This window comes from Myxococcus sp. CA033, assembly GCF_013336625.1.
In the GTDB taxonomy this organism is placed as follows: domain Bacteria; phylum Myxococcota; class Myxococcia; order Myxococcales; family Myxococcaceae; genus Myxococcus; species Myxococcus llanfairpwllgwyngyllgogerychwyrndrobwllllantysiliogogogochensis.
In genome coordinates, this window is sequence record NZ_JABUMU010000002.1 from 1 (window position 1) to 461,373 (window position 461,373).

The 461,373-nt window shown below is 69.3% G+C and carries 351 protein-coding genes, 1 tRNA gene, 1 pseudogene and 2 riboswitches (1 of these 355 only partly in view); of the genes and pseudogenes, 163 read left to right on the top strand and 190 right to left on the bottom strand.

Annotated elements, in window-relative coordinates; translation table 11 throughout:
• Positions 1-380: 380 nt before the first annotated feature.
• The 10 genes and pseudogenes from HUA78_RS06030 to HUA78_RS06075 all read right to left on the bottom strand — a co-directional run bounded on the left by HUA78_RS06030 (position 381) and on the right by HUA78_RS06075 (position 11,070).
• A complete protein-coding gene (locus HUA78_RS06030) occupies positions 381-1,256 on the bottom strand; it encodes an ATP-binding protein (RefSeq protein ID WP_174467044.1) in 876 nt (291 codons plus the stop codon).
• Positions 1,256-1,732, bottom strand: coding sequence for a hypothetical protein (locus HUA78_RS47660; protein WP_174467045.1), 477 nt, complete (start codon positions 1,730-1,732; stop codon positions 1,256-1,258). Before HUA78_RS47660 ends, HUA78_RS06030 begins: the two co-directional genes overlap by 1 nt.
• A complete protein-coding gene (locus HUA78_RS06040) occupies positions 1,729-2,760 on the bottom strand; it encodes a CBASS oligonucleotide cyclase (RefSeq protein WP_174467046.1) in 1,032 nt (343 codons plus the stop codon). Before HUA78_RS06040 ends, HUA78_RS47660 begins: the two co-directional genes overlap by 4 nt.
• A gap of 10 nt (positions 2,761-2,770) precedes the next feature.
• Positions 2,771-4,762: an SAVED domain-containing protein gene (locus HUA78_RS06045; RefSeq protein ID WP_174467047.1), complete on the bottom strand. Its 1,992-nt coding sequence runs from the start codon at positions 4,760-4,762 to the stop codon at positions 2,771-2,773.
• A gap of 115 nt (positions 4,763-4,877) precedes the next feature.
• Complete coding sequence (locus HUA78_RS06050) at positions 4,878-6,278, bottom strand: hypothetical protein (protein WP_174467048.1); 1,401 nt, start codon at positions 6,276-6,278, stop codon at positions 4,878-4,880.
• A 98-nt stretch (positions 6,279-6,376) separates the two neighbouring features.
• The gene (locus HUA78_RS06055) at positions 6,377-6,985 is read right to left on the bottom strand and encodes a hypothetical protein (protein ID WP_174467049.1); all 609 of its coding nucleotides are present in this window, start codon (positions 6,983-6,985) and stop codon (positions 6,377-6,379) included.
• A 94-nt stretch (positions 6,986-7,079) separates the two neighbouring features.
• On the bottom strand, positions 7,080-9,728 hold the full coding sequence (locus HUA78_RS06060) for a CHAT domain-containing protein (protein WP_174467037.1): 2,649 nt from the start codon (positions 9,726-9,728) through the stop codon (positions 7,080-7,082).
• Positions 9,729-9,908: 180 nt separating this feature from the next.
• Positions 9,909-10,001: pseudogene (locus HUA78_RS47665) on the bottom strand (zf-HC2 domain-containing protein); the annotation flags it as partial.
• Complete coding sequence (locus tag HUA78_RS06070; protein WP_174475863.1) at positions 10,001-10,528, bottom strand: RNA polymerase sigma factor; 528 nt, start codon at positions 10,526-10,528, stop codon at positions 10,001-10,003. The gene HUA78_RS06070 and the pseudogene HUA78_RS47665, both read right to left, overlap by 1 nt.
• 465 nt (positions 10,529-10,993) lie before the next feature.
• A tRNA-Pro gene (locus HUA78_RS06075) sits at positions 10,994-11,070 on the bottom strand.
• 266 nt (positions 11,071-11,336) lie between these two features.
• On the opposite strand from HUA78_RS06075, the gene HUA78_RS06080 reads away from it, so the two are divergent.
• Positions 11,337-11,717, top strand: coding sequence for a two-component system response regulator (locus HUA78_RS06080; protein WP_141646077.1), 381 nt, complete (start codon positions 11,337-11,339; stop codon positions 11,715-11,717).
• Between the two features lie 7 nt (positions 11,718-11,724).
• Here the strand turns inward: HUA78_RS06080 and rpe are convergent, their stop codons facing one another.
• Entirely contained in the window at positions 11,725-12,381 is a 657-nt protein-coding gene (gene rpe, locus HUA78_RS06085; RefSeq protein ID WP_141646078.1) for a ribulose-phosphate 3-epimerase, read from the bottom strand.
• Between the two features lie 170 nt (positions 12,382-12,551).
• Between rpe and HUA78_RS06090 the strand changes: the two genes are divergently transcribed.
• Positions 12,552-14,075 (top strand): GAF and HD-GYP domain-containing protein, encoded by a 1,524-nt coding sequence (locus tag HUA78_RS06090; protein WP_371745513.1) that lies wholly within the window; start codon positions 12,552-12,554, stop codon positions 14,073-14,075.
• A 96-nt stretch (positions 14,076-14,171) separates the two neighbouring features.
• Here HUA78_RS06090 and pyk read toward each other — a convergent pair whose 3' ends face one another.
• The 4 genes from pyk to HUA78_RS06110 all read right to left on the bottom strand — a co-directional run bounded on the left by pyk (position 14,172) and on the right by HUA78_RS06110 (position 18,483).
• Positions 14,172-15,602 carry a pyruvate kinase gene (gene pyk / locus HUA78_RS06095; protein ID WP_141646079.1) on the bottom strand — a complete coding sequence of 477 codons (1,431 nt, stop codon included), beginning with the start codon at positions 15,600-15,602 and terminating at the stop codon, positions 14,172-14,174.
• A gap of 101 nt (positions 15,603-15,703) precedes the next feature.
• Positions 15,704-16,576, bottom strand: coding sequence for a hypothetical protein (locus HUA78_RS06100; RefSeq protein WP_141646080.1), 873 nt, complete (start codon positions 16,574-16,576; stop codon positions 15,704-15,706).
• 153 nt (positions 16,577-16,729) lie between these two features.
• Positions 16,730-18,187 carry an NFACT RNA binding domain-containing protein gene (locus HUA78_RS06105; protein ID WP_174457969.1) on the bottom strand — a complete coding sequence of 486 codons (1,458 nt, stop codon included), beginning with the start codon at positions 18,185-18,187 and terminating at the stop codon, positions 16,730-16,732.
• 98 nt (positions 18,188-18,285) lie between these two features.
• Positions 18,286-18,483: an excinuclease ABC subunit A gene (locus HUA78_RS06110; RefSeq protein ID WP_141646082.1), complete on the bottom strand. Its 198-nt coding sequence runs from the start codon at positions 18,481-18,483 to the stop codon at positions 18,286-18,288.
• Between the two features lie 363 nt (positions 18,484-18,846).
• Between HUA78_RS06110 and HUA78_RS06115 the strand changes: the two genes are divergently transcribed.
• Positions 18,847-20,142: a glycoside hydrolase family 1 protein gene (locus HUA78_RS06115; protein WP_141646083.1), complete on the top strand. Its 1,296-nt coding sequence runs from the start codon at positions 18,847-18,849 to the stop codon at positions 20,140-20,142.
• Between the two features lie 46 nt (positions 20,143-20,188).
• Here the strand turns inward: HUA78_RS06115 and dusB are convergent, their stop codons facing one another.
• On the bottom strand, positions 20,189-21,205 hold the full coding sequence (gene dusB / locus HUA78_RS06120; protein WP_174457967.1) for a tRNA dihydrouridine synthase DusB: 1,017 nt from the start codon (positions 21,203-21,205) through the stop codon (positions 20,189-20,191).
• Between the two features lie 96 nt (positions 21,206-21,301).
• Here dusB and HUA78_RS06125 point away from each other — a divergent pair, with 96 nt between their 5' ends.
• The 6 genes from HUA78_RS06125 (at position 21,302) to HUA78_RS06150 (ending at position 28,222) form a co-directional block, all read left to right on the top strand.
• Complete coding sequence (locus HUA78_RS06125) at positions 21,302-22,744, top strand: site-2 protease family protein (protein WP_174475864.1); 1,443 nt, start codon at positions 21,302-21,304, stop codon at positions 22,742-22,744.
• 84 nt (positions 22,745-22,828) lie between these two features.
• Positions 22,829-23,857, top strand: coding sequence for an acyl-CoA desaturase (locus tag HUA78_RS06130; protein ID WP_141646086.1), 1,029 nt, complete (start codon positions 22,829-22,831; stop codon positions 23,855-23,857).
• Positions 23,858-23,979: 122 nt separating this feature from the next.
• Positions 23,980-24,546 (top strand): RNA polymerase sigma factor, encoded by a 567-nt coding sequence (locus HUA78_RS06135; RefSeq protein ID WP_371745514.1) that lies wholly within the window; start codon positions 23,980-23,982, stop codon positions 24,544-24,546.
• Positions 24,543-25,361, top strand: a complete 819-nt coding sequence (locus HUA78_RS06140; RefSeq protein WP_174475865.1) for a DUF1109 domain-containing protein — start codon at positions 24,543-24,545, stop codon at positions 25,359-25,361. The genes HUA78_RS06135 and HUA78_RS06140 overlap by 4 nt, the downstream gene beginning before the upstream one ends.
• 128 nt (positions 25,362-25,489) lie before the next feature.
• The gene (locus HUA78_RS06145; RefSeq protein WP_254623592.1) at positions 25,490-27,595 is read left to right on the top strand and encodes a chloride channel protein; all 2,106 of its coding nucleotides are present in this window, start codon (positions 25,490-25,492) and stop codon (positions 27,593-27,595) included.
• A 102-nt stretch (positions 27,596-27,697) separates the two neighbouring features.
• Positions 27,698-28,222: a GNAT family N-acetyltransferase gene (locus tag HUA78_RS06150; RefSeq protein ID WP_141646089.1), complete on the top strand. Its 525-nt coding sequence runs from the start codon at positions 27,698-27,700 to the stop codon at positions 28,220-28,222.
• 11 nt (positions 28,223-28,233) lie between these two features.
• Here HUA78_RS06150 and HUA78_RS06155 read toward each other — a convergent pair whose 3' ends face one another.
• Both HUA78_RS06155 and HUA78_RS06160 read right to left on the bottom strand, forming a co-directional pair.
• On the bottom strand, positions 28,234-28,776 hold the full coding sequence (locus HUA78_RS06155) for a peroxiredoxin (RefSeq protein ID WP_174475866.1): 543 nt from the start codon (positions 28,774-28,776) through the stop codon (positions 28,234-28,236).
• Between the two features lie 48 nt (positions 28,777-28,824).
• Entirely contained in the window at positions 28,825-30,108 is a 1,284-nt protein-coding gene (locus HUA78_RS06160) for an amidohydrolase family protein (RefSeq protein WP_174457989.1), read from the bottom strand.
• Positions 30,109-30,626: 518 nt separating this feature from the next.
• Here HUA78_RS06160 and HUA78_RS06165 point away from each other — a divergent pair.
• Genes HUA78_RS06165 through HUA78_RS06175 form a run of 3 tightly spaced genes read left to right on the top strand, consistent with a single transcriptional unit; the run spans position 30,627 to position 34,605 of the window.
• Positions 30,627-32,816, top strand: coding sequence for a protein kinase (locus tag HUA78_RS06165; protein ID WP_254623619.1), 2,190 nt, complete (start codon positions 30,627-30,629; stop codon positions 32,814-32,816).
• A gap of 10 nt (positions 32,817-32,826) precedes the next feature.
• Complete coding sequence (locus HUA78_RS06170; RefSeq protein WP_174475867.1) at positions 32,827-33,837, top strand: PHB depolymerase family esterase; 1,011 nt, start codon at positions 32,827-32,829, stop codon at positions 33,835-33,837.
• 18 nt (positions 33,838-33,855) lie between these two features.
• Positions 33,856-34,605, top strand: a complete 750-nt coding sequence (locus tag HUA78_RS06175; protein WP_141646094.1) for a carbohydrate deacetylase — start codon at positions 33,856-33,858, stop codon at positions 34,603-34,605.
• Between the two features lie 21 nt (positions 34,606-34,626).
• Here the strand turns inward: HUA78_RS06175 and HUA78_RS06180 are convergent, their stop codons facing one another.
• The gene (locus tag HUA78_RS06180) at positions 34,627-36,549 is read right to left on the bottom strand and encodes a hybrid sensor histidine kinase/response regulator (protein ID WP_174475868.1); all 1,923 of its coding nucleotides are present in this window, start codon (positions 36,547-36,549) and stop codon (positions 34,627-34,629) included.
• 196 nt (positions 36,550-36,745) lie between these two features.
• Between HUA78_RS06180 and queF the strand changes: the two genes are divergently transcribed.
• On the top strand, positions 36,746-37,102 hold the full coding sequence (gene queF, locus HUA78_RS06185; protein ID WP_141646096.1) for a preQ(1) synthase: 357 nt from the start codon (positions 36,746-36,748) through the stop codon (positions 37,100-37,102).
• A 43-nt stretch (positions 37,103-37,145) separates the two neighbouring features.
• On the opposite strand, the gene HUA78_RS06190 is transcribed toward queF, so the two are convergent.
• Positions 37,146-37,340, bottom strand: a complete 195-nt coding sequence (locus HUA78_RS06190) for a hypothetical protein (RefSeq protein WP_141646097.1) — start codon at positions 37,338-37,340, stop codon at positions 37,146-37,148.
• Positions 37,341-37,358: 18 nt separating this feature from the next.
• Positions 37,359-38,369, bottom strand: a complete 1,011-nt coding sequence (locus tag HUA78_RS06195; protein ID WP_246137526.1) for a serine/threonine-protein kinase — start codon at positions 38,367-38,369, stop codon at positions 37,359-37,361.
• A 187-nt stretch (positions 38,370-38,556) separates the two neighbouring features.
• Between HUA78_RS06195 and HUA78_RS06200 the strand changes: the two genes are divergently transcribed.
• The 4 genes from HUA78_RS06200 (at position 38,557) to HUA78_RS06215 (ending at position 43,001) form a co-directional block, all read left to right on the top strand.
• Positions 38,557-38,766 carry a hypothetical protein gene (locus HUA78_RS06200; protein WP_141649499.1) on the top strand — a complete coding sequence of 70 codons (210 nt, stop codon included), beginning with the start codon at positions 38,557-38,559 and terminating at the stop codon, positions 38,764-38,766.
• Between the two features lie 81 nt (positions 38,767-38,847).
• Positions 38,848-39,984, top strand: a complete 1,137-nt coding sequence (locus HUA78_RS06205) for a phosphatidylserine/phosphatidylglycerophosphate/cardiolipin synthase family protein (protein ID WP_141649498.1) — start codon at positions 38,848-38,850, stop codon at positions 39,982-39,984.
• Between the two features lie 113 nt (positions 39,985-40,097).
• On the top strand, positions 40,098-41,624 hold the full coding sequence (locus HUA78_RS06210) for a Ppx/GppA phosphatase family protein (RefSeq protein WP_174461097.1): 1,527 nt from the start codon (positions 40,098-40,100) through the stop codon (positions 41,622-41,624).
• A gap of 156 nt (positions 41,625-41,780) precedes the next feature.
• Positions 41,781-43,001, top strand: coding sequence for a zinc-dependent alcohol dehydrogenase (locus HUA78_RS06215; protein ID WP_174475869.1), 1,221 nt, complete (start codon positions 41,781-41,783; stop codon positions 42,999-43,001).
• A 4-nt stretch (positions 43,002-43,005) separates the two neighbouring features.
• Here HUA78_RS06215 and HUA78_RS06220 read toward each other — a convergent pair whose 3' ends face one another.
• Both HUA78_RS06220 and HUA78_RS06225 read right to left on the bottom strand, forming a co-directional pair.
• Complete coding sequence (locus HUA78_RS06220) at positions 43,006-44,031, bottom strand: S-adenosylmethionine:tRNA ribosyltransferase-isomerase (protein WP_174457955.1); 1,026 nt, start codon at positions 44,029-44,031, stop codon at positions 43,006-43,008.
• On the bottom strand, positions 44,028-44,756 hold the full coding sequence (locus HUA78_RS06225; RefSeq protein ID WP_174475870.1) for an SDR family oxidoreductase: 729 nt from the start codon (positions 44,754-44,756) through the stop codon (positions 44,028-44,030). Before HUA78_RS06225 ends, HUA78_RS06220 begins: the two co-directional genes overlap by 4 nt.
• A gap of 91 nt (positions 44,757-44,847) precedes the next feature.
• Here HUA78_RS06225 and HUA78_RS06230 point away from each other — a divergent pair, with 91 nt between their 5' ends.
• Positions 44,848-45,405, top strand: coding sequence for a helix-turn-helix domain-containing protein (locus tag HUA78_RS06230; protein ID WP_141649036.1), 558 nt, complete (start codon positions 44,848-44,850; stop codon positions 45,403-45,405).
• A 7-nt stretch (positions 45,406-45,412) separates the two neighbouring features.
• On the opposite strand, the gene HUA78_RS06235 is transcribed toward HUA78_RS06230, so the two are convergent.
• Positions 45,413-46,015: a 2OG-Fe(II) oxygenase gene (locus HUA78_RS06235; protein ID WP_174457953.1), complete on the bottom strand. Its 603-nt coding sequence runs from the start codon at positions 46,013-46,015 to the stop codon at positions 45,413-45,415.
• An 84-nt stretch (positions 46,016-46,099) separates the two neighbouring features.
• Between HUA78_RS06235 and HUA78_RS06240 the strand changes: the two genes are divergently transcribed.
• Positions 46,100-46,714: a DUF4230 domain-containing protein gene (locus HUA78_RS06240; RefSeq protein ID WP_174475871.1), complete on the top strand. Its 615-nt coding sequence runs from the start codon at positions 46,100-46,102 to the stop codon at positions 46,712-46,714.
• A gap of 17 nt (positions 46,715-46,731) precedes the next feature.
• Here the strand turns inward: HUA78_RS06240 and HUA78_RS06245 are convergent, their stop codons facing one another.
• The 4 genes from HUA78_RS06245 to HUA78_RS06260 all read right to left on the bottom strand — a co-directional run bounded on the left by HUA78_RS06245 (position 46,732) and on the right by HUA78_RS06260 (position 51,410).
• Positions 46,732-47,013, bottom strand: coding sequence for a hypothetical protein (locus tag HUA78_RS06245; protein WP_141649034.1), 282 nt, complete (start codon positions 47,011-47,013; stop codon positions 46,732-46,734).
• Between the two features lie 35 nt (positions 47,014-47,048).
• Complete coding sequence (locus tag HUA78_RS06250) at positions 47,049-47,336, bottom strand: hypothetical protein (RefSeq protein ID WP_217442379.1); 288 nt, start codon at positions 47,334-47,336, stop codon at positions 47,049-47,051.
• A 200-nt stretch (positions 47,337-47,536) separates the two neighbouring features.
• Complete coding sequence (locus tag HUA78_RS06255; protein ID WP_371745515.1) at positions 47,537-48,811, bottom strand: tetratricopeptide repeat protein; 1,275 nt, start codon at positions 48,809-48,811, stop codon at positions 47,537-47,539.
• A 478-nt stretch (positions 48,812-49,289) separates the two neighbouring features.
• Positions 49,290-51,410 carry a hybrid sensor histidine kinase/response regulator gene (locus tag HUA78_RS06260; protein ID WP_254614156.1) on the bottom strand — a complete coding sequence of 707 codons (2,121 nt, stop codon included), beginning with the start codon at positions 51,408-51,410 and terminating at the stop codon, positions 49,290-49,292.
• A 175-nt stretch (positions 51,411-51,585) separates the two neighbouring features.
• On the opposite strand from HUA78_RS06260, the gene HUA78_RS06265 reads away from it, so the two are divergent.
• Together HUA78_RS06265 and HUA78_RS06270 are read left to right on the top strand one after the other, a co-directional pair.
• Positions 51,586-52,362 carry a DUF2270 domain-containing protein gene (locus tag HUA78_RS06265; RefSeq protein ID WP_141648885.1) on the top strand — a complete coding sequence of 259 codons (777 nt, stop codon included), beginning with the start codon at positions 51,586-51,588 and terminating at the stop codon, positions 52,360-52,362.
• Between the two features lie 135 nt (positions 52,363-52,497).
• On the top strand, positions 52,498-53,502 hold the full coding sequence (locus HUA78_RS06270; protein WP_141648884.1) for an isocitrate dehydrogenase (NAD(+)): 1,005 nt from the start codon (positions 52,498-52,500) through the stop codon (positions 53,500-53,502).
• Between the two features lie 75 nt (positions 53,503-53,577).
• Here HUA78_RS06270 and HUA78_RS06275 read toward each other — a convergent pair whose 3' ends face one another.
• From HUA78_RS06275 to HUA78_RS06285, 3 genes are read right to left on the bottom strand one after another with little or no spacing between them, the layout of a single operon-like run.
• Positions 53,578-53,964, bottom strand: a complete 387-nt coding sequence (locus tag HUA78_RS06275; protein ID WP_174461092.1) for a translation initiation factor — start codon at positions 53,962-53,964, stop codon at positions 53,578-53,580.
• Between the two features lie 21 nt (positions 53,965-53,985).
• Positions 53,986-55,350 (bottom strand): thioredoxin domain-containing protein, encoded by a 1,365-nt coding sequence (locus tag HUA78_RS06280; RefSeq protein ID WP_174457949.1) that lies wholly within the window; start codon positions 55,348-55,350, stop codon positions 53,986-53,988.
• Positions 55,347-55,673 carry a cupin domain-containing protein gene (locus tag HUA78_RS06285; protein WP_174457948.1) on the bottom strand — a complete coding sequence of 109 codons (327 nt, stop codon included), beginning with the start codon at positions 55,671-55,673 and terminating at the stop codon, positions 55,347-55,349. The genes HUA78_RS06280 and HUA78_RS06285 overlap by 4 nt, the downstream gene beginning before the upstream one ends.
• 38 nt (positions 55,674-55,711) lie before the next feature.
• Between HUA78_RS06285 and HUA78_RS06290 the strand changes: the two genes are divergently transcribed.
• The 4 genes from HUA78_RS06290 to HUA78_RS06305 all read left to right on the top strand — a co-directional run bounded on the left by HUA78_RS06290 (position 55,712) and on the right by HUA78_RS06305 (position 59,328).
• A complete protein-coding gene (locus HUA78_RS06290) occupies positions 55,712-56,770 on the top strand; it encodes a folate-binding protein YgfZ (RefSeq protein WP_174475873.1) in 1,059 nt (352 codons plus the stop codon).
• Between the two features lie 133 nt (positions 56,771-56,903).
• Positions 56,904-58,397 (top strand): fused MFS/spermidine synthase, encoded by a 1,494-nt coding sequence (locus HUA78_RS06295; RefSeq protein ID WP_174457946.1) that lies wholly within the window; start codon positions 56,904-56,906, stop codon positions 58,395-58,397.
• Positions 58,394-58,852 (top strand): hypothetical protein, encoded by a 459-nt coding sequence (locus tag HUA78_RS06300; protein WP_174461089.1) that lies wholly within the window; start codon positions 58,394-58,396, stop codon positions 58,850-58,852. Before HUA78_RS06295 ends, HUA78_RS06300 begins: the two co-directional genes overlap by 4 nt.
• Positions 58,849-59,328, top strand: a complete 480-nt coding sequence (locus HUA78_RS06305) for a hypothetical protein (RefSeq protein WP_141648345.1) — start codon at positions 58,849-58,851, stop codon at positions 59,326-59,328. Before HUA78_RS06300 ends, HUA78_RS06305 begins: the two co-directional genes overlap by 4 nt.
• Here the strand turns inward: HUA78_RS06305 and chrA are convergent.
• The gene (gene chrA, locus HUA78_RS06310; protein ID WP_174457987.1) at positions 59,315-60,520 is read right to left on the bottom strand and encodes a chromate efflux transporter; all 1,206 of its coding nucleotides are present in this window, start codon (positions 60,518-60,520) and stop codon (positions 59,315-59,317) included. The two genes, HUA78_RS06305 and chrA, sit on opposite strands and share 14 nt — an antisense overlap.
• A gap of 110 nt (positions 60,521-60,630) precedes the next feature.
• Between chrA and HUA78_RS06315 the strand changes: the two genes are divergently transcribed.
• A complete protein-coding gene (locus HUA78_RS06315; RefSeq protein ID WP_174467300.1) occupies positions 60,631-61,056 on the top strand; it encodes an OsmC family protein in 426 nt (141 codons plus the stop codon).
• Positions 61,057-61,121: 65 nt separating this feature from the next.
• Here the strand turns inward: HUA78_RS06315 and maiA are convergent, their stop codons facing one another.
• The 3 genes from maiA to HUA78_RS06330 all read right to left on the bottom strand — a co-directional run bounded on the left by maiA (position 61,122) and on the right by HUA78_RS06330 (position 63,495).
• Complete coding sequence (gene maiA, locus HUA78_RS06320; RefSeq protein ID WP_141648343.1) at positions 61,122-61,781, bottom strand: maleylacetoacetate isomerase; 660 nt, start codon at positions 61,779-61,781, stop codon at positions 61,122-61,124.
• A complete protein-coding gene (locus HUA78_RS06325) occupies positions 61,778-62,758 on the bottom strand; it encodes a fumarylacetoacetate hydrolase family protein (protein ID WP_141648342.1) in 981 nt (326 codons plus the stop codon). Before HUA78_RS06325 ends, maiA begins: the two co-directional genes overlap by 4 nt.
• A gap of 152 nt (positions 62,759-62,910) precedes the next feature.
• Positions 62,911-63,495, bottom strand: a complete 585-nt coding sequence (locus HUA78_RS06330) for a hypothetical protein (protein WP_141648341.1) — start codon at positions 63,493-63,495, stop codon at positions 62,911-62,913.
• Positions 63,496-63,863: 368 nt separating this feature from the next.
• Between HUA78_RS06330 and HUA78_RS06335 the strand changes: the two genes are divergently transcribed.
• Positions 63,864-68,849, top strand: coding sequence for an ATP-binding protein (locus tag HUA78_RS06335; protein WP_174475874.1), 4,986 nt, complete (start codon positions 63,864-63,866; stop codon positions 68,847-68,849).
• A gap of 21 nt (positions 68,850-68,870) precedes the next feature.
• Here the strand turns inward: HUA78_RS06335 and HUA78_RS06340 are convergent, their stop codons facing one another.
• On the bottom strand, positions 68,871-69,899 hold the full coding sequence (locus HUA78_RS06340) for a class I SAM-dependent methyltransferase (protein WP_174475875.1): 1,029 nt from the start codon (positions 69,897-69,899) through the stop codon (positions 68,871-68,873).
• 204 nt (positions 69,900-70,103) lie between these two features.
• On the opposite strand from HUA78_RS06340, the gene HUA78_RS06345 reads away from it, so the two are divergent.
• Both HUA78_RS06345 and HUA78_RS06350 read left to right on the top strand, forming a co-directional pair.
• Positions 70,104-72,002, top strand: coding sequence for a S9 family peptidase (locus HUA78_RS06345; protein WP_174475876.1), 1,899 nt, complete (start codon positions 70,104-70,106; stop codon positions 72,000-72,002).
• A 126-nt stretch (positions 72,003-72,128) separates the two neighbouring features.
• Complete coding sequence (locus tag HUA78_RS06350; RefSeq protein WP_174461083.1) at positions 72,129-74,090, top strand: alpha/beta fold hydrolase; 1,962 nt, start codon at positions 72,129-72,131, stop codon at positions 74,088-74,090.
• Here HUA78_RS06350 and HUA78_RS06355 read toward each other — a convergent pair.
• On the bottom strand, positions 74,024-75,061 hold the full coding sequence (locus HUA78_RS06355; RefSeq protein ID WP_174457938.1) for a serine/threonine-protein kinase: 1,038 nt from the start codon (positions 75,059-75,061) through the stop codon (positions 74,024-74,026). The genes HUA78_RS06350 and HUA78_RS06355 overlap by 67 nt on opposite strands.
• A gap of 282 nt (positions 75,062-75,343) precedes the next feature.
• Here HUA78_RS06355 and HUA78_RS06360 point away from each other — a divergent pair, with 282 nt between their 5' ends.
• The 3 genes from HUA78_RS06360 (at position 75,344) to serA (ending at position 78,925) form a co-directional block, all read left to right on the top strand.
• Positions 75,344-75,721, top strand: coding sequence for an STAS/SEC14 domain-containing protein (locus HUA78_RS06360; RefSeq protein WP_174475877.1), 378 nt, complete (start codon positions 75,344-75,346; stop codon positions 75,719-75,721).
• A gap of 104 nt (positions 75,722-75,825) precedes the next feature.
• Positions 75,826-77,478: a serine protease gene (locus HUA78_RS06365; protein WP_174457937.1), complete on the top strand. Its 1,653-nt coding sequence runs from the start codon at positions 75,826-75,828 to the stop codon at positions 77,476-77,478.
• A gap of 193 nt (positions 77,479-77,671) precedes the next feature.
• Positions 77,672-78,925: a phosphoglycerate dehydrogenase gene (gene serA / locus HUA78_RS06370; RefSeq protein WP_174461082.1), complete on the top strand. Its 1,254-nt coding sequence runs from the start codon at positions 77,672-77,674 to the stop codon at positions 78,923-78,925.
• Between the two features lie 24 nt (positions 78,926-78,949).
• Here the strand turns inward: serA and HUA78_RS06375 are convergent, their stop codons facing one another.
• Complete coding sequence (locus tag HUA78_RS06375) at positions 78,950-80,356, bottom strand: FAD-binding oxidoreductase (RefSeq protein ID WP_141646997.1); 1,407 nt, start codon at positions 80,354-80,356, stop codon at positions 78,950-78,952.
• Positions 80,357-80,541: 185 nt separating this feature from the next.
• On the opposite strand from HUA78_RS06375, the gene HUA78_RS06380 reads away from it, so the two are divergent.
• The 3 genes from HUA78_RS06380 (at position 80,542) to HUA78_RS06390 (ending at position 83,625) form a co-directional block, all read left to right on the top strand.
• Complete coding sequence (locus HUA78_RS06380) at positions 80,542-80,925, top strand: hypothetical protein (protein ID WP_174457936.1); 384 nt, start codon at positions 80,542-80,544, stop codon at positions 80,923-80,925.
• 25 nt (positions 80,926-80,950) lie between these two features.
• On the top strand, positions 80,951-82,765 hold the full coding sequence (locus tag HUA78_RS06385; RefSeq protein WP_174475878.1) for a hypothetical protein: 1,815 nt from the start codon (positions 80,951-80,953) through the stop codon (positions 82,763-82,765).
• A gap of 323 nt (positions 82,766-83,088) precedes the next feature.
• Positions 83,089-83,625, top strand: coding sequence for a dihydrofolate reductase family protein (locus HUA78_RS06390; RefSeq protein ID WP_174475879.1), 537 nt, complete (start codon positions 83,089-83,091; stop codon positions 83,623-83,625).
• A 36-nt stretch (positions 83,626-83,661) separates the two neighbouring features.
• Here the strand turns inward: HUA78_RS06390 and HUA78_RS06395 are convergent, their stop codons facing one another.
• A complete protein-coding gene (locus HUA78_RS06395) occupies positions 83,662-84,987 on the bottom strand; it encodes a hypothetical protein (RefSeq protein ID WP_174475880.1) in 1,326 nt (441 codons plus the stop codon).
• Positions 84,984-86,348 (bottom strand): hypothetical protein, encoded by a 1,365-nt coding sequence (locus HUA78_RS06400; RefSeq protein WP_217442380.1) that lies wholly within the window; start codon positions 86,346-86,348, stop codon positions 84,984-84,986. Before HUA78_RS06400 ends, HUA78_RS06395 begins: the two co-directional genes overlap by 4 nt.
• A 163-nt stretch (positions 86,349-86,511) precedes the next feature.
• Between HUA78_RS06400 and HUA78_RS06405 the strand changes: the two genes are divergently transcribed.
• Entirely contained in the window at positions 86,512-87,333 is an 822-nt protein-coding gene (locus HUA78_RS06405; RefSeq protein WP_174457931.1) for a hypothetical protein, read from the top strand.
• A gap of 12 nt (positions 87,334-87,345) precedes the next feature.
• Here the strand turns inward: HUA78_RS06405 and HUA78_RS06410 are convergent, their stop codons facing one another.
• Genes HUA78_RS06410 through HUA78_RS06465 form a run of 12 tightly spaced genes read right to left on the bottom strand, consistent with a single transcriptional unit; the run spans position 87,346 to position 98,747 of the window.
• Positions 87,346-87,822, bottom strand: a complete 477-nt coding sequence (locus tag HUA78_RS06410; protein WP_141647004.1) for a hypothetical protein — start codon at positions 87,820-87,822, stop codon at positions 87,346-87,348.
• 9 nt (positions 87,823-87,831) lie between these two features.
• The gene (locus tag HUA78_RS06415) at positions 87,832-88,947 is read right to left on the bottom strand and encodes a hypothetical protein (RefSeq protein WP_174475882.1); all 1,116 of its coding nucleotides are present in this window, start codon (positions 88,945-88,947) and stop codon (positions 87,832-87,834) included.
• The gene (locus tag HUA78_RS06420) at positions 88,947-89,462 is read right to left on the bottom strand and encodes a phage tail protein (protein ID WP_174457928.1); all 516 of its coding nucleotides are present in this window, start codon (positions 89,460-89,462) and stop codon (positions 88,947-88,949) included. Before HUA78_RS06420 ends, HUA78_RS06415 begins: the two co-directional genes overlap by 1 nt.
• The gene (locus tag HUA78_RS06425) at positions 89,449-92,040 is read right to left on the bottom strand and encodes a putative baseplate assembly protein (RefSeq protein WP_174475883.1); all 2,592 of its coding nucleotides are present in this window, start codon (positions 92,038-92,040) and stop codon (positions 89,449-89,451) included. Before HUA78_RS06425 ends, HUA78_RS06420 begins: the two co-directional genes overlap by 14 nt.
• Entirely contained in the window at positions 92,037-92,465 is a 429-nt protein-coding gene (locus tag HUA78_RS06430) for a GPW/gp25 family protein (protein WP_141649480.1), read from the bottom strand. The genes HUA78_RS06425 and HUA78_RS06430 overlap by 4 nt, the downstream gene beginning before the upstream one ends.
• The gene (locus tag HUA78_RS06435) at positions 92,462-92,803 is read right to left on the bottom strand and encodes a hypothetical protein (protein ID WP_141649479.1); all 342 of its coding nucleotides are present in this window, start codon (positions 92,801-92,803) and stop codon (positions 92,462-92,464) included. Before HUA78_RS06435 ends, HUA78_RS06430 begins: the two co-directional genes overlap by 4 nt.
• Positions 92,804-94,321, bottom strand: a complete 1,518-nt coding sequence (locus HUA78_RS47445) for a phage baseplate assembly protein V (protein ID WP_174475884.1) — start codon at positions 94,319-94,321, stop codon at positions 92,804-92,806.
• Entirely contained in the window at positions 94,318-95,067 is a 750-nt protein-coding gene (locus tag HUA78_RS06445; RefSeq protein WP_174467776.1) for a LysM peptidoglycan-binding domain-containing protein, read from the bottom strand. The genes HUA78_RS47445 and HUA78_RS06445 overlap by 4 nt, the downstream gene beginning before the upstream one ends.
• Positions 95,067-96,410: a hypothetical protein gene (locus HUA78_RS06450; protein ID WP_174475885.1), complete on the bottom strand. Its 1,344-nt coding sequence runs from the start codon at positions 96,408-96,410 to the stop codon at positions 95,067-95,069. Before HUA78_RS06450 ends, HUA78_RS06445 begins: the two co-directional genes overlap by 1 nt.
• Entirely contained in the window at positions 96,403-96,891 is a 489-nt protein-coding gene (locus HUA78_RS06455) for a phage tail protein (protein WP_141645052.1), read from the bottom strand. Before HUA78_RS06455 ends, HUA78_RS06450 begins: the two co-directional genes overlap by 8 nt.
• A complete protein-coding gene (locus HUA78_RS06460) occupies positions 96,884-98,062 on the bottom strand; it encodes a phage tail sheath family protein (RefSeq protein ID WP_141645051.1) in 1,179 nt (392 codons plus the stop codon). The genes HUA78_RS06455 and HUA78_RS06460 overlap by 8 nt, the downstream gene beginning before the upstream one ends.
• A gap of 1 nt (position 98,063) precedes the next feature.
• Entirely contained in the window at positions 98,064-98,747 is a 684-nt protein-coding gene (locus HUA78_RS06465; protein ID WP_141645050.1) for a carboxypeptidase-like regulatory domain-containing protein, read from the bottom strand.
• A gap of 333 nt (positions 98,748-99,080) precedes the next feature.
• Between HUA78_RS06465 and HUA78_RS06470 the strand changes: the two genes are divergently transcribed.
• The gene (locus HUA78_RS06470; RefSeq protein WP_174475886.1) at positions 99,081-101,339 is read left to right on the top strand and encodes a CocE/NonD family hydrolase; all 2,259 of its coding nucleotides are present in this window, start codon (positions 99,081-99,083) and stop codon (positions 101,337-101,339) included.
• Positions 101,340-101,373: 34 nt separating this feature from the next.
• On the opposite strand, the gene HUA78_RS06475 is transcribed toward HUA78_RS06470, so the two are convergent.
• From HUA78_RS06475 to HUA78_RS06485, 3 genes are all read right to left on the bottom strand, one after another.
• On the bottom strand, positions 101,374-102,837 hold the full coding sequence (locus tag HUA78_RS06475; RefSeq protein ID WP_174475887.1) for a hypothetical protein: 1,464 nt from the start codon (positions 102,835-102,837) through the stop codon (positions 101,374-101,376).
• Positions 102,838-103,026: 189 nt separating this feature from the next.
• The gene (locus tag HUA78_RS06480) at positions 103,027-105,699 is read right to left on the bottom strand and encodes an N-acetylmuramoyl-L-alanine amidase (RefSeq protein WP_174475888.1); all 2,673 of its coding nucleotides are present in this window, start codon (positions 105,697-105,699) and stop codon (positions 103,027-103,029) included.
• Between the two features lie 36 nt (positions 105,700-105,735).
• On the bottom strand, positions 105,736-106,617 hold the full coding sequence (locus HUA78_RS06485) for an OmpA family protein (RefSeq protein WP_174461071.1): 882 nt from the start codon (positions 106,615-106,617) through the stop codon (positions 105,736-105,738).
• A gap of 282 nt (positions 106,618-106,899) precedes the next feature.
• Here HUA78_RS06485 and HUA78_RS06490 point away from each other — a divergent pair, with 282 nt between their 5' ends.
• Both HUA78_RS06490 and HUA78_RS06495 read left to right on the top strand, forming a co-directional pair.
• Positions 106,900-107,529: a hypothetical protein gene (locus HUA78_RS06490; RefSeq protein ID WP_174461070.1), complete on the top strand. Its 630-nt coding sequence runs from the start codon at positions 106,900-106,902 to the stop codon at positions 107,527-107,529.
• Between the two features lie 15 nt (positions 107,530-107,544).
• A complete protein-coding gene (locus tag HUA78_RS06495) occupies positions 107,545-108,090 on the top strand; it encodes a hypothetical protein (RefSeq protein WP_141645039.1) in 546 nt (181 codons plus the stop codon).
• A gap of 7 nt (positions 108,091-108,097) precedes the next feature.
• Here the strand turns inward: HUA78_RS06495 and HUA78_RS06500 are convergent, their stop codons facing one another.
• Entirely contained in the window at positions 108,098-108,637 is a 540-nt protein-coding gene (locus HUA78_RS06500; protein ID WP_141645038.1) for a hypothetical protein, read from the bottom strand.
• Between the two features lie 97 nt (positions 108,638-108,734).
• On the opposite strand from HUA78_RS06500, the gene HUA78_RS06505 reads away from it, so the two are divergent.
• From HUA78_RS06505 to HUA78_RS06520, 4 genes are all read left to right on the top strand, one after another.
• The gene (locus HUA78_RS06505; RefSeq protein WP_174461069.1) at positions 108,735-109,460 is read left to right on the top strand and encodes a TetR/AcrR family transcriptional regulator; all 726 of its coding nucleotides are present in this window, start codon (positions 108,735-108,737) and stop codon (positions 109,458-109,460) included.
• A gap of 9 nt (positions 109,461-109,469) precedes the next feature.
• The gene (locus tag HUA78_RS06510; RefSeq protein ID WP_174467977.1) at positions 109,470-110,378 is read left to right on the top strand and encodes a transglycosylase SLT domain-containing protein; all 909 of its coding nucleotides are present in this window, start codon (positions 109,470-109,472) and stop codon (positions 110,376-110,378) included.
• Between the two features lie 151 nt (positions 110,379-110,529).
• A complete protein-coding gene (locus HUA78_RS06515) occupies positions 110,530-110,757 on the top strand; it encodes a hypothetical protein (protein WP_174467976.1) in 228 nt (75 codons plus the stop codon).
• Between the two features lie 117 nt (positions 110,758-110,874).
• On the top strand, positions 110,875-112,566 hold the full coding sequence (locus tag HUA78_RS06520) for a von Willebrand factor type A domain-containing protein (protein WP_254623593.1): 1,692 nt from the start codon (positions 110,875-110,877) through the stop codon (positions 112,564-112,566).
• Here HUA78_RS06520 and HUA78_RS06525 read toward each other — a convergent pair.
• Positions 112,560-113,303 carry a glucosamine-6-phosphate deaminase gene (locus tag HUA78_RS06525; protein WP_174467975.1) on the bottom strand — a complete coding sequence of 248 codons (744 nt, stop codon included), beginning with the start codon at positions 113,301-113,303 and terminating at the stop codon, positions 112,560-112,562. The genes HUA78_RS06520 and HUA78_RS06525 overlap by 7 nt on opposite strands.
• Positions 113,304-113,510: 207 nt before the next feature.
• Between HUA78_RS06525 and HUA78_RS06530 the strand changes: the two genes are divergently transcribed.
• The 3 genes from HUA78_RS06530 (at position 113,511) to HUA78_RS06540 (ending at position 117,787) form a co-directional block, all read left to right on the top strand.
• Positions 113,511-114,938 carry an amidase gene (locus tag HUA78_RS06530; RefSeq protein ID WP_174467974.1) on the top strand — a complete coding sequence of 476 codons (1,428 nt, stop codon included), beginning with the start codon at positions 113,511-113,513 and terminating at the stop codon, positions 114,936-114,938.
• A 78-nt stretch (positions 114,939-115,016) separates the two neighbouring features.
• Positions 115,017-116,054, top strand: a complete 1,038-nt coding sequence (locus tag HUA78_RS06535; RefSeq protein ID WP_141645032.1) for a 6-phosphofructokinase — start codon at positions 115,017-115,019, stop codon at positions 116,052-116,054.
• A 101-nt stretch (positions 116,055-116,155) separates the two neighbouring features.
• The gene (locus HUA78_RS06540) at positions 116,156-117,787 is read left to right on the top strand and encodes a long-chain fatty acid--CoA ligase (RefSeq protein WP_174475889.1); all 1,632 of its coding nucleotides are present in this window, start codon (positions 116,156-116,158) and stop codon (positions 117,785-117,787) included.
• Positions 117,788-117,840: 53 nt separating this feature from the next.
• Here HUA78_RS06540 and HUA78_RS06545 read toward each other — a convergent pair whose 3' ends face one another.
• From HUA78_RS06545 to HUA78_RS06560, 4 genes are all read right to left on the bottom strand, one after another.
• Entirely contained in the window at positions 117,841-118,299 is a 459-nt protein-coding gene (locus HUA78_RS06545) for a hypothetical protein (protein WP_174461063.1), read from the bottom strand.
• The gene (locus HUA78_RS06550) at positions 118,296-118,598 is read right to left on the bottom strand and encodes a hypothetical protein (protein WP_174461062.1); all 303 of its coding nucleotides are present in this window, start codon (positions 118,596-118,598) and stop codon (positions 118,296-118,298) included. The genes HUA78_RS06545 and HUA78_RS06550 overlap by 4 nt, the downstream gene beginning before the upstream one ends.
• Before the next feature lie 260 nt (positions 118,599-118,858).
• Positions 118,859-120,886, bottom strand: a complete 2,028-nt coding sequence (locus tag HUA78_RS06555; protein ID WP_174475890.1) for a hypothetical protein — start codon at positions 120,884-120,886, stop codon at positions 118,859-118,861.
• Positions 120,887-121,158: 272 nt separating this feature from the next.
• A complete protein-coding gene (locus HUA78_RS06560) occupies positions 121,159-121,512 on the bottom strand; it encodes a hypothetical protein (RefSeq protein WP_174461060.1) in 354 nt (117 codons plus the stop codon).
• 311 nt (positions 121,513-121,823) lie between these two features.
• On the opposite strand from HUA78_RS06560, the gene HUA78_RS06565 reads away from it, so the two are divergent.
• Positions 121,824-122,360, top strand: coding sequence for an FHA domain-containing protein (locus HUA78_RS06565; protein ID WP_174457910.1), 537 nt, complete (start codon positions 121,824-121,826; stop codon positions 122,358-122,360).
• Positions 122,361-122,543: 183 nt separating this feature from the next.
• A complete protein-coding gene (locus HUA78_RS06570) occupies positions 122,544-123,755 on the top strand; it encodes a metallophosphoesterase (RefSeq protein ID WP_174461059.1) in 1,212 nt (403 codons plus the stop codon).
• A gap of 8 nt (positions 123,756-123,763) precedes the next feature.
• On the opposite strand, the gene HUA78_RS06575 is transcribed toward HUA78_RS06570, so the two are convergent.
• From HUA78_RS06575 to HUA78_RS06585, 3 genes are read right to left on the bottom strand one after another with little or no spacing between them, the layout of a single operon-like run.
• Positions 123,764-124,390 carry a class II aldolase/adducin family protein gene (locus tag HUA78_RS06575; protein WP_174476183.1) on the bottom strand — a complete coding sequence of 209 codons (627 nt, stop codon included), beginning with the start codon at positions 124,388-124,390 and terminating at the stop codon, positions 123,764-123,766.
• 32 nt (positions 124,391-124,422) lie between these two features.
• The gene (gene mtnA / locus HUA78_RS06580; protein ID WP_174475891.1) at positions 124,423-125,529 is read right to left on the bottom strand and encodes an S-methyl-5-thioribose-1-phosphate isomerase; all 1,107 of its coding nucleotides are present in this window, start codon (positions 125,527-125,529) and stop codon (positions 124,423-124,425) included.
• On the bottom strand, positions 125,526-126,410 hold the full coding sequence (locus HUA78_RS06585; RefSeq protein WP_174475892.1) for an S-methyl-5'-thioadenosine phosphorylase: 885 nt from the start codon (positions 126,408-126,410) through the stop codon (positions 125,526-125,528). The genes mtnA and HUA78_RS06585 overlap by 4 nt, the downstream gene beginning before the upstream one ends.
• Before the next feature lie 112 nt (positions 126,411-126,522).
• Here HUA78_RS06585 and HUA78_RS06590 point away from each other — a divergent pair, with 112 nt between their 5' ends.
• The 4 genes from HUA78_RS06590 to HUA78_RS06605 all read left to right on the top strand — a co-directional run bounded on the left by HUA78_RS06590 (position 126,523) and on the right by HUA78_RS06605 (position 128,518).
• Positions 126,523-126,894 (top strand): helix-turn-helix transcriptional regulator, encoded by a 372-nt coding sequence (locus HUA78_RS06590; RefSeq protein WP_141642978.1) that lies wholly within the window; start codon positions 126,523-126,525, stop codon positions 126,892-126,894.
• Positions 126,891-127,373, top strand: coding sequence for an SRPBCC family protein (locus HUA78_RS06595; protein ID WP_174465117.1), 483 nt, complete (start codon positions 126,891-126,893; stop codon positions 127,371-127,373). The genes HUA78_RS06590 and HUA78_RS06595 overlap by 4 nt, the downstream gene beginning before the upstream one ends.
• Positions 127,366-127,899, top strand: coding sequence for an SRPBCC family protein (locus tag HUA78_RS06600; protein ID WP_174475893.1), 534 nt, complete (start codon positions 127,366-127,368; stop codon positions 127,897-127,899). The genes HUA78_RS06595 and HUA78_RS06600 overlap by 8 nt, the downstream gene beginning before the upstream one ends.
• Positions 127,900-128,077: 178 nt before the next feature.
• A complete protein-coding gene (locus HUA78_RS06605; protein ID WP_217439553.1) occupies positions 128,078-128,518 on the top strand; it encodes a CBS domain-containing protein in 441 nt (146 codons plus the stop codon).
• Between the two features lie 46 nt (positions 128,519-128,564).
• Here the strand turns inward: HUA78_RS06605 and HUA78_RS06610 are convergent, their stop codons facing one another.
• The 5 genes from HUA78_RS06610 to HUA78_RS06630 form a co-directional block, all read right to left on the bottom strand.
• Complete coding sequence (locus tag HUA78_RS06610; RefSeq protein ID WP_174475894.1) at positions 128,565-129,374, bottom strand: alpha/beta hydrolase; 810 nt, start codon at positions 129,372-129,374, stop codon at positions 128,565-128,567.
• Positions 129,375-129,407: 33 nt separating this feature from the next.
• A complete protein-coding gene (locus HUA78_RS06615) occupies positions 129,408-130,637 on the bottom strand; it encodes a DUF1501 domain-containing protein (RefSeq protein ID WP_174475895.1) in 1,230 nt (409 codons plus the stop codon).
• Between the two features lie 180 nt (positions 130,638-130,817).
• Positions 130,818-131,477 carry a site-2 protease family protein gene (locus HUA78_RS06620; RefSeq protein ID WP_141642973.1) on the bottom strand — a complete coding sequence of 220 codons (660 nt, stop codon included), beginning with the start codon at positions 131,475-131,477 and terminating at the stop codon, positions 130,818-130,820.
• 127 nt (positions 131,478-131,604) lie between these two features.
• Positions 131,605-133,275, bottom strand: a complete 1,671-nt coding sequence (locus HUA78_RS47670; RefSeq protein ID WP_174475896.1) for an RCC1 domain-containing protein — start codon at positions 133,273-133,275, stop codon at positions 131,605-131,607.
• A gap of 214 nt (positions 133,276-133,489) precedes the next feature.
• Positions 133,490-135,121, bottom strand: coding sequence for a DUF1800 domain-containing protein (locus tag HUA78_RS06630; RefSeq protein ID WP_174475897.1), 1,632 nt, complete (start codon positions 135,119-135,121; stop codon positions 133,490-133,492).
• A gap of 244 nt (positions 135,122-135,365) precedes the next feature.
• On the opposite strand from HUA78_RS06630, the gene HUA78_RS06635 reads away from it, so the two are divergent.
• Together HUA78_RS06635 and HUA78_RS06640 are read left to right on the top strand one after the other, a co-directional pair.
• Positions 135,366-137,228 (top strand): protein-arginine deiminase family protein, encoded by a 1,863-nt coding sequence (locus tag HUA78_RS06635; RefSeq protein ID WP_174475898.1) that lies wholly within the window; start codon positions 135,366-135,368, stop codon positions 137,226-137,228.
• A complete protein-coding gene (locus HUA78_RS06640) occupies positions 137,225-138,142 on the top strand; it encodes a hypothetical protein (RefSeq protein WP_174475899.1) in 918 nt (305 codons plus the stop codon). Before HUA78_RS06635 ends, HUA78_RS06640 begins: the two co-directional genes overlap by 4 nt.
• Positions 138,143-138,145: 3 nt before the next feature.
• Here HUA78_RS06640 and HUA78_RS06645 read toward each other — a convergent pair whose 3' ends face one another.
• The 7 genes from HUA78_RS06645 to HUA78_RS06675 form a co-directional block, all read right to left on the bottom strand.
• Positions 138,146-138,850 (bottom strand): response regulator transcription factor, encoded by a 705-nt coding sequence (locus HUA78_RS06645; RefSeq protein WP_141642968.1) that lies wholly within the window; start codon positions 138,848-138,850, stop codon positions 138,146-138,148.
• Positions 138,847-140,670: a HAMP domain-containing sensor histidine kinase gene (locus HUA78_RS06650; RefSeq protein WP_174457899.1), complete on the bottom strand. Its 1,824-nt coding sequence runs from the start codon at positions 140,668-140,670 to the stop codon at positions 138,847-138,849. Before HUA78_RS06650 ends, HUA78_RS06645 begins: the two co-directional genes overlap by 4 nt.
• Positions 140,671-140,678: 8 nt before the next feature.
• Positions 140,679-142,097 carry a von Willebrand factor type A domain-containing protein gene (locus HUA78_RS06655; RefSeq protein ID WP_174475900.1) on the bottom strand — a complete coding sequence of 473 codons (1,419 nt, stop codon included), beginning with the start codon at positions 142,095-142,097 and terminating at the stop codon, positions 140,679-140,681.
• A gap of 118 nt (positions 142,098-142,215) precedes the next feature.
• Positions 142,216-142,905, bottom strand: coding sequence for a D-alanyl-D-alanine dipeptidase (gene ddpX, locus HUA78_RS06660; RefSeq protein WP_174476184.1), 690 nt, complete (start codon positions 142,903-142,905; stop codon positions 142,216-142,218).
• 2 nt (positions 142,906-142,907) lie between these two features.
• Positions 142,908-143,600 (bottom strand): 7-cyano-7-deazaguanine synthase QueC, encoded by a 693-nt coding sequence (gene queC, locus HUA78_RS06665; protein WP_141642965.1) that lies wholly within the window; start codon positions 143,598-143,600, stop codon positions 142,908-142,910.
• Positions 143,600-144,199, bottom strand: coding sequence for a hypothetical protein (locus HUA78_RS06670; protein ID WP_174457897.1), 600 nt, complete (start codon positions 144,197-144,199; stop codon positions 143,600-143,602). Before HUA78_RS06670 ends, queC begins: the two co-directional genes overlap by 1 nt.
• Before the next feature lie 20 nt (positions 144,200-144,219).
• Positions 144,220-153,768, bottom strand: coding sequence for a flagellar hook-length control protein FliK (locus tag HUA78_RS06675; RefSeq protein WP_174475901.1), 9,549 nt, complete (start codon positions 153,766-153,768; stop codon positions 144,220-144,222).
• 152 nt (positions 153,769-153,920) lie between these two features.
• Between HUA78_RS06675 and HUA78_RS06680 the strand changes: the two genes are divergently transcribed.
• Positions 153,921-156,509, top strand: a complete 2,589-nt coding sequence (locus tag HUA78_RS06680; RefSeq protein WP_174457895.1) for a protein kinase — start codon at positions 153,921-153,923, stop codon at positions 156,507-156,509.
• A gap of 40 nt (positions 156,510-156,549) precedes the next feature.
• Here HUA78_RS06680 and HUA78_RS06685 read toward each other — a convergent pair whose 3' ends face one another.
• The 3 genes from HUA78_RS06685 to HUA78_RS06695 form a co-directional block, all read right to left on the bottom strand.
• Entirely contained in the window at positions 156,550-156,858 is a 309-nt protein-coding gene (locus HUA78_RS06685; RefSeq protein WP_246137197.1) for a hypothetical protein, read from the bottom strand.
• A 184-nt stretch (positions 156,859-157,042) separates the two neighbouring features.
• Positions 157,043-157,996: an NlpC/P60 family protein gene (locus tag HUA78_RS06690; protein WP_217442382.1), complete on the bottom strand. Its 954-nt coding sequence runs from the start codon at positions 157,994-157,996 to the stop codon at positions 157,043-157,045.
• Positions 157,997-158,069: 73 nt separating this feature from the next.
• Complete coding sequence (locus HUA78_RS06695; RefSeq protein WP_217442383.1) at positions 158,070-164,219, bottom strand: hypothetical protein; 6,150 nt, start codon at positions 164,217-164,219, stop codon at positions 158,070-158,072.
• 203 nt (positions 164,220-164,422) lie between these two features.
• Here HUA78_RS06695 and HUA78_RS06700 point away from each other — a divergent pair, with 203 nt between their 5' ends.
• Together HUA78_RS06700 and nth are read left to right on the top strand one after the other, a co-directional pair.
• Complete coding sequence (locus HUA78_RS06700) at positions 164,423-164,929, top strand: GNAT family N-acetyltransferase (protein WP_141642960.1); 507 nt, start codon at positions 164,423-164,425, stop codon at positions 164,927-164,929.
• A gap of 189 nt (positions 164,930-165,118) precedes the next feature.
• A complete protein-coding gene (gene nth / locus HUA78_RS06705) occupies positions 165,119-165,808 on the top strand; it encodes an endonuclease III (RefSeq protein ID WP_371745516.1) in 690 nt (229 codons plus the stop codon).
• A gap of 3 nt (positions 165,809-165,811) precedes the next feature.
• Here the strand turns inward: nth and HUA78_RS06710 are convergent, their stop codons facing one another.
• Positions 165,812-167,092, bottom strand: coding sequence for a phosphatidylserine/phosphatidylglycerophosphate/cardiolipin synthase family protein (locus tag HUA78_RS06710; protein ID WP_174475904.1), 1,281 nt, complete (start codon positions 167,090-167,092; stop codon positions 165,812-165,814).
• Between the two features lie 143 nt (positions 167,093-167,235).
• Between HUA78_RS06710 and HUA78_RS06715 the strand changes: the two genes are divergently transcribed.
• On the top strand, positions 167,236-169,575 hold the full coding sequence (locus HUA78_RS06715) for an acyl-CoA dehydrogenase (RefSeq protein WP_141642957.1): 2,340 nt from the start codon (positions 167,236-167,238) through the stop codon (positions 169,573-169,575).
• Positions 169,576-169,643: 68 nt separating this feature from the next.
• On the top strand, positions 169,644-170,159 hold the full coding sequence (locus tag HUA78_RS06720; protein ID WP_174457891.1) for an ester cyclase: 516 nt from the start codon (positions 169,644-169,646) through the stop codon (positions 170,157-170,159).
• 7 nt (positions 170,160-170,166) lie between these two features.
• Here HUA78_RS06720 and HUA78_RS06725 read toward each other — a convergent pair whose 3' ends face one another.
• Positions 170,167-170,793, bottom strand: coding sequence for a hypothetical protein (locus HUA78_RS06725; RefSeq protein ID WP_174457890.1), 627 nt, complete (start codon positions 170,791-170,793; stop codon positions 170,167-170,169).
• A gap of 151 nt (positions 170,794-170,944) precedes the next feature.
• Positions 170,945-171,700 carry a hypothetical protein gene (locus HUA78_RS06730; protein ID WP_174457889.1) on the bottom strand — a complete coding sequence of 252 codons (756 nt, stop codon included), beginning with the start codon at positions 171,698-171,700 and terminating at the stop codon, positions 170,945-170,947.
• Between the two features lie 162 nt (positions 171,701-171,862).
• Between HUA78_RS06730 and HUA78_RS06735 the strand changes: the two genes are divergently transcribed.
• Both HUA78_RS06735 and HUA78_RS06740 read left to right on the top strand, forming a co-directional pair.
• Entirely contained in the window at positions 171,863-172,321 is a 459-nt protein-coding gene (locus tag HUA78_RS06735; RefSeq protein ID WP_141642953.1) for a DUF3293 domain-containing protein, read from the top strand.
• A gap of 132 nt (positions 172,322-172,453) precedes the next feature.
• Entirely contained in the window at positions 172,454-174,391 is a 1,938-nt protein-coding gene (locus tag HUA78_RS06740; protein WP_174475905.1) for a bifunctional UDP-sugar hydrolase/5'-nucleotidase, read from the top strand.
• An 18-nt stretch (positions 174,392-174,409) separates the two neighbouring features.
• On the opposite strand, the gene HUA78_RS06745 is transcribed toward HUA78_RS06740, so the two are convergent.
• The 6 genes from HUA78_RS06745 to HUA78_RS06770 form a co-directional block, all read right to left on the bottom strand.
• Positions 174,410-174,832, bottom strand: a complete 423-nt coding sequence (locus tag HUA78_RS06745) for a hypothetical protein (RefSeq protein ID WP_174465135.1) — start codon at positions 174,830-174,832, stop codon at positions 174,410-174,412.
• Between the two features lie 195 nt (positions 174,833-175,027).
• Positions 175,028-175,636 (bottom strand): ATP-dependent Clp endopeptidase proteolytic subunit ClpP, encoded by a 609-nt coding sequence (gene clpP / locus HUA78_RS06750; RefSeq protein WP_141642951.1) that lies wholly within the window; start codon positions 175,634-175,636, stop codon positions 175,028-175,030.
• 142 nt (positions 175,637-175,778) lie between these two features.
• The gene (gene fumC / locus HUA78_RS06755) at positions 175,779-177,173 is read right to left on the bottom strand and encodes a class II fumarate hydratase (RefSeq protein ID WP_174461035.1); all 1,395 of its coding nucleotides are present in this window, start codon (positions 177,171-177,173) and stop codon (positions 175,779-175,781) included.
• Between the two features lie 105 nt (positions 177,174-177,278).
• On the bottom strand, positions 177,279-177,623 hold the full coding sequence (locus HUA78_RS47450; RefSeq protein WP_174475906.1) for an antibiotic biosynthesis monooxygenase: 345 nt from the start codon (positions 177,621-177,623) through the stop codon (positions 177,279-177,281).
• The gene (locus tag HUA78_RS06765; RefSeq protein WP_174475907.1) at positions 177,620-178,810 is read right to left on the bottom strand and encodes a cytochrome P450; all 1,191 of its coding nucleotides are present in this window, start codon (positions 178,808-178,810) and stop codon (positions 177,620-177,622) included. Before HUA78_RS06765 ends, HUA78_RS47450 begins: the two co-directional genes overlap by 4 nt.
• Positions 178,811-179,058: 248 nt before the next feature.
• Positions 179,059-179,409, bottom strand: coding sequence for a PspC domain-containing protein (locus tag HUA78_RS06770; RefSeq protein WP_246137195.1), 351 nt, complete (start codon positions 179,407-179,409; stop codon positions 179,059-179,061).
• 273 nt (positions 179,410-179,682) lie between these two features.
• Here HUA78_RS06770 and aceB point away from each other — a divergent pair, with 273 nt between their 5' ends.
• The 3 genes from aceB (at position 179,683) to HUA78_RS06785 (ending at position 183,274) form a co-directional block, all read left to right on the top strand.
• A complete protein-coding gene (gene aceB / locus HUA78_RS06775; protein ID WP_141647271.1) occupies positions 179,683-181,308 on the top strand; it encodes a malate synthase A in 1,626 nt (541 codons plus the stop codon).
• 49 nt (positions 181,309-181,357) lie between these two features.
• The gene (aceA, locus tag HUA78_RS06780) at positions 181,358-182,644 is read left to right on the top strand and encodes an isocitrate lyase (RefSeq protein ID WP_174457883.1); all 1,287 of its coding nucleotides are present in this window, start codon (positions 181,358-181,360) and stop codon (positions 182,642-182,644) included.
• Positions 182,645-182,845: 201 nt separating this feature from the next.
• On the top strand, positions 182,846-183,274 hold the full coding sequence (locus HUA78_RS06785) for a hypothetical protein (RefSeq protein ID WP_141647273.1): 429 nt from the start codon (positions 182,846-182,848) through the stop codon (positions 183,272-183,274).
• Between the two features lie 3 nt (positions 183,275-183,277).
• Here HUA78_RS06785 and HUA78_RS06790 read toward each other — a convergent pair whose 3' ends face one another.
• From HUA78_RS06790 to HUA78_RS06810, 5 genes are all read right to left on the bottom strand, one after another.
• On the bottom strand, positions 183,278-183,529 hold the full coding sequence (locus HUA78_RS06790) for a hypothetical protein (RefSeq protein WP_141647274.1): 252 nt from the start codon (positions 183,527-183,529) through the stop codon (positions 183,278-183,280).
• A gap of 100 nt (positions 183,530-183,629) precedes the next feature.
• Complete coding sequence (locus HUA78_RS06795) at positions 183,630-183,968, bottom strand: hypothetical protein (RefSeq protein ID WP_141647275.1); 339 nt, start codon at positions 183,966-183,968, stop codon at positions 183,630-183,632.
• A gap of 63 nt (positions 183,969-184,031) precedes the next feature.
• Positions 184,032-185,315 (bottom strand): TIGR04013 family B12-binding domain/radical SAM domain-containing protein, encoded by a 1,284-nt coding sequence (locus HUA78_RS06800; protein ID WP_174475908.1) that lies wholly within the window; start codon positions 185,313-185,315, stop codon positions 184,032-184,034.
• Between the two features lie 59 nt (positions 185,316-185,374).
• Positions 185,375-186,970 (bottom strand): serine hydrolase domain-containing protein, encoded by a 1,596-nt coding sequence (locus tag HUA78_RS06805; RefSeq protein ID WP_371745517.1) that lies wholly within the window; start codon positions 186,968-186,970, stop codon positions 185,375-185,377.
• Between the two features lie 162 nt (positions 186,971-187,132).
• Positions 187,133-188,656, bottom strand: a complete 1,524-nt coding sequence (locus HUA78_RS06810; RefSeq protein WP_174475910.1) for a pyridoxal-dependent decarboxylase — start codon at positions 188,654-188,656, stop codon at positions 187,133-187,135.
• A 152-nt stretch (positions 188,657-188,808) separates the two neighbouring features.
• Here HUA78_RS06810 and HUA78_RS06815 point away from each other — a divergent pair, with 152 nt between their 5' ends.
• Entirely contained in the window at positions 188,809-190,242 is a 1,434-nt protein-coding gene (locus HUA78_RS06815) for a hypothetical protein (protein WP_254623595.1), read from the top strand.
• A gap of 11 nt (positions 190,243-190,253) precedes the next feature.
• Here HUA78_RS06815 and HUA78_RS06820 read toward each other — a convergent pair whose 3' ends face one another.
• On the bottom strand, positions 190,254-191,165 hold the full coding sequence (locus tag HUA78_RS06820) for a LysR family transcriptional regulator (RefSeq protein ID WP_174457878.1): 912 nt from the start codon (positions 191,163-191,165) through the stop codon (positions 190,254-190,256).
• A gap of 67 nt (positions 191,166-191,232) precedes the next feature.
• Here HUA78_RS06820 and HUA78_RS06825 point away from each other — a divergent pair, with 67 nt between their 5' ends.
• Positions 191,233-192,177, top strand: coding sequence for a haloalkane dehalogenase (locus tag HUA78_RS06825; RefSeq protein WP_174461026.1), 945 nt, complete (start codon positions 191,233-191,235; stop codon positions 192,175-192,177).
• Positions 192,178-192,243: 66 nt separating this feature from the next.
• On the opposite strand, the gene HUA78_RS06830 is transcribed toward HUA78_RS06825, so the two are convergent.
• From HUA78_RS06830 to HUA78_RS06840, 3 genes are all read right to left on the bottom strand, one after another.
• A complete protein-coding gene (locus tag HUA78_RS06830; protein WP_174475911.1) occupies positions 192,244-193,473 on the bottom strand; it encodes a hypothetical protein in 1,230 nt (409 codons plus the stop codon).
• Positions 193,474-193,552: 79 nt separating this feature from the next.
• On the bottom strand, positions 193,553-194,317 hold the full coding sequence (locus HUA78_RS06835) for an SMI1/KNR4 family protein (RefSeq protein ID WP_174475912.1): 765 nt from the start codon (positions 194,315-194,317) through the stop codon (positions 193,553-193,555).
• 49 nt (positions 194,318-194,366) lie between these two features.
• Positions 194,367-194,831, bottom strand: a complete 465-nt coding sequence (locus tag HUA78_RS06840; RefSeq protein WP_174457873.1) for a MarR family winged helix-turn-helix transcriptional regulator — start codon at positions 194,829-194,831, stop codon at positions 194,367-194,369.
• Positions 194,832-194,958: 127 nt separating this feature from the next.
• Here HUA78_RS06840 and HUA78_RS06845 point away from each other — a divergent pair, with 127 nt between their 5' ends.
• Positions 194,959-195,714, top strand: coding sequence for a hypothetical protein (locus tag HUA78_RS06845; RefSeq protein ID WP_174475913.1), 756 nt, complete (start codon positions 194,959-194,961; stop codon positions 195,712-195,714).
• A gap of 78 nt (positions 195,715-195,792) precedes the next feature.
• Here the strand turns inward: HUA78_RS06845 and HUA78_RS06850 are convergent, their stop codons facing one another.
• Positions 195,793-196,815: a polysaccharide lyase gene (locus tag HUA78_RS06850; protein ID WP_254623596.1), complete on the bottom strand. Its 1,023-nt coding sequence runs from the start codon at positions 196,813-196,815 to the stop codon at positions 195,793-195,795.
• Positions 196,816-197,171: 356 nt separating this feature from the next.
• Between HUA78_RS06850 and HUA78_RS06855 the strand changes: the two genes are divergently transcribed.
• Positions 197,172-198,197: an arginine N-succinyltransferase gene (locus tag HUA78_RS06855; protein WP_141647287.1), complete on the top strand. Its 1,026-nt coding sequence runs from the start codon at positions 197,172-197,174 to the stop codon at positions 198,195-198,197.
• A 12-nt stretch (positions 198,198-198,209) separates the two neighbouring features.
• Here HUA78_RS06855 and HUA78_RS06860 read toward each other — a convergent pair whose 3' ends face one another.
• Entirely contained in the window at positions 198,210-199,235 is a 1,026-nt protein-coding gene (locus HUA78_RS06860; protein WP_174475914.1) for a lasso peptide biosynthesis protein, read from the bottom strand.
• A 65-nt stretch (positions 199,236-199,300) separates the two neighbouring features.
• On the opposite strand from HUA78_RS06860, the gene HUA78_RS06865 reads away from it, so the two are divergent.
• Positions 199,301-202,444, top strand: coding sequence for an ABC transporter substrate-binding protein (locus tag HUA78_RS06865; RefSeq protein ID WP_174475915.1), 3,144 nt, complete (start codon positions 199,301-199,303; stop codon positions 202,442-202,444).
• A 1-nt stretch (position 202,445) separates the two neighbouring features.
• On the opposite strand, the gene HUA78_RS06870 is transcribed toward HUA78_RS06865, so the two are convergent.
• Together HUA78_RS06870 and HUA78_RS06875 are read right to left on the bottom strand one after the other, a co-directional pair.
• Positions 202,446-204,605 carry a hypothetical protein gene (locus HUA78_RS06870; protein WP_174475916.1) on the bottom strand — a complete coding sequence of 720 codons (2,160 nt, stop codon included), beginning with the start codon at positions 204,603-204,605 and terminating at the stop codon, positions 202,446-202,448.
• 68 nt (positions 204,606-204,673) lie between these two features.
• Entirely contained in the window at positions 204,674-205,294 is a 621-nt protein-coding gene (locus tag HUA78_RS06875; RefSeq protein ID WP_141640569.1) for a DedA family protein, read from the bottom strand.
• 140 nt (positions 205,295-205,434) lie between these two features.
• Between HUA78_RS06875 and HUA78_RS06880 the strand changes: the two genes are divergently transcribed.
• A complete protein-coding gene (locus HUA78_RS06880) occupies positions 205,435-205,752 on the top strand; it encodes a hypothetical protein (protein ID WP_174466192.1) in 318 nt (105 codons plus the stop codon).
• Here HUA78_RS06880 and HUA78_RS06885 read toward each other — a convergent pair.
• The gene (locus tag HUA78_RS06885) at positions 205,741-206,910 is read right to left on the bottom strand and encodes a DUF6183 family protein (RefSeq protein WP_174466191.1); all 1,170 of its coding nucleotides are present in this window, start codon (positions 206,908-206,910) and stop codon (positions 205,741-205,743) included. The two genes, HUA78_RS06880 and HUA78_RS06885, sit on opposite strands and share 12 nt — an antisense overlap.
• A 258-nt stretch (positions 206,911-207,168) precedes the next feature.
• On the opposite strand from HUA78_RS06885, the gene HUA78_RS06890 reads away from it, so the two are divergent.
• The 13 genes from HUA78_RS06890 (at position 207,169) to HUA78_RS06950 (ending at position 230,244) form a co-directional block, all read left to right on the top strand.
• Positions 207,169-208,764: a putative metal-binding motif-containing protein gene (locus HUA78_RS06890; protein WP_174475917.1), complete on the top strand. Its 1,596-nt coding sequence runs from the start codon at positions 207,169-207,171 to the stop codon at positions 208,762-208,764.
• 31 nt (positions 208,765-208,795) lie between these two features.
• Complete coding sequence (locus HUA78_RS06895) at positions 208,796-215,785, top strand: RHS repeat-associated core domain-containing protein (RefSeq protein ID WP_174475918.1); 6,990 nt, start codon at positions 208,796-208,798, stop codon at positions 215,783-215,785.
• A 7-nt stretch (positions 215,786-215,792) separates the two neighbouring features.
• Positions 215,793-215,984, top strand: a complete 192-nt coding sequence (locus HUA78_RS06900; protein WP_174461015.1) for a hypothetical protein — start codon at positions 215,793-215,795, stop codon at positions 215,982-215,984.
• Positions 215,985-216,291: 307 nt separating this feature from the next.
• On the top strand, positions 216,292-217,023 hold the full coding sequence (locus HUA78_RS06905; protein WP_174466189.1) for a class I SAM-dependent methyltransferase: 732 nt from the start codon (positions 216,292-216,294) through the stop codon (positions 217,021-217,023).
• A 174-nt stretch (positions 217,024-217,197) separates the two neighbouring features.
• Positions 217,198-217,632: an SMI1/KNR4 family protein gene (locus tag HUA78_RS06910; protein WP_174475919.1), complete on the top strand. Its 435-nt coding sequence runs from the start codon at positions 217,198-217,200 to the stop codon at positions 217,630-217,632.
• Positions 217,633-217,684: 52 nt separating this feature from the next.
• On the top strand, positions 217,685-218,116 hold the full coding sequence (locus tag HUA78_RS06915) for a hypothetical protein (protein WP_174466187.1): 432 nt from the start codon (positions 217,685-217,687) through the stop codon (positions 218,114-218,116).
• Positions 218,117-218,148: 32 nt separating this feature from the next.
• Positions 218,149-218,340 carry a hypothetical protein gene (locus tag HUA78_RS06920; RefSeq protein ID WP_174475920.1) on the top strand — a complete coding sequence of 64 codons (192 nt, stop codon included), beginning with the start codon at positions 218,149-218,151 and terminating at the stop codon, positions 218,338-218,340.
• 295 nt (positions 218,341-218,635) lie between these two features.
• A complete protein-coding gene (locus tag HUA78_RS06925; protein WP_174466186.1) occupies positions 218,636-219,172 on the top strand; it encodes a hypothetical protein in 537 nt (178 codons plus the stop codon).
• Positions 219,173-219,231: 59 nt separating this feature from the next.
• A complete protein-coding gene (locus HUA78_RS06930) occupies positions 219,232-219,672 on the top strand; it encodes a hypothetical protein (protein WP_174466185.1) in 441 nt (146 codons plus the stop codon).
• Between the two features lie 522 nt (positions 219,673-220,194).
• Positions 220,195-221,793: a putative metal-binding motif-containing protein gene (locus HUA78_RS06935; RefSeq protein ID WP_174466184.1), complete on the top strand. Its 1,599-nt coding sequence runs from the start codon at positions 220,195-220,197 to the stop codon at positions 221,791-221,793.
• Between the two features lie 189 nt (positions 221,794-221,982).
• Complete coding sequence (locus HUA78_RS06940) at positions 221,983-228,882, top strand: RHS repeat-associated core domain-containing protein (RefSeq protein WP_174466183.1); 6,900 nt, start codon at positions 221,983-221,985, stop codon at positions 228,880-228,882.
• Positions 228,879-229,166, top strand: coding sequence for a hypothetical protein (locus HUA78_RS06945; protein WP_174466182.1), 288 nt, complete (start codon positions 228,879-228,881; stop codon positions 229,164-229,166). The genes HUA78_RS06940 and HUA78_RS06945 overlap by 4 nt, the downstream gene beginning before the upstream one ends.
• A 787-nt stretch (positions 229,167-229,953) precedes the next feature.
• Entirely contained in the window at positions 229,954-230,244 is a 291-nt protein-coding gene (locus tag HUA78_RS06950) for a hypothetical protein (protein WP_174466181.1), read from the top strand.
• Between the two features lie 35 nt (positions 230,245-230,279).
• Here HUA78_RS06950 and mscL read toward each other — a convergent pair whose 3' ends face one another.
• The 5 genes from mscL to HUA78_RS06975 form a co-directional block, all read right to left on the bottom strand.
• Entirely contained in the window at positions 230,280-230,687 is a 408-nt protein-coding gene (gene mscL, locus HUA78_RS06955) for a large conductance mechanosensitive channel protein MscL (protein ID WP_174461007.1), read from the bottom strand.
• 127 nt (positions 230,688-230,814) lie between these two features.
• Entirely contained in the window at positions 230,815-231,891 is a 1,077-nt protein-coding gene (locus HUA78_RS06960; protein ID WP_174475921.1) for a radical SAM protein, read from the bottom strand.
• Positions 231,888-232,127, bottom strand: coding sequence for an anti-sigma factor (locus tag HUA78_RS06965; protein WP_141640579.1), 240 nt, complete (start codon positions 232,125-232,127; stop codon positions 231,888-231,890). The genes HUA78_RS06960 and HUA78_RS06965 overlap by 4 nt, the downstream gene beginning before the upstream one ends.
• Before the next feature lie 69 nt (positions 232,128-232,196).
• Positions 232,197-232,811 (bottom strand): RNA polymerase sigma factor, encoded by a 615-nt coding sequence (locus HUA78_RS06970; protein WP_174475922.1) that lies wholly within the window; start codon positions 232,809-232,811, stop codon positions 232,197-232,199.
• 35 nt (positions 232,812-232,846) lie between these two features.
• Entirely contained in the window at positions 232,847-233,434 is a 588-nt protein-coding gene (locus tag HUA78_RS06975; RefSeq protein WP_174454320.1) for a DNA-3-methyladenine glycosylase, read from the bottom strand.
• 139 nt (positions 233,435-233,573) lie between these two features.
• Here HUA78_RS06975 and HUA78_RS06980 point away from each other — a divergent pair, with 139 nt between their 5' ends.
• Positions 233,574-235,124: a 4-alpha-glucanotransferase gene (locus HUA78_RS06980; RefSeq protein WP_174475923.1), complete on the top strand. Its 1,551-nt coding sequence runs from the start codon at positions 233,574-233,576 to the stop codon at positions 235,122-235,124.
• A 62-nt stretch (positions 235,125-235,186) separates the two neighbouring features.
• On the opposite strand, the gene HUA78_RS06985 is transcribed toward HUA78_RS06980, so the two are convergent.
• A complete protein-coding gene (locus tag HUA78_RS06985; RefSeq protein ID WP_141640550.1) occupies positions 235,187-235,495 on the bottom strand; it encodes a hypothetical protein in 309 nt (102 codons plus the stop codon).
• Positions 235,496-235,658: 163 nt separating this feature from the next.
• Between HUA78_RS06985 and HUA78_RS06990 the strand changes: the two genes are divergently transcribed.
• Positions 235,659-237,788, top strand: coding sequence for an outer membrane protein assembly factor (locus HUA78_RS06990; RefSeq protein WP_371745543.1), 2,130 nt, complete (start codon positions 235,659-235,661; stop codon positions 237,786-237,788).
• Positions 237,785-242,479, top strand: a complete 4,695-nt coding sequence (locus HUA78_RS06995) for a translocation/assembly module TamB domain-containing protein (protein ID WP_174475925.1) — start codon at positions 237,785-237,787, stop codon at positions 242,477-242,479. Before HUA78_RS06990 ends, HUA78_RS06995 begins: the two co-directional genes overlap by 4 nt.
• Positions 242,480-242,489: 10 nt before the next feature.
• On the opposite strand, the gene HUA78_RS07000 is transcribed toward HUA78_RS06995, so the two are convergent.
• Positions 242,490-243,548 carry a hypothetical protein gene (locus HUA78_RS07000; RefSeq protein ID WP_174454317.1) on the bottom strand — a complete coding sequence of 353 codons (1,059 nt, stop codon included), beginning with the start codon at positions 243,546-243,548 and terminating at the stop codon, positions 242,490-242,492.
• A 246-nt stretch (positions 243,549-243,794) separates the two neighbouring features.
• Between HUA78_RS07000 and HUA78_RS07005 the strand changes: the two genes are divergently transcribed.
• Complete coding sequence (locus HUA78_RS07005; RefSeq protein ID WP_174454316.1) at positions 243,795-245,123, top strand: hypothetical protein; 1,329 nt, start codon at positions 243,795-243,797, stop codon at positions 245,121-245,123.
• Between the two features lie 60 nt (positions 245,124-245,183).
• Here the strand turns inward: HUA78_RS07005 and HUA78_RS07010 are convergent, their stop codons facing one another.
• Complete coding sequence (locus HUA78_RS07010) at positions 245,184-246,875, bottom strand: hypothetical protein (RefSeq protein WP_174475926.1); 1,692 nt, start codon at positions 246,873-246,875, stop codon at positions 245,184-245,186.
• A 200-nt stretch (positions 246,876-247,075) separates the two neighbouring features.
• Between HUA78_RS07010 and HUA78_RS07015 the strand changes: the two genes are divergently transcribed.
• Complete coding sequence (locus HUA78_RS07015) at positions 247,076-248,380, top strand: calcium-binding protein (protein WP_254623598.1); 1,305 nt, start codon at positions 247,076-247,078, stop codon at positions 248,378-248,380.
• 7 nt (positions 248,381-248,387) lie between these two features.
• On the opposite strand, the gene HUA78_RS07020 is transcribed toward HUA78_RS07015, so the two are convergent.
• From HUA78_RS07020 to HUA78_RS07065, 10 genes are all read right to left on the bottom strand, one after another.
• Positions 248,388-251,141: a VWA domain-containing protein gene (locus HUA78_RS07020; RefSeq protein WP_174475927.1), complete on the bottom strand. Its 2,754-nt coding sequence runs from the start codon at positions 251,139-251,141 to the stop codon at positions 248,388-248,390.
• Entirely contained in the window at positions 251,138-252,871 is a 1,734-nt protein-coding gene (locus HUA78_RS07025; RefSeq protein ID WP_174461001.1) for a BatA and WFA domain-containing protein, read from the bottom strand. The genes HUA78_RS07020 and HUA78_RS07025 overlap by 4 nt, the downstream gene beginning before the upstream one ends.
• A gap of 132 nt (positions 252,872-253,003) precedes the next feature.
• Complete coding sequence (locus tag HUA78_RS07030; protein ID WP_174475928.1) at positions 253,004-253,864, bottom strand: DUF58 domain-containing protein; 861 nt, start codon at positions 253,862-253,864, stop codon at positions 253,004-253,006.
• On the bottom strand, positions 253,861-255,393 hold the full coding sequence (locus HUA78_RS07035; RefSeq protein ID WP_371745518.1) for an ABC transporter permease: 1,533 nt from the start codon (positions 255,391-255,393) through the stop codon (positions 253,861-253,863). Before HUA78_RS07035 ends, HUA78_RS07030 begins: the two co-directional genes overlap by 4 nt.
• Positions 255,390-256,373, bottom strand: a complete 984-nt coding sequence (locus tag HUA78_RS07040) for an ABC transporter ATP-binding protein (RefSeq protein ID WP_174475929.1) — start codon at positions 256,371-256,373, stop codon at positions 255,390-255,392. The genes HUA78_RS07035 and HUA78_RS07040 overlap by 4 nt, the downstream gene beginning before the upstream one ends.
• Complete coding sequence (locus HUA78_RS07045) at positions 256,370-258,130, bottom strand: hypothetical protein (RefSeq protein WP_174475930.1); 1,761 nt, start codon at positions 258,128-258,130, stop codon at positions 256,370-256,372. Before HUA78_RS07045 ends, HUA78_RS07040 begins: the two co-directional genes overlap by 4 nt.
• Positions 258,123-259,121, bottom strand: a complete 999-nt coding sequence (locus HUA78_RS07050) for an AAA family ATPase (protein WP_174460998.1) — start codon at positions 259,119-259,121, stop codon at positions 258,123-258,125. Before HUA78_RS07050 ends, HUA78_RS07045 begins: the two co-directional genes overlap by 8 nt.
• 19 nt (positions 259,122-259,140) lie before the next feature.
• Complete coding sequence (locus HUA78_RS07055; protein WP_174475931.1) at positions 259,141-260,745, bottom strand: hypothetical protein; 1,605 nt, start codon at positions 260,743-260,745, stop codon at positions 259,141-259,143.
• A gap of 106 nt (positions 260,746-260,851) precedes the next feature.
• Positions 260,852-261,688, bottom strand: coding sequence for a hypothetical protein (locus HUA78_RS07060; RefSeq protein ID WP_174475932.1), 837 nt, complete (start codon positions 261,686-261,688; stop codon positions 260,852-260,854).
• A 287-nt stretch (positions 261,689-261,975) separates the two neighbouring features.
• Positions 261,976-263,223 (bottom strand): hypothetical protein, encoded by a 1,248-nt coding sequence (locus HUA78_RS07065; RefSeq protein ID WP_174475933.1) that lies wholly within the window; start codon positions 263,221-263,223, stop codon positions 261,976-261,978.
• A 261-nt stretch (positions 263,224-263,484) separates the two neighbouring features.
• On the opposite strand from HUA78_RS07065, the gene HUA78_RS07070 reads away from it, so the two are divergent.
• The 7 genes from HUA78_RS07070 (at position 263,485) to HUA78_RS07100 (ending at position 269,739) form a co-directional block, all read left to right on the top strand.
• Positions 263,485-265,452 carry an alpha-amylase family glycosyl hydrolase gene (locus HUA78_RS07070; RefSeq protein ID WP_174475934.1) on the top strand — a complete coding sequence of 656 codons (1,968 nt, stop codon included), beginning with the start codon at positions 263,485-263,487 and terminating at the stop codon, positions 265,450-265,452.
• A 12-nt stretch (positions 265,453-265,464) separates the two neighbouring features.
• On the top strand, positions 265,465-266,292 hold the full coding sequence (locus tag HUA78_RS07075) for an AraC family transcriptional regulator (protein WP_174475935.1): 828 nt from the start codon (positions 265,465-265,467) through the stop codon (positions 266,290-266,292).
• A gap of 52 nt (positions 266,293-266,344) precedes the next feature.
• Positions 266,345-266,827, top strand: a complete 483-nt coding sequence (locus tag HUA78_RS07080; protein WP_141640535.1) for a DoxX family protein — start codon at positions 266,345-266,347, stop codon at positions 266,825-266,827.
• A gap of 11 nt (positions 266,828-266,838) precedes the next feature.
• Positions 266,839-267,834 (top strand): aldo/keto reductase family protein, encoded by a 996-nt coding sequence (locus HUA78_RS07085; RefSeq protein ID WP_174475936.1) that lies wholly within the window; start codon positions 266,839-266,841, stop codon positions 267,832-267,834.
• A gap of 159 nt (positions 267,835-267,993) precedes the next feature.
• Positions 267,994-268,218 (top strand): hypothetical protein, encoded by a 225-nt coding sequence (locus HUA78_RS07090; RefSeq protein WP_174460992.1) that lies wholly within the window; start codon positions 267,994-267,996, stop codon positions 268,216-268,218.
• A gap of 112 nt (positions 268,219-268,330) precedes the next feature.
• Positions 268,331-268,621, top strand: a complete 291-nt coding sequence (locus HUA78_RS07095; RefSeq protein ID WP_141640532.1) for a hypothetical protein — start codon at positions 268,331-268,333, stop codon at positions 268,619-268,621.
• A gap of 125 nt (positions 268,622-268,746) precedes the next feature.
• Positions 268,747-269,739 (top strand): hypothetical protein, encoded by a 993-nt coding sequence (locus tag HUA78_RS07100; RefSeq protein ID WP_174454300.1) that lies wholly within the window; start codon positions 268,747-268,749, stop codon positions 269,737-269,739.
• Positions 269,740-269,745: 6 nt separating this feature from the next.
• On the opposite strand, the gene HUA78_RS07105 is transcribed toward HUA78_RS07100, so the two are convergent.
• Entirely contained in the window at positions 269,746-270,321 is a 576-nt protein-coding gene (locus tag HUA78_RS07105) for an NIF family HAD-type phosphatase (protein WP_174460990.1), read from the bottom strand.
• A 203-nt stretch (positions 270,322-270,524) separates the two neighbouring features.
• Here HUA78_RS07105 and HUA78_RS07110 point away from each other — a divergent pair, with 203 nt between their 5' ends.
• The 4 genes from HUA78_RS07110 (at position 270,525) to HUA78_RS07125 (ending at position 273,923) form a co-directional block, all read left to right on the top strand.
• Entirely contained in the window at positions 270,525-271,754 is a 1,230-nt protein-coding gene (locus HUA78_RS07110) for a PQQ-dependent sugar dehydrogenase (RefSeq protein ID WP_174475937.1), read from the top strand.
• Between the two features lie 201 nt (positions 271,755-271,955).
• Complete coding sequence (locus HUA78_RS07115; protein ID WP_141640529.1) at positions 271,956-272,666, top strand: MotA/TolQ/ExbB proton channel family protein; 711 nt, start codon at positions 271,956-271,958, stop codon at positions 272,664-272,666.
• A gap of 3 nt (positions 272,667-272,669) precedes the next feature.
• Entirely contained in the window at positions 272,670-273,104 is a 435-nt protein-coding gene (locus tag HUA78_RS07120; RefSeq protein WP_141640528.1) for a biopolymer transporter ExbD, read from the top strand.
• A gap of 15 nt (positions 273,105-273,119) precedes the next feature.
• Positions 273,120-273,923: an energy transducer TonB gene (locus HUA78_RS07125; protein WP_174460988.1), complete on the top strand. Its 804-nt coding sequence runs from the start codon at positions 273,120-273,122 to the stop codon at positions 273,921-273,923.
• A gap of 51 nt (positions 273,924-273,974) precedes the next feature.
• On the opposite strand, the gene HUA78_RS07130 is transcribed toward HUA78_RS07125, so the two are convergent.
• Positions 273,975-274,463, bottom strand: a complete 489-nt coding sequence (locus HUA78_RS07130; protein ID WP_174454297.1) for a MarR family winged helix-turn-helix transcriptional regulator — start codon at positions 274,461-274,463, stop codon at positions 273,975-273,977.
• Positions 274,464-274,774: 311 nt separating this feature from the next.
• On the opposite strand from HUA78_RS07130, the gene HUA78_RS07135 reads away from it, so the two are divergent.
• From HUA78_RS07135 to HUA78_RS07145, 3 genes are all read left to right on the top strand, one after another.
• Positions 274,775-276,199 (top strand): TolC family protein, encoded by a 1,425-nt coding sequence (locus HUA78_RS07135; protein ID WP_174460987.1) that lies wholly within the window; start codon positions 274,775-274,777, stop codon positions 276,197-276,199.
• Positions 276,200-276,342: 143 nt separating this feature from the next.
• Entirely contained in the window at positions 276,343-276,555 is a 213-nt protein-coding gene (locus tag HUA78_RS07140) for a hypothetical protein (protein WP_141640524.1), read from the top strand.
• A gap of 269 nt (positions 276,556-276,824) precedes the next feature.
• The gene (locus tag HUA78_RS07145) at positions 276,825-279,308 is read left to right on the top strand and encodes an FG-GAP-like repeat-containing protein (protein WP_174475938.1); all 2,484 of its coding nucleotides are present in this window, start codon (positions 276,825-276,827) and stop codon (positions 279,306-279,308) included.
• 77 nt (positions 279,309-279,385) lie between these two features.
• Here HUA78_RS07145 and HUA78_RS07150 read toward each other — a convergent pair whose 3' ends face one another.
• The 5 genes from HUA78_RS07150 to HUA78_RS07170 all read right to left on the bottom strand — a co-directional run bounded on the left by HUA78_RS07150 (position 279,386) and on the right by HUA78_RS07170 (position 283,129).
• Entirely contained in the window at positions 279,386-280,021 is a 636-nt protein-coding gene (locus HUA78_RS07150; protein ID WP_141640522.1) for an isoprenylcysteine carboxylmethyltransferase family protein, read from the bottom strand.
• A 91-nt stretch (positions 280,022-280,112) separates the two neighbouring features.
• Positions 280,113-280,682, bottom strand: coding sequence for an RNA polymerase sigma factor (locus HUA78_RS07155; protein ID WP_174454294.1), 570 nt, complete (start codon positions 280,680-280,682; stop codon positions 280,113-280,115).
• Between the two features lie 7 nt (positions 280,683-280,689).
• Positions 280,690-281,751 carry a Rieske 2Fe-2S domain-containing protein gene (locus tag HUA78_RS07160; RefSeq protein ID WP_174454293.1) on the bottom strand — a complete coding sequence of 354 codons (1,062 nt, stop codon included), beginning with the start codon at positions 281,749-281,751 and terminating at the stop codon, positions 280,690-280,692.
• 23 nt (positions 281,752-281,774) lie between these two features.
• The gene (locus HUA78_RS07165; RefSeq protein WP_174475939.1) at positions 281,775-282,419 is read right to left on the bottom strand and encodes an HAD family hydrolase; all 645 of its coding nucleotides are present in this window, start codon (positions 282,417-282,419) and stop codon (positions 281,775-281,777) included.
• Positions 282,420-282,562: 143 nt separating this feature from the next.
• Positions 282,563-283,129: a hypothetical protein gene (locus tag HUA78_RS07170; protein ID WP_174475940.1), complete on the bottom strand. Its 567-nt coding sequence runs from the start codon at positions 283,127-283,129 to the stop codon at positions 282,563-282,565.
• 284 nt (positions 283,130-283,413) lie between these two features.
• On the opposite strand from HUA78_RS07170, the gene HUA78_RS07175 reads away from it, so the two are divergent.
• Together HUA78_RS07175 and HUA78_RS07180 are read left to right on the top strand one after the other, a co-directional pair.
• Entirely contained in the window at positions 283,414-284,607 is a 1,194-nt protein-coding gene (locus HUA78_RS07175) for an LLM class flavin-dependent oxidoreductase (protein WP_174460983.1), read from the top strand.
• A 95-nt stretch (positions 284,608-284,702) separates the two neighbouring features.
• Positions 284,703-286,088 (top strand): nitrous oxide reductase family maturation protein NosD, encoded by a 1,386-nt coding sequence (locus HUA78_RS07180; RefSeq protein WP_174475941.1) that lies wholly within the window; start codon positions 284,703-284,705, stop codon positions 286,086-286,088.
• Positions 286,089-286,142: 54 nt separating this feature from the next.
• Here HUA78_RS07180 and HUA78_RS07185 read toward each other — a convergent pair whose 3' ends face one another.
• From HUA78_RS07185 to HUA78_RS07195, 3 genes are all read right to left on the bottom strand, one after another.
• On the bottom strand, positions 286,143-286,898 hold the full coding sequence (locus HUA78_RS07185) for a hypothetical protein (protein WP_174460981.1): 756 nt from the start codon (positions 286,896-286,898) through the stop codon (positions 286,143-286,145).
• Between the two features lie 27 nt (positions 286,899-286,925).
• Positions 286,926-290,123 carry a TonB-dependent receptor gene (locus HUA78_RS07190; protein ID WP_174454288.1) on the bottom strand — a complete coding sequence of 1,066 codons (3,198 nt, stop codon included), beginning with the start codon at positions 290,121-290,123 and terminating at the stop codon, positions 286,926-286,928.
• A 102-nt stretch (positions 290,124-290,225) separates the two neighbouring features.
• On the bottom strand, positions 290,226-290,828 hold the full coding sequence (locus HUA78_RS07195) for a TetR/AcrR family transcriptional regulator (protein WP_174454287.1): 603 nt from the start codon (positions 290,826-290,828) through the stop codon (positions 290,226-290,228).
• 195 nt (positions 290,829-291,023) lie between these two features.
• On the opposite strand from HUA78_RS07195, the gene HUA78_RS07200 reads away from it, so the two are divergent.
• Both HUA78_RS07200 and HUA78_RS07205 read left to right on the top strand, forming a co-directional pair.
• The gene (locus HUA78_RS07200) at positions 291,024-292,115 is read left to right on the top strand and encodes a Gfo/Idh/MocA family protein (RefSeq protein ID WP_174454286.1); all 1,092 of its coding nucleotides are present in this window, start codon (positions 291,024-291,026) and stop codon (positions 292,113-292,115) included.
• Positions 292,116-292,232: 117 nt separating this feature from the next.
• Positions 292,233-293,219, top strand: a complete 987-nt coding sequence (locus HUA78_RS07205) for a DUF547 domain-containing protein (protein WP_174475942.1) — start codon at positions 292,233-292,235, stop codon at positions 293,217-293,219.
• 6 nt (positions 293,220-293,225) lie between these two features.
• On the opposite strand, the gene HUA78_RS07210 is transcribed toward HUA78_RS07205, so the two are convergent.
• Positions 293,226-296,081, bottom strand: coding sequence for an HAD-IC family P-type ATPase (locus tag HUA78_RS07210; RefSeq protein WP_174475943.1), 2,856 nt, complete (start codon positions 296,079-296,081; stop codon positions 293,226-293,228).
• A 207-nt stretch (positions 296,082-296,288) separates the two neighbouring features.
• On the opposite strand from HUA78_RS07210, the gene HUA78_RS07215 reads away from it, so the two are divergent.
• The 3 genes from HUA78_RS07215 to HUA78_RS07225 are packed head-to-tail and all read left to right on the top strand — an operon-like array spanning position 296,289 to position 299,046.
• Positions 296,289-297,455 carry a HEAT repeat domain-containing protein gene (locus HUA78_RS07215; protein ID WP_174454283.1) on the top strand — a complete coding sequence of 389 codons (1,167 nt, stop codon included), beginning with the start codon at positions 296,289-296,291 and terminating at the stop codon, positions 297,453-297,455.
• Complete coding sequence (locus tag HUA78_RS07220) at positions 297,455-298,441, top strand: hypothetical protein (RefSeq protein WP_174475944.1); 987 nt, start codon at positions 297,455-297,457, stop codon at positions 298,439-298,441. Before HUA78_RS07215 ends, HUA78_RS07220 begins: the two co-directional genes overlap by 1 nt.
• 56 nt (positions 298,442-298,497) lie before the next feature.
• Positions 298,498-299,046, top strand: coding sequence for a peptidase M23 (locus HUA78_RS07225; RefSeq protein WP_141640507.1), 549 nt, complete (start codon positions 298,498-298,500; stop codon positions 299,044-299,046).
• Between the two features lie 65 nt (positions 299,047-299,111).
• Here the strand turns inward: HUA78_RS07225 and HUA78_RS07230 are convergent, their stop codons facing one another.
• Entirely contained in the window at positions 299,112-299,918 is an 807-nt protein-coding gene (locus HUA78_RS07230) for a helix-turn-helix domain-containing protein (protein WP_254623600.1), read from the bottom strand.
• 132 nt (positions 299,919-300,050) lie between these two features.
• On the opposite strand from HUA78_RS07230, the gene HUA78_RS07235 reads away from it, so the two are divergent.
• Positions 300,051-300,455 carry a hypothetical protein gene (locus HUA78_RS07235; protein ID WP_141640502.1) on the top strand — a complete coding sequence of 135 codons (405 nt, stop codon included), beginning with the start codon at positions 300,051-300,053 and terminating at the stop codon, positions 300,453-300,455.
• A 46-nt stretch (positions 300,456-300,501) separates the two neighbouring features.
• Here HUA78_RS07235 and tpx read toward each other — a convergent pair whose 3' ends face one another.
• The 6 genes from tpx to HUA78_RS07265 all read right to left on the bottom strand — a co-directional run bounded on the left by tpx (position 300,502) and on the right by HUA78_RS07265 (position 307,359).
• Positions 300,502-301,020 (bottom strand): thiol peroxidase, encoded by a 519-nt coding sequence (gene tpx / locus HUA78_RS07240; protein ID WP_141640501.1) that lies wholly within the window; start codon positions 301,018-301,020, stop codon positions 300,502-300,504.
• A gap of 18 nt (positions 301,021-301,038) precedes the next feature.
• Entirely contained in the window at positions 301,039-301,971 is a 933-nt protein-coding gene (locus tag HUA78_RS07245) for an ROK family protein (RefSeq protein WP_141640500.1), read from the bottom strand.
• A 14-nt stretch (positions 301,972-301,985) separates the two neighbouring features.
• On the bottom strand, positions 301,986-302,537 hold the full coding sequence (locus tag HUA78_RS07250; RefSeq protein WP_174454280.1) for an NADPH-dependent FMN reductase: 552 nt from the start codon (positions 302,535-302,537) through the stop codon (positions 301,986-301,988).
• A gap of 2 nt (positions 302,538-302,539) precedes the next feature.
• Complete coding sequence (locus tag HUA78_RS07255) at positions 302,540-303,910, bottom strand: phosphomannomutase/phosphoglucomutase (protein WP_141640499.1); 1,371 nt, start codon at positions 303,908-303,910, stop codon at positions 302,540-302,542.
• A gap of 240 nt (positions 303,911-304,150) precedes the next feature.
• Entirely contained in the window at positions 304,151-306,094 is a 1,944-nt protein-coding gene (locus tag HUA78_RS07260; protein ID WP_174475945.1) for a protein kinase, read from the bottom strand.
• 200 nt (positions 306,095-306,294) lie between these two features.
• A complete protein-coding gene (locus HUA78_RS07265; protein WP_141640497.1) occupies positions 306,295-307,359 on the bottom strand; it encodes a mannose-1-phosphate guanylyltransferase in 1,065 nt (354 codons plus the stop codon).
• A gap of 124 nt (positions 307,360-307,483) precedes the next feature.
• Between HUA78_RS07265 and HUA78_RS07270 the strand changes: the two genes are divergently transcribed.
• Both HUA78_RS07270 and HUA78_RS07275 read left to right on the top strand, forming a co-directional pair.
• Positions 307,484-310,363 (top strand): GDSL-type esterase/lipase family protein, encoded by a 2,880-nt coding sequence (locus HUA78_RS07270; protein WP_174475946.1) that lies wholly within the window; start codon positions 307,484-307,486, stop codon positions 310,361-310,363.
• 1 nt (position 310,364) lies between these two features.
• Positions 310,365-311,783: an MBOAT family protein gene (locus HUA78_RS07275; RefSeq protein WP_174475947.1), complete on the top strand. Its 1,419-nt coding sequence runs from the start codon at positions 310,365-310,367 to the stop codon at positions 311,781-311,783.
• On the opposite strand, the gene HUA78_RS07280 is transcribed toward HUA78_RS07275, so the two are convergent.
• Together HUA78_RS07280 and HUA78_RS07285 are read right to left on the bottom strand one after the other, a co-directional pair.
• Positions 311,774-312,397, bottom strand: coding sequence for a CoA pyrophosphatase (locus HUA78_RS07280; protein ID WP_141640494.1), 624 nt, complete (start codon positions 312,395-312,397; stop codon positions 311,774-311,776). The genes HUA78_RS07275 and HUA78_RS07280 overlap by 10 nt on opposite strands.
• 13 nt (positions 312,398-312,410) lie before the next feature.
• Complete coding sequence (locus HUA78_RS07285; protein WP_174475948.1) at positions 312,411-313,304, bottom strand: undecaprenyl-diphosphate phosphatase; 894 nt, start codon at positions 313,302-313,304, stop codon at positions 312,411-312,413.
• A 124-nt stretch (positions 313,305-313,428) separates the two neighbouring features.
• On the opposite strand from HUA78_RS07285, the gene HUA78_RS07290 reads away from it, so the two are divergent.
• Together HUA78_RS07290 and HUA78_RS07295 are read left to right on the top strand one after the other, a co-directional pair.
• Complete coding sequence (locus tag HUA78_RS07290) at positions 313,429-313,899, top strand: YchJ family protein (RefSeq protein ID WP_174475949.1); 471 nt, start codon at positions 313,429-313,431, stop codon at positions 313,897-313,899.
• A gap of 28 nt (positions 313,900-313,927) precedes the next feature.
• A complete protein-coding gene (locus HUA78_RS07295) occupies positions 313,928-315,523 on the top strand; it encodes a TIGR02996 domain-containing protein (protein WP_174475950.1) in 1,596 nt (531 codons plus the stop codon).
• A 65-nt stretch (positions 315,524-315,588) separates the two neighbouring features.
• Here the strand turns inward: HUA78_RS07295 and HUA78_RS07300 are convergent, their stop codons facing one another.
• Both HUA78_RS07300 and HUA78_RS07305 read right to left on the bottom strand, forming a co-directional pair.
• Entirely contained in the window at positions 315,589-316,227 is a 639-nt protein-coding gene (locus HUA78_RS07300) for a hypothetical protein (protein ID WP_141640490.1), read from the bottom strand.
• 42 nt (positions 316,228-316,269) lie between these two features.
• Positions 316,270-319,017, bottom strand: a complete 2,748-nt coding sequence (locus HUA78_RS07305) for a CHAT domain-containing protein (protein WP_174475951.1) — start codon at positions 319,015-319,017, stop codon at positions 316,270-316,272.
• Between the two features lie 441 nt (positions 319,018-319,458).
• Between HUA78_RS07305 and HUA78_RS07310 the strand changes: the two genes are divergently transcribed.
• Complete coding sequence (locus HUA78_RS07310; RefSeq protein WP_174475952.1) at positions 319,459-320,277, top strand: class D beta-lactamase; 819 nt, start codon at positions 319,459-319,461, stop codon at positions 320,275-320,277.
• Between the two features lie 84 nt (positions 320,278-320,361).
• On the opposite strand, the gene metK is transcribed toward HUA78_RS07310, so the two are convergent.
• On the bottom strand, positions 320,362-321,543 hold the full coding sequence (gene metK / locus HUA78_RS07315) for a methionine adenosyltransferase (protein WP_141640487.1): 1,182 nt from the start codon (positions 321,541-321,543) through the stop codon (positions 320,362-320,364).
• A 228-nt stretch (positions 321,544-321,771) separates the two neighbouring features.
• On the opposite strand from metK, the gene HUA78_RS07320 reads away from it, so the two are divergent.
• From HUA78_RS07320 to HUA78_RS07340, 5 genes are all read left to right on the top strand, one after another.
• Positions 321,772-322,347, top strand: coding sequence for an ABC transporter substrate-binding protein (locus HUA78_RS07320; RefSeq protein ID WP_174454270.1), 576 nt, complete (start codon positions 321,772-321,774; stop codon positions 322,345-322,347).
• Positions 322,348-322,453: 106 nt separating this feature from the next.
• Positions 322,454-324,604: a site-specific recombinase gene (locus tag HUA78_RS07325; RefSeq protein ID WP_174454269.1), complete on the top strand. Its 2,151-nt coding sequence runs from the start codon at positions 322,454-322,456 to the stop codon at positions 324,602-324,604.
• 126 nt (positions 324,605-324,730) lie between these two features.
• Positions 324,731-327,403, top strand: coding sequence for an RND family transporter (locus tag HUA78_RS07330; protein ID WP_174475953.1), 2,673 nt, complete (start codon positions 324,731-324,733; stop codon positions 327,401-327,403).
• Between the two features lie 75 nt (positions 327,404-327,478).
• On the top strand, positions 327,479-328,078 hold the full coding sequence (locus tag HUA78_RS07335) for an MXAN_6521/LA_1396 family lipoprotein (protein WP_141647093.1): 600 nt from the start codon (positions 327,479-327,481) through the stop codon (positions 328,076-328,078).
• A gap of 11 nt (positions 328,079-328,089) precedes the next feature.
• Positions 328,090-328,596, top strand: coding sequence for an MgtC/SapB family protein (locus HUA78_RS07340; protein WP_174454267.1), 507 nt, complete (start codon positions 328,090-328,092; stop codon positions 328,594-328,596).
• A 7-nt stretch (positions 328,597-328,603) separates the two neighbouring features.
• Here HUA78_RS07340 and HUA78_RS07345 read toward each other — a convergent pair whose 3' ends face one another.
• From HUA78_RS07345 to HUA78_RS07375, 7 genes are read right to left on the bottom strand one after another with little or no spacing between them, the layout of a single operon-like run.
• Positions 328,604-329,020 (bottom strand): hypothetical protein, encoded by a 417-nt coding sequence (locus HUA78_RS07345; protein ID WP_254623661.1) that lies wholly within the window; start codon positions 329,018-329,020, stop codon positions 328,604-328,606.
• A gap of 37 nt (positions 329,021-329,057) precedes the next feature.
• The gene (gene ptsP / locus HUA78_RS07350) at positions 329,058-330,872 is read right to left on the bottom strand and encodes a phosphoenolpyruvate--protein phosphotransferase (RefSeq protein ID WP_141647095.1); all 1,815 of its coding nucleotides are present in this window, start codon (positions 330,870-330,872) and stop codon (positions 329,058-329,060) included.
• 46 nt (positions 330,873-330,918) lie between these two features.
• Complete coding sequence (locus HUA78_RS07355) at positions 330,919-331,197, bottom strand: HPr family phosphocarrier protein (RefSeq protein ID WP_141647096.1); 279 nt, start codon at positions 331,195-331,197, stop codon at positions 330,919-330,921.
• A gap of 20 nt (positions 331,198-331,217) precedes the next feature.
• Positions 331,218-331,985: a PTS system mannose/fructose/sorbose family transporter subunit IID gene (locus HUA78_RS07360; protein WP_141647097.1), complete on the bottom strand. Its 768-nt coding sequence runs from the start codon at positions 331,983-331,985 to the stop codon at positions 331,218-331,220.
• Positions 331,982-332,698 carry a PTS sugar transporter subunit IIC gene (locus HUA78_RS07365; protein WP_174454265.1) on the bottom strand — a complete coding sequence of 239 codons (717 nt, stop codon included), beginning with the start codon at positions 332,696-332,698 and terminating at the stop codon, positions 331,982-331,984. Before HUA78_RS07365 ends, HUA78_RS07360 begins: the two co-directional genes overlap by 4 nt.
• A gap of 4 nt (positions 332,699-332,702) precedes the next feature.
• Positions 332,703-333,188, bottom strand: a complete 486-nt coding sequence (locus tag HUA78_RS07370) for a PTS sugar transporter subunit IIB (protein ID WP_141647099.1) — start codon at positions 333,186-333,188, stop codon at positions 332,703-332,705.
• A 33-nt stretch (positions 333,189-333,221) separates the two neighbouring features.
• Complete coding sequence (locus HUA78_RS07375; RefSeq protein ID WP_141647100.1) at positions 333,222-333,644, bottom strand: PTS sugar transporter subunit IIA; 423 nt, start codon at positions 333,642-333,644, stop codon at positions 333,222-333,224.
• A gap of 417 nt (positions 333,645-334,061) precedes the next feature.
• On the opposite strand from HUA78_RS07375, the gene HUA78_RS07380 reads away from it, so the two are divergent.
• The 3 genes from HUA78_RS07380 to HUA78_RS07390 all read left to right on the top strand — a co-directional run bounded on the left by HUA78_RS07380 (position 334,062) and on the right by HUA78_RS07390 (position 336,833).
• Positions 334,062-334,559, top strand: coding sequence for a peroxiredoxin (locus HUA78_RS07380; RefSeq protein ID WP_141647101.1), 498 nt, complete (start codon positions 334,062-334,064; stop codon positions 334,557-334,559).
• Positions 334,560-335,074: 515 nt separating this feature from the next.
• On the top strand, positions 335,075-336,145 hold the full coding sequence (locus tag HUA78_RS07385) for a M35 family metallo-endopeptidase (protein ID WP_371745519.1): 1,071 nt from the start codon (positions 335,075-335,077) through the stop codon (positions 336,143-336,145).
• A gap of 121 nt (positions 336,146-336,266) precedes the next feature.
• The gene (locus tag HUA78_RS07390; RefSeq protein WP_141647103.1) at positions 336,267-336,833 is read left to right on the top strand and encodes a protease; all 567 of its coding nucleotides are present in this window, start codon (positions 336,267-336,269) and stop codon (positions 336,831-336,833) included.
• A 38-nt stretch (positions 336,834-336,871) separates the two neighbouring features.
• Here HUA78_RS07390 and HUA78_RS07395 read toward each other — a convergent pair whose 3' ends face one another.
• From HUA78_RS07395 to HUA78_RS07405, 3 genes are all read right to left on the bottom strand, one after another.
• On the bottom strand, positions 336,872-337,960 hold the full coding sequence (locus HUA78_RS07395) for a 6-phosphofructokinase (RefSeq protein ID WP_141647104.1): 1,089 nt from the start codon (positions 337,958-337,960) through the stop codon (positions 336,872-336,874).
• An 89-nt stretch (positions 337,961-338,049) separates the two neighbouring features.
• A complete protein-coding gene (locus HUA78_RS07400) occupies positions 338,050-338,970 on the bottom strand; it encodes an NAD+ kinase (protein WP_141647105.1) in 921 nt (306 codons plus the stop codon).
• Positions 338,971-338,995: 25 nt separating this feature from the next.
• On the bottom strand, positions 338,996-340,006 hold the full coding sequence (locus HUA78_RS07405) for an SPFH domain-containing protein (RefSeq protein ID WP_174454262.1): 1,011 nt from the start codon (positions 340,004-340,006) through the stop codon (positions 338,996-338,998).
• A gap of 497 nt (positions 340,007-340,503) precedes the next feature.
• Between HUA78_RS07405 and HUA78_RS07410 the strand changes: the two genes are divergently transcribed.
• The 5 genes from HUA78_RS07410 (at position 340,504) to HUA78_RS07430 (ending at position 346,722) form a co-directional block, all read left to right on the top strand.
• Positions 340,504-341,211: a metallophosphoesterase family protein gene (locus HUA78_RS07410; protein ID WP_174454261.1), complete on the top strand. Its 708-nt coding sequence runs from the start codon at positions 340,504-340,506 to the stop codon at positions 341,209-341,211.
• A 93-nt stretch (positions 341,212-341,304) separates the two neighbouring features.
• The gene (locus HUA78_RS07415; protein ID WP_174460961.1) at positions 341,305-342,099 is read left to right on the top strand and encodes an imm11 family protein; all 795 of its coding nucleotides are present in this window, start codon (positions 341,305-341,307) and stop codon (positions 342,097-342,099) included.
• 208 nt (positions 342,100-342,307) lie between these two features.
• Complete coding sequence (locus HUA78_RS07420; RefSeq protein WP_174454259.1) at positions 342,308-343,450, top strand: serine/threonine-protein kinase; 1,143 nt, start codon at positions 342,308-342,310, stop codon at positions 343,448-343,450.
• A gap of 57 nt (positions 343,451-343,507) precedes the next feature.
• Positions 343,508-344,560, top strand: coding sequence for a PEGA domain-containing protein (locus HUA78_RS07425; RefSeq protein ID WP_174454258.1), 1,053 nt, complete (start codon positions 343,508-343,510; stop codon positions 344,558-344,560).
• Between the two features lie 89 nt (positions 344,561-344,649).
• Positions 344,650-346,722, top strand: coding sequence for a TonB-dependent siderophore receptor (locus HUA78_RS07430; protein WP_174475954.1), 2,073 nt, complete (start codon positions 344,650-344,652; stop codon positions 346,720-346,722).
• Between the two features lie 232 nt (positions 346,723-346,954).
• Here HUA78_RS07430 and HUA78_RS07435 read toward each other — a convergent pair whose 3' ends face one another.
• From HUA78_RS07435 to HUA78_RS07445, 3 genes are all read right to left on the bottom strand, one after another.
• Entirely contained in the window at positions 346,955-351,850 is a 4,896-nt protein-coding gene (locus tag HUA78_RS07435; protein WP_174475955.1) for a hypothetical protein, read from the bottom strand.
• A gap of 48 nt (positions 351,851-351,898) precedes the next feature.
• Complete coding sequence (locus tag HUA78_RS07440; RefSeq protein ID WP_217442384.1) at positions 351,899-352,873, bottom strand: peptidoglycan-binding protein; 975 nt, start codon at positions 352,871-352,873, stop codon at positions 351,899-351,901.
• Positions 352,874-352,945: 72 nt separating this feature from the next.
• The gene (locus HUA78_RS07445) at positions 352,946-353,386 is read right to left on the bottom strand and encodes a hypothetical protein (protein WP_371745521.1); all 441 of its coding nucleotides are present in this window, start codon (positions 353,384-353,386) and stop codon (positions 352,946-352,948) included.
• A gap of 366 nt (positions 353,387-353,752) precedes the next feature.
• Between HUA78_RS07445 and HUA78_RS07450 the strand changes: the two genes are divergently transcribed.
• The 5 genes from HUA78_RS07450 (at position 353,753) to HUA78_RS07470 (ending at position 361,054) form a co-directional block, all read left to right on the top strand.
• The gene (locus HUA78_RS07450) at positions 353,753-354,124 is read left to right on the top strand and encodes a hypothetical protein (protein WP_141649270.1); all 372 of its coding nucleotides are present in this window, start codon (positions 353,753-353,755) and stop codon (positions 354,122-354,124) included.
• Complete coding sequence (locus HUA78_RS07455) at positions 354,121-359,307, top strand: hypothetical protein (RefSeq protein WP_174475956.1); 5,187 nt, start codon at positions 354,121-354,123, stop codon at positions 359,305-359,307. The genes HUA78_RS07450 and HUA78_RS07455 overlap by 4 nt, the downstream gene beginning before the upstream one ends.
• Positions 359,304-360,032 (top strand): hypothetical protein, encoded by a 729-nt coding sequence (locus HUA78_RS07460; protein WP_141644436.1) that lies wholly within the window; start codon positions 359,304-359,306, stop codon positions 360,030-360,032. The genes HUA78_RS07455 and HUA78_RS07460 overlap by 4 nt, the downstream gene beginning before the upstream one ends.
• 86 nt (positions 360,033-360,118) lie before the next feature.
• On the top strand, positions 360,119-360,280 hold the full coding sequence (locus tag HUA78_RS07465) for a hypothetical protein (protein ID WP_174475957.1): 162 nt from the start codon (positions 360,119-360,121) through the stop codon (positions 360,278-360,280).
• A 36-nt stretch (positions 360,281-360,316) separates the two neighbouring features.
• Positions 360,317-361,054 carry a hypothetical protein gene (locus HUA78_RS07470; RefSeq protein WP_174475958.1) on the top strand — a complete coding sequence of 246 codons (738 nt, stop codon included), beginning with the start codon at positions 360,317-360,319 and terminating at the stop codon, positions 361,052-361,054.
• Positions 361,055-361,072: 18 nt separating this feature from the next.
• Here HUA78_RS07470 and HUA78_RS07475 read toward each other — a convergent pair whose 3' ends face one another.
• A complete protein-coding gene (locus HUA78_RS07475; RefSeq protein WP_174475959.1) occupies positions 361,073-361,726 on the bottom strand; it encodes an intradiol ring-cleavage dioxygenase in 654 nt (217 codons plus the stop codon).
• A gap of 753 nt (positions 361,727-362,479) precedes the next feature.
• Here HUA78_RS07475 and HUA78_RS07480 point away from each other — a divergent pair.
• The 12 genes from HUA78_RS07480 to HUA78_RS07535 all read left to right on the top strand — a co-directional run bounded on the left by HUA78_RS07480 (position 362,480) and on the right by HUA78_RS07535 (position 377,559).
• The gene (locus HUA78_RS07480) at positions 362,480-363,232 is read left to right on the top strand and encodes a hypothetical protein (protein ID WP_174475960.1); all 753 of its coding nucleotides are present in this window, start codon (positions 362,480-362,482) and stop codon (positions 363,230-363,232) included.
• Positions 363,233-363,277: 45 nt separating this feature from the next.
• Complete coding sequence (locus HUA78_RS07485) at positions 363,278-364,504, top strand: ROK family transcriptional regulator (protein WP_174460953.1); 1,227 nt, start codon at positions 363,278-363,280, stop codon at positions 364,502-364,504.
• Positions 364,501-365,346 (top strand): family 16 glycosylhydrolase, encoded by an 846-nt coding sequence (locus HUA78_RS07490; RefSeq protein WP_174454249.1) that lies wholly within the window; start codon positions 364,501-364,503, stop codon positions 365,344-365,346. Before HUA78_RS07485 ends, HUA78_RS07490 begins: the two co-directional genes overlap by 4 nt.
• A complete protein-coding gene (locus HUA78_RS07495; protein ID WP_174475961.1) occupies positions 365,343-366,998 on the top strand; it encodes an ABC transporter substrate-binding protein in 1,656 nt (551 codons plus the stop codon). The genes HUA78_RS07490 and HUA78_RS07495 overlap by 4 nt, the downstream gene beginning before the upstream one ends.
• A gap of 2 nt (positions 366,999-367,000) precedes the next feature.
• Complete coding sequence (locus HUA78_RS07500) at positions 367,001-367,981, top strand: ABC transporter permease (protein WP_141644429.1); 981 nt, start codon at positions 367,001-367,003, stop codon at positions 367,979-367,981.
• Positions 367,974-369,743 carry a dipeptide/oligopeptide/nickel ABC transporter permease/ATP-binding protein gene (locus HUA78_RS07505; RefSeq protein WP_174475962.1) on the top strand — a complete coding sequence of 590 codons (1,770 nt, stop codon included), beginning with the start codon at positions 367,974-367,976 and terminating at the stop codon, positions 369,741-369,743. Before HUA78_RS07500 ends, HUA78_RS07505 begins: the two co-directional genes overlap by 8 nt.
• Positions 369,740-370,735, top strand: a complete 996-nt coding sequence (locus HUA78_RS07510) for an ABC transporter ATP-binding protein (RefSeq protein WP_141644427.1) — start codon at positions 369,740-369,742, stop codon at positions 370,733-370,735. Before HUA78_RS07505 ends, HUA78_RS07510 begins: the two co-directional genes overlap by 4 nt.
• Positions 370,716-372,086 (top strand): GH1 family beta-glucosidase, encoded by a 1,371-nt coding sequence (locus HUA78_RS07515; protein WP_174475963.1) that lies wholly within the window; start codon positions 370,716-370,718, stop codon positions 372,084-372,086. Before HUA78_RS07510 ends, HUA78_RS07515 begins: the two co-directional genes overlap by 20 nt.
• Complete coding sequence (locus HUA78_RS07520) at positions 372,083-375,418, top strand: glycoside hydrolase family 2 TIM barrel-domain containing protein (RefSeq protein ID WP_174475964.1); 3,336 nt, start codon at positions 372,083-372,085, stop codon at positions 375,416-375,418. The genes HUA78_RS07515 and HUA78_RS07520 overlap by 4 nt, the downstream gene beginning before the upstream one ends.
• Positions 375,419-375,428: 10 nt before the next feature.
• Positions 375,429-375,983, top strand: a complete 555-nt coding sequence (locus HUA78_RS07525) for a hypothetical protein (RefSeq protein ID WP_174475965.1) — start codon at positions 375,429-375,431, stop codon at positions 375,981-375,983.
• Positions 375,980-376,627 (top strand): hypothetical protein, encoded by a 648-nt coding sequence (locus tag HUA78_RS07530; protein ID WP_174466001.1) that lies wholly within the window; start codon positions 375,980-375,982, stop codon positions 376,625-376,627. The genes HUA78_RS07525 and HUA78_RS07530 overlap by 4 nt, the downstream gene beginning before the upstream one ends.
• A gap of 422 nt (positions 376,628-377,049) precedes the next feature.
• Positions 377,050-377,559: a hypothetical protein gene (locus HUA78_RS07535; protein WP_174475966.1), complete on the top strand. Its 510-nt coding sequence runs from the start codon at positions 377,050-377,052 to the stop codon at positions 377,557-377,559.
• 45 nt (positions 377,560-377,604) lie between these two features.
• Here HUA78_RS07535 and HUA78_RS07540 read toward each other — a convergent pair whose 3' ends face one another.
• The 6 genes from HUA78_RS07540 to hprK form a co-directional block, all read right to left on the bottom strand.
• Entirely contained in the window at positions 377,605-378,312 is a 708-nt protein-coding gene (locus HUA78_RS07540) for a QsdR family transcriptional regulator (protein WP_174475967.1), read from the bottom strand.
• Positions 378,309-379,154, bottom strand: a complete 846-nt coding sequence (locus tag HUA78_RS07545) for an SDR family oxidoreductase (protein WP_141644418.1) — start codon at positions 379,152-379,154, stop codon at positions 378,309-378,311. The genes HUA78_RS07540 and HUA78_RS07545 overlap by 4 nt, the downstream gene beginning before the upstream one ends.
• A gap of 34 nt (positions 379,155-379,188) precedes the next feature.
• Positions 379,189-380,712, bottom strand: coding sequence for an NAD(P)/FAD-dependent oxidoreductase (locus HUA78_RS07550; protein ID WP_174475968.1), 1,524 nt, complete (start codon positions 380,710-380,712; stop codon positions 379,189-379,191).
• A gap of 150 nt (positions 380,713-380,862) precedes the next feature.
• Positions 380,863-381,417, bottom strand: coding sequence for a manganese efflux pump MntP family protein (locus HUA78_RS07555; protein WP_174475969.1), 555 nt, complete (start codon positions 381,415-381,417; stop codon positions 380,863-380,865).
• A gap of 3 nt (positions 381,418-381,420) precedes the next feature.
• The gene (gene rapZ / locus HUA78_RS07560) at positions 381,421-382,284 is read right to left on the bottom strand and encodes an RNase adapter RapZ (protein WP_141644415.1); all 864 of its coding nucleotides are present in this window, start codon (positions 382,282-382,284) and stop codon (positions 381,421-381,423) included.
• Positions 382,281-383,246 (bottom strand): HPr(Ser) kinase/phosphatase, encoded by a 966-nt coding sequence (gene hprK, locus HUA78_RS07565; protein WP_141644414.1) that lies wholly within the window; start codon positions 383,244-383,246, stop codon positions 382,281-382,283. Before hprK ends, rapZ begins: the two co-directional genes overlap by 4 nt.
• Positions 383,247-383,438: 192 nt before the next feature.
• Here hprK and HUA78_RS07570 point away from each other — a divergent pair, with 192 nt between their 5' ends.
• Together HUA78_RS07570 and HUA78_RS07575 are read left to right on the top strand one after the other, a co-directional pair.
• Positions 383,439-383,783 (top strand): histidine triad nucleotide-binding protein, encoded by a 345-nt coding sequence (locus HUA78_RS07570; RefSeq protein WP_174454237.1) that lies wholly within the window; start codon positions 383,439-383,441, stop codon positions 383,781-383,783.
• A 95-nt stretch (positions 383,784-383,878) separates the two neighbouring features.
• Positions 383,879-384,649: a YoaK family protein gene (locus HUA78_RS07575; protein ID WP_174475970.1), complete on the top strand. Its 771-nt coding sequence runs from the start codon at positions 383,879-383,881 to the stop codon at positions 384,647-384,649.
• Between the two features lies 1 nt (position 384,650).
• Here HUA78_RS07575 and HUA78_RS07580 read toward each other — a convergent pair whose 3' ends face one another.
• The 16 genes from HUA78_RS07580 to HUA78_RS07655 form a co-directional block, all read right to left on the bottom strand.
• Positions 384,651-387,080 carry a spermidine synthase gene (locus tag HUA78_RS07580; protein ID WP_174475971.1) on the bottom strand — a complete coding sequence of 810 codons (2,430 nt, stop codon included), beginning with the start codon at positions 387,078-387,080 and terminating at the stop codon, positions 384,651-384,653.
• 19 nt (positions 387,081-387,099) lie between these two features.
• Complete coding sequence (locus tag HUA78_RS07585; RefSeq protein WP_174454235.1) at positions 387,100-388,791, bottom strand: carbon starvation protein A; 1,692 nt, start codon at positions 388,789-388,791, stop codon at positions 387,100-387,102.
• Positions 388,792-388,866: 75 nt separating this feature from the next.
• Positions 388,867-392,154, bottom strand: a complete 3,288-nt coding sequence (locus HUA78_RS47455) for a serine/threonine-protein kinase (protein WP_174475972.1) — start codon at positions 392,152-392,154, stop codon at positions 388,867-388,869.
• An 83-nt stretch (positions 392,155-392,237) separates the two neighbouring features.
• The gene (locus tag HUA78_RS07595) at positions 392,238-393,920 is read right to left on the bottom strand and encodes an FHA domain-containing protein (RefSeq protein ID WP_174454233.1); all 1,683 of its coding nucleotides are present in this window, start codon (positions 393,918-393,920) and stop codon (positions 392,238-392,240) included.
• Between the two features lie 161 nt (positions 393,921-394,081).
• Positions 394,082-394,573, bottom strand: a complete 492-nt coding sequence (locus HUA78_RS07600; protein ID WP_174454232.1) for a ubiquinol-cytochrome c reductase iron-sulfur subunit — start codon at positions 394,571-394,573, stop codon at positions 394,082-394,084.
• Positions 394,570-395,304 carry a cell surface protein gene (locus HUA78_RS07605; protein ID WP_371745522.1) on the bottom strand — a complete coding sequence of 245 codons (735 nt, stop codon included), beginning with the start codon at positions 395,302-395,304 and terminating at the stop codon, positions 394,570-394,572. Before HUA78_RS07605 ends, HUA78_RS07600 begins: the two co-directional genes overlap by 4 nt.
• Positions 395,301-396,749 (bottom strand): hypothetical protein, encoded by a 1,449-nt coding sequence (locus HUA78_RS07610; RefSeq protein WP_174475973.1) that lies wholly within the window; start codon positions 396,747-396,749, stop codon positions 395,301-395,303. The genes HUA78_RS07605 and HUA78_RS07610 overlap by 4 nt, the downstream gene beginning before the upstream one ends.
• A gap of 147 nt (positions 396,750-396,896) precedes the next feature.
• Positions 396,897-397,111, bottom strand: a riboswitch (cobalamin riboswitch).
• A gap of 20 nt (positions 397,112-397,131) precedes the next feature.
• Positions 397,132-398,745, bottom strand: coding sequence for an MXAN_6577-like cysteine-rich protein (locus tag HUA78_RS07615; RefSeq protein ID WP_174475974.1), 1,614 nt, complete (start codon positions 398,743-398,745; stop codon positions 397,132-397,134).
• Positions 398,720-400,735 carry a TonB-dependent siderophore receptor gene (locus HUA78_RS07620; protein ID WP_174454229.1) on the bottom strand — a complete coding sequence of 672 codons (2,016 nt, stop codon included), beginning with the start codon at positions 400,733-400,735 and terminating at the stop codon, positions 398,720-398,722. The genes HUA78_RS07615 and HUA78_RS07620 overlap by 26 nt, the downstream gene beginning before the upstream one ends.
• 58 nt (positions 400,736-400,793) lie before the next feature.
• Positions 400,794-401,041, bottom strand: a riboswitch (cobalamin riboswitch).
• A gap of 6 nt (positions 401,042-401,047) precedes the next feature.
• Entirely contained in the window at positions 401,048-401,572 is a 525-nt protein-coding gene (locus HUA78_RS07625; protein WP_141648015.1) for an FHA domain-containing protein, read from the bottom strand.
• 157 nt (positions 401,573-401,729) lie between these two features.
• Positions 401,730-403,001 (bottom strand): hypothetical protein, encoded by a 1,272-nt coding sequence (locus HUA78_RS07630; protein ID WP_174475975.1) that lies wholly within the window; start codon positions 402,999-403,001, stop codon positions 401,730-401,732.
• Complete coding sequence (locus HUA78_RS46240; RefSeq protein WP_254623601.1) at positions 402,998-403,990, bottom strand: tol-pal system YbgF family protein; 993 nt, start codon at positions 403,988-403,990, stop codon at positions 402,998-403,000. Before HUA78_RS46240 ends, HUA78_RS07630 begins: the two co-directional genes overlap by 4 nt.
• Positions 403,987-404,583, bottom strand: coding sequence for an RNA polymerase sigma factor (locus HUA78_RS07640; protein ID WP_174475976.1), 597 nt, complete (start codon positions 404,581-404,583; stop codon positions 403,987-403,989). The genes HUA78_RS46240 and HUA78_RS07640 overlap by 4 nt, the downstream gene beginning before the upstream one ends.
• Positions 404,584-404,627: 44 nt before the next feature.
• Positions 404,628-405,734, bottom strand: a complete 1,107-nt coding sequence (locus tag HUA78_RS07645; RefSeq protein ID WP_174475977.1) for a hypothetical protein — start codon at positions 405,732-405,734, stop codon at positions 404,628-404,630.
• 178 nt (positions 405,735-405,912) lie between these two features.
• A complete protein-coding gene (locus tag HUA78_RS07650; protein ID WP_174475978.1) occupies positions 405,913-407,172 on the bottom strand; it encodes a dipeptidase in 1,260 nt (419 codons plus the stop codon).
• Between the two features lie 85 nt (positions 407,173-407,257).
• The gene (locus HUA78_RS07655) at positions 407,258-408,154 is read right to left on the bottom strand and encodes an MBL fold metallo-hydrolase (protein WP_174460931.1); all 897 of its coding nucleotides are present in this window, start codon (positions 408,152-408,154) and stop codon (positions 407,258-407,260) included.
• Between the two features lie 394 nt (positions 408,155-408,548).
• On the opposite strand from HUA78_RS07655, the gene HUA78_RS07660 reads away from it, so the two are divergent.
• From HUA78_RS07660 to HUA78_RS07695, 8 genes are all read left to right on the top strand, one after another.
• On the top strand, positions 408,549-408,797 hold the full coding sequence (locus tag HUA78_RS07660) for a hypothetical protein (protein WP_163863983.1): 249 nt from the start codon (positions 408,549-408,551) through the stop codon (positions 408,795-408,797).
• Positions 408,794-409,147: a helix-hairpin-helix domain-containing protein gene (locus tag HUA78_RS07665; protein WP_141649416.1), complete on the top strand. Its 354-nt coding sequence runs from the start codon at positions 408,794-408,796 to the stop codon at positions 409,145-409,147. Before HUA78_RS07660 ends, HUA78_RS07665 begins: the two co-directional genes overlap by 4 nt.
• Positions 409,148-409,307: 160 nt before the next feature.
• A complete protein-coding gene (locus HUA78_RS07670; RefSeq protein ID WP_141649415.1) occupies positions 409,308-411,020 on the top strand; it encodes a dipeptidase in 1,713 nt (570 codons plus the stop codon).
• Positions 411,021-411,332: 312 nt separating this feature from the next.
• The gene (locus HUA78_RS07675; protein WP_141649414.1) at positions 411,333-411,875 is read left to right on the top strand and encodes a MarR family winged helix-turn-helix transcriptional regulator; all 543 of its coding nucleotides are present in this window, start codon (positions 411,333-411,335) and stop codon (positions 411,873-411,875) included.
• A gap of 560 nt (positions 411,876-412,435) precedes the next feature.
• Positions 412,436-415,579 carry a DUF4175 family protein gene (locus tag HUA78_RS07680; RefSeq protein ID WP_174475979.1) on the top strand — a complete coding sequence of 1,048 codons (3,144 nt, stop codon included), beginning with the start codon at positions 412,436-412,438 and terminating at the stop codon, positions 415,577-415,579.
• 11 nt (positions 415,580-415,590) lie between these two features.
• Positions 415,591-417,345 (top strand): peptidase MA family metallohydrolase, encoded by a 1,755-nt coding sequence (locus HUA78_RS07685; RefSeq protein WP_174468655.1) that lies wholly within the window; start codon positions 415,591-415,593, stop codon positions 417,343-417,345.
• Positions 417,346-417,500: 155 nt separating this feature from the next.
• Entirely contained in the window at positions 417,501-417,944 is a 444-nt protein-coding gene (locus HUA78_RS07690; RefSeq protein WP_174475980.1) for a DUF1622 domain-containing protein, read from the top strand.
• 51 nt (positions 417,945-417,995) lie between these two features.
• Positions 417,996-418,274, top strand: coding sequence for a hypothetical protein (locus HUA78_RS07695; protein WP_174475981.1), 279 nt, complete (start codon positions 417,996-417,998; stop codon positions 418,272-418,274).
• A gap of 53 nt (positions 418,275-418,327) precedes the next feature.
• Here the strand turns inward: HUA78_RS07695 and HUA78_RS07700 are convergent, their stop codons facing one another.
• A complete protein-coding gene (locus HUA78_RS07700) occupies positions 418,328-420,361 on the bottom strand; it encodes a S9 family peptidase (RefSeq protein ID WP_141649157.1) in 2,034 nt (677 codons plus the stop codon).
• Between the two features lie 157 nt (positions 420,362-420,518).
• Between HUA78_RS07700 and HUA78_RS07705 the strand changes: the two genes are divergently transcribed.
• Positions 420,519-421,139 (top strand): DsbA family protein, encoded by a 621-nt coding sequence (locus HUA78_RS07705; RefSeq protein ID WP_174475982.1) that lies wholly within the window; start codon positions 420,519-420,521, stop codon positions 421,137-421,139.
• A 67-nt stretch (positions 421,140-421,206) separates the two neighbouring features.
• Here HUA78_RS07705 and fliB read toward each other — a convergent pair whose 3' ends face one another.
• Genes fliB through HUA78_RS07720 form a run of 3 tightly spaced genes read right to left on the bottom strand, consistent with a single transcriptional unit; the run spans position 421,207 to position 426,088 of the window.
• Entirely contained in the window at positions 421,207-422,481 is a 1,275-nt protein-coding gene (gene fliB, locus HUA78_RS07710) for a flagellin lysine-N-methylase (RefSeq protein WP_174475983.1), read from the bottom strand.
• A gap of 13 nt (positions 422,482-422,494) precedes the next feature.
• Positions 422,495-422,707 (bottom strand): ClpX C4-type zinc finger protein, encoded by a 213-nt coding sequence (locus HUA78_RS07715; RefSeq protein ID WP_174454219.1) that lies wholly within the window; start codon positions 422,705-422,707, stop codon positions 422,495-422,497.
• 33 nt (positions 422,708-422,740) lie between these two features.
• On the bottom strand, positions 422,741-426,088 hold the full coding sequence (locus HUA78_RS07720; RefSeq protein ID WP_174475984.1) for a TIGR02266 family protein: 3,348 nt from the start codon (positions 426,086-426,088) through the stop codon (positions 422,741-422,743).
• Positions 426,089-426,230: 142 nt separating this feature from the next.
• Between HUA78_RS07720 and HUA78_RS07725 the strand changes: the two genes are divergently transcribed.
• On the top strand, positions 426,231-427,397 hold the full coding sequence (locus tag HUA78_RS07725) for a hypothetical protein (protein WP_174460925.1): 1,167 nt from the start codon (positions 426,231-426,233) through the stop codon (positions 427,395-427,397).
• Here HUA78_RS07725 and HUA78_RS07730 read toward each other — a convergent pair.
• Positions 427,366-427,887 (bottom strand): RNA polymerase sigma factor, encoded by a 522-nt coding sequence (locus tag HUA78_RS07730; RefSeq protein WP_174454216.1) that lies wholly within the window; start codon positions 427,885-427,887, stop codon positions 427,366-427,368. The genes HUA78_RS07725 and HUA78_RS07730 overlap by 32 nt on opposite strands.
• A 391-nt stretch (positions 427,888-428,278) precedes the next feature.
• Here HUA78_RS07730 and HUA78_RS07735 point away from each other — a divergent pair, with 391 nt between their 5' ends.
• The 3 genes from HUA78_RS07735 to HUA78_RS07745 all read left to right on the top strand — a co-directional run bounded on the left by HUA78_RS07735 (position 428,279) and on the right by HUA78_RS07745 (position 434,652).
• On the top strand, positions 428,279-432,448 hold the full coding sequence (locus HUA78_RS07735) for a MopE-related protein (protein ID WP_174475985.1): 4,170 nt from the start codon (positions 428,279-428,281) through the stop codon (positions 432,446-432,448).
• Positions 432,449-432,717: 269 nt separating this feature from the next.
• Complete coding sequence (locus tag HUA78_RS07740; protein ID WP_174468117.1) at positions 432,718-433,071, top strand: hypothetical protein; 354 nt, start codon at positions 432,718-432,720, stop codon at positions 433,069-433,071.
• A gap of 165 nt (positions 433,072-433,236) precedes the next feature.
• Complete coding sequence (locus HUA78_RS07745) at positions 433,237-434,652, top strand: fibro-slime domain-containing protein (protein WP_174454213.1); 1,416 nt, start codon at positions 433,237-433,239, stop codon at positions 434,650-434,652.
• A 93-nt stretch (positions 434,653-434,745) separates the two neighbouring features.
• Here HUA78_RS07745 and HUA78_RS07750 read toward each other — a convergent pair whose 3' ends face one another.
• The 3 genes from HUA78_RS07750 to HUA78_RS47215 form a co-directional block, all read right to left on the bottom strand.
• Positions 434,746-435,300, bottom strand: a complete 555-nt coding sequence (locus HUA78_RS07750) for a hypothetical protein (protein ID WP_174454212.1) — start codon at positions 435,298-435,300, stop codon at positions 434,746-434,748.
• 123 nt (positions 435,301-435,423) lie between these two features.
• A complete protein-coding gene (locus tag HUA78_RS07755; protein ID WP_174454211.1) occupies positions 435,424-436,878 on the bottom strand; it encodes a metallophosphoesterase in 1,455 nt (484 codons plus the stop codon).
• Positions 436,879-437,166: 288 nt separating this feature from the next.
• Entirely contained in the window at positions 437,167-438,540 is a 1,374-nt protein-coding gene (locus HUA78_RS47215) for a hypothetical protein (protein ID WP_174475986.1), read from the bottom strand.
• A 279-nt stretch (positions 438,541-438,819) separates the two neighbouring features.
• On the opposite strand from HUA78_RS47215, the gene HUA78_RS07765 reads away from it, so the two are divergent.
• The 3 genes from HUA78_RS07765 to HUA78_RS07775 are packed head-to-tail and all read left to right on the top strand — an operon-like array spanning position 438,820 to position 442,832.
• Positions 438,820-439,848: a MoxR family ATPase gene (locus HUA78_RS07765; protein ID WP_141641671.1), complete on the top strand. Its 1,029-nt coding sequence runs from the start codon at positions 438,820-438,822 to the stop codon at positions 439,846-439,848.
• A gap of 6 nt (positions 439,849-439,854) precedes the next feature.
• Entirely contained in the window at positions 439,855-440,733 is an 879-nt protein-coding gene (locus tag HUA78_RS07770) for a DUF58 domain-containing protein (RefSeq protein WP_174475987.1), read from the top strand.
• A complete protein-coding gene (locus HUA78_RS07775; RefSeq protein ID WP_174454209.1) occupies positions 440,730-442,832 on the top strand; it encodes a BatA domain-containing protein in 2,103 nt (700 codons plus the stop codon). Before HUA78_RS07770 ends, HUA78_RS07775 begins: the two co-directional genes overlap by 4 nt.
• A 250-nt stretch (positions 442,833-443,082) precedes the next feature.
• Here HUA78_RS07775 and HUA78_RS07780 read toward each other — a convergent pair whose 3' ends face one another.
• The 3 genes in view from HUA78_RS07780 to HUA78_RS07790 are tightly spaced (each overlapping or abutting the next) and all read right to left on the bottom strand, a layout consistent with a single transcriptional unit that may run on beyond the window.
• Positions 443,083-447,630, bottom strand: coding sequence for a non-ribosomal peptide synthetase (locus tag HUA78_RS07780; protein ID WP_174475988.1), 4,548 nt, complete (start codon positions 447,628-447,630; stop codon positions 443,083-443,085).
• The gene (locus HUA78_RS07785) at positions 447,627-454,091 is read right to left on the bottom strand and encodes a type I polyketide synthase (protein ID WP_174475989.1); all 6,465 of its coding nucleotides are present in this window, start codon (positions 454,089-454,091) and stop codon (positions 447,627-447,629) included. The genes HUA78_RS07780 and HUA78_RS07785 overlap by 4 nt, the downstream gene beginning before the upstream one ends.
• Positions 454,088-461,373, bottom strand: partial view of a type I polyketide synthase gene (locus tag HUA78_RS07790; protein WP_174475990.1) — the end only. It continues 8,257 nt past the right edge of the window; the window shows 7,286 of its 15,543 coding nt (coding positions 8,258-15,543); its start codon lies off the right edge, out of view; its stop codon occupies positions 454,088-454,090. Before HUA78_RS07790 ends, HUA78_RS07785 begins: the two co-directional genes overlap by 4 nt.

Consider the following 461,373-nt stretch of genomic DNA (forward strand, 5'->3'; position numbering starts at 1 on the left):
CACCATCCGCTTCACCATCTGCGCCTTGAATGCGTCTGTGTACGGCACTTCAACCGCCTGCACTCGCCCCCTTCGGGTGGTCAGCTCGGCATCTCAGCCGAGGCGACTTCTTCCCTGACACAGGGGGGTATATCCAATACTGGAAGGCGACGAGTGAGGCGTCGTGCCTGGCCGCGAACTCCCTCTGCTTCAGCCCACTCGCCTCGAACTCTTCCACCAACTGCTTCCACTCATTCGGATTGGGTCGTCGCATGCCGGAGTGAACCGGGTAGTAATGCGCAGGCCGAGGGCCAAATCACGAAGCTCAAGCTCATCAAGCGTCAGATGTATGGCCGTGCCAATTTCGACCTACCGCGTCGTCGTGGGCTGCGATACAAGGGTCATCCCTCCATCAACGGCGATGGCTCAACTATTTCCAGCGCCGCCAGCAGAGACTCAGTGCCGAATGGCGTGTCTCTCCGCAAGGAATCCAGGAGCGCCGTGCGTGCCACACGTTGCGTCAGGTCCGAGTACGAGAACAGCACTGGCCGCTCACTCCGGCTCACAAGCAACTCCACGTCCTGGGCTTTGTAGTGACTTCCCTCGAGCATCCGTTCAAAAAGGTGCCGGCGCTCGACAGGGCCTGGACGCGTGAACTCCAGCGTCAACGTTGCACGCCGCAGAAGCGCAGGGTCCATCGCCCGCGCACGATTGGTAATCATCAGCACCGCCATTCGGGTCTTTTCGCGAACAAGAAGATCGATTTGCTTGATGAGAACGTTGAGCCCTGCTCTGTCCTCATGATGGGCCTGACGCTCCGAGCGACTCAGACCGAGATCATCCGCCTCATCAATGATGAGCAATCCCGCGCCCTTCCCCACCTTGGCCCGGGCTTGGGTGAATGCGTCCGTCACTCTGGCTGATAGCTCTCCCACCATTCCAGTGCCTCGGATATTGGAAGGCGTTTCAAGAACCAGCACCTTCTCCTTGAGCTCATGCGCCAGCGGCGTTCCGATCGTCGTCGCCAGCGCTGTCTTCCCGCAGCCAACTTCCCCTGCCAACAGCACGAGCGGAGAGGCGGAGCGAAACGTCTCCACGAGAAGCAATCCTTTGGGATGATGACGGTGGACCCAGGTCTCCAGCCGATTGTGGGCCATTACGAGGACCAGCCCATCAATCAGTCTCTGCTTGTGTGCATCGAGACCAACCAACGCATCGAAATGCTGCTTCGCCATGCGGTCGGGATGTGTTGCCTCTAGGAGTTGCAACTCCGCCATCACCATTCTCCTATCCGGCTGCGAATGAGTCCGTAGCCATCCTTCGAATACGCACGATCTCGAACAGCATCCCCGCCCACACTGGCCCCTGGACCCCAGCCTCGCCTTCGCATTTCCTCACGCACGTGGCCCTGAACGGCATCCCGGTAATCGACATAGATGCTGCACGTCGTGCCTGCGGGCTGCATGTGGAGCTTTTGCCCACCTGATGGGGAGGACCCCAGAAGCGAGCCGTCATCGCTCACCTCATACCTGAATGCTCCCTCGGTTCCATTGGGACGAGTGAACTGAAGCTCAAATGCAGAAATAGCCTGTTGTGTCAGTAAGTAGGTCAAGTCGCCGTACCACTTCTGTGCCCTCTCCTGCGAAACAAAACCTCTCAGCACGCATCCAACAAAGTCATCCAAGACAAGATTCATGACTTCCCGAACTCGAGCCTCCGTGAAGGTTCCTGTCCCAGTGCGGGTGGAGGTCATTCCTCCGCCTCGCAATGATGGAGGAAGGGGTTTCCGAAGAGTTCGACCAGGGATTCCAGGCTTGCCACGTCATCCCCTCGGAGATCTGCGGCAATGACGCGATGGAGCGTGTCGCAAGCCTCCTCCAACCAGTCTCCCAATTCGTCGACCTCCGCCGTGCCCCATTGGGAGATGACGTTGTTTCCGGGATTGACGGGGTCCAGCGCCTCCCACACCACCATCTGGTCTGCGGCGGGGATGGAGACAAAGTCCTTGAAAGCGATTCGTTCTCGCTTCTGGACGGTAGCGGCGAGCAGGCTGAACCACTGCGCCAGGGTCTCCGCGTATGTCTCCTTGACCTGGACACGGTCATACGCGTGAGCACACATCAGGTCGAGGACGATGGAGGGAACGTCCTCAATAATGCGGGCATTCATCTGTCGAAACTCCCGCCACCACTTGACGAGCCGCACACACTCGTTGAACTTGACCCGGCCCTTCAGCAAGTTGCTCTCGCCGGTGCGTCGGGTGACGAACTCGATGTGCTTCTGAACGGAAGTCCGTCGCTGCTCTCCGTTCGCCCGCAGGAGGAGCTGCGACTCGTCGTTGCCGGGCACAGCAAGCATGGGAACAAGGTCGTAGCGGAGCTTCGTCCCCACGAAGTCGAGTTGAATGGAACTCCGCGTCTTTTTCCGCCGGGTCAAAGGATAGGTGGATTCAGCGTAGCGGTAGAACCGGTTGAGCAACTCGTCTATCCGCTTGCCGTCCTCGTCCTGAGGGGAGACCACGAATGGCAGGTCTACGTCCTGGCCCTCAACTTCGGAGTCGCCCTGGAGGTGCCGTCTCAGTCCGGTCTTCTTTTCGAACGATCCGGCGTTCGGCATCGAGCACACAGTCAGGCCATCCGTGTCTGCCTGCCCCCGGATGCGTAAGCGGATCTCAGCAGCTTGCGCGCGGATGGTATCCATCTTGGCGTCGTCCGTGCGGATCCAGTCGACGAAGGCACTCATCCGCCCGTGAAGCACACTTCGGGTGCTCAACTGAGTCATGGGGCATCTCCTATGAATGAGGGGTCTTGAAGATGTGGATGAAGGGCTTCTTGTTATGGACAGCATCATCCAGACCAAGCCGCCACTCATAGCCAGGCTTCGGTGCAGCCTTGGCGTTGAAGTTATAGACGTAGCAGCGCGGAAACACCGTTGCGGAGAGCACCTGCCCGAGAAGGAATGCAATGCTGACAGGAATAGCGGCGAAGACGTGAATGGATTCGATGCCGCCGAGTTCCGCCATGCACTGGTTGAGTTTTGACCGTAGCGTCTGCCTGTAGGCCTGCGCCTGCTCCTCACGCTGCACGATTCCGAAAGAGGGGCTGGCCACTTTGAAGTGGAGATCCGCCCGGACGTCACGAGCCGGAAGCACCGTCTCGCAGTCCGCGGCTTTGACCTCCGAGGAGATGGACACGCGAAGCTGGAGGGCACTTCCCGTGCCCTGAACGGGTCCTTCCATCTCCAGGGGGGCATAGGAGCCACCCGGCGTTTCGTCCCAGGTGAAACGCTTTTTCTCTCGGTCATACTCAATGACGTGGACGTGCTGCGTGGCTCGGGCGAGGTAGCCCGCGAGCACCGCAAACGGGACCAGCGGGAAGCCGTAGTAGAGTAACTCGACGCCGGGCCTGGAGAAGGTGCGCAGGAGTTCGCTCCCGGGCTTGGTCAGACGTCTCACCTGTTCGCTCAAGTTCGAGCGTCGGTTCTTTCCAAGAGCCTGCGTTTGATCGACGGAGACCTCTTCCAAGCGCCGGTTTTCGAGCAGCCTTGGCGCGTCAATGTGGCCCGGAGTTTTACGGACCTGGGAAAGTGCCTGGTGGCAGACGAGAACAAGATCTGAGCGAGGAACGGAATCGCTCGGGAGCTCCGGCGGAGCGAAAGGACGAAGCCCGGCCTCATCCTCCTCACGCCCGTAAAACTGAAGTGCTGCCCAATCCCTGGCTCCGGGCTCAAGCATCAGCTTGCGTCGAGCGGAGGAAAGGGCCTTCCGTAGGTTGCCGCTGCCGAAGAGCAGCTCCGCATAGAGCTGCTTCACCAGTGTGACGGAGCCCTTGCACGAGAAGGGAAGACGCGAAGCAATGACCGCGGGAACGCCTACGCGGTGGAACACCCGCGCGACACTCCCGAGGATGTGGGCTGGGATGCCCGCGTCCCCGCTCTGACACGCGCAGAGCGTTACGAGACGCAGTGAGGTCACGCGTCCAGGCAGCAGTCTTCGCAGGTCTGTGGGGTCGAGCCGGTCTGGCTCTTCGTAGGGGTCCTCCGGGCTGAGAAGGAGTCCGTACGCGTTCTCACGCGTCAGCCCCCCATGGCAGAGCAGGTGCAGCACCGTTACGGGACGTTCGGTATCAGCCAGTGCGTTTGCTAGCGTTCCTCGGTTCGCGCTCCGGAGCACATCTCGGAGGGGATCGAACTCAAGCCCCCCCTTCTGGCAGGCATCCTGGATCGCTTCGAGGTGCTCCTGGAAAGGAACGCCTCCTCCAGCGGCGGAGCAGGCAAAAAGGAGCCTCCCGTTCAGTGGAGGAGTTCCTGACAGAGGCTTTGGCAACCATTCGCAACGAACCAAGCAGTCAGGAAGCTCCGCAAGCTGATTTCCGGAAGCACTGAGCTTCAGCAACTCCCAAGGCAGATAGTAGAGTTCCGGAGCATCCGTACGTATCGTGAGGTCGATTGGCCGACCTTCCCGCTGTGCTTCTTCGATGGCAGCCTCATAGCGAGGCCACCTAGTCTGTTCCAGGAACTCAAACAGGCGATCACCAAACAACTCAAGCACTTCAGACGAAGGGTGGGACTTCTCTAGTTCGTCAAGAGCCTTGATAATCTTTGGGTCATCCCAAGGGAACGAGGCAAGGCTACGCTCACCGCGCGTATGCCGAACTTCATACTCCAAGCGATTTCTTGAGAACGCCTTGACCGTGCGCTTGAATTCAAGACTGACGCTGAGCGGTTTCTTATCCATATCAAGGAAGGAGAACGAAAGTGGGTCAGTGCTTGAAAGAAGATGCATTGCGAGGTGCTGGTTAGGGTCTGCTCAGAAATTACCTGTCCGCTTTTCGCGCCCGGAGGCCGATTTTCCGAGGGCGGGAACGCCTCTCATGGCTAGGTAAATTGCGAGCGGGCCCTTACCTCACTGCGAGGCCAGGCAGGCGCACCGCCGGATCTCCCAGCAACACGTAGTTGGCCAGATCCTGGCATAGCAACCACAGGCCAGCCTTTACCTTCGGGTCGACGGAAGAATCGCGTCCCGCAGCGCGCTCCCGCTCGTCCTGCTTGAAGAGCGCCGTCAACTCAACGAGGGACTCGCTGAAGAACCGAAGCAATGTATGAAGGGCATTACCCACGCGCCGTCCCTGAATCAGCGTCCGAAGGACGCCGAGAAAGCGCGAGTGAGCGAGGTTGCCCTCGTCACTGAACGTAGAGGTCCATGCGAGGTCCACATGGCCAATGACGGCCAACGGGCCAGAGGGATTGGTCAACACAGCCTGGGGTAACGCCGCCGTGAAAGGTTGGGTTCCTGCTCGTGGCAACCCTTCGGCCAGGATGCGCGCAGCATCCATGTCGACATCTCGAAGCTGTTGGAGCCAGGGCTCGTAGCTACTCCGCCCCGGAGTCCCCGCGCCGTAGCAGGCGAGATAGAACCAAATGCCACCCGGAAGGAATGGGCGTGAGACCAGATCCGCTCCCGTAAGCAGGCTCTTGTCGGGGAGCACGAAGGCCCCCTGAAGTTCTCGCTGCTGCTCGGGAGACTTCCAGCCTGAGCCCAATCCATGGCTCAAGGAGAGCATCACGCGCGGCACAGGTTCGGCCACACAGTTCAGCCATTGTACGGTGGAAGCCCCTTTCTCGTCGATAATCTCAAGGAGTTCTGCATCCGGAAAGTCCTTCGGCTGCCGATCCCGAAGGGCCTCGAAGCTCGGCCCCATCAAGACATCATGTGCGATGCCTGTTGCCCGTGTGCCATCCCGTGCGGTGTAGAGGAGCACACGGGGGCGCACCGGGCGCTGGGCATCGGAAGCCTCCCACTTCAACACCTTGGCGCAGTAAGCCTCGTACCCCTCCCCTGTAGGGAAGGCGAGCCGCCCCACAAAGGCGTCTGTCGATAGCACCTGCTGCAGATCGAGCGAGAGCCCATCCATGTCGCCGAGTAGCAGCAGGTACCGAGGACGGTCCGACTCATCCACCGCCTCCTTCCTGAACTCGCGCCGCTTCCAGCGCGCCGCAGTGGCGGCATCCATTCCCACCGGTGCACGGTAAGAATGGACCGAAGCCCCCTGCTGCCTCTCGCGCCACCGCACCAGTGGAGAGATGTGCACCAACAGCCTGTCCCCTTCGGGCCCCAGAGGTGCCACCACCCCCCAGCGCTGCTTCGGAAGGAAGTCGGAGTCACCGCCGGCATCCCAAAGCGATTCCGGAAGCTCCCGAAGTTTGGGGAAAGGAAGATCTGGAAACTTCTCCAGAGTCAGCCCTCGTGGAAGTAAGGGCTGGTGGTCATCAGCACGAGCGAGAAGCAGTTCGAGCGACACGGTGTACCCCTTGGGTTCAAGAAGCAGATGCTCCGCCGAGGGCCAGCGCGACGCCAGGCGCTGGACTTCCTGGGCAGCAGTCGTGAGTGCGCGGACGGCTACGGCTTCGGGAATGTGGGGTGGAGCTCCACTCGGGCCTGGTCCTTCACCATCCTGGTGACGAACACAGCGAGATGCTCTCGCACGGAGCCTCGAAGATTGAAGAGCACCTGACTCGAGGAGGCCAACGCCCCCACCGCAAGGAACTCGGCGGGCTCGTACGCCGGCATAAGGAGGACACGCCGTGAGGAGGCCTCACTTTTGGGCCAGGACGGTCCGGCGAACGAGTCCGCAGTAGGAGTCGTCGGGTCAGGAACCAATCCTCGAACGAGCGGCCCAGGTGGCTCCTCGGACTCCTGGCCCTCAATCGGGGGACCGGAGGTGTAGCGCCTGAGGATGCTCGCCGGAACCGGGGCCTGGACGTAGAGTTCGACCCCCGCATCGCTCTGATTCATGCGCGTGATGAAGTCAGCCAGATCTTCCTTGACCCTGCCTCGTGCCACGAAATGCACTCGCTTTGAAGGCTCAAGGACCCCAAAGGCCAGGAATTCAGAGGGCGGAGTGATGGGCATCAGGAAGGCGCAGCGCCCCGATGCACTGAGTCCGGCCCAGAAGTCGATATCGCTGTTGAACTCAAGGTGATGGAGGGTGAGCTGCGGCTTGCTCAAGACGGGCTCCTTGTGGCGGGTGAGCATTCTGGATGCACCTGCCTTTAAAGATGCCCTTCGGTTTGATTGTTCCCTCGCTCCCGAAGTCCGTGGCTCATTCGAACAGCAGTACGCTCGCAAGCCACTCCTGTTTTGCATCCTTCCCCAGCCACTGGGCGCGGACGTCGCGCAGCGCGACTGCGGGCGGAACTCCCATGCGCATGCGGTCCCGCACCTGGTTGAAGAAGACATTTGCCTCATGGCCGGGGATCCGCGCGGTCGCTGCTAGCACTCCGCGCGCCCCTGCATGAATGAATGCTGCCGGCAAACTAAGAGGCTCGTGCAGCGCATACGATGTGTGCGCGGCATGACATGAAGACAGGACGACGAACGGGGCCCCTCTTAGGCGAGTTTCACGCACCTGAGGAACCGTCAGCTCACGTGCGCCCCGCTCAGGCGACAAAAGAAGATACGACGCGTCCGCACGCTCGTAGATGAAGCCGTGCGTCACGAGGTCTATCTCCGTCGCATCCCGCATCGCGGAGCGCACCCTAGAAGGTGTCGCGTCTGCGCCCGAACGCATGATGTGCTGCTCATCAGGACCGAACGAAGGAACCCAGTGAGGCAGGGGCAGCACGTCCGCACCAGGGGGAACTTCCACGTCCGAGACGATAAGGTGGACGGAAGGCCCCGTCCGAGGGACGCGCGGCGTTGAGGTACGCGTGAGGTAACTCCAGGCCATTGACAGCGGAAGTAGCCCTGCTCGGCCATGAAGCGGAGGCCTAGCGAAGACCTCAACGCGTTCACAAGGCCGGAGTGCCGCCAGGAGTTCCTCTGGCACGAGCCCATCCAATCGCTCTGGGAGAGGCTCTCGCCGTGTTTCGTCATGCGAACTAAGTAGTTTCCCGTCCTCACCCCGAACGATGAGGAGCGTCCTTTCTGAGTCCGCGGTGGCCACAAGGAGGCACCGGCCTGGCAGTTGCAGGCCACGCTCCTGCGAGAAAAGTTCCAGGGCCTCCTTGAAGCTGCCGCGTCGGCCTGTCTCGAAAATGAGAGAGGTGAAGCTATAGGCTCGCGCTCGGCTTGCAGCGAGGTCTTCCTCCAATCCCGGGGCAGCAGCTTCCTGAATGGAGCGCCACAGCAACTCGCGTCCCCTCGCCAGGTCCCGTTCAATGAAGAACCGCCCAAGCGTATGCGTGCCCACGGCGCGTTCGCCCGGACTCCTCCTCACTGAGGGATTCGTCAGAGCCTTCAATAGGTGGGCATCATCGCCAGGGGCCCCCTTCACCCGCGCGATCTCCGAGAGCGTGAAGGCACCGCTGGGAGAGAGTGGGAGCCCTGAAGCAAGCGCCGCATCAATCTCCTGCCGGGCCTCATCCACCCGAAGGCCTTGGAAGGCGATGGACGCGAGGTTCTCATGGACACGCCTCACGGCGTCCGGCCTCCGCTCATTCCGCTCCAGGAATTCTTCAAGGTATGCCCGAGAGAGGGAAGTATCCTTCACAAGCCGTGCGATCTGCCCCAGATTCCACAGCAGATCCTGTTCCAGTTGCCATTCGTTAGTCGCGCGCGCTTCGCGCCAAGCCTTCTCGGCATGTTGGCGCGCGTCCTGGAATTCATGGAGCTTGATGAGAAGCGTGGACACCTCACTCTCGATAGAGAGACAGCGATATTCCAAGCCGGGTCTCTCGCAGAGCGGAAGCACCTCGCGCAACGTACCCACCGCATGTGCAAGGCGCCCTGCCCTCTTGTCCATCGCCGCACGCTCCTGGGCCGCTAGGAGTTGGAACCAGGGGTCCTTCATAGCGTTGGCCTTCGCTTGGAAGAGCTCCAAGTGACCAGCGACGGTATCGGTGCGTAGGAGCGCCCCCAAGAGGAGATCATCCTCTTGCGAGGAGAGGATTTGCATCATCCAGTGCTCCTTCTTCAAGGCCGAGGGACGCTCGAGCACCAGGGCCGCATAGCCCCGCGCCAGCGGCCCCCGCTGCGTGAAGTCCGCAGCAGCAACACGCTGGACGTACGCCTCAAGCACATGGGACAGGGTGCGCTCGTCTAACTTCCGGGCCAGCGGGAGCAAGGTCAGCACAGCCTCGGACGTGGGTGCGGCCCGCACCGCGTCATAGAAAAAGAGCCGAGCGATGGGTGTATCGCTGAAATCCTCGGGGAGAGTGACATCCGCGTTCGCGATCAGCGCGGTTCCCGCCTTGAAGACGGCTGTCCATCGATTGCGGTGCGTGAAGACGTCACGCTGAAGTCCCTCGGCTCGCTGCGTGGCCTCATCCGCCCAACCTGGCTCCTTCAAGGACGCCACCTGCGTAAAGGTCCTGGCTGCGGCAAGTGGGAGGCGGAGATCACGCAGTGCGAGCCCGCGGTTCCACAGAGCCTCCGCGTGTCGAGGAGCAGCCGCGAGCGCTGCATCCGCGCGCTGAAGTGCGTCCTCCGGCTTACCCAGTCGCAGCAGAGCCATCGCCCGCCGGCTCTCGGTGTCGGGGGTCTGGGGGAATTCGCGTAGTAGGGTTAGGGCCAGTTCCGCCCCGTTGCGGTCGCCCTGCATGAGAGCGCTTGCGACGGGGTCCTTTCCATCCGTCAGCACGGACACACCCATCGACTCAGGGGCCAGCTGTCCAGCCTCCGTAGCCCCCGCCATTGCAGGCACCAGGGGCTTGTAGGTCTCTGCCCCTGAACCGCTCAGGCGCGCTTCCGTCGCGCGGTAACGGACCTCACTCGCCGGGACGTACCGTCCGGAGAGGAAATGGCGAACCATGCCAAGTCCTAACAACAAAGTGGCAAAGCATGCTGCAGCCAGCATCAAGGTGCGCCGCTGAATCCAGGAGACCGTGGAGAGATGTCTCCGGGCAGAGTTCCGAGTCCTTCCATTCACGGTGTGGCGTTGTTCCAAGAATTGCAGCTGAAGAAGTGCCTCCACCTCTGTCTGGCAACGCGTACAGTCCGCAAGGTGGATACGGAAGTCCTGGGCTTGCGTGGGCGAGAGTTCCCCATCCACAAACGCCTCCACGTTGTTGCATGGAGTAGCCATCAGGGAACACCCGGTGTGAGGAAGGTTTGGAGATACTCGCGCAGCTTCGTGCGCGCATCGTGTAGACGCTTCTTGACGGTGCCGACGGGGATTCCGAGAAGGGTCGCGATCTCCTCGTACTTCCTCCCTGCTGCACGCAGGTCATGGGTCTCTCGTATCTTCGGACTCAGCGAATCAAGCGCCTCGGAGAACTGCTCGGAGGTGATGGCCTCATACGCAGGAGGAGGCTCGACCTCCAGAGCCTCGGCACTCAGGGCAGGATCTCGCGCCCCGTTCATTCGAGTTCGCAACCTCCGGCACTGTCCGAAGAACAAGTTGGCGAGAGTCCTGACCAGCCAAGCTTCGCCACTTGGCGCGGAGGGCAGGTTCTCCTTCCTACCGAACTCCTGAATGAACCGAAGGATGACCTCCTGAACCAGATCCTCGGCGTCGGTTTCGTCACCGCACAAGTTCATCGCCTGGGCCATCAGGCGGGCCTGGCGTTGCATGGCAAACGCCCCTGCCTGCTGTTGTTTCTCCTGACGCATGGCCCCCTGTGACTCCGAACGCCCCACTTGCCCGGGCTCCTGGAGCGTGTTTCGCCATGGGCGATCCGAACAGTTGGGGGAGTTCTTCGCAACCAGCCTGATGGCGGTGGGTAGGTGCATGGGAGCCGAAGGTCAAGAAGGCAGCGCGATTCGCAGCCCACCTAGGACGCCATGCCCAAAATTTGTTCCCTAAGAACTTTCACGCCGAGTCACCCGAGAGGGACCTACAGACAGGCGGCGCAGAAGAACAAGAGCCGCTCACCGGGAATGCCCGTTTCCAGGCGGCAACGGTACTGCCGGGCGTCCGCGCTGAGATTCGGAGCTCGCGGTCCACGAGCCCTGGGTGTGCCCCCTCTCTCACGGATTCCGCTGATTCCGCTCCCCAGCCGCGACTACCGGGCGAGCCGCAGAAAAAACGAAGGGCGCGGACCCGAGGATTTCTCCAAGGATTCCGCGCCCTTTTAATGGTCGGGGAGACAGGATTTGAACCTGCGACCCCTTGGTCCCGAACCAAGTGCTCTACCAGGCTGAGCCACTCCCCGATACGTCCGTCCGCCGGTGGTCTTCCTCGGGACCGGCGAAAAGTGCGGGCGGTAATACCCGTGCCCCTTGGCTGAGTCAACGTCCTCGGATCACCTTTTCGTTCCCCGCCCCCTCGCCTGCCCCCTCCACGAGTCCCTGAAGACCCTCACTCGCCCCTTCTCCCACCCTCCCCCCTTTTAAACTCCCCGACATTCCGGTACTTCCGGATATATTCACGGATTCTCCGGGCCGAAAAAGGCAGTGGGCCGTGCAGCTCGAATCGAAAATGCCCCCCGTCGTCCTCATCTCCGATGATGAACCGCTCATCGTGTCGGCCCTCGCCCGGGAGGCGAAGCGGTCCGGCTTGACGTGCATCTCGGACACGACGTCAGAGCGCGTCCTGGAGCTGGCCCGCCTCCACCGCCCCGCCGTCATCATCCTGGACATCAACCAGCACCAGGACGGCAGGGACTTGCTCGCCCAGCTCAAGCAGGACCCGTCCACCCGCGACTGCAAGGTCATCATCCTCAGCGGCGTCGAGGACCAGTTCACCCGCCACGTCTGCTTCGAACTCGGCGCGGACGACTACGAGGTGAAGCCCTTCGACCCCACCTTCATGACCCGCGTCGCCCGGCTCGCCAGCACCGTCGCTCGCACCCGCGCCTGAAGCCCGCCTACGAGCGCAGTGAACGAATGGCCGCCGCCCGGTCCTTCGCCCCGAAGACGTAGCTGCCCGCCACCAGCACCGTCGCCCCCGCCGCGACGACGCGCTTCGCCGTGTCGGCGTTGATGCCCCCGTCCACCTCGATGTCCGTGTCCAAGCCACGCGCGTCGAACATCGCTCGCAGCCGGCGCACCTTGTCCACCGTCGCCTCGATGAAGCCCTGCCCGCCAAAACCCGGGTTCACGCTCATCAGCAACACCATGTCCACGTCCCCCAGCACCTCTTCAATCGCCGACAGCGGCGTGCTCGGGTTCAACACCACCGACGCCTTCGCCCCCGCCTGACGAATCTGTTGCAGGGTGCGGTGCAGATGAGGGCTCGCCTCCACGTGCACCGTCAGCACGTCCGCCCCCGCCTTCACGAAGGCCTCCACGTACTTCTCCGGCTCCACAATCATCAGGTGCACGTCCAGCGGCTTCGTGGCCGCTCGCTTGATGGCCTCCACCACCACCGGCCCAATCGTGATGTTCGGCACGAACCGGCCATCCATCACATCGACGTGAATCAGGTCCGCTCCCGCGGCTTCGATGTCGCGGACCTCCTCGGCCAGGCGACCAAAGTCAGAGGACAGGAGCGAGGGGGCAATGCGCACAGGGCGACGGCTCATGGGGGCGCTACATACCCGCTTCCCACTCCCTCCGGCACGGGCTGAATTCCCGGACGTCCACTCGAAAGCAGGAAACCGAGCAGGTCGGGCCTGAAGGCAGTCACCTGGCTGGGCATGTTACAACCTCGACGTCCTGCACGGCCGCAGGCCACGTCGCCCGGAGCCGCTCGGTGCTCTCACGCTCTCCCGCCGTTCCGCAGCCACTCCCCGACCTCAATCGACGACTGGCGAAGCTCACGTCCATCCTGGACGTCGCCAAGGCCATGAGCGCCGAGAGGGATTTGGACCTGCTGCTCCCGCTCATCCTCTTCGAGGCCACCAAGGTGGTGGAGGCGGACCGCTGCTCGCTCTTCATCCTGGACCGCGAGCGCAATGAGCTGTGGAGCAAGGTCGCCCAGGGCTCGAAGAGCGAAATCCGGCTCCCCGTGGGCAGCGGCATCGCCGGACAGGTGGCCCACACCGGCGCCATCATCAACATCCCAGACGCCTACGCCGACACCCGCTTCAACCGCTCGTTCGACGTCTCCAGCGGCTACCAGACGAAGACCATCCTCTGCGTCCCCATGCGCGACGCCAACGGCGAAGTCACCGGCGTCATCCAGGCCCTCAACAGGCTCGATGGCCAGGGCTTCAACTCCGAGGACGAGGAGCTGCTGCTCGCCCTGGGCGCCCAGGCCGCCGGCGCGATTGAGAACGCCCTGCTCCACGAGGAGATCAACCGCCTCTTCGAGGGCTTCGTCTCCGCCTCCGTCGTCGCCATCGAAGCGCGGGACCCCACGACGGCCGGTCATTCAGGTCGCGTCGCCGACCTCACCGTGACCCTGGCCCAGGCCCTGGAGCACCTGTCCACCGGCCCCTATGCCCGGACGCACTTCTCCTCCACGGAGATTCAGGAGATTCGCTACGCCTCGCTGCTCCATGACTTCGGCAAGGTGGGCGTGCGGGAGAACGTGCTCGTCAAGGCGGAGAAGCTCTACCCGCATGAGCTCGAGGGACTTCGCGCCCGCTTCCAGCTCGCGCGCAAGGACCTCCAGCTCCAGAGCTACCGCCGCCGCTTCGAGGCCGTGAAGCACCGCGGCGACAAGCACCTGGCGGAAATCGAGGCCGAGGAGACCGAGCGACTCGGCACCGAGCTGAAGCACCTGCACGAGGTGTTCGACTTCGTCCTCACCTGCAACCGTCCCACGGTGCTCGCCCAGGGCGGGTTCGAGCGCCTGAACGAGCTGGGACACCTCCAGTTCGAGGACGCCGACGGCAAGACCCAGCCGCTGCTGCTGCCTCGCGAAATCCAATCGCTCTCCATCACCCGGGGCACCCTCTCCTCCGAGGAGCGCCGCGAAATCGAGAGCCACGTCGAGCACACCTACCGCTTCCTCACCCAGATTCCGTGGACGCGCGCCCTGCGCCGCGTGCCCGAAATCGCCTACGCGCACCACGAGAAGCTCGACGGCACCGGCTACCCACGCGCCATCCCCGAGCGCACCATCCCCGTCCAGTCGCGGATGATGTCCATCTCCGACATCTACGACGCGCTCACCGCCAGCGACCGTCCCTACAAGAAGGCCGTGCCCCATACCCTCGCGCTCGACATCCTCAAGCGCGAGGCCGACAACGGGCAGTTGGACAAGGAGCTGTTCCACATCTTCGTGGACGCGGAGATTCCCCGCCGCGCGCTGCCCAACGCGCCGAAGTAGCGGCCCCATCACGCACGAAGGGGAAGCCCTAACCACGGGCCTCCCCTCACGGTGCTTCGATGAGACTCAGGCCCAAGCCTTCGATTCGACGTCGACTCAGCCTTCGATGGTGTGCAGCCGCAGGCTGTTGATCTTCCCGGGCTGTCCCACCGGCGCGCCGTACACGATGACGATGCGGTCGCCCTTGCGACCCAGGCCCCGCGCCACCAGCTCTTCACCCACGCGGCGCACCATCGCCTCGGTGTCCTGGATGGGCTCCAGCACTCGCGGCACCACGCCCCACAGGAGCGCCAGCCGACGACGGACTTCCTGGTTCGGACTGAAGGCCACAATCGGCACCGACGGCCGGTAGTGCGACAACAACCGCGCCGTCACGCCAGACAGCGTGAACGCGGCAATCAGCGACGCGCCACTCGCCTTCGCCGCCTCGCACGCCACGCGCGCAATCACATCCGGGAAGTGCGTGGGCAACCCCAGCGGCGCGTCGATGTTGCGCAACACCGGCTGCACCCGCTGCGAGGACTCCGCCGCCAGGATGATGCGCTCCATCATCTGCACGGACTCGATGGGGAACTTGCCGCTCGCCGTCTCGCCCGAGAGCATCACCGCGTCCGCGCCATCGAACACGGCGTTGGCCACGTCGCTCGCCTCGGCGCGCGTGGGCCGCGGGTTGTCGATCATCGAGTTCAACATCTGCGTCGCCACGATGACCGGCAGGCCGCGCAGGTTCGAACGCCGGATGATGTCCTTCTGGACGGCCGGGACTTCCTCGGGCGGAATCTCCACGCCCAAATCGCCTCGCGCCACCATCACCCCGTCCGTCTTGTCCAGGATGGCGTCCAGCCGGGCAATCGCCTCCGGCTTCTCCAGCTTCGCGATGATGGGCACCGTCCGGCCCACCTCCGCCATCGCCTGCCGAGCCGCGTCCAGGTCCGACGGCTGCCGCACGAAGGACAGCGCGATGAAGTCCACGCCCGCCTTGATGCCGAAGACCAGGTCCTCGCGGTCCTTCGGCGTCAGCGCATCCGCGCGCACCGCCACACCGGGCAGGTTGATGCCCTTGTTGTTCTTCAGCGCGCCGCCGTGGATGACTTCCGTCTTGATGAGCTTCTGCTTGTCCGTGTGCAGGACCTTCAGCTCCAGCAAGCCGTCGTCCAACAGGATGCGGTCGCCCGGATTCACGTCCGCCGCCAGGAACGGGTACGTGGTGGACACGATTTCGTCCGTGCCCGGCACCGTCTCGTCCGTGGTGATGTGGAAGATGCCGCCTTCCTTCAGGTCCGTGCTGCCCTTGGTGAAGCGGCCCGTGCGAATCTTCGGGCCCTGCAAGTCACCGAGGATTCCCACCGCCTTGCGCACCTTCAGCGAGGCCGCGCGCAGCTTGGCGATGTTCTCCGCGTGCTGCTCATGGCTGCCGTGCGAGAAGTTCAATCTCGCGACGTCCATGCCGTTCTCCAGCAGCGCCTCCAACATCTCCTGGCTCTGACTCGCGGGCCCGAGGGTGCAGACAATCTTCGCTCGTCGCATATGGCTCGGGAGGATGGGTGTCCCTCACGAACGCGTCAAGCACGCACCACGCGTCGCTTCGCTCGGTAAAACGGTAAATGAGCCAGCGAGCAACGGAGCCATCAACCGCGCAACAACACGCCCAGATTCTCCCGCTCCCAGCGCAGCGCCGCCGCGTAGTGAGGGTACGTGCGCTCGCGCTCCCGGAAGGCGCGCGGGTGGTGGACCCGACGCCCGCCTCGCCCCGTGCTCGGGAAGAGCTGATGCAGCATCTCGTGGTAGACGATGAACTCCACGAAGAAGGCCGGCACCTCGGGCCTGTCCAGCGCGGGATGGATGCGAATCTCCCGCGTCTGATGGTCGTACACGCCCAGGCGGATGGACTTGCGCCGACGCCTCGGAGGCATCCGTCCCCAGCCGATGCGCGCCTGGATGACGTTCTCGAAAAAAGTGGCGTTGACGTTGTTGTAAAGCGCCGTCAGGTCGAAACAGCGCCCCAACGGGTTGAGGTCCGCGTCGGATTCACGACGCACCTGGCGGATTCGCGGCTGCTGTCCCCGGATGTACTCGTCCAGCAGCACGCCCGCCGTCCGGTGTCCCCGGCCCGCGTAGTCCGCCACCGCGCGGACGATGGACTCCGGCGCGTCCAGGAACATGTGGTGCAGCCGCAGCTGGAGCGCGTTGCCCCCTCGACGGAAGGACACCATGGTGGAGCGGTTGTCCGTCACCGCCAGCTTCACCGGCATCCCCAGCTCCGCGCTCAGCCTCCAGGCCAGGGACTCCGCGCGGGTCCACATCTCCTCACGAGGAGAGGGAACCGTGAGCATGCGCGGTGCTTCTTCCGGAGCCCGATGCCGGGGCGGAGGCGGCCGGAGCTGCGGAACGGGCTCGAGCCGCGGAACAACCTCCGCGACCTCCTTTTCCAGGGCACGAGGCTCCGCGACCGCCGCCGTGGCCCGACTGGCCGCGGAGAGGCCGCGTGGAAACAGGGACATCTGACGGAAAAACTCGGAGGTCACTCGGCGCGCATCGTACCCGGCAACCTCCCGGACTCAAGGCCGCCGGCCTTTGCCCGCCTGCTCTCCGTCAGCCCGTCAACCGCGCCCCACCCCTCCGCGCTGAGGTTCACACTCCGGGGGGAAGTTTCGTCACGGAGCGGGCAACTCGGTGTGACGGGACTTGAGCAGTCGCTCCAGCCGCTCCGCCTCCATGCGCACCACGAAGGTCTTCTCGCGCGTGTACGTCACCTGCCCCGGCGCCCCACCCTTCACCTTCCGCACGAACTTCGCCTGCACGTAGCTCACCTCGCCCCGCGGCTCGCCCTTCGCCCCCGAGTGGTGCAGCGCCAGGTGCGCCGCGTCCAGGAGCACCTCCTGCGTGGGCTCCTGCCCCTTCTCCAGGGGAAGCACCACGTGACTGCCCGGCACACCGCGCGCGTGGAACCACAGGTACCAGGGCCGGGCCACCTTGAAGGTGAGCGTGTCGTTGTCCTCCGAACCCCGCCCCACCCAGATGCGCGAGCCCGCGTGGCCCACGTACTCCTTGAAGGGCTTGCCCTCCGGGGTGGCCTCCCCGCCCACGGGCACGTGCAGCACCTGCGCCTGCGCGAGCAGCATCGCCTCGTCCATCCGCTCCACCTGCTCCAGCGACAACTGGGCGTGAGCCACCTCCCGCGCCAGCTCCGCCTCGCGGTGGCGCGCCTGCTCCACGCCTCGCAGCAGCCGGCGGTACTGGTGGAAGTTCCAGTCCGCCTCCTCCTTGGGCGTGCGCTTCGGGTCCAGCTTCACCTGGACCTCCTCCGCGCCGGCCTCGGTGTACTCGGTGAGCGTGACCTCAGTGGCGCCCCGCTTTAGGCGGAAGAGGTTCTGCGCGAGCAGCTCCCCCATCCGACGATGCTTCTCCGCGTCCGGCCCGCGCCCCGCCTCCGCCCTCACCTTCTCCAGGGTGCGCGAGGAGCGCTTGAGGCGAGCGCGGTACGGCTGCGCCAGTCGGCGGCGGATGGACTCCGCGCGGCTCGCCTGGTCCTTGGCTCCGAGCAGCAGCTCCGCCGCGTGGGAGTAGGGAAGCGTGTCCCCCTCGGCGGGCACCAGCCGCGAGGGCGCGAGGCGCGCCTTGGCCAGCGCGTCCGGGGGCAGCGACTCCGGAGGCGTCCACGCCGCGCCTGCGTAGAGATTGCGCCGGGGACCGAAGCCCTCGCCGGACAGCATCAACACCCGCCCCTGCTCACTCAAGAGGAGCAGTCCACCCGGGGAGCCCAGCTCCATCACCAGACGACGGCGCACCTCCTCGCGCTCGAAGTCCAGCTCCACCACCCGCTCCGCGTCGCGAAAACGCGCCGCCAGGAGCTTCGCGCCAGTCAGCTCGTGCCGCAGCCACCGCTGGAAGGGCGCGGGCTCGCCCGGTGTGGGGAAGCGCGTCTCGGCGACGGCCACCCGGGACAGCTCTCCCTCGGCGCACAGACAGAGAAGGATGGAGCGCCCGGGGACTCGCAGCTCCAGGTAGGCCAGCCTCGGCAGCGGGCACCAGGCCTTCTGGGCCACCGCTCCCGTCAGCTTCGCCCCCACCTCCGCCACCACCTGCTCCAGCTCCGAGGGACGCAGTGACATGGGCAACCTCCTGTCCGGACAAAAGAAAAACGGCCCGGCGGATTTCGCCGAGCCGTTCACCGGACGTCAAACACCGTCCGCGAATGACGCTTTACTGCTCAGGACTCCGGGGTCGCCGGGGCCGCCGCCGTCTTGGCCTTGCTCGCGCGCTTGCGGGCAGGGGCCTTCTTGGTGGCCTTACGAGCAGTCGTCTTCTTCGCCGCCGCCTTCTTCGCGGTCTTGCCAGCCGTCTTGCGGGTGGTCGTCTTCTTCGCGGCGGTCTTCTTCTTCGCGGCGGTCTTCTTCTTAGCGGCCATCAGAACCCTCCATGTAATTGGCCCCAGTGAACCGAGGGCCTGCACTCTTCTTTTGATGGAGTGAGTGCTTGAAGTGAATGGTACGGGCGACACACCAGTGTGTCAACGCATGGTGATGTATTGCATCGCGCGGCGAGGCCGATTTTTCGGCATCGGGCGGTGCCGGAGGTCGCGAAAGGCGCTTCGAGGACACTTCCGAAGCGACGCGCGAAAACGCGCGCGAGGCCGAATTCTAGGCTCCGGACGCGACGGAGCCGTTCGCGGCGCGCGCCTCGCGAGCGCACTGTCGGCTGCCGCGCACTGGCCTTCGCGGCACTCCGAACTTTTCGCGATGGAGGGTCGCGTCTACGGTGCGCGGCCACGATGAGGACCTCCGAGATGACCTTCCCCGCGGACTTCACCTTCGGCGTCGCGACCTCCGCGTACCAGGTGGAGGGCGGCATCGAGAACGACTGGGCCGAGTGGGAGCGCGCGGGAAAGTTGAAGGAGCCCCACGCCCGTTGCGGGCGAGCGGTGGACCACTGGCACCGCTACGAGGAGGACTACGCGCTGGCCCGCGCCGTGGGCGCCACCGCCTTCCGAATCTCCCTCGAGTGGGCGCGAATCGAGCCGGAGCGCGGGAGGTTCGACGAGGCCGCGCTGGAGGCGTACCGGGAACGGCTCCTGAAGATGAAGGCCCAGGGCCTGCGGCCGGTGGTGACGCTCCACCACTTCACCCATCCGACATGGTTCCACCGGGAGACGCCGTGGCACTCGCCCGAGAGCGTGGAGGTCTTCCGCCGCTATTCCCGCCGGTGCGCCGCGTTGCTGGAGGGCCTGGACGCGCTCGTCATCTCCTTCAACGAGCCGATGGTGCTGCTCTTGGGCGGCTACCTGCAGGGCGCCATCCCCCCGGGCATCGCCGACGGGGCGCTCACCATGAGGGCGCTGGAGAACATGGTCCGCTCCCACGCGGCGGCGAGGCGGGAGCTGCTGGAGCGCCTGGGCCGGGTGGAGCTGGGCATCTCCCAGAACATGCTCGCCTTCGCGCCGGACCGTTGGTGGAACCCGCTGGACCGCGCCCTCGTGCGGCTGGCCTCGCCCGCCTACAACCACGCCTTCCACGAGGCGCTCTCCACGGGGAAGCTCCGGGTGAACATGCCCGGGGTGGCCACCACCCGCGCCGACATCCCCGAGGCCCGGGACTCGGTGGAGTTCATCGGGGTGAACTACTACAGCCGCGCGCACCTGCGCTTCGTGCCGCGCCCGCCCTTCATCGAGTTCAAGTACCGCGACACCCGGGGCCGGGGCCTCACCGACATCGGCTGGGAGGACTGGCCCGAGGGCTTCCTCCAGACGCTGCGCGACGTGAAGCGCTACGGCAAGCCGGTGTGGATTACGGAGAACGGCATCGATGACCGGGCGGGCGCCCGCCGTCCCCACTACCTGCACTCCCACCTCTCCCAGGTGCTGGCCGCCCGGGCCCAGGGCGTGGACGTGCGCGGCTACCTCTATTGGAGCCTGCTCGACAACTTCGAGTGGCTGGAGGGCTGGGGGCCGCGCTTCGGCCTCTACCACGTCGACTTCGACACGCTGGAGCGGCGCCCCACCCCCGCCTGCGACTACTTCCGCGCGGTCGCCACCGGCCGCGTGCTCGTGCCGCCCGGTGCGTCCCTGTAGGAACTTCCGCGCCCCTCGGGTGAGAAACCGTGGGGCCTGGGACTCGTCAACCGAGCGCCGCGCGGTAGTCGACGTCCTGCTCCTCGGATGAGTCCCCGGAGCGGTCCGAGTCGGCGGCGGAGAAGAAGGCGCGCACGGCGTCCGCCACCGCCTCCGGTGCATCCAGGGTGTTGGCGCGCGCACGGAAGGCGGCGGCGCCCGCGAGGCCATGGGCGTACCAGCCCAGGTGTCGGCGGAAGGAGCGCACGGCGCCGAGCGGGTCCCCCACGAAGGCCAGGTGCGCGTGGAAGTGCTCCAGCACCAGGGCGCACCGCTCCTCGGGCGAAGGCGCGTCCCCGCCCGCGAGCTCGCGAAATATCCACGGGTTGCCCAGGGCCGCGCGGCCAATCATCACGTAGTCGCAGCCGGTCGTCTCCAGCATGCGCCGCGCGTCCTCGGGCGTGCGCACATCCCCGTTGCCGAACAGGGGCAGCTCCGGGAAGTGGCGCTTCAAGTCGGTGATGACGCTCCAGTCCGCCTGTCCCGAGTAGCCCTGCTCCCGGGTGCGAGGATGGATGGCAAGCCCCGCGCAGCCGGCCTCCTGGAGCGCGGCGGCCATCTGGAGGTAGTTGCGCGTCTTGGCGTCCCAGCCCGAGCGAATCTTGCAGGTGACGGGCAGGCCCGAGGCCTCGCGCATCGCCCGGACGATGGCGGCGGCGCGCTCCGGGTCGCTCAAGAGCGCGCTGCCCGCCCCGTTCTTCGTCACCTTCTTCACCGGGCAGCCCATGTTGATGTCCAGCATCTGCGCCCCGTGGGACTTGCCGACCGCGGCCGCGAGGCCCATGGCCTCCGGGTCGCCTCCATAGAGCTGGAGCGAGTAGGGCTTCTCCACCTCCGCGTCGAAGCGCAGGTACATGAGGGTGCGCTGGTTGGCCCGCATCAACCCCTGGGAGCTGACGAGCTCGGTGGGGCACAGGGCGGCGCCCATGCGGAAGGCGAGCACCCGGAAGGGCATCTCGGACACCCCGGCCATGGGGGCGAGGACAAAAGGATTCGGAAGGGAATAAGGGCCGAGTCGCAGCATGGGGCTTCTGGGAACCTACCGAAATGAAGAGGAAGCGGTTGCGGGATGTGCGCTACGGACTGCGCATCCGCGCCTCAACGGTTAAGGTCCGTGCCCATGTTCCGCTTTCGCCTCGGGAGCATTCCCGTCGACGTCCACCCCAGCCACCTGCTGGTCTCCGCCGTGCTCGCCTACAGCTCGGTCCGCGCCTCGCAGGATGGCTGGCCCTTCCGCCAGGTGTCCGAGGCGCCCGCCCTGGGCCAGGCCAGTGCCATGGTGGTGTTCGTCCTGTCGTGGATGCTCATTGTCTTCGTGTCCGTGCTGGTCCACGAGCTGGGCCACGCCCTGGCCAGCCGCCTCTTCGGCTACCACCCGAGCATCGCACTCGTCTGGCTGGGCGGGCACACCCTGCCCACCGACATGCCCGGCCCGCTTCCATGGAAGAGGGATTTGGTCATCACCGTGGCGGGGCCCCTCTTCGGGCTGCTGCTCGGCGTGGTGAGCCTGGTGGGCTACCTGGTCTTCAACGGGCACTCCCCCGCGCTGGACTTCTTCCTGCGCACCTTCGCTGGCGCCAACTTCATCTGGGCCATCTTCAACCTGCTGCCCGTGCTGCCGCTGGACGGTGGGCGGCTGGTCTCCACGCTGGCCACCCGGGTGCTCGGCCCCCGGCGGGGGCTGCTCGCGTCCCAGGGACTGGCGCTGTTGGTGTGCGTGGCCGTGGTCGTCTACAGCCTGAACATCGGGTGGCTCTTCCCCGCCATCTTCTTCGCCATGTACGGCGTCCAGGCGTTCCGCACCGTGGCGGAGGCCCTGAGCTCCGGAGGCAACGCCCCGCGCGTCGGTGGCACAGGCTCGCTGGACAGCCCCGTGGCGGGGAAGCTTCGCGAGGCGAAAATCGCGCTGGATGCGGGCCGCCTGGATGACGCACGCCGGCTGGGCGCCGCGGTGCTGGAGGGCGGCGACGGCCTCACCCCCGAGATGGCCAGCCACGCCCACCACCTGCTCGGCTGGGTGGCGCTGAAAGAAGGCCAGGGCCGACAGGCGCTGGACCACTTCTCCCAGGTGCAGGGGCTCCAGGTGGAGCCGCATGCGGTGGCCGCGTCCTTCTCCCTCGTCGGTGACGACGCGCGCGCGCTGGATTGGTGGAAGCAGGCCTGGCAGACGTCCTCGGACCGCACGGTGATGCACGAGTACGCCGGGACGTTGATCCGCCTGGGCCGGACGCCGGAGGCCCTGAAGCTGCCCGGCGTGGAGGCCGCCGCGGCGTTCAGCTGCGCGGAGCGGGTGCTCTTCATCCGAGGCGTCTATTCGGAGGCCGCCGCGATGGGCGAGGCCGCGCTGGAGCACGCCCCGAGCGCCAGCATCGCCTACGACGCCGCGTGCGCTTATGCCAAGGCGCGCAACGTGCCCGACGCGGTGCGCCTGCTGCGCCGGGCCAGCGAGCTGGGATTCAAGGACGGGGCCTATGCCGCCTCGGACGCGGACCTGGCGCCCCTGCATGGCCACCCCGCTTTCGAGGAGTGGTTGACGGAGCTGCGGCAATCCGCCGCCTCCTGACAGAGCGATGACAGGAGGGGGTGTTGATGCGGGACGAGGCTGCGCACCTTCGGGCGCGCTCCTGCTCCAGCTCAAGAGGCTCCCTTGCAGACTTCCTCTCCTGCTCCCGCCCTGCCCTCGGACAACGAGCGCCTGAACTGGCTGTCGTCCATCCCCTTCTTCGCCGTCCACATCATGTGCCTCTTCGCCTTCTCTGTCGGGGCGAAGCCAGTGGACGTGGCGGTCTGTGTGGGGCTGTACATCCTGCGCATGTGGGGAATCACGGTGGGCTTCCACCGCTACTTCTCCCACCGGGCCTTCAAGACGGGCCGCGTCTTCCAGTTCATCCTCGCGCTGGTGGGCACCCTGTCGACGCAGAAGGGCGTGCTGTGGTGGGCGGCCAACCATCGCCACCACCACCGGACGTCGGACCAGGCGGACGACATCCACTCGCCGGTGCAGAAGGGCTTCTGGTTCAGCCACGTGGGCTGGATTCTGTGTGACAAGTACGGGCCCACGCGCATGGAGGGCATCAAGGACTTCGCGCGCTTCCCGGAGCTGGTGTGGCTCAACCGCTTCCACCTGGTGCCGCCCGTCCTGCTGGCGGTGGCGCTCTACTTCATCGGCGGCTTCTCCATGCTGGTGTGGGGCTTCTTCGTCAGCACCACCCTCTTGTGGCACGGGACGTTCACCATCAACTCCCTGAGCCACATCTTCGGCAAGCGCCGCTACAAGACGACGGACACCAGCCGCAACAACTGGCTGCTGGCGCTCATCACCCTCGGCGAGGGCTGGCACAACAACCACCACTACCACCAGAACACCGCCAACCAGGGCTGGTTCTGGTGGGAGGTGGACCTGAGCTTCTACTCGTTGAAGGTCCTCTCCTGGTTCAAGGTCGTGGAGGGCCTGCGGCTGCCCTCCGACTCGGTCAGGTACGCGTACCGGAAGTACTCGGCGGAGGACCGCGCGGCGCTGGCCACGCCCACCCGCTTCTTCGGCGCGGGAGGCGCGCGCGCGCAATTGGTCGCCGCCAGGACGGCCGCCGAGGGCAAGGTTCGCGAGGCGCTGGCCGCCGCCGCGGATCACCTGCCCTCCTCCGCACCCACACCGCAGCCCATGCTCAAGCAGTGATGGCAGCGGGGCCGAGGCACACCCACCCTGGGTCTCATGCAACCGGCTAGAGTGCCGCGCGCGTGTCACCGCCTCCGTCGATGAAACCAGCCTCCGCGCCCGTGCGTACCGGAGACGATTCGGTGCGCACTTCCGTCGCACCCGAGTCAGACGAGGTGCTGATGGCGCGGTTTTGTGAAGGGCAGGCTCCGGCGTTCGACGCGCTCTTCCAGCGTCACTCCCGACAGGTGCGCGGATACCTCACCCGCCTGACGGGCAGCGCGTCCACCGCCGAGGACCTGGTGCAGCTCACCTTCATGTCCCTGGTCCGCTCGCGAGGGCGCTTCCAGGCGGGCTCCCGCTTCAAGCCGTGGCTGTATGCCATCGCCACCAATGCCGCGCGCGACTCCCAGCGCCGGGGCCGCCGCACCGAGGAGCTGACGGCCGAGGGAGAGCTGCCCACGGGCATCGCCGACGAGAGCCCCGCGCCCCGAGACGTGGGACTGGAGCGCGCGGTGCGACAGGCGCTCGACATGCTCCCCGAGGGCCAGCGCATCCCCATCCTCCTGCACCGCTTCGAGGGCATGGGCTTCGCCGAAATCGCCGACACCCTGGGCCTCACCGAGAGCGCGGTGAAGGTCCGGGCCCATCGAGGCTATGAGCGACTGCGCGAGCTGCTCGCCCCCCTGCGCACGGAGACCTTGGAATGACCCCGGAGTGTTCACGGGTGATGGACTGTCTGGGCGAAGCCCTGCCCCCGGAGCTGACGAAGCACGTGGCGTCCTGTGAGGACTGCCAGGTGGTGACGGGCGGCTTCGACCTCCTCGGCGGTCCGAGTCACGCCGCGGCGTCGATGCTCCCCACGGCCTTCGCGTCCACCGAGGATGACGAGCAGACGCTGCCCGGCCACGACACCGCGCGACGCTTCGCCCTGGAGACCCTGGCGAAGCAGCCCATGGCGCGTCCCTGGTGGCACGGGCTGGCGCTGCTGGTGGGCGTCCACGCGGCGATGGTGGGCGTGGGGCTGACCCTGCTGAGCCGCCGAGGCGGATGGGTGGGCAACGCGTCCCCGCCGGGACTGGTGGTGGGCGTGGGAGTCGTCATCCTCGCGCTGCTCGGCGCGGGCGCCTTTGTCGCGCTGTCGCCCCGCCGTCGGGTGGTGCCCTGGGCGGGAGTCCTCGCCTTCGCGGGAGCCCTGGGCGTCACCGTGGTGCTCACCGGGTCCGGACAGCAGGGCCGGGCCTTGCTGGCCGGCGTCCTCGGCTGCGCGGGCACGGAGCTGGCGGTGACGGTGGTGCCGCTGGCCGTCACGCTGGTGCTGCTGAGCCGCTCCGCCTACCACCCCGCGCGAGCGCTGGCTGCCGGGCTGTCCGCCGGCTCGGTCAGCCTGCTTGTCCTCCACGTGCATTGCCCCGACGGGACGGCGGCCCACCTGCTCTGGGGCCATGTGCTGCCCTGGCTGGGGCTCGCGGGAATCGCCGTGCTGCTGCGCTCGCTGCTGCCCACGCGCAGCTACGCCCCCTGAAGACAGGCCACCCGCCGCCCTCCCGCTCGCCCCCTCGCGCCGTGTGGCCGCGAGGAGTGCCACCGGCCCGACAGGCCGCTCTCGAACGTTGAAGCTTCCCCGTTCGGGATGGGTTAGTGGGAGGACCAATGAATGTCGATGAACCTCCCCCTGGGGTGATGCCCCAGCGCGCGGTGTGGGTCCGCGCTCGGGAGCACTTGAGCCGATTCACGCACGCGGCGCTTCAAGCCTCCAACCGCCTGCGGCTGCCCGGTCCGTCCGTGCTGCCCGTGGCGGGCGCGGTGGTGGGGCTCTACAGCGGCCTGGCCGCGGGCATCTTCTCCAACCTGATTGGCCTGGTGAGCGGGCTGACGTTCGGCGCGGCGGAGCTGGCGCACACGCTGCGCCGCAGCCAGTTGCTGACGTTGATGGACGCGTTCGGCTCGGCGCGGTGGCATCTGGAGTACGCCATCGTCGGGGCGCCGCTGGCGCTCGGCGCGCTGCTGCTGGCGCGGGTCATCGAGCCCGGAGGCCCTCGGGACGAGGTGAAGCGACGGTTGCGCCTGCTGGCGCTGCTGACGCTGGGCGCGCTGTCGCTCTACTACCCGCTGGTGGCGCTGGCCGCGCTCAACAGCGTCTTCGGCCACCCCCACGCCCTGGCCGAGGCGATTCCGCTCCTGCCCTGGTGGCTGATGCTGCTGGCCCCCACCCTGGGCGGCGTGGCGGTGGGACGGCTGCTCCGGGACAGGCCGGAGACGCATGGCCATGGCGTCCCCGAGGTCGTCCGGGCGGTGAAGAGTGGCGCCAACGTGGTGCCCGCGGACCGGGGCCTGTTGAAGCTGGTGGCGTCCGCCATCACCATCGGCAGCGGCGGTTCGGCGGGCCGCGAGGGCCCCATCGTCTATGGCGGCGCGGCGTTCGCCTCCAGCGTGGGCCGGGTGCTGGGCTTCAGTCGCAGGGAGCTGTCCATCCTCCTGGCGTGCGGCGCGGGCGCGGGCATCTCCGCGTCCTTCAACGCCCCCATCGCCGGGGCGGTGTTCGCGATGGAAATCATCCTCCGCGAGTTCGAGCTGCGCGTCTTCTCGCCCATCATCCTGGCCAGCGTGGCGGGCACGCTGGTGAGCCAGGGTGTGCTGGGCGAGGCGCCCATGCTGCGCAGCGTGCCGTACGAGCTGGTGAGCGGCTCGGAAGTCCTGGCGTACGCGGTGCTGGGCATCGGCTGTGGCCTGCTGGCCTTCACCTTCGTGAAGCTGCTGCACGGGGTGGAGCACTTCTTCCAGGGGCGCATGGGCGGGACGCTGTCGCCGTGGCTGGGCCGCAAGTCGCTGCCCTTTCGCGCGGGCCTGGGCGGGCTGTGCGCGGGGCTGATGGCCTTCGTCAGCCCCACGGTGTGGGGCAGCGGGCACGACTTCATCAACCTGGCGGCGGTGGGAAAGCTGCCCTTCTTCTTCCTCGTCACCGCCTGCGTGTTGAAGCTGGTGGCGACGGCCATCACCATCGGCTCGGGGGGCTCGGGCGGGACGTTCTTCCCCGCGGCCGTCATCGGCGCCATGGCGGGTGGAGCGTTCGGCACGCTGGTGCACTACTTCTTCCCGGCCAGCACCGGCCCCAGCGGGGCGTATGCGCTGGTGGGCATGGGCGGCGCGGTGGCGGCGCTCAACCGGGGTCCGCTCACCGGGATGATGATGATGTACGAGCTGAGCGGGAACCACGACATCATCCTCCCGCTGATGGTGACGTGCACCATCGCCTCCGCGCTGTGCCACTACCTCATCGAGCGCAACGCGCCCAAGGCCCCCAGCGACACGGACCTGCTGGAGAGCACGCCCGTGCAAGCGCTGATGGAGCACGTGGCGCCCGTGCCCGCGGGCCTTCCGATGCGGCCCCTGGCGGACCTGCTGCTCACCTCCGAGACGGGCGCGCTGCCGGTGCTGGACACCCACGGCGAGGTCTACGGCATCGTCCAGGTGGAGCAGCTGCGCGAGGTGTGGCGCGACGAGGCCATGTACCCGCTGCTGGTGGCCAGCGACCTGGCGCGCAAGCTGCCGCTCCTGGCGCCCAATGCCGACCTGGCCCAGGCGCTGCGCATCATGGACCAGGAGGACGTGGACTCCCTGCCCGTCGCCGCTCCCGGGGGCATCGCCACCCGGGGCCTGCTGACGCGCGCCGCGGTGAGGCGCTTCCTCTTCGCCCAGCACGCCAAGGCCCATGCGCGCGGCGACAGCCCCGTCAGCGCCACCGAGGTGACGCACTGACGTGCGGGGCCTGGGGTCCGGGATACCCCCCCTTTTTTACGAGGGAGGCTCGTCCTGTTCGCGGCGCATGGGATGGGACATGCTGGGCGCCCGGAGGCGTCCGTGGAGCTACTCCGTGCGAGTCCAGCCGAGCACCCGCTGCTGCGAAACCTGTACCCGCTCTACCTGCACGACTTGAGCGAGTTCGGGGTGGAGTACCGCCTGGACCCACAAGGGCAGTGGGTGCCCAACTTCCTGCCCACGTGGCTCGCGGCCTCGGACGAGGTCCACCCGCTGCTGCTGCGCTGGGAGGGCCGCACGGTGGGCTTCGCCTTCGTGGCGCAGGCCCCCTTCCCGTACATGACTCCCGGGCGCGACTTCCGGATGAGTGAGTTCTTCATCCTGCGCGGCGAGCGGGGCTACGGCCTGGGACGGCGCGCGGCCATGGCCGTGTTCGACCGCTTCCGGGGCCTGTGGGAGGTGTCCCAATTGCCCGCCAACCACGCGGCCACCTCGTTCTGGAGGAAGGTCATCCGCGAGTACACCGGCGGCCAGTTCGAGGACAGCTACGTGGAGGACTCCCCGGCCCAGCTCTTCGACAACCGGGGACTGCCACCCCTTCGCCTTGGACCGCCCACGACGCGATAGCCGGGTGCGCGCTACGGCTTCGCCTCGGGAGCCGGCGACGGCTCCTTCGTGGCGGGCGGCGTCGCGGGCTTGCCCTGCGAGCACGAGGTGATGGCGCCCGCCGGGTCGATGGCGTCACCGCCGGAGTCCACCTTGAGGACCTTGCGCCCCTCGCCGACAACGAAGGTGTAGCGCTTGGACACCGTCACCAGCGGCATCTTCACGTCGTACGCCTCGACGACCTTGCCGTCCGGGTCCGGGATGAAGGGGAACGGCGCCTTCAGCTCCGCCTTGAAGCGCTTGAGCGTCTCCGCGTCATCCGTGCTGAAGGCCAGCACGCGCCCCTGCAGCTTCTCGATGTCCGCGTGCCGGGCCGTGTACGCCTTGAGTTCCTTCGTGCACCCTCCCGTGAAGGCCTTGGGGAAGAAGGCGACGATGACGGGCCCCTGCTTCACCAGCTCCGACAGGATGTAGACCTTGCCGTCCGTGTCCTTCACGGTGAAGTCCGGGGCGGTGTCGCCCACGTTGGGGATGGCGGCGACCAGAAGCCCTGCGAGCAGTACGGGAGCGAGCATGCCGGGGATTTGAGCGGACCCGCCCCTCCCAGGCAAGCGACGCCCTCGCTACTTCGACTCGGCCATGCGCGCCCACACGGCCGACGCGGCCTCGCGCGCCTGCTCGGCCACCACGGAGGGGTTCACGGACAGCGGCCGGCGCGCCCACATGCGCCACACCCCATCCACCATCACCGCCTCCACATGCCGGCTGCCCAGGCCGAACACCACGTGCCACGCCAGGTTCTCCGCCGTCAGCGGCGTGGCCGGCAGGTAGTCGAGCACCAACAGGTCCGCCAGCGCCCCTTCGCGCATCGGCCCCAGCGGCACCCCGAAGTGCTGCGACACCAACCGATGCCCGTTCGCCAGGTAGCGCAGCACGTCGATGGGCTGCCCCGCCTCGCGCGAGCGCAGATACGCCGCCTGCGCCTCCGCGAACAGGTCCGCCGACACACCGTCCGCCCCCAACGTCGCGCGCGCGCCGAACTTCAGCGCCGGCGCATACCCCACCTCCAACCCCTGGTTGGCGCGCGGCGTGTGGACAATCCACGCCCCCGTCGCAATCACCTGCGCCAGGTCCGCCCACGCCAGGTGCCCCACGTGCGCCAGCTGGCTCCGAGGCGACAACAGCCCCGCGTCCAGGAGCCGTGGCACCGGCGAGGCCCCATGCCGCTCGTTCGACAGCCGCTCGTCCAGCGGGTCCTCCGCGAGCGGCAGGTGCAGGCCGGTGTTCGCCGCCTTCAGCGCCTCGGCGAGCCCCTGGAGCGCGTCCTGCCCCAACGTGAAACAAGGCCCCGCGCCCACCTGGCCCCGGAATCTCCCCTTCGCCTTCTGCGCGAAGCCCACCGTCTCTTCCAGTCCCTCCTCGCGCCCCACCGCTCCGCTGCGGTCCGACACCGCGTAGGCGAGCACGCCGCGCACCCCCACCTCGTGGAGACCTCGCGCCAGCCGCACCAGCGAGCCCGACACCGCCTTGGGCGAGGAGTGCAGGGTGCACACCGTCGTCGTGCCGCACTGGAGCGCCTCCAGGCCGCCCGCGCACCCCGCAACCTGGACGGCGTCCAAGTCCAGCGCGTCCTCGTAGGGCCAGAGCACCTTCTCCAGGATGTCCTGGTAGGTCTCCATCGCCGTGTTCGGCATGCCTCGACCCAGGACGGCGTGCAGCCGGTGGTGCGCGCTGACCAGCCCCGGGAAGACGAGCTTGCCGGAGAGGGCCACCACCTCGTCGTCGGCCTCGGGCGTCAGGTCCGGCCCGCGCGCCACGATGCGCTCTCCTTCGACGCGCAAGTCCACGCGTTCCACCACCGCGGGCTCCAGCTCGACGACGTAACCACCCTTGAGGACGGTGCCCAACATCCCTCCGAGGAACGAAGAACGAAGAACGAAGCGCGTGGCGGGTCAGCGCGGCGCGAGGTTAGCACTCCACCCGACCCATCGCGCGAGCCAGCAGATGGCACGCCCACACCCCGCGTAAGGCCCACCGCACCCCGCGCGACGTGTCGGTGCGCAGCGGGGCCCCGGAGCGTCACGGGGTCGAACCCACCCCGGAGCACCTCACCGCCTTCACCGCGCCAGGGCTCGCCCACGCCTTCCATGCGGGCACCCCCACGCCACCACCGTGGGCCTCCTTGATGACGCGGGTGATGCGGCGGCCGTGGTGGAAACCCACACCTGGCCCGGGCCCGCGAGCCACGGTGGCGCATGCGCCGGGCGGCCGAGTTCGGGACGGAGACGGGCAGGCTTCCCCCCTCGAACTTCTGAGGGGGGACGCGGGGCGGCTCTGCACATAGACTGGCGCCATCTTGGAGTCGGGTCCGAACACCTATTGGGTCGGTCGCTATCGGCTGTCCGCGCGTATCGCGACGGGCGGCATGGCCGAGGTGTACCTGGGGCGCCGCTTCGAGGATGACGGCGCGCGCGGGCCCGCGGTGGCGGTGAAGCGGCTGATGCCGCACCTGGCCTCGGACCGGCGCGTGGTGCAGATGTTCCTCAACGAGGCGCGCATCACCGCGCAGGTGCGCCACCCCAACGTCGTCTCCATTCTCGAGCTGGGCATGGAGGGCACCGAGCCCTTCATCGCGATGGAATTGCTGGAGGGCCGCTCCTTCGCGGAGCTGCGCCAGGAGGCCGCGGAGCGGGGCCAGCGCGTGCCGCTGGGCATCACCCTGCGCGTGCTGGTGGAGGCCTGCCGGGGCCTGGACGCGGCCCACCGCGCCGTGGACGAAGCGGGGCGGCCGCTGCGCATCGTCCACCGCGACTTCACCCCGGACAACATCCATGTGGGTGTGAATGGCGCGGTGAAGGTCATCGACTTCGGCATCGCCAAGGCGGACGCGCTCGGTGCGGGCACGGAGCCCGGCGTCCTCAAGGGCAAGTTCTTCTACATGTCGCCGGAGATGATCGCCGGCAAGCCGGTGGACCACCGCGCGGACCTCTTCGCCGCGGGCGTCATGTTGTACGAGCAACTCTGTGGCCGCAGGCCCTTCACCGGCATGACGGCCGAGGAGGTGCTGGGCCGCATCGCGGAGGGGCGCGCCCGGCCTCCCACCGCGTTCGACCCGTCCGTGCCCGCCGCGCTGGAGTTGGTGTGCCTCACCGCGCTCCAGAGAGACCCGGCCGCGCGCTTCGACAGCCTCGAGTCCTTCATCGACGCCATCGAGGCCATTGGAGGCCAGGCCGAGGTCGCCACCGGGGAGCAGGTGGCCGCGTACGTGGACACCCTCTTCCCACCGGACCGGGACCCGAAGCGACAGGCCCTGCGCCGCGCGCGGATGGCCGACCCGTCCCATGGCGGCACGCCGCCGATTCCTCGCGCCTTCGACCCCAACGCCGCGCCCCACAACGCCATGACGGTGCCGGCCGCGTGGCCCAAGGTCTTCCTGCCCGACGTGGGCGCCACCCTCCACGGCGGCGAGCCCCCGGACTCCGTGCGCCCGCCCACGCCCACGTCCCCGGGCTCCACCGAGGCCGCCACCGTCACCGGCTTCCGCGCCAGCTCTCCGGGCGTGGTGTCGCCGTCTCGACCTGGCTCCGCGACGGACTCGACGCCTCCCGCGCGCAACCCGACGGACTCGACGCCGCCCACGCGCAACGACTCCGGCATCACCCAGGGCGGCCCTCGACGCCGCTCGCGGTGGGGCCTCGTCCTGGGCGGAGTGCTCGGACTCGCGGCGCTCGGCGCCGGAGGCACGTGGTACCTGACGCGCACGGAGTCGTCTCCGACGGAGCGGCTGGCGAAGGCACAGGCCGCCGACGCGCCCACCGCGAAGGTTTCGCTGCTCTCCGGCCTGGGCGAGGACACTCGCGCCACCGCCGAGGAGCTGGCCCAGGCGGGGACGGTGCTGCTGACCGCGGGCGCACACTTCAAGGCGCTGGAGCTGGCGGAGGCCTACGTCGCGCGCTTTCCGAAGGACGTGGAGGCGCACCTGCTCGCGGCCCGGGCGGCGACGGAGCTGAACCGGGGCAAGCGGGCCGAGCGCGCGTTGGACGAGGCCCTCACGCTGGCACCCAAGGACCTGCGCCCCTCGCTGATGCTGGCGGACCTGCGCGAGCGCCAGGGCGACCTGCCCGGCGCGGTGGCGGCGCTGGCGAAGGCGTACGCCCAGAAGCCGGGCGTGGCGCGGGTGGCGCCTCGCTACGGGCGGATGCTGTCGCAGAATGGCCGGCTGGACGAGGCCGCCTCGGTGCTGTCCGCCTGGACGCGGGAGCATGACGACGCTGCCAGCCTGGCGGAGCTCGGCTTCGTGCGCTTCCGGCAGGAGCGCGTGGACGAGGCCGCCGCGCTGCTCAAGCGCGCGCTGCGCAAGGACGGCAAGCTGGCCGTGGCCCACTACTACCTGGGGGCCGTCCTCTTCCGTCAGGGCGACAGCACGGGCGCCGAGCGCGCCTATCGGGAGGCGGACAGGCTGGCCCCGGAGGACCCTCGGGCCCTGGCGGCGCGATGCCAGCTCCATGCCCATGGTGGCAATGAGACGGCCGTCGCCGAGGTGAAGCGTACGCTGGAGGAACGATTCCCCGAACGGGCGAACGTCCTCGCGGCAGAGTGCAAGGCGGGGAATTAGCTTCCCGCACATGCGCCTCGTGCTCGTCGCCCTCATCCTGGGGGCGCTCGGCTGTTCATCCTCCCTTGCCTCGCGCCCGGAAGACCCGGGCGACACCGGCCCCGAGCCCTCCAACGAGGAGCCCTCCGTCCCGGAGCGCGCGTCCTGCACCGGACTCTCCGAGGGGCCCGGCACCCACGAATGGACAGTGAGCCACGCCGGACGGGCGAGGACCTACCGCGTCCACGTGCCCCCCGGCTACGACGCCACGCGGCCCACGCCCACCGTGGTGGCCTTCCATGGCTTTGGCTCGAACCCCGAGCAGTTGGAGGTCCAGACGGGCCTGTCGACGCTCGCGGACACGGAGGGCTTCCTCGTCGTGTACCCGTGCGGGCTGAGCGCCCAGGAGATTTCCGGCGGCACCGCCCCCCCGCGAGACAACACCCGGGGCTGGAACGCGGGGGCGTGCTGTGGGACGGCCCAGCTGTCCAACATCGACGACGTGGGCTTCGTGGACGCGCTCCTGGCGGACCTGGACACCCGCGTGTGCGTGGACCCGCGCCGCACCTTCGCCACGGGCTTCTCCAACGGCGGCTTCTTCTCCTACCGGCTGGCCTGTGAGCGCGCGGGGCGCTTCGCCGCCGTGGCGCCCGTCTCCGGAATGTCGCCCCTGAATGGGTGCCGCCCCTCCCGCCCGGTGCCCGTGCTGCATATCCATGGCACGGCGGACACCGTCATCCTCTACGAGGGTGGCAACAACATCCCCTTCGGCCGCGCCTACCCCTCGGCCGAGGACTCCGTCCGGAGCCAGGCGGAGCGCAATGGCTGCGGCGGCGCGGTGGTGGAGACGTACCGCCAGGGGGACAGCACTTGTAGCGCCTTCACCGGATGTTCTCCGGAGAACGCCACCGCGTCGCTCTGCACCGTGCGGGGCGGCGGACACACCTGGCCTGGCAGTCCGGTCAGCGCGGGCAACCCCACGCAGGACCTGAACGCCACGCTCGAGGCCTGGCGCTTCTTCCAAACCCGGCCTCGGCCCTGAAGCGCAGGAGAGTTCTTCGTGAGCACACGCGCCCTCATCATCAACGCCGACGACCTGGGGTATGACCCCGCCGTCACCCGAGGCATCCTCCAGGCCATGCGCGACGGCATCGTCTCGTCGGCCTCCCTCCTGGTGAACACCCCGTTCTCCGAGGCCTCCGCCCACGAAGCCGAGGGCCTGTCGCTGGGACTGCACCTGAACCTGGCCCGGGGCACCCCGGTGGGGAGCGACTTCCCGCGCGAGCTGCTTGGCGCCAATGGGAACTTCGTGGAGTCGCGCGCCGCCAGCATGCCCGCCGAAGTCGTGGAGGCGGAGACCCGCGCGCAGCTCGAGCGCTTCACGGCGCTGACGGGACGTCCCGCGACACATGTGGACGTCCACATGCACCTGCACCTGCAGCCCACCGTGCTGGAGGGGCTGTCCCGCGTCGCGAGGGAGAAGAAGCTGCCGGTGCGCTCCATCGACTCCATCATGCGCCACGCGCTCAAGGCGCAGGGCATCCCCACCAACACCCACTTCCTGGGCGACACGGGCTCGGATGCGTACTGGACGCTGGAGCGCCTGGAGGCGGAGCTGGTGTCGCTGCCCTCCGAGGGCATCATCGAGTTGATGTGCCACCCGGGCTACCGGCCGGAGACGGTGAAGAGCGGCTACGGCGCGCAGCGCGAGGTGGAGCTGGCCACCTTCCAGAACCCTCGTGCCCGGGAGACCCTGTCGCGCCTGGGAATCACCCCCGTGGACTACCGGGTCCTCACGCCCGCGAGCTGAGGGCCTCTTCGCCGCGCGCGCCTAGATTCTGGGGCCGAAGCCCACGAGCGGCGGCGGCTCGCCCACGGCGGGCGTCCCCCCGGAGGGCCTGCGCCGCTCCTGCGTGAGCACGTTGCGCACGCGCGCCACCAGCTCATCGGCGACGTACGGCCGCGTGCACAGGGACGTCTCCTCCTGCGCCCACCACGGCCGCGCATCGCCAGCCAGGAGGATGGGCACCGGCCGCGCGCGCGGCAGCGTGGCGAAGGTCTCCAGGAACAGCCCCGCCTTCCCATGCGTGACGGAGGTGGACAGCACGATGAGGTCCACCGGCAGGTGCGTGGCCCGCCGCAGCGCCTCCGCGCCGTCCCGCGTCGTGAGCACCTCGAACCCCTCCGCGCACAACACGCGCTCGGCCAGGGCCTCCTGCGCGGAGTCCTCGTCGAGCAGCAACACCCGCCGGGGCAGCCGCTTCACCTCGTGCGACGGCATGCGCGGCAGGCTCATCGTGAAGGTGCTGCCATGGCCCTCCGCGCTCGCCAGCGACAGCGAGCCCCCGTGCAGCCTCGCGATGGAGTGGCTGATGAACAGCCCCAGCCCCAGGCCTCCGAAGTTGCGGTGCGACACGTTGCGCGCCCGGTAGAAGCGCTGGAACACCTGGGACTGGTCCGCGCCGGGGATTCCGATGCCATGGTCCCTCACGTGGATGCGCGCCTCCCCCGCGAGCCGCTCCACGCACACGGTGATGGGCTCGCCCGGCGGGCTGTACTTGTGCGCGTTCTCCAGCAGGTTCACCAGCACCTGCTCCAGCCTGTCGCGGTCCCCTCGCACCCAGACGCGCTCTCGGGGGACCTCCACCGCGAAGGGCCTGTCGAAAGCCGCGCGGAAGTGGTCCACCACCTCCGCCACCAGCTGCCCCACCTCCAGCGGCGCCAGGTCCAACGCCAGCTTCCCGACGTCCAGCCGCGAGGCGTCCAGCAGGTCATCCACCAGCCCCGCCAGCCGGTCCACCTGCCGCTTGGACTTCAGCACCGTGGACAGCTCCAGCGGCTGCCCCGCGGTGAGCCGCTTCTCCATGGTGTACAGGCCCAGCTTCAGCGGGGTGAGCGGCGTCTTCAGCTCGTGGCTCGCGATGGACATGAACTCCTCGCGCACCTGGAGCGCCGCCTTCGCTTCGCGCAGGAGGCGCGCGTTCTCCACCGCCACCGCGAGCTGGTTGGCCGCCGCCGTCCACAGCTCCAGCTCCCGGGCGGAGAAGGACGTGCCCTGCTCCTTGTAGAGCAGCAACAGCCCCACCGTCCGGCGCGGCGCGCACAGCGGCACCGCCGCGAAGATGGAGCCCAGCGAATCCCCATACCCCCGCTGGATGCCCAGCTGCGCCTGACGCAAGGCCATGGCCTGTCGGAACGGGTCGTCCTCGGGGTCGAACGTGTCCTCGGGAGACTCCGTCCCCGCCAGGTCCGACACCGCCGAGCGCCGCAGCTCCGAGCCGTCCTCCTCGCACAGATAGACCTCCGCGCGCCGCACCTGGGCGCAGCGCACCAGCGCCACGACGGCCGCCGCGCAGACGGTGTCCACCTCCAGCGTCTCACCCACGGCCCGGGCAATCTCGCGCACCGCCAGCGAGAAGGCGCCCTCGTCATCCACCCCGGAGGGCTCCACCACCAGCCAGGCGCCAGGGGACTCCGCCTCCCTGCCCGGCTTCACCTGCACTCGCACCTGGTGCAGCGCGCGGGTGATGACATGGCCCGTGTGCGGGCGACCCTCGCGGATGGCGAGCTCCACGGCATCCAGGCTCCTCCCCCGCTCGAGCGCGTCCAGGAGGCTGGTGCCTGGGCGCAGGGTCATTCCCGTCTTGCGGGCGAAGCCGTCCTCACACCACTGGACGCATAAATCGGGTCCAACGCGCACCAGGGCTTGAGGGAGACACGAGAAGGCTTCTTCGGCGTCGAGGGGAAGCGTCATGTGCTCGGGAGGTGGCGGGGGGCCTGCTCGGGATTATGAACCCCGCTCCGAGCGCGCAACCGGCCCGCCCCCCGCATTCCCCGCTGGTGGACGACCGCCGCGTTGAGGGGCCGACAGAACCCTCCAGGGGCAGCCTGGAGGGCTGGGGCCCACGTCGTGGATGACACGTAGCGATGGTGTGGTAGACGACACCGCCATGCCTTCGCAGCCGACCAAGGAACTCCAGACCTTCCCCAACCCGGCGCCCGAGCGCGATTACGAAATCGCGTTCGACTGCCCGGAGTTCACGTGTCTGTGCCCGCTCACCGGGCAGCCGGACTTCGCCCGGTTCAAGATTACGTACGTCCCCGACCAGCTCTGCATCGAGCTGAAGAGCCTGAAGCTCTACATGTGGGCGTACCGGAACGAGGGGGCCTTCCACGAGAAGGTCACCAACACCATCGCCGACGACATCATCAAGGCCATCCAGCCGCGCAAGCTGACGCTGGTAGGTGACTGGTTCGTGCGCGGCGGCATCGGCACCATCGTCACCGTCACGCACGAGAAGAAGTAGCCGGATGGAGGAGGGAGCGCCGCTCGCACGGCGCTCTCGCGACTCACTCCACCTTGTCGAAGATGGCGTCGGCGTTCTTGTTCAGGTCCGTCTCGATGCGGTCGGCGGCCTTGTGCACGTTCTCCAGCTTGCGCGCGGCGGCCGCTTCAGGGTCCGTGCGCGCCGGGCGGTTGAGGACGTACCAGGCCGCCGCGGCGAGAACGCCAATACCCAGCACGAAAGTCACGATGCGTCCCATGGACTGCCTCCTCCCGCCTCAGCGGGTGAGTTGCTGAACGAGCGGCGCCCACTGCGCCTGGGTGAAGTAGAGGCCGGTCCCCGCCGCCGAGGCGAGGATGAGCGCGACGAGCGCCCACTTGAAGGCGCCGCCGGAGCGCGAGCGCGAGGTGTCGAAGACCTCCACCGCCGCGTCCAGCTCCTGGGGCCGCAACAACTGCTGCGCCTCGGTCTCCGTCAGCTTCTGGCGGTGGCGCAGGAAGGCGACCAAGAGCCCCGCATGCGACACCTGGACTTCCTGGGCGAGGAAGACGTCCAGCTCGCGGCGCATGGCGGCGGCGTCCGGGAAGCGGTCCTCCGGCTTCACCTCCATGGCGCGCTGGATGATGCGCACCAGGGGCATGGGCACGTTGGGCGCCACCTTGTTGAGCGGCGTGTACTTGCCGTCGCGAATCTTCGCGAAGACCTCGCCCGCCGTCTTGCCGTGGAAGGGCCGGGCGCCGGAGAGGGCCTCATAGAGCAGCACGCCGAGCGAGAAGATGTCGGTGCGGCCATCCAGCGGCGCGCCCGTCACCTGCTCCGGGGACATGTACGAGGGCGTGCCCACCGCCATGCCCGCCTGGGTGAGCGCCTCCAGCCCCACGTCCTTGGCGATGCCGAAGTCCATCAGCTTCACGTCACCGGACTTGGTGAGCATGACGTTGGCGGGCTTCAAGTCGCGGTGGATGATGTGGCGGAAGTGCGCGTGGTCCAGCGCGCTGGCGATGCGCGCGGCGATGACGCCCGTGACGTCCGGCGGCAGCGGCCCTTCCTTGATGAGCGTGTGGAGGGTGGGCCCGTCCACCAGCTCCATCACCATGAACATGCTGTCGTTCTTCTCCACCAAATCGTAGAGGGTGACGATGTTCTGGTGACGGAAGGCGGCGAGCGCGAGCGACTCCCGGCGGAACCGAGACAAGGTTTCCCTGTCTCGCTTGCCCTCCGGCAGCAGTTCCTTGATGGCGACCTCGCGCTGAATCATCTCGTGGAGGCCGCGATACACGACGGCCATCCCACCTCGGCCCAGCTCTCCGAGCACTCGATACGCGCCAATCTTGCGATGACGGACGGCTTTCTCTGCGGCAGGCACGGGCGAAGGGTACAGAACTGGACGCGGACCGTCGATGTCTCACGTGGCCACCCCCGGCGCCGGCGGGTCTGGACCATGGGCTCCCCCCCGATTCCGGCCCCCCTCCCCCATGAACCTCCGTCTCCTCGTCCCCCTCCTCGCCCTCTGGTCACTCGGAGGATGCATCGTCCACCGAGACATCCACGGGCACGACTCGCATCCGCCCAAGTCGAAGAAGTCCAAGCGCAACAGCAAGGACTGTCACCCAAGCCAGTACTGGGATGGCGACGAGTGCCGCCACAAGGGCAAGGGCAAGGGCGCTCGCAAGCACGACGGGTGAAGTCCCGGCGCGTGGGGCAGGCCCGCCGTCACTGGGGGCGTGTCCCGTGCCGCCCGGGAGAGTTGTAGGGTGGGTGTGCTCATGCGCACCGAAGCCTCCGTCGTCCCGCAGCCCGTGCCTCCGCTGGCCCCGTCGTTCTCCCGGGAGCATGCGAGCGAGCACTGCACGCTGCTGGATGGGGGCGCGGAGGCGTTTCCCCGGATGCTGGAGGCCATCTCCTTCGCCCGGCACCGCATCCACCTGGAGGTCTACACCTTCGAGCGCGAGGGCGTGGGCGCGCTCTTCCTGGACGCGCTGGTGGCCGCGGCGAAGCGGGGCGTGTCGGTGAAGGTGGTGGTGGACGGCTGGGGCAGCATCGGCGCCAGCAAGTACCTCACGCAGACGCTGCTGGCCGCGGGCGCGAAGGTGCGGGTCTACAACCCGCTCACCTCGCTGTGCCTGGGCCGCTCCTGGCGCAACCACCGCAAAATCCTCCTCGTCGACGACACGGTGGCGTTCCTGGGCGGCATCAACATCGGTGATGCCTACGCGGCGCACGGCGACGTGCCCGGCTGGGCGGACCTGGCGGTGGAGCTGCGGGGGGACATCTGCCGGCAGTTGGGCGCGAAGCTGACCGCGGGCACGGCGGCGCTGACGTCCGGCGCGGTGAGCCTGTACCTGTCCGGCATCGGCGGCGGGCACCGGCTGCGCAAGCGCTACCTGTCCGCCATCGACGGGGCGAAACACGAGGTCATCCTCGCGCACGCGTACTTCCTCCCGGACACGGGCTTCGTGCGAGCGCTGACGCGGGCGGCGCGGCGGGGCGTGAAGGTGTCGCTGCTGCTCGCCGGAAGAAGCGACGTCATCTTCGCCCGCGCGGCGACGATGCGGCTGTACGGCACCTTCCTGCGCGCGGGGGTGAACATCCACGAATGGACCGCCTCCACGCTGCACGCCAAGGCGGCGGTGGTGGATGGGAAGACGCTGCTGGTGGGCAGCTTCAACCTGGACCCGCTGTCGCTCGTGAATCTGGAGACGCTGGTGGAGGCCCAGGAGCCCGGCGTGGCGGCGCAGGCGGCCCTGTGGCTGGACAAGCACGTGGCCCTGTCGCGACATGTGCAATTGGAGCAATGCGGCCGCTCCAGCCTCCAGCGGTGGCTGCTGGATGTCGTGGGGCTGGCGGTGGCGCGCTTCGCGGAGCGCTTCGCCAGCTTCATCGGCCGGCGGCGCAAGCGGTGAGGCCGTCACGCTGGCGTCACGCGAGCGCGTGAAGAGGCCCCCGCCCGGCAGCAGCCCCCCCATGTCGTGCTGCACGAGCCGTCACGGCGCTCTACACTGTTCCACGTCCAACCATGCCCACTCGCCGCCCCGCCCTCCCGCCCGTCCTCGCAGCCATCGATGTGGGGACCAACGCCGTGCGACTGGAGCTCGCCCGGCCGGACGCCGACGGGGCGCTCGAGACACTCCACCAGGAGCGAGACCCCATCCGCCCCGGTGAGGGCGTCTTCGCCACCGGCACCATGCCGGAGGCCACGGCGGAGCGGCTCTTGTCCACGCTCCGGCGCTACTCCGCCCTCTGCCGTCGCCACAAGGCCCAGGTGCGCGCGGTGGCCACCAGCGCCCTGCGCGAGGCCCGCAACAGCCCGGACATCGTCCGGCGCGTGCGCGAGGAGTCCGGCCTCAACCTGGAGGTCGTCAGCGGCAAGGAGGAGGCGCGCCTCATCTGCCTGGGCGTGCTGCACCGCAAGCCCCCCGGCACGCGCTCGCTGCTCATCGACATTGGCGGAGGCAGCACCGAGGTGGCCACCGCCGTGGGCGAGAAGCCCGACAACCTGTGGAGCCTGGGGCTGGGCTCGGTGCGGCTCACCGAGGTCTTCGAGGCGTCGCGCACCGTGACGACGAAGCAGCTGCGCATCATGCGCGGGTTCGTCCAGGAGGTGCTGGGCAAGACGCTGCCGGAGAAGCTGCCGCTCCTTCCCCGGGTGGCGCTCGGCTCGTCCGGCACCATCAACGCCGTGGTGTCCTTCGCCTCCAGCGAGAGCAGCGGCAACGCCACCGTGCGCCAGCTCACCCAGACGGTGGAGACACTGGCGCAGATGCCCGCGGACCGGCGGCGCAAGCGCTTCGACCCCAAGCGCGCGGACATCATCGTCTCCGGCGCCGTCATCCTGGAGGGCGTGGCGAAGTACCTGGGCATCGAGTCCGTCAGCGTCGTCAACCGGGGCCTGCGCGACGGCATCCTCGTGGACCTGCTCTACCGACAGGACGCCCACCACCAGCCCGACGACCACAGCCTCGCGGACGCCGCCATCGCCATGGGCCAGCGCTTCTTCTTCGACGAGAAGCACGCGCGTCAGGTGTCACGGCTCGCGCTGACGCTCTTCGACGACCTGGCCGCCCTGCACCAGCTGCCGCTGTCGGTGCGCCCGTACCTGGAAGTCGCCGCGCTGCTCCACGACATCGGCCATGCGGTGAACTACGAGCGGCACCACAAGCACACGTACTACCTCATCCGCCACGCGGACCTCCCCGGCCTCGCGGACCGCGAGCGAGAGCTGGTGGCCCGCGTCGCCCGCTACCACCGGCGCAGTCCTCCGGAGCTGGCCCACTCGGGCATGGCGGGGCTGACTCCCGCCGAGGCCCGCACCGTGCGAAAGCTCGCCACCCTGCTGCGCGTGGCCAACTCGCTGGACCACAGCCACCACCAGCCCATCAAGGACTTCAAGGCCACCAACGGCCGCGACGGGGTGGCCCTGCACCTGCACGCGCGCCAGCCGGTGGACCTGGAATTGTGGAACGCGGAGCACGAGGTGGCCTCCTTCCGCCGCGTCTTCGGCAAGAAGCTCTCCTTCCACGTCCACCAGGCCGCCGCCCGCTAGTCGCCCGGCACTCCGCCTGCTGGCCAGCAGAGGAGACGTCGCGCCCTGCCCGCGTTGCTCCAGATGCCCACGCTCAAAATCGCACGGGTCCGTCGTCACCAGACGGGCCTCTTCGACTTTGGACGCAAGGGCCCCTAACGGGGGAAGGAGCGCGCGATGAAGGCCGTCGTATTCCATGGGATTGGGGACATCCGGCTCGACGAGGTGGCGGAGCCGCGCATCGAGAAGCCGACGGATGCCATCGTCAAGCTGTCGGCGAGCGCCATCTGTGGCACGGACCTGCACATGATTCGCGGGACGATGCCGGGGATGAAGCCGGGCACCATTCTCGGGCACGAGGGCGTGGGCTACATCGAGACGCTCGGCGACGACGTGCGCAACTTCAACGTCGGCGACCGCGTCGTCATCCCCTCCACCATCGCCTGCGGCAACTGTGTCTACTGCCGCGCCGGCTACCATTCGCAGTGCAACGACGCGAACCCCCACGGCGCCTCCGCGGGAACGGCCTTCTTCGGCGGGCCGGAGCAGACGGGCCCCTTCCACGGCATGCAGGCGGAGAAGGTGCGCGTTCCCTTCGCGCACGCGGGGCTGGTGAAGATTCCGGAGGGCGTGAGCGACGAGCAGGCCATCCTCGTCTCCGACATCTTCCCCACCGGCTACTTCGGGGCGGAGCTGGCGGAAATTAAGCCGGGCGACACCGTGGCGGTGTTCGGCTGCGGGCCGGTGGGGCTGTTCGCCATCGTCAGCGCGAAGCTGCTCGGCGCCGGCCGCGTCTTCGCCATCGACTGCCATGAGGACCGGCTGGAGCTGGCGCGCGGCCAGGGCGCGGAAATCATCGACTTCGACCAGGAAGACCCGGTGAAGACGCTCCTGCGCCTCACCAACGGCATCGGCGTGGACCGCGCCATCGACGCGGTGGGCGTGGACGCCGAGCACGCGCACGCGGGCCCCGCCGCGAAGCAGGCCAGCGCGCAGAAGGCGGAGCTCAAGCGCGAGGCGAAGGAGGCCGCGCCGAAGACGAAGCCGGACGGCGACAACTGGGTGCCCGGCGACGCGCCCGCGCAGGTGCTGTCCTGGGCGGTGGAGGCGCTCGCCAAGGCGGGCACGCTGTCCATCATCGGCGTCTACCCGGCGCAGGTGCGCACGTTCCCCATCGGCATGGCGATGAACAAGAACCTCACGCTGAGGATGGGCAACTGCAACCACCGCAAGTACATCCCCCGGCTGCTGGAGCTGGTGCGCACCGGCGAGGTGGACCCCACCGCCATCCTCTCGCATGTGGAGCCCATGAGCGGCGCGCTGGACGCCTACCGCAACTTCGACCTGCGCAAGCCGGGCTGGGTGAAGGTGGAGCTGGAGCCCAATCAGCTCCAGTGAGCCCTCACGCGTCCAGCACCAGGCTCGAGTCCCCGAACTCGTGCCCCAGGTAGCCGCGCGCCTCCGCGTGCGCGGCCGCCTCCTTCAACAGCAGTGACGGCGCGAAGGCATGGAGCAGCGCGTGGTGGCTGCTGCCCGGCTCGTGCATGCCGGTGAGGAGCCCGTGCACCACGCGGGGCACGAAGCCCGGCCCCAACAGGAGGTCCGTCACCGCTTCGCCCGCCACCAGTCGCCCGCCGTTCATCGCCGCCCGGCCCTCCAACGCCCGCACCACCGTGGTGCCCACCGCCACCACCCGCCCTCCCGCCGCGCGGGTCGCCTCCACCTGCGCCACCGTGGCCACGGGGATGTCCGAGCGCTCGGGCCGGGGCAGCGCCGCGTCCAGCACCGCGTCCCCGGTGGACGACAACCCCGCCGCGTGCGTGAGCGACGCCAGCCGCACGCCCCGGCGACGCAGGGCCAGCAGCACGTTCCAGGTGAGGGGCAGTCCCGCCGAGGGCGCCTCCGTGGCCCAGGGCCGCGCGCCGTAGCCCGTCTGCACGTGCCACAGCGACAGCGGGGCCACGGTGTACGCGTACTGCACGGGACGGCCTCCCTGGTACAGCGCGGACCAGAGCGCGGCGCCGTCCTCGTCGAAGGCCACGCGCAGCAGGCGGGGCGAGGGCGGCAGCACCTCGACGACCTGGACCGGCAACCCGATGACGGTGAAGCGCGTGCCCACCGGCAGCACGGGCGGCGGCGGGCGGTCCTCGGTGCGCTTGCGCCAGTCTCCCGCGCCGAAGAGGACGGCCGTCCAGGTGCCGTCCTCCTCGCGCGACACCAGCCGCAGCTCGACTCGCTCTCCCGAGGCCGTGCGCCCCAGGAGCGAGGCGGGGAACGTGGCGGCGTCGTTCACCACCAGCAGGTCTCCGTCGCGCAGGAGCGACGGCAGGTCCGCCACGCGGGCGTCGGAGAAGCGGCGTCCTCGGGGCTCGATGTGCAGGAGCCGTCCCTCCTCGGGATGGTCCACGGGCCAGCGCGCGGGCTTCATGCGGCCTCCAGACTCTCCGCCACCAGGCGGGAGCCCGACGGCAGCGACTGCGCGCGGCGCTCCACCATCGCGACGATGCGGGCCGCCACGTCCTCCGGCCGGGCCAGTGTCGAGCGGTCCGCCTCCGGCATGGCGTCCGCGTGCATGCGCGTGTCCATCTCCCCCGGGTCCACGTTGAGGAAGCGCACGCCCGTGCCCTCCAGCTCCGCGGCCCAGAGGCGGCCCAGGTGCTCCAGCGCGCCCTTGGACACGCTGTAGGAGCCCCAGCGCGGATACGCGGAGAGGGCCGCGTCCGAGCTGATGTTCAGCACCAGCCCGCCCCCTCGCACCACCATGTTGCCCACCACCGCCTTGGTGAGCCGGAAGGGGCCCACCACGTTGACCTCCAGCACGTGCTGGAAGTCCTCGCACGCGGTGTCGAGCAGCAGGGGCAACGGCGTGGGGCCCAGGATGCTGGCGTTGTGCACCAGCACGTCCAGCGGGCCCACCAGCGACGTGGCCACGCCCACCAGCCGGTAGATGGACTCCTTGTCCCCAACGTCATAGGCCACGCCGTGCGCCTCCAGCCCCTCGGCTCTCAGGGACTCGGCGGCGGCCTCCATCTCCGGGGCGTGTCGGGCCACGCCCACCACCCGCGCGCCTCGCCTCGCGAACCCTGCCATGAGGGCCCGCCCCAGCCCCCGACTCGCTCCCGTCACCAGGACCGCTTTTCCGGTCAGCGTCATTGGAATGTCCTCCTTGCCTGGAGGGATACGTCCGTCGCGTTGATGAAATGGCGTCTCGGACAATCCTTTGGCAGATTGCCAACCCATGGCCATCGACGAAGAGGACCTGCCGAGCAGACTGGCGCGCAACATCCGGACCCTGCGGGAGACGCGGGGCGCCACGCAGGCCCAGCTCTCCAAGCTCGCGGGAGTGCCCCGGGCGACGTGGGCCAACCTGGAGTCGGGCACCGCCAACCCCACGCTGTCGGTGCTGCACCGCGTGGCGGCGGCGCTCCAGGTGTCGCTGGAGGAGCTGGTGGCGAGGCCTCGGGCCAGTGCGCGGCACTACCCGCGCGACAGCCTGACGACGCGCATGCGAGGTGCGGGGCAGTTGCGCAAGCTGCTGCCGGACCCGCTGCCCGGCATGGAGTTCGACCGCGTGGAGCTGCCCTCCGGCGTGCGCATCACCGGCGTGCCCCACACGCCCGGCACCCGCGAATACCTGGCCTGCGAGTCCGGGGAGATGGCCCTCGTCGCCAGCGGTGAGCGCTTCGTCCTCAAGCCCGGAGACGTCGTCGTCTTCCGGGGGGACCAGAAGCACTCGTATGAGAATCCAGGGACGCGCACGGCGGTCGGCTACTCCGTCGTCCTGCTCGCGCCCCCGCTGTGATGACGGCTCAGCCCGCGTCGCGGCCGTAGTACCAGGCGGTGAGGGCCAGGCGCGAGGCGTGGGCGGGCAGCACCTCGTGCTCGATGCGTTCGCTCAGGAAGACGACGAGCGTGTCGAGCATGGGGGCCACGTCCACCGGCGCCGAGCCCTCCGGATGCAGCCGCAGCACGCCTCCGTGCTCGGGCACCCAGCCCGCGTTGGCGTACCAGATGGCGGTGGCGCGGCGGTTGGACTGTCCGGGAAATGAGTCGAAGTGACGCGCGTAGCGCGCTCCGCCGCCGGGGTAGCAGGCGAGCTGGAGGTCGAAGCGTCCCAGGCCGAGATAGGCCGCCGACGAGAGCGCCTGACCGAGCCTGGCGAAGTGTTCCCACAGGACGCCGAGTCCTGTTCCTGCTTCCGGCTCCACCCAGCCGATGAGGTCTCCTCTCACGCGGGAGTCCAGGGTCCGCTCGGCGCCCCGGCGGATGCCCGCGGCATGCAGCACTCCAGATTCAGCCCTCGCCAGCGCTTCAGCCCGCGCGGCGAGGGCGGCCACATCCCCGAGGAAATCAGGGCGCGTGAAATAGCCACGCGTCCCCAGTGCCTCCACCTCTACATCGGTCAGCTCCACACGTGCTCCTTCCAGCAACGTGCCGCCCACACGCGCGCACCGTGCCCCAGACGCGTGCCGCGAGGAAGGAGATACACTGGGCCCATGGCGCACCTCTCGCGAATCCTCGCGGTCCTGCTGGGCATCGTCGCCGGAGCCCTGGGCGCGGGCTGGCTCTTGAGGCCCACCTCCCCTGTCCTGCCGGACACCGCCTCCGTGGTGCAGCAGATGCGCGAGGTGGCGCGGCTGGAGACGCTCGACGTCGCCCTCTACAAGAAGGTGACGTTCTCCCCCGAACCCAAGGCCACGGATGCGCTGTGGAAGGACGTGGTGAACTGGGCGGCGTACACGCTCCAGAACCCGCACGGCCGCGCCATCGTCTTCGCGGACGCGCATCTGGGCTTCGACTTCCAGCGCCTGGGCCCCTCCAGCCTCCACGTCGCCGGCACGAAGGTCCACGTCGTGCTGCCCCCCATCGACGTGCGCGTGGCGCTGCGGCCCGGGGAGACGGAAATCATCGACTCCAACCTGGACAGCGCGCAGACGGCGCAGTTGTTGGAGAAGGCGCGCCTGGCCTTCGAGCATGACGTGCGCGCCGACACGAGACTCCAGCAGCGCGCCCGGGACTCCGCCGAAAGGGCCCTACGGGCGCTGTTGCTCACGCTGGGCTACCGCGAGGTGGTGTTCGTGGACCGGCTGCCCACCGGCACGGCGGGGTGAGCCGGCCCCATGGACGTTCACGGCTCTGACAGCAAGGCGCGTTCAGCGTCCTGGAGCCAGCTCTCGAACGCCTCGCGCTGGGCCTGGGCGTACTCGGGGGCCTTCACCCGGATGTCCGCGTCGAAGAGGAAATGCCAGACGATTTCCTCCACATCGGAGCTCTCTGGAACAGTGCGAAGTCGCAGGCACAGCGCGATGGACGCGTCCACCCACTCCTTGAGGCTCTTCTTGTCCGTGGGGTCATGGTCAAAAAGCCTCCTCATCTCCTTTACCGCGGCGGACCACTCGGCTGCTGACACGGGTATGCCTCCTACGTTTCCCACCGTTGGAGCCTTCACTCCGGTGGCGCACCATGATGGAGCAGGATGACCGGGTCGCCATCATGTGAAATCACGAGCGCGGACCGGGATGACTCCACGGCGCTCGCGAGCCCCGCGACATGCCCGCCAAACAGGTTCGGATGTTCCGGGTCCGTGAGGGCCCCGATGGCGACCCTGTCGTAGGCGGGGAAATGCTCCGGGACCGCGAGCTCGTCATCCAGGAGCAAGACCGAGAGCGCGTCTCGCCTCATCGCCTGGACCACGTCGCCGCGCCCCGAATCCCCTCCCAGGGGAACAGCCACCCTCATCGACAAGACAAAGTCACCGCGTTCAGTGGGTCTGTCGAAGATGAGCACCCCCGAAGCAGTCCTCCTGAAGGCCTCACTCGACATGAACTTCTCGACCGCATCCCATCCAGGATGCGTGGCGCGGGGTCCGAGCGCCCATTCCTCGTATGACAGGACTGTTGCCCTGGTCATCGCCACCTCCAGAGCGACCTGTATCAGTCCCCAGCGGCCCGGTCCCGGGTGAGCCCTTCGTCCGACAGAAAGAACAAGCCGGCGATTCCCTCCGGAGTCGGCTCCAGGTCCGCCAGCACTTCCCAGGCCGAGGGGTCGGAGACTCGGGCCACGAGCGCCATCTCTCGCCGCACCAGGGAGCCATAGAGGGGCTCGTCTCCCGCCTGCTCCGCCAGCAAGCGCCGCTGGGACGCGGTGAGCAGCCGCGCACCGTCGAGCCCGTCTCCCGCGGCCACCGCCCACAGCCCCGAGAAGCTCTCCGCGAGACGGACCTCGCCCCGGTCGATGACGACGGGCCGCACGGGCGCCGGATGCGCCTCCAGGTTGCGCCACGCCGCCGCGTCCACCGCCTCCCGCGTCAACCCAGCCGGACCCAGGGCGGACTCGGGCAGGTAGCGCACGAAGTCCGCGTCCTCCAGCACATAGAAGACCTCCAGCCTCGCGGGCCCCTGTCTGTGAAGGGCACCCACCGCCTTCGCCTCGAAGTCCGCCGGACGCAGCACCGGACGAAGCCGAGCCTCCAGCGACGCCCCCTCCGAGCCCAGCCCCGAGGCCAACCCGCCCAATCGCGCGGCCAGGGCCTCCACGTAGGGGCCCAACCCCGCTGAGCCCGGGGCCTCGCGATACGCCGCGTACAGCGAGCCCACGTCCACGCGCCCCACTCCACCCGTGGCCAGCTTCACCAGCAGGTCCTTTCCCTGCCGCCTAAAGACCACCCGCGCCCGACCCAGCGCGCCCGCCAGCGCGGCGGTGAACTCCGGCCGGAGCACCTGCTCCTCGGGCACGGCCGGGGGCGGAAGCTCCGCCGCCTCCAGCTCCGCCTTCAACAGCCGCGTCTCCGCGTCGAACGGGTCTCTGGCCAGCGCATCCGTGACGTACGCCTGGGCCTTCTCCACCTCGCCCCTGCGCAGCGCCAGCACTGCGAGCACCTTGAGGACCTCCGGGTCCCCGGGCTCCTGCGCGCGCGCCTGCCGCAGCAGCGCCTCCGCGTCCCCATTTCGCTCCAGCCCGAGCAGCGCCCGAGCCAACCCCAACATCACTGGCACGTCCCGAGGGAAGTCGCGCCGCAACGCCTCCAGCAGCGGCAGCGCCTCCCGGTCCGCGCCCGCGTTGATGAGGGCGTGCGCCAGCGCCAGCCTCGGCGTCGGCCCCTCACTGCCCTGTGCCTGCGCGCGGAGCGCTTCCAGCTCCGCGTCACTCAGGACCTCACCCGCCTCCACCTTGCGGCGGATGCGCTCCACTTCCAGCAAGACGCTCACCCACACGACTCTAGACGCCCGGCCGTGATTCACGAACCCACCCCGCACCGGACCCCGAGTTCCATTGGCAGACAAGCATTCCAACCCACCCAGACACGATGGGCTTTCGACATACACAGACATCGCCCCAGTCGACACCCACATGCCCTGGGGTTGGATGGTTTGAGCAAAACCCGTCAGGCAGGATGCGCCTGCTTCGCAGCCGGATACCGCACCCCGAGCCATCCCGAGTTCAGCTTCGTGGACGTGGCGAAGTCCCTCGGCGTTCCGCATGACCAGGTGATTCACCACCGGGACGAAATGAAGACCGCGCCGAAAGTCGCGGTGGAGCACGTTCTGACCCGACATGAGCCGTAGGTGCGCACGGCTCAGGTGACGCCGCGACCGTCCGCGAGGGCGGCCGGCGAGGGTCTCCAGGCGACGGCGGCCCCCGTTGCCCCTCCTTCCTTGGACCTCGGGGTGGTCCACCCGCGGGGCCTCAGTGCCGTGGCGGAGTATCCGGACTGTCGCCGGCATCGGGAGACGACTCTCCGGCGGCCTGCGCGGCCTCACCGCCCGAGCCGCCCTCCGTCTGCGCGAGGAAGTCATCCAGCGCGCCCACGTCGATGGGCTTGCGGAACACTGCGTCCACCAGCGCGAGGCTGGCGCGGTTCTGCCCGCGTACGTCCATTCCGGTGACGATGGCGAGCAGCACGTGGGGCGTCTTCTCGCGAAGCGCGCGCGCCAGCTCCCAGCCGCTCATCTCCGGCATCACCGCGTCCAACAGGGCCGCGTCGAAGCGGCGCCGGTCCCACATCTCCAGCGCCACGTGGGGGTCATGGGCCACCTGCACCTCGTAGCCCTCCTCCCCCAGGACTTCGGCCATCATCCGCGCGTTGTCCAGGTCGTCGTCCACCACCAACACGCGGCGCGTCTGCTGGAAGCGCCGGGGCGCCGCCGGAGCCACGGCCTTCGTGCCGCTCGGCGGGGTGCGCGTGGGCTCGTACGTGGACGACTGCTCGTGGACGCGCGGCAGCCGCACCACGAAGGCCGCGCCCTTTCCCGTCGTCGCGTTCTCCGCCGTCAGCTCGCCGCCCCAGCGCTGCACCTGCGCGCGCGCCACCGCCAGGTACAAGGAGAGCTGCGGCGCCCCCGGGTCCCTGCGCAGCGGGTCGAACAGGTGCGAGAGTTCCTCCGCCGCGTACGTCGGGCCCTCGTCCTGGATGCGCAGGATGAGCCACTCCCTGCCTTCCGCGCGCGTCGTCAGCTTCAGGTGGCCGCCCTCCTCCATGCGGTCCCTGGCCGCCAGCAGCAGGTTCACCACCAGCTCGCGGAAGAAGGCCGCGTCCGCGCGCACCGCGCCCGGGTCATGCAGGTCCAGCTCCACGTAGACCGGGTGCTCGCGCTGCTCCAGCTCGCCGCGCGCCAGCTCCAGCGACTCGCGCACTGTCTGGTCCACCTTCACGTCGACGGGCCGCTCCTCGGTGCGCTGGACGTTGAATTCTTGAAGCCGCGCCACCAGCTCGCCAATCTGCTGCACCGTCTTGTCCAGCGCCTCCAGGTGCTCGGGCTTGTACTCACGCTGGAGCAGCGTGATTCGCAGGCGCAGCACGTTGAGGAAGTTGTTGAGCGCATGCGCCGCGCCCCCCGCCAGCTGTCCCAGCGCCTGCTGCCGGGTGCGCTGGAGCAGCCGCCCCTGGAGCCTGCGCAGCTCTCCGTAGGCGCTCTCCAGCGCCTTGGTCTTGTTCGCGGACTCGGTGCGGTCGGTGAAGGTCTGGATGGCGCCGGCCAGTTCGCCTTCTTCCTCCCAGACGGGCGTGGCGCTCATCTCCAGCGTCACCTCGCCGCCGCCGGGACGCTCCACCACCATCATCACCCCGCGCACCGGGCCCTGCTCCTTCAGCGCGCGCACGAAGGGCATGTCCGCGACCTTGAAGGGCTCGCCCGTCAGGTGCCGGGCGTTCACCTGCGTGAGCACCGGGGACACGGTGTTCACCGCGCGCCCGCCCACCACCGCGCGCATGGGCACGCCCATCAGCCGGCTCACCGGCGGCGTGGCGAAGGACACGGTGCCGTCCACTTCGGCCAGGAGGATGCCCACGTCGACGTGGTTGAGCACCGACTCCATCACCGCCGCCTCGCGGAAGCGCACCTCCTCCGTCTTCAGGATGCGCGCATAGGACGCCTGCGCCGCCGCGTCCCCTTCCCACACCAGCTCCGCGATGAGGCCGGCGACCTCCGGCTCTATCAGCCCGCCGTGGTGGCGCGCGTAGACGTGCAGCAGCACCGACTCCAGGGACTTGAACTCGCGCGTCAGGTCCTCGGGCTCGAAGTTCTGCGTGTACCGGTCCGCGCCGTGGGAACGGGCGACCTCCGGCCACAGGCGCACCGCGTCCTCGCCCCGGTCCTTGAGCAGGCGCGCCATCTCGCCCACCAGTCGCCGCAGTGGGGCACGCAAGTCCCTGCCCGGAATCTCCACCTCGTAGACTTCCGCGCGCAGGCGTTTGGCCCACAGGCGCGCCACGCGCTCCTGCTCCCCCTGGAGCAGCTCCGACAGGGCTTCGATGGGATTGAGCCGGGCCACGTTCAAGTCGCCAAGGTGGGCATGCCCGCCCGCCATGGCCACCCGTGCCCCCGCCTGTCCGCCCGCTTCAGGGGACCGATGCCGCCGGTGTCCCAGGCCGCCTGCTCGCCCACCGGGAGGCAGGGCGTGCGCGCGGGCGCGCTCACATGGGGGCGATCATCCGGACGAGCCGTTGCATCGACCCGCGCCCCGTCCCACCTTCCGGGAACGGATGCCCCTCAACGAGCCCATCAAGAACGACCTCTTGGAGTCGCCCTGGCTGTCGCAGCAGGCCATGGCGCAGCTCTTCCGGGGCGAGCTGAGCCGCTCCGACACCTGGCGCACGCGCCTGGACACGACGACGAACTGGGCGCTGACGACGACGGCGGCCGTCATCTCCTTCGGCTTCGCGACGCCGCAGAGTTCCCACGTCACCTTCCTCGTCGGCATCTGGATGGTGGTGTCCTTCCTGCTCGTCGAGGCGCGGCGCTACCGCTACTACGACTTGTGGAACCGCCGCGTGCGCCTGCTGGAGGACGGCTGGTGGGCCCCCATGCTGCGCCGCGAGCCGGTGGACCCGGACGCCCTGCGAGAGCTGGCGGTGGAGATGTCCCGCCCTCAAATCCAGCTCTCGTTGCTCTCCGCCATCTCCACGCGGCTCAACCGCACCTACGGGCCCATCCTGATGGTCCTGTTGGTGACGTGGTTCTTCAAGGTCTACAGCCACCCGAAGCCGCCGGTGGACTTCCTGGAGTTCGTCACCCGGGCCCACGTGGCCTGGATTCCGGGCCCCATCGTGATGTTGATCCTGGTGTTCATCACCATCACCGCGACCTACCTCTTCATCTCCTCGTTCTTCATCCGGGCGCCCCTGGGCGAGTTGCGCACACGCCCCCGGGGGCGACGCGCCGCGCTGTGGGAGTCGTTCTACCGGCCCTACGCCATCCGCCGGCGCCACCGGCCGACCCGCAGACCCGCCCGGCGGCCAGACTCCGCGTCCGAGCACTGAGGCCCCCTTTCCTCCCTGGACGGCCTCCAGCCTGCCTCGGGCCAGGGCCTGGCTCATGGACCCCATGCCTGGCCCTGTACGCCGGAAGTTTTCGTCCTTTCGGGTCCAGGGGTTTTGTGCTGTGAATCCGCACCCATGGCGAACACCCGCACTGTCACGGTCATCAATGGAGACGGCATCGGCCCCGAGGTGATGGCGGCCACCATCCGCGTCCTCGAGGCGCTCAAGGTACCGCTCGAGTTCGAGCACAAGGACGCGGGCGCGGAAGTGGTGGCCAAGTACGGCACCAACCTGCCCCACGAGACGGTGGAAGCGGTGCTGCGCAGCGGCGTCGCGCTGAAGGGCCCCACGGGCACGGTGGTGGGCGGCGGTCTGCCCTCCGCGAACGTGGGCCTGCGCAAGCGGCTGGATTTGTACTCGTCGCTGCGGCCCGTGAAGAGCGTGCAGAACGTGAAGACGCGCTACGAGAACGTGGACCTCGTCGTGGTGCGCGAGAACACGGAGAGCCTCTACGCCGGCCTGGAGCACATCATCGTCCCGGGCGTGGTGGAGTCGCTGAAGATCATCACCGAGAAGGCGTCCACGCGGATTGCCCGCTTCGGCTTCGAGTACGCCCGGAAGCACGGTCGCAAGAAGGTGACCGGCGTCCACAAGGCGAACATCATGAAGCTGTCGGACGGTCTGTTCCTGGACTGCTGCCGCAAGGTGGGCCGTGAGTATCCGGAGATCCACTACGAGGAAGTCATCGTCGACAACCTCTGCATGCAGCTGGTGAAGGACCCGACGCGCTTCGACGTGATGGTGCTGGAGAACCTCTACGGCGACATCGTGAGTGACTTGTGCGCCGGTCTGGTGGGCGGCCTGGGCATGGTGCCCGGCGCGAACATCGGCGAGCGCACGGCCGTCTTCGAGGCGGTCCACGGCACGGCGCCGGACATCGCGGGCAAGGGCATCGCGAACCCCACCGCGCTGATGATGTCGGCGGTGATGATGCTGGACTACCTGGACATGCGCGAAGAGGCCCGGCGCATGGAGGGTGCCCTCCACAAGGTTTACGGTGAGGGGAAGATCCGCACCGGCGACCTGGGTGGCAGCGCGACGACGCGCGAGTTCACGGACGCCCTCATCGCCGCGCTGTAGCAGTCACGACGGCCCACGCCGTCACACGAGCCCGGGTCGCCTCTCAAGGCGCCCGGGCTTTTTCGTGTCCGCGCCTCAGCCCACCGTCACCTTGCGAACGCCGCGCGCCTCCAGCAGCGTGGGCAGTCGCTCGCGCTGGTCTCCCTGGAGCACGAGCGTGTCGTCCTCCACCACGCCTCCGCAGCCCAGCGAGTTCTTCAGCGCCTTGAGCCACACCTCGCGCTGGGGCACGGGCAATTCCAGGTGCTCCACCACGGTGACTTCCTTGCCACCCCGCCCCTTGCGCTCCATCCGCACCACCGCGCGCGCGGGGCCCTTCGGCTCGGGCTTTCGCGCGGGCGCAGCGACGGGCGCCGCGGGGCCCACCGGCAGCGCCTCCCGCTTCGCCGCCAGCGCGGCGAAGGGATTGTGGAACGGCCCCACCGGTGCCGCCGGCTCGTCCTTCTTGTCACGCTTGCCCATGACGAGACCGCCCGCCGTTGCTCAGTGGTTGTGGCCCGCGTGGTCGTCCTGCGGCATCGCGCGCGGCGGAGGCAGCACGTCGAACGCGGGCGCGCTCGGATTCCCATCCGCCATCACCAGCGCGTACAGGAACGGCGCGGACGGCATCGCCTGCCGCCCGTTCACCACCACCAGCGGCGTGCCGGTGAACTGGTAGCGAAGCGCATACGACGTGTCCTCTTGAATCTTCGCCGCCGTGGCCGCGCTGGAGATGCACGCATCCAACTGCATCCGCGACATCGAGCCGGACGAAGCAATCTCCATCACCCGCTCCGTATCCAGCACCGCCTGCGCCGCGAAGAGCTTCTCCCGCAGCTCCCAGAAGTCCGGCGCGCCCTCCAGGCAGATTTGCGCCTTCGCCGCCACGCACCGCACGCTGGGCGCGTCCGGCCCGCGCTTGGGCATCGCCGGGTTGCAGGAGCCATCCAACGGGAACTGCCGGGCCTCCAGCGACAGCTTGCCTTCCGGCACGCGCTTCTTCAGCACCGCCAGCTCCTCCACCAACGCCTTGCAGTGGGGGCACTTGCTGTCGGTCCACTCGACAATCTTCACCGGCGCGTCCACCGGCCCATAGCGGTGACGCGCGGGCGCGGCGGCGGCCTTCGGCACGTCCCGCCGGTACAACGCCAGCGCGTTGGAGATGAACTGCTGCTGCTCCATCGGCAGCCCGCGCAGGTACGCCTCCAGCGACGCGGGCGTGGCCGCCTGCGTCGTCGTCGACGACGAAGCCACGGGCAACAGCGACCCCGCCTTGGGCTGCGGCGAGGACAGCGAGCGGCCCGGCAGCAAGACGGCGATGAACACCGCGACGGTGACGCCCACCGTCCACTGCAGCGCGGGGACCCACTGGCCCGCACCGGCGGCCGGCAGCCCCTTCCACGCGACAGCCGCGATGGCCGCGACCAGCGCATACGTCCCCAGGCAGGTGGGGCACACCACGCCCGTCTGGAAGCTCGCGAACGCGAAGACGAGCACCGACGCGATACCCGCGCCGGCCGTCAGCTTCAGCCCCTGCGCCGCCGGAGCCACGGGCTTGCCCGAACGAGCGCGCGCCAGGTACAGCGCCGACAGCGCCACCACCGTCAGGCCCCACACCAGCCCCAGGCCGGCCACGGGGATGCCAAACAGCTCATGCAAGCGGGTGGCGAACGGCGAGTTCCACACCGTCTCGCAGTTCACCGTGTCGGACACGCCGCACACGGTGGAACCACCGGCGCGCAGCGTGAGCAACTGGCTCCACTGGAAGACGGACAGGACGCTCGCGGCCACGCCCAGCACCAGCAACACCACCCCGACACGGAAGGGAACGGGGGTGGCGGCTTTCTGGGGAGAGGACTTCGGACTCATGCGTGCTCCGGGGGCGGGGTCATCAGGACGAGCAAACGGGCGGAGGCGGGGCCATCATTGGCGACACCGTGCTCGGCACCCGCGGGGGCGAAGACAGCCGCGCCCACACCATGGACCTCCTCCTCGGCACCGACGCGGAAGCGGCAGCGACCGTCCAGGACGACGTAGACCTTGTCGGAGGTGGCGTGGTGATGCGGCTTCTGCGCCTGCCCGGGCGCCAGGCAGTAGACGTCGAGGAAGAAGCGCTCGGACTGGAAGACGTTGAGCTTCCGGAGCTTCTCCGGGGAGAAGTCCTGGAAGGACGACAGCTGCTTCACATCCATCGTGGCATTCGCTCCTTCGCCTCTATATAGCGACGGACATGGAACCGCTGTCTCTGCATTTTCTTCACGAAGAAGCGGGGGCCCGCTTCATCGATGTGCGCGGCCGGGAAGTCGTGGCCGGATATGGCAACGGCGAGGACGGCTACCGCGCCGCCCGGGAGGCCGTGGCGCTCCACGACGCCTCCTACCGCGAAATCCTCCGGATAACGGGGGAGGACAGGGCCTCCTTCCTACATGGAATGGTGACCCAGGAGGTGAACAACCTCCCCGTCGGAGCCGCCACCTATGCCGCCCTGGTGAATGTGAAAGGGGCCATGGTGGCGGATGCCCGCATCCTCAAGCGGGAGGCAGACCTCCTGATGGATGTGGAGCCGGGCCATGGCGCCAAGGTCCGGGAGTTCCTGGAGAAATACCTCATCTCCGAGGACGCGGAGCTGCACGAGGCGACGGGCGAGTACGCCATCCTCCGGCTGCTCGGTCCCCGGACGGCGAGCGTGCTGGGCGAGGGCTTCTCCCCCCTGGCGCACCACGCCACCCGGACCCTGACGCTCGCCGGCCAGGACGTCATCCTGGTGGGCAACACCTCGGTGGAGCCCCACGGTGTCGATCTGTGGGTGCCACGCGCGGGCGTCGAGGCCGTGTGGCGCGCATTGAGCCAGGCGGGCGCGGAGCCAGGCCTGAAGCCGCTGGGCTTCGAGGCGCTGGAGCTCCTGCGGGTGGAGGCCGGAGTCCCCCGGTACGGGCAGGACATGGTGGACACCACCATCCCCATGGAGGCCAACCTCACCGGGGCCATCTCCTACAACAAGGGCTGCTACATCGGGCAGGAGGTCATCGCCCGGGCGACCTTCCGCGGGCACATGAACCGCAAGCTGACGGGCCTGCTCCTGGGCGAGGCCGACGCCGCGCCCGGCACGGAGCTGCGCCGGGGCGAGAAGAAGGTGGGCTGGCTCACCAGCGTGGTGCGCTCCCCGTCCCAGGGACAGCGCGTGGCCCTGGGCTACGTGCACCGCGACTCGCTGGAGCCCGGCACCGAGCTGACGCTGGCCGGTGGGCCCGACACCGTGAAGGTCGCACCACTGCCCTTCAAGGGCTGAGCGCGACACGGCTGTCAGTGAAGCCGTGAGCCACTGACGACTTTGTCACCCGAGCCCCGGGGACTTCCCCCTGGGGCCGCGGAGTTACGGGCTGTTGAGTATGGAACGGGCCTTGCTCATCCGGCCCCCGCTCATGAAGCCCTCTTCACTGACGTGGTTGTCCTTCCTCTCCGGCGCCACGGTGATGGCGTCGGAGATGGCCGCCTCGCGACTGGTGGCCCCCTACTTCGGGAGCAGCACGCCCGTGTGGGCGGCGCTCATCTCCCTGGTGCTGGGAGGGCTGGCGCTGGGGGCGCACCTGGGCGGGCGCTGGGCGGACCGCGCGGAGCGACTGGAGCCGCTGCGCATGGCGCTGTGTGTCGCGGCGCTGCTGCTGGCCGCCCTGCCCTTCCTCGCGCGGGCGCTGCTGTCAGGGGCCACGGCGGCGGTGATGACGGGGCGTCCGCTGGAGGCCATGGGGCGCGTGGGGCTGGTGGTGCTGGTGGCGGTGCCTCCGCTGCTGGCGCTGGGGGCGGTGGGGCCGTTCCTGGTGAGGGTGGGGTTGGGAGGCGTGGCGTCGGCGGGGGCGCATGCGGGGCGGCTGTCGTCAGCGTCCACGCTGGGCAGCATCGCCGGGACGCTCCTGGCGGCCTTCGTCGTCCTGCCGTGGCTGGGCACCGCGCGCGCCATGGCCTGCTTCGCGGGGGTGCTCGGGCTGACGGCGGCGCATGGGCTCGGCTGGCGGTGGCGGGTGGTGGCCGTGGGCGTGCCGGTGGTGGCGCTGGCGCTGGGAGTCCACGCGCTGCCGCGACATCCGCGAGCGCGGGACGTGGCCGAGTCGCCCCATGCCTTCGTACAGGTGCTGGAGTCACCCGAGGGGACGCGGAGCCTGGTGTTCAACGAGGGCTACGCGGTGCAGAGCACGTGGCTTCCCGGGCAGCCGGTGCGGGAGGAGGTCTTCGGGCACTACCTGCTGACGCCGGCGATGGCGCGCGCGGAGCCTCGGGCGCCCAGGGTGTTGCTGCTGGGCCTGGGCGCGGGCACCAGCGCGCGCGGGCTGCGGGAGACGTATCTCGGGGCGCGGGTGGTGGGCGTGGAGCTGGACGCGGAGGTGGTGCGGCTGGCGCGGACACACTTCGGGCTGGGGGCCGAGGTGGAGGTACACGTTGGCGATGCGCGCGCGTTCCTGGAGGCGGACTCGCGGCGCTACGACGTCATCATCGTCGACGCGTTCCGCTTTCCCTATGTGCCCTTCCACCTGACGACGCGTGAGTTCGCGCGGAGCGTGGCGGACCACCTGGTTCCCGGAGGCGTGGCGTGCTTCAACGTGGGCCGCTTCCGCGAGGAGCGCGGTGTGGTGGACGCGGTGGGCGGCACGCTGGCGTCCGTGTTTCCTCACGTGCTCGCGGCGGATGCGCGCAACCCCAGCAACACGCTCTTCTTCGCGGGCGAGGAGGGCATGGCGGAGCGACTGGCCGCGAGGACGGAGCGGCTCCCACTCTCGCTGCGCCCGCTGGCGACGCGCGTCGTCGGAGAGCTGCGCGCGGTGGCCTCCGCGGAGCCCCTCACGGATGACCGGGCCCCGGTGGAGCTGCTCACGGATGTCATCCTCCTGCGGGCCCTGGTGCGCACGGAGGGGCTGAAGTGAAGCCCCTGCCTCGCATGCCGGAGTTCCTCGCGCCGCTGCCCCTGGCGGCCGTGGCGCTGATGGCGGTGAATGACCGCTGGCTCAAGCCCACCTTCCACAACACGCTCACCGGCAAGCTGTCGGACGTGGCCATCTGCTTCTTCCTGCCGCTCTACGTGTCCGCGCTGCTGGCCCTGGTGACGCGCTGGCCTCGGAGCCTCCGGCTGGGCGCGGGAGCGGCGCTGACCGCCGTGCTGTTCACCGCGCTCAAGGTGTCACAGCCCCTCGCGGACCTCTTCTGTCAGTGGCTGCGTCCCCTGGGCGCGCCGCTCGGCCTCGACAGCTTCCGAGCGGTGGCCGACCCCACCGACCTGCTGACCCTGCCCTTCATCGCGGTGGCGGTGCTGTACGGCCGCGCCACGGTGCTCTCCCGGACGCCAGCCGCGTCCCTCACACCCCCCGGAGCCTTGTCATGAAGCCCCTGCTGAGAAACCTCGCGTCCGTCGCGGTGCTGGCCACCACCGGGCTCCTGCTCCTCGCCGACTCGTCGCGCAAATGCGAGCACGGCACCAGAGACGTCACCTTCGACGTCACCGGCAACACCTGCGGCTCCAACGGCACCTTCCGCGTCCTGTCGGGTGAGGACGCGTGCGAAATCACCACGCAGGGGGCCTCCGCGCTGGGGTTCCCCGAGTTCGGCGATTCGACCCGAGACAGCGTGGACATTCCGAAGGGCGAATGGTCGCTGCATGACCCCAGCCTCACCGTGCACCTGGGCGCGGATGGGGGCGTCGTGCGGCCGGACGCGGGCTCCTCGACGAGCGTCCAGGCCAACCGCCACTGTGAGAACGAGCTGGATGGGAACACGCTGGTGCTGACGTGCATCGACCGGCGCGACGACCTGTCCGGCGTCGAAGTGGCCCGCTGCGGGGCGAAGCTCACCCCGCGCTGAGACTCTTCACCAGCCACCCCACCGCGCCTCCGCCCAGCACCAGCCAGGCGGAGTTGACGCGCCAGCGGATGAGCAGCACGGCGGACGCGAGCGCGAGCCCCACCGTCCAAGCGTCCACCAGCGCCGCCCGGCCAAGCTGCCACGTCACCACGGCCATCAGCGCCAGCGACGCCACGTTGACGCCATCCAGGAACGCCCCCGCCCTCCACGAGCGACGCAGGCGCGGCACCAGCGGCCCGCTGAGCGCGACGAAGAAGAACGCGGGCAGGAAGATGCCCACCGTGGCGACCACCGCCCCCGTCATCCCCCCGAGCACGTAGCCGATGAACGTGGCCGTGGTGAACACGGGACCGGGCGTCACCTGCCCCACCGCCACCGCGTCCAGCAACTGCGCCTGGGTGAGCCATCCCCACCGCTCCACCAGCTCGGAGCGGAGGAACGCCAGCAGCACGTACCCGCTGCCGTACAGCACCGAGCCCACCTTCAGGAAGAAGAGGAACAGGCCCTGCTGCGTGAAGGGCACGGCCGTGGTGGCGGCGCCCAGGGGAAGCGCCAGCGCCCACGGCGACACGGGCAACGAAGCGGAGCGTCCCGAGGGCCCATGCTCCCGGCGGTGCTCGATTGCGCGCCACGCGAGGACGCCGAGCCCCGACAGCAACAGGAGCCACAGCTCGTTGACGCCGAGGAAGGCCGCCGCCGCGGACCCCACGGCCACGACAGCGGCGAGCCGCGTCTTCACCACGGTGCGCGACAGCCCCCACAGGGCCTGCAACACCACGGCGATGATGACGGCCTTCACGCCGTACAAGAGCGCGCCCACGTCCGGCAGGTCTCCGAAGCGCGCGTAGGCCCAGGCGAAGCCGGTGACGATGAGGAACGCCGGAAGGATGAAGCAGACGCCGGAGACCAGCAGCCCCGGCCACCCGCCGCGTCGGTGGCCGATGTGGATGGCCAGCTCCGTGGAGTTGGGGCCGGGGATGAGGTTGGCCGCGCCGAGCAGGTCCACGAACTCCTCGCGCGTGAGCCAGCGCCGACGGCGCACCACCTCGTCCTCCATGAGCGCGATGTGCGCGGCCGGGCCGCCGAAAGCGGTGGTGCCCAACCGGAGGAACAGGAGCGCCAGCTCCCGGAGCACGGGTGCGCTGTCTCTCGGCGCGGAAGGCGCGGGGCTCGCGGGCTCCTGGGGAGGCATCTGCACGAAAGCTACCCCAGGAAGAGGGATGCGCTTTCGAAACAACCTGGCGACTTCCCACCCGAGCACGGGCCTTGTCACCCGGGCCCCGTCCTGGATTCATGCCCGTCATGACCACCCATGACACCACGCTGCTCGCGGCGGCCGTCGTCGAGAGCCAGGCCGGCTACACGCAGTCGATTCGCACCGGCAAGCACCACTTCCAGGCGGACGAGCCCGCGGCGCTGGGAGGCGCGGACCAGGGCCCCGCGCCCTATCAACTGCTGATGGGCTCGCTGGGTGCGTGCACCGCCATCACCTTGAAGATGTACGCGGCCCGCAAGGGCTGGGACCTGGGCCCGCTCACCGTGAAGCTCAAGCTCTTCCGTGAGAACGACACCGAGCGCGTGGAGCGCGTGCTCTCCTGCGGCCCCGCCGTGAGCGAGGAGCAGCGCGCGCGCCTGCTCGAAATCTCCGCGAAGACGCCGGTGACGCTCACCCTCTCGCGGGCCCTGCGCATCGAGACGACCTTCGCCCCGGCGGTGCCCACGCCCTGACAACTCCGCGAGAGGGCCGCCCCCGCTCTCACTCGAGCGGGGACGACCTTCACGCGCCTCGGGCCTCAGCCCGGCGTCGCGTCGGGCTGCCGGTCCGGGTGGGACGCCTGGAAGGCGGGATGCTCCGCGCACGCCGCTTCAATCCGCAGCAGCGTGGGGTACGGCGACAGGTCCAGCGCGAAGCGACGCGCGCCGTACAGCTGCGGCACCAGACAGACATCCGCCAGCGTCACCGAGTCGCCCACGCAGAAGCGACCCACCGTGGGCTGCACCATCTTCTCCAGCGCCTCCAGGCCCCGGGTGTTCCAGTAGGCCCCCCACGCCTTGTCGTCGCCGTTCAGCTCGGCCTTGATGCGCTGCAGGACGGACAGGTTCTGCATGGGCTGCATGCCGGAGTTCACATACTCCGCCAGCATCCTCGCGCGGGCGCGCAGGTACGCATCCTCGGGGTACAGCGACGGCGACGGGGCGTGGTCCTGGAGGAACTCCAGGATGGCGAGCGACTGGGACAGCCGGCGCACGGTGCCGTCCGCCTCCGTCCACTCCAGCGTGGGCACCGTCCGCATGGGATTCACGGCGCGGTATGCGTCGGAGTTCTGCTGACCGCCGTCCTTCAAGAGATGCACCGCGACGTACTCGAAGGGCAGGCCCTTGAGGTTCAGCCCCAGTCGCACCCGCCACGAAGCGGACGAGCGCCAGTAGTTGTGCAGGCGCAGGTCCTTCATGACGGCTTCACCACCTTCTGGGAGATGCGACCGAAGACGCTCTGCCCGTCCTCGCCCATCATCTCGATGTCGATGGTGTCGCCGGGCTTCATGAAGGGCGTCTTCGGCTTGCCCTCCTCAATCGTCTCAATCATGCGCTGCTCGGCGAGGCAGGAGATGCCCCGGGCGCGGTCCACGTTGGACACCGTGCCGCTGCCCAGGATGGTGCCCGCGGTGTAGCCGCGCGTCTTGCACAGGTGCTGGATGAGCTCGAAGAAGGAGAAGTGCATCTCCGGGCCCGCGTCGGTGTCACCCACCTGGACGCCGTTGAGCACCGAGCGCAGGCGCAGGTGGATGCGGCCCTCGCGCCAGGCCGGGCCCACCTCGTCCGGCGTCACCGCGAACGGGCTGAAGGCCGTGGCGGGCTTGCTCTGGAAGAAGCCGAAGCCCTTGGCCAGCTCGTCCGGGATGAGGTTGCGCAGCGACACGTCGTTGGCCAGCATCAGCAGCTTGACGTGCTTGCCGGCGTCGGCGGCCTTCGTGCCCTGCGGCGTGTCGCCGAGGATGACGCAGACCTCGCTCTCGAAATCCAGGCCCCACGCCTCGTCCGCCAGCGGGATGTCCGCGGTGGGCGCCAGGAAGTCCCCGGAGCCGCCCTGGTACACCAACGGGTCCGTCTTCAGCGTGGCCGGCGGCTCCGCGTTGCGCGCCTTGCGCACCAGCATGACGTGGTTGATGTAGGCGCTGCCGTCAATCCACTCGTAGGCGCGCGGCAGCGGCGCATGCAGGGCCGTCTGGTCCAACGGGCGGCTCTGCACCGCGCCGGCCTCCAGCTGCGCGGCGAGCGCGCGCAACAGCGGCTCCTTCGTGTCCCAGTCGTCCAGCGCCGCCTGCAGCGTCAGGGCGACGTTGGTGGCCAGCGCATAGGCCGAGTTGTCCCGCTTGACGACGATGAGCCGCCCATCACGGGTTCCATCCTTGAGCGTCGCGAGCTTCAATCCCGGGCTCCCCGCGGCCCGGTGGAAACAGCGGGGGCCGCCTCATGTGCTCGGCTTTTCCGCCGGGGCCCCCAGGGTGTCAAGCACAGGGCGCAGATGCGCCGCGACAATCGTCACGGCGTGGAGAATGTCGAACCGCTCGCGGCGGAAATCTACCAGCAGCTCGACCGTGCCGGCAGTTGCGCGAAGTAGTTGTTGCCCAGGTTGCTGTCCCACTGGCCATGGGACGTCGCCGCCAGGGAGATGTCCCACGCGTTCTGATTCCCATTGGAGTTGAAGGCGTAGAAGAAGAGGTCGTTCTCCACCGCCGTGGGCTGCTGGCACACCCAGACGCCATCCTGGCCACCGTTGGCGAAGTGCTCGGTGCACTGGGGCAGGTTCTGGTACTGCATGCACTTGATGCAGGCGCGCGGCCCCGCGTTCAGGAAGACATAGGCATCGTTGTTGGTGCCCGCGCTGGCGCTCAGCGTCTGCTGGCGGCCGTTGAGCTGGATGTAGATGGAGATTTGATTGTCCGGGTACAGGCCCCGCAGGTAGCCCCGGTAGCTGACGGTGAGCGTCGCCAGGCGGCCGGGGAGCCGGCGCGTGTGGCGGATGACCTCGAAGGGCCCCGTCGTCGCGGAGTCGTACACGCTGCAGATGGGGTAGTCCGGCGGATAGTCGGAGGCGCGCGCCGAGGAGACAGGGAGCAGCAGGGACAGCGCGAGCGCGGCCAGGAACGTCTGCGACAGCTTCATGAGTGTGTCCTCGAGCAGGAGCGAGTTCACGCACCGGCGTAGCATGTGTCACCCACATGCCGGAAGACCGGGCGCCCGCCTCGTCGGCCGCCGGACGGACAAGGCCGCCCGCACGGCCTTGCCTCCTCGACAGTCCGTGGCGTTGGGCGCTCGCTCCCCTGGTTCGCGAGCGGGCACACAGCATGCTCGTGGGGCAGGAGGGAAGCGGAGCGCGCGCGGCTGTTGAAGGCTGAGTCGGCACACGGGGGACGTGCGTCGGCCTCTCCCCTTGGCAGCGCCCCGTCCGACACCCAACGTTGCCGGAAGGACGGAACGCGAGGCCAACCTCATCGCCGGAGCGATGCGGGGGTGGAGCGCGAGGACACTGAATGGCTGAAGGCTTCCAAGACGCCGGCGCCGTTCCAGGAGAGCCGCAGTCCGGCCGCCGACTGGGCAACCGGTTCGAGCTTGCCCACCGCATCAAGGCCGGCCACGGCATCTCCACCTGGGACGGCGTGGACCTGCGCACCGGAGAGCGCGTCGCCATCAAGGTGACGTCCACCACGGCGCTCGTCCCGGCCGCGCGGCACCGGCTGGAGCACGAGGCCACCGTCCTCTCCCACCTCGACAGTCCCTTCATCGTGCCGGTGCGCCACCTGGGCACCTCGGGCGACTGGCTGTTCCTGGTGGCGCCCTGGCTCCAGGGCGAGTCGCTGGATGCGCGCCTGTCACGCGGAGCCCTGAGCGTTCCGGAGGCCCTGTCCCTGGGCCGAGACTTGCTGTCCGCGCTGGCCGAGGCCCACCGTCACGGCGTCCTGCACCGGGACGTGAAGCCCACCAACATCATCGTCTCCGGACAGCCGCTCTCCCGCGCCACGTTGATTGACTTCGGCCTCGCGCGCAGCGAGCGACTGGACCCGTCGCTCAGGGACCTCCCGGTGGGCACCGCGCGCTACCTGTCGCCGGAGCAGGCCGGCCTGCTCCACCGTCCGGTGGAGGCCACCTCGGACCTGTACTCCGCGGGCGTCGTCCTCTTCGAGTCCCTCTCCGGAGAGCCCGCCTTCGACGGTGACTCCGTGGGAGAGGTACTGCGTCAGCACCTGGCGGCGAGGCCCCGGCTGCGCGCCGTGGGCGTGGAGGCGCCGCGCGCGCTGGAGGAGGTCATCTCCCGGCTGCTGCAGACGGACCCGTCGGACCGCTACCAGACCGCGAGCTCCGCGCTGGCGGACCTGACGGAGCTGGAGGAAGCGCTCTCGCGGGGACAGTCGGAGCCGGCGCTCATCACCGGCGCGAGGGATGCGCGACGCAGCCTCGCCGAGCCGTCCTTCGTGGGCCGTCACGAGGAGGTGGCCACGCTGGAGCGGGAGCTGGACCTCACGCGGACGGACCCCGGACGGCTCGTGCTGGTGGAGGCCGAGTCGGGCGGAGGCAAGAGCCGGCTCCTCGAGGAGCTCCGCGCGCGAGCGGCGCGGCATCACGCGTGGGTGTTGCAAGGCCAGGCGCAGGACCAGGCCGCGCGGCGCCCGTTCCAGCTCTTCGCCGGCGTGGCCTCGGACCTCACCCAGGCGCTCCAGGCGAAGCCCGCGCTCGCGGAGCTCCTGCGCGACAGGCTGGCGGGGCAGGAGGCCGGCCTGTGCACGGTGCTGCCGCAGTTGGAGCCCGTGCTGTGCGCCCAGGCCCGCGCGCCCGCGAGAGGCCTCGGGCCCGAGTCACTCGGAGAGAGCCGGGGCATCTGGGCCCTCACCGCGCTGCTGAACGCGCTGGGCACCCGGGACGAGCCCGCCGTGGTGGTGCTGGATGATTGTCAGTGGGCGGATGAGCTGACCCTGCGGGCGCTGGAGGGCTGGTCCCTGGCGAGGAAGCAGGGGCGGGGGCGGGTGCTCGTCGTCGTCGCGTTCCGTGGCGAGGACATCGGCCCCACGCACGTGCTGCGCAGACTGGCTCCCACCGCGCACCTGAAGCTGGCCGCCTTCGGCGCCCTGGAAGTCACGCGGCTGGCGGAGTCCATGGCCGGCGCGCTGCCCCCCGAGGCCACCGAGCTGGTGGCGCGGCTGTCCGAGGGCAACCCCTTCATGGCCAACGCGGTGCTGCACGGGCTGGTGGAGGACGGCGTGCTCGTGCCCGGCCCCTCCGGGTGGCAGGTGCAACCGGAGGCGATGGCGCACGCGCGCTCGTCGCGGCAGGCGGCCACCTTCCTCGTGCGACGCCTGCGGCTGTTGCCCCTGGCCGCGCGGCGCCTGCTGTCCGTGGGCGCGGTGCTGGGCAAGTCCTTCGAGCTGGCGCGGGTGGCGACGCTGTCGGGTGTCTCCGCCGAGGAGCTGGGCGCCGCGCTGGAGGCGCCGCGCCGCAGGCACATGCTGTGGGAGGAAGGCACGCGCTACACCTTCGTGCACGACAAGCTGCGCGAGGTGTTGCTGGACATGCTGACGCCGCAGAAGCGGAGGGAGCTGCACCGGCTGGCGGCGCGCTCGGCGGCGAACCAGCTGCCCCAAGACCCGTTCGAGCTGGCCTATCACTTCGACGCGGCGGGCGAATACGCGCAGGCACTGCCCCACGCGCTCGTGGCCGCGGAGCTGGCGCGGCGGCGCTTCGCGCTGGAGACCGCGGAGCTGAACTATCGCATCGCCGAACGCGGCGCCTCGGGCGCGGATGCGGGCACCCGCTTTCGCGTCGCGGCGGGGCTGGGCAATGTCCTCATGCTGCGCGGTCGCTACGAGGAGTCCCGCCAGCAGTTCGAGCGCGCCCAGGCGTTGGCGAGAGACCGACAGGAGCAGGCGCGCATCCTCGGCCAGGTGGGGGAGCTGGCCTTCAAGCGGGGCGACTTCGGCGAGGCCACGCTCGCGCTGGAGCAGGGCCTGAAGCTGATGGGGCGCTGGGTGCCTCCGGGAGGACTGCTCACCGGCGCCAGCGCCGTCTGGGAAATCCTGGCGCAGGCCGCGCACACGGTGGCGCCGCGCAGGTTCCTCTCGCGCAGGCCGCTGGCGGGTGGGGAGAGCGACCTCCAGGCGGTGCGCCTCTACAGCCGGCTCGCCTATGGCTACTGGTACCGGCGCGGACGCATGGCGGTGCTGTGGGCGCACCTGCGGGACTTGAACCTCGCGGAGCGCTACCCGCCCACGCCGGAGCTGGCCCAGGCGTATTCGGAGCACTCGCCCGCGCTCACCACCCTGCCATGGTTCCAGCGCGCCTTCGCGTACGCGGAGAAGTCCCTGACCCTGCGCCAGGAGCAGCGCGACGTCTGGGGCCAGGGACAGACGCTGCACTTCTACGGCCTGGCCTGCTACGCGGCGTCCCGCTTCAACGACTGCATCGAGAAGTGCACCGAGGCCATCCGGCTGCTGGAGCGCACGGGCGACCCCTGGGAGGTGAACAACGCGACGTTCCAGGTGGCCATGGCGCTCTATCGGCTGGGCCGGCTGCGCGAGTCGCTGGAGACGAGTCAGCGGCTGCACGCGGCGGCCCTGGCGCTGGGAGACCGCTACTCGGCGCGCCTGGGGCTGGAGGCCTGGGCCAAGGCGTCGGGAGGGCGGCTTCCGGGCACGCTCCTGGAGGGCGAGCTGGGCAACCCCGACCAGCCGGACCCGCAGAGCTACGCGGGCGTCCTCCAGGCGGAGGCCCTGCGCCGGATGCACAAGGGGGACGCGGCGGGCGCCGTGGAGGTGCTGGAGCGCGCCGCGCGGCTGGTGGACGAGGCGAACCTGCGCCAGGAGTACGTGGCCCCCATCGCGCCCCTCCTGGCCACGGCGCTGCGTCAGCTCGCGGAAGTCACCTCGCCCCTGGCCGCCGCGCGCCGCGAGGCCCTGCTCAAGCGCGCCGAGGGCGTGGCACGACGCGCCCATGCGCTGGCGCGCACCTACCGCAACAACCTCCCTCATGCGCTGCGCGAGCGGGGCCTGATTGCCGCGTTGAGAGGCCAGCCCCGACAGGCGCGACGCTGGCTGGAGCAGTCGCTGCAAGTGGCCGAGGCCCAGCAGATGCGGCACGAGCATGCCCAGAGCCTGAAGGCCCGCGGAGCGCTGGGACACGCGCTGGGCTGGCCCGACGCGGAGGTGGACCTGGCCACGGCCACCCGGGCGCTGGACGAGATGGAAGAAGGCCTCTCGCCGGAGGTCGCCGCGCGAGGCGGCACGCGCACCCTCTCCCTGGTGGACCGCTTCCCTCGCGTGCTGGAGGCGGGCCGCAGGTTGGCCTCCGCCCTGTCACGCGAGGCGGTGTTCGAGGCCGCGCGCCAGTCGATGCTGGAACTCCTGCGCGCCGAGCACTGCGCGGTGGTGGACCCTCGCGATTTGCCCACGGAAGAGGACTCGGACGCGGTGGGCATCAGCCGCACCGCCATGGCCCGCGCGCTGGAGACCGGCCGCATCACCGTGCTGGGACAGGGCCTGCCCGGGCGCGCGAGCGAGAGCATGGAGCTGCTCGGCGTGCGCTCGCTGCTCTGCGCGCCCATCCAGGTGCGCGGCAAGACGGTGGCGTGCGTGGTCGCCACGCATCGTCAGGTGGGCGCGCTGTTCGGCGAGCTGGAGGAGCACCTGGCGGAGTTCGTCACCGTGCTGGCCGGAGCGGCGCTGGAGAACGCGGAGAACTTCGCGCGCATCGCCGCGCTCTCCGAGGAGCAGGGCCGCCTCTACCGCGCCGAGCAGGAGGCGGTGCGCCGCCGCGATGACTTCCTCTCCATCGCCGCCCACGAGCTGAAGACGCCGCTCACCTCGCTCCAGCTCCACATCCAGGGCCTCCAGGCCCAGGCCCGCGCCACCACCCACCTGCCTCCGGAGAAGCTCACCGCCAAGCTGGAGTCCGCCTCCGCGCAGACCCAGCGCCTGGGGCGGCTGGTGAGCGACTTGCTGGACATCTCCCGGCTCGCCCAGGGCCAGCTCCACATCAAGCTCTCCGAGGTGGACCTGGTGGCGCTGGTGCGAGGCCAGCTCGAGCGCAGCCGCGAGGCGCTCGCCCGCGCCGAGTGCCCGGTGCGGCTGCACGCACCCAGGCACCGCCTCGCGGGCTACTGGGACGCCATGCGACTGGAGCAGGTGGTGGGAAACCTGTTGTCCAACGCGATGAAGTACGGCGCAGGCCAGCCGATTGAAATCACCCTGGAAGAGAGGGGCGGCCTCGCGCGGCTGCGCGTGCGGGACTCCGGCATCGGCATCGCCACCGAGGACCTCTCGCGCATCTTCGGACGCTTCGAGCGCGCGGTGTCCGTGCGCCACTATGGCGGCTTCGGCCTGGGCCTGTGGATTGTCCGCGAAATCGTCCAGGCCCTGGGCGGCACCATCGACGTGGAGAGCACCCCGGGCACGGGCTCCACCTTCACCGTCACCCTGCCCTGCTCCGGGCCCCCGTCGCACCTCGAGCCTCCCGGCCCGCCCGTGCACTGAAGCGCGCTCCAGGTGCCACGGTCAGCGGCGCGTGAGCTCCAGGTAGATGACGTTGTCCTGGCTGTCCCGGAACAGCCGCACGGAGTCGAGCTGCTCCAGCGGCACTTCACCAAGCAGGGCGCGCATCTCGTCCTCCTCACGGTAGGTGAGCCACCAGTCCATGAAGGCCTCCATGTAGCCCGTCTCCGGAGGAAAGCGCGCGAAGTTGGCCACCAGCAGACGGCCTCCCGAGCGCAGCATGCCGAAGAGCAGCCCGGTGAGCCGCGTGGCAACGGAGGCGGAGAGGTAGTCGTAGAGGCCCGCGGAGTAGACGAAGTCCAGGTCCGCGAAGGTCGCCTTGCCGGCGAGCAGCGCGCGCACCGAGCCGCAGTGGGGGCGCACCACGTCGAGCGGCTGGTGGTGGGAAATCTCCGCGAGGCTCAGCGGGTCCTGGTCGAACGCGATGAGTTCTTGGACGCGGCGCTCCCGCACCGCGGCGGAGGACTCGGCTTCACGCAGGTGGCCACACGCGACGGAGAGGATGCGCGCGTTCTGGGGGACACGCTCGGCCGTCGCGTCGAGGGCGCGCGCTAGCAGCTCGCGGCGCTCCCGCACGCTGACCGCGCTGGGTTGCTGGTGCATGTACCGGTAGACCTCGCGGCCCGCGTGAAGCTCGTCCGCGGCCCGGTCCATGTACAGGTAGTCGATGAGGGCCGCGTCCCCCGCGTAGCCCCGGGGGCGCTCGAAGGCCCGGCGGGTGAAGGGACACTGGTGGACGAACGAGCGGAGCGGGTGCTTGCGCGCGGTGTCCGTGCAGAAGGACTTCCAATCCTCCTCGCTCCAGCGGCGCCGCAAGGTGAGCAGGCCCAGGTGGAGCGAGTGCATGTCCTGGTGCAGCACCTCGTCCTCGGCGGCCATCATCCGCTCGTGGATGCCATCGAGCCACCCTCGAGCTTCCGCGAGCGCCTCGTGGGCTGGACGCTCCGGGACGGGAATGACCAGTTGGTTGCGCTGGACGGAGGGGACAGGCGTTGGCCTCGGCGGGCGGGGCATCGTCTGGGGGTCGTGCATCGTCCAACACAACCCCGGGGGGGTATGTATGCACTTCCCACGAGAAGCGCTCTCGCCCGCCCGGTCCTGGAGGCGGGCATCCGAGCGCGCCCCCGGAGCCTTCCTTCCAGAGGTGCTCTTCAAAACGCAGCGAGTATTCGTATCCCGGCCCCGCTCACGCCACAGTCCCGCGCGCCTTCGGTCCTGCGTCTCCTGGAGCTGCCCATGACCTCGTGGTCCACCCTCTCGCGAGCACTCGTCACCCTCGCGGTCCTCCCCGCCCTGGCCCTGGCCCTCCCGCGCCCCAAGGCCCCGGCGAAGCGCTACACCGTCGAGCAGTTCATGCAGACAACGACGGTGTCCGGCGCGTCCTTCTCCTCGGACGAACAGCGGGTGCTCTACTCGTCGGACGAGACGGGCGTCTTCAACGTCTTCTCCGTACCGGTGAAGGGCGGCAAGCCCACCCAGCTCACCCGCTCGAAGGACGCCTCCCTCGCCGTCGGCTACTTCCCCACCGATGACCGCATCCTCTTCACCCGGGACACGAGTGGCCAGGAGCGCCCCCACCTCTACGTGCGCGCGCTGGACGGCCAGGAGCAGGACCTCACGCCGGGCGACAAGCACCGCGCGTCCTTCTTTGGCTGGAGCCACGACGACACCGCCTTCTACGTGCTCACCAACGAGCGCGACGAGCGCTTCCTGGACCTCTACCGCTACGACGCGAAGACCTACACGCGCACCGTTCTCTACGCGGGAGACGGCGAGCACGTGCCGGTCGCCCTCTCCCCGGACGAGCGGTGGCTGGCGCTGGAGAAGTCGCGGACGCTGTCCGACAGCGACGTCTACCTCTTCAACGTCACCACGAAGGAGCGCCAGCACATCACCGCGCACCAGGGCCCGGCCACCTGGAAGGCGGCGACCTTCGACCCGACGTCCTCCGCGCTGTACCTGCTCACCAATGAGGGCTCCGAGTTCACCCGCGTGGAGCGCCACGAACTCGCCACCGGGAAGCGCGAGTCAGTGGAGGCGCCCGCCTGGGACGCGCTGTCCACGACGTTCTCCAAGCGCGGCGCCTTTCGCGTCACCCGCGTCAACGAGGACGGCCGCACCGCGCTGCGCGTCCACGACGTGAAGGCCGGCAAGCCCCTGGCGCTCCCAGGGCTCCCCGAAGGCGCCATCTCCGACGTGGCGCTGTCGCGCGGCGAGAAGCGGATGGCCTTCCTGGTCGATGGAGACCGCGCGCCGGCCAACCTGTACGTGTTCGACTTCGCCACGAAGAAAGTCACGCGCCTGACGGACACGCTGAGCCGGGCGCTGGATGCCAGGGATTTGGTGGAGTCGGAGCGGGTGCGCTTCAAGTCCTTCGACGGGCTGGAGATTCCGGCGCTGCTCTACAAGCCCCACCCGGCCACCGCGAAAGCTCGCGCCCCCGCCATCGTCTTCGTCCACGGGGGACCGGGAGGCCAGTCCTCCAAGGGCTACAGCAGCTTCTTCCAGTTCCTGGTCCACCACGGCTACGTGGTGCTGGCCGTCAACAACCGGGGCAGCGAGGGCTACGGCAAGGCGTTCTTCGCGGCGGACGACCAGCAGCACGGCAAGGCGCCGCTCCAGGACTGCGCCGAGGCGAAGAAGTACCTGGCCGGCCTGCCCTACGTGGACAGCGAGCGCGTGGGCATCCTCGGCCCCAGTTATGGCGGCTACATGGTGCTCGCGGCACTGGCCTTCCACCCGGACGTCTTCGCCGTGGGCGTGGACGCGTTCGGCATCACCGACTGGCTGAGCGCCCTGCGCGAGCTGCCACCCCACAAGACTGCGCTCCGCGAGGCGCTCTACCAGGAGCTGGGCAACCCCGAGACGCAGGAGGCGATGCTGCGCGACATCTCCCCGCTGTTCCACGCGGAGAAGATTCGCAAGCCGCTGCTCATCATCCAGGGCGCCCATGACCCGCGCGTGCCCAAGGCGCGCACGGACACGTTCGTCGAGTCCCTCCGGAAGAACACCACCCCCCTCGACTACCTCGTCCTCCCCGAGGATGGCCACGGGTTCAGCGGTAAGAAGAGTGAAGCGGAGACCTCCCTGCGAATCCTCTCCTTCCTGGAGCAACACCTGCGGGGAAAGCCCTGAGACCGCTCACGGCGGCGCCCACGCAATGGCGCCTCCCGCCGTTCGTGTAGAAAGGCACGGGGACGATGCGCCAGCGCCGCCTCGCGCGTGTCCCCCTCTGCGCACCCCACTTCCCCCGGAGCCGTCATGCCGACCTGGTCTTCCCTGTCACGAGCGCTCACCGCCGTGGCCCTCGTCCCCACCCTCGCGCTGGCCGCGCCCAAGCCGGAGCCGACCGCGACGGAGAAGAAGCCGGGTGCGGTGCGTGAAACGGCGCGCCCGTCGAAGCACTACGCCATCGAGCAGTTCATGAAGACGACGCTGATTCGGGGCGCGTCCTTCTCCCCGGACGAGCAGCGGGTGCTCTACTCGTCCAACCAGACGGGCATCTACAACGTCTTCTCCGTGCCGGTGAAGGGCGGCAAGCCCACCCAGCTCACCCGCTCCACCACGGACAGCACCTTCGCCGTGGGCTACTTCCCCCAGGACGAGCGCATCCTCTTCACCAAGGACCAGGGCGGCAACGAGCAGCACCACCTCTACGTGCGCACGCCGGACGGCAAGGAGAAGGACCTCACGCCGGGCGACAAGCACCGCGCGTCCTTCTTCGGCTGGAGCCGCGACGAGTCCGCCTTCTACGTCCTCACCAATGAGCGCGACGAGCGCTTCATGGACCTGTACCGCTACGACGCGAAGACGTTCGAGCGCACCCTGCTCTACCAGAACGAGGGCGGCCTCGACGTGGGCGACGTGTCTCCGGACGAGAAGTGGCTCTCCCTGGGCAAGACCAACACCACGTCCGACAGCGACGTCTACCTCTTCAACGTCGCCACGAAGGAGAGCAAGCACCTCTCCCCCCACAAGGGCATCGCGACCTGGGAGTCGGCGACGTTCGACCCGACGTCCTCCTCGCTGTACCTCATCACCGACGAGGGCACCGAGTTCACCCGCGCGGTGCGCTACGTGCTCGCCACCGGGAAGATGGAGGACGTGGAGAAGACGGACTGGGACGTGATGTACACGTACTTCTCCAAGAATGGCGCGCTGCGCGTCACCGGCATCAACGCGGACGGCCGCACCGCCATCCGGCTGCACGACGTGAAGGCCGGCAAGCAGCTCGATTTGCCCAAGCTCCCCGAAGGCGACATCACCGGCGTGTCCATTGGCCGCAGTGAGAAGCGCATGGCCTTCCACCACAACGGGGACCGCTCCCCCAGCAACCTGTACGTCTTCGACTTCGCCACGAAGAAGGTCACCCGCCTGACGGACACCCTCAACCCGGAGATCGACGCCAAGGACCTGGTGGACGCGGAGGTGGTGCGCTTCAAGTCCTTCGACGGGATGGAGATTCCGAACATCCTCTTCAAGCCGCATCAGGCCACCGCGAAGCAGCAGGCGCCCGCGCTCGTGTGGGTCCACGGCGGCCCCGGCGGCCAGTCCCGCAAGGGCTACAACCCGATGATTCAGTACCTGGTCAACCACGGCTACGTGGTGCTGGCCATCAACAACCGGGGCAGCTCCGGCTACGGCAAGACGTTCTACACCGCGGATGACCAGAAGCACGGCAAGGAGCCGCTCCAGGACTGCGTCGAGGCGAAGAAGTACCTGTCCACCCTCCCGTACGTGGACGGCTCACGCGTGGGCATCATCGGCGGCAGCTACGGCGGCTACATGACGCTGGCCGCCCTGGCCTTCCAGCCCGATGTCTTCAACGTGGGCGTGGACATCTTCGGCGTGTCCAACTGGCTGCGCACGCTCAAGAGCATGCCGGCCCACTGGGAGTCGCGGCGTCAGGCGCTCTACCAGGAGGTCGGCAACCCGGAGACGCAGGAGGCGATGCTGCGCGAAGTCTCCCCGCTGTTCCACGCGGAGAAGATTCGCAAGCCGCTGCTCGTCATCCAGGGCGCCAATGACCCGCGCGTGCTGAAGGCGGAGTCGGACGAAATCGTCCAGGCCGTGCAGAAGAGCAAGGTCCCCGTCGAGTACGTCCTCTTCCCCGACGAGGGCCACGGCTTCACCAAGAAGAAGAACGAAGCGGAGGCCTACTCCCGCACCCGCGCGTTCCTGGACCAGTACTTGAAGAAGCCCGCCAACGCCCCGACGAACTGAGCCGTCCGGGTCCGGTGCGCGCGCGGCATGGCGCGCACCGGCTCCGCCGCTTCATCCTCCTCCACGCCCACGTCCCGCAGCGCCTCCAGCACCGCGTCCATGGAGGCGAAGCGCTGCTCGGGCCGCTTCTCCAGACAGCGGCGCACCACGGCCTCCACGGAGGCGGGGATGGCCAGGTCCGGACGCAGCTCGCCAAAGCCCGGCACCGGCTCCTTGTGGTGCGCGAAGACCAGCTCCAGCGCATCCTCCGACTCGAAGGGCACGCGTCCCATCAGCATCTGGAACAGCACGACACCCAGCGAATAGATATCCCCGCGCGCGTCGGCGACTCCGCGCGCCCGCTCCGGCGCCATGTACGCGTGCGCGCCGTGGAACGAGCCGCTGCCCGTCAGGTCCGGCACGGAGAGCCGCTCGGACTCCGCGACGACGGGCCGCAGCCGTCCAAACCCCCGCACCTTCACGTGCGAGCACTCCCGCCCCGCCGCGTCCGTCACCAGCATGACGTAGGCCGGCGTCATGTCCCCGTGCACCACGCCCCGCCGGTGTGCCTGGCGCAGCGAGCGCCCCAGCCCCCGGGCCAGCTCCACCGCGCGCGCCCACGGCAGCGCCCCCGAGGTGAGTACGTGGGCCAGCGTGCGCCCCTCCAGCCACTCCTGGGTGACGTAGAGCGTGCCGTCGTCCGTCCTGCCCGCGTCCAGCACGGTGACGGTGTTGGGGTGGGCCAGCCTCGCGGCGACGCGGGCCTCCTGGAAGAAGCGCTGCCGCGCCTCCTGGTCCGTGAGTGGAGCACTCAACACCCGCAGCGCGACTTCCCGCTCCAACGGGAGGTGGAGGGCCCGGTACAGCCGCGCGGGGCCGCTGGGGCCCACGGCCTCCAACACCTGGAAGCGGCCGTGCAGCACCTGGCCGACGAGCGTGTCCACCCCCCACGAGGGTGGAGCCAGCGGGGTGGAATGGAGCTCGGTCTGCATGGTGGAATCTCCTCGGCACACTCCCAAGCGCTCGTCACGGCGGCGTCGAGCGCCCGTGACGGCCCCGACAACACGGCGCGACACCTGGACCCGGGGCCACGCCCTTCGACGCGGCCAGTACCGGTTCGGCGGCAGGGACGTCACTAGCCGGGGGGTCTGACATTCCTGGCGCTTCCGGACAGGCCGGGCGGACCTACCTCCCCCAAGGACATTGGAAGCGTCGGGTATCGGAGTGTCACCGGCTGGGGTTAGGATGCTGCGCCTTCGGAGCCGTCACCACCCATGCCATTCCAGATCAACGTTCACGCGCAGGACCGTATCCTCGAGGTCGTCTATCCCGCCCAGGTCACCTCGGCCGACCTGTCCGAGTATCTGACGGAGGTGAAGAAGGCGATTGTCGGGTTCGCGGGGGAGTGGTCCGCGCTGGTGGACCAGTCCCAGTTGAGGGTGATGCCCACGGACGTCGTGGCCTCCATGGCGGCGCTCAACGCGTACGCGCAGTTGCATGGGATGCAGCGCTCGGCGCGGGTCGTCACGGACGCCCCCTCCGGCCTCCAGGCTTGGCGCATGACGAAGCGGGCCATGCTGACCATCCCCACGCGAACGTTCGAGACGCGGCAGGAAGCCCTGGAGTGGCTGCGCAATCCGGACGCGGACTGAGCATTGCCTCGGGGGCCCTCTGCCCTCCACTGGCGGCTCCCTTATAGTGGCGACCCGCTCGTCCCCCGGGCGGGCATCGATCCATCATCAGGAGTCGTCTCCATATGCACAACACCCGGAATGGCGCCGCCAGGAAGCTTCTTGGCGCGCTGCTGTGTACCCTTGCCTTCACCGCCTGTCAGCCGGCCCCCGAGGCCGAGCCCGGCGAGGAGGCTCCAGCGACGGGGGCGGGCGAGCAGCCCGTGGTCTACGGCAACGACGACCGCAAGGACGTGTTCGAGCACACGAACGCCACGCTGAAGGCGCGGGCGGAGCAGGCCACCGTGGCGCTGATGTCCCCGTCGGACTTCAACGCCAGCAACCCCAACAACGTCACCTTCAATGGCCCGAACCTGGGCTCGTCCGAGAACCTCTGCACCAGCCAGCGCTTCCGGAGTGATCCAACGGCGGCCTGGTGCTCCGGCACGCTCATCGACGACGACCTGGTGCTGACGGCGGGCCACTGCGTCGAGAGCGCGGCCGAGTGCGGGGACACGCGCATCGTCTTCAACTACTACCGGACCGCCGCCAACACGCTGAAGACGGTGACGACGGCGGACATCTTCTCCTGCCAGTCCATCGTCGTGCGCAAGAAGTCGACGACGGGTGGGCGCGACCTGGATTTCGCCATCCTCAAGCTGGACCGCGCCGCGACGCCGCGCTTCACGCCCGCGCCCGTCCGGGCCGGCAACACCGCGCTGGCGACGGGCGCCAACGTGGCCGTCATCGGCTCCGGCAGCGGCATCCCTTTCAAGATTGACTCCGGCGGCTCGGTGCGCACGCCCCGCGCCAGCACGTTGGACTACTTCGTCGCCACCACGGACACCTTCGCCGGCAACTCCGGCTCGGGCGTGTACGAGACGGCGGAGCACACGCTGGCGGGCATCCTCGTGCGCGGTGACGAGGACTACATCGGCAGCGGCAGCTGCAACGTCGTCAACACCTGCACGGAGACGGGCTGCAACGGCGAGGAAATCACCTACGTGAGCAACGCCATCACCGCGCTCTGCCAGGCGACCACCAACGCCCGGCTGTGCGGCTCCGGTCCGCCGCCCACGGGCGGCAGCAACTTCACCTTCTCCGCGAGCGCCACCGCCAGCGCCACCACCAACACCACCAACAAGACGGTGGCCCTGACGGCCGGTCAGAAAATCACCCTGGGCACCTGCGGCGTCACCGGCGCCGCCGTGACGGGTGACTCCTACCTGCGCCTGTTCGGCCCCAGCGGCACCGAGGTCGCAAGCAACGACGATGGCTGCGGCGGCCGGGGCTCCAACCTGAGCTTCACCGCGACGCAGGCGGGCAACTACGAGGTCCGCGCCGGCTGCTACTCCTCTGGCGCCTGCTCCGGCACCGTGGCGTGGACGCTGGAGGGCGGCGGCACCGGCCCCGCGCCGTCGAGCGGCTCCTTCGCGTACACCGCCAGCGCCACCAACAGCGCGCAGACGGGCACCACGAACCAGGGCATCACCGTGGCCGCCGGCCAGAGCATCTCCTTCGGCACCTGCACCGTGACGGGCGCCGCTGGCACCGGCGACACCTTCCTGCGCCTGTACAACAGCGCGGGCCAGCAGGTGACGAGCAACGACGACTCCTGCGGCTCGCTGTCCTACGCCAACTACACCGTGCCCGCGGGCGCGGGCGGCACCTACCAGGTTCGCGCGGGCTGCTTCGGCAACTCCTCCTGCGGCGGCACCGTGGCGTGGACCGTCCAGTAACGCATCCATCCTGATTCACGGCCTCTCGCGGGCGGTCCGGGAAGCCGGGCCGCCCGTTTTCGTCTTCCGGACACCCCCCCCCCCCAGGTCACGGACGGCGGGCCGCCCTCCTTCCCGGCTCCCGACACCGGGCCCTCCAGCCCCCTCACCCCGCGCTTGACAGCCTTGGGGCCGGGGTCTAACGCACGGCGACATGAGCACTGCCCGGTTCCCGCCGTCCCCGACGCGCCCGATTCTCAACGAGGGTCCGTTCCGCGCCCTGCTGCTGGAGAACATCCACCCGTCCGCCGAGGCGCTGCTGGCCGCCGAGGGCTTCCAGGTGGAGCGCACGTCCTCGGCGCTCAAGCCGGCGGAGCTGGCCGAGCGCCTCAAGGGCGTGCACCTGCTGGGCATCCGCAGCAAGACGACGGTGCCGGCGGAGTCGCTGGTGCACGCGGACGAGCTGCTCGCGATTGGAGCCTTCTGCATCGGCACCAACCAGGTGGACCTGACGTCCGCCAACACGCACGGCATCCCCGTCTTCAACGCGCCCTTCAGCAACACGCGCAGCGTGGCGGAGATGGTCATCGCCGAAATCATCGCCCTGACGCGGCAACTGTTCGACCGCAGCCGCGAGGTGCACACCGGCCAGTGGCGCAAGGTCGCCACCGGCAGCCACGAGGTGCGCGGCAAGACGCTGGGCATCATCGGCTATGGCCACATCGGCTCGCAGCTCGGCGTGCTGGCGGAGTCCCTGGGCCTGCGGGTGCTCTACTTCGACGTCATGACGAAGCTGCCTTTGGGCAACTCGCGCGCGGTGGGCTCGCTGGACGAGCTCTTGGCCGAGTCGGACTTCGTCACGCTCCACGTCCCGGCGCTGACGTCCACGCACATGATGATGGGCTCCGAGCAGCTGGCGAAGATGAAGAAGGGCGCCTGCCTCATCAACGCCAGCCGGGGCACGGTGGTGGACATCAGCGCGCTGGCGGCGGCCCTGCGCTCCAAGCACCTGGGCGGCGCCGCGGTGGACGTCTACCCGGAGGAGCCCGAGGGCAACTCGGATGGCTTCGTCACCGAGTTGCAGAACCTGCCCAACGTCATCCTCACGCCGCACATCGGCGGTTCCACGGAGGAGGCGCAGGCGTCCATCGGCCGGGAGGTGGCCGTCAGCCTCTCCAAGTTCTTCCGGACGGGCGCGACGACGGGCTCGGTGAACTTCCCCATGGTGGAGGCGCCGCTCATCCCCGGCACCCACCGCATCCTCAACGTGCACCGCAACATCCCCGGCGTGCTGCGCGACATCAACCGCATCGTCTCCGACCTGAACGCCAACATCCACGCGCAGGTCCTCAGCACGGACGCGAACATCGGCTACCTGGTCATGGACCTGGACCAGGACGTGTCGCGCCCCGTCTGTGACGCCATCGCCGGCCTGACGACGGACATCAAGACGCGCATCGTCTCCTGACGTCAGCGCGCGCCCATTGCGCGCTCAGGCGTCCAGAATCTTCCCGGGGTTGAGCACGCCCCGGGGGTCCAGGGTCCGCTTGAGCGCGCGCAAGAGGGCCAGCTCCTCCTCGGAGCGCGAGTAGCCCAGGTAGTCCTTCTTCAACAGGCCGATGCCATGCTCCGCGGAGATGCTGCCCGCGTGCTTGCGCACCAGCTCGAACATGGTGGGGTCCGCCTGCTTCGTGTGGGCCAGGAACTCCGCCTTGTCCAGCGCGTCCGGCTTCATCACGTTGACGTGCAGGTTGCCGTCGCCAATGTGGCCGAAGAGGCAGATTTCCCACCCCGGGTAGCGCGACTGGAAGACGGCCTCCAGCTCCGCGCAGAACGCCTCCAGGCCCGCGACGGGCAGGGAGATGTCGTTCTTGTGGGGCAGGCCCGTGGCGGACAGGCTCTCGCTGATGCCCTCGCGCAGCGCCCACAGCTCCGCCGCCTGCGCCGCGCCCTGCGCCTGGGTGCCGTCCGTCACCAGCCCCCGCTCGAAGAGCGAGCCCAGCCACGCTTCCACCGCCGCCGCGTCGCGTGACTCCGCCTCCAGCAGCACGTAGCAGCCGCTGGTCGCTTCAAAGGGGGAGCGCAGCTTGCGGTGGCGCTGCACGCGCGAAAGGCAGCGGTCCGTGAAGAACTCGTAGGCGGAGATGAGGAAGGCGGTCTGCTGACGGGCGTCCCTGAACAGCCTCAGCACGGCGGCCACGTCCGGCACGGCGAAGAGGAAGACGTCCTGCTTGCCGGGAAGCTGCGTCAGCTTGAGGGTGGCCTCGGTGATGACGCCCAGCGTGCCCTCGCTGCCGATGAAGAGCTGGCGCAAATCCAGGCCGGTGTTGTTCTTCTCCAACGCGCCGTTGAGTTCCAGCACGCGGCCGTCCGCCGTCACCACCTGGAGCCCCAGCACCCAGTTGCGGGTGAGGCCGTAGCGGATGACCTTCACTCCGCCCGCGTTGGTGGCGATGTTGCCGCCCACGGTGCTGGAGCCCTTGGAGGCGAAGTCCACCGGCCACGTCAGGCCATGCTCGGCGCAGTGGCGGTGCACCGCCTCCGTCACCGCGCCCGCCTGCACGCGCACCGTGTTGCCGAGCAGGTCCACCGGACCCAGGCGCGCCATGCGCTGCAGCGACAGCACCACCTCGCCCTTCGCCGCCACCGCGCCACCGGCCAGGCCCGTGCGGCCTCCGGAGGGCACCACCGCCACGCCGTGCTGGTGGCACAGCGCGAGCAACCGGGACACCTCGTCCGTGGTGCGGGGCAGCGCCACCGCGCTCGGGGCCGGGGCATACACGCGCGTCCAGTCGCGGCCGTACTCCTTCAATTCCTCCGGCTCCTGGGTGAGGAAATCGACGGGGAAGCCCTCGGAGAGAGCGCGGAGGAAGTCGGCGGGGAGCGCGGCGCTGGACATGCCCCAGGCGTATTGCAGGTCCCACCCGGTGACAAGGTGCGGCGAGGGCCCCGGCGGCTGGGAGGTCGTCCGGAATTCACCGGGAAACGGACAGGAAAATGGGCTCGTTGCGTATACCCAGGCGACACCCGTCGGGTTCTGTCGGGCCGTCCCTGTATCCCACCCCACCCTCCAGGATTCCGAAGATGCATCCGAGCCGAGTCCTCCGCGCCGCCGCCCTGCTGCTCGCCTCCGTGACGCTGACGCCCTCCGCGCTGGCGGCCGAGACACCCCAGCCCAACGTGCCCTACGTCTTCGTGACGGTGGACAGCTACTCCCTCGTCCAGGCGGACACCATCCAGGTCACCGGCGTCCTCCAGGGAGAGAACACGCCCCGGACCCTGGAGTTCGAGTTCCCCTACCCGTCCACCAACTACTACGGCGCCAGCCCGCATATCGCTCGCTGCGACCGGCTGGCCTTGCTGCTCATGAACAAGCCAGGGGCCTACCTCCTCGAGCTGTCGCTCCGGTACCAGGGGGCGATTGTCACCTGCAAACTGACCCGCCGGACGGCGGCGCCGGCTCCCTGACGGACGGAAGACGGGACTCCCGCTCATGGCGACGACGCGAAGCATCTGGCTGGCGCTCGCGCTGGCCCTGCTGGGGCTCCAGTCTGGCTGCGCCGATGGTGGCGATGGCCTCGGGACTGGCGGCAAGGACTCGGACAGCGACGGCGTGGCGAACGACGCGGACTGCGAGCCGTTCAACAGGGCGAACTGGCACGAGGTCTCCGCCTACGAGGACGTGGACCGTGACGGTCGGGGTGACGGGGCCTTGAAGAAGGTGTGCGCCCCCGACAACGCCCTGCCCCTGGGCTGGACCTCGGTGCCGGGAGACTGCGCCCCGAAGGACAGCTCCCGGTGGCGCACCGTCTCCGGCCTGTATCCGGACCGGGACAGCGACGGCGCCACGGGCCCGGGTCCGGTGGAGGTCTGTCTGGGGGAGACCCTCTGGGGGTATCGCGAGCAGGCGGGCCCCTCGGACTGCGATGACGAGGATGCGCGCTTCACGGTGGCTCGCGGCGCCTGGCCGGACCTGGATGCGGACGGGTATGGCGAGGGCCCTCGCGTGGACGTCTGCGCCGGCAAGTCGCCACCGCTGGGGTTCTCCATCGAGGAAGGAGACTGCGCGCCGCTCGATGCCACTCGCGCGGTGTCTCTCGCCTATCTGTACCGGGATGTCGACGGGGATGGCCTCACCGTGGATGCGCCGGGCGCGCTCTGCCTCGCGCCCCTTCAGCAACTGCCTGCCAGCTACACCCTCCAGTCCCTCGGCGCGGATTGCGACGACTCGGACTCGACGGTGTGGCGGACGCGCGACGTCTACGTGGACGCGGATGGCGATGGCTTCGGCACGGGTGAGCCCCAGGCCCGGTGCGCGGGCGCGATGGCGCCTCCGGGACATGCGCTCCAGGGCGATGACTGCGCCCCCGGGGACGCCACGCTCTGGCAGTGGCGGGGCTACACGTACCGCGACGCGGATGGAGATGGAGACACGGTCCCCGAAAATGGAGTGCGGTGCAGCGGCGAGTTTCTGCCCCAGGGCTACGCCCACCTCCCCCGCGGGCTCGACTGTAACGACCAGGATGCTTCCGTCCGGGTGAGCTGGAACGTCCATCCCGACGAAGACGGGGACCTGGTGGGCGCGGGCACGGCGGTGACGCTGTGCGCGGGAGGTACGGTGCCGGTGGGCTACTCGACGCTCGGCACCGACTGCGCGCCCTCGAACGCCAGCGGGTGGCAGCTCCGGGAGTACCGGCATCGCGACGCGGATGGGGATGGCTACACGGTGCCCGAAGCGGGCAACGTCTGTGGTGGCACCGCACTGCCTCCCGGCTATGCGTGGACCGAGCAACGCCGGGACTGCGACGACGCGAGCCCCACACGACACACGTCGCTCCTGTCCTGGCCGGACCTGGATGGAGATGGCGTGGGCGCGGGCACGTCGGAGACGCTGTGTACCGACGGGCAGACGCCTCCTTCCCGGTCGGCGGTGGGAACCGACTGCGCGGACGACGATGCGACGCGCTGGGTTCAGCGCAACTACACCCACGTGGACCGGGACCTGGACGGTGCCACGATGCCCGAGCAGGGCGGTGTCTGTGTGGGCAGCGCGTTGCCAGCGCCGTACTTCACGAAGGCCACGGGCAACGACTGCGACGACGCGGACCCGGAGCGCACGCGCTGGGTCGTGCTCTATCCGGACATGGATGGCGACGGCGTGGGCGCCGAGCCCCGGCAGATTCCGTGCATCGGCGCGACGATACCTCCGGGCATGTCCATCTACGGCTACGACCTGGACGACAACGACCCGGACGTGACGGAGGCCACGGAGGACGACAGCGACATGGACCTCATCCTGGAGCCGTGAGCCGCATTCCCGCCATCTGACGACAGGCGAACCCTTGCCTGGAGTCGGGGCGGGACTGCGTCACCTCGTGACTTGCATCGTCAGTGGGTTGAGGCCATCCTCATTTCCGGCGCGGGAAACCGCGCTGTCCATGACCTCTTCTCACTGACAGCTTTCGCTCCTCGAAGCGCTCCTCCTCGCCCTCGACGCCATGCGTCCGAGGTGGCGGGTGAGGCGCTCCCCGTGAGCGATTCCCACAGCACCGCATTCACGTCCCCACCGCACCCTTCCGGCGCGGAGCGCCACCCGTGCGCGGTGGGACTTCTCGAATCCGAGGTCCTCCTATGCAACCCCAGAAGCGCAAGCTCGCGTACCACGTCGCCACCACCCTCGACGGCTTCATCGCCCGAGAGGACGACTCCTTCGACTGCTTCGCGAACGAAGGCGACCACGTCACCGAGTACCTCGCCACGCTGCGCACCTATGGCGCGGTGGTGATGGGCCGCCGGACGTATGACATCGGCCTGAAGTTCAACGTCACGGACCCCTACCCGTACCTGGAGACGTACGTCGTCTCGCGCACGCTGAAAGAGAGCCCGAACCCCCGCGTGCGCCTCATCTCCGACGACGTCGTCGGCGCCGTGCGCGCGCTGAAGGCCCAGGAGGGCAAGGACATCTACCTGGCGGGAGGCGGAGCCCTGGCCACGCAGTTGCTCACCGCGGGCCTCGTGGACGAGGTCCTCATCAAACTGAACCCGGTGCTGCTCGGCGCGGGAATCCCCCTCGTCTCGCGGCTGGGTTCACACATCCGCCTGGAGCTGCTGTCGACCAAGGTCTACCGGACCGGCGTCGTGCTGCTCCAGTACGCCATCAAGCACTGAGCCTTCGCGCTCCAGGGTGCCCGGACGTGAGTGCGCTCACGTCCGGGCGCTCTTCGCCTTTCCCGGCGTGACGGCGTCCGGCCAGGAGCGGAGAATCAACTCGGCCGAGGACTGCGCGGACCACTCCATCTGCCCCATCAGGACCTGCCTGCCGCGACTGACTCGAAACGGCTTCCACAGCGGGGCCTCCTCCCGCTTCAAGGAGTCCCAGGCCGACCAGCTCACGCCTCCGGTGGCCGTCACCAGCCGCGTCAGACAGGCGTCGAACTCCGTGCCGGACAGCCAGCGGAGCTGCTCCAACACCCGGCCCACATCCGCCGCGAGCGTCGACTCCCGCCCCGTCACCGTCGAGAGCACCTGACGACCGGCCCCCTCCGGAATGAAGGACACGCCGCCAGGCCGCAGCACGGCCCACCCCGAGCGGGGCGCCGCCGCCGCCTCCCGCAGCGATGCGGGAAAGACAACCACGTCCGCGAGCCGTACCCCGGAGCGCACCCGCCCCAGCAGCGGAGGCTGGCTGTGCAGCTCGAGAAGGGTCGCGAGCGCCTTGGCGTCCGCGAGATGAGCCACCTGGAGCCGGGGCTCACCCTCCACCTTCAAGTCGTGCGTGGGCCCCAGGTGGACACCTCCAGGCGCGATGGTGGCCAGGGGGACGGAGACGGTCTCTCCGAACGTCGGCATCCACAACAGCCGCCTGCTCGTCATCCAGACGCGACCCGCCCGGGCCCACGCCACGAACAGCGGGGCGACGATGAACGCCACCAGCGCCACCCCCGCCCGACTCCCGTTTCCTCGCAGCAACGCCAGGAGGAGGACATACAAGCCCCAATACAGCAGGGCCATGGAGACCAGCAGCGGAAGCGTCTGTCCCGAGGAGACCGGCGACAACCGGTCCGCCTGGAACAGCAGCACCTCACCGGGCTCGAGCGTCATCGTCGCCCGCTTGCCCACCAACCCGTCCAGCCGCGCCAGCTCCACCTTCAGCACGGGAGGACCGGCCACGTGCACCAACCGCGACAGTCGCGCGCGCACCAGTGTCTTGAGCCGCTCCCGGCGCGCCTCCAGCTCGCGCAGCCCCTCCATCACCGGCAGCGTGTCGGACCAGCCCTCCACCCGCGCGCGCCGGCTCGTCCGCTCCAGGGCCTCCTCGACGGTGGCCTCCTCTGCCAGCCACTCCGAGACGAGCGTGGGATGCGCGCGCCACCGACGCTTCCATCCCCGGCCGCGCAGCACCGCCTCCAGGGTGGCCGCTCGCCGGAGCGCCGCCTCAAGCACCTCCGCGCGACCTTCCAACTGGACGCGCACATCTTCGGCGGTGGGCCCTTCCGACGACTCCTTCGCGGTGTGGACGCGCTCGGTCATGACCCGCTGCTCAACTTGGGCTGAACGTCCTCGCTCGAACCCTGGAGGCCCTCACTCCAGGCGTGCACCAATCGGTAGGCGAGCTCCCGCTGCGTCAGCCCCACGTTGCCGACGAGCACCTCCTCGCCCCGGGTGATGTGGACCTCCTGCTCCAGGGGAATGTCCCGAGCCACCCGCGCATCCTGAGACGACCAGGCCGCGCCCCCCGTCGCCACCGTGGCCCGCACGAGGTACGCGTCCAGCTCCGACTCGGGCTGCCAGCACAGGCCATCGAGCACGCACTCCAGCTCGACGCTCGACAGCAACCTCCGGCCGGTCGCGGCATGCAACAGCGCCGCGCCCGCGTCGGGGGCGGGGAGGAAGAAGACGCCACGACCCAGCAACACGGCCTGCCCGGAGCTCCACGTCCCCTTGCGACGCAGCAGCGCCGAAAAGGTCAACAGCTCCACCCGCCGGTCCACCCGGGCCGCTTGCGCCCGGACGCGGGCATCGCGAAACAACTCCATCAGGACGCGCAGCCGGTCGGCGCTCGCGCCATCGAACCGCGTCAGCCGGATGAAGTGATCTCCGCGAAGGCTGAGCGCTCCCCCGTTGTCCTCCAGTTGGAGTCCGCCCTCCTCCAGCGAGTCCAGCCGCACGGCCACCGGGGGCTCGTCTCCCGGCGCCATCCACACCACGCGCTCCGGCGTGAGCCAGACGACGCCCGGGGCCTTCATTCGCAGCAGCGTCACCGTCCCCATCAACAACGCGACCAACGCCAGCGTGCCACCGACCAGCGCCACTCCCGTCGAACCGAGGAGCAGCAGCCAGAGAATCCCCACCCCGAGGCCCAGCGCGGCCAGGACGAAGACGAAGGCCACCACGTACTGCGGCGCCCGACCCACCGAGGCGATGCGCAGCGCGAAGGGCTCCGTCGGCGTCCGTTGGAGGGAAACCTCCTGGGCGCAGACCTCCTTCAGCTCGCGCAACTTCTCCTCCAGCGACAGGGACTCCGTCACGAGGCCCCGGGTCAGCAGCGCGTCGCGCACGCGCAGCGCCATTCGCTCGCGGACCTCCCGCACCCGACTCGCGGTCTTCGGAATGGACGAGCCCTCCGGCCAGCCCTCCTGCTCACCGCGCCGCTCGGTGCGCTCCAGCGCTTCCAGCAACGTGGGCTCCACCTCCAGGACGTCCTGAATCAACGAGGGCTCGTCCTGCAACGTCCGCCGCCAGCCGCGCGAATCCAGGGTCCTGTCGAGCATGCGATAGCGGCGGAGGGCGGACTCAATCAGTTCCACGCGCCCTTCCAGGCGGCGGCGCAGGTCCCCCTCCGACGGTCGCGACTCGGGCACCACGGCACCGGTTCGGTTGCGTTCGGACATTGCCCTCGCAGCATATCCGGTCGGGCCCTCCCTCTGGGAGCAGAGCCCGTGAGCCCCAGGACAGTCCCGACGACGGCACGAGGGAATCCCCTTCCACCGTGCCTAGGCTCGCGCTCACGCGCCGCTGGGGGCGCGCCTTGCCGGGGGGCGCGGCATGGACCGCATGCGAAGACCCTTCCTCATCGCCGCGCTGGTGCTGCTGGCGCTCTGTGTGCTCGTGGAGGTGGGCTCGCCCATCCTGCTCCCCCAGAAGTCGCCGGACTGCTCGGTGCTGAGTGGCACGAAGCCCTGCGCGCCCCTGCCTCCGGGCTTCCCCGAGGACTGCCGCCCCCTGCACGCCGCGATTTGCGAGGGCGAGGACGTGGACCCCTCCGACGTGGTGCGCACGCAGAAGGAGAACCCGCCCACGCCGGGCCTGGGCATTCCCTACCTCGCCCTGGTGGATGCGCTGCTGTTGCTCACGCTCGGGTTGATGGGCGCGAGCCTCATCATCCCCGAGCGCGTCCACGGGCGAGTGCAGGGATTGGCGACGCTCATCGGCTCCATCGTCGCGCTGCTCACCGGCTTCGGCCTGCTCATGGCCGCCATCGCGCTGACGCTGACGATGATAACGCTCGTCGCGTCGGTGCCCTTCGGCACGCTGGCCTATCTGGCCGTGTGGGGCTTCTTCAACCGGGGAGGCGCGGCCGGCACGCTGGGCTTCTTGATGTTCCTCAAGCTCGCCGCGGGCGTGTGCCTGGTGCTCGCGCACCAGCGCTTCCTCCAGAACAAGGGCCTGGTGCTGCTCTACCTCACGTCGCTGTTGGCCAACGCCGTGGTGTCTCTCCTCCACGGACTGGTGCCCGGCATCCTCGTCAGCATCACCGACGCGGTGAGCGCCATCATCGTCGCCATCCTCGGCCTCATCTGGGCCGTGCTGCTGCTGGTGGGCGCGCTGGTGTCCATCCTCAAGGTGCTGCGCCTCAAGCGCGCCGCGCCGGCCTGAGGCCGCTCCTGCTCACCGCAGTCCCAGCTCGCAGATGGGACGCTGCGGAGGGGCCGACAGACACGTCACCTCCAGGTCCGCGCCCTCCTTCGCCACGTCCAGCTTCTTCGCCTCCTTCAGCGGGTCGAACTTCGCCGGCACCGACGGCTTGCCCCTCGACGCCAGCGACACCCGGACCACGGAGAGGGGGCGGGGCACCACCTCCAGCGAGCGCATCCGCGTGTCGGACGCCTTCACGTCCACCCGGCAGGAGCCCCCGCTCGGAAGGACGAGCACCCCCTCCTGGAAGGCACACGTCGCGGCCAACTCCGTGGCATCCACCGGCTCGGGCTTGATGAACCGCTCCCGGAGCTCCTGGGCGGACTGCGTGGGACTCTCGCGACGGGAGGACTCATCCTTCGCCCCCAGGCCCACGCCCAGGACATAGAGCGCGACGATGGCGACGATGGCCAGGATGAGCACGACATGGAGGGGCTTGAGCTCGGGCATGGCGCGGCGCTACCGGATGATGCCCTCTTCCCGCCGACGCATCTCCAGTTGCAGACGCTGCTGCTCCTGCATCTGCTCCATGATTTCCGACTTGCGGGGGGAGACCTGGAGCATCTCCTGGTTGAGCACCGTCGCCCGGACGTTGACGCACTGGCCATTGCTGCAGACAGTGAAGTCGGGGCACGGGCCCGGGCATTGGAAGCCCAGCGGGGCGACCTGACACGTCCCCGCGCAGAAGCCGGAGAGGCAGACCTCGTTGGACCGGCAGGGCTGTCCATCCGCGAGCTGGCAGAGCTTCGTGGGGCCACACTGCGCCGGCTGGCGACAGTCGGCGTTGCTTTCGCAGCGCCCGTCGTCCCGGCTGCATTTCCCGTCGGCGCGGCAGTAGAAGCTGGAGCAGTCACTGTCGCGCTCGCAGTCCTGCAGGGACTCCAGCAGGCACAGCCGCGAGCCGGGCACCTCCGTGCACTTCAGCGGCCCCGGGCAGTCGCGCTGACTCGCGCACGTCTGCCCCAGTGCCAGCTGGCACTCGCCCCTCCTGTTGCAGAAGCCGGTGGAGCACATCGCGCCGCCGTCACACGCCTCGCCCGCGGACACCAGGCACGAGCCGCCATCCGGGTCCGTACACGTAAGCCCCTTGTCACAGTCTCCCTCCGGGCAGGGCTGGCCCAGCTCGGCGCCCCCACTCGACGAGATGATGCCAATCACCGTCCCGAGGATGAGGATGACGCCCGCCGCCAGCGCGACCCACATCCAGGGGAAGGGCTTCTTGGGCGGCGGCGCGGCCACGACTTCAAAGGCCGTGGCGGGCCCTTCCGCGTAGCGCTCGTCCGGGTTCGTCACGTCCACCACGAGCAGGTGGAAGGTGAAGCGTCCCGGCGGTGTTCCCGGTGGGACGCGAAGCTGCACGCTGAGCTGCTGCGTGCCGTCCGGCGCGAAGTCCCGCTCGTCGCCTCCGGAGATGGTGGCCCACTCCGCCTTCGCGCCGGGGCCCGGGACGATGGAGGCCCGGGCTCGGACGGGGGCACGCAGCGCGTTGGACACCGTGTAGGCCACCTCCCCTTGTCCCGTCGCATTCAGACGGACGGTGTCCGTCACGGCGGTGATGTCAAAGGCGCGGGGCATCAACTGGCTCCTTGAGGCGGCTGCGCGAAACGCAGCTCATAGGTGACGTATGCGGGCTTTTCCCGCTCGATGATTCGCTCCAGCAGCAGCCGGTGGGAGGACACCGCCGAGGGCGCGAGCACCAGGACGTGAAAGGGCCGCGGCCTGCCGTCCTCGCCGGGCACCGCGTCGTCCACCTGGAAGTCGGTGCGGCCGGTGGCCGTGGTGAGGAACAACCGCAGGCCGCGCGCGGTGCCGCGCCAGCGCGATATCTCCACCGCCTGCGCCACCAGCTCTCGCAGCCGTCCCAGGCCCGTGGACACGGGCAGGTCCATGCCCACCCAACGCGCCAGGAAGGGCACGAAGCGGTCCGGCGCCCGGCGCGGGTCGAAGTGGGACTCCAGCCCGGCGAGCACGTCCTCGCTGGGCGCGTGCAGCGCGTCCATCACCGCCAGCAGCGCGGTGAGCGGAGAGCCCGGCAGCACGGTGCGCTGGAAGACGCCCGGCAACAGCCGCTGGATGTCAGGGCTCCGCATCGTCCGTCACCACTTCCAGCGTGTGCGCGCCGGAGCTGAGGAGCCACGTGGGCGGCAGCGTCACCTTCTCGGTGAACTCGCGCGTGGAGACGGGCTCATAGCGCTCGCTGCCTCGGGGGCGACGGAAGACGCCGTCCGGTCCTCCCGCGAGCACCGGGGCGCCCGTGGGCGAGGACGCCAACGCGGACACGGGCTGGAACAGGCGCTCCGCCTCGCGCAGCGGCAGGCCACAGCCCACGTCGGGACGCCGCCAGGAGGCACCGGGGCGACTCGAGTCCACCCACAACACACCCACGCGGTGGCTGCCCGCGTACACGGTGGAGCCGCTGAACGCGAGCGCCAGACAACTGCCGCCATCCCAGTTCCTGTCGAACGGACGCCAGCCGTCCGGAGGGTCCGCGCTGCCCATCAACTCCCAGCACAGCGCGCCCCTGCCCGGGTCCGCGCCACTGGCCGCGGCGAGGCCCGCCCAGAGGAAGGAGCGAGGCCCGTCCTTCTGGACCTCCAGCACACGCACGTCCTGGCCCTTGGGGCCGATGGGACGGAAGGTGCCTCCGCGTCCACCGCCGCTCGACAGGAAGACGCCCCGAGTGCCCATGGCCGCCACCGCGACATTCACCGCGCCGCGCACGTCCGTCGTCGCGGCCACCGCGTAGAAGCCCAGGTCCTGATTGGCGGGGTCCACCAGCACCTGGATGGGCGTGGCGCCCGGACGCGACACCAGCTCGAACAGGCCCACGCGCGTGGCCAGGAGCAGCACCGGCACACCGTCGCGCTCCGCCCACGTCAGGTCCTCCACCGCGTCCAGCGTGTGCGTGGTGTCGTCCCACGTCTCGCCGCAGTCGTAGGACAGGTGGATGCGGGAGCGCTTCGAGTCCGCGGCCAGCCGCGCGCACACGGCGACGAGGCCCGCGCGCTGGGGATGCGCCTCCACCGCGTCCACGTCCTCGCCGGGGAACAGGCCCGCCCGCTCCCAGCCGTCCGCGTCGTTGACCGTGCGGAACAGCGTCTCGCCGCCGCCCGCGTAGAAGGTGCCCGGCTGGAAGCTGTCGGCGGCCAGGGTGCGCACCTCGCGGGGCACCTCGTCCACCAGCAGCCGCACCTTGTCGAGGTAGCTGACGCCCGGCTCCGCCAGGAGCGCGTCGTAGACATGCGAAGCGCGCAGCGCCTGGCCGAAGCGCCACCCCTCCGGCTGGAGTCCCGAGGGCAGTGGCGTGAGCACCTGATGGAGCCGCTCGGTGAGCCGCGCGCGCAGCGCAGCCGTGTCCTCCTCGCGGTGCGCCACCACGCGCGCCTGCACCCGCACCGTCTTGTAGCGCGCCCACTCCACATGGCAGGAGGTGCCCAGCGGACGGCGCAGGTCCAGCTCCGCGTGGATGCGCGCGCGGGCCTCCTCCGTCTCGTGCTCGCGCAGCGCCGCCTCCGTGATTCCCTCACCCGACGCGCCTCGCACCTCCGGCGGCAGGTGCGGCACCAGCAACACCTCCACCGTGCCCGCGGGGGCGTGGGACCACAACTGCGCCAGGGTGACGGCCTTGGCGCGCGCCACCGCGCCGGAGCTGCGCAGCGCCAAGAGTTCGAAGTCTCCCGCGGTGACGGCGCGCCGCAGCGAGTGCAGCTCCTGGGGCCCGCGCAGGAGCGCGTTCTCCAGCGTCTCCGCCACGCGGCCGCCCGTCGCGGGCCGGGGGTTGGTGACCTTCAAGCCTGGGATGGGCGCCTTGAGCACCTCCAGCGTGCCCGCCGCCACGTTGCCCGCGGCGCCTCCACCGCGCCGGTACCAGAGGCGAATCTCCCGCCCTACTCCCGGCACCGCCGCCAGCGTGCGCGGCTCGTCCAGCGCCCCCGTCTCGTTGGCCAGGCGCACCGAGGACGCGAAGGTGATGGTGCCCGTCATCCGGTCCGCCACGTACGCGGGCTCGTTCGAGTCCAGCGCCGCGAAGTTCTCCACCTCGCGCCAGATGCGGTAGGTGCGGCCGTCATGGCGGCGGGCCGGCGCGCGCGCATCCAATTCCCCGGGCCCCGCCTCCACTCCCACGACGAGGTCCAGCGAGTCCCCGGTGGGCGCGACGATGGGGGGACGCTTCGCCTGCACGGTGAGGCCCGGCAGGCCCGTGCCCACGCCCACCAGCTCCCCGTCCACCGGGTCGCAGTGATACGCGAGCACCTCCACCTGCGTGTCCCCTGGCGCAATCGTCACCGCGTCCGCCGTGTGGAACACGACGGGCTCCACGCCCGCGCCGGCGCGCGACAGGGTGACGGGCGTGTTGCGAGGAATCTCCGTCGGTCGCTCGGAGGCGCGGGCCAGCGAGAAGCGCAGGCGCACCGACGCGGCGGCGGGCGGCTGGAGGCGCACGCCGAGCAGCCGGAGGAACTCCACGTAGGCCTTCTCCGGCAGCCGGTTGAGCCGGTAGAGCATCGTCTCGGTGAGGTGAGAGAACACCTCCACCAGCACCATGCCCGGGTCGTGCGGCGTGAGGTCCGTCCACTCCGGACACAGGGCGAGGATGCGTGAGCGCGCCTGCTCCACGAGCTGGGAGAAGCTCCGGTCGTCGAGCCGGGGTGTCGGCAGCGACGTCATGTCGGGCCTCCCGCGAGCGAATAGGGATAGGCCAGCCGCTCCGTGCGGCCGGTGGAGCGCACGCGGTACTCGACGGACACGTCCAGTCGGAAGCCGTCCTCCGCGCTCCGGGTGGCGTCCAGGTGAAGCACCTGGATGCGCGGCTCCCAGCGGTCCAGGGCGCGGCGCACGTAGTGGATGGCGAGCCCCGCGGTGGTGTCGTCGTTGTTGGCGAAGAGCAGCTTGTGCAACTCACAGCCGTAGTCCGGGCGCATGACGCGCTCGCCGGGCACCGTGGTGAGCAGGAGCAGCACGGCCTGACGGATGGCGGCGTGCTCCTCCACCATCTCCACGCGGCCTGTCGGCGCCACGCGCAGGCCGGACTTCTCCGCCATCTCGAAGTCCGGGTGCGCGAAGCGCCAGGTGCGGAAGCGGGGGGCGCTCATCGCTCCTCCGTCACCAGCATCTGGCCGGGCGCGTTGACCTTGTACTTCACGATGCCGGGCGGCGTGCCGTCCGTCAGCCCCGTCAGCGTGTCCAGGCACACGGGCTTGCCGTCGATGGTGACCAGCGTGGAGTACCCCTGCTGCACCTTCAACGTGGTGGTGCAGGGCTTGATGGTGGGGCCGATGTTGGGACACCCGCCGATGGGACGCCCCTCCGGGTCCGCGCGCACGAGCAGCGGCCGGCGCTCCACCGTCACCCAGGGCTGCGAGTTCACGAGCCCCACCCGCCCCAGCTCATGGGCACACACCACCAGCGCGTCCACGGTCAGCAGCCGCATTCAGCCTCTCCGGAAGTCAATGGACCGTCCACGGATGACCACGTCCTGGCCCGGCGCCTCGAGTTCCATCGCCACCTTCGAGTGCAACCGCACCCCCTTCGGTGACAGCTCCAGGTAGCTGCCGGTGCCATCCTCCAGGCGCAGCGTGCGGCTCTCGTCGTCCAGCTTCAGCCGGTGCCCACCCGTGGTCAGCAGCGTGTAGCGCCGCACCGAGCCGCCCTCGACGCCCGCGTCCGGAGGCCCCCCGCCGCCATACAACCCTCCCACCACCACGCCCCGCGCCGGGTCCTCTCCACCCAGCGCGAGCAGCACCGTGTCCCCCACGTCCGGCAGCAGCATCAGCCCCTTGCCGGAGCCGCCGCCCGCCGCCAGCACCTGCATCCAGTCCGTCTCCACGCCCCCATATGAAGGCAGCGTCGCCCGCACGCGGCCCCGCCCATCCGGGTCATCCACCCGGCTCACCACGCCCAGCGTCACCGCGGACGCCCGCGCCCGGGGCCTTCGTGCGGGAGGCTCGGAGGACAGCTCCGAGACGAAGCCCTGTCTGGCGTCGATGCGGTGCGTGACGCTGGTGAGCACGTAGCGCCCCGCCACCAGCGAGGCCACGCCCGCCACGTCCACGCGCGCGCCGGGCCGCAGCCTCGCGTCGCCCTCGGCAAGGCCGGTGAGCACCACCTCGCGCGCGCCTCGGTGGTCCAGCTCCGCCTGCGCCGCGGACTCGACGTGGGGGATGCCCTCCGCCGCCTCATCCACCAACGAGCGACGCGACTCGCCACCCACGCGCTCCGGCGAGACTCCCGCCTCCACGTCCCGTCCCACCCGGGGCACGTCCGCGCGACCCGCGTGGGCCTCCGCGCGCAGCACGTCCCAACCCTCGGCGGACACCTCGCGACAGGCCGCGTCGCCATTGACCTCGATGGAGGCCTCCAGCAGCGACTCGCCCAACCGCAGCGACACGGGCGTGCCCTCACCCTCCAGCGTCACCAGTCGCAACGTGTCGCCGTGGAGGATGGGGAACAGCCCGCAGCGGTCCGCGTACTCCACCAGCAGCTCCAAATCTGACTGGCCATGCTGGATGAGGTAGCGCCACAGCGGCCCGGACGACGCGGCCTTCACGGAGAGCCCCAGTCCAGAGACGAGCTCTTTCGCCAGGTCCTCCAGCGTCACCTGGACGTGCGCGCGCACCGGCTGCCGTTTGCGCAGGCGGTGCAGGACGTCATAGCCGCGCACCCGCACCTCTCGCGCGCCTCCTCGCGCATGCGAGAACTCGACGGCCGTCACCTCCCCCAGGAAGAGGTCCTCCAGCGACGACGAGGCCGCGACGCGCAGCGAGGTCCCCGGAGGAAGACCGGAGGTCGCCAGGACGCCGCGCGGGTCGGTGAAGGTCAGCTCGCACTGCGTGGGCAGCGCCAGTCGCTGCGACACCTGGATGGACGAGAGCGAGCGCAAATCCCCCGTCGGCAGCGGCGCGCCGTCCACCTCGATGCGCAGCTCGGGCAGCCCTCGCAACTGGCTCACATCACCCTCCGGAGCGCTTCGGGCGTGGGCAGGCGCAGCACCTGTCCGGCGGGAATGCGCGAGGGGTCTGAGATGCCGTTGAGCGCGGCGATGAGGCGCCACATCGACGGGTCGCCGTAGCGCTGGTGCGCGATTTCATCCAGGCGCTGCCCGGAGGCCGGCGTGCCGTCGTCCCCCTCTTCGGCCCCGAGCACCGTGTGGGCCTCGTAGTCCTCAGGCGTCAGGGCGGCTTCCACGGCGTCCGCGTCTGGCGGCTCGCCACGCTCCACCGGCTCCCTGAGGCCCGTCTCGTCCTCCACGCGCACCAGGCGCAGGCGCAGCCACGAGCGACGCGGCGCCCCCGTCGCCGTGAAGTGCTCCAGTCGCTCCGCGACGGCGGCCACCACGCCCAGGAAGTTGAGCCGCTTGCCCCACACCATGCGCGCCAGCGAGGGGCGCATGCCGCCGTCCTCTCGCAGGCCGTTCTCCGCCAGGCGCCACAAAGGCTCGGTGAGCTCCCGCACGTCCTCCGTCTCCAGGGTGGAGCCGGAGAGCGAGACATCGAAGAGCAGGTCCAACGTCATCTCGGTGGTGCCGCCACCGGTGAAGAGCAGCGGGTCGTCTCCGGGCCCACCCCACGGCAGCGAGCCTCCCAGCGCGCGCCTCGGGCGCAGCCCCGCCTCTCGACGCACGACGAGCGTCTCCGGGTTGAGCAGACACCCGATGCGCTCACCGCCGGGCTCGATGAGGAAGGCCACGCGCTCCATCACTCACCCCGCTGCTCGCGCTCGAGCCGGCGCAGCCGCGTCCAGAGCCGGAGCTCCTGGGCGACGTCCGGAGACTCCGGGGCCAGGGCGGACGGAAGCTCCGGCCAGGAAGCCGCGTCGGCCGTGGCCGATTCCTCGGGCGCACCCGGTGGCTCCTCCCTCACGGGGGTGGCGAAGCGCGCCGTCGAAGCCTCCTCCTGCTCCCGTGCGCTCGCGCCGCGCCTCCCGTCCTCCTCTGCCTCCGTCCAGGTGCAGGGAGCGAACGGGGGTGTGCGCTCCAGCGACACGTCCCGCTGCACCGCCGGGCGCGCCTCCTCCTGGAGTTCGGCCTGACGTCGACGTGGCCCCCACGGCTCGCCGGTGAACCGGGGCGTTGCGCGCCGAGGCGCCGGGGGCGCCGCCTTCACGGGGACGCCTTGCAGCCCCAGCGCCTGGGACGCGGAGATGCCTTGGGGATATCCCGAAGCGCACAGGTTCCGCTCGCGGTCCTCTTCCCGCAGGGGCGGCACGCACACCTCCGAAGGCGACGCGGGGGTGGAGGCCACCATCACCGGGTTGGCGAAGGCCGGCCCTCCATGCATCAACGACGGGGTGGGGGTGATGGCCACCTCGGCCAGGAGCCGCCCCGCGTCCATGGGAACGGGCGTCGGAGGCGATGGCGCAGCGAAGGGATTCGGCATCGACAGGGGCGACACCTTCGAGGCGTGTCGAGGCGCCTCGCGAGGAACACCCACGGGCCCCTGCCGCCCGGGCGTCTCGGAGCCCCCTTCACCGCGCGCCGACGCGGAGGGCCCCTTCTCCGAGGGCGCTTGCGCGGCGGGACGGTGCGAGACCCGCTCAGGGCCGGCTGACGGACGCGCGGCGTCGCGTCTGGGCGGAGGAGCCAATGACGGAGCACTCGCGGAGGAAGGCGCGGCGCTCGACGATGCCGAGAGCAACATCCGCGCGCGGAACGAGAGGTGGGCGTCACTCACCGGCAGCGGTGCCTCCGCTTCCGGAAGCCCCTCGACGAGATGGGGCGCGACCTTCCGCACCCGGGCCACCCAGTCGGCGGGAGGCCCCCCGGTGCGCCGCGCCTGGATATCGCGGAGCCAGTGCTCCGGAGCCCCCAGCCCCACCGCGGGCGCCGTCACGGTGGCGGGCGCGGCGGGGACACGGGCAACCTCGGCGCCGTCCGGGCTCGCGTCGGCACGTGGGGCGTCCAGCGACACGCGCGCCTGGGCGAGCGCCGCGGCGAAGTCGCTCTCCTCCTCGGAGAGCACGGACTCCGCCCACGCCTTCATCTTCCGAGCGACGGCACGCAGCCACGCGCCGGGCACGGGTCTGCGCGTGGGCTCAGCCACGGGTGATGGACTCGAAGACGAGGGTGAGTGAGTCGATGGCGATCTGCTGGCCGAGCGCATCCAGCGGCGCCGCCCGCCACTTCTTCGGCCACGCCTCATTGAGGTTCCAGCGCAGCTTCTCCGTCACCCCATCCATGTCCAGGAGCAGGACCGACACGTTCTTGCGCTGGGGCACGCCGTTCATCGACGCGAGGAACCAGTTCCACAGCTCGGGTGACACGGTGACGCCGTAGCGCAGCGTCATGTCGCCGTGCGTGACGGGCCCCGCCAGCCTGCGCGTCACCGGGCCCGCTCCGCCCTCGCGGTAGTGCAGCGCGGTGACTTCGACCTCCAGCCCGGTGCACTGGGTGAAGTGTCCCTCGTTCACTCCGTCGATGAGCAGCTTGAAGTTGTACGCACGGAACGGGTCCGCGAGCGCGCCGGGCTGGGCGCCCGCTTCCTGCTCCGGGGGGGCTGCCTCGGGGGCCTTGGCCTCAGCCATTCGACACCTCCTCCACTTCCGCCCCGCCCGCGTGCTGGCCGATGCGGAAGATGATGAACTCCGCCGGCTTCACCGGCGCCAGACCGATGACCGCGATGACCTGGCCGGCGTCGATGGTCTCCTGCGTGTTCGTCTGTTCGTCGCACTGCACGAAGAACGCCTCTTCCTTGGTGCGTCCCATCAGCGCGCCGTCGCGCCACAGACGCAGCAGGAAGGCGCTCACGTCGCGGTGGATGGACTTCCACAGCGTGGGGTCATTCGGCTCGAACACCGTCCAGTTGGTGCCCAGCGCGATGGACTCCTCCACGAAGTTGAAGAGCCGGCGCACGTTGACGTAGCGCCACTCGCTGGCGGCGTCCGCCACCGTGCGCGCGCCCCACACGCGGATGCCGCCGCGCGGGAAGTAGCGGATGCAGTTGACGCCCACCTGGTTGAGCTCGCCCTGCTCCTCGGGCGTCACGTCGCGCACCAGCCGCATGGCGCCGCGCACCACCTCATTGGCGGGGGCCTTGTGCACGCCTCGCGTGACGTCCGTGCGCGCGTAGATGCCAGCGATGTGCCCGGAGGGCGGCACGTTGACCATGGCCTTGCCGTCGCCGAGCGGGTCCGGCGTGGAGAACCACGGGTAGTAGAAGGCGCCGTAGCCCTGGTCGGAGAAGCGGCAGCGCAGGCCGGGGCCTTCCGCGCCGGTGGAGACCTTGGTGAGCCGCTCCACCTCCTCCACGTCCTCGGGCGCGTCCAGGATGGCGATGCGGTCCCGCATCTTCTCGCAGTGGGACAAGAGCGCGTCCCAGGCCGCCGCGTCCGTGAAGCCGGGCGCGGCCACCATGGCCACCTCGCTGACCTCTTCGAGCACCGCCACGCCCTGACGCTTGCGCGCGTCGCCGATGACGCTCTCGCTGTCGCCGATGTTGACGATGAAGCAGCGCCGGCCGCCGTTCTCGAAGAAGCCGTACACGGCGCGGGCCAGGGAGGTGCCCGGAGAGCCGGGGGGCGCGAACTCCTTCACGAACTGCGCCCAGCCATTGACGGGCACCGCCTCATGGAGCCGAGCATCCCTGGCGGGCGCCCGGCCAACGAAGGCCGCGGTGGTGGTGCCCACGCCCTGGATGGAGCGTGTCCCACTGGGAACCTCCTCCACATAGACGCCGGGCGTCAGGTAGTTCGGCACGTCAGTCCTCCTTCAGCGGCAAGCGGATGAGCAGCGGTTGGGGCTCGGAGGCGAGCGCCTCCGGACCCAGCGCGAGCAACTCCCCCTTCGCTCGCACCTCCAGCCGCCCCAGCGTGGCCACTGGCGGCACGCGGGGAAAACGAAAGCAGCCCTTGTCGTCCGTGCGCGTGGCCAGGCTCAGCCCGGGCAATTCCACCAGCGCACCCGGAATGGGCACGTCACCGGGACCGACGACACAGCCCAGCAGCGCCTCGGCGGGCACCGCCTGGGTGACGATGGGGAAGCGCACCCGGTGGACCACGGGTTGCGGACGCTCGCGTCGCACGGGCAGGCGCAGCCGGAAGCCGGGACGCGGGGGGATGCGCAGCCCCGCCCAGACACTGGCGGGCACGGGGGTGAGGTCCACCTCGAACTCGGCTTCCTCCATGGCCGCGAAGACCAGCTCCCCGAGCAGCCGGTGGGCGAGTTCAGGCGACTCGGCGCCCACGGTGACGAGGTAGCAGACGGAAATCTGGAGCGGCACGCGGCGTCCGCCTCTCGCGGGAGGCGCGGGCCCCAGCTCCAAGAGGTACAGGCACACGCCGCGCTCGACGGCGTCGCGGTCCGGCACGCCCAGGTACACGGGTGCGTCGCCGGAGATGCGGCCTGCCCACGACTTCAATCGCAGATCGACTTCGTCGATCATCCGGTCCCCCCCGAAGGCCCTGGGCCGGCGCTCAGCTTCCTGCATCGCCAGTGACGTCCGGGCTCGCAAGGTCGCATCGGCTGCGGGGAACGGTAACTGGTCCGAAGGATGGAGCCGCCGTCGCGGTCCCAACACGCCCTCGCCCATGGCACGCGCTTCGTCGGACGGAACACACAGCCAACGCGAACTCGTGAACCGAACGGGTGGGCTCCCCGCACACCTCCACCGTGAGAGGCCCCGGTGGACGCTCATGTCCGTGAAGAAATCCACGCATGCGGGGCCACCAGGAGGCGGGGCGGGAGCGTTATCTTCACGACCCTTCGCCGAGCCTCCATGCCCCGACTGTTCTGTCTTCCCCTCCTCCTCCTCGTCACCGTCGCCCAGGCCCAGCCTCGCGACTTCGCCGCTCCCACCTCCGCGGCCCCCGACGTCCTGGCCCAGGCCATGCCCGCCCTCGCGAGGCAGGTGCTGGCGCAGTACCCGGAGCAGGACGCTGACACGCGCCTGGGACACGTGTTCCGACTCCAGCTCGTAGCGGGAGACTTCGCGGGCGCGCTCGAGTCCATTCGAGCCCTGCGGCCCTTGCGCGAGGTGAAGTCGCCCGTGAAGGGCATCACCTTCCTTCAATACGAGGCCCACGCGCGGGCGAAGCTCGAACAGGCGACCCACGGGACGCCGTATGCACAGGCGCTGAGCACGGCCTTCCAACAGACGTTCGGCGCCTTGGATGACCGGGCGGCCTTCCAGGCCACGGGCATGTTCCGGTTCGACCTGGAGCGCGCGCGGAGAGAGCTGGAGGCCGGGGTCGAGGACGCGCGGAAGTCAGGCCGCGTCTCGCTGGCCCAGGCCCTGGAGCTGGTGCGGCTGTACCAGGTGCACCAGTCCTTCCAGGAGCTGCTCCCCCAGGCCGACGCCCTGTGGACCGAGGACGACGCGCGTCGCTACGTCATCGAGCGCGACCTCCTGGTGCGCACGCCGGATGGCGCCTCGGTGTCCGTCATCGTGGCGCGGCCCCGGAAGGCGTCAGGGCCGTTGCCCACGGCGATGTCCTTCACCATCTACGCCCAGGACGACAACGTTCGCGAGGCCGTGCGCTCGGCGGCGAATGGCTTCGCGGGCGTGACGGCGAACACGCGCGGCAAGCGAGGCAGTCCCCAGGCCCCCGTGCCCTTCGAGCACGACGGCGCCGACGCCACCGCCGTCATCGACTGGGTGAGCCGTCAGCCGTGGAGCGATGGTCAGGTCGGCATGTTCGGCGGCAGTTATGAAGGCTTCACCCAGTGGGCGGCGGCGAAGCACGGGCACCCGGCGCTGAAGACCATCATGCCGTCGGTCCCGGTCGCGCCGGGCATCGATGTGCCGATGCAGGGCAACGTCTTCCAGAGCTTCTTCTACAAGTGGCCGCGCTACGTCACGCTCGACAAGGGGCTGGCGGACGCGGACTACTTCGATGGCGCGCGGTGGGACGCGCTCGACGAGCGCTGGTTCGCGAGTGGCGAGCCCTACCGCGCGCTGGAGCGGCTGGATGGCCGTCCCAATCCCTTCTACCAGCGCTGGCTGAAGCACCCGGGCTACGACGGCTACTGGCGGAAGATGATTCCGTATCGCGAGGAGTTCGCGCGCATCCGCATCCCTGTCCTCACCACCACGGGCTACTACGACGGCTGCTCGCTGAGCGCGATGTATTACCTCACCGAGCACCTCAAGTACGCGAAGGACGCGAACCACACGTTCGTCATCGGGCCGTATGACCATGTCGGCGCGCAGCGCGTCTCCAGCGATGAGCTGATGGGCTACCGCATCGACCCCGTCGCCCGGCTCGACGTGATGGAGCTGCGCTACCAGTGGTTGAACCACGTGCTGCGCAAGGGGCCCCGGCCTGAGCTGCTCAAGGACCGCATCAACCACCAGGTGATGGGCACGAACACGTGGAAGCACGCGCCGGGTCTCCAGGCCTTGAGCAATGCCTCGCTGGAGCTGTACCTGGACCCCGCGCCCTCGGGTGACGCGCACCGGCTGGCCCTCAAGCCGCCCGCGCCGGGAACGGTGCTCCGTCAGCGTGTGGACCTGAAGGACCGCTCGGAGGGAAGACACTCCGAGCCCGCGCGCATCGTCGACACCACCGTGGACGCGCGCAACGGTTTCACCTTCGTCAGCGAGCCGCTCGATGCGCCCGTGGAGGTCAGCGGCCTGTTCTCAGGGCAGCTCGACTTCATCACCAACAAGAAGGACTTCGACTTCAACGTGGTGCTCTTCGAGCGCACCAAGGGGGGTGAGTACTTCTACCTGTCGTACGTGCTGGCGCGTGCCAGCTACGTCGCGGACCGCGCCCAGCGACGACTGCTCACGCCGGGCAAGCCCCAGCGCCTGACGTTCCAGAGCGGCAGGATGACCAGCCGCAAGCTCGAAGCGGGGAGCCAGGTCGTCATCGTGCTCGCCATCAACAAGCAGGCGCAGTCACAGGTCAACTACGGCACCGGCAAGGACGTCAGCAGCGAGTCCATCGCCGACGCGAAGGTTCCGCTCGACATCACCTGGCTCGGTGGAAGCCGCATCACCCTGCCCCTATGGCGGGAGCCTCCGGCCCCCTGAGCCGACTTCTGCCTCCCGACACAGGCGGACGGCGTCAGAGCGCGTGACAGACCTTGGGCTGGAGCGGCGTGGTCAGGAGCACGCCTTCCGGCAAGGCCGTCGCGGCCTTCCACGTCGTCACATTCGCGGGCACCAGCCGCGCCTCCTTGTCGACCTGGATGATGAGGCCACCATCCGGCAGCGACATCAGCGAGGCGCCGCCCGACCCTTCGTGGATGCGCACGCGCTTGTTGTCGCGAGCGACGCGTTCCACGACATGGCGCAGGATGCTCGTCGGCTCCGGCGTCGAGGCATCGCACCAGGACTCCACGGACGACACCCAGACCGCATCACCCACCGTCACCGCCTGGAGGAAAGGGTGCTTCGCGGGCACGGTGTCGTGCGGGATGCTCCGCTGCGTCGACTGCTCGACGAGTTTCCCCCCGTCCCTCATCCAGCCGTCGGGGAACCCGATGAGCACCGAGCCCTCGGAGACCAGTTCACCCTGGGCCGACACGGAACGATTGCGATGACCGCTCTCAGTGGCCACGTCACGCCACCCACTGAACTGGGGTTGTGTGGGATTGGTCTGGTCACCGTTCTGGACGCGGAAGGCCCACTTGCCTCGGACTTCGCTCCACTGGAGCGCCTGGGGGCCGCGATAGTCCGGAGTGGGGCTCCGCACGGGAGTCATCGGGCTCCCTGTGACGGCATCACGGACGCTTACCTCCAGGTCCGTGAGCATCGACGTCAGGCCCAACCCCAGTGCCCCTCGGACCAGCAGCACACTCGCGCGGTCGGTCGACAGGCGCGCGGTGATGGCGCCGGGCTCCAGCGGTCCCGCCGGCACGAAGCGGCCCTGCTTGGGCAGATAGACGCCCGCACGGAGCACCGCGGGAGGCGGCGTCGTGAACGCTCCCGAGTCGTCGCCCTCCTCGCTCCGTGGCGCCGCGGGCTTCCACCACACCACGGGAAGGCCCTGTGTCAGCGCGGTCCGCCAGGAAGCCTCGAGCCGAGGCAGCCGCGCGGCCAACGCCCGTCCCGGCTCGCTGTCACGCAGCGGCGCGAGCCCCGGGTCCGTCGCCCAGAGGGAGACAAAGCGCGGCAGGTCCGCCTGGAGGAGCGCTTCGATATCCCGTGCCGCCGCAATGAAGTCCTTGCGTCCGACAGCCGCGCGCACGGGCTGCAGCGCCGACTCCGTGTCCTGGAGGGCCTGCGCGGGGTTCACACCGAGCAGCGCCGGGCCCGCTGGGGATGGAGAGGACGGGGCGGAGGATGAGGTCCCCCCGGTTTGTGAAGGCACCGCACCCGTGGTCGCGCCGGCAAGCGACGTCCCCACGGTTCGCGGCTGAACCACTGGCGCCGACGTGGACGGCGCGGTGCCAGGCGTCGCCACCGAGGTCCGCTGCTGAAGCCCTGGCGTCGTCGAGGACGATTCCGCGGCGACCGCCTGCCGACAGGCACCGGTCAGCAGCGGCAACACCGCCACCATCCACCCCAGCGCCAGACGCAACGCCATGCCCGCCCACAGACGACCCGCCCCTCGCGAAACCACACTCACCCGACGCCCCATGGACGACCTCCCTCGACTCCAGAGCGACTCGGGATTGCGCCGGGCCGCCGGCACGGAACCACCCGCCGTGACGGCCCCCACTCGGGGCGTTGTCGTTCCTGGCTCGCGCTCATGGGGACCATCTTGTCACCGACCTCAAGGCGCGTGCAGGTGGAGCCGCATCTGCCCCAGCTCCGCCTGGAGCGTCGCGAACTCGGGCGTGACGGCCGTCAACTGCGCATCCGTGGCGGCCGTCGCCGCGAGCAGCCGCGTCAGCCATTCCAGGCTGTTGGCCGTCGCATCCACCTGGGGTCGGGTCGCACCGTCGGCGTCCTGCAACATCTCCATCTCCACCGAGCCCACGCCCTCGCGGTTGTTCAGATACGTCACCACGCGCCGCACCGTCTGGATGAACTCGTACCAGGCCGCCACCGTGGTGCCGTTACCAGGGCGGACATCCACCGCGTTCCCCGCGAGGTGCCGGCCCGCCCGAGCGCTCAGCGCGTTGACCTCCACCGCCACATGGCTCAGCAGCACCGTGACGCCGTGCTGGCGGTCGTTGATCATCTCCAGGGCATCCAGCAGGCGCATCCGGAAGCGCGTCGTCTGCTGCGGCGCCGCGGCCAGCGCCGTCAAATCACAGAGCCGGTCCACCGTGACTTCGTAGAGGTTGTCGTTCCACCGGACCTCCGCGTACCCCTGGGGCGGCGCCACGGAGGGGACGGGGTTCACGAAGCGCACCACGTACCCGTTCTCCACGGCGATGGTGCTCGTCACCTGTCCACGCGTCTTGTCCTGGGAGCGGAGAATCTGCTCGTGCCGCGCGACACGCTCGTTCATCCACTGCATGAACACGAGCGGGTGCAGGTGCCAGACATGCGAGTCGCCCAGGAAGGGCCCGATGACAGCCTCGGTGGCGACGCCCTGCATGTCCGTGTGGAAGCACAGGGGCCGGATGTTCGCCTCCCACTGCTCGTTGGTGAGCGCCTGCGTCAGCGCCACCTCGACGGCCGGCTGCCCCACGACGATGGTCTGCGTGAGCTGCTCACGCGTCTGCAGGCTCCACTCGCTGCGGAAGCGCACGGCCACCTGGCGCAAGTCGCTCACCGCCGTGCGGACATCGACCTGGGTGATGGGCGGATAACCCCGTCCCTGGAGCCAGTCATCCAGCGCGGGCAAGTCACAGACCAGGTCCTCCGTGGTGTCCTCCATCCGGTTGGCCGCATCCACCCACGGGCTGTCGGCGAACCGGGACACGTCCGCGGTGGTGAAGACCTCCACATGCACCGTGGGCCCATACACGGGCCCGGTGGCATCCATCCCGGTGATGTACGTGCCCGAGTGGCCTACCAGGTCACTGAGCAGCACGGTCTGGTCGGGATAGAAGATGTCGCCGTTGTCGGGCGCCTGGTCCGTCGGATGGTCGATGAAGTAGTGATTGAGCCAGTCCGGATGCGCCGCGTAGTCGACCACCGCCACCCCCGCGTCGCTGCGCGCAATCACCTGCGGTCGCAGGTGCATGTAGAGGGAGTAGACGGTCTCCGTGGAGTCCGCCCCGTAGTCGATTTCCCCCTCGCGGTTCGCGTCCTCGCGCACGTGTACTTCATGACGCACGAGCACGAAGCAGCGGCTGTAGCGAGGCTCGACTCCCTGCACCAGCCCGTTGACGACCCGCGCGGCGACGATGCGGCCGTTGGCCATGGCATAGACGGGCCGCGCGTTCTCCCCCGAGGGGAGGTGGATGCCGCCGTGCCACAAGCGATTGAGGCCCACCGGGAAGTAGCCGCCGCCCGTGCCCTCGCATTCGGTGAAGTAATCCACGCGACGGCTTGCGACGTTGTACGCCGTCATCGCGATGTAGTCGGCGGAGCGCGCCGTCTCGAGGTAGTTCAGCGCCCGCGTCGTGTCGTCCAGGTTGACGGGGTACCACCACTCGTCGCTGACGCCGCGCTTGAGCCGGTAGAAGTCCATGGACGCGCCCGGGTCCGAGCGGTCCGCCTGGATGTTGTTGTGCCCGATGATTCCCTGGAAGGAGCGCACCCGCTCCTTGTTCTGGAGCACCGCGGGCGTGTTGAGCTCGATGAGGTCCTGAACGTCAATCCAGGGTTGCTCGACGCCGGTGGCCGGATGCAGCAGGAAGGCCTTGGGAATGCGATTCATCTCGCACATGCACTTCGCCCACTTCACCAGCGTCTGGTACTGCTCCTCGGTGAAGAGCACGTCCAGCGGGTACGTGGCGCGGTTGTCATTGCGCTCGTCGTCGAACGTCGCGACCTTGATGTAGTAGTAGGAGCGGCTGGCGCTGGTGCTCTGGAGCACCGTCCCGCCATTGATTTTGCCCAGCTTGTACCGGCGCGTGCCGCCCGTCTTCGAGCCCGGATGGGTGCTGTAATTACACTCGTCCGGGAAGGTCGTCACGGTCTGGAAGTCGATGCCGGGATAGCCATTGACGCTGTAGAGCGCGGGGCCCTGCTGAATCTTGCCGAAGCGCGCCAGCTCCACGCCGATGGACGTGAGGTTGACGAAGCTGTACTGCCCGGAGAAGTCGGGCGCACCGCCCACGTGGTTGGTGCGGACAATCATCTCCTCGCACTGGAACAGCGTCCCATCCAGGTCGATGTTGAAGGTGGCGCCGTACCAGTCCGTGGCGGGCGCCTGCCAGTTCCCCGCCACCCAGCCGTGGGTGTAGTGCAGGGTGATGGTCCGCGTGACGTTCCGGTGGCGCGTCGCCGCGTTCCAGGCCGGAGTGCTGGTGGGCGGCTGCTGGTCTCCCACCGCGGTCAACACATCGGTACGTCCGTAGAGTCTCAGGACTTCCGGAACGGGCATGATGGCTCCACGCGAGCTGAAGGCAGGACGGCCGCCTCAGACAGAGAAGAAGAAGGTGTGGCGCGGGGTGATGGGCAGATAGCTGCGCTGGTAGCCGCCCTGGGCCCCGTAGAGTTGCGCGCCCGGAGGACTCTGGCGCGAGAAGTCCGGCGGCGGCTCCTCGAAGAAGACCAGCTCCACGCGTCGGTTGACCTGGGAGCGAAGGTTGTCCTGGCCCTGGCCTTCGATGGGCCAGTCCTCGCCGCACCCGAGCACCGCGGGCGTGGCGAAGCTCAGCGCACCCCGCGCGGCTTTCAGGTCCACGCGGCCCGCGACATACGTCTCATAGAGTTGGAAGACGGCCTTCCAATCCTCCACGCCCGGCGCGCGGGAGTCCGGCGGCTTCGAGCCGTGCGCGGCCTCCACGGCCTTGCGGAACGCCTCGAGCGCCGCCGTGGTGCGCTTGCCGTGCTGGCCATCGATGCCACCCGGGTCGCAGTTCCAGCCGTACTCGTCCGCCACCCAGGTGAGGACCGTCTGGTAGTCCTGCACCGTGTGCTCGGCGCACGAGGAGGCCCAGCCCGCCTTGTCGCCCGTCAGGAAGTCATGGACGTTCTGCGCGCGGGCCTTCGACAAGGCGCGGTTGGAGCCATCCCCTCCGACGCTGTCGGTGTGCCCGGCGACGAGCAGGGTCTGCTTCTTCTCCAGCGCATACTCGAGCGCGCGGATGACACACGTCAGTCCGCCCGTGTGGCCCTGGCGCCAGTTCTCGCGCGCATGAGGCGCGGGCAGCAGCACGGCGCTTCCGGAGTGGAAGTTGAGGTCGTCCAGCTCCACCACGACGGCCGCGCGACGCTTGAGGACCAGGGTGTGGGCTTCGCCCGTGGGCAATCCGAGGCCCGCTGTGAGCTTCCGCGCGGTGACCTTGCTGTGAGACATCCTCGCCCCCCGGACCGCTGTTGTTGGAAGTTGAACTCTAGTCGTTCCTTCACCGCGCGTGCGAGTCCCTCCAGCAAGAAGTCGACGCGCGTGGGTGACTCGCGCCTGCCTGCCCCGCATGACGCGGCAGCGCTCCGCTCCACCGAGAATCCTCGCGCCAGGAACCCAGGGCTTTCCGCGCCTCGGCCGTGAGGGCTCATCATTTTCATCCCCGCGACTTCCGTTTCCGCGCTCGCCGCCGAATGATGCTCGCCGGGCCGGACATCCTTCGTGGAACAGCACATGACGATGGCAACACCTTCGACGAGACGACGTGCGGCATCCCTCCGACGACATGGCACGGCCCTGGCCTGCCTCGTGGCGGTGGCCACCGGGGCCGCCGCCCACGCGCAGGAGACGGCGGGCGCGGAGCCCTACCGACTGGGACTGCTGGTGGATGCGGGCGCGCCCCACGGCATCGGCGTGTCCGCGGTCTTCAAGCCCCTGCCCTGGCTGCGGCTGCAAGCAGGTCCCACCACCAACACGTTGAGCCTGGGGTTTCGGGGCGGCCTCAGCCTCCTTCCGATGCAGACGTTCATCTCCCCCTCCATCAACGTGGAGGGCGGGCACTACTTCGGCTCCGACTACAACGACGTGGTGGACTGGCTGGGCGCCACGCCGACATCGGCGACGTCCGCCATCCGCGACATCAGCTACGACTACGTCGCCGGCAGCGTGGGGCTCGAAATCGGCGCCGCCAACCGGTTCAACTTCTTCCTGCACCTGGGCCTGAGCTACGTGCGCATGGGCGTGGACGACGCGAGCGCGCTCATCGAAGACGCCACGGACGAGTCGGACATCACCGCGCGAAACCTCACCGTGCGCGCCACCATCCCCTCCGTGAAGGTGGGCTTCCTCTTCTATTTCTTCTGAGTCTGGAGACACACCATGCGAACGAATTCCTTCCGCGCCCTGGTGCTCTCCACCTGTGCGCTCGTCGCCACCGGCTGCGACTCGCTCTTCTTCATCGAGGCGGAGGCCGAGGAGATCTGCAAGGCCGAACCCGACGTCGACTTCCCGGCGGCCTTCCCCGGCACCCTCAGCATCGAGTACTCGATGGAGTTCCCGCTGGGTGACTTCGACGAGGTGCTTCCCCAGGACACCGACGTGGAGACGGAGCTGCGGCTCAAGGGCTTCGAGGTGACGTCCAGCACGGACCTGAGTGGCATCGAGCGCGCCAGCGTCTCCGTGGTCCGCCCGGGCACCAGCGAGAGCATCCTCATTGGCGAGTACCGCCGCACCAACACGTCGCCCACGCAGTCCATCCGGCTCACCGGCAGCGGCGCGGTGAACCTGCTGGACATGGCCCGCGAGGACGCGCTCGAGCTGACCTTCGAGGCGCGGGGCTCGCTGCCCACGCGCGACTGGAACGCGAGAATCGAAGCGTGCGCGGGCGTGCGTGCCAAGGCGAACTACTTCGACCTCGTCTTCTAACCCCGCGTCACGGGTGCGCGGGGGACGCGGACGTCAGGCGTTCCCCCGTGCCCATGGGCACCGGCACCGTGGAGGCCGAGGGCTGCACGCCCAGGTACTCGCGCCGCGTGCCCAGCAGGTTGTCGAAGAACGGGTGCGTCACGCACCAGTTCGCGTTCTGGTCCGAGCCCAGGTGGTGGTCGTAGTGCCAGGGCAGATGCTCCCGGGCCCACTGGGGGTCCAGGTGCGCGCGGCGGTGGACGCGGTAGTAGTTCACCGCGCACGCCCACACGGTGCCCACGAAGAAGGGGGCTACCGGGAACAGCGGCGCGTGCGCCAGGGCCACCGCGGCCAGCCCCAGGAGCTCCTTCGTCTGCGCGGACCAGGTCCACAGCGAGCGCAGGTACTGGTCATCCAGCATGTCGTGCTTGCGGGACGCCTGGTGGTGCTCGTGCCAGTGGAAGCCCCAGAAGCTTCCCCGGTGTCGACCCAGGCCATGCAGCACGTACTTGTGCAGCGCCCATTCGCCAAAATTGGAGTACGCCCAGCCCAGAGGGATGCCGATCATCGTCGCTCTCCAGCGGGGCGCCCGGCCGACTCCCCGCCCTCAATATCATGACTATTTGGTCACTCTTTTTCTATCACGCAATGAGTCGGAGCGCACGATGGTGAGCCGCGACGGCACGAAGGCCAGGGGCGTGGAGGCGGACAAGCGGCCGGGGCGGCCGGGGGGCCCGAGGGAGACGGCGCGGCGGGAGAGGAGGAAGGAGCTGGAGGACGCGGCGTTGCGGCTCTTCGTGGAGCGGGGGCTGGACGCGGTGACCATCGACGACATCACCCAGGCGGCGGGGGTGGCCAAGGGGACGTTCTACCGGTACTTCGTCGACAAGGCGGCGCTCGTGGAGGCGCTCTTGGAGCCGGTGCGGGGCGAGCTGCTCTCGGGGTTGGAGGCGTGCGGCCAGGCGCTCGGGAAGGCGCGGGGCGTGGAGGCGATGTTCGAGGCGTACCGCGCCATGGCTGCCGTCATCGCGAGCGCGCTGTTGCAGTACCCCGGCGTGGTGCGGCTGTACCTCCAGGAGAGTCGGGGGCCAGCGGTGGGTGCGCGGCGGAAGGTGGCGCAGCTGGCGCGGGAGGTGTCGCGGCATGCGGTGGATATCACCCAGAAGGCGCACACGCATGGGCTGTTGCGGCCGATACGGCCAGCGGTGAGCGGGCTCGCGGTGGTGGGGGCGGTGGAGCGGCTGCTGCTGGCGGTGTTGAGTGAGGAGGACATCGGCAATCCGCTGGAGTTGCCGGACGCGCTCACGACGCTGGTGCTGGACGGACTGCGGGTGCCGCCTGGGACACGGGAGGGGCGCCGGAAGTTGGACGGGGGAGCCAAGCGCACTTAAGGGTGGAGTGTGGCGCGCAAGCGGGCCCTGGGTGGCTTCAGCATTCCGTGGTGGGCGTGGGTGGGGCTGGCGGCTGTCACGCCGGTGGTCCTCATCAACACGGCCATTGCGTGGCTGGGTGACACGCACGTGTCGCCGCTGTCGCTGTCGTTCCTGGAGATGAAGGTGAACGCGCTGCGCACGTATGTGGCGCACCGGCCGTCGTGCGTGCTGGATGGGCACGAGCCGCTGGAGCCGCTCATCGCACGGGCGGAGCGGCGCCATGGGCTGCCCGCGGGACTGCTGCAGGCGCTGGTGCTGGTGGAGTCGGAGGGGCGGGTGCACCGCATCTCTCCGGCGGGCGCGATGGGACCGGGACAGTTGATGCCCACCACGGCGGTGATGCTGGGGGTGGAGGACCCGTTCGACCCGGAGCCCGCACTGGATGGGAGCGCGCGATATCTGGCCGAACAGCTCCGGCGGTTTCGCGACGTGAGGCTCGCGGTGGCCGCGTACAACGCGGGGCCTGGCGCGGTGGATGGGCGCGTGCCGAGGAATGGGGAGACGGAGTACTACGTACCCAAGGTGCTCACGGCCTGGGTGCGGACACGGCCGCCGGAGCCGCCGCCTCGTCCAGTGCCCGTGGTCGCGGCGCGTGCTCGGCCCGTGGTGGCCGTGGTGGCGAAGCCCGTGGCTCCCGCGCGGCCCGCCGTGGCGCCGGTGAGCAAGAAGGCGGGGCCCAGGGTGGCGGCGAAGCCCGTGGCCCCCGTGCGCCCCAAGGTCGTCGCAAAGCCCGTGACGGCGCCAGCACGCACCGCGGTCGTCGCCAAACCGGTGGCACCCAAGGCGAAGCCGAAGAGCGAGGCTGTTCCCGCGAAAGCGCCGACTCGCGCGACGCAAGCGAAGCCCACCGTCACCGCGAACACGCGACCGGGCTGAACAGGGACCGGCCTCAAGGGTCGCCACCATGGCGACCTGTCTTTCGAGTCCTCTTCGCCGTGACACGCCGCGTGGCCACGAAGCACTCGACAACTTTGCGCGCGGCATGTTGGGTTCGAACCCTTTCGCTGAAACGAGTCCCGGGTCGACCATGAAGCGAGCCACCCGCATCCGTCAGTCCGCAATCCGCGTCCGCAGCGGCAGCCGACTGGCCCTGTTCCTTCTGGCCCTGTGTCTGTGCGCGATGTTCTTCAGCGTGACGTGGGCCGCGAAAACCATAGGAATCCTGATCCTCTACGTCGCGGCCACGACAGCCCTTGAGGCCTGGAACGTGTGGCGCCTGAGTCGCCTTCCACCCAAGGAGTCGAATCGAAGCTGAAACCCGACGTGTGCGGGGAGGCCGCATCGGTCGGATGACCGACCTCCTCCCGTTGACCGACCTCGGGCGAATGACGGACGCGCGGCGTGAAGCACTCGTGCGACGAGTAGCTCACGCATGACGACTCCCTCCACGCCCCGAGGCTCCATGAGCAAGCGCTTGAAGGTCCTCTACTCCCTGCTGTCCCTCGTGCTCGCCTTCGTGGGCGTGGTCACCCTGTTCGGCGACAACATCCGCAAGTACTTCGGCGCGACCTGCGGGGCGCTCGCCGGCAACCCAGACGTGGCCCACAGGAAGAGCATGCGCACCTTCGGAGAGAACACCGCCTACGGCAACGACGGCGCGCCCTCCACTGTCGACTCCCTCCAACGCAAGCCGATGCGCCACTTCAACTCGGGCGCCTACGCCGAGGCTCCCGCTCCCAGCCAGCGCGAGGAGCGCCTCGCCTCCAACGCCTATACCCGCACCGAGAACGACCCGCTCTCCACCTTCGCCGTGGACGTGGACACCGCCTCCTACGCCCTCTTCCGCCGCGCCGTGAAGGGTGACCGGCTGCCCTCCGCCGACACCGTCCGCGTGGAGGAATGGGTCAACTACTTCCGCTACCGCGTCCCCGAGCCCAAGCCCGACGAGGGCGCCTTCCACGTCGCGCTCGAAGCCGCGCCCTCCCCCTTCGCCCCCAGCCAGCACATCCTCAAGGTGAGCCTCCAGGGCCGCCACGTCGCCAAGGCCCAGCGCAAGCCCACGCACCTGGTCTTCCTCGTGGATACCAGCGGCTCCATGAACGGCGAGGACCGGCTGGAGCTCGCCAAGACGTCGATGAAGCTCGCCGTCGCCGGCCTCAACCCCGCCGACACCGTCACCATCTCCACCTACGCCGGTGACGTGCGCACCGTGCTGGACACCACGCCCGCGCGCGACCGCAAGGTCATCGAAGCCGCCATCGACGGCCTCTCCTCCGGCGGCGGCACCGCCATGGGCAGCGGCCTGGAGCTGGCCTACCAGCACGCCGTCCGCATGGCCGGAGCCAACCGCGTCTCCCGCGTCGTCGTCCTCACCGACGGCGACACCAACCTCGGCCGCAACCAGACGGCGGACGCCATGCTGGAGAGCATCAGCCGCTACGTGAAGGAAGGCGTCACCCTCTCCACCATCGGCTTCGGCATGGGCAACTACCGCGATGACCTGATGGAGCGCCTGGCCAACAAGGGCAACGGCAACTGCTACTACATCGACTCCGAGCGCGAGGCCCGCCGCGTCTTCCAGGAGCAGCTCGGCGGCACCATGGAGGTCATCGCCCAGGACGTCAAAATCCAGGTGGAGTTCGACCCGACCGCCGTGCGCGGCTACCGGCTGCTCGGCTACGAGAACCGCGCCATCGCCGACAACGACTTCCGCAAGGACGCCGTCGACGCGGGCGAAATCGGCGCGGGCCACACCGTCACCGCGCTCTACGAACTGGACCTCACTGGAGAAGGCTCCACCGTGGCCACCGTCCGCGTGCGCGCCAAGAAGCCCGGCGACTCCGAGGTCGCCGAGCAACGCTTCACCCTGCCGCGCCACCAGGTGCGCGAGTCCCTGTCGACCGCCTCCTCCGACCTGCGCTTCGCCCTCGCCGTCGCCGGCACCGCGGACCTCCTGCGCGGCACCACCCCGACGGATGACCGCGGCTTCGCGCGCATCCACTCGCTCGCCGAGGATGCCGTGGATGGCCAGGAGGACCGCGAGGAGTTCCTCACCCTGCTCGGCAAGCTGCGCGAGCTGATGTCGCCGCGCCTTGTCCGCAACGCGAACTCGACGCGCTACTGAGTCCGCGCCGACAGGGCGCTCGCCGAGGCCCTGTCCAACCACACCTCCACGTCGCGGTGCAGTTGCAGGAACGACGCGGGGCAGCGCGGAGTCACGGGGCCCTCCATCATGGCCTTCACCGCCTCCGCCTTGCCCTCGCCAAACGCCAGCAGCATCGCGCGCCGCGACTGGATGAGCGCTCCCATTCCCAACGTCAGCGCCTCCAGCGGCACGCGGCTCGAGTCATCACCGAAGAGCATCGCGTTGGCCTCCCGCGTCTCCCGGCTCAGCCGCGTCCGGTGACAGCGCGCCTGCAATTGCTCCGCGGGCTCGTTGAAGGCCAGATGCCCGTTGGCGCCAATGCCCAGCAGCACCAACCCCAGCCCACCCTCCGCCGCCAGCTCCGCCTCGTAGCGCGCGCACTCGACCTCCGCGTCCGGCGCCGCGCCGTCGAGGAAGTGGATGCGCTCCTCCGACAGATTCACCTTCCGGAAGAAGTGCCGGTCCATGTACGCGCGAAAGCTGCCACCGTCCTCCGCCGACACCCCGAGCAGTTCGTCCAGGTTGAACGTCCGCGCGCGAGACCAATCCACCGCCTTGCGCTCATGCAACGCCACCAGCTCCCGGTACACGTTGAGCGGCGTGCGCCCCGTGGGAAGCCCCAGCACCAGCGACGGATGAGACATCACCGCCTCGCGGACTCGCGCGGCGCATGCGACGGCCGCGTCCTGCTCGGACTCGAAGACTCGAAGGTGCAAGGAGGCTCTCCGCTCGCGAAAGAGGCGCGCACACGAGCATAGAAGCCCCACCTCCAACACGAGCCCTGAGTCAGGAACGCGTTCACCACGAGGCGCGTCTGTGACAACTGCTGCAACTGTCTCTTTCCGATACCGCACAAACGCAACGCGTCATGCGTGGCGGCCCGCATGCGAAGGTGTCGACGAGGAAAGCGGTAGAGTCGACGGATGGACCCCTTCGTCAGCCTCGACGCCACCGCCCAGGCCGAGCTCGTCCGCAGCGGTGAAGTCACGCCGCTGGAGCTGGTGGACGCGGCCATCGCTCGCATCGAGCGCTGCAACCCGAAGCTCAACGCCGTCGTGCAGACGCAGTTCGACACGGCGCGCGCGCGGGCGAAGGCGCCCCTTCCCCAGGGCCCCTTCACCGGCGTGCCCTTCCTGCTCAAGGACCTGCTCGCCGCACAGGAGGGCTACCCGCTGAGCTTCGGCTCGCGCTTCACGAAGGACTTCTCACCGAACCACGACAGTGAGCTGGTCAAGCGCCACCTGCGCGCGGGGCTCGTCGTGCTGGGAAAAACCAATACGCCGGAGCTGGGCCTCCTGCCCACCACGGAGGGCGCGTTGCACGGCCCCTGTCGCAACCCGTGGGACGTGACGCGCTCGCCCGGAGGCTCCAGCGGCGGCGCCGCGGCGGCGGTGGCCAGCGGCATGGTGCCCTTCGCGCATGCATCCGACGGCGGCGGCTCCATCCGCATCCCCGCGTCGAGCTGCGGCCTGTTCGGCCTCAAGCCCAGCCGGGGCCGCAACCCCACCGGACCGGAGCTGACGGACAGCGTCCACTGGCTGGTGGGCGAGCATGCCCTCACCCGCACGGTGCGAGACAGCGCCACCCTGCTGGACGCCACCGAGGGCCCCGACCTGGGTGCGCCCTACATCGCCCCGCCCAAGACGCGGCCCTACAGCATGGAGGTCGGCGCGCCACCTGGACGCCTGCGCATCGGCCTGACGCTGCGCAACGCCGTGGGCGCCCCCGTCCACCCGGAGTGCCTGGCCGCGGTCGCCGCCACCGCCCGGCTGCTGGAGGGCCTGGGCCACTCCGTCCTCGAAGGCAGCCTGCAGATACCGGGCGACGAGGAGCTGGGACAGCACTTCATGACGGCGTGGGCCGCCAGCGTGGTGAACAGCATCGAGGGCCTGGGCCGGCGCATGCGCCGCACCCCGGAGCCCGAGCACTTCGAGCCCTTCACCTGGGCGCTCTACCAGTTCGGACTGAGCCAGGGCCTGACGGCCTACCTGCACGCCCAGGCGGAAGTGCTGCGCTTCGGCCGCGCCTTCGCCCGACGCTTCGAGGACGTGGACGTGTGGCTCCTGCCCACCGTCACCGAGCCCGCGCCCACGCTGGGCACCTTCACCGCCCCGCCCGACGAGCCGCTCGCTCCGCTGTTCCGCTCGGCGGCCTTCACGCCCTACTGCCCCATGGCGAACATGGCGGGCAACCCGGCCATGAGCGTGCCCCTCCATTGGAGCCCGGAGGGTCTGCCGGTGGGCGTCCAGTTCATCGCCCGATTCGGCGACGAGGCCACCCTCTTCCGGCTGGCCGCGCAGCTCGAGTCGGCGCACCCCTGGACGCACCGGCGCCCCTCGGTGTTCGGCTAGGGGTCGCCACGTCCTTCGGAGAGCGCTCGGGCAAACTTCGCGAGCACGCATGGCGCCGGGCGCGATACAACCTTCCCCATGAAAGTCGCCGTGCTCACCGGCGGGGGTGACTGCCCCGGCCTGAACGCCGTCATCCGCGCCATCGTCCGCCGCGCCACCGCCCACGGTTTCGAGATGATGGGCCTTCGAGACGGATGGAAGGGCCTGCTCGAGGACAACCACTTCCGCCTCACGCGGGAGACCACCTCCGGAATCCTCCACCGGGGCGGCACCATCCTCGGCACCTCGCGCGTCAACCCCTTCAAGGTCGAGAACGGGCTGGAGAAGGTCAAGCGCGCCATTGAACGCAATGGCATCCACGCCGTCATCGCCATCGGCGGCGAGGGCACGCTGTCCGCCGCCACGCGCATGTCGGAAGAGGGGCTGCGCATCGTCGGCGTGCCGAAGACCATCGACAACGACCTCAACGGCACGGAGTTCACCTTCGGCTTCGACACCGCCGTGGCCATTGCCACGGAGGCCGTGGACCGGCTGCACTCCACCGCCGAGTCCCACAAGCGCGTCATCGTCTGCGAGGTCATGGGCCGGCACGTGGGCTGGATTGCCACCTACGCGGGCATCGCCGGCGGCGCGGACGTCATCCTCGTCCCGGAGATTCCCGCCGACCTGGAGCGCGTGGCCGAGCACATCCAGCGCCGCCACGCGGGCGGGCGCACCTTCTCCATCGTCGTCGTCGCGGAAGGCACGCGCATCAAACTGGCGGCGGACCAGAACGAGCAGCTCGTCACCAGCGGCGCGCTGGACGAAGCAGGCCGGCCGCGCCTGGGCGGCGTGGGCAACATCGTCGCGCACGAAATCGAGCGCCGCACCGGCTTCGAGACGCGCGTGTCCGTGCTGGGCCATATCCAGCGCGGCGGCGCACCCACCGCGCATGACCGCGTGCTCGCCACCCGCTACGGCGTCCACGCCTGCGACATGGTGGCCCGAGGCGAGTTCGGGAAGATGGCCGCGCTCAAGGGCAACGAAATCATCAGCGTGGACCTGTCCGCCGCGACGAAGGAGCTCAAGAAGGTGCCCAAGGAGTTCTTCGAGGTCGCCCAGGTCTTCTTCGGCTGACGCAGTGCGATAACAAACGAGCCGCATGACGCGGGACGCTGGCTCGTGTGCGCATCCGGTAGCATCGGTGGCCTACCCCTCGCAGTGAAGGGACGGTGCCGATGCTTCCAGGACGCATGATGGACTTCCCGCTCACCCTGACGCATTTCCTGGAGCGCGCGCGGACGTACTTCCCGCGCTCGGAAATCGTCAGCCGCAATCCGGACAAGACGACGCACCGCTATACCTATGCGGACTTCCACCGGCGCACGTGTCAGTTGATGAACGCGCTGACGCGGCTGGGGGTGAAGGCGGGCGACCGGGTGGCGACGCTGAGCTGGAACCACTACCGGCACCTGGAGGCGTACTTCGGCATTCCGGCGATGGGCGCGGTGGTACACACGCTGAATCTGCGCCTGCACCCGAACGACCTGGCCTACATCGCGCGCCACGCGGAGGACTCGGTGGTGCTGGTGGACCGCTCGCTGTTGCCGCTGTTCGAGAAGTTCGCGGCGCAGGTGCCCAGCATCCGCCACGTCATCGTCATTCCGGACGCGGGGCCCGCGCCAGAGGGGATGCTGGACTACGAGCAGTTGCTGGCGAAGGAGTCGGTGGACTTCGACTTCCCGACGCTGGAGGAGAACAGCGCGGCGATGCTCTGCTACACGTCGGGGACGACGGGCAACCCGAAGGGCGTGCTGTTCAGCCACCGCTCCATCGTGTTGCACACGCTGGTGTGTTGCATGAAGGATCTGACAGGCATTGGCGAGGCGGACTCGGTGCTGCCGGTGGTGCCCATGTTCCACGCGGCGGCGTGGGGACTGCCTTTCGACGCGATCATCACCGGCGCGCGCATGGTGATGCCGGGGCCGCACCTGGACCCGCCGTCGCTGTTGGAGTTGATGGCGACGGAGAAGGTGACAGTGGCGGGGGGGGTGCCCACCATCTGGCTGGGGATTCTCGCGCTGTTGGACCAGGACCCGAAGAAGTGGGACCTGAGCGCGATGCGGACCATGTTGATTGGGGGCTCGGCGGCGCCTCCGGCGATGATTGACGGCTTCCGGCAGCGGCACGGGCTGGAGGTGACGCACGCCTGGGGCATGACGGAGATGAACCCGGTGGGCACCATGGCGAAGGTGAAGCAGGAGCTTCGCCACGCGGACGCGAAGACGCAGCTGGCGGCGCAGGGCTCGCAGGGCTTCGCGCTGCCGTTCGTGGAGACGCGGGTGATGAGCGAGGAGGGCAAGCCGTTGCCGTGGGATGGCTCGACGATGGGCGAGCTGGAGGTGCGCGGGCCGTGGGTGGCGGGCTCGTACTACGGCGGCGAGGGCCAGGACCGCTTCACGTCCGACGGCTGGTTCAAGACGGGTGACGTCGTCACGCTGGACGCGGATGGGTATGTCCGCATCTGCGACCGGAGCAAGGACGTCATCAAGTCGGGCGGCGAGTGGATTTCATCGGTGGCGCTGGAGAACGCGCTGATGAGCCACCCGGCGGTGCTGGAGGCGGCGGTGTTCGCCGCGAGGCACACCCGCTGGGACGAGCGCCCGCTGGCGGCGGTGGTGCTCAAGCCAGGACAGACGGCGACGAAGGAGGAGCTGGCCGAGCACCTGGCGAAGCAGTTCGCCAAGTTCTGGCTGCCGGACGACTACCTCTTCATCGCCCAGATTCCCCGCACGTCCACCGGCAAGTTCCTCAAGACGAAGCTGCGCGAGGACTACGGCGACCACCTGCTCAAGAGCGCCACAGGGTGAGTTGAACGGCATCCGGACCCGCCGTCCTCGCGACGAGGCGGTGGGTCCAGGGCTCAGCCGTGCTGGTCGATGAGCTGAATCTTCCGGCTCCGGCACACATCCTCGAAATCACCTCGGTTGAAGGTGATGAGAGCGTGCAGCCGGTTCTTCGGGTTGAGCAGCATCAGGCGCACCACCCGGTCCACCAGACTCAAGGCGCGGTAGCTGCCTCCCTGTTTCTTCAGCTCCTCGAAGCACTCGCCCAGCGCCTGCTCCCGCATCTTGCGGTCGAACAACATCGACAACCGGTTTCGCTGTCGCAAGCGCTTCAAGTCCCGCTCCAGCAGCCCCAGCGAGTCACTGCGTCGGGCCATCCGGGTCGACACCGTTTCATAGAGGATGGGCCAGGGGACGACGAGCTCATGCGTGGCCGAGTCGAAGAGCTTCTCGAAGAGGGCCTCCGCGACACCGTGCAGACCGTCCCGCGAGTCGTACAGCGCGATGAGGAAACAGGCATCGACGCAGACCTTCATGCGTCGTCCTGCTCCTCTCCCGCCACCTCGGAGTAGCCGACCCAGGAGGCTGGACGCCTGCTGCCGAACAGCCACTTCCCGCTCCACTTCCCATCCTTGTCGGGCCCAATCAGATAGGCGCGGCCCTTCTTCCCGATGATGGGCTTGAGGGCGCGCTTGAGTTGCGTGGGCGTCAGCGCCGTCGTGAAGGTCGCCATGCCATCACCGCACTCACGTGCCTCCAGCTTCGCCAGCCACCTGTAGAGGTCGTCGTAGTTCCCCCGGAGCCCCAGATCGAACGAGAGCCAGTACCGTGTCATGCATCCTCCCTGACGAGGCCGTGCGCCGCCCCGACGGACGGGAGCCCGTACAGGCGCGAGGTCCGAGCCCTGTTTCTCACCCTCCAGGTCGCGGCGTCTACTCCCTACCGGAGTTCGTGGAATCGGAGGAGGACGGGACGAGGAAGTCGCTTCGATAGAGGGACGCATGCAGTCTCACAGGTTGGACGGTCCGCGCCCATCGCATGAGCGCGGACCGTGATTCCTGCAAGCACCACGCCCTGGCCGGACAGAGCCTGACGTCAGTTGGCGCCGAGACAGACGCCGCCGCAGGTGGTCTCCACCTTGCCGTCCGGCCGCAGGAAGAGGTCCACCTGCTCGCGGCCCTTCACGTTGCGCCGCACGCCCTCATGCACCGGATTGTCCTGCGCCGGCAGGTCCGCCACCGTGCCCGGCAGCGGCGCCGGCAGCCCGAAGTCGAACTGCACCAGCGCAGCGCTGTCGATGGCACCTTCGAACACCGGCAGCTCCGGCACCCGCCACGTCGCCGGCAACTGCTGCGTCAGCCCCATCGCCCGCGCGTGAAGCTCCGTGGCCACGTTGGGCACCTGCGCATCCCCCAGCCCGTACTGCACCAACACCCGACGCGACGCCGGTCCACCGGTGTACAGCGTCGTCACCACGTGCGGCGCATAGGTAATCGGGTCGATGCGGTCGAAGCTCGTCTGAGTCAGCGCCGCGAACTTCTGCTGGTCCAACGCGTCCGGCACCGCCGCCGCAATCGCCTGGAGGAACATCGCGAACGGCTTCGCCCGGAACATCATCAGCGAGAAGTCCGCCCCACCCACGCTGAACACCGCGCGCGAGATGTGCGGCGACAGCGCCACGTACGTCCCACCCAGGATGTGCCCCTGGCTGATGCCGTAGAAGTACGTCTGGTCCGGGTCATACACGAGCACCCCGTTGTCCTTGAGCTCCGCCAGGTCCTTCAACGTGGTCCGCGCCGCGTAGGTGACGGCCATCTGGTTCACCATGCCCTGGTGCACCCGGTCCGTGAAACGCAGCGTCTGCGCGGGCTGCTGCGACATGGCGCCAATCACCCCCGGCGCGTCCGCCTGCGACATGCCCCACCAGTCCACCGTCATCACCACCATCTTCGTCGCCTGCACGAAGGGCCGGACGAACGAGCCGTCCGACTCGCCCTGGCTGCCGAAGAAGCCGTGCCCGAACTGGAGGAAGCGCACCGGCGCCACCGACTGGCCCCAGACACTCCGCGGAATCTGGAGCGTGAAGGGCACCTCCGCCTCGCCATTGCGCTTCACCCGGCCCTGCGCGTCACGCGCCAGCAGCGCCCCCGCCTGCGCCGTCTCCGTGAAGAGCGGCACCCGCAGCGTCCCCTTGATGCGGCGGAAGATGTTCGCGTCCACCTCGTCCTTCACCTCCGTCACCGTCACGACAGGCGGCGTGGCCTCCAGCGCCTCCATCGCGAGCCGCCGCACGTCCATCATGTCCCGGGTGACGTTCTCCTCCGTCTCCGTGGTGAAGTCCCACGCGAGCTGCAACTCCGAGCGCGCCACACCCACTGCTTCCAGCGCCGGGAAGATGTCCGCCTCGTACCGCGCGGCCAGGGGCGCCAGCAGCGGGTCTCCCGCCGTCTGCCCATCCCGGATGCGACGGAAGCCCTCCGGCACGGGCACGGCCGTCCCGTCCTTCGCCTTCAGCCCGCGCAACGCGACGATGTAGCGCGCGCCACCGCGCAGCCGCACCGCCGGCCGCACCAGCAGTGCCCGGTGCGCATCATCCGGCGCGCGCGGGTCCAGCTCCGCGAAGTGCAGCACCCCCGTGCCCGCTTCCGCGTCCAGCACCACCGTGGCACCCGTGGTCGCCGCCGTGGGCTGCGTCACCGGCGGCAGGTTCGTCGCGTCCACGCCTCCCGGGAACAGCGCGAGCATCTGCGTCCCATGCGAATAGCCATCCGCCGGATGCAGGTCCGTGAAGTCGAAGGGCGTCCCGTCCTTCATCTTCAGCTTCGCCGCCGTGGTCAGCTTCACGCGGTGACCCGACGGCAGCGCCGCGTCCTCCTGCAGGAAGTAGTTCGACGGGTACGGCAACAGACAGTCGTGCTCCGACGCCAGCGGGTTGCAGCCCTCAGGCACCTCCAACGCCGGCAGCTGCGTCCCAGAGTCCCCCGCGTCGGGCGTGCCGCCACCGTCGGGCTGCTCCTGCCCGGCGTCCGGCGGCGCGTCATCCTCCGAATCCGAACACGCGGTCATCGCCAGCAACGACAACGCCAGCACCCACGCGCCGCGCTTCTTCATTCGCTCCCACATGGTCCGAGGACTCCTCGTGCGAACACAGATGTTTGTGTCACGAGGATGTAACCGGAGACGTCACCCGAGCAAAGCCTTGTCTCACGACGCACCGCACCACGCACAACCCTGGCATGCCCCGCGTGCGTGGGCCCCGCGCTCGGCTGTCCAATGTCGCACACCCACGCCTCCCTGGAACCATGTCAGGCCCCACGGAAAGTGAGAGGAATCAGGCAAGCAGCGGAACAGCGTCAGCCCGATTTACGGACTGACGCTGTCTATCCACGGATGTTTCAGATTCCGCAGATATCTTCAGCCAGCGAGATGCACGCCGCGATGAACTGCGCGGTGGTGCAGCCGCCGTTCTGGGTGCAGACGATGTCGCCGGTGCCCGGCTCGCTACACCACTGGAGCGTCACCCAGCACGCCGCCTGGGTGAGGGTGCGCTCTCCCTCGATGGACTGCGCGCTCAGGTTGTTCTCTCCCGAGGCATCCCGCACCGTCACGGGCGTGCCATCGGCGCGCGTCGCCTCATAACGTGGGCCCAGCTCTCCGGAGACGGCCTCGGGCGAAGACGTCTCGGGACCACAGCCCGTGAGCATTCCAACGGCGAGCCCCGCGACCACCATGAATGACAGCGCTTTCATATGGGTTCTCCTGGTGATGGAGCTCACCGACCTGAGCCCCACTGCCCATATGCAATGTTTGTATTTACTCCTCTATCGTTGATTGCCACTATCTGAAATGTTTTCAGCCCATTCCCGAGTCTGGGATTACAGCCCGCCGCAATCACTGCGTATGGATTGGGTGCGAGAACGCCCGTCGTGAAAGCTTCCGCTCATCCTGGTCGCGCGGGCTCCGGCGCCCTCGCACAGGAGCGTTGTCTGGTGGACGGGAGCCTGGAGCGCGCGGACGGCGCGAGCGTCCACCGCGTCCTCCAGGTTAAGTTGCGGCCACCATGCCGTCCGTGAAGCAACTTCGCCCGTTCGCCCTGGCAACCCTGGAAGCCTTCCTCGACGCTTCCGGGCCCGTGGTCCTTGTCCAACAGCCGCCCGAGCCTGTCTTCCAGCAGGTGGCGATGCGGCTGGGTGAGGCGCGCACCGTGGGCATGGCCCATCGCAGCCGACTGGTGGACCGCCTCTTCGTCATGCTCCGGGGCTTCGACGCGCTGGAGGTCCACTTCCTGCGTCCCGCCATGGATGGCCACGAACTCACCGTGGGGAGGATGGAGGGCTGCACGCTGCTCGTCCCGGACCCATCCGTCTCCAAGCACCACGCCACGCTGAAGTGGCACGAGTCACGGGGCGACTGCTCGGTGAAGGACGTGGGCTCGATGAACGGAACGTGGGTCAACGCCTCGTCGCTCACCGCGGAGCAGGAGGTCCTGCTCACGGACGGCGACGCGCTGGGTTTCGGCGACGCCCAGTTCCTCTACCTGCGCACGGAGACGCTGCACGCGCACCTGCGCATGGCCAGCCCCGGCACCCACCGCTGATTCGCTCCTCGCGGGAATGCCACACCCGGCCTGCGCGTAGGGAGGGCGGCCCGGCGCGCCCCTGCTCCCGGCCGAGCCCGGCTCGCGCGAGGCCCCGTCCTCTCCTACATTGAGCCACTTCGTGCGGCGAGGCAGGCGGGTCGCCGCTATGACTCCCGCTCTTCAGCGCGTGGGAGTGTGTGGATGGTCAGGCCGTTGCTTCTCCTCTTGGTCTATGTGGGCGCATGGGCCGTGCTGCGCGCGCTCTGGCCCGACCTGTTGCGTGGGTGGCGGCGGTGGGTGCTGCTGGGCGGCTCGGTGATGTCCCTGGCCGTGTGGCTGTTCCCCCTGCTGGCGGGCCCCCACGTGGAGCTGCCCGCCGCGCTGCGCATCCTCGCCGTCGGGTGGTCCATCTCCGCCATCATCGTCGTGCTCGCCGGGACGCCCATCGCCCTGCTGCGCAAGTGGGTGGACAGGAAGAGCCCGGGGCTTGTGCCCTCCGCCCCGCTCGCTTCCGACGCGATTGCCCCCATCACTCCACCCCCCGCCCTGGGTGGGATGAGCCGGCGCAGCCTGCTGACGAACGCGGGGCGCGCGGTGCCGTTGCTCGCGGCGGGGACGAGCACGGTGGGCCTGGCGGGCGGCGCCACGGGCTTCACGCTGAAGTCGGTGGAGGTGCGCCTGCCCGGCCTGCCCGCCGCGCTGGACGGGTTTCGCATCGGGCAAATCACCGACGTCCACGTCGGCACCTTCATCGACACCCACTACCTGCGCGAGACGGTGGCCGCGATGAACGAGGCCCAGGTCGACCTCCAGGTGATGACGGGTGACCTCATCGACGACCTGGACCAGCTCGACGGCACCATGGCCGCGCTGGAGTCCTGCCGCGCCCGCCACGGCATGCTGGCGGTGCTCGGCAATCACGAGCACTGGCGTGGCCTGGACGAGGTCCTCGGCGCCTACGCCCAATCCCAGGAGCGCGGCGGCCCGGTGCGGCTGCTGGTGGACTCCTCCCACGTCATCGAGCACGGCGGCCAGCGCGTGCGCATCGTCGGCGTGGACTACCCCATGTCCGGCCGCAGCCACCGCGTGAAGGCCGAGCGCATGCGCCAGTCCGCGGAGAAGGCCTTCCAGGACACCGCCTCGGACGAAGTCGTCCTCTGCCTGTCCCACCATCCCGACTTCTTCAACCACGCCGCCGAGCGCGGCGCCCGGCTCACGCTCGCCGGCCACACCCACGGCGGCCAGGTGGCGTTCTTCGGCGTGCCCGCCTTCTGGTTCGCCTTCCAGTACATGCTCGGCCGCTATCGGCGCGGGGACCACCAGCTCTACGTGTCCGGCGGCACCGGCCACTGGCTGCCCTTCCGTCTGGGTGTCCCGCCCGAGGTGACGGTGCTCACGCTGCGCGCGGCGTAGGCGCGCCTTCAGCGACCTCCGGGCGGCGACTGCTGCCCGTACGTCTTGAACTTCTCCAGCACGCGCGCCATCTCCTCATCGTCGAGGAGCACGGGCTCGCCCACCTGGAGCGCCCGCCAGTACATGGCCGCGAGCGTCTCCACCTCCACCGCCAGCTTGAAGGCCTGGGCCAGGCCCGCGCCCAGCGCGAGCATGCCGTGGTTCGCCATCAGGCACGCCTTGCGTCCCTCCAGCGCCTCCAGCACGCGCCGCGCCAGCTCCTCGGTGCCGAACGTCGCATAGGCCGCGCACCGTACGTCCACACCGCCCGCCGCGGACACCATGTAATGGAAGGCGGGAATGCCCCGGCGCAGACAGGCCAGTGTGGTGCAGAACATGGAGTGCGCATGCAGCACCGCGCCCACCTCCGGGCGCGCCACCAGGAGGTCCCGATGGAGCTGCCACTCCGACGACGGAAGACGTCGCCCCTCATGGCTCCCGTCCAGGCGCATGAGGACGATGTCCTCCGGCGCCAGCGCGTCGTAGTCCATGCCGGTGGGCGTCAGCAGGAAACCCTCCGCCACGCGCAGGCTCAGGTTGCCGGACGTCCCCTGGTTGAGTCCGGCCGCGTTCATCTTCCGGCAGGTGGCGATCATCGCCTCGCGCGAGGCGCGGTCATCCCGGCTGTTCACGAAGCCCTCCCCGCCCGCTCCGGGAAGAGCGAGCGCAGGCCCTCCTCGGTGGCGGGGCACACGCCTCGCTCGGTGATGAGCGCCGTCACCAGCCGCGCCGGCGTCACGTCGAAGGCGTAGTTGGCGGAAGCACTGCCCTCCGGCGTCACCCGCACCGTGGCCACCTCGCCCGAGGCCAGCCGCCCGGTGACATCGCTCAGCTCGGTGCCGTCGCGCTGCTCAATCGGAATCTCCCGCACCCCGTCCCGCAGGCTCCAGTCGATGGTGGGCGAAGGCAGCGCCACGTAGAAGGGCACGCCGTTGTCCTTCGCCGCGAGCGCCTTCAGGTAGGTGCCAATCTTGTTCGCCACGTCCCCGTGCGCCGTGGTGCGGTCCGTGCCCACCAGACACAGGTCCACCTGTCCGTGCTGCATCAGGTGGCCTCCCACGTTGTCGGCGATGACGGTGTGCGGGACACCATGCTGTCCCAGCTCCCAGGCCGTCAGCCCCGCGCCCTGGTTTCGCGGACGCGTCTCGTCCACCCAGACATGCACGGGCAGGCCCGCGTCATGCGCCAGATAGATGGGTGACAGCGCCGTGCCCCAGTCCACCGTCGCCAGCCACCCCGCGTTGCAGTGGGTGAGCACCTCCAGCCGCCCCTGGCGTCCCTTTCGCTCCCAAGCGGCCTCCAGCAGCTTCAGCCCGTGCCCACCCATGGCGCGGTTGATGGCCACGTCCTCGTCACACAGCTCGGCCGCGCGCTGCTTCGCGGCGGACTGACGTTCCGAGACGGGCAGCGGCTCCAGCAGCCGGCGCATCTCTTCCAGCGCCCAGTGCAGATTGACGGCGGTCGGACGCGTCGCGCCCAGGACCTCGAGGGCCAGCGCCAGCGCCGCATCCGAAGCGTCCTCGCGCAGCGCGAGCCAGACGCCATACGCGGCGGTGGCGCCGATGAGCGGAGCGCCTCGCACCCGCATCGCACGGATGGCATGCGCGGCCTCCTCCAGCGTGCCCAGCCGCGCGGTGACGAAGGCATGGGGAAGGCGTGTCTGGTCGATGATGCCCACCGCCTGTCCGTCGGGCTCCAGCCAGATGGAGCGTGTGGGCCTGCCCTGGACCTTCATCGGTTCAGCACCCGGCCGGCCACGGCGGACAGCTTCTGTACCAGCGCGGAATCTCGAGCCTCGGGCGCGGTGATGAGCGCGTGGTCCAGGGCGCGCTGACAGCCCTGGCGACAAGGTCCCTCGTGCCCACCGAGCAGCGGTGTCACCTGCTTCACCAGACCGCGCGCCTTGCCCGCGTTGCCCAGGAGCACGGAGACCACCTGGTCCACGGTGACGGCGTCATGGTCCGGATGCCAGCAGTCGAAGTCCGTCACCATGGCCACCGTCGCGTAACAGAGCTCCGCCTCCCGGGCGAGCTTCGCCTCCGGCATGTTCGTCATGCCGATGACGTCACAGCCCCACGTCCGGTACAGGCGGCTCTCCGCGAGCGAGGAGAACTGCGGCCCCTCCATCGCCAGATAGGTGCCGCCCCGTCGCGCGGCCACGCCCAGGTTCTCGCAGGCGGCCATCACCGCGTCTCCCAGCCGCGAGCACACCGGCTTCGCCATGGACACGTGCGCGACGAGCCCCGTGCCGAAGAAGCTCTTCTCCCGCGCGAAGGTCCGGTCGATGAACTGGTCCACCACCACGAAGACGCCCGGCGGCAGGTCCTCGCGCAAGCTTCCCACCGCCGACAGCGAGAGCAGGTCCGTCACCCCGCTGCGCTTGAGCGCGTCCACGTTCGCCCGGAAGTTGATGTCGCTCGGGGCGATTCGGTGGCCCCGGCCATGGCGCGGAAGGAACACGACGCGCTGCCCCTCGAGCGTGCCGAAACACAGCTCGTCGGAGGGCTCGCCAAAGGCAGAGGACACCTTCTTCCAGGCGACGTCCTTCAAGCCGTCAATCTGGTACAGGCCGCTGCCACCGATGATGCCGATGACGGGCGGGGAGGCATCGGACATGAGGTCTTCTCCCGGAAACGAAAGGCGCGGGCGAGCGTACCAGCCTCCCCGGCCCACGGCGGCACGGGCTTCGTCGGTTGACAGTCCCACGCACGGACTTATATTCAACCTCATGGTTGAACAACGTCTCGCCCAGCTCGACAACACCTTCCACGCGCTGTCGGACCCGACGCGCCGGGCGATGCTGCGCAACCTGTCCGTACATGAGCGCAGCGTCGGAGAGCTGGCGGCTCCCTTCCGGATGTCCCTGGCCGCGGCGTCCAAACACATCAAGGTGCTGGAGCGCGCGGGGCTGGTGCGCCGCGAGGTGAAGGGCCGCACGCACGTCTGCCGACTGGACGCGAAGCCGCTCTCGGAGGTGAAGGACTGGCTCCAGTACTACGAGCGTTTCTGGAGCGAGCGCCTCGACGTCCTGGAGGCCCTCCTCCGAGAGGACGCGCCCACGCCCCCTTCCTCCCCCCGCAAGAAAGGACGCTCCCGGTGAGTCCCCACGCCCCCATCCAGGTCCAGCTCGTGCGCCACTTCGACGTACCCGTCGAGCGCGTCTTCGACGCCTGGGTCGACGCGAAGCTGCTGGGCCAGTGGATGTTCGGCCCGCGCGTGCGTGACGAGCAGGTCGTCCACCTCCACCTTGATGCCCGCGTGGGCGGCACGTTCTCCTTCCTCGTGCGCCGCCGGAACATGGACATCGACCACATCGGTACGTACCTGGAGGTCGACCGCCCCCACCGCCTCGTCTTCACCTGGGCCATCCGGGAGGATGACCTGGCGGAGGAGGACATCAGCCGGGTGAGCCTGGAGTTTCGTCCCCAGGGCACCGGCTGCGAGCTGACGCTGACCCACGTCATGTCGTCCAAGTGGGCTGAGTACGCCGACCGGACCCAGGCGGGCTGGGCCGCCATGCTCACCGCCCTGACGCGCGCGCTCGCCACACCCGATGCGCTGGAGCCCCACCGTGGCTGAGTACGGAATCGTCACGGAGCCCCAGACGGTGCGCATCGAGCGCGTGCTGCCCGGGCCCATCGAGCGCGTGTGGGCATTCCTCACCGACTCGGAGAAGCGCGGCAAGTGGCTGGCCGCCGGAGAGCTGGAGCCGCGCGTGGGAGGCCGCGTCGAGCTGCACTTCCTCCACTCCACGCTCTCCCATGAGCCCCTGCCGAAGCGCTACGAGGTCATGCGCGACGGCCATCGGCACCTCGGCCACGTCACTCGCTACGAGCCACCCCACGCGCTGAGCTACACCTGGGCCGAGCAGACGGGCGCACCCTCCGAGGTGTCGTTCGAACTGAGCGAGCGCGGCACCGAGGTGCTGCTCGTCCTGACGCACCGACGGCTCACCACGCGCGCGGACCGGGTCAGCGTCGCCAGCGGTTGGGACACCCACCTGGGCATCCTCGACGACCAGCTCTCCGGCCATGCGCCCCGAGGCTTCTGGTCCACGCACGCCCGCCTGGAAGCAGACTACGAGCAGCGGCTTCGGCGCGACTGAGGGACAAGGAGTCCGGGGCCCTTCATCGGCTCGGACCCTTGCCCCACCGCTGTCCGGTCCTCGAACCGCGCCCCCGCATCCCGGGCCGACCGAACGGCGAACACCCGGGTCTCACGCTGTCGCCTTCCAGGGAGAGGCCCACCTTGAAGCGGAGAGACACTCGCCCCGGGAGGCCCCCATGAACGTCGAAGAAGTCATGTCCGAGAACCCCGTCACCTGCCTGCCCGACACCGGCATCGAGCAGGCCGCGCGGTGGATGGTGGAATGTGACTGCGGAGCCCTGCCGGTCATCGACGTGGACAACAAGCCCATCGGCGTCATCACCGACCGCGACATCACCTGTCGCATCATCGCGAAGGGGAAGGACCCCTACATGCTCAACGTGAGCGATGCGATGAGCATGCCCGCGGCGACGGTGTATCGAGACACCAGCCTGGAGGACTGCCTGGAGTTGATGGAGCAGAACCAGGTCCGCCGCATGGTGGTGCTCGACGACGACGGCACCGTCTGCGGCATGGTGGCGCAGGCGGATCTGGTGAAGCAGCTCAAGGCGGAAGAGACCGCGGAGCTGATGCGCGAAGTGTCCGTCGACACCGAGTCCCCTTCACAGGTCCACTGACGAAACACCTCGGGGCGCGGTGGACTCACGCGCCTCGGGGCGTTGCTCAGGTTCCGCCCAGGGCGAACACGGCCATGCGCCGCACGAGGTCGGGGCCTGACTTCTCCAACACGTCGTTGTGGCCCGCCCCGGGCACCGTCTCCACGGTGGCGCTGGGAAAGCGCGCGCCCAGCCTGCGCCCCATCTCCACCGGGATGAGCGTGTCCTGCTCTCCGTGGATGATGAGCACCGGCAAGGTGATGTCCGGCGCCTTCGACGCGGAGTCATAGCGGTCCCTCACCAGCAGGGACGCGGGGAGGAAGGGAAAGAGCTGCGCCGCCATCTCCGTGAGGGACGTGTAGGGCGACACCAGCATGATGCGCGAGCCGTGTCCCCGGCGCGCCATCTCCACGGCCACGCCCGTGCCGAGGCTGCGGCCACTGAGCACGGTGTGCTCCGGCGTCACGCCCCGCGCTCGCAGCATCGCCAGCGCCGCCTCCGCCGCCGCGTAGATGCCCTGCTCCGTGGGCTGTCCGGGCGACGCGCCATATCCCGGGTACTCGACGGCCAGGAAGCCCAGCCCGTTCTGGTTCAGCACCGTGCCCAGGTCGAGCTGACCCAACAACTGCTCTCCATTGCCATGGAAGTGCACCACCGTCGGGGCACCAGGCGGCGCGGGGAGATGGAGCACGTCCACGAACGTGTCTCCTGGCAGTGGCAGGTGCCGGAAGCCGAGCTCGGCCGGCAGCGGGATGGGGGCCTTGGGCGCCGGGTATATCAACGGGCGCTGGAGCACGAAGGCCGCCAGGCACAGGGCGAGGTAGGCAACCGCGAAGATGGAGACGAGGATGACGAGCACGCGACGAGGCCGGACCATGGGCCCCTCCAGTCTGCACGAACTCGAGCCGCGCTACGCGAAGAGTCCCAGCGGCGCGCCGGGCGTGAAGCCAGGGAACACCCGGGTCAGGTCCACGCCAGGGCGGCAGGCGCGCAGCACCTCGGCCAGCGGCGCGCGCACGTCCGTCCACGCGGGCACGTCCCGCCCGTCCTGGAGCCGGTCCGGGGTGAGCGACTCGAAGCGCCCGTGGACCTGGCCACCCTTCACGCCGCCGCCGAGCACCAGCATCGCGCTGCCCACGCCATGGTCCGTCCCCCGGCTGCCGTTCTCCCGCACCGTGCGGCCGAACTCCGTCAGCACGACTACTGTCACCCGCTCCAGCAGCGGCCCCACGTCCCGCGCGAAGGCGGACAGCGCGCCCGCCAGCTCCGCGCACCGGTTGGCGAAGGTGCCCGTGGCCGCGCCCTGCGCCGCGTGCGTGTCCCAGCCGCCCATCTCCGTCGCGGCGACCTCCAGGCCCACGTCGCTTCGGATGAGCCGCGCGATGTCCCCCAGTCGCTGTCCCAGCGGGCCGCGCGGATACTCCACGCCCGACGTCGGCGGCAGTCGTGACAGGTGCTCGGCGTCCAGTTGGGAGAGCGCGTCGAAGGCGCCCTGGCCCGTGGTGCGCAACGCTTCGTCCACCGCGCCCGCGTAGAGCGCCGCGAAGCCGCGCGTCGCCTCGGCGCCTCGCTTGCCCACGCGGAGGCGGAACTCCTCCAGCCGTCCCATCGCCAGCGCGCCCGCGTCACCGAACAACGCGCGGGGCAACGCGGCTTGCAGGGCCACGGCTCGCAGCGGCGCGGCGGACTCCTCGACACCGAGGGCGCGGTTGAGCCACCCATCGGGCGTCGACTTGCGGCCCGGCGTCCCCGACTCGACGAAGTCCTGCGCGTCGAAGTGCGAGCGCACCGGCGTGGGCAGTCCCACTCCGTGCAGCACCGCCAGGTGGCCCTCGTTCCACAAGGGCAACAAGGGCTCCAGCCGGGGATGCAATCCGAAGGGGCCCGACAGCGCCAGCGCGGCGCCCTCCCCGGTCCTGCGCAGCGCCAGCGTGGGACGCGCGCGGTGATAGGCCGCGTCATCCACGGGAGGCACCAGGGAGAGGCCATCCACGCCGCCTCGCAGGAACACCGTCACCAGGGTGCGCCGTGAGGACGGGGCGGCCAGCGCGCGGCCCGACAGCGCTGGAGCGAAAGCCAGCCCCACGCCCGAGAGCCCCAGGGCGCGCAGCAGGAGGCGTCGAGACAGCAGCGGACTCATGGGCTTGCGCGGCTCCGGCGAGTGAAAGGCGGCCCTGTCCATTCCGCGGGGCCGTTCAAGCGACACAACACCGGACCCGGGCGGAGGTTACGAGCGTCCGTGCCGAATCCCCGGCCACAAGTCAGGGTCCCCACTTCCCTTCCTCCAGACCCACCCGGAGGACCCAGCGCGACCGGGTCTTCAGAGAATCGCCCGGACGAAGAGCGACGCCACCCACGCGGCCCACACCAGCGAGACAGCGAGCAACACGGCGGCGACCGGGCGCACCCACGTCGGGGACTTGTCGCGCCAGGGCAGGAGCATCAAGTAGCCCCCCGCCAGCGAGGGAATGGGGAGCAGGTTGAGGGCCGCCATCCGGGCGCTCATGATGCCCCACGCGCGCACCAGTTCGCCCTCTCGCAGCAACCCGACGAAGCGCTCCACGCGGCCCGGCAGCGCGGCGACGTTGAACACGGCGGGGAAGCCCTCGGTGAACTGATGGAAGCCCTCCGCGGGGCCCAGGCACGCCATGGCGACGCCAATCTGCACGTACCAGGGGACGGCCAGGGCCAGGGCGTGCAGCGGCGGAGGCAGCTTGAGCAGCCGACTCTTGAGCGGCGGCTCGGGAGAAGCGTCGTCTTGCTCCGGCACGAACGACGCGGAGCTGCCCAGGGTGATGGGATGCAGGCTCCAGCCAATACCGGCCATGCGCCACGCCACCAACTGGGGCCCATAACCAATCCGCACCGCGAGCGGTCGAGCCCCGAAGGCACTCGCCACCACCGCCTGCGCCAGCGCCCACATCACGTTGACCGCGAGGAACAGCACCCACAGCCAGAAGAAGAGGGCGACTCTGTCCATGGCTGGAAGTCTATCCTCTTTCACGAGGAACTCGCGCCCTGGGTCGGTCCAGACGAGCGCCATGCATCGAGGTCCCAGCCACCTCGGGTAGGTGGCTGGGCGGGAGGCACGCTGATTCACGCATCCATCAACGCAAGGACGAGAGAATCGGGGTGAGGTGTTGGTTGCCCTCCGTTCCGTTGCCGGCCTGTCCGTGCGTGTTGGCGCCCCAGGTGAAGACAGCACCCTCGGCACGCATGGCCAGGGAATGGTCGAAGCCCGCCTTCACCGCCACCCCTCGCTCGAATCCGGACACCTGCACCGGTGAGAGCCGCGTGACGACCGTGCCATCCCCCAACTGCCCCTTGTCGTTCAACCCCCAAGCCCAGACCGTGCCATCCGCCTTGAGCGCGAGCGAATGACGCGACCCCGCTGACATGGCGACGATGTCGACGAGGCCTGGAATCATGGTGGGTGTATTCCGGTAGACCGTCGTGCCATCACCGAGTTCACCGTTGCTGTTACTCCCCCAGGCCCAGAGCGTGCCATCCGACTTGAGTGCGAACGCGTGAGCATTCCCGGCTGAAATGGAGATGACACCGCTCAGTCCCGGCTTCTGCACGGGGAGGTTGCTCTGCGGCGTCGTGCCATCGATTCCCCAGGTCCAGACGGTGCCATCGGACCTCAAGGCCATGCTGAACCTGCTTCCCGCCGACACCGAGATGAGCCCCGTGGGGGCCGTTGCCTGGACAGGGACACTGGTGGAGTCCTCCGTTCCAGTCCCAAGCTTCCCATAGTAACCCGCCCCCCAAGCCCAGATGGTTCCATCCCAGCGCAGCGCAAGGGAATGAAAGGGACCTGCCGAAACCATTCGGACATTGGTGAGGTTCTGCACCTGCGTGGGAGTGTAGTGGGCAGAGGATTCGGTTCCGATGCCCAGCTGGCCAAAGAAGTTGTTGCCCCATCCCCAGACCGTGCCGTCGGAACGCAGCCCTATTACGCTCAGGTTCGAGGTCGACACCGTCTTCATGCAACTCAACACCGACACTCGCAGCGGATTCTGCGCGGAGTGGTCCGGAGGGAAGTCGTTCCCCAGGCTGCCATGTCCGCTGTAGCCCGCGCCCCAGATACTGGCGTCGGCTCGCACCGCCAGCGAAGTATCATCCCCCGCGGCCAGCAATGACTGGGGAGAGAAGACATCTGACTGGGTCTGGGGAAATACTGCGCCCAGGCCTCCACAGTCGGTCATGAGCCGGTACGTGGATGAGAACCCGGCGTATTGCTCGAAGTCGACATCACTGACCTGGAAGGTGTGCGAGACCTCGTATCGATTGACGACCAGACCCGTGAGGGTATCCGTGTAGCTGTCGAGAAAAGTGACGCTCAGCGGAGCCGTCGTGTACGCACTGTTCGTCCCGCATCCCGGGGCCTGGGTGAGCCGGGTCCGCGCATAGGAGCCACTCGCACTCGGCAGCAGCACGATGTCGGCCGGGGCAGGCTGCAACCATGATACGCGGACGCTGCGAACGCCGTTGCTCCCCGTGACGGTGTAGCCACGGTAGGACGGCCTGGAGGTATCGGCGTAGTCGAACTCACAGCCCGGGTAGTCCACCTGCGCCCTCACGGTGCGACCGGTGGGGGCATTGGCGCTCAGGTGGTGTTCGACGCCTCGTGCATCCACATAACCACTGGCCACCGGAAGGTCTCGCGGATGTCGCTCCAGCAGGACCTCGGTGGAGGCTGCCTCCCCGAGGCTCGCGACCTCTTCGTCGCCCTCTCCGACCTGACAACCCATCAGCCCCACCACGATGGAAATCACCGCGACACGCAAGGTAGCGCGTGAATCCAGGCACCCCGCATGCGACTCGATGGATGTACTTCCGGCGCACCGTCTCGGATGAAACGTCTTCACAAGGAAGCTCCTGACTCGATTTGGACCGGGCAATCCATGTGACACCCAGGCCCATGCCGAAAAATTACGGCAATACAGGCAAATCTAGCAAGTCAGTGCCAGTTGCCTGACGAGCGCAACGCTATTGCCGTTGAAACTCGGGTGAGCCAAGCAGCAACCCCGCGATGAGCTGCACGTCGACGGGGCCTGGTTCTCCTTCAGCGCTGGCGGCCTCGGTGCGACGAGACAGCGCCGCGAGCACCGTGGCCCGTGTCTCCGCCGAGGGCGCTGTCCCCAACAGCGTGTGCCCCAATGTGTCCACCCAGGCCTCCGCCGTGGGTGTCGCTGGCGTGGCGAGTGACGAAAGTGTCACACGCGCTCCGGGAAGCCGCCCCGACACCAGGTCCAGACTGAAGTTGAGCCGAGCCACCAGCGCGCCACTGTTCACCCACGGCGCCGCCCCTTCCGGAAAGCCCGTGGGCGCGGGCGCGCGGTAGAGCGGCTCACCCATCCTCGCCAGCGCCTGCACCAGCCGGGGACGCACCTCCACTTGCGCCCTCGTCGCACGCAGCGCGGACACCACGAACTCGAACGGCGTCTTCACCTTCGCCCCTCGTGCCTCGGGAGCCCAGAACTCCGGCGAGTCGATGAGCGCGCGATACACCGTGGGCAGGTCCCCGTCCGAGTCGAGGAACACCTTCGCCAACCGGTCCACCAACGCGGGCGGCGGCGTGTCCGAGACGAAGCGCCGCGCCAGCTTCGTCGCCAGGTGCCGCGCGGTCGCCGGGTGACGCGCGAGCAGGTCCAGCACCTTCTCTCCATCCGCCTCGCCACCGCGCGCGGGGATGACCTGTCCGAGGACCTGCTTGGCCTCCGTGTCATGCGCCCGCCGCCGGAAGATGAACTCCGGCGCGCGGCGAGGATGCCGGATGCTCCACCCCGTGAAGCTGCGCGCCACCTCTCGCACGTCCTGCTGTGAATAGCCCCCGTCCACGCCCAGCGTGTGGAGCTCCAGCAGCTCGCGCGCATAGTTCTCGTTGAGACCCGGCCTCGGCCCGGACACCGCAGGCTCGTCATCGCCGTCGCCGTCCTCCTCCATCATCATCGGAGCCACGCCGCGCCTCGCCAGTCGCTCCCCGAGCTTCGGCAGGCCGTCGCGAGTGCTCGTCCAGTTGTCCAGATAGACGAGCATCGCCGGGTGGCGCGCCGTCGCCCCCAGCAAGTCCCTGAAGCGCCCGAGGACATGCGGGCGGATGGCGTCACGCTCGTACGACGTCACCATCCACCGCACCGCGCCTTTGTTCGCGGACACGTTGAAGTGGTTGAACCAGAAGTCCACCAGCACCTCCTCCAGTGGATTCGGTCCCTCCACCGCCCGGAGCACCTTGGCGGCGGACAGCTCCAGGCCAATGCGCGCGGTCGGCAACAACTCCCGGCCATCCAGCAGCGCCTGCTCCCGCTCCCTCTTGCCGGGGTAGTCACTGACGAGCTGGGTCATCGACATCGTCAGGGTGGGCAGCTCCCGGAGCTTCGCCTCCAGCACCGGTGACATCGGCGCGTCCCGCCGCGCGAGTCGCGCCTCCACCCAGCCCCGCACGCCCAACGCGCGGACCTCGGCCAGGTCACGCTCCGACGGACCGAAGGCCCACCGCTGGAGCAGGTGCACCTCCGCGCCCGGCCCCAAGTCGAGCGGCGCCTCACCACGGACGGGGTGCGGGCTGCTCGCACATGAGAGCAGAACGGCCACCAGGAAGCAGAGGAACACAAGGCGCATGGCTGGAGATTGAACCCGCGGAGGCGCCCGAAGTTACAGCGCGTTCAGCCTCGCTCGCCTGCCCTCCCCCGGGGTCGCCTCGACGGAAGCGGACGCGATGTCAACCATCACTTGCCTCGCGAAGGTCGCCCCGGGACGCACCCGATGTTGCTTGAACCCGAGGCCAAGATGCTTTTCGTATGCATACCAACGATGGGTGGGTGCCCCCCGGCACCGGACCGGTCATCCATCGACCCGGACCTTCATGAGCCTACCTCCCGAACAGCGCGTCACCTCCTGCGTGCCCCTGGGCGTGCTGCTCTCGCTGGTGCTGTTCAGCGGGTGCTCCGCCTTCGACTCGGGCAACGACACGAGCCAGAACTCGGACCGGCTCACCGCGCCCTTCGAGCCGAATGTGAATCTGCTCGCGGATGTGAACCGCGATGGCGTGGTGGACGCGGAGGACGAGGCGGGCGAGGACGCGTGGACCGCCGACCGGGGCGCCATCTTCCTGGCCAACATCGACGATGACCAGGAGCTCTGCGCCTTCAGCATGTCCTCCTCCATCCTGAGTGATGACGCGCTGGCGGCCTGCAACGACGCGCGGGACTCGGAGGTGAATGGGGACGAGGACCTGTTGGACCTGGCACGGCTGCGCGTCGAGCGCTGGGCGGACGCGCCGGGCTACGCGGTGGGGAGCATCTCCGTGACGGGGCCCGCGAGCGACAAGGTGCGCCTGTTCAAGCAAATCGATGGGGAGTTCGTCTCGTTCCGCATCGCCAACGTCCTGCCCCTGTCAGCGAAGAACCTGCGCGAGGGCGTGAACATCGCCATCGAGGCCAACGACATCGCGAGGGACCCGGCGGAGTGGGACGGGTACGCGGACGTGGTGCTGTCCATCTACCACGTGGACCGGCCGCAGGAGCGGTTCCAGGACACGGTGCGCCTGCGCGTCGCGCCGGTGGTGATGTTCCATCACCTGACGCCGGTGCGGAACGTCTACGTGTCGCGGTTGGATATCGAGGACTCGTCGCGCTTCCGTGGCGATTTGGGCAGGGCCCTCGCCGAGTCCGGGGAGCCGACGGCCTTCTCCGAGTTCGCGGTGGAGGACCTGTGGGCGCAGGACTACTTCGAGCCCGCATACATGTCGATGCCCCGGCTCGAGGGTGGCGGCGCCCAGCACGTCATCCAGGTCAACTACCGTTCGGCCAACGTGAACTGGGGCGCGACCAAGGCCCCGCTCCGAGAGGCGGGCCGCATCGTCTACTGGCTCCGGGGCAGGAATCAGGCGGCGGTGCAGCAATACCAGACGGGCATGTCCTCCGAATCCCAGACGCTCAACTCCCTGGGCAACACGGAGGTCATCCCGCCCTACGAGAAGGACGGCGTGAAGTATCCCCTGGGGCGGCTCTTGCGCGGCCGGGGTCCCGACTCGGAGCCCGACTTCCAGCCGGACCCCAGCTTCACGAAGATGCTGGAGGCCCAGGCCGTGCAGCCGCCGGTGTACCTGGACACGTCCTGGCTCGCCGTGGCCCACGTGGACGAGACGCTCAGCTTCCTTCCCGCCGACACGCCTCGCGGCTGGATTGCGCTGGTGGCGGACCCGGCCCAGGCGCGGCGCATGTTGCAGAACGCCCAGGCCCAGGGACATGGCGAAGCGAAGCTCTTCACAGGCATGCGCTGGCCGTATGACCGGCCCGCGGAAGCGACGGTGTCGGAGCTGTTGAACCATGCCGGGGTGATGGACGCCAACGCGCGGGCGGCGCTCGAAATCGACGAGCAGTTGCTCATCCTGCGTGAAGCGACGGGCCTCACCGACGACGAGATTGTCCGCGTGCCCTTTCTCTTCCAGAACGCACCGAACGGCGCGACGGCGCTGCAACCCGGGACGGTGAATCTCCTGTCGGTGTCCCGCTCGCTCGTCATCGCGCCGGACCCGCACGGGCTCGTCATCGACGGGAAGGACATCTTCAAGGTGCAGCTCGAAGAGGCGCTGGCTCCTCACGGCATCCGGGTGCACTGGACGGACACCTGGGACCTCTACCACCTGGGAGGTGGCGAGGTTCATTGCGCGACGAACAGCGCGCGCGAAGTGCCTTCAACGAAGTGGTGGGAGAGCGGCCGATGAGTCACGCACTGTCCGCCGGCCTGGGCGCCGCGCTGTTGATGCTGTTGTTCACCTCGTCCTCCAGCGCCCAGACGCCCCCTGTGGATGGACTGGGCGAGCTGCGAGAAGAAGTCGCCCGCGCGCGGCAGCAGACGCCCGAGGCCTTCACGCGCCTGGAAGCGGTCATCCCCCAGGTAGAGGTGCTGGACTCACGCAAGCGGGGCACCCTCGCCGCCGCCGCGCCGCTGTTCCGACAGTTGGGCGCGCAGGCGCTGTGGCCCATGGTGGAGCGGCTGGTCTTCGACGCGGGCCTGGCGACTCAACCCGCGCGCGACTCGGCGAAGCTGGCCCTCCAAGTGGGCATGGTGGAGGCCACCGGGGACCTGCGGGACGCGCGACTCCTGCCGCTGTGGAAGACCCTGCTGGAAGGCGCGGAGACGCGGCGGCCCGCGCGCCGCGCGGCGGCGGTGGCCCTGGCGAAGCTGGAGTCCCTTGAGGCGGCGGCGCTGCTCATCACGCTGTCCCCCCAGGAGGGCTTCCGCGGAGAGACGGTGCGCGAGGCCATGGGCCAGTGTCGCAGGCTGGTGGTCGCCCAGGCGCTGGCGGATGCCCTCGCGCGCACCCCGGCGCCCTCGGAGGCCCGGCGGCTCGCCGTGGCGCTGGGCGACATCGGCTCCTTCTGGGCGTGGAAGACGTCCCAGCCGAAGGCCGCTCCCGAGGAAGGTGACGTGCGCCGCGTGGCCGCCGAGGCCCTGGTCAACGCCTGGCTGAACTACACCGGAGACGTCCAGCAGGCCCTCACCCAGGCCCTCATGCGCGTGGATGCGCCGGAGACGGGAGCCCTCATCCAGTCGATGCGGGCTCGCACGCGGGAGTCCAACCACCCCGCGCTGGAAGGCCTGTCGCGGCGGATGGCGAACAACCCGCTGCGCTGAGCGTCAGGGCGCCTCGATTTCCATGCGGTAGCCCACGCCGCGCACCGTCTGGATGGCGAAGCGCGAGGCGCTGTTCCACCCCAGCTTCTTCTTCAGGCTGGAGACGAAGTTGTCCACGGTGTGCGGGTCCACGACGATGTCACGGCCCCACACCGCGTCGAGGATGTCATCGCGGCGCAGCACGCGCTCACGCTCGCGCACCAGGAAGGCCAGCAGGTCGAACTCCGTGCGCGTCAGCTCCACGTTCGCGCCCTCGGGCGTCTCCAGCTTGCGGCGGTCCAGGTCCATCCGATAGCCGCCGAAGCGCACCTGCTTCGCCGGAGCACCGCCACCCGCGCGGCGCACCAGCGCGCCCACCCGGGCCAGCAGCTCGCGCAGGCGGTAGGGCTTGCCCAGGTAGTCCTGCGCGCCCGCCTCGAAGCCGCGCACGACGTCATCCTCCAGCGTGCGAGCGGTGAGCATCAGCACCGGCGAGGTGACACCTTCCTCGCGCAGCGACCGGCACAGCGTGTAGCCGTCGCCATCCGGCAACATGACGTCCAGGAGGATGAGCTGGAAGGCACCGCGGGCCAGGTGCTCGCGGGCCTCGCGCACGGAGGCCGCCTCTTCCACGGCGTAGCCTCCCTGATGCTCCAGGCTGTCGCGCAGCGCGAGCCGCAGGTTCGGGTCATCCTCCACGAGCAGGATGGTGGGCTGGGTGGGGTTCATAGCGTCGCGTTGGGGGGAAAGGAGAGTTCGAAGGTGGTGCCCTCGGAACTGGAGGCCACCACGCGAAGGGTACCGGAGTGCAAGCGCATGATGCGGCGACACAGCGCGAGCCCCAGGCCACTGCCGGGGACTTCGCGCCCCTGCCCGGGCAGGCGGACGAACTCGCCGAAGACGCGCTCCCAGTCTCCCGGAGCAATGCCCACGCCGTTGTCGGAGAAGCGCACGCGTCCACCCGGCAGCGCCTCCACGCGCAGGCGCACGGGGACGCGGGTGTTGTAGGCGCAGGCGTTGCGCGCGAGGTTGGAGAGCAACAGGCGCAGGAGCTGGGCGTCGGCGCGCAGCTCCAACTCGCCCACCTCCGCCTCCAGCTCCACGGGGATTTTCGACCAGGCTTCCAGGTCCCTGCGCAGCAGCGACACCAGCTCGTCCAGGCGCACCGGCTCCAGCCTCGGCACCCAGCGGCCCTTGTCGATGCGGTTGAAGGACAGGAGGTTCTCCACCAGGAAGCCCAGCCCATCCGCCTCGCGAACGATGCGCGCCGGATAGTCCCGGGCGTCCGTGCCTTCGGCGAGCCGCCACTCGAGGGTCTCCGCGAGCAGGCGGATGGAGGCCAGCGGCGTGCGCAGCTCGTGCGACACCGTGGCCACGAAGTCGCTCTTCAGCTCCAGGAAGCGGTACTTGCGGTGCTGCGCGAGGAAGGCCAGCGCGGCGATGCCCAAGGCCAGCCCCGCGCACAGCACCACCATGCCCGTCTTCAAGCGGTAGCGGCTCTCCAGCGCGGCCTGGGCCCGGGCCCACTCGGGCGTGGCCACCGACAACGGCAGCGCGTCCAGCGACAGCACCGCCGCGTCCCCGAGCAGCCGCACCTTGCCCTCGGTGTCCAGCAATCCGCGCTCGCGCATCTCGCGCGTGAGCGACTCCAGCAGCTCGGACGCATCCACCGCCACGCCTCGCACCTGGTTGCCACCGCGCGGCTCCAGGTACCAGCCGGCGCGCACCAGGGCCGGGCCCGGGAGGGACGCCGGCAGGGGCAGCGGACGGGCCGTCAGCTCGCGAGCGCGCGACTCGAAGTCGTCCACCGGCGCGCCCACCTTCGTGGAGAGCGCGGCCACCCGCTCCAGCAGGAACTGGAAGTCCACCGGAGTGAAGCGCGAGCGGCGGGACAACAGCAGCCGCTGGAGGCCATCCAGCCGGCCACCCTTGCCGTCCGCCAGGCCGTCCCGCACCAGCGCCTGCATGAGCTGCGGCACCGGGTCGCCGCGCTCCGCCAGCGACTCCAGCACCACCAGCAGGCCCGGCACGTCCCGCGTGGAGGCGAGCACGTATTGCGAGCGGTGCTGCAAGAGCGCCATCAGCGCCACCGTGGAGGCGCGACGGTCTCCCCGCGCGAGCGCCAGCTCCACCGCCCGCGTCCTCACGAGCCGCTCCGCCCACGGGTCTTCCGGGTCCTCCGACACCTCCGTGCCGGCGCGCAGCCGCGCATACCGCTCGCGGGCCGGCGAGACGTCACCGGTGTCATGAAGCGCGAGGCGGGGCAGCACCTGGGTGCCGCGCTCGCGCAGATAGAGGCCGGTGTCGGGAGCCAGCGGGTCCGCCACCGCGGCCTCGAGGGCGGGCTTCGCGGCCTCCAGTTTGTCGTGCAGGGACTGCGTCAGCGACGCGCGCGCATACTGCTCCAGCGCCTCGCGCCGCGAGTCGAGCGAGAGCCGGGCGTCCTCCCGCTCGTTGGCGAAGATGCGATGGAGGTAGCCCAGTCCCCAGCCGAGCCCGACGAGGCCCAGCAGCAGCGCGACGAGCATGGGCAGCAGCCTGCGGAGCATGCTCGCGGCTACCTTCCGGGGCCCGGGCCCGTGTCGGGGTCCATGGTGGAGAGGGAGCCCGGGGGGCCGAAGCGGTCCTTGCGCTGGTCCAACGCGCCCGCCTTCTTGATGAGCGCGCCCAACTCCACCACGTCCGGACGGCTCACCAGCGGCTCCCCGATGTCCTGCCAGAGCGCGTGCAGCCGCGGCCAGTCGAGCGTGCGCGTCCAGTAAGAGCCGCGCAGCTTCTCCGCTAAGGCGGCGGCCACGTACACCAGCCGCGTGGAGGCGGCGACGCGCGCGGAGGACGAGCGCAGGACGCTGGAGGGCAGCAGCTTCTGCACGCGGCGCCACATGGTGTTCTCGCCCTCTTCATAGAGGACGCGCAGGGTGCCGAAGGCGATGGCGGGCCCTATCAGCTTCACCTCGTAGATGGCGGTGACGGACGTGCCCACCGCCAGCGGCACGGGCTCTGGCTCCGCGTCATCGTCGAACGGCTCCGGCGTGGCGGACTGGTTCTCGTACCCCACCAGTCGGTAGCGGGCCACGGCCTTCCGGTCGAACTCCAGTTGCACGCCCACGTCGGTGAAGGACTCGCGTGCGCGCACGCTCACTCGCACCACGTGGTAGCCCTTGCGACTTGGCGACGGGAAGCCTTCCACGTGGATGACGAACGGGCCCACCACGTCGCCGTCCTCGCCCACTTCGAAGCTGTTGACGAAGTCCTCCACCCGCACGGCCTCCTCCGCCGGCAGGGAGTCGCGCTCCAGATAGCCTCGCGTCAGCGCGTACGAAGCCGTGCTCACCTGGAACGTATACGTGGAGATGCGCTCCTCCTCCGTGTCGATGGTCGGATTGACGCCGTGGCCCCGCGTGTCTGAATCGCGCAGCGGCTTGCTGCCAGGAGCGAAGAGGCTCTGGTTCGTACCGTCGGGCCCGAGCACCGAGAGCTGGGGCAGCGCCCACGGTGGAGCCCGGTCGCGAATGTCCCCGGCCCGGGGGACGACCATCCACGCGACACCATCTGACTCCAGTCGCAGCGGGGGAGCGAACGGAGCCAGCGGAGCGAAAGCGTGGGACGCCGTGCCATTCGTCGCGGCGACGGGCGGGGACGACGTCACGGGCGCAAGCTCCACCTGCACGGTGAGCGTCTGGCCCGACTCCACCTTCACGTCCGCGCGCGTGACGGCCTGGAAGGACTCCTTCTCGAAGCGCAGCGCGTAGAGACCCGCCGGGAGCTGGGCGAGCTGGTAGTGGCCCTTCGCGTCCGTCAGCACGGTGCGCGGCGCCGGGAGCATGGGGGACGTCGCTGAGACCTTCACCCCCACGAGGGGCTGCTGGCTCCGCGCCTGGAGGACCGAGCCCGCCACCGTGCCCACCTGTGCCCACGCCGACGTGGCGAGACACAGGAGGACACCGCACAGGGAGCGCAAGAGAGCGGTCTTCATCGTGGGACCAACGCGGACACCGGGCGGAGCCTTCCCTTCGGATTCAGCCCAGCGTGCCGCAGGTGGAGCCCGGCTGCATCACGGTTCCATCATGGAGCCGGGGCCTTGGACTCTCGCGCTACTTCACCGGAGCGAAGGGCACGTCCAGCACCGGCCGGGACTTCGCGTCCGGCAGGTCATAGTGCCACCACTCCATGCGGTTGGGCGCGAAGCCCGCGCCTTCCATCGCCTCTCGCAACACCTCGCGGTGTTTGCGCGACGCCTCGCTGCCACCGGCATAGCCGTGGTGCGCCTCTGGCGTGAAGGTGTCGAAGGCGGTGGGCATCTCCACCTCCTTGCCCTCCAGCGTCACCATCGTCAGGTCCACCGCCCCACCCCGGTTGTGGTTGGAGCCCTTGCGAGGGTCCGCCACGTAGCCGGGCACGGGCATGATCTTCCACATCTCCCACTGCACGGCCCGGGGCCGGTAGCAGTCGTAGACCTTGAGCCGGTAGCCCTTGGGCCGCAGCACGTCCGCCGCCGCCTTCAGCTTGCGCGCGGACTCCGGCAGCAGCAGGCAGCGCGCCGTGTCCGGATACACCTGCTTCTTCAGGAAGTTGTCCGCCGTCGCGTAGCGGAGGTCCAGCGCCAGGTCCTCCACCACCGTCGTCGCATCCACGAGCGGCGCGATGTCACCCGCCTTCGCGCCCTTGGCCTTCGTGGGCTTCGCCGCGTCGCCCGTGGGCTTCGCCGCGCCACCGTTCTGGGCCAGCGCCGTGCCGCTCACACACAGCCCCAGCACCACCACCCACCCCAGCCGCGTCGTCATGCTCATGCCCCCACCGTGTAGCGCGTCGGGTCCGGGACTCCCGCTTCCTCGAAGCCCTTCTTGCGCAACAGACAGCTGTCACAGCGTCCACAGGCGAGCCCCTGTGCATCGGGGTCGTAGCAGGAGTGCGTCATCCCGTAGTCCACGCCCAGCCGCGTGCCTTCGCGGATGATGTCCGCCTTCGTGAGTCCGGACAGCGGCGCGTGGACCGTGAAGCTCGCGCCCTCGACGCCCGCCTTCGTCGCCAGGTTCGCCATCGCCTCGAACGAGCGGATGAACTCCGGGCGGCAGTCCGGATAGCCGCTGTAGTCCACCGCGTTGACGCCGATGTAGATGTCCGTGGAGCCCACCACCTCCGCGAGCCCCAGCGCCAACGAGAGGAACAGCGCGTTGCGCGCGGGCACGTACGTCACGGGGATGCCGTGGCTCATCTCATCGGCCGGCCGGTCCTTCGGCACGTCGATGTCCGCGGTGAGCGCCGAGCCGCCAATCTGCCGCAGGTCGATGCTCACCACGCGGAAGTCCTTCACGCCCATGGCGCTCGCGACGTCCCGCGCCCGCTCCAGCTCCACCACGTGTCGCTGCCCGTACGCCACGGCGAGACACACCGGCTCGAAGCCCTTCGCCTTCGCCATGGCCACGCACGTCGTGGAATCCAGGCCACCCGAAATCAACACCACCGCTCGCTTCGCCATCAGTCCCTCCGCACTCCCTGCACCTTGTACGCCGTCTTGCACGTCGCGGGAGTACACGTACAGGAGCCCGGCAGGAAGACATCTGTCAGCGAACCGCACGCCAGGGACACGTCGTAGCCGTTCTCCGTGGGAGCAGGCGGGCTGCCGTCGGGGACGCCTCCGTCGAACGCGTTGCAGTCCCGGTTGAGCACGCGCGCCTGGCTGTCACTGAAGATGGTCACCTTCAGCGACTCCTCGATTTGCGAGTCCTTGCAGCCGGTGCCGCACGAAGCGCGCGGCGCCGTGGCACGAAGCGCGGAGTCGACAAGCTGCCCCTCGTACTTCGCTTCGCGGTCAAAGCCCTGCACGGTGAACCAGCCAGTGCCACCGTCGTCGTTCTTGGAGAACGTGCCCTCGAAGCGGAACACGCCGCCGTCGTCGAGCTGCGCGAACTCCGGCATCGCCGCGTCGCAGGTGGTGTTCGCCGGGTCCAGCCGTGCCTCGAACTGGAAGGTGCCCAGGAGCTGATTGCCCGGGTACACGGGGTCCGAATAACAGGCCATGGCCGTCACGACGGCGGCGGCGGGGAGGACGGAGAGGGCAATGTGCTTCAGGCGCATACGGCGCGGAGGCTACACGGCTACCCGACGTCGAGCACGCAAAGGGCCACGGCACGGAAGGCGCCTCCACGTCCGAGCACCGCGCCCACATCCACCCGCGCTGGGTCACTCCCGCGCACCTCCGCATCCAGACGCGCCAGGACGCGCCCCGCGGCGAGCGAGGCGGGCACCGCTCGGAAGGCCGCCACCGCGGCGGCCTCGAAGCCGGGCACCTCTCCAGGACGAGACAGCTTCACGCCGTCCTCGCCCAGCACGAGGGCCAGCGCGGACAGGTAGCCCAGCTCCACCGAGCCGAAGCACGACAGCGCGCCCGCGCCCAGCACCAGCGCCTCCGAGCTGACCAGGTACCCCTCCACGCCACCCGAGGGGTCCACGTACACCCGCAGGCCGCTGGCTCCCAGCGACGACAGCAGGGGACGCAGCGCGGCGAAGAGTCGGGGGAAGCGCTCGGCCGTCACCTGCAGCGAGTCCGCGGGCAGCGCATGCTCGAAGCCCGTGGGCACCGGCAGCGCGGACACGGATGCCGCGGGCACCGTCGCCGTGCTGGAGGACAAGGCCGCGCCGACACCGTCCGCGCGCTCGGCGGCGTCCTGACGCTCCAGGAGCCGCAGGGCCTCCGCGAAGAGCGTCCAACCATCCACGTCCAGCGGCGCCGCGCGCAGCAACTCCGGCCAGACGCGCACGGCGAACGGCGCGCCTTCAATCACCGGAGAGAGCCGCTCGCATGCGAGGCGGAGGACCTCTGGAGACAGGACCCCCGCGTCGAAGAGGCGCTCTGCGAGCCGGGCCGCGGGGGACACGAGCTGCGCGTCCAGATAGCCGCGGAGGATGGACTCCAGCACCCCGGGCTCGTCGGTGAGCCGCTCGCGCAGCCCCAGGGCCTCGCCCGTGAGGCCGCGCTGCTCCGCCAGCCTCGCGCGGCGAGCGAGCCGCTCCTCCGTCTCCGGCAGCGCCTCCAACTGCGCGACGGCGTCCGCCACCTGGCCCAGGACCTCGTAGGCATCCGCCAGTCGCTCGCGATGGGGCGTGGCCGCGTCGGGCCCCTCCTCCACCGTCAGCCGCTCCGCGAGCGACACGAAGACAGCGGGCTCCTTCGACTCGTCTACCAGCGCCAGCAGGTTGCGCAGCGCGGGCAGGCTGGTGCCATCGGCGTCCAGCGCGCGCTCGAAGGCCGCGCGGGCCGGGTCGGGCTGGTCCAGCGGGCTCAGCAACAGCTCGCCGTGCTCCAGGTGCAGCGCGGCCAGGACGCGGGCGTCCTCCTCCACCTCGATGAGCCGCGCCAGCGAGCGAGCGGCGGCGTCGAAGCGGCCCAGCCCGTACTCCAGCGTGTGACGCTCGCGCAGCAGCGGCTTGCGGCGCGACGTCCATCCCTCCGCCGCCATGGCCAGCGCTTCCACGCGCGCGGCATCAGACAGGGCGCGCACACGGCCGAGCACCGCTTCCGAGAGCGCCTCCGGGTGCTTCTCCAGCCCCGGCAACAACAGGGTGAGCCGGGTGCCGAAGTTCGCATCGGACGACAGCTCGTCCAGGGCCCGCAGGCGCTGGAGCGCCGGGGCATCCGCCGCGCGAAGCACTTCGTCACGCAGGGCGACGGCGAAGGGCTCGTCACGCGTGACGGAGAGGGCCGCCAGCTCCAGCAGTCCTTCCGCGTCGCGCTCGGCGCGCAGGCCGTCCGCGAGGGCGGAGGCATGGGCCGCATCCGCGTCCGGCTGAGCCACCAGGGCCCACAGCGCCTCGCGCGTGCGCGCCGTATCGCCGGCCTGCGCGGCCATGGCCAGCGCATCCGTCAGCTCTCCGGCGGCCATGGCGGGCGCGAAGCCCACCTGGAGCGCGCGAGTGAAGGCACCCAGCCGGCCGAAGCGCTCCGCCAGCTCCGCGGGCGCGAGGATGTCCGGCGCTTCGGTGGCGATGCGCTCGATGACCTCCAGCGCTTCACCGTGCTCGCCCGCCTTCTCCCAGAGGTCCGCGGCCTCCAGCAGCAGCGGCGGACGCTCCTCCGGCGAGGCGAGCCGCGCCGCCTGGAGCAGCGCCTTGGCGGCCCGGGGCGCCTCACCCAGGGCGCGATGCAGGTGGGCGACGCGCATCGCCGCGTCCACGTCCGGCTCGGTCGCCACGGCGGCCTTCGCCGCCTTCAGCGCGTCCCGCAGCCGCCCCGCGCTCTCGAAGGCCCGAGCGGAGGACAAGAGGAGCACCAGCCGCTCGCGACCGGAGACCAGCTCCGCGCGAGCCACCTGTACCTCGGCCCGGCGCGCGGGCTCATCACGCAGCAGCTTCTCCAGCTCCTCCAGCGCGACGGCATAGCCCGCGCCCGAGGCGCCACGCTCGACGACGGCTTCGAGCGACTCGCGGGCCCGCGACACCTGGTCCGAGTCGCGGAGCAGCGTGGCCAGCTCCAGCCGCAGGACGGACGCCTCGTCGGCATCCTCCAGGTGAGGCACCAGTCGCTCCAGCGCATCCAGCAGCCGCGTCGTCTCCCCCCGCTCGCGCAGCCCCGTCACGAGGGCGCGCAGCGCGGTGACATCCTCGGGGGCGGCCTCGGCCGCGCGCTGGGTGAGTTCCCAGGCCGCGTCCACGTCCGCGAGCGACTCAGCGGCCACGGTGGCGGCGGCCAGCAACAACTCGGCGGCGCGCACTCCGCCAGCGGCCTCGGCGCCGGACTCGTACACCGCCAGCAGGTCGCCGTGGCGCCCCAGCGCGCGCAGGCCCGCCACCGCGCGGTCGATGACGGAGGCATCCGCCGGACGCAGTCGCGCGAGCGGCAGCAGCGCGTCGATGGCGTCCTTCGGGTCGTCGAAGAGGTCCGCCGCGCGGCGGTACAACACCTCCGCCGTCGCCGTGTCCTCCGCCCGCCGGGCCAGTTGCAACGAAGCCCGGTACAGGCCCGGCGCGTTGCCCGTGCGCGAGTGGACTTCCGCCAGCAGCGACAGCGCCTCGCGGCCGCGCTCGCCTTCCGGCTCCAGCGACACCACCGACTCGAAGGCATCCGCCGCGTCGTGGTACGCGTTCGCGCCCAGCGAGGCATGGCCCAGCCGCAGCCACGTCCGCGCGCGCACCGTCACGGGCAGCGTCTCGCCACCGGCCGACAGCAGGCGTCGGTCATACGGTCGCGCGGCGGCGGGGCCTCCGCTCTGGGCCGCGAGCTCCGCGCGCGCGGAGAGCGCCTCCACGTCGTCGCCCGAGGAGCCCAGGTACACGTCGAACGCCTCGGCGGCCAGCAGCGCCTCGCCCGCGTCCAGCAAGCGGGTGGCGCGCTCACGCAAGAGCGGCAACGCTTCCTCGGGAGGCAGGGCCGCGGCGCGCACGGCCAGCAACTCCGACAGCCGGCGCACGTCTCCGGCCGCGCGCTCGCGCACGCGCTCGAAGGCCTCCACGCTCGCGGGGCTCAGCTCGAAGGCCCGGTCCTCGCACAGCAGCGCGCGCTCGCGGGCACCCGCCGCGCGGAAGGCCCGGGCGGCGGCGAGGTAGCTGTCCGCGGCGTCGGCATCCGACTGGCGCTGGGCCCGGCGCAGCATCAACTCCGCGAGCGACTGCGGGTCCTCGTTCTCCTCCAGGAAGGCGCGGTGCCGCGAGAAGACAGGCTCGCGGAAGGGGTCGGCCTCCAGCAGCACGGCGTCGAACTCGGCCGCGTCCGCGTGGCGCTTCACCTCGTGCAGCAGCTCCGCCGCCTGCGCGGTGAGGTCCAGGTCATCCGGGCGAGCGGACCGCGCGGCGATGAAGGCCGCCGCCGCCGCATCCGGGCGCCCCGCCCTGTCGCGGTACAGCACTGCCGCGCGCTGGAGCAGTGCCGCGCGACGCTCCGTGTCCGGCTCACCCTCGGCGCACTCCTCGTACCAGGCCGCCAGCTCCGCCAGCCGTCCGTCCCGCTCCAGGAGGCGGGCCAGCAGCGTCTCGGCTTCATCCAGCGAACGGTCCTGCCGCAGCGCTCCGCGCAGGAAGCGCTCCGCCTCGTCCGTATCCGCGAGCACGCCCAGGTGCAGCTTCGCCAGCCGCAGTCGCAGCGCCGCCGCTTCCTTCGCGTCGTCCAGCAGGGGCAGCGCGCGCTCCAGCCAGAGGGCCTCCGCGTCGGCATCGTCCCGGCGCTCCGCGAGCGCCGCGCCCAGCCGCGCCGTGCCCAGGTCCTCCGCCAGCGAGAAGGCGCGATCCAGCGCGCTCTCCGCAGCGGCCAGGTCCAGCTTCACATCGCGCAGCAGCTCCGCGCGCCGACGCTCGCACGCGGCGGCCTCGGGGGCGCGCCCACGCGACTCCAGCAAGTCTCGCGCGTCCGCCAGTGCCCGGAGCGCGTCGTCCGCGCGGCCCGTGGCCTCCGCGAGACTCGCCTCTTCGTCATGGGCCGCGAGCGTCGCGGCCACGTCGCCCACCTGGAGGCTGAGCGCGGCCACATGGCGCAGCTCCGCGAGCAGCTCCAGCGAGCGACCCGTCTCGCGGTAGAGCGAGGCGAGCTGGAGGCGCAGCGGCAACGGCATCGTCGCCATCTCCGCCGCGCGCGACAGCAGCGACGCCGCCACACCCGCGTCGGCGAGCGCGGCACGCGCCTTCTCCGCGAGCACCACGAGCCGCCGCACCGTGTCCTCGGAAGGCGCCAGGGCGCGAGCGTGGGTGACGAGCACCTCGAACGCGCCGCGCGGGTCGTCCTTCTCCAGCAGCGCGGAGAGCCGCTGCACCGCGGGCTCGCACAGGGGACGCTCGACGAGCAGCTTCCGGTACGCCCCCACCGCGCGCTTCGTCTCGCCCGCGCTCTCCGCCAGCTCCGCCAGCCGCAGCCAGGTGGCCTCGGCCGCGTCGGCGCTCGCGGTGAAGTCCGCCGTCGCGGCCAGCGTCTCCTGGAGCGGCAGGGCCTCCAGCACCGCGCCGCGCAGGTAGAGCAACTCCGCCAGCGACGCCAGCTCCGCGCCGCGCGCCGGCACCAGGGAGTGCGCCTTGCGCGCCAGCTTCAGCGCGCGGTCCAGGTCCTGGGCATCCCGCGCGTACGCGGCGCCCTCGCGCAGGAGCGTGGCCGCCTCGGACGTCGTGGCGCTCTCGGCGGCGGTCTCCAGCAGGGCCGCGGCCTCGCGCAGCTCTCCGCGCCCGGCCACCAGCGACACCAACCGGCGTCGCACGTCCGAGTCGCCGGGAGCAAACCGCAGCGATTGTCGCAGCGCCGCCTCCGCGGGGGCCGGCTGCTCCAGGCGCTCCAGGTAGAGCGACGCCAGCTCCGCGTACATCGCCGCGGACTCGGACGGCGGAGCATGAGGCGCCTCGGCCGCGAGCAACTCCGCCAGCGCCGCCCAGTCCTCCAGGGCCCGCAGCGCGCGCTGCAAGGAGACGGTGGCCCGCGCGTGACGCGGGGCCAGGGCCAGCGCCGCCTGAAGGCTCCCACGTGCCTCCGCCAGCTCTCCTCGCGCCTCCAGCAGCGTGGCGCGAGCGAGCAGGGCCTCGACGCGGCGGGGCGTGGGGCCCTGGCGAGCGGCCTCGGCGAGCGCGGCGGCTTCCTCGTCCGGGCGCTCGTCGCGGTGGGCCAGGTCAGCCAGGGTGAAGAAGGCGTCACAGCGCTCGGCGTCCGACGGGGACAGCGCCACCGCGGAGACCAGCGCCTCGCGCGCGAGCCCCCGCTCATCCTTCTCCGCCAGCACGGTGGCCAGGGCGAGCAGCCGCTCCCGAGCGCGCGTGCCCAGTTGGGCATCGGCGACCACGGCGCGACGCCACACTTCCAGCTCCCCGGCCTCGTCTCCGGACTCACGCGCCAGCTCCGCCAGCGCGAGCAGCAACGCCGCGGGACGGCGGGCCAGCTTCGCGGCCTCGGAGAAGTCCTCGCGCGCGGCGGAAATCCGGCCCGTGGCGCGATGGAGCACGGCGCGACGCGCAAGCAGCTCCGAGCGGTCCTCGCCCGTCGCGGACGCCACCAGCGCGCCCAGCAACTCCAGGCGCTCGGCTTCCTCGTCCGAGGAGCCCGTGCCCGGAGGCGGCAGCAAGTCCAGCAGCGCCTGCGCCGCCCAGGTGTCCTGCGGCTCCTCCAGTCGCAGGCTGCGCAGCGAGTCCACCGCCGCGCCGGCACGACCGAGCACGAGGGACAGCTCCGCCAGTTCGCGACGGGCCGCGCGCCGGGGCTCGCCGGACAGGCGCGGCCACAGCTCCACCAGCAGGTCCGCCAGCGCCTCGCGAGCGCCGGCCTTGCGGTGCAGGTTGACCAACTCCACGCGGGCGTCGAGGTCCTCGGGAGCCCGGATGCAGTACTCGGACAGCAGGCGACGCGCGGAGTCCGTCCGGCCCGCGCGCACAGCGGCGCTGGCGGCCTTGCGCGTGAGCGCCACCCGCTCCGCTTCCCGGGGCGCGTCGGCGTCCACCGGAGGCAGCGCCAGCACCGCCTCGAAGTCCTCCAGCGCGGAGCGCGCGTCGGTGGGCAGCTTCAGCTCACCGCGTCGCTGGCGCGCGGGCGCGAAGGACGCGTCGCGCTCCAGGGCCTCGGCGAGGAACGCCTCTTCGCGACTGGTTCCCGCCGCCAGCAGCGAGGCGCGGTAGAGCAGCTTCGCGCCGGAGCGGTCCTCCGGCACCAGCGCGGCGCGGCGCGCGTACAGCCGGGCGGCTTCCAGCTTCTCGCCCCGCTCCAGCTCCAGCTCGGCCAGCGACTCCAGCACCTCGGCCGCCAGCGGCCCCTGGGGACTGGCCTCCAGCGCGGCAGTCAGGCGCAGCAACGCGGCGGCCTTCTCGCCCCGCTCCAGCAAGGCACGGGCGCTCTGCAGGAACAGCGGCGCGGCTTCCTCGGCGCGGTCGGCGCCCATCAGCGCCTGGGCACGGCCCGCCCACAGCTCGGCCAGCGCCTGCGTCTCGCCCGCCTCCGTGTAGAGCGACTCCAGCCGCGCGGCCAGCGCGTCATCCAGCCGGCGCAGCGGCAGCGCCTGCGCGTACGCGGCGATGGCGCCCTCGCGGTCGCCCAGCATCTCGCACGCGCGCCCCAGCCGGGCGCGCACGTCCGCCAGCTTCTCCGGCGCCGCGGTGCGCGGCAGCGTGGACAAGAGCGACTCCAGCGCGCGTCGGGCGTGCTCGGGGCGCTCGCAGCGCAGCGACAGGTCCGCCAGGTCCAGCAGCACGGCGGAGTCCGGGGCCAGCCGCGCCGCCTTCTCCAGCGCCACCAGCGCGTCACCCACCCGACCCAGGCGGGCCTCCAGCACACCCGCCAGCTCTCGCAGCGCCGCGGCGGCGAGCCGCTTGTCGCCCTGCGCCTCCGCCACCCGCGCGCGCTCCTCCAACGCCACGGCCAGCCCGGCCATGTCCGCGCGCTTGCGCTGCAGGGCGCACAACTCGCCCAGCGCGGGCAGGTCATCCGGCTCCGCGCGCAGCACCTCCTGGAGGGAATGCACCGCCAGGTCCAGGTCGAAGGCCAGGTCGCGCGCCGCCACCGCGAGGCGGCGGTACTTCTGCGCGCGCTCCTTCACGTCCGGCGCCAGTCGCGCCAGCGCGGACAGGCACCGAGTCAGAAGCGGTCCGTCACGCCGCGCCTCGGCCAGCGCCAGCAGCGACTCCAGCGCGGGACGGTGGTCGGCGTCCGCCTCCAGCGCGAGCAGCAGCAGCTTCTCCGCCTTCTCCGGCTGCTGGAGTCGGCCGCGATACAGCTCACCCGCCTCCGCCCAGGACGCGGCTCGCTTCGCCGGCTCGTCCTGGAGCGCGGCGGACTTCTCCAGCGCGTCGGCCAGCTCCAGCGACTTCCCGGTGATGCGGAAGTACGGAATCAGCTCCTCGAGCGCCACCGCGTCGCGCGGGTCCAGCGACAGCGCGGACTCCAGGTGCTCGCGCGCACGCGCCGGGTCTCCCAGGCGGGAGCGGTACAGCCGCGCCAGCGCATGGTGGCTGGCGTGCGCGGCATGGCGGACACCTTCCGAGCGCGGCGCCGGCCCCGCGAGCTCCAGCGCCTGCTGGTAGCCCGCGAGCGCCTCCTGCAACCGGCCCAGTCCTTCCGCCACGCGCGCGGCGGCGAACAGCGGCTCCGCCTCCCCTGGCAGCAGCGACACCGCCTCGCGGTAGCGCAGGAGCGCGTTCTCCGGCTGCTTCAGGCCCTCTTCCCACACGCGGCCGGCCATCAGGTCCGCGTGGCCCACGCGGTCCAGTTCGTGCCGGGCCATGGACACTTCACGCAGCCGGTCCAACGCCTTCAGCGCGCGCAGGTGCTCGCCGCCCCGGTGACACAGCTCGCCCAGCAGCAGCAGCGCATCCGACTGGTCCGGCGACAGTCGCAGCGCCGCCTCGCAATGCAGGCGCGCCCCCGCGATGTCGTCCTCCGTCTGCGCGCACAGTCGAGCGAGATGCACGTGCGCGTCCGCGGCCTCATGCGGGTCGCGAGCGAGCGCCGCCAGCCGACGGTACGCCCGCACCGCGCCCGCCTTGTCCCGGGCCTGGTCCGACGCGCGCGCCAGCGCCTTGAGCGAAGGCAGGTGGTCCGGCTTCAGGCCCAGCAGTTCGTGCAGCGCCTTCACCGCCACCTGGGGCGCGGTGTCTCGCGAGCAGCGCGCCGCCGCCTCGGCGGAGAAGAAGGCCGCGGCCTCCTCCGAGGTGCGACGGGCCAGCGCGCACAGCGCCAGGTAGCGCTCGGCGGCGCGGGCACCCTCGCCCCGACGCTCGCGCACCACGGCCTCGCCCCACAGCGCGGCGGGACTGCGGTCTCGACGACGCTGCAGCGTGGCGGCCACGTCCAGCGCCAGCTCATGCGCCTGCGGGTCCGCCACCAGCAGCGAAAGCAGGCGCTCGGCCGCGAAGGGGTGCGCGTCCTGCGCGTCCCCGGCCTGGAGGTACTGCTGTCGCGCCTCAGCCAGCCGGCCCTGGGCAACGAGTCCCTCCGCGTCCGCGAAGGCCCGCGCGCCCTCCAGCGTGAGGAGCAGCTCCTCGTCGGGCGCGGACGGCGGAGGCAGGCCACCGGCCGCGAAACGCAGGCGCAGCCCCGTGCTGGACACCTCCGCGGCGGACAGGCGCGCGGTGTCCAGCGACGGCATCTTGTACCCACGGCTCACCGCCGCGAGCTGACACAGCGCGGGCAGCACGCGGGTGGAGAAGCCGGAGGCACCGCGCACCTCCACGTCCGGCACCAGCGCCAGCGCGCCCACGGCCGCGGACAGGAGCCCGGGCACCTGCACCGACGGCGTGGAAGAGAACCCGTAGAGGCGGACATCGTAGAGATAGACGGCGAGCTTCTCCCCGTCCGCGTCGAAGGCCACCTTGAACGTGAAGGGCGTGCGCTCCGGCGCGGGCAGTCGGCCCTGTCCTTCCAGGTACCCGGGACGGAAGTGCAGCCGCACTTCCTCCAGGCCCGCGAGCCGCCCCGCCAGCTCCGCCACCCGCCGCGTCACCAGGTCCGCGTCGACGGACAGCTCCAGGAAGCCGAAGTGCAACTTCTTGCGCTGATAACGCGTGGCACCGGCGCTGACGTTGAACGGGAAGCTGACGTCCGGAATCTGGAGCGCGAAGTCGGAGATGCGCAGTCCCGGCACGACTTCCAAGGCCGGGAAGCCCACGAACGCCCTGCGGTCCAGCAGGCGCAGCTCGGGTGCGGCGGCGCGCGCATCGGGCGCCGCGGTGGGCTTGGGGGAGTCGCTCTCGTTGGCCATCGCGGGAGCCTGGAAACTACCACGGGGTCCAAGCGCCCGAAATTTATGACAATCCCCCGCCCGGGGGGCAACCAACGGGGCTGGGGGACCCCAGGGCCGCATGTGTTGTTCGTCATGCGCGCCGGACTGAAGTCGGACAATATGCGCCCGGCGTGCTGGCTCCCGACTCCCTCGTCCTCGACGGTCGCTTCCGAGTACTCCGTCCCTTGGGTTCGGGCGGAATGGGCGAAGTGTACCTGGGTGAACAGGTCTCCCTGGGCCGCAAGGTGGCCATCAAGGTCCTTCACCACGACCTCAACGCCCAGCCCGGCATGGCCGAGCGCTTCAAGCGCGAGGCCCGCCTCCTCTCCGCCGTCGAGCACCCCGCCGTGGTGCACATCGTCGACTTCGGTGAGTCCGGCGACCACGCGTGCCTGGTGATGGAGTTCGTGGAAGGCGAGAGCCTCTACGATGTGCTCACCCGGGGCGCCATGCCGCCGGGACGCGCGCTGCCGCTGCTCCACCAGCTCGCGGAGGGCCTGTCCGCCATCCACGAGAAGGGCATCATCCACCGGGACCTGAAGCCGGAGAACGTCTTCATCTCCCCCGGCGTGCGCGGCGAGCAGGCCCGGCTCCTGGACTTCGGCATCGCTCGACTGGTGGAGCCGGACGCGCAGAGCAACGTCAGTCAGGTCGGCGTGGTGCTCGGCACCCCGGAGTACCTGTCGCCGGAGCAGGCAGTGGGCGCGAAGGTGGACACGCGCAGCGACCTGTACACCTTTGGCGTGCTGACCTACCGCGTGTTGTCCGGACGGCTTCCCTTCGATGGGCCGCAGGCGCGCCACTTCCTCGCCCAGCACGCCTCCCACGCCCCGCTCCCGTTGGACAGGGCAGCGCCTTCCCTGTCGCGTTACATCGGCCTGCTGTCGCTGGTGATGCGCCTCCTGGAGAAGAACCCCGCCAGGCGGCCCCAGAGCGCGCACGAGCTGGCGGATGCGCTGGCCGCCGCGCACTCGTCGCTGTCCGCCTTCACGCCCGGCCTGGGCACGCCCGCCTACGTCAGCGCTCCCACCACCAGCACCACGCCCTCCGGCACGTCCGTCTTCGGCGCGGGAGAAGCCACGAGCACGGGCCCCAGCGGGACGTCCGTCTTCGGCGCGGAAGAAGCATCAGCTCCGCTTCCGAGCCGCTCGAGTCGAGGCACCGCCGCGTTCGGCCTGGAGTCCTCGACGGGCCCCGACAGCGCGGCGTCCGCGCCGATGGCGATGCGCACGGGCACGGCGTCCTTCGGCACGCGGCCCTCGCTGTCTGGCAGCACGTCGACGGTGAAGCCTCAGAACCTGACGGTGATGCTCACCGACATCCAGGGCTTCACCGAGCGCACCAGCCGGCAGACGCACGAAGAGAACGCGCGGATGCTGGAGACGCATGACCGGCTGCTGATGCCCCTGGTGCGAGAGCACGAGGGACGCCTCGTGCAGAAGCGCGGCGATGCCCTGCTGGTGGTGTTCCGCTCGCCCACCGCCGGCGTGTTGTGCGGCATGGCCATGCAGGACCGGCTGTGGCGCCACAACCAGTCGCTGCCCAATGAGGAGCGGCTGCACGTGCGCGTGTGTCTGCATGCCGGCGAGGTGCTGCTGACCGCCGACACCGTGCTGGGCGAGCCCATGGAGGTGGTGGAGACGGTGGAGCACGTCGCCGCCGCGGGACAGGTGACCTTCACGGAGGCGGTGAACCTGGCGCGCAATCGCGCAGGAGCGGACGTCGAGCCGTGCGGCTCCATCACCCTCCCCGGCCGCGAGGAACAGCTCCAGCTCTACCGCTGCCAGCAGGCGGCCGAGGGGCCTCCCTTCGGCGGACGTTTCGAGAAGCAGAACGCCCTCATGGTGCGACTGGCCCCCGCGGTCCAACGGACGCGCGCGGCGCTGGCCCCCATCTCCCAGCGGGTGCGCTCTCTCGGAAGCTCCCTGCGCACGGCGACGAGCACGCTGGGCGCGGGCCTGTCCCGACTCGGCGCGGCCCTGAAAATCCCCCCGAAGCTGAAGGAGGGACTCGGCAGGACGGTGGTGCTCGCACGCGCGAAGCCGCGTCAGGCGGCGGCGGTGCTCGGAGCGGTGGTGCTCCTGGGCGGCGGCGTGGCCCTGGTGGTGCATCTGAACAGCCCCGCCGTGCGCGCCATGTCGCTGCTGAAGGCTGGAAAGAGTAACGAAGCGCTGGCGCTGCTGAACGCGACGTCGAACGAGGAGCAGAAACAGCCCTCGGTGCGGCGCGCGCTCGCGGCGACCCACCACGCGCTGCGCAACCACGACAAGGAGCGGGTGCTGCTCGCCACGCTGGACGTGGACGGGCGCGCGGAGGTGGAGGACTCCGTGCTGGATGGGCTCGCGGAGGACTTCGGCCGCGGCGACATCGACGAACCCGTGCGCAAACTGCTGGCCACCCTCCCGAAGGAACGGGTGCGCCCTCACTTCGAGTCCCTCGTCGAGGACGAATACTCGCTGAAGCAGTGGGGGGCGCTTCGCTACCTGGACTCCTCGGAGCTCGCTGCCGAGGTAGACCTGGTGGTGGCCTACTCCAAGGCCCTGGAGGCGAAGGAGTGCGGCGTGCGCAGGGCCGCCGCGAAGCGGCTGGGCGTGCTGGGCAACACGGACGCTGTCCCCGCCCTCATCCGACTCGCCGAGCTGGGCAGCACCAAGGGCGGCGACTGCGGCCAGGACGAGGCGAACCGGGCCATCCAGAAGTTGAACAAGAAGGGCGGCTGAAACCCGGGAGGCGTGTCACCCCCGGCCCCACCGGTGGTGCTCAGTCGTCGCGCCGCGCGTGGCCCTTCTTCTTGCCCTTGCCATGGCCATGACGGTGGTCGTCGTCATCCCAGTCGTCGTCATCGTCCCGGTCATCGCGCCGGGCCTTCACCTTCTCGTCCACCCTGAGCAGGTTGCGGGAGAAGGCGTCGTACTCCAGATGCAGGTGGCCTCGCGCACCGGGAGCGGCGGCGAAGAACTTCACCTTCCAGATGTCGTTGCCCGTCCGGTGCGCCTCCTTGAGGCGGCAGTCATAGCGGCGCGAGCGACACTCACCGAAGCCCCGGTCCACCGCCTCATTGTAGGACATGGAGGACGGACGCGAGGGCGGAGGAGGCCGCGGGAGCGAGGGGCGGTTCGGCGGGCGCGCATGGAGGTGACAGCCCGACGCGAGCAGCAACCCACCGATAAGCAGCACGATTCTCATGCCGTCATGACGCATCAACCGCACGGAGCTTCAAAGCCACGCGGGGTGTGAGTTGACGACTGGAAAACTACAGTCCATCGGGAGACGCGAAGGCCACGAAGAGTTCGCCGGTGAGGTACGCGCGCGCACCCTTCGTCGCGGGCCGGAGGAAGTCATTCACCACGGGGCCACCCTGCGCGAGCTGATGCTTCTCCGGGTGCGACAGGTTCATCCGACTGCGGGCCACACCCTTGCTGCCTCGGTGGATGAAGGTGACGGTGCCATCTTCTGCCACACCCTCCACCACGCCGACATGGGTCATCCCATCATTGCGACGGCCGTCACGGTTGCGGTCATACGTCTCGCGGAAGAACACGAGGTCTCCGGGACGCGGCGCGCGGTGGTGCAGCCGCTTGCCGTCCGTGGCGCGACGGAAGATGGCGGACACGGCGTTCTCTCCCGCGAGGAAGCCATGCGCGACCAGGTCGATGCCGGCGGAGAGATAGGCCAGGCGCACGAAGCCAGAGCAGTCGTTCGGCATGCCCCGGCTGACCTTCGCGAGGTTGCGCTCACCGACGAGCTGCATGGAGCGAGACACGATGAGCCGCGCCAGTTGCATCGGCGTGCGGTACGCATCCCAGAAGCCCTCCATGTCGGTGGCGGGGCGCACGACGAGGGCGACGGCCTCCAGCGCGGCCGCGATGACACCCGTCACCAGGGGGCGCTCCTTCTCCTCGAGGACGACGGTGGACACGACTCGCGGCGCCACCTCTGTGTGCGGCGCTCCCTCGGCGGCTTCCGGCGTCGCCGACTCACCGCTCTTCACCGTCGTGGGCGCCTGAGCGGAAGCCTCGGCCGCGGACCCACCCGGTGTCACCGCCCCCACACCCTCGGCGGCGGGTGCCGTCACGACCTGCTCGGAGGGTGCCACCGCCGCGTGTGACGGGACCTCCAGGGCGGTCCCCACTTCGCGCGACTGCACGGTGGCACAGCCGATGAGAGCGCACAGCGGAACGGTGGCGAGCAGGCGAAGACGGGACAACCGAAGGACCTTCCGAAAGTTGGCGCCGCATTCAATCCCACGTTTTTGGGGGTGCCGCCAAGAACTCGAAGTGTCAGCCCTCCCAGGTGGACAGCAGTGCGCGAACCCGTGCGTACCTCTGGAGGAGTGCGGCACGGTGGGCGCTGAGCATCACCATGGAGCCGATGACGAAGAGGCCCAGGAGGAACAGCGATGCGGCGGCCACGCGGTGGTCCCTCATGCCGAAGCGCACGAGGTTCGCCGCGATGCACGTCACCAGGAACGCGGTGCCCAGGTACACGTAGGAGCGGATGCGCAGGGCGATGCCGAAGCCCACGCCCACCACGCAGAGGAACACGCACAGGAGCATCGCGCTGCCGTCGCTGAACATCAGCGGCTTCCACGCTCCCGCCACGTAGATGACGGTGACGGCCAGCGCGCGCAGCCGCGCGTAGGTGTCCTCGTCGATGGCGCCTCGGAACACGCGCAGCAACGCGAGCAGCGAGAGCCCCGCGGGGATGACGTAGAACTGCGGCTCGCCCTGGCCGGTGCCCTGCCATACGAGGTAGAGCGCCACGTTGAAGGCCACCACCGACGCGAGCGAGGCGACCCCTCGACGCGTCGGATGCGACGCCAGCGCGGCGAAGTGCGCGGCGTGTCCCACGAGCAGGGCCGCCACCTGGAGCGGCTCGCCCCAGGGCGCTGACAACAACCCCGCCAGCGGGAAGAGGTACGCGCCCCACAACGCGGGCCTGCGGAAGACGGCCAGGCTAGAGCCCTCGCGCTGCACGAAGAAGTAGAGGCCCGTGAAGAGGGCGCCCCCGACGAGGGCCGCGAGACTGTCCCCGGTGCTCGGGCTCGTCCCCATGCCCAGCAGGCGCACGGACAGGTAGCCCAGCGCGAGCACGGCCTGGGCGAGGAACGCCGCCGGCTCGTCCTTCTCCACGGCGGCGTGGCGCACCAGCGCGACGAACAGCACCGCCAGCGCGATGCAGGCCACCAGCGCTTCACGCAAGGCATCTCCCGTCGCGCCCAGGAACGACAACCCGAGGAGGACCTCGGTGAGCGCGACGACGGTGAAGCCCAGGCCCACGCCCCGCCGGAGCTTCGCGCCCGCCAGGAACAGCGCCAACGTGGCGAGCACGGCACTGGCCGCGCCGAAGTGCGGGAGGATGAACTCCGAGCCCCGCCCGGACGAGTACACCGCGCCCAGGTGCATCAGCGCGCCGTGCGCCGCCGCGAGTGAGGCCAGCCAGCCGACCACCTCGCGCTCGCGCCGACGCCACACCACCGTCCACGCGGAGGCCAGACCGAAGAGGAAGCACAGCGGCGTCGCCAGGTGCTCCAGGTCTCTCAGCGAGGCCAGCGACAGCGGGGCCAGCACCCAGCCGCCGTGGTGCAGGGCCGCGCCCACGCGCACCCCGCGCGAGTCGAGCACCATGCCCCCCACGCACAGCACCAGGCCCGCGCCACTGATGACGGCGGGGAGCCACAACACCGGCACCGCGGCGACCAGCGAGGCCGCGAGCAGCACGGTGGCCACGTTCGCCATCCACCGCTCACGAGCGACCATCAGCACCAAGGACGTGAGGACCGCGCCCGCCGCCACGTGCGGCGCCAGCGCTCCCGGCCCCGCATCCGCCAGTCGTCCCAGGAGCAGCAGCGCGAGCGCTCCGGCGCTCCCCACCCATAGCGGCTCGCTCCAGGTGCCTTCCAGACCGGGAGTCAGCTTCAACGCCACCGCGCTGAGCGCGCGTTGCACCGCTCCGGACTGGCAGAGGGCGGACAACAGGCCCGCGCCCAGCGCCACCGCGATGACGGCGAGCCCCGTCTCCGGCCTCCACTCCAGGAAGTCATACGCCTCGGTCCGTCCCGCCGTCGCCAGCGCGAGCACCCAGACGGCGGGCACCAGCAGCCACCGGCGCGACAGCAGGAACGCGGACGCCGCCACCACGGCCGCGAGCCCCGCCAGTCGCGGCGGCGACGGGTCATCCAGCACCGGCAGCACCGCGATGGCCAGCGCGGTGATGACGGAGGCCCGACGCAGGTAGACATCCGGCGGGCTCCGGAAGAAGGCCCAGACAGCGGAGGGCGCATGGTGCTCAGCCAGGGCCAGTGCGAGCAGCATGCTGGTGACGACAGGCCTCGCCTCCGGAATGACAAGCAGCAGGAGCGAAGCGCCGCACACCCGCATGAACGGGCGCGGCCCGGGCATCAACGCCAGCGACGCCGTGAGGAAGTACACGGGCGTTGGCCCCATCCAGGGCGCCATCATCACCATCGGGGTGAGGCAGGCGAGGGCCAACTGCATCCACAGGGACAGCGCGTCGCGCTCCTTCTCCTCGTTCGAGCGGAGCAGCAGGGAGCTGAACGCGGGCACATTCGCGACGGCCCGTGCCACGGCGAGCGACACCAGCGGCAGCGCATACGCCCAGGTGGGCGGAGTGCCGCCCATCGCCAGGAAGCCGACGAAGGCATACGGCACCGCGAGGCTGGCGAAGACGGGCTGCCGGGTGGCGCGCGTCCACAGCAGCGGAAGCAGCATCGCGCCAGAGACCATCCACGCGGGATGCGCATCGTCCCAGCGCACCACCACGATGGCCAGCACCAGGGCCGATGCCAGGGTGGCCACCCACGCGAATCGCTTTCCTCCCGCGCCGACGGCCAACACCGCCGGGATTTCCTCCGCCACGGCCAGGAGCCCCAGCACGGCGGACAACCCCAGCAGCACCACGGGGCCTTCCGAGTACAGGCCCATCGTCGCATACAGCGCCGCCACCGCGACGCTGAGCCCGGCCGGCATCGCCCGCGCGGTGAGCAGGGCCACGAAGGCCGCGCCGAGCAGGAACATGCCGCCCTGTGAGCTTCTCGCTTCCACCACGGCGACCAGCGGGAAGACCCACGCCACCAGTCCGGCGACCGTGGTGCTCGCGCCGCGCCCCCATCGCGCCGCGCAGAGCGAGGCACCCAGACCCCAGAGGAGGAACAACCCCAGGGACATCCCCGGCGTCATCATTCCATTCCAGGGCGCATAGAAGTTCGAGATGTCGGGCAGCAGCGCGAAGGCGGCGATGAACACCGCCAGCGGCCGGCTGAGGGGGAACATGCGCGACACCACGGCGATGGCCGCCGCGGCCAGGAGCACCACCAGCCCCAGTCCGCTCACCTGGCCGACGGCACCCGCCACGAAACCGAACAGCGCGTAGAAGACGGCGACCCCGCCCAGCAGGCGCAGCAGCCGTCCTCGCTCGGCCAGCACCGCCAGCGTCAGCGCCACGAAGACCAGCGAGAACGCCATCGCGGTGGACGAGACCTGGATGGCGAACTTCGGCACGAGGGCCGCCGCCAGGAGGGCGGCATAGGCCATGGCGTACTCACTCCGGAGCGCCCACGCGACGACGAGCGTGCTCACCGCGCACAGCACCGCGCCCGTCATGGCCACGAAGCCGAAGTTGCTGCCGAGGCCCATGAAGAGGCCCGCGGTGGCGATGAGCCCCGCGATGGGCGCCAGCAACGAGCGCGTCCGCGCGGTGCACACCGTGCAGACCCCCGCGAGCGCGAGCGACAGCAGCCCGGACACGACGGCAGCGGCCGGAACCGAGAGCACGTCGGCGGCCAGCACCGGCACCAACAGCGACAGCAGCGCGCCCACGACGGTCAGGTAGAAGCGCTCCACCAGCAGACCCGTGACCAGGCACAGAAGGGACAGCCCGAGCACGCTCCAGAAGCCCGGGCGCGTGTCGGGCCCCGCCAGGCCGTAGACGGTGAAGACGACGCTGGCCACGGCGGTGGAGCGGAAGAGCACCTCCGCGAAGGCGAGGTCCCGCGCATTGCCCGTGCGCTCACCGCGCCACAGGCGCGACACCGCGAGCACGACGCCGGCGAGGATGAACGGCATCGCCGTCAGGGCGCCGTACTGCAAGGGCAGCTTGCCCGCGTCGGGGTAGCCGAGCGCGGCCTTGAGCGCGGCGATCAGGCGCTTCACGGGGCCAGGGATGAGCTGCCCGCTGGTGGCATAGGCGAAGTAGGACGCCGCATAGGCGGGGTACACCCACGGCAGGCGACCGATGGCGCCGCGAGCCAGGGACACCAGGGTCCACGTGGTGACGGCGGCGGTGACGAACAAGGTCGGCGGCGGCGCGCCGATGGCGGCCACCAGACACATCACCTGGAGCGAGGCCACGCCCAGGGCGAGCGGATCCGCCGCGCGCTCGGCGGGCAGCGAGCGGAAGCGCTGCATGGCGGCGAGGAGGAACGCGAGGAAGGGCGCATAGACGCGCACGTCCGGCGGCGTTCCGGCATCGACGAGCGCCACGTGGAGGCGGACGGCGTAGACGAGGAGCAGGTAGAGGGGCGCGCCCAGGGCGAAGGTGAGCTCGGCGCCTTCGCGCGGTCTGGCCACGGGTCGCGCGGACAGCAGGAAGAAGAGGACGCACGGGAGGATGTTCAGCCACAGCGCGGTGCCGCCGAGCTTCGCGGCCAGCGGCGCCAGTCCCATCATCAGCGTGCTCGCGACGAGGGCCACCTGGACGAAGGGACGCGAAGGCGCATCGAACGCATCCGCCGGTTTGCGCACGAGGAAGGCCGCGCCCACGGCCCAGCCGAGCAGCAGCGGGATGAGCATCACCGTGTTGACGCCCCCGAGCAGCAGCGCGTCTCCGAACTCCATGGGCCCCAGCGCGATGCCGGCGATCGGCGCGGACGCGGAGCCGATGATTCCGAGGATGCGCCCCGGGTTGCGCAGCGCCTCGCGACGGGCGAGGTACGCGCCCCAGACGGAGAAGCCAGCGGAGTAGCCCACGGTCATGCCGAAGACGGTGAGCGAGCGGGTGACGGAGGACATTCCGGCCCAGCTCTCGAAGACGAAATAGAGGGTGCCCGAGAGGATGAGGAAGGCACCGACGAACCACATGATGCTCTCGTAGAGGAACGGCCTCCACACGCGATTCCACGTGGAGGTTTCCTCGACGAGTCGCGCCGTCGCATTCCGGGGCGGAGGCGCCTCGAACGAAGGCTGTGAGGGGTTCTCGGGCAGAGGGAGCTCTTCCGCCCCAGGCTCTCGCTGCGTCGGAGGTTTCACCCGATTCGGAGCACCGGGACGGGCCTGCTGCGCGGCCGAAGCCTGGTTGCGAGGCGCCGACGTCGCATCACCTCGCGAGGCACGAGCCGCCTCCACGGAAGCAGCCAGCAACCGCGCCGCTTCCTCACCCGAAACCACCGAGGCTCCCGAGGCCGCACGCGCGGCACTCGCGGCGGCGGCAGCCTCTCGCGCCGCGGCGTCCCTCGAAACCACCGAAGGAAGTCGAGCCGCGTCCCGCGGAGAGGCGACAGAGGACTCCACGGCATCCGAAGTCGCGCGGGGCGTCGCATCCGCACGCGCCAGTTCCTCATCCGAGAGCGCCGAGGCCGCGAGGTGCAACCCATCCACCTGAGCCACGGCCTCGTCCGAGGCCGCCTGGCGCACCGCACTCGCCTGCGCCACATCCGAAGCCGCGAGCCCTGTCACACCTGACTGCACCACATCCGCATCCGAGTGGCGCACCACGCCGGGCCGTGCCGCGTCATCACCCGATGCAGCGAAGCCTGTCGCACCCGCCTGCACCACATCCGCATCCGTGTGGCGCATCACGCCCGGCCGTGCCGCGTCGTCACCCGATGCAGCGAAGCCCGTCGCACCTGAGTGCAGCGCGTCCGCATCCGTGTGGCGCACCACGCCCGCCCGCACCGCGTCCTCGCCCGAAGTCGCGAAGCCCTTCACACCCGCATGCGCCACGTCCGCATCCGTGTGGCGCATCACCCCTGCGTGCGCCGCGTCGTCACCCGAAGCCGCCGAGCTCGTCACGCCCGCCCGCACCGCGTCCTCGCCCGAAGCCGTGTGGAGCATCGCGCTTGCCCGCGCAGCCGCCTCGCCCGTGCCCGCCATCACGACCGTCCGCGCCTCGCCAGCGTCCGCGACGACCTCCACCCGAGCGGCACGCTGCCCGGTCCCCGCGAGAGGAGCGGGCGACTCAGCGAGCACGGATAGGAGGATTCGAGACTGCCGCTCGTAGCGTTCGGAGAGGAAGCGCCGGACGTTGGAGGGAACCTCGGAGGAATCCCAGCGAGTCAGCTCGGACAGGAGGAAGTGGACGTGAGCAAGCTCCGCTTCCAGCTCGGAACGGGGGCGCGAGGTCATCGCCGTACCGCACAAGGCGCACTGGCTGAATTGACCCAGGCGCTCCTGTCGGCAGTCAGGGCAGTACATGAGGTTCCCCCTCTACAACGGACATGCCACCCAGAATGCCTGGGTTCTCCCAGGGGAGGAAACCGGGGCCCCACTTCAGGGTGCGCCGGCTGTGTGCCACCTGTGCAGCCGGGTGCACAACAGGTGCGTGCACCCCGACGCACCCGTCAGCCCCCTGGGTCTCTCTGGCCCTCGGTCCGCATCCATGAAACCGTGTGCCCCGCATGAGTACTGACGAACTGCGACTGCGCCCCATTCAGCCCCAGGACGACAAGCACATCGCCTCCATCATCCGCGCGGTGATGCCGGAGTTCGGCGCGGATGGCCCCGGCTTCGCGCTGCATGACGCGGAGGTCGACACCATGTCCGCCGCCTACGCGCACCCCCGCCACGCCTACTTCGTGGTGGAGCGAGCGGGCCGCATCCTGGGAGGAGGTGGCATCGCGCCACTGGAAGGCGGCGACCCCAGCGTGTGCGAGCTGCGCAAGATGTACTTCCTGCCCGAGGCCCGAGGCTTGGGAGTGGGCGAGCGCATGGTGCGCCGCTGCCTCGACTTCGCGCGCGAGGCGTTCTTCCACCGCTGCTACCTGGAGACCCTCGCCTCGATGACCCAGGCCCAGAAGCTCTACCGGCGCCTGGGCTTCACCCCACTGTGCGCGCCCCTGGGAAGAACCGGGCACTTCGGCTGCGACCACTGGTACGCGCTGGACCTGACGAAGCCGCCCGGCTGACGCGCTCCCCTGCCCTGCCACCGGGCAGGAGGCACCCGCGGACCCGTTCCCGTGAAGGTCCTCATCTTCCCTCGAAACCCAGGGAGGAGAGGGATGGCGACGACACCCCGGAATCGCCGCGCGACAAGCCGTCAGGCACCGTCCCGGACCAGCACGCGAACCGTGCGAGCACGTCCGGACAACACAGGCGTGGTCACCGAACCCGAGCCACGCGCCGACAAAGTTCCCTTCGACATCGACGACGTGCTGGCGCGAGTGCGCGAAGCGGTGAGCGACTTCGCGGACGCGGCGATGTTCGCGCTCGCGGCGCGCGGCCACGACAGCCTCTTCGAGCAGCTCGTCGCCTGCATCCTCTCCATCCGCACCCTCGATGAAGTGAGCCTGCCCGCCGCGCTCGCATTGCTCCAGCGCGCCTCCACCCCCGAAGCGCTCGCGAGCATGCGCCCCGACGACCTCGACGCCCTCATCCGCCCCGTCACCTTCCACGAGGCCAAGGCACACCAACTCCACGCCATCGCCGTGCGCACCCGGGACGAGTTCGGCGGAAAGCTGCCCTGTGACGCCCAGGTGCTCCAGTCCTTCAAGGGCGTGGGCCCCAAGTGCGCGCACCTGGCGCTCGGCATCGCCTGCGGCCACGAGGCCATCAGCGTGGACATCCACGTGCACCGCGTGACGAACCGCTGGGGCTACGTGAAGGCCGGCTCACCCGAGGCGACGATGGCGGCCCTGGAGACGCAGCTCCCGCGCAGGTACTGGGTGGAGCTCAATCGCCTGCTGGTGCCCTTCGGCAAACACGTGTGCACCGGCTCACGGCCCCGGTGCTCCACCTGTCCCGTGCTCGAGTCCTGTCGTCAGGTCGGCGTGACGAACCCGCGCTGACCGTCAGCGGTCATGGCCCACGAGCTGCGTGGCCCTGCGAGCCAACCGTCGCCACGGGTTGGTGCGGCCCCCGTTCTCCAGCGAGATTTCCTTGGAGACACGCAGGTCCTTCGCCCAGCAGCGCTCCATCTTGCGCACGAACTCCGCGTCGTTGATGACGAGCGAGCCCTCGCCCAACTTGTTGAGCGACAGCGAGTCCATGTTGGTGGAGCCCACCACGGCGAGCCAGTCATCCACGAGCATCGTCTTCGCGTGCATCATCGACGGCTGGTACTCGTAGATGCGCGCGCCCGCGTCCAGCAGTCGCTCGTACGTGGAGCGCTGCGAGGCACGGATGACCTTCACGTCATGGATGGGTCCGGGTCCCAGGATGCGAAGCTCCACGCCCTGCCGGCACTTCTCCTCCAACTGCTCCAGAATCTCGTTGGGCGGAGAGAAGTACGCGTTGGCGATCCAGAGTCGCTCGCGCGCGGCGGCGATGACCATGCGCACCATGCGCTCCGCATCCGTGATGCCCAGCTTGCCCGAGCTCTCCACGAAGCACGCCTCCGAGTCACCCACCAGCGCGGGCTCCGGGAAGGTGCTCGGAGGCAGCAGTCCGCCGCCCGACTCCTGCCAGTAGCGCGAGAAGGAGAGCTGCATCTCGCGCGCGGCGGGGCCCTCGACACGGACGCTCGTGTCGCGCCACTCCTCGGGCGACTGACCGTTGCCCTCCCAGACCTTCCAGAAGCCAAAGCCGCCCGTGTACGCGATGCGTCCGTCGATGATGACCAGCTTCTGGTGCGTGCGCCCCAACAGGCGCCCCATCACCTTGCCCGCGAGCAGCCGGTAGTAGTGAACCTCCACCCCGGCCTCGCAGAGCACCTTCTCCACCTTCTGGTCGAAGTCCTTGTCGCCGCTGAGCTCCTCACTGCCCACCGGGTCCACCACCACGCGGCACGCGACACCCGCGCGGGAGCGCTCCACCAGCGCCTCGATGATGCGGTCCGACACGTCACACGGCCGCCAGATGTAGACGAGGATGTGGACACTCTCCCGCGCCGCGTGGATGTCCTCCAGCATCCGGTCGAACACCGCGCCGTTGTCGAGCAGCTCCAGCCGGTGCCCCGGCATCAACGCGGCGCCGGTGGACTGGTACAGGGAGAACGAGAAGCCCTGGGGCCCGGGGGGCAGCACGAAGGGGCCATGCATCTCGTGCCTGCCGCGCTCCCTGGCGCCGTCAAAGCCGTGGGCGCCCGGCTGGGGCAGAATCTCCGTCTCCGTGAGGTCCTGGGGCTCGTCCATGACGTGGCAAGCTAGGGACACTCTCCGGCCCCGGCATGCAGGGCCCGCCCGCCTGCCCGACAGCCGAGTGCTCTCTCCCATTGCCGCCCGGCGCCATGCTGTCCACACTGCGCCCGTTCCCTCGCCTGCTGGAGTGTCGACTTATGGTGGAAGAGATTCGTCCAACCGCGAAGGAGCTGCTGTCGCTGCCGCGCCTCGCGCCGCTGGTGCCCATGCTGTACGTGGCCTGGACGGACGGAGAGCTGACACCCGCGGAGATACGGATGCTCGGCAACGCGGCCCGCGCCCAGCCCTGGCTGGACCTGCGCTCCACCTCCGTGCTCGCGCGCTGGTTGGACCCGCTGCTGCCGCCCACCTCCAACGAGCTGGCGCTGGTGCGCGAGCACATCCGCGCCGCCGCCACGCGACTGGCCCTCAGTCCCCAGGACAGCCTCGCGGAGCTGGGCGCGAAGCTGGCCGAGCTGGTCTCCGGCACGAAGGAGCTGCCCCCGTCCGTCCCCGAACTGGTGCGCGCGCTGGCCTCCGTGGAGGCGGTGCTGGGTGTCTCCAGCCGGGACGCCGTGCGCGCCCTCGTCCCCTCCGCCGCGCACGAGCCACGCCGCATCGGCCCCACGGAGCCCACGTCCTTCGCCCCGGAGGCACTGCGCGCGGTGCTGGACCGCAAGTACCCAGAGGTCCGCTCGAAGGTGCGCACGTGGCTGGAGGACCCGGCCTTCCGCCAGCAGCCCACGCAGGACACGGCGAAGCAGCGCGAGCAGGTCTTCGACTGGCTCAAGCAACTGGCGGACGAGGGACTGGGCCGCATCGCCTTCCCGGAAGGTGACGAGGCGGGCGCGGACCTGGGCGCCTTCATCGCCGCGTTCGAGACGCTGGCGTTCTTCGACATGAGCCTCGTGGTGAAGGCGGGTGTCCACTTCGGCCTGTTCGGCGCGAGCATCCTCTTCCTCGGCACGGAGCGGCACCACCGCGAGTACCTGCCAAAGGTCGCCACGCTGGAATTGCCCGGCTGTTTCGCCATGAGCGAGCTGGGCCACGGCTCCAACGTGCGCGACGTGGAGACGGTGGCGCGCTACGACGCGGAGGCCGGGAACTTCCTCGTCCACACGCCGTCGGACTCCGCGCGCAAGGAGTGGATTGGCAACGCCGCGGTCCACGGCCGCATCGCCACGGTGTTCGCGCAGCTGGAGGTGGGCGGCAAGGGCCTGGGCGTGCACGCCCTCCTGGTGCCCCTGCGCGATGAGCGCGGCAGGCTGCTGCCCGGAGTGCGCATCGAGGACTGCGGCCGGAAGATGGGGCTCAACGGCGTGGACAACGGCCGCATCTGGTTCGACCACGTGCGGGTGCCTCGGGAGAACCTGCTGGACCGCTTCGGCCAGGTGAGCGCCGACGGCGAGTACACCAGCTCCATCTCCAGCGACGGGCGTCGCTTCTTCACCATGCTGGGCACGCTCGTCGCGGGGCGGGTGAGCGTGGCGTGCGCGTCGCTGAGCGGGGCCAAGAGCGGGCTGACCATCGCCGTGCGCTACGCGGACTTGCGCCGGCAGTTCGGTCCTCCGGGCGCAACGGAAGTCCGGCTGTTGGACCACCAGACGCACCAGTTGCGCCTGCTGAGGCCGCTGGCGAAGACGTACGCGCTCGACTTCGCGCTGGAGTACCTGGTGGAGCGCTACGTGAAGCGCACCGAGGAGGACTCCATGGAGGTGGAGGCCCTGGCGGCGGGTCTCAAGGCGTATGCCTCGTGGAACGTGACGGCGGTGCTCCAGGAGGCGCGCGAGGCGTGCGGAGGCCAGGGTTATCTGGAAGCCAACCGGCTGCCAGGATTGAAGGCGGACACGGACATCTTCACGACGTTCGAGGGCGACAACACGGTGCTGATGCAACTGGTCGCCAAGAGCCTGCTGACGGACTACCGGCAGCGCTTCGAGGATGACCGCGTCTTCGCGGTGCTCAAGCTCATCGCCGACAGGGCGACGTCGGTGGCGGACCGAAACCCCATCGCGACGCGGCGCACCGGCAGCGAGCACCTGCGCGACGGCGACTTCCAGCTCCGGCTCCTGCGCTACCGCGAGGAGGACCTGCTGGCCTCGGTGGCGAAGCGGCTGCGCAAGCGGATGTCCGCGGGCGTGGAGGCGTTCAGCGCCTTCAACCAGGTCCAGGCACACCTGGTCGCGCTGGCGCACGCGCACATCGAGCGGGTGGTGCTAGAGCAGTTCCTCCACGGCGTGGCGGCGGTGAAGGACGAGGGGCTCAAGGTCGTCCTGGGACGGCTGTGCGACCTCTATGGCCTGTCGTGCCTGGAGTCGTCGAGCGGCTGGTTCCAGGAGAACGGGCTCATGGAGGGCAACAAGGCCCTGGCCATCCGCAAGGAGGTCGTGAAGCTCTGCACGGAGTTGCGTCCGGACGCGGTGGCGCTGGTGGATGCCTTCGGCATTCCGGACAGCTGCCTCGCCTCGCCTATCGGCCTGGGGCACCTGTCGCCCTGATGTGCGGTGAACACTCGGGGACCTCGGGGGGCTGACGGCCTGGGCGGCGCTGCGCAGCTTCCCAGGCCATGAAAAGCCCCACGACGACGATGTGGCTCTGCGTGCTCGGAATGCTGTCCGCGTGTGCGTCCGTGTCTCCGGTGGAGCGCGCCGCCGCGCTGGAGGAGCAGAACCGCCAGCAGGCGCGACTGCTCACCGAGGAGCTCTACAACCTGCGCAAGCTGGACCGCGTCGCGGAGCTGTTCTCCGAGGACTACGTGGACCACTCCACGGGAGCGCCCACGGACGTGGTGGGCCCGGCCGCCGTGCGCCAGCAGGCCGAGGCAACGTTCCAGGCCTTCCCGGACCTGCGCTTCGACGTCCTCCACGTGGTGGCGGACGGAGACATGGTGCTGGTGCACTGGAAGGCCGAGGGCACGGACGTGAAGCACCCGGACGACACGGGCAAGCCCCGTCCCCTCGCGCTGAACGGCCACTCGCTCTACCGGATGCGCGACGGCAAGGTGGTGGAGTCCTGGGACATCTCCGACCGCCTCGCCCCGCTCCTGCAACGCGGCTACAGAATCGTTCCGCCCCAGCAGTGACGTGGCGTCACTGCAGGACGGCGGGCGCCTGGAAGACCTCGCCGTCGCGGCCCTCCACGCGCAGGCTGGCGCCGTCGGCGGGGCTCACCTTCAGCTCCACGCGAGGCTGACCCCGGCGGTCCACCAGCATCAGCCCCGGCGAGCCGTGCTCATCCGCGCCCAGAATCGCGCGAGGCCGCCCGTCCGCGTCCGCCAGCTCCAGCCGCGAGGAGCCGTCCACCTGGAGCCCCACCGCGAACAGGTCCACGCCACCGGGCTTGGACAGCGTCAGGCGCGGCGCTTCATCCGAGTACACGGTGAGTTCGGCCAGGGACTCGCCCCCGGCCGTGGAGAAGCGCAGCCGGGGCGAGCCATCCACCGCCACGCCCAGCAAGGCGCGCGGACGTCCCGCGCCGTCATGGAGCACCAGCCCCGCGGCGCCCGAGTCATCCAGCCCCAGCGAGGCCCGGCGCTGGCCCTGGGCATCGTTGAGCACCAGGCGCGAGGCCACCAGCTCTCCCCCCAGCGTCGGCGCGGGCTTCAACGCCGCGGTGCCCAGCCCCACTCCCGCCAGCGCGAGCGCCGAGAAGGTGAGTCCCTGCAACCGCCGACAGCGGCGCTCCAGTCGCTCCAGCCGCGCATCCACCGAGTCCATCTCGAGCCTCTTTCTGACCGGACCCTGCACGCCCGGAGCCGGGCAGGTTAGCGGAAGAAGGACGGGCGCGCGCCCCACACCCAGAGACAAGGACCATCATCCACCCACCGAGCCCAGGACAGCCGTTGCCCGGGCCCGAAGGGAAGCCACGTCAGATGTCGACGTCGCTCGAGTCGGCGGTGTTGTAGTCCCGCACGTCGCGCCGGATGGAACGACCGCGGCCGAAGAGGAAGCCCAGCTTGAACTGGACGAAGCCTCCCTCGAAGCCCGCGCCCAGCTCCGAGCTGGAATCCGTGGTGTTGAACTCACCGACGATGGGGACGGAGATGCCCACCTCGGGCATCAGCCGGAAACCCTCGGTGACGCGCAGCGCGTAGCCCACCGAGGCGCCCACGCTCAGGAGATTTACCGCCGCGTTTTCGGTGGAGCTGCCCGCGGCGATTCGCGTCGCGGACACGCGAGGCCCCAGCACCAGCTCCGAGCCACCCGCCGTCTTGAAGCCCACCAGCAGGGGCACCGCCACGTTGACGTAGCTGCCAATGGCGTCGTCGACGTTCCCCAGGAAGACGCCCATCACCGAGGGCGCCAGGGAGATGGCCAGGTTCGGGTCATCGGGGGTGGTGAGCAGGAACTTCGACTGGAGTTCGGCCAACGACGAGCCGAAGCGCACGCCCAGGTCCACGCGCTCCGTCACGCCGAAGCGCGCCGCGAGGTCGATGTGTGGATAGTAGATGCCAGCCGCCCCGCTCTCACCAATGACGGCGGCGCCCCCGACGCCCGGCTCGATGGCGAACTGGAACTTGCCCGCGCCCAGCGTGTCGGCTGTCTGGACATGACTCACCGAAACACAGCCGGTCCCCCCCAAGCCCCCGCACAGCGCGGCGACGACCACGGCACGACGCATCATCTGGATCCGCCCCACGTCCAAACGCCCCCTCATTGGAACGTTGCGAGGGCTCCCGACGTTGAGGGGTTCTGAACATTCACCGGGAATATCCAGACACCTTTTTGCCAGAACCTGTCGCCCCCGGGGCTGACAGCGGGGTGTCGGCAACGCGAGAATGAGGCGATGAGACAGCTCGACCAGGAGCGGTTGCTGGGAGCCTACCGGGCGACGCGGTATGTCATTCGCCCCCATGGTTCCACGGAAGGCGTGGAGCAGGTGCTGCGAGTTGGAAGGCTGCACCCCGCCCTCGACGCCGCCCTGGCGGCACGGGGGCATCGGGAGTGGGCCTTCCTGACAGCCTGGAATCCGGGTTCGCGCCCTCGGGGCAAGGACGAGAACCAGCGCGCGCAGGAGCGGCTGACCTCCCAGCTCATCGCGGGCGGCTGGGTGGTGGCGCCCGCCATCGGTGAGGCGGAGGACGGGAGCTGGTCCGAGCAGAGCCTCTTCGTGCCGGGCCTGCCCCGCGCGGAGGCGGAGCGCTTCGGCCGCGCCCACGGACAGGTCGCCGTCCTCGTGGGCCGCACCGGGGGGCCCGCGGAGTTGCTGCTGTGCGGCGGCGAGGCGCCGCCACCCGCTCCTTGAAGCAGGGCGATGAGTCGCAACCCCGTGTCGAGACGAAGTCGAGGCGCGAGCTTCACCGTGCCGCCATGAAGGGCGCGCCATCCTCCACGAACCTGAGTAGGCTCCCCCTCCCCGTTCGTTGGAGTTCCGTCGATGCCTCAAGCCACACCGCGCTCGTCACTTCCGGGAGCGCGCCCCAGCGTCTTCCTGCTCGCCGGAGCGTTTGTCACCGGCATGTTCCTCTTCGCCCATGGCGGCTGCGGAGGTGACGAGTGCCAGGACGCCGCCGACTGCCGTGAAGACAACGGCACACCGGCCGAGGGAAAGGAGTGGGTCTGCGACGACAAGCGCTGCGAGCAGCACCCCGTCCTGCAGCCGCCTCCGGACGCGGGGACACCCGACGCGGGGACACCCGACTCGGGGACACCCGACGCGGGGGCGCCCGACGCGGGGAGACCCGACGCGGGGACTCCCGACTCGGGTCCCACCACGGTGAGCGTGCAGGTGCTCGCGTTCAATGACTTCCACGGGCAGCTCGAGGAGCCCGCGAGCCAGATTCTGGCGGGCGTGGCCCCCGACGGTGGGCCGGTGCGGGTGAACGCGGGCGGCGTGACGTACTTCGCCCGGCACATCGCGGCCCTGCGGGCCACCAATCCGAACACGGTGGTGGTGGCGGCGGGAGACCTCATCGGCGCCTCGCCGCTGGTGTCGGCGCTCTTCCACGACGAGCCCACCATCGAGGCGATGAACCTGATTGGCCTGGACCTGGTCGCGGTGGGCAACCACGAGTTCGACGAGGGCAGCACGGAGCTGTTGCGCATGCAGTCGGGCGGCTGCCACCCGGTGGATGGCTGCCTGGACGGGGATGGCTTCCCGGGCGCGAAGTTCAAGTACCTGGCGGCCAACGTGGCCACGGGCGTGGACCGCACGCTGTTCCCCCGCTACGACGTGCGCGAGTTCGAGGGCGTGAAGGTGGCCTTCATCGGCATGACGTTGGAGAACACGCCGGAAGCCGTCATACCCACGGGCGTGGCGGGGCTCACCTTCAAGGACGAAGTGCAGACGGTGAACGCGCTGGTGCCGGAGCTGCGGCAGCAGGGCATCGAAGCCATCATCGTGGTGGTGCACCAGGGCGGCAATCCGGCCCCGGGCTCGCTGGTGAACGAATGCAAGGGCGCGGGTGCGGACGGCCTCATCTCAGGTGCCATCGTGGGCATCGCCAAGGGCCTCAACGACGCGGTGGATGTCATCGTCAGCGGCCACACGCATCAGGCCTACAACTGCGTCATCGATGGCAAGGTCGTCACGAGCGCCTCGTCGATGGGGCGGCTCGTCACGGACATCGACCTGACGTTGAGCAAGGCGACGGGCGACGTCGTGGGGGCGCGAGCGAACAACGTCATCGTCACTCGCGACGTGCAGGAGGTCGGCGCGGTGAAGGAGCTGGTGACGAAGTACCAGGGGCTCGTCGAGCAGCGGGCCAACCGGGTCATCGGCTGGGTGGCGCAGACGCTCAGGTCACAGACGGACTCCGCGGGCCAGTCCACCCTGGGCTTCGTCGTCGCGGACTCACAGTTGGAGGCGACGAAGCCCGCGAACCTGGGTGGGGCGCAGGTGGCCTTCATGAACTCGGGCGGCCTGCGCGCGGACATCGGCCAGGGAGAGGTCACCTACGGCGAGGCCTTCACCACGCAGCCGTTCGGCAACAGCCTGGTCACCGTGACGCTGACGGGCGCGCAAATCGAGCAACTGCTGGAGGGGCAGTGGCAGCCGTCGGGAGCCACCATCATGCTGCTTCCGTCGGCGGGCTTCACCTATGCGTTCAGCGCGTCGGCGCCCATCGGAAACCGCGTCGACCCGGCGTCCATCCGGATCAACGGCGTGCCAGTGAGCCTGACGGCGGAGTACCGCGTCACCGCGAACAACTACCTCGCGAGTGGGGGTGATGGCGTCGAGGTGCTCCCCGAGGGGACGAACCGGCTGGGTGGCGCCGTGGACAGCGACGCGATGGAGGCCTACCTGAAGGCGCACAGCAGCGCGGCGAGCCCCTTGCCCGCCCCGGCGTTGAATCGCATCACCGCGCTGCCGTAGCGGCCGGCTCCGGCCGCGTCAGGGGACGGGTCCTCGCCCCTGACCGCCGGAGGGCACGTCCTCTCCCCGTCCGGGGACGTTGTCGGGGGTGGTGGTGGAGCCCGGGAGGATTTCAATCTCCTGGGCGCGCGTCACCCGGCGGGCAATCTCGTCGAACTCCAGCTCCACGCCCCGGCCGGGCTTGTCCTTCAAGCCGAAGCGGATGCGCCAGAGGTTGGGGCGGATCTCCACGGCCTCGCCGGCCTGGGCCAGGACGAAGCTGTTGTTGCGGGCGTATTCCTCACCGGCCTGGATGACGTCGCGCTCGCCCAGCTCCGCCTGCACGGAGGCCGAGGAGGGGGGAACGGGCGGGCGACCGGTGGGCCCCACGCAGCCCACTCCAAGCAGGATGGCGGCGGGCAGCAGGAGTCGACGGAGGGTGCGCGAGCAGGGCCAGGACATGTGTCCAAGTTTGGGCATCGGCCAGGACACTCGCAGCCAAGGGAGCGGGCACGGCGGCGTGCGGGTTTCGCGCCTGCTCGGTGCACCAGCGGAGGGCCTGCGCGCGGCGGGGGGCGGAATCAACGGGCGGAAGCCAGGGCACCCACCCGGCCCCCGCTCCGCCATGAGAGCGGGGGGCGGTGCGACGACGCGCCGTTACTTCGCGGACGGGGACGGAGAGATGATGCGCTGCTTCTCCACGACTTCGTCGATGAGGCCGTACTGCCGGGCATCCTCGGCGCTCATGAAGTAGTCGCGCTCGGTGTCCTTCTCGATGCGCTCGACGGTGTGGCCCGTGTGCTTGACGATGAGGCCGTTGATGTAGCTGCGCAGGCGGAGGATTTCCTTGGCCTGGATGTCGATGTCCGTGGCCTGGCCCTGAGCGCCGCCGAGCGGCTGGTGAATCATGATGCGGCTGTTGGGCAGGGCGTAGCGCTTGCCCTTGGCACCGGCCAGCAGCAGGAGGGCGCCCATGGAGGCGGCCTGTCCCACGCAGATGGTGGACACCGGACACTTCACGTACTGCATGGTGTCATAGATGGCGAGGCCGGCCGTGACGGAGCCACCGGGCGAGTTGATGTAGAGGTTGATGCCCTTGTCGGGGTCCTCGGACTCGAGGAAGAGCAGCTGGGCGACGATGATGTTGGCCACGTCGTCGTTGACGGGCGTGCCCAGCATGATGATGCGGTCCTTGAGGAGCCGGCTGTACAGGTCATACGCCCGCTCGCCGCGGTGCGTGGTCTCAATGACGAAAGGGACGTTCATGGCTCCCCTACCCTAATCGTCCTGTCGCCCTCGCGCCCGCTCGTTCTTCCCGCAGCGTGAGCTGGCCCACGGTTGGGACGGGGGATGGCCCCCCGGATGCCCCTCGGTGGGGCGTCCGGGCGGGGTGTAGGACACGGGCGGCCTACAGGCCGGTCATCTTCTCCGGGCGGACCCATTGGTCGAACTGCTCGGAGGTGAGCAGGCCCAGCGCCACGGCGACCTCCTTGAGCGTCTTGCCTTCCTTGTGGGCCTGCTTGGCGATTTTCGCGGCGTTGTCGTAGCCGATGTGCGGGTTGAGGGCGGTGACGAGCATGAGGCTGCGCTCCAGGTTCTCCTGGATGCGGGCGCGGTTGGGTTCGATGCCGACGGCGCAGTTGAGCCGGAAGCTGCGCATGCCGTCCGCGAGCAGCCGGCAGCTCTGCAGGACGTTGTGGATGATGAGGGGCTTGAAGACGTTGAGCTCGAAGTTGCCGGAGGCGCCGCCGATGGAGACGGCGACGTCGTTGCCCATGACCTGGGCGCAGAGCATGGTGAGGGCTTCGCTCTGGGTGGGGTTCACCTTGCCCGGCATGATGGAGCTGCCCGGCTCGTTCTCCGGGATGGTGATTTCGCCCAGGCCGGAGCGGGGGCCCGAGGACAGCCAGCGGATGTCGTTGGCGATTTTGAAGAGGACGGCGGCCAGGCCCTTGAGGGCGCCGTGGGCCTGGACGAGCGCGTCGTTGGCGGCCAGCGCCTCGAACTTGTTGGGGGCGGTGACGAAGCCGAGGCCGGTGAGGCGGGCAATCTCCTTCGCGACGCGCTCGGCATAACCCTTGGGGGCGTTGAGGCCCGTGCCGACGGCGGTGCCACCCAGCGCGAGTTCATGCAGGTGCGGCAGCGTCCGCTCCAGGTGGGAGCGCGCGAGGTCCAACTGGGCGACGTAGCCGCTCAGCTCCTGGCCCAGGGTGAGGGGCGTGGCGTCCTGGAGGTGGGTGCGGCCAATCTTCACGACATCCATGAAGGCGCGGGACTTGTCGGCGAGGACATCGCGCAGGGCCTTCAGTTCGGGGAGGACGTGCTCGACGAGGGAGGTGGCGGCGGCCACGCTCATGGCGGTGGGGAAGACGTCGTTGGAGCTCTGGCCCTTGTTGACGTCGTCGTTGGCGTGGACCTTGCGGCCCTCGCCGCGCTCTCCGCCGAGCAGCTCCGAGGCGCGGTTGGCGAGCACCTCGTTGGTGTTCATGTTCGTCTGGGTGCCGCTGCCGGTCTGCCAGACGGACAGGGGGAACTCGGCGTCGTGTTTGCCGCCGAGGACTTCATCGGCGGCGCGGACGATGGCATCGCCCTTCTCGCGAGCCAGGCCGCCGTTCTCCACGTTGACGAGGGCCGCGGCCTTCTTGACGAGGACGAGCGCGCGGATGAGGCCGGGGGGCATGCGCTCGGTGGAGATGGCGAAGTTCTGGAGGCTGCGCTGGGTCTGCGCGCCCCAGAGGCGGTCGGCGGGGACTTCGATGGGGCCGAAGGTGTCCTTCTCGATGCGAACGTTCTGGGTGCTCACGCGCGGGGCTCCTGGCGAAAAGTGTCCGTGAGCCCACGAATAACAGGCTGGAGCCGTTGGCACCCGGAAGGTGTGTGGACCGTCGCTCCGTGAGCAATCCGGGTGTCAGCCGTGAGCCCGTCGGCTGTCGTCGGGGGCCTGCTCGCGCTCGTGGGGTCCGTAGTCGCGAAGGACCGTGGCGACGCGCAGGCGGTAGTCGGCGAAGACGGACTCCCGGCCCCGGGCCTGGGCGGCGCGGTGGGCCTCGAGCTGTCGCCATTGCTGGACGGCGGCCTCGTCCCGCCAGAACGAGAGGGAGAGCAGCCGGTCTGGCGAGGACAGACTCTGGAAGCGCTCGATGGAGATGAAGCCGTCGATGCGAGCCAGCAGCGGCCGGAGCTGGTCGGCCAGGTCCAGGTACTCACGCTGTCCGTCGGAGCTGAGCCGGGCCTCGAAGATGACGGCAATCATGGTTGAGCCTCCGGGAGGACAGCAGCGGCGAACACGGGGATGCGAGAGTTGAGTGAGGGCATCCACGCAGCCCCGAGGACGGCCGCCCGAAGCGCGCGAAGGTCCGAAGAGAGCAGCGACAGAAGAGCGCCGTGAGCCATGGACTTCGCGAGCCCATCACCCGGGCAGGCATGAGCGCCCGCGCCGAAAGCAAGTGCCCGGGGATGTGCCCGGTGGAGGTCGAACCGCTGCGGTTCCGGATGAAGGGCGGGGTCACGGTTGGCGGCGGCGAGGACGACGAGCACGGCATCCCCGGAGGCCATGGCCTGTCCGGCGACAACGGCGTCATCGGCCAGGAACCGGCGGGTGTTCTGGACGGGGGACTCGAACCGGAGCACCTCGTCGAGAAACGAAGGAAGCAGCGACACGTCGTCCCGCACCTCCATGAGCAGCGAGGAGTCCGTGAGCAGGGCGCGAAGGGCCTGCCCCAGCAACCCCGCCGTGGCGTCATGCGTCTGCAAGAGCAGGCCGATGGCATTGGCGACCACCACCTCCGAGGAGTCCTGGGAACCCAGCGAGGCCGTCTCGTGGGCCAGCACAGCCAGGGAGCCGCCGGACGAGCCCGGTGCGAGCTGGGCCTCCAGCGCGGAGCGAAACACCGAGAGCAGAGACCGCGCGGCCAAGGTCGCGGGCCCCAAGGTGTCCGGGTGGGCGCCGGGAACGATGCAGCGCACGAAATCCCGCGTCCAGGAGGCGACCTGGGGAAGCGACTCGGAGGAAAGCCCCAGCAGCTCACCGAGCACGTACACCGGGAGCAGAAAGGTCAGCGTGTGACTCGGAGCCGAAAGCGAAAGCTGTCGGGTCCAGCGCCCGGAGGCCTCGATGACCTGAGGCGGCGCCCACGTGCGCAGCAGCGCGACGAGGGCGCGCCGTGCGAAGGCGTGAGAGGAGCCGTCGTTCATGCGAGCAAGGCGTCGGAACACCTCGCCGGGAGCCGACCCGAGCAGGGCGCGAGGAACCGGTTCGGAGACAGGACGGACGCGACAGGAGGGGTGGGTGAGCACCGCCTGAACGGCCTCCGAGCTGGAGGCGACCCACAGGCGAAGGGAGTCATCCCAGTACAGGGGTCGTCGGGAGACGAGGTCCGCGTAGAAGGGGTACGGGTCCGGGTGGGTCGCGGCGGCGATGGGGTCCAGAGGGGGTGACATCCGGAGTCCTCGAACCGCCGTGCACGCCGGGATGGAGTGCGAAGCGGTGAGGAGCTTCTACGGGTCCCCGAGGACGAACGTTTCGGTGCGGACCGAAATGAGCCGAAGGGTGTGCACCAGCGCCATGTGACGCAAGGGAGCGGGACGGCCGGCGTGGGGGGCCCCGTCCGCTGACGGGGGGACCCGCGCCGAGCCGAGGGGCCCGCGAGCCGTGTCTACCGTGGCCGCGGGCCCGTGAATCCGCGCCCTCAAACCCGGCGCTCGACCCGAGAAGCTTCCGACTGCCCGAGTCCCGACAGCCACTCCATCGTGCGCTGCAGCGGGGCCTGCCCCACCGGAGACGAAGGAGTGAAGCCCCAGAGGAGCAGATAGACGAGGGGCAGCGTGCCGCCGGAGAACAGGGTGGCGATGACGAGCGCCACGCGGACCAGCGCCACGTCGATGCCCAGCTCGCGAGCCAGCATCGCGCACACGCCCGTCAGCGCCCGTCCTTCCACACCCCGGTGAAGCCGCTCCCCTCGCGTCCCGCAGCGAGGGCACTTCGCCGCTTCCGCCCTCATCTCCTCCGCGCATCCCGAGCACCGCTTCATCGCGTCCATGACCTGTCTCCCCAGAGGGGCAACCCCCTTGGCGTCAAGCACCCTCATCCCTACCTACGCACCCTGGCGTCGCTGATTGCATCCCTTCCGCCCGCCGCCCCCTCCCCGCCAAACCCGCGCCAAGTCTGTTGATTTACAGATTTAATCCGGCGGGTGTTGACAGCATTACAGCCAAGCAGGCACAAATTGACCGACACTTCCTTTCCTCCCTCGGAAGATCCATTTTTCGACCCGTCGAAGTTGATTTACAACGCAGCAAGCCAAGGAGTCGAGATGACCGCGGATGCCCCCTCCTCGAAGACCCCGGCCTTCAGCGCTGGCGTGGCCGTCAAGGGGCCGTGGCACCCCGATTACGCCGAGGTCCTCACCCCGGCCGCCCTCGATTTCGTCGCCCGCCTCGCCCGCGCCTTCGGCGAACGCCGTGAAGCCCTCCTGGAGCGCCGCAAGACGGTCCAGGCGTCCTGGCGCAAGGGCGAGCGTCCCCACTTCCTGCCGGAAACGAAGGCCATCCGGGACAGCCACTGGACGGTGGCTCCCCTGCCTCCGGACCTCCAGGACCGCCGCGTCGAAATCACCGGCCCCGTGGACCGGAAGATGATCATCAACGCGCTCAACTCCGGCGCGAACGTCTTCATGGCGGACTTCGAGGACGCCAACAGCCCCACCTGGGACAACGTCGTCCGCGGCCAGCTCAACCTCCGCGACGCCGTCCGCCGCCGCATCTCCTTCACCGCCGACGGCGGCAAGCACTACGCCCTCAACGAGAAGCCCGCCGTCCTCTTCGTGCGTCCTCGCGGCTGGCACCTGCCCGAGCGCCACGTCGAAATCGACGGCAAGCCCATCTCCGGCTCCCTCTTCGACTTCGGCCTCTTCTTCTTCCACAACGTCCGCGAGCAGCTCGCGCGGAACACCGGCCCCTACTTCTACCTGCCGAAGATGCAGAGCCACCTGGAGGCCCGCCTCTGGAACGACGTGTTCCTGCTCGCCCAGGACACCCTCGGCATCCCTCGCGGCACCATCAAGGCCACCGTCCTCATCGAAACGCTCCCCGCCGCCTTCGAGATGGACGAAATCCTCCACGAGCTGCGCGAGCACTCCGCCGGCCTCAACTGCGGCCGCTGGGACTACATCTTCAGCTTCATCAAGACGCTCCAGTCCGACACCAGCGTCGTCCTCCCGGACCGCGGCCAGGTCACCATGGACAAGGCGTTCCTCAACGCCTACTCCCAGCTGCTCATCCAGACCTGCCACCGCCGCAACGTCCACGCCATGGGCGGCATGGCCGCGTTCATCCCCATCAAGGGTGACGCCGCCGCCAACGAGGCCGTCCTCGAGAAGGTCCGCGCCGACAAGCTCCGCGAGGTGAAGAACGGCCACGACGGGACGTGGGTCGCCCACCCCGGCCTCGTCGCCCTCGCTCGCGACATCTTCGACGCGAACATGAAGGGCGAAAACCAGCTCTCCAACAAGCGCGAGGACGTCCGCATCACCGAGGCCGACCTGCTCAAGGTCCCCTCCGGCACGCGCACCGAAGAGGGCCTGCGCCACAACCTCCGCGTCGGCATCCAATACACCGCCGCCTGGCTGGGCGGCCTGGGCTGCGTGCCGCTCTACAACCTGATGGAGGACGCGGCCACCGCCGAAATCTCCCGCGCCCAGGTCTGGCAGTGGATTCACCACGGCGCCCCGCTCGACGACGGCCGCAAGGTGACCACCGCGCTGTTCCAGACGCTGCTCGCCGAGGAGATGGCCGAACTGGAGCGCGAAGGCGTCCAGCAGCGCTACGGCGCCGACCACGTGACGCGCGCCCGCGAACTCTTCGAGCGCCTGTCCACCGCCTCCACCTTCGAGGACTTCCTCACCCTGCCCGCCTACGCGGCGCTGGATGCCACTCGCTGAAACCTTTCGTTCTTCTTCAACCCTTCACCGCCGCACCGAGGAGCCTGCGATGTACGACGCCACCACGACGACCCCGGATGCCACTCCCCACGCCAAGCTCCACGCTCGACGCTTCGAGGGCATCACCCGCAACTACACCGACAAGGACGTGCTGAAGCTGCGTGGCACCCTGCCCATCAGCTACACGCTGGCGGAAGTCGGCGCGAAGCGGCTGTGGGAGCTGCTCCACACCGAGGACTACATCAACGCGCTCGGCTCGCTCACCGGCAACCAGGCCGTGCAGATGGTCCGCGCGGGCCTGAAGGCCATCTACCTCTCCGGCTGGCAGGTCGCCGCCGACGCCAACTCCGCCGGGCAGATGTACCCGGACCAGAGCCTCTACCCGGTGGACAGCGTCCCCACCGTGGTGAAGAAGATCAACAACGCCCTGCGCCGCGCGGACCAGATCGACCACGCCGAGGGCAAGAGCGACCGCTACTGGTTCGCCCCCATCATCGCCGACGCCGAGGCCGGCTTCGGCGGCCCGCTCAACGCCTTCGAGCTGATGAAGAGCATGATTGAAGCCGGCGCCGCGGGCGTCCACTTCGAGGACCAGCTCGCCAGCGAGAAGAAGTGCGGCCACATGGGCGGCAAGGTCCTGGTGCCCACCAACCACTTCATCCGCACCCTCACCGCCGCGCGCCTCGCCGCCGACGTCATGGGCGTGCCCACCCTGCTCGTCGCCCGCACGGACGCCGACAGCGCCAAGCTGCTGATGAGCGACTCGGACGAGTACGACCACGCCTTCATCGACCGCAAGAACGGCCGCACCTCCGAGGGCTTCTACCGCCTCAACGGCGGCCTCGACTGCGCCATCGCCCGCGGCCTCGCCTACGCGCCCTTCGCGGACCTGGTGTGGTGCGAGACCAGCACCCCGGACCTCGCCCAGGCCAAGAAGTTCGCCGAGTCCATCCGCGCGAAGTTCCCCAACAAGATGCTGGCCTACAACTGCTCGCCGTCCTTCAACTGGAAGAAGAACCTGGACGACGCCACCATCGCCAAGTTCCAGCGTGAGCTGGGCGCCATGGGTTACAAGTTCCAGTTCGTCACCCTGGCCGGCTTCCACGCGCTGAACCACTCGATGTACGAGCTGGCCCGCAAGTACAAGGACCGCGGCATGGCGGCCTACAGCGAGTTCCAGCAGGGCGAGTTCGGCTCGGAGAAGGACGGCTACACCGCCACGCGTCACCAGCGCGAGGTCGGCACCGGCTACTTCGACCAGGTCGCCGAGGTCATCTCCGGCGGCTCCGCCAGCACCCTGGCCCTGCACGAGTCCACCGAGGCCCACCAGTTCTAATCGGGCGCCTTTTTCGCTGATCCATCCGAAGGCCGTGGACCTGGGGCACCCTGCCCGTAAGTCCGCGGCCTTCGGTCGTTTTTCTGGCCAGCGGGCAGGCTCCGCGCGCCTGGACGCAACTTCCCGGGGCTTCGGGCGATAATGTGTGCAGACCTCCGAGAATCGCGCTTCGTGCGCCCTCGGTTTGCCAAGGAGCCCACCATGAGCCGCATCAACAACCTCACCGGTCCTCGGGTCCAGGTCCCCACGCCGCAGGCCAACGCCGCGGCCTCGCGCGCGGGCTTCGGCGCGGTGATGCAGCAGCACAACAACAACATGATGTCGGCGGCGAACCGCCCGGGTGATCCGCTGATGTCCACGGGCGGTCTCGTGGTGCAGTCGGCGCTCAACTCCGTGGGCGGCTCCTCGCACGGCGGGCTGCTGAACTCCTACCTGTCGGCCGTGGGCCGTCCCCCCGTCGCCAAGGACGCCAGCTCCGCGGACGGCGCGCAGGCCGCGTCCACGCCGGCGGCGGGCTCCAAGGAGGCGGAGGAGCAGAAGGTGATGATGGAGTTGGCGGAGCTGTCCGCCGCGACGCTGAGCAACTCCATCTTCCACATGGGCAACCGCACGAAGGTGTCGCTGGATTAGTCGCTAGCGCTTCTTCGTCGTCTTGCGCTCGGCGCGCTTGAGGTACTCGGCGCGCTGGCCCTGCTGGAGGTCCCCGGCGCCATCATACGGATGGCCCACCTCCGTGCGCTGACCGCCGTCCTGCCCCGTGATGTCGTTGAGGAACTCGGCGCGCCCCTCGGCGGGCACCCGGTCTCCATCCGCCTCCGGGTCCTTCTGCTTCTCGGGGTCCAGGGGGATTCCGAGCGGCGTCTGGAGATACTCCTTCGGGTCCATGGGGTCGCTCCTTCGAGGGTGCACTCAGCCCGTGACTCGAAGGTGGGGACGACGGGACGCTTCGCGCAGCCAGAGAGCCGGCGAGCAGCCCCCCGTCACCTTAGTTGAGGTACTTCGGGCGAGGAGGCGTCGCGGGCTGCTGACGCATCATCTCCAGGCCCTGGCGCGTGAGGATGAAGCGCACCACGCCGGAGCCGCGCTCCGTCTCGATGTCCGCCTCGAAGGCAGGACCGGCGATGCCGCCGAGCGCCACGTCCTTGCGCAGGTTGCGCACCTTGCCGCTCAGCATGTCCCCGGCGACGTCCTTCGCGCCCTCGCCTCGCTCGTGCAGTTCGTACGCCGTCTGGTGCAGCGTCATGGCGAGCGAGGGCGTCAGCGGCTGGGAGCTGAAGAGGACGGAGATGAGCAACCAGTAGGGAGGGGTCTCGTCGGAGGACATCGCGCACCCATCCTAAGCGCCTGAGCGCTCGCGGGCCCGAGGAAGTGACGCGGGCAAGGGACGCTAGCCCGCCCGGGGCCTTCGTCGCGAGGCGATGCCCTCCGCCAGCGCCACCTGCTGCTTCCAGTGGCCATACAGCCGGCCCTGGGAGGCGAGCGTGTCCAGCTTGCGCTGCGTCTCCTCATCCACCCGCCCTGGCGCGGCGTCGCGATAGGGCGTGCCGGGCAGCGGCATGAAGGTGTGTCCGTGGACGCGCGCGCCCAGCTTCCCCAGCTTTTCCATCAGGGAGACCGTGGCCTCCACGTCCTCGGGCGTCTCGCCGGGGAGGCCGAGGATGAAGTCCACGTTGGGCACGAAGCCGCCCTCCACCGCGAGCCGCGTGGCGCGCACCACCGTCTCCACGTCATGGCCGCGGCGCGTGGCCTGGAGGATGCGCTCGGAGCCGGACTGCCCTCCGATGATGAGGTTGTCGTTGTGGACGTAGCGCTTGAGGACCGCGAGCGCCTCCGGTGTGATGTGCTCGGGACGGACCTCCGAGGGGAAGGTGCCGTAGTACACCCGCCCATCGGGAGCCATGGCCTCGCGCACGGCGGCGAGCAGCTCCTCCACGGCGGCCAGGTTCATCGTCTCGTCGGCGGTGCCGTAGGACATGGACGTGGGCGTGATGAAGCGGATGTCCCGCCGCCCCGAGCGCCGCAGCTCGCGGGCCCAGTGCGCGATGTTGGCCACGGAGCGATGGCGGAAGCGCGCCTTGCTCATGAAGGGCGTCTGGCAGAAGCGGCACGCGTAGATGCAGCCGCGCGTAATCTCGATGGCGCCAAACATGGCGTGACGGGCCGCGAAGGGAGGGAAGTCGTCGAGCTTCACGCCCTCGCCCCGGCCGTGCTGCACCAGCTTGCCGTCCTTCAGGTGGGCCACGCCGTGCGTGTCACGCGGGTCTTCTCCGCGCTGCACGCGCCCGAGCAGCTCGCGCAGCGAGTACTCGCCTTCCCCAATCGCGATGAGGTCGAAGCCGGCCTGGAGCGTCTGGACGGGCTCGGCCGTCGCGTGGACTCCGCCCGCGATGCAGAGGACGGAGCGGCCCTCCAGTCGCTCGCGCACCCACGCGAGTTCCTCCGCGGAGACGGCGAAGCTGGCGGAGTAGAAGGACCACGCGGCCACCACGGTGTCGCCCGCGTCGGCGCGCTCCTTCACGGTGGAGAGCAGGGTCTCCCTGTCGCGAGGGAAGAACAGCTTCACGTCCGCGAGCGCGGGGTCGGATTCGACGGCGCCCGCCAGCACGGTGAAGGCGTACTTGCCCGGGTACTGATAGCTGAGGACGAGCGAGATGGGACGGTGCGGCACCATGAGCGTCCACCATGATGCCACATGGCCCCAGCCGCGAGGACTCCGAGAGAGCAGGCGACTCAGCGCGCGGAGGGCGCGGGCCGGACGAGGTCGAGCACCTTGCCGGTGAACTCGGAGAACTCCAGGGCCTCGTCGGGAACGCGCTCATCGGAGTCCGACATGCGCACGGCCACGAGGTCGTACTTCGGCAGCACGAGGACACGCTGTCCGCCCTGGCCAATCGCCGCGAAGCCGCTGGGCGGGCCCTCCACGTTCTGTTTGAAGTTGTAGGGAGCGGACTTCTCCATGAAGTCAGTGAGCAGGGAGGCGTCTCCCAGCTTCTCCACGAACGTGGCCAGGAACACGCCCTGCGGAACGGGGCGGTCCGCGAGGTCCCGCAGCCGGGCCAGCGGCGCCTCGGGGAAGCCGTTGCGCCGAGCCTGCTCCAGCATGTCCGTACCGAGCGTGACGGACATGCCCTGCTCGTAGAGGAGCCACCAGAGCAGTCCCGCAGTGGGCGTGTGCGGCTGAGAGGGAGCACCGCCCAACGCCTGGATGTACGACGCGCTCAGGACACGCTGGCCCTTCCACGTGCCGCCCTGGAGCAGCATCTGCCCCACCTTGGCGAAGTCCACGGGATGGAGCTGCAGGCCCGCCATGCCCACGGGGTTGCCCGACGGGTCCTTGTCCCAGCGGAAGTCGCGGATGCCGAGCGGAGTGAAGAGCTTCCGCGCGAGATACACATCCATCTTCTCGCCCGACGCGCGCTCCACGATGCCCGCGACGAGATTGGTGGCCTTGTTGTTGTACGCGTGCTTGCTGCCGGGCTCGTCCACCACCTCGGAGTCCAGCGCGTAGCGCACGAAGTCCTTGGACTCGTAGATGTCGAAGGCGGTGCGATTCGAGGCCAGTCCCGACGTGTGATTGAGCAGGTGCTTCAGCGTCACCTTGCCCTTGAGGCCGTCCTTCCACTCGGGGAAGAAGGTGGAGACCGGGGTGTCCACGGACGGAATCTTCCCCTCGTCTATGAGCAGGCCGATGGCCAGCGCCACCATGCCCTTGGTGGCGGACATGGCCTCGATGCGATGCGTCTCGCCGCCGAAGTACCACTCCCCCACCAGCTTGCCGTGACGCAGCAGCACGAGTCCCGCGGAGCCCGACTTCTCGGCGGCCTTCAGCAGCTCCGCCAACGCGGGTTCGGACAGTCCCGCTTCGCGCGGAGAGCTTCGCTCCAGTCCAGCGCCCACGCCCCAGGCGTGCCGAGCCTCCAGCGCGTTCTTCCGGGCGCGCTCCACCAACGCGTCGTAACCCGGCAGTGTGCGCAGCGAGGCCAGCGCCTTGGCGTGAAGCAGGCCCGCCGGGTCGGCCAGTCCCTTGTCGAGCGCCCGCTCCAACCAGGTCATGGCCATGGCCGTATCGCCCGAAGCAGCGGCCATGCCCGCGGCGGCGCGAGCCACCTCCTCGAACTGGTGTCCCGCATCCCACACCTGTCGCAGCTCGGCGTGCCCCTTCGCCGCGTCCCCCGCGTGCTGGGCCATCCAGGCCCGCGTCATCGCGGCGCTGGCCTCTGGAGAAGACACCGTCGAGGCCGCGGCGGCCGATGGAGGAGAGACCGGCTGGGAGTGGGCGCAAGCCAGCAGCGCGCAGAGCGGCAGGAACAGGGCACGTCGTGACACGAAGGACTCCAGGAGAGCGACGGGGGTGTGGGGTACCGCGACAACCAGTTGCCTGGCTGGCGAGAGAACGCTTCGCCTTCCGTCGCATTTCATTACGCCGTGTAAAGGGACACACGGACGTGTCCCCTGGCGCGCGCCCCTCGGCCGTGTTCCTGGAGGACGTCAGCCGACGGACGACGCGAGAAGTTCCCACGCGGCGCGTACGTGTCGCTCCTGCGTCATCGAAGCCCCGATGGCCATCCGCAGCACATAGCGAGCAGGCGTGCCCTCCACCGCATGCAGCACGGTGTGTGAGAGGAACATCTTGCCCGAGGCATTCACCCGCTCCAGCAGCTCCCGGTTGCGCGCGTCCGTGGCCTGAGGAGGCTCGCCAGGGAGCGGCTTCAAACGGAAGCACACCAGTGACAATGAGCGGGGCACGGCCACCTCGAAGCGCTCATCCTCGGACACCCACGACTCGAAGCGCTCCCCCAGCCGCACGTGCTCACGGATGTGGGCCCGCAGACCCTTCGCGCCATAGTGACGCAGCACGAACCACAGCTTCAGCGCGCGGAAGCGGCGTCCCAGCGGCACCTGCCAGTCGCGGTAGTCGATGACAGCGCCGCTCGCGCTCGCGGCGTTGCGCAGGTACTCCGGCGTCACGCTGAGCGCATCGAGCAGCGCCTTCCTGTCGCGCGTGTAGAAGGCATTGCAGTCGAAGTTGGTGAGCAGCCACTTGTGCGGATTGAACGCGAGCGAGTCCACCCCGGACATGCCATCGAGCAGGTCCCGGTGCTCGGGGCACACCAGCGCCGCGCCCGCCCAGGCCGCGTCGACATGCAGCCAACCGCCCGACGCACGCATGGGCGTGCGGGCCATCACCTCGCCCACCGCGCGAACCGGGTCCGCGGCGCCCGACGACGTGCTCCCCACGGTGGCGCACACGAAGAAGGGCACGCGCCCCGCATCGAGGTCCTCGCGGATGGCGCGCTCCAGCAGTTCCGGCCGCATCCCGTAGCGGGCACTCGTCTCGATGAGCCGCACATGCGTCGTGTCCTCGGCGCCATGGGCCACTCCGCACAACATGGCCGCCTTGAGCACGGAGGAGTGCGCCTGCGTGGACGCATAGGCCACCCACTCGGAATCAGCGGGAGCACCGTGACGACGGGCGCGCTCGCGAGCGGCCACCATGGCGACGAGCGTGGCCTCGCTCGCGGTGCCCTGGATGACGCTGCCCCCGGTGGCGGAGGTGGAACGGAAGTCCTCGAGCAGGCCCGTCAGCTCCGCGAGCCAGTCGAGCACGCGCGTCTCCAGCTCCGTCGCGGCGGGACTGGTGGACCAGAGCATTCCCTGCACACCCAGGCCCGCGGACAGCAGCTCTCCGAGTACGGCGGGCCCGGAGGCATTCGCCGGGAAGTACGCGAAGAAGGACGGTGACTGCCAATGCGTGAGCCCCGGCAGGATGATGTCCTCCAGGTCCTTGAAGATGCCTTCCCAGCCGGCCTCACCCGCGAGCCCCTCCTCGGGAGGATGCTCGGGCAGCTTCGATGCGACGCCACCAGGCGCCACCTGGGAGCGCACCGGGAAGGACTCCAGCCGCGCCTGATAGTCGGCAATCCAGTCCACCATCCGGTGACCGAGCTTCCGGAACTCCTCCGGGCTCAGGTGGGGCACGCCTCCATCACCGCCAGTCGAGTCATCGCGCATGCGCGGTTCCTGACACGGGCCCCGTGAAGCTTCAAGCGACGCACAGCGCCATCCTTTCAGGAAATGCACTTATTCACGTTTTCCCAACATTGATATGGGAAGAGTCATGGTTTGCTCGGGGCATGACTCCAGACACCACGAGACGTGCTCCGATGTTTCGAGGGCTCGGCCTGTACGGCGTGCTCGCGCTGACCTTCGCCGCGCTGTGCTGGCCCACACAGGCCCACGCGCAGGCGTGGTCCCTGACGAGCGCACAGCGGCAGGCGTTCCTCCAGTACTACGCGCCCGTCATCCTCAAGCGCGGCAACGGGAACGATGGGCGGCACGGCTATGACTGGGTGACGAACTTCGACTTCGACCGGGATGGGAACTTCTCGAACAACAAACTGAACTGGAAGCAGATCCCCCAGTACGTCGACGCGTCTCGTACAGGCCCCAGCGCCTATGACGGTTGGCGCATCCGGCCGACGCTGTACACGTCGCTCATCGAGTTCATGGACGGAGGCAAGAACCTCGTCCTCATCTACCACGTGTATCACGCGCTCGATAAGAACGCGGCCGGGGACTACCAGCTCCACGACTGGGAGCGGGTGGAGCTGCTCGTCCAGAACGTGGTGGGCAACCCGGGCAGTGGTGAGTCCGTTGCTTACGGAGTGGTGACGCAGCACAAGCGCAACGTCGTGCGCCGTGCGGGGCACGTGGACCTGAACTTCATGCAGACGGCCACGGGCAAGCACCTGCTCATCTGGCAGGCGGAGTGGTCCGACAAGCTGGCGGCGGCGCATGGGCAGGAGCTGCGCTTCTGCACGGACCCCTATTCGTTCTTCGCGGGCCGAATGGCGAGCGCGGGCAAGGCGGAGGCCGGGGTCAACAACGATGGTAGGAAGAACGTGCACTACGCCTTCGTGCCGGAGGGCTCGGCGGACGCGGTGGCGGAGTTCGGCGCGCGGGCGCTCACGTATGCGACGGCGGACGCGCTGGCGAGCCGCTACGACAACGGGAAGACCGTCACCTGGCCCAACGTGAAGCGAATCACGTATGAGCTTCAGGACCTCGCGGACATCCTGCCCACGCACTGGCAATACGGCGGCTACACGACGCACTGGAAGGACACGTCCCCCATCGACTTCTGGCTGGAGAGCGCCATCGTCAACGAGGCGGGACAGGCGGAGGTGAGCGCGGGGATGCAGCGCTTCTTCCCGCAGACGCGAGACATCGAGAACGAGGATGACCGCGAGGGCTACATCGCGAAGAAGTGGCTGCTGGGCACGTTCGAGCTGAACGACAGCGCGTCCGACTTCGGCGGGGGTGGCTCGAACGCGTTCCACGACAATGCCTATGCCAGCAGCGTGGCGGACTCTCGCGGCCAGACTCGGGCGAGCGCGAGCGGCTACGGCACGTCACCGGGTTCCTTCTGGTGGCAACACGACTACTTCGTGCACACGGGCTTCACGGACTCGACGGACGGCGTGGAGCATGGCTTCTGGCTGCCGGGCGCGTGGTACTCGCCGACGAGCGGGGGCTTCGACGGGCGCTGGGTCCAGCTTTTCGAAGACCGGCCTGGCCTCGAATCAGGGCAGCGCTGAGCCGAGCCACTTCACGCGGCCAGGACACCCCGCCGCACCAGCTCGCGGAAGAAGCGCGCGGCCGGGTCGGCGTGGGTGCGCTCGTGCCAGCACATCGAGATTCTGACGGAATGTGAGGGATGCGGCGCGTCGACTGGCTGCACCGTGAGACGCGCGCCGTGCTCGTGTACGAGCGACTCTGGCAACGTCGCGACCAGGTCGGTCGCGGCGACGACCGCCGCCGCCGCCGTGAACGTGGGCACCGTCATGACGACCTCCCGCGGGATGCCCGCCCGTGCGTAGGCGGCTCCAACGGCGTCACCGAAGCCCTTTCCCGGCACCATCTCCACGCGGACATGCCGGAGTCCCCCCAGCGCCCGTGCCGACTGGCGCTTGCCCAGCACCGGGTGCCCTCGGCGAGCCACGAGCACGGTGCGCTCCGTCAACAACGGCTCGAAGTGCAGACCCGCCCCCTGTCCCGCCACGCCCAGGTGCAAATCCACCTGTCCCGACCCCAGGTCCCCCAGCGAGATGAGGGAATCGATACCGACCACGCTCAGGCGCGCGTTCGGCAGCTCCTTGCGCATCAGCGCCGCGATTCGCGGCACCCACGTGAGCTGTCCCGCATCGGCGATGGCCAGGGTGAAGGTCTGCTTGCACCGCAGCGGCTCGAATGGGACTTCATGGAGCGCGAGCTCCATCTCTCGAAGCCCACGGCCAATGGCGGGGGCCAGCGCGAGCGCTCTCGGCGTGGGGACGATGCCACGTCCCTTCCGCGTCACGAGTGGGTCCCCGAGCAGGGCGCGGAGCCGGGCCAGGCTGTTGCTGATGGCCGACGGCGTGACATGGAGCCGCTCGGACGCGCGCACCACGCTGCGCTCGGTGAGCACGGTGTGGAGGACCAGGAGGAGATTGAGGTCGATGGCCCCTATCTGAATGCTCATGGTTCGTGAGGTTACTGCTCACGAATCATCACGGCCAGGAAGGTCTCACCGGCCGCATATTGGGCGCATGCACAGACTGCTCGGCTGGCTCGTCACCGGCACGCTCATCGCGTGCCACACGTCTCCACCTGTCCTTCCCCAGCGCACGCCCATGCCCACCACCCACCAAGCCCCCGTCCTCGACTCCTTCATCTCCTACCGAGAGGAGGGCACCGGCTCGCCCATCGTGTTCCTCCACGGCAACCCCACGTCTTCGTACGTGTGGCGCAAGGTGACTCCACAGCTCGCCGACCGGGGCCGCTGCCTCGCGCCCGACCTCATCGGGATGGGGAGCTCCGGCAAACCCGACATCGCCTATCGCTTCGCGGACCACGCGCGGTACCTCGACGCCTGGTTCGACGCGCTCGACCTGCGCGACGTCGTGCTCGTCGGCTACGACTGGGGCGGAGTGCTCGCCCTGGACTGGGCCTCGCGACATCCGGACCGCGTGCGCGGCGTCGTGGTCTTCGAGACATTCTTCCGGTCGATGAACTGGAGCGACTCGACGCCACAGGGTGAGCAACTGTTCCGCGCGCTGCGTACGCCCGGCGTCGGCGAGAAGATGGTGCTCGAGCAGAACGAGTTCCTCGCACGCTCCCTCGCCAATGGCGTCAAGACGGGCCTCACCGAGAGCGCCCGCGAGGCCTACTACGCCCCCTACCCCAATGCCGCGTCACGGCGCCCCATGCTTCAGTGGCCGCGTGAGCTTCCCATCGAAGGAGAACCCGCCGATGTCATCGCCGTCATCGAGCGCTATGACGCGTGGCTTGCCCATCCCTCCGTCAAGCCCGCACTTCTCCTGACGTTCGGGGACACCGGCCTGAGCGCGCCGAAAGTCATCGAGTGGGTACGCAAGTCCCTCCCGGGCCTCGAAATCGTTCCGCTCCCCCCGGCGGGACACCACGCGCCGGAGGACGCGCCCGACGACATCGCCCGCGCGCTCCGAAGCTGGCTCGACCGTCACGGTTGGTGAGCCCCATCGCGACGTGTGACTCGACTTGCACGCCAGCACCTCGAATGCTGGCGTACACACGCCGCTTCAGCGCAGGTCGAGCAGTCCCGCGTCGGTGACCTTCTCGAGGTTCGTCAACCAAGCCGACTCGTCCGTGTCGTTGTCGTAGACCGTGATGACACCGCCTCTCGCGTACAAGAGGAGCGTTCGCCCGTCCTCGCTGATGTCGTGCACCCCCTCCATACCTTGAGCCTTCAGCTCACGGACCTCGTCCCCGTCGAGCGAGTACTCATACAGTTGGGAAACGCCGGTGGAGAAGTAGTTGCTCTCGATGAAGTACGCCGTCCTGCGCCGCGCACTCGCCGCAGCGATTCCGAAGCCGCTGCAGTACGTCTCATGTGTCCGCCAGACCTTCTCCTGGCCGGTGCGCAGGTCGAGGCGACGATAGGTGGCCGAGTCCGCACCTTCGCAGTTCATACCCTCGTCCTGTGTCCCCTCGCGGTAGAAGACCATCGAGTCCCCCAACACCACGGGTGTCAGCAGTCCCTTCCGCTTCTGTTTCATGGGGGAGCCCAGCTTCCAGGGCTTCGTGCCCGAAGGGTCCAGCGTGGCGACCCGGACTCCGCCACGCTCGTGCCGCACCACGGTGCGCGACTCCCCCAGGACCAGGTCGTTGCTCGCGGTGTCCGTCACATGCGCGGGCAACACGCGAACGCCCTCGGGCTTGGGCCCGAAGCTCCAGCTCCACCAGTCCGCGGTGGTCAAGGTCCCGTTGGCGACGAGCACACGAGAGCCGTCTGCCGTGAACAACTCGGGACGCTGCGAGTGCTGGACCTGGTTGCTGGTCCACTGCGCCGGGACTCCGGGGGTGATGGCCACGACGCCCTCGAGGTCCCCCATCACGAGCAGGTTGCCCTCCTTGGCGCGTCCCGCTTTGTCGGTGGGCACCTCGACCTTCCGACCCGACAGCGTCATGCTCACCAGTCGAGTCGTACCGATATCCCCGCTGACCGAAACACCCATCGCCCAGCGTCCCGTGGGTGGATGCACGGCGAGGTACCAGAACGAGCACGGCTCGGTCTCCCGAAACAACTTGCCCTTGTCGGGCCCACCCAACATCCGGTGCTCCTCGACCTGTTCGCAGTCCGCGAGGGTTCGCGAGCCCCGCGAGTCGATATGGAGGACCTTCCCAGGGACCAGGGCAATCAGTGGCACCGGGGACACGGTGGCGGCGGGAGACACAGGGGTTTCGGCCCACGCCGTCGCGGACGTGGCCAACAGTGCGGAGAGCACCGTGCTGCGCAAGATGTCGTGCATACACCTGATGACGGACTCACCTGTGCTGTATTCACCATGCGTGTGATTGTTCCACCGGAGCGGTTGAGCGCCCCGGGGTTCAGCGCACGCCGCGCGGCCCCTTCGGCTGCCGGGGTCGCCGCGCACCGGGCAGGTCCGCGAACAACCGGTCCGCGAGTTGCTTCAGGGCCAGCGGGTCATCGCCACCGAGCCGCAGCCTCAGCCGCGCGGGGTTCTCATCGAACCAGGCATGCACACTGAGCGGCCCCGCCTGCAAACAGGCCACGCGGCCCAGCAATGGCAGGACAGGCACGAACCCGGCGCTTCGCAGCACCGCCACGGCCCGCGGCAACACCTCGCTCCCCTCGCAGCCCTGGGTCACCACTTCGTGGTGCGCACGGCATCTCAGCTCGAAGTGGCTGAACACGCTCGTGGTGATGCGTTCGCCGAAGGTCTCGTGGGACTCGACGGGTAATTGCAAGTCGAGCGAAACACCCTGCTCCAGTACCACGAGCGGCACGTCATCATCCTCGGCGCGCCGCAGGTCGAGGTAGTGGTCATACAACGCCACCTGCGACTCGTCGGTTTCGAGGGCCACGGGGAAGAATCGGCTCAACAGCGCGTCGTCGTCCTCACCGAGCCGCTCGGCGATGGCGGAGAAGCGGTGGTCCTGCGTGGCGCCAAATGGGCAGTAGTCGTTGCTGCTGCCTCCCATCCGCCGCAGGAACTCCACATAGCACTCAGGCAGGGTGACGCCCCGGTCCGTGGCCAGGGTCGCGATGGCGGCGTCCGGCACCCCCTCCAGCCGGGACAGGAACACCGGGTCGCGCTGCCGGATGAACTCGAACACCAGGGGCCAATCCATGAGAGGGTTTCTCCTGAGCAGCACGCCAACCGGACACGGAGCAACGGCTTCAGGCTTCGCTCGCCACGGCGACGTCCTGCTCCAACGCCTCCCGGACCTCCTGGAGCGCCCCCAGCGCGGTCTTCAGTGACGCCACGGACACCCGGCCTCCCACCTTGTTCGCCCAGGCCAGTTGACGCGCCTCCACCTCGCGCAGCCGCTCGCGCCCCTTCGTCGTCAGGGCGATGAGCTTGGCCCGGCGGTGGTGCGGGTTGTCCTGGTACTCGACCAGCCCGTCGGCCTCCAGCGCGTCCGCCGTCTGCTGCACGCTCTGCCGGGTCAATCCAATGGTGCGCGCCACGTTCGCCACCGGCGTCGGCTCATGGTCCACCACACCCAGCACCTGCCAACGCGCGCTCGTCAGCCCCGACGGCTCGGAGAGGCGCTCACCCGCCGCGAGCAGCAGGCCGTTGTTCCGGAAGATTTCGAGCACCAGGTCCGTGAACGTCGACCCGGCCGTCGTGTATTTCGCCATGGACAGAAGGCTGTCTGATTGACAGATGGCTGTCAATCAACCGCGTCTCCCGCGCTTCCGAAACTCCCGTGAATTTCCGGAGGCCCGTGACGTCCCAGGAGCGCACCCACGCCTCCAGGAGCCCGTGATGCTTCGCGCCCTCGCCGGACTTCTTCCCCTGTGTCTGCTCGCCACCGCCTGCGGAACCTCGGCTCGACAACAGGCGCTGCTGGAGCGCCGGGAGGCCATCCGCGCTTCCAATGACGCCTTCGCCGCGGAGGAGCTCGCCCACTACCGGGGCAAGAGCGGCTTCCAGGAGACCCGCTGGGGCATGTCCCCCGACGAGGTCCGCGCGCTCCATCCCGAGGCCCGGACGACTTCGTCCCAAGGCGACCTTCGCGTCACCACCCGCGTCACGGACCGCCTGGCGACGGTGGACTTCAAATTCACCCTGAACAAGCTCGCCACCGTGTCGCTGCGCTTCGACACCGACGCGCCCCTGCGCGAGGACTTCGGTGCGCTCTCGGAGCTGCTGAGCATGAAGTATGGCGCGCCCACCTCGCGTCGGGACACGGCCGAGGACGCGGACGAGCGCCTGCGCATGGCGGAGTCCTACAACCTGAGCCTGGGCGAGGGCACGAGTTTCTCCCGGACCACCGGGGACGACCACGCCTATGAGGAGCGGCGTCGCATCGAGGCGCTCGCGGCCAGGACGGACTACCAGTTGGAGAAGACGTGGAAGGACTCGGAGACGAAGCTCCAGCTCTCCGGTTGGCAGCAGCCCGACTCCAAGCGGCTCACCCTGAACTATGTGAGCCGCTACCTCGAGCCCCACCTGAGCAAGCGCTCCGAGACCCAGGACCTGGACCTGGAGCTCAAGCGCGCGCAGGCCCAGGAGCTGTGAGCGCGGACCCAGGACTCGGGAGCTTCAGCGGCGAGCCCCCGAGTCCGCGTCGATGAGCACAGCGTCCCAGCGCGAGCCTCAAGAGCGCCGGCGACGCACCCAGGCCAGGCCCATCAACCCCAGGAGCGCGAGCCCCGCGAGCGGCCCGCCAGCGCTGTTGCAGCCCGCGGCCTCCCCGTCCGTGCCATCGGGAGTCACACCCGTGGGAGGCAGCACTCCGCCGGGTCCCTCCTCCGGCAACGTGCCCGCATCGCTCCCAGGCGGAGTGCCCGCGTCCGTGGGCTCCTCCGGTTCCGGGTCGACCGGCGGACCCGCGTCCACCGTGGGCGTGCCCGCGTCCGTCGGGGGAGGAGGGCCCGCGTCCACCGTGGGCGTCCCCGCATCCGCGGGAGGAGGTGTGCCCGCATCCGGCGTGGGCGTGGGCGTCGTATCCAGCACGTCCGCCAGCGTCGTCGCCTGGATGAAACCGTCGTGGTACAGCACGCCCACCGGCTTCACCGTGTCGCTGCGATACAGGCCCAGCTTCAGATAGTTGTTCTGGCCCGCGTACATCGTCACGGCGCTCTTCTTCGCCAACACCTTCTCCTTGTTGTGCCAGAGCTCCACGAAGCCCGTGCTCGCCTTGGAGGACCACTTCACGTGCAGGATGAACTCGTGCCACACGCCGCGCTGGAGCTTGCCGCGCCATGGAATGGTGGAGTCGTAGTTGAGCGCCATGCGAATCTCCTCGCCGCGCACGTAGAACTCCAGCGGCGGTGAGCCGCAGCACCCGTCATGGTGCCACTGCGTGAAGAGCTGCCATGTGTCCACGCTGGGGAAGTCCGCCGCGAACATCACCTTCCAGCGGTAGAAATACTCGGAGCCCTCCTTCTCCTTGCCCTGGTACACCAGCTCATTGCGATTGCCGCTGGAGTTGATGGGGTCGTCGCCCTGTTTCACGGTGACCTTGAGCGCGTACTTGCCCTCCGCCACCGGGTTCGTCACCACCAACAACCGGTCCGAGCTCACCACCTGCTCGCTCGAGTATTGCGAGCGGTTGCCCGTCTCGAAGTCACCGCGCCACACGACTCCGGCGAACGCCAGACTGGGGAGCATCCACATCGCAAGCATTCCAGGAACAAAGACTCTCAATGGCACGTGTCCTTGCGAAGGTTTGAAAGCCAACGGTCGACACACGGTAGCCGAAAGCATTCCACGCTTCATTCCCCCCACCATTTCTTCCCACTCGCCTGACAACAGGGCGAGCGTCCAGTCAGGGGGTTGAACGTTTGATATATGTTTCACCCCGCGCGAGCCCGTGCGTGGGCCACGCGTGCCTGCCAGGGCGGATAGTTCACCTAATGACTCAGCGCGTCACGCAAGGAAACAAGCGAGCGTGAGCTGACCGCCGGCAGGTGGTGTGGTGTATGGTCCCCACCCCTTCCGGCGCCCATTCCAGGGGCGTCCCGGGTGCACCCATGCTTGTCCTGCGTGACGTCCAGAAGACCGACCTGGCCGGCCTCAAGCGGCTCGCCGCCGTGCTCAACACGGTGAACCTGCCGAACAACGAGGAGACGCTCGAGAACATCATCGACAAGTCGGTGAAGAGCTTCGCCGGGAAGGTGAAGAACCCCTTCGAGCGGGAGTACCTCTTCGTCCTCGAGGACGTGCGCAACGGGCTCATCATCGGCACGTCGATGATCATCGCCCAGCACGGCACGTACGAGGCGCCGCACATCTATTACGAGGTGAGCGAGCGGGAGCACTACTCCGCCTCCCTGGAGCGGCACCTGCGGCACAAGGTGCTGTCCATCGCCTACAACTACGAGGGCCCCACCGAAATCGGCGGCCTCGTGGTGGACCCGCCGTACCGGGCCACGCCGGACAAGCCCGGCAAGCAGTTGTCCTACGTGCGCTTCCTCTTCCTCGCCATGCACCGCCGGCTGTTCCGCCCGCGCGTGCTGGCGGAGCTGCTCCCGCCCCTGCTCCCCGACGGGCGGAGCCTCTTGTGGGAGGCGTGCGGCAAGAAGTTCACCGGCCTGACGTACCTGGAGGCGGACCGCCTCAGCCGGCAGAACAAGGAGTTCATCAAGGAGCTGTTCCCCGCGTCGGACATCTACGCGTCGCTCTTCCCGGACCGCGTGCAGAAGGTGCTGGGCGAGGTGGGGCCGCAGACGCGCGGCGTGCAGCGCATGCTGGAGCGCATCGGCTTCCGGTACGTGGAGCGCATCGACCCGTTCGACGGCGGACCGCACTTCGAGGCCAACACCTCCGACGTGTCGCTGGTGCGCAAGTACCGCACGGTGAAGCTCGCGGACGAGGACTTCGAGATGGAGGGGGACGACATCCTCGTCGCCTACGAGCGCGAGTCCGGTCGCAACCGCTTCCGCTCGGTGCGCTGCCAGGCCCGGCTCGACAACACGGTGGCCTACCTGCCCGCCCGCGCCAAGGAAATCCTCGGGGCCGACGCGGGCGCGAAGCTGTCCATCATCCCCTTCGAATAACCCGCGCCCATCTCACGGCCGGCGCACCACCCGGTGCGCCCCGCGCAAGAGCGCCAACCACCGCGCACCAGCCTCCAGCGCCGGGCCGCGCGCCTCCGCGAGCGCCAGCGCCAGGTGCGTGTCCGTGCGGACGTCATCCAGCGACGTGGGGTCCAAATCCAGCGTGCCCCCGCCCACCAGCGCCACGCGCACCCAGGCGTGGGGCCGGGCCGGGCCGCCGTCCACCACCAGCAGCCCGTGCACCAGGGCCACCTTCACACCCTTCTCCCGCGCCCACGCCGCGAAGCGAAGCGCGTGCGCCAGACACCCGCCCGCTTCCCCCGCCCCGTCCTCGCTCCAGTCCGCCGCGCCGGGCCCCTTCTCCGGAAACGCGGCGTGCACCCTCGCCGACAGGGCCCGCGCCGCCCCCACCTTCCAGGGCGTCATGCCATCCAGTGTCGAGGGAACCTCCAGCGGCGGCGCCAGGGCCAGCGCCCCCGTCTCTCCTTCCACCGGCAGCCCCTTCGCGAAGAAGTCCGGCGGGGCACGAAGCCGCTCACCCGGCGCCGCCACGGTGAAGCGCGACTCGCCCACCTCCAGCACGTCCATGCGTCCGCCCGCGTCGTAGCGCGCCCGGAAGGGTGTTCCGAGCAGCGTGCCCTCCACCCACGGCGCCCTCCCCCCCGTGACGCAGTGCGGGCCCTCTCGGCCGGACAGCTCCTCGCGTCCCGTCACACAGCCCGGCGCGGGAGGCCCCCGCCACAGCCACAGCGCCTGGGGAACCACGGCCCGGCCCGGGAGCCGACCCGCGGCGTCCACCTCCAGCGTCGCCTCGCGCCGACGCTCCCCGTGCTCACGTCCTCGCGTGTGCAGGTGCCGGCTCAGATACGTGAAACGTCCGGCGGCCTGCGTCAACGTCACCGTGCCCACCGGCACCCCGCGCCAGGAGAAGACGAAGCGCGCCTCCTCCCTCCGAGGCGGACCACTGACACCCTCACTTTCAGGGCTGACGGGATTCACTGGGAGAGCGAGGACAAGGAGGGCGAGCAGGACGGACACGGGGCTCCCCAGTCTGCGGCGTTTTGAGGACCGGCGCGAGAAGGCGGGGTAGCCTCGGTCGGTCCATGGGCGCCAAACGGTATCTCTTCGCGTTCGGCCTGGCGGCCGGCCTGCTGTCCGCGCTCGTGTTGGGGGGCGTCCTTCAGTTGAGCGGCCAGCAACTGGAGTCCTCCTCCTGGCTGGCGCTGCTCCTGGCCACCCCCGCGCTGTACCTGACGGGCGGGTATCTGGCGTGGTTCCGGTGGGCGGCGCTGCGGCGGCTGGCGCGCCGGCGCGTCATGGCCCGGCTGGCGGAGGGCGACCTCACCACGACGGGCGGGCACAAGTACGAGGGGCACGAGGATGTACGCCGCCTGGTGCTGTCCCTGCGCCGCGCCCTGTCGCAGGTGCAGCGGGTGACGGCGAACCTGCACCGCACCAGCACGGATGTGAGCGAGCAGGCCCGCATGCTGCTGGAGGCCGCGCGGCGGCAGGGCGGCGCGGTGGAGCGCACGCTGCACTCCGTCAGCGGCATGGGCGGCAGCCTCCAGGTGGTGGGCAAGCGGGTGCACCAGTTGGAGGTGTTCGCCGTCGACACCACGGGCGCGCTCCTGGAGATGACCGAGCGGCTGGAGCAGGTGGTGGAGTCGCTGTCGCAGGTGAACGACTTCGCCAATCACACCACCGCGCTGATGCAGGCGATGAGCGAGCGGCTGGCCAACATCGCCTCCTCGGGTGACGAACTGGCGCGCTTCGCGAGCGAGGCGGAGGACTTCGTGGCGCTCGTCGAGGGCGGCATCGACTCCGTGCGCCGCCGCGCCAGCGAGACGAACCAGCTGGCCCTGGCGGTGACGGCGACGGCCGAGCGCGGCGAAGTGCTGGTGGCCGACAGCGTCAAGGGCATGTACCGGGTGGAGGAGACGGTCCGCAAGGCCGCGGAGCTGATGGGCACGCTGGGCTCGCGCTCCGCCGAAATCGGCCGCATCGTCGACGTCATCCAGGAAATCGCGGACCAGACGAACCTGCTCGCGCTCAACGCCGCCATCATCGCGGCGCAGGCCGGCGTGCATGGCCGCCCCTTCGGCGTGGTGGCCAACGAGATTCGCAACCTGGCCGAGCGCACCACGCGCTCCACGCGCGAAATCGCGGCCATGGTGTCCGGCGTCCGCGACGCGGTGTTGACGGCCGTGGCGCTGGTGCACGAGGGCCGCGAGCAGGCCACCGCGGGCGTGGCCCTGGGAGACCGCGCGTCCGAGGCGCTGGTGGAGATTCGCTCGATTACCCGGCGCACCTTCAGCGCCGTGGAAGCCACGGTGACGGAGACGCAGCTCTTGGAGGCCCAGGGCGCCACGGTGGTGGAGGCCAGCCGCCGCGTGGCCCGCCGCGTGGAAGACGTCACGCGCATGGCCATTGAACAGTCCGGCCACGCGCGCGAGCTGGTGCGGCAGACGCAGGAGATGGCCCGCGTGGGCCATGGCGCCTCGCAGAAGGCGGAGGACCAGGCGCGCACGGGCCGCGACTTGTCGGAGTCCGTGGTGCGCCTGAGCGCGGCGATTGAAGAGCTGCGCACCGCCAACGTGGTGCTCACCAAGGCGGACTCGTCCATCCGCGAGGAAGTGGCGCAGGTGCGCGAGGACGCGCGCCGGGTCATCCGCATTGGCGACGGGCTGACGCGCACGGTGGACCAGCTGAGCCACGAGGCGCTGGGCCTGGAGACGGAGGTCTTCCGCTTCCGACTGCCCCAGCCGCGCGCGGGCGGCATGCTGCGCGTCGTGCTGCATCAGGCGGCGTCGCTGCGCAACCGACAGGCGGTGGACCCGCTGTTCAGCGTGGAGAACCAGCTCTCGGAGCTGACCGCGTGCGCCTTCTCCAGCCTCCTGCGCCTGGAGGACGGCGGACTGGAGCCGGACCTCGCCGAGCGTTGGGACGCGGACCCCTCCGCGCGCCGCTATCGCTTCTATCTGCGCCGGGGCGTCACCTTCCACGACGGCGCGCTCTTGACGGCCAGCGACGTGAAGCGCCACCTGGAGCGCCTGCTGGACCCGGCGGTGCGCTCACCGGACCGCAGCCTCCTGGAGGACGTGGAGGGCGCGTCCGAGTACACGTCCGGCCTCGCGCGTGAGGTGTCGGGCATCGAAGCGCTCGACGACGCCACGCTGGAAATCCGCCTGCGCGAGCCCAAGGCGTTCTTCCTGCACCTGATGGCGCTGACACCCACGGCGGTGGCACGGGTGGACTCCAGTGGCAGGCTGGTGGGCACCGGGCCCTTCCGCGTCATGTCCCTGGAGCCGGAGCGCGTGGTGATGGAGCGCAACCCGTCCTACTGGCGCGCGGGCACGCCGCTGTTGGACCGGCTGGAGTTCCAGTTGGTGAACTCGCGACAGGAGGCCGTGGCGCGGCTGCGCGAGGGCGCCGCGGACCTGGTGTCCTTCCTCTCCGCCGAACACGTGGAGGTGCCGGGCCTGGAGTCCTTCCAGGTGCTCGCCAGCACCACGCCCTCCACCGCCTTCGTGGCCCTCAACCTGCGCGAGGCGCCCTACGACGACGTGCGCGTGCGACGCGCGCTGCGCGCGGGCATGGACATCGTCGGCGCGGTGGAGCAATTCCACCCCGGCGCCCGCGTGGCGCGCACGCTCACCCCACCGGAGCTCATCGGCGGCACGGAGGTGGGGCCCCTGCCCGCGCCCGACGTGGCGCTGGCCGAGCAGCTGTTGCGCGACGCGGGCCTGCGGCGGCTGCGGCTCACCCTGCACCACCCCGCGGGCCGGGACACCTCCGCCGAGGACGCGGTGCTCTTCCGCCCCTTGTTGCAGGCGGGCCTGCTGGAGCTCAAGCACGTGGAGATGGCACCGGAGGAGTACTCGGCGCGGCTGCGCGACGGAAAGGTGCCGGCCTTCCGCACGCTGTGGCTGGCGGACTTCCCGGACCCGGACACGTTCCTCTACTTCCTGCTGCACTCCAGCGCGCAGACGGTGTACCCGCTGGGCTATCGCAACCCGGAGCTGGACCGCATCACCGCCGAGGCGCGTGTGTCCATTGACCCGGGCCTGCGGCAGCAGCTCTACGTGCGCGCCGAGCACCTCTTCCGCGACGACTGTCCGCTCATCCCGCTGTACCACGAGCGCGTGCACGCGGCGGCCACCTCCACGGTGCAGGGCCTTCGCCTGCACCAGACGCCGCCGCAGGTCCGCTACGAGGACCTGTGGGTGGACCCGAATACGACCGAGTGATTCACGGCGACTCGCGCCGCGTGGCTCCCGGCGTCCCGTGTCGCAGGGGCCAGCCGCGCGCATCCACCTGGATGCCGGGCCCCATGCCGTAGGACTCCAGCTTCCACACGCCGTCGCGCTCCAGCACGACGAGCAGCTTGTCCTCGAAGAAGGACGCCCCCGCCACCACCGTCGGGCGGCCCGGCAGCGGGCACATCATCAGCTTCTGCCCCCGCGCGAAGAGCTGGAGCCACACCTGCCGCCCATCCGGGCGCGCCGCGTCCGAGAGCACCCCCACCGCGCCGCCCTGAATCAGCGTCGCGTCGTGCAGCGAGCCGGGCAGCGCGGTGAAGGGCAGCGCGTCCACCTCCCACGCCACCTGACCCGTGGCCGAGTCCACCGCGCGAAGCACCGTGCGCTCCTCCTCGGGCGTGCACGGCAGGCCATCCGCGCGGTCGCAGGACTGGGCGAACAGGTAGCCGGCAGCGCCCTCCGCCGCGAGCAGCGCGGGCTCGGCCAGCGGAGTCAAAGTCCGCGTGCCCGCGTCCCAGTCCACCGCCACCTGCGTACCGCCGTCCGTGGACACGAAGGCCTGGGTGCCCACCAGCAGCGTCCCTCCCGCCACCGCCAGCGACGCGCGCCCGCCCGGCACACCCCCGTCGCCGAGCGCGGAGATGATGACTTCCGTGCCACCGTCCGGCTCGAAGTCCGCGCGCTCCAGTCGCCCATCCACCGTGTAGCGATAGGCCGAGCCCTCCACGTCGAGCGCGAGCCGCGCCTCACCGCGCCAGGGCTCCACGGGCCCCGCGCGCACCACTGAACCCGCATCCTCATGCCCCGCGAGCCAGACCCACCGCGCACCCTCCGGCGCCAGCGGCGGCGCCACTCCGCCATCCGCGCCCGCGTCCGGCACAGGACCCCAGGCCACGTGAGCAACCACGTCTCCGTCTGGTGTCAGCGCGACCTGTCCCGCTTCCACGTGCCCCATCCAGGGTCCCGCATCCGAGGGCGCGCCCAGCGACGTCCAGGGAGCCTCCCACTGCCGCGCGCCCGGACCCCGAGGGGCATAGGACTCCAGTCCTTCCGAGGCGAGCACCACCACGCCCGCATCCGACGCGGCCAGCAGCGTGCGGGTGCCACCGTCGGGAAAGGGCGACTCGTAGCGCAGCAGACCGCCGTGCGTGAAGGAGACGAGCCGGCAGCCCCCGTCACCCCCGCACACCGAGGTGAACAGCGCGCCCTCCTGGACGAGCAGCGCGGGCTGGCCCATGGGCTCCCCTCCCAGGTCCTGGCTGAAGTCGACCGGGAGGTCTCCCGCGTCGGGCTTCTCACACTCGCCATCCTGGCAGGTGCCCTCACCCTGGCATGCGGTGGCGGGCGCGCAGAGCATGCCATCCGGCGTGGGCAATTCCTTGCACGAGCCCCCGAAACACAGGTTCGACTTCTTGCAGTCCACCGGCCCGCACGGGACGAAGTCCTCCGCGTCCACCTCCTCGCAGCCGTCGTCGCGGTCGCACACGCCCACCTTGCATGGGTTCTTCGGCACCGGACATGCGACGGGCGCCGTCACGCAGCCCAGGGTGGGCGAGCACGCATCCACCGTGCACGGGTTGTCGTCGTCACACGAGCGGGGGGTGCCCACGCACGCGCCCGACTCGCAGCGGCCGTTCGTCTGGCAGCGACTGGTGGGGATGCAGGTGGCGCCGTCCTCCAGGGGCCGCTCCACGCAGGCGCCGGAGTCCAGGTCGAAGCGCGACTCGTGACAGGGACTGGAGGGGACGCAGTCGAGCGGCCTCACCCCCAGGCCCGTGAGTCGAACGGTCTCCGTGCGTCCCGCGCCCGTCAGCGTCAGCGTGCCCTGCGCCGCGCCGTTGCCCGCGAGGAAGTCCACGTCGACGGTGGCCTGGCCACTGCCCGGCACCGTCACCTCGGCGACGTCCACGGAGAAGGGAGAACCCGAGGAGGCCATCACGGTGACGCTGGAGCGCCCGGTGGCCAGCACCGTCACCTGACGACGCGTGAGGGAGCCCTCCAGCGCCCGGCCGAAGTCGACCTGTTCCTCCTGGGGACGGAAGCCCTGGCGCGCACCGCCCACGCCCGGGTCATCTCCACAGCGGCAGCCCGCCACGGACAACACGAGCGCGACGAGCAACGAAGTCCCTGGATGGATGCGCGAGGCCATGGAGGCGACTCAACCGCGCCGGGCCCTGGCCGCGCAATGTCGGTGTGGGAGGCCGTCCGACTGAAGACTCAGGGCTCGGAGGCGGGCGCGCGTCGCCGAGCGAACATGCGCACCAGCACCGCCACCACGCCCACCACCACCAGCCCCAGCACCGCGTACTGGTAGCGGCTCATCAACGCCGACAACTTCTCGAGGTTTCCGCCCACCGCGGCGCCCAGCGCGAGCACCAGTCCGGTGTGCGCCATGGCGGACAGCGCGCCCAGGCCCAGCGCGTTGACTCGAGGCATGCGCGCGGCGCCCGCGGCGATGAAGATGAGGCCTCGGATGCCTGGAAGGAAGCGGTTGGCGAGCAGCAGCCACGGCCCGTTGCGCCGCATCCGGGACTGCACTTGCTCCAAACGGGCGTGGGTGATGCCGAAGTAGCTGCGGCCCGGGTGCGCATCGAAGCGCCCCGCCAGCCAGTGGCCGACCATGTAGTTGATGGCCGCGCCCACCACGCTGCCTGCCGTCACCACGAGGAAGACGAGCACCCATGGGTGCGCGCCGCGCACCGCGTACACGCCGCCCAACAGGGTGATGGTGTCTCCGGGGAAGGGTGGGACGACGTACTCCAGCGCCGCCGCCAGCCCCAGCACCAGCAGCCCCAGGGGGCCGAGCGCTCCGATGAGCTGGTCGATGTATTCCACCATCCGCGCGAACGACCTCCTCCGGGTGCCAGACACCCGTCATAAGGCAGCACCCGTGAAGGGGAAAGCGTGGGTGGTCGATGGTGAACAGAGACAGGCGCGCGGACGCGAGGAGACGTCGGCTATGCTCCGCGTCCACCGCCATGATTCTTCCGCGCTATTGGGACAGGCTCACCGCCACCCTGCACGCCGTCGACCTCCACCGAAGCCCCGAGGAGGCGTGGCGGTTCCTCGTCTACCAGGGGTTCGCGGAGGACTCGGCGGAGGGACTGCGGTTCTTCGAGGACGTCGTCCGTCAGAGCCGGGAGATGGACCACCCGACCGGCAGCAGCCCGGTGGGCTTCATCGCCACGGAGCTGATGCAGGAGCGCCTCGTGGAGCCCCGCCACCCCAGGGACCCGGATGGCCGCTCCTCGAACCGCGCGTTCCGCCTGTGGAAGCGCAGGGCTCTAGCCGCCTGAGTCCTCGGGCGCATCGCGCACCGCCAGGAGCGCGAGCGAGGTCCCTCCGGGGCGAAGACAGACGACGCCCACGCCCTCGGGCACATTGAACTGGTACCACGTACAGGCGCCCCAGCGCTTCTCCAGGGCATCACCAGCCCACGAGGCCGGGAGACCCCCGAGCCCCTCGAGCGTGCGCCACAAAGCCAGACGCCCATACGCCGCGCCCAGCGCGCCCCGCCATCCGCGCGCGCCCGACACCGCCAGCGCATAGAGCGCCTCCGCCACGTCGGCCAGCCGTGCCCGCTCGCACACGACGGCGGTGGCGTCCTTCAGGAGCGACAGGTCCAGGTCGACCAGCAGAGAGGTCACGGTATCGGCCGGCGCCTTGGGCAGCGCGGGGCGCAACCGGAGCACCCGCTGGTCGACTTCAGCGGGAGGGCCCTCCTCACCACGGCCCTCGACGACGGCCGCGAACCCCGGGGGCACGGGTTCGTCGTGCGTCACCAGCCGGACGTTCGGAGTGGTGTATTCGTCGTCGTCGTCCTCGCGAGACTTCGCGGCCCTCAGCTCCGCGAGCGAGTCCGCCGCCGAGGCGACATCGTCAGCCCCCAGGAGGTGCCCCAGCGTGGACTCCCAGCGATTGCGCCGCGGTGGCAGCGCCGCCAGCGGGTGTTCCCGCCGCGTCAGCTCCGCCTGGAGTTCTTGCACCCCCGGCGCCGACGACAGGTCCGCGCCACGCATGACGTACTCCTGCACGCCGCAGGCGAACAGCTCGAGGAGGTCCTCGGGCCCCTGGCGATGGGACATGAGTTCCACGAAGCTCGACGCGGAGCGATGCGTGGCCAGCAGCGCCGCCAGGTCCTGCTCGCGTCGTGAGGCGGATTGCCGCCCCTGGAAGCGCGCGGCGCGAGGCTGCCGGGCGACCTCCAGGAGGGCCAGGGCACTGTCCACGTCCTGGCCCTTGGCCAACACCTCTTCGAGGTGGTCCGACAGCGCATGCAGCCGCCACCGCGCGTCCACGGGCGTCGAGGCCTGACGCGCCTCCAGTTCGGCCGCGAGAGCCACCAGCGTCGGGCAGGCACTCTCTTCACCCAGCCGCTCCAGGCGCAGCCGGGCCTCGTTCAAGCCCTCACGGGTGTCGATGTCGTCGAGGAACGCGCTCACCGTCGAAGTCATGGAAGGAAAGCCTACAAGGAAAAACGCGGGCGTGGACCGACAAGCGGAGTCCGGGCTGGGCTCCGCGGTGTGTGCACGCCCCGTCCCGAACACCTCAACAATCTGGGTCACAACGGAATGTCACGACCAGCTTGAACGCGTGCCTCCGTATGCGTTGCGGGGGGCACTCCTTCATCCCTGAGTCGAACCGCGCCCCCTCCGCATGGCACTCGCATGCCTGGTCGCGAGTTCATTCGTCGTCCACCACGAAAGCCCACCATGTCTCGACCTCCAGAGACCCGCGCACGCGCGTGGCGTCTCAGCCAGTCTGTATTGATATTGCTCACGGCCCTCGCCGTCGGCCCGGTCTTCGCGGCCCCGGCGAGCTCCGCCATCAGCTCCCAGCAGGAGCCGAACCTGCTGCCTCCACCTGGATGTCCCGACTGTGAGCCGGACCCTGAATGTGTCGCGGAGATCTGCGACGGGGAGGACAACGACTGCGACGGCCAGATAGACGAGGGCGTCAAGCGCAACGTCTATCGCGACGTGGATGGGGACGGCCACGGCACCGGGGCCGCGCAGCAGGGCTGTCTGGACCATGGCTGGGTCCTCAACAACAACGACTGCAATGACGCAAACGCCTCCATCTGGCAGGCCGGTCGCTACTACAGGGACGCGGACGGAGATGGCTACGGAGCACCAGGAAACTGGATCGACTCCTGTGGCCTCCCCGCGGGCTACGTCGCGGATGCCACCGACTGCAATGACGGCAATTCCACCATCAAGCCGGGGGCCATCAAGCCATGCGGCCAGGGAGCCTGTGCACGGAGCGTCCAGGCCTGTGTCAACGGCGTGGAGCAGGCCTGTGTCCCCTATGCCGCCTCCGCCGAGATTTGCGACCGCATCGATAACAACTGCAACGGGCAGGTGGATGACCTTCCCCCCATCTCCTGCGGCACGGGAGCCTGCCAGCGCACCGTCGCCGCCTGCGGCAACATCTGCGAGTGGGTGGTAGTCCAGGACGGCAAGCCGCCCGTCGAGTTCTGCGAGTGGGGTGACAACGCCTGCACGCCGGGCGTCGCCAAGGCAGAGACCTGCAACAACGTGGACGACAACTGCAATGGCACCATCGATGACGGGGTCCAGCTCACCTACTACAGCGACAACGACGCGGACGGCTATGGTGCCGGCGCTCCGATTGGCGCGGGCTGCAGTGTGCCGGGCGGCGCTTCCTCCAACAGCCAGGACTGCAACGACTCGAACTACGCCGTGAAGCCCGGGGCGTTGAAGCACTGCGGCCTCGGCGTCTGCGCCGCCAGCGTCCAGGCGTGCGTCAACGGCGCGGAGCAGACCTGCATCCCACGCCCATCCCAGCCGGAGATCTGCGACAAGTCAGACAACGACTGCAATGGGCAGGTGGATGACCTCCCGCCCATCAGCTGTGGCCAGGGCGCCTGCCGGCGAACCGCCCCCGCCTGTGGCGAGCTGTGCGAGTGGGTGGAGACCCATGACGGAAAGCCGCCCGTCCAGGTCTGCGAGTGGGGCGAGCACGGCACCTGCACCCCGGGCGCGCCCACGGCGGAAGTGTGTGCCAATGGCCTCGATGAGGACTGCACCGGCTTCTCCGATGACTCGAGCAACAGCGCCGCGTGGCTCACCTTCTATCCGGACCAGGACCACGACGGTTACGGCACGAGCTGGGGCGAGACCACCACGTGCCGCCAGCCCGCGGACACCTCCCGGGCACCGGGCGATTGCGACGACACGCGAGCCGACATGAAGCCGGGCGCCGCCGAGGTCTGCGACGGCATCGACAACAACTGCTCGGGCACCCTGGACGAGTCCGGGGTCTGCGACCAGTCCCTCTGTCAGTAAATCCCTTTCGACGCACCACGGTCATTCCCACATGAGACACGATTCAGAATCCCCGCGTCCGCCGGGACGCCGCAAGCGGTTCGCGGCGAACCTCACGCTGTTCTTCTATGGCGCCCAGTTGCTCACCAGCTGCGGCCCCTCGCTGACTTCCTCCTCTGGAGACGAGGATGGGCAGCCACCATCCCAGACACGAAGCGCGCTCCTGGACGTCCCCATCGAGCTGCGCTCCGACACGATTCTCGACACGGCCTTTCCCGGCACGGAGGCGCCCGGAGTCACGGCCTTCACGGCGGATGTGACACCGAGCGGCTCGGCCACCGTGTCGCTCCCGCTCTGGGTTCCTCCGGGGCGCGCGGGCCTCCAGCCCTCGCTGTCGATTGTCTATGACAGCAATGCCAGCGACGGGCTCCTCGGCCCCGGCTTCAACCTGGCGGGGTTGTCACAAATCACGCTGTGCCCCAACTCGTTCGCACGGGACAACGCGCTGCACTCCGTGGACTTCATGCCGGACGAGGGGCTGGCCGCGAAGAACCGCTACAGCAGGGCCTGGTGCCTGGACGGCGTCCGGCTCGTTCCGGCCGGCGGTTCCGACGCCCGGGCCTTCAAGACGGAGCACGACACGTACGCCTCCATCCGCATCCCGGAGGGAACCACCCTCCACGCGCCTGACACCTTCGAGGTTCGGGGTCGCGATGGGCTCATCCGGACCTACGGCAAGGGGCCGGGCTCGCGCGAGGACGCACTCGTCAAGGGCATCCATTCGCAATACGAGCAGGGGCCCAACGAGACCATCCAGACCGTGAACAACAACACGGTGCGCATCGCCTGGGCGCTCGCCTCCATCGAGGACCGCTTCGGCAACCGGATGGAGGTGTTCTACGACCAGGCGCCCCTCGGCGCTCCGTCCGGTGCATGGCACCGCCCTTCGCGCATCGTCTACACGCAGTTCCGCGACGCCTCGGGTGTCATCGAGCCGGGTCAGCGCGAAGTCACCTTCGACTATGAGTCCCGGACGGATGTCTTCACCGGCTATCTGGCGGGCGTGAAGGTCGGCCGCGACTTCCGACTCTCCCGCGTCAACATGAAGGGCCCCGGGTTCGCCCCAGGTGCGACCACCCTCTCGCAGGTGCTGCTGCGCTCCTACAAGCTGAAGTACTACCTGGGAACCCTCAGCAAGCGCAGCCTCCTGACGGAGCTGCGGGAGTGCGACGGCAAGGACATCTGCAAGACGCCCGTGCGCTTCGAGTGGGAGCAGGGTTCGTGGGACTTCGAGTATCCGCCGGCCCAGGGCGTGAGCGACGCCGCCGCCGGCGCGGGCCTGAATGCCTTTGGCCTGGGCGCGGGACGCCAGGGCCTCGCGTACTTCGTGCGGTCCGACAAGATGGACGAGGACGAGTTCGATTGGGTTGACCCGACCTCCGGAATGAGCACCGACTTCACGGTGCAGCTCTGGAGGGACACGATGCGGCTGATGCAGTTTCCGGACGCCGCGTCCCCCTCGCTGGTGGCGTCCGACGTCACGGGCGGCTCCATCTGGTACCCCTACTTCAACATCGAGGGAACCATCTGGCTCGATGATGTCTGGGACTTCTTCTTCGGAGGCAACGACCCGGGAGACTTCTGTGGGCAGCGCCATGAGCGCAACCTGTATCCCATCGTGACGGACTGGGATGGCTTTGGCCGCTCCACCGTCACGCCGCTGTCTTGCAAGTGGGACAAGTCCAATTTCGGCCAGCACCCGGTCCCCTTCTATGGCCATGCCCGTGCCGGCGACACTGAAATGAAGGTTGTCGGCTCCGAGCCGAACTCGCAGTACTGGCTCGACGTCGACGGAGATGCCCGCAACGAGCGCGTATGGATGGGGCAGCACGAAATCGACCTGACGGCGGACTCCGACACGACGGTGACCGCCAAGCGCCGCGTCGTCGTCGACAGGACGGCGCAGAACCGCATCACCAAGATGTCTCCGGTGGGCTACTTCCAGGCCGCCCGGCTCGGCATGCGCGTGGTGGACCTGGATGGAAGCGGGAAGATGAGCATGCTGGGCGTGGGTCCCAATGGGAACGCGTTCCTGGATGCGCTCACCTACCGGGAGGTCTCGACGACCAACGTCAACGAGGCGGAGCTGAAGGTCGTCCCGACCTCCGTGCGCACGCCCTTCACGATGCCGGCCCTCTTTCCGTCGCTCTACGCCTCCACGTTCGACTTCGTCGACGTCAACGGAGACGGCCTGCGGGACGCGGTGGCGCTGGGGGTGACGAGCATCTCCGACCCGGCCATCAAGCTCCGGGTCCAGTTCAACACGGGCAAGGGTTTCACCGAGGTCCGGGAGACCGTCATGCCTGGCAATGTCGCCACGATGCTGTTCGGCGCCAAGACGGAGCATGGCGACTTCGACGGGGATGGCCGGGTGGACTTCGCCATCTTCAAGAACGGCAGCCCTGTGCAGTTGCTGCTCGCCGGTCCGCAGGGCGACTTCACCACCCATGAGAACCTGTCGATTGTCCCGAGCGGCGACAACAAGGAGTGGGCGCAGGTCATCGACACCAACAACGATGGCCTGCTCGACTTCACGTTTCGCCAGGGGAACAACCTTCGTGTCGCGCGTCGCATCAAGGCGACCGACGTGCTCAAGAAGGTGCACGGGAACATCCAGCTCGCCAGCTACCTGGGCTTCTCCGGCCTGAGCTACTCCTTCGAGTACGCCCCGCTCTCGCAGGGCAATCCGCACGGAGCCGTCACGCCGCCCGAGGCGTTCTACGCCAGGAGCTACGTGGAGACCGAGACGAAGCCGTGGCTGCGCCTGGCCTCCGAGTCGATGCGCGTCGTCTCACGCATGTCGCTCAACTCGAATGACGAGCAGGTGCGGAGCTGGCGCTATCTCTACCGGGATGGCCTCTCCGATACCCGGGGCCTGGGCTGGCTGGGCTTCGGTCAGCGCATCGTCGTGGACGAGGTGACGGGCGCGCGCACGACGACGACGTACAACAACCGGCACTCGGTGGACAGCACGCTGGACCGCAAGGCCTCGGCGCCCCTGGCGCACTTCCCACAGGAGGAAACGACCGAGGTCGCCCTGGATGCCAACACGAAGCTCCAGACGAAGCGGACCTGGACCTACGCCCTGACTCCGGCGACCCACTCCACCATCTGGCAGCAGTACGCCCGTCGCGTCGTGGAGACGGTGCGCGAGTTCAAGGGTGGTGCCGAAACGGTGGTGTCCGAGAGGGAGTCGCTCACGGAGCTCGACGACAAGGGCAACCCTGTCTACAGCACGACCCTCACGCACAGCGCGGACAAGACCGAGCAGGTGAAGGTCGTCACCACGGGGCGGGGGTTTGACTCCACGACGTGGCTGCCCACCGGAGTGTGGACTGTCTCCAGCGCGTGGCAGTCTTGCTCCAGGGCACTGGAGGTCGGCTGCACTGGCCCCGCGGACGCGGCGAACACCCGGACGCAGCAGGTCACCTACGGCACGAAGGGGCAGGTCGAAAGCACGGAGCTGGAGCCCTCGCGTTTCGAGGAGGTCGTGACTCCGACGACGTCCGAGACGTACCTGAAGACACGCTTCGAGCGGAACGAGCGGGGCCTGGTCCAGCGAGTCGTCCAGCAGGGCCGTGAGACGGAGCGTGCGGAGTCGGTGACGTACGACACCGTCGACCAGACGCAGGTGGCCACGTCCACCGACGAGGGAGGGGCAACATGGCGATACCTGTACCACCCTGGCATGGGCGTGCTCGCGCAGACAGCGGACCCGAACGGCGTGAATACGCGCTACCAGTACGACGGCTTCGGCCGCCCGCGCGTGGTGACGCCGCTGTACATGGGGCCCTCCGTGGCGCCGGCGGACCAGTCCATCGTTCGCACGTACTACGAATGGAATGGCCCGTTGCCGCAGCACCGCACCCAGGTGGCGACGGACACGGGGACGGTGGATGAAACCATCACCCGCTTCGACACGCTGGGCCGGCCCGTGGCAACCCAGGGAGCCCGCTTCGATGGACAGCCGGTGACCTCCAGCGTCACCTATGACGTCCAGGGGCGTGTGCAGAAGTCCGAGGCGCCTCGCACCAGCACCGAGCAGCCGACGTGGGAGTCCTACGAGTACGACCCCCTCGGCCGCGTCACGGCGCGCCGCTTCGGGGACGGGACGACGGGGCCTTCCGGAAAGCTCCTGGAGCGCATCGCGTACACGGTGCCCGCGCCCTACTCCACCCAGACGGTGGTGACGGACGCCATCAACCAGGCGAGGAAGACGCTGCTCGACTTCCGCGGGCTGATGGTGCGGTCGACCGAGGCGGTGGGGACGTCGAAGGAGGCGACCATGACGTATGGGTATGGTCCCTTCGGTCGGCTGGAGTTCACGGATGACCCGCAGGGCCATCGCAGCGCGAACTTCTATGATGGCTTCGGTCGGCTCGAGCGGACGGTGGACCCGAACGCGGGGACGCGGACCTTCCTCTACAACGCGTTTGGCGAGGTGAAGAGCGACGCTGACGGCCCCGTGGGCATGCCCGGCCTCATCACCACGTCGTACGAGCGGGACGTGCTCGGCCGGGTCCGCACGGCCACGAACGAGAAGGAGAGCCTGTCCTATCTCTATGACCAGGGCCCGGGTGCCATCCGGCGCCTGTCGCGTGCGACGCGTACGCCCACCGGCAACCCCGCGGGCGTCGTCATCACGAACCATGTCTATGACGACTTCGGCCGCGAGACGAACACGTCGCAGGAAGTCGCTGGCGGCACGCAGGTGATGAGCCGGCAGTACGACGCCTACGGACGGGTGAGCCGGCTCACCTACCCCGTCATGTTCAACGGGCAGCCGGTGTCGATTGGCTACTCGTACACCTCGCGAGGCGACCTCTCGAGCATCTACCGGACGAACTCCATCACCAGCTACTGGTCGGCGCTCGCGCGAGACAGCGGGGGGCGGCTGACGCAGGCGCGCTATGGCAGTGGGGTGGTGCGCGACTTCCGCTACGACACCATGGGTCGTCTGCGGTTCCTGGACGCGAAGCGCAGTGGCACCAACGTCCAGCGACTCGCCTACGAGTACACGGACAATCACAACCTCTCCGCCCGGCACGACCTCATGGTCGGCGCGACGGAGAAGTTCACCTACGACGCGTTGGACCGGTTGGAGCGCTGGAAGGTCCAGCAGAACTGCCAGACGCTGGACGTCCAGTTCCAGTACGACGCGCTCGGCAACCTGCTCAGCCGCTCCCCTGTCACCGGCTGGGAGCCGACGTCCACGCTGAACTACACCCTGGGCGCGACGGGTGGACCGCACGCCGTCAAACGGGCGCAGTTCGGAGCGGACTCGCTCACCTACGAGTACGACCACCGGGGCAACCAGACGGCCTCGCGCGACGTTTCGAACAACGAGGTCCGGACCGTCACGTACACGCCCTTCGATTTGCCGGAGTCCATCACCCAGGGGGGCAAGACGGTCCGCTTCGACTACGACGCGTCCGGAACGCGCGTGCGCAAGCAGAAGAGCGACGGCCTGGAGGAAGTGCTCTATGTCGGCGGCCTCTACCAGCGACGCAAGCAGGGTCTGACGACGACGCACGTGCTCAGCATCCCCAGCCCCGAGGGCATCATCGGAGAGCTGTCGTGGGACGAGGGGTCGAGCACGGAGAGCGCCCGGTACTTCCTCAACGACAAGCAGGGCAGTCCGGACACTGTCACCAACGCCGCGGGCGCGGTGGTGGAGCGCATCAAGTTCGAGCCCTACGGCGGACGACGAGACGCGACCAACCTGTTGCAAGCCTCCAGCGCGAGCTACAGCGGCGCGAAGCGGGGCTTCACCGGGCATGAGCAGGATGAGGAGCTGGGTCTCATCAACATGCGCGGGCGCATCTACGACCCGCGGTTGATGCGATTCATCAGCGCGGACCCCGTCATCGCGGATGCGGGCTCGGTGCAGGCGTACAACGCGTACTCCTATGTGTTGAACAACCCGATTCGCTACACGGACCCCAGCGGGTACACGCCCTACGGTGGAACGCTGGTGGGTCAGTGGGGAGGCAGCTCGGGCGGTGGGTATGTGCCGGGACCGAACCTGGTGGCGGAATCACTGCTGCGGCACGAGTCCGCACCGGGGGCCACGCCGTTCCTGCCCTCGGTCGACCTCCGTGTCCCCAGCGTGGAGAGTCTGGATGACGCGAAGGCGCAGCCGGATGCCCACCACACGAATGACATCGGGCAGAGCTCTGGCGAGTCCAAGGCCAGCCTGACGTCGCTGATGACGACCGCCGCGGGGAAGATAGGGGCCGCCTACGACCAGTTCCCGTGTGGCTTGTCCCTCGGGTGCCATGTCGGCAGGTCCCTGGCCAAGGGCCAGCTCGACAGCATGGTCGCGGCCGCGACGTCGTATGAGCGCTACGAGCCTGTCAGCAAGCTCGCCGCGGTCAGCTACGCCGTCAACGAGTTCATCCCGTTCGTGACGGCGGGAGAGAGCTATCTCCAAACCAAGTCAGCCTGCGGCAACGGAGAAACAGGCGGCTGCGTCGTCGGCGCGGGGAAGACGGCCTTCTACACACTCGCCTCTGGCGCCAGCATCTTTTCCATCCTCGAATCGGGAGGCGGCGTTGCATCCGTGCTCAGAGCCCCCGTCACGAAAGTTCGTGGCGTGGTGGACGATGTTGCTCGAGCCTTCGGGACTCGAGCCCCCCCGCCCAGTGGCTCCTTCTCCATGACCAAGAACGCGGCAGGTGGAGAGGTCTGGACCTCCAATGGGGAGATCATCCAGTTCCATTTCGCCCCGCACGTGAATGACGCCCTCACCAAGGGAGATGTACACATTCTCTCGGGGGCTCACGGCTCACGCGGGGGCAGAATCACTCCGGCGCCAAATTTTCTCAGAGATGACAAACTTCGTTGGAGAAAGAACCCCAACGTGAAAATCCATGACATCACCAAGATGACGCCCGACGAAATCACGAACATTCTCCGAGGCGAGGGAACCATCGTCGGCGGCTTCTGCTATAGTGATATCTGCCTCGCACCCTTCAAGTAGACACGACATGACCGAAAAGAACTTGAGAGAGTACCGAGCAATCATCCTGCTCGAGGGCCCCGCTCAGACTCAGCCGGGTCTGCAGGTCACCGTGATGGCAACTGACGGTGACGAAGCTTACACGCTTCTCGAGGAGAAGTATGGCGACGGCACCGTCTTCGACCTGCACAATGAAGAGGATGCGAGCACGATTCGATAACCCTGCCGGCTGAATGTTCGGCTTGGAGTAGCTGAGGCTGGGCTCGCGATCTTCCAGGTCGCGGGCCCTCCTCCTCGGGGTAGGCACAATGGGCATCCTCCCATGCCTTTCCCCGGTCGCCCCTCCGTGGGAAGACGTGAGCACTGGCGCCGATTCTGGGACGCAGCCAGCCCTGGATGAAGGCCACGAGCCCGCACCGTCCAGACAATCCGCCGATTCAGCCTGAATCCCCGCCCTACCGGACTGGCCTGCCGACGCGCATCCTCGAACAATCGCCCGCCTTCAGCGGGCCCATCGAGGACACGTCATGGCCCATGAACACCTCACTCACTCCGCCCACCACATCGTGCCGGGCTTCGGCGCCGACCGCGCCGCGCACTACGACACCCAGGCCGCCATCAACCTCGCCGGCGCCCAGGCCATGTATGAGCTCGGTGTCAGCGCGCTGACCGCACAGCTCGACGGGCAGGAGGCTGCCTCCCTGCTGTTCGTGGGCATGGGTACGGGCACGGAGCTGATGCCCTATCTGCGCTTCGATGTTCCCGGCTGGCGCTTCACCGGCGTGGACCCGTCCGAGGCCATGCTCGACGTCGCCCGTAAGCGCCTGGAGGCCGAGGGCCTGCTTTCTCGGACGCACCTTCACGTGGGTGAGCTGCGAACCCTGCCCCCCGGCCCACTCTTCGACGGCGCGCAGATGATGGGGGTGTTGCACCATGTGGAGGGTGAGGAAGCCCGCCTGGAGCTGCTGCGCGAAGTGACCCGGAGACTCAAGCCCGGCGCCCCCTTCGTCGTGGGTTGCCGCGTCGGCAATGATCCCGAGCTGACGAACGTGGAGTTCCGGCGGCTCCGGGCCCATGGAATCCCCTCCGAGGCGCTGGAGCATCGGCGCAAGCGCATGACGGAGATCCGCCCCATCGAGTCCGATGAGGCCATGTTCGCGATGCTCGCACGAACCTCACTGGTGGCTCCGCGCCCCATCTTCGTCTCCTTGCAGTTCAAGGTGTTCCTCACCCGCTTCGAGCCTGGAGGAATGCGCTGAAACCCTGTCAGCGACGCTCGTGAGCGAAGTGCAGGCGCGCATCGGGGGCCGCGCCTGTCGCGCCGTCGGGGTCGACCTCCACAGGGGTGGTGCCAGGACGAAGAACGCCCCTCCTCTGGATTCACGTGGGCGTATGCTGGTCGCAGGCTCAGGTCAGCCTCTGGGAGGAGTTCCTTGCATCCCACCAGCGCCATCGAGGCAGATGCCGTGGAACAGCCCATGCTGTTCCGCTGGAGGAAGCCCCTCACCGAAGACACTCTCCTCCGCTGGGCGAGGAGATACGGGAGTGTCCCCACGGACTTGCTGCGATTCTGGTCGTCGACGGGAGGAGGAGAGGCGTTCGAAACGGAGACGTTTCTTTCTCCCGTTGGCGATCCGGCGACTGGCGACGACATCGAAAGCGTCACTTCCAGCTATCGACAGGCCGGGCTTGCCCCCGGCTGGGTCGTCTTCCATGTCGGTCTTGGTCTCTCCGCCTTTCATCCTATCGACGGGCGCTTCGCATGGTTCGACCAGCGGACAGGTGAGCCGACTCAAGTCTTCAAATCTCTTGATGTCTGGTATCGAGGCACTCTTCGCCACGAGTACGCGGTCCGCTACGCGCTCTAGAAAGGCGATACTGGGAAGCACCTTCATGGCCGATGCCCGCCAAGAGAACCCCATGAGCCAAGAGACCCAGGATTCCATTCAGGGATTTGAATATGACTGGCTGGCCTGCGACCAGGACGGGTTCGTGGGCTTCTTCAGTACCGCTGGCGGAGGCTACGCGCCGGACGCGTTCCTCCAGGATGTCGACGCACACGACCAGGCGATTTCCGTCATCCGGTCCATGGCGCCGAGCACGGCGCCGGTACCCGAACCTGGCCAACTCTCCGAACCGGGAGACCCTTGGCAGCAGATGGCCGCGCGAGGGCTCTACGCCTTCGATTCGTCATTCCACGGCGGCCCCTATCGGCTCACCGCCGCACCCACGGCCCCCGTGCAACTCAGCGACCTCCCCGAGGCGGCGGCACGCGTCGCGGGCAAGCTCATCTACAAGGGCCTTCGCTTCTCGGAACTCAAGTCCATCAGCGAGGACCAGTTGCTATTGTGATGTCTGCCTCGCATCCTTCAAGTTGACACGACATGACCAAAACGAAATTGAAAGAGTACCGAGCAATCATCCAGCTCGGGGGCAGCGCTCAGACGGAGCCGGGTCTGCGGGTAACCGTGATGGCAACCGACGGTGACGAGGCCTTCATGCTTCTCGAGGAGAAGCATGGCAAGGGCACCGTCTTCGACCTGCACAATGAAGAGGAGGCGAACACGATTCGATAACCATGCCGGATGAAAGATCGGCTCGGGGGTAGCTGATATGGGCTCGCGGTCTTCCGGGGCGCGGGGCCTCCTCCTCCTCGTCGGGAAGGGCACAGGCCACGGTTCCAGATCAGGCTTGTGCCGATCCCAGAGTCAGGAGCAGCGAGGACCTGTTACGGGCCCGGCCCGGACAGCCACTCCCCCGACGGCCCGATGGCATCGCTGGGGTTTCGCCATTCAGCGTGTACCATCCGGAAGTCATCACGGCCAAACTAGGCCTCTTCAACTCGGCATGGCGCGCGTTCTGAGAGATTCCATGAGGACCCTTGAATTGGGCCGCTTCGGCCGCGCGCACGTCTGGCTCAGGGAATACCACTCGACTCCGATGGATGCATCAGGTGTGGTCAGCCGGGTGTTGTCCGCAGGGCCGACGGTGCCTCGGATCCACGCCGTCGGCATCGAAGCGCTCGTCCCTAGAGGCCCCTTCTCGGAGTATGGGCTCATCGGGCTGTCGGGGACCTTTGGAAAGGAGCATCCCGAGCTCCGTCTCGAGGTGCCATGGACCCAGGTCGAGGGTGCTGCTTGGGACGCGACGCTCGCGGGCTCTCCCGAATCGCCCAAGCTGGGGCTGCCCCAGGAATACACTCACGCTATCATGGAGGCGCTCGAAGTGGCGGCCATGGGGCGCCTCATCGGAGGTGCACTTGGCGTCCGTACGGCGGTCCATGCAGCGGTGGGCTCCAGCCCGAACTTCATGGCACGGCTCTCCCGCGCGGGTGTGGAGTTGATGCTTCGAGGGGACCTGACGGACGACGAACTGGGTGCGCTCCTCGAGCCGCTCCTGCTACGCTGACGGGAGCCGCGGGCACCCGAGAACGGCACGTGGCCTGACAAGTACATCCAGGTTCCGCCATGAACACCCCCAAGAGCCCCTGGCGACGACTCAAGGCGGAACTGGCAAGGGCTGGCAGCCTTCCTGAGCCAGTCGAGCGTGAGTTCACCTCGCTGAAGGCCGAGGGCTTCGACTTCGTGATGAGCATCGTCGAGCAACGTGACGGGTCAACTCGCCAACTTGTGAATGCGCTCGCGATGGCATTCACGATGCGGCATTGGGACCGGGTACGTCTTGCGAGAGCACTCCCCAGTCTCTGCACCCACGAAGAGTCAGGACTGAGGGAGACTGCGGTACGCATCCTGGTCATCCTGCTCAATCTGAACAGGCTCGCCCCCGGTGAACGAATCCCGCACGACGATGCGCGTTCGTGCGCGGCGCTCCTTCACGAGGCCCTTGCCTTGGGCGTCCAAGGGAACACAGAGGCTTTCGCACGCGAATACCTCGCACTGACTCCCTGACATAGGGGGCTCCCGTGACGGCTTGCGGGCATCGCGATGACCGTCATGAACAGCTCTCCCCAGACGAGCGACGCTGACCTTCGTGTGAGTTCGCGCCCACACCGAGCCACCGCCCAGGGCAAGCAAGGACTCCATCGTTACGAGCAATTGAGCGAGCCCCCTCGCCCCTCATCGTCCGTGCTCATTCCATCTCTCGAATAGGCTTCGTTACCCCTTCCAGCTTCGGGAGCCGCTGAGGACCCCGAAATCCTGGAAGGTCCACCCCAGGTCATCTCGGCCCCATCGCGCGGCCGATTCAGCCATCCCACGCAGGCTGGATGCAGGTCCCGTCTCGTGGACGGACTGCTCGCCTGCGACGTGGACAGGCTCCTCCAGGAGTCTTCGGCGCGTCCATTGCAGAACACGTGGACTCCGCGAACGCACCCGGCACCCGCTGAGCCACTCACCGGCAAGAGCCGGCCGGGCTCGGCCTACAGCCACCCGTCTCGCGAGACGACTTCTCGCAAGCCTTGAAAGCTCACCATGCCTCGACCCTCCTGTGCCGCTACGCGGCTGTGGCGCCTCCATGCCTATCGATTGGCACTGCTCGCCATCATCATCGCCCTTCCCACGCTCGCGGCGACACCGGCAGCCACAGCGCCCTTGCTGGATGCTGGAGCAGCCGTGGCCCCCATGGCCTGCAACGGCTGCGATCCGCCTCCGGACACCTGCGAACCAGAACGTTGTGACGGGCTCGACAATGACTGCGACGACCTCATCGACGAGGGAGTCCTCGTCACACTCTACCGAGATGCGGATGGGGACCGAAAAGGCGCCGGCCCCGGACGACAAGGCTGTCTTGCGCAGGGGTGGGTCACCAACAATAGTGATTGTGACGACAGCAATTCGTCCCTCTGGCAGTGGGTGCGGTACTACCGCGACGCGGATGGAGACGGATTCGGGGCTCCCGGCAACTGGAAGGATGCCTGTGGGATTCCCGCTGGCTACGTCACTGACGCGACCGACTGCAACGATGGCTCGGCATCCATCAAACCAGGTGCCTTCAAGTCCTGCGGCATTGGAGCCTGCGCCACCAGCGTCCCAGCCTGCGTCAACGGTGCCGAGGCAGCTTGCATCCCCAGGCCCGCGACGCAGGAAGTGTGCGACCAGGTCGACAACAACTGCAATGGGCAAGTGGATGACCTGCCACCTGTCTCCTGTGGTGTGGGCTTCTGCCGGCGAACAGTCGCTGCCTGCGCCGACCACTGCGAACTGGAGGAGTCACGCGACGGGAAGCCACCCATCGAGGTCTGCACCTGGGGAGCCAACACCTGCTGGCCGGGCACACCTCGAGCCGAAGTCTGCAACGGCGCGGACGACAACTGTAACGGCACAACGGACGAAGGCGTCCTGCTGACGCTCTATCGCGATGGGGACGGAGACGGTCATGGAGCAGGAGCCCCGACTGGAGCCAGTTGCAATGTACCCGCGGGAGCCTCCTCCAGCGGCCTGGATTGCAACGATGCGAACGCGGCGGTGCACCCAGGGGCCCTGAAACACTGTGGCGTGGGTGCCTGCGCAGCCAGCGTCCAGTCCTGCGTCAACGGGACTGAGCAGACCTGTACCCCGTTCCCGCCTGAGCCGGAGTCATGCGACCAGTTCGACAACGACTGCAACGGGCAGGTGGACGACGCTCCACCCAAGACCTGTGGCGTCGGTGCATGCATGCGCAGCGTTCCCGCCTGCGCCATGGCGTGCTGGTACGAGGAAGCCAGAGACGGAAAACCGCCAAGGGAAGTGTGCGAATGGGGGGACTACGGCGTCTGCACTCCAGGTCAACCTCGTCCCGAGGTCTGTGCCAACGACCTGGACGAAGATTGCAACGGCTGGCCCGACGACAACAGCAACACCTCCACATGGGTCCAGTTCTTCGCGGACCAGGACCATGATGGTCATGGGGCCAATTGGGAGTCCGAGAGCGCCTGTCGACAGCCCGCGAATACATCCCGCACTCCCGGGGACTGTGACGACACCCGGGCTGACATGAAACCAGGCACCGTTGAGGTCTGCGACGGCATCGACAACAACTGCTCGGGAGCACCGGATGAGTCCGGTGTCTGCGAACAGTCCCGCTGTCAGTAACTACTTCCTTTCGACATCGCCATGGCTGGCGCCGGGTGACGACATCCCGGTGCCGAGGCACGGCCACATCCACACCTTCATGAACGGCGACCCGACATGAGCCCAGACTCACGCCCCCCTCCTTCAAGCCTTCGCTTCCTGACGGCACACCTCACATTGCTTTTCTATGGAGCGCAGCTCATCAGTTGCATGCCAGGATCCGCCCCGCGCTCCGAAGCGGATGACACATCTCTCGTCCAGGTAAGCAAGGCTCTTGGTGCGCAGCAGACCATTCCATTCGAACTGCGCCCCGACACGATTCTTGACACAGGCCTCGGCAACGAAGAAGTGCCTGGAATCACCCCCTTCACGGCAGACGTGACCACGAGTGGGTCCGCCACCGTCTCGCTTCCGCTCTGGGCCCCACGTGGACGAGCGGGTATCCAGCCTTCGCTCTCAATTGTCTATGACAGCCAGGGAAGTGATGGGCTTCTGGGTCCCGGGTTCAACCTCGCGGGGTTGTCACAGATTGACCTGTGCCCCAATTCTTTCGCGAGAGACGGCAAGCTTCAAGCCATCGACTTCTTCCCGGGCGGGGGGCTGGACGTCGTTGACCGCTACAGCCCTGCGTATTGTTTGGATGGCGCCCGGCTCGCCGGCGCAGACCATCTTGCACTCAAGACGGAGCAGGACACCTACTCATCCATCCGGGTTGTCGCCAGGGATGGCGTTGAGCCAGCGACGTTCGAGGTTCGAGGTCGTGATGGCCTCATCCGGACGTACGGGCGCGTTTCGATGGGTCCTGGGAGCCAGCGCGACGATGCACTCATTCGGGGCAAGTACGAGCGATTCGACCAGGGGCCTGGAGGGAGCATTCAAGTCGGCTGGACTGAACCGGTGAGCATCGCTTGGGCGCTCGCCGCCGTCGAGGACCGCTTCGGCAACCGGATGGACGTGTTCTACGAGCAGGCCGCGCTCGGCGCCGCCTCAGGCGCCTGGCATCGCCCCATGCGCATCACCTACACCCAATTCCGCAACGCATCTGGCTCCATCGAACCGGGGCAGCGAGAGGTCACCTTCCACTATGAACTCCGACCTGATGTCTTCACCGGCTACCTGGCGGGCGTCAAGGTCGGACGCGACTTCCGGCTATCTCGGGTCGACATGAAGGCCCCTGGCCTCGCACCGGGCGCCAGCAACCTGTCCACTGTGCTGTTGCGCTCGTACAAGCTGAAGTATCGCATGGGGTCCATCAGCAAGCGAAGCCTCCTCACGGAGTTTCAAGAGTGCGACGGTAAAGACATCTGCAAAACGCCCGTGCGCTTCGACTGGGAGCAGGGCTCGTGGGACTTCCAGTACTCGCAGGCTCAGAACGTCAGCGATGCCGCTGCAGGCGCGGGCCTGAATGCCTTTGGACTGGGCGCTGGACGTCAGGGCCTCGCGTACTTTGTCCGGTCAGACAAGATGAATGAGGGTGACGGTATCTGGGGCGACCCCGCTTCCGGGATGACCACCGACTTCAAGGTGCAACTCTGGCAGGACACCATGCGGCTATTACAGTTCCCGGACGCGGAGTCACCCTCGCTCGTGACCTCCGACGTGACGGGCGGCTCCATCTGGTATCCTTACTTCAACATCGAAGGAACCATCTGGCTCGATGACCTCTGGGACTTCTTCTTCGGGGGCCGCGATCCAGGTGACTTCTGTGGGAAGCGCCATGAGCGCAACTTGTATCCTATTGTGACGGATTGGGACGGCTTTGGTCGCTCCACCGTCACGCCACTCTCTTGTGAGTGGAGTCGCTCGGATTTTGGAGAATACCCTGCCCCCAAGTATGGCCATGCCCGTGCCGGAGACCCCGAGATGCAAATCAGTGGCTCGGAGCCGAACTCCCAGTACTGGGTCGACGTCGATGGAGATGCTCGCAACGAGCGCGTGTGGATGGGGCAGCACGAAATCGACCTGACGGGAGACTCCGACAGCATTGTTCCAGGCAAGCGCCGCGTGGTCGTCAATAAGACGGCCCGAGGCAGGACGACCGAGAGGTCCCCGGTGGGCTATTTTCAGCAATCCAGCACCGGCATGCGCGTCGTCGACCTGGATGGAAGCGGAAAGATGAGCCTGTTGGGCAAAGGCCCTGGTGAAAGCGCATTCCTTGACGCACTTGTCTATCGAGAAAAAGCAACGAGCACGTCAGATGTCGCTGCACTGAAATCAATCAAGACCACCATACGGGCCGTTCCAGAGTTGCCTCCTGGCTCGGGGGTGATCTTCAATTCGTTCCATCTCGTGGACATCAATGGGGATGGTTTGCAGGACGCCGTAACCCTGCACCAAATGGGTCCCCTTTCCGAGCCCTTGAAACTCCGAGTGCAGCTCAATACGGGCGCGGGGTTCACGGAGATCCATGAGACCAGCGTGAACGGCGACTTCGCAAGTCGCCTGTATTTCGCCAAAACGGAACACGGTGATTTTGATGGCGACGGGCGGGTCGACATCGCGATTTTCAGGCCCGGCAGCCCGATTCGGCTCTTGCTCGCGGGGACTCAAGGCGAGTTCAACCGCTACGAGGACCTTTCTCTTCCCAGCGGGGACAACAAGGAGTGGGCCCAGGTCATCGACACCAACAACGATGGCCTGCTCGACTTCACGTATCGCCAGGGGAACGAGCTGCGCGTCGCGCGTCGCATCAAGGCGACCGACGTGCTCAAGAAAGTGCATGGGAACATCCAGGTCGCCAGCTACCAGGGCTACTCGGGCCTGAGCTACTCCTTCGAGTACGCACCGCTCTCCCAGAGCAACCCACACGGGGCCATCACGCCGAGCGAGCCTTTCTACGCCAAGAGCTACACGGAGACGCCGGCGAAGCCGTGGCTTCGCCTGGCACCAGAGACGATGCGCGTCGTGTCACGACTGGCGCTCAACTCCAATGAGCAACGGGTGCAGAGCTGGCGCCACCTCTATCGGGACGGCCTCTCAGACACTCGCGGCCTGGGCTGGTTGGGATTTGGGCAGCGAGTGGTCATCGACGAGGTGACGGGGACTCGCACCACCACGACCTACGACAACAGAACGACGCTCGAGGGCTCGAACCGTCATGCGAAGGCGCCGCTGGCACACTTGCCCAAGGAGGAGACCGTCGACGTGCCGACGGACGCGAACACCCGCATCCAGACGCAGCGCCAGTGGTTCTATACCCGCACGCCAGAGGCGCATGCCTCGACGTACCAGCAGTACGCCAGCCGCATCGTCGAGACGGTTCGCGAAATCAAGAACGGCTCCGCGACGGTGGTCTCCGAGTCAGAGACACGCACTTCGTTGGACAGCTACGGCACCCCGCTCTCTCAGACCACACTCATCCACGGCGCCGCGACGACCGATCAGGTGAAGACGGTCACCGTGCCGACCTTCAACACCACCACCTGGCTGCCCCAGGGCACCTGGACCGTCACCACGTCCTGGATGTCCTGCGCCAGGGCTCCCGTGGTCGGCTGCACGGGACAGCCCGATGCCGGCAACGTTCGCATGCAGCAGGTAACCTACGACTCGCACGGGCAGGTCGAAAGCGCCGAGAATGAGCCGTCGCTCGTCGGCGAGGCCGTGACGCCCACCACCTCGGAGACGTATCTCAAGACGCGCTTCATCCGAAACACCAAGGGCCTCGTCGAACATGTGTCTCAGCAAGGCAGCGGCGTCACCCGCACCGAGTCGGTAACGTACGACAGCCTCGACCAAACGCAGCTCTCCACCACCACGGACGCCGAGGGCGCCACCTGGCGTTACCTCTTTCATCCGGGCCTCGGGGTTCTTGCACAGACAGCCGACCCCAATGATGTCCACGTGCGCTTCCAGTACGACGGCTTCGGCCGCCAGCGCATCGTCACGCCGATGTACCAGGGACCCTCCGTGGCACCCGCGAACAAGTCCATCGTCGAGACGCACTACGAATGGAACGGGACTCTGCCGCAGCACCGGACCCAGGTGGCCACGAGCGCCTACGTGAAGGATGAGACCATCACCCGCTTCGACGCGATGGGACGTCAGGTGACGACCCAGTCCGCGCGCTTCGACGGTCAGACGGTGACCTCCACCGTCACCTACGATGTCCTCGGGCGCGTGGTGAAGCGGGAGATGCCCCGAACAAGCAGCGAGCAGGCCACGTGGGAAGGCTACGAGTACGACGCACTCAACCGCGTCGCTGCTCGCCGCTTCGGCGATGGCACCACGGGTCTCACTGGCAAGCTCATCGAGAGCTTCAGCTACTCCGCACCCGCGCCCTACTCCTCGCAGGCAATGGCCACGGACGCACTCGGCCAGGTGAAGAAGACGCTCGTCGACTTCCGTGGGCTCATGACCCAGGCCACCGAGGCCGTGGGAACCTCCAAGGAAGCGACCATGACGTATTCCTACGGCCCCTTCGGCCGCCTGGACTTCATGGTCGACCCGGCTGGCAATCGTAACTCTCTCTTCTACGACACCAAGGGTCGCCTGGAGCACACCGTCGACCCCAACGCGGGGACTCGCTTCTTCCTCTACAACGCCTTCGGCGAACTCAAGAGCCAGTCCGACGCAGCCGCCGGCGCGGCCGGACGCATCACCACCACCCACCAGCGCGACCTCCTCGGTCGCGTCCTCTCCTCCACCAATCAGAAGGAGAGCCTGGAATATGTGTACGACAACGGGCCAGGTGCCATGCGCCGCCTGACGCGCGCGACCCGTACCCCTGTCGGCAATCCCAGTGGGGTCGTCATCACGGACTACATCTTTGACTCCTTCGGTCGCGAGACGGACCTCGCGCAGCGCGTGGGCGGCGAGACACTCGTGATGAGCCGGCAGTACGACGACTACGGCCGAATGAGACGCCTCACCTATCCCGTGGCGATCAATGGCGCGCTCTTCTCAATCAACCGCTCGTATGAGGACCGAGGGGACCTCTCGAGCATCTACCGGAGCAACTCCATCACCAATTACTGGCGGGCTTACGAGCAGGACAGCATGGGCCGGCTCAAGACAGCCCATTATGGCAACGGTGTCGCACGCGTCTTCCGCTATGACACCCAGGGCCGACTGCGCTTCACGGAGGCAAGGCGCGGCGGCAACAACGTCCAGCGGCTCGCCTACGAGTACACCGAGAACGACAATCTCTCGGCGCGTCACGACCTCGAGCTCGGTGTCACCCAGAAGTACACCTACGACGCGCTCGACCGACTCGAGCGCTGGAAGGTTCAGCAGAACTGCCAGAACCTCGACGTCCAGTTCCAGTACGACAAGCTCGGCAACATGCTCAGCCGCACTCCCGTCGCCGGCTCAGAGCCCTCCGCCACGCTTGACTACACATCAGGCACGACAGGTGGCCCTCACGCTGTCAAACAAGCCCAGCTCGGCGCCGAGTCCTTCACCTACGAGTACGACCACCGCGGCAACCAGATTGCTTCGCGAAATGCCCAGGGAGCCCTGGTTCGCGCGACGCAGTACACCTCCTTCAACCTCCCCGAGAGCGTTACCTCGTCGAGTGGCACCGTCCGTTTCGACTACGACGCCTCGGGCACCCGTGTCCGCAAGCGTTCCGCGGATGACCTGGAGGAGACCGTCTATCTCGGTGGCCTGTACCAGCGTCGCAGAAAGGGACTAACCACTACCCACATCCTCAGCATCCCCAGTCCCGAGGGCGTCATCGCCGAGGTCTCCTGGGATGATGGCTCCTCCACGGAGTCCACGCGCTACTTCCTCAATGACCCGCAGGGCAGCCCCGACACCGTCACCGACGCCTCTGGCACCGTACTCGAGCGCATCAAGTACGAGCCCTTCGGAGCCAGGAGGCAGGCGAACAATCTGGCTCAGGCCTTCACCTTAGGCCACGCTGGCGCGCGTCGCGGATTCACAGGGCATGAGCATGACGACGAGTTGGGCCTCATCAACATGCGTGGGCGTGTCTATGACCCACGGCTGATGAAGTTCCTCAGCGTGGACCCGGTCATTGCCCAGCCGGGCTCGGCGCAGGCGCACAACGCCTACTCCTACGTGCTGAACAATCCCACGCGATACACGGACCCGAGTGGCTTCTCACCCTACGTGGGAGGACTGGTGAGCAGATGGGACGGCGGCTGGACAGGGGCACCGCAGGCAGCCCAAAGCATGATGATGAGCGCGCTGGATCGGCACATGTCCGCGCCAGGGCCCTCCCTATACCTGCCCAGCGTCGACTTCAAGGTGCCCAGTGTCGAGTCCCTCGACGACGCGAAGACCCAGCCCGATGCGCACCACACGAACGACATCGGGCAGAGTTCCGGCTCGTCCAAGTCAGCCCTGACGTCCCTGCTGACCAAGGCCTCTGAGACCTTTAACGAAAGCTCGGAGATGATCCCCTGTGGACCACATCTGGGATGCCACGCAAGCAAAGCCATTGCTGGTTCGCAACTCGACAGCATGCTTAATGCCTCTGCGGTATACGACCGCTACTCGCCAGTTAGCAAGCTCGCGGCAGGCAGCCTTGCCATCAACGAGTTCATCCCGTTTGTGACAGCCGGAGAGAGCGTCCTGGAGGCCAAGTCTGCGTGCGGGAGTGGCGCTGTCGGCGGCTGCATCATCGGGACTGGGAAGGCGGCCTTCTACACACTCGCCTCTGGTGCCAGTATTCTATCCGCCTTCGAAACCGGAGGAGGAGTTGTATCCTCCCTTAGGAGCACTAGTGGCGCCGTTGCGAAGGCGATGAAGTCCGCAAAGGGACTATCGCTCAATAGCTCAAATCTTGCGATGGGGGTCGAACGCGCCTCGCCCAAGCTGATATCTAGCATTCGGCAGCAGGGCAGGACGGTCGCATTTGCCACCCCCGGGAGCGAAGAGCTACGCTACCTTGACTACATTGGCGCCGAGGCGAACGTCGGAGGGCCGGACCTCACGCACATCCTTCTGCGCGAGAACCCTAGTAAAGCCGCCGTTCTCGAAGAGTTCCTCCATGGGACGCAGTGGCGGCTCGGAATCATCGAGCGCCTTGGCGTCCAAAGAGCTGAGACCCATGTTAAGAGCTTCATGATACGGCATCAGGGAATGCTCGGTCTAAGTGGACCGGATGTAGCCGCATTGCGGCAGTTGATGGAGGCTGGATTATGAAGACTCCTCGGGAGATTTCTCCATTCACGCTGAGTGTCGAAGATCTCTTCGTGCTCGGCACCGGCGTGACGGTGTTTGTGGGGCAATTGCAAGCGGGGACGCCACCCGCGCTGGCTCCATGTCAGGCCGAACTGTTTATTGATGGGCGCTCAAAAGGCGTTATTCAACTTGAATCCGAGCGAATGCCTGGAAGAGGAAGGCCAGAACTGCGCGCCGTAGAAACGAGAACTCCGCTCGACGCCGATGAAATCAGAGGGCGCGCATGCCTTTTGGTGCATCGATGAGCATTTTCAAGCTTGTTTTTAGGAGCCGTTAGTTCGGACGAATCATACACCTGAATAAGATCTTCCTGCCTCGCAGGTTGGCCCTAGTTGCAGGTTCAACATGCGGGGCAGTTGTTTGAGCTAACTCTACCTACTGACTTCGCGCGGTGGCGCTCACCATTTTTGTTTGGATTTCCATCAACACCTCAATGTCCAAGTTCCGCTAAGCCAGCAACTTCTTCAACCGGGCGTTCTCCGCCTCCGGTTGCTTCAGCCGCTTCGTGTCGTTGGCGTTCATGCACCGCAGCACTTGCGCCATGCCTAGACCGTCGACTCACTCATTCCATGCATCTTCGTGGTCTCCGACACGGATCACCGCTCCGCCTCGCGGAGAGTCGCGACCATCTGCTCTTGGCTGAACCGCCTGGTCTTCACACTACCTGCCTCCGTGGTGGCCGGCGACGTCATCCTCTCAAGTTTCTGGTGGTCCGGAAACCGTAGAGCATGTAACCCCTTCCACCGCATCCTGGGAACGCCCACCGTGCCGCCATCCACTCCACGTCGCCGAGGCAACAGCAAGAAGAGTACGTCCTCGGCCTCTCCTCGGCGCAATCCCTCACACCTGCCCGATGTCCTGAACCACGTCAGAAAGTTTCCGAAGATGTATCTCGCACACCCAAGTGCTGACGCCTGCGCCAACTTCGTTCATGGATTCGACGCTGCGTGGGGTGGTGGGCTCCTTTTCGGATTTCGTGAGTGGCTCATCGTCAAGGTCGACAGTGGGTCCAACTTCGGTTGGTCATGGCTCGTGGTTCTCCTGGCACGCAAATCAGGTCACCCGAAGTTCGACCCCACGGAAGAGAAGCCCGAGAACGTCGCCTTCCTGCTCGACACCCTCGAGACCTTCCTCGCCGAGCGGAAGACCATGGACGGCCCCAGGACCCTCTTCCTTCGCTTCGACGACTGGCTCAGAAAGCAGGAGTGGTACGACTCCGATTCCCCCGGGTGGGTGCCTCGACAGTCAGACCTCGCCAAGAAGCCACGAAGCGCCAAGGCAAGCCGAGGCCGCTCCAAGATGCCCAACCGCCAGGCTCCGTGAAGCCGGTCGTTTGGTGTGAAGCACCCGCCACTACTTCACACCGTCACCAGCACCGACGTACAAGCCCGGCACCGCCGAGCCTCCAACGGAATCGTCTCACGGCACTCCGGGCACACCTTCGTCGTGGCCGGCGCGGGCTCACCCTTCTTCCCGCGCTTCGCCCATGCCTGCCCCACCTTCGCCACCACGATGAACAGCACCGACGCGATGATGAGGAAGTCGAGCACCGCGCCCAGCAGGTGTCCCAGCCGTAGATTCAGTGACGTCGCCGTCGCATTGCGCCAGTCACCTCCAGGCAGCACCGCGCCGACCACTGGCATCACCAGGTCCGCCACCACCGCGGTCACAATGGCGGAGAACGCGTTCCCCATCACCACCGCCACCGCCAGGTCCACCACGTTGCCCTTCAGGGCGAACTGCTTGAACTCCGAGAGCAGGGACACGGGTACGCGCCTCCGTCACCGGATGGCCTGCTCCCTGAATGCCTTGGCACCAGCCGGAGGGCCCCGGAAACCCACGCACCCTACCCGCCCCACCCCGCACCCTCGGCTCGCCCGACAGGGCCGATTGTCACGTGGTGGTCGAAGTCGACTCGGACACGGGCGCCGGCATCACCGTGCCCCCGTACTGCGTCGCCGCCAACGTGCCGCACGCCGCCCCAATCTCCTTGCCCCCTGAATACCGCCGCGCCACCGGCGCCTTCAGGATCTGCAAGTAATCACGGAACGCGCTCAGCTCCTCCGCCGTGGGCGGCTCGTACTTCCCCGTCGGGTCCGTCACGTCGATGAGGTCCACCTTGATGGGAATCCCCTCGAAGGCCACCTTCAACGCCTCCGCGTCCTCCCGCTCCAGGTTGAACCCGCGAATCGCCACATAGGCAATCATCGCCCGCTCGCGCCGCACCTGGCTGTACTCGCGAATCGCCTCAATCAACTCCGGCAACGGATGCGTCTTCTCAATCGGAAGCACCTTCATCCGCTTCTCCGGAATCGCGCTCGTCACCGAGAAGGCCAGCCGGTACGGATGCCCCTCCCGCGTGTAGCGCCGAATCGCCGGCACATGCCCCGCCGTGGAGAAGGTGATGGACTGCCCCGAAATCGAGAAGCCCGCCGGATTCGACAGGATGCCCGCCGCTCGCAACGTCTCCTTGTAGTTGAGCAGCGGCTCCCCCATCCCCATGAACACCACACCCCGCACCGGCCGGTCCGCCTCCGCCCTCACCTGAAGCACCTGGTCCAGAATCTCCCAGGTCTGGAGGTTCCGTTTGAAACCCAACTTCCCCGTCATGCAGAAGTCGCACGCCAGCGCGCAGCCCACCTGGCTGGACACGCAGACGACGTACTTCTCATCGAAGATGGGAATCCGGACGGCCTCAATCCGCCCGCCCAGGGGCGAGTCGAAGAGGTACTTCACGAAGCCGTCATCCGCCCGGCGCCGCTCCACCACCTGGAGGCTGGGCATCTCGGCGTGAGCCTTCAGATGGTCGGCCACCCGCCGGGGGACCTGCGGCGAGCGCGCCACTTCCTCCACCGAGCCGAGCCCGTGGGCGAAGACGGCGGCGAACACCTTGCGGACCGCGGTGGGGGACGGGGAGAAGGGCGCGAGCGCCTCCGCCAGCTCCGGCAGCGACAGTTGCTTCAGGTTCACGAGGCGGACTTGATTTTGGTGCGAAGGAACTCCGTCAGCTTGGAGCTGACCTCCTTCGGCATCCTCGCCGCCAGCGCGCGCTTGCACAGACTGGGCGTCGCCCGGTACGTGTTCAAGAACTCCTCACAGGGCGAGCACCCCGACAGGTGCTCCTGGAGGTGGCGCGACTCCTCGGGCGACATCTCGCCCTCGAGGTATTCCAGCAGGAGGTTGATTGAGTCTTTACAGGTGTACATCCGAACCTCGGCTGGCTGCGGCACGCCCTCGTCCTCGCTTCGGAAGATGCGGAGCCCCCCAGTTGCGTTTCACGGCCCGCGATTGTCCCGGTTGTAGAAGGCGTCAATCGCCTCCCGAAGCGCGAGACGAGCCCGGTGCAGGCGGCTCTTGATGGCGGGAATGGAATCTCCCGTCACCTCTGCAATCTGTTCGTAACTGAGGCCGTCCACGTCTTTCAAGAGGAAGACCTCACGATACCCCTCGGGCAGCCTGTCCGCCGATTGCCGGATGGCCTGCCCCAACTCGGCGTCCAGCGCCTTCTCCTCGGCGTCCCGGCTCCAGTCGGACACCGGGTAGTCCGCGAGCGTACCCCGGGGGGTGAATTCCGGCCCCTGGAGCTCCGCCTCGGCGGCCTGCGTCACCCGGCGGTGGCGCAGGCGCATCAGCGCATGGTTGGCCGCTATCCGGTGCACCCACGAGCCGAAGGCCGCATCCCCGCGAAAATCCTTGAGATGTTGGTAGGCCGACAGGAAGGTGTCCTGGGTGATTTCGGCGGCGTCCGCCTCCGAGCGGGTCATCCGCAGGGCGAGACCGTACACCTTGTCCTGGTGGGACTCCACCAGGGCCTCGAAGGCGGACATGTCCCCATCCTGCGCGCGGGCGAGGAGCTGGCGATCATCTTCCGTGGCGACCTCGTCAGGCATGGCGGGGCGCACCCAACCAGCCGGAAGCGCCTTCGTCAAGGCCGGTTACGAGCCCTCGTCGCCGGCCGCTTGCTGACGTGTTGACTGTCCCGGACCCAGAGCCGGAAGGGCTCCTGGGCCCACGCCCCCGCGTAGTCCACGCCGATGCGCGGCCCGCGCTCCACCCGCGCCTCGGCCACGTCCACCCCCGGCAGCAGGTGCAGCCCGGGGGAGGCCAGGTCCATCCGGTTGTGCGTCAAGGTCAACCCCAGGGCCTTGCACAGCTTGCCGGGCCCGTCCGTGCGCGCCCCGACCTCCAGGCCCTCCACCGGCTCCACCGCGCGCACCAGCACCGCCGCCCCCACCCCGGGCGCGTCGGTGACGACGTTGAAGCAGTGGTGCATGCCGTAGATGAGGTACATGTACGCCCGCCCCGGGGGCCCGAACATCACCTCCGTGCGCGGGGTGAGCCCCTTGGCCGCGTGACAGGCCAGGTCGTGTTCACCGATGTACGCCTCCGTCTCCACGATGCGCCCCACCCGACGAAGTCCGGTGGCGTCTCGCACCACGAGGAGGGTCCCGAGCAGCTCCCGCGCCACCACCAGGGCCGGCCGCGCATAGAAGGAAGGGGGCAAGACAGTCACGCTCACCCCAGGATTGTACCGGCCAACAGACGGGTGCGCCGGGGAAGGTGAATCCGTCCTCCAGCGAAAACCCGCCGCGCATTTCCTGTCACGGGACCAGTTCACTCCGGGGCAGGGGTGGTGCAGATTGCGCCGCACCATGTCCACCCCCGGCCGGCTCTCCGGTCTCCTGCTTCCGCTGTTCTCACTCCGCGCCCCGACGGATTTCGGCATCGGCGACTTCGGCGCGCTGGATGGCCTGTTCTCCTGGATGAAGGTCGCGCGCCAGCGTCTCCTGATGCTGCTGCCGCTGCTGCCCACCGCGCCCGGAGACTCCAGCCCCTACGCCACCCGCTCGGCCTTCGGACTCAACCCGCTCTTCATCGACCTGCACGCCCTTCCGGAGTTCATCACCTCCGGCGGCGAGGGCGCGTTCTCCGAGGAGCAGCGCCGGCAGCTGGCCGAGGCCCGCTCCGCGCCCCGCGTCCGCTACGACCTGGTCTTCCCCCTCAAGGACGCCGCCTTCGCGCGCGCCTTCGACACCTTCGAGGAGCAGCACCAGTCCCGCCAGTCCGAGCGCGCCCGCGCCTTCCACCAGTGGCGCGAGGCCCAGGCGGACTGGCTGGAGACCTACGCCCTCTTCACCGCCATCAGCGAGCAGGAGCAGCGCCGCGCGTGGTGGGAGTGGCCGGAGGGCCTGCGCACGCGCCAGCCCGAGGCCCTGCGCGCGAAGGCCACCGAGCTGGAGCGCCGGGTGCGCTACCACGCCTGGCTCCAGTGGGTGGCCGAGCAGCAGTGGGACGCGGCGCGCGCCAGGGCCAAGGCCCAGGACGTGCTCCTGTGCGGCGACGAGCCCTTCATCATCGGCCAGGACAGCGCGGACTGCTGGGCCAACCCCACCATCCTCCGCCGCGACGCGCGGCTGGGCGTGCCGCCGGACGACTTCTCCGCCACCGGCCAGGACTGGGGCCTGCCCTACTTCGACTTCGTCGCCATGCAGAAGGACGACTACGCCTGGCTGAAGGCGCGCGCGAAGAAGGCGGCCAGCTACTACGACTTGCGCCGCGTGGACCACGCGGTGGGCTACTTCCGTCAGTGGATTCGCGACGAGAAGACGCCCACCGGACGCTTCACGCCGCCGGACGAGGAGAGCCACAAGCGGCTGGGCCGCAAGCACTTCGAGCTGCTCTCGGAGGGCGCGGGCATCGTCGCCGAGGACCTGGGCGTGATTCCTCCCTTCGTCCGCCACATCCTCGCGGAGCTGAAGCTGCCCGGCTACCGGGTGATGCGCTGGGAGCGCGACGACAGCGTCTACCGCGACCCGCACCAGTTCCCCTCCGTGTCCCTCGTCACGACAGGCACCCATGACACCGACACGATGGCCGAGTGGTGGGAGGGCGCCCGCGACGACGAGCGACAGGCCGCGGCGCGCGCCTGGCCGGAGCTCAAGGGCGTGACGGTGACGCGCGAGTTCACCCCGGAGGTACACCGGGGCCTGCTGGCCTCGGCGCTCAACGCGAGCAGTGACTTGTGCGTGCTGCCCTGGCAGGACGTGCTCGGCACGCGGGACCGCATCAACCTGCCGGGCTCCATGAGCGACTCGAACTGGGCGTACCGCATCGCCCAGGACGTGGGCGCGCTGATGTCGGATTCGACCACGCGGGAAGCGGCCGAGAAGCTGGCCTGGCTCACCGCGTCCGCCCGGCGCTGAAGGCCGGACTCCGCTCGCCCGGGGCTGTCCTCCCGGGCGCGGCTCCACTCAACTCGCGCCGCTTACTTGATGCACTTCACCTGACCGGGGAAGCCATCGAAGATGGCGCAGCGGCGGTTGGTGTTGGCGCACTCCAGCCGTTCGCACACGTCCTCGGTGATGCAGATGGGCGGCGAGCGACCGAATTCCAGGAAGACCTCTGCGCAGAACTCGTTGAGCTGGTCGCAGCCGAACGAGCCGCAGTACTCGGCGTCGGCGAGGCTCTCGCCCTCCTTCACGCGCACGACCTCGTCGTCATCCACGCCGCAGGCGGTGGCGAGCGCCGACACCACGCAGAACACCAAGACTCTGATTCGCCGGGACAGGAGCATGGCCCCCAATCTGGCGCACCTTGGCGCGGCTTGCACGTCTCCGTGTGTATCCAGCAAGGACCAGCCGACAGGAACCGCCGACGAGACGTTGGAATGCGACAAAGGGATGGGGGCGTCCGACAGGAGACGCGTCAGGCGCTTGCCTTCCGGGTATGAACAGTCCGTGGCCGTTGACCTGCTCCGACTCCTTCGCCTCGCCACTGTCGCCGCGCTCCTGAGCGTCGCGGCGTGCGCCACCACGTCCACCCCGCCCCCGGGGCCCAAGGTCTCCCGGCTGGAAATCGAGGGCACGAAGCAGGTGAAACAGGGGGACATCAAGGACCGCATCCTCACCTCGGAGACCCCGTGGTGGGCGTTCTGGCCCTTCGGCAGCCCTCACTACTTCGACCCCAATGCGTGGCAGGCGGACCTGCGCCGCATCGAGCGCTACTACCAGGCCCAGGGCTTCTACCAGGCGGAGGTGGTGGACAGCGCGGTGAAGCCCAAGGGCAAGAACGAGGTGGAGCTGCAGGTGCAGGTGAGCGAGGGCGAGCCCACGCGCATCAGCGAAATCCGGGTGGAGGGCCTCCAGACGCTGCCGGAGGAGCACCGCAAGGAACACCACGAGCGGGTGAAGTCCGAGCTGCCCCTCAAGGAAGGCGACATCTTCCGCGAGGCGCCCTGGGAGGAGGCCAAGGCCCGGGTCCAGGAGCAGCTGCGCGAGCTGGGGTACGCGGAAGCCGAGGTGTCGGGCGAGGTGCAGGTGGACGTGGACACCCGGAAGGCCCGGGTGCGGTTGAATGTGAAGCCGGGGCTGCGCTACCGCTTCGGCAACACGTTCGTCGCGACAGACGCCAATCCCCAGGTGCCGCCGCGCCGCATCATCGAGCAGGTGCAGGGCTCGCTGAAGAAGGGGGACTGGTACAGCGAGACGGCGCTGGCGGAGGCCCAGGCCCGCGTGTTCCGCATGGGCGTGTTCGGCGCGGTGAAGGTGAACCGCGGGGCGCCAGACCGGGAGTCAGCCACGGTGCCCGTCGTGGTGGACGTGCGCGAGGCGCCATTCCGCTCGGTGCGACTGGGCGGCGGCATCGGCGTGGACGCGGCCCGCCAGGAAGCGCGCGTGCTGGGTGAGTGGACCAATCGCAACTTCCTGGGCGGTCTGCGCCGCGTCACCGTGCGAGGCCGCGCCGGCTACGCGTTCATCCCCCACGTCCTGTCACCGTCGAAGCAGGGCCCCGTCTTCGAGATAACGGGAGAGTACGAGCAGCCGCGCTTCCTCTTCCGGGATTTGCGCCAGCAGACGTCCCTGACGCTGGAGAAGGGCCTGGAGCAGGCCTACGACTTCTATGGCGGCAGGTTGCAGACGGGCGTCATCTGGCAGCCGCACCGCAACTTCTCCGTCTTCCCCTCCTACAACCTCCAAATCTATCGGCTGTCGGGTCGGGTGAGCGCGGACTCGCGCGTGCCGCCCGTCGTGCTGGGCTGCGGCGAGGACACCATCCAGTGTGACGTGGCGCTGAGCTTCCTGGAGGTGGCCTTCGCGTGGGACCGGCGGGATGACCCGGTGGAGCCTCGGGATGGCTACTACCTGAGCCTGTCCGTGCAGAAGGGCGGCAGCATCTTCTTCGGCGACTTCAACTACATCCGCCTGCTGCCGGACCTGCGCTTCTACCACTCGTTCGACGAGGACAAGCGCGTGGTGCTGGCGGCGAAGCTGCGGATGGGCACGCTCAACCCCGCGGGTGGCTCACAGAGCTCCATCGTCACGCGCTTCTTCTCCGGTGGCGCCACCTCCATGCGCGGCTTCAACGGCCAGCGCCTGTCGCCCCTGGCGGCGCTGGCCAAGGAGGAGGACACCGACGGAGACGGAGTGCCGGAGACGACACAGACGGAGGAGTGGGAGACCGTGCCGGTGGGAGGCAACAGCCTCTTCGAGACGACGGTGGAGCTGCGCTACCAGATTTCCACCAGCATCGTGCTCGCGGCGTTCTGGGACACGGGGCTGGTGGGCGTGGAGGGCTTCGACTCGCGCGACTCGCCGCGACTGTTCGGTCCCGACCACTACCACGCGGTGGGCGTGGGCCTGCGCTACCTCACGGTGGTGGGCCCGGTGCGCCTGGACATCGCGCGCCGACTGAATCTGGGCCAGGGATTGCCCGTCGCCACCCCGGGGTACATCTATCCGACTTCTGGAGGCTGCTTCGGCATTGGCAGCAAGTGGAAGCCCGACGGCCCCACGTCTCGCGGGGCCACCTTCGCGGGAGCGCCTGACGGTCAGTGCGCGCTGCACCTGTCGATTGGAGAGGCGTTTTGAGAGGGCGACGCTGGGCACGACGACTGCTGTGGGGCCTGCTCGGCGTCGTGTGCCTGGGAGTGGTCGCCGTGCTGGGCGTGCTCCTCTGGGCGACGTCGTCTCCGGGTGAGGGCTGGCTCATCCGCAAGGGCCTCCATCTGGCCAATGAGCAGTTCTCCGGTCGGCTGGAAGTCGGCGGGCTGGACCTGGCACCACCGGGCGCCGTCCTCACGGACGTGAAGCTGTATGACCCGGAGGGTGAGCTGGTGGCGGAAATCGCGCGCGTCGAGGCGCGTGTGCGCCTGGGCGGCCTCATCCACCAGCAGGTGGACCTCACGGACGTGCGCGTGGAGAAGCCGCGCCTCTATCTGGCCCAGGACGAGCGCGGGTTGAACCTCGCCCGGGCCATCGCGCCTCGCGTGCCCAAGCCCGAGGAGCCGCCCTCTCCGCGCGGCAAGCTGCGGGTGGAGCTGCACGAGTTGGAGCTCGAGGACGGCTACGTCGACTTCAGGCAGGAGCTGGAAGAAGGCGGCGAGCGACACGTGCGCCTGGAGGACTTCGACGCGAAGGCGTCCGGCCACTACGCGGCGGCGACGCAGGGCTTCGGCGCGACGCTGGAGTCCACCGGCGCGCTCGCGTTGCCCACCAAGGGGCCCCTGCGGCTGGCCTTGAAGGGCGGCGGCGAAGAGGGCGCGCTGAACGCCGACGTGGACCTGGACCTCGCGGGGCTGCTGCTGGACGCGAGCGCCACCGCGCGACTTCCTCCCGAGACTCCGCCCGGCCTGCCCCCGGGCACCCTGAAGGCGGACGTGGACGTGCGGCGCCTCACCGTGCCGCCGGAGCTGACGCGCGGCGTGCTGCCCACCTGGCCGCTGCTGGTACCGGTGAACCTCGCGGGCAAGGCGGGCATCGACGGCGAGCTGGCTCAGGTGGACCTCCAGGGGACGGCCGCGGACGCGAAGCTGGACGTGAAGGGCGACCTGGACCTGGAGCGGATGCGCTCCACCGGCGTCTCCGTGAAGGCGCGCGACGTGGACCTGTCCGCGCTGGTGAAGGAAGGGCCGAAGACGAGCCTCTCCGCGGACCTGTCCGCGAAGGGCGGCGGCACCAGCATGGAGACCCTCGACGGCGAGGTGGACCTCACCGTGTCGCCCTCGCGCTTCCGGGGTCAGCCGCTGGGGCCCGTGGAGCTGCATGCCCGCGCGAAGGACGGCCGCTACACGCTGTCGCGCCTGCTGGTGCTGGTGCCAGGCGCGTCGCTCCAGGCCAAGGGCGAAGGCACCACCGAGGCGATTCGCGTGGACGGCGGCCTGACGGCGGGCAACCTCGCCATGCTGTCGGACGCGCTGACCCGGCTGCTGCCTGGCACCGTGCCTCCGCTGTCCGGCAGCGGCACGCTGGAGTTCCGCGTGGAAGGGCCCGTGCGCGCGCCGGGCGTCGTCACCCACGGCAACTTCACCTCGCTCTCCTATGGGGACTTCGCGGTGAGGAACCTCACGCTCCAGGCCGAGGTGCCGGACATCACCCGCCCCCTCACCACGGACGCCACGCTGGTGATGGGTGAGCTGCGTTCGGGCGAGCGCTCCTTCCAGGACGTGTCCGCCACCATCACCACGCATGAGCGTCACCTGGAGGTCAGCGTGAAGGCCCTGGGGGGCGCGACGCTCGGCCTGGCGCTGAACGGGCTGGTGGATGAGGACAACCAGGGATTGGAAGTCCAGGCGCTGGTGCTCTCGTGGCCGGAGGCCACCTGGAAGCTCCAGGCCCCCACGCACGTGGGCTTCGGCGGCGGACGCATGGAGGTGGAGCCCGCGCTGAAGCTCGCGTCGGGGGCGCAGTCGCTGGCGGTGCGCGGCTCGCTCGCCAACGAGCAACTGACGGCGCGCGTGGACCTGGAGGCGGTGGACCTCACGCTGCTGCCCCGCATCGTCATCCCGGAGTCGCTGGGGCTGGGCGGCACGGTGTCGGGCTTCGTCACCGCGAAGGGCAGGCTGCCCCGGCCGGACGCGGAGACGAAGCTGCGCTGGCAGGACGGACGGGTGAGCGGCTACGAGAACCTCCAGGTGGCGCTCGACGGGCGCTACGTGAAGGACCGCGCCACGGGCACGCTGTCGGCGGGGCTGCCGGTGGCGAAGGTCGTCGCGGACTTCGACGTGCCGGTGCAGGGCGTGCTGAAGCGGCGCAAGGACGCGCTCTCCCTCAAGGTCGACCTGGATGACCTGGACCTCGCCGGGGTGATGAAGCTCCTCGGACGCACGGAGCCGGTGAGCGGCATGGTGGCCGGAGAGCTGCGCATCGACGGCACCGCGCGCGAGCCCCGGCTGGACTTCGTGCTGCGCGGACAGAAGCTGAACTACGCCGCGCCGCCTCCGGGCTTCGCGCTGAAGCAGCCGCTGGATTTCGAACTGCGCGCGGCATCGGACCGCGAGGACGCCACCCTGGACGCGCGCCTGGACGTGCGGGGGCTGGGCACCCAGACGTACGTGGTGCTGCACACGCCCTTCACCCTGGGCGGGATGCTGGCACGTCCCCCCACGGCGGACGACCTCCTCTCGGCCTCGGTGGACCTGGAGGCCCGCGTCGCGGACCTGTCCCTGGCGCAGTTCGAGGGCGTCAATGGTCTGCAGAAGCCCGCGGGCACCGTGTCCGCACAGCTGTTCCTCTCCGGCTCCGCGCTGGTGCCGCAGGCGCGCCTGAGCGTGAAGGCCGTGGGCCTCACCGCGTACGGCCTGCCTCCGGTGAACGGACAACTGGGCGTGGTGGGCGATGACCAGGACGTGAAGGTGACTCTGGCGGCGCAGCGGGACGAGGGGCCGCTGGCGCAGCTCGACGTGACGCTGGACGCTCCGCTGGGCGCGCTCCAGGACCAGGAGGTCTACGGACACATTCCCTTCCAGCTCAAGGGCCGCCTGGGCCCGGTGGCCCTCCAGCACCTGCCCGGCGTGGCGAAGGCCCGCGCGACGGGCGCCGCCGCGCAGAAGGCGAGCGCCGCGTCCAAGGGCATCCAGGGCGAGCTGTCGGTGGAGCTGGCCGCGCGCGGCACGCTGGACACGCCTCGCATGGAGCTCACCGCCGGCGTGCAGAAGCTGGGCATGGGCGAGCTGGCCTTGGGACAGGCGCGCCTGCACTACGGCTACCAGAACGCTCGCTCCGCCTTCGACGTGCTCCTCACCGCGCCGGCGGGCGGCACCTTGATGGTGGAAGGGGGCCTGGAGCTGGACGTGTCCCTGCCCGCGATTCAGCGCGGCCTCGACACCTCCCGCGCGCCGCTGGACGTGACGCTCAAGGCGCGCGACTTCGACCCCTCCTTCCTCTCCGGCGCGGTGGAGATGCTGCGCAGTGTGGGCGGGCTGATTCAGGCGGACGCGAAGCTGGCGGGCACTCCGGCCGTGCCCACGTTCCAGGGTTCGCTTTCGTGGAAGGACGGCAAGCTCGGGCTGATGGGCCTGGGCGAGTACCGCGAAATCCAGCTCGCGCTGGAGGCCAGTCGCGAGGAACTGGCCATCAACACGCTGTCCGCCAAGGCCGGAGGCGGCACGCTGTGGCTCGACGCGCCGCTGACGGCCACTCGCACCCAGAATGGCGAGTACGAGCTGAACAGCCCCGCGGGGAAACCCTACCCGCTGATGGCTCGCGACTTCCCCATCGTCTTCGACGACCAGCTCATCGCCGTGCTGAGCATGCGCGCGAAGGTCGAGGGCACGCTGTCCGAGCGGCTCGTCAACCTGCGCAACGTCTCCATCCCCGAGGCCACCATCGAGCTGCCGGAAGTCAAACGCAAGGACCTCCAGGACCTGGAGCGTCCCAGTGACGTGGTGCTGGTGCGCAACGGCACGCCCATTGAGCGGCGCAAGCGCAGGCAACAGCAGCAGCCCTCACCGGGCGCGCCCGAGACGAACCAGCAGCCCTCCACCGAGCCTCCTCCCGTGGCCGACTCCGCGGAGGACCTGGAGTCGGGCGAGACGCCACCCGGGCGCGCGTACTGGGTGAACGTGAATGCGCCGCGCAACATCTGGGTGAAGGGCTCTGACGTCAACGTGGAGCTGGGGCTGTCGGAGGACTTCCGCGTCGAATACACCGACGTGGCGCGCCTCTTCGGACAGGTGCGCGTGCTGCGCGGACGGGTGGACGTGCTGGGCCGGCGCTTCGACGTGCAGCGCGACAGCATCGTGAGCTTCACCGGGCCGCCCACCGTCCCGTACATCAACGTCACCGCCGAGCACCGCAACGACAGCGCCAACATCACGGTGTTCGTCACCATTCGAGGCCAGGGCCGGGACATCACCCTGAAGCCCACCAGCGAGCCGCCGCTGCCCGAGTCCGAAATCTACACGCTGCTCGCCACCGGCCGCCGCACGCTGGAGCGCGGCTCCGGCGCGTCGATGACGGCCAGCGCCCAGGCCGCTTCCGTGGTGGGCTCGCTCGTCGCCAACGAGGCGCGCAAGGCCCTGGCCGCGAAGCTGCCGCTGGACGTGATTTCGATTGAAGCCGGCGGCGCGGGCATCGCCGGCACCAAGCTGGAGGTGGGCACCTACGTCACCGACAAAATCTACGTCGGCTACACCGGACGCGTGGGTGCCAACATCCAGCAGGGAGAGAACTCCAACGCGGTCCGGTTCGAATACCAGTTCGGACCGCGCTGGAGTCTGGAGGGCCAGTACGGCGATGCGCGCTCGGGTGGCCTGGACCTCATCTGGACCAACGAGTACTGACGCCGCGGGCTTACAGCCAGTACATCTCGAAGCACGCGCCCACGGGGCCCGCGCCGCTGTTGGGCGCCATGGGCGAGCTCACCCACGCGCCGCCCACGCCGCACTGGCTCCACTGCTGGTCAGACGAGGACTGCACGCACGTGCGCGCGGGCACGCTGCGGCCCAGCGTGGCGGAGGAGCACCACGGCCACGACTGGGTGCAGTTGGTGGGCTTCGTCGTGGTGCCCGCGGTGAAGACGCCGGACACGCACTGCCGCCACACCGCGTCCGACGAGCTCTGCACGCAGCCCAGGTTCGGCACCGTCGTGCCCGCCGTCTCCGACACGCAGCCCGACGTCGTCGGCGCGTCCCAGTTGAAGCCGCCGTCCGCGTACCGGTGGTAGATGACCGCCACCAGCGACGAGCCGCCCACCGTGGTGCGGCCACACTGCGTCGCGTACGCGCCCACCCAGGGCGTGTACGTGTACAGCGCCGCGGTGGCCTTGTTGGTCGGCTTGATGGAGCACGGGTCCAACGACGCCTTCGTCGTCCCCACCTTCCAGCCAGACACGGTGGTCCGCCCCGCATCCAGGTCCGTGAAGTAGCCGCGCAGCTTCTTCGCCGAACACTCAATCTGCTTGCCGAAGCCCGTGTATTGCGCGTCACACCCGCTGCTGTCCGGACAGCCACAGCCGGTGGCCTTGGCCAGGTTGGTGGAGGTGCCGCTCTGCACCAGGCTCGACTCCACCTGGATGCGCGCCAGCATGTACAGCGGGCTGATGTTGTACGCCTTGGAGCGCTCGACGATGAGCGCCGCCGCCGTCTTGTTGCTGAAGGCCGGGTCCTTGTACGTCGCCAGATACGAGCCCTGCTGCGTCAGGAACGCCTGCACCTGCTCGGTGGTAATCCACTGATGCCCCAACAGATGCGTGTCCTCCAGGAGCCGGTGCATGTCGTACTTCACCGTGGCCCGCTGGAGCACCTGCCCGGTCAGCTCGTCGATGACCTCGCCTTCTTCGTCATCGATGACGGGACCACAGCCAACCGCCAGCAACGCGGGCACCACCAGCCACCACAGTCGCGTCTTCATCACGGCCTCGAGGGGATGTGCCGCGCCCGCGAGGAAGCCCAGACCACCCGGCGGGCTCGGCAGGGGGGAACCCTGACGTGTAGTCGGCGCGAATACCGAGTTTCAAGAATTTCTTGAATTGAAAGATTAACAGATTGTTATCGCGAGGCTGGATGTCGGGCGAGGAAGCAGTCAGGACGGCCCCCTGTCCCGGAGTCCCAGGCCCTTGAGCCGTGCAGGGCGTGGCGAGGTAGCGTGACTGTCGTCATGCGCATGCACACTTCGACGTGGCTGAAGCGACTCGCTCCGCTCACCCTCTGCCTGCTGATGCTGGGAGGCTGCTCCGACTCGGGCACGGACGGCACCAACACCCCAGACGGCGGCAATGGCATACCGGACGGTGGCGGCGGGACGCCAGACGGTGGCCCGGTCGGCACCGGGTGCATGGGCGAGACGTTCCTCGCGTCCCTGGGGAAGAACCGGCTGCTCGTCGGCGCGCAGATGGAGCCTGGCACGGCGGCGGGCGCGCCCTTCGACGTGCACTACCTGTACGTCGCCAGCGGGCTGGTCGACTCGACGAACGTGTGCACGTCCTGCACGACGGGCTGCACCACGTCCGGCACCTCCTGCGCGGGCGCGGCATGCGCGTGGTGGGGCTGCTGGCAGGACGTGTCGGATCCGCCAGGTGCCTACGTGCGCGGCCACGTGTCCGGGGCGAAGGGGCGCCAGCAGCTTCCCTTCATCACCTACTACCAGCAGCTCCTGGGCGGAGTCGGGCCCGCGGGCGAGGGAGAGCAGCAGCTCCAGGCGCTCAACGACGTGGCCATCATGCGGCGCTACTTCGCGGACTATCGCTTCACGTTGCAGCAGGTGGGCAGCGAGCCCGCGCTGCTGCACCTCGAGCCGGACCTCTGGGGCTATCTCCAGTTCTTCTCCAATGGAGACCCGGCCACGGTGCCCGCGCAGGTGGCGAGCGCCAACGCCACGGACTGCTCGGGGATGGCGAACAACGCCGTGGGCGTGAGCCGGTGCATGATTGCAATGGCTCGCAAGTACGCGCCCAACGCGAAGGTGAGCCTGCACGCCAGCCCCTGGTCGACGCGCACGGACGTGTACCTCAACACCAACGCGTCCTTCGACATCGCCGGTGAAGCGCGCAAGGTGGCCGACTTCCTGTTGAAGCTCGGCGCGGCGGACACGGACTTCATCGTCGTGGAGGCGTCGGACCGTGACGCGGGCTTCTACGACAGCATCGGCGAGGACACGTGGTGGGACGCGAACAACACCACCCTGCCCCACTTCCGTCAGGCGTTCACCTGGGCGAGCGCCATCTCCGAGCGACTCAACAAACCGAACTTCTGGTGGCAGCTCCCGGTGGGCAACATGAACCTGCCGAACACCAACGAGCGGTGGAAGGACAACCGCGTGGACTACTTCTTCTCGCACACGTCGGAGCTCGCCGCCGCGCACTCGGTCGGCTTCTCCTTCGGCGCGGGCGAAGGCCGGCAGACCTCGCCGGAGACCGACAATGGCAACCTGTCCAGCCGCGTGAGCGCCTACAAGCGCGCCGGCGGCCAAGCGCCCTGCACGCCGTAGCGAAGCGTCCGTGTCGCAGGTGTCCTCCGAGGGTTCTTCTCGGAGGCACCGACGCGCGGCTCAGAACAGGCGCGAGTAGGTGGGTTTCGCTTCGGGACGCGGCGCCCACCGCTGACCGTCTCGCGGAAGCCACAGCACGTGGAAGCGCCCCGCGCTGCCCTCATACCGCACGGTGTGCTCGCCTCGCGACAGGGGGAACTCCGCCTCCGTCACGCGGGCCCCATCGACGAACAGCGCGCCCGACTCCAGCATGGACGCGGGCTCGACGAAGTAGCGCCCGTCACGCACCGCCAGGAAGCGACCCTCCAGCGCGCTCCCAGGGGACACGTCGTACCGCTGCCCCCATAGGAACAGGTCTCCGTCGTAGGGCTGGTAATACGTATCGAGGAAACCTCGCAGCGATGGCGGCAATCCCGACGTCCGCAGGTCATCCACGCGCAGCACGCAGCCGCGCTCCACCAAGGCCCGGGGCACCTCGCGCGCCAGCACGTCCGGGATGGAGCCCCGCAGATAGGCATCCGTGTAGAAATAGAAGTGGGCGTGTGGCCGGCTCACGTAGCCTCCCGAGTTGTCGTAGACGACGTCCTCGGGCCCGGTGAGCGTGGCGATGCGCGCGAGCACGTCTCGCTGTCTGGCATTGCCCCCGCCATCCACGAGGGCCTCCATCCTCCAGAGTTGAAGACAGAGCAACACCCCGAGCGCCAGGGCCGCGACGACTCGCGCCGGGGGCGTACTCCACCCGCTGAAGATTGCCACCGTGCCTCGCGCCATGAACGGCGCGAGCACTCCCAGGAAGGGCAGCAGGCTGTACGGAAACGGCGCGCGCTGGAGCGCATATGAGCCAAACGTCGCCAGCACCGCGAGCAGCAACGGCAGGTCCGCGCTCCCCCAGCGCTCCACGCCCGAACGCCACCACGCGCGCACGGTGACGAGGAACCCCAGCACCGCCAACGCGAAGAGCCAGGGCTGCTCGCGAACCATGGGCAGCAGATAGTCCCGCCACGAGAAGCCGGGGTAGTGCCGCTGATGCTCCGCGGCCCACGCGAAGCACCACTTCCACCAGGCGCCCCACGAGCCCGTCACCGTCAGATACGACGCCACCGCCGCGAGCCCCACCCCCGCGCCCGCGAGAAACGCGCCGGGCCGAGCCACGAGCGCCGGCCCCCTGCCCCGTCGCCAGACGATATCCACCGCGAGCACCGCGCCCACCACGCCGCCGTGAAACAACACCTTCTGCGAGGACCAGAGCGCGGCGGAGAACAACACCCCCGCCACGAAGCCGAACCCCCGGGTGCCGGGCCGCACCGACAACGCGGCGAGCCCTCCCAGGAACAAGGCACAGGCCAATGCGTCCGGACGAATCTCCACCGCGAAGCGCGTGAAAGGCGCCAGCGCCAACAACAACACCGGAGCCAGCCACATCGACACGCGGCCCTCGCGTCGATTGAGCACGGCCACCGAGACACACGCACCCGCCAGCGGAACGAGCATCGCCAGACGCAGCGCGAGCACACCCCGAGGCGCATCCCCCACGAGCCAGAACAGCGGCGCCAGCCCTTGATAGACAAGCGGGAAGTGGACCTCGAAGAAGTCCCGGTAGGGCACCTGCCCTTTCGACACGAGCCAGGCCGCGTGCGCGTACTGGAACTCGTCGATGCTGAAGCCCTTGTGCAACGCCAGGCGCGCGGCCTGGAGGGCAAGTGCGAGGAGCGCCAGCGTGAGTCCCAGGCACCCCCAACGTGCAGACGTCATTGGCGCCTCATACCTCGAAAGAGCCATTCCCATATTCTGGTAGGGGGGAATTTTTTTGACCCAGTTGTGGCACCCACTCTTTCCGTGTATCTCTTCTTTACCCTGTGAGCTTCATAGGGAGCGGGCCGCCCTCCTCATCGTGATGACACCTCCAGGTCGGGGGCGGCCCGTGCCACATCCGTAGAGGGGGAATCACCGAAATGACTCAGACCCATCCGTGGGGCGCCTGGCGCTCCGCGATTGCTCGCTCATGTCGTAATGCTGGCGGCGCCGCGCTGTTGGTATTGGGAGTGGCCGCGCCGGGGAGCGCCCTGGCCACCCTGAACCTGCCGGGCATGAACCTCAATGCGTATTGCGCCTGGCAGTACGGCGCAGGCGCGTTCTCCACGCTGACGCAGCAGAATGCCTTTGGCTGGTCTTGCTACAAGAATGGGCAGTACCTGTCCATGGACCTCACCCAGGCCTGTCTGACGCAGCACCCGAACTCCAACATCTATCAGGCCGCCTACCAGACCTTCAGCGACCCCTATTCCTGGTACTGCCAACGCCGGGGGACGTACACCTCACAGCCGGGCGCCCAGCACACGCTCTACATCTGGAAGGGCCAGAAGGTCACGCTGCACACCCCCGATGTGACGACCTGCACGGTGTCGCAGATCAAGCTCGTGGTCGACGGGCTGGACAATGGCTACACCTTCTACCAGGACATGACCGGCCGGACGCCTGGCTCGGGCCGCAACTACCAGGGCACGGACAGCCTCGCCATCCTCCCCTCGGGCGTCGCGACGGGCTGTGGGAGCGCTTCCGACCCTGCCTGCGGTGACCTCGGCACGCATGGCATCGAGTTCAAGTTCGACCTGTTCCAGCTGAACATCTGCACCGATGCCGCCGCGGGCAAGCACAACCAGGTCGGCTTCTACGAGCTGGGTCGCAACTTCTGGTTCTACGGGCCCCAGCTCGCGTCCAACAATGGCAACTACGGCCACGCCATGGTGACCGGCTACGCGGTGCTGAATCGCTTTCTGGCCATGGAGTACTACGGGCTGCCCGTGTCCTCCAGCCACACCACCCTCTACACCAACGTCAAGAACCTGATGACCGCGTACCAGGCCGACGTGGCCTGCGGCACGGCGGGCGCCACCAGCACGCCCATCAGCCCGGGGAGCACCCGCTGCTTCAAGCATGACTGGGCCAACACGCTGCTGGTGAGGCAGGGCATCGGAGGGTTCGACACCACGGACCTGTTCGCGTCCTTCGTGCTGAAGCTCAAGAGCGTCCACAACTGGAGCTTCATCTTCCAGCTCTGGCGCAAGGTCGAGCAGCTGGGCAGCGTGACGAGCCCGTACTCGTCCGCGGACAACTTCGTGCTCGCGGCCAGCCGCGCCGCGAACGTCAACCTGTCCGACGTGTTCCAGTACACGTGGCGGTGGCCGGTGAGTTCCTCCATCCGCATCACGCTCCAGAACGAGCTGGGCAACCCGGTGAGCGGCACGCCGTACCTCTAGCCGCCACTCACCGGTCCAGTCGACGACGAGAGCGGGCGCGCGCGGCCTCCAACGCGGAGTCCACGCCGCCCTCTTTCGGCTTCGCTTCACCTTCGGGAGCGCGGGGCCCCGCCTCGGGAGCCGCTGGGGCCGACGTCACGGAAGTCACCGTGGAGGGCGCGGGTGACGACGGCGCCAGCACGCTCCCCGCCACGGATGACTCCGACACGGCTCGCGCATTCACGCGCTGCCGAGGCGCCGAGAGGAAGCGGCGCACGGCCACCTCCGACAGCAGCACGGCCACGGCCAGCGCCACCAACCACGGAGCCAGGGCCAGGTGTCCCTCCGACTCGGGGGCTTCCTCGAAGAGGCCCGTCATGGACAGGCGCTCCACGCCCCCTCCCACGGCGGCGACGGCTCGCAGCAGCACGAGTCCTTCCTTGGGACTTCCCGGCTCGAACTCAGGGGCATACGGCAGCGCGACGGGTGGCGCACGCAGGGCGCGCGTGCCCACTCGCACCACCGGGTGCCACGTGCCGCTTCCTTCCAGCGGGAGCTCCGCCACCAGCCGGTCGTCTTCCTCCCAGCGCATCGGATGCTCGGTGGGCGCGGACGTCCCGTCGCCAGACAGCAACATCAGCGTGGGCAACGTCGCGGGCAGCGGCTCGTCCGGAGGCAGGTCCAACGTCACGCGCAGCAGGTGACCGCGCCGCTCCGAGCGCACCACCGCTTCTCCCAAGGGAGAGCTGCCCGCCAGCGTCCAGCGCACCATCGCCTCCAGCGTCGCGCGCAGCGAACCCCACTGGCGCAGCTCGCCGGTGAACGGGCCATCCACCTCCGCGGTGAAGGCCACCGTGCGCCCCGCGCCGCGCGGCCACATCGCGAGCAGGGGCGCGGCATGCGTGTCGAGCGTGCGCAGTGCCACGCTGGCCCGAGGTCTCAGATAGGTGAGGTTGTAACCGCCCACCTGGGGCAGTCCCTCGGAGGGCAGCTTCCCCAGGAGCGGCAGGTCCGGCGCGGCCTCCACCGAGACGGGCTCGTCGATGAACGTCGCGCGCGCGACGGCGAGCGTCTCCTGGCTGAAGATGCGTGGGAGGCTCATCGCGTCCTCCGCGAAGTAGATGCGCCCGCCGCCCCGCTGGGCCACTTCCTTCAGCAGCGCCGCGTCCACGTCCTTCGGCGTTCCCAGGCCGATGACGGACACCGTCACGCCCTCGCCCTGCAGCTCCGACAGGGTGCGACGGTAGTCGTCCGGCTCCTCGGAGTCGGCCGCGTCGGAGAAGAGGAGGACATGGCGGGTGGGCTTCTCGCTCTTGAAAATCTGCTTGCGCCCCGTGCGCAGCGCTTCGCCCACGTAGATGCCGCCGCCGCCGCTGAAGCCCTTCGCCACCTTGTCGTACGGCAGGCCCGCCTGCACCGAGCGAAGGGGGAAGATTTCATGGGTCTCCGTGTCCACCATGTGCACGGAGGCTTCGTCCTGGGGGTTGAGCAGCGTGAGCGCGGCCACGACGCCCTCGGCGGCGACCTCCATCTTCGTGCGGCCGTCGGGCACCGTGGCGCCCATGGAGCAGGAGCAGTCCATCAGGATGCTGATGGCGATGGACGCGCGCCGCTGCTCCTCTCGCATCTCCAGCGAAACGGGCAGCAGCGGCTCCACGGGTGAGCGGCGATACCCCCCTTCGCCGAAGCTCTCGCGCCCGCCCGTCATCACGAGCCCCCCTCCCGCCTGCTCCACGTAGGTCGCGAGCGCGTTGAGGCCCGGCTCGCCCAGGGTGTTCGCGTCCACGTTCTCCAGGACGACGGAGCCCACGCCGTCCAGGTCATCCAGGGTGAGGCGGAAGGGCGCGCGGCCCTCCAGCACCAGCCCCGTCGCTTCGAGCGCCTTCGCGAGGGTGCCCTTGGGCTGGTTCGTCACCAGCAACACGCGGCGGGGACCTTCGACTCGCAGGACCGCGAGGCCCTTGTCGTTCTCCACCACGCCGTCTCCCGGGACTTCGACGGTGAGCTGGTAGCGCGCGAGGCCGGGCTCCTCGATGAGGTCCCTCAGCGGGAGGACGTTGGGGCCGGGCTGGAAATCGAAGGGGCCCTTCACCAGCACGCGGCCATTGCGCTCCAGTCGCACCGTGCCCGTCACCGCCGCGGAGGCGTGCACGCTGGCGGAGAACTGGAAGGGCTCGCGGGAGGACACGGCGGTCGGCACGTCCAACGAGACGACGGCGACATCGAGCGGAGGCTCGGGCCGCGCGAGCTGACGCCAGTCCACGGCGATTCCCCGGGCCGCGAGTCTTCGCGCGGAGCCTCGTGCATCCGTGCCCGTGGCGCGTCCATCGGAAAGGACGAGCACCCGGCCGGTGCGCTCCTGGGGGATGAGGGCGTTGGCGGCATCGAGCGCGGCGGACAGGTCCGACGACTCCGCATCCACTGGACGGGTGAAGCCGCCGAAGGCTCCGCCCGAGGACAGGGGTTGCTCCACCCGGGGCTCGCGGCCGAAGGCGATGACGCCCACCCTGTCACCTGGGCGGCGCTGTGATTCCAGATGCGAGACGAGCTCCTGCGCGGTGCGGTCGATGTCCCGAGGCATCGAGGCGGAGCGGTCCACCACCACCACCACGTCGCTGCCCGCGTCGGCCCGTCGCAGCTCCGGCCCCGAGAGCGCGCCCACCGTCAGCACCAGCAGCACCGCCCGCAGCCACATGGGCGGACCGGGCCGCCGGCCGAACTTCCAGAGGAAGAGGCCCAGCGGCAGCAACAGCACCCACGCCTGGGGGAGGGAGAAGGTCATGACACCCGCCTCGTGACGTAGAAATCTCCCACCAGCGCGAGGAGCAACAACACCAGCGGCCAGCGCGCCCGGTCCGAGGCATTCGCGCGCGCCTCGTCGTCTCCCGATTCACGCGCCGGCACGTCCGCGCGCCCACGTCCCCGCAGGTCCGACTCGCGTGCGTCCAATGCGAGGACTTCCGCCGCGTCCACCCCATCCGCGCCATCGCGTTCCAGGACATATCGCCCCGGCATGGCGGGAGGAGGAAGGCTCACCGCTCCCGCGCCGAACACCGGCTTGCTTCCACTCGGGCCCGTCAGCGTGTAGCGCTTCCCTGGCAGTGTCACCAGTTGGAGCGGCTCGCCCAGGGTGAGCTGTCGTCGGACGAAGCCCTCGCGGGCGCGACGCGACTCTCGCACCACATTGCCCAGCAACACGGGCCAGGCGGACACGCGCTGCACGTTGGAGCGAGCCAGGTCCACGTTGAGGTGCAGCCGTCCGTCGTCCTCCTCGGAGACCAGCACCGCGTCACCCGCCGTGATGAGGGGATGCCCCGGGGGATTCTCTCCCGCCGACCACCTCACGCCCGCGAGCTGTACGTCGTCCAGCAGCGGGTGTCCCTTCTCGGAGAAGAAGGGCCCCACGAAGGTGCGCACCTTTCCCGTCGCGCCCACTGTCACCTTCGCATCCGTGCCTCGTGGGCCCATGAGCAATGTTTCGCCCGCGGCTCCGTCTCGTGCCACGTCGGGGGAGGCCGCGAGGAAACGCTCCAGGGCGTCACGTTCGAGCGGACCCAGGCCCTGGGCCAGACTCACCGCGAGGGGCCGTGTCGGAGAGGCCGTGAGCCGGGCCTGACCGTCTTCGAGCAGCGCGTCGTCCGGCAGGGAGACCTCGACGTCACCCGCGTTCTGGAAGGTGAGGCGCACCGTGGCGGAGCCCTCGCCTTGGAGCGAGACCTTCTCCACGCGCTCCGTGCCTTGCTTCGCGTCGGGACCCGGGAGCGCGCGCAGCCGTACGGACACTGACTCAGGGGCCGCGCCGAAGCGGGCCACTCGCAGCGTCACGGTCGCCGTGCCGCCATCGTCCTTGCGCTGCGCGGAGACGAACGCCACGTTTTCGCGCGCGGTGCCCAGCGCCGTCCACCGCACGGGGGCTGGGATGACCAGTCCCTCCACGGGGGCGGCGTCGGTGAAGAAGGCCACGTGTTTGCCCGCTCCCGCGAGTTCCTGGGCCCACAGGAGCGTGGGCATCGGGTCGTGGTCCGCGCCTCGAGACTGGAACGATTCGAGCGCCGCCAGGGCGCGGGACGGCTCTGCTTCCGGACCCGCGACGACACGCGGACTCAGCCCGGTGGCCAGCACCGTCACTCGCGTGGCGGCTTCGTCTTCCACCCGCTTCGCGGCCTCTCGGCGGGCGAGTTCCAGCACCGTCACGCCATCGGGCCCTCGCGCGGACATGGACAGGCTTCCGTCCACCACCAGCACGAGGTGCTTCGTCCGCGCCGCCTCACCCAGGCGCACGTCCGCGAGGTACAGCGCCGCCGCGATGACCGCGAGCGCCTCCAACAGCAGCGAGGCCTCCCGCGTGAAGCGCTCCCAGCGAGGTCCTGCCTCCGCGCGGGGACGCGGCGTGCGCCACAGGAACAACGCGCTCACCACGACCGGCTTCTGCCGACGCCGCAGGAAGTACGCCGCCACGAGGGGCACCAGCGCGCCCAGGGCGAGCAATCCCCACGGGAAGCCGAAGCTCATGCCACACCTCGCGCGACGGCACGGGAGCACGACACACAGGCCCGCAATCTCCACGAGAGGTCGGCGCTCATGCCGCACCTCGCGCAACGACGCGGGAGCTCTGCGCGCCATGCGCCCCTGAGCGGTCGAAGCTCACGCTCGACCTCCCGCGACGAACAAGGGCCGCAGCGGGCCCATCACCAGGGCGTTCAGTGTCTCCGTGGCGGGCGCCGTCAGGAGCGCTCCACGCGAGCGCAGGGCCGCCGCCCTCAACACGCGCTGGTGCTCCGCGAAGCGCCGTGCATACGCGGCCAACACGTCCTCGGTCAGCAACTCCTCCAGCGCCGCGCCAGTCTCCGAGTCCACCAATCGCGCGCCCTCGCCCCCCGTCGGAGCCAGGTCCTCCGCATCCAACACCTGCACCAGGAAGAACCCCGCCGCGCCCCGCGACAACCGCGCCACCATCGCGGGCAGGTCCACCTCGAACAGGAAGTCGCTCACCACCACGCGCAGGCCACAGGACCTCGGCGGAGGCATCCGCCCCAGCGCCGTCACGAGGTCATCCTTCGCGTCGAACTCCAGCGCGCGCAGCGCCGCCCGACAAGCCGCCCCCTGCACCCGCTCCGACCGCACCCCCGTCGCAAGCAACGTGGGACTCAATCCCTGACGCGCCCCCACCTCACACGCGAGCAACGCCAGCTCCCGCGCACACGCCGCCTTGCGCGGTGACAACGCCATGGAGCGCGAGCCATCCAGCACCACCTCCACGCGCGGCGACACCTCGTCCTGCCGCACCCGCAAGATGAGCTCATCGGTCCGCGCCACCGCGTTCCAGTCGAGCTGCCTCAGGTCATCGCCCGGCTGATACGCCCGGAAGTCATGCAGCTCCAAGGCGCTCCCGGTGGACGCCGCGCGGACCTCACCCACGCGGCCCCGGTGAGGCCCTCGCGGCAACGCCAGCCCCAACCCGGGCACCAGTCGTCCCACCGCCGCTTCATCCAGACGCTCGCTCACGGCAGATGGGCCCGCTTCTCACGCTCGACGAGCACCCGGTCCGCCATGAAGGCGACCAGCAACGCCACACCCACCACGAAGGCGACCAGCGGCCACGCCATCCCCGGCTCGGCCGTGGCGTAGTCATGCGCCCCGAAGTTCGCGATGCCCACCACCGGATTCAGGAGGTTCAGCAGCGGGTCTCCCATCTCGATTCCCACCAGCGCGGCCACCAGCGGAGGCAGGCCCGCCGCCACGCCCACCGCCGCCACGAAGAGCAACCGCACCGAGGCCGGCGACGAGAACCGGTCCGAGCGAGGCATCCTCCCGAGCACCAACGCCAGGGACAGATAGAGGATGACGTAGGCCGGCATCACCGCCATCAGCATCCGCATGGACTCGCTGCCGTGGTTCGTCTTCCCCGACACCAGCGCCAGCGCCGCCCACACCCCGGCCCACCCCACCAGCAGGAGCATCGTCAGTCGGAAGCCACGCAACGCGCCGGGCCGGAACAGGGACACCGGGCCGGTGGCCGCTCGCAACGCGCGCGCCTGCCCGTCCACGTCCGTCACCACGAAGAGCCCCACGACGGCGAGGTGCAGCGTGCCGCAGACGGCGAAGATCTCCGTCACCACGTGCCCCTGGTCCTCGTGCCACCAGAACCCCAGGCCCACCACCAAGGCCACCAGCATCTGCACCACCATCACCCGCCGGGGGCCTCGCGTGTAGTCCTCCGTGGAGAGCGACAGTCGCGACGCGGCCACCTCGAACAACAGCCAGCCATCCAGGAGCATCAACCCCAGCCCGATGCCCATGGCCAGATGCACCCCATCGTTGCTCAGGAGCCTGTTGCCCGAATCGCTCAACGCGCCCGAGACGCCCAGCGCCGCACTGAAGGCCAGTCCCAACACCCCCAGCACCACGAAGTGCACGAAGGCGCGCCCCATGCGGCTGTCCGCCAGCGTCGCCGCGCACACCGCCACCACGGTGAGGAACACCAGCCACGCCCCACCCAACCCCAGCACCGCGAGGATGGACGGCAGGGAGATGCCATTGAGGTAGTAGCTGAACAACAGGAAGGGCCCCACCGCCGAGGCATACAGCGCCGCCTGCACCAGGAAGGAGGACACCTTGCCTCGCAGAATCCTCCGAGGCCCCAGGCCCGTGAGCACCAGCAGCACCCACGTGTCGTCCTCCCGCTCGCGCGCCAGGGAGCGATACGCGCTGTAGGGAATGACGAAGAAGTGCACCACGGCCAGGCAGATGAAGAACGCGAAGAAGTAGCCCTGGCCATGGTGGGCGAACGCCTCCTCCCGCGTATGCACGAAGGCCACGAGCGCCAACACCAGACAGGCCAGCAACATCAAACCGAAGCACGCCCAGAAGACACGCGTGCGCAATCCCTGACGGACCTCCTTCACCACCAGCGGATTGAGGCGATCTCCCCACCGCTCCTGGAAGGACAGGCCCGCGGTGCTCGCGTCCGCCGTCTCCACGGATGCGGACACCTCCGTCCCCGCCCCCGTGCTCGTCTCCACCGGCGCGCTCACGCCAGCCTCCCCTTCGTCACCGTCATGAACGCATCCTCGAGGTTGCGCTCCCGCATGCCGAACGAGCACACCGGCAGGCCCGCCGTCACCAGCGCCGACAACAGCCCCGCCGCCGCGGCGTCCACCTGCCCCGCGCCTGCTCCCGCCTCCAACTCCAGCCCCACCCTCAAGGACTCTCCCTCTCGCGAGACGCGCGCCACGCGCGGCTGCTCCAGCAGGAGCCGCTCCGCCCGTGCCCACGCCGCGTCCGCTTCCGCGCCCACCGCCAGCCGGACCATCAGCTCCACGGCGGCGACACTGGCGCCCTGCCGAAGGATGTCCTCCACCTTGCCCGTGGCCAGCAGGCGCCCCTGCTCGATGATGGCGCACGTGTCACAGATTTCAGCCAGCTCCGTGAGGATGTGACTGGAGATGATGACGGCCTTGCCCTGGTCCGCCAGGGCGCGCAGCAGCTCGCGCAGCTCGATGCGCGCACGCGGGTCCAGGCCATCCGCGGGCTCGTCCAGCAGGAGCAGTTGCGGGTCGTGCAGCAACGTGCGCCCCAGCGCCACCCGCTGCCGCATGCCCTTCGACAGCGCGGTGGTGAGCTTGTCCGCCAGCGGGCCCAGCCCCGTGAAGCCCATCACCGACTCCACGCGCTGGCGCCGCTTCGCGCCCGTCAGCCCATACGCCCGCGCGAAGAAGTCCAGGAACTCGAAGACGGTGACGTCGTCATAGGTGCCGTACCGGTCCGGCATGTAGCCGATGAGCGGACGCACCCGGTCCGGCGCGTCCACCAGCGAGTGGCCCCCCAACAGCACCTCTCCCGCCGTGGGCGAATCCAGCGTCGCGAGGATGCGCAGCGTGGTGCTCTTGCCCGCGCCATTGGGGCCGATGAAGCCCAGGATGCTGCCCGGCTCCAGATGGAACGACACGTCGTCCACCGCCCGCAGCGCGCCGTAGTCACGCCGCAGCCCCTTCACCTCCAGCAACGGACTCATGGCCTCACCTCGCCGCGGACCAGATGCACGGCGGTCTCCACTTCCGAGGGCATGCCACTGCTCGGCAGCGGCCCCTGCCCGCTCAGCCGCGCGATGAAGCCTCCCTCGGAGAGGTCCGCGCTGAAGGGCGTCAACGCATTCGACAGCCGGAGCCCCGCGCCATCTCCCAGGTGCTGCCCGACCAGGGTGTCCGCCACGTTCCCCGGCTCCGGCTCGGGAGCCCCCAGCGCGCCTTCCTCACCGTCGGACAAGGCAGGCAGCCGGCGCACCGTCCCGTCCAGCCGCACGTACCCCTCCTCCAGTCGCGCGCCCAGCGCGTTCTGGACACGGGGCGCATCACCCTCACGCTTGAGCACCAGCCGGGCCCGCGACGGGAGCACCGCGACCTCACCCCACTCGCGATAGGTCCTCGGCGGAAGGAAGCCGTCCCCCACCGTGAGGCCCGCCGTCCAGTCCAGGTCCGCCAGGGCGTCGTCCAGGTCGGGCGGCGGCAGGAGCACGCTGGAGGCGGGCAGGTGCAGCGCGTCGGGCGACAGGTTGGCGTACCAGGCGCTCAAGCCCGCCGTCACCGCGCGCGCCCGCGCTCCGTCCAGCCACGTCAGGCTGTAACGCGAGGTGTGCACGGCGAAGCCATCCACCAGCACGGACCAGAAGATGAGCGCCAGACACGTCACCACGGAGACGGCCGGCACCATGATGAGAACCGACACCGGCCCCCGGCGTCTCGCCAGCCACCAGGCCCCGGGGCCCACCACCAGCGCGAAGGCGGTGATGACCAGCAGGAAGCGCCCCACGGGCGTGCTGGCATTGGACAGCAGCGGCCGCGGGTCTTTCGTCTGCATCAAGGGCGCCACCCAGCGCTGCGTCATGCCCAGGGGAATCACCACGCCCCGCTGGTAGGCCTCGATGCCGACGGAGCCCCCTCGAATCAGCGACGCACACTCGAACTTGCTTTCCAGGCACCTCCACACCTGGCCAAAGCCATACTGTGACTGGGTGCTCGCCGCTTCCGGCAAGAGCGGCAGACGCTCACGCAGGTCGCGGGAGGGGCGCGTGACGACCAGCGTTCCTCCCGTCGCGGCGTAGGCTTCGAGCACGGCCCACACATCCGCCGGAACCGCCGCGGCCTCCGCCGTGACGACCACCAACTGGAAGCCCACGTAGGCAGCCAGCTCACGAGGAGCATCCTTCGCGTCGAGGAAGCGGATGGAGAAGTAGGGCTCGTCCCGCTCCCCCGTCTTCGTCAATCCCGTGGAGGTCTCGAACTCCGACACCGTCCCCACCGACAGCACCGGCTCGAAGCGGTCGGAGTCGGCGTAGAGGGACTCCACGATGGGCTTCAATCCAGGTGAATCGACCCGCAGGGTGACGGAGTGCCACGCCACGGGCAACGGCACCCAGGTGACGACGCGCTGCCGGGGCCCCACCTCCACATGCCGCATGGCGGAGCGCGAGGTGTCTCCGTAGGCGGGAGAGAAGGCGATGCGCACCGGGAGCGCCTGCGACCCGCTGTTGTTCAGCACCACCTGCGCCGCCCAGTACCCGCGCTGGGGCTTCAGCACGGCGCCGTGCATGGTGACCCGCAGGGGGCCCTCCGTGACGGAGTCCACGGTGCCCGTCGCGTCGCGATAGCCGTTCGGAGCGTTGGCCTCGACCGCGTCCTCGGCCTCGGCCACGGCCTGCTCGACGGCGACGGCCGCCGGCGGGGGCGACGTGCCCAGCAGGAGCCACAGCGAGAGCATCGCGACGCTAGTCACGCGGCACCTCGGGCACGGCCTGGAGCAGCGCGCGCACCACGTCCGGAGCGGACACCTTCTCGAGCGACGCCTCGTACGCGAGCACCAGCCGGTGATTGAGCGCGGCGGGAGCGGCGGCCACCACGTCGTCGAAGCTCACGTTGGGCCGTCCACTCAACAGCGCACGCGCGCGGCCCGCGGCGGCCAGGGCAAGCGCGGCGCGCGGACTCGCGCCATAACGCACGAAGCGGCGAACGGCCTCCGGCGCGGAGGCCTGGCGCGGGTCGCTGGCCTCCACCAGCCGCCCGATGAAGTCCGCCACCGGCCCCGGCAGATGCACGCGGTCGGAGGCGGCGAACAGGCGCGCGAGCCCCTCCCCATCGAGGACGGGAGACAGCTCCGGCGGCGCGCCGCGCACGCGCGTGGTGAGCAGCGCGCGCAGCGTCTTCGCGCCCACGGGCGGCACCTGGATGCGGAAGAGGAAGCGGTCCAACTGCGCCTCCGGCAGCGGGTAGGTGCCCTCCAGTTCGATGGGGTTCTGCGTGGCCAGCACGAAGAACGGGTCCGGCAGGGTCCGCGTCTGGCCGAGCACCGTCACCCGGCGCTCCTGCATCGCCTCCAACAGCGCGGACTGCGTCTTGGGACTGGAGCGGTTGATTTCGTCCGCGAGCACCAGGCTCGCGAACAGCGGCCCCTCACGGAAGACGAACTCGCGACGCCCCTCGCCCTCCAGCACGTAGGTGCCGGTGATGTCTCCGGGCAGGAGGTCCGGGGTGAACTGGATGCGACGGAAGGGCAGCGCGAGCAGCTTCGCCAGCGACTTGCACAGCTCCGTCTTCCCCAGGCCGGGCAGGCCCTCCAGCAGCACATGCCCGCGCGCGAGCACGGCGACGACGACCTGCTCGACGACGGACTCCTGGTCCAACAGCACCGTGTTCAGGCTGTCCCTGAGCCGGGCCGCCACCTCCGCCGCCCCCTGTGCCTCGGCGGGACTGAGAAGCTCCGCTGCCACGTGTGTCTCCCCTTCCAGACTACTCGCCACCAAAGTACCGCTTCACCAGGTCGCGGTTGCGCGGCAACAGCGGCTGCGCACCAGGCCCCGCCGTCGCCTCACCCCGCGCGCTCGTTCCCCGCGAGCCCGCCGCACCCGCCGACCCCGTGCCGCGCCGAGGGTCCGCCGCCTCGAGCCCCCAGAGCTCTCCGGCCTCGCCACCCTGCCCCTCCGGAAGCGGCTCGAACGCGAGTCGGTCCGGGTCCATCTCCGCCTCACCGCCGAAGACGAGCGGACTCGGCCCTCCACCCTCCGTCCCCGTACCATGACGAACGCCCCGGCTCGCATGGCCCTCATTGCCTGTCTGCCCCGGTCCCTCGCCCTGCCCCTGTCCCTCGCCCTGCCCCTGTCCCTCGCCCTGCCCCTCGCCCTGTTGCTCGCCGTCCTGCCCCGGTCGCGACGCACCTTCACTCCGCTGGCGCGCGCCCTGCTTCCGACGTGAGCCCGACCGTTGTGAGCTCGCCTGGGCGCCTTGCCCTTCGCGGGGCTCGAAGCGTTGCGAGAGTGACTGCTGTCGACGCTCCAGCGACCGGCGGAGTTCCGAAATCTGGTCCGGAGCACCCGAGGCCTGGGCGCGGGCCTGGGCCTGCCGCCGCGCCTGGGACTGCGCTTTCGAGCCCTCCGAATCCGCGGTGCCCTGCTGTCCCGACTGCGAGGTGCCCTGCTGTCCCGACTGCGAGGTGCCCTGCGTCCCGTTCGGGTCCTCTCCCTGAGGCCCCTGTTGTCCCTCGCCCGATTGGGCCGATGCCTCACCCGGTCCCTGGGAGTCCTCACCCTCGCCCTCACCCTCCAGGCCCATGAGCGCGCGCTCCAGGGCCTCGCGCTCACGAGACGAGGACTCGGCGCCGCCCGCCGCCCCCAGGGCTTCCTCCAAGTCACGCGCGGCCTCGGAGGCCTGGGCCAGCTCGACGGCGGCCTCGGCGGCGCGCTCGGCGAGTCGCTGCTCCAGTGAATCGGCGGCCTCCCAGTCACCCGAGTCGAAGCGACCCGCGGCCACCTCCTCGGCCAGTCGGCGCAACTCGTCCTCCACGGCCTCGCCCAGAGGTTCCTCCCGGGCCAGGGCCTCCGCCTGGGCCTTCACGGCATCCACCTTCGCGGCGGCCGCGGCATGAGGGGCGCGCGGGCCCTTCGGCGCGGGCAGCGGGAGGAGGAAGCCGACGAGCAGGAACAGCAGCGCGCCCAGGAGGGCCCCCACGGGACGCCGCCACGCCACCACGGGGAGCTTCACGTCGCGCACGAGCTGATTGACGCTGAGCTCCCACTCCCCCATGGGCCGCTCCAGCCGGGTGAGGAGCAGTCCCCCCGCGTTGGCCGAGCGGTCCGCGAGCACGGCTGCATGCTCCAGCGACACGCCCCGCGTCCGTGCGCGGAGGAAACACCACGCCAGCCCCGCGAGGACCAGCGGAGGCAGGGCCCAGACCACCGCGCCCCGCAAGAGCAGCCGAGCAAGCACACACGCCGTGACGGTGGCCCACAGGGGAACGAGGCTGGCCTGTGCCCAGGCGAAGGCGTTGAGGCGCCGCTGCACACGCCGCACCGGGGCGAGCACGAGAGCCTGGAGGCGACGTTCTTCGCTGGCGGCCATGGGGAGGAGCCAGTGTCGGACACTCGGCCGGCCCCCACAAGCCACGCGGAGCGGTAACAACGCGCCGGGTTCCCCACGAAGGAGGACCCGGCCGGGAAGACAGGGACTACTGGGCGCGGCTCGGGTCCACGGTGAGGCAGGGCTCCATCTCGTCCGGGACGACGAGGAACAGCTCCTCGCGGTTCAGGTTCTGGAGGAAGCCCAGGGAGGGGTCGCCAATCTGCCCGCCTCCGTCATAGAGCAGGGCCGTCCAGTCGTTCTGTGACGCGGGAAACACATCCACGACACCATTGCGATTGAAATCCCGGGAGTAGCTCGCGGTCGAGACGTCGCCGTCCCCATTGAAGTCGATGTTGGTGCTCGCGTTGCCGATGACCTGGGCCTCGTTGAAGCGCAGCCCGCTGATGCGCGCGAGGTCCGCCTCCTTGGGGGGAGCGACCGGCGCGAAGGCCGCGACCTCGTTGATGGTCGCTTCGTTGAAGGAGGCAACCCGCACGCGCGAGTAGTCGAGCACGTTGGCCACGCCGCCAATGGTGAAGCCGTTGAACTGGTACTCGTAGTTCATGATGCGCAGGTAGTTGGGCTTGAAGTTGGCGTGGTCGGTGCCGCCGTGGCGCAGGCCGATGTTGTGCCCCAGCTCATGCATGATGGTCCCGGCCAGTTGCAGCGCAGTGCTGTCTCCGGCGTCGCCCAGGGTCATCACCAAGTCATGGGCGGGGATGCCTCGGGAGATGCCACTGGAGTAGTCCCCGTCATAGTGGTTGGCGATCACCATGTAGTGGAAGAAGGGCCCTCGGCTCGCGGCGAAGTACTTGGACTTGGCCTTGAGCTTGTCGAAGTCCGTCCAGACGGGGTTCAGGTCCGGGTCCGCGTCCACCGCGGCGATTTGCTGGTCCACCACCAGGTGCAGCGAGACGCCCGTGGAGCCATCCGGGTTGCTCACCGGCGCGTTGGCATACGCGCGGACTCATACCCATCCTTTGCGCTGCACCCATTTGCATCACGCCATGCAACGCATCCCTTACGGCTCACGGCCGCGCTTCGACCTATGGCATCCGCCGGCAATGAAGAACTCTCGCAATCTTGTATCACGGCAATGCCAGGGATTGGACAGGCACGAGCCCTCCAGGACACTGCCGCTCCAACGGCGCGCTCAATGGCAGACAAAAGGCCGGGCCCTCGAAAGGAGGACCCGGCCTTGGGATGCGAAGGCTTCCGCGAAACGAGGGACTACGGCATGCGGCTCTCGTCCACGGTCTGGCAGGGCTCCAACGTTTCCGGGGCGTCGAGGAACCGCGCCTCGCGGTTCAGGCTCCGGAGGATGCCCAACCCGGGGTCACCAATCTGCCCGGCCCCGTCATAGAGCAGGACCGTCCAGTCGTTCTGGGACGCGGGATACACGTCCGCGACGCCATTGCGATTGAAGTCCCTGGAGTAGGTCGGGGCATCGGTGACGCCATTGCCGTTGAAGTCGGTGTTGTTGCTCGCGTTGCCGACGACCGACACGTCGTTGAAGCGAAGTCCGCTGATGCGGGCAAGGTCCGCCTCGGTGGTGGGGGCGACAGGCGCGAAGCCCGAGCCCTCGTTGACGGCCAATTCGTTGAAGGAAGCGACCTGCACGCGCGAGTAGTCGAGCACGTTGGCCGCCCCGCCGATGCTGAACCCATAGAACTGATACTCGTAGTTCATGATGCTCAGGTAGTTGGGCTTGAAGTTGGCGTGGTCGGTGCCGCCGTGGCGCAATCCGATGTTGTGCCCCAGCTCGTGCATGATGGTGCCGGCCAACTGGACCTCGGTGACCCCTGCGACGAAGCCCAGGGTCACCACGAGGTCATGGCCGGGGATGCCACGAGAGATTCCGCTGGAGTTGCCACCGTCGTAGCGGTACGCGGACACCAGGTAGTGGAAGAACGGCCCACGGCTCGCCGCGAAGTACTTGGACTTGATCTTGTCGAAGTCCGTCCAGACCGGGTTCAGGTCCTGGTCCGCGTCCGCCGCGGCGATCTGCTGGTCCACCACCATGTGCAGCGTGATGCCCGTGGAACCGTCCGGGTTGGCAATGGGCGCGTTGGCGAACGCCGTGATGACGCGGTTCAGTGTGGCTGGAGCGGGCCGGAGGCCGGGGTAGTAATCCACCTCCACGAAGATGTCTTTCTTGCGCGCGTTCGCACCGAGCGCGGCCAGGTCCAATCCCCCGAATCCGAATGACTCCGCGTAGTCGCTCAGGCGGTCACCATCCGTGTCGGTGCTGTTGGGGTTGGTGCCCAGCAACGCCTCGACGATGTCGCAGATGCCATCCTTGTCCGTGTCCAGGGAGGCGAGCAGGCACCCGACAGGGAGCGGAAGAGGCACGGCCTCCGCGGTCATCTCCTGGGCGGTGCTGTCCGTCTCTTCTCCCTGCACATCGGTGACGCCACACCCGGTCAACCCCAGGAACACCAGGGTGCCTGACAACAAGCGTTTGCAAAGCGGGTTCATACACGTCCTTTGTGCTGCGAGGATTCACATCGCATCGCGCAACGACTTCTTTACGACTTGCGGCAATTTCAGGATTTAGTCTATCTGCCACTTCTGACAAATCTTTGGAGACCGGAGGCCCCAGGGATTGGAGCAGGGTGAAACGCGGGGGCCACTGCCTGGAATTGAACGAGGGCCGGCCCTCCAGGGAGGATTTACCCTCGGGTCCTCCCGCTGTCGGAATGCGGCACATCGCGCGACGTCCGCGGTGCGGGGGAATGAATGTCGAACCGAGAAACGAATCCGAACGAAGCACGTTCGCCGCGCAAGGACTTCAGCGAGTCCGCGTGCAGGGCTCGCGGAAACCAGGTGGTGGAGCGCACCGCGCGTTCTCGCGCCGCGCCGGAGTTGTTCGGCCCCGCGGACCAGCTCCAGGCTCCCGGCTTCCTCACGGCCTTCGTCCCGCTGGAGCCCCAGCCCGAGCCCTCATGGCGTCCCGGCATGGGCGCCATCCCCTTCGATGGCGGCGCGACGTTCCGCGTGTGGGCGCCTCATGCGCAGCGCGTACAGGTGGTGGGAGACTTCAGTCACTGGCACGCGGTGGAGCTTGCGCGCGAGCCCTCCGGCAACTTCTCCCGTGACATCCCTGGCGCGGGCAATGGCCAGCAATACCAGTTCATCATCCAGGGCCGTTACGGCGACTGGCGCTGGCGCAATGACCCGCGCGCCGCGGACGTCACGAACTCCACGGGCAACAGCGTCATCCTGGACCATCGCGACTTCGTCTGGCGCTACGACGGCCTCTTTCGGATGCCGGACTTTCGCGAGGCCGTCCTCTACGAGCTGCACATCGGCACGTTCAACGACTCGGCCGGGTGGGGACCGGGGCATTGGCTGAGCGCCATCGACAAGCTCGACTACCTTCGCGAGCTGGGCGTCAACGTGGTGGAGCTGATGCCCTCGGCCGAGTTCGCGGGGGACTTCTCCTGGGGCTACAACCCCACCTTCCCCTTCGCGCCGGAGAGTTCCTACGGCACGCCCAACGACTTGAAGCGCTTCGTGGACGAGGCGCACCGACGAGGCATCGGCGTCATCATGGACGTCGTCTACAACCACCTGGGGCCCAGTGATTTGCCGCACTGGGACTTCGATGGCGAGACGTTCGGACGGGGCGGCGTGTACTTCTACTCGGACTGGCGCGCGAGCACGCCGTGGGGCGACACGCGTCCGGACTACGGCCGCTCCGAGGTGCGCGACTACCTGCGCGACAACGCGCTGATGTGGCTGCGCGAGTACCACATGGATGGCCTGCGGCTGGATGCGACGAAGGAGATTCGCACCGCCAGCGGCGTGGACAATCCCGCGGGCTGGGAGCTGTTGCGCTCCATCACCGAGGCGGTGGAGCGCGAGTTCCCCTGGAAGCTGCTCATCGCGGAGGACATGGCGTCGGACCCCGCCGTCACGCATTCCCAGGGCGCGGGCTTCGACGCGCAGTGGGACGCGGCCTTCGTGCATCCGGTGCGCGCCGCGCTCATCGCGCCCTTCGATGAGTGGCGCGACTTGAACGCCGTCCGCGACGCGCTGTACTTCCGATACAACGGTCAGGCCTCCCAGCGGGTCATCTTCACGGAGAGCCACGATGAGGTGGCCAACGGCCGCAGCCGGATGCCCACGGAGGTGTCGCCCTACAACCCGGGGGACATGCTCGCGAAGAAGAAGGCGCTGTTGGGCGCGGTGCTGACCTTGACGGCACCGGGCATTCCGATGCTCTTCATGGGGCAGGAGTTCCTGGAGGACGGGCACTTCGACGACGGAGACCCGCTCGACTGGAACAAGGCGGGCTGGTTCGGCGGCATCCTCCAGGCGCACCGGGACCTCATCCAACTGCGCCGCAACTGGCATGACACCAGCGCGGGCCTGCGCGGCGAACACGTCCACGTGTTCCACCTGAACCACGAGGACAAGGTGATGGCGTTCCACCGCTGGGAGCATGGCGGCGCGGGCGACGACGTCATCGTCGTGGTGAACCTGGGACACCGGACCTTCACGGGGTACGAGCTCGGCCTGCCCACGGATGGCCTCTGGCGGGTGCGGTTCAACGGAGACTGGCGGGGCTACTCACCGGACTTCGGCGACACCTCCGTGCACGACGTCTGGGGCGAGTGGGGCGGACGGGACGGACTGCCCGCGCGCGGCGCGCTTTCGCTGGGGGCCTACAGCGCGGTCATCCTCTCGAAGAATCGCTGGTAGCGTCACCGCCGAATGCTGCTCGCGCGACCGCCCGACCTCGCTCCCCGTGCCCCGTGGCCGGACATGCCCCTGGTGGTGTGGCCGGCCGCGCTCGCCATGTGGGGCCCGGGTGACGCGTCGTCCAGGCACGCCCACCACGCGATGCACCTGTTGCTCCGTCGCGAAGGCACCCTGACCTTCCGCGCGGGCACGGCGAAGGGGGACTCCCGCGCGGCGGGGGTGCTCGTGGGCCCGGACGTGCCCCACGCCATCGACGCGACGGGGGGCGACGTCATCCTCCTGTTCATCGAACCGGAGAGCCAGGACGGCGAGCGGCTGCGCGCCTCGCTCGATTCCCCCGCGCGACTCTTCGACGAAGCGGCACGTGACGCCCTGCTCGCCCGGCTGCCGCGCAAGGGCCCCATCGCGCACGAGGCCATCGGCCCGTGGATGGAGGCCACGCTGGAGGCCCTGGCCGGTCCCACGGAGGCCCCCGCGCCGCGCATGCACCCGCGCGTGCGCAAGCTCCTGCGTCACCTGCGCGCGGAGCCCGCTCCCGAGGACACCTCCCTGGAGGCCCTCTCCGAGGTCGCCGGCCTGTCCTCCGGTCGCCTGATGCACGCATTCACGGAGTCCACGGGCGTTCCCCTGCGCCCCTATCTGCTCTGGCTGCGACTGCAGCGAGCAGCGGGCGCCCTCGCCTCGGGCCGCACCGCGGGAGAGGCCGCGCACGCCGCGGGCTTCTCCGACGCGGCCCACCTGACGCGCACCTTCCGCCGCATGTTCGGCACCACGCCCTCGTTCCTTCAACGTCGCAGCCAGTTCGTTCAAGCGAAGGCCCGCCCCACCGACGCATCTTGAGCATCGACCCGCCGGACCAGTCTCCGGCTCGCTGCCCTCGAGGTGCCTCGCCATGTCCTTCGCCCTGATACTCATCTCCACCTTCCTGTTGCTCCACCTGCCTCCGCTGCGCCGCCTCCCCTCGCTCTCCACGCCCACCCGTCGCGCCGCCGTGGCCGCGGGCCTCTTCTTCATCGGCGCCGGCGTCATGCACTTCGTCGTGCCCGCCCAGTACGACGCGATGATTCCGCCGCAGCTCCCCTCGCCGCGCTTCTGGACGCTGCTGTCCGGCGTGTTCGAGGTCGCGGGCGGCGTGGGCATGCTGATTCCCCGGACGCGGAAGCTCGCGGCCCTGGGGCTCATCGCGCTGCTGCTCGCCGTCCTCCCCGCCAACATCCACGAGGCGGCGTCGAACCAGGGCTCCCACGTGCTGCCCTTCCCGGACTGGTACTTCTGGCTGCGCATCCCCTTCCAGCTCATCTACCTTGCGTGGGTGGCATGGGCCGGTGGACTGTGGCCGCTCGGAAGCCGTGCGAGCCGACCTGTCACTGGTTAGGCTGGCGCCCCATGCACTTCCGTCATCTTGGTCGCAGCGGTCTGGCCGTCAGCGAGATTTCCTTCGGCAACTGGCTCACGCACGGCTCCCAGGTGGAAGAGGACGCCGCGCTGGCGTGCGTGAAGGCGGCGCAGGACGTCGGCATCACCACCTTCGACACGGCCGACGTCTACGCCGGCACCCGCGCGGAGTCCGTGCTCGGCCGAGCCCTGAAGGGTCAGCGCCGCGCCGGCTATGAGCTGTTCACCAAGGTGTTCTGGCCCACCGGGCCCGGAAAGAACGACTGGGGCCTGTCGCGCAAGCACATCATGGAGTCCATCGATGGCTCCTTGAGCCGCCTCCAGACGGACTACGTGGACCTGTACCAGGCCCACCGCTTCGACACTGCGACTCCGCTGGAGGAGACGATGGTCGCCTTCGCGGACATCGTCCGTCAGGGCAAGGCCCACTACATCGGCGTCTCCGAGTGGACCGCCGACCAGATTCGCCAGGGCGCCGCGCTCGCCCGCGAGCTGCGCATCCCCTTCGTCTCCAGCCAGCCCCAGTACTCCATGCTCTGGCGCGTCATCGAGGAGAAGGTCATCCCCGCGTCCCTCGAGGAAGGCCTGGGACAGATTGTCTGGTCTCCCCTGGCCATGGGCGTGCTCACCGGAAAGTACCTTCCCGGCCAGCCTCCTCCGGCCGGCAGCCGCGCCACCGACCCCACCGGCTCGCGCTTCATCGCCCGCTTCATGAAGGACGACGTGCTCAACCGCGTGCAGCAGCTGCGTCCCCTGGCCCAGCAGGCGGGACTCACCATGGCGCAGCTCGCCGTCGCGTGGGTGCTCCAGAACAAGGGCGTCTCCTCCGCCATCATCGGCGCCTCGCGGCCCGAGCAGGTCCACGACACCGTGAAGGCCTCGGGCGTGAAGCTGGAATCGGAGTTGATGCGCCGCATCGACGAGGTGCTCGGCCCCGTCGTCGAGCGCAACCCGGCCCTCACCGAAGTGCCCGACCGGAAAATCTGAAGCAGGGCTGTCATGCATCAACCCAGCTCTGTCCCCTCTCCGACACTTGAGAGGGGATTGAGTTGAAGGCGACAACCCCAGACATGGCCTAATCCCTCCCCAGGCGCGCCCGTGTGGGACGCCCTGGACGCAATCACAGCCACACGTGACGAGGGATACATGAAGAAGACTCTGTTGATGGGACTCCTGGGCGCGCTCATCGGCATCGGCACCTCCATGGTGTCAGGGACCGCGGCGGCCTCGGAGGATTCGCTCGTGCCGTGCTGCTCTGACTGTGATGCCGGCTATGACAGGTGCATGGCCAACTGTCAGGGCGAAGACTGCGATCTCTCCTGTTTCAGCAGGTGGAGGCCTTGCTACAACGTCTGCTCCCACGCCTGCTAGGTGAGGTCGTCATGATGTCGGAGGGCGCGGGCACGAAAGCCCGCGCTCTTCGATTCAAGGACCTCCGCCGCCGCCCTATACTCGTCCCAGGCTCTTCACCTGGAGGTGGCGTATGCGCTGGTTCGTGGTCACCGCAGTGCTGTTCGCGTCGAGTGCGTCCGCCCAGTCTCCTGAATGCAAGTCGGCGAAGAAGGAGTTCGCGGAGCGCGAGGAGCAGCTCACCACCTTGAAGAAGGCGCGCAAGGACATGCGCGACGTGCTGGTGACCGCCAAGAAGGGGCGCGCGCACAGCCGCGCCCTGGACTCACTGGAGAAGGCGGATGACGCCCTGGAGGACGCCGTCAAGCGGGCGACGGCGGAGCAGCTCCAGCGCGACAAGCTGACCCGGGAAATCTGCAAGTAGCCGTCGCGCTGTCCAGGCGGCGTGAGGGCCTCACGCCGTCTCTCACGTTCTCAAGTTCCTGATGTTTCAGGGCTACAGCTTCGTCCCTCTTGGGATTCAGCGGGGATTGAAGCATGGTCCTCGCCATGAATCGGCAAGAGTCCGCGATGTTCGTCGGGGTGGCGGTGCTGTGGGTCCCCTTGCTGCTGGGCGTGTTCATCGGGACGTGGCTCAGGAAGCACGTACATCCCAAGGTGATGGCGCACTCGGAGCTGCTCAGCAGGACGGCGAACTCCAGCGTCACCCGGCTGTCGAACATCGTGTTCGTCATCTTCTGGGTGGGAGTGACGCTGGCCTGCAGCGGCATGATGGCCCCGAGGACTCTCACGTGGCTCCAGTCACTGGGAGGGCTGCCCTTCGTGCCCACGCTCGAGCTTCTGCGAGGGGTCTCCCTGTTCGCGGCCTTCATGATTGGCTACACCGTTGGGGCCATGCCCCGGGGAGACTCCGCTCGGCAGCCCTCACAGGCGCATGGCAACGCGCCAGGGACGACCGCGTCCGGTCCCAGCAACGGCCAGCACGTCAACAAGTACCCCAGCATGCGGGTGCTCGCCATCATCGGAGGCACGATTGCCGTCGGACTGGGCGTGGGCGCGCTGAGCACGGGGCTCAAGAAGGGTGGCTTCCTGACGACCTCGGACGTGGGCGGGCTCCCCGAGCTGGCGCGCATCCAGGAGCAGTTGAGGCCGCTCGAGGCCTGCTCGCTCAGCTACATGAAGCGGGACCGGCGAGGCTCACGCAACTACCCGACCACGGTCTGGCTCAGGACCTGTACGCACAACGAGTACTTCTCCGTCATGATCACCGTCCCTGGGACCTGGGCGAGCCGGGGCGTCGGCTTCGAGATGGAGCGCGGTTCCAGCTCTGAGCCCTGGGAAATCCTGGTCGAGAAGAATGACGTGCCCTTCCCCGACCTCAAGGAGGCGCTCGAACACTTCGCGCCCATCATCGCCGCGCAGTATCCGGAGGAGCTCCGAAAACGACGCACGAGCTCGGATGAGATGGACCGCCACCTGGAGGAACGCTCGCGGCTGGAGAAGGAACGCAAGGAGCGCGCGAAGACCTCCTATCCGGAGTGAGTTCGCTCACTCGCGTGGATTCCTCCAGCCCCGCTTCTCCAGCACGCGCACGTTGGGGACGTCCGCGAGCGTGGCCAGGTAGTCCGACAGCGCGAGCAGCTCGATGTCGTCCACCTGCCCCTCGAAGGGCCGCACGTAGATGGCATTTCCGTAGTTGTGCAGACACTTCGCGGGGGTGTCGTCGACGATGAGCACCCGCTCCAGTCGGAAGCCCCTGCGCTTCAGCTTGTGGAGCTTCTTCGCATATTCGTAATGCGAGGACGGGTCCATGAAGCCCTCCTCCAGCACGCGCGCGCGGTCCACGCTGAAGGTGCACCGGCTGCGGCCCCAGACCAGCTCGGGGCGGAGTTCCGGCGGGAAGAGGTGCTGGACGATGGCCGCGACGTAGTCGTCCGCCGCGGATGACCAGACGGCGAGGCGGAACCGGGCCGCGCACGCGGTGAGGAACCGCTCCAGGTGGGGCCGCGCGTAGACGTGGAAGCCGAACACACGGAAGTCCGCCGCGCGCTCCAGCGGGGCCTCGCGGGCGTGAATCAGCGTCTCGTCCAGGTCCAGCACCAGGAGCAGCTTGTCCGGGTCCATGCGGGTCACCACTCGTCGCGCTGCGGGATGCGCCACATCGCCAGGAGACACATGCCAGGGACGCCTCCGTGCCTCCAGTGCTGACTCTTCCACGCATGCCCTGTTGGAACGCGCACACCCCGCTGTGAGGACAGGCGGCACGCCGCGCCCCGGGGCTAAGTGCTGTCGGGTTCATCCCTCTCATCCGCCCCCTGAGGAGCCCCATGCACCTGCGCGTCTTGTTGACGACCCTGGCCTGCGCCGCCGTCCTGTCCCTCGCCGGACCCGCCCGAGCCCAGGACGCCACGGAGAGTCCTCCGTCCGAGCCCGGCGTGTCCTCGTTCGACCCGGCCTTTCCCGGCCAGACGCGCGCGCCCGCCGTGCAGACGCAGACGCCCTATCAAGTCACTGAAATCGCCTCCGGCTTCAACTACCCCTGGGCCGTCGCCTTCCTGCCGGACCGGCGCATGCTCGTGACGGAGAAGCCCACCGGGAAGCTCTTCATCGTCACACCCCAGGGCGTGAAGTCCGCGCCCGTCGCGGGCCTGCCTCCCGTGGACGGCCGCGAGCAGGGCGGCCTGCTCGATGTGGAGGTCGACCCCGACTTCGCCACGAACAGCCTCATCTACTGGACCTATTACGAGCCACGCGAGAACGGCAACGGGCTCGCGGTGGGACGCGGGAAGCTCAAGGACGGCCCCCAGCCGCGCATCGAGGCGCTGCGAATCATCTTCCGCATGAAGCCCACCCTGGACTCGCTGTGGCACGCGGGAGGCCGCCTCGTCTTCGCTCCCGACGGCACCCTCTTCGTCACCCTGGGCGAGCGCTCCATCCTCACCGGCCGCGTCCAGGCCCGACAACTCAACAGCCACTTCGGCAAGATTGTCCGCATCCACACCGACGGCACCGTGCCCGCCAACAATCCCTTCGTGAACAACCCCGCGGCGCGTCCGGAAATCTACTCACGGGGCCACCGCAACGTCCTCGCCGCCGCGCTCGACGGCCAGGGCCGCCTCTGGGAAGTGGAGATGGGACCACTGGGCGGCGACGAGCTCAACCTCGTCGAGCCGGGCAAGGACTACGGCTGGCCCACCATCGGCTATGGCAAGGAGTACTCCGGCGCGCCCATCCACGAGAGCTCCCAGGGCCCAGGCATGGAGCAGCCCGTCTACTACTGGGACCCGGTGATTTCCCCCTCGGGGTTGACCATCTATTCCGGGAACCTCTTCCCCGAATGGAGGGGCAACTTCTTCATCGGCGGGCTGTCCAGCCACGCCCTGGTGCGGCTCGTCCTGCGCAATGACCGCGTCGTGGGTGAGGAGCGCCTCAAGCCCGCGGGGAACAACCGGGTCCGCGACGTCGTCCAAGGTCCCGAAGGCGCGCTCTACCTGCTCACCGACGCGCCAAACGGCCGGCTGCTCAAGGTGACGCCCCGCCCGACGCCGCCGCTCTAATGGGGCCTCCCGCGAGGGGCGCTGGAACCAGAGGCGACGGCCAGGCGACAAATGTGTTTCCAGCCGTTGCCAGACGGCCCAGGAAGCGGACAAACCGGCCGATCCATTTGACTTTCAGGGCGGACGGAACAACAGATGGGCGCGCGAGTTGGCAACCGGGTTACTGACACCCGTCACCCACTTCCCCCCAGGCTTCCCTTCATGACGCTCTCCCTCCTCCTGGCCCAGACAGGGCAACCCGAGCTCGGCTGGCTCAGCAGCAAGCTGCTCGGTGTCACGCTCACCTCCGCCGAGTGGGTCCTCTGGATTCTGGTCGTCCTCTCCGTGCTCTCCATCGCCATCATGCTGGAGCGCACGGTGTACTTCGCCCGCAACCGCCTCCCGGACTCGGAGGCCCTGGCGGTCCGGCTGGCGCGCGGCGACTTCGAGGCGGCGCGCAAGGCCGTGGAGGGCAAGACGGGCATGGAGGCCGCCATCATCCGCGAGGCGCTCGCCTCCGCCTCGCAGGGCGCGGACACCGTGGAGCAGGTGATTGCGTCCACCATGTCCCGCGAGCGCCCCCAGTACGAGCGCTTCCTGTCCTTCCTGGGCACGCTGGGCAACAACGCCCCGTTCATCGGCCTGTTCGGTACGGTGCTCGGCATCATCAAGGCGTTCCACGATTTGGGCTCCGCCAACGTGAAGGGCGCGGCGATTCAGCAGACCGTCATGGCCGGCATCTCCGAGGCGCTCGTCGCCACCGCCGTGGGTCTGGCCGTCGCGATTCCCGCCGTCGTCGCCTTCAACATCTTCAACCGTCAGCTCAAGACGCTCACCAGCCGCGCCAACGCCCTGGGCTACGCGCTGGTGGGCAGCATGCGCGCCGAGGGCCGCACGCCCGACGCGGCCACTCGCACGGCGGAGGGCCGCTAGCCCATGGCCGGAGGCGCGCAGCAAGACGACGAGGAAATCACCGGCATCAACGTCACCCCGCTGGTGGACATCGTGCTGGTGCTGCTCATCATCTTCATGGTGACGGCCAACTTCATCGTCCGGGAGACGGTGGAGGTGGACCTGCCCCGCGCGGCCAACGGTGGCGAGACGGTGCAGGGGCTCGTCAACGTGGTGCTCGACAAGGAGGGCAAGCTCTACTTCGACGGCGCCGCGGTGAGCGAGGCGGACTTGAGGGCGAAGGTCGCCGAGGCCATCGCCAAGGACAAGGACACCCGCGCCATCATCAGCGCCGACCAGAGCATCGCGTATGGACAGGTGATGCGGCTCATCGACACGGTGAAGGGCCAGGGCATCGCCAAGTTCGCGCTCAACATCGAGAAGGACGTGGCCCCCGCGGCCGCGCCCGCCACACCCTGACGCAAGGCCCAGCGCATGAGCCAGGCGGTCGTCGACTCCCCTCCCCCGATGTTCCCCCGCCGTGAGCGCTCGCTCTGGGTGGTGGGCATCTTCCTGCTCACCTCGCTGGTGCTGCACGGCGTGGGCTTCTGGTACCTCAACCGCATCGCCGAGCGCCCGCGCCCCGTCGCCCAGCGCCCGGTGGAGCTCGTCATGGTGGAGGTCCAGAAGCCGCCTCCGCCGCCTCCTCCCGAGGAGAAGAAGGAAGAGCCCAAGCCGCCTCCGCCCAAGCCCAAGGCGGTGAAGCCCCCGCCCATCAAGGTGGCCGAGGTGCCCAAGCCCCAGCCGCCTCCGTCGGAGCAATTGCCGCCTCCGCCCAACGAGCCGCCGCCCACGCCGCAGGCCAAGCCGCCGCCGCTCGTGGTGGGCATGACGATGTCCTCCACCACCAGCGCGGGCTCGTTCGCCGCGCCCGTGGGCAACACCGCCTACGGCAAGGCGGACGGCGTCGCGAAGGACCCCAAGGACGTGAAGGGCTACTCCGCGCCCAAGTACACGCCCATCTACCAGGTGGACTCCGAGCCCACCGTGGCCTCCGAGGTGAAGGTCCCCTATCCGGAAGAGGCCCGTCGCGCTGGCATCGAAGGCACGGTGACGCTGTCCATCACCATCGACAACGAGGGCCGCGTCGTCGCCGCCAAGGTGCTCTCCGGCCCCGGCTACGGCCTCAATGAAGCGGCGCGCGATGCCATCAAACGCTTCCGCTTCAAGCCCGCCATCAAGGGCGGCGAGGCGGTCTCCACGGAGATGAAGTACTCGTACACGTTCCTGCTGGACTGAAGCACGCCGGGGCCCCACCTCCCTGCTGGAGGGACGGGGCCCGCGCGGGCCTCACTGCGAGCGCAGCGCCCGGCGCATGATGTCGCGCAGCGCGCGCAGGTCATCATCCGACAGCGCGGCGATGAGCTCCGGCGGCTCCGCCAGTCGCTCCAGGAGCCGCTCGCGCAGCGCCACACCCGAGTCCGTCAGCACCAGCATCTTCACCCGCCGGTCCTGCTCGCTGCTGCGCCGCTCCACCAGGCCCCGCGCCTCCATGCGGTCCACCAGGCCGGTGACATTGGACGCGTCACACGACAGGTAGTTGGCCAGCGTGCTCATCGCCAGCGGGCCCTCGCCCAGCTGACGCACCACGTGCGCCTGCACCGGGGACAGCTCGAACTCGGCCGCCAGCGCCGGGAAGTTCCGCATGTGGGCGTGCATCAGCTCGAACAGCAGCGTCCACGCCTGCTTGGGCAGGTCCCCCTCCAGGGCCTCCGGCCCGGAGTTCGGCGGCTTGCCCCGTCGCTCCAGATTCTCGCTGCTTCCACTCATACCGCTCATGGTAATTCACCCCCATTACCTAAACAATTGACTTCATCAAATATTGAGGGTTACTACATTCCGGAGCTTCCAAAATCGAACGACATGGCCTATGTGGGGCCCGACCCGAAACAGGACCGTGGAAGAAGCCATGCGGCGGCGGATGACCTTCATAAGAGCCGGTTCGGCCCTTCGCGCTGAATTCCTGTCGTTCATGACGCGCTCGGGCAGAACGCCCGGAACGCGGACCCAAGACACACCCCCGTAGTGAATCCATCTAGGACCATTGGGGTTCGCGCCGGCGCGGACCCCACGAGGAGGCAGAGGCGGTTATGAGCTCACTTCTGGCGTTGACCCTGGCGGCCACCCTGGCCGCGGCACCGCCCCCCGTGCTGACCCTGGAAGACGCACTCATCCAGGCGCGAAAAGAGAACCTGGACCTGAAGGCGGCGCAGGCGCGGCTGCGTCAGGCGGACACGGCGTCCCGCAAGGCGTGGGCGGGCTATCTGCCCACCATCACCGTGGGCGCGGCCATCGTCCGAAACTCCAATGCCGCCGTCATTCCCCCAGGTCCCCTGGGTCCCGAGCCCGTGGTCATCCAGCCCCTGGTGCAGCGGCAGTTCCAGGCGGAATTGCGCCAGGCCATCATCGCGCCCCAGCTGTGGGCGGGCATCCAGGCGGCCTACAAGAGCGAGACGGTCGCCGCGCTCAACGTGGAGCAGGCGCGCCGGGAAATCCTCTTCGGCGTGGCGCAGGCGTACTACGGCGCCGCCGCGCAGGCCCAGGCCGTGACGGTGCAGGAGCGTCTGGTGGAGCTCAACGGCGCTCGCGCGAAGGACACCAAGGTCCGCTTCGACGCCGGCACGGTGACGCGCGTCGCGCTCCTGCGCGCCGAGCAGGATTTGTCCCGCGCCGAGCAGGACCTCATCCGCGCCCGCAACGCGCTGGCGTCCGCGAAGCTGGTGCTGACCACGCTGCTGGCGTTGGACAGCCCGGACTTCGAGGTGGCCCCGCCGCCGGAGCCGCAGGTGCCGGTGAAGACGGAGTCAGAGGTGCTCGTGGAGCGCTCACTGGAGCAGCGCGCGGACGTGGCCGCGGCCCGTGAGACGACGGAGCTGGCGCGCATCAACAAGCGCGGCGTGTGGTTCAGCTACCTGCCCACCGTGGGCCTCACCGGCACCTGGCGCATCGCCAACGCCGCGGGCTTCGCGGGCCGGGCGGACGTGTGGCTCATCACCCTCGGGGCCAACTGGACGCTGTGGGATGGCGGTCTGCGCGAGGCCAACCTCGCGGACACCTCCGCGAAAATCGTCGAGGCCCAGGCCAACGCCCGCAAGGCGGAGCTGACGGCGCGCGAGGAAGTGAAGCGCTCGCAGCTGGATTTGGAGAGCGCCCTGGCCAACCGCCTCAAGGCGGAGCAGACGGTGGAGCTGGCGCGGGAGTCCCAGCGCCTCACCGACGTCTCCTTCAAGGCCGGCGTGGCCACGTACCTGGAAGTCGCGGACGCGAACACCGCGCTGACCAACGCCGAAATCGGCCTGGTGAGCGAGCGCCTCCAGGCTTCGGTCGCCGCCCTGCGCCTCTTGCGCTCGGTGGGTGCGTTCGAGGCTCGCCCGCTCGACTCCGACCTGAAGGACGAGAACGCGGTGCCGCCCACGGTGCAGCCGCTGCCCGGCGCGACGGAGCAGAACCCCGCGGGGATGCAGCCCCCGGAGCAGCCGAAGCCGGAGCAGCCGCAGCCCGCGCCGCAGCCGTAGAGACTCACCCGTCCGGCGCCTGAACTCCAGGCGCCGGACCGACCGCCTCCCGGGGCGGTGGCGCGGCCCCGCTTGTGAGGCTTCGCCACCGACCCCACCCTCGGAAGGAAGACAGCAGCACCCCTTTTTCCGAGGAGGTCATCATGGCGGAAGGACAGTGGGGCAACTGCAAGAGTTGTCGCTACTTCGCCAGCGGTAACGCGAACCCCAGTGACAATGAGACGCAGCGCTGCATGCAGGCGGACCTGCGTGCGTACGACCTGAAGGTCTCTGGCGCCAGCGGCTGCAATGCGTTCGAGGCCCGCACCGGCGTCGGACCCCAGCAGCGGCAGGAGCCCGCCCAGCCGGCGCACTGACACCGGCAAGCGGTTCCCGTCGAGACTTCGTGGAGCACAAGACTCCACGAAGCAAGACGGCCACGGCCCGTCGGGCCGTCCTCCCTCTCAACACCCTTTGACACCCGCTCCGTCAGAGCGAGCACGTCCTGCTCGCGGGCGCGCAGGTGACGCATGGACTGCTTTGGGGCCGCCTGGAGTCTGCCCTTGGAAGCGACGTGCGAAGGCGTCAGCACGACATGGTAGGAGCCTGCCGGGCCATTCACGAAGGCCCCCGTTTGGATTCCCCCATGAAAAGACTCCTGCTGCCGTTGTTGATGACAAGCATGGCTTGTACCCAGGCCACTCCTTCCGCCCCCGTCGAGACGGCCCAGCGCCGTGATGCCGTCCTGACGGACGCGCAGATTGGGAATGCCTGGAAGGACCCACCCCTGCCGTACCGGACCGTCTCCTTCACCTTCGATGACGGTCCGGATGACAATCCGATGGCCAGCTTCAATACCAGTTGGCAGATCGCGAAGTACCTGCAGCAGCAGGGGATTCGCGCGACCTTCTTCATCAACGGGTGCCGCATCGACGCGGGTTGCCCGCGGTACCTCGGCGACCTGGGCAACACCACCTATCTGTCCCAGATTGTCGAGATGGGCCACCGGGTGGCCAACCACACGTATGACCACGAGGCGCTCACCAACCCTTCGCTGGGGGCCGCGGGGCAGATCGCCGAGCTGAAAGTCAACCAGGCCATCCTGGACCCCTACATCACGGATGGCATGTTTCTCTTCCGGGCCCCGGGCGACAACTGGGGGCAGTCCCCCATCGGTGAAACCCACGCGTGCGACGGCTCCTCCTCGATCGCGAACAACGTCCGGAGCGACCCCGCGTTGTCCAAGATGAGTGGCCCTTTCTGTTTCGACTGGGACGCCCACGATTGGGCTTGCACGAATAACGGCTGGACGCCGGAGGCCTGCGCGGACCACTACGTCGCCATGAGCCTCGAGCTGGATCCCGATGGGGACAGGACGGTGAATGGGCTCGAGCGAGGCATCATCCAGATGCATGACTTCAATCCCACGATGAACATCGCTGGGACGGACTGGGCCTACCGCTTCGTGGTCTCCCTGGTCGGAAAGCTCAAGGCCGTGTCTGGCACCCCGTACGTCTTCGTCCCGCTCGACGCGCATCCCGGCGTCCGGGGAATGTTCAGCTTTCCCGCTCCGACCCAATGGACCACGACCTACCTGTCCGACTGGGAGACGTGGAACAGCGACGTTGGCTACTACGGGACGGTCCGGCTGGGTGACATCAATGGCGACGGCAAGGCGGACGTGTGCGGGCGTGGCTCCGGGGGGATTCGGTGCGCGCTGTCGCTCGCGGACGGCTCCATGGACACCGCGACCAACTGGCTGAGCCTGGTGGCAGACACGGATGGCTACAAGCCGGCCCAGTACAGCACGACGTTCCAGTTGGCGGACATCGACAATGATGGCAACGCCGATGCTTGCATCCGTGCCGTGGTTGGCTACCTGTGCTTCAAGTCGAACGGAACGACGGCGTTCGCGACGTCAGCCTGGGACGCGGCGGAGTTCTCCAATGCGAACGGGTGGAATGCCTCGGAGGCGCTCTATGGCTCGATCCGGATCGGGAACGTCGACGGGGACCTCGATGGCTATGCCGACATCTGTGGGCGGAACGCGGCGGGTGAAATCGTATGCAGCCTCTTCAACGGGACGACCTTCGAGGCAGCGACGTCCTGGAGCTCGGACTTCACGGCCCCGTCGTGGGCCTTGGCGAAGCACGCCACGACGTTCCAGTTGGCGGACCTGGACAACGACGGCAAGGCGGACATCTGCGCGCGTGGGGCGGACGGCATGTGGTGTGGACTGTCCGAGGGCGTCGCCACGGGCTTCGCGACGGCGTCGCGCTGGACGCAGATGTCCTTCGATGACGCCCAGGGATGGGGAACCCTGCCGTCGCGCTACAAGTCCATCAAGCTCGGCGACGTCGATGGGGACGGCAAGGCGGACGTCTGCGGCCGGCACTCGACGGGGCTGGTCTGTTCTTTCTCGACGGGGACCTCCTTCAGGAACTACCGCTATGTCACCAACATGGACTTCGGTGACTCCGAAGGGTGGTCCGCCGACGAGTACGGCTCGACGCTCGCCCTGGGAGACGTCAATGGCGATGGCCGGGCGGACCTCTGTGCTCGCGCGAGCACGGGGTTGACCTGCACCCTGGCCCCCATGCTTCTGGCCACCTACAACACGACGCGACAGACCGGGCTGTGCTCGACGGCGCAGGCCTCCTGCGACTCGGGGATGTTCTATGAGGGCCGGGGGACGGTGTATCCGGAGGCACAGCAGCCCAACACGCTGCAGGGCACTTGCGCGGATGGCACCGCGTCCACCACCGTGGGCAATGTCGTCACGGGCGGCTACCTCAAGGATGGCTCGGTCGAACGCGTCCGGGTGATGACGCTCGACAAGACGCCGTTCGCTTCGGGAAAGACGGTGCGCGTGGAGGTCAGCGCCTTTGCCTCGGGCACCGGGGAGCAGTTGGAGATCTTCACCGCGGCCAACGCCGCCAGCCCGACGTGGGTCAGCCTGGGCGCGACCACCCTGTCGAGCGCGGGGTATGCGTGGGTGACGCGAACCTACACCCTGCCGGCGGGCGCGCAGCAGGCGGTGCGAGCCGTCCTCCGCTCCACGAGCCTCTCGGGTGCATGCCCCGGTGGCGGCTTCACGGACGTGGATGACCTCGCCTTCACGGTGCAGTGACGTGAACGACTGACCTACCAGAAGCGCCTGGGGCCGGAGTTCATCCCAGTCCCAGGTGCCGTTGGGAGGTGTGCCCTTCAGGCCGTGACTTCCGCGGGCTCCAACCGGCCCAACCCTGGCAGGAAGCGCCCCACCCGCGCCGCGTACTCGCGATACGCCGGGCCGTGCAGCCGCGCGAGGTGCTCCTCCTCCAGCCTTGCTTGAAGAGACACGAGCAGCACGTAGTCGGCGCACGCCATCCACGTCCACGCGCTCGGCGTCACGCAGGCCATCCCCACCACGACCCACAGCATGCCCGCGAAGATGGGATTGCGGACGACGGAGAACAGGCCGTCCGTCACCAGCGCCGTGGGCTCCCGGTCGATGCCGATGCGCCAGGACGCGCCCATCTGCACCTGGGCCACCAGCACGACGACGAGCCCCGCGAGCAGCACCGCCCAGCCCAGCCACCGGACGGCGTCCGGCACCGGCCACACGCCGAGCCGCTCCGAGCCCAGCGCCGCGTACAGCGCGCTCCAGGCCGTCAGGCCGAGGATGAACAGGCCCATGCACACGCCGATGACGCGCTGGAAGGGATTGGCGCGGCGGTGCAGCACGAAGGCAGCCTGGCCCGTGCGGCGGCGCAGCCGCGCGGTGGGCAGCACCATGGCGAAGAGGAGGAAGGCGACGGCGCTGGCGGGCAGCGCGAGGCGGTGGAGGGTTTCGGCGTCCATGAGAGGTCCTCGACGAAGGGGGCGAGCACCCGCCCGCCCCTGACGCCAGGGCTGACGCCCGGCCCCCGTGCCGCATTACACCGGCTTTTTGTCAGGCCTCTTCGGTGACTCGGGGACGCCCCGGCTCGCAGGCGCAGTCCACGCAGCCGTGGGTGCAGCAGGTGCCGCACAATTCGATGAGCCGACGGCCCAGGGCCTGCCGGGCGCGGTGCAGGCGGACGGCGGCGTTGTTCGCGGTGAGCCCTTCCTCGCGGGCGAACGTCGAGACGGGCGTGCCCTCCAGGTCCACGCGGCGGATGGCGGCCGAGTACTCCGGCTTGAGCGTGTCCGTCAGCCCCGCGACGCACGCGCACACGGAGGACTCCAGCGCCTCGGCGTCCTCGGTGGAGCGGGGAGCCTCCGCGTCCTCGACGGCCAGGGCGCGCTCTTCCCTGCGGGCGCGGCGGTGGCGGTCCACCAGGACATTGCGCAGCAGCCGGTAGAACCAGGCCACCGCGCTCTCCTCGTCGCGCAGCCCCTCGCCCTTCTCCAGCCCCTTCACCAGGGCGAGCTGGAGGACCTCCTCGGCTTCCTCCGGGCTGCCCACGCGCGGGGCCAGGAACGCGAGGAAGCGGCGCCGCTGGGCGACGAGGGTCTCCATGACGCGCGCGTCCAGGCTCATGCGGGCTTCAGCCTACCGCCTCGCGCGCGAGCGACACGGCGGGCAGTTCGTCCTCGGTGGTCGTCGTCCGAGGCTGACGGAAGTAGATGCGCTCCATCAGCCGGCGCTGGTGAACCAGCGGCTTGTCGTACCGGTCCAGGCGCATGCCCCTGTGGCTGTAGGGCGTGTCCGCGACGGTGGGGATGAAGCGCGCGTCGTCGACGACCTCCCAGCGGGTGAGCTCCATGGCCACGCGGGCCGCCACCGGCAGGAAGGGCTTGAGCAGCGGCTGCACGCAGCGCAGGAAGGAGAAGACATGCAGGCGCGTCGTCTTCGCCGTCTCCGGGACGAAGAAGATGTTGGCGCGGGTGATGAACGGACGCTGCTTTCCGGAGGGCGCCTCCCAGCTCACGGTGTACTGGCTGTGCACCGGGTCGAAGCGCGTCACCCACTCGTTGCGGAACAGGTCGCCGTCGCGCACGCCCAGAAGCTTCATGAGCGCCGCGGGCCGCTGGGGGGCGCGGTAGAACACCTCCGTGCGGTCCTCGAGGTTGTGCGCCTCGAACTCCACCTGGCCCGCATGAGGGTCATCCCAGCCCAGGCGGGTGTGGACGTAGGGCGTGTGTTCGTCCTCGCTGAAGTTGTCGAGCGCGACATGCAGCGGCGCCTCGAAGAGCACGGAGAAGCTGCCCCCGAAGAGGTAGCCGTCGTTGGCGGGAAGCTCCGGCAGCGAGGACAGCGGGGTGTCACGGTGGGCCAGCCACAGGTAGCCCCGGTGCTCCACCACCTGGAAGCTCTTCACGTCGCAGTGGCGCAGCTCCGGCTGACTGGGATTGGCGCCCTGTCCCTGCGCGTCGAAGCGCCAGCCATGGTACGGGCACTGGAGCCGACCATCCGCGCGCACGCGGCCCTTGGACAAAGGCGCGAAGCGGTGGGGACACGCATCCGCGAGCGCGGCGGGACGCCCTTCAGCGTCCCGGAAGAGGGCATAGGCACGACCGGCCACCTCCACTCGCATGGGTTTCTTACGGAGCGCGGTGGCTGGGAGCACGGGATGGAAATGACGGAGGACGTCGGGCAGTGGCTCCATACTTTCCAAGTATAGCGAGCGACTCAGGACAGGGGAGGAAGGCGCTCCAGCAACCGTCGCAAGTCGGGCTGAAGCTCATCCGGTGTTTCACCGGCCAGTTCCTCCACGGGGTGAGTGCCCCAGGTGACACCGTAGGTGCGCAGTCCGGCCGCCTTGCCTGCACGCAGGTCCAGGGTGGTGTCACCCACCATCCACAGTCCGCCCGTCTTCAGCTCGGCGAGGGCGCGGTGGAGCACGTCGGGTGCGGGTTTGTGCGGAAAGTCATCCGTGCCCTGCACATGGTGGAGCACGGAACCCAGGCCCATGGCGTCCACGAAGCGGCGGGCCATGGGGCTCTTCTTGGTGGTGGCCACGGCCAGCAGGTAGCCGCGCTCGCGCAGCGTGCCGAGGGCATCCAGCACACCGGGATAGGGGCGCGAGCGGTTCATGTAGTTGAGGGGGTAGTGCTCGCGATAGGTGGCGCACAGCGCGGGCACGTGCTGGGGCGCGAACTCCGCGTACATCAAGTCGAGCGGGTAGCCGATGAGCGCGCGCACCTGGGCGTAGGTGGGGGCGGTGAGGCCATGCACGGGGAAGGCTTGCAGGAAGCTGTCGATGATATCCGGCAGCGAGTCCACCAGCGTGCCGTCGAGGTCGAAGAGGATTCCACGGGAGTCAGCGCGGCTCATGCGCTCCTGCATACGTGGTTCGTGCGCGCGGGGCACCTGTTCCCGACGTGGCCCTCGCGGGCACCCGGCCTGGGAAGCGGACGGGTGCCCGTGAGGAGGTCGTCACCTTCGCCGTGGGGGCCTCGCGGGGGTGACGGAGGGGCTCACTCGAAAGCCGTGAAGGAGAAGGTCGATTGGAAGTCGACGTCCGCGCCCTTGCTCGTGAAGGTCGGCGCCGCCGTGCCTCGCAGGACCACATCGAACCGACCCGCGAGAAAGCGCGTGTAGTCCTCCTCCGCCATCGCCTCCGAGTCGAAGTCGACGATGAATGCCACCGGGCCACTGCCCGTGGGGTTCTCCCCGTGGCCCGCGACGTAGGTGTTGCTGGAGTCATCGATGAGAAAGAGGATGTCCACGCGGCCGGTGAAGACCTCGGCCAGCGAGCTCACGCCGACGCTGGACGCGCCCAGGGTGAGCGTGAGCTGGGTGAGTTCGATGCGCGCAGGGGACTTTCCGTCCAGCTCCTCGCGCGCCGCATCGACGAAGACCTTGAAGGGATTTCCCGACTCGGTCGAGATGCCCTTCCGCGAAGTCACGGTCGCATTGACGGTATCAGACGACTTGGCCTTGAGGTTGATGCCGACCGGCGCCGAATACGACACCGCATCGCCTCCACAACCCATGAGTGTCTGGGCGGCGAGCACCACCACCAGGAAGACCTGCTTCCACATGAAAGCTCCAAAAAGAGAGAACAGGGTGCGCTCGGCCCGGCGCGCCTCGCGTACTTGGGACGCTACCCATGCAGGACCCATTCGACAGGCCGATGGCCACATCGCCCCGCACTTGAAACGAAGGGTGCGGGCTGGCGACCTCCCGCGAACAGCACCAGGTAAGACAAACAATGGATGTCAACCGCGACCCTCGCCGTGACAAGGATTGACCCGCGAGACGGAACAACCACACTCCTGGTGCTACAGTCGCATCAACCCGAGGTCTACAGGGGGAGGGACCTGACATGCGACTCGATATCTTCTCGGAGATGCAGCACCCGAAGGAACACTGGACCCAGCCGGACCATGAGCATCGGCTCATCCGCGAAACACTGGAGCAGGCGCGGCTGGCGGATGAGATGGGCTACGGCGTCTGGTGGCAGGTGGAGCATCACACCGCGGTGGAGTTCAGCTACAGCTCCGCGCCGGAGGTCATGCTCACCGCCATCGCGATGGGCACGAAGAACATCCACGTGGGCCACTCGGCCGCGCTCGCGCCCGCGCGCTTCAACCACCCCATCCGCATCGCCGAGCGCTCCGCGTTCATCGACCACCTGAGCGGCGGCCGCTTCCAGCTCGGCATGGCCCGCAGCACCATCCCCGAGTGGCGCGTCTTCAACATCGACGCGGACGCCACCCGCTCACAGATGCAGCAGGCTTTCGAGATGGTCCCGAAGATGTGGACGCAGGAGAAGTTCTCCTGGGACACGCCGGACTTCCGCGTCAAGGACATCAGCGTCATCCCCAAGCCCTACCGCAAGCCGCACCCTCCCCTGTGGCAGGCGTGCTCCAGCCCCGCGTCCTTCGAGCAGGCGGGACGCAACGGCGTGGGCGCGCTCGGCGTGACGCTGTGGGCCTCTCCGGAGCAGGTGGGAGAGATGATTCACCTCTACCGCGAGGCGCTGAGGACGCGCTGTGAGCCCGTGGGCGAGTTCGTGAACAACCAGGTGGCCTTCTTCACCTTCGTGCACTGCGCGGACTCGGAGCGCGAGGCCATGGAGAACGGCGCCGCCCAGGCCGCGGCCTGGTACACCAACGGCTCCTTCACCTTCTTCGAGGCCAAGGATTTCTTCGTCAAGTCGGCCGCGGAGCTGGAGGCGCTCGCCAAGGACCCCGCCGGTGGCGGCCTGACGGGCCAGTACCTGCGCGGCAAGGACCCGAACGCCCCCGTGTCCAAGGCCCAGCGCATCCTCGGCCGCATCATGTCCGGCGAGGACGTGCCGCACGAGCAGGTGTGGGAAGTCTTGAGCGCGCAGGACTCGCTCATCGTCGGCACGAAGGACCAGGTGCGGCAGGGCCTCAAGCGCTACGAGTCGCTGGGAATCGACGCCCTCATGTCCTTCCACCAGGTGGGCGCCCTCTCGCACGAGGCCGTCCTCAAGAGCATCCGCCTCACCGGCGAGCTCATCCCCGAGTTCAAGACCCCCGCCCCTCCCTGAACCCCAGCGGCAACGACGGGCCCCTTCCCCGCTTCCCAGCCGCGCCATCGTGCGCACCTTGGGGAGCGGGGTTTGTCCGACGGGAGGGGATGGGGATGAGGGTCAGCCAGCTGACACTGGGATGGGGCCTTGCCTGCGCGCTGTGGGCGTTCAGCCCCGCATGGGCGGCGAACACGAACTCGCCCGCCAAGAAGGAGGGCGACCAGGGGAGCGGCGACACCGTGCGGCACGCCACGCGCCGCCCGAAACAATTCTCCCGGGAGTGGCACGTGAGCACCTCGGGCTCGGACACGGCGGCGGGCACGAAGCAGGCGCCGTTCCGCACCATCGGCCGCGCGCTGAGAGTCGTGAGTCCCGGTGAGGCCATCCGGGTCGGCCCCGGCGAGTACGCGGAGGGCCTGCTCATCGACAACGCGGTGAAGGCGGGCCGCGCGGATGCCCCCATCACCCTGGTGGGCGAGGGGCGACCGCGCATCGTCCCGACGCCGAAAGGCGGGACGCTGGTCCAGGTGCGCAAGCCCTACTGGATTGTCGAGGGCTTCGAAATCGACGTGCGCGGCCAGCCCCGCTTCGCCGTCCTCTTCGAGGGCAACACCACGGGCTCCGTGCTCACCGGCAACGACCTCCACCACGGAACCCTGGGCGCCGGCATCGCCACCTACGGCGGAGCCCGGGACGTGCTCATCGAGAACAACCACATCCACGACTTCCGCAAGCAACCCAAGGGCGACTCGCACGGCGTCGTCATCCAGGCCACGTCGCGCGGAATCACGGTGCGCGGCAACGACATCCACCACAACTCGGGGGACTCCGTGCAGTGCCTGCTGCCGGACAAGAAGGAAGACGCTCCGGCGAGCGACATCCTCATCGAGAACAACCTGCTCCACGACAACGACGAGAACGCCGTGGACATCAAGACGTGCCATCGCGTCGTCATTCGTGACAACACGATGTACGGCTTCCGCAAGTCCCCCACGTCCTCCGGAGAGGCCGTCGTCATCCACTACTCCGCGCGGGACGTGCGCGTGGAGGACAACACCATCCACGACGCGGGCCGGGGCATCTCCGTGGGGGGCTCGCGAATCGGCGACCAGCCCAGCCCCGTGGGCGTGGTGGTGAGCGGCAACGTCATCCGGGACATTACCCAGAGCGGCGGGAGCGACGGCACGGGCATCCGCGTGGAGAACTCGCGCGAGGTGCAGGTGGTGGACAACGCCATCTCCGGCACGCAGGGCTACGGGATGATGCTCGGCCTGGGCTCCAACGGCGCGCCCAGCGAGAACCTGACGGTGCGGGGCAACAGCATCCAGGGGCGCAGGCTGGTGCGCCTGGGGCAGCGGCAGCACCGGCCCGGCCTGAAGATGGACCGGAACCAGTACGGCTCCAACGGGACGTTCAAGGTGGACCCCCAGGAGGAGACGAACCTCACCGACTGGCGCAAGTCCTCCGGCGTGGACCAGCAGTCCACCCCGCTCCAGTGAGCCCAGGTCCCCTTCCGCTCGACGAACAGCGGAAGGGGCCTGCGTCACCGACGCTCAGGGCGTTTCGTCGGACGGCACGTCACCGGTGAGCACGCAGATGAGCGCGTCCGGGTCGCACTTCACGGGGAACAGCGGGTTGATGCCGGAGCCGCGCAGCCGGCCCACGGAGTAGTCCGCGTACGGGTCACACTTCGTCTCGTCCGGCGCGCCCTTCGTCGCACAGCCCACCACGGGCCAGATGCCCTTGGCCTGGTACGTCGCCGTGCAGCCGTTCTCCGTGTAGGTCAGGTCCGCCTTGAACTGCGTGCCCGGAATCCCAGGCGTGTTGTAGATGCGCAGGTTGGACCACTCGTAGCGGAAGCTCTGCGCGGGCAGCGTGGCCGTGGCGGGCACGTCCAGCCGCGTGGGGCTCAGCTGGGGCACGTCGCAGAAGTTGTCCGCGCCGGGCCCTTCGCTCGAGAACGGGCCCACCGAGAACGGCGTGTGCGCGGGGTCCGGGTCCGGCCGGTCCTCCTCGAAGTCCGCCACCAGTTCGCCCAGCCGCTCGCTGCGCACCGCGACGGTGTCCCGCGCGTTGGGGTCCTGGCTGTAGTACTTCTGCAGGCCCAGCGGCTCCGGCTTGAGCTGTGCGCACTGCTGGTCCGGATTCTGTCCGGGCAACAGCGTGTACACGGTGGCGAACGAGCCGATGGAGCCGTCGCTCACCGCGCGCGCCACGACACACTGCGGCTCCGGGTCCTCGACGCCACAGCCCGCGAGCAGAACCAAAGCGGCGACGCCGGGTCCCCATCCCATCCAACGAGTCTTCATGGGTGATTGTCCTTTCATGGTGGGGGCCTAGAAGCTGAGCTTCGCGCCCAGACGGACGGAGCGCGGCGCCTGATAGGCGGTGGGACGCTTGAAGTTGGGGTTGATGTCGGAAGTCGTGATGGGCAGGTTCGTCGCCGTGGAGATGACCTTGCAGCCCGGGTTGTTGGCCGTGAGGCACGCCGTCAAATCCTCCGGCTTGCCGCCCTGCTCAATCGCATAGACGCGGGTGAAGGTCAGCGTCTGGTCCACCGCGGTGTACTGCTGGAAGTTGAAGAGGTTGAACACATCCAGCGACAGGCTCAGCGTGTAGTCGCGGGCCAGCTTCTGGCTGACGCCCACGTGGGTGTCGAGGTTGTGGACCCAGGGCAGCCGGCCGGCGCTGCCGCGCGGCAGGATGAACGTCTCGGAGCCGCTGCGCCGGGGGTGCGCGCCCAGGTAGTTGAGCGGCGTGCCGGAGCGGCTGCGGTAGCCACCGCCAACATTGACGCTCGTCGTCCGCGTCACCTGAAACTCCCGCGCGCCGAACACCTTGATGGCGTGCGTGCGGTCACCGGGCAGCGGACCGTCACGGTTGGTGGTGAGCGACAGCAGGTCGAAGTCGCGCGTGAGGTTGGGCGACAACTGGCCCGTGTCCGCGCGGAACAGGCCGGAGTAGTTGCCGCGCAGCTGGGACCACGTGTAGCTGGCCTGGGCCAGCCAGCCGTCGGAGAACGCCTTCTGGTAGTACAGGTTCACCGCGTCGTACTTGCGCACCGCCTCCGGGAAGTCCGTCGAGTACCCCTTGCCCGGGTTGCCCAGGAAGAAGGTGTTGCCGTCGTCACGGCTCATGTCCTCGATGACGTCGTTGAGCTGGCGGCGGGTGTACGTCAGGCCGAAGCGGCCGAGCAGCACCTCGTACTCGCCGCCCACCATGATTTCGTCCGCGGACTGAGCGCGGATGTTCGGGTCCACCGGCACGCGGTCTCCACCCTGCGCGTCCCAGGCCTGGTTGGGGCTCTCGCTGTTGCCGATGAGCTGACGGTTGCGGCTGGCCACGCAGTCCGTCACCAGCGAGTTGCGGTCGTCGGGGCGGCACGGCGGCGAGTCATACGTGGCCGACAGGAGCTGCTGCTGCGGGAAGGACAGGTCCGCCATGTCCAGCGGCACGTTCTCGAAGAAGCGCGCGAAGTTGACGAACAGCTTGGAGCGCCCCTGCTGGGTGAAGTCGTAGACGGCGCCCACGCGGGGTGACCACTGGTTGGGCAGGTGCAGGCCCACCTTGTCGTCCAGGCCCCACAGCGTCTGCACGTCGTAGCGCAGGCCCGCGTTGAGCGTGACGGTGTCCATGATGGACCAGCTGTCCTGCACGAAGCCGCCCACCGTCATCGACGTGGACGTGCCTTCCTTGCTGGCCAGGAACACCGGCGAGTCCGGCCCATCCAGGTAGCCGTACTGGTTCAGCGTGTAGAAGCAGTCGCCCCCGGTGCACTCCTGCCAGGGCGTGCCGCCGGTGCGCGCGCGGTTGTTGTAGAAGCTCATCCGCTCCGCGTCGAAGCCCGCCTTGACGATGTGGTGGCCCAACGCCTGGAACAGGTACGTGCCCATCACCTTGCCCTGGACGCGGTCCAACTCCTGCTCGCTGATGGTGCCGGGGCCGCCCGTGGAATAGGCGGTGACAGGACAGTTGCGGCGCTGCTCGGCCTCCGTGGCGCCACAGACAGACGGGTCCATCAGCGACTCGAACTCGGTGATGGTGTGGGGGCCGGGGTTGCGCGTGCGGCGCCAGGCGATGTTCGGCCGGGAGGACAGGCCCGAGTCCGACAAGAGCCCGGAGCCATCCGACGGCAGCTGGCTGTCCGACTGGTGGTGCCAGCCGACCGTCGCATCGACGAGGAACTTCTTGTCGAAGAAGGACGAGGACTGCTTGGCGACGATGTCCATCACGCCGTTGGAGCGCCGGGTGGCGATGGAGTCGTAGGTGCCCTGGACGTAGGCCGTGCAGGACAGGCCCACGCAGACCTCCGGGTCACCGTCGTCGCTGAAGGCATACTTGCCGTCGCCGCCGGAGGAGCGCGGCGTGCCGAAGACGGAGAGCGACAGGTTGTGGTCCGGGTTGAAGAGGTACGTCAGCTTGCTCATGTACTGGATGCTGCGCTCGTCCGCGAAGCGGGTGGTGCGCGAGCCTTCAATCGGCGTCACCTGACCGAAGCCCGTCTCCGGGTCCCTGCGGCGCTGGCCCACCGTGGCGCAGCCGATCGCCGGGTCCACCTCCGTGCAGAAGTCCAGCGTGCTCAGCTGCCGGTCCACGCGGATGCGATTGAACGACGGCGCCACGCCCACGTAGAACCAGAGCTTGTCCTTGAGGATGGGGCCGCCCAAATCAAAGCCGAAGTCACCCTGGTTCCAGGGCTGACCCTGCGCGGAGATGACGGTGCCTTCCTGGCGGACCACCGTGCCGTTGCGCTGCAACGCACCGGGCGCCATGTTCGCGAACACCGAGCCGTGGAACTCGTTGGAGCCGGACTTGGTGACGACGTTGAGCACGCCACCCGTGGAGCGGCCGTACTCCGGCATGTAGCCACCGGTGATGACGTTGACCTCCTGGACGAACTCGACGGACAGCGGCGTGCCCAGCGTTCCCACGCTCGGGTCATTCACCGACAGGCCATCCACCACGTACTGGCTCTCCGGCGAGCTGCTCCCGCTGACGCTCACGCCGTAGCGGTCCTCCGTGGCGCCCGGGGCCAGCTCCGCCAGCGACTCGAAGGAGCGCGACGCGGAGCCCTTCGTGCCGGGGCGGATGACGGCCATGGTGCGCAGGAAGTCCGCGTCCACGCTCAGGCCCGTCGTGCTGGAGCCCACGTCCACCGTGGGCGCCGCGCTGATGGAAATCTCCTCGCCGAAGGCCGAGGGCAACAGCTGGATGTTGACCCGGATGGTGCGGTCCAACCGCAGGACGATGTCGGCGCGCACGAAGGGCTCGAAGCCCTCGCGCTCCACGCGCAGCGTGTACGTACCCGGCGGCAACTGGGCGAGCCGGTACTGGCCGCTCGTGTCCGAGACAACCACCCGCTCACCCTGCAGCTTCGGCGACGTCGCCGTCACGACTGCGTCCGCGAGCGAACGCTTGTCATCCGCGCTGGTGATGGTGCCGGTGATGACCGAGACGCCCTGCGCGAATGCCCCCGCGCCAAAGAGCAGGACCGCGAGACACAGCCCGCGAGCAAGACCTACACGTATGGACAAAGCTGACTCCCTCCCGTGATTCAGGGAGCACTCTGTCTCAAGACACGAGAAAGCAACAATCCCTAATTAAACAGTGCGGATTGGCGAGCCGCGCCATGCGCGCTAGGTGGCGCAGGCGGCGGTTGCCTGCTCCAGGGAGCGATCAAACGCCAGCCGCAGGAAGGCATCCAGCGGGGCGCGGCCCTTCTCCACGCGGCTGCGCAGCACGGCGCCCTCCCAGGCCCCGAGCATGAAGGTGGCGAGCATCTCAGGAGCGACGTCCTTGGCGACCTCTCCGGAGCCCTGCGCCTCGAGCAGCACTTCCTCCAGGCGCGAGGACCACTCGGCGAAGGAGGCCGCCACGCGCTCGCGGATGAGGGGGCTGTGGTCGGCCAGCTCCGCGGCGAAGTTCGCCAGCAGGCAGCCGCACTCGAACCTGCCCGCGACGAGCACCTCCACCTGCGCGGCGAAGTAGGCGCGCAGCCGTCGCAGCGGTGTGAGGGACGTGTCGCGCAGCAGCGACAGGTCCGCGCTGCTGGCGCGCATGTACTGGTCCACCACCGCCGCGCCCAGCGCTTCCTTGCTTTCGAAGTGGTTGTAGAAGGAGCCCTTCGGCACACCGGCCGCGTCGGTGATGTCCTGCACGCCGCAGCCGTTGAACCCTTGAGTACGCAGGGTCTCCAGACCGGCGGCGAGCAGCTTGTCGCGAACGCTGGCTCTCGGCATCGCTCCCTTTTAGGGCCCGTGCCCCGGGCCGTCAAAACCCGCCTCGAATTCGATACAACCCCATGATTCTCCATGGCTTTTCTGTGAATATGACCAGTCGTCTTGAATCCATGGAGGTCGCTCGCTAGCCTGCCGACCGGGAGCGGAGCCCGGACTGGCGCGGTGCCGCCCCGTCACCTGCGAAGGAGTGGAGCGATGGGCAAGTCGAGCGTGTCGGACAGGATTCGGGTGGGCATCATCGGGGCGAGCCCGCAGTGGGGGTGGGCGACCTACGCGCATCTGCCCGCGCTGCAGTCCCTGCCGGGCTATCGCGTCACGGCGGTGAGCACCACGCGGCAGGTGAGCGCGGATGAGACGGCGCGCCGGTTCGACGTGCCGCATGCGTTCGCGAGCTTCGAGCCGCTGGTGGAGCATCCCGAGGTGGACCTCGTCGTCGTCTCGGTGCGCGCGGCCGAGCACGCGCGGTTGGTGCGCGCCGCCATCGCCGCGAAGAAGAACGTGTTCTGCGAGTGGCCGCTGGGCGTTTCGGTGGAGGAGACGACGGAGCTGGCGGCGCTGGCGCAAGCGGCGGGGGTGCGCACGGTCATCGGGCTTCAGCGTCGGCTGGCGCCCGGCGCGCGTTATCTGAGGGATTTGCTCCAGGAGGGTTACGTGGGCCAGGTGCGCTCGGCGACGCTCCAGGTGTCCACGGCCATGCTCGGGCACACGCGGCCCAAGGCGTATGACTACACGGCGGACGCCACCAAGGGGGCCAACGCGCTGGCCACCATCACCGCGCACTTCCTCGACACGGTGCTGGCGGCGGTGGGGGATTTCCAGAGCGTGGCCGCGCTCGTCACGCGCCAGTTCGAGCACACCACGCTGGCGGAGACGGGCGAGGTCATCCCCGTCACCGCGCCGGACCAGGTGCTCATCACCGGCACGCTGAAGAGCGGCGCGGTGCTGTCCGCCCATGTCGAGGCCGGCAAGCGCAATGGCGGCGTCATCGGCTGCACCATCACCGGCACCGAGGGGGACCTGTACCTGTCGCAGGACCTCACCGTGTCCGGAGCGCGAGGCGACAACCAGCCGCTCCAGTTGCTGCCGACGCCGGAGAAGTACCTCCTGAGCGCCAAGGGCGCGCTGACCGACGACGCGCACCAGACGGCGCAGCTCTACGCGGCGTTCGCGAAGGATGTCGCGGAGGGCACGTCGCTCGCTCCCGACTTCCAGCACGCGGTGAAGCTGCACCGTTTGCTGAACACGTTCGCGGAGTCGTCCGCGTCGGGACAATGGCGGACGCTGTAGCGGAGTCTTCCGCGCGTCAGCAGCGGGGATGCCGGTGGCTCCCTCCTCGTCGGGACAGCGGCGGACGCTGTAGCGGAGGCCTCCGCGTCTGGTCACCAAGGTAGGTGGCCGGTGGGCATGGCGTCCTTCTGTGTGCTCGCCGGGCGGGAGACCAATGGGGGCAGGTGGCACAGGCTCGCGCTGGTCTATGCTGCGCGCCGCGTGGACGCTCCCCTGCCCTCCCGACGACGCTATCTGGTGGCCGCCGTGCTCTTCGCCAGCATGAGCATGCTGGCGGCACTGGCGGCGTTGCACGTGCAGGGCCTGCTACCCGCCTCCGTGCCTTCCGCCGACGAGCCCTTCCACTACCAGGGCTTCGAGAAGGTGCTGCGACACGTCCAGCCGGACGGCGATGTGGACTTCTCCTCGGTGGGGCGCGAGCGCGCGGAGCTGGACCTCTTCGTCGCGTCGCTCGCCTCGTTCTCTCCGCACAACCGGCCAGATGTCTTCCCGACGTCGGAGGACGCGCTCGCCTTCTGGCTCAACACCTACCACGCACTCGTGCTCCAGCAGGTGGTGGATGGGTATCCCTATCTGGAGAGCGTGGAGCAGCCCTGGCCAGGGCGCTTCTTCTGGGCCCGCTCCTGGCCCGTGGGCGGCCGGCGGATGACGCTGTGGTCCCTGCGCCATCGCGTCCTCTCCGGGGAGTTCGCCGACCCGCGCGTCCACCTCGCGCTCTTCCACGCCACCCGGGGCGGCCCGCGCATGGACAGCTCCCACTTCCAACCCGAGTACCTCGACGCGCAGCTCAACGAGGCCAGCCGCCGCTTCGTCGGCGACAAGCGCCACGTGCGCCTCGACAGGGACACCGTGCACCTGGCGCGCCTGTTCGAGACGTACCGCGAAGACTTCCTCGCCGCCCTGCCCGAGGGACGCCGGGGCAACGTGCTCCAGTTCGTCTGGGCCTTCCTTCCCGACACCTGCGAGGAGCGTCCCGGCTGCGACACCCGCGCGGACCTGGACCACGCCTGCGGACCCAAGCTGGACCGCTGCCACATCGTCTTCGAGGCCGAGGACACCTCGCTCCCAGACGCCGCCGCGCGCCCCTCGCGCACGGAGCGCTGAAGCGCCTCACGCCGGCAGACGCTCGTGAGCCCCCGGAGGCGGCGTGTGCTCCTCGTCCTCTCGCGAGCGGGGGCGGGAGCGGGAGCGCTCCACCGGACCGCCGTCCTTGCGTCCGCGCAGCCACTTCTCCAAACCCACCGCTGGCACCACCACCGCGCCCACCAGCACGGACAGGCCAATGGCCTCCAGCGACAGCGGCGCGGTGCCGAAGATGCGCCGCATGAAGGGCACGTACATGAAGGCGAGCTGCAGGAGCACCAGCGCCCCAATCCCCATGAACACGGAGGGGTTGCTGAACAGGCCCACCTTGCGCAGCGAGCCGGTGAGCGTGCGGCACATCACCATGTAGAAAATCTGGAAGCTGATAACGGTATTCACAGCCATCGTCTGCGCCTCGGCCAGCGCCCGCGCATGCCCCACGTCCGGCACCTCGTGCTTGTACTCCCAGAGGAACAGGCCGATGGCGCCCGCCGCCATCAGCAGGGCGACGAGGCACGTGCGCATCACGATGAAGTGACTGAGCACCGGAGCGTCCGGATTGCGCGGCCTGCGCCGCATGACGTCCGACTCACGCGCCTCGAACGCCAGCGGCAGCGCGAGCGACACCGTGGCCACCAGGTTTATCCAGAGCAACTGCGTGGGCAGCATCGCCATCAGCGGCACCGGCCCCCCTCCGAAGTCCTGGATGGGAAAGAAGGCCACGCCACACAGGAGGATGAGCGCGAGCCCCAGGTTGGTGGGCAACACGAAGGCCAGCGACTTGATGAGGTTGTCGTAGACACGCCGTCCCTCCTCCACCGCCGCCGCGATGGAGGCGAAGTTGTCGTCCGTGAGGACGATGTCCGCCGCTTCCTTGGACACCGCCGTGCCGGTGATGCCCATGGCCACGCCGATGTTCGCCTGCTTGAGCGCGGGCGCGTCATTGACGCCGTCCCCCGTCATCGCCACCACGTGCCGCCGTTGCTGGAGCGCGCGCACCAGCCGCAGCTTGTGCTCCGGCGCCACCCGCGCGAAGACATTCGTGCGCTCGGCCACGTCCGCCAGCGCCTCATCGTCCAGCGCTCCCAACCTCGCGCCCGCGACACCGGGCGTCCCTGGCTCGTGCAGCCCGAGCCGCGCGCCAATGGCCTCCGCTGTCGCCAGATGGTCGCCCGTAATCATCTTCACGACGATGCCCGCCTCGTGGCACGCCCTCACCGCCTCGATGGCCTCCTCGCGAGGCGGGTCCATCATCCCCTCCAGTCCCAGCAGCTCCAGGCCCCCCTCCGCGTCCTCCAGTGCCAGGGTGTCTCGCGTCTCCGCCAGCTCGCGCGAGGCCACGGCCAGCACGCGCATCCCCCGCCGCGCCAGTCGCTCCACCTCCTCCAGCACGGCCTCGTTCGACGCGGCGCCGTCCGGCGCGCACCGTGCCAGCACGACTTCGGGCGCGCCCTTGAGGAGCAGCACGCGGCCTCCTCGCGCGTCCTCATGCAGGGTGGCCATGAACTGGCTCTCGGACTCGAACGGGATGGCGTCCAGCCGGTGGAAGCGCGCGCGGGCTTCGTCCACGCCGAGGCCCGCCTTCTCCGCCGCCACCACCAGCGCCCCCTCGGTGGGGTCACCCGTCATCCGCCAATCACCGCCCTGCCCGTGCAGCGCGGCGTCGTTGCACAGCGCGCCCGCGAGCAGCAGCTCCCGCACGTCCTCGGGCACCAGCAAGGCGCTGAGCGGCGGGCCATCCCTGCGCAGCTCTCCCCGAGGCGCATAGCCCACCCCGGTGACGGTGTAGCGCCCCGTCGGTGTCCACAGCGCCTGCACTGTCATCTCATTGCGCGTGAGCGTGCCCGTCTTGTCCGAACAGATGACGGTGGTGCTGCCCAGCGTCTCCACCGCCGGCAGCTTGCGGATGACGGCGCGACGGGCCGCCATGCGTTGCACCCCGATGGCCAGGGCGATGGTGACGATGGCGGGCAGGCCCTCCGGAATCGCCGCCACCGCCAGGGTAATCGCCACGACGACGGCCTCGCTGAGGTCATAGCCGCGCCACAGGCCCACCCCGAGCAGGAGCACGGACACGACGAGGATGGCCCCGGTGATGACCTTGGCGATGGTCGCGAGCGCCTTCGTCAACGGCGTCTGGAGGTCCGTCGCCCCTCGGAGCATCTCCGAGATTCGGCCCAGCTCCGTGGCACCGCCCGTGGCCACCACCACCGCCCTGGCCGCGCCGGACGTCACCAGCGTGCCGCCGAAGACGACGCTCGTCCGGTCGCCCAGCTCCGCGTCCTCCTCGACGGGCAGGGGCTGCTTCGACGCGGGGACGGACTCGCCGGTGAGCGCGGCCTCCTCGATTTGGAGGTTGCGTGAGGACACCAGCCGCATGTCCGCGGGCACCTTGTCCCCAGAGGCAATCTCCACCACGTCGCCAGGCACCAGCTCCGCCGCGGGCACCGCGCGCTTGTCGCCGGCGCGCACCACGGTGGCGTTCTCCGGCACCATCCGGCTCAGCGCCTCGATGGCCTTGCCCGCACGGAACTCCTGCACGAAGCCGATGACGGTGTTGAGCACCACCACCGCCGCCACCACCAGCCCGTCCGTCACCTTCCCCATCACCACCGCGAGCACCGCCGAGACGATGAGCACCCAGATGAACGGGCTGTTCACCTGACGCCAGAGCAGCCTCAGCGGCCCTTCACCCTTCTGGCGCTCCAGCACGTTGGGCCCGTGGCGCATCAACCGCTCTCGCGCCTGCTCGTCCGTCAGGCCCTCGGCGCCACTCTCCAACTGCTCGAACACGCGCTCGGGGGGAAGGGCATGCCAGGGCACGGCTCCGCGAGAAGACACACGGCCGTCCTCTCCAGAGGCGGCGGGTGGCGGCTCGTGCATGGGACTCCCCCTGCCAGACATCGGCTGTGATGGGAGGCGTCACCTCCACCTCACCCGGGAAAGCTATGTCCGCCGCTTCCGCGCGCTTCACGCCCGCCCTCGCAGGGAGCAGGCGTCGCGTCGGGCCCGTGACAAATCCGTTGCCATTCACGCATTTTCCAAGTAATCGAGAATTCTCAGTTTTAACCACCTATCGACTTTCTCCTGATGACCTTCAGAAAGCCTGGTTGGGCCCTGGTGGGCGCGGTGCTGGTGGGGGCGGCCGTCGCCCTGCTGCTCTCCCGAGGGACACCTCCCTCCGTCGAGGACAGCGCGCGCTCTGATTCCGCCGCGAGGCCGCCCTCCGCGAGCGGCGTGCTGGTCGGCACGTCTTCAGGGATGCCGTCTCCCAACGAGCCGAAGCTGGCGGTTGAACAGCTTCCCATGCCGGGGTGCTGGGACGGCCTGAGAGACCTCGACAAGACGGCCACGCTGGACTCGCTGCGCGAGGCGCTGGGTGTCGCGGTGGGCAAGCGGGACAACCTGCTGGCGACGTACCTCCAGGAGCGCCTGACGGAGGTGGTGGGCCAGGACGCGGGCCGCGGGCTCCAGGTGGTCGAGTGGGCGAAGCAAGCCAGTCCTCCCGAGCTGGGGCTCTACCTGGACGCGCTCAAGGCGGCCCCGGCCGTCCACGACGCGAAGGTGTCGGAGGCGCTGCTGAAGCTGGGTGAGGACCGGAGCATGCCGCTCCAGAACCGCTCGGCGGCGCTGGACGCGTTGGAGACCCAGCGCCGCCTGTCCCCCAGCGATTTGGCGCGGCTGAAGGCCGTGGCGCTGGACGAGACGGCGGACTCCACGGCCTGGGTGGCCACGCGCACCCTGGGCCGGGTGATGAAGGAGGACTTCGAGCGCACCGGCACCCATGCCCCGTACTGGAAGGAGCTGCTCTCCATCGCCGGCAAGTCGGACGACATGGCGGTGCGGCTGCTCGCGCTGGAGATGCCGTCGTATTCCAATCCGCTCATCGGCTCGGAGTCCTTCGACGAGCTCCAGCGCATCCTCACCACGGACCGCGAGCGCGACGTGCGGGAGATGGCGGCCTTCCGGCTCGGCGTCACCCGCGAACCGGAGGAGGCCCTGAAAATCTACGAGGCGGCCTTCGAGAAGGAGCACGACGTCTGCGTGCGCTGGGCCATCTTCCGCTTCGCCGTGCGCGCCGCCGGAGAGAAGGCGCTGCCGCTCTTGGCGAGGCTCGCCGCGAAGGACCCGCGCTTCCAGCGCGACTACGCGGAGTTCAAGCAGCTCTACGCCTCCGGCACGGTGGACTTCGCCCGCATCTGGCTGGGCAAGGGCGAGCACCACGCGTGCCTCGTCGAGGAAGGAGCGCCGCACTGATGGACGCCCTCGTGAGGAAGCACCTGGGGCGCGCGCTGCTGCTGTCGGCCCTGGCGGCCGGGGGGATGTCCGCGAGCGCGGCCCAGCCCCTGCTGACGCCGTCCACCTGCACGGTGGAGACGATGCTGGTGGACGTGCGCGCCGCGCTGAAGGGCGGCTCGCCGGCGCTGCGGCGCTACGTGAAGCTGCGGCTGCGAGAGGCGGCGCTGGCCCTGCCCGTCGCCGAGCTACAGGCCGCGCTGGAGCGGGAGCGAGAACCCGAGGTGCTGGAGGCCCTGGGCGCGGCGCTGGCCACCAAGGCGAGCCACGCCGAGTCACCCACGCTGGTGCAGCCCCTGCTCGCACGAGCAGCCGGAGACGCGGACCCGGCCGCACGCGCGGCGGCCGTGCGCGCGCTGAGGGCCACGCCCTCCGTCGAGTTCATGGCGAAGAACGGCGGCGTGGTGACGTACGAGCAGCTCGCGAGGGATTCATCCCCCGAGGTGCGTCAGGCCGTGGCCGACAACCTGCGGGAGGAGAGCGCGCAGGTGTACTCCGGCCATGACCGCGCGGTGTCGGAGACGGCGGTGTCGGTGGCGGCGGCGACGGAGGACCCGGCGGTGGCGGCGAAGCTTTTGGGCGAGGTCTCCATGGAGGCCGTGGGCCACGACGCGGTGGAGAGCGTCACGCGGCAACTCCAGGCGGAAGACCCGGGCCTGCGCGCGGCGGCGGCCACGGCGCTGGGAGGCGTGCCGGGGGCGGAGGCGGATGGGGCGCGGCGCTCGCTGGTGGAGACCTTCCGGCGCGACGCGAATCCCTCGGTGCGCAAGGCGGCGCTCGAGGGAATCGCCCGGCTGGGTCAGACCTCCGCGCGGCCCCTCCTGGAGTCGCTGCGGGGCGTGGACGCGAGCATGGACCCGGAAATCGACGCGTGGCTGTCCGCGCTGAAGCTCAACCTCCAGGAGTGGCACCTGCTGCTGCGCGAGAAGCAGCGGCTGCGGAGGTGACCCCTGCATCACCGCCGTAGGCAGTGCCACAGCGAAACAACCCAGAGGAGGTTTCCATGAAGGGAATGAAGTGGATGTTGGCCACGGTGGTGCTCACCGTGACGGGATGGGCCACCAGCGCGCTGTCCGCGACGGCGGTGGGCCCCATCTGTGACACGGCCGCTCGCGTGGGCTCCACGACGTACTACTCCTGCTCGGGCAGCAGCCACAACGCGCTCGACATGAGCAATGGCACGTGCAGCGAGTGGAACCACCGGGGGATGATCAACGTCAGTCGTTACTACGCCTACTACGGCGGCTGTGCGAACAACTGCAGCGGAGGCACCACCTGTAACGGCGGCGCGGGCAACTACTACGTCGTCACCGGCGCCACCGGCTGGGACTTCCGTCAGCTCCACCTGAACTCCAACGTGTCGTCCGGCTCCAAGACGTGTGACCGCTGTGCGCTGGGCCTCGTGGGCTCCACGGGCAACTCCACCGGCGCGCACGTACACGCGGACAATCGTCAGTACGGCACCCGCAAGACGGCCTGGTACACCAGCGTCGGCACCACTTGCGGCTCCAGCGCGTACTGCAGCAATCGCGTGGGTACGCCCACGCTGTAGTCGCGGTCGCCACACCCCGCGCCCCGCTCCGGTTACCCTATGGCCGGAACGGGGCGTCCCTATTTTCAGGCGTCGGTGTGTCGCGCCGCTTCGGCCGCGGCCTGGCGCAACAGCTCCCCCGTCGCCGCGTCCGCAGGGAAGAACGACTCAATCGCCAGCTCCGCCAGGGTGATGTCCACCGGCGTGCCGAACACCGTCGTCGTGCCGATGAAGGACATGATGCCTCGCGGCGTCTGGATGCGCAGTGGCACCACCACGCCCGCGAAGTCCGGCTCCGCGAACGCGCTTGGAGCCCCCATCGCTCGCAGCTCCTCGAGCAGCGCCGCCAGCGTCACGTCCGCCGTGCTCGACACCTGCCGCTGCAGCCGCGTCAGCACGTGCGCGCGCCACTGCTCCAGGTTGAGGATGCGCCGGCCCAGGCCCTCCGGGTGCAGGCTCAGCCGCAGCACGTTGATGGGCGGCTGGAGCAGCTCCATGGGCACGCCCTCCAGGAGCACCCCGATGGCGCGGTTGGCCGTGACCAGTTGCCAGTGCCGGTCCACCGCGAGCGCGGGATAGGGCTCGTGCCCGGAGAGCACCAACTCCACCGCCTCGCGCGCCGCGCCCATCCGTGGCCCATCCAGCTCGTTCTCCGAATAGACAGGCGCGAAGCCCGCGGCCACCAGCAGCGCGTTGCGCTCGCGCAGGGGCACCTCCAGCTCCTCGGCCAGATGCAGCAACATGTCCCGGCTCGGCGTGGAGCGCCCCGTCTCCAGGAAGCTCACGTGCCGTGCCGACACATCCGCGCGGCACGCCAAATCCAGCTGACTCAAGCTGCGGCGCTGGCGCCACTCCCGCAGCAACTCACCCACCGGACGGCTCGGCATCATCATGCCCCTGACACTAGGAACCCGGGGGAAGCGCTCCAATTACCTCCCACGTAATCGACTTCAAATCCCCCGGCGCGCAATTTGTGTCTCACACGGCGGCCGGATTCACCGGCGCCGCTCTCCAAGGACACACCCATGAGCGCCATTCCCGCTTCCCGCACCCTGCTGGGCCACATCCTGCTCGCCGACGGTCTCATCAGCGGCGCCACCGGGGCCCTGATGTTCTTCGCCGCGGGGCCCTTGAGTGACTTGCTGGGCCTTCATGTCACGCTGCTGCGCTCGGCGGGCTTCAGCCTGCTGCCCTTCGCCGCGCTGCTCGTCTTCCTCGCCATGCGCCCGCTCGTGCCCCGAGCGCTCGTCTGGGCCATCATCGTCGCCAACGTGCTGTGGACGGTGGACAGCTTCGTCCTGCTCGCCTCGGGCTGGGTGCAGCCCACCGTCTGGGGTCAGGCCTTCACCCTCGTGCAGGCCCTCGCCGTGGCGGGCTTCACCTGCCTGGAGCTGATGGCCGTCAAGCAGGCCCGCGTGGTGCACGCCTGAGCCGCCGTACACTCCCGCGCCTGGAAGCGGCGCGGCGCTCGACGACTCAGAGCGCCTTGCGGACCGCTTCCAGCGCGGCGTCGTAGTCCGGCTCGTGCATCATCTCCGGGACGACCTCCCGGAAGACGACCTTGCCGTCCCGGCCCACCACGAAGGTGCTGCGCGCCAGGAGGCCCAGCTCCTTCATGTACAGGCCGTACTTCCGCGCGAACTCGCGGTTCTTGTAGTCCGACAGCACCGCGACGTTGTTGATGCCCTCGGCCGCGCTGAAGCGGTTGAGCGCGAAGGGCAGGTCCAGGCTCAGGTACCAGACCTTCACGTCCGGCCCCATGTCCGTCGCCTGCTTGTTGAACATGCGCAGTTGGATGGCGCAGACCTTGGTGTCCACGCTGGGCGCCACGCTCAGCACCACGACCTGACCCTTGAGCTCCGACAGCTGGTGGGACTCGAAGAACCCCTTGAAGACGGTGAAGTCAGGCGCGACGTCGCCCACCTGCACCTGTCCGTCCCCCTCCAGCGTCACCGGCTGTCCCCGGTAGGTGACCTGGTTCTTGAACTCGGCCATGAATCCCCACTCCTCTCATCACGCGGCCAGCAACGCCGCACCAATGAGGCCGCTGTCGTCACCGAGCTCCGCGTCGGCGATGAGCAGCCCCTCGCGGGACGTCTGGGACGCCCACGCCCGCACACCATCCAGCACCCGGCGCCGCATGCCGGGACAGTGGTTCAACACCCCACCGCCCAGGATGAGTCGCGCCGGATTCAACACCGTCACCTGGTTGGCCACCGCCAGCGCCAGGAACCGCGCGGCCCGCTCATACACCTCTCGAGCCGCCGCGTCGCCTGCTTCCGCCGCCTGCTCCAGCGTCACCGGCGTGAGCTTCGTGGCGTCATTCCCCACCAGCTCCGCCAGTGCGGGCGAGCTCCCGGCCGCCAGCAGCTCCCGCGCCTGCGCGATGAGGTTGTGTCCGCCGGCATACGCCTCCAGGCACCCCTGCTCACCACAGCCGCAGCGCCGGCCATCCGGCACCACCTTGATGTGGCCCAGCTCTCCCGCCACGCCGCCCGCGCCATCCAGCAACTGTCCGCCCGCGATGATGGCGCTGCCCACGCCCGAGCCCACGAAGACCACCAACAAATCCTGGGCGCCGCGCCCCGCGCCCGCGTGCAGCTCACCCCAGGCGGCGGCGGACAGGTCGTTCACCACCTTCACCTTCTGCCCCAGCCGGTCCGTGAGCAACTGGCCCAGCGGCACGTTGCGCCAGCCCAGGTTGGGGGCGACCGACAGCACGCCGGAGTCCTTGTGAATCTGCGCGGCCGCGCCCACGCCACAGCCGCCCACCACGACGCCCGCGGACTTCACCGCCGCGGACGCCGCCTGGGCGATGGTCTCCACCACCCCGGTGGGGCTGCGCTCGTCGAGGGCCACCTTCGCCGACGCGAGCATCTTTCCCGCCGCGTCCACCACGGCGGCGCGGGCGAACGTCCCACCCAGGTCGATTCCTAGCGTCGCCATGGCGGTGTCCTTTCTCAACCCTTCACGCGCTCGAACAGCTCGGTGACCAGCGCTTCGACTTCCTTCTTCCGCGCGTCGTCCTTCAGCGCACCCTCGGGCGTGAAGGCCTCCATCGCCCGCGCCAGATGCACCTGGGTGGGCAGCACCAGCGCGCCCACCGAAGACATCACCTGCCGCAGGTGCGGCTGCATGCGCGACGTGCCGAAGTTGCCGGGGCTCGCGCCCATGAGCGCCGCCCACTTGCCCTGGAACAACCGGCCCGGCGCACGCGACGCCCAGTCGATGGCGTTCTTCAGGCCGCCGGGAATGGACGAGTTGTACTCGGGGCTCGAGATGAGGAAGCCCTGGGCCCTGGCCACCCGCTCGCGCAGCGCGACGACGGGCGCCGGCAGGCCCTGGGCCTCCACGTCGCCGTCATAGAGCGGGACGCCGAGCGACTTGAGGTCCACGACGTCGACCTCGGCCCCCAGCGCGCGGGCCTTCTGGACGCCCACCGCCAGGAGCAGTTGGTTGAAACTGCCGCTCCGGAGACTTCCGCTGATGGCGAGGATGCGAGGCGACGACATGCTCACCCGCCCACTTCCTTCTGCACACGGGCCACCGTGCCCTCGATGAGCGCCTGGATTTCCTTGAGGCGCTCGGCCGTGTTGGCCTCGAAGCGAAGGACGAGGATGGGCTGCGTGTTGGAGGCGCGGATGAGGCCCCAGCCGTCGGGGAACGTCACGCGCACGCCGTCCACGTCGATGATGTCGTGGCCCGCCGCGCGCAGCGTCTCCGTGGCGCGCTTGACCATCTCGAACTTCTTCTCTTCCTTCGTCTCGAAGCGCAGCTCGGGGCTGGCGTACGTCTTGGGCACGTCGGCGAGCAGCTCGGACAGCTTCTGCTTCTCGTGGGTGAGGATTTCCAGCAGGCGCGCGGACGAGTACACCGCGTCGTCGAAGCCGAAGTAGCGGTTCTTGAAGAAGATGTGGCCGCTCATCTCCCCGGCCAGCTCCGCGTGCTCCTCCTTCATCTTCGCCTTGATGAGGGAGTGGCCCGCCTTCCACATGATGGGCCTGCCGCCGCGCTTCGCGATGTCGTCGTACAGCGTGTAGCTGCACTTCACCTCGCCGACGATGGCCGCGCCCGGGCTGTCCTTCAGCACGTAGCGGCTGAAGAGGACCATGATCTGGTCTCCCCAGAGGATGTTGCCCTGGTCGTCGATGACGCCGATGCGGTCGCTGTCGCCGTCGTAGGCGATGCCCACCTCCGCCTTTTCGCGCTTCACCGCGGCGATGAGGTCCTGGAGGTTCTCCACCACCGTCGGGTCCGGGTGGTGGTTGGGGAACGTCGCGTCCATCTCGCAGAACAGGGGCACCACCTCGAAGCCCATGCTCTCGAACAGCGGGACGGCGATGGCGCCGCCGGTGCCGTTGCCCGCGTCGATGACGATCTTCATCCCCTTGCGGCCCACCTTCACCGTCTGCTTCACGAAGTGGTTGTAGGGGGTGATGATGTCGAACGGGGTGACGGTGCCGGGCGTGGCGGAGACCTCGAAGTCAGCGGCCTCGATGAGCTTTCGCAGCGCCTGGATTTCGTGGCTGTGGAAGGTCGTCTTCCCCGCGCCAATCTTGAAGCCGTTGTACTCCGGCGGGTTGTGGCTGCCGGTAATCATGGCCAGGCCATCCACCGGCAGGGTGTTGGCGGCGAAGTAGACCAGCGGCGTGGGCACGACGCCCACGTCGAAGACGTTGAGGCCCGTGGACGTCAGGCCGGCACAGAGCGAGTCGCGGAAGCGGGTGGACGACTCGCGGCAGTCGCGGCCCACGGCAATGAAGCGGCCGCCCTTGCGTCGGATGATGGTGCCCAGGCCCTTGCCCAGCAGTTCCACCACCTCGGCGGTGAGGTCCTTGTCCACCAGACCCCGGATGTCGTACTCGCGGAAGATATGCGCGTTCATGAAGGTGTCCCCGCCCTCGGAAGACCGGAGGGCATGACGGAGGGCGGCGGACTCTACACGAGCCCCGACCTTCCCGGCACCCGCCGAGACGGGGGCGCAACCTGCTGAACGGAGGCCCCTCGGGGGCCCTTCAAGTCCCTGGGGTGCCAATCAACCCCTGGATGTGCCCGCCTGTCGGGCGGGCGGCGGTACACACCGGGCCTCCACGCCCTCTGGAGGGTCTCCCGGAAGACACAGCCCTCAGTGCGTGAGGGCCTCCGCGCCAGGGGCCTCGACGGCCGGGAGGACCGCCAGACGCACCCGTCCGCGCAGCTCCTGGTAGTGCCGCAGCCAGGAGGCGTTGAGGGGGTCCAACGAGAGGGCCTCCGCGTAGCGCTCCAGCGCGGCGTCCAGCGAACCCCGCGCCTCCAACGCATGCCCCTGGGTGAAGAGCGCCCGGGCCCGCGTCTCGGCCAGGGGACGCGCCGCGAGGAAGGCCTTGCGCAGCACGTCCGCTTGCGGCTCCGACAGGCCCGCGGCGAGGCAGCGCGCCACTCCCGCGAGGTTGCCGCGCGTGGCGTCGAAGCCCGCGCGTGACACGGGCTCGCCCAGCACGCGTCCCGCGGCCTCCACCCGGCGCAGGAGCGACTCCAGGGCCTGACGTTGCCCCAGTGGAAGCGCGCGCTGACGGAACAGGTTCAGCCGGCGCAGCGCGGCGCTCGCGCGACGACGCACCTGCTCGAAGTCCTCGTGAGGCAGCGCGCCCAGGAGGGCGTACGGGTCCTTGGCCACGACGGCCGCGCGCGACAAGAGCCGCCCCAGCTCCGCGTCCGGCACGGGCTCCGCGTCCAGCTCCCCCGGCGTCACGCCCACGCCCAGCGCGCGGCCCAGCAGCGCCCGCGCCGCCTCGCCCGCGAACTGGACATAGAGGCCCGAGGCCCCGCCCCACGCCCGCGCTTCTTCACTCGTGACATGGCGGACCACGTCGCAGTCACACGCCACCTTGCGGCCCCCCAGTGACAGCTCCACGGGGAGCTGCGAGGCCAATTCCGGCAGCGGGCCCGCCCAGGTGGCGAAGAAGCCGTCCACCGTCACATCGCCCACGCGCACGGGCACCAGCTCCGTGTCCGTCGCCAGCCCCAGCCGGACGCCCAGCCCGCGCGGCGACTCCATGCGCGGCGGGTTGACCTCGGTCGGCGTGGCGTTCCCATGCGCCGCGTCTCGCAGCGCCAGGTGCAGCGGCGTGGCGCCGTCCTCGGGGAGGATGTGCCCGAAGATGGAGACGCCGCCCTTCGACGTGCGAGTGCGCGTCGACGAAGAGGGCTCCAGTCGCCCGATGCCCTGGCTCTCCAGCAGCGCCTCGCGGAAGGCCCTCGCGTTCGGGAAGCGCTCCCCGGGGCGCTGGGCCAGCGCGCGCAGCAGCACCGTGGAGAGCGCGGGAGGAACCCGCGGGTTGAGCACGTGCGGCTCGGTGGGCGACAGGCCTCCCACGCGGCCGAAGCCGAAGGGCAGCCGGCCCGTGGCGAGCAGGTAGCCCACGACGCCCAGCGCATACAGGTCCGTGCGCCCATCCACCGCGTCCCCCGCCCACTGCTCGGGCGCGAGGAAGGCGGGTGAGCCCACCACCATGCCGCACGCGCGCTCCTCCTGAGAGAGGCTGGCGGAGAGCACCGCCTGCGTGCCGAAGTCGAGCACCTTCACCTGCCGCTCACCGCGCGAGTCCCACGTCAGGATGAGGCTGTCCGCGGACAGGTCCCCGTGCACCAGCCCTCGCGCGTGCGCGGCCTCGAGCGCGCACAGCGCCTGGGCCAGGAGCAGCACCACCTCCGCCGAGGCCAGCGGCATGGGCAGGCGCGAGAAGGGCTCACCCTCCGCGTACTCCATGAGGAGGCACGGCAGTCCCTCGGGGCCCCGGCGCACATCCAGCACGCGGGCCACGTGGCGGTGCTTCAGTCCGCGCAGCGCCCGGGCCTCCGCCTGGAAGCGCGCGCGCACCGCGGGCTGGGCGGCCAGGTGCCGTTGCAGCACCTTCACCGCGAAGCGATGGCCCGTGGGCTGGTGCTCGGCCAGATACACCGTGCCCAGCGCTCCGGCCCCCAGCGGCTGGCGCAGCACGAGCGGACCGTGACGCTGCCCTTCCAGCGACGGCGCCTGGGGACAGCCCGTACCCACCGGATGCTCCACCGCGCAGTGCCTGCATGCCATGTTCGCCACCGCCCCTGCCGCCCCTGGATGGGGCGGGCGGCGGTGGCACTGCAACCCTCGTGCACCCCCCGCTTCGTCACCGACTGGACAGGACAACCTCCCGACGGGACGAGAACCCGGGGAAACCCGTTACCCACGAAGCGGAAAATGTTTCAGCCCCGAGAGTGGAAGTTTCTCCAGCGCACACTGGGCGCCTGCGCCTACAGATACTTCTGAAGCTTGCGGGCCTTGAGGGCCTCGACCACCTTGCGGACGTCCTGGCTCTTCTCGCGAGGCACCACCAGCACCGCGTCGCCGGAGTCCACCACCACCACGTCGGTGAGGCCGACGACGGCCAGGGGGCGCTTGTCCGCGAGCACCACGCAGCCCTTGCAGTCCACCACCACCGCCGACGCGCCGGAGATGACGTTGCCGTTCTCGTCCGCGGGGCGGACCTCCGGAATCGCCGCGAAGGAGCCCACGTCGGACCAGCCGAAGTCCCCGGGCAGCACCGCGATGTTGGACGCCTTCTCCATGACGCCGTAGTCGATGGAGATGGAGGGCAGCTTGGGGAAGACCTTCTTCAGCACCGGGCCGAAGGTGCGCTTGCCCGCCGCCTTGCTCAGCGCGGCCAGGCCCTTCTTCATCTCCGGCATGTGCTGCTCGAAGGCGGCCAGGATGACGTCGGCGCGGAAGACGAAGATGCCGCCGTTCCACAGGTACTCGCCGGAGGAGACGTACGCCTTGGCCGTCTGCGTGTCGGGCTTCTCCTTGAACGCCTTCACGGAACGGCCGCCACCCGAGAGCGCGTCACCCACCTGGATGTAGCCGTAACCCGTCTCCGGGCGGTTGGGCTGGATGCCCAGGGTGACGATGTGCCCCCCTTCCGCGATGCGGGCCGCCTCCTCCAGCGTGCGCTTGAAGCCGGGGACGTCCGCGACATGGTGGTCCGAGGGCAGCACCACCATGATGCCCTTCGGGTCTCTGGCGGCCACGTGCACGGCGGCCAGCGCAATCGCGGGCGCGGTGTTGCGCGCCACCGGCTCCACCAGGATGTTCGCCTTGGGCAGGCCCTTCACCAGCTTCGCCGCGGCCTTCGCGTGCAACGGGCCGCACACGATGAAGGTGTTCTTCACCGTCGACAGGCCCTTGAGGCGGGCGGCGGTGTCGGTGATGAGCGGCAGCTTGGAGGCCAGGGGCAGGAACTGCTTGGGCCGCGCCTGACGGGACAGGGGCCAGAAGCGAGTGCCGGAGCCACCGGCCATGATGACGGGGTAGAGGGCCATGCGGGGTACGACTCCTGCGAGTGCCGGCTCGTCGCCAGCGGGAGGCGCCAGGGTCTTCCCCCAGCGTGAATGGCGGCGCACCATACCGTTTCGGCCTTTCCGGGAAAGAGGGGAGCCGCTTCCCATGAAGCCCCCGTCCAGGCCGTTGCGCCTCCCACCTTCCGGTCCAGACCGCCCGCCTGTCCGCCCCCCGGACGATGAAGCGGCCCCGAGCGGCGAGAGTTTTGACCCGCCCCCGAAAAGCCAGTCTCATGCCGCGCTGTTGGACTTCCTCAAGGCCAGAACCACCGGGCTGACGCTCACCCTCACCGTCGCGCTGGCGCTGGGGCTTTCGCTCGCCCCGATTCCGGAGTCGTGGCGCCCCCTGCCCAGTCTCCAGCGAGGCCCCCTGGGCCCGAAGCTGGTGGCGCTGGCGGTGCCGGCGTCCTTCACCGGAGGCCGCCCCGCCCCGCCCCCGGAGATTGAGGTGGTGGCGTCGGACACGCCCAAGCAGGGCGTCGTGCCGGAAGAGGACCCGGCCGACGACGCGGGGACGGAGGTGGTGGACGCGGTGCCCACGCCCGCGGTGCCCACCGTGCCCGGCATCGGCCTGGAGGAATTGAGCGCCCCCTCGCTGGCGCGCGCCGTGGAGCTGGAGGCGCTGCGCGAGCGGATGAGCGCCCAGCACGTGGATATCGAACCCAACTGCCGCAAGGCACGGGCGGACGGCACCTGTGAGGAGGATGGGCTCGCCCCCTTCCACCGGGCGCTGACGGAGCTGCGCGCGGATACGCGGCGCACGCCGGTGCGCGTGGTGCACCTGGGAGACTCGCTCGTCGCGTCGGACTACATCACCGACGTGGTGCGGGACAGGCTCCAGGAGCGCTTCGGCTCGGGCGGCAAGGGCTTCCTCTTCATCACCCGCCCCGCCAGCGCGGGCCGGTGGACGCGCTCCGGACGGGGCTCGGACGGCTGGGAAATCGCGCGGCTGGTGGACACCAAGTGGCCCCGCGACAGGGTGGGCTGGACGGGTGTGGCCTTCACCTCGGCGGGTGGCTCGCAGAACACGAAGTATGACGTGGAGGGCTCGCGGGTGGCGGAGCTGTTCTTCCTCGCCCAGCCCTCCAGCGGCTCCGTGCAGCTCTCCGTGGATGGCCGGCCGCTGCAGCGCATCCAGACGCGCGGCTTCTCCAAGACGAAGTCGGAGGCGGCCTTCGCGCGGGTGAACCTGCCCGAGGGCGCCAAGACGCTGACGCTCACCACGTCCGGCAAGGTGGAGCTGCACGGCGTGACGCTGGAGACGGGCACGCCGGGCGTCATCTACGACACGGTGGGTCTGCTCGGCGGCATGGCGGAGGTGTACCTGCGCGCCCAGCCCGCGGCCTTCCGCGCGCAGCTGCGCCAGCGCAAGCCGGCCATGGTGGTGTTGATGGTGGGCGGCAACGAGGCGTTCTTCTTCTCGAGAGACCGGACCACGCTCGAGGAAGTGCGCGCGCAGATGAAGGAGCTGGTGTCTCGCGTGCGAGCCAACGTGCCGGACGCGGCGTGCCTCGTCATGTCACCCATCGACGCGGGCGTGCGGACCATGGGCGGCGAGCTGGTGCCGCGCCGGGGTTCCAAGGAGGTCTCCGACATCTTCCGCGAGGAGGCGCGCCTGGGTGGCTGTGCCTTCTGGGACGCGTACACCGCCATGGGTGGCGAGGGCGCGGCCCTGCGATGGTTGGAGGCCGGGTTGATGTTGGAGGACCTGGTGCACCCGCGCGCGAAGGGCTCCGACCTGCTGGGCCACCTGTTCGACCTGGCGCTGCAGCGCGGGTTCGCGAAGGTGCACGCGCCGCTGGTGCCTGTGGTGGACGCGCCGGGCCTGCGGGACGCGGACACCGCGCTGACGAAGACGTTCGACCGGCTGCGCCGCCGCGAGTCCGGCGAGGCTTTGCGCGTGGGCATCGCCCAGCTCGGCGCGTCGCATACCGCGTCGCACTACTTCACGGACGCGGTGCGCGGGGTGCTGACGAAGCGCTTCGGTGACGCGGGCCGGGGCTTCATCGCCGCGGGCAAGTCCTCGCCTCGGCTCGAGAACGCGCGCGTGGCCCGCGAGCTGGTGGGCGACTGGACGGTGGAGGACGCGATGGAGGCACCGCCGGGCGGACTGTGGGGCCTCACGGGCATCCGCGCCGTGGGCGCGCCGGGCGCGAAGCTGCGCATCGAGTTCTGCAAGGACTGCAAGGACGCGAAGACCTTGACCGGGCGGCTCGACCTGTACGCGCTCGACGCGCCCGACACGAAGGCTCCAGACATTCGGGTGGACGGCGAGGCCATGCCTCCGGACGCACCGCTGCCGGAGCCGCTCTCCGCGCCGATGGTGCGCATCCGCTCCTTCCCCGTCACGGGCGCCTCGCACGAAGTCGAGGTGGTGGCGCCGGAGGGCAGTGGGGTCACCGTGCTGGGCGCCGCGCTGGAGTACGACACGCCGGGCGTGGTGCTGGACGCGCTGGGGCTGCCCGGGGCCATGGCCTCCACGCTGCGGGACATGGATGCGTCGGCGGTGGATGCGCAGCTCGCCTCTCGTCGTCCGGACCTGCTCGTCTTCTGGTACGGCACCAACGAGGCGGGCAAGGCGGACCTGGACGCGGCGGCGATATCGAACGACTACCCCGCGCTCATCGCCCGGCTGCGCAAGGCCACCGGCAACGCCGAGTGCCTGTTGATGGGCCCCACGGACCGGCTGGCGCAGGACGCGAATGGCCGCTGGACGGAGGCGCCCGCGCTGGCGTCGGTGCTGGACGCGTTGCCTCGGGTGGCGCGTGACGCGGGCTGCGCATACTGGTCTCCGCGCGCGGCCATGGGCGGCGAGCGGGCGATGCTGCGCTGGCAGCGGGCCCGTCCGGTGCTGGGCCATGCGGATGGCGTGCACCTGACGCCGGAAGGCTACGAGCGGCTGGCGGCGAGCTTCGCGCGGGACTTCCTGGCGGCGTACGAGCTGCGCAAGAAGACCGAGCCCACCGCGCGCATGGAGGGGAACTGACGTGCTGTCGCACAGCCTCCAGTACCTCGTCTTCGTCATCGCGGTGTTCGCCCTGTACTGGGCGGTGCACCGTCACTACTGGCCGCGCCTGTTGGTGCTGCTGGTGGCCAGCGTCTACTTCTACGCGGCCTTCACGCCCTTCCCGCTCATCATCTTCCTCATCGGCGTCACGGTGGACCACCTGCTCGTCAAGGGGATGGGACGCGCGACGTCGCAGGGCGTGCGCAAGCTGCTCGTCACGCTGTCGGTGGTGTCGAACCTGGGGTTGCTCGCGGGCTTCAAGTACCTGGAGCTGTTGCGCAAGACGGCGCTGGAGCTGGTGCCCGAGTCCTGGGGCCTCCACGTCCGCGAGACGCCGTTCAGTTTGATTCTGCCGCTGGGCCTGTCGTTCTTCGTCTTCCAGGCCATCAGCTACACGGTGGACGTGTACCGGGGGAAGGCCAGCTCCGAGCACTCGTTCATCGAGCACCTGCTGTACATGCTCTTCTTCCCGCGCGTGGTGAGCGGGCCCATCGTCCGCGCATCGGAGCTGATGGCGCGCTTCAAGGACGTGCCCACGCTGACGCCGGAAGAAGGCGGACAGGCGATGTTCCGCATCGCCGTGGGCCTGGTGAAGAAGCTGGTCATCGCGGACGTGCTGGGCAGCGGCATTGTCGACCCGGTGTTCGCCTCGCCGGACAAGTACGCCTCCGCCGAGTGCATCGTCGCGGCCATCGCCTACACCTTCGAGCTCTACTACGACTTCTCGGGCTACTCGGACATCGCGCTGGGCGTGGCGGCGCTGTTCGGCTTCAAGTTCCCGGAGAACTTCAACCGGCCCTATCTCGCGAAGAACCTGGGCGAGTTCTGGAACCGGTGGCACATGAGCCTGTCCACCTGGCTGCGGGACTACCTGTACCGGCCGCTGGGCGGCAACCGGGTGTCGAAGCCTCGGGTGTTGTTCAACCTGATGACGGTGATGGTGCTGGGCGGCCTGTGGCACGGCGCGGACTGGCGCTTCGCCGTCTGGGGCGGCGTGCACGGCGCGGTGCTGGGCCTGTCACGGTGCTGGGAGTGGTGGGTGGGCAAGCCGGAGAAGCCGGGGGTCCCTCGCATCGCCCTGGGGATGCTGGCCACGTTCACCATCGTCGTGCTGACACGCGTCGTCTTCCGGGCGAAGACGATGACGCACGCGGGTGAGTTCTACGCGCGGATGATGGAGGGCGTGCCGGGCATCGCCAACGTCAGCCCGCTGGTGTGGGGCATGTTGGCGGCGGCGGTGTTCTTCCACGTGGTGCCGATGAAGCTCTACACGGTGACGTCGGAGCTGTTCGTGCGGATGCCGGTGCCGGTGCGCGCCGTGGCGCTGGTCGTCCTGGGCCTGGGCATCCGCCACCTGTCCGCCGTGGAGACGCGGCCGTACGTGTACCTTCAGTTCTGACGCCGGCCGGGCGCGGCGAGCACGGACTCCAGGCCGGGCACCTGCGCGAGCTGCCCCAGGAAGTCGCGGAGGATGCGCGCGGTGGCTCCCCAGATGACGTGGGAGTCGTACGTGTAGAAGTACAAGTCCCGCTCGGCGCCGAAGACTTCCTTGCGCTCCACGCGGAGGATGGCCGGGTCCATCAGGGCGACGAGTGGCACCTCCAGGATGAAGGCCACCTCTTCTGGACTGGGCTGGTACTTGCCGTCGCCCGGAATCACGCCGACAAAGGGTCGCACGCGGTACTGGGAGATGGTGGGCACCTCGTCCAGCATGCCCAGCACGCGCACGCCGCGCCGGTCGATGCCCAGCTCCTCTTCCGTCTCGCGCAGCGCGGTGTGCAGCGGCGTGAGGTCCTCCGCGTCGCGGCCTCCGCCCGGGAAGCTGTACTGATTGGCGTGGGTGCGCAGGGTGGCGGGGCGTCGGGTGAAGACCACGTGCGGCACGCCGTCGCGCTCGAACAGCGGAACCAGCACGGAGGCCTCGCGCAGCACGAGCCCCGGCAGGTCCACGTTGCGCGCCGGACGCGTCGACAGCCGCGCCTCCACCCCCTGGAACAACGCCTCCACGCTCACGACGCCAGCCTCCCTAGTCGGTGATCTGCTTCTCGATTTGCTGCTTCCCCGGCTCGCGAGGCACGTCCACGTTCTCCACGCCCGACAGCGGCTTGAGCACGCCCGCCTGGAGCAACCCGAGAAGCAGCAGACCGAGCGCCACGCGGTACACCACGAACACCAGCGTCGTGCGCGAGCGCAGGTAGTTCAACAACCACGCGATGGCCGCCATGCCCGAGGCGAACGCCACCAGGGTGCCGACCCAGAGCGACACGGCGCTGGGCCGCTCGGTGGCTTCCAACAGGTGCTTCAGTTCGAAGATGCCCGCCAGCGAGGTGGCGGGGATGGACAACAGGAACGAGTAGCGCGCCGCGTCCTCCCGCTTGAGCCCCAGCGACAGGCCGCCGGTGAGCGTCGTGCCCGAGCGCGACGAGCCGGGGATGAGCGCCAGCGCCTGCCACAGGCCGATGAGGATGCCGTCCCGCCACGTCATGTCGGCCAGCGTCCGCTGGTGTGAGGCGCGCTTCTCCACCACGAAGAGGATGATGGCCAGGATGATGAGGCTGCCGGAGATGACGTAGAGCGAGCGGAACTGCGTCTCGATGGCCTTCTTGAAGGCCAGGCCGCAGAGGCCGATGGGCAGCGTGCCCACCAGGACGAACCACGCCAGCCGGGACTCCACGGTGCCGAAGGGCTCGCGCTTCCCAAGCCCCCGGAAGAACGCCGTCACCAGCGAGACGATGTCCTTGCGGAAGTAGATGAGCACCGCGGCGACCGTGCCCAGTTGGATGACCGCGGAGTACGCGGCCCCCGGGTCCTTCCACCCGAACAGCTCCGGCGCGATGCGCAGGTGGGCGGTGGAGCTGATGGGCAAGAACTCGGTGAGACCCTGGACCAGTCCCAGGACGATGGCTTCAAGGAGGCTCATAGGCGCGGTCCCCGGATGTATGCCCGGACACCGCCGCCAGCAAGGGCGAACCTCCGCGTGTGTGGCGGGGCGAGCACGCGGCGTCCCCCTTCCCCCTCGGTCCAGGTAGGCTCGGGTCCGCGACATGCCCCCTGCCCCTCCGTGCCCCTGCTGCTCCGGACTGCGCTACCGCGAGTGCTGTGCCCCCTTCCACCGGGGCGAAGCGGAACCGCCAGACGCCGAGCGACTGATGCGCAGCCGCTACAGCGCCTTCGCCCAGCGCGAGCCGACGTACCTGTGGAAGACACTTCACCCCAGCCACCCGGACCGCGCGCGGCCCGAGGACGTCGTGGTGCGCGAGCTGCGCGCCTTCGCGCAGGCCCACCAGTTCCCCAAGCTGGTGGTGATGGACCGACAGGCCCCCGACACCCAGGGCACCGCGCAGGTGCTCTTCTTCGCGAAGGTGTTCGAGAAGGGCAAGGACCGCTCCTTCGTGGAGCGCTCCGACTTCCGCCACGACGGCACTGGCTGGCGCTACCTCTCCGGTGACACGCTCATGATCCGCGAGCTGACCGTCCCGCCCGAGTCCCTCACGCTCGCGACGTTTCCCAGGTAGGCCAGCTCCGCGCCTCGAAGGACCCTCGATGCCCACCGCCCCCTCGAAGCTGTCTTCCCTGCTGAAAGCCGCGAGCCAGCACGACTGGAGCCGCGTCCTCGACGACCTGCTCGTCGCGTGGCGTGCCGCGCCCCACACCGCGCTGGCCGACCGCATCGTCACCGTGGGACAGAAGCTCTCCGGCGACATCCCTCCGCCCAAGGACTGGGATGCGCTCGCGAAGACGCCCGACGCGAAGAACCTCACGACGCTGCTCGCCGCGTTGCTCGACAAGGGCTCGGTGAAAGGGAGGCCCCGGCTGGAGACGCTCGCGGACTGGCCCGAGGACCCGCGCATCGACCGCTGGGTCGCGAGCCAGTTCGTGGACCCGCCCTTCACCAGCACCGGGGCCCGTCCATACTGGACACGGCTGGCTCCCCTGGCGCGCCGCGTCCGGGATGCCCAGGCTGCGAGTTCGATGCTGAAGGCACGCGCGCGCTACGACAAACAGGATGACTTCGAGGAGTTCCTCGCCGGCCACGTCGACCGGATTCGCGCCGGGCTCGAGGCCGCGAAGGACGCCGAGCTTCACGCCGACGACGTGAAGGTCCTCGCCGGGTTCGACGCGGCCCTCCAGGAGGCCGCGCCACCGAGGCCCCGGAACGCCGCGGACGCGGAGGCCCTGCTGGCCCAGGTGCTCGCGAAGCCCGAGGACGACGAGGCCCGCGCCGTGCTGGCCGACGTGCTGCTGGAGCAGGGCCACCCTCGCGGCGAGCTCATCGCGCTCCAGCTCGAGGCCGCCCGGCGCCCACTCACCGCCGCCGAGCGCAAGCGGGAGCAGGCGATTCTCAAGAGCGCCCGGAAGGAGCTGCTCGGCCCGCTCGACGAGGCGCTCAAGCCCGACTGCGTCTTCACGCGGGGCTTCCTGTCCCACGCCGCGCTGAAGCAGGGCAACGCGCGCGCCACCCAGAGCGCCATCGAGAAGACCATCGGCCATCCCCTGTGGGCCACGGTGGAGCACCTGGAAGGTCGCGGCGACTACGACATCACCACGGACCCGGTGATGAAGTCGCTGCGCTCGCTCGCGAACACCGACGTGGGGCTCCGAGCGCTGGCGAAGATGCCCCGGCTCGAGTCCCTGCTGGTGCGTGGCGCGGTGGACGCCTGGACGGAGGTGGGCAAGGACACCAGCGCGTTCCCCTCGCTGCGCCACCTGGACCTCTTCCTCTTCCTCGGGTGGGTCTCCGATTTCCTGGCGACACCGCTCGTGTCTCGGATGGAGCGACTCCAGGTTCGCATCTACGTGAGCGCCGAAATCCCGTCGTCGGCGCTGGAGTTTCTTTCGCTCGTGCCGACGCTGAAGGTCCCTGACCTCACCTTCCGACTGGTGCACAACGACACCAAGGACTGGAGCTGCGGCTTCCGCTTCGTGCGCGAGCCGGATGGCCAGCACGCGGTCCACGTCTTCACCACGAAGATGAACGAGCCCTACGAGGAGCTCGTGCGCGACGACCTCGTCGCCGGACTCGAGCAGATCGCGCGGCTCAAGCGCTCGAAGCTCACCCTGGCCCATCAGCTGCGCTCGGACGTGAAGGTGGACATCGAGCAACGCGTGAAGGCGCTCGGAGGCACGCTGGAGACCTGACGCACTCGCGAGGAGCACGACGAGGCCCGGCGTGACAGCTCCGGGCCTCGTCCCTTCATCCGCGCTTAGCGGGGCACCGTCGTTCCAGCCGGCGGAGCAGTGGCCGCGGGCGAGGGGTCGCTGGTGTCATCGACGGCATTGGCGGTCCTCCAGGCCAGGGCCGCGAAGCCATCCGGCACCGCTCCCCCCTCATCCGTCGGGTCCGGCGGCGGCTTGTCGCCAATCTCGTCGGACTGGTTGGTGCAGGGGTCATACGGAGGTGGCGCGCTCTGCTCCTCGCCTCCTCCCTGATTGCCCTGCTGAGGGTTGGAGCCCGCGTCGACGGCGTCCGTCCCCACGGAGCCCCCGCTCCGGACCCTCACCGGCGCGGTGAACGTCGTCGTGGGGATGCCCTTGCGGCGGACGTTCGCGAAGAACGCGTCGCTGGAGGCACGGTCACCCGACACCGCGTACGCGAAGGTCTTCCCGCCGGGGTTGACGCCCAGCGCGAGGAACTTGCCCGTGCGGGGGCACAGCCCGACGACCATCTGGGTGGCGCCCTCGGGCAGCTGCGCGTTGGGCGGCAGCGGCTGGACCTTGGGAGTCTTCGGCATCGGGCCGGGCTCGGGGCACGGACTCGGCGTCGGTCGCGAGCCCATCGTGCGGCACCCCGTCACCGCCCCCACCAGCACCAGGCACATCATCCACTTGTTCATGTTCTTCATTGTCTTCCCCCTCCACTCGAACCAGGCGGGCCCATCCCGCCTTCATTCAAAAACCAGGACGGAGCGCACCCAACTGCGAGGGTCTCGCCGCATCCACGTCATCCGCACATCTCGCAGGGCATTGGCCGCGCGCGCTCCACGCTGAATCCGCTCACGCACCTCATTGAAGAAGGGTCCCGCTTCGGCATCGGGCACGTCCACGGTCGCCGCGAGCACGGTGCGCGCCCCCGCATCCAGGAAGGCGACGGGCAGGCTGAAGCGCTCATATGTCCAGGTGACGCCATGCGCGGCCCGGCACGCCGCCAGGATGACCAGGGGCTGGCCTCGCAGCTTCGTCGCACGCACTTCGCCCGCGGTGAGCGCATAGCGACCGTTCGACTCGGGCGACAGCACCAGCAACGACGCCTCGGACACATCCGGGTTCATCAGCCCGTGGGCATGGACCTCGATTTGCGTGGCGTCCGCCATCGCCTCCAACACGCGTGAAGGCGTGGCCTGCCGTCCCAGCAACATCGTGGCGTCATCCCCGGGCAGCCCCGTCCACCCGCCGAGCGCTGGCAGCCCCAGCGACGCGGGCGCCTGCACCTCCGCCACCACCAACCGACGTCCCGTGCTCGGTGCCGGTTCGGCCGGCCCTGGCCTGACAACATGGTAGGCCCACGCCACATCCTCGGGCAGCAGCCCCGCTCGGCCATGAAGCGGAGGACGCGCCACCACGTCCACCGCCGGGCAGGCTCGCAGCATCGTCGTCACCGACTCGGGCACGAGTCCCTGAAGCTCCTCATCCAGGGGCGCGCGGCGGCTGGCATCGTGATGCTCCACGAGCTGCCCCTCCGGTCCTCGCGCCAGCACGAGGGTCCGCTCGACATCCACGGTGACGGCCAGGACACACCGCTCGGGAAGCGGGCCGCCCAGCTCCTCGCCGAAGAGTCGGAACGCCTGTTCGGACTCTCCGGCCCGGGCCGCCGCGAAGAGCAGGGACGTGTAGCTGTAGGCGCGGGCCTTGCGCGCATCGACGCTGGTGGAGGGAAGGCGCTGCGCCTCGGCGATGGACCGCCGCAGCAACGCCTCGCCCCGCACCCTGTCCTGCTCCACGAGGAAGCGCCCTTCGATGTGCGTGAGCAGCGCCGCCTCGCCCGGGGTGAGCGTCCCCTGCTGGCGCCGCTCCGACATCCCCGCCACGAGCCGAGCATCCTGTTCCGGGTCCGGCCGCAACCGCGCCAGGTCCGCGAGCGTCTTCGCGCCCGAGAGCAGCAGGGGCGTCTTGCAGGAGAGCGCCTCACGCATGCGCTCCCGGGCCGGCGCCACGGACAGATTCCCCAGCAAGGCCAGCGCGTCGTTCGAGCGGACGAAGTGGCGGATGGTGCAGTCCTCGGGACGCTGCGCGAGCGCCTCCTCCAGATAGGCCCGTGCCTGCGCGCCATCACCCTGGTAGCGGGCGAGCTGTCCGAGATGGAGCAGCAGTTGCGCCTCGCCCCACCTCGGGTCCGTGCGGTACAGGGCGCGCGCGGCCTGCAGGTGACGATGGGACTCCGCCAGCCGGTGGAGCTGGCGATAGAGGTCGCCCAGGTCCGACTCAATCGGGATGCAGCGGTAACCCAATGGATGTTCCTGGCAGAGCGCGGCAGCGGCCAGAAGGTGTTGCTCCGCCTGGAGCAGCTCTCCTCGGGAGATGGCCACCCTGGCGCGCTCGTGCTCCAGCAGGAGCGTGAACCACGGGTCCCCCAATCGCGCGACGAGCGGGGTGAGTTCGTCCAGGCGCTCCGCCACCTTCCCCTCGCGCACCAAAGCCCCCAGGTACAGGTCCAGCTCGCCAGCGCGCCGCAGCTCGTCCAGGAACGCGGCGAGCCCCCCGGCGACCTCGTGCGTGCGGTACAGCTCCAGGTAGCGACGGGCCAGGGGCGCGCGGACGAGGAAGTCCCGTCCGCTCGCCCAGCGGAGGGCATCTCGCAGCACCGTGCCACCGTCGCGTGCATCCAGGACCGTGGCCGCCGACTCCAGGGCGCGCAGCCGCTCCAGCGAGGGCGCCGCGCGGATGGCCTCGTACAGGAACATGCGGAAGATGCCGGGATGCGCCTGGAGGACCTCGGCGGACACGGGCTCGCCCTGAGTCACCAGCGCCTGTCCTAGCGCCGACGGCTTGCGCCAGTCCTCCGTGCTCATCAGCCGAGCGCGCGCCGCGTCCGCGCGGGTCCTCGCCTCCGCCGCCCAGCCCGGCTCCCCCAGCGCGGCCACGGCGTCGAAAGACAGCGCGGCGAGTGCCCACAGCTCCAGGTCTCGCAGCACGAGCGCCCGATTCCACAGCGCCTGCGCATGCGTCGGCCGCGCCGTCAGCACGCCCTCCAACAGCGCCAGCGCCGTGGCGGAGTCTCCCTGGTCCAACACCATGATGGCCCTGTCACTGGCCACGTCCGGAGACGTCCCCGCCTTCGCCAGATAGGGCGCCGCCAGCTCCGTGTCGCGGCGCACCAGATAGGCCGCCGCGAGCCCCTGCATGTCGCCCTCGGCCTCCAGCCGCGCCAGCTCACGCAGCGGCGCGGGAGTCGGCCCGCCGGCATCCCCCGAGCGCAGCGGTCCGTAGGGACGGTGTACATCCGCGCCGGGATAACTCACCCGCGCCTCCAGCGTGCGCACTGGAGCGCCCGTCAGGAACAGCTCCGGCGACACAGGCTCGGAACGTTGCCGCGAGCGCACGCCGGCCACGACAGCGGCGGCTCCCGCGACACCCACCACCACCACGAGCGCGGCCCACCTCGGCCGCGGAATCCAGGACCAGGACCCGTCATCCACCGCCGTACTCCCCGCGTATGTGCCCTGGCAGCCCATGCCCACCCAACGGCGGGTCGCCAGAATCTTCCCGCCGGGACGCTACGCCGCTTCTTTCGTCATCGCGATGCCGCCGCGACGCGAGCGCGGTCGATGTTGACGAGCGCGGCTTCGCTTCAGGGCTGACGTCACCTGCGCCGCGTGCCCAAGCCCGTGGCCCCGGCCCGGGTGCGAGGAGGAACGGGCCGAACAAGACGCGCACGAAGGAGCGCACCCCAGGTGGGCACACGACGCGGGCTTCGAGCCACGAGCCCGTGGACGAGGCGCCACGGCTTCGTGTCCGGAGGACCACGCGACCTACGGGTTCCAACTCACGCGCCTCGCAACGAACCCTGGCCCGAGCCTTGCTCTCGCCCCGGCCCCAACGCGCGAAGCTCGGCCCACGTCGCGCGGAATCGGAGCCCCATGTCCCGCAGCCCCTCGACACTGCTCGCCCTCATCACCCTCGCCACCACGAGCGCGCTCGCCGCCGCGCCGAAGGCTCCAGCGGCCCACCCAGGCTGTTTCCTGTTGATGGACCTGGAGACAGGCAAGGTCACTCGCAACGACGCGGTGAAGTGCGCCACGCGGCTGCCGCCGGCCTCCACCTTCAAGGTGCCCCATGCGCTCATCGCCCTGGAGACCGGCGTCGTGGCGAGCGTGGACGAGGTGCACAAGTGGGATGGCACCAAGCACTCCATCGCGATGTGGAACCAGGACCAGACGCTGGACACGGCCATGCGCCGCTCCGCGGTGTGGTTCTTCCAGGGCACGGCGAAGCAGTTGGGCCGCGAGCGCATGGAGGACTGGCTCGGCCGCTTCGACTACGGCACGAGGGACGCCTCCGGCGACATCACCCTCTTCTGGCTGGGAGGCCCGCTGCGCATCTCTCCCGACGAGCAGCTCGACTTCCTCGCGCGCATGTTCCGGGGCCAGCTCCCCATCAGCCCGAAGGTGCTGGAGCAGGTGAAGGGCACGATGACGCACGGGCCAGACACCGTGGCCAGCGTCCGCGACGGCATCAACCTGGGCGGCCCCTGGAAGGACGGCGCGGTGCTGAGCGCCAAGACGGGCTGGTACCCGAACAAGTCCGGTGACGTCACCTGGCTGGTGGGCCACGTGGCCTCGCCCAAGGGACGCCACGTCTTCGTCAGCGCCGTGCGCTCTCCCGCGGGCAAGGCCCCGTCGCGCTCACCGGCACTCGCGTCGGCAATCGACGCGCTCAAGGCGCACGGGCTGCTCTGAAACGACGATGGGCCGCCCCCATGGTGGGAAGCGGCCCATCTCGGTCCCGCGTCAGCCCCCATCAGCGGGGCGAAGGCGCGGGTTTCAAACCACCTTCAGGCGACGACCCGTGGAGGTGCTGTTCGCCGCATCCCGGAGCGCGTCCTTCTTGTCCGTGCGCTCCCAGGTGAACTCCTTCTCCGTGCGGCCGAAGTGCCCGTACGCGGCGGTCTTCTGGTAGATGGGCCGCAGCAGGTCCAGGTGCTCCGTGATTTCGCGCGGCTTCAGGCCGAACGTGTTGCGGATGGCCTTGGCGATGCGCTCCTCGGGAACCGTGGCGGTGCCGAAGGTCTCCACCATGACGCTGACGGGCTCGGCCACGCCGATGGCGTAGGAGACCTGCACCTCGCAGCGAGTCGCCAGGCCCGCGGCCACGACGGTCTTCGCGATGTGGCGCCCCATGTACGCGGCGGAGCGGTCCACCTTGGACGGGTCCTTGCCACTGAAGGCGCCGCCACCGTGACGGCCCATGCCGCCGTAGGTGTCGACGATGATCTTCCGGCCGGTGAGGCCCGAGTCGCCCATGGGGCCACCCACCACGAAGCGGCCCGTGGGGTTGATGTAGAACTTGGTCTTGTTGTCGATGAGCTTCTTGGGGAGCGCCTTCGCGATGACGTCCTCGCGGATGGCCTCCTGGATCTTCTTGTTGGAGACGTCGTCCGAGTGCTGGGTGGACACCACCACCGCGTCGATGCGCACCGGGCGGCCCTCGCGGTACTCCACCGTCACCTGGCTCTTGCCGTCGGGACGAAGCCAGTCGTGCTGCTTGCGGCGCACGTCCGCCAGCTTGCGGGTCAGCGCGTGGGCGTAGTGCAGCGGGGCGGGCATCAGCTCCGGCGTCTCGTCGCACGCGAAGCCGAACATCATGCCCTGGTCACCGGCGCCCTGCTCCTTCTTGTTGTCCACGCCGCGGGCGATGTCCTGGCTCTGCCCTTCGATGGCCACCATGACGCCGCAGGTGTTGCCGTCGTAGCCCATGGAGCTGTCGGTGTAGCCAATCCGGCAGATGGTGCTGCGGACAATCTTGGGGATGTCCACGTAGGTGTTCGTCGTCACCTCACCGGCGACGATGGCGAGGCCCGTCTTGACGAGCGTCTCCACGGCGACCCGCGCCTGCGGGTCCTTGGCGATGATGGCGTCGAGGACACCGTCGGAGATCTGGTCGGCGATCTTGTCCGGGTGGCCCTCGGTGACGGATTCGGACGTGAACAGGTAGTCGGTAGGCATGTCGTCTCAGTGCAAGGGGGGCGCATACCGCGCGCGCGGGCGGACACTAAAGTGTGGTCCCAAGGGAGTCAAACAGACATCCGGGCCGCTTCATTCGGGTGTCCGACATGCAGGGCGACCGGGCATGGTGCCCGCCCGCCAGGCGTCTGGGGTTGAATTTCGCGAAGCGCCCAGCGTTCTCCTGGGCTAACAGAACGCCGAGCATTCCCTGTGGAGGACTCGCCCGACATGAACGCCCGCTTCCGTACCCTCTCCCTCCTGGTCGCCTTCACCCTGTCCATGCCCGCGCTCGCCGCGGCCCCGAAGAAGGACGACCCTGTCGTCAAGCCGGTGAAGACGGTGGTGTCGTCCGTGCGCTACGAGCGCGACGCGGCGGCCCTCAAGCTCTTCGGGGGTGAGGAGCAGGGGAAGTACCTGCTTGGCGACGCGTGGGCCAAGGGCACCGACGAGCAGCGCAAGGAGTTCGTCACCCTCTTCCACGGCCTGTTCGCGAAGATCGCCTTCCCGCGCGTGCGGGAGAACTTCAAGTCGCTGGAGGACATCGTCTACTCCCCCGCCGAGGTGACGGGCAACGAGGCCACGGTGGACTCGGTCGTCTTCATCAAGCACCCGCTGAAGACGCAGGAGATGAAGCTCAAGTACCGGCTGGTGAAGGACGCGGCCGCGTGGAAGGTCGTGGACGTGACGGTGCTCGGCTCCTCCATGCTCCAGGACATCCGCGACACGCAGGTGCAGCCGCTGCTGGCCCAGGGCGGATGGGACCTGCTGCTGGGGCGCATGCGGCAGGAGCTGGCGAAGAAGTAGTCGCCGCGCCCACTCCCGACGGCCGGGCCACCAGGCCCTCGGCCGTCGGAGGGGTTCCGAGGGGGCGACGCATGGCGTAGTCTCGCCCTCCCCTCTCGTCGGGTCGATGACCACCACCTCCTCCTCCGCTCAGCTCTCCGTGAGCCGCACCTCCCACGCTCCTTCCGAGCGGGAGGTGGACGCGTTCTGCGTGCAGTACGCGCCGCGCGCGCCCGGGCACCCCGCGGTGAGGGACTTGTACCGGCTCCTGCGCGACGTGCCCGAGGACGGCCTGGAGTCGCGGCTGGACTGGGTGGAGCGCTGGATGGCGTGGCTGCGCGAGCGCATCCCCGCCCACGGGCTGGTGGACGCCACCGAGCCGGAAGCGCCCCCCACCGACACCCGCCTGACGCTGATGGTGCGCATCATGGAGGGCGAGCCGGCCATGCGGGCCGCGGTGACGCACCTGGTCTCCGCAGTCTGCGATGGCAGCCGGGGCCTGAAGCTCTTCGCGCAGGTGGGCCTGCCCGCAGGCCAGGGCTTCTTGTCGGAGGCGTCCGACCGGCTGGCCCGCACGCTGCTCCCCTCCCCGCCGGAGCCCGGCAAGCTGTCGGAGCTCCTGCTGCGGCTGTTCCCCGTACCGGAGGACGCGGTGTGGCTGGCGCTGCTGTCGCCCGCACTGCTGGCGAAGCTCGCGTCACTGGTGGGCGAGCCCCGGCCGCCGGACCCGATGCCCGCCGCCCGCGTGCGCGCGGACCTGCTGGACGCCCTGATGTTGCTGGCGGTGCAGACGGCGGCGCTGGGGACCATGGAGGACGTGAGGGAGCGCGCCCCGGAGACGGCCTTCCGCGCCTCGCCCTTCCTGCGGCTGCGGATGGTGTGCGACGCGGTGCTGGCGCGCGACGCGGCGGCGGACACGATGAGGGACCTGGCCACGTGCGTGGACGACTGCCGCCTCGTGGTGGGCAGCGTGTCACGGCACCTGGAGGCCTCGGGCGTCAGCGTGGACCTGGTGTACCGGCTGGAGCGCATCCGCCGGAGCCTGGAGCGCATGGAGGCCATCGCCCGCGTGCTGGGCGCGCCCCGGGGTGAGCCGCGCTGGCGCGAGGCGCTGGGGCTCCTGTCGGACCTCTTGCGGCGCGCGCACGCGGACCGCTCCGTGGGCGAGCTGGTGCGGCGCAACGTGCGGATGCTGGCGCGTAAAATCATCGAGCGCGCGGGTCACTCCGGCGAGCACTACATCACCAGCACCCGCTCGGAATTCCACGCCATGGTGCACTCGGCGGCGGGCGGCGGGCTGGTGACGGCCATCGCCGTGGCCCTCAAGTTCGCCCTCACCGCGCTGGCGCTCGCGCCGTTCTTCTCGTTTCTGGCCGTGGGCCTCAACTACGCGGTGGCCTTCCTGCTCATCCAGGCCCTGGGCTTCACGCTGGCCACCAAGCAGCCCTCCGTCACGGCGGCCACGCTGGCGGGCGCGGTGGGCGAGGGCGCCCGGGGAGACCGGCTGTCGAGCCTGGTGGACATCATCCCCCGCATCACCCGCTCGCAGCTCGCCGCCTTCACCGGCAACCTGGGCTGCGTGCTGCCCGCCGCGGTGGCCCTGGCCCTGGCGTGGCAGGCCGCGCGGGGCACGCCCTTCCTCTCCCCCGCCAAGGCCCAGGCCACGGTGGCCTCCATGCACCCCTGGCGCAGCGGCGCGCTCCCATACGCGGCCCTCACCGGCGTGCTGCTCTGGCTGTCCAGCGTGGCGGGCGGGTGGATGGAGAACTTCGTGGTGTACCGGCGGCTGCCGGAGGCCCTGGCCCACCACCGCATGCTGCGCCGCGTCCTGGGGGTGGGCGGCGCGCAGCGGCTCGCGGACGGGCTGGTCCACGCGGCGTCGGGCCTGGGCGTCAACGTGACGCTGGGCTTCCTGCTGGCGCTGATGAGCGTGCTCGGGCGCTTCTTCGGGCTGCCCCTGGACGTCCGTCACGTCACCTTCGCGCTCGGCTCGCTGGCCATGGCCGGGGGCGCGCTCGGCCCCCAGGCGGTGCTCCAACCCGACTTCCTCATGGCCCTGGTGGGCGTGGGGCTCATCGGGGTCATGAACTTCACCGTGTCGTTCTCGCTGGCCCTGGGCGTGGCCGTCCGGGCCCGTGACGTCCCCCTGGGAGAGGCCCTGCCCTTCCTGCGGGCGGTGGGGGTCCGCTTCCTCGCCGACCCCCGCTCGTTCTTCCTGCCCCCCCGCGCCCCGCCCGAGCCGCTGCCCGCCGCCCTCCCCGTGGAAGAGGGGCGCTGAGGGCTCGTCGGCACCCTGTCAAATATTCCCGAAGCCGCCTGGCGGGCTTCCCCGTGGCCAGGAAGCCAGCCGGGCAGGTGGGCCGTGCTTCCGGGGCAGCGCGTTTGTCGGTAGGGTCGCCCGCGAATGAGCGGCGCTCCTCGAAACCCGAACTCGCATTCTCGCTTCGCCTACGCCTTCGCCGAGCTGCTGGTCCGTCGTCCAGGCACCATCCTGGCCGTACTGCTGACCCTGCTCGCCGTGTCCACGTGGGCCACGCTGAAGCTGCGCATCAACTCCAACCAGCTCGACCTCATCTCCCAGGATTTGCCGGAGGTGAAGGACGTCAAGCAGGTCATCGACATGGTGGGGGGCAGCGGCTTCTTGATGCTCGCCCTGCGCTCGACGGACGAGGCCGCGATGAAGCGGACCGCCGACGACATCGCCGGCATGCTCGAGGCCGACAAGGAGAACGTCCGCACCGTCTCCTACAAGCTGCCCGTCGAGTTCATCCAGCAGAACATGGTCCTCTTCGTGAAGACGGAGGACCTGGTCGAGGGCAAGCGCCGCATCATGGCCTTCCTCGAGGACAAGCTGCGACGCAGCAACCCCTTCTACATCGACATGGGCGCCACCAAGCCGGTGGAGCTGAACATGCAGGACCTGGTCGACAAGTACTCGTCCGTCGGAAAGAAGAGCATCCGCGACGACTACAACATCTCCAGCGACAAGAAGATGGTGCTCATCCTCGTCAAGCCGATGTGGGACACCACGGAGATTGGCAAGACGAAGGACTACCTCGACAAGCTCAACAAGGACCTGGCCGCGTACTCCACGCAGGCGGGCAAGGTGAAGCTGGTCGAAGACTACAAGCTGATGGGCGACTCGAACCTCATCGCCTACGGCTACACCGGCTCGTACAAGACGACGGTGGACGACTCCTTCGCCATTGAGGAGTCGCTGCAGCCCGTCACCGTCATCGCGCTGGTGACCATCTTCGCCATCACCATCCTCTTCTTCCGCAAGCTGGCGCCGACCTTCATCGTCGTCAGCGGCACGGTGATTGGGACGATTTATACGCTGGGCTTCACCTACGCGACGATTGGCGAACTCAACATGATTACGTCCATCCTGGGCGGCATCCTGATGGGGTTCGGCATCGACTACGGCATCCACTTCACCTTCCGCACGAGGCTGGAGCTGGGCGCGGGCAAGCCGTACGACGTGGCCATCATCGACGCCTTCGTCAACGCGGGCCGCCCCGCTGCGGTGGCCGCCATCGTGACGGGTGGCTCCTTCTTCGTGCTGATGGTGAGCGAGTTCCGCGGCTTCTCCCAGTTCGGCTTCCTGGCCGGCTGCGGCACGCTCATCCTGGGTCTGACGCTCTTCGTGTGGAGCGCGTCGCTGCTGGCGCTGGTCGGTCGCATCAACCCGGAGTGGCCCAAGAAGCTCATCGGCGAGATGAAGCCGCCGCCGGTCAACTCCTCCAGCGGCCAGGAGCTGCGCATCCCCCGTCCCGGCCTGGTGCTGGGCGTGAGCACCGCCATCGTCGCGCTCATCTGCGCCGCCGCCGTCCCCTGGGCGGGCACGGGCGAGCCGCCCGAGGGCGCACTGAGCTTCTTCGACCGCGTGAAGCACGGCGTGGGCTTCAACTACAACACCCGCGCGCTCATCCCGGACGGCATGTCGTCGGTGCTGCTGCAGGACGAAATCAACGTCCGCTTCAACATCTCCAGCGACCCGATGGCCGTCTATACGAAGGACCTGGACGAGGCGGAGGGTGTGTACCGGGAGCTGACGCAGAACGCGCACAAGTACCCGTCCATCGACCAGGTGGTGAGCATCTTCACCTTCGTGCCGCCCGAGGCGACGGCGAAGGCGAACGAGAAAGTGCTCCAGGAGTGGAAGCAGGACATGGCCAACCTGGAGGCGCGCGGCTTCTCCATCTCCGCGCTCCCGCCGGACATGCAGGACAAGGCCACCTTCTTCATGAAGGTGCTGGATGCGAAGCCCTTCGACGTGCACGGCGTGCCGGACAACTACAAGGCCCAGTTCAAGAACCTGCCCACCGCGCAGAACAAGGGCTACCTCACGTTCATCTACTCGAGCGTGGACCTGTTCGACGGCCAGAAGATGATGCAGTTCGCGGACGAGACGCGCGGCATCCCCGTCACGTACAACCCGGGCCGCTTCGACAAGGACGACTTCGACCCGCCGGGCCCCACCGCGCAGAAGGAGTTCCGCGCCGCGGGCGCCACCCAGCTCTACGCGAAGCTGGCGCGCATCGTCCTCTGGGACGGCAAGGTGACGGTGGTGCTCACGGCGCTGTGGATTCTGGCCATGCACTTCCTGGACTTCCGCAACGCGAAGCTGGCGCTGGCGTCGGTGATTCCGCTGGGCGTGGGCGTGGCGATGATGCTCGGCATCATGTCGCTGACGGGCCTGCGGCTGAACTTCATGAACATCATCATCCTGCCCATCCTCCTGGGCTTCGGGGTGAGTCACGGCCTGTACCTCCTGCATCGCTTCCTGGAAGGCACCTCGCCGCTCGTCGCCCTGCGCAGCGTGGGCGCGGCGGTGGCGTCCTCCACGCTGACGGCGGTGGCGGGCTTCGCGGCGCTGCTGGCCGCCAAGCACAACGGCCTGCGCTCCATGGGCATGGTGGCCTGCATCGGCCTCATCACCACGCTGGTGGTGTCCTTCACGGTGCTGGCCGCGGTGATGCAGCTCATGCATGACCGGCGGCGGCGCGAGTCGGCCCCGGGGGGAGATGCGCCCCAGGCCGGCGGCGGCGAGGACAGCTCGACGCGGGCGGCCTGAAGCACGCGGTACGCGTCACGCAACGGCGCGGTAACGAGGCCCCCTTCACCCGAAGGGGGCCGGGAGAGGGACATCATGAGGATGATGCGATGGGCGCCCCTGCTCGGGCTGGGGCTGTTGGCGGGTTGCTCCGCGGTGAAGACGCACCGCGTACGAGGCGACTACGCGCAGGTGGACCGCAAGGCGACAAAGCGACTGGTGGTGGTGGCGCAGCCGCTCCCGGACGAAAAGCCCGCGGTGGGTGAGCTGTGGAGCCTCATCGCCCGCCAATGGGTGAACCAGAACCGCGACTTCATCGTGAAGGACAACGTCGCGCTGCCGGGCCGGCCCTCGGACACCACGTTCAAGGGGCTGTGCGTGGAGGGCGTGGAGGGCGTGCTCTGGCTGGACCCGAGTGTCAGCCTCAAGGGCGACGGCGCGGAGGCCGAGGTGAAGGCCCAGCTGTTGCGGTGCACCGACGGCCAGGAGGTCTGGGCGGCGGAGGCGGCGGGGAGCTGGAGCTCTCGCGACGAGGACTACGCGGCGCGCGTGACGAAGTTCAGCGAGGAGCTGGGCGAGGAAGTGGCCCCCTACGTCGTGCCCACCACGAAGCTGTTGGCGGCCACGCTGGAGACGCTGCCCAATCCCGAACTGACGGAAGCGGACAAGGACGAGAAAATCGAGCTGGGTGAGTAGGCTCGTCCCTCGTGGACGAGACACTCATCGCCCTGCGGCTCTGCGTCGCGGCGCTGCTCGGCGCCGTGCTCGGCCTGGAGCGGGAGCTGCGGGGGCAGGCCGCCGGGCTGCGCACGCACATCCTCGTCTCCCTGGGCGCCTGTCTCTTCACGCTGGCCAGCGTCTTCGTCGAGTGGACGCTGGGCGGCGACTCCCCGGACGGCTCGCGCGCGGACGTCAGCCGCATCGCCAGCCAGGTGGTGGTGGGCATCGGCTTTCTGGGCGCGGGCGCCATCATCCGCGACCAGGGCCAGGTGAAGGGCCTGACGACGGCGGCGAACCTGTGGCTCACCGCGTCCGTGGGGCTGGCCACCGGCATGGGCTTCCACTGGGCGGCCGGCACCACGGTGGTCATCGCGTTCCTGGCGCTCGCGGGCCTGCGCCCCCTGGAGCGCGCCATCCGACGACATCGTGTCCGCAAGGGGCTGAAGGTGGAGGGCGGGATTTCCGACCGCCCCGACGAGGAGGGCCCGGACTGAAGCGCGGTTACCGGTCCAGGTCTCCGGGTATGACGCCCAGCGCGCCCGTCGCGTCATGGTGGAGGACGGCGTGGCGGGCCGCCTCTCCGCGCGCCTCCAGCACGTCCGGGCGGACCCCTGGCAGGCTCGCCAGGTCCTCGCGCAGGTACACGTCGTCCCGGTCGATGTCCGACACGTCCGAGAAGGCCACCCGGTGGTCTCTCGGGAAGTAGCTGCCTTTCTCGATGAGGAAGCCCATCTCGTCGACGGAGACGATGAGGCCCAGGTTCTCCCCGTCCCTGTCCCGCGCCGTCATGCCCTTCTGGATGTCCGCTGGATTGAACACGCCCGCCTCCCAGGTCAGGTGTTCGACCTGCTGACTTGAAAGCTGGGCATGGCCCACGCGCTCCGGCATGGGCCACCCGCCGGGCAGCCAGACGGGCAAGCCCCCGCACCACGCCCCGGCCGAGGGCGTGGGGGTTTCAGCCCGTGGTGCGCCCGGAAGGCGCGTCACCGGTCAGCTCCGGCGCGCGGTCCGGCGTGTCGACGAAGCGCCGGTCCATCTCCGTGCGCATGAAGCGCTCGATTTCCTCGGCGGTGGTCAGCTCCATCGCCTCGCGCAGCAGCTCCGCCGCGTCCACGCGGCTCACCCGGCGGATGAAGCGCTTCACGGCCGGAATCTGCCCGGACGTCATCGACAGCTCGTCGAAGCCGAGCGCCAGCAGCACCAGCGTGTAGAGCGGGTCTCCCGCCATCTCCCCGCACATGGACACGGGGATGTTGGCGGCCTTCGCCGCGCCGACGATGGTCTCCAGCATGCGCAACACGGACAGGTGCAGCGGCCGGTAGAGGTAGGCGACCTCCCGGTTCTGGCGGTCGATGGCCAGCGAGTACTGGATGAGGTCGTTGGTCCCCACCGAGAAGAAGTCGGCCTCCTGCGCGAGCCGGTCCGCGATGATGGCCGCGCTCGGCGTCTCCACCATGATGCCCACCGGGAAGCGCTTGCCCACGGGCAACCCCGCGCGGCCCAGCTCGGTGCGGCACGCCTCCAGCTCGCTCCGGGCCTCGCGCAGCTCGCTCACCCCGCAGATGAGAGGGAACATCAGCCGCAGGTTGCCGTGCACGCTGGCGCGCAGGAGCGCGCGCAACTGCGTGCGGAACAACTCGCGGTTGGACAGGCAGTAGCGGATGGCCCTCAGGCCCATCGCCGGGTTGGGCTCCTTCTCGTGCTTCGTCTTGCCCGGCACCTTGTCGCCGCCCAAATCCAGCGTGCGGATGGTGACGGGGCGTCCGCCCATGGCCTCCAGCACCTGACGGTAGGCGCGGTAGTGCTCCTCCTCCGTCGGCGCCGTCTTCCGGTCCAGGAACATGAACTCGGTGCGGTACAGGCCAATGCCCTCCGCGCCGTGCGCCAGGAGCGACGGAATCTCCTCCAGGAACTCCATGTTCCCGTTGAGCCGGATGCGGAAGCTGTCGGTGCTGATGGCCTCCAAATCCTTCGTCGCCAGCGCGACCTGCTCGGCTTCCTGGTGACGGCGCTGCTCCTCGCGGAAGCTCTGGAGCTGCTCCTCCGTGGGGTTGACCAGGATGATGCCCCGGGTGCCATCCATGGCCACCAGGTCCCCGGGGGAGATCTGCTCGCTGGCCCTTCCAGCGCCCACCACCGCGGGCGTCTCGCGCGCACGGGCGACAATGGCCGTGTGGCTCGTCTGGCCGCCCAGGTCCGTCACGAAACCCGCCACCCGACCGCTGCGCGCCATCATGGCGGCGTCGGCCGGGGGCAGGTCATGTGCGACGACGATGGCCTCCGCGGGGACTTCCACTTCCTCGTCCACCACCTGGCCCATCAGGTTGCGGATGATGCGGTCGGCGACGTAGTCCACGTCGGAGCGCCGCTCGCGGAAGTACTCGTCCGGGATGTTGTCGAAGAGGTGCTTGATTTTGCGGGCCACGCGGCGGACGGCCCACTCGGCGTTGATGCGGTCCTCGACGATGAGCTGGTTGACGGCGTCCACCAGCATCGGGTCGTGGAGCATCAGCCGATGCGCCTCCAGGATGAGGGCGTGGTCGGAGCCCTCGGTGCGCGTGATTTGATCCTTGAGCTCGGCGAGCTGGCGGTCGGACAAGTCCACCGCCGTCTTCATCCGCATCCGCTCGGGCTCGACTTCCGCCTCCGCCAGCCTCAGCTTCGGCGTGCGGATGCGTTTGCGGTCCAGGATGAAGGCGTGGCCTACCGCCACGCCGGGTGAGGCGCCGATGCCCATCAACCTCAGTGTGGGAGTGGCCTGGCTGCTCACGTGTCTTTCTTCCCTCCGAGTCCTACCGCATTTTCATTCTCACCCGTCACTTCGACTCGCCAAAACGGTCGGCGATGAGCTTTGCCAGCTCCTGGAGACACGCCTCGGCGTCGTCTCCCTTACACGTCAGCTTCACCTGGACCCCCTGGGCCGCCGCCAGCATCAGCACGCCCATGATGGACTTGGCGTTGGCCCGCTGACCCTGGGCCTCGATGAGGACGTCGCTCTTGAAGCGGTTGGCCACCTTGACCATCTGCGCCGCCGCCCGGGCATGGAGCCCCAGCTCGTTGATGATCTCGTATGTTCCTACAGCCTCGGTTGCCATCGCGACTCCTACCTCTCGTCTTAAAGGAAGGCACCCGCCGCGCCGGCCAATATCGCCGCGAGGTAGAGCACCACGTAGTTGGGCACCCGACGGCTGACCAGCACGTAGGATGCAACCCCCAGGGCCAGGCACCCGGCCGCCAGCAGGGGCGCATGCGCCCCACCCGCGTTGGCCCCAAAGGACACCGCCAGCCAGGCCGCGAGCCCGCCAGCGCACAGCGCCGCCACCGTCCTGAGCCGCGCCCCCCGGGCTGGCAGGTTCGCCCGCGCCACCGCCTCCACCAGCCGGTCTCCCAGGGTGAGCCCCAGCCAGTACAGCCGCACCCGCAGGAGCAGGTGCACCAGATTGTAGAACACCAGGAACACCGGCACCGCCCACAGCCCCATGAGCGGCACCAGCGCGGCGCCCACCGCCCCGGCCGCGGGCTTGAGCGACAGCCAGAAGAAGCCGTCCCCCAGCGCGGCCAGCGGCCCCATCAGCGCCGCCTTGAAGGCCACGACCTTGTCCGGGGTCTCCTCGCCCCGGGCGATGCGCTCCTCGTGGAAGACGACTCCGCCGACGATGGCCGCGGCCACGTAGGGGTGGGTGTTGAAGAAGACCAGGTGCCGGCGGACGGCCTCCTCGCGCGCGGCGCCGGACGCGTACAGCCGCTCCAGTGCGGGGAAGACGGCGTAGGCCAGCCCCAGGTTCTGCATGCCCTTGGGGTTCCACGAGGCCTGGAGGAAGAGCGAGCGCATGAAGACGCGCAGCAGCACCGTCCAGGGCAGCGGGGCGTCGGGAGCGCTCACGTGCGCTCCTGGAGCAGGAAGAAGACGACCGTCACCGTCACGGCCGCCGCGCCCAGCGCCGCGTAGAGCGGAGCGCGCCTGGCGTGGCTGCCCTGCGCGGCGATGGCCGCCGCCACGGAGGCCATGGCGGGCCACGCCCACGCCAGCCCGCGCACGAGCATGGGGGGCATCGCCTGGAGCAGCGGCTCCACGAAGAAGCCGGCGAGCGCGCACAGCGACGTCAGCACGCCGTACACCACGAAGTGCGGCCACATGCCCCACAGGTTCTGCCGCATGGCGCGCGTGAGGTCGCCGGCCTCCGCGGACGACAGGGCCACGCGCGCGAGCCTCGCCGTATACCCCTCCAGCAGCCGGTCCGCGCGCCGCCCCACCCGGCCCATGCCGATGAAGAGCAGCACCGCCAGGGACCAGATGGCCGGCGTGGAGCCCGCGCCGGAGGCCAGGGTGATGGTGCCCGCGGCGGCGCTGGTGGCGGTGGCCGCCAGGGTGTCGTTCTCCGGCAGCGCCGCGCCCAGGTTGGCGGTGCCCAGGAAGAACAGCTCCAGCAAGAGGCCCACGCCCAGCCCGGAGGGCACGTCATTGAGGAGCAGCCCCATGACGGTGGCGGCCACGAGCGGCCGGGACAGCATGGCCTGGAGGAACGCCTTGCGCTCCACGGCCACCAGTCCGCCCCACACTCCCGCCAGCGCCACCTGGGTCCAGACGACGCTCACGCGCTCACCCGGCCTTCGCCCACCGCTCGGACAGGTCCGGCAGCTCCACCGGCTTCTCCGCCGGCACCGCGCGCGCTTCCACGCGCACGCCCTGCTCCGCCAGCTGCTGGAGGGTGCGCAGCTCCGCCTCCGCCAGGAACACGGACGGGGACACCTGCCGCCGGCCGGTGCCGAAGTGGACGTTGCCCAGGTTGAGCTCTCCCAGGTTCAGCCCGTGCGCGTACGCGAAGGGCACGGAGGCCACGTCGCGCAGGAGCACCAGCGTGCGCACCCCGTCCTTGGACAGGGCCGCGAAGTCCACCTGGGACAGGGGGAGAATCTGCACCTCGATGGCGCTCTGCACCGCCAGCGCCATGGCGGCGCGGATGAGCGGGCTGGAAGCAGCCTCGTCATCCGCGACCACGACGCGGGACACCTTGAGGTGGGGCAGCCAGGCCTCGACGACCTGGCCGTGGATGAGGCGGTTGTCGACGCGGACCAGGGTGATCACGGCAGTCTCGAATCGCCGACCCGCGCGGGTCCGTCAAGTTCGCGGTTGCTGCTGGGCCTCGCGAAGCAGGGCGGATGCACAGGTGATGTTGCGCTGACCATGGGATGCCAGCTGGTTGGCCATCTCAGGGAGGGTGAGCTGCTCGGAACGAAGCGAGTTGGCCTTGAGGAGCATGGGCAGGTTGACGCCCGCCAGGACCTCCAGGTTCATGCGCTGACACATCATCAGCGACTCCTTACAAGGCGTACCTCCGAACAGGTCCGCGAGGATGATGACACCGTCACCGGTGTCCACGCGCGACACTGCCTGCTTCATCTTCGCGCGGATGTCCTCGACAGGAGTCCCCGGCTCGATGTTGCAGGTTGCCACCGCGGGGAGTTTCCCCACGATCTGTTCCGCGGTGGAGACCAGCTCCTCCGCCAAACGCCCGTGCGATGCGACGACGAGGCCGACCATGTTCACTCCTGACCAACCCCCCGGAGATCGCGTCCTACGCCTGAACACGACGTTGCGCAACTCCGGCGAAAGTTTCCGCCCTGTACCCTAGATAAGCTCTCACGTCTTGTCTCGAAAGGTAAGACGCCATTGCCTCCCGTGCCCGAAATTTCGGGTCCGGCCTCGCGCAGGGCTGTCGCCTGCCGGACGGGGGAGCGCCGTCGCATCCCCCACGTTCATGAGATGCGGAGGGGGTGGTGGAGATGCTTCGCGCCAACAAGCGCGCGCCCACGCCCCCCACACCCTCGGGCAGCGAGGGTGCAGGCACCCCACTCAGTGGGAGGGCTCGTCCGCAAGCTCGCCCCTCCCCTCGGGGCATGGTTGACTGCCACACCTGGGGCACGCCGGGCCCCACCTCCGGCGATGCGGGAGGACTGCGTGGCGAACCAGAAGCTGCTGAAGGCCGGGGATGCGCTGCCGGACGTGACGCTGCCGGGAGCGGGCAACCAGCCGGTGCGCCTGCGCGACCTGGCGGGGCAGAAGGTGCTCGTCGTCTACTTCTATCCGAGGGACGACTCGCCGGGTTGCACGGTGCAGGCGTGCGGCTTGAGAGACCAGTACGAGGACTTCGTCGCGGCGGGCGCGGAAGTGGTGGGCATCAGCGGTGACTCCTCCGCGTCCCACCAGGGCTTCGCCGCCAAGCACCGCCTGCCCTTCGTGCTGCTCAGCGACGAGAAGGGCGAGGCGCGCCAGGCCTTCGGCGTTGGCACCTCCTTCCTGGGCATGCTCCCCGGCCGCGTGACGTTCGTCGTGGACCGCGCCGGAGTCATTCGCGACAGCTTCGAATCCCAGATTCGCGTGGGCGAACACGTGCGGCGCTCCCTGGAGCTCGTCCGCTCGCTCGCCGGTGAAGCCGCTCCCGCCACAGGGAAGTGATGGGGTGGATGCGCGGGTGCGCGCCTCGGAATGTCGCGGCCGCACGGGCGCGTCCCATGCGCGAACACGTTGCGCGGCCCCCGGGGCAGCGCACCCCCGCTCCACCGCGCCAACCCCGCGAAGCGCCTGGGTTTCCGCCCGCGTAAAGCCCGTGGCCCATGCCTTGCTCTTGTGTCCGGATGCCACGCGATGACCGCGCGGCACGACGCAAGGAACACGGCCATGAACACCCAACCCGAAAGCTTCTACGACACGGTCCTCTTCGCGCTCGGCCCCGTCGTCCTCGGCTACGCCGCGTGCATGGTGGCGCTGCTCGTGTCGTACGCGCGCCCCTAACCACGCCCACGTGTCGGGGCCTGGACGGGATTCCTTGGGAAGAGATATAAGCAGAATACCGCGACAGGACCGCATTCTCTGAATGAGGGCCGCCGCGCACTCCGCGAAGTCACTCCCAAGCATTCCCCGAAAGGAAGTCCGACATGAGCTTCAGCTCAGGTGGTCGCCTCAATTGGTGGATGGGTGCAGTTGTCAGTGTCTCGCTGCTGGGTGCCTGTGGTTCGCCAGAGGAGCGGGCGGGAGAGGTTCCCGTCGAGGGCGAGACGGCGCGAGACGCGGTCGCCGGAGATGTCGCCGTGAAGTTGTCCACGCCGCGCCAGTCGCTGGCCGCGCGTGAGGGCGTGAGCGTGACGGTGACGCTCACCAACGTGTCGAAGGACACGGTGCGCCTGCTCAAGTGGCACACGCCCACGGAGGGGCTGAAGGAGGACCTGTTCGCCATCACCGTGGACGGCGCGGCGGTGGAGTACCAGGGCCGGCACTACAAGTGGGCCACGCCGGTGGAGAGCGACTTCCTGCGCATGGCCGCGGGCGAGAGCGTCTCGTACACGGTGGACCTGGGCGAGACGTATGACTTCTCGCGCACGGGCAACTACAGCCTGCGCTACGACTCGGACGCGCACGACTCCACCGTGGGCCACGAGGGCATCTCCCAGCTGCGCTCGGACAGCCTGAACCTCTTCGTCGAGGGCCGCCCCTTCGTCGACCTGGGCGCCGACCAGGACGGCACCGTCTCCTCCATGGCGCTGTCCACCGCGAACTGCACGGCCGCGCGGACGACGCAGGTGACGACGGCGTTCGCCAACGCGAAGACGATGTCCACGAACTCCATCAACTACCTCGTCAATGGAGTGCCGCCGTACCTCCGGTACACCACGTGGTTCGGGACGTACAGCGCGGCCAACAAGACCATCGTCCAGAACCACTTCAACGCCATCCTGAGCGGCTTCAACAACCAGTCGGTCATCGTCGATTGTGGCTGCACGGACAGCGCCTACGCGTACGTCTACAAGAACCGTCCCTACCGCATCTACGTGTGCAACGCCTTCTGGCCCGCGCCCGCGACGGGCACGGACTCCAAGGCCGGCACGCTGATTCACGAAATCAGCCACTTCACCGTGGTGGCGGACACGGACGACCACGCCTACGGACAGAGCGCCTGCAAGAGCCTGGCGAACTCCAGCCCGACGAACGCGCGCGACAACGCGGACAGCCACGAGTACTTCGCGGAGAACACGCCCGCGCAGTAGTGACGGGCCTCCAGTGACATGATGTGACGCGAAGCGGGGGCGCGGCCGGGCGCCCCCGTTTTGTTTTCCGGGCGGCGCGAGGCCTCGGGCCCCACGCCGTCTTCCGAGGGCGGAGGAAACCATGACGCGTGGACATGTGGGCCGCATCGCGCTGCTGACCCTGGCCATCACCGGGGCGGGCTGTGCGTCGCGCAAGGAAGAGACAGCGCCGCCAGCGGACGCGCGGCAACAGGAGGAGGCAGCCGTGGCGAAGACGCTGGAGTGCTCGCTGAGCGGCCCCGCGCAGGTGAAGGCGGGTGAGCCGGTGGAGCTGGTGTTCAAGCTCACCAACCCCACGAAAGAGCCCCTGTACGTGCTCAAGTGGCACACGCCACTGGAAGGCATCCGCAACAACATCTTCACGGTGACACGCGCGGACTCGGCGGCGGAGCTCTCCTACGGAGGTCCCATGATGAAGCGCGGGCCACCGGATGCGTCCTCCTACGCGACCATCGCCCCCGGGGAGTCGGTGGAGGGCACGGTGGACGCGGCGCTCGCATACGGGCTCCAGGAGCCGGGCACCTACCGCATCACCTTCCGGGGACCGCTGATGGACGTCACCTCCGACCAGGCGAAGGTCCCCGCCCTCGCGGGCGAATACCACGACGTGGCGCTGAAGTGCCCCGAAGTCGTCGTGACTGTCACGTAGGTCGCGAGGTGGAGGCGCTCGGGGCGCTCGCGCGCGGGCTACAGCGCGAGCACGCCCTGCACGGACTCCATCATCCGCACGCGCCGCTGGGTGACGGGGCTGCTGCCATCCAGCAGCGCCGCCGTCTCCGCCAGCACCTGCTCCAGCGGATAGCGCTTCACGTACGGGTCCGGCGTCGTCTGGCCGCCGGGCACCGTGGACTGCCAGCCCACCATCAAGTCAGTGGCGCCCTCCAGCGCGGCCTCCACGGCGGCGAACGCGAGCCGGCCCGCAATCATCCGGTCATGGTGGGTGGGACTGCCGCCGCGCACCAGGTGGCCCAGCACCATGCCGCGCGCCTCCACGCCCTTCAGGTCCTTCAAGCGCTCCTGGAGCCGCGAGACGAGCAGCGGCGTGGGCAGCTCCACGCCCTCCGCCTTCAGCACGAGCACCCGGCGCTTGGTGCGCCCCTCCGCGAGGTTGCGCCGCACCAGGTCCTCCAGCGCCTGGAGGATGTCCGCCTCGCCCCTGCCCTGCTCCCGGAACAGCACCGCGTCGGCGCCCGCGGAGACGGCCGCCGCCATCGCCAGGTAGCCGCAGTGCCTGCCCATCACCTCGACGATGAAGGCCCGACGGTGGGCGCGCGCGGTGTCGGAGATGCGGTCGCACGCCTCCACAATCGTGTTGAGCGCGGTGTCCACGCCGATGGCGGACGCGCTGCAGCCGATATCGTTGTCGATAGAGGCGGGAATTCCGACGATGGGCGTCTTGCACTCGCGCGCCAGCAGGTGCGCGCCAGTGAGGCTGCCGTTGCCGCCGATGACGACGAGGCCCGACAAATCCTCCAGCCTCCGGGCCGCGTCCGCGCGCCCCTCCGGCGTCATGAAGCGCTGGCTGCGGGCGCTGCCCAGGATGGTCCCGCCCAACTGGCCGCTCGCATCCAGCTCCGGCTCCGGCACCAGCGGGCCACCCTCGCCGTCGGGCCGGGTCAGCTCTCGGAAGCGGCCCTCCATCAACCCCTCGTAGCCGAACTCCACGCCCAGCACGCGCACGCCGCGCACCGCCGCCACGCGCACCAGGGCGCGCAGCGCCGTGTTCATCCCCGGCGAATCCCCGCCAGACGTCATCACCGCGAGTGTCCTGGCCATGAGCCTCTCCTCGTGCGTGTTCCAGCGCGGGACGCCGCGAGCGTCCGTGAGGCCTCACCATAGCGCGAGGAACACGGCCCCCGTGAAGCTCAGCCCACCACCAGCCGCGCGCGCTGCCGCGCCGGACGGATGTGCGCCCGCGCCCCCGCGCCGAAAACCAGGAAGTCCTCTTCCATCCCGTCACTGAAGATGACGCCCCCCGACGGCATCCTCGACTCCAGCACCAGCTCCTGCTCCTCCGTCACGAAGCCGCCCACCACCTCCGCGCCCGAGTGACGACTCACGAAGGGCTCGCGCACCACGAAGGCCAGCCGGGGCTCCTCCCACCCCAGCCGCCACGGCGCGCCCGGCACGCCGCCCGTCTGCGCGGTGAGGCTCCGGGCCAGGGTGAAGATTGAGGACAGCCACCCGCTGGAGCCCGCCCCCGTGGACACCAGCACGCCACTGGACGACTGCGACTCCTCCTGTCCGCCATGGCTCAACCTGTAGCGCGCCGACACGTGCGTCCGGGCGCCGATGAACAAGTCATTGAAGGCCAACAGCCGCTGCCCATCCTCCAGCCGGGCCTCCGCCAGCGTGACGCCGCGCAGCCGGGCCTTGCCCTCGAGCACCTTGCGCACCGCGCCACGCGCCCCCGCAACTTCGTAGGGCAGGAGCACGCCATCGAAGCGCTCCGGGTCCGGATTCACGCCCACCAGCGGCTGCTCCCCCACGTACTTGGCCACGTTCGCCACCAGCCCGTCCTGCCCGGCGACCACCACGATTTCCTTCCCGCTGAAGAGGAAGGTGGGCACCAGGCCCCGGTCCACGTGCTGCACGGGAAGCCCCACGTCCAGCGAGTCGCGGAGCCGGTCCACCGCGCGCACGTAGGCTTCGTCCTCGCGCTCGAACTCCTCGAAGTCCTGCCCGGCGTGCTCCACGTAGAACTTCGCCTGCTTCTTCGTGTTGAAGCGCTCCACCAGCCCCGCCAGCCGTGTGCGGCGGGTGACGAGCAGGATTTTCTCGAACATGGCCCGGCCCTCCCCTCGTGGTGACTCAGCGCTCGCGGGCAGGCCCCTGCGTGGCATTCCGAGGGGTGTCCCTCGGCGGCTTCGCACCCGCGTTCATCAGCGAGTTCAAGAGGTCCGGAGACACGTTCAGCTCGCCGATGCGGTGCGCGTTCTCCGCCATCTCCCGGAAGGCGAGCGCGATGTTCAGCGCAGGGTCCCCGCCGCTCGCGGACGTGGCCATCAGCGTCTTCCAGTCCACCCCGCGCACCGGCGCCAGCGTCTTCTCCAGCGCGTAGGCCCGCGCGTCGGCGGCCTGCTTCTCGTTCTGCGCCCAGCGCTCCATCAGCGCCGAGCGCTGCTCCTCCACCGCGATGTCCCCCGCCATCTTCGCCTCGCGAATCTGCCGCTGCCGCTCCTGCACGGCCAGCTCCGTCGCCAGCTCGCTTTCCTTGATGCGGCGCTCCTGCTCCACCGCCGCGTTGCGCCGCGCGTAGATGGCCTCGTCCGCCTGGCGCTGCAGGCCCTCGCGCGCATCGGCCTCCAGCGCCCGCGCCATCTCCGGCGTCGGCTTCGCGGACAGGAGCGAGAACGCCATCACCTCCACCCCCAGCGCCCGGATGGGCTCCGCCGCCGAAAGCGACGCCAGCACCTGGGCTTCAATCGTCTGCGCCCCCACCAGCACCTCGCGCAGCGCCATCCCCTGCACCACCGTGCGCGCCCGCACCTGCGCCACCTGCACCAGCCGCTCCGGCAACTTCTCCGGGTCCTCCGAGCGATACCGCCCCGACGGCCCCAGCGAGTAGTCCAGGAGCGACGACAGCTTGCGCGCGTCCGCCACCCGGTACGTGAGCTGCCCCTGCAGCGTCACCGCCTGGAAGTCCCGCGTGATTTCGTTGAACGCGAAGGGCACGTCCACGCTCGACAGCGGCACGCTCACCAGCGTCGCGGACGGCTTCCAGTAGAAGAACGAGAGCCCCGCCCCCTCTCGCACCACCTGTCCCCCCTCGAACTGCATCACATACGACGTCGGTGCCGCCTTCATGTACCCGATGACCATGCGCCCGCCCTCGCTGCTTCGTGTACCTTCGACACATACTTAGTGTCCAATTAACACAAAATCAAATCAAAGCGACGGAGCGGTCCACCGGCCCACGCGCGGTCGGCGCCCGTCACCGCGAAGCGGGAGGCCGTGCGTCGCCTCGACAGGGGTCCAGGGCGAGGATGCGCTGCTCGGCCACCCCACTCCCGGCCCGGCACGTCATCACCGCGTCAGGGTCGATTCCCGAGCCGCTGAAAATCCGGGGGCGACAAAAGAAGGTCTTCAGTCGTGGACGAATGGGGCGCGCGTGCGCAGGGTTGCGGGGAAGCCCTGGTCCGGTTCCTTCGGGACGAAGTCGGCGGTGAAATCGCCAGGAGCAGCATGCCTCGACACCAAGGGACGACTCGACGCCCCAGGCTGGGAAGCCACGCGACACACCCGCTCGGGCGAATCATGCCGCTCGCGGCCCGCCGCCCCCGGCCCCGTCCTTGCAAATCCACGGGAGGGGACATGCCATGCACATCGCGGTGATTTCGGACCTCCACCTGGGCAGGCGCGACGTGGCGGACCATTTCGGCCACGAGGACTCCGCCTTCGCCCGCTTCCTGCGCGTGCTGGAAGGCAACTTCGAGCGCATCGTCCTGCTGGGCGACATCTTCGAGACGCTCACGTCCCGGGCTCCTGGCCACCATGCGGCCGAGCTGGCCGCCGCGCGCGCCGCCCATCCGGAGCTGGTGCGCCGCTTCGCCGAGCCGAGGTACCACTACATCCACGGCAACCATGACCTGGTGGCCGGCGCGGTGCTCGGCGCGCCCGAGCAGCTGGTGCTCGAGGCCGACGGCGTCAGGATGTTGTTCACCCATGGGCACCACCACGACTGGGTCATCCGCAAGGCGCGCTGGTTCTCGGAGGCCGCGGTGTGGACGGGCGCGTGGCTGCGGCGCATGCACCTGCGCGCGATGTTCCGCATGTTCCAGGCCATGGACGCGCGCCTGATGCACGCGGTGCCGGACCCGGCGCGCTGCACCTTCCAGCAGTGGGCCCTGGCTCGCGCCAGCGACAGCGCCGCGGACATCGTCGTCACCGGGCACACCCACCTGGGCATGCGCGTGGAGCACGGCAGCCGGCTGTTTCTCAACAGCGGAACCTGCTCGGAGGGCCAGTTCTCCTTCCTCAGCCTGGACACCCGCGCCGGCCAGTACGCGCTGCACACCACCTGGTAGTGCACAGGCCGGCCGGACGCGGAGGGGGCGACGGGCCGGGCCCCCTCACGTTCCGCTCGCTCCCACCCGGGACGGGCGAAGTAACATCGCCGGATGTTCAGGCGGCTCACCCAAGCGCTCCGGCTTCTCGCGCGGAGCATCCCGGGTCCGAGCTCCGACGAAGGGTCTCCACGCGGCGGCGAGGTACCTTCCGAGGAGGCTCCGGACCGCGCCCGCCGAGCACCCGCCGCCCGCCGCGCCTCGCAAGCTCCGGACCGCGCGGCCCGCTACTTCGACCTGCACGACGACTTCCGCACCCCGGACCGGCGCGAGCTGAGCGACCCGGTGTCCCTGGACGGGCGGAAGATGAACTCCGTCTGGTTCTTCACCTCCGGCGCCGCCGTGCCGCACCGGGGCCGGCTGAAGCTGACCGCCGAGCCCCCCGGCCGCCCCCTCGACTTCTCCCTGGCGGGCGCGGGCCTCACCCCCGTCGTCCACGCCTCCGTGGCCGCCATCTTCAGGGAGCTCGCCCCCGACGACGTGCAGCTCATCCCCGTGGAAGTCGAGCGCGAGCCGGAGTCGTTCTTCATCCTCGTCGCCACCCGCCTGGTCCGCTGCCTGGACGAGACCGCCTGCGCGGAGGTCTCCCACTACACCGCCGAGGACGGCCCCCCCGAGCGCGTGGGTCACTACCGCACCGTTCGCGGCCTGCGCATCGACCCCGTGAAGACCGAGGGCGCCCGGGTGCTGCGCACGTGGGGCTGGCCCGTCAGCCTCATCGTCTCCGAGGGAATCAAGGAGGCCCTGGAGCACGCCGGCGTCTCCGGCGTCCGCTTCGCCGAAGTCACCCCTCCAGCCGCCCCCCGCAAACGCCGCCGCAAGTCCCGGAGCAAGCCGCGCCGGGGCTGACCCACCCGACTTCCAGAGTTTGATGCCCAAAGTGCTTGACACCGAGGGGTCGTGAACTTGTGGGGTAGGTAAACCAACTGTATCTTTCTCGCCTTACAGCTAATTCCTGAGGCGAAAGTTGGACAGGCTCGACGCGCCAGTGCCGGTTCCCGCAGAGGACGTTTACTTCGGGAAATACAGAATTCTGCAACGGCTCGCGGCGGGTGGGATGGCGCACATCTTCCTGGCCTCCATCGACGGGCCGGACGGCTTCTCCAAGCCGTGCGTCATCAAGCGGGTGCTGCCGGAGTACGCGAACCTGGAGGCGTTCAGCCGGATGTTCGCGGACGAGGCGAAGGTCGCCGCGCTGCTGACCCATCCGAACATCGTGCAGGTCTTCGACTTCGGGAAGATTGATGGCCAGTACTACCTGGCCATGGAGTGGATTCAGGGCCAGGCGTTGGACCGGGTGCTGCGGCACGCGTGGAAGTCGCACTTCCCGCTGGGCCAGCGGGTGGCGGTGGACGTGGGCATCGCCGTGGCGGACGCGCTGGCGTATGCGCACTCGAAGACGCTGCCGGACGGCACGCCCCTGAAGCTGGTGCACCGCGACGTCACGCCGGGCAACGTGCTGGTGTCGCGCGACGGCATCGTCAAGCTGGCCGACTTCGGCATCGTGAAGAGCGCGGTGAACGTCGAGCGCACCAGCGTGGGCGTGGTGAAGGGCAAGTACGCGTACATGTCCCCGGAGCAAATCACCAACCGGGAGTTGGACCACCGCTCGGACCTCTACTCCCTGGGCATCGTCCTCTACGAAGCGTCCACCGGACGCCGGCTGTTCAAGCGCGAGACCGTGGAGCAGACCATCATCGCCGCCACCCAGGTGCAGGTGACACCGCCTTCACAGGTGTCACCGGGTTTCATGCCGGAGCTGGAGCGCATCATCCTGCGCCTGCTCGAGAAGGAACCCGACGCGCGCTACCAGAGCGCCCGGGAGCTGGCCATGGACCTGGAGCGCTTCCGCGCCGCGCAGAACTGGACGTCGGGCGGGCGCGAGCTGGCCACGCTGGTGACGTCGCTGTTCCCCGCCGACAAGACGGGCCACCACAACACCGCGCTGTCCGCGTTCGGCTCGTCATCCACCAGCGGCATGTCCAGCGGCGGCGTGCCCTTGGAGCGCACGCCGAACCCCAGCGTGCGGCTTGGACCTCCCGTGGAGGAGCGGACCTCTCCCACCACGCGCGGCCCGGTCGCGGACGCCGCGCTGGCCATCCCCGTGGACCTGGCAGAGCCGCCGTTCCCCTGGCCCATCGTGTTGACCGCGGGAGCCGCGGCCTGCGCCAGCGCCTTGTTCTGGTACTTCGTCGCCTGAGAATGACGGCCTTCGTGCCCGGGCTGACGTGGCGCATGCGGTGAGACCGAGAAGCGGATGAAACAGAAGACCTGGATTGCCGTCATCGTCGTCGGAACACTCGCCGTCAACGCCATGGCGTACGTCGTGATGCGCAAACGCCGCGCGACGGAGGCCATTCCCGCCACCGCCTCTGTCACGCCGCCCCGGCCTCCGTCAGCGACGACCGCGCCGCCACCGCCCGACCCCGTCACCGCCCCGCCGGTGGATGACGCGAGCGAGGGACTGGCCCGCGCGCGCCGGGCCGCCGGACTCGCCGCCCTGGAAGACCGCGACTACGACACCGCCGTCAGCGAGTTCACCGAGGCGCTGAGCCTGCGCAAGACGCCCGGCGGAGACCTGGTCGAGCTGTTGCGCATCGCCACCGACCTCCAGTCGCGCGAGCGCAGCCGGGGACGCGGAGAGCAGGCCAAGGCGACCCGGGAGCCCCCGACGCGGCAGACCGCCCGCTCGCGCGCCTCCAGGGCCGCCGCCGCTCGCGCGCAGCAGCAGCAACCCAGGGAAGAAACCACCGTGCTGGAGGAGCCTCGCGGCGGTCTTCTGCTGGTGACGTCCACGCCGCCGGGCCTCGTGGTGCAGGTGGATGGGAAAGCCGTGGACCTGACGCCCGCGCGACTGCCCCTGCGCGCGGGGACGTACCGCGTGGCGCTCGCACAGGGCGACCGCCGGCTGGTGGAGGAGACGGTGGAGCTGGAGGAGGACGGTGTGCGCTCCATCAACCGCGACCTCAGCGAGCAGCTGGCCCCACCACCGCCCGTCGCCGCGAAGCCCGCAGCGCCCGCTCCCCCCGTCGCCGCGCCCGCCGCCGCCGTGGAGCCTCCGCCCACGTCCGTGGCCACCGCCGCGGTCGCGAAGAGCGCCGCGACGGGCAGGGGTGAGCTCGACATCACCTCTCCGTCCCTCTACGGCGAGGTCTGGGTCAACAACCGTCCCTATGGCTTTCCCCCGCTCGTCGCCCAGAACCTCCCCGCCGGCCCCGCCCGCGTGGAGGTCCGCGTCAACGGCGAGGTGAAGCGTCGCATGAGCGTCGAGGTCGAGCCGGGTCGTCGCACGGCCGTCCGGGTGCGCTGAAGCCCCGCCGCGCACCGCTGTCTCCCCTTCCTTTTCAGACGCGGGCCCTGGCCGCCCACGCCCCGTCCTTGCCCAGAGGTCCGCCCCCCATGCCGTTCCGCCCTCGCTGGCCCCGCCCCGTCCTGCTCTCGCTGCTGCTCTCCGCCACGCCCTCCGCCCTCGCCCAGTGGGAGCCGGAGACCTCCGAGCCCACCACCGAGGCCGAAGTCGCTCCCCCGCCGCCCGCGTCGGGACAAGAGGAGCTGCCGCTCGACGAAGAGTCGGACGTGCACAGCCAGGTGGCCTCGTTCGCGATAACCAAGCTGCGCGACTCGCCCGCCGTGGTGACGTCGATGACGACGGAGGAGATTCGCAACTCGGGCGCGCGCGACTTGATGGACCTGCTGCTCCAGGTGCCGGGCTTCTTCTTCGGCGTGGACGTGCAGGGCGCCGTCGGCCCGGGCTTCCGAGGGCTGTGGGGCTACGAGGGCAAGGTGCTGCTCGTCGTCGATGGCAAGGAGCTCAACGAACAGCTCTACTCGACGATGCAGTTGGGCAACGAACTGCCCATCGAGCTGATTGAGCGCATCGAAGTCGTACGCGGCCCCGGCTCGGTCATCTACGGCGGCAACGCGGAGCTGGCCGTCATCAACGTCATCACCCGGGGCGTGCAGGGCAGCACCGACTTGATGGTGTCCGGCACGTACGGGCAGATGGAGAAGGTCAACGGACGACGGAGCCTGACGCTGTCGGGACGCAAGGTCTTCGAGTCCGCGCCAGGCCTGAGCGTCTTCGCGTCCGCGTCGCTGGGCCAGGGCCAGCGCAGCGATGCCCTGTTCCAGGACTTCTTCGGCAACACGGCGGAGATGGGCGGCAACACCAAGCTCAACCCGACGACGGTGCAGGCGGGCGTGGGCTACCGGGACCTCCAACTGAGCGTGCTGTACCAGCGCTTCGCCACGTCGGCCATCATCGCCTTCGACGAGGTGCTGGACGCCCCCGCGGCCACCGACTTCGAGTCCTTCCACGCGGAGCTGAGCAACCGGTTCCGTCCGAGTGAGCGGGTGGAAATCATCCCCCGCCTCAACCTGACACTCTCCGAGCCGTTCCGCGACGCGGACCAGGCCTCCGAGTTCTATTACGAGAAGCGGGTGATGCGGCTGCGCGGCCGGACGATGGCGCGCTGGGCGGCGCTGGACTTCCTGCAGCTCACCGGCGGCGTGGACGTGGCGTCGGACCAGGGCAAGCTCAGGGGTCCCGCGGACGTGGGGCTCCAGACGGCCTTCGGCGAGGACGGCGCCACCAGCGTCTCGTACCTCAACGTCGCGGGCTTCGTGGAGGCGTTCTCGGAGAACCCCATCGTCACGGTGGTGGCGGGCGCGCGGTATGAGAACCACAGCGACTTCGGCAGCTCGTTCGTCCCCCGGCTGGTGCTCTTGCGCGGCTTCGGTCCGTTCAGCGCCAAGGCGCTCTTCAGCCGCGCGTTCCGCGCGCCGGGCATCGAGAACATCAGCCTGGGCGCGGACGTGAAGCCCGAGCGCACCACGGTGTACGAGTTGGAGGGCACGCTGCGCTTCGGTGACGGCCACGCGCTGAGCGCCAACGCCTTCGACGTGGGCGTGTCGGACCCCATCATCTACTCGTACGACGCGGCGACGAACGAGGAGGCGTACCGCAACCTGGGACGGCTGGGCAGCCGGGGCGTCGAGCTGGACTACCACGTCAAGGGGAGCTGGGGCCGCGTCGCGCTCAACTACTCGTTCTACGCGCCGTCGGGCCGCAACGACGTGGCGGACTACCAGGTGCCCGGGCACTCCAACGCCTTCACCGGCATGCCCACGCACAAGGCCTCGCTGTCGGGCAGTCTCAAGGTGCAGCCATGGCTGTCCGTGAATCCCACGGCGGTGCTCGTGGGCCGGCGCTTCGCGGTGGACGTGCCCGACGACAACGGCGACTCGGCGGTGGAGGAGCTGCCCACGCAGCTCTTGCTCAACCTCTACGTGCGCGCGGAGGACGTGGGCACGAAGGGGCTGGAGATTGGCGCGGGCGTCTACAACCTGCTCGGCACGAACTTCCGCATCGCCCAGCCGTACAATGGCGGCCACGCACCGCTGCCCGTGTTCTCCCGCGAGTTCCTCGTCAAGCTCAGCTACCTGTTCGACCCGGGCCTGAGCGAGCTGTAGTCACGCCCCCGAGCCGGGTCCCACGCGGGCCCGGCCCCCGGACGCCGCCCCGAGCTCGGAAGCAGCCCGCGCGAGGCCGTCAGGCATGTCGCTCCCCAGACTCCGAGCCGCTGGCCCGTTGAACGGTGGGCCTCAGCGTCTCGGGAACTCACGGGAGAACACAGGCATGAACACCTCGCGAGAGGGGCCGGACTCGCGAGGGCGCCCACACCATCGCGACGCCTGTTCATCGTCATTGTTCGGGTCTCTTCGGTCCCATTCTCGGGAACTTGTGGGGGCGCCTCGCGACGGGAGCGGACTCCCTCTCCTGCTCGTCTTGACTCGCGTCGTCTTCGACAGGAGCCGCGTCGTCTTCGACAGGAGCCGCGTCGTCTTCGACAGGCGCCGCGTCGTCTTCGACAGGGGCCGTGCCGTCTTCGACAGGGGCTTCGTCGTGGTTCACGTCGCGCCTGCGCTTGGTGCGCGCGCGCCCCCGGGCCACGCCCTCTTGAGCGGTGGTGGAAGAGGACAGGGAATTCGAGGAGCTGGCGACTTGCACCTCCTTGCAGCGCTGGCACAGCCCCTCGAGCCTCCCGCGCAGATAGGCCAACGTCTTCGGCGCGTACACGTCCAGTTGGCCCAGCTCTGTTCCCAGGAGTATCTCGCCGTCGCTGTTCCGCGGGAGCACGAGCCTGCGGAACTGGCGACTCTCCACGCGGTCAATCAGCGCCCGCAGGTCCTCGTCGAGAATCGCCGTGTTCTGCGCATAGGTGGCATCGGACCAGCGCCCCATCGCCGGTGACGTCCCGCCCGAGATGCGCAGCGTCCGCAGGGGGACGACATTGGGAACACCCACGACGCTCGTGCTGGAGTCCTCAAGGACGGACGGAGCCCGCTGCATCGCCTCCGAAACCTCCTGCACGTAGAGGTCCTCCTGATTGCGCGTCACCACCGACGGCACGAGCAGGGTCAACCGGGGGACGACCCGCACCTTCCCCAACTGGGCGTTCGCCCAGTCGATGAGTTCCTGGACCTTCTTCTGCAAATGAGCCCACGTCCTGGGCGCGCCCTTCGGCAGGTTGGCGACCCCCGTGCCGATATCCAGCGTGTTGGACGCGAGGTTCCACGGCACGACGAGCGTCGTGTACAGGCCCTGCGTCAGGAGCCGGAGTGCCTCTGCGCAGTCGTCGTCGATGGCCTGCTGGTTCCTGGCGAAGTCCGTGTCGACCATGCCCACGCCGGGCACCCAGCACGTGCGCACCCCGAGCGCGTTCGGGTTCATGCGGATGATGGCCTGCGTACTGCTCTGGAAGTGTTTGTTCTTCTTCGACGCGTCGTTCTCACCGAAGAGAAAGAGCCCCCGTGGATGCCGGGTCGGCGTGTCGTGCTTGAAGTGGTTCGTGCTCGGCCAGAGGCACACGGGACCGGTCATCGCCGGGTCCGTCGAGGAGCCCCCCGCGCTCGAAGCCGTGCTGGACGAAGACGTGGCCGCTGACTGCGCGAGGGCCCTCAGCGCCCCTTCTCCACCTCGGCGGCGCCGCACGGCGAGGGCGGCGTACCGCTCGGGCGACCCCGCCACCGCGGGCCCCAACCCCTCCTCCGGGCATACCGCCTCGTAGTGCGCGTTCCTCAAATTGGCGAGCCGCAGCAGGGGCGCCGCCTCATGCCCCTCCTCACGGGGCACGAAGTCCACCTCGTCGCTCCAATATGCGCGGGCGCTCGTCCTGGCGAAGGTCTGGAAACGCACGCGGAACAGGTTGGAGACCGCCGCCAGCACCACATGGTCTCCCCACACACCGTCCCGGCTCATCGCCCGCAGGTACTGACTCCAGGCATCCACCCCGTTGACGCGCCGGTACGCCAGCTCGTTCGGCCAGCCCGCCCGATGCCAGTCGAGCAGCAAACCCATGTCCCGCCGGAACGTCTCCACCGACACGGGCCCCACCCGTGCTCCACCGCCCCCTCCCCGCCCGGCGAGCAGGTCGTCCAGGTGATTGACCGCCAACTGGCGCACCGTGCCGTGGTGCCGCTCGTCGCCGAAGAGAAGCTGAGCCAGTGAGCGGAAGAGGCAGTCACCTCCCCCTGCGTTCGGCTCGCGCCGCTGATGGAGGGACGTCAGGTGTTCATCCATCGAGATGGCCCGGACGGCGCTCCTGCGCCCTCCATCCGACTCCAGGGTCGGCCGCCTGCCCCAATAGGCCGCCGTGTCGAAGCCCTCCGCCCGGAGCGCGACGAGCGTCAGACGCACTTGCATGGCATCCGCCACCAGGCTGCCGGACCGCTCGTGCTCGGCCTCACCGACCTGGGCCGCCGCCTCCAGAATCTGGTCGAGCGCCCTGGCCGCCACCTCGTCGGACTCCGTGGACTTCTGGTAGGCGAGACACAACGCCTCCAGCCTCCGCATCTCCTCGGAGCCCCTGAGCGCCTCCGGGACCTCGGGGGGCAGGGCGGTCTCCTCGACGACCAGCTTTTCGCGCCCGTCGTAGACGAGCCTCAAATCAGAGACGAGCGGCATGTGGTCGCTCATCTTCTTCGCGTCCGCCATCAGGTCGACCCAACGCGCGTCGTCGCTGCCCTTCAGCGTGACACCCGCGCCGCGCAGATGCCCGAAGATGCGCTCCTCCTCCTCCAGCCGCGCATCCTCCCTCTGGATGAGCTGCCAGAAAGGTCTCAGGTGCTCGAGCAGGAGCTCGCCGTGGATGCGAAAGAGCTTTCGCTCCTTGTCAGTGGCGAGGACCATCGGGAACGGGATGACGAAGACCGAGGCCTGCTCCAGCCTCCAGCCATCCGTGCGCGGCGAGTACACGAGAATCTTGTCATAGCCACTCGCGCCATAACGTTGCTGGGGCGAAGTCGCGAACGACTCGATGAGCCCCAACACATCCTCGACGGAGTTGAGCAACGATACCGGCTCGCCGCGCTCCGTCGTGGAGGGGTTGAACGGAAGGGCCTTCACCGCCGTGTTCAGCAGCGCGCGCAGGGACTGCTTGGAGCCACTGCCAAAGTCGTGGTCCGCATCGGACGCCCAGGCCGTGAAATCACTCACCGCGAGGGTGGAGCGCTCATCGGCCAGTGCGTAGAGATGACTGGCATTCGCGCCGGGCCCCAGCAGCGTATCGAAGAACCGGTGGAACGAGAGCTTCGGCTTGCAGTCGGCGATGTACGGAGTGCCATCGGGCGCGAGGCCTTTTTTGGGCCTCGCGGTGTCGATGTTCAAGTCGGACAGGACGATGCCCAGGGCCTTGGCCTGGCGCTCGGCCTTGCAGTACTCGAGGAAGGCTGAAAAGTCCTTGCCCCGGGCAGGCCCATTGTCAGCCTTGGGCGAGGGCGGATGCCACGCGATGACGCCTATCTCCGGAGCCGCTTTCACCTTGGCGAGCCGCACCGGAATCCGCAGGGGCTCTCGCTTGCTGAAGAGGCTCCCGGCCTCCTTCTCTCCACGCGCCAGATAGGTGCTGACGTAGGAGACGGCCTCCTGGTCGATGCTCACCTTGGAGGCGCGCCACAGGACACCGTACGCCTCATCCTGCGTATAGAGCCCCTTGACGGCCCCTTCGGGCACCTCTCGGGGCCACGACTCGTAGACCTCCACATGACGGGCCCGGCACTGGGCGTTCAGCGCATCGCGGATGCGCAAGAACTCGCGCAACCCCGCATGGGTCGACGGCCCGTCTTCGGTCTCGTTCTTGCGCCGGGCATAGGCCGCGAGCTTCGACTGATAGAGCCGATTGAGATGCTCGGTATTTGAACGAGACAGGATTTGTTCGAACTCGAACTCGCGCCCCTGCTTCCTGGAACGCGGCACCTCCTCCTTCGCGATGCTGAAGATGAACCCCTTGAAGAGTTCTCCGCAGTACGCGAGGAGCTGTTCGACGGCGAACTTCGCGAGCTTGTCGCGAGCAGTCCGCTCAGCTCCGAGTTCCGCATCCTCTCTCTCGGTGGGTGAGTAGCGCGGCGCGAAGGGCTGGAGCCAATCGTAGTACTCCTCTTCCACGAGCAACCGCACACAGTACGGGTGAAACTCCGCGATGAGCTTCGGGGTCTTGCGCTTCACATCGATTTCGGTCGCGACGAGCCGCGCGGCAGGGGCATCATCATCATCATCATCATCCGGCCCACCGAAGCGATCGATGAGCAGGGGCTCGCAAGCCTCCCATGCGGTTTCGATGCTCTCATTGAGTTCGTCGAGCCTCTCGGCATCGAGTTCTTGCGTCGTTTCGCTCCAATCCGGGTCAGGTGCTGATTCGGCCGTGACACCCGGCCAGATGGCTCTGCGCACTCTCGTGGCGAAGATTTTCGCCAGGTCATTGGCGAACTCCGATTGCCACTCCCGGACAGCGGCATCCTCGGCATCCTGGGGGGCGACGTTCCTGACGGCGCTCGCGGCGGCCTTCTTTCTATAGCGCTTGGGCACCGGGAAGCGCTCCCACAGCGCGGTCAACGAATCGCCGCGCACGCGATTCGGCGGTGGCGGCACCGGTGGCTTGGGCTCAACCAGACGCTGGCCCCCCTTCTTCTTCAGCTCCAGGATGGTGACGAGGTCCGGGTTCGCCGCCCGGATGACGTGCGCCAGGGCGTCGATGGTCCACTGCTTGCGGACCGCGGGGGTTCCGCTCGGCCCTCCTCCCAGGTCCGCGATGTTCCACAGGAGCACCCGGAGCGGGAAGCTCCGGTCGAGCACGGGCGCGTCAGCCACGGTGGTCTCCGCGCCGAGCGGGACACTCCGGACCTCGGACCGCGCGTCCCTCAGCGCTTCGGGTGGCGACTCCAGGGGCGGGATGACGACTTCGGAGGAGGACACATCGAGCATCTGCGCATGCATCTGCTCGTTCGACAGCCGGTGCGAGTCCGTTGAGTCAAGGCTCTCCAGCACCTTGTCGTACTCATCCCCCATGAGCGAAGCGAGGGTTTCATCGTCATCGGAGACCGCCTGGGCCTCCACGTCGATGGGTGGGAGTTCGTCATCATCGCCGAGCGGCTGGAGGTCCGCGTCGTCATCGTCGTCGACCGGCTGGACCTCATCGTCCACATCGTCCCAATCGTCACCGTCGGCGGCGGCCCAGTCGTTGTCATTCCCCTCGGCGGGGACGACAGGCAGGGGAGTGCCACAGGCGGCGCACCGGGGAGCGGCCTCCGCTCCGTCGTCCATGACTTCAGCGCGGCAGTTCGGGCATCGCATCGCGAAAGGCTCCCTGGATTACGAACGGTGAAGCAGGCCCAGCGCGGCGCGGGTCGCCTCGTCCACGTCACCGCTCGGAGGCAGCCCGAGCGCGTACTGAAACCACTCGACGGCCAGACGCGTCTTGGGCCCCAACTCCCCCTGCTCGCCTCCGCAGGAGAACCCCAGGTTCTCCAGGCGCTCCCGCAGCCCCTCCGGCGCGCTCGTCGACCGCAGCGCGACGAAGCGCAGCGTCAGGCGGCGCTCATCGGGGCGACCGGGCGCCACCGTCACCTCGCCCCTCACCGCGCGCTCCGGCAGCACCTGCACGACGCGCCCCTCGTCATCCGTCACGCCCTCCTGCGCGGGCAGCTCCTCCTCGTCATCCAGCCACACCTTCAGCAGATAGGGCTGGTGCGCGCGGGGTTGGTGCGCGCCGTCGCGCAGCACCAGCACCAGGGCCAGGGGAATGCCAATCCGGTGCACCACCTGCCGGTAACCTGTCTCCACGGTGACCCACTCCCGGGCGAAGGGCCGCGCCACGACGCGAGTGCCCGGCGCGGGTGCCACGTCGGACGCGAGCGCTTGTCCCGTTCGCGCATCCACGAGGCGCGATGGGCGCACTCCCCACCTCGCGGCGAGGACCGTGAGAGACTCGGTCCCCTCGCACGTCCAGGTGAGCGCCTTGGGCTGGGACGCCGGCCCCCATCTCGCGCTGGCTCCCGCCTCGCGAGGTGGCAGCTCCAACGCGCCGAGCACCCGCCACAGCGCGGGCTCCACGTCGAGCAACCGCAGGCGATAGCGGCCTTCCTCCAACCCCTCGAACAGCGCGACGCCCTGCTCATCCGTGCGCGTGCGCAGGGCTTCATCCCCTGTCAGCCGCGTCAGCTCGAGCGCCACGCCCGACAGCGGCGCCTCCCGGTCATCGACGACGACCACCTCCACCTGGCCCTTCCTGGACTCGAGTGGACAGGGGGCAATGGCGGCATCCGTCCCGGACGTGGGGAGTGGCATGGCAGTGGGTCCTCGCTCAGGCGTGCGTGTCGGGTCGGCCTGGGCGGCGGCGACATGCCCGTGCGACTCCGGTCAGGTGTCGGTCCCAGGCGGAGCATGGAGGAGGCGAAATGCCTCTTCCTTCCGTCGGTTCTGGAGGACCACGTCCTCGCGGCGGCGGCGCTCGTTCACCACCCTGCGAAGGCGCGCGACAGGGTCCGAGACGCCCGCGTCATCCAACCAGGTTCGCATCCAGGCATGAGGGCGTTGCTCCTCGAAGTCCGCGCCCAGCGACTCGGCGAGGCTGACGTAGAGCCGCACGTCCTCGAGCGCGAGGATGCCCCGGTCCACCGCCCGGCGAACCACGGGCCGCAGCCGCTCCCGCGTCCACGCCGGCTCCACACGAGCAGGCCCGGGCACGACAAGAGCCTGCTCCGCGAGAAGGTCCCCGACCCGCTGCTCGACCCGCGCATCCTCCGCGGAGAGCCGCAACGTGGTGATCTGCGACTCACGAATCCGCAACAACGGAGACACCCACGCCGGTGAAGTGACGCAGGATTATTTCCAGGACATCAGAGGAAAGCAAGGTACGGAGGCGTCTCGGACGGATTCATCCGGCGACGAGTCCTCCGCGACGAGGCAGGTGAAGACAGGCCTCCGCGTGGCGGACGACCAGGTGCCCGGGCACGCCAACGCCTTCACCGGAACGCCGCCTCGGCGGTAGAGGAGTTGCCCACGAGCGGTCGAGCAATCTGACCTCGTGGGTTTCACCGGAACACGAGGCGGAAGGACGCGCCGCCTCCGTTGCGGGACTCGTGAGGGACGCTTTATCGTTTCGCCTCAGTCCTGGAAGCACGGTTGCGCGGGGGGCCAGGAATTCAGGCTCGATAAGGCACCCCTTTGTTGATCATCCGTGACGAGCAGAAGCAGGTCTTCCAACAGGAGTCGCGTCGACGGTTCGAGGTCCTCCTCGCCGCCTTCCTGCGAGAGCACTACCCCGCGGCCCGCCGCATGGCACCCGAGCAGCTCTCCGGGTTCGTCCACACGCAGGTCAGCAAGGCCGGGCCCTATGGGCTGGTGAGCCGGCGCGGCGCGGCGCTGTTCGTGGCGGCCGCCTGGCATCTGGGTGACGGCTTCGACCTGCGGTTGCGCGGAGGAAAGCGGCCCATCTTCGGCCGCGACACGTTCCCCTCTGAGCGCGAGGCGATGCTTGAGGACCTGCTCCACGAGTTGGGCGCGGGCGTGCCCGCCGGAGAGGGGGCCGGACGATGAGCGACACCTTCGACGATGACCCGCGCTCCAGACCCCCGTTTCGTCCCGCCCCTTCGTCCTCGAAGCCCCCCCATGGAGAGCCGCCCCACAAGCAGAGGACCCCCGCGAGTGGCACCTTCCCGCCCCCGTTGGAGGACGAGCCGAACCTGACGGACGACAGCGACTCCGAGACCGAGGCCGTCGTCCCAGGAGAGTGGCGCCCCTCCACCCGACTGAAGGGGCCCAAGGCCCTGGACGGTGGACAGAAGCGCGTTCACGGGAACTGGGATCCGCCTTCGGGCTCGGAAAGCGACGACAGCGACGACGACAGTGATGACGACAGTGGGGACGACTCCCAGTCCCCCATCATCCACGACAAGAAACGCACTCGGTACAGATACGCGCGGACAGGAGAGCCCGAGTACCCATTCTTCCCTCCGCGGGCGTCGTCCTCGATGGACGTCGACCTGGTGGTCCTCCCCTGCGACCCCCCTTCACCGCCCCCCTTCGTCCCTGAGATGGAGGAGGACGAGGGCCCCGAGGAGACGGAGGGCTGGTTCTATGCCACCGCCAGCAAGTACGAACCCGATGACACAGGGGAGCGCGCCCTGGTGTGGTTGGACCTCGTCGAGGAGGAGTGGTTCGACGAGCGCGCGGAGCTGGAGCGACAGGAGTTCCATCGCCAGAACCGGTGGACGCCCCTCTGGGAGCTGGAGTTCCAGGCGGACGGCTACCGCCATGAGGCGGGAGTCCCCACCGTCACCGTCGTCGTGGGGAACAGCAAGTTCCACATCCAGGAAGGCATCTGGTTCCGGGTCAGGGTTTCGTCCACCCGTCCCACCATGGACGTCGACAACGGCCCCCTGGAGGTGTCGTGCTACCGGCAGTTCCCCTCGCTGAAGTTCGGGCCCGAGCAGACCTGGTGGGTGCTGGAGCTGGAGGCGATTGGGGACCAGGGCAAGGAGCTGGCGCGCATCTATTCCATCCGCCCCGAGGACAGCACGGGCCAGCAGAGCACCAGCCTCAACCAGCACGTGTCCTATGTCGGCGTGTTCGACATCGGTCAGGGCAACTGCAACGCCCTCTTCGACGCGAATGGCCACCCGTTCGCCTACTTCGACTTCGGCCTGGGGGACGACAAGTCCCACAAGTACACGCGCCCGACGAACTACCAGCCCTGCATGGCCGGCAACCCCGTGGTCATCCTGTCGCACTTCGACACGGACCACCGGCAGCTCGCGGTGGAGAAGCCGCAGGCCATGCACCTGCCCTGGCTGGTCATCGAGAACAAGCCCGTCACCAGTGACAGGAACTTCTTCAACGCGCTGACCCACGTCCGCGTCATCTCCAACAACCAGCTCTGCTTCGAGGAATACCCCTGGGGCTTCGTGCTGCGCGCGGACTGGCCGGGCCACCACAACAGGGAGATCGACAAGAACGAGATTGGCCTCGCGGCGCTGGTGCGCGTGCAGGACGACAGCAACGCGCCGCCCATCGGCCAGCGCCGGGCGCTCGACGCGGGCGGCACGCGGCCAGAGCTGTTCCCGGAAGAGCGCTACGTCCTGCTCACTGGCGATGCGATGTTCCAGCACATCGCCTCGTGTCGCGCGGGAGACCTGGACGGCAAGGTGGTCGGCATCCTCGCGGCCCACCATGGCGCCAAGGACGGCCTGGAGGAGAAGTACATCCCGCTCGCCGCGCCGCCGCTGCACGGCCTGCCGCCCACGGTGGTGTACTCCTATGGCATCTTCTTCACGGGGAGCCTCAAGAACAAGGTCGGCAAGCACGGCTACGCGAAGAACGGCGGCGCGGGACACCCCTTCCCCGAAGCCGTCGACATGTACCGCGTGCGCGGCTACCACTACGTCCAGAAGACGGCGGAGGACATCGACGTCACCCTCATCAACACGAACACGAACGTCCTCGTGGTCCACCCCCGCCATGGAAAGGAACACAACGACAACGTCACCCTGAGCGGGGCCGCGCATGCGGTCTACAACGCGGGGCCGCACCCCATCCACAAGCTGGACGAGGACCACTACACCTTCCCGGTGCCTCGCGACGGCACGCCGAGGGTCGAAGCGGGCATCCTGTCCACCTGCGCCGTGCGCGTCTTCGACGCGGGTCCGAACACCTGGTGCTTCATTCGCAAGCCCGGGCACGGCCTCTCGGATGGAGACATCGTGGCCATCGCCGGGACGTCCAACGACAACCCGGCCATCGCCATCCACCGGTGTGACAAGAACTACGTCGCGGCGCCGCTCTCCGTCCTGGCCAGCCAGTTGGACGCGGATGGCACCCTGGATGGAGCGCCAGCCGCCGTCTACCACCTGCCCGCCAACCACTGCCTCGTCCGCCACGAGCGGCACGGCCTGGACGCCCACGGCGCGCCCCAGGTCAACCTGAACGGCGTGGGCCTGAACCCTGTCACCGTGCTGGACGAGGACCACTACATCTGGCCCCTGTCCACCAACGCCACGGCGACGCCCACCGTGAACAAGGTCGCCACCGCGGGCGTCACCGTGACGCTCATCGCGGTGCCCACCGGCGACGCGCTGGTCGTGGACCCGGGCCCCGCGCGCACACCCGGCATCCAGGTCCGCCTGCGCAAGTACGACGGTGGCGGCTTCCCCGCGGCGCTGACGCAGATGCGGCTGCAGCCCGTCCCTGGCGTCGCCGGCTACTACACCGTCGATCAATGCCATCACAAGAATGACTCCTCCCCCATGCGCATGGAGCTCAACGGCGTGGTGGGCCAGCGTCGCCACTGCCTGCTGGGCTGGAGGGGACCCGGGACGCCGCCCGTAGGGCTCGCCGCGACGAACATCCAGGCGGCCACCACGGCGTATGAGCAGGCCGCCGCGCGTGTCTCCCACTGCTACGCCCAGGCCCAGGCGGCGACGCTCGTCGGGGGCGCGGCGGAGGCCGCGAGCAAGGTGACCGGCAACTCCGCGGCCGACGTGGCGGACGAGGCCGAGACGGAAATGACGGGCGCGGCCTTCGTGAACCTCCATCCCACGGCGGCGACCAAGATGGCCCTCCGCGACGCGATTCTCGCGGCGCGCGGCGAGCCCAATCGCAGCGCGGCCTCTCGCCTCATCAACGGCATCGTGCAGCGGCTGCGGCAGCCCGCCATCCTGGCCAGCCAGGAAGCGGAGCGACAGGCCCGCGCGTCCGTGCAGGTGGTCCACACGAACGGAGGCCCGCTGCCGCTCCAACTCGTGCATTGCCAGAAGCCGCCCGCGTCCCAACATCCCGTGGCCGCGAAGCCCGTCCCGGAGCCCGTGCTCGGCGTGGGGCCACGCGCCACGGGGACCTCCATGCCCCCGGGCGGCGGCGCTCCCGTCGTCGAGGCCACCGAGTTGCTCACCTTCCCCGCGGGCGAATGCCTGGTGCACCACCCGGCCCATGGGCTCGTGGGGACGAAGCAGGTGAGGCTGCGTGGCACGGGCGTGGCACTCCTGGATGGCGCGCGCAACGCCACCGTCGTCGACGCCCATCACTACCGGCTGGATGCCAGCGCGGGAACGAACCACGTGCACACGCTGCCGAGCGTGGGCGTGCGCGTGACGCTGATGGACTTCCCCGAGGGCCAGTGCCTGCTTCACCACCCCGGCCAGGGCGCCACGCTGGGCTGCGTCCACGTCGACGGCTCCACGGCCAGCGCGTGGGATGGCGACCACGAGGTGACGGAAATCATCGACGCGGACCACTACAAGCTGCGCTTCACCAGCGCGGTGGCCAACGGCGAGGCCGCCCAGGTGGACGGCACGGCGGTGACGCTGGACGATGACGGCACCGACACCATCGTCACCCACCTGGCCCATGGACGCGGGCTGGGTCCGGTGGTCGTCACGGAGAGCACGGACCCATCACTCGACGGGCCTCAGCGGGTCGTCGAGATTGTCGACGCGAACACCTACCGCACGGACAAGACGAGCCCGGTGAACGTGCATGCGACGGCGAAGCTGGGCGGGGTGGATGTCGTCCTGGACGCGGACCTCACGGGAAGTGTCGTCACCCACGCGAACCATGGACGAGGGCTGCGAATGGTGAAGCTCCAGGGCGCCAGCGTGCCCGCCTACGACGGCGCCCACCCTGTCGCCCGGAACCTGGACGCGGACTGGTCCCTCCTGGACGTGTCCCAGGGTGCGGCGGCGGAAGTCACCGGGCAGGTCGCCGGCAACAACGTCACGCTGCTGGACAAGGCCCCCACCGAAAGCCTCCTGCGCCAGACGCAAGCCGACGGCTTCTGGGGCACGGCCCAGGTGGAGTTGGTGGGCTCCACCGGCCACTTCCACGACGGCGAGCGCACGCTCGCGAACGTGGGCGGCACCCCCTCGCTGCGCACGCTTCCGCGCAACGAGAAGGTCTATCGCAAGGAGGAGGTGGACCTCTTCGTCCCGGTGACGGTGGTGGACCACATGGGCAACCAGGCGGTGGCGCGTCACCCCAACCATGGCCTCAAGGGCGCGCCCATCGTCACCATCAACGGCGCCGCGGTCATCGCGCTGAACGCGGCGCATGCCGCCACCGTGGTGGACTCCAACCACTATGCCCTGCCCCTGGGCGCTCCCGCCGCCGCGGTCCAGAACATCACCTCGCAGGTGACGCGAACCCCGCTGGCCATCGCCGGACCGGCGGCTCCCGCCCAGGGAACCCCCAGGCATGGCGTCACCCTCAGCGTGATGGGAATCGCGGCGCTGAACGGGCACCACCAGACCGCTCAGGTCATCGATGAGACGAGCTACGAGTTGGCCATCACCACCGGCGCCGTCCACCTCGGCGTCGCCGGAATGGCGGACACCGGCATGGGGGCGGGCCCCGTGGCCATCACCCTGGATGATGACGGCACCTCCTGCACGGTGACCCACGCGGTGAACCACGACCTGGGCGCGGGCACGGTCACCATCACCGACGGCAACCACGTCGGAGGCACGTATGCCTATAATGGCCTGTATGCCGTTGCGGGCGTCACCGACGACGACTCCTACGACATCACCCTCCCGGTGTCGGGGGTGGTGAGGACCGTCAAGCTGAAGGCCAATGGGCGCACCGCCTACCTCGCGGACGACGGCGCGGGGGTGGGCACCCTGGAGCACTCGAATCCCCACGAGCGCGTCATCCACCTGGCCCCCGCGAACGCCGCGCCGGTCTCATGCCTTCCCGCCGCCTGCGACTTCACCAATCTCACCCAGGCATGAGCACCCACGCGGACAACGAAGGCCGACGGCTGCTCTCCGGCGAGCCGTTATGTGAAGAGGGCAGCTACCTCCAGGCGACGCTCGGCGGGTGGTTCCGCCTGAGTGAGTCCGGCGCCCCCGTGCTGCTCACCGTGGAGCACCTGTTGACGCCGGACCCCATCAGGGCCGCGTCCGCGTGCCTCGCGGTAGGAGGCCCGCCGCCGCGCCTGCGCTGGCAGGGGGAAGACGCCATCGTGAACCGCCGTCCCGAGGGGCGCTGGCTGTGCCACGCCACGTCGGGCGAGCGCGTCGCCAGGGTGCTGGCCTCGGGAGTCCGACCCGAGACGGGACACCAGGGTCCGCTCGACGCCTGCATCGCCGCGCCCGTGGCCCCGTCGCTCGGCTCGGACGAGTACCCGCCGCTGCCCTGGGTGCCCCGCGTCGCGGAGCCTCGCGAGGGCAGCACCGTGCTCAAGTTCACCCGGCGGGGCGGACTGCGTCACGGCCGCATCCTCTGCGTGAGCGAGTCTGGAGACGAGGTGCTCGTCACCTCCACCAGTGAGCAGCCCTTCGCGGTGGAAGGCGACTCGGGCGCGCTCCTCATCGACGTGGAGGCCCGTGCCGCCATCGGGCTGCACGTGGGTGAGGTCTACATGCGCTACGTAAAGGAGCGTCAGTGGGCCGTGTTGTGGCGGGCCCGTCCACTGCCGCTCCTGATGAAGGCCTTTCACCTGCGGCCCTACTGAACAGCCCTTACACGCGCACCGGGGACTCCGTCGCGAAGGACACACGGGCTTCAAGGTGCCTGCGCCGTCCTGCCCCACCCACGTCCGTGGCCCGAGGGTCGCGGTGGGGTGGCAGGGACAGCCTGCTCGCCGAGAACTTCCGCATCGCCCAGCCGTACAATGGCGGCCACGCGCCCATGCCCGTGTTCTCCCACGAGTTCCTCGTCACGCTCACCGCCCTGTTCGACCCTGGCCTGAGCGAGCTGTAGCCACGCCAGGTCTTCCCTCTGGAGTCTCGCCCGACCATGAGCACGCACGGCCACGGCAAAGGCCCCCGGCTCATCGCCGGAGAGCCGCTGAGTGAGGAGGGCAGCCCCTACGAGACCTCCCTCGGAGGCTGGTTCCGCCTGCGTGAATCCGGCGACCCCGTGCTGCTCACCGTGGAGCACCGGCTGGGACCACCCGTCCTCCCACCGGCGCCCGGCGGCCTCACGATGGGAGGAGGACTGGTGCCACAACCTCCACCGTATTCGCGGGGAGAGGACGGCATCGTGGACCGCCGTCCCGAGGGGCGCTGGCTCCGCCACGTCATCACCCAGACCCGGGTCGCCCAGGTGATGGCCACGGAAGCCAGGCAGTGGAGCCCCTCGGGCCTGCTCGACGCCTGCATCGCCGCGCCCCTGGACCCGGCGGAGCGTGGCACGGGCGAGTACCCACCCGTGTCCTGGGTGCCCCGGGTGGCGGCGCCCCGCGTGGGCAGCACCGTGATGAAGTACTCCTCCCGGGGAGGCCTGCATCGCGGCCGCATCATCTCCGTGGGCGAGGACGGACAAGAAGTGCTCGTCACGGCCACGGATGACCGGCACTTCTCGGTGGCGGGTGAGCCGGGCGCGCTCCTCATCGACCTGGAGGCCCGCGCCGCCGTCGCGCTGTACCTGGGCGATGTCTACATGCGAGGCGTGAACGAACGACAGTGGGCCGTGCTGTGGAGCGCGCGCCCCCTGCCGCTCCTCATGGAAGCCTTCCGCCTGGCGCCGTTCTGAGCACCCCGCGCACGCGCCTCAGGGGTGACGCTCCAGGACGATGTCCCGGCGCGCGAGCCACACGCCAGAGGCCGTGCGCGACAGCTTCACGATGCCACTTCCACCGCGAAGCTCCTGCTTCTCGCGGTAGCGCGGCGTCACGCCAAACTCGCCGTCGAACACGACGTCATCGACGTGGTACGCGGGCCGCCCCGGCTCGCCAATGAACAGGTGTACGTGCGCCGGCAGGGTGTCGTTCGGATAGGGCGCGGGCTTGATGGTTTCGAACGTATAGACGCCGTCTCCACCCGTCCTCGCCCACCCGCGCAACCGACCATGGCGACGGCTCCACTCGGACTCCCGCGTACCATTCGCATAGAGCCCGGCCGCGTTGGTGTGATGCGCGTAGATGACGACACCCGCGACGGGCTCGCGTGACTGCGCGCTCAACACCCGTCCCGTCAGCGTCATCCGCTCTCCGGGCTCCTCGGCGCTCGCCAGCCGAACGGTGGGAACCAGCCGCTCTGGCACCCGCTCCGCGACGGCTTCACATCCCTCGCAGGCGTAGAGCTGGGCCCTGACGCGGGGCGCCACGGGGACGGCTTCCGCTGGGACCGCGCAGGTGCAAGCCACCACACTCACGGCGCAGGACCCCAGCCCCAGCACGACGGAACGCCGACTCAGCTCTCGCATGAAGCCTCACAACAGGCGGCGCACCTCCGGATTCCAATCCCCTCGGAGGTCCCGCGCGGACCTGGCGCTGTTCAACCCGGTGCATCGACACGACCAGCCTGGTGACGCGGGCCGGCGCGCTCCTGGCCCTCTCCATGACGCGCCCGCCAGCCGAGGGCGCGGAGCCCTTCCTTCTCGCGCTGGATGAAACTGTTCAAGGCGGCGGGCCCACGCTATGGTGGCAGCCGCTGTCGTCATTCCACTCGGAGCCGGACGTGAGCCTCACCCCGTCCAGCGCCCCACCTGGGTGACCCGGCACCTCCCACCCTGAACTTTGTTCGCCGTCCGAACAAAGTTTCGAGCGCCCCTCCAGGCGGCGTTCTCGCCGCGCGTGGCCCCACTCGGCGGGCTCGAGGCGCCCCTCGTGCCCCCTTATCCCTCTCACGTCACCGTCGCCGCGACGCGTCAGGCAATGGGACGGGCCGCGTGCGGCGCCGTGTCTGGGTTTGGCGTCAAGGCCCTGTCACGCGGCGGCTTGCAATCCAACCAACGTCGCTGGTACTTTCTTCGTCACTCGAACGAATGAAGCACGGTTCGTGACGGAGTGACGGTGAGCCCCGGGGGTGTGGGCGGATGGGCACGGCGTGATTCACCTCACTCTCCTCTGAAGCAGAGCGCCTTTCTTGACGCATCGCACCACGCGAGCGTCGGTTCCTTGCGTCGTCTGGTTTCTTCGCAGTGCGAACGAAGTTTTCCAGCAGGGAGGGGAAGCCCATGCAACACAAGCGTTTCGCCTGGACGTGTGCCGCGGCGGGGTTGCTCGCCACGATGAGCCTGCTCGGTGCATGTGACCCGGAGGAGGATGACAAGACGCCCGACCCCCAGACTGACGCGGGGACGAAGCCCGACTCGGGAACTCCGGACTCAGGACAGCCGGACGCGGGGCCCGTGGACTCGGGGGTGCCGGACGCGGGTCCGCCAGACTCCGGGACTCCGGACGCGGGCGAGCCGGACGCGGGGCCTCCTGACGCGGGCCCCACCACGGTGCTGCCCCTGACGGTGGACGGGACGTGGGCGCCCAGCGGCTACATGGGCGACGGCGCGTCGGGCGGCATCGTCTCCGCGCCCGAGTGCGCCGCGACGCGGCCGGGCACGGGCAAGGGCGACTGCCACAAGTTCACCTATACGGCGGGCGGCGGCAACTGGGGCGGCGTGTGGTGGCAGTACCCCGAGAGCAATTGGGGTGACCTGCCCGGCTTCGAGGTCCCCGAGGGCGCGTCCGTCCTGTCCTTCTATGCGTGGGGGGCCACGGGAGGAGAGGTCGTCAAGTTCCTGGTGGGTCTGAGTACCACGGCCGACGGCTTCAGCCTCGATACCGGAGACCAGACGCTCACGGCGGAGCCAAAGGAGTACACAATCGACGTCAGCCGCGTCCGATACCGGAAGGTGGTGGGTGGTTTCGGCTGGGTAGCGGGGGGCAAGCCGACCCCGGTCGTCTTCTACGTCGACGACATCCAGTGGAGATGACACCCACCGCGCCTTCCGCGCGGCGGAATGGAGCGTAAGGGGACGATGAAAGTGGGAACGGCGGCACTGACGGTCGACGCGGCGGGCATGCGGGCGCAGAACAGCAGCCTGCTGCTCAACATGATCTGGCGCGAGCGCCAGATTTCCCGGGCGGAGATTGCCCGGAGGACGGAGCTGAGCCCGTCCACCGTGTCGGCCATCGTCGCGGACCTGGAGCACTCGGGGCTGGTGCGCAGCATCGGCGCCGGCGTCTCCCGAGGCGGCCGTCGCCCCACCCTCATCGGCTTCCGGGATGACGCCTTCAGCATCCTCGGCGTGGAGATGGGCGCCACCCACGTCACCGTGGTGCTCACGGACCTGCGGGGCCGGGTGCGCACCCACCGCAGCGCCGCACAGCAGGTTCGCAACGACCCGGAGGGCACACTGAAGACGGTGCGGACATTGGTGCAGGAGTGCCTGGACGCCGAGCGCGTTCCCCGGCGCTCCGTCGTGGGTCTGGGCGTGGCCGCGCCCAGCCCGGTGCACCCGTCCGCGCCCGGGAAGATGTCCCCGCTCATCCTGCCGGCGTGGCGCGGCTACGACGTGCGGGAGGCATTGAGCACCACGTTCGACCTGCCGGTGTTCGTGGACAACGACGCGAACCTCGGCGCGCTGTCGGAGTGCTACTGGGGCGCGGGCACCAGCGGCGAGGACCTGACGTACATCAAGCTGGCCACGGGCATCGGCTCCGGCCACATCATCCACGGCGACGTGTACCGCGGCGCCGGAGGCACGGCCGGAGAGATTGGCCACATCGCCGTCGACTCCGCGGGGCCCCCGTGCCTGTGCGGACTGCGCGGCTGCCTCGTCACCCTCATCGGCTCCGGGGCGCTGGTGGAGCGCGCGCGGGAGCTGATGGGCACCAAGGGCCGCAAGGCTCCGACGATTCGCGAGATTGTCGAAGGCGCGCGCGCGGGCGACCCGGCGGCGCGGCAAATCATCGATGGGCTGGGCCAGTACCTGGGCGTCGCCGTCGCGGGCCTGCTCAACCTGCTCAACCCCGCCATCGTCGTGCTCGGCGGGGAAATCTCCTCCGTGGGCGACCTCTTGTTGGACCCGTTGCGGGCGTCGGTGCGCAAGCGCGCGCTGTCCACGTCCATGGCGGAGACGCGCATCGTCACGTCCGCGCTGGGCGACAAGTCCATCGCGGTGGGCGCGGCCACACTCGTGCTCCAGGCGGCCCTCCGGGACCGCACGTTATTTCCCCTCCAACACGTCGGAAAAACCGCATGACGCCCAGCCGACTCCTCCCGTGGTTCGCGCTCCTGGGATGCATGGCCTGTGACCCGGCCCGCTCAGGACGCACCGACCCGCCCCCCACCACCGTCCAGCCCTCGCATCAGGATTGGAAGCTGGTGTGGCAGGACGAGTTCGACGGACCGGCGGGCACGCCACCTTCCACCGAGCGGTGGAGCGCGGACGTCGGAGGAGACGGCTGGGGCAACGGCCAGTACGAGCACAACACCGCGCGGCCGGAGAACGCGTCGCTGGACGGCGAGGGGCGCCTGGTCATCACCGCGCGGCGCGAGCGCTACCAGGGCAACGACTACACCTCCGCGCGCCTCACCACGCGCGGCAAGTTCGAGCGGACCTACGGGCGCTTCGAGGCGCGCATCCAGCTGCCCACGGGCAAGGGCATCTGGCCCGCCTTCTGGATGCTGGGCGCGAACTTCAACCAGGTGGGTTGGCCCACGTGCGGCGAAATCGACATCATGGAGCACCGGGGCCAGCTGCCCGCCATCGTCCGGGGCTCGCTGCACGGACCGGGGTATTCGGGCGGGGAGAACGTGGGCCAGGAGCACGTCGTCGCGGGCGGCAGGCTCTACGAGGACTTCCACGTCTTCGCGGTGGAGTGGGACCCCGACCGCATCCGCTGGTTCGTGGATGACATCGCCTTCATGGAGGTGACACCCCGGGACCTGCCGGGCAACGCCCGCTGGGTGTTCGACCATCCGCACTTTCTCATCCTCAACGTCGCGGTGGGAGGCGGCTTCGTGGGCCCGGTGGACGGCACCACGCAGTTCCCCCAGCAGATGCGGGTGGACTACGTGCGCGCCTACTCGAGGGTGGAATGAGGCCCGCGGGCCTCGTCACCTCCGCCCTCCTCCTGCTTCTGTGCGCGGCGTGCTCGAACGAGCCCCGTCCGCGTCCGCCGGGGACCCTGTTCGTCTCCGTGGAGCAGCAGAGCGCGTGGGTGCGCAACTTCAACCCGCTCTTCCCGGGCGCGGGCTCTCGCTGGCCCACGCGCGCGGGCGTCTACGAATGCCTGGAGCTCTACACACCGTCCAAGGGTGACTACCAGCCGTGGCTGGCCACGGGGCACGCGTGGTCCGAGGACCGCCGCACCCTGCGCTTCACGCTGCGCGAGGGCGTGCGCTGGTCCGACGGAAAGCCCTTCACCGCCGAGGACGTGGCCTACACCTTCCTGTTGCTGCGCAAGCACGCGGCCCTGGACGCGGGCGGCGTGTGGCGCTTCCTGGCGGACGTGCGCGCCGAAGGGCCGCACACGGTGGCCTTCCAGTTCTCGCGCACGTTCATCCCCGGCTTCGGGGACCTGGCCGCGCAGCCCATCGTCCCGCGCCACATCTGGGAGCAGGTGGCGGACCCGGTGACGTTCACGAATCCCAACCCCGTGGCCACCGGTCCGTTCACGCAGGTGAGTGTCTTCCGCAATCAGGTGTACGAGCTGAGCCGCAACCCGTACTACTGGCAGCCCGGCAAGCCCGCCGTCAGGGCGCTGCGCTTCCTGGCCTTCCCCACCAATGACCAGGCGAACCTGGCGCTGGTGGAGGGCGAGGTGGACTGGGCGGGCAACTTCGTCCCCGCGGTGGACCGCACCTTCGTCGCCAGGGACCCGAAGCACCACGCGCGCTGGTTCCCGCTCTTCGGCAGCACCGTCTTCCTCTACCCCAACACCACCCAGCCCCCGCTGAACGACGTGCGCGTGCGCAAGGCGCTGAGCATGGCGTTGGACCGGGAGCGGCTGGTCGAAATCGCCATGTATGGCTACACGCGGCCGGCGGACGCCACGGGCCTCAACGACGCGTACACCGGCTGGCGGGACGCGGACGTCGCGGACGACGCGTGGGTGCGCCACGACGCGAAGGAGGCCGCGCGACTCCTGGACGAGGCGGGGCTCACGCGGGGGCCCGACGGGCTGCGCCGCCAGGCGGACGGCAGCCCGCTGACGCTGGACATCGAGGTGGTGGGCGGCTGGTCGGACTGGGTGCGCGCGGGGCAGGTCGTCGCGCGGGACTTGCGCAAGCTGGGCCTCCAGGCGCAGCTGCGCACGTACGAGTTCAGCGCGTGGCAGGCGCGACTCCAGAAGGGGGAGTTCCAGCTGGCCATCTCCTGGTCGCTGGACGGACCCACGCCGTACACCTTCTACAAGTGGATGCTGTCGTCCGCGACGGTGCGTCCGGTGGGCGAGGTGGCTCCCGCCAACTGGCAGCGCTACGGCGACAAGGAGACGGACGCGCTGCTGGAGCGCTTCGAAGTCACCGACTCGCGCGAGGAGCAGCAGGTGCTGATGGCGCAGGTGCAGCGGCGCTTCTCCGAGACGGCGCCGGCGATTCCGTTGTTCCCGAACCCGTCCTGGGGCGAGTCCAACTCCAAGCGCTTCACGGGCTTTCCCACCGAGGCGAACCCCTACGCCCGGCTTTCGCCCCACGCCGAGCCCGACAGCCTGCTGGTGCTGACGGCGCTCGCCCCGAGGGAGGCGCCCTGACCATGCGCTACGTGCTCCGCAGGCTCGGCTTCTACCTGCTCGCCGCGTGGGCCTCGCTGACGATGAACTTCGTCATCCCGAGGCTCGCGCCGGGAGACCCGGCCACGGCGATGTTCGCCCGCTTCGAGGGCCGCATCTCCCCCGAGGCGCTGGTGGCCCTGAAGACGGCGTTCGGCTTCACGGATGCGCCGTGGCACGTGCAGTACTTCACGTACCTGAAGCACCTGCTGACCGGGGATTTGGGCCTGTCGTACGCGTACTACCCGTCGCCCGTGTCGGAGGTCATCGGCACGGGCCTGTTGTGGACGCTGGGGCTGGCCGGGTGCGCGGTCATCATCAGCTTCGCGGTGGGGACGATGCTGGGCGTGCTGGCCGCGTGGAACCGGGGCGGTTGGCTGGACTCCGCGCTGGCGCCCGCGCTCGCCTTCCTGGGGGCCTTTCCCTACTTCTGGCTGGCCATGCTGGCCCTGTACCTCTTCGGCTTCGGGCTGGGCTGGTTCCCGCTGCGCCATGCGTACTCGCACGACGTGGAGCCCGGAGCGACGCTCACCTTCCTCGCGGACGTGGGACGGCACGCGGTGCTGCCGGCGACGTCCATCGTCGTGGCCACGCTCGGCGGGTGGATGCTGAGCATGCGCAACACCATGGTGGCGGTGCTGGGCACGGACACGCTGCGGCTGGCGCACGCGAAGGGCCTGCCGCCCCGCCAGGTGATGCTGCGCTATGCGGCGCGCAACGCGCTGCTGCCCAACGTCACCGGCTTCGGCATGGCGCTGGGCTTCGTGCTGAGCGGCTCGCTGCTGACGGAAATCGTCTTCTCGTATCCGGGCACCGGCTACCTGCTCATCCTCGCGGTGCGCAACCAGGACTACCCGCTGATGCAGGGGCTCTTCCTGGTCATCACGCTGGCGGTGCTTGCCGCGAACTTCGCCGTGGACCTGCTCTGCCTCTGGCTGGACCCGAGGACCCGCGCCCATGCGTGACACCCTTCGACGCTTGCTCCGCCAGCGCAAGGCGGCGGTGGGAGGCACCCTCCTCCTGGGCTTCCTCCTCGTCGCGCTGGTGGGCCCGTGGTTCGTGATGGACCCGACGGAGCTGATGGGCCAGCCCCACCAGCCGCCTTCGAGTGCCCACTGGTTCGGCACGACGGGCCAGGGCCAGGACGTGCTCGCGCAGACGGTGGTGGGCGCGCGCGAGACGCTGGCCATCGGCTTCGCGGTGGGCGCGCTCGTCACGCTGGTGGGCGCGCTGGTGGGCATCACCGCCGGGTACCTGGGCCGCCGCGTGGATGACGCGCTGACGCTCACCACCAACATCTTCCTGGTCATCCCGGGCCTGCCACTGGCCATCGTCCTGGGCGCCTACCTGCCCTCCGGTCCGTTCCGCATGGTGGTGGTGCTCACCTTCGCGGGCTGGGCCTGGAACGCGCGCGTCTTCCGCGCGGAGGCGCTGTCGCTGCGAGGTCGGGACTTCGTCGCGGCGGCCGTCGTCGCCGGAGAGAGCCACCTGCGCATCATCACCCGCGAGCTGTTGCCCAACATGGCCTCGCTCGTGGCCTCGTCGTTCATTGGCAACACGCTGTATGCCGTGGGCGCGCAGGTGGGCCTGGAGTTCCTGGGCCTGGGTGACGTGGGCTCGGTGACGTGGGGCACCAACCTCTACTGGGCCGGCAACGACGCGGCGCTCCTGACGCGCTCCTGGTGGATTTTCGTCCCCACGGGCATCTGCATCGCGCTGGTGGGCTTCTCGCTCACGCTGCTCAGCTCCGCCATCGACGAGCTGACCAACCCCTCGCTTCGCGCCCCTCCGAAGGCGCCCAGCGCCGCGGCGGTGCGCGCCGTCGCCTCGCCCGCGCAGGAGGCCGCCACGCCCGGCGCGCTCTTGAGCGTGCGTGAGCTGTCCATCGAGTACATGACGCAGGCGGGCCCCTCCCGCGTGGTGGACCAGGTGTCCCTGGACATCGCCCCCGGCGAGGTGTTCGGCCTCGCGGGCGAGTCCGGCAGCGGCAAGTCCACGCTGGGCTCCGCGCTGTTGCGCCTGTTGCCCTCGTCGGCGGCCATCACCCACGGACGCATCCTCTTCGACGGAACGGACGTCACCGCGTTGTCGCCGGAGGCGCTGCGCGCCTTCCGGTGGAGCCGTGTGTCCATGGTGTTCCAGAGCGCGATGAGCGCGCTCAACCCGGTGCTCACGCTGGGCGAGCAGTTCCACGACACGCTCGCGGCACATGGCGGCAGCTCGCGCGCGTCCTCGTATGCGCGGGCCCGTGAGCTGCTCGGCATGGTGGGGCTCAAGCCCGAGCTGGTGGACGCGTGGCCGCACCAGCTCTCCGGAGGCATGCGCCAGCGCGTGGGTATCGCCCTGGCCCTGGCCCTGGAGCCCCGGCTGGTGGTGATGGACGAGCCCACCACCGCGCTCGACGTAGTGGTGCAGAAGGAGCTGCTCCAGCGTGTGGTGGAGCTGAAGGAGCGGCTGGGCTTCGCGGTCCTCTTCATCACGCATGACCTGCCGCTGCTGCTCGCGCTGGCGGACCGCGTGGGCATCCTCCAGGCCGGCAAGCTGGTGGAGGTGGACACCGCGCAGCGCCTGCGCACCGACGCGCGGCATCCATACACGCGCCTCCTGTTGTCGTCCTTCCCTCACCTGGGCGCGGCCGACGCGCCGACGCCGTCACCCGACGTGCTGGAGCAGGCCACCAGCGCGCTGAAGCCGCCGCTCGCCGCGTCCCCCGGAGGTCGTCGATGAGCCCTCCCCTGCTGGAAGCCTCGCGCCTGAATCGGAGCTTCCCCGTGGGCGGCTTCCTGTCCCACGCGCGCCGCAAGGTGCTGACGGATGTGTCCTTCTCGCTGGAGCGCGGAGAAATCCTCGCGCTCGTCGGCGAGTCCGGCAGCGGCAAGTCCACGCTGGCCCGCCTCCTGGCGCGGCTGGACACCCCGGACTCGGGCGACATCCTTCTTGGCGGAGAGAACGTGCTCGCCCGCGAGGGTGGCGCCGCGTCACTGGCCTACCGGGGCCGCGTGCAGATGGTGTTCCAGGACCCGTTCGCCTCGCTCAATCCGGTGCACACGGTGGCCTATCACCTGGAGCGCTCGCTGGTGCGCCATGGGCGCGCGCGAGGCGTGGAGCTGACGCGACGGGTGCACGCGCTGCTGGAGTCGGTGGGGCTGACGCCGGCGGAGCAGCTGGCGAAGCGCTATCCGCACGAGCTGTCCGGAGGCCAGCGTCAGCGCGTGGCCGTGGCGCGGGCGCTGGCGGTGGAGCCCGACGTCATCATCGCGGACGAGCCCACCTCCATGCTGGACGTGTCCACGCGCCGGGGGGTGCTCCAGTTGCTCAAGGGCCTGACGCGCGAGCGCGGCATCGGCATCCTCTTCATCACCCATGATTTGGCGAGCGCCCGTCACCTGGCGGACCGCGTGCTGGTGCTCTACGCGGGCTCCGTCGTGGAGACGGGCCGCACCAGCGACGTGCTCCAGGCGCCTCGCCACCCGTACACACGGCTGTTGTTGTCGGCCGTTCCGGATGGCGTGGACTTCCTGCGCACGCCCCTGCCCGCGCGCGTGGCGACCGTGCCCGCGCCTCCTCTGGGGTGTGCCTTCGCGCCCCGCTGTCCTCACGCCGACGTGCGGTGCCACGAGGCGCTTCCTCCCTTTCACCTTCCCGCGGCGGAGCACCACGTCCGCTGCCATCTCGAGTCCTCGAAAGGAGTCCCTGACGATGCGGCAGTTTCCTCATGACTTCGTGTGGGGTGTGGCCACCTCCTCGTACCAGATTGAAGGAGCCACCGACGCCGACGGGCGCGGTGAATCCATCTGGGACCGGTTCGCCGCCACGCCCGGTAAAATCGCCGACGGAACCAACGGCAACGTCGCCTGCGACCACTACCACCGCTGGCGCGAAGACGTGGAGCTGATGCGCTGGATGGGATTGAAGGCGTATCGCTTCTCCGTCGCCTGGCCGCGCGTGTTCCCCGTGGGGCGCGGCAAGGTGAACACCGCTGGCCTCGACTTCTACTCGCGGCTGGTCGACGGACTGCTGGAGGTGGGAATCGAGCCTGTCGTCACGCTGTACCACTGGGATTTGCCGCAGGCGCTTCAGGACAAGGGCGGCTGGGCCTCGCGCGACACGGTGAGCGCGTTCGTCGAGTACGCGGACGTGATGAGCCAGAAGCTCGGGGACCGGGTGTCGCGGTGGATTACGCACAACGAGCCCTGGTGCATCAGCATCCTGGGCTACGCCAACGGCGAGCACGCCCCCGGCATCAAGGACTGGGGCCAGGCGCTGGCCACGGCCCACCATGTGCTGCTGTCGCATGGACAGGCCGTCCCCGTCATCCGCGCCAACGTGCCCAGGGCGGAGGTCGGCGTCACCCTCAACCTGGTGCCCGCGGAGCCCGCGTCGCCCAGCAAGGAGGACCATGACGCGTGCCGCTCCTTCGACGGCGGCTTCAACCGCTGGTACCTGGACCCGCTCTACGGGAAGGGCTACCCGCGCGACGTGATTGACGACCATGTCGCCGAGGGGCGACTGAAGTCGGACACGCTGCCCTTCGTGCGACAGGGGGACATGACGGACATCGCCGCGCCCATCGATTTCCTCGGGGTCAACTACTACAACCGAGGCGTCATCCGCAGCGACCGCATCCCCGAGGCGCAGAACGCCCCGCGCACCGTCCACGTCAGCCCCGAGAAGACGGAGATGGACTGGGAGGTGTCGCCCCACGGACTCACCCAGCTGCTCGTGCGGCTGAACCAGGACTACAAGCCCGGGCGCCTCTACGTCACGGAGAACGGGGCCGCCTACGGCACCACGCCGGACGCGGACGGCCGCGTGCGGGACACCAAGCGCGTGCACTACCTGCGCACGCACCTGGAGGCCTCGCTGGAGGCCATCAAGCAGGGCGTGCCGCTCAAGGGCTACTTCGCGTGGTCGCTGCTGGACAACTTCGAGTGGGCGTACGGCTATCAGAAGCGCTTCGGCATGGTCTACGTGGACTACGCGACCCAGAAGCGCATCCCCAAGGACAGCGCGCACCTGTACCGCGCCGTGGTGGCCCAGAACGGGCTGGATGTGGAGCTGGCCGCATGAGAGCCCTGTTCCTCGCACCCCTCCTCGCGGCGGCGCTGTACCAGGCCCCCGTCCACGCCGGGCAGGACGCGCAGCCCGTCCAACCCGGCGGCGCGCAACCTCAAACGGCGCCGGTGGAAGCAACTCCGCCGGCCGCCGCTCCTCCCGGTGGCGCGCCGCCCGCGGCCACCACCACGACGCCCTCGGGTCCTCCGAGCCCGGCGCCGTCTCCCGCGCCGCAGCCCCTCACCCTGCAGCCCGTGGACGTCACCGCGGGCGCGGAGCAGGCCACCGTCGTCAAGCTCCAGCGCGACGAGCGGGGCTTCAAGCTGAAGGTGGACGGCCGCGACTTCCTGTTGCGCGGCATGAACTGGGGCTACACGCCCATTGGAGAGAACTACCGCTATTCGCTCTGGAACCAGCCCGACGACTTCGTGCGCGCGGTGCTGGCGCGGGAGATGACGCTGCTGCGCGACATGGGCGTCAACGCCATCCGCCAGTTCGACGACATCCCCCCGCGCTGGGTGGAGTTCATCTTCAAGAACTATGCAATCACCACCGTGGTGAACCCGCTGATGGGCCGCTATGGCGCCACCGTCAACGGCACCTTCGTGCCCAACATCGACTACTCCAACGCCGCGCATCGCAAGGCGCTGCTCGAGGAGCTGGCGAAGAAGGTGGAGGTGTACCGGGGCGTTCCGGGCGTGTTGATGTGGCTGCTCGGCAACGAGAACAACTACGGCCTGCACTGGACCAGCTATGAAATCGAGGCGCTGCCGGGCCAGGAGGACGCCGCGCGCGCGGTGCACCTCTACACGCTGATGGGCGAGGCGGCGCGGACCATCAAGGCCCGCGACGTCAACCACCCGGTGGCGATGGCCAACGGCGACCTCCAGTACATCGACCTCATCGCCAAGCACGCCACCGACATCGACATCTTCGGCGCCAACGTCTACCGAGGCCCCAGCGTCCGGGACCTGTACGAAGAGGTGCTGCGCAAGGTGGACAAGCCGGTGCTCTTCTCGGAGTTCGGCGCGGATGCGTTCAACGCGCGGGACGGTCGTGAGGACCACCTGTCGCAGGCCGAGTACCTGCGCCAGCAGTGGGAGGAAATCTACACGCAGACGTACGGCCAGGGCCGCGTGGGCAACGCGCTGGGCGGCTTCGTCTTCCAGTGGGTGGATGGCTGGTGGAAGGTGGGCCAGGAGGCCAACCTCTCCCTGCACGACACGACGGCGTCGTGGCCCAACGGCGGCTACGCGGCGGACTTCGTGGCCGGTCAGAACAACATGAACGAGGAGTGGTTCGGCATCTGCGCCCTGGGCACGCCGGACGACGCGGGCATCTCCCGCATCCAGCCGCGCACGGCCTACTACGTGTTGCAGGCGGCCTTCCGCCTGGACCCGTACGCGGAGGACACGGACCTGGACCGCATCCACGCGCACTTCGCGGGCCTGCGGCCCTCCGAGCTGTCGAAGAGCTACGAGTCCTCCATCGCCCTGGCGAAGGCGGATGAGCTCAGCGCGGTGCGGGTGTCGAACCTGCGCCTCGTCATGGACAGCTCGCTGTCACGTGGAAGCATCGCGACGACGCGGCCGAACCTGACGTCCGCGGACCACACGGAGTCCATCTTCTTCGACCTGGCGCTCCAGCCCGCGACCGGCGTGTACGGGCGCGCGTCGTTCAACGTGGTGGGCAACGTGGCCACCAACCGCCTCAACAACCTCTTCTACGAGAACCGGGGCACCACGCCGACGCCGACGACGCCGGCACCGGGGGCCTCGCCGACGCCGGGCGTCTCCCAGCCGGGTGTGAATGGCTTCGACCGCTTCGCGCTGTACCAGGCGGAGTTCAAGCTGGACCGCGCGGACTTCGCGCTGGAGGGCTTCTACCGCGTCGGCCACTACCACTGGGGCGAGGAGGGTGACTTCTTCGGCCTGTACCGCGAGGCCAACTACGGGCCGAACATCGACATCTACCACGGCAACGCGCCCTTCGGCGTGGTGCTCAGCGGCAAGCGCTCCTTCGAGGGCTTCAAGCTGGCGGTGGGTCCGGAGCTGTACTGGGGCGCCAACCCTTCCGTCGTCGCCAAGTACCGCAAGGGCTTCGGGGACATGGCGCTGACGCTGGTGCATCAGGAGGACATCGCCCGGGGCGCGACGCAGCAGACCGCTTCCGTCATCCGCGAGCGCGTGGCGCGCCGCACGGCGCTGACCTTCGAGTGGAACCGGGGTCCGCTGGCGCTCGACATCGGTGGCATCCTGGCCGCGCCCCAGCGCATCGGCGAGGAGTTCACGTGGACGCGCGAGGCGACGGGCGGTGCCAGCTACATGGGCAGTGGCCAGGAGGTGCTGCGCGACAAGGTGCAGTTCCTCGACACGCTCGGCGCGAAGGCGCGGGCCACATATGACCTGGGCGGCGTCCGGCTGTTCGCCCAGGGCTCGTTCCGCGGGCTGGTGGCGGACGGTGGTCCCGAGCCGAGCATCGTGCTGACGGGTTGGAGCCTGAGGGAGAGCGGCCGCGGCAACCACTTCGGAGCGCAGGCGGGCGCGGCCTTCCAGTTGGGTACCATCGAGGTGGCGCCCAACGTGCTGTACCAGAAGCCGCTCATCGGCCCGAATCCGAACATCCCCGACACGTATGACCAGGACTCGGGCACGTACTTCCCCGCCGTGCGCGCTCGCAACGTGTTGCAGGATGCCTTCACCGTCCTGGACAACCGCGAGACGCTGGGCGCGGAGCTGCTCATCACCTTCGACCCAACGCCGGGGACGTGGTTCTGGGCGTGGGACCGGGAGATGCGCGAGGACGCGCCCTTCGCCGCGGGCCTGGACCTGGTGTACCGCCGACAGCCGACGTCACGGGATGCGAGCATCGCCATCCTCGCGGACGGCAGCGCGGTGGCCTTCGCCGGAGCGCCTCCCGCGCGCGACGAGTGGGAGACGACGCTGCGCATGGTGGGCAATCCCACACAGCGGCTGAAGCTGTACGGCACGGCCTTCGTGGGCAGCGTGCAGTCCGGAGGCGAGGACGCGCGGCAGGTGCGCCGCTTCGGCCTGGACGCCAACGTGCTGTACGACACGCTGCTATTGGCCACGCAGCTGCGGTTCAACGACTGGGGTCCGTACGACTACCACCGCGTGTTCAACCTCACGTATCCGGTGCAGCTCGGGGGCGACGTGTCCTACGGGCTCAAGCGGCCGGTGCTGGGCGCGGTGTCCACGCGCTTCGGTCTGCGGGGGCTGGTGCGCATGCTGGATGAGTACTCGGAGGGCATGAGCACGACGGCCATCGCCGAGGGACTCAAGGGCCGCGAATACGAGGTGGGTGCGTATGCAATCCTTTCGCTCTGAGGGACAACGTATGAGGACGTGTCTCGTGCTCCTCGCGGTGCTGGGCACCTTCGGGTGCTACGACCGCGCGAGCTATGTCTATGGCGAGCCGCTGGAGGACCTGACGCTCGAGGTCCACGACCCGACCATGGGCGTGTATCCGAGCACCGTCATCCTGGACGACCCGAACAATCCGTTCGCGGACTCGACGCCGGGGACGGAGACGAAGTGGGTGCTCCAGGCCAACGCGGGGCCGGTGGCGGCCTTCTACTCGTGGGCCACCGTGCTCGCGCGGGGGCCGTATGGGGAGGCGCAGTACTACGTCGGCCTCAACCTGCTCGGGGTGTACCAGAATGGACTGGCGAAGCAGGAGGACCTGCCGGTGGTGCGAGACATGGCCATCCGCTCGTACCAGTCGGTGTTGGACAACTTCCCGGACGCGGTGACGTACGACTCGACGGGGACGATTCCCTACGAGCTGCTGACGCCGTCCTACAAGGCCATCGTGGAGATGGGTGGGACGGTGACGGGCGGTTGGGTGCTGGTGCGGACCTCGAGTGGTGGTGAAAGGGCGGTGCGGCCATGAAGCGGACCGTGGGAGTGCTGCTGTTGACGTTGGCCGCGTGCCGGCCGGACCCAGGTGCCTCCGACTACGAGAACCACCAGCCGTCCTCGCAGGACGACGCCGGGACGAATCCCCAGGACGAGGTGCTCCCGGGGCCGTTCCCGTTCGAGGCGGGCCAGCGGCGCCTCTTCGTCGGCTTCTACGAGGGCGGCCGGTCCGAGGAAATCATCATCAACGACGTGGACACGCACATCTACCTGTACGAGGGCACCGTCACGATTGAGTCCTCGAGCACTCGCATCGAGGGGAAGACGGCGGACCGCATCGTCCACGCGGGCAAGGGGTGGTTGGGGTTTGGCATCCACTGGGATACGGGCCACAACCTGGACGCGTGGAAGACGCTGCACGTGAGCCTCAACTCGTCGGACCCGGGGTTCGCCTCGGTGAAGATTGGGATGAGCGACACGGAGGGCGTGCAGCTCGACGTGGCGAAGTATGGGTATGTGAACGACGGGCAGTGGCACCACCTGGCCATTCCGCTGTCGGACTTCACCGCCGCGGGCGTGAGCATGGGCGCGGTGCTGTCGCCCTTCGTGTTCATCGCCGGCGGTGGGCCCTCGGGCAACGCTCTGCTCTTGGACAACCTGTACTTCACGACGAACTAGAGACTGTGCGACGGGCCCGCTTCCCTGCTTCCGGGGAGCGGGCCTGTGCCGAGGCCATGGGCAGCGAGCGCCTCCGAATCGAGCCGTGGCTACAGCGAGGGCAGTTCCCGCATCTCGTAGGGTGCATGCGCGAACGCCAGACGCTCAGAAAAACAAGCCACACGCCAAATTTGCAATTCAGGTGCTTCAACCATTCAGAACCAACTGATTGACAGTTGCCACCTGACGAAGGGCTCGCGACGGGAGGGGCCTCTGGTTTGATTCCCCTCAGGAGGCCGTCCACCATCCCAGGCTGACGGGCCCAAGGCCGACCGATGGGGTGTTCCTGGAGCAGCAGCAGGCGACGGACCGTCTTCGTCCACTGTCTCCATCCACTCCCCAACACAGGCACCAAGCCATGGTGCCTCCGGAGTTCTCCCGTCATGTCGCGAACTGGCCGCACACTCTTCAGCGCCGCCCTTCTCTCCGCGCTCTTCGCCGCTTGCAGCCCCGACCCCACCGAGGGGACGCCGGTTTCCAACGAAGAAGTCACCCTGGATGAACAAACGCAGGGACTCGAGTCCAACGGCGGAACCCTGGCGGCCTGTACCGCCACGGCCATCTGCGGCACTTGCACGACGTTGACGTGCAGCGGCACGTCCACCTGCTCGGCGCTGAATGGCACCACGGGCTTCGTCACCTGTGATGGCGTCACGAAGTCCTGCCGCACGTGCACGTACGGCGGCATGACGTTCAACGATGGGGAGGGCTACCCGATCGACGGCAGCACCAGCTGCTCCGCCAAGGACGACGGCTACTGTCTTGGCGGTCCCCCTTCTCGGGCAGATCCTGCGTCGGCAGCGGAGAGTGCTACGCCCGATGCTGCAATGGCGAGTGGCAGTAGCGCTGCCCAATCGTGCATGACCAGGCCATCGCGGGTCCGCACGGCGTGAAAGCGGGCGGTGACACGGAAGTGGACTTTCGAGCCCACCTCTTCGTCACCGCCTGTTCCACCGCGCATCCCCCTCCTCCGCGGTGAGGAGGATGAGCGTCGCGGTGATGGCGGCCTGCACATCCGGCGGGTCGCCCGTGAGCGCGTCCCGGTACAGGAAGAACTGCCCCACCCGGACGATGACGTTCGACAACGCCTCCAGCCCCATCGCCGGTCGGAGGTGCTTGTCCCTCACGCCCTCCTCCAGCGCCCTCCGGATGCTCGCCGCGCAGCGCTCCTCCACCCGGCTGCTCTTCGACATCAGCACGCGCATCGCGTACTCGGAGTCCTGCTGGATGAAGCGCCGCAGGGGCGCGTCCTCCACAATCAGGTGGATGAGGCGCTGGGTGACATCCGCCACATACGCCGTCCCCTCCCCCTGGAACTCGCTCCTCGCGGCGGTGAGCGCGGCCTCGAACCGAAAGGACAGCACCTCCCCATAGAGCAGCTCTCGCGTCCCCGCCCAGCGGAACACCGTCGCCCGACTGACGCCCAGCTCCTGCGCCATCCGGCCGATATCGAAGCGCTCACCCTCGTTCCACCACCGCATCGCCAGCGCGAAGAGGTCCTGCGGCGTCGCACGCGAGGGCACCTCCAGTCGCTGCGAGAGCGGCGTTACCCGCGCCCGCGCCTTCTCTCGCGAGGCCGGCCGACGCGTCCTCGAAGGCGCTTCCTTCGTCGCGCGCCGCGAGTCCTTCACGCGCGTGCGCTTCATGTCGCCGCGCTCAGCATCTTCCGCCGTCGCCGCCGCACCCCTGCCACCAGCACCCGCTGGTACAAGGTCGGCAACAACCGCTGGAACAGGTCGATGAGGACCGCGTCCCCGCCAATGAGCTGCCTCCGCCGGTTCTTCCGAATCGCCGTGAGGATGTCCTCCGCCGCCCGCTCCGGCGTGGTGGCCAAGGCCTTCTCGAAGTCACTCGACGAGCGCTCGTCCGTCCACCCCCGACGCACCGTCACCCGCGCATTGCGCGCGATGTTCGTCTTGATGCCCCCAGGATGCACACAGGTGACACCGATGGTCCCCGGATCCACCTCCAGCTCCTGCCGCAGCGCCTCCGTGAAGCCCTTCACCGCGAACTTCGCCGAGTTGTACGCCGCCTGCGTCGGCACCCCAATCAGCCCGAACACGCTCGACACGTTGACGATGTGCCCCTCGTCCACCGCCTTCAGGTGAGGCAGGAACGCCTTGGTGCCATACACCACCCCCCAGAAGTTGATGTTCATCAGCCACTCGAAGTCCTCGTACCGGGTGTCCTCGATGGTGGCGCCCAACGCCACGCCCGCGTTGTTGATGATGATGTGGACCGCGCCGAACTCCCGCGCCACATCATCCGCCCACGCATGCACCTGCTCGCGCTTCGCGACATCCACCCGGTCCGCCCGGACACGGACGCCGTGCGCACGGCACTGTGTCTCCGTCTCGGAGAGTCCCTGCACATTCACGTCCGACAGCGCGACGTGACACCCCTGACGCGCAAGCAACACCGCCGTGGCCCGGCCAATGCCCGAGCCCGCTCCGGTAATCGCCGCGACCTTGTCCTTCACCGATTTCATCCGTTGGCTCCGTTCCGCGTCCACCGCCACCGCGTCAGCCGTGCGCCTGCTTCCGGGGGCTCGCCCCGGTTTTCAAGGACGCGCGCCGACGCCGGGTGATGGCGACATATTCCGAGGGCTCGAAGGTGGCGACGCGGCGCCTGTAGTCGAACGTGAAGCCCGGCCACAGCGTCGAGTTGCGCCCCGTCGCATCCAGGTACCAGCTCACACACCCGCCCCGCATCCACACCGTCCGCGCCATCCGCGTGTCGACATCCTGGACGAACGCCTCCTGCGCCTCCACCGTCGGCTCCACCGCCGCCAGCCCCCTGCCCTCCAGGTAGCGCAGCGCGCTGAGCACATGCGCCAGCTGGCTCTCAATCATCAGGATGACGGACGTGTGCCCCAGCCCCGTGTTCGGCCCCAGCAACATGAAGAAGTTGGGGAACCCGCTCACCGACGTCCCCAGGTGCGCCTTCATGCTCCCCGCCCACGTCTCCGCCAACGTGCGCCCATCGCGCCCCCGGATGTGCCGGGCGAATGACGGCTCCGTTATCTGAAAGCCCGTCCCGAAGATGAGCGTGTCCACCGGATGCTCGACGCCCGATGCCGTGACGACGGAGTGCTCGCGCACCTCCTGGAGCCCCTCCGTGACGACCTCGACATTCTCCCGCGTCAGCGCCGGCAGGTAGTCGTCCGACACAAGCACTCGCTTGCAACCCATCGTGTAGGAGGGCCGCAGCTTCGCGCGGAGCACCGGGTCCGGGACGGACTGCTTCAGGTGCCGCCATGCCCCTCGCTGGGCCCAGCGGATGATCCACGGATACATGAACGCCAGCGCGGACAGCTCCTTCACCGCGTAGAGGCCCGCGCGCATCAGCCACCGCGCTCCGGGAACGCGCGTGTACAGCCACTGCTTCCAGCCGGCAATCGCGTGGTCATTGCGCGGCAGAATCCAGGGAGGCGTGCGCTGGAAGAGGACCAGCCGCTCGACCTTCGGCTGGATGGCCGGGACGAATTGAATCGCGGACGCGCCCGTGCCCACCACGGCGACCTTCCGGCCCGTCAGCTCATGCGAAGGGTCCCACCGCGCCGAGTGCATCACCTTGCCCTGGAAGCGCTCCAGTCCTGGGAGCGCGGGCTGCACCGGCTCGCCGAACGCCCCCGCCGCGAGGATGAAGACGTCCGCGGTGAAGAGCCCCTCCGACGTCTGGAGGCGCCAGTGCCGCGCATCGTCATCCCAGCGCGCGTCCTCCACGGCGTGACGGAAGCGCACGTGGGGGAGCACGCCGAAGCGCTCCGCGCAGTCGCGCAGGTACGCGTGAATCTCCGGCTGGGGCGAGTACGCCCGGGACCAGCGCGGATTCGGCGCGAAGGAGAACGAATACAGATGCGACGGCACATCGCACGCGCACCCCGGATACGCATTGTCCCGCCAGACGCCGCCCACGTCGTCCGCGCGCTCGAAGAGGACGAAGTCCTCCAGCCCCTCCTGCTTGAGCCGGATGGCCATCCCCAGGCCGCCGAACCCACTGCCCGCGATGGCCACGTGGAAGTGCCGCGTCGGGGGAAGGGACATCCAGGCCTCCAGTGGGAATCCGCGCTACGCACTCCCAGCATGGCGCGCCATGAGTCACTTCACAAGGATGACGCATGCATGAGGTGCCCCGACAGGGTGTCGCATGAACGACAGGCTCGGGCGGAGGCTTCGAGCCCACCGCCGGGAGGCCTACGCGGACAGGTGCTCGACGAGCGTCTTGAGGCCGATGCCGATGAGCACCAGGCCGCCGAGGATTTCGATGCGGGTGCCGAAGCGCTCGCCCAGCCGCTTGCCGGCCCAGGCACCAACGATGGACAGCACGAAGGTCATCACCCCGATGAGGGCGGTGGAGAGGACGATGCCCAGCTCCAGCGCGGGCAGCGTCACGCCGACGGCGAGCGCGTCGATGCTGGTGGCCACGCCGAGCGTCAGCAACATGGGCAGGGGGATGCCGGTGGCGGCGCGCTCCTCCTCGTCATGGGAGAACGCCTCCCAAATCATGTGCCCGCCCACGAGCGCGAGCAGCCCGAAGGCAATCCAATGGTCCACCGCCGCGAAGTGCGTGAGGATGGCCTTGCCCCCGAGCGCACCGCCCAGGGACATGCCGAACTGGAACAGGCCGAAGGTCAGCGCCAGCTTGAGGACATCCGGAGGCCGAGCCCCCCGGATGGCCATGCCACTGGAGACGGCGGTGGCATCCATCGCCACGCCGAGCGCGAGCAGAAGCAGGGTCACGGAGGCCACGGACTACTCTTTCTCGATGTCGCGGTCCCAGAGCTGAACGCGGGTGTTCTCGTCGGCCAGCCGTCGGGTCAGCTCCGCGGCGATGGCCACCGAGCGGTGCTTGCCACCCGTGCACCCCAGCGCCACCGTGAGGTACGCCTTCCCCTCCTTCTGGTAGCGGGGGAAGAGGAAGCGGCACAGGTCCACGACCTTCTCGAGGAACTGCTGCGTTTCCTCGCGGTCCAGCACGTACGCGGCCACCTTGGGCACCTTGCCCGTCAGCCCCTTCATCTCCGGGACGAAGTACGGGTTGGGCAGGAAGCGCACGTCCAGCACCAGGTCCGCCTGCGGCGGCACCCCGTACCGGTAACCGAACGACATCACCGACAGGCTCGGCCCCGCGGCGGGCTCCGGGCTGAAGCGCGCCTGCACCATGCGCTTCAAGTCGTGCACGTTCAGCACCGACGAGTCGATGACCTGGTCGGCGATTTCGCGCAAGTCACGCAGCTCCTGGCGCTCCGCCTTGATGCCGTCCGCCACGGTGCCGTTGGGCGCCAGCGGATGGCGGCGGCGCGTCTCGCTGAAGCGACGGATGAGGCTGTCATCGCTCGAGTCGAGGAAGAGCACCTCCACGTGGTGACCGGCGCGGCGGACCTCGTCCAGCACCCGGGGCGCGTCCTTGAGGAACACGCCTTCACGCACGTCCATCACCAGCGCCATCCGCTCGATGTTGCCCCCGCCCGCGAGCTCCGTGAGCTTGGGCAGCAGCAGCACCGGCAGGTTGTCGATGCAGAAGAACCCCGCATCCTCCAGCGCCCTGATGGCGGTGGACTTGCCGGAGCCGGACATGCCGGTGATGACGACCAACTGTTTCGCGGGCGCGGTCACTCGACCTCTTCTCCCAGGGTGCGGCGCATCGCCCCTTCGGCGATGGCTCGGTTGAGCCGCTCGGCGAATTCCCTCGCCGAGTGGTGGCCCTGAAGTTTCAATAACTGGTTGCGGGCGGCCACCTCGATGATGGTCGCCATGTTACGGCCTGGACGCACGGGTACCACCGACAGCGGGATGTCCACACCCACAATCTGGAGATGTTTGTCTTCCACGCCCAGCCGGTCGTACTCCTGATGGGGGTCCCATTCCTGCAGCTCGATGACGAGCTCGATTTTCTTCTGCTCGCGCACCGCCGCCACGCCGAACAGGTCCTTGATGTTGATGATGCCCAGGCCCCGGATTTCCATGTGGTGCTTGATGACCGGGTTGCCCGCGCCGTAGACGGCCCCTTTGCGCCGGGTGACGTCGACGATGTCGTCGGCCACCAGCCGGTGGGCCCGCATCACCAGGTCCAGGGCAATCTCGCTCTTGCCGATGCCGCTCTTGCCGAGCAGCAGGATGCCCACGCCGAAGACGTCCATCAGCACGCCGTGCAGGCTGCTGGACTCGGTGAGCGCTTCCTCCAGGAAGGACTGCACCCGGGTGATGAACTCGCTGGAGAGCAGCGGCGTCTTCATCAGCGCCAGCCCGCCGGACTCACACGCCGTCACCAGGACGGGCGGAATCTCCAGCTCCTTCGTCACCACGACGCACGCCAGGTCCTCTTCCTCGAAGAGCTTGGAGAGCGCCTCGCGCTGCCGCGACTCCGGCAGGGTGGCCAGGTACGAAATCTCCGTGTTTCCGAACACCTGGACCCGGTGGGGGTGGAGGTGCTCGGTGAAGCCCGCCAGCGCCAGCCCCGGCTTCTGGATGCGCGGCGAGTCCACCGTCCGAGTCAGCCCGCTCGCGCCCGCGATGAGCGTGAGCCGCAAGTCGTAGTCGTGGTCCTCGATGAGCTGGGAGATGCGGATGGATTTCATCGTCGGGGCCTGGAATATCACTGGTGGGACCTTTTGAGGCGAGGTGCCCACCTGGCATGTCGTCCCCTACCTCTACCCCCGATAACCCACCCGAGCGAAGCCCTGGTCGCCCGCTGGGGGAATCGCTTGGGACTTCAACAATGAGCGCCGAGGCCATTTCCCGCCGCCTCGTGCGTTGCTAAGCCCCCGGCCATGTCCGACTGCCTCTTCTGCAAGATTCGAGACGGCCTCATCCCGGCCAAGGTCGTCTATCAGGACGACGCCTGCCTGGCCTTCGAGGACATCAATCCCCAGGCGCCCACCCACGTCCTGTTCATCCCCCGCAAGCACATCGCCACGGTGAACGACGTCACCGCGGAGGACGAGGCCACGGTGGGCCACCTCTTCGTGGCGGCGGCCAAGCTGGCGAAGCAGCGGGGCCATGACAGCAACGGGTACCGGGTGGTGATGAACACCCACCGCGACGCGGGGCAGACGGTGTTCCACATCCATCTGCACCTCCTGGCGGGTCGGCCGCTGCTCTGGCCTCCAGGCTGAGCAGGCACGCGCCGCGGATCGCCAGGGCGCGGGAGTGGACGCGAGCCGGGTGAGCGGGTGCTAGCGTTCCCCGACAGCGCAGGGGTGCGCCGCGCATGCCCTTCACCACGGAATCCTCTCCCAGCAACCGCCGCGCCTATACGCTGCTCTCGCTCCTGCTCGCGGCGGTCGCCGGCGCGGTGAATGCGACGGGCTTCGTGGCGCTCGGCATGCACACGTCTCACATGTCCGGGAACATGGCGGCGATGGGCGAGTCGATTGCCACGGGCGAAGCGCGCCTCGCGGTGCTCGCCGGGCAGTTGCTCCTGTCCTTCCTGCTGGGCGCGGTGTGCGCGGCGGCGCTGCTGGATGCGTCCCGACACCGCTCGCGAGGCCGGCACGTCGCCGCGCTGATGGTGGAGGTGGTTGCGTTGGCCGGCATCGGCACGGCGCTCACGTCCTCGCCGGGGACGCGCGCGCCCGTGCTGATGTGGGGCCTGTCCTTCGCCATGGGGCTGCAGAACGCGCTCGTCACCCGGGTGTCCGGCGCGGTGGTGCGCACGACACACGTCACCGGCATCCTCACGGACATTGGCATCCAGTTGGTGCGGATGTTCGCCTGGGTACGGGACGGGGCTCGCGGCCAGGGCGTCGCCGGCGTGTTGCGCGGGCTGCGCGCCCTGCCCTCCGCCATCGAGTTCGAGCGCACGCGCCTGCACTTGGGACTGGGCGCCGCGTTCCTGCTGGGGTGCACCAGTGGGCCGCTGCTCTATGTCCACCATGGGCCCGCGGCACTGGGGTTGCCGTGCGCGGTGCTGCTCCTGCTCATTGGCCTGGACTTGAGCCCGGCGGCGCGGCGACAGCCGGACTCGGCCTCGCGCGCCTGAGTCACGGCGAAGCGGGCTTCGCCATGGGCACCTTCGGCGGGCCCGAGGGCGCCTCCACATCCACGACGTTCGCGTCGGGGCCAATCTGGCGCAGCACCCGCAGCACGCTGCTGCGGTCATCCGTCCAGGCGAAGTCCTGCTCGTCACGCAGCCCCAGGCGGCGCACCCGCGCCTTGGCACGGGTGAAGGTGGGGCCCCAGGAGAACTCGCGGTCTGGACTGAGCAACATCCAGTTGCTGCGCAGCGCGCTTCCTTCCGTGTCGTGGAAGACGAAGGCCGCGTACATCCCCAGGCGGCGCGCGTGCGACAGCGTCACTGGCACCAGGTCCAGGTGCACGTTGCTGATGTGCAACGCGAGGACTCCGTGCGGGGCCAGGTGCCGCTTGTACAGGGCGACGGCCTCCTCGGTGAGCAGGTGCACGGGGACGGAGTCGGAGGAGAAGACATCCAACGCCAGCACGTCGAACCCACCGGGCTCGCCCCGCTCCAGCTCGCGCTCCAGGGAGATGCGCGCGTCCCCCTCCACCACCTCAATCGTCGCGGGCGAGTCGCCCAGGTAGCTGAAGAAGCCGCCCTCGCCTCGCGCCAGGGAGATGACCACCGGGTTGATTTCATAGAAGCGCCCCCGGTCCTCCTTCTCCAGCAGCGCCGCGCTCGTCCCCACGCCCAGCCCCAGCACACCCATGCGCAGACCCGGAGGCAGTCCCACCGCCGCGCGCAGCCGACGCTGCTCGGCGACAGCCAGTCCCAGACCGGCCTCTCGCGTGTAGTAGGTCGTGGGCCACGAGCGCAGCTCCGGTTTGACGTACTGCATGCCATGGGTGATGGCGCCGTGGCGCTGACTGTAGAGGTGCTTGTCCGGCGACTCCTCGTTCTGCTCCGTCACCCTCACCACGCCGAAGAAGTTCCGCTCGCTGAACAGCGCCTTGTCCAGCTCCCGGTTCACCGACAGGAACAGGTTCACCGTCACCATGACGAGCATCGCGCCGCGCAGCACCCGTCGGCCGCGCTGACTCCACGTCTCTGCCGCCGGCCCGCGCACCATGCCCGCGAGCGCCACCGCGCAGCAGCCTCCCAAGGACAGCGGGTACTCCCAGTACGCGCGGAAGAAGGCGGTGGCCACGCCGCTGACGAACAGCGCTCCGAGCACGCCACCGGCGGACACCCACAGGTAGAAGGCGCTCAAATGGCGCGGTGACGGACGCAGCCGGTACAGCTCGCCGTGACACACCATGCAACCGGCGAAGAGCGACGCGGCGTAGGCGATGAGCTGGAGGGTGAGCGGGAAGTGGGCCCCCGCCGCGTGCGCGTGCGCCACCATCGCTCCGGAGCCGATGAGCAGCACCGAGTAGACCGTGCGCGAATAGAAGGACTCTCGCGAGAAGGCGATGATGAAGGTGAGCAGGTAGACGGCCAACGGCAGCACCCAGAGGAAGGGACCCGCCGCCACGTCCTGCGAGAGCTGGTTCGTCGTCGCGAGCAACAGCACGGACGCGCACGTGGCCAGCCCGAGCCACGCCAGTGTCCGGCCCACACCGGGTCGAGCCTCGGAGTCGGCGGGCGCGGCCTCCAGTGAGGCGCCTCGTGCTTCTCGCCGCATCGCCTCGAAGGCGGCTTCCCGGGCCGCCTCCGCGTCCGTCTGAAACCGTGACGCCGACTCAAACGCCATCGATGAACCTGCGCCTGCATCCTGCGTGGCCATCGCGCCGACTCGGGCGCTGACGTCCTGCGATGCGAGTTCGCCCGATGTCACTCGGGCCGTGGCGCCCTCCACGAGGGAATCCTCTCGTGGACCTGTCGCTTCCGTGCTCGCCACCACACGCTCATGCCGCAGCACATCCAGCGCGCACACCGCGCAGGCTCCCACGAAGAGGACGAAGCCCACGCCCCAGCCCCACGCCTGCGTGGCTCGCCCCACCCACGGCTCCACGAGGAAGGGGTAGCCCAGCAGCGCCAGCAGCGAGCCCACGTTCGACAGCGCATACAGCGCATACGGTGAGCGGCCGGGCCTCGCGCGAGCAAACCAGGACTGGAGCAGCGGCCCCGTCGTGCTCAACACGAAGAATGGCAGGCCGATGGTGGCCGCCAGCATCGCCAGCAACCTCGGCACCGCCAGGTCCGTGCCCACCGGACGCCACTCCGGCCCCGGTGCCACCGGCGAGCCCACCCACAAGGCCCGCGCCCCCAGCACCGCCACCGCCACCGCCAGGACGCCCAGGTGCACCTTCGCCTGCGTCCGTGGCGTCAGCCGTGAGGCGAGCCCGTGCGCATACGCATACCCTCCCAGCAGCGCCGCCTGGAAGAACAGCATGCATGCGGTCCAGACGCCGGGCGTGCCGCCGTACCACGGCAACGCATACCGCCCCGCCAGGGGCTGCACACCAAACAGAAGGAAGGCACTGGTGAAGATGGCGACGGCGTAGCGGAGCATGGTGAACCTGGAGGCTGAATCAGACCGCGGGCGCGGTGGCCGGAGGTGCTCGCCGGGAGCGCAGCGCACGCGCCCCCGCGGTGAAGAGAGACAGGGCCAACGCCAGCAACACCACCGCCACCACCCCGTTCACCCGGGAGACGGCGGAGCTGGCCGGCTGCAGCGCCTCGCGCACCAGGAGCACCAGGCTGGTGAGCGTCACGGCCCCCACGAACAACATGGGCACCAGCGCGTACACATACGGCCGGCTCGTGCTCTTGAGCCACACACAGACGCCCAGCAGGGACAGCGAGGCGAGCAACTGATTGGACGTGCCGAACAACGTCCAGAACGAGCGCCACGCCCCCGTGCCCGCCAGCAGCACGAAGGCCAGCGGCACCCCACACGTCACCGCCGTGGCCACCATCGCCGACACCCGGCCCTTCCGCCCCGTCAGCTCCTGGAGGATGTAGCGCCCCAGCCGCGTGGACACGTCCAGCGTGTCGAACACGAACGTGGAGAAGGCCATGGCGCCGAACGTCGTGGCGAAGACGAGGTGCTCCTTGCCCAGCACCGTGACGAGTAGGCGTCCCAGCCCCGCGCCGTACACCGCGCCCGGCGCCTTGCCCGTCAGCTCCCCCTTCGTGGCAATCATCACCGTCGCCAGCGCGATGACCGCCACGAAGCCCTCCAGCAACATCGCCCCGTAGCCCACCGGCTTGCAGTGCGGCTCCTTGTCTATCTGCTTCGACGTGGTGCCCGAGCACACCAGCCCGTGGAACCCCGAACACGCCCCGCAGGCGATGGTGACGAAGAGGAAGGGAAACAGCGCGCCTCCCGCCCCCGGCACGTTGAAGCCCGCGAAGGCCGGCTGCTGAATCGACAGCTCCCCGCTCAACCCGCCGTAGAAGATGCCCACCACGCCCACCGCCAGCGCCGCGTAGAGCACGAAGCCGCCCAGATAGCCGCGCGGCTGCAGGAGCACCCACACCGGCGTGAGCGACGCGACGAAGCAGTACGCGAGGATGAGCGCCGCCCAGCCCCGCGCATCCAGCACCAGCAGCGTGGAGAAGCGCGTGCCCAGGTACACGACCCCCAGCGTCGCCGGCACGAAGATGAGCGTCTGCAGCCACAGCGGCGGCTTCAGGTACCTGTCCACCAACCCCATCACCACCGCCAGCGCCAGGTATGCAATCGACGCGAAGGCCACCGCGCCGCCGGGGTTGAAGCGGAAGGTGAGCCCCTCCAGCTCCGCGTCGCCGCTGACGAACGTCGCGGCCGTGGCGTCCGTGAAGGCGACGATGACGTAGACGAGCGCCACCCAGATGAAGGCCAGCATCGCCAACCCCGCCGTTGCCCCCAGGTGGGTGCGCACCACCTCCGCGATGGAGACGGCCCCGTGGCGCACGCTGGCCACCAGCGTGGCGAAGTCATGCATCGCCCCGATGAACACCGCGCCCACCGCAATCCACAACAGCGCCGGCAACCAGCCGAACTGCTGCGCCGCGAGGATGGGGCCCGCGATGGGACCCGCCGCGGCAATCGCGCTGAAGTGCTGGCCCAACAGGTAGAAGGGCTTCGTCGGCACGAAGTCCACGCCGTCGTTCTTCGCGTGCGCGGGCGTCTGGGCCTCACCGTCCAACCGGAACTGCCGGGCGATGAAGCCACCGTAGAAACGATAGCCGAGGGCCAGCACCACCAGGAACACGCCGGCAATCAGGGGGAGGCTCATCCCTGAAGGCTTTCCCGCCCGGGACTTCCGGTCAACTCCATGACTCCTGGACGCTCGGGGAACGAATCAGCGTCCTCACTGCCCCACTTTGTCCAGCTGTCGCTGCGCGGCCTTCTTGAGCCGCTTCACCTTCCCGAGGAGCTCGGGGTCCACCTCTCCCTCGGAGGCCTCCACCAGTTCCTTCAGGTCGTCCCGCTGCTGGCACAGGAAGCCCAGGTCGTCGCAGGAGCGGAACTCCTGGAGCGTCTTGAACACCGCAACGGACTCCTTCCACTCCTTCTTGAGCTCGGCCTGGGACTTGTTCGTGCTGCCGGAGATGATTCGCACGCGCGGGGCCGCCGCGCGCTTCGGAGGGGCGGACTTCAGGGGCGCGGACTTCGGGGCGCTGTTCAGCGGGGCCAGGAACAGGTCGTCGGACAGCTTCTCGTCCGAAGGCTTCGGCGGAGGAGGCGCGGGGGGACTGTCGGCAGCGGCCTGTGGGCTGTTCACGGCGGCCACGTCACCCGTGGCTGGAGGCGCCACGGCCCCTTCGCCCGGCGCGGCCTCTGGAAGCGCGGGCTCCCCGCGGGCCACGGCGCTCTCGGAGGGCAGCGGCGGGGTCCGCTCGATGGGCCTGGAAGGCGGCGGGCCCTCCAGGACCTGGGTGAGCCCCAGTTGGTGCGTCAGGCGCCTGCGCAGCACGGGGTCCAGGGTGAGCGCGGCGGCTCCCGCCAGCAGTGCACCCAGTCCGCCCAGCACCACCACCCACGCCACGACGGACCTGCGCTGGGAGCGCCTGGGGATGGTCGTCCGACGGGTGTCCTCTCCCGGGCGGCGCGCGGCGGGCTGCGCATTCGGACGGACGGGCACCGCCGTGCGGCGCGTCTCGTCATGCGAGGGCATGGACACGCGCACGTCCACGTCCTCCTCCTCGTCCTCGACTGGCGCGGGCGCCGGGGCGGGCGCGGGGCGGATGACGGAGGCGGACCCCGTGCGCCGGCCCGACACGGGCGCCATGCCAGGAGACGAGGGGCGAACGCGGCGTGAGCCCGTCTTCGGACGCGACGGGCCGGACCTCTCCTCCTGCTCCCGCGCGGCGCCTTCCGCGTCGCGAAGGAAACTCTCGTCCAGCACCACGCGAGGCTGGGTGTCCTCATGAAGGCCGGCGGCGGCACGGGGCTGCGTGTCGGCCGCGCGAGGCCCCCGAGGGTCCGTGTCCGCGTCGCGAGGCGCACGCGGCTGCGTGTCGTCGGAGCGCTCCGCGCGCGGCGGCCGGGACGCGCGCGGATTCGTGTCCATCTCCTCCACCCGCGCCGCCTGCTCGTCGTGCCCCATCTGCTCGGGCGTGAGCACCGGCAGCTCGGCGCTCTCCGGCTCGGAGCCCGTGTCCGAGACGACCACGCCCGGCTCGGCACTTCTCGAGGGAGGCGCACCGCCCGGGTTCGTGCGCACCGGCGTGCTCGCGGGGATGGAGATGGCCGGCATCACCATCGCTCCCGAGCGCGTCGGGGCGCTCGGAGGCGGCGAGGAGAACGGTCCGCTCGTCGCGGAGACGGCGGGCATCACCAACGCCCCCGAGCGCGCGGGAGCCCCGGTCGGAGGCGAGCCCGCGGGAGCACCCAGCGCCTGCCGCTGCGGCATCACCGCGGAGGGAGGGGACACCGGCGCCGCGGGCGGCGGCTGGGACGCTGGAGGCGGAAACCCACCGGGACGAAGACCCGACGCGGGCACCGGGGGCCGGGACATCGGCGCGCCAGGGCGAGGCTCGCCCCCCAGCACGCGCAGCGGCTCCGCGCGGGGCTCCGTCGGCTCCACCGGCCACGGAGAGGGGTCCGAGTCGGCGGGGCCGACCACTGCGCCAATCGGCAACAGCTCCAGCTCCGTGGGCCGCATGTCCGGACGCGCGGGCATCGGGGGCGGCGGCGCGGGCGGGGACCAGGGGGCGGGTGGAATGGCCTCCGGCGGCAGGGTGGCCAGCGGCACCTCCCGCGTCTGCGAGGGCGGGCGCATCACGGGAGCAACGGCGGGCGGCGGCGTGGGAGGAGGACGGTTGAAGGCCTCCGGCTCCACCTCCACCGAGGGCGACGTGTCCGGATTCAGCCGGCTCGCCCGGGCGCGGGCCTCTTCCTCCAAGGCCTCCAGCGGGAAGGCGGGCCGCGTGGCCTCGTCCATGGGAATGCCCGGACGCGTCTCGCCGTCATTCACCGGACCGCCGGCCTCGCGGCTGCGCGGCGTGGGGTGGAAGGAGAGCGCCTCCACCGGGCCATCCAACCGGATGGTCTTCGCGGGGAGGATGGCCCCCGCCGGCAGCGTCGCGCGGGGCGCGGTGCCGCCGTCGTCCTGCTCCTGCGCCGCGGCCCGTGGCTCGGGGACACCTCCGCGCGGCACGTCCTTGAGGCTGGCCAACAGGCGCCGTTCGGACTGGAAGTCCGCCGTGAAGAGCTCCCGCATGAAGCGGCTGACGCTCTCCGGGCCCGCGCTGGCGTCAATCTCCATCAGGCACGTCTGCAGCCGGCCACGGAACTCCTCCGCCGTCTGGAAGCGCTGCGTGGGGTCCACCTCCAACGCCTTGGCCACCAGCGCCGTCACCGAGCGCGGCGTGAGCGGCTCCACGTCGTCCAGGGGGGCGACCTTGGGGTTGGCCACCACGGACATCAGCTCGCCGGGGTGGATGCCGTCGAAGGGGTTCTTGCCGGCGATGAGCTCGTAGAGCGTGAGGCCCACCGCGTACAAGTCACTGCGACGGTCCACCGGCTGGTGCCGCGCCTGCTCCGGGGACATGTAGAGGAACTTGCCCAGGATGATGCTCGGGTTCGTCTTCGCCGCGGACAGCCGGCTCTTGGCGAGCCCGAAGTCGACGACCTTCACCTCCCCCTCGTAGGAGATGAGGATGTTCTGCGGAGAGATGTCCCGGTGGACCAGCTTCAGGTCCTCGCCGTCGTCATCCTTCTTGCGGTGCGCATAGGCGAGCGCGTCCAGCACCCGGCCCATGATGTAGAGGATGAAGGTGAGCGGCAGCGGCACCTGCCTGTCCCGCACCCGAGCGGCCACCTTGCGCAGGTCCTTGCCGTCCACATACTCGAGGGCCATGTAGGCCTCGCCCTCGTGCAGCCCCATGTCCAACACCTGGGCGATGGAGCCGTGGCTCAGCCGGACCAGGGTGCGCGCCTCGCCCACGAAGCGCTCGACGAAGTCGCTGTCCTCCGCGAGCTGCGGGAGGATTTTCTTGATGACGCACAGCTTCTCGAAGCCCTGCGCGCCCTCCAGGCGGGCGAGATAGATCTCACCCATGCCGCCCGTCGCCAGATGGGACAGGAGGGTGTACCGGCCAAAGGGCTGGGGCCGGAACGGACGCAGCCGGGCGGAAGGGTTATGGGCGTTCATGGAGGCGGGGGTCCACCACTCGGGCCCCATTGAACCCCGTCCAGGGCCACGGCATCAACCCGTCAACCTGCCGCGAGGGGTTTTCACCGCAGGCCCGGGTTGGTGAGCGTGCCGACATCCTCGTCGAGCACCTCGAAGACGGCCACCTTCTCCCGGGGGGCGCGCACCATCCGCTCCCCCAGGGGCATCACGTCGAAGCGGGCCCCCACGGAGGCCAGCATCTTGCCGGTCATCAGCACCTGGCCGGGGTTGCCCGTGGCGGCCAGCCATCCGGCCACGGCCATGCCCTCCCCCACCGCCGTGTAGTCCGAGCGCACCTCGTTGCCGATCATCCCCACCAGCGCGCGCGTGGTGTGCAGGGCCAGCCGCAGCTCACAGCGCTCGTCCAGGGGACGGCGGCTCATGGCCCGCTCCCAGTCCGCGCGCAGGGACAGGGCGGCGCGCACGGCCCGCACGGCGTCCTCGCCCTTGACGTAGGGCACGCCGAACAGCGCCCGCATGGAGTCGCCCTGGAAGCCCTCCACCGTGGCCTCGAAGCTGAACACGATGCCGGTGGCCCGCGAGTGGAATTCGTTGAGCAACTGGGTGGCCTTGGCCGCGCCGATGCGCGGAGCCAGCGCGCCAAAGCCCACCAACTCCACGTGCAGCACGGTGAGGGTGCGCTCCTCCAGCCCCGGCAGCCGTCCCCCCTGACGCAGGGCCTCCGACGCGCGGCGCTCCGCGATATCCGGTGGGTGGAAGCGCTCCAGCATCCGGCGCATCCGCTCCAGCGTGGCGCCGCCCTCCTTCGGGGAGAACTTCTGCACGCCCGTGGCCACCAGGTGCGCCACCGCCGAGCACGCATCCAGCATCGGCTCCAGCCCATCCCCCTTCGCGGAGGTGTTGACGTAGAGCACGCCCGCGTACGGGGGCTCGGCGCCAATGGGGATGCACAGCACGCTGTCCACGCCGTAGAGAATGACGCTCTCGCGGGCGGCGAAGCGGCGGTCGTCGCGCACGTCACCCACGGCGAGCGCGCGGCCCTGCTTCAGCGCCTCGTCGACGATGGCGTCGGACACGGGCACCTCGCCCTTGGCCAGCTTGCCCCGGTGACGCACCGCCGCCGGCACCAGCGCGCCCGTGGGGTGCTTGAGCAGCACGACGGCCGTCGTGGCGTCCGTGCGCTCCAGCAGCCGGTCCATCGTCATGTCCAGGAAGGTGGACAGCGTGGTGGCGGTGGAGAGCGCCTCCGCGGTGCGGAACATCAGCACCAGCGTCTCCTGGCCGACGCGGGGACTGGCGGGCGCAATCGGCGTGGACGCGCTGCTGAAGTCCTCGAAGGGCATGGGCCCCACGTTGTCCAACAGGCGCAGCACGTCCGCGTCCCGCACGCTCTTGGCCAGCAGCACGGAGGGACCCACGTCCTGCCCATGGCCGAAGCGCACGACGCCGCCCGCGCCCAGGTCCACCATCTCCGTGGCCGCGTTCTCCACCGTGTTGGGCTGGCGGACCGCGAGCGTGTTCTCGCCCAGCGCGACGGTGTCCCCGGGGGACAGTTGTCGTGAGCCCTGCAAGGGCGCGCCGTTGACGCGACTGCCGTTACGGCTGCCCAGGTCCTCGATGCGGAGGATGTCCGCCTCGACGTACAGGCGCGCGTGCCGGCGCGAAACGAGGTCGCCACCCAGGACGATATCGTTCTCGTCCGCGCGGCCGAGGCTCGTCACGCCCTCGGGCAAATCGTAGGACGTATCGAAGTAGCCGGGCCCGTTGATGATGATCTGCCACATCGAATGCCCGACATTACACGACTCTCCCGTCTCATGAGAGAAGGAGACACCGCTTCGAGAGGGGGGACAGGAGTGACCCGGACTGCCGGCGCAAGTGCTTCGCGCCGCGTCAAGACTGACAGTGCTCCGGGCGACTCGCAAGTGCCCGCCAGGGCGAGTCCTCAGCGCGGCCGGTGGATGAAGACGGACTGTCCGTGGCGCACCGCGGTGAAGGCCGTCAGCGCTCTTTGGGCGGGGCCTTGGAGCACCGCGCCATCCAGCGCGAAGCGGGAGCCGTGACAGGGACACTCCATGACGCCCTCGGCCGGGAGCCAGTCCACGGCGCAGTCCCCGTGCGTGCAGATGCGCCACAGCGCCACGAAGCAGCCGGGCCGCGTGTGCACGAGCACCACGTCCAGGAGCGCTTCGGGCACGCGCACCTCGGCGTGGCCTCCTGGTGACTGCAGCGCCGGGTGGTCCGCGAGCCGCACTTCCACCCAGCCCTCCTCGGCCGTGCCCGGCACTGGCGCCCCGGGACAGGCGGCGCCGTCGGGCGGGAGGTCCAGGACGATGGCCTCCCGCCACTCCCCGCCGCACCCCACTCCCAGCGCGGCCAGGGCACAGCCACCCTGGGCCAGCGTGAGGAGCGCGGCGCGGCGGTCCAGCTTCGTCATGGCGCGGCCGTGAGCGACACGCCGTTCACCACGGCGACGCCGTCCAAATCGAACCCGGCGGACGTGCCGACGGAGCCGCTGGTGCCAGAGTCCTGGATGCGCACGTAGCGCGCCCGGCTCAGGCCCACGGTGGCCAGGTCGAACCCGTCTCCGCCCGCGACGGCGGGGTCCGTGGCGCTGATGCCGGCGGCGGGGTTGGCCGTCACGGGACGCACGCCCGCGCAGCCCGGGTAGTTGTTCGCCGCGTCCGAGGGGGCGCAGGGGAACTCGAACCACTGCACGCCATCGTCGCTCACGGACACCTTCGCCCGCTCGGTGAAGGCGCGAGGGCCTCCGGCGATGAGGAAGGCGTTCTCGAAGACGAGCAGGTCCACGCCCGGCCCGTCCATCACCGCGAGGTCCGTGAAGCGAAGGGTGATGGAGCCCGACTTGCCCAGCGAGAGGACGTCGAGCGAGCCGCTGTCCAACCCCGAGCCCACCGGCGGCCCGAGGACGATGGACGGGAAGCGGTCCTGTCCGAAGCCCGCGCCGGGGCCCGGAAGGAACTCCACGACCTCGTCCGCGTACGGGTCCGCGGGCACGGCGACACTCGCGTCTTCAGGCGAGCCCGAGTCCCCCGGCCCCGCGTCCTCCGAGGGCGAGGACGGGTCCTCACCACCGCAGGCCGACAGGCTCAGGAGCAGGGCGAGCGCCGCGCCCCGCTGGTGCGGCCAGGACACGCGGCGACTCACGGGGCCACCTGGAGGCGGACCAGTCGCTGGCCGTTCTTGTCGGCAACGCCCACCAGCACGTCCGAGCCGAGCGGCTCCAGCATCGTGACGGTGGTGCACTGGTCCACGTAGTCGAGCACGGCGGCGCGCGCGCCCACCGTGACAGTGTCGCTCCCCGTGCTGGTGGACAGCGCGAAGCGGGACACATCCGTGCTCACGAAGCTGAAGTTCTCGTCATACCCGCCGCGGTTGACGACGACACCCGCGCCGAAGGAGGACGCACTGTCGAAGTCGCTGCCCACCTCGATGGGCGACTGGCTGCCCAGCTCCAGCGGCGTCCCGCTGGTGACGGCCTGGGCGACGACCGACGGCGCCACGCCGTAGATGACGTTGACGAAGTCGCCGTTGAAGAAGCCCAGCGCCGCGACGCCGTTGTCCGCCACGGCGGTGAAGCCGCTGGCGACCACGCCTTCGGCCGGGAAGTTGGCCACGCGCACCGTGCCCAGGGGATTCGCGGACGTCACCACGCCGTAGATGCCGAGCCCCGTGGGCAGGGTGCCCAGGCCACCACCGTTGATGAGCACCGCGCTCGTGTCCCCGTTCGAGAAGGCCGCCGCGGAGTAGTTCTTCGGCGCGGTGAGGAAGGACGACGAGGCCGGCGTGGCGATGTCGTAGAGCGAGAGGGAGCCCGGAGACCCGGAGGCACCCGTGGTGTAGCCGGTGAAGACGCGCTGCCCGTCGTTGATGAGGTAGCCGCCCGCGTAGACCGCGACGCTGCCAGCGCGGTCCTCCGGGGTGACGACGTCATAGAGCTTGGTGGGGGACAGCTGGAGGTCGGGCCACGTGCCCATCGAATACAGCGCGGCGTCCTTGCCGCCCCCCTGCACCGCGTAGAACGAGTACGTCGGACCCGGCGACGAGCCCAGGGCGGAGATGCCATCCGGCAGCGGGGCCGTCTCGGTGGCGACGAAGCCCGCCTGGAGCTGGAGCGTGCCCAGCTTCGCGTCGTGCGGCGTCGTCTCACAGGTGACGGGGCCCGCGTCCGGCGTACCCGCATCCGGCGTGGGGTCCACGGGGCCGGCGTCCGGCGTGCCCGAGTCCACGGGGCCCGCGTCCGGCGTGGGGTCCACCGGGCCTGAATCCGGCGTGCCCGAGTCCACGGGACCGGCGTCCGGCGTGCCCGAGTCCACCGGACCTGAATCCGGCGTGCCCGAGTCCACGGGACCCGCGTCCGGCGTGCCCGCGTCAGGCACCGGAGGCTGGCCAATCGGCTCCGTCTCACACTTCTCGTCGATGCAGACCCACTGCTGGCCCGCGGGGGGCTCGCCGTTGTCGGCGCGGCAGTCGAATGTGTCCACGCACTCGGGGTTGCAACCCGTGCCGAGCAGCGCCACCGCGAAGGTGGTCACTGCCAGCGAAACAGACTTCGTCCAGGGAGCTACGCGCTTCCAGTCAGCGGTCTTCATCGGCGTCCTCAGTCCCTCTCCGCCCCCACGGGCGGGTGGGCATCCAGGAGGACGCGGTCGAAGGCGGGCCCGGGCACACCCACGTGCACGGAAGAAAGGCTGACGCCTCCGCCGCCTCCCCTCGGAGGCCTCGGTGATGTCCGTGCCCGAAGGGCACGGGTCCTTGGCAGGTTTTCGGACTCGCAGGCGCGGATGCCCCGGGGGCAACCACCTAGTGGCCGTCGCTTCCCAGCCCCATGGAGGGACCAGTGCTTCGTGACGGCGGTCGTTCCTGCACACCGCTGCGGGGCAGTCCCGGATTCACACCGGGTTCCCTAGAGCCGCCGTGTTTCCACGTCAGCACCGAGGACGCCGGCGGGGATATGGCGGGTGACCGGCATTGTCAATGGAGCGCGGTGACGTCGATGGCATTGGACACGGGGCGACGCGGGTCCAACGGGCACGCCTCCAGCGCGGGGCCCTTCGCCTCGGGCGTGGAGTAGCCACGGCGCTCCGTGAGGCGGCCGTCCCCCACCTCCACCACGAAGACGCGGCCGGCGTTGGTATCCGCCAGGTACACCGCGTCCTTCGCCACCGCGAAGCGACTGGCCACGGAGAGCACACACCCGGGAGCGCCCGGCTGACAGCCAGGGTTGAGCGCGTAGGAGGCCACGACGGTGTCGTCCTTCACCAGCACCAACCCGGTGGAGCGCACGGACGTCGCGATGTAGCCATTCTCCGGGTCATAGAGGGCCTCGCCGATACAGGCGACCACCAGCTGGTCCCCCACCGCCTCCACGTAGCCCGCGTTGAGGCAGCGCTCCGCGCCCAGGTCGATGGCGCTCATCGCGCCGGTGGAAGGGTCGATTCGCGCGAGCATGCCCGGCCCGTTGGGACGGTAGTCATTGGCGGGATTCAGATTGGTGAGCGCCACGTACACGGCGGAGCGCGTCGCCGTCACCGAGTACGGCAGCGGCATCACCGGGCCTCCGCCAAAGGGCTTCAGGTCCAGGCCCGCGAGCGACAGCGTGTCCACCTTGCGCGGCTGCTCGGGGTTGGAGATGTCCACACGCGCCACGGCGTTGCCGTGCTGGAAGTTGGAGCTCGCGGTGCCGAACAGCGGGATGAAGAGCGTATCGCCGAAGCGCGCGAGCGCCTGGGGACTGGTGTTCGCGCCCAGGTTCACCTGGTCCACCGTGCGCAGGCCCAGGCCATTGCCCTGCGCCGTGCCCTCGCGCTTGAGCACCTGGAGCGTGTTGTTCACCGAGTCGACGACGTACACGTAGGGCGGGTCCACGAGGATGTCGTTGGGCGAGCCGGAGACCACGCCCAGCGAGTCCTCCTCGACGAGGGTCCCCAGGTTGCCTCCCGCCGCCTGGAGCAGCTTGCCGTTCGTCATGTCCGCCGCCAGCACGAAGCCGTCCCATGACGCGAGCGACTGCACACCCGCGCCGAACTCGCGCCGGGGCCCCAGCTGGTCCGTTCCCGCCTGGATGCCCACGAGCTGTCCGTTCGTGAAGCACGCCGTCACCACGTCGTATGCGCACCGTCCGGCGTGACACGACTGCACGTCCGGACACGCGACGCCGCACGCGCCGCAGTTCAGCACGTCCGTCCGCGCATCCACGCACGCACCACCGCAGCGCAGCAGCCCCTCCGAGCAACCTTCGCGACACGCGCCCGCCTCGCACACCTGACCTGTGGCGCAGGCCGTGCCGCAGGTACCGCAGTGGGCCACGTCCGTCGCGGTGTCGACACAGGCGCCATCACAGGACTCGGTGCCAGCGCGACAGCCGCAGACGCTGTCCTGACAGACTTCGCCCGTGGAGCAGGTGTTGCCACAGGCGCCGCAGTGGGCGGTGTCGCCGCGCAGGTCCACGCAGGTGCCCTCGCAGACCGTGAGGCCGGCGGTGCACACCACGCCTTCATCCGGGCAGCCGGTGAGCACGAGGGCCAGGAGAGAGACTGACAGCAACGCCAGCGGCGTGGACTCAAGGGGACGGGGCGCGCGGGGCATGGGAGTCCTCGGAGGAGGGAGGCGACGGGGGGTTCGGCTCGAGCGACACCGCGAGGGTCGCGTAGGCCGCGCGCCCTGGCAGTGGGAAGCCAGTGAAGTCCTGGGCCCGCGAGTCGAGGAGGTTCTTCACCTCGACCGACAGGGTGACGTCCGGAGCGTGCAGGAAGGTGCTGGAGGCACCCACACTCCAGAGGGTGCGTGACGGAAGGTCGCGCGTGCCGGTGCGGTTGACGAGCTGAGAGGCCTGGTACAGCACCTCCGTGCGGGCGTTGAGCCAGTCGGGCCCGGCGCGCACGCGGCCCACCCACTTGTGGCGCGGGCGATAGGGCAGGTCCTGATTGTAGAAGCGTGGGTCGCCCAGACGATTCTGCGTGCGCAGCCACGTGTAGCTGCCGCTGGCGGACAGCCAGGAGAAGGGCCGGGCCTCGCCCTCCAGCTCCACGCCCCACACTCGGGCGGCGTCGAAGTTGTAGGGCCGCGCCATCATCGGGGGATACAGCTCGTAGGCGATGAGGTTCTCGTACAACGCCGCGAAGCCGCCCGCCGTCGCGCTCCAACGGGGCGCACCCGAGACACGCTCTTCGGAGTCCCAGACCAGGGCCGCGTCCGCGTACAGGGCGCGCTCGGGCTTCAAGCCGGGGTTGGGCAGGAGCGTGCCCTGGCGGATGTACAGCTCCAGGAACGAGGGCGCGCGGTGGGACTGGCCCGCGTTGGCGCGCAGCCCGAAGCCACCGCCCAGGGACACCGCCGCGCCGAGCTTCGGAGAGAAGAGCCAGTAGGGCCCCACGCGCTCCAGCCGCAACGAGGGCACCACCTCCAGCACGCCGCCCAACAGGGCCCACTCGTCCATGACCATGACGCTTCCGCGCCACCAGCCCGCGGACTGCGCGCCCCGGGCCTCGGTGACCTGCTCGCCGGAGGAAGCCACGGTGGTGGTCAGCGTATGAGCGCCGCCCAGCGGAGTACGCCCCTCCAGTTCGACGCCGCCGACGAGGTGGCGCTGCGGGCCTCCCGCGCCGAGGAGGCCGCCCGTGACCTCCAGGCCATCGCGCCGGAAGAAGCCTCGCGCGCTGCCTTGCGTGCCAGTGCCACCGAGCGCTCCCGACCAGCGCACCCCGAGCGAGAGCCGGTCCAGGTCCTGTCGCCCGGCGGACTGGGGATTCTGCACCGTGCCGGGAATGGCACGGTCCTCCAGGGCCAGCTCGGAGAGCACATCCAGACGCGAGCCTCCGGGCAGTCGACGTCGGTAGCGCAGCAGCACGCCACCACCCTTCGCGTCGTTGCGGGCACGGGCCTCGGCGGTGACGGGGTTGTCGTCCACCGCTGGCAGCTCGTCGAGTTCGTAGGCGAAGTCTCCATCCGAGCGCCCCGCATGGAGCAGCACCAGTCCATGTCCGTCGAGCAGCGGGCCCGTCACCGCGACGTGTCCCAGCGCCGTGTTCCAGCTTCCGTAGGTGACCTCACCACTGCCGCGCGTGTGCGAGGAGGGCGCGCGCGTGACGATGTTCACCGCACCGCCCAGGCCTCCCGAGCCATAGCGGGCGCCCGCGCCACCGCGCAGCACCTCGAAGCGCTCCACCAGCGCGGCGGGAACCTGGGACAGGTCCGCCATGCCGCCCGCGCCGTTGAGCGGGATTCCATCGAGGAACACCAGCACGCCGTTCGACGCGGCGCCTCGGACGACGAGGCTCTTGCTCTGGCCGTAGCCCCCCGAGTCCTGCACCGCGAGGCCCACCGAGCCGACGAGCAGCTCCGCCGTGTCGCGCGCTTCACCCGCGCGAGCGGTGGCATCGATGACGGTGATGGCGCCCGTCGGGTCCCTGCGCTCGGGCGAGTCCGGCGGTGGCGGCGACTTGCCGCGAACCACGGTGGAGCGCGCACGGGAGCTGTCCGGCTCCGCGGCGGCATCGTCCGGCACCTGGGCGCGGACTTCGACAGGGAGGCTGAGCGCCAGGCACACCAGGTGCCCGACGAGGAAGGTGCGCCGCATGCTCCGCCTTCCGCTCTCTCCATCGAAGAGAGAAGGCCGTCCGCACGTGTCGCCACGCGACACGTTCGCACCCCTGGGCAGGTCTCCTGGCTGATGGGCTCCGGCCTCAGGCGCACGGCGCGTCTGGCTGGAAGGGGGCTTCCGCCTTCCCCCGGGGCGCCTCAAGGCCGCTGCCGAAGTGGCGACTGTCCGAAGTCCCCGGCCCTGTCCTCAGGGCTGCCCAATCACAGTGGCGGGACCGCACCGGATTCGCACCGGCTTCCCTCTTGAAAGCCCGACATGGGCACCCAAGGGCGCACCCCTTCTAGGGGGTCACCTCCGTCGCGTCAAGCGCACCCGGGACAGCGCGGCACACGAGCGCACGTACTGCTCGAAAGCACTCGCTTGGAGGAACACCACCTCCGCGCCACCCAGTCGCAACGACGCGCGGCTGAACAGCGGCGAGGAGCGGCCCGGCACTATCAACACGCCTTCCTGATACGTGCCGCCGTGGCTCTCCAGGTCCGTCACGCTCCACACCTCCGTGTGCGGCTCCGGACGAAACCGCGCGTGCTGACGCGACACAGTGGGTTCGGGCAGGACGATGTCGCACTCGGGGCTGCGTCCCACCGTCACCTCGGGACCACTTCCCCGAAGGCGCGGCCGCAGCTCGAACACGACGGGCTCCACGACACGCGAGGGCGACGGGCCCATCAAGGTCGGCGCATCCACCGGAGACACCGGGCGCGGGCGACTCGGCATCGAGTCCCACACCAACACGGGCCACCCGACATCGCGCAGCAGCGCCTCGCGGTCCTCCCGAAGCTGAGCCATCAGCGCGGACAAACGGTGGAGCACGAGGGTCCTCCAGGCCGGAAGGAAGGTGCGCTCGCAAAGCTGTGCACGCCCCTTCCGTCTGTCCACCCCCACACGTCCACGAGGGCGCCTTCGCGGGGGGAACCTCGCGGGTCGCACACGCGACCCCATCGCCAGCCACGGTGAAACAATCCGGGCCTCACTTCTCGGGGCCGCAGGCGCTCCCCAGCGTGGCCACGTCCGCGTCGTAGTGCAGCGCCAATGCGCCGGAGGACTCGATGTGGCGCACGAAGAGGGAGCCGTACACCTCCGCGTTGCCACTGAGCGTCAGCGTGGCGCCAGGCGCGTAGAAGTTCCCCGCGAGCACGCTGCCCGCGGAGATGCCCAGCGTCCCCGTGCCCGCCGAATAGACGCGGACGCGGGCCGGCGCGTCGATGGAGCCCAGGAGGAACTGCCCTGCCACCGTCACGTCGCCGCCAATGAACAAGTCCAGCTCTCCAGGCGGCACCACTTCCACCGAGAGCCGCTCGCCAATGACGACGTCGTCTCGCACGAACAGCGCGGTGCGCTCGCGCACGACGAGGTTCAACCGTCCCTGTCCCTCGATGTTCGTCAGGAAGAAGCGCCCGCACGGCAGCTCCAGCGTGCGCTCCCCATTGAAGCCCGCAAGCGACGAGGCATCCAGGCCGATGGCCTCGTTGTGGTTGTTCTCGGCGTGGCTGCTGATGAGGCCGCGAATGTCCACCCGCGAGGCGTCATCACACGCGCACGGAGCCACCGAGTCCACCGGCTCTCGCAGCACCTCCGAGGCCGTCACCGTGCCGGACATGATGCGCTCGGCGGGCACGGCCAGCTTGCCCTCCACCGTCAGCGACGCCAGACCCACGTCACCGCGCACCCACGCATCCCCCGTCACCTGGGCGGACACGTTGCCCGTGAGCGGACCTCCGCTGTACAGGCCACCGCCCACCGACAGGCCGCGTCCCAGGGAGATTCCATCCGCGCCGCCCGCGCTCAGCCCACCGCCGACCTTCAGCGTGTCGTTCGCCGCGACGCCGCCGTTCGTCGCCACCGCGCCGCCCTGCCCTCCTGGCACGTACTTGCCCATGGAGCCGCGGAACGCATCCGTGGTGAGCGTCGCGCTGAACGCGAGCCTGTCGCACGAGCACAGCGCGTAACGGAAGGCGCGCTCCGCGAGGTGACCGCTGCACACCTTGGCGCCCGTGACGCTGTCACCCACCAGCAGCAGCGGGCCCGTGGAGGCACAGAAGGCCGCGGGGTCATCGGAGGGGTTCTCGCCCTCCCCTGTCGTCCCGCTGTCCGACGAGGCCACCGGGCCCGCGTCGCTGTGCGGCGTGTTGATGAAGGCCACCGGGTCCCTCACCGTGCACGCGGCCCCCACCACGAGCAAGCCCAGCAGGACAAAGCTGCCCGGAGAACGCTTCCACCGCGATGCGAAGGCGCGAGTCATCGACCTGAAATCTCCCTCAGTCGGGTCCGAGCCGCCACTCCATGGGGCGAATCGGGGTGGCGCGCGAGAAAGGACTCCAGCGCCCGCGCCTCGCCGTCCCTGTCGCCCAGGGCCCGCAGGGCCTCCGTGACGCCGTGGCTCGCTTCTTCTTCCAACACGCCCCCGGGCCAGCCCCGCTGGGCCTCCTGGTACTGACGCAGCGCCCCTCGCGCATCGCCCAGGTGCTCCAGCCGCAGCGAGCCCGAGGCCACGCGCGCGACATACGCGGACATGCCCTGCGGGTCGGTCCGGATGACGCGCAGATAGAGCGCCTCCGCGGCCTTCCACTGTCCCGTGGCGCGGTGACCATTGGCCCGGCGCAACAAGTCCTCCGGAGCGGGCGCGCTGGGGAGCATCTCCGTCCCACGGGGCTTCGCGGACGGCGAAGGGACCGCGACGTCCGGAGTGGTCCGAGGCACGCCGACCTCCGTCCCTCCGGTCGCGGTCTGCTTCATGCCAACGCCAGCCACGTCGGGTTCGGCCCGTGCCACGCCGACCTCCGCGCCGGTCCGCATGACTCCGACGCCGGCGACCTCGGCCCGCTCCACGTCGACGCCGACCTCCGCTCCGGTCCGCGTGACTCCGACGCCGGCAACCTCGGCCCGCTCCACGTCGACCGTCGGCACCACCGGCTCGGGACGCACGGGTTCGACGACGGCGGGCGCTGCCACGACAGACGTCTCGACGGGCGCCAGCGAATCGCTCCGGCGGGACAGGTGCCATGTCGCGACAGCCGCCGCGCCCACCACGAGCAGCGCCCCTCCCATCAACCACTCGTGCCGGCGACGGGAACGCGGAGGCGGCGAAGGCGCGTCCAGGGCGGCGAGCACCGCGGCCTGCACCAGCGCCGCGGACTTCTGCCGAGACAGTCGACGAGCAGGCCCCGGGTCCTCGTCCAGCGGCGCGAGCATCCCCGGAGGCAGCCCTTCTTCATCCAGGAGCCGACTCATTCCGCGCCTCCATCCGGAACGCCGCCGTCCTCGGCCGCCAGTGCGCGGAGCGCCGCGCGCCCCAGCCGCAGACGACTCCGAATCGTCTCGAAGGGAATTCCCAGCTCGTCCGACACCTCCGGCACACTCATGCCGAGCACATGATGCAACACCATCGCATGTCGCTGCTCGTCGGGGATACGGTCCAACAACATCACCATGCGACGGCGATGCACGTATTCATCCGGGGGCGCATCCTCGGAAGGTACCGCCATCAACTCCGCGGACTCATCGACGCGCCGCGCCTCGTTGCCCCGGGCGCGCTTCAGCCATGCGAACGTCGTGCGAGCCACCACCCGGTCCACCCAGGACTGGAACTGCCCCTCGCCCCGGTACGTGGAGAGCCCCCGCAGCAAGGCGATGAGCGCCTCCTGGGCGATGTCCTCCACCTCCCCATCCCCGTGCACCAGATAGCGGACGAGGTTGCGCACCCGAGGCAACAGCTCCATCAACAAGGACTCGGCGGCCTCCCTGCGCCCCTGGATGGCCGCCTGGATGCGGGGGTCCGCTCCAGGACGTGCTCTGCCGATGGCTTCCCGTCCCGTGCTCGTCATCGACCCCATGGAGGAAGGTCGAGCCGAAAACGGGTCATCCCCACTCACGGCAACAACACCAGCGCCAGGGCGAACCTTGGCCGCACCGCCCAGCCTTCGTTGCGTGGCACGAAGTTTCCGTCCTCGGAGTAACCGAGCCGGGGCCGCCCCAGGACGCCATCGGCGGCGACGGTGGCCTCCACGCCCATCCACTGGGAGAAGCGCCAGCGCAGGGAGGTGTCGGGCCCCGCCAGCAGCGCGGGGATGAAGCGCGGCTTGGCGGCTTCGATGCCCAGGAAATACGACTCCGTGCTGCGACCGAAGATGAGCACGCCCACTCCCGCGCCCACGCCCCAGCGCAGGCTCCCCACTTCGAGGAGCGGGGTGTCCACCCACAGCCCTCCGGCGTACTGCTCCAGCTTCACGTCCGTGCGGCCATCCGGCAGCTTCGCCTCCAGTCCCGCGAGGACCTGGAGGCGAAGGCGCACCCTGCGGAACTCCCAGCCGGAGGCGAGCAGCAGGCCCCGATGGCCGGACCGCTCATACCCATCCAGCGTCACCATCCCGCCCACCATCACCTGCCAGCGCAGTGGCACCGAGTCCAGGGCAGCCGGCGGCATGGCCCAGAGCTCCGGCGGCATGGGCGTGGGCTCACGCTCGGGTTCGGGGGTGGCGGGCGCGGACAGCGGGGCGGCGACCTCGACGACCTCCCCCAGGGGCGTGCCGGCCTCCACCGCGCGCAGGGCGGAGCGCACGACGAGCGCCACGGCCTCGGCGCCCGCGGACCACTCGAGCGCGCCCGGCTGACCTTCCAGCCGCGCGGTGCGCACGAAGAGGTGACGGCTGCCGGGTTCGGCGAAGTGGACGCGCAGCTCGGAGCCCGAGCGCTGGAACCAGAGGACGGCGCGGGCCTGGTGGACATCCGCCAGCTCGACGACGGAGCGCCACTGCGCCTGGGGCGAGCCTTCCATGGACGGGCCCGGCATGGCGCGCAGCTCGACGGGCAGGTCGCTGCTCTGGCCGCGCACGCGTTCGAGCAGGGCGCCATCCTCCTCGGAGGCCACACGCGCCACGGCGAGCCACGAGCCGCCGCGGTCCGCCGCGCGCGCCTCCACGCCCAGGCACAGGGCGGCGACGAGCCCCAGCCGAATCAACACGACGCCCGATGCCATGATTTGAAGGCTAGCGTCTCGTGTGTGCGCGCGGGAAGCCCCGGGGACAAACACACCTCACCGCACTGACGCACTCTGGCAGGCGCACCGGAAAAGACGCGCTGCGCCTGCAATCCTCCGGCGGACGGGCGACATGGGCCTCGGACTCCAGTCTGCCCTCGCGCCCGTCGCGGATGACTCAGCGCTGGACGCTCGGGGGGGCGCGCAGCTCACGGCTGACACGCTCCGCCTCGCGGAAGACGCGCAGCAGGTTGCCGCCCAGAATCTTGTGGAGCTGCTCGCGGGTGTAGCCCCGGGCCACCAGCGCCTCGGTGATGCGCGGCAGGTCCGCCACCGAGTCGATGCCCTGCGGCGAGGAGTTGATGCCATCGAAGTCCGAGCCCAGGCCCACGTGGTCCACGCCCGCGACCTTGGCGATGTGGTCGATGTGGTTGATGAGGGATTCGAGCGGAGGGCGCTGCACCTTCGCGGCCCACTCCCAGCTCGCCTGGGAGTTCGCGCGGTAGCGGGTGACGGGGTCCGAGGCCTTGTGCTTCGCCTCCACCGCGTCCTGGGCGGCCTTCCGCTCGGTGGCCATGGCGGCGTAGGACGTGCGGTAGGTGTCGTCGATGAAGGCGGAGAAGAAGTTCACCATCACCACGCCGCCGTTGGTGGCGACGGCCTTGAGCATCTCGTCGGTCATGTTGCGCGGGTGGTTGGTGAGCGCGCGGGCGGACGAGTGCGACGCGATGACGGGCGCGCGCGTCACCTTCAGCGTGTCGAAGAACGTCTTGTCGGACACGTGGGAGATGTCCACGAGCATGCCCAGCCGGTTCATCTCGCGGACGACGTCGCGGCCGAAGTCGGTGAGGCCGTCGTGGTGCTTCACCGACGCGTCACTGATATCGCCCGACGAGTCCGCCCACTCGTTCGTGTTGGACCAGGTGAGCGTCATGTAGCGCACGCCCAGCCGGTAGAAGTCGCGCAGCACGCCCAGGTCATTCTGGATGGAGTGGCCGCCCTCGACGCCCATGAGCGTGGCGAGCCTCTTCTGCTTGCCGGCGCGCGCGGCGACGATGTCCTTCGAGGACAGGGCGAGCACCATCTGGTCCGGGTGCTTCTCCACGGCGCTGAGCACCGAGTCGATGATGCGCAGCGACTGGTGGGTGAATTGGCCGGCGAACTCCTTGGGCTCCACCCAGATGGAGAAGAAGGCCGCGCCCAGGTTGCCGGCACGGGCGCGGGACAGGTCCAGGTGCCCCTGGCCATTGGGCGGCTGGGAGCCCACGTCGAAGCCCTCTCCGAGCATGCGCAGGGGCGTGTCCACGTGCGTGTCGATGATGAGCGCCGACTCGTGGATGGCGCGAGCCTTCGCGGAGCTGGGCGACGGCGCGGCGGGAGCGGCGGCGAGGGAGGGCGCGCCCAGGAGGAGCAGGGCGGCGAGGACGGAGCGGTTCACGCGGACACCTCGGAACGACGGGACGCGGGGGACTCTCCCACGGAGCCAGGGCGGGATGAAGTCGCGACGGTCCACCTTGGACTCATCAGGGGCGCTTGCCCTGCCCCACCAGCCCCAGTCCCGTGTAGACGACCTCCAGCCACTTCTCCGTCTTGACGTGGCCCTCGCCGAAGCTCCGGTACTTCTCCGGCAGGCCCTCTGCCTTCACCTGGTCGAGCGTCAGGCCCGCCACCTTCTTGCGACGCACGAGCGCCGTCGTCTCCCGCAGCATGGCGACGAAGCGCTCCAGGTCCTCGCGCCCCGCGAGCGCGCCGTGGCCCGGGATGATGCGCACGCCGGAGGGCAGGCTCGCGAGCACGCCCTCCGCGTTGCGCACGTAGCCCTCCACGCTGCCTCCCGCCTCCAGGTCGATGACGGGAAAGCGGTCCGTGAAGAACTGGTCGCCCAGGTGCAGCACGTTGCTGCCCACGAACAGCACCGCGCTGTCGCCATCCGTGTGGCCCGATGGCAGGTGCGTCATCCGCACCTCCTCGCCGTTGAACCAGAGGCTGAGCCCCTGCTGGAAGGTGAGCACGGGGCGCGCATGCTCCGGCGCGGGAGGCAGCGTCTCGCCCCGGCGGACCCTCGGCTTCGACATCCGCGCGCGAACGGCGTCATGCGCCACCAGCGTCGCCTCGCGCCCGAGCACCGCGTTGCCTCCCGTGTGGTCGCTGTGCACGTGCGTGTTGAGGACATAGACGAGCTTCTGCTTGCTCAACGTCTTCAACGCCGCGCGCACCTTGTCGATGACCGGGGCGAAGTCGTCATCCACGAGGAGCACACCGTCGGGCCCCACCGACACGGCCATGTTGCCGCCGGCCCCCTGGAGCAGGTGGATGTTGCCCGCCACCGGCGTGGCGCGCACCTCCACCTGGGAGAAGTCACGCTCCTGCGCGAGCGCGAGACAGGGAAGCAGGACGAGCACGGCGGCGACGGCCTTCATGCGACCTCCAGACGACGGGGGATGCGTCGGCGGGCGTCTTAGCAAACCGGGAGCCCATTCATTCCCGACGCATGTGCACTTCTCTCACGCCACCCCTGCCGTCGAGCGGAATCCCCCGAACCTCCACGCCAAAGCGCGTGCACCGTTCGCGAGCCCCCGCCCTCGATGCGTGGAACCGGGTGCCGACGCGCTCTTGCCTCTTGAGAAGCCACTGGAGCCTCTTCGCCCGTCCTCGCGGTGGGACACCTCGCGGATGCTTGCACGGGGGCCAGAACGCTCCTCCGAGGGAGACGGCCCTGGCACGGCGACTGCTCAAGCAGGTGTCGACCTCAGGCGGTCGAGCCGGCGAGGCGGTCGCGCCGTGGTGGCGCGGTGTGGAGTGTGGAGGCGGAAGATGCTGATGGCGGGGAAGCGACTGGCGGTGTTCTCCATTCGCGAGGGCAAGGGCGGGAGCATCTGGGTGCGGGCGGGAAGCGCGTTCGTGAACAAGGACGGCTCGCTGAACGTGTTGCTGGATGTGCTGCCGCTGGACGGCAAGCTGCACGTGCGAGAGGCGGCGGAGAAGCGGGACACGCCGGGGGTGGGCGGACGGTACGCGCCCGAGGTGGGGCTGGACGCGGCGCCGGTGGGGGGCCACTCGTGAGAGCCGCGTGGGGACTGCTGGCGCTGGTGCTCCTGGTGGGGAAGCCCGGCGTGGCGGACGCCGCGCGGCTGCGCACCCAGTACTCGGGCGTGGTGAACCTCAACGAAGCGACGGCCGCGGAACTCGACTTGCTGCCGGGGGTCGGTGACTCGGCGGCGCAGCGCATCATCCAGCACCGGGGCAAGCGCCCCTTCCAGCGCGTGGAGGAGCTGGTGCGGGTGAAGGGCTTCGGGCGCAAGAAGTTCCTCAAGCTCAAGCCGCACCTGACGCTGAGCGGGCCCACCACCTTGAAGGTCGAGCAGGTGCCTCCGCCTCCCGAAGGAAAGGAGGTGGTCGCCACGAACAACTGACACGACGCATCCATTCACTGGGGAGTGGGGTCGCCGCCCGGGTCTACCTCGTGGCCCGGGCGGTGGCCCTGTCGAGTCCCGGCTTCGCGCCAGGGGAGCGGCCAGGCGCGGTGCACGTGAGGTTTGTATCTGGAACCCGGCTGGTAGAGCATCCGCCGCCATGAACCGACGACTGCCCCGACTGCTCACCGCGCTGCCCGTCTCGGCCGCGCTGGTTGCTCCGCCCGTGCTCGCGTGTACCAGCATGCTGGTCAACAAGGGAGCCACGGCGGACGGCGCCACCCTGATGACCTACGCCGCGGACGCGCACGAGCTGTACGGCGAGCTGTACTACACGCCCGCGCGCCGCCACGCCGCGGGCGCCATGCGCGACATCATCGAGTGGGACACCGGCAAGCACCTGGGGCGCATCCCCGAGGCGCCGGTGACGTACTCCGTCGTCGGCAACATGAACGAGCACCAGCTGTCCATCGGCGAGTCCACCTTCTCCGGCCGCAAGGAGCTGGAGGGGCCGGCGGGCATCGTCGACTACGGCTCGCTCATCTACATCGCGCTGGAGCGCTCCAAGACGGCCCGCGAGGCCATCACGGTGATGACGAAGCTGGTGGCCGAGCACGGCTACGCGTCCACCGGTGAGTCCTTCTCCATCGCCGACCCGAAGGAGGCGTGGCTGCTGGAGCTGATTGGCAAGGGCGCCGGTCAGAAGGGCGCGGTGTGGGTGGCTCGTCGGCTGCCGGAAGGGCACATCACCGCGCACGCCAACCAGGCGCGCATCGAGCAGTTCCCGATGAACGACCCGGACAACGTGCTGTTCTCGCCGGACGTCGTCTCCTTCGCGCGCGAGAAGGGCTGGTTCAAGGGCGCGGACAAGGACTTCAGCTTCGCGCAGACGTACAACCCGCTCGACTTCGGCGGGCAGCGCTTCTCCGAGGCGCGGGTGTGGAGCATCTTCCGGCGCGCGGCGCCGTCGAAGAACTACGGTCCGGAGTACGCGGATGGCTCCGCGCCGGCCAAGCGGCTGCCCCTGTGGGTCAAGCCGGACAAGAAGCTGTCCGTGCAGGACGTGATGTCGCTGATGCGGGACCACTTCGACAACACGCCGCTCGACATGTCCAAGGACGTGGGCGCGGGCCCCTACGCGGCGCCCTACCGCTGGCGGCCGATGACGTGGGAGGTGGACGGCAAGAAGTACGTCCACGAGCGCGCCATCTCCACGCAGCAGACGGGCTTCTCCTTCGTCGCGCAGATGCGCGCCTCCATGCCGGCGCCCATCGGCGGGGTGCTCTGGTTCGGCGTGGATGACACGTCCATGACGGTCTACACGCCGATGTACGCGGGCATCCGGCAGGTGCCGAGGAACTTCTCCCAGGGCGTGGCCAGCCGTGGGGCGTTCTCCTGGGACTCCTCCTTCTGGGTCTTCAACTGGGTGTCCAACCAGGCGTATGCGCGCTGGAGCGACATCTCCGTGGACGTGCACAAGGAGCAGGGCGCGCTGGAGGGCCAGTTCCTCGCGGACCAGGCCGACATCGAGAAGACGGCGCTGGAGCACTACAAGCGCAGCCCGGAAGAGGCGCGGCAGTACCTCACCACCTACTCGGTGCAGCAGGGCGAGAAGGTCCATGCGCGCTGGAAGAAGCTCGGGGAGACGCTGCTGGTGAAGTACATCGACGGCAACGTCCGCGACGAGCAGGGCAAGGTGAACCACCCCAAGTACCCGGACAGCTGGTACCGGCGCATCGCCCAGGAGCGCGGAAAGAGCGTGGAGATGCCTCCCGAGCCCGAGGAGCCCAAGCCCGTCGCGGCTCCGGCCCCCGCCCCCGCACAGAAGGCGCCGGCGCCCGCGTCGAAGCCCACGGTGGCGCCCGCCCCGTAGGCCCGCTGGCCCCTTTCCCGGATCCGGGTCCGGGAGGGGCGCCCAGGGTTGTTCCACCGAGCGGGGGCGCTCGGGCAGGGCGCCCCCGCCTCCCACCCCACGAGGTGGGCAGACGGGCGCCCCCTTCGAGGGCTTCCGGGCGTGGGCTTTGGAAGGCAGACCTGGCGGGCGCTGAATGCCTCACCCACGTCTTGCCGGTGACTGATACACAACGAAATCTACACGGCAGGGGGGACCGCGAAGAGATAGACCTCCTGCGACTCAAAAGACTTGGCAGAGACAGGGAGGCGGCAGGTGAGGGAAGATGAAGTCATGAAGGACACGGCCAGTGGGGAGCCTGAACCCCAGGAAGGTGAGCGGCCCAAGGGCCCGCCGCTCGGAGAAGTGCTCGAGTTCATGCGCCTGCTGTGGGCCGTGGACCACGGGCTCCAATCCACCTCGAAGCGAATGGAGTCGACGCTGGGCCTCACCGGTCCGCAGCGGCTCGTCATCCGCCTGGTGGGTCGCTTCCCGGGCATCACCGCCGGCACGCTCGCCCAGATTCTCCACGTCCACCCGAGCACCCTGACGGGCGTGCTCAAGCGGCTGGAGAAGCGCGGCCTGCTGGAGCGCAAGTCGGACCCGCTGGACGGACGCAAGGCGCTGTTCGCCCTCACGGAGACTGGACGCGGGCTGGACGTTCCCTCCGAGGGCACCGTCGAGTCGGCCGTGGCGCGCGTCCTCTCCCGGATGTCGCGCAACCGCATCCTCTGCACCCAGGACGTGCTCACCGCGCTCGCCCAGGAGCTGGGTGGCGTACCGCCTCCGGAAGAAGACCTCGCCGACCCGACCGCGAAGAAGTCGGACGCTCGCTGAACAGGCGTGTCACGGCCCGCCCTTTCGGCGGGCCTCCGCTCGGTCGCTTCAAACTCCACGAGCGTCGACCGGTGCCGCCTCCGCGCAGGCCCTCGACGCTCCCGGCCCCCTCCCCGCCTCTCCACGAACCCCTGGCCCGTCAGGGCGGCGTTCAGCGTGGGCGACGCGCCCCATCACCGCCGTCAGGGCGGCGTTCAGGGCGGACCCTCGACGCGCCCCACCCCACCGCCGAGAGACCCGAGGCAGGGTGGGACTTCGTCTCGCGGCCCCGCCTGCTCGGCGTCCGTGTCCCCCGGTGCCCAGTCCGAGGGAAGGGGCTGCGTCCCCCACTCGCGAGTCATGACGGGCACTTGGCGGCCTCGGACGGGACGAACGGGGGCATTTGCCGCGTTGCCTCCCGGACCCTCCGCCGGTCGCGTGCTTCCGGCGGCGGACAGCCCCGCCCATCCTGGGTGAAATCCGTGGGCCCAAGCACCTCGCGGCCCGTCGGACGTTGCTAGAGAATCGGGAAATAGGCACCTCCGCCGGGAGTTGCCTCGCCACTGAGCGGACAGGACAGCGTGAACCTCGACACCCCGCAGAGCCCAGGCCCCGAGCTGCCGCCCCCGCCACCTCCGCCTCCGGCCTCGCCCACCCTGGTGGGCAGGTCCTCGCGGGGCCGTGGCGTGGAAGCCCTGCTCTCCGCCGTGCGCACCCGGCAGCGCCGGTACCTGTGGCTCCAGGGCCTCGCGCTGGGCTTCATGGCCGCCTGCCTCCTGTGGGTGGGGGGCGGCCTGCTGGGACTCGTGGCCCCGCGCCTGGGCGGGTCGCTGCTCGGCATGGCCGTGCCCCTGGGCGCCGCGGTGGCGTGTATCTTCGGACTGTGGCTCGCGCGGCGACGGGTGGGCGACGACCTGCTCACCGCCCGACTGGTGGGCCAGCGCCGGCCGGAGCTGTCGCTGGACGTGCTGGCCGCGGTGGAGCTGCGGCGCGAGCAGGGCGGACACGCCAACGGCTCGCCGGAGCTGGCGGAGGCCTTCCTCGCGCAGATGGACACGCGGGTGCGCACCGTGGACGTGCGCTCCATCGTCGACGGACGCCCCGTGCAGCGCAGCGCCCTGGCCGCGTGCGGCGTGCTGCTGGTGCTCGCGCTGGTGTTGGGGCTCTTCGGTGAGAAGTGGGCCGCGGGCCTGAAGCGCATCCTCGAGGTGGCGCGCGCTCCGGAGGCCCCGACGCAGGTCGAACCCATCACCGGCGACATCGAGCTGACGTACCGCTACCCCGCGTACACCGGCCTGTCCCAGCGCACCGTGCCCGGCACCGACGGCGCCGTGAGCGCCCCGGCCGGCACCGAGATTCTCATCAAGACGCGCTCGGACCGCCCCGTGGAGCGCGCGGAGCTGGTCATCAACACCGAGTCGGTGCCGCTCAAGGTCACCGGCAACCGCGATTTGGAAGGCACCTTCATCGCGAAGCAGACCGGCCACTACCACTTCGTCTTCTACGCCCGGCGCGAGAAGCCCCTGGCGGTGGGCCCCGACATCCCGCTCACCGTGGAGGCGGACAAGGCGCCCCAGGTGACGCTGATGACGCCCGCCGCGGAGCTGGAGGTCGACCCCAACCAGAAGGTGACGCTCAAGTACGAAGCCACCGACGACTACGGCCTGTCCGGCCTGTCGCTCGTCTTCCGCACGCCCGGCGCGCAGAAGGACACGCGCGTGCCGCTGCGTCGCGAGGACGGCCGGCGCAGCCGCGACACGTACACCTGGGATCTGGGCTCGCTCAAGATGGACGCCGGCGACCGGATTACCTACTTCGTCGAGGCGCAGGACAACGACGCGGTGGACGGCCCCAAGAAGGGTGTCAGCCGCACGCAGGTGCTGCGCATCTACTCCGCCGCCGAGCACCACCGCGCCGCGCTGGAGAAGGCCGAGCAGCTGTGGGGCCGCATGGTGGACCACCTGGCGGACCGGCTGGAGGGTCCGGACCGCGACAAGCAGAAGGACGCCCAGGCCATCGCCACCGCCGCGTCCGTGGACACCAGTGGCCAGCAGCTCATCACCGACATGCGCACCCTGGCGCAGACGCTGTCGCGCGAGCGCGACGTGCCCACCGAGCTGGTCTCCGCGCTCGCCAACATCTCCGAGTCCCTGGGCAGCCACATCAACGGCACCGCGGACTTCCGCCGCCTCTACCTGCGCACCCAGCGCGCGCGGGGCGAGGACTGGGGCACCGGCAACCGCCTGTCCGGCGTGGTGACGGAGGAAATCGCGGAGCTGGAGAAGGACATCCTCTACCTGGAGGCGCTGCTGGACCGGCAGAAGCTGGAGGCGCTCCAGGAGATGGGCAAGCAGTTGGCCGGAGAGCGGCGAGAGCTGTCGCGCCTGATTGAGCAGTTCAAGGCCAACCCCGACGAGGCCGCGCGCCAGGCGGTGATGGAGCAGATTCAGCAGCTCAAGGCGCGCATCCAGGAGCTGATGCAGCGCATGGCGGAGATGCGCAAGGGCATCCGCGACGAGCACCTCAACGCCGAGGCCCTGTCCGAGATGATGAAGGACCAGGACATGCAGAGCGCCCTGGACGAGGTGGAGAAGCTGATGCGCGAGGGCAAGACGGACGAGGCGCTCGCGAAGCTTCAAGAGCTGGGCATGCAGATGGACGAGATGCTCAAGGGCCTGGACGAAGCCAACGAGGAGTTCGGCGGCGAGCAGTACCCGGAGCTCGCGGAGAAGTTCGGCAAGTTCATGGAGGACCTCAAGGGCACCGTGGACGAGCAGCAGCGCGTGGCCGAGCAGACGCGACAACTGCGAGACCAGGCCCGCGCGCAGAACAAGGAGCGCCTCTCCGAGCGCGGCGAGTCCATCAAGAACGAGCTGATGCGCAAGGTGCAGCAGGCCCAGCAGAGCTACGACAAGCTCAACCCGGAGCACCTCAACAGCCGCGCCGCCCGGCCGCTGGAAGAGGCCCAGTCGGAGCTGCGCAACGTGGAGAGCGCGCTGAAGGTGAACGACTTCGACCTGGCCGCGGAGGCCGCCGCCCGGGCCGAGGACGCGGCCCGGCAGCTGGCCGGCATGGGTGAGCAGCAGAAGCAGCTCGACGAGATGTTCGGCAACCCGCCCGAGGTGCGGCAGCAGTCCTCGGAGCTGGCCCAGCGCCTGGACCGCGACGCGCGCAACGTGCAGGACGTGAACAAGCAGCTCCAGTCGCTCTTCCCTCCCCCGGGCTCGCAGCTCTCCCAGCAGGAGAAGCAGCAGCTCCAGCAGCTCTCCGAGCAGCAGCAGCAGTTGGAGCAGCGCGCGCAGAACCTGCGCCAGCAGATGGAGGAGATGGAGCAGACGGCGCCGCTGTTCGGCGAGGAGGCCGCGCAGCAGATGGAGGGCGTGGGCCAGCGCATGGGCGAGGCCGCGCAGCGGATGCAGGGCAAGGACCCGGGCCGCGGCTACGGCGAGCAGCAGGCCGCGCTGGAGGGCCTGCGCCAGTTCCAGCAGCAGATGCAGCAGGGCCAGAAGGGCCGCAAGGGCGGGCTGCCGCTTCCCGGTGGGATGAGCGGGCGCAAGCAGGGCAACTCCGGCAGGGACCCGAAGGACGAGGTGGAGCTGCCCGACGAGGACGCGTTCCAGGCCCCCAAGGAGTTCCGCAAGGACTTGCTGGACGCGATGAAGCAGGGCGCGCCGGAGAAGTACCGCGAGCAGGTGAAGCGCTACTACGAGGAGCTGGTGAAGTGAGAGACCGCCGGATGAATCGCTGGGTGGCCCTCGCGCTGGCCCTAGGACTGGGTGTGGCCACGCCCGCCGTCGCGCAGGACGCGTCCTCCCTCAAGGACGAGGTGAAGACGCGCCTGGGCCAGGTGGAGCAGGGCCTGGACGACTGGGACGTGCCCGGGGCGAAGCGCGAGCTGGCCGCGGTGGAGCAGCTGATTCCCTCCGACGTGGAGCCCTTGAAGTACTACCAGGGCCGCGTGGCCTTCGAGGAGGGCCGCTACGACGACGCGGTGGGGCTCCTGGAAGGCGCCAACATCGAGGACAAGCCGGGCAGCTACCTGCGGCTGGCCAAGGACACGCGCGACATCGTCAAGAGCCACGAGCGCGCGGAGAGCGAGCACTTCATCTTCTTCTATCCGAAGGGCAAGGAAGCGGTGCTGGTGCCCTACGCGCTGGAGACGCTGGAGGCCATCCACCGGGCCATGGCGGAGGACCTGGGCTGGACGCCGCCGGGCGGGAAGATTCGCGTCGAGGTGGTGAACAACGCGCGCGAGCTGTCCAAGGTGAGCACGCTCACCGAGAAGCAGATTCGCACCACCGGCACCATCGCCATCTGCAAGTTCAACAAGCTGATGGTGACCAGTCCCAAGGCCGTGGCGCAGGGCTACGACTGGCAGGACACGCTGGCGCACGAGTACATCCACCTGGTCGTCAGTCAGATGAGCCGCAACACGGTGCCCATCTGGTTGCACGAGGGCCTGGCCAAGTTCCTGGAGTCGCGCTGGCGCGGCAAGGCGGGCCTGGCGATGACGCCGTCCACGCAGGCGCTCCTGGGCAAGCGCGTGAAGGCGGACACGCTCATCCCGTTCGAGAAGATGCACCCGTCCATCGCGCTGTTGCCCACCGCGGAGGACGCGGCCACCGCGTTCGCGGAGGTGTTCTACGCCATCGACTACGTGCACCAGTCCAAGGGCTCGGCCGGGCTGCGCGCCGTCGTCCACGAGCTGAAGGCCGGGCAGACGGACAAGAAGGCGGTGGAGGCGGCCATGGGCATGCCCTTCGCCCTCTTCGAGAAGACGTGGCTTTCGCACATCAAGAAGCAGCCCTTCCCCTCGGAGCTGGTGCCGCGCGACGACCGCGTGGTGCTGAAGGAGGACGCGAAGAACAAGTCGAAGGAGGACGGCGAGAAGAAGGGCCGTGAAATCTCCTTCGGCGACTTCAACGAGGTGGCGGAGGTGCCGGCGCGCAAGTTCGCGCACCTGGGTGAACTCTTGCGCGAGCGCAACCGCGTGAAGGCCGCCGCCGAGGAGTACGCCAAGGCGCACAAGCTGGTGGGCGACAAGTACGAGTCCGTCTCCAACAAGTACGCGCTGGCGCTCCTGGAGTTGAAGCGGCTGGATGAAGCGGAGTCCGTGCTGCGCGGCAGCCTGCGCGTGCACCCGGGCTCGCCCGCCACCAACGTGCACCTGGGCCGCATCCTCCTGCACCGCAAGGACTACCCGAAGTCGAAGACGGCCTACCTGGAGGCGCTCGCCTCGGACCCGTTCGACCCCGAAATCCACGTGGCGCTGACGCGCATCCACGGCGCGCTGGGCGAGACGGCGCTGGCGACCCGCGCGAAGGCGGCGACGGTGGTGCTCACCGGCCTGGAGCCCGCCGAGGTCGACCAACTGGCGCAACAGTTCCTGCGCGAAGAGGGCGTGCTGTCGGAGACCAACGTCCCCGCCACGGGAGGCGCCCCGAGCAAGCCCGTCGCGCCCGCCACGGGACCGACGGACGCGGGGCGCTGAGCCGCGACACGGAAAGCAGGGCACGCGCGCCCGTCCCCGCGGCGCGCCTCGGCGTGGAGCCTGGAGCAGGCAGAGAGCGAGCCGACAGGCAGGGGCCTGCCCGCCACTGAAGGCCCGCCCTCGCAGTGTCCAGGTTCAGCCGGGGAGGCGTCGTCATGGACATCCGGCCGCTCGTCTCGCTGTCCGCCCGGCTGATGGAAGCCGCGGGCGTCGGCGCCATGGTCCTGGGCGCGTTGATTGCCCTCGTCGCGATGCTGTTCCGGCACCGGGGGCTCCCGCCCGCCGAGGCCTATCGCCTCTTCCGGCTGAACCTGGGCCGCGCCATCCTGCTCGGCCTCGAGTTCCTGGTCGCCGCCGACATCCTGCGCACCGTGAGCGACGAGCCCACCTTGCGCGATGTCCTGGTGCTGGGCCTCATCGTCCTGGTGCGGACGTTCCTCAGCTTCACCCTGACGGTGGAGCTCGAGGGCCGCTGGCCCTGGCAGCCCGAGCGCGAACACACGCGTCCCACCGCCTCCCCTCCCCGCCCACCACCGCCCCCTCCGCGTCCCGGCAAGGTCATCCGACCTCGGCCCCCACGGCAGGCCGCTCGACACTGAGCGAGAAGGGCTATTTCCCGAACACGACTGGGTGCGCTAGGACACCGCCCCATGTCCATCCGAAACCTCGCAGTGACGACCCTCCTGGCGCTCAGCGCGGTGCTTACTGGCTGCTCCAGCAACGCCGACGCCATCTGTGATTATCGCAAGGAGTGCTTCAACTCCGACCTCGACACGGGGAAGTGCGCGGACACCATCAACGACTGGGTGGATGACCGCGACTCCGACAGCCGGAAGGACGCCGTGGAGGAGTGTGCTGACTGTGTCGCCGACAAGAGCTGCTCCGAGGTGCTGGAGCGCTGCATCGACGACTGCTTCGTCGTTCCGTAGGGCAAGGCCACCGGGGCCCGCTCGCCTGACGCGGGCCCCGGGGTGTCACGCGCCTAGTTGCGCGTCCACTGGTCCAGCCAGGCCAGCACCTCGTCGTGCCACTGGATGCTGTTGGCGGGACGCAGGACCCAGTGGTTCTCCTCCGGGAAGTAGAGCAGCTTGGAGGGGATGCCCTTGCGCTGGAGCGCGGTGAAGGTGCCCAGGCCCTGAGTCTCCACGACGCGGAAGTCCTGACCGCCGTGCACCACCATCATCGGCGTCTTCCACTTCGCCACGTGGTTGATGGGGCTGTGCTTGCCGTAGCCCTCCGGGTTCTCCCACGGCGTGCCCTTGTGCTCCCACTCCGGGAACCACAGCTCCTCGGTGTCGAAGTAGCCCATGCGCTCGTCGAGGATGCCGTCGTGGTTGACCAGGCACTTGAAGCCGTCCGGCCAGTTGCCGGCAATCCAGTTGATCATGTACCCGCCGTAGCTGGCACCGAGCGCGCACTTCTTCTCCTTGGAGATGAAGGGGTAGCGCTGCAGCGCGGCGGCCAGGCCCTTCTGCAAATCCTCCAGCGGCTTGCCGCCCCAGTCGTCACGGATGGAGTCGGTGAACGCCTGCCCGTAACCGGTGGAGCCATGGAAGTCGACCATGACCGCCACGTAGCCACGGCCCGCGTAGACCTGGGGGTTCCACCGGTAATGGAAGTGATTGCCGAAGGAGCCCTGCGGTCCGCCGTGGATGAGGAAGGCCAGCGGGTACTGGCGCTTCGGGTCGAAGTCCACCGGCTTCACGACGTAGGCGCGCACCGTCTCGTTGTTCCAGCCGGGGAACTCGAACTGCTCGAAGCCGCCGAAGCGGATGCGCGCGAGCGCGTCCTGGTTCACCTGGGTGATTTGCTTGGAGGTGCCGTCCGCGTTGAGGACGTGCAGGTCCGCGGGCGAGTCCAGGTCGTCATGCACGTAGACCAGGCTGCCGTTGGCCGCGGGCTGGGGTGAGTCGTCGGTACCGTCCTTGGTGAGCTGGCGCACCTGGTTGCTTGCCACGTCCAGCGCGAACAGGGGCACCAGGCCGATGTGGCCCGCGGACGCGTACAGCGTCTTGCTGTCCGGGCTCCACGCGAGCGAGCCGGCGGAGCGGTCCCAGTCCTCGGCGAGCACGCGCTCCTGGCCACCCGGCCACGTGCGCAGGATGACGCGGTAGCGGTCCGCCTCGAAGCCCGGGCGGGCCATGGCGAGGTACGCGAGCGTCTTGCCGTCGGGGCTGAAGACGGGGCTCGTGTCGGTGGCGCGGTTCTTCTCGGTGAGCTTGCGCGGCTTCGCCTTGCCGTCGACCGGGGACACGAAGAGGTCCAAATCCGTGGACCAGGACTCGGTGCGACCCACGTCGCGCGCGGTGAAGACCACGCTCTTGCTGTCCGGGGTGAAGGTGTACTCCTCCGGGCCGCCGAAGGGCTTGGTGGGGCCGTCCGCGTCCATGCCCTTCATCACGTCCACGGGCGTGCCGCCGGCGACGGGGACGACGAACACGTGCGAGCGCTTTCCGTCCTTCCACGTGTCCCAATGACGGGCGAAGAGCTTGTCGTAGGTGCGGCCGGTGGACTTGCGCTTGGAGCGCTCCGTCTCGCGCTGGGTGTTGCACTCCAGCCCGGAGGTGCAGTCGGGGAACACGTCCATGGACACGGCGAGCCGCGTGCCGTCGGGGGACAGGCGGAAGCTGCCCACGTCCAGGGGGAGCTTCGTGACGGCGAGGGGCTCGCCGCCGTCCACGGGCAGGCGCCACACCTGCGAGGAGCCGCCGCGCGAGGAGAGGAAGAAGAGGCTCTTGCCGTCCGGGGCCCAGGTGGGGTCCGAGTCCGAGTCGGGATGCGAGGTGAGCTGGCGCGAGCCGCTCCCGTCGATGTTGACGAGCCACAAGTCATTGCGGCCCCGGTTGGCTTCCAGGTCGGTGGAGCGCAGGACGTAGGCGACCTGTTTGCCGTCCGGGGAGACGCGCGGGTTGCTCAGCCGGCGCATCGAAATCATGTCGTGGTGGGTGAACGGCTGGGGCCGGGCGGGCGCCGGAGAGGCGGCGATGGCCAGGGCCGCGACAAGCGACAGCGACAAGGTGTCCTCCTGGGGTGGACCCAGGCGCTGGCCTCCAGGCGAGCGCTCGGGTTGGGGGCATACGGGGGTGGACCGTGCCCGCTCCTCTGGACGCTGTCCACCCTGGGGCCTCGGAACATGCGAGCGGCCCGTGTATGCCCGGGTTAATGAGAGGGCCATGAGCGAACCCGTCACCGTCCGCGTCTGGTCCGATTTCGTCTGTCCGTGGTGTTACGTCGGCCTGCAGGAAGTCAAAAAGCTGAGCCAGGAGTACGACCTCCAGGTGGACTGGCGTCCGTTCTTCCTGCGCCCGGAGACGCCGCCCGAGGGGCTGCCCCTGCCCGCGCACATCCGCGAGAAGATGAAGGACCCCAAAAACCCCTTGAAGCTGCGCGCGGCGCAGGCGGGGTTGAAGATGGTGGACCGGGACGTCATTCCGTCCACGAAGCGGGCGCACCAGGCGACCGAGTACGCGCGAACCCAGGGCAAACTGGAGCCGTACCATGCGGCCCTGCTGCGTCGGTACTGGAGTGAGGGACAGGACCTCTGGCAGTGGGAGACGCTGCGCGGCGCGGCGGAGGAAGTGGGCATGGAGCCGGACGCGCTCCAGCAGGCCGTGGAGGGCGGACACTTCGAGAAGGTGGTGGACGACGCGGTGCGCGAGGCGCGGGAGATGGGCGTCAGCGCGGTGCCCACGTTCGTGCTCGGAGACCGCTTCGGCATCCAGGGCGCGCAGGACTACGCCGTGTTCCGTCAGGCGATGGAGCGGCTGGGCGCGAAGCCGCGCTCGGCGACCTGAGCGCGCGGAGACTCCCGCCGAAGGTCGGCCGCGTGTGCGGACGCGCGCGGCGACCTGAGCCCAAGGCTCAGAGGCCCTGGAGGAGCACGAGCATCCGGGGCAGCGAGTCCGGCCCCGCGCCGCCCGAGAGTCCCTGGGCGAGCGTGTGCAACTCGGAAGACTGTTCGAGGTGCTTCGCGCTCAACTGGAAGCACTCCACCGCCGCCGCGTCGAGCTGGGCGCGGACCTCTGGCGTGGCCGCGAGGTCGTCGCGCTCGCACAGCGCCACCACCGTCGGATGGCCGAGAAGCACCCAGCGCAACACCGCCGCCCGCAGCGCGAGCTTGAAGACATAGTCGAGCACCGACGGCGCATCGGTGAACGGATGGCGCAGCCAGTGGTTCACCGCGTGGTGCCGGAAGTACTGCTCCACGCGCGCGCCCAGCACGGGCTCCAGTCGAGCCCTGCGCGCCGCATAACGGGCCCAGACGTCATCCGGCGCCGCTTGCGGCCCTCCGTAGGACGCCAGCACCGCGCGAGCCCAGCCACTGAATCGCTCGCTGCCCACCGCCCCCACGCGCGACCTCAGCACCATGCCGCAGATGCCCGCCCACGGTCCTCCAGGCAGCGACACCTGGGAGACCGCCGCATGCAATGCGGCCAGCGTCTCCGGGTCCTCGAACGTCGCGAGCGTCTGGGTCAACAGCGCCTCCGCGCCCTCCTCCCGGAACACCTCGGTGCCCCGGAAGTAGAAGGGCCCCAGCCGCCGCGCCAGTTCGCCCAGCATGAACAGCCGCGAGGCGAACGGATGCTCACGCCGCTCCAGGATGCGCAGCGCCACGGCGCGCACCCGCTCCGAGTGCACCGACCACGCGTCCTCGTCCCCCAGCACCCGGGCAATCTCCGGCCGCGCCGCGAGCGAGGCGTCCACGGGCACCTGCTCCAGCGCATCCTCCGCGAGCAGACACAGCCGCACCACCTCGGGACAGCCGAACGAGCCCGTCACCTCCAGCCGCCCTGCCCTGCGAGTCGCCACGCGCGGAAACATCGCGCACGCATCCGGCAGCGCGACCTCGCCATACTTCCGGTGCAGCGCGCACAGCTTGCGCTCGTCGAGGAACGAGCAGTTCCCGTCCTCGCGCTTGGTGATGTACGCGGCCTCCGCGCCCGAGCCGCTGCCCGGGTCCGGCAGCACGAGCGCTTCGACTCGCGCCGCATCGGGCCCACCGGCCACCACGTCGCGAAGGATGCGCCAACGCGCATCACTCACCGGCACGACGAGCCCCGCGCAGCAGGTGTCCTCACACGCGTCCGCGAGGCACTGGAAGCGCGTCAGGTACCGGGGCGCTGAGACGGACGACATGGAGCTCCCGAGGTCAGGCGTCGTCCGAGCCACTGTGGAGCGTGGCGGTGTTCCCCTTCGGATTCGGGCTGGGGGCGAAGGCTTGCCGGTCCAGTTCGGCGAACAGACGCACCACGCACGCATCGCAGATGGTGGCGCCGCCGGTGCCCTGTCGCAGCGGGCCCGCCTGATGCTCGGGGGCGCCGCAGAAGGAGCAGCGCCGACGGGAGGGAGTGTGCTGGCTCAAGACGTACGGTCCTTTCGTCCCTCGGCGTGCCCGCTACTTGCGGCCCAGCGCTTTCTTCACGAAGCCCCAGAAGCCACCCGCGCGCTCCTTCAGGTCCGCGCCACGGCGCTCCTCGGCGGCCTTCACCGACTCCTTGCTCACCTGGAGCTGCTTCTGGAGCTCCTCGGGTGAGTAACGCGTGGCCAGCGTGGCCTTCACTTCCTTGCGCGTGGAGTACTCGCGAGCCTCGACATGCAGCACGCACTCCGAATCGAGCTTGATGGTGACGGCGACGCGCACCGAGCCCTTCGGCCCCCGAGGCAGTCCCTCGATGCGCACCGTGCCCAGGTACTCGTTGGCGGAGATGTGGTTGTCCTCGCCCTGGAAGATGGACAACTCCAGGAACTCCTCGTTGTCCTTCGTCGTGTTGAGGGCGAAGGAGCGCTGCGCGGGCAGCGGGCTGTTGCGCTCGATGACGCGCTTGAAGACGCCACCGGGCATCGCCACGCCGACCGTCATGGGCAACACGTCGATGAGCACCACGCTGCTCACCTTGTCCACCGAGCCCGAGTAGAGCGCCGCGCCCAGGGCGACGGCCTCGTCCGCGTTGACGCTCGCCTGCGGGCCCTTGCCGAACAGGCCCTTGAGCTTTTCGCGCACCAGGGGCATGCGGCTCATGCCGCCCACGAGGATGATGTCGTCCACCTCGCTGGCCTTCAGCTTCGCGTCCAGCAGCACGTCGCGCACCACGTCCACGGTGCGGCTGAGCAGCGGGTCGCAAATCTTCTCCAGCTCCTGCCGCGTCATCACGACACGCAAGTCACGAGGGCGGCCCGCATCGTCCATCATCAACATGGGGATGTGGACCTCGAAGCTGGCGCGCTCGGAGAGAGCCATCTTCGCGCGCTCGGCCGCGTCGCTGACGCGCGACAGGGCGATGCCGTCGCCGTTGAAGGCCATGCCCTCCTTCTCCTGGAAGCGCTGGAGGAGGAAGTCGACGATGAGGTTGTCGAAGTCGATACCGCCCAGGAAGATGTCGCCGCCGGTGCCTAGCACCTCGAAGACGTTCTTCTCGATTTTGAGGATGGTGGCGTCGAAGGTACCGCCGCCCAAATCGTAGACGAGGACCTTCTTGTTCAGCTCGCGGTTGAGGCCATACGCGAGCGCCGCCGAGGTGGGCTCGTTGAGGATGCGCTCCACCTTGAGGCCCGCGAGGATGCCGGACTTGCGCACCGCTTCGCGCTGCGGCTCGGAGTAGTACGCGGGCACCGTCACCACCGCGCGCTCCACCTTCTGATTGAGGTGGGCCTCCGCCATCTCCTTGCATTCGCGGAGGATGATGGCCTGCACCTCCTCCAGCGAGAGCACGCTGTCCGCCAGTCGCACGGCGGCGCGGCCGGCGGCATCGGGGACGATTTCGTAGTGGAAGCGCTCGCGGACCTGGTTCACCACGGCGCTGTCGTAGGGACGACCCACCAGTCGCTTCGCGCCGTAGATGGTGTGCTGCGGGCGCAACACGAGCTGGTTCTTCGCGCGGTGGCTGACGAGCAGCTTGTTCTGCGCGTTGAGCGAGATGACCGACGGAATCGTGTTGTAGCCCTCGCGCGAGCGAAGGACCATGGGGCGCCCGTTGGACAAGAGCGCCACGCACGAGTTGGTGGTGCCCAGGTCGATGCCGATGACGGGCCCCGTACCCACGATTTGCGGAGGCGGCGGGAGGAAGACCGTCTTCGGCAGGCCCCGCTCATCCAGCGCGGGCGCGGCGAGCGGTGTCGCGGGCTTCGCTGACGCCGGCGAGAGCAGCGTGGGAGTCCCCACCGGCTCGGGAGCCCGAGGGGCCTCGCGGCGCACATTGGGCAGCGACGCGGCCGCCACGGGTGACGGAGGCGGCGGCTGGAACGAGGGCGGCGGCGGTGGAGGCTGGAACGCGGCGGGCGGAGGCGGAGGACGGGCCGCGGCGGGAGGCGGCGCGGGCATCCGAGGCGCCGCGACTCCGGGAGAGGGACTCGCGCCCATCCCCGACAGGTCCAGGTCGAACTCGCGGCCGCCACCAGCGGGGCGAGTGGCGGACGGAGGCGGAGGAGGCGAGGTCCGCGTCGGAGGCGGCGCCGCCGGAGGGAGTTCCTCCACGGCATCGCTGAAATCCAGCTCGAACTCGAGGCTCCCACCGCTCGGCTTGGACGCCGGAGGAGGCGGCGGCGCGGCCGGGCGCGGAGGCGCTGCGCGAGGGGACTCCTCCACGGCCTCACTGAAGTCCAGGTCGAACTCGAAGGCTCCACCGCTCGGCCTGGCAGCCACGGCGGGCGGCGGGGCGGCGGGGCGCGCGGGAGGGGACTCCTCCACGGCCTCGCTGAAATCCAGCTCGAACTCGAAGCTCCCACCGCTCGACGTGGAAGCCGGCGGCGGCGCGGCGGGACGCGCGGGAGGCGGGGCCGGGCGCGAGGGCGGTGTGGGAGGGGACTCCTCCATCGCCTCGCTGAGGTCCAGGTCGAACTCGAGCGGCCCGCTGGCCCGCGACGGCGCCGCGCGTGGAGCGGGAGGAGGCGGCGCGAGGGCCGCCTCGGACATATCCAGGTCGAACTCCAGCGGTCCGCTGGCGCGCGACGGCGCGGAAGAAGCCGACTCCTCTTCCACGGTGATGCCGACCTCGATGGGCGCCTCGTCGAGGCTCACCGGCTCATCGAGCACCTCCCCGAAGGCCAGGGGTGCGTCACCCGGTCCCGCCTCTATCTCGAACTCGAACCCGGGCAGCGGCTCGTCATCCGGAAGCGAGACGGGCGGCGGCGTGCTCGCGATGAGCTCCTCGAGCGGAATATCCACGTCGTTCTCCGCGGAGGCGGGCGGAGAGAAGTCGAAGGGCTCATCCAGCGTGGGGGTGGGCGGGGCCTCGATGTCGTCGAAGAGCGAATCGAGCGCCACGCCTTCCGTCGCGCGAGGCGCGGGCTTCGCGGCGGGACGGATCTGCACGGGCGCGACAGCCGGCGCCAGGGGCGCGATGGCGGGAGCCAGCGGGGCGACGGAGGGCGCGATGGCGGGCAGCGGCGAGACGACGGCGGCGGCGGCCTCCGACCTGCGCTGCAGGAGCATCATGTCGACGAGGGCGCGGCTGGCCGGGTCCAGTTCGTGGAACTGGAGGCCCATGCCGGGAGGGCCCGAGGGGTCTCCCACTTCGCGGATCCACCGGACATCGGCGGTGCCATGCAGCACGCGCACGCCGCCGGCGATCTGCACCTCGAATTTGACGGGTGTCCCCACGGGCTGGGGGGTGCGCGAACGGATGAACATCCCGCCCGGGCTCAGGTTGGTGGCGAACTCCTCCGCGAAGCTCCCCACGCTTTCATGCTTGAGCTTCACCAACAGACCGACTGCCTTCCGGTCCGTGGTGCGCCTGCCTTGATCCATAACGCACCACCATCGCGGTACGCAGCGCCCGGCTCAAGAGGGTTTTGGGCCCTTGGTCGGTCGACCGGCCAATGGACGACGACAGGTGGGCCTGCGGCCTACCTGCACCTTCCTGTATCTTGTGGAGTCCCCGAGGAGCCTCATGAGCACTCTGCCTCTCACCGCCTCCGAGGCGCCACGCGCGGGCTGGCTCGTCGACCGCCGGCACGACCTGATTTCCACGGTGGGCGGTGCCTGCGCGAGCCTCGCTCTTGTCGGGCTTCACGTCTGGGGTGGCGTGAGCAGCCTGGCGTTGTGGTGGGCGTGGGTGGTGGTGCTGGATGGGCCGCACCTGTTCGCGACGGTGTCGCGCACGTACCTGGACGCGAGGGAGTGGAAGACGCGGCGCGGGTTGCTCTTGGGGAGTCTGGGGTGGTTCGCGCTGGGGCCCCTGTGCTTCGCGGTGTCGACGGTGGTGGGCAGCAAGCTGCCCTTCCTGTTGTTCCTCACGTTCGCCGCGCTGTGGGCGTACTGGCACGTGGTGCGACAGCACTACGGGCTGATGTCGCTGTACCAGCGCAAGGGTGGCGAGACGTCGCTCGTGGACCGGCGGCTCGACAGCGTGACGCTGTATGTGGGGTTGCTCGCGCCCTTCGTCGCGTTCGCGGTGACGCATCCGGGAGCGCGCAAGCAGTTGGGGCTGACGGGGACGCCCACGTGGGAGCCGGTGCTCGCGGCGGCGTGCTTCTCGCTGGTGCTCGCGGTGGGGGTGCTGAGCGCGGGGCGGCAGGTGTGGCGGTGGAGGACAGGTCAGCGGGTGAACGGGCCCAAGCTGTTGATGATGGGGGCGGCGGTGGGGCTGTCGGCGGTGGTGTTCTGGCCGTCGGTGTCGGCGCGGATGGACTTCATCATGTTCGCCGTGGCGGTGACGGCGTTCCACAACGTGCAGTACCACGGCGTCGTCTGGTTCTATCACAGCAATCGCTATCACTCACCGGGCGCGGATGCGGCGTCTTTCGGCTGGGCACCGAAGGTGAGTCAGCGCTTCCTCATCTACGCGGTGTGCGGCGTGGTCTTCACGTTGGTGTACCGGGGCGTGGGGTGTGGCTTTGGCGCGCATCCGGGCTGTGGCGGGTTCGACGCGAAGCTCGCGCTGGGAGCGGGCCTGACGCTGAGAGATTTCATGTCGGGCTTCATCTGGGGCTTCGCGCTGCACCACTACTACCTGGACCAGAAAATCTGGCGCGTGAGTCGCGACGCGGGGCTGCACAAGGATTTGAAGCTGGGCAGCGCGCCGCTCAGCAGCGGGCCTGGACCCACAGTCGCTTGAGCAGGCGCACCACCGTCTTTCGAGACACGCCGAGCACCTCGGCGACCTCGCCTTGCGTGTGTCCCTCGACGAAGTGCAGGCGGGCGGCGGTGAGGACCTGGGCAGGCGTGGAACGGACCATCCAACGCAAATCCCTGGCTGCCTCGACGCGCTGAAGGCTCTCGCCCCCATCATCGGAGCGGGCCTCACTTCCCAGTCGGGCGTGCCAGACCAGACGGCGCGCTCGCGCCCGGTACCGGTCCAGGGCCTTGTGCGTCACCATCTGGGACAGCAGCGTGAAGACCGACGCCTCTCCCCGGTGCAGCTCCGGGCTGGCCAGCATGGCCAGGAAGACGTCCTGGAGCACGTCTTCGGATTCGTCCACGCCTCCGAGCAACGCCCGCGCCCGCTGACGCAAGGCCCGCCCATGTCGGAGATAGAGTTCACTCAACTCCAGACATGGGGGATATGCCCCCGCTGGGATTCGCCGCCGCGCTGGCGGAAAGGACATGGCTGACCACCCGGGTCGTCGGCGCACGGTTCGGAAACATGAAGCGTCACGACCGCATCGCGACCGGAGTCCACCTTCCACCAGCCAGTCGACGAAGACCTCTCTTCATAATCCAGACTGCAAGACATTGGCAAGACAGCCAGTCCCATGGATGACGGGCACGCTGTCCCAGGAAATCCATCTCGGGCGACAAAGGCTCCGCCTCCCGCTCCCTCCGGCTCGCAACCATATCCGGGGTATCTCAGACACCCCGAAGGACCTGTCTGACTCAGGCCGTATCCGGCGGGACTCCCCCAGCAAAAACATCCATGACCCGAGGGAGGCCGGGTCTGGGTTGGCCCTCAGGAGCCGTGCCTTGAAAAGTCCATGTTCTGAAGCGTCACGAGTCCGCGTGTTGTGCGCGGTCCTCGTCGTCGTCGCATCCGTGAGCTGCGGGGAAGAGCCGGAGCTCGCCCCGAAGGTCTCCGAGGAGACAAGCCTCACCACGAAGCGACAAGGGCTCTCCTCCGTGCGAGTGCCGCGCATGGTGGCGACAGGCGCCTATCACTCCCTGTTCCTGAAGAAGGACGGAGAGGTCTGGGCCTGGGGACAGAACTCGTTCGGACAGGTGGGGACGGGCAGCATCACCCCCGCGGCCCTGCCGCAGCCCACCCGGGTGTACGGGCTTCCCCCCATCAAGGCCGTCGCCGCCGGCACGGCCCACTCCCTGGCGCTGGATGTGGATGGACATGTCTGGACCTGGGGCCAGAATGCCTCAGGTCAAGCAGGGCTCGGGAACACAGGCGGCCTCGTGTTGGTGCCCACCCAGGTGCCCGGGCTGTCCAACATCCAGGCCATCGCGGCCAATGGCAGCTTCTGCCTGGCCCTGTCACTGGACGGACAGGTCTGGGCCTGGGGACAGAACGCCTCGGGACAGCTGGGCACGGGGGCCACGAGCGCATCGGTGCCCTCGCCCTTCCAGGTGACGCGACTGCCGACCATTCGCGCCATCGCCGCGGGCTTGAATCACACCCTCGCACTGGACGCGGACGGGCAGGTCTGGGCCTGGGGCTTCAATAGCGCCGGGCAGGTGGGCACCGGAAGCACCTCGCCCTCGATGGTGCTGACGCCCACGCGGGTGGCGGGAATTCCGCGCGCCAGGGCGATGGCCGCGGGAGCGGGCCACTCGCTCATCATCGACGAGCAGTTCGGCAATGTGTGGGCCTGGGGCCAGAACACCTTCGGGCAGACAGGGACCGGCAGCGCTACCCCCACGCCCGTACTGTCGCCCTCGCCGGTAGGAGACGTGTTCGCGGCCACGGCCATCGCGGCGGGCCACAACACGTCCACCGTCATCATGGGCAACGGCTTCGTGAAGGTGTGGGGCCACAACGCCTCGGGCCAGCTCGGCAATGGCACCACGGTGAACAGCGCCACGCCGGTGGACGCGACAGGGCTCACTGACGCCACCTCCATCTCCGCGGGAGCCCAGCACGTGGTGGCGGTGAGACCGGGATGCCCCGTGTGGGCCTGGGGCAACAACATCCATGGACAGCTCGGCACCAGCACCAGCACGTCCACCACGCCGACGACGACGCCCACGTCCACGCTGCTCACCAACACGTTCTATTTCGACGGGGACATGGATGGCTTCGGAGATGAGTTCTTCTTCGAGTCCGCCTGCACACCGTCTCCCGGTTTCGTCGAGGAGATCGACTGCGACGACTACATGCCCACCACCTATCCGGGCGCACCGGAGCAGTGCAACGGCGTGGATGACAGCTGTGACGGACAGGCGGACGACGGCAACCCGAGCGGCGGCGAGGGCTGCGCCACGGGACTGCCCGGCGTGTGCGCGGCGGGCACCACGGCCTGCACGCAAGGAAGCGTGGTCTGCACACAAAACCAGGCGGCGTCCACGGAGGCGTGCGACAGCCTGGACAATGACTGTGACGGACAGGCGGACGAGGAGAACCCTGGCGGCCTGGTGGCGTGTCGCACGAGCGCCCTGGGCGTCTGTGGTGACGGCGTGACGCACTGCTCCCATGGTGCCATCGAATGCGTGCAGAAGCAGGCCGCCTCGTCGGAGACATGCGATGGCCTGGACAATGACTGCGACGGTCAGTCGGACGAGGAGCTCACCTTCCAGGCGTGGTACCGGGACCAGGACGGCGACAACTACGGCGTGACGTCCCAGTCGACGCAGGCGTGTGCTCGGCCCCTGGGCCATGCGCCGAACGCGGGCGACTGCGACGATGTCCAGCCGAGCCTGCACCCCGGCGCCACGGAGGTGTGTGACGCCGTGGACAACAACTGCGATGGACAGGCGGACGAAGGGCTGGCCACGCAGGCGTGGTATCGCGATCAGGACGGAGACGGCTTCGGCGCTGTCGGGCAGGCCGTCCAGGGTTGCCGTCAACCTCCCGGCCACGTGTCGAACGCGGTCGACTGCAACGACGGCGACGCGGCCATCAAGCCCGGTGGCAGCGAGGTCTGCGACAGCGTGGACAACGACTGCGACACCCAGGTCGACGAAGGCCTGATGAGCGCGTGGTACCGCGACGCGGATGGGGACGGTTACGGCAGCGCGGCGCAGTCGACGCAGGCCTGTGCGCGACCTTCCGGCTACGTGTCGAACGCCAGCGACTGCAACGACGGCAACGCGAGCATCCAGCCGGGCGCGACGGAGGTCTGTGACGGCGCCGACAACAATTGCAACGGCTCCGCTGACGAGGGCCTCGCCACCCAGACGTGGTACCGCGACGCCGATGGCGACGGGTACGGCATGGCCTCCAGCACCTCGCAGAAGTGCGACCAGCCCGCGGGGCACGTGTCGATTGCCGGTGACTGCAATGACACCAGCGCCAGCATCAGGCCGGGTGCGACGGAGACGTGCGACGCCGTGGACAACAACTGCGACGGCTCCACGGATGAAGGGGTGACGTCGACGTTCTATCGGGACGCGGATGGTGACGGTCACGGCAACGCGGGTCTGCCCACCCAGGCGTGCTCGCGGCCCGCTGGATACGTGACGGACACCACTGACTGCAACGACGCCAGCGCGAGCGTCCGTCCTGGCGCCTCGGAGGTCTGCGACTCGGTGGACAACAACTGCGACGGCGTCACTGACGAAGGCGTGACGTCGACTTTCTACCGGGACGCGGATGGTGACGGGTACGGCAACGCAAGCCAGCCGACACACGCTTGCGCCCAGCCCGGTGGGTACGCGGCGAACGCCAGCGACTGCAACGACACCAGCGCGAGCATCCGCCCCGGGGGCACGGAGGTCTGTGACGGTGCGGACAACAACTGCAACGGCGCCACCGACGAGGGCGTGCAGTCCACCTTCTACCGTGACGCCGATGGTGACGGGGCTGGCAACGCGGGCCTGCCGACCCAGGCCTGCTCGCGGCCCGGTGGTTATGTCGCGGATGCCACCGACTGCAACGACGCCAGCGCGAGCATTCGTCCCGGCGCCACGGAGGTCTGCGACTCGGTGGACAACAACTGCAACGGCGCCGCGGACGAGGGGGTGCAATCCACCTTCTATCGTGACGCCGACGGTGATGGGTATGGCAACGCGGGCCTGCCCACCCAGGCCTGCTCGCGGCCCGGTGGATATGTCTCGGATGCCACCGACTGCAACGACAGCAGCGCGAGCATCCGTCCCAGCGCCTCGGAGGTCTGCGACTCCGTGGACAACAACTGCAATGGGCAGGCGGATGAAGGCGTGATTCCCACGTGGTACCGGGATGCGGATGGCGATGGATACGGCGCCTCGAGCCTCTCCGCGTCCACCTGTGCCCGGCCCGGCGGCTACGTCGCGAACAGCTCCGACTGCGACGACGCCCGCTCGAATGTCTCTCCCGGGAGGACGGAGAGCTGCGACGGCTTGGACAACAACTGCAACGGCTCCGCGGACGAAGGCGTGCTGCTCACCTTCTATCGGGATGCGGATGCGGACGGCTACGGCAACCCCACCCTACCGACCGCCTCCTGCACCCAGCCTGGCGGCTATGTGGCGAACGCCGATGACTGCAGCGACTCCTCGGCGAGCCGGAATCCCGGAGCCGCGGAGATTTGCGACTTCGCCGACAACAACTGCAATGGGGAGGTGGATGAAGGAGCCCTGCGCAGGCTCTATCCGGACGCGGACCACGACGGCTACGGCTCCGCCAGCCATCCGGGCACGATGGGCTGCCTCATCCAGTTCCACACCACTCAAACCGGGGACTGCCACGACGGCAACCCCAACATCCACCCCAACGCGACGGAGACATGTGACTCCATGGACAACGACTGCGACAGCGCCGTGGATGAGGGGCTTGCCACCCAGACCTGGTACCGGGATGCGGATGGAGACGGCAATGGCAATTACAACATCTCCATCCAGGCCTGCGGCCAACCTTCTGGCTATGTCGACCTTGACTCTGACTGCGATGACTCGAACGGAGGCGTCTTCCCTGGCTCGATGGACATCTGCTACGACGGCCTCGACAACGATTGCAGCGGCATCGTGGACCAGTGGTGCGCGGAGTGTCCCTACATGCATGAGTGCGCACCCCAGATCCCCCCCTATTGATAGCCAATCACCAGGGGACCTTCCTGAACCGGGCTCAACTCAACGCCCCGTGACGCACGGATGAAATGAAGGGGCCGGCCTGTCTCGCCGGCCCCTTCTGGACTGAGCTGGCCACTCGACTCTCAAGAATCGGGCATACGACTCACGCCCATTCAATGACTTACGAAAACCCCGTCCCCGGGTGCTGGCCAGTTGAATCCTCGCAACGGAGGCCTAGCTTGGCTGCCCAAGCGGGTCTCGGTACGCCCGCGCCCACCCCCGGAGTTTCCATGTCGCGACGCACCAGCCTCTCCTTCCTGGCCATGCTCTCTGTCTTCACGTGTCTGTATGCGGGCGAGAGCTTCGCGCAGAACGCGCGCATCGGAACGGCCTCCGACGGCAACTACATCACCGTCCCCTCCGGCTCGGTGAATGACTGGGTCATCCACGTGTCCCCTCGGGACATGGGGTTCGAGGAGCCCGGCTCCGAGGGCGACAACGCACTCCTGAAGTTTGAGTGCTACGTGGTGCAGATCAACCAGTACACGTGGCAGGTCGTCGCCCGGTACAAGCTGCGCCCCTGGAACAACCGGGACGGCATCTGGCACAGCGGCACCGCCAACTACCTCCTCGTCCACAAGTAGGCCGGCGCCTGCTCACGAGCCACATCGAACTACATTTACAATCAAGGTTCTTGAGCAAGTCAGATAACAGCCGGGCAACAGGGCATGTCAGGGCCGTCGGGCAGGATGGCCCATCCGTGCGGAGCCGCGTGGACTCCGTTCACCAACCCCAGACACCCACTGCCCATGACACCCCATCATCGTACTCCCTTGCGCTTCGCGAGCGTGTTGCTCGCCTCCCTGGTCCTCTCACTGTTCGCGTGCGGAAGGGAGGACGACTCGGAGACGGCCCCGGACCGGATGCGGGGCGCGCAGGAAGCCCCCACTGTTGACCTGGAGCCGGGCTGCGGAGAGCCAGGCGACGACGCGGGAACTGACGCGGGCGTCGATGCCGGAACAGGGACCGAACCCGATGCCGGCCCCGCTGTCTGCGGTGATGCCCTCAAGCACCCCTCGGAGGAGTGCGACGACGGCAACAACGACCTGGGCGATGGCTGTACACCGCTGTGCACGCGCGAGCCTGTCTGCTCCAACGGAGTCTGCGAGAATGTGTGCGGCGACGGCCAGTTGAGGTCCGAGCAGTGCGATGACGGCAACACGCTCGCCAACGACGGTTGCTCGCCGACCTGCGAGTTCGAGCCGGGCTTCGTCTGCATGGCCGTCGACGACCTCCCTCCCGCGCAGCTGTCCCTCCCCATCGTCTACCGCGACTTCCGCGGGTACGACCTGCTCGCGACGGGCTCACTCCCCCGGGGCCACATCGACTTCGAGAACGCCCTCGGCAGTGAGAAGGGCATCGTGGCCACCACCCTGGATGCCCAGGGCAAACCCGTCTACGCGAAGACCTCCATGGCCTCCGCCACCACCCACGGCAAGGCGGCCTTCGACCAGTGGTTCCGAGACGTGCCCAACGTGAACCAGACCGTCATTGGCACCCTGGACCTCCCCCGGCAGGCCATTGGCCAATACCTGTTCGACGACCAGACCTTCTTCCCCCTGGACACAGCGGGCTGGGTGGCCTCCGGACACGAGCCTCTCCGGGCGGACAACAGCTCCCCCGCCCAGCTCCACAACTTCAACTTCACCAGCGAGACGCGCTACTGGTTCGAGTACCGGGGTGACGAGGTCCTCACCTTCCGTGGCGATGACGATGTCTGGGTGTTCATCAACGGCATCCTCGCGGTGGACCTGGGCGGAATCCACGCGGCCGAAACCGCCTCCCTCACCCTGTCACAGCGCGCAAGCCAGTTGGGCCTCATCGTGGGCGGCACCTACCAGCTCGCGGTGTTCCAGGCCGAGCGCCACACCCGGGCGTCTTCGTATCGGCTGGGGCTCAACAACTTCTTCCGTCCCTCGCGACGCACCCAGTGCGTGCCCGGGCCCGACCCGGAGCCCCTCTGCGGCAACGGCACCACGGACCCCGGTGAGCAGTGTGATGACGGCATCAACGACGGTGGCTACAGCCAGTGCGCCCCGGGCTGCGTCAGGGGTCCTCGCTGCGGCGATGGCATCGTTCACCTCGTCGAAGGGGAACAGTGCGATGACGGCAACCTCCGGAGCCTCGACGGCTGCAACGCCACCTGCCAGCTCGAACTGCCCTGAGCCATGAGCATCGCGTGAGCGGGCCGGTGTCACCCGACTCGACGGGCCCGCTCACCTCGCAGGTGCTTCGACGCCACGAACGCCGGTGCGGCTTCAGTCAGGCGAGAAGGACAGCTCAGCCACCCGGCCCGCTTCGAAGCGCACGATTCCCCAGTCAGAGTCGCCCCATCCCTGGTGGGTGTGCCGGTAGACCACGCTGTCCTTGAGCTCCAAGGCGCCACCCGGGCTCCGTCTGGCATCTCTCGCGTGCTCGCTCCCCATTCCATGAGGCGCTTCTGGCCGCACGTAGGGATTCGCGGGCCAGCCCGTTCCCTCGATGTAGCGGCCCATCACGGCTTCGACCTCACCGCGCGTCATGCCAATCCGAAGCAAGGAGAAGTCTCGGAGGAAGGGCTTGCGGGAGTTCCACTCGGTGAGGCGGATGCCCACCACGCCACCGACGAAGGCCACCAGGAGCCCCACACGGAACCCCCGGGGGGCCGACCGGGAGCCATAGACCCCGAGCCCCAATCCCAGACTGAGGATGACGGCATTCCAGGACAGCAGATACGACACCGCATCCACGGAGTCGCACAGCGCGAAGAAGCCAAGAAGGCCTCCCAGCAGCACGAGGGTGAGGAGCAGCTGCAGGTGTCGCCTCGGCATCATCAGCGAAGCTTACGGCGCCACCGATGCGGTGTCTTGTCCCCTGGGTGTGCCTCTACCGGGAGGACTGACAGGGCACGTCGGAGGAAGGGGCCGGCCTGCGGTCGTGCCGGCCCCTTCGCTTCGTCAGCGCACCCAGTTCACGTTGGAGATGGTGAACTTCGTTCCATCCTGCTTCTCCACGTTGGTGTACGGCAGGTACACCCGCGAGGAGAACGTGTTCGCCGCGGTGTCGATTTCGATGAGCCGCGTCGGGTTCGACGACCCGTCATGGTACGTGGTCAGCATCTGGTAGATTTTGTTCCCCTGCGTGCCGGTGACTTCGCTGTACGCCGCCGTGCCCACGTGCCCGGAGAAGATGAACCGCACGTTGGCGTACGGCTTGAGCGCGGTGTCGAACACGTACTGCGGGCTGTTGTTTCCATACCCGCCATTGCCCTGCTCGATGCCGCCCCCACTCGTCTGGTGCGAGTGCGTCAGCACGATGACGTTGTGACGCGGGTGCTGCTCCACGACGCTCTTCACCCAGTTGACCGCATTCGTCCGCGCCCAGAGTTCCACGTTGATGACCAGCCAGTTCAGCCCGCCCGCCGTGAAGGTGTGATAGGCATTGTCGCACTTGCCCGCCTCGAACACGCCCGCCAGCGCGCGGAACCGCGTCGTCGGAAAGTACGTGTTGAAGGTGGTGGTGTTGCGGAGGTTCGCATTCACATTGCCAGGGCACGCGCTGCCACCGGGGCACGTCGCCGCGGTGTCATGGTTGCCAATGGCGATGGCATAGGGAATCTGCGCGGCATCCAGCTTCTGGAACGCGTTGCTCGCCCGAACGTACTGGATGTGGTCCGCCGTGTCCCAGTTCGCCATGTCGCCCGTGTGGCCCACGAAGCGGATGTCGAGCGCGTCCTTGTTATCCGCCAGCCACTGCATCCGGTGGTCAATCAGCGTGGACTGCGAGATGAGCTCGTTCTGCGTGTCCGGGATGATGACCAGGGTGAACTTCGTGTCCACGGGCTGCGCCGTCGTGGGCGCCGCGTGGAACTTGATGCCCTCGTCCACCCACCCCGCCGCGCTCAGCGCCGAGCGCTCCGCCGCCGTCGTCGCGAAGCGGTGCTTGCGCAGCGTGTCGTTCGCATAGCGATAGACAGGGACCAGGCACGGCTCCGCCGTCGTCGACGCGAAGAAGCCCGTCCCCTCGTCCGTGGTGAACCCGCCCTGCGTCGCGAGCTGCTGCTTCTCCGCCGCGTCGATGGTCCAGAAGTGCTCGTTCCGGCTCGGGCTGTACAACCGATACACCGTGGACAGGCCCGGGCCCGCGACGGCGGCGGCGCGGAAGGCCACGCCCCGGTCATCGGTGTAGCCGTAGTTCGTCGCGGCGCTGGCCGCCTCGTTCGCGTTGAGCGTGTAGAGGCTGTCGCCGTTGCTCGCCCGGATGCGGTGATACACCGGCGCGCTCATGGCGGCGCAGTCCAGCGCGGCCTTGCTGGAAGCGGTCTCGGATACCTCGTCGGGTGACGTGCCGCCGCCACAGGCTGACAGCACGCCCCACAGCGACAGGGATGCAACGACTCTCAAGGGACTCATGGTGTCTCTTTCCAGGATGGGATGAAAACAGGGCTCGTCGGCTTCACTTCTGCTTTTACCGCGAAGTACCGAATTCCGGCCCTGGCTATCACTTGAGTTCCATCCCAGGAACTCCATGTGTCCGACTGCGAGCAACACACAACACCGTCACGACGGAGCAGTGAGCAATGTCTCTCGAATTTTACACAAACATCCGAGCAACCCCGAGCGTGCGCATGGCACCTGAGGTCCGCTTCAGATTGATGCGGAGACGTGGAGGGACGCTCGCGGGCGAACGTCCGGGCCCACTCACTCCGGCGTCACCACCCGCAGGAACGCGTCCTGGTTCCACCCGTCCCCGCCGCCATCACGCTGCCAGCCCGCGACGGCCAGTCCGCGCCCGGGCACCATCGCGAGCCCCGTCACCGCGAGCGAGCACTCGCCGCTCGCGCAGCCTTCCACCGGGAGCTTCCGCTCGCCCTGCTGCGTCCCATCCGCCGCGTAGCGCGTGAGCACGTCACCGCACGCCACCATCACCGCGCCCGCGCCATCCACCGCCGCCGCGACACCCTCCGACGCCTGGTCGCCGCACTCCGGCTGCTTCAGCCAGCGCACCTCGCCCTCCGCGCCCACGCCGAGCACGAACGGGCCTTGAGTCCCCAGCGACGTGCCGCCCCACACGAGCAGGCCCGTGAAGTCCCCCGCCACCGTCACCGCGCCCTCCGGCCCCACCGCCACCGACGTCACCCGCCCCTTCGCGCCCGGCAGCTCCCGTCCCCACACCAACTTCCCCGCCTCGTCGAACGCGAGCACCACGAAGCCGCGCCGGCCCTTGGCGCCGAATGACTCGCCATCCACCTCCAGCGTGTCGGAGAGCTGCCCCGCGAGCACCGTCTGCCCCGACGGCGCCAGCGCCACCGCGTGCAGCGCCGTGCCCTCGCCCGTCCCGGTGAGCCGCCGCGTCCAGCGCACCGAGCCGTCCTCCGCGTAGTGCGTCAGCACCGGGTCCTGCACCTCGCCTTCCCACTCCTCGCCCGCCACCACCACGCCCCCGGCCAGGTCCGCCGCCACCGCCCGCGCCTTCTGCCCCACGCGCTGCTGCCACGTCGCGCGCCCCTCCGCGTTGAAGCGCACCACGAAGCCGTCCTGCGCCGCTCCCAGCCCGAAGTTCGCCGGGTACAGGAACGCATTGCCGGTGAGGAACACCGCGCCGTCCGTGCCCGGCGAGGCCGCCACCCTCAGCTCCGAGAGCCGCTCCCGGGGAAAGTCCTGCACCCAGTGCGACGTCCCCTCCGGCGAATACCGCGCCAGCTCCACGGCCAGCAGCTCCCCCTCCACCGGCTCGCGGTCGGCGTCCTGCCGGGGTGTCTGCGACACCACCATCACCACGTCGCCGCCGCGTCCCACGGCGAGGCCGGACGGCGTGTCGTCCTGCGGCCCACCCACGCGGGTCTCCCAGAGGGTGCCCTCCGGCAGCGCGCCCGAGGGCGGCGAAGTGGACTCCGAGGGCGGCGTTTCCGGCCCGGACGGCGCCACCCCGTCGGCTCCGGGCGCGGCGGTCTCCCCGGGGGGCTCGGGAGCGTCCTGCTGGGAGCCACACGCCAGCCCGGCCCCCCAGAGGAGGGCCACGGGCCCCATCACCCGCCAGCCGTGGAACCAACGTCCCGCTCGCTCAAACCGCATGCGCGCACCCCGGAGACGGCCGCCGTCCGTCGGAGGCCGGTTCTCCGGAGACGGTAAGCAGCGTGTCCGCGAGGCGGCATTCCCCCTGCCCCTCGGGGGGCTGGCCCTGCTCGGGGGGCGTGCAGGCACGGAGGGGGCCCAGGCCCCTTACGGGCCTGTTCCAGAGTGTATGGCAGCGGAATAGCCCCCCGCTCCAACGGTTGCCACCTCACGACTCGGCTGCTCGGAAGGAGGAAACCGTTGGTCCGGGCGCCGCCCGCGAATTAAGAGACTCCTTCCATGGAAAGCGCCGCCCCCGCCCCACGTCCCGTGCCCGACCCCTCGAGCGACGACCTCCGCGCAGTCGAGGAGCTCGCCGAGGCTCGAAACGCCATCGTCGGCCAGATTGAGAAGCGCGTCGTCGGCCAGCGGGAAGTCGTCGAGCACCTGCTCATCTCGCTCTTCAGCCGGGGCCACTGCCTCTTCGTCGGCGTGCCCGGCCTCGCCAAGACGCTGCTCATCTCCACCTTGGCGGACGTCCTCAACCTCTCCTTCAACCGCATCCAGTTCACTCCGGACCTGATGCCGTCGGACATCACCGGCACGGACATCCTGGAGGAGGACCGCACCACCGGCCGGCGCAACTTCCGCTTCGTGCAGGGGCCGCTGTTCGCCAACATCATCCTCGCGGATGAGGTGAACCGCACGCCGCCCAAGACGCAGGCCGCGCTGCTCCAGGCCATGCAGGAGTACCGCATCACCGCGGGCGGCCGGACGTATCCGTTGGATTTGCCCTTCCTCGTCTTCGCCACCCAGAACCCGATTGAGCAGGAAGGCACGTACCCGCTTCCGGAAGCGCAGTTGGACCGCTTCATGTTCCTCGTCGACGTGGGCTACCCCACGGCCGAGGAAGAGGTGCAGATCGTCAAGAGCACCACGGGCGGCGAGCAGCCGAAGCTGGAGAAGATTCTGTCGCCCGAGCGCATCCTCGCGCTTCAGGAGCTGGTGCGGCGCGTGCCGGTGCCGGACCACGTGGTGCGCTTCGCGGTGGAGCTGGTGCGCAACACCCGCCCCAAGGAGCCCGGCGTGCCGGACTTCGTGGCGAAGAACGTGTCCTGGGGCGCGGGGCCTCGCGCGAGCCAGTATCTGGTGCTCGCGGCGAAGGCGCGCGCGATTCTCCACGGCCGCTTCGTGGCCACGGTGGAGGACGTGCGGGCGCTGTCGCGGCCGGTGCTGCGTCACCGCGTGCTGCCCAACTTCACCGCGGAGAGCGAGGGCATCACCTCCGTGAAGCTCATCGACCAGCTCCTCACGGTGGTGAAGGGCTAGCGCCGCGTGCTGCTCGATGCCCAGACGCTGGCCCGCCTCAAGGGCGTGAAGCTGCGTGCCCGCGCGGTGATGGAGGGGGTGCTGTCCGGCCTCCACAAGAGCCCCCACCAGGGGCAGAGCGTGGAGTTCGCCGAGCACAAGGAATACGCCCCCGGCGACGAGCTGCGCCACCTGGACTGGAAGGCCTACGGCAAGTTCGACAAGTACTACGTCAAGCGCTTCGAGCACGAGACGAACCTGCGCTCGGTCATGGTGGTGGATGCGTCCGCCTCCATGGGCTACGGCAGCGGCGCGCTGAACAAGCTGGAGGTCGCCACCACGCTGGCGGGAGCGCTGTGCTACCTGCTGGTGCGTCAGCAGGACGCGGCGGGGCTCGCGCTGCTCACCGGCGGCAAGTGGAAGGACGTGCCGCCGCGCGCGTCCGCGGGCCACCTCAACGTGCTGCTGGAGACACTGGACGCCACGACGCCGGGCGGAGGCACGGACCTGGGCAGCGCGGCGGACCACCTGGCGGAGGTGCTGCCCCGGCGCTCCACCGTCATCGTCCTGTCGGACCTGCTCGACGAGAAGCAGGACGCGCTCAAGCGGGTGCTCGCGCTGCGGCAGCGCAAGAACGACGTGTCGCTGTTCCATGTCGTGGACCCGGCGGAACTGACGTTCCCCTTCGATGACCCCACGCTCTTCCTGGACATGGAGGGTGAGGGCCGCATCGAGGTGAATCCGCGCGAAATCAAGGAGAGCTACCTGGAGGAGTTCCACGCCTTCCTGACCAGCGTGAAGGCCTCGTGCGCGGAGGCGGACGTGGACTACGAGCTGGTGCGCACCGACGAGAAGCTGGACGACGTGCTGCTGCGCTACCTGGGGCGACGCGGGAGGCGCGGGTGACGTTTGGCAATCCGTGGATGCTGCTGGGCGCGCTGGGTGCCCTCATCCCCCTGCTGGTCCACCTGTTCGACCGACGTCGGCCGAGGCCCCATCCGTTCGGCCCGCTGGCCTTCGTGCTGCGCAGCCAGAAGCGCACCGCCAGCCGGCTCAAGCTCAAGCGCCTGCTGTTGTACGCGCTGCGCACGCTCATCCTGCTGGCGATTCCCATCGCCCTCGCCCGGCCGGAGCTGAGCCGTGACGCGCACGCCGCGCAGGTGGTGAAGGGCCCGGCCGCCACGGCCATCATCCTGGACGCGTCGCTGTCCATGCGTTGGACGGACGGGACGTCGCTCTTCGAGCGAGGACGGGACGAGGCGCGCGACGCGCTCAAGGACCTGCTGCCCGAAGAGCCCGCCACGGTGCTGGTGTGCACCAGCTCCCCCGCCGCGCCTCCGCCTCCGGGGTTCGACCGGGCGCGGCTGCGCGGACTCGTGGATGAAGCAAAGCCGACCTACGGGGCGGCGGACCTGTCGCGGTGCATGGAGATGGCGTCGCGCTCGCTGGAGGAGAACCCCATGGCCGCCAAGCGGCTGGTGGTGGTCTCCGACATGGCGGCCTCGGCGTTCCGGCTGGAGGCGCCGCCGCCCACGGTGAAGGGCCCCACCGGGGCGCCGGTGAAGCCCGAAGTCGTGCTGCGCGACGTGGCCGAGGGCCGCGAGGCGCTCAACAACCACGCGATTGTGGACCTGAAGGTGGAGCCCGCGCTCCAGGCGGGGCCGCGCTCGTTCCAGTTCACCTTCACGGTGCGCAACTTCGGGACGGAGGCGGCCAAGGATTTGGAGGCCGCGGTGCGCACGGGTGAGACGACGCTGGCCAAGGGCTTCGTCGACGTGCCCGCGGGTGGCACCACGCAGAAGGCGCTGACGGTGCGCTTCCCGCAGGGCGGCACGGTGGTGGGTCAGGTGACGCTGGCGTCGGACTCGCTGGCGGAGGATGACCGACGGGCGTTCGTGTTGCCGGTGCCCAAGGCGCTCAAGGCGCTGGTGGTGAATGGCGCGCCCCATGCGACGCGCTACCGCGACGAGGCGTTCTTCGTGGACGCGGCGCTGACGGCGCCGGGCTCTCCGGTGGAAGTCGCGGTGCGTGACTCGGAGGTGGGGTTGCGCGAGGACTTCGCCGCGTACGACCTGGTGCTGCTGTTGAACGTGCCGGCGCCCACTCCAGAGGAGGCGGCGCGGCTGGCGGCCTTCGTGGAGAACGGCGGCGGGCTGTTCCTGAGCATGGGCGACCGGGTGAACACGGAGGACTACAACCAGCGGTTGGGGGCGGTGTTGCCCAGGCCGCTGCGCGTGGTGCGCACCAGCGCGGAGCGCGAGACGGACCCGGAAGCGGAGACGAAGGCGGCGCGGCTGGCGCAGGTGAAGCAGGAGCACGTGCTCTTCTCGCCCTTCACGGGGCGGGCGGAGGAGGGGCTCATCGGCGCGCGCTTCTACCGGTACGTGTTGCTGGAGGCGGACAATCCGGCGTCGCCCGGCGCGAGCCAGGTGCTGGCCACGTACGAGGACGGGGCGCCCGCGGTGGCGGTGATGCGCAAGGGCAAGGGCCGCGTGGCCATGTTCACCAGCACGGTGGACCGTGACTGGAGTGACTTCGCCATCCGCACCAGCTTCCTGCCGCTGATGCAGCGCTTCGCGGCGTACCTCACCGGCTCACTGGAGGAGCGCGAGGAGGTGCGCGTGCGCGTGGGTGAGCAGGTGACGCTGCGGCCGGAGGGCTCGCAGAAGGTGACGGCCGTGAAGGCGCCGGATGGGAGCGAGTTGCCGGTGAAGGAGCAGCCGGATGGCTCGGTGGTGGCGGGGCCGGTGCTGGAGCCGGGGGCGTACTCGGTGCTGGGCGCGGACGGGAAGATGCAGCCGGCGCTGTCCTTCGCGGCGATGCTCGACCCGGCGGAGAGTGACCTGACGCGCGTTCCGCAGGACACGCTCACCGCGTACTTCGGTGAGGAGACGGTGAAGGCGTCCAGCGGCGACGAGGACAGGCCCACCGTGCCGCTGTGGACCTGGCTCATCCTGGCTGCGTGCGTCGCGTTCTTCTTCGAGGGGACGCTGCTGCGCAAGTAGCTCCGACCCGCAGGCCCCACGCGGACTGTCGCGTGGGGTGCATGCCGCCGTGCTGAAGGCAGACGTGGTGTGACTGCGTGAATCCCTGGGCGCGACGTCGCGAGGCCCACGCGGAGCCGCCATCACGTCCTGTGTTGGCCTTGTGATTGGACGGTGTCACCGCCCTGCTCGGACGTCAGTTGGAGAAGACAGCCCCGGAGCCCAGGCGGTTCATCGCCCGGACTCCTGGCGCGCGTCACACAGGCGGGTGCTACCGCGTCCCGGGGGCAGCGAGGAAGCCGCGCTGCACCAGGGACGAGAGGTAGGTTGAAATCAGGGAGGCATCCACCGAGGGACAGGCCGTCCCCGTTCCTCCCAGGGCCTTCAACGTGTTCCCGCTGTCGCAGACCACCATCCGCGGCCCGCCCACGCTCCGGTCCTCCGGAGGCACCTGCTGGAGGAACATGAGCAGGTCTCCCAGCTCGCTGTCGGACGGAGCCGCCACGCCCAGCTCGGCGAGCCATTCGTCATACGGGAGGACTCGCAACCCGTACCCGAAGGAGCGCATGTGGCTCCACATCTCATCGGCGCGCACGAACCGCGGGTTGACCAGGTGATACGTCTGTCCGAATGACGCCGGGCGCAGGGACAAGTCCACGATGGCGCTGCTGACGTAGTCGACAGGCGTCACATCGAGCAGGGCCTCGACACGGGGGGCGCTGCCCATCCGCACGCACCCCTTGAGGGTCCTGCACACCAGGTCATCCGTGTTCCAGGCTCCCGTGCGGCTGTGCCCTGTCACCCGTCCCGGTCGATGGAGCGTCACGGGGAGCCCACGACGCGAAGCCTCCCTCACGAGCTTCTCGGCGACCCACTTGCTCTGGGCATACCCGCCCACGAGGCTCTCCGCCCCCTCCAGGGGCTCGTCCTCCAGAATCGGTGTCTGGCGCCCCAGCGGCAACACGGAGACGGTGGAGACGTAGTGCAGGGGCTTGATGCGCGTGCGCATCGCCAGCCGGAGAATCTCCCGCGTGCCGAGCACATTGGCCGCGCGCATGGACTCGTAGGGGTAGAGGAAATTGACCAGCGCGCCGTTGTGGTAGACGGCGTCCACCTCCTCCGCGAGTCGCTGGAACTCCGCTTCGGACAGGCCCAGCAGGGGCAGGCCGATGTCCCCCTGAAGGGGAACGATGCGCGACGCCAGGGCGTCGCTCCACAGTGAGTAGCTCTCCAGATTCTTGCGAATCCGGTGCATGCCGTCCTGCGCTGACTTGGAGCGCACCAGGCAATAGATGCGCGCCTCCGTCTTGCGGCAGAGTTCCTCCAGCAGGAAGGCCCCGAGGAAGCCCGTGGCGCCGGTGAGCAGGAGGGTGCGCGCGGCGCCCGTCAGGGGCGGCAGTGCGTCGCCTGGCTCCAGGGCCGCATCCAGCACGGCATCCGCTTCCATCTCCGCCACCACGTCGTGGGTCGGCAGCGAGCCCGTCTTCGCGGCCTCGATGGTCCGTGCCATCTCCTCCAGCGTCGGAGCCTGCAACAAGGCCCGCAGCGGAATGTCCGCTCCAGACTCCGCCCGCGCGAGCACGAGCACCCGGTAGAGCAAGAGCGAGTGCCCGCCCAGTTCGAAGAAGTGGTCATGGATACCCACCTGCTCCACCCCCAGGACCTGGCGCCAGATGGCCGCCAGCGACACCTCCCCGGGAGTCCTGGGCGCGACGTGCTCCTTGCCGGCCCCCGAGCGCGGACGCTCCGGCGTCGGAAGCGCGGCGCGGTCCACCTTTCCGTTCGGCGTGAGCGGCAGCGCCTCCAGGCTCACGAACAGGAAGGGCACCATGTACTCCGGCAACCGGGACTTCAGGTGGTCGCGCAGCTCCGCCGGCTCGGGAGCCTTCTGCTCGCGTCCGACGACGTAGGCGACGAGCTGCTTGTCCGCCCCCAGTCCATCACGCACGACGACCACGGCGTCACGGACGTTCGGGTGCTCCATCAGGGCCGCGCCAATCTCGCCCAGCTCGATGCGGAACCCCCGCAGCTTCACCTGGTGGTCCATCCGGCCCAGGTACTCGAGCTGTCCGTCCGGCAACCACCGCGCCAGGTCCCCCGTCCTGTACAGACGCTCGCTGGTGCCTCCGGCGAAAGGGGACGCGATGAACCGCTCCGCGGTCAGCTCCGGCCGGTCCAGATACCCTCGCGCCACACCGTGGCCGCCGATGAAGACCTCGCCCGGCACGCCCACGGGCATCGGCTCCCGGTGCGCATCCAGCACGTACACCTGGGTGTTTCCGACAGGGCGCCCGATGGTCGGCGTCTGTCCACGGCTCACGCGGGTGAACGTGGAGTAGGTCGTGGTCTCGCTCGGGCCATAGAGGTTGAACACGTCCCGCACATGGCCGAGCTGGTAGATGTGGTCGACCAGTGACGCCGCGAGGGCCTCACCCGCCAGGTTCACGATGACCACCGAGGACGGCACCGCGCCCGCTCGCAGCAGCGCGCCCATGGCCGAAGGCACGGTGTTGATGAGCGTCACCTCCCGCGCCGCGGGGAGCTCCGACACCTCCAGCGCGTTCTTCGCCACGATGACCTTCGCCCCCAGACACAGCGGCGCGAAAATCTCGAAGACCGACAGGTCGAAGCAGATGGACGTCGAGGCCAGCGTCCCCGCGAGCGCCTCCGGGGAGAAGACGCTCAGGGCCCAGGTCAGGAAGGCCACGGCGTTGCGGTGGTCAATCATCACGCCCTTGGGCTTGCCGGTGGAGCCCGAGGTGTAGATGAGATACGCGAGCGCGTCGGGTGACGTGACCTGCTCGGGGTTCGTGTCCGGCTCCGCGCCAATGGCCGGCGCGTCCGTATCCAGGCACACCACTCGCGCCTGGGTGGCGGGCAGCTCCGGGACGAGACGCTGCTGCGTGAGCAGCACCGGCACCCGGGCATCCTCGAGAATCAGCGCCAGCCGCTCCTTCGGATAGGCGGGGTCCAACGGGACGTAGGCGCCTCCGGACTTGAGGATGGCCAGCAGGCCGATGACGAGGTCCTCGGTGCGCTCGACACAGAGGCCCACGCGAGCCTCGGGCTGGACACCGAGCCGTCGCAGATGATGCGCCAGCTGGTTCGCCCGGCGATTGAGCTCGGCATAGGTGAGCCGCGTGTGCCCGCTCACCACGGCCACGGCCTGGGGCGTCCGCTCCACCTGGGCCTGCACGAGCTGCTGCATGCACAGCGCGGGGACGTCGAGCACCGGACCGTTCCAGTCGGTGAGGAGCCTTCCGCGCTCCGCCGGGGACAGCAGCGGCAGCTTCGACAGGGGTGCCTCCGGCCGGGCCACGATGGCCTCCAGCAGGACCTGGAGGTGCTCCACCATCCGCTCCGCCGTCGAGGCGTCGAAGACCTCGCGCGAGTACTCGAGCATGCCGCCCAGGCCGTTGTCGCCCGAGGCCAGGATGAGCGAGAGCTCGAACTTGGCGACGCCCTCCACGCTGCCGTCCGGCGCGCCGTTCAGGAACGACCAGCGCGTCCCCGGCAGCTCCAGCACGGGCGCGGGGATGTTCTCCAGCGTGAAGCAGGCGCGCACCAGCGGGTTGAGTCCGCCCTCTCGCGAGGCGCCCACTCCCTGCACCACCTCGCTGAACGGCAGCGACTGGTGGTCCAGCGCCTCCAGCACGACCTTGCGCGCGCGGGCCAGCCACTGCGCGAAGGTCGGCTCCCCCGAGAAATCACAGCGCAGCGCGAGGGTATTGGCGATGAAGCCGAGGAGGTCCGCGGGCGTGTTTCCCCGGTTCGCGATCACCGTTCCCACACCGAAATCAAGCTGTCCTGAGTAACGGTGCAGGAGCGCCGAGAACGCGGCGAAGAGCACCATGAAGAGGCTGCAACCCTCCCGGTGGGCCAGCTCCCTCAAGGCCTCGCTGAGCGCGGGTGAGAAGGCGACGGGAATGGTGGCGCCACGATGGCTCGTGGACGTGGAGACCGCATGGTCCACGGGGAGCTGGAGCGGCGGCAGCCCCTGGAGCTTCCCCTTCCAGTACGTCCGCTCGCGGGCACCCGACTCCCCCGCCAGCCACGCACGCTCGCGCAGGGCCGACTCGGCGAACTGCATCGACACGGGCGGCAGCACGGGCGTCTGTCCCCGGACAAAGGACGCGTACAGCGCCGACAGCTCGCGCACGAAGACGCCGAGCGACCAGCCATCCGTGATGATGTGGTGCTTCGTCACGAAGAGGGCGTGGTCGTCGGGGCCCAGGGCCACCAGGGTGACCCGGAAGAGCGGTCCCGTCGCCAGGTCGAACGGCTGCCGGGCCACCGCATCCGAGCGCCGCTGGATTTCCTCTTCACGCCGCGCCTCGGTGAGCCCTGGCAGCTCCACCACGGTCAGCGCCACGCCCGCATCAGGTGACGCGATGACCTGCCGGGGACTGCCCTCCACCTCCGGGAAGCGCGTCCGGAGCACCTCGTGCCGCCGGACCAGCTCCTCCAGGCTCCGGCGCAGGGCCACGGTATCGAGCGCGCCTCGCGCCCGGAGACCGAGATGGACGTTGTACTGCGCCGTGCCGGGCGAGAGGCGGTCCAGGAACCAGAGCCGCTCCTGCCCGCTGGACAACGGGATGACCTCGGGCCTCGCGAGAGGCAGCGCCGGCGCGCTCGACGACACCTCGCGCGCGGAGTGCTTCCCCAGGAACGCCAGGATGTCACCCTTGTTCGCGGACAGCTCGGCGCGCAGCTCCGGAGTGAGGACGGCCTTGCCCGCCTCGACCACCAGCTTCTCTCCGTCGACACGCAGGCGCACACCCCTGGCGGCGAGGGTGCTCAACAACTCACGGACACTCATAGAACGAAGACCTCGTTGTCGTCAGCGGCGGCCGCATCCATCACCGGCCTGGTACCCTCGTCCGCACGCGCGAGCGTCTCGGCGAGGTTGCGATCCATGACTTCACTCTGGAGATGCGCGCAGAGCGCCTCCAGCGTCGGGTGCTTCCAAATCAACGAGGCGGGCAGTGACAGCGCCAGCCCCGCGGCCAGCCGGTTGCGCAGCTCCAACCCCATCAGGGAGTCGAGGCCGAAACCCTGGAGCGGCGCATCCGGAGCAATGCGCGCCGAGTCCAGTCGCAGGACACGGGCAAGCTGCTCGCGGACGAATTGCTCCAGGGCCGCCCGTGCCTCTTTCGGGGACGCGGTCTTCAGCGTCTCCAGCAGGGCCTCGTTCCCCGGCTCGCGGGCCTCCGCGCCCGAGCCAGCGGGGACCAGCTCCGACAGCCACGGGGACGAGCGCGCGCGCGGATAGAACTCCACCCACTTGCGCAGCTCCAGCGGCATGACCGCCATCTGCGTCACCTCACCATCCAGCAGTCGCCCCAGAATCGCGTGGCCTTCCGCGGGCGTCAGACTGTCCGAGCCTCGCTGCGCCAGCCGCTCGCCCCGGTTGGACTGCGCCGCGGCCAGACCGACCTCCGAGAAGGGGCCCCAGTTGATGCTCAGGCCCGGCAACCCCAGCGCTCGACGATGGTGGGCGAGCGCGTCGAGGAAGGCGTTGGCTGCCACGTAGTTGCCCTGCCCCGGTGCTCCGAACAGGGAAGCCGCCGACGAGTACAGCACGAAGAAGTCGAGCGGCGCCTCGCGCGTCAGGACATGCAGGTTCCAGCCTCCACGCACCTTGGGCGCCATGACGCGCTGGAACCGCTCCACCGTCTGCTGCGACAGCACACCATCATCCAGCACTCCGGCCGCGTGGATGACACCTCGCAACGGGGCCTCATCCCGGACTGTCTCCGAGAGCACCCGGGCGAGCTGCGTGCGGTCGGACACGTCCGCCCGAGCCACTCGCACCCGCGCTCCGGCGGCCTCGAGCGCGGCCACGTCCTGCTGCTGCTCCGGTGTCAGGGCCGTGTCGCGGCCAATGAGCACGAGGTGACCGGCGCCCTGCTCCACCATCCACTTCGCCACCGCGAAGCCGAGCCCACCGAGCCCACCCGTGACGAGATACGTCCCATCGGCGCGAAGCCGCTTCGCACCCACCGAGGGGACCACCACGCGCGCCTTCGGGTGATTCAAGGTGAAAGAGTTCACCCCGGAGGCGACGGAGGGAAGGCCTCTCACCTCGAACGCGTCCTTCACCTCCTGCCACAGACGAGCAAAGCGCTCGGGCCTGCGTCGGGCGAAGGCAGGCACGTCCACTCCGCACCAGGCGACGTTCGCATCCCCCACGGGAGCCGGCACGGAGGACGCACGCAGGTCGAAGACGCGCGCGCCTTCGCCCAGCACCACGAGGCTCCGGTCGAGTCCGACAGCGCCCGGCGCGACCACGGCCAGCTCCACTCCGCTTCCTCCCGTCGCGGCCAGGAGCCGGGTGACGAAGGTCTCCTCGCCCGGGTCCACGACATGGTCGGCTCCGAGTTCCCGCAGCGAGGCTCGCTGCTCGGTCGTCGTCGCCACGGCGAAGACCTCCGCCCCCACCCACCTGGCCAGCTTGACCGCCGCCCTCCCGAGCCCGCTCGAAGTCCCCAGAATCAGCACGCGGCCCCGCTTCTCCAGTCGGCCCAGGTGGAACAGCGCGTACCAGGCGGGAAGGATGGCCGCCGCGAGCGCCGCTGCGTCCTCGTGTGATGAGGACGACGGGCGGAGGGCCGTGCACACCACGGGCACACACACGTGCGACCCGAGGCGCGACGCCACCAGCGCGACCCGCTCCTCGCCGAGCACGACATCCTTCACACCTTCGCCCACGGCGACGACGCGCCCACTGCACCCGATGACGCCACCTTCTGCTTCCCACGGCTCGGACTCGAGCCCTCCATGGGAGGCCACGGAGACCTCGATTTCGAGTTCGCCCGGCCCGGGTGGGCGCCGTGTATTCGCCCTCCGCTCCAGACGACCTCGCACGTCCCGCTCCAGGAGGAACGGGTGTCCCGCCGAGGGGACCACGGCCTCGCCAACGGGCCTGCCGGGAACACCGCGCACGATGCGGGCGACATGGCGCCCATCCGCGCGCAGGGAGATCTCCTCCTCCGCGTCCGCCACGAGCAGCTCCCGCACCAGCGCGACGCCCGCATCACCCGAGCCCAGGGCAGCGGACACATCCACTCGCGTGCACTTCAGCTCAGAGTGCTCGTGCGCGAGCGTCCGGCCCAGGCCCCACAGCGGAGCCTGGAGCACGTCCGAGGCGGACCGACCGTCAGAGCCATGATGGACACCTCGCGTGACGAGCCACAGCCTGGGCGGGCTCGACAGGCCCGCACGGCCAAGCGCCTGGACCAGATGCAGCACGCCACCACACCCCATCAGCGGGTCCACCTCGCGAGGCTCCTGGCCCGTCAGGTGAATCACGCCGCGTGGCTGCGAGCCCGCGCCGAAGGCCTCTGACAGCACCGCATCGAAGGCCTGGGGCGAAGCCGTGTCCACGACCCGGCGCCCCGGGCCCGCACCCGTGACGTCGACCCGGAGGACCTCGCCCTGTCGCTCTCGCAGCAGGGACTCGACCGTGTCGGAGAGTTCGCTGCCGTCCGCGATGAGCAACCAGCGCCCACCCGCCTCGGTGCCCGAGGACGGGACAGGCTCGACAGCCGGCGCATGCCGCCATTCCTGCGCGAAGAAGAGGTCCCTCCCCGTGCCCTCCGCGACCGGCATGTCCAACTGCTGGACGCGCAGCCCGAGCGCCTCCACCTGGAGCCGGCCAGACGCATCACGCAGCTCCAGGTCGAACGTGTAGACACCGCCGCGCGCCCCCTCCAGGGGACGCAACCGCACGTGGCAGAAGACCTCTGTCCCCGGCTGCTCGTGAAGCCGCAGGTTCGCGAGCGCCACGGGAACGGCGGGGCCCGCATCCTGGGCGAGGTCTTCCTGGGGAACGGCCGCGGCCACCAACTGGAAGCACGCATCGAGCAACGCGGGATGGATGCGATACGCCGACGCCCGCGCCACGAGCGGCTCCGGCAGACGGACATGTCCGAGCGCTTCGCCTCGGCCACGCCACACCTGCCGCACACCCTGAAACGCCGGTCCGTAGGCCACGCCACCGCGCGCCAGCGCCTCGTAGTGCGCCGCCGACTCCATCACCTCCGGGCAACGCGCCCGAATCGCATCGAACGACTCGGGTGTGGGGACGGACAGCGCTTCGTCCATGGGACGCAGGTGCCCCACGACATGCGCCATCCAGCCCGCCGGGGCATTCGCCTCCGTGCCCGCCTTCTGACTCGAGAGCTGGAACGAGAGGACACCCTCGCGCTCGCCGCTCAGCGCCAGTTGCACGGTGCGCTCATGTCCCTCGGGGAGCAGCAGGCCCTCCTTGAAGGACGTGTCGACGAGCTCGTGCGCCGTCCCACCGGTCAGCTCCCGCGCCGCCGACAGCGCCATCTCCAGATAGGCCGCGCCCGGCACCACGCACTGCCCGCCCACGCGGTGGTCCGCCAGGAACGAGGGCTCGCGCGCGCTCAGCGTGGCTTCCCAGAAGCGGCTCTCCGTCTGCACGGACGTGGTGAACGACGCACCCAACAGCGGATGCCCCCCCACTCGCGCGACGCGACCGCGAGAGGTGGCCGGCTTCAGCTCCAGCCAGTGCCGCTCGCGCTGCCATGGATACGAGGGGAGCGCGACGCGACGGCGCTTGTCCGGATGCAGCCGGAGCCAGTCCACGCGGTCCACGCGGGTGGAAATCGCTCCCAGGGACGAGAGCAGGCATGGCCACTCTTCCTGCTCTCGGAGCAGGCTCGGCACCACGAGCCCGCGACCCGACGTGTCCCCTTCCCTCAACATCGCATCCACGAAGGGCACGAGGATGGGGTGCGGGCTCAGCTCGATGAACAGGACGTTTCCATCCTGGATGAGGCGCTGCACCGCGTCCGCGAACAGCACGGGCTGGCGCAGGTTGCGCACCCAGTACGAGGCGTTCAGCTCCTGGCCCTCGATGGGGGCACCCGTCACCGTGGAGTAGAGCGGCACCGTGCCGCCGGTGGGACGCACGGCCGCCATCCGCTCCAGCAGCTCCTGCCGCAGCGGGTCCATCTGCGGGCTGTGCGAGGCCACGTCCACCTTCACCCAGCGGCAGAACACCTCGCGACGCTCCAGCCGCTCCATCACCTCTTTCAGCGCCGCGGGGTCTCCCGACAGCACCGTGGCCTTCGGGCCATTGCTCACTGCGATGGCGATGCGGTCCTCGGCGCCCCGAATCTCCGCCTCCGCCTGCTCGCGGGAGAGGTCCACGACGGCCATGGCGCCCTTGCCACTGACGCGCCGGAGCAGCTTGCTCCGCTCACAGATGATGCGCGCCGCGTCCTCCAGCGAGAGCACCCCCGCGACGTGCGCCGCAGCCACCTCTCCCATGCTGTGGCCCACCACAGCGTGAGGCTCCAGCCCCCACGAGCGCCACACCGCCGCGAGCGCTACCTGCAAGGCGAACAGCGTCGGCTGGATGACGTCGATGTCATTCCAGCGAGGTTGCTGTCCGGGCTTCGTCAGCAGCTCGCGCAAGGACCAGTCGACATGACGGCCGAGCGCCTCGTGACACCGGTCGATGGCCTCCCGGAACGTTGCGTCCCGCGCGTACAGCTGCTGTCCCATTCCCAGCCACTGCGAGCCCTGGCCCGGAAAGACGAAGACAATCCGCTGTCCGGCTCCGCTGCCCCGGCGCCCCACCGACAGGCCCGCGTGGCTCTCCCCGGCGGCGAAGGCGGCGAGCTGCGCGAGGAGCTCCTCCCTGGACTTCGCCGCGAGGGCGAGCCGGTGCTCATGGTGCGTCCGGCCCAGCGTCGACGTGGCGCTGATATCGGCGAGCGAGCCCGGCGCCTCGCCCTTCAGGAACGCGCTCCAGCGCTCCGCCAGCGAGGACAGCGCTCCGGGCGTCTTCGCGGACAGGACCACGAGCCGCGCCTGGGCCTCCTCGTCCGACGCGGCGGGGACGGTGGCGGAGGGAGCCTCCTCCAGCACGACGTGCGCGTTGATTCCGCTGAGCCCGAAGGAGCTCACCCCCGCGATGCGCCGTCCCTCGTGGGCGGGCCAGGGCACCCGCTCGACGGGGACGCGGGCCGGAATGCGGTCCCACTCCACATGCGGGTTGGGGGTGCGGAAGTGCAGATGCGGGGGAATCTCCTGGTGCTGGAGCGAGAGGATGGTCTTGATGACCCCGGCGATTCCGGCGGCGGGCTCCAGGTGTCCGATGTTCGTCTTCACCGAGCCGATGAAGAACGGCCGGTCCTCCGGACGCCCCTTGCCGAGCACGGCGCCCAGCGCCCGCAGCTCTATCGGGTCACCCAGCGGGGTGCCCGTCCCGTGGGCTTCGACGTACCCCACCAGGGCCGGGGCGATGCGCGCGTTGTCGAGCGCCCGCTGGACCACCGCCTGCTGCGACGGCCCATTGGGAACCGTCAGGCCACCGCTGGCCCCGTCATGGTTGACGGCGGAGCCGCGAATCAACGCGAGGATGGAGTCACCGTCCCGCTGCGCATCCGAGAGCCGCTTGAGGACGAGGACACCACACCCTTCGCCTCGCACGTACCCGTCCGCGGCCGCGTCAAAGGTCTTGCACCGGCCATCACTCGCGAGCGCCTGCATGCTGCACAGGCAGATGGTCGTCTCCGGCGAGAGGATGAGATTCACGCCGCCCGCCAGCGCGAGGTTGGACTCTCCTCTCCGGAGGCTCTCACTGGCCAGATGGAGCGCGACCAGCGAGGACGAACACGCGGTGTCCACCGGCATGGCCGGCCCCTGCAACCCGAGCACGTACGAGACGCGGCCAGGAACGAAGCTGTAGCCGTTCCCCGTCGCCATGTACCCGTCGAAGCGCGTCGCGTCGTTCTCCTTCAGCAGGCGCGCCATGTAGTCGCTGGACATCACGCCCATGAAGACGCCGGTCTTGGTGCCCGCGAGTTGATGGGGTGCCAGGCCCGCGTTCTCCAACGCCTCCCAGGCGACCTCCAGGACGAGCCGCTGCTGCGGGTCCAGGCTCGCCGCCTCCCGGGGAGAGATTCCGAAGAACTCCGCGTCGAAGTTCTCCACGTCGTCGAGGAAGCCTCCCCGCGTCCCGTACATCTTTCCGGGCAGGCCCCGCGTCTCGTCGAAATGGCCGGGCACATCCCAGCGGGACTCGGGCGTCTCGCGCAGCGCATCCACGCCGTCGCGCAGGACCTTCCAGAAGGAAGGCCCGTCGACGGCGCCCCCTGGGAATCGGCACCCCATCCCCACGACGGCGATGGGCTCGGTCCGGGCACGCTCCACCGCGTCGAGGCGTGACTGCATCTTCTCCACGAGCAACGCGGCGCGCTGGAGCGCGGACGGCTCGGCTGACTTTTCCTGCTGGCTCATGACCCTTCTTCCATCAGTGCGGAGAGCTTCGCCTCCAGGGAGGCGGCGAGCTCATCCTGCGAAAGCTCCATGATGCGTTCGAGCAGCGCGGAGTCCTGGACCTCTCCCCGCGCCTCGCCAACGGGCTGCGTCTCCAGGCCGTAGACCTCGCCGAGCAGGTAGCTCGCGATGGCCTCCGCCGTCGGATAGTCGAAGACGAGCGTCGCCGGCAGCGACGTCCCCACGGTCTTCTGCAAGCGATTGCGCAGCTCGAGCGCCATCAGCGAATCCATGCCCACTTCGAACAACCGCTCCCGGGGCTCCAGCGGCGCCGACGCATCCAACCCGAGCACGCGCACCGCCTCGCCCTGCACGTGCTCCAACAGCAGCGGCATGCGCTGGCGGGGCTCCGCCGACTCGAGCCGACGCCGGAACTCGGAGGCCGAGGGTCCGGTGTCCTCGGTCGCCGACGCCGGGCTGACCAGCTCCGCGAGCAGGGTGGGCGCCGTGCCTCGCGGGTACTGCGAGAGGTAGCGCTGCCACTGGATTCGCAGCAGGGTGAGCTGCGGCTGCTCGCGACCGAAGGCCCGGCTGAAGGCCTGGAGCGCCTCGGCGGGAGTGAACGCCTCGATGCCCTGCGACTGGTAGCGGGCCGCGAGCTGCGCGGCCATGCCGACCTCGGCCCAGGGGCCCCAGTTGATGCTCAGCGCCGGAAGCCCCAGCGCCCGCCGGTGATGTGCCAGCGCGTCCAGGAAGGCATTGGCCGCCGCGTAGCTCCCCTGCCCCGGCGCGCCGAGCAGCGTCGACGCCGACGAGTACAGGACGAAGAAGTCGAGCGCCCTGTCCTTCGTCAACGTGTGGAGGTGCCAGGCTCCGTCCACCTTGGGTGCGAGCACCCGGGCGAACCGCGACCAGTCCTGTTGCAGGAGCATTCCATCGTCCAGGACACCCGCGGCGTGGACCACCCCGCGCAGCGGCGCCAACCGCTCTGCTTCCTCGGTGGCGCGGCGGACGTCTTCCAGCTTCGACACGTCCGCCTGGACGACCAGGACCTTCGCGCCCGCCGACTCCAGGGCACGGAGGGCCTGCTGGACTTCGGGCCGGGCTCCGCCTCGTCCGACGAGCACGAGGTTGCGCGCGCCCTGCTCCACCATCCACCCGGCCAGCGACAGTCCCAATCCACCGAGGCCACCCGTGAGCAGGTAGCTGGCGTCCGGCAGCAACCGGGGCATGCCGTTGCGTGGCTCCTCCCGCGAGGCGCGAAGCCGGGCGACATGGCGCTGGCCTTCGCGAATCACCACCTGTCGCTCTCCGTCACCCGCGCTCAGCTCGCGCCAGATGGCCGACGCGTCGTCTCCGGAGCCGGAGGGGTCCAGGTCGATGAGCGCGCCGCACCGCTCGGGGTGCTCCTGCGAGAAGACGCCGCCCAGGCCCCAGAGGGGCACCTGGCTCAGCGCGAGCGGCGACGGCTTGGACGCCAGCGCCCGGGCACCCCGCGTCACCATCCAGAGACGCGCGGCCGAAGCCGAGGCCACCAGCGCCTTGGCCAGATGAAGCGCGCTGCCTCCGCCCAGTTGGTGAGCCTCTCGCAGCGACTCCACGTCCTCCCCTTCGGGCCCACGCATCGCCCAGAGATGGACGACGCCCCCGAGCGACTCGCCGGGCAGCACCGCTTCCACGAGCAGTCGCTCGTAGTCCTCGGCGGACCGGGCATCGAGGGTGAAGCGGTCCTCGCCGTGGCGGACGTACGCCGCACCCGGTTGGACCAGCACGGGACGACGGCCACTCTTCATGAGCCGTTCGGCGAGCGCCTCCGCGAGTCCCGACTCGTCCGCGAACACGAGCCAACGGCCCGTCGCGGGCGCGCCCTCGGGCAGGGGCTGACGCTTCCAGGCGAGTTCGTAGAGGGTGTCACGCTGGCCATGGCGCAGCACCGCCATCAGCGCTTCGCGCGGGGCGCGCTTGTGCTTCAGCCCTTCAATCTCGATGAGCACCCGGCCTTCGGCGTCCACCACGTACACGTCGCCGGTGATGACCTCACCCACGGCCTCCTCCGCATCGCGGCGCACGGCATAAGCCCACACCGGCCCGGTCGGCTGCTCGTGGAAGCGGAAGCGCTCCACGGAGATGGGCACGTAGACGGTGCTCAACTGGGCGTCCTCGCTGATGAGGTCCGTGCCCATCGCCTGCAGGAAGGAGTCGACCAGTCCCGGGTGGACAAACAGGCTCCGGTCATCGCCCTCCGTCGGCGAGCGCATCTGGCAGAGCGACTCGCGCCCGCCATTCTGGACGCGCTCAATCCAACGGAACGCGGGGCCGAGGTTGAACCCGATGTCCCAGTTGCGCTCGTAGAGTCCGCCTCCGAGCTGGCGCGAGCAGCGCGCCTCGATGTCCTGCCGGGAGATGGGCGCCGGGCGCGCGGCCCCTTCGCCGCCCACCTTGAGCGTCCCCGTGCCGTTCAGCAGCCACCCCTCGGTGTGCTCGTCGGCGGTCGCGGAGAGGCTGTAGATTTCGAAGTCGTACCGGCCCTCTCCCTTGGGGGCGAGGACGAGTTGCACGAACTGCTCCTCCTCGTCCGCGAGCACGATGGGCTGGGAGAAGAGGCACTTCTCGATGGTGTACGGCCCCGTCCCGAACGACTGCGCCGCCGTCGCGATGATGCGCGCGATGTGGCACGAGCCGGGCACGACGATGGTTCCGTAGAGCCGGTGGTCCTCCAGGAACGGCAGGGAGCGCGCGCTGTAGCGGCCCTCGAACACGAGCGACTTGCTCAGAGGTGAGAGCACCCGCTGACCGACGAGCGCCTGCGCGCTGGTGATTGACGAGACGGGGCGCGGGGCCTTGGCGGCCTCCAGCCAGTGCCGCTGGTGCTGCCACGGGTAGACGGGAAGCGCGACGCGCGAGCGGTGACGCTCACCGTTCAGCGCGGCCCAGTCCACCGCCACGCCCTGGGTGTAGAGCGAGCCCAGGCTGAAGAGGATGTGCGGCTGCTCGGGCTGTCCCTGGCGCAGTGACGGCAACCAGGTGCCCGCGTCGTCTCCGAGCCCCTTGAGCGCCATGCCGGTGAGCGTCGGATGCGGGCCGACCTCCACGAACACGGTGCCGCCGAGCGCTCGCAAAGCCTTCAGTCCGTCGTGGAAGCGCACCGCGCCCCGCACGTGGCGGCGGAAGTACGCGGCGTCCAACACAGCATCCTCCGCGAGGACCTGGCCCGTGACGTTGGAGGCCAGGTGGATGCGCGGCGCGTGGAGGACCACCTCGCCCGCCACCTTCTCGAACGCCTCCAGCATCGGGTCCATGAGCGGCGAGTGGAATGCGTGGGACACCGTGAGCCGCCGGGCCTTGATGCCCTTGGACTGGAACCCGGTGGCGAGGGCCTCTACCGCCTCACGCTCGCCGGAGATGACGGTGTCCGCCGGCCCGTTGACCGCGGCTATCGAGACCCGGTCCGCGTACGGCGCCAGCGCCTGCGTGACCTGCTCCTCGCTCGCGGAGATGGCCACCATCTCGCCATCGCGAGGGAGGGCCTGCATGAGCCGCGCGCGCTCGGTGATGAGCCGCAGGGCGTCCGCCAGCGTCATCACTCCCGCCACGCAGGCGGCGACGTACTCGCCGACGCTGTGCCCCAGCACCGCCCAGGGCTCCACGCCCCAGGAGCGCCACAGCTCCGTCAGGGCGTACTCCAGCGCGAAGAGCGCCGGCTGCGTGTACGCCGTGTCGTCGATGCGCGAACCCGTCCCGTGCATCACGGAGAGGAGCGACTCCTCCCAGGTGCCCGCGAGCAGGGCGTCGCAGCGGTCCAGGGCCGCGCGGAAGACAGGCTCGGTCTCATACAGCTCCCGGCCCATGCCCGCGTACTGCGAGCCCTGACCGGTGAACACGAAGACGATTTTGGGAGGCTCGCCCTCGAAACGGTGCTGGGCCAACCGGGCCACCTCTTCTCCCCTCGCGAGCGCCAGCAGTCGCTCCCGGGCCTGCTCCGCCGAGTCCACGACGACCGCGAGCCGGTGTGAGAAGCCCGTGCGCTGCGTGTTCGCGGCGTGGCAGACATCCGCGAGCGACAGCTCCGGTCGCGCGGTGAAGTGCTCACCGACCCGCGCCGCGAGCTGCGAGAGCGCGCCCTTCGTCTTCGCCGACAGCGCGAGCACGTGCAGGCTTCGCTCGGGCTGTGCCGTGAGCGGCTCGGGCGCGGGTGCCTCCTCCACGATGACGTGCGCGTTGGTGCCGCTCAGGCCGAAGGCGCTGATGCCGGCGATGCGCGGACGCGTGCGCTCGGGCCAGGGCGTGGCCTTCGTCGGGATGTCCAGCGGGAAGCCGTCCAGCTCGATGTGCGGGTTGAGGCGCGTGAGGTGCAGGTGCGGCGGCACCACGCCGTGCCGATGGGCGAGCACCACCTTGATGAGCCCGGCGATGCCCGCCGCCGCCTCCAGGTGGCCGATGCTGGTCTTCACCGAGCCCATCAACAGCCGCTGCTCGGACGTGCGGCCCTCACCGAGCACCTTGGCCACGGCCTGGACCTCGATGGGGTCGCCCAGGGACGTGCCCGTGCCGTGCGCTTCGATGTAGTCCACCTCCGAGGGGGCCACGCCCGCGTTGGCCAGGGCGGCGCGGAGGACCTGCTGCTGTGCATCCCCGTTGGGGACGGTGAGCGCGCTGCTCGGGCCGTCATGGTTGACCGCCGAGCCCCGGATGACGGCGAGGATGTCGTCCCCGTCCCGCTTCGCGTCGGACAGGCGCTTGAGGACCACGATGCCGCAGCCCTCGCTGCGCACGTAGCCATCCGCCGAGGCATCGAACGTCTTGCACCGTCCGTCCTGGGACAGGGCCCGCAGCTGCGCGAGGTAGATGGTCGAGTGCGGCGCGAGCGTCATGTTGACGCCACCCGCGAGCGCCAGGTTGGCTTCTCCCGAGCGCAGGCTCTGGCAGGCCAGGTGCACCGCCACCAGCGACGAGGAGCACGCGGTGTTCAAGCTCATCGTCGGCCCCTGGAATCGGAGCAGGTAGGCCAGCCGGCCCGCGGCGAAGCTCGCGTCGTTGCCCGTGGCGATATACGCGTCGCCCGCGGCCGAAGCGCTCCCCACCCCGTTGAGCATCGCGTACTCGTTGCTGCCAATGCCGATGAACACACCCGTGCGGGTGTTCGCCAGTCGCCCCGGCGCGAGCCCCGCGTGCTCCAGGGACTCCCAGGCCACCTCCAGCAGCAGGCGCTGCTGCGGGTCCATGTTCGCGGCCTCTCGCGGGGAGATTCCGAAGAACTGCGCGTCGAACTGGTCGGCGTCGTCCAGGAACCCGCCCCAGCGGGTGTAGGTCTTCCCGGGAACGCCCGGCCTCGGGTCGTAGTAGTCGTCGACCTTCCACCGCGAGGCAGGCACTTCGCGGATGGCGTCCACGCCGCCCTCCAGCAGTTGCCAGAAAGCCTCGGGGCCCGAGGCCTGGGGCACGCGGCAGCCCATGCCGACAATCGCGATGGGCTCCGTCGCGTTGCTCGCGGACCGGACCGTCTCCTCCTTCGCCACCACGTCCAGTTGGAGCACGTCCTGAAGGAGATAGGTCGACAGGGCCAGCACCGTCGGCTTGTCGAAGGCAATCGTGGTCGGAAGCTGGACGCCGAACCGGGCCACCAGCCGCCGCCGCAGCTCCACGGCGGTGATGGAGTCCATGCCCGTATCGAAGAAGCCCTGCTCCAGCTTGACGGAGGCGCTCGACGGGAAGCCGAGCACCCGGGCCACTTCGTCACGCACCCAGGCCGTCACCAGCTCCCGGCGACGAGCAGGAGAGGCGTTGCGCAGCGGCGCGAGCTCGTCGCTCCCGGAAGGCAGCGACACCGGCCGCGGCGCGGGCACGGAAGCAGGGCCGAGCGCCTCCAGCATCGGCTTGCGCGACCGCGACTCGTACACGGACTTGAAGAGGCTCCAGTCCATCTGGGCGACGGTGCGCTGGGTCGCATCCGTGGTGAGCAGTGCCCCGAGCAGTTGGAGCCCACCCTCCACCGAGAGACCGCTGACGCCCATCCGCTCGAACCAGCGCAGGCCTTCTTCGGCGACCATGCCTTCGGCGGCCCACGGCCCCCAGTTGATGCTCAGCGCGTGCTGGCCCTTCGCACGACGGTGGTGGGCCAGCGCATCGAGGAACTGATTGCCCGCGGCGTAGTGGCCCATCCGGGCCGAACCCCACACGGCGGAGACGGACGAGAAGTAGACGGTGAAGTCCAGGTCCAGCCCTTGCGTCGCCTGGTGCAGCACCCAGCCGCCCCACACCTTCGGACGCAGGATGGCGGCGAGCGCCGCCTCGTCCATCGTCTCGAGCGGCTGGACGGTGGACACACCGGCGGCGTGGATGATGCCCTTCAGCGGCGCGGGCCCTTGCTGGATGAGCCCGATGACCTCCGCCATGCGGGTCGGGTCACCCACGTCCGCGCTGAGGGCGTGGACGACGGCGCCCTCGGCTTCGAGGGCTTCGATGGCCGCCACCTGCCGGCCCACGTCGCTCTCGCGCGACAGCGCTGGCCACCCGGCACGGTCAGGCAGCCCCCTGCGGCCCAGCAGCACGAGGTGCCGCGCGCCCTTGGAGACCAGCCACTTCGCCACATGCAGCCCCAACCCACCCAGGCCCCCCGTGACGAGGTACGCCGCGTCCGCGCGAAGCGCGACAGGCGTGAGCCCGGGTGCCGGAGCCGAGGGGACGAGGCGCGCCACGTAGCGGACTCCGCCACGGAAGGCCGACTGGTCCTCTTCATCCGCGCCGGACAGCTCGCGCCACAGCGTCTCCACTTCACCCTCGGAAGCGCTCGGGTCCAGGTCCAGCAACCCACCCCAGACCTCCGGGTGCTCCAGCGCCATGACGCGACCGAGGCCCCACAGGGGCGCATACAGCGGCGAGCCTCCCGTGACCCCACCCACGGCCTGGCTTCCGCGTGTGCACAGCCACAGCCGGGCGGCGCTCTCGGCCCCCTTGCGCATGAGTGCCTGCGCGAGGCGCAGCGCCGCGTGGACTCCGAGCTGCTGCGCGGACTCGACCTGCGCGAGCGTGGGCTCGGAGACCGGCGCGACCTCCGCGCCCCACAGGTGGACGGCGGCGCGGACGGGGCCCACTTCCTGAAGCAACCGGTCGAAGTGCTCGGGGCTTCGCGGATTCAGCGACCGCACCCCGGGGCCCTGGACCGCTTCTTCGTCACCCGGGATGACCAGCCAGCACGGCTCGCCCCGCTTCTCGAGCAGGGCCGCCAGCGCGGCGCCCATGCCCTCGCGGTGACCGAAGACCAGCCACGTCCCCTCATCGCGAGGCGCGCGCGGTGAAGCAGCCC

Coding starts and splice junctions, on each gene's coding strand:
- HUA78_RS06070 (WP_174475863.1), bottom strand. CDS start 10,528: ATGCGTCAGGAGAAACAACAGCAGGCAGGGGCGTTTGCCATGCAACGC.
- HUA78_RS07265 (WP_141640497.1), bottom strand. CDS start 307,359: ATGGCCCTCTACCCCGTCATCATGGCCGGTGGCTCCGGCACTCGCTTC.
- HUA78_RS06715 (WP_141642957.1), top strand. CDS start 167,236: ATGGTGGAAGAGATTCGTCCAACCGCGAAGGAGCTGCTGTCGCTGCCG.
- HUA78_RS07080 (WP_141640535.1), top strand. CDS start 266,345: ATGTCCTTCGCCCTGATACTCATCTCCACCTTCCTGTTGCTCCACCTG.
- HUA78_RS07140 (WP_141640524.1), top strand. CDS start 276,343: ATGGCGGAAGGACAGTGGGGCAACTGCAAGAGTTGTCGCTACTTCGCC.
- HUA78_RS07130 (WP_174454297.1), bottom strand. CDS start 274,463: ATGAGCGGTATGAGTGGAAGCAGCGAGAATCTGGAGCGACGGGGCAAG.
- HUA78_RS06390 (WP_174475879.1), top strand. CDS start 83,089: ATGCAACCCCAGAAGCGCAAGCTCGCGTACCACGTCGCCACCACCCTC.
- chrA (WP_174457987.1), bottom strand. CDS start 60,520: ATGCCTCCCCAGGAGCCCGCGAGCCCCGCGCCTTCCGCGCCGAGAGAC.
- HUA78_RS46240 (WP_254623601.1), bottom strand. CDS start 403,990: ATGAGTCGGCTCCTGGATGAAGAAGGGCTGCCTCCGGGGATGCTCGCG.
- HUA78_RS06265 (WP_141648885.1), top strand. CDS start 51,586: ATGCCCCTCAACGAGCCCATCAAGAACGACCTCTTGGAGTCGCCCTGG.
- HUA78_RS07490 (WP_174454249.1), top strand. CDS start 364,501: ATGACGCCCAGCCGACTCCTCCCGTGGTTCGCGCTCCTGGGATGCATG.
- dusB (WP_174457967.1), bottom strand. CDS start 21,205: ATGCTGCGACTCGGCCCTTATTCCCTTCCGAATCCTTTTGTCCTCGCC.
- HUA78_RS07675 (WP_141649414.1), top strand. CDS start 411,333: ATGAAGGACACGGCCAGTGGGGAGCCTGAACCCCAGGAAGGTGAGCGG.
- HUA78_RS07155 (WP_174454294.1), bottom strand. CDS start 280,682: ATGAGCCTGGACGCGCGCGTCATGGAGACCCTCGTCGCCCAGCGGCGC.
- HUA78_RS07420 (WP_174454259.1), top strand. CDS start 342,308: ATGGCGCACATCTTCCTGGCCTCCATCGACGGGCCGGACGGCTTCTCC.
- HUA78_RS06745 (WP_174465135.1), bottom strand. CDS start 174,832: ATGTCCTGGCCCTGCTCGCGCACCCTCCGTCGACTCCTGCTGCCCGCC.
- HUA78_RS07055 (WP_174475931.1), bottom strand. CDS start 260,745: ATGGCCGCCAGCGAAGAACGTCGCCTCCAGGCTCTCGTGCTCGCCCCG.
- metK (WP_141640487.1), bottom strand. CDS start 321,543: ATGCCTACCGACTACCTGTTCACGTCCGAATCCGTCACCGAGGGCCAC.
- HUA78_RS07670 (WP_141649415.1), top strand. CDS start 409,308: ATGAACCGACGACTGCCCCGACTGCTCACCGCGCTGCCCGTCTCGGCC.
- HUA78_RS06920 (WP_174475920.1), top strand. CDS start 218,149: ATGACCAAAACGAAATTGAAAGAGTACCGAGCAATCATCCAGCTCGGG.
- HUA78_RS06200 (WP_141649499.1), top strand. CDS start 38,557: ATGAACCTCCGTCTCCTCGTCCCCCTCCTCGCCCTCTGGTCACTCGGA.
- HUA78_RS07205 (WP_174475942.1), top strand. CDS start 292,233: ATGGCGTCCTTCTGTGTGCTCGCCGGGCGGGAGACCAATGGGGGCAGG.
- HUA78_RS06735 (WP_141642953.1), top strand. CDS start 171,863: ATGAGACAGCTCGACCAGGAGCGGTTGCTGGGAGCCTACCGGGCGACG.
- HUA78_RS06520 (WP_254623593.1), top strand. CDS start 110,875: ATGACGACTCCCTCCACGCCCCGAGGCTCCATGAGCAAGCGCTTGAAG.
- HUA78_RS07640 (WP_174475976.1), bottom strand. CDS start 404,583: ATGACGAGCACGGGACGGGAAGCCATCGGCAGAGCACGTCCTGGAGCG.
- HUA78_RS06040 (WP_174467046.1), bottom strand. CDS start 2,760: ATGACTCAGTTGAGCACCCGAAGTGTGCTTCACGGGCGGATGAGTGCC.
- HUA78_RS07725 (WP_174460925.1), top strand. CDS start 426,231: ATGAGCACTCTGCCTCTCACCGCCTCCGAGGCGCCACGCGCGGGCTGG.
- HUA78_RS06845 (WP_174475913.1), top strand. CDS start 194,959: ATGCTTCGCGCCCTCGCCGGACTTCTTCCCCTGTGTCTGCTCGCCACC.
- HUA78_RS06855 (WP_141647287.1), top strand. CDS start 197,172: ATGCTTGTCCTGCGTGACGTCCAGAAGACCGACCTGGCCGGCCTCAAG.
- HUA78_RS06945 (WP_174466182.1), top strand. CDS start 228,879: ATGAAGACTCCTCGGGAGATTTCTCCATTCACGCTGAGTGTCGAAGAT.
- HUA78_RS06810 (WP_174475910.1), bottom strand. CDS start 188,656: ATGCGCGATGACTCGACTGGCGGTGATGGAGGCGTGCCCCACCTGAGC.
- HUA78_RS06125 (WP_174475864.1), top strand. CDS start 21,302: ATGTTCCGCTTTCGCCTCGGGAGCATTCCCGTCGACGTCCACCCCAGC.
- HUA78_RS07285 (WP_174475948.1), bottom strand. CDS start 313,304: ATGAGCCTCCTTGAAGCCATCGTCCTGGGACTGGTCCAGGGTCTCACC.
- HUA78_RS07215 (WP_174454283.1), top strand. CDS start 296,289: ATGACCTTCAGAAAGCCTGGTTGGGCCCTGGTGGGCGCGGTGCTGGTG.
- HUA78_RS06840 (WP_174457873.1), bottom strand. CDS start 194,831: ATGGCGAAATACACGACGGCCGGGTCGACGTTCACGGACCTGGTGCTC.
- HUA78_RS06825 (WP_174461026.1), top strand. CDS start 191,233: ATGCACAGACTGCTCGGCTGGCTCGTCACCGGCACGCTCATCGCGTGC.
- HUA78_RS07025 (WP_174461001.1), bottom strand. CDS start 252,871: ATGAGCTTCGGCTTCCCGTGGGGATTGCTCGCCCTGGGCGCGCTGGTG.
- HUA78_RS06345 (WP_174475876.1), top strand. CDS start 70,104: ATGACCTCGTGGTCCACCCTCTCGCGAGCACTCGTCACCCTCGCGGTC.
- HUA78_RS06405 (WP_174457931.1), top strand. CDS start 86,512: ATGCGAAGACCCTTCCTCATCGCCGCGCTGGTGCTGCTGGCGCTCTGT.
- fliB (WP_174475983.1), bottom strand. CDS start 422,481: ATGTCGTCCGTCTCAGCGCCCCGGTACCTGACGCGCTTCCAGTGCCTC.
- HUA78_RS07530 (WP_174466001.1), top strand. CDS start 375,980: ATGAAGCGGACCGTGGGAGTGCTGCTGTTGACGTTGGCCGCGTGCCGG.
- HUA78_RS06080 (WP_141646077.1), top strand. CDS start 11,337: ATGCCCCCCGTCGTCCTCATCTCCGATGATGAACCGCTCATCGTGTCG.
- HUA78_RS07500 (WP_141644429.1), top strand. CDS start 367,001: ATGCGCTACGTGCTCCGCAGGCTCGGCTTCTACCTGCTCGCCGCGTGG.
- HUA78_RS06285 (WP_174457948.1), bottom strand. CDS start 55,673: ATGGATGTGAAGCAGCTGTCGTCCTTCCAGGACTTCTCCCCGGAGAAG.
- mtnA (WP_174475891.1), bottom strand. CDS start 125,529: ATGAAGGTCCAGGGCAGGCCCACACGCTCCATCTGGCTGGAGCCCGAC.
- HUA78_RS07260 (WP_174475945.1), bottom strand. CDS start 306,094: ATGGCATGCAGGCACTGCGCGGTGGAGCATCCGGTGGGTACGGGCTGT.
- HUA78_RS06515 (WP_174467976.1), top strand. CDS start 110,530: ATGAAGCGAGCCACCCGCATCCGTCAGTCCGCAATCCGCGTCCGCAGC.
- HUA78_RS06710 (WP_174475904.1), bottom strand. CDS start 167,092: ATGGACGAGCCCCAGGACCTCACGGAGACGGAGATTCTGCCCCAGCCG.
- HUA78_RS06605 (WP_217439553.1), top strand. CDS start 128,078: ATGAACGTCGAAGAAGTCATGTCCGAGAACCCCGTCACCTGCCTGCCC.
- HUA78_RS07180 (WP_174475941.1), top strand. CDS start 284,703: ATGAGGGTCAGCCAGCTGACACTGGGATGGGGCCTTGCCTGCGCGCTG.
- HUA78_RS06985 (WP_141640550.1), bottom strand. CDS start 235,495: ATGCTCCTGTCCCGGCGAATCAGAGTCTTGGTGTTCTGCGTGGTGTCG.
- HUA78_RS06685 (WP_246137197.1), bottom strand. CDS start 156,858: ATGTCCTACAATGAGGCGGTGGACCGGGGCTTCGGTGAGTGTCGCTCG.
- HUA78_RS06100 (WP_141646080.1), bottom strand. CDS start 16,576: ATGTCCCTGTTTCCACGCGGCCTCTCCGCGGCCAGTCGGGCCACGGCG.
- HUA78_RS07475 (WP_174475959.1), bottom strand. CDS start 361,726: ATGCGAGAGCTGAGTCGGCGTTCCGTCGTGCTGGGGCTGGGGTCCTGC.
- HUA78_RS07720 (WP_174475984.1), bottom strand. CDS start 426,088: ATGGATCAAGGCAGGCGCACCACGGACCGGAAGGCAGTCGGTCTGTTG.
- HUA78_RS07495 (WP_174475961.1), top strand. CDS start 365,343: ATGAGGCCCGCGGGCCTCGTCACCTCCGCCCTCCTCCTGCTTCTGTGC.
- HUA78_RS06730 (WP_174457889.1), bottom strand. CDS start 171,700: ATGATGCGTCGTGCCGTGGTCGTCGCCGCGCTGTGCGGGGGCTTGGGG.
- HUA78_RS07225 (WP_141640507.1), top strand. CDS start 298,498: ATGAAGGGAATGAAGTGGATGTTGGCCACGGTGGTGCTCACCGTGACG.
- HUA78_RS07730 (WP_174454216.1), bottom strand. CDS start 427,887: ATGTCCTTTCCGCCAGCGCGGCGGCGAATCCCAGCGGGGGCATATCCC.
- HUA78_RS06590 (WP_141642978.1), top strand. CDS start 126,523: ATGGTTGAACAACGTCTCGCCCAGCTCGACAACACCTTCCACGCGCTG.
- serA (WP_174461082.1), top strand. CDS start 77,672: ATGAGCACTGCCCGGTTCCCGCCGTCCCCGACGCGCCCGATTCTCAAC.
- HUA78_RS06720 (WP_174457891.1), top strand. CDS start 169,644: ATGAAAAGCCCCACGACGACGATGTGGCTCTGCGTGCTCGGAATGCTG.
- HUA78_RS07165 (WP_174475939.1), bottom strand. CDS start 282,419: ATGAGCCGCGCTGACTCCCGTGGAATCCTCTTCGACCTCGACGGCACG.
- HUA78_RS06785 (WP_141647273.1), top strand. CDS start 182,846: ATGAGCCGCATCAACAACCTCACCGGTCCTCGGGTCCAGGTCCCCACG.
- HUA78_RS07690 (WP_174475980.1), top strand. CDS start 417,501: ATGGACATCCGGCCGCTCGTCTCGCTGTCCGCCCGGCTGATGGAAGCC.
- HUA78_RS06895 (WP_174475918.1), top strand. CDS start 208,796: ATGAGACACGATTCAGAATCCCCGCGTCCGCCGGGACGCCGCAAGCGG.
- HUA78_RS06795 (WP_141647275.1), bottom strand. CDS start 183,968: ATGTCCTCCGACGAGACCCCTCCCTACTGGTTGCTCATCTCCGTCCTC.
- pyk (WP_141646079.1), bottom strand. CDS start 15,602: ATGCGACGAGCGAAGATTGTCTGCACCCTCGGGCCCGCGAGTCAGAGC.
- HUA78_RS06765 (WP_174475907.1), bottom strand. CDS start 178,810: ATGTCACCCCCTCTGGACCCCATCGCCGCCGCGACCCACCCGGACCCG.
- HUA78_RS06935 (WP_174466184.1), top strand. CDS start 220,195: ATGCCTCGACCCTCCTGTGCCGCTACGCGGCTGTGGCGCCTCCATGCC.
- HUA78_RS06630 (WP_174475897.1), bottom strand. CDS start 135,121: ATGCGCCTTGTGTTCCTCTGCTTCCTGGTGGCCGTTCTGCTCTCATGT.
- HUA78_RS06105 (WP_174457969.1), bottom strand. CDS start 18,187: ATGTCACTGCGTCCCTCGGAGCTGGAGCAGGTGGTGGCGGAGGTGGGG.
- HUA78_RS07755 (WP_174454211.1), bottom strand. CDS start 436,878: ATGAGTCCCTTGAGAGTCGTTGCATCCCTGTCGCTGTGGGGCGTGCTG.
- HUA78_RS06280 (WP_174457949.1), bottom strand. CDS start 55,350: ATGAGTCCGAAGTCCTCTCCCCAGAAAGCCGCCACCCCCGTTCCCTTC.
- HUA78_RS06165 (WP_254623619.1), top strand. CDS start 30,627: ATGGCCGAGGTGTACCTGGGGCGCCGCTTCGAGGATGACGGCGCGCGC.
- HUA78_RS06225 (WP_174475870.1), bottom strand. CDS start 44,756: ATGACGCTGACCGGAAAAGCGGTCCTGGTGACGGGAGCGAGTCGGGGG.
- HUA78_RS06220 (WP_174457955.1), bottom strand. CDS start 44,031: ATGAAGCCCGCGCGCTGGCCCGTGGACCATCCCGAGGAGGGACGGCTC.
- HUA78_RS07515 (WP_174475963.1), top strand. CDS start 370,716: ATGCGGCAGTTTCCTCATGACTTCGTGTGGGGTGTGGCCACCTCCTCG.
- HUA78_RS06305 (WP_141648345.1), top strand. CDS start 58,849: ATGAAGCCCCTGCTGAGAAACCTCGCGTCCGTCGCGGTGCTGGCCACC.
- HUA78_RS07145 (WP_174475938.1), top strand. CDS start 276,825: ATGAAAAGACTCCTGCTGCCGTTGTTGATGACAAGCATGGCTTGTACC.
- HUA78_RS06980 (WP_174475923.1), top strand. CDS start 233,574: ATGTCCACCCCCGGCCGGCTCTCCGGTCTCCTGCTTCCGCTGTTCTCA.
- HUA78_RS07595 (WP_174454233.1), bottom strand. CDS start 393,920: ATGTGGCAGATCATCATCAACGGGCCCGGCTACTTCGATACGTCCTAC.
- HUA78_RS07545 (WP_141644418.1), bottom strand. CDS start 379,154: ATGAAATCGGTGAAGGACAAGGTCGCGGCGATTACCGGAGCGGGCTCG.
- HUA78_RS06240 (WP_174475871.1), top strand. CDS start 46,100: ATGGCGCACCTCTCGCGAATCCTCGCGGTCCTGCTGGGCATCGTCGCC.
- HUA78_RS06475 (WP_174475887.1), bottom strand. CDS start 102,837: ATGGCGTTGCGTCTGGCGCTGGGGTGGATGGTGGCGGTGTTGCCGCTG.
- HUA78_RS06110 (WP_141646082.1), bottom strand. CDS start 18,483: ATGGCCGCTAAGAAGAAGACCGCCGCGAAGAAGAAGACCGCCGCGAAG.
- HUA78_RS07630 (WP_174475975.1), bottom strand. CDS start 403,001: ATGACTCGCGCCTTCGCATCGCGGTGGAAGCGTTCTCCGGGCAGCTTT.
- HUA78_RS06570 (WP_174461059.1), top strand. CDS start 122,544: ATGGTCAGGCCGTTGCTTCTCCTCTTGGTCTATGTGGGCGCATGGGCC.
- HUA78_RS06360 (WP_174475877.1), top strand. CDS start 75,344: ATGCCATTCCAGATCAACGTTCACGCGCAGGACCGTATCCTCGAGGTC.
- HUA78_RS07520 (WP_174475964.1), top strand. CDS start 372,083: ATGAGAGCCCTGTTCCTCGCACCCCTCCTCGCGGCGGCGCTGTACCAG.
- HUA78_RS07405 (WP_174454262.1), bottom strand. CDS start 340,006: ATGGTCATCGGGTACATGAAGGCGGCACCGACGTCGTATGTGATGCAG.
- HUA78_RS06530 (WP_174467974.1), top strand. CDS start 113,511: ATGGACCCCTTCGTCAGCCTCGACGCCACCGCCCAGGCCGAGCTCGTC.
- HUA78_RS07000 (WP_174454317.1), bottom strand. CDS start 243,548: ATGAAGACGCGACTGTGGTGGCTGGTGGTGCCCGCGTTGCTGGCGGTT.
- HUA78_RS06445 (WP_174467776.1), bottom strand. CDS start 95,067: ATGGAGCGCGTGGCCTTCCTCATCGAGCCCGGCGGTGAGCGCATCGGG.
- HUA78_RS06675 (WP_174475901.1), bottom strand. CDS start 153,768: ATGGCCAACGAGAGCGACTCCCCCAAGCCCACCGCGGCGCCCGATGCG.
- HUA78_RS06420 (WP_174457928.1), bottom strand. CDS start 89,462: ATGCGGAGCCCTGACATCCAGCGGCTGTTGCCGGGCGTCTTCCAGCGC.
- HUA78_RS07385 (WP_371745519.1), top strand. CDS start 335,075: ATGGGTGCAGTTGTCAGTGTCTCGCTGCTGGGTGCCTGTGGTTCGCCA.
- HUA78_RS06355 (WP_174457938.1), bottom strand. CDS start 75,061: ATGCAGACCGAGCTCCATTCCACCCCGCTGGCTCCACCCTCGTGGGGG.
- HUA78_RS06060 (WP_174467037.1), bottom strand. CDS start 9,728: ATGGTTCGCCATTTCCTCTCCGGACGGTACGTCCCGGCGAGTGAGGTC.
- HUA78_RS06900 (WP_174461015.1), top strand. CDS start 215,793: ATGACCGAAAAGAACTTGAGAGAGTACCGAGCAATCATCCTGCTCGAG.
- HUA78_RS07325 (WP_174454269.1), top strand. CDS start 322,454: ATGACCACCACCTCCTCCTCCGCTCAGCTCTCCGTGAGCCGCACCTCC.
- HUA78_RS06030 (WP_174467044.1), bottom strand. CDS start 1,256: ATGGCGGAGTTGCAACTCCTAGAGGCAACACATCCCGACCGCATGGCG.
- HUA78_RS07525 (WP_174475965.1), top strand. CDS start 375,429: ATGAGGACGTGTCTCGTGCTCCTCGCGGTGCTGGGCACCTTCGGGTGC.
- HUA78_RS06835 (WP_174475912.1), bottom strand. CDS start 194,317: ATGGATTGGCCCCTGGTGTTCGAGTTCATCCGGCAGCGCGACCCGGTG.
- HUA78_RS07575 (WP_174475970.1), top strand. CDS start 383,879: ATGCCCTTCACCACGGAATCCTCTCCCAGCAACCGCCGCGCCTATACG.
- HUA78_RS07255 (WP_141640499.1), bottom strand. CDS start 303,910: ATGAACGCGCATATCTTCCGCGAGTACGACATCCGGGGTCTGGTGGAC.
- HUA78_RS06340 (WP_174475875.1), bottom strand. CDS start 69,899: ATGCACGACCCCCAGACGATGCCCCGCCCGCCGAGGCCAACGCCTGTC.
- HUA78_RS07765 (WP_141641671.1), top strand. CDS start 438,820: ATGGAAAGCGCCGCCCCCGCCCCACGTCCCGTGCCCGACCCCTCGAGC.
- HUA78_RS07150 (WP_141640522.1), bottom strand. CDS start 280,021: ATGGACGCCGAAACCCTCCACCGCCTCGCGCTGCCCGCCAGCGCCGTC.
- HUA78_RS07485 (WP_174460953.1), top strand. CDS start 363,278: ATGAAAGTGGGAACGGCGGCACTGACGGTCGACGCGGCGGGCATGCGG.
- HUA78_RS07540 (WP_174475967.1), bottom strand. CDS start 378,312: ATGAAGCGCACGCGCGTGAAGGACTCGCGGCGCGCGACGAAGGAAGCG.
- HUA78_RS07250 (WP_174454280.1), bottom strand. CDS start 302,537: ATGTCGTCGCCTCGCATCCTCGCCATCAGCGGAAGTCTCCGGAGCGGC.
- HUA78_RS07750 (WP_174454212.1), bottom strand. CDS start 435,300: ATGATGCCGAGGCGACACCTGCAGCTGCTCCTCACCCTCGTGCTGCTG.
- HUA78_RS07600 (WP_174454232.1), bottom strand. CDS start 394,573: ATGACGAAGCTGGACCGCCGCGCCGCGCTCCTCACGCTGGCCCAGGGT.
- HUA78_RS06290 (WP_174475873.1), top strand. CDS start 55,712: ATGGAACCGCTGTCTCTGCATTTTCTTCACGAAGAAGCGGGGGCCCGC.
- HUA78_RS07335 (WP_141647093.1), top strand. CDS start 327,479: ATGAGGATGATGCGATGGGCGCCCCTGCTCGGGCTGGGGCTGTTGGCG.
- HUA78_RS06915 (WP_174466187.1), top strand. CDS start 217,685: ATGAGCCAAGAGACCCAGGATTCCATTCAGGGATTTGAATATGACTGG.
- HUA78_RS06335 (WP_174475874.1), top strand. CDS start 63,864: ATGGCTGAAGGCTTCCAAGACGCCGGCGCCGTTCCAGGAGAGCCGCAG.
- HUA78_RS06505 (WP_174461069.1), top strand. CDS start 108,735: ATGGTGAGCCGCGACGGCACGAAGGCCAGGGGCGTGGAGGCGGACAAG.
- HUA78_RS07440 (WP_217442384.1), bottom strand. CDS start 352,873: ATGCCACTCCCCACGTCCGGGACGGATGCCGCCATTGCCCCCTGTCCA.
- HUA78_RS06435 (WP_141649479.1), bottom strand. CDS start 92,803: ATGCGGCTGCTGACCGTGGACGCGCTGGTGGTGTGTGCCCATGAGCTG.
- HUA78_RS07660 (WP_163863983.1), top strand. CDS start 408,549: ATGCTGATGGCGGGGAAGCGACTGGCGGTGTTCTCCATTCGCGAGGGC.
- HUA78_RS07125 (WP_174460988.1), top strand. CDS start 273,120: ATGAGCCAGGCGGTCGTCGACTCCCCTCCCCCGATGTTCCCCCGCCGT.
- hprK (WP_141644414.1), bottom strand. CDS start 383,246: ATGAAATCCATCCGCATCTCCCAGCTCATCGAGGACCACGACTACGAC.
- HUA78_RS07245 (WP_141640500.1), bottom strand. CDS start 301,971: ATGGCGACGCTAGGAATCGACCTGGGTGGGACGTTCGCCCGCGCCGCC.
- HUA78_RS06430 (WP_141649480.1), bottom strand. CDS start 92,465: ATGAGCGCCCCCCGCTTCCGCACCTGGCGCTTCGCGCACCCGGACTTC.
- HUA78_RS07620 (WP_174454229.1), bottom strand. CDS start 400,735: ATGCGGCGCACCTTCCTCGTCGGGCACCTGGTGTGCCTGGCGCTCAGC.
- HUA78_RS06115 (WP_141646083.1), top strand. CDS start 18,847: ATGAGGACCTCCGAGATGACCTTCCCCGCGGACTTCACCTTCGGCGTC.
- HUA78_RS06190 (WP_141646097.1), bottom strand. CDS start 37,340: ATGGGACGCATCGTGACTTTCGTGCTGGGTATTGGCGTTCTCGCCGCG.
- HUA78_RS07075 (WP_174475935.1), top strand. CDS start 265,465: ATGCTGCTCGCGCGACCGCCCGACCTCGCTCCCCGTGCCCCGTGGCCG.
- HUA78_RS06535 (WP_141645032.1), top strand. CDS start 115,017: ATGAAAGTCGCCGTGCTCACCGGCGGGGGTGACTGCCCCGGCCTGAAC.
- HUA78_RS06575 (WP_174476183.1), bottom strand. CDS start 124,390: ATGATCGCCACCTGCCGGAAGATGAACGCGGCCGGACTCAACCAGGGG.
- ddpX (WP_174476184.1), bottom strand. CDS start 142,905: ATGACGACGCGGCTGGGGTGGGTGGTGGTGCTGGGGCTGTGTGTGAGC.
- HUA78_RS06350 (WP_174461083.1), top strand. CDS start 72,129: ATGCCGACCTGGTCTTCCCTGTCACGAGCGCTCACCGCCGTGGCCCTC.
- HUA78_RS07425 (WP_174454258.1), top strand. CDS start 343,508: ATGAAACAGAAGACCTGGATTGCCGTCATCGTCGTCGGAACACTCGCC.
- HUA78_RS06400 (WP_217442380.1), bottom strand. CDS start 86,348: ATGTCCGAACGCAACCGAACCGGTGCCGTGGTGCCCGAGTCGCGACCG.
- HUA78_RS07615 (WP_174475974.1), bottom strand. CDS start 398,745: ATGCCCCGCGCGCCCCGTCCCCTTGAGTCCACGCCGCTGGCGTTGCTG.
- HUA78_RS07460 (WP_141644436.1), top strand. CDS start 359,304: ATGAGCACCCACGCGGACAACGAAGGCCGACGGCTGCTCTCCGGCGAG.
- HUA78_RS07400 (WP_141647105.1), bottom strand. CDS start 338,970: ATGTTCGAGAAAATCCTGCTCGTCACCCGCCGCACACGGCTGGCGGGG.
- HUA78_RS06170 (WP_174475867.1), top strand. CDS start 32,827: ATGCGCCTCGTGCTCGTCGCCCTCATCCTGGGGGCGCTCGGCTGTTCA.
- HUA78_RS06650 (WP_174457899.1), bottom strand. CDS start 140,670: ATGCTCCGCAGGCTGCTGCCCATGCTCGTCGCGCTGCTGCTGGGCCTC.
- HUA78_RS06925 (WP_174466186.1), top strand. CDS start 218,636: ATGAGGACCCTTGAATTGGGCCGCTTCGGCCGCGCGCACGTCTGGCTC.
- HUA78_RS07235 (WP_141640502.1), top strand. CDS start 300,051: ATGAGCGCCATTCCCGCTTCCCGCACCCTGCTGGGCCACATCCTGCTC.
- aceA (WP_174457883.1), top strand. CDS start 181,358: ATGTACGACGCCACCACGACGACCCCGGATGCCACTCCCCACGCCAAG.
- HUA78_RS07200 (WP_174454286.1), top strand. CDS start 291,024: ATGGGCAAGTCGAGCGTGTCGGACAGGATTCGGGTGGGCATCATCGGG.
- HUA78_RS07310 (WP_174475952.1), top strand. CDS start 319,459: ATGTCCCGCAGCCCCTCGACACTGCTCGCCCTCATCACCCTCGCCACC.
- HUA78_RS06315 (WP_174467300.1), top strand. CDS start 60,631: ATGACCACCCATGACACCACGCTGCTCGCGGCGGCCGTCGTCGAGAGC.
- HUA78_RS06455 (WP_141645052.1), bottom strand. CDS start 96,891: ATGGCTGAGGCCAAGGCCCCCGAGGCAGCCCCCCCGGAGCAGGAAGCG.
- HUA78_RS07070 (WP_174475934.1), top strand. CDS start 263,485: ATGTCGAACCGAGAAACGAATCCGAACGAAGCACGTTCGCCGCGCAAG.
- HUA78_RS06270 (WP_141648884.1), top strand. CDS start 52,498: ATGGCGAACACCCGCACTGTCACGGTCATCAATGGAGACGGCATCGGC.
- HUA78_RS07705 (WP_174475982.1), top strand. CDS start 420,519: ATGAGCGAACCCGTCACCGTCCGCGTCTGGTCCGATTTCGTCTGTCCG.
- HUA78_RS07390 (WP_141647103.1), top strand. CDS start 336,267: ATGACGCGTGGACATGTGGGCCGCATCGCGCTGCTGACCCTGGCCATC.
- HUA78_RS06380 (WP_174457936.1), top strand. CDS start 80,542: ATGCATCCGAGCCGAGTCCTCCGCGCCGCCGCCCTGCTGCTCGCCTCC.
- HUA78_RS06965 (WP_141640579.1), bottom strand. CDS start 232,127: ATGTACACCTGTAAAGACTCAATCAACCTCCTGCTGGAATACCTCGAG.
- HUA78_RS06695 (WP_217442383.1), bottom strand. CDS start 164,219: ATGTACTGCCCTGACTGCCGACAGGAGCGCCTGGGTCAATTCAGCCAG.
- HUA78_RS07645 (WP_174475977.1), bottom strand. CDS start 405,734: ATGGCATCGGGCGTCGTGTTGATTCGGCTGGGGCTCGTCGCCGCCCTG.
- HUA78_RS06615 (WP_174475895.1), bottom strand. CDS start 130,637: ATGAGTCCGCTGCTGTCTCGACGCCTCCTGCTGCGCGCCCTGGGGCTC.
- HUA78_RS06725 (WP_174457890.1), bottom strand. CDS start 170,793: ATGGACTCGGTGGATGCGCGGCTGGAGCGACTGGAGCGCCGCTGTCGG.
- HUA78_RS06180 (WP_174475868.1), bottom strand. CDS start 36,549: ATGACGCTTCCCCTCGACGCCGAAGAAGCCTTCTCGTGTCTCCCTCAA.
- HUA78_RS07780 (WP_174475988.1), bottom strand. CDS start 447,630: ATGAGTGTCCGTGAGTTGTTGAGCACCCTCGCCGCCAGGGGTGTGCGC.
- HUA78_RS07355 (WP_141647096.1), bottom strand. CDS start 331,197: ATGGCAACCGAGGCTGTAGGAACATACGAGATCATCAACGAGCTGGGG.
- HUA78_RS07410 (WP_174454261.1), top strand. CDS start 340,504: ATGCACATCGCGGTGATTTCGGACCTCCACCTGGGCAGGCGCGACGTG.
- HUA78_RS07220 (WP_174475944.1), top strand. CDS start 297,455: ATGGACGCCCTCGTGAGGAAGCACCTGGGGCGCGCGCTGCTGCTGTCG.
- HUA78_RS06155 (WP_174475866.1), bottom strand. CDS start 28,776: ATGCTCGCTCCCGTACTGCTCGCAGGGCTTCTGGTCGCCGCCATCCCC.
- HUA78_RS07160 (WP_174454293.1), bottom strand. CDS start 281,751: ATGGAGCCACTGCCCGACGTCCTCCGTCATTTCCATCCCGTGCTCCCA.
- HUA78_RS07290 (WP_174475949.1), top strand. CDS start 313,429: ATGCCCCCTGCCCCTCCGTGCCCCTGCTGCTCCGGACTGCGCTACCGC.
- HUA78_RS07505 (WP_174475962.1), top strand. CDS start 367,974: ATGCGTGACACCCTTCGACGCTTGCTCCGCCAGCGCAAGGCGGCGGTG.
- HUA78_RS06495 (WP_141645039.1), top strand. CDS start 107,545: ATGCGAACGAATTCCTTCCGCGCCCTGGTGCTCTCCACCTGTGCGCTC.
- HUA78_RS06365 (WP_174457937.1), top strand. CDS start 75,826: ATGCACAACACCCGGAATGGCGCCGCCAGGAAGCTTCTTGGCGCGCTG.
- HUA78_RS06930 (WP_174466185.1), top strand. CDS start 219,232: ATGAACACCCCCAAGAGCCCCTGGCGACGACTCAAGGCGGAACTGGCA.
- HUA78_RS07270 (WP_174475946.1), top strand. CDS start 307,484: ATGAAGCCCCCGTCCAGGCCGTTGCGCCTCCCACCTTCCGGTCCAGAC.
- HUA78_RS06260 (WP_254614156.1), bottom strand. CDS start 51,410: ATGGCGGGCGGGCATGCCCACCTTGGCGACTTGAACGTGGCCCGGCTC.
- HUA78_RS06410 (WP_141647004.1), bottom strand. CDS start 87,822: ATGCCCGAGCTCAAGCCCCTCCATGTCGTGCTCATCCTGGCCATCGTC.
- HUA78_RS07415 (WP_174460961.1), top strand. CDS start 341,305: ATGTTCAGGCGGCTCACCCAAGCGCTCCGGCTTCTCGCGCGGAGCATC.
- HUA78_RS06770 (WP_246137195.1), bottom strand. CDS start 179,409: ATGGACGCGATGAAGCGGTGCTCGGGATGCGCGGAGGAGATGAGGGCG.
- HUA78_RS07170 (WP_174475940.1), bottom strand. CDS start 283,129: ATGTGGAAGCAGGTCTTCCTGGTGGTGGTGCTCGCCGCCCAGACACTC.
- HUA78_RS07095 (WP_141640532.1), top strand. CDS start 268,331: ATGCGCTGGTTCGTGGTCACCGCAGTGCTGTTCGCGTCGAGTGCGTCC.
- queC (WP_141642965.1), bottom strand. CDS start 143,600: ATGGCGAAGCGAGCGGTGGTGTTGATTTCGGGTGGCCTGGATTCCACG.
- HUA78_RS06375 (WP_141646997.1), bottom strand. CDS start 80,356: ATGTCCAGCGCCGCGCTCCCCGCCGACTTCCTCCGCGCTCTCTCCGAG.
- HUA78_RS07135 (WP_174460987.1), top strand. CDS start 274,775: ATGAGCTCACTTCTGGCGTTGACCCTGGCGGCCACCCTGGCCGCGGCA.
- HUA78_RS07175 (WP_174460983.1), top strand. CDS start 283,414: ATGCGACTCGATATCTTCTCGGAGATGCAGCACCCGAAGGAACACTGG.
- HUA78_RS06820 (WP_174457878.1), bottom strand. CDS start 191,165: ATGAGCATTCAGATAGGGGCCATCGACCTCAATCTCCTCCTGGTCCTC.
- HUA78_RS06485 (WP_174461071.1), bottom strand. CDS start 106,617: ATGTCTCACAGCAAGGTCACCGCGCGGAAGCTCACAGCGGGCCTCGGA.
- HUA78_RS47455 (WP_174475972.1), bottom strand. CDS start 392,154: ATGAACGCCCATAACCCTTCCGCCCGGCTGCGTCCGTTCCGGCCCCAG.
- HUA78_RS07745 (WP_174454213.1), top strand. CDS start 433,237: ATGACACCCCATCATCGTACTCCCTTGCGCTTCGCGAGCGTGTTGCTC.
- HUA78_RS07535 (WP_174475966.1), top strand. CDS start 377,050: ATGTCGCGAACTGGCCGCACACTCTTCAGCGCCGCCCTTCTCTCCGCG.
- HUA78_RS06870 (WP_174475916.1), bottom strand. CDS start 204,605: ATGGCCTCGCGCATCCATCCAGGGACTTCGTTGCTCGTCGCGCTCGTG.
- HUA78_RS07510 (WP_141644427.1), top strand. CDS start 369,740: ATGAGCCCTCCCCTGCTGGAAGCCTCGCGCCTGAATCGGAGCTTCCCC.
- HUA78_RS06740 (WP_174475905.1), top strand. CDS start 172,454: ATGCCTCAAGCCACACCGCGCTCGTCACTTCCGGGAGCGCGCCCCAGC.
- HUA78_RS07580 (WP_174475971.1), bottom strand. CDS start 387,080: ATGCTCCGCTACGCCGTCGCCATCTTCACCAGTGCCTTCCTTCTGTTT.
- HUA78_RS07115 (WP_141640529.1), top strand. CDS start 271,956: ATGACGCTCTCCCTCCTCCTGGCCCAGACAGGGCAACCCGAGCTCGGC.
- HUA78_RS07455 (WP_174475956.1), top strand. CDS start 354,121: ATGAGCGACACCTTCGACGATGACCCGCGCTCCAGACCCCCGTTTCGT.
- HUA78_RS07120 (WP_141640528.1), top strand. CDS start 272,670: ATGGCCGGAGGCGCGCAGCAAGACGACGAGGAAATCACCGGCATCAAC.
- HUA78_RS06640 (WP_174475899.1), top strand. CDS start 137,225: ATGAGTCACGCACTGTCCGCCGGCCTGGGCGCCGCGCTGTTGATGCTG.
- HUA78_RS07585 (WP_174454235.1), bottom strand. CDS start 388,791: ATGAGCCTCCCCCTGATTGCCGGCGTGTTCCTGGTGGTGCTGGCCCTC.
- HUA78_RS06555 (WP_174475890.1), bottom strand. CDS start 120,886: ATGTGGGAGCGAATGAAGAAGCGCGGCGCGTGGGTGCTGGCGTTGTCG.
- HUA78_RS06560 (WP_174461060.1), bottom strand. CDS start 121,512: ATGAAAGCGCTGTCATTCATGGTGGTCGCGGGGCTCGCCGTTGGAATG.
- HUA78_RS07185 (WP_174460981.1), bottom strand. CDS start 286,898: ATGAAGACTCGTTGGATGGGATGGGGACCCGGCGTCGCCGCTTTGGTT.
- HUA78_RS07395 (WP_141647104.1), bottom strand. CDS start 337,960: ATGGCCAGGACACTCGCGGTGATGACGTCTGGCGGGGATTCGCCGGGG.
- HUA78_RS07610 (WP_174475973.1), bottom strand. CDS start 396,749: ATGAAGACCGCTGACTGGAAGCGCGTAGCTCCCTGGACGAAGTCTGTT.
- HUA78_RS07210 (WP_174475943.1), bottom strand. CDS start 296,081: ATGCACGAGCCGCCACCCGCCGCCTCTGGAGAGGACGGCCGTGTGTCT.
- HUA78_RS06195 (WP_246137526.1), bottom strand. CDS start 38,369: ATGGCCGTCGTGTATCGCGGCCTCCACGAGATGATTCAGCGCGAGGTC.
- HUA78_RS07685 (WP_174468655.1), top strand. CDS start 415,591: ATGAATCGCTGGGTGGCCCTCGCGCTGGCCCTAGGACTGGGTGTGGCC.
- HUA78_RS06500 (WP_141645038.1), bottom strand. CDS start 108,637: ATGATCGGCATCCCTCTGGGCTGGGCGTACTCCAATTTTGGCGAATGG.
- HUA78_RS07375 (WP_141647100.1), bottom strand. CDS start 333,644: ATGGTCGGCCTCGTCGTCGCATCGCACGGGCGTTTGGCGGAGGAGCTG.
- HUA78_RS06585 (WP_174475892.1), bottom strand. CDS start 126,410: ATGTCCGATGCCTCCCCGCCCGTCATCGGCATCATCGGTGGCAGCGGC.
- HUA78_RS06700 (WP_141642960.1), top strand. CDS start 164,423: ATGAGTACTGACGAACTGCGACTGCGCCCCATTCAGCCCCAGGACGAC.
- HUA78_RS07105 (WP_174460990.1), bottom strand. CDS start 270,321: ATGGACCCGGACAAGCTGCTCCTGGTGCTGGACCTGGACGAGACGCTG.
- HUA78_RS06830 (WP_174475911.1), bottom strand. CDS start 193,473: ATGCACGACATCTTGCGCAGCACGGTGCTCTCCGCACTGTTGGCCACG.
- HUA78_RS06645 (WP_141642968.1), bottom strand. CDS start 138,850: ATGAACCCCACCCAGCCCACCATCCTGCTCGTGGAGGATGACCCGAAC.
- HUA78_RS06215 (WP_174475869.1), top strand. CDS start 41,781: ATGAAGGCCGTCGTATTCCATGGGATTGGGGACATCCGGCTCGACGAG.
- HUA78_RS06880 (WP_174466192.1), top strand. CDS start 205,435: ATGATTCTTCCGCGCTATTGGGACAGGCTCACCGCCACCCTGCACGCC.
- HUA78_RS06905 (WP_174466189.1), top strand. CDS start 216,292: ATGGCCCATGAACACCTCACTCACTCCGCCCACCACATCGTGCCGGGC.
- HUA78_RS06940 (WP_174466183.1), top strand. CDS start 221,983: ATGCCAGGATCCGCCCCGCGCTCCGAAGCGGATGACACATCTCTCGTC.
- HUA78_RS07005 (WP_174454316.1), top strand. CDS start 243,795: ATGCGCATGCACACTTCGACGTGGCTGAAGCGACTCGCTCCGCTCACC.
- HUA78_RS47215 (WP_174475986.1), bottom strand. CDS start 438,540: ATGCGGTTTGAGCGAGCGGGACGTTGGTTCCACGGCTGGCGGGTGATG.
- HUA78_RS07110 (WP_174475937.1), top strand. CDS start 270,525: ATGCACCTGCGCGTCTTGTTGACGACCCTGGCCTGCGCCGCCGTCCTG.
- maiA (WP_141648343.1), bottom strand. CDS start 61,781: ATGAAGGACCTGCGCCTGCACAACTACTGGCGCTCGTCCGCTTCGTGG.
- HUA78_RS06210 (WP_174461097.1), top strand. CDS start 40,098: ATGCCCACTCGCCGCCCCGCCCTCCCGCCCGTCCTCGCAGCCATCGAT.
- HUA78_RS06970 (WP_174475922.1), bottom strand. CDS start 232,811: ATGCCTGACGAGGTCGCCACGGAAGATGATCGCCAGCTCCTCGCCCGC.
- HUA78_RS07740 (WP_174468117.1), top strand. CDS start 432,718: ATGTCGCGACGCACCAGCCTCTCCTTCCTGGCCATGCTCTCTGTCTTC.
- tpx (WP_141640501.1), bottom strand. CDS start 301,020: ATGGCCGAGTTCAAGAACCAGGTCACCTACCGGGGACAGCCGGTGACG.
- HUA78_RS06885 (WP_174466191.1), bottom strand. CDS start 206,910: ATGACTTCGACGGTGAGCGCGTTCCTCGACGACATCGACACCCGTGAG.
- HUA78_RS06145 (WP_254623592.1), top strand. CDS start 25,490: ATGAATGTCGATGAACCTCCCCCTGGGGTGATGCCCCAGCGCGCGGTG.
- HUA78_RS07230 (WP_254623600.1), bottom strand. CDS start 299,918: ATGATGATGCCGAGCCGTCCGGTGGGTGAGTTGCTGCGGGAGTGGCGC.
- HUA78_RS07015 (WP_254623598.1), top strand. CDS start 247,076: ATGACTCAGACCCATCCGTGGGGCGCCTGGCGCTCCGCGATTGCTCGC.
- HUA78_RS07470 (WP_174475958.1), top strand. CDS start 360,317: ATGAGCACGCACGGCCACGGCAAAGGCCCCCGGCTCATCGCCGGAGAG.
- HUA78_RS07785 (WP_174475989.1), bottom strand. CDS start 454,091: ATGAGCCAGCAGGAAAAGTCAGCCGAGCCGTCCGCGCTCCAGCGCGCC.
- HUA78_RS07040 (WP_174475929.1), bottom strand. CDS start 256,373: ATGAGTCCGTTGCTGGAGGTGAAGGGGCTGCGGCGTGACTACGGCGCG.
- HUA78_RS07010 (WP_174475926.1), bottom strand. CDS start 246,875: ATGACGTCTGCACGTTGGGGGTGCCTGGGACTCACGCTGGCGCTCCTC.
- HUA78_RS06890 (WP_174475917.1), top strand. CDS start 207,169: ATGTCTCGACCTCCAGAGACCCGCGCACGCGCGTGGCGTCTCAGCCAG.
- HUA78_RS06295 (WP_174457946.1), top strand. CDS start 56,904: ATGAAGCCCTCTTCACTGACGTGGTTGTCCTTCCTCTCCGGCGCCACG.
- HUA78_RS07295 (WP_174475950.1), top strand. CDS start 313,928: ATGCCCACCGCCCCCTCGAAGCTGTCTTCCCTGCTGAAAGCCGCGAGC.
- HUA78_RS06610 (WP_174475894.1), bottom strand. CDS start 129,374: ATGGTCCGGCCTCGTCGCGTGCTCGTCATCCTCGTCTCCATCTTCGCG.
- HUA78_RS06395 (WP_174475880.1), bottom strand. CDS start 84,987: ATGACCGAGCGCGTCCACACCGCGAAGGAGTCGTCGGAAGGGCCCACC.
- HUA78_RS06470 (WP_174475886.1), top strand. CDS start 99,081: ATGCCCCGACTGTTCTGTCTTCCCCTCCTCCTCCTCGTCACCGTCGCC.
- HUA78_RS07100 (WP_174454300.1), top strand. CDS start 268,747: ATGAATCGGCAAGAGTCCGCGATGTTCGTCGGGGTGGCGGTGCTGTGG.
- aceB (WP_141647271.1), top strand. CDS start 179,683: ATGACCGCGGATGCCCCCTCCTCGAAGACCCCGGCCTTCAGCGCTGGC.
- HUA78_RS06670 (WP_174457897.1), bottom strand. CDS start 144,199: ATGCGCCTGAAGCACATTGCCCTCTCCGTCCTCCCCGCCGCCGCCGTC.
- HUA78_RS06425 (WP_174475883.1), bottom strand. CDS start 92,040: ATGACGTCGCTGCCGACACCCCGGCTCGACGACCGGAGCTTCTCCCAG.
- HUA78_RS06790 (WP_141647274.1), bottom strand. CDS start 183,529: ATGGACCCGAAGGAGTATCTCCAGACGCCGCTCGGAATCCCCCTGGAC.
- HUA78_RS06800 (WP_174475908.1), bottom strand. CDS start 185,315: ATGGTGCCGCACCGTCCCATCTCGCTCGTCCTCAGCTATCAGTACCCG.
- HUA78_RS07020 (WP_174475927.1), bottom strand. CDS start 251,141: ATGACCTTCTCCCTCCCCCAGGCGTGGGTGCTGTTGCTGCCGCTGGGC.
- HUA78_RS07480 (WP_174475960.1), top strand. CDS start 362,480: ATGCAACACAAGCGTTTCGCCTGGACGTGTGCCGCGGCGGGGTTGCTC.
- HUA78_RS47450 (WP_174475906.1), bottom strand. CDS start 177,623: ATGATTGCCGTCATCTTCGAGGCCCGGCTCAGCTCCGACGGACAGCGT.
- HUA78_RS07695 (WP_174475981.1), top strand. CDS start 417,996: ATGTCCATCCGAAACCTCGCAGTGACGACCCTCCTGGCGCTCAGCGCG.
- HUA78_RS07320 (WP_174454270.1), top strand. CDS start 321,772: ATGAACGCCCGCTTCCGTACCCTCTCCCTCCTGGTCGCCTTCACCCTG.
- HUA78_RS07195 (WP_174454287.1), bottom strand. CDS start 290,828: ATGCCGAGAGCCAGCGTTCGCGACAAGCTGCTCGCCGCCGGTCTGGAG.
- HUA78_RS06045 (WP_174467047.1), bottom strand. CDS start 4,762: ATGCATCTTCTTTCAAGCACTGACCCACTTTCGTTCTCCTTCCTTGAT.
- HUA78_RS07330 (WP_174475953.1), top strand. CDS start 324,731: ATGAGCGGCGCTCCTCGAAACCCGAACTCGCATTCTCGCTTCGCCTAC.
- HUA78_RS06655 (WP_174475900.1), bottom strand. CDS start 142,097: ATGAAGACCGCTCTCTTGCGCTCCCTGTGCGGTGTCCTCCTGTGTCTC.
- HUA78_RS06415 (WP_174475882.1), bottom strand. CDS start 88,947: ATGCCCCGCGCCTTTGACATCACCGCCGTGACGGACACCGTCCGTCTG.
- queF (WP_141646096.1), top strand. CDS start 36,746: ATGCCTTCGCAGCCGACCAAGGAACTCCAGACCTTCCCCAACCCGGCG.
- HUA78_RS06635 (WP_174475898.1), top strand. CDS start 135,366: ATGAGCCTACCTCCCGAACAGCGCGTCACCTCCTGCGTGCCCCTGGGC.
- HUA78_RS06550 (WP_174461062.1), bottom strand. CDS start 118,598: ATGACACGGTACTGGCTCTCGTTCGATCTGGGGCTCCGGGGGAACTAC.
- HUA78_RS06330 (WP_141648341.1), bottom strand. CDS start 63,495: ATGAAGCTGTCGCAGACGTTCCTGGCCGCGCTCGCGCTGTCCCTGCTG.
- HUA78_RS07090 (WP_174460992.1), top strand. CDS start 267,994: ATGAAGAAGACTCTGTTGATGGGACTCCTGGGCGCGCTCATCGGCATC.
- HUA78_RS07655 (WP_174460931.1), bottom strand. CDS start 408,154: ATGAAGGCCGTCGCCGCCGTGCTCGTCCTGCTTCCCTGTCTCGCGCTC.
- HUA78_RS06275 (WP_174461092.1), bottom strand. CDS start 53,964: ATGGGCAAGCGTGACAAGAAGGACGAGCCGGCGGCACCGGTGGGGCCG.
- HUA78_RS07550 (WP_174475968.1), bottom strand. CDS start 380,712: ATGTCCCTTCCCCCGACGCGGCACTTCCACGTGGCCATCGCGGGCAGT.
- HUA78_RS47660 (WP_174467045.1), bottom strand. CDS start 1,732: ATGACCTCCACCCGCACTGGGACAGGAACCTTCACGGAGGCTCGAGTT.
- HUA78_RS07065 (WP_174475933.1), bottom strand. CDS start 263,223: ATGAACCCGCTTTGCAAACGCTTGTTGTCAGGCACCCTGGTGTTCCTG.
- HUA78_RS06490 (WP_174461070.1), top strand. CDS start 106,900: ATGACGATGGCAACACCTTCGACGAGACGACGTGCGGCATCCCTCCGA.
- HUA78_RS06205 (WP_141649498.1), top strand. CDS start 38,848: ATGCGCACCGAAGCCTCCGTCGTCCCGCAGCCCGTGCCTCCGCTGGCC.
- HUA78_RS07570 (WP_174454237.1), top strand. CDS start 383,439: ATGTCCGACTGCCTCTTCTGCAAGATTCGAGACGGCCTCATCCCGGCC.
- HUA78_RS06850 (WP_254623596.1), bottom strand. CDS start 196,815: ATGTGGATGCTCCCCAGTCTGGCGTTCGCCGGAGTCGTGTGGCGCGGT.
- HUA78_RS06385 (WP_174475878.1), top strand. CDS start 80,951: ATGGCGACGACGCGAAGCATCTGGCTGGCGCTCGCGCTGGCCCTGCTG.
- HUA78_RS06875 (WP_141640569.1), bottom strand. CDS start 205,294: ATGGTGGAATACATCGACCAGCTCATCGGAGCGCTCGGCCCCCTGGGG.
- HUA78_RS06865 (WP_174475915.1), top strand. CDS start 199,301: ATGGGCGCCAAACGGTATCTCTTCGCGTTCGGCCTGGCGGCCGGCCTG.
- HUA78_RS07435 (WP_174475955.1), bottom strand. CDS start 351,850: ATGGACGACGGAGCGGAGGCCGCTCCCCGGTGCGCCGCCTGTGGCACT.
- HUA78_RS06815 (WP_254623595.1), top strand. CDS start 188,809: ATGTTTCGAGGGCTCGGCCTGTACGGCGTGCTCGCGCTGACCTTCGCC.
- HUA78_RS07085 (WP_174475936.1), top strand. CDS start 266,839: ATGCACTTCCGTCATCTTGGTCGCAGCGGTCTGGCCGTCAGCGAGATT.
- HUA78_RS06140 (WP_174475865.1), top strand. CDS start 24,543: ATGACCCCGGAGTGTTCACGGGTGATGGACTGTCTGGGCGAAGCCCTG.
- HUA78_RS06565 (WP_174457910.1), top strand. CDS start 121,824: ATGCCGTCCGTGAAGCAACTTCGCCCGTTCGCCCTGGCAACCCTGGAA.
- HUA78_RS07300 (WP_141640490.1), bottom strand. CDS start 316,227: ATGAAGAACATGAACAAGTGGATGATGTGCCTGGTGCTGGTGGGGGCG.
- rpe (WP_141646078.1), bottom strand. CDS start 12,381: ATGAGCCGTCGCCCTGTGCGCATTGCCCCCTCGCTCCTGTCCTCTGAC.
- HUA78_RS06620 (WP_141642973.1), bottom strand. CDS start 131,477: ATGGACAGAGTCGCCCTCTTCTTCTGGCTGTGGGTGCTGTTCCTCGCG.
- HUA78_RS07430 (WP_174475954.1), top strand. CDS start 344,650: ATGCCGTTCCGCCCTCGCTGGCCCCGCCCCGTCCTGCTCTCGCTGCTG.
- HUA78_RS06540 (WP_174475889.1), top strand. CDS start 116,156: ATGCTTCCAGGACGCATGATGGACTTCCCGCTCACCCTGACGCATTTC.
- HUA78_RS06465 (WP_141645050.1), bottom strand. CDS start 98,747: ATGATCGACGAAGTCGATCTGCGATTGAAGTCGTGGGCAGGCCGCATC.
- HUA78_RS06545 (WP_174461063.1), bottom strand. CDS start 118,299: ATGAAGGTCTGCGTCGATGCCTGTTTCCTCATCGCGCTGTACGACTCG.
- HUA78_RS06480 (WP_174475888.1), bottom strand. CDS start 105,699: ATGCCCGTTCCGGAAGTCCTGAGACTCTACGGACGTACCGATGTGTTG.
- clpP (WP_141642951.1), bottom strand. CDS start 175,636: ATGAACGTCCCTTTCGTCATTGAGACCACGCACCGCGGCGAGCGGGCG.